The organism is Rossellomorea vietnamensis (assembly GCF_025398035.1).
Lineage (GTDB): Bacteria > Bacillota > Bacilli > Bacillales > Bacillaceae_B > Rossellomorea > Rossellomorea vietnamensis_B.
Genome location: NZ_CP104558.1, coordinates 4,036,349 through 4,497,721, shown reverse-complemented (window position 1 = coordinate 4,497,721; position 461,373 = coordinate 4,036,349). Strand labels below are relative to the sequence as shown.

Annotated in this window: 484 protein-coding genes, 3 tRNA genes, 1 other RNA gene, 1 pseudogene, 1 riboswitch and 5 other annotated features (2 of these 495 only partly in view); of the genes and pseudogenes, 65 read left to right on the top strand and 424 right to left on the bottom strand. The window is 43.3% G+C overall.

What is annotated here, in order from left to right; translation table 11 throughout:
• The 32 genes from N5C46_RS23080 to N5C46_RS22920 form a co-directional block, all read right to left on the bottom strand.
• Positions 1 to 79: the beginning of a hemolysin XhlA family protein gene (locus N5C46_RS23080; RefSeq protein ID WP_261750398.1), read on the bottom strand. It extends 203 nt beyond the left edge of the window; 79 of the gene's 282 nt are visible here — the first part of the coding sequence; it begins with the start codon at positions 77 to 79; its stop codon lies off the left edge, out of view.
• Between the two features lie 356 nt (positions 80 to 435).
• The gene (locus N5C46_RS23075) at positions 436 to 612 is read right to left on the bottom strand and encodes a hypothetical protein (protein ID WP_261750397.1); all 177 of its coding nucleotides are present in this window, start codon (positions 610 to 612) and stop codon (positions 436 to 438) included.
• A 15-nt stretch (positions 613 to 627) separates the two neighbouring features.
• Positions 628 to 5,121, bottom strand: a complete 4,494-nt coding sequence (locus tag N5C46_RS23070) for a phage tail spike protein (RefSeq protein ID WP_261750396.1) — start codon at positions 5,119 to 5,121, stop codon at positions 628 to 630.
• Positions 5,118 to 6,614 (bottom strand): distal tail protein Dit, encoded by a 1,497-nt coding sequence (locus tag N5C46_RS23065; protein WP_261750395.1) that lies wholly within the window; start codon positions 6,612 to 6,614, stop codon positions 5,118 to 5,120. The genes N5C46_RS23070 and N5C46_RS23065 overlap by 4 nt, the downstream gene beginning before the upstream one ends.
• Before the next feature lie 12 nt (positions 6,615 to 6,626).
• Positions 6,627 to 8,939 (bottom strand): phage tail protein, encoded by a 2,313-nt coding sequence (locus N5C46_RS23060; RefSeq protein WP_261750394.1) that lies wholly within the window; start codon positions 8,937 to 8,939, stop codon positions 6,627 to 6,629.
• Between the two features lie 4 nt (positions 8,940 to 8,943).
• The gene (locus N5C46_RS23055; protein WP_156029978.1) at positions 8,944 to 9,261 is read right to left on the bottom strand and encodes a hypothetical protein; all 318 of its coding nucleotides are present in this window, start codon (positions 9,259 to 9,261) and stop codon (positions 8,944 to 8,946) included.
• 50 nt (positions 9,262 to 9,311) lie between these two features.
• A complete protein-coding gene (locus N5C46_RS23050) occupies positions 9,312 to 9,701 on the bottom strand; it encodes a tail assembly chaperone (protein ID WP_261750393.1) in 390 nt (129 codons plus the stop codon).
• Between the two features lie 60 nt (positions 9,702 to 9,761).
• Positions 9,762 to 10,304, bottom strand: coding sequence for a phage major tail protein, TP901-1 family (locus N5C46_RS23045; protein ID WP_261750392.1), 543 nt, complete (start codon positions 10,302 to 10,304; stop codon positions 9,762 to 9,764).
• An 11-nt stretch (positions 10,305 to 10,315) separates the two neighbouring features.
• Entirely contained in the window at positions 10,316 to 10,705 is a 390-nt protein-coding gene (locus tag N5C46_RS23040; RefSeq protein ID WP_261750391.1) for a hypothetical protein, read from the bottom strand.
• Between the two features lie 8 nt (positions 10,706 to 10,713).
• Positions 10,714 to 11,055, bottom strand: a complete 342-nt coding sequence (locus N5C46_RS23035) for an HK97-gp10 family putative phage morphogenesis protein (RefSeq protein WP_261750390.1) — start codon at positions 11,053 to 11,055, stop codon at positions 10,714 to 10,716.
• A gap of 301 nt (positions 11,056 to 11,356) precedes the next feature.
• Positions 11,357 to 11,689, bottom strand: a complete 333-nt coding sequence (locus tag N5C46_RS23030) for a phage head-tail connector protein (RefSeq protein WP_261750389.1) — start codon at positions 11,687 to 11,689, stop codon at positions 11,357 to 11,359.
• A 4-nt stretch (positions 11,690 to 11,693) separates the two neighbouring features.
• The gene (locus N5C46_RS23025; RefSeq protein WP_261750388.1) at positions 11,694 to 12,020 is read right to left on the bottom strand and encodes a hypothetical protein; all 327 of its coding nucleotides are present in this window, start codon (positions 12,018 to 12,020) and stop codon (positions 11,694 to 11,696) included.
• A gap of 31 nt (positions 12,021 to 12,051) precedes the next feature.
• Positions 12,052 to 12,990 (bottom strand): phage major capsid protein, encoded by a 939-nt coding sequence (locus N5C46_RS23020; protein ID WP_261750387.1) that lies wholly within the window; start codon positions 12,988 to 12,990, stop codon positions 12,052 to 12,054.
• Positions 12,991 to 13,004: 14 nt separating this feature from the next.
• Positions 13,005 to 13,652 carry a DUF4355 domain-containing protein gene (locus N5C46_RS23015; RefSeq protein WP_261750386.1) on the bottom strand — a complete coding sequence of 216 codons (648 nt, stop codon included), beginning with the start codon at positions 13,650 to 13,652 and terminating at the stop codon, positions 13,005 to 13,007.
• 133 nt (positions 13,653 to 13,785) lie between these two features.
• A complete protein-coding gene (locus N5C46_RS23010) occupies positions 13,786 to 14,736 on the bottom strand; it encodes a minor capsid protein (protein WP_261750385.1) in 951 nt (316 codons plus the stop codon).
• A gap of 9 nt (positions 14,737 to 14,745) precedes the next feature.
• Positions 14,746 to 16,191, bottom strand: a complete 1,446-nt coding sequence (locus N5C46_RS23005; protein WP_261750384.1) for a phage portal protein — start codon at positions 16,189 to 16,191, stop codon at positions 14,746 to 14,748.
• Positions 16,192 to 16,201: 10 nt separating this feature from the next.
• Positions 16,202 to 17,488, bottom strand: coding sequence for a PBSX family phage terminase large subunit (locus N5C46_RS23000; RefSeq protein ID WP_261750383.1), 1,287 nt, complete (start codon positions 17,486 to 17,488; stop codon positions 16,202 to 16,204).
• Entirely contained in the window at positions 17,478 to 17,915 is a 438-nt protein-coding gene (locus tag N5C46_RS22995) for a terminase small subunit (RefSeq protein WP_336275514.1), read from the bottom strand. Before N5C46_RS22995 ends, N5C46_RS23000 begins: the two co-directional genes overlap by 11 nt.
• A 64-nt stretch (positions 17,916 to 17,979) precedes the next feature.
• Complete coding sequence (locus N5C46_RS22990) at positions 17,980 to 18,459, bottom strand: hypothetical protein (RefSeq protein ID WP_261750382.1); 480 nt, start codon at positions 18,457 to 18,459, stop codon at positions 17,980 to 17,982.
• Between the two features lie 87 nt (positions 18,460 to 18,546).
• Positions 18,547 to 19,047, bottom strand: a complete 501-nt coding sequence (locus tag N5C46_RS22985) for a sigma factor-like helix-turn-helix DNA-binding protein (RefSeq protein ID WP_261750381.1) — start codon at positions 19,045 to 19,047, stop codon at positions 18,547 to 18,549.
• Positions 19,048 to 19,136: 89 nt separating this feature from the next.
• Entirely contained in the window at positions 19,137 to 19,955 is an 819-nt protein-coding gene (locus tag N5C46_RS22980) for a hypothetical protein (protein ID WP_261750380.1), read from the bottom strand.
• A 1-nt stretch (position 19,956) separates the two neighbouring features.
• Positions 19,957 to 20,157, bottom strand: a complete 201-nt coding sequence (locus tag N5C46_RS22975) for an XtrA/YqaO family protein (RefSeq protein WP_261750379.1) — start codon at positions 20,155 to 20,157, stop codon at positions 19,957 to 19,959.
• A 931-nt stretch (positions 20,158 to 21,088) separates the two neighbouring features.
• The gene (locus N5C46_RS22970; RefSeq protein WP_261752414.1) at positions 21,089 to 21,505 is read right to left on the bottom strand and encodes a RusA family crossover junction endodeoxyribonuclease; all 417 of its coding nucleotides are present in this window, start codon (positions 21,503 to 21,505) and stop codon (positions 21,089 to 21,091) included.
• A 9-nt stretch (positions 21,506 to 21,514) separates the two neighbouring features.
• Positions 21,515 to 21,718 carry a hypothetical protein gene (locus N5C46_RS22965; protein ID WP_261750378.1) on the bottom strand — a complete coding sequence of 68 codons (204 nt, stop codon included), beginning with the start codon at positions 21,716 to 21,718 and terminating at the stop codon, positions 21,515 to 21,517.
• Between the two features lie 4 nt (positions 21,719 to 21,722).
• Positions 21,723 to 22,577 carry a DnaD domain-containing protein gene (locus tag N5C46_RS22960; protein WP_261750377.1) on the bottom strand — a complete coding sequence of 285 codons (855 nt, stop codon included), beginning with the start codon at positions 22,575 to 22,577 and terminating at the stop codon, positions 21,723 to 21,725.
• A gap of 10 nt (positions 22,578 to 22,587) precedes the next feature.
• On the bottom strand, positions 22,588 to 22,851 hold the full coding sequence (locus N5C46_RS22955) for an AbrB/MazE/SpoVT family DNA-binding domain-containing protein (protein WP_261750376.1): 264 nt from the start codon (positions 22,849 to 22,851) through the stop codon (positions 22,588 to 22,590).
• Positions 22,852 to 23,019: 168 nt separating this feature from the next.
• Positions 23,020 to 23,865, bottom strand: a complete 846-nt coding sequence (locus N5C46_RS22945; protein ID WP_261750374.1) for a recombinase RecT — start codon at positions 23,863 to 23,865, stop codon at positions 23,020 to 23,022.
• Positions 23,865 to 24,806, bottom strand: coding sequence for a YqaJ viral recombinase family nuclease (locus N5C46_RS22940; protein ID WP_261750373.1), 942 nt, complete (start codon positions 24,804 to 24,806; stop codon positions 23,865 to 23,867). The genes N5C46_RS22945 and N5C46_RS22940 overlap by 1 nt, the downstream gene beginning before the upstream one ends.
• 109 nt (positions 24,807 to 24,915) lie before the next feature.
• Positions 24,916 to 25,131 (bottom strand): YqaI family protein, encoded by a 216-nt coding sequence (locus N5C46_RS22935; RefSeq protein WP_148995699.1) that lies wholly within the window; start codon positions 25,129 to 25,131, stop codon positions 24,916 to 24,918.
• 217 nt (positions 25,132 to 25,348) lie between these two features.
• Positions 25,349 to 25,597, bottom strand: a complete 249-nt coding sequence (locus N5C46_RS22930) for a hypothetical protein (protein WP_261750372.1) — start codon at positions 25,595 to 25,597, stop codon at positions 25,349 to 25,351.
• Entirely contained in the window at positions 25,594 to 26,112 is a 519-nt protein-coding gene (locus N5C46_RS22925; RefSeq protein WP_261750371.1) for a helix-turn-helix transcriptional regulator, read from the bottom strand. The genes N5C46_RS22930 and N5C46_RS22925 overlap by 4 nt, the downstream gene beginning before the upstream one ends.
• A 174-nt stretch (positions 26,113 to 26,286) precedes the next feature.
• On the bottom strand, positions 26,287 to 26,544 hold the full coding sequence (locus N5C46_RS22920) for a helix-turn-helix domain-containing protein (RefSeq protein ID WP_261750370.1): 258 nt from the start codon (positions 26,542 to 26,544) through the stop codon (positions 26,287 to 26,289).
• A gap of 163 nt (positions 26,545 to 26,707) precedes the next feature.
• On the opposite strand from N5C46_RS22920, the gene N5C46_RS22915 reads away from it, so the two are divergent.
• On the top strand, positions 26,708 to 27,091 hold the full coding sequence (locus N5C46_RS22915; protein ID WP_261750369.1) for a helix-turn-helix domain-containing protein: 384 nt from the start codon (positions 26,708 to 26,710) through the stop codon (positions 27,089 to 27,091).
• 128 nt (positions 27,092 to 27,219) lie between these two features.
• On the opposite strand, the gene N5C46_RS22910 is transcribed toward N5C46_RS22915, so the two are convergent.
• The 6 genes from N5C46_RS22910 to N5C46_RS22885 form a co-directional block, all read right to left on the bottom strand.
• Positions 27,220 to 28,341, bottom strand: coding sequence for a hypothetical protein (locus N5C46_RS22910; RefSeq protein WP_261750368.1), 1,122 nt, complete (start codon positions 28,339 to 28,341; stop codon positions 27,220 to 27,222).
• A gap of 254 nt (positions 28,342 to 28,595) precedes the next feature.
• A complete protein-coding gene (locus N5C46_RS22905; RefSeq protein ID WP_261750367.1) occupies positions 28,596 to 31,331 on the bottom strand; it encodes a hypothetical protein in 2,736 nt (911 codons plus the stop codon).
• A gap of 235 nt (positions 31,332 to 31,566) precedes the next feature.
• Entirely contained in the window at positions 31,567 to 31,818 is a 252-nt protein-coding gene (locus N5C46_RS22900; RefSeq protein ID WP_261750366.1) for an NUMOD4 domain-containing protein, read from the bottom strand.
• A 17-nt stretch (positions 31,819 to 31,835) separates the two neighbouring features.
• Positions 31,836 to 32,675: a hypothetical protein gene (locus N5C46_RS22895; RefSeq protein WP_261750365.1), complete on the bottom strand. Its 840-nt coding sequence runs from the start codon at positions 32,673 to 32,675 to the stop codon at positions 31,836 to 31,838.
• Positions 32,676 to 32,698: 23 nt separating this feature from the next.
• On the bottom strand, positions 32,699 to 33,466 hold the full coding sequence (locus N5C46_RS22890) for an HNH endonuclease (RefSeq protein ID WP_261750364.1): 768 nt from the start codon (positions 33,464 to 33,466) through the stop codon (positions 32,699 to 32,701).
• A gap of 146 nt (positions 33,467 to 33,612) precedes the next feature.
• Complete coding sequence (locus N5C46_RS22885) at positions 33,613 to 34,647, bottom strand: hypothetical protein (protein ID WP_261750363.1); 1,035 nt, start codon at positions 34,645 to 34,647, stop codon at positions 33,613 to 33,615.
• Positions 34,648 to 34,843: 196 nt separating this feature from the next.
• Between N5C46_RS22885 and N5C46_RS22880 the strand changes: the two genes are divergently transcribed.
• The gene (locus N5C46_RS22880) at positions 34,844 to 35,332 is read left to right on the top strand and encodes an ImmA/IrrE family metallo-endopeptidase (protein ID WP_261750362.1); all 489 of its coding nucleotides are present in this window, start codon (positions 34,844 to 34,846) and stop codon (positions 35,330 to 35,332) included.
• Positions 35,333 to 35,398: 66 nt separating this feature from the next.
• Positions 35,399 to 36,850, top strand: a complete 1,452-nt coding sequence (locus N5C46_RS22875; protein WP_261750361.1) for a recombinase family protein — start codon at positions 35,399 to 35,401, stop codon at positions 36,848 to 36,850.
• 61 nt (positions 36,851 to 36,911) lie between these two features.
• On the opposite strand, the gene N5C46_RS22870 is transcribed toward N5C46_RS22875, so the two are convergent.
• Together N5C46_RS22870 and comGA are read right to left on the bottom strand one after the other, a co-directional pair.
• Entirely contained in the window at positions 36,912 to 37,574 is a 663-nt protein-coding gene (locus N5C46_RS22870; protein ID WP_082197386.1) for a hypothetical protein, read from the bottom strand.
• A 72-nt stretch (positions 37,575 to 37,646) separates the two neighbouring features.
• Positions 37,647 to 38,405: pseudogene (gene comGA, locus N5C46_RS22865) on the bottom strand (competence type IV pilus ATPase ComGA); the annotation flags it as partial.
• A gap of 123 nt (positions 38,406 to 38,528) precedes the next feature.
• On the opposite strand from comGA, the gene N5C46_RS22860 reads away from it, so the two are divergent.
• Complete coding sequence (locus tag N5C46_RS22860; RefSeq protein WP_261750360.1) at positions 38,529 to 39,167, top strand: cupin domain-containing protein; 639 nt, start codon at positions 38,529 to 38,531, stop codon at positions 39,165 to 39,167.
• 70 nt (positions 39,168 to 39,237) lie between these two features.
• Positions 39,238 to 39,309: transfer RNA gene (locus N5C46_RS22855), tRNA-Gln, on the top strand.
• Between the two features lie 349 nt (positions 39,310 to 39,658).
• On the opposite strand, the gene N5C46_RS22850 is transcribed toward N5C46_RS22855, so the two are convergent.
• Entirely contained in the window at positions 39,659 to 40,039 is a 381-nt protein-coding gene (locus tag N5C46_RS22850; protein WP_261750359.1) for a Spx/MgsR family RNA polymerase-binding regulatory protein, read from the bottom strand.
• Positions 40,040 to 40,315: 276 nt separating this feature from the next.
• On the opposite strand from N5C46_RS22850, the gene N5C46_RS22845 reads away from it, so the two are divergent.
• Positions 40,316 to 40,561, top strand: a complete 246-nt coding sequence (locus tag N5C46_RS22845; protein ID WP_034757675.1) for a DUF2626 domain-containing protein — start codon at positions 40,316 to 40,318, stop codon at positions 40,559 to 40,561.
• A gap of 40 nt (positions 40,562 to 40,601) precedes the next feature.
• Here the strand turns inward: N5C46_RS22845 and N5C46_RS22840 are convergent, their stop codons facing one another.
• A complete protein-coding gene (locus N5C46_RS22840) occupies positions 40,602 to 41,237 on the bottom strand; it encodes an MBL fold metallo-hydrolase (RefSeq protein ID WP_261750358.1) in 636 nt (211 codons plus the stop codon).
• 196 nt (positions 41,238 to 41,433) lie between these two features.
• On the opposite strand from N5C46_RS22840, the gene N5C46_RS22835 reads away from it, so the two are divergent.
• Both N5C46_RS22835 and N5C46_RS22830 read left to right on the top strand, forming a co-directional pair.
• Positions 41,434 to 41,607 (top strand): DUF2759 domain-containing protein, encoded by a 174-nt coding sequence (locus N5C46_RS22835; RefSeq protein ID WP_034757672.1) that lies wholly within the window; start codon positions 41,434 to 41,436, stop codon positions 41,605 to 41,607.
• 212 nt (positions 41,608 to 41,819) lie between these two features.
• The gene (locus N5C46_RS22830) at positions 41,820 to 42,173 is read left to right on the top strand and encodes a winged helix-turn-helix transcriptional regulator (protein WP_261750357.1); all 354 of its coding nucleotides are present in this window, start codon (positions 41,820 to 41,822) and stop codon (positions 42,171 to 42,173) included.
• A 49-nt stretch (positions 42,174 to 42,222) separates the two neighbouring features.
• On the opposite strand, the gene N5C46_RS22825 is transcribed toward N5C46_RS22830, so the two are convergent.
• From N5C46_RS22825 to N5C46_RS22795, 7 genes are all read right to left on the bottom strand, one after another.
• Entirely contained in the window at positions 42,223 to 42,537 is a 315-nt protein-coding gene (locus N5C46_RS22825) for an MTH1187 family thiamine-binding protein (protein ID WP_261750356.1), read from the bottom strand.
• A complete protein-coding gene (locus N5C46_RS22820; RefSeq protein ID WP_261750355.1) occupies positions 42,537 to 43,643 on the bottom strand; it encodes a YqgU-like beta propeller domain-containing protein in 1,107 nt (368 codons plus the stop codon). The genes N5C46_RS22825 and N5C46_RS22820 overlap by 1 nt, the downstream gene beginning before the upstream one ends.
• Positions 43,644 to 43,887: 244 nt before the next feature.
• Positions 43,888 to 45,084 carry a M14 family metallopeptidase gene (locus N5C46_RS22815; RefSeq protein WP_261750354.1) on the bottom strand — a complete coding sequence of 399 codons (1,197 nt, stop codon included), beginning with the start codon at positions 45,082 to 45,084 and terminating at the stop codon, positions 43,888 to 43,890.
• 99 nt (positions 45,085 to 45,183) lie between these two features.
• Complete coding sequence (locus tag N5C46_RS22810; RefSeq protein WP_261750353.1) at positions 45,184 to 47,061, bottom strand: LTA synthase family protein; 1,878 nt, start codon at positions 47,059 to 47,061, stop codon at positions 45,184 to 45,186.
• A gap of 326 nt (positions 47,062 to 47,387) precedes the next feature.
• The gene (locus N5C46_RS22805; protein WP_261750352.1) at positions 47,388 to 48,356 is read right to left on the bottom strand and encodes an ROK family glucokinase; all 969 of its coding nucleotides are present in this window, start codon (positions 48,354 to 48,356) and stop codon (positions 47,388 to 47,390) included.
• Between the two features lie 5 nt (positions 48,357 to 48,361).
• On the bottom strand, positions 48,362 to 48,568 hold the full coding sequence (locus N5C46_RS22800; protein ID WP_060673432.1) for a YqgQ family protein: 207 nt from the start codon (positions 48,566 to 48,568) through the stop codon (positions 48,362 to 48,364).
• A 144-nt stretch (positions 48,569 to 48,712) separates the two neighbouring features.
• A complete protein-coding gene (locus N5C46_RS22795; protein WP_261750351.1) occupies positions 48,713 to 50,173 on the bottom strand; it encodes a spore germination protein in 1,461 nt (486 codons plus the stop codon).
• 141 nt (positions 50,174 to 50,314) lie between these two features.
• On the opposite strand from N5C46_RS22795, the gene N5C46_RS22790 reads away from it, so the two are divergent.
• Positions 50,315 to 51,190 (top strand): hypothetical protein, encoded by an 876-nt coding sequence (locus N5C46_RS22790; protein WP_261750350.1) that lies wholly within the window; start codon positions 50,315 to 50,317, stop codon positions 51,188 to 51,190.
• Here the strand turns inward: N5C46_RS22790 and N5C46_RS22785 are convergent.
• The 9 genes from N5C46_RS22785 to N5C46_RS22745 form a co-directional block, all read right to left on the bottom strand.
• On the bottom strand, positions 51,187 to 52,590 hold the full coding sequence (locus tag N5C46_RS22785) for a rhomboid family intramembrane serine protease (protein WP_261750349.1): 1,404 nt from the start codon (positions 52,588 to 52,590) through the stop codon (positions 51,187 to 51,189). The two genes, N5C46_RS22790 and N5C46_RS22785, sit on opposite strands and share 4 nt — an antisense overlap.
• 266 nt (positions 52,591 to 52,856) lie before the next feature.
• Positions 52,857 to 53,036 carry a hypothetical protein gene (locus N5C46_RS22780; protein ID WP_261750348.1) on the bottom strand — a complete coding sequence of 60 codons (180 nt, stop codon included), beginning with the start codon at positions 53,034 to 53,036 and terminating at the stop codon, positions 52,857 to 52,859.
• 83 nt (positions 53,037 to 53,119) lie between these two features.
• A complete protein-coding gene (locus tag N5C46_RS22775; RefSeq protein WP_261750347.1) occupies positions 53,120 to 53,902 on the bottom strand; it encodes a DUF92 domain-containing protein in 783 nt (260 codons plus the stop codon).
• Positions 53,892 to 54,458 (bottom strand): 5-formyltetrahydrofolate cyclo-ligase, encoded by a 567-nt coding sequence (locus N5C46_RS22770; RefSeq protein ID WP_261750346.1) that lies wholly within the window; start codon positions 54,456 to 54,458, stop codon positions 53,892 to 53,894. The genes N5C46_RS22775 and N5C46_RS22770 overlap by 11 nt, the downstream gene beginning before the upstream one ends.
• A gap of 144 nt (positions 54,459 to 54,602) precedes the next feature.
• A complete protein-coding gene (rpmG, locus tag N5C46_RS22765) occupies positions 54,603 to 54,752 on the bottom strand; it encodes a 50S ribosomal protein L33 (RefSeq protein ID WP_064091498.1) in 150 nt (49 codons plus the stop codon).
• 57 nt (positions 54,753 to 54,809) lie between these two features.
• Positions 54,810 to 55,391 carry a hypothetical protein gene (locus tag N5C46_RS22760; RefSeq protein ID WP_261750345.1) on the bottom strand — a complete coding sequence of 194 codons (582 nt, stop codon included), beginning with the start codon at positions 55,389 to 55,391 and terminating at the stop codon, positions 54,810 to 54,812.
• 6 nt (positions 55,392 to 55,397) lie between these two features.
• Complete coding sequence (locus tag N5C46_RS22755) at positions 55,398 to 56,405, bottom strand: nucleotidyltransferase family protein (protein WP_261750344.1); 1,008 nt, start codon at positions 56,403 to 56,405, stop codon at positions 55,398 to 55,400.
• The gene (locus N5C46_RS22750; RefSeq protein WP_261750343.1) at positions 56,402 to 58,723 is read right to left on the bottom strand and encodes a glycosyltransferase; all 2,322 of its coding nucleotides are present in this window, start codon (positions 58,721 to 58,723) and stop codon (positions 56,402 to 56,404) included. The genes N5C46_RS22755 and N5C46_RS22750 overlap by 4 nt, the downstream gene beginning before the upstream one ends.
• Entirely contained in the window at positions 58,720 to 59,421 is a 702-nt protein-coding gene (locus N5C46_RS22745; protein WP_261750342.1) for a DUF4912 domain-containing protein, read from the bottom strand. The genes N5C46_RS22750 and N5C46_RS22745 overlap by 4 nt, the downstream gene beginning before the upstream one ends.
• Before the next feature lie 351 nt (positions 59,422 to 59,772).
• Here N5C46_RS22745 and N5C46_RS22740 point away from each other — a divergent pair, with 351 nt between their 5' ends.
• Positions 59,773 to 60,105, top strand: coding sequence for a hypothetical protein (locus N5C46_RS22740; RefSeq protein WP_261750341.1), 333 nt, complete (start codon positions 59,773 to 59,775; stop codon positions 60,103 to 60,105).
• Between the two features lie 43 nt (positions 60,106 to 60,148).
• Here N5C46_RS22740 and N5C46_RS22735 read toward each other — a convergent pair whose 3' ends face one another.
• The 12 genes from N5C46_RS22735 to N5C46_RS22680 all read right to left on the bottom strand — a co-directional run bounded on the left by N5C46_RS22735 (position 60,149) and on the right by N5C46_RS22680 (position 74,176).
• Complete coding sequence (locus tag N5C46_RS22735) at positions 60,149 to 61,909, bottom strand: methyl-accepting chemotaxis protein (protein ID WP_261750340.1); 1,761 nt, start codon at positions 61,907 to 61,909, stop codon at positions 60,149 to 60,151.
• Between the two features lie 169 nt (positions 61,910 to 62,078).
• Positions 62,079 to 62,738 carry a phosphate signaling complex protein PhoU gene (phoU, locus tag N5C46_RS22730; protein ID WP_079531735.1) on the bottom strand — a complete coding sequence of 220 codons (660 nt, stop codon included), beginning with the start codon at positions 62,736 to 62,738 and terminating at the stop codon, positions 62,079 to 62,081.
• Between the two features lie 55 nt (positions 62,739 to 62,793).
• Positions 62,794 to 63,567, bottom strand: a complete 774-nt coding sequence (gene pstB, locus N5C46_RS22725; protein ID WP_261750339.1) for a phosphate ABC transporter ATP-binding protein PstB — start codon at positions 63,565 to 63,567, stop codon at positions 62,794 to 62,796.
• A gap of 23 nt (positions 63,568 to 63,590) precedes the next feature.
• On the bottom strand, positions 63,591 to 64,406 hold the full coding sequence (pstB, locus tag N5C46_RS22720) for a phosphate ABC transporter ATP-binding protein PstB (protein ID WP_261750338.1): 816 nt from the start codon (positions 64,404 to 64,406) through the stop codon (positions 63,591 to 63,593).
• A gap of 18 nt (positions 64,407 to 64,424) precedes the next feature.
• Positions 64,425 to 65,312 carry a phosphate ABC transporter permease PstA gene (pstA, locus tag N5C46_RS22715; protein ID WP_261750337.1) on the bottom strand — a complete coding sequence of 296 codons (888 nt, stop codon included), beginning with the start codon at positions 65,310 to 65,312 and terminating at the stop codon, positions 64,425 to 64,427.
• A complete protein-coding gene (gene pstC, locus N5C46_RS22710; protein ID WP_261750336.1) occupies positions 65,312 to 66,229 on the bottom strand; it encodes a phosphate ABC transporter permease subunit PstC in 918 nt (305 codons plus the stop codon). Before pstC ends, pstA begins: the two co-directional genes overlap by 1 nt.
• An 84-nt stretch (positions 66,230 to 66,313) precedes the next feature.
• The gene (locus N5C46_RS22705; protein WP_261750335.1) at positions 66,314 to 67,225 is read right to left on the bottom strand and encodes a phosphate ABC transporter substrate-binding protein; all 912 of its coding nucleotides are present in this window, start codon (positions 67,223 to 67,225) and stop codon (positions 66,314 to 66,316) included.
• A gap of 288 nt (positions 67,226 to 67,513) precedes the next feature.
• The gene (locus N5C46_RS22700) at positions 67,514 to 69,706 is read right to left on the bottom strand and encodes a peptidoglycan D,D-transpeptidase FtsI family protein (protein WP_406688121.1); all 2,193 of its coding nucleotides are present in this window, start codon (positions 69,704 to 69,706) and stop codon (positions 67,514 to 67,516) included.
• Positions 69,707 to 69,869: 163 nt separating this feature from the next.
• On the bottom strand, positions 69,870 to 71,084 hold the full coding sequence (locus N5C46_RS22695; RefSeq protein ID WP_034757583.1) for an MFS transporter: 1,215 nt from the start codon (positions 71,082 to 71,084) through the stop codon (positions 69,870 to 69,872).
• Positions 71,085 to 71,190: 106 nt separating this feature from the next.
• Positions 71,191 to 71,799, bottom strand: a complete 609-nt coding sequence (locus tag N5C46_RS22690) for a superoxide dismutase (protein ID WP_034757581.1) — start codon at positions 71,797 to 71,799, stop codon at positions 71,191 to 71,193.
• 195 nt (positions 71,800 to 71,994) lie between these two features.
• Positions 71,995 to 72,474, bottom strand: a complete 480-nt coding sequence (locus tag N5C46_RS22685) for a DUF456 domain-containing protein (protein WP_261750334.1) — start codon at positions 72,472 to 72,474, stop codon at positions 71,995 to 71,997.
• A 73-nt stretch (positions 72,475 to 72,547) separates the two neighbouring features.
• Entirely contained in the window at positions 72,548 to 74,176 is a 1,629-nt protein-coding gene (locus N5C46_RS22680; RefSeq protein WP_261750333.1) for a Na/Pi cotransporter family protein, read from the bottom strand.
• A 245-nt stretch (positions 74,177 to 74,421) separates the two neighbouring features.
• On the opposite strand from N5C46_RS22680, the gene N5C46_RS22675 reads away from it, so the two are divergent.
• Positions 74,422 to 75,195 (top strand): DUF1189 domain-containing protein, encoded by a 774-nt coding sequence (locus N5C46_RS22675; RefSeq protein WP_261750332.1) that lies wholly within the window; start codon positions 74,422 to 74,424, stop codon positions 75,193 to 75,195.
• A 47-nt stretch (positions 75,196 to 75,242) separates the two neighbouring features.
• Here the strand turns inward: N5C46_RS22675 and N5C46_RS22670 are convergent, their stop codons facing one another.
• Entirely contained in the window at positions 75,243 to 76,418 is a 1,176-nt protein-coding gene (locus N5C46_RS22670) for an MFS transporter (protein ID WP_261750331.1), read from the bottom strand.
• Positions 76,419 to 76,476: 58 nt separating this feature from the next.
• On the opposite strand from N5C46_RS22670, the gene N5C46_RS22665 reads away from it, so the two are divergent.
• Positions 76,477 to 76,845: a hypothetical protein gene (locus tag N5C46_RS22665; protein ID WP_261750330.1), complete on the top strand. Its 369-nt coding sequence runs from the start codon at positions 76,477 to 76,479 to the stop codon at positions 76,843 to 76,845.
• Between the two features lie 123 nt (positions 76,846 to 76,968).
• Positions 76,969 to 78,075 (top strand): flavodoxin-dependent (E)-4-hydroxy-3-methylbut-2-enyl-diphosphate synthase, encoded by a 1,107-nt coding sequence (ispG, locus tag N5C46_RS22660; RefSeq protein ID WP_156030040.1) that lies wholly within the window; start codon positions 76,969 to 76,971, stop codon positions 78,073 to 78,075.
• A gap of 88 nt (positions 78,076 to 78,163) precedes the next feature.
• On the opposite strand, the gene N5C46_RS22655 is transcribed toward ispG, so the two are convergent.
• Positions 78,164 to 78,547 (bottom strand): DUF4190 domain-containing protein, encoded by a 384-nt coding sequence (locus tag N5C46_RS22655; RefSeq protein WP_261750329.1) that lies wholly within the window; start codon positions 78,545 to 78,547, stop codon positions 78,164 to 78,166.
• Between the two features lie 203 nt (positions 78,548 to 78,750).
• Here N5C46_RS22655 and N5C46_RS22650 point away from each other — a divergent pair, with 203 nt between their 5' ends.
• Positions 78,751 to 79,320 carry a hypothetical protein gene (locus N5C46_RS22650; protein ID WP_261750328.1) on the top strand — a complete coding sequence of 190 codons (570 nt, stop codon included), beginning with the start codon at positions 78,751 to 78,753 and terminating at the stop codon, positions 79,318 to 79,320.
• Between the two features lie 33 nt (positions 79,321 to 79,353).
• Here the strand turns inward: N5C46_RS22650 and N5C46_RS22645 are convergent, their stop codons facing one another.
• From N5C46_RS22645 to N5C46_RS22625, 5 genes are all read right to left on the bottom strand, one after another.
• Positions 79,354 to 79,716 (bottom strand): DUF1499 domain-containing protein, encoded by a 363-nt coding sequence (locus tag N5C46_RS22645; RefSeq protein ID WP_261750327.1) that lies wholly within the window; start codon positions 79,714 to 79,716, stop codon positions 79,354 to 79,356.
• 106 nt (positions 79,717 to 79,822) lie between these two features.
• Entirely contained in the window at positions 79,823 to 80,239 is a 417-nt protein-coding gene (locus N5C46_RS22640) for a Fur family transcriptional regulator (protein WP_261750326.1), read from the bottom strand.
• Positions 80,240 to 80,242: 3 nt separating this feature from the next.
• On the bottom strand, positions 80,243 to 81,100 hold the full coding sequence (locus N5C46_RS22635; protein WP_261750325.1) for a metal ABC transporter permease: 858 nt from the start codon (positions 81,098 to 81,100) through the stop codon (positions 80,243 to 80,245).
• Positions 81,101 to 81,118: 18 nt separating this feature from the next.
• Complete coding sequence (locus N5C46_RS22630) at positions 81,119 to 81,895, bottom strand: metal ABC transporter ATP-binding protein (RefSeq protein WP_261750324.1); 777 nt, start codon at positions 81,893 to 81,895, stop codon at positions 81,119 to 81,121.
• Positions 81,896 to 82,056: 161 nt separating this feature from the next.
• On the bottom strand, positions 82,057 to 82,938 hold the full coding sequence (locus N5C46_RS22625; RefSeq protein WP_261750323.1) for a YitT family protein: 882 nt from the start codon (positions 82,936 to 82,938) through the stop codon (positions 82,057 to 82,059).
• A gap of 89 nt (positions 82,939 to 83,027) precedes the next feature.
• On the opposite strand from N5C46_RS22625, the gene N5C46_RS22620 reads away from it, so the two are divergent.
• Positions 83,028 to 83,282, top strand: a complete 255-nt coding sequence (locus N5C46_RS22620; RefSeq protein ID WP_261750322.1) for a DUF2624 domain-containing protein — start codon at positions 83,028 to 83,030, stop codon at positions 83,280 to 83,282.
• A gap of 51 nt (positions 83,283 to 83,333) precedes the next feature.
• On the opposite strand, the gene N5C46_RS22615 is transcribed toward N5C46_RS22620, so the two are convergent.
• Both N5C46_RS22615 and N5C46_RS22610 read right to left on the bottom strand, forming a co-directional pair.
• Positions 83,334 to 84,227, bottom strand: coding sequence for a deoxyribonuclease IV (locus tag N5C46_RS22615; protein ID WP_261750321.1), 894 nt, complete (start codon positions 84,225 to 84,227; stop codon positions 83,334 to 83,336).
• Between the two features lie 69 nt (positions 84,228 to 84,296).
• Positions 84,297 to 85,604: a DEAD/DEAH box helicase gene (locus N5C46_RS22610; RefSeq protein ID WP_261750320.1), complete on the bottom strand. Its 1,308-nt coding sequence runs from the start codon at positions 85,602 to 85,604 to the stop codon at positions 84,297 to 84,299.
• Between the two features lie 308 nt (positions 85,605 to 85,912).
• On the opposite strand from N5C46_RS22610, the gene N5C46_RS22605 reads away from it, so the two are divergent.
• Both N5C46_RS22605 and N5C46_RS22600 read left to right on the top strand, forming a co-directional pair.
• On the top strand, positions 85,913 to 86,677 hold the full coding sequence (locus N5C46_RS22605; protein ID WP_261750319.1) for a YqfQ family protein: 765 nt from the start codon (positions 85,913 to 85,915) through the stop codon (positions 86,675 to 86,677).
• 180 nt (positions 86,678 to 86,857) lie between these two features.
• Positions 86,858 to 87,814: a 4-hydroxy-3-methylbut-2-enyl diphosphate reductase gene (locus N5C46_RS22600; protein WP_061811249.1), complete on the top strand. Its 957-nt coding sequence runs from the start codon at positions 86,858 to 86,860 to the stop codon at positions 87,812 to 87,814.
• 42 nt (positions 87,815 to 87,856) lie between these two features.
• Here N5C46_RS22600 and N5C46_RS22595 read toward each other — a convergent pair whose 3' ends face one another.
• The 10 genes from N5C46_RS22595 to N5C46_RS22550 all read right to left on the bottom strand — a co-directional run bounded on the left by N5C46_RS22595 (position 87,857) and on the right by N5C46_RS22550 (position 98,052).
• Positions 87,857 to 88,975, bottom strand: a complete 1,119-nt coding sequence (locus N5C46_RS22595) for a Nif3-like dinuclear metal center hexameric protein (RefSeq protein WP_261750318.1) — start codon at positions 88,973 to 88,975, stop codon at positions 87,857 to 87,859.
• Positions 88,972 to 89,682 carry a tRNA (adenine(22)-N(1))-methyltransferase gene (locus N5C46_RS22590; protein WP_261752412.1) on the bottom strand — a complete coding sequence of 237 codons (711 nt, stop codon included), beginning with the start codon at positions 89,680 to 89,682 and terminating at the stop codon, positions 88,972 to 88,974. Before N5C46_RS22590 ends, N5C46_RS22595 begins: the two co-directional genes overlap by 4 nt.
• A 115-nt stretch (positions 89,683 to 89,797) precedes the next feature.
• Positions 89,798 to 90,166, bottom strand: a complete 369-nt coding sequence (cccA, locus tag N5C46_RS22585; protein ID WP_261750317.1) for a cytochrome c550 — start codon at positions 90,164 to 90,166, stop codon at positions 89,798 to 89,800.
• A 259-nt stretch (positions 90,167 to 90,425) separates the two neighbouring features.
• Positions 90,426 to 91,568: an acyl-CoA dehydrogenase family protein gene (locus N5C46_RS22580; RefSeq protein ID WP_261750316.1), complete on the bottom strand. Its 1,143-nt coding sequence runs from the start codon at positions 91,566 to 91,568 to the stop codon at positions 90,426 to 90,428.
• Between the two features lie 165 nt (positions 91,569 to 91,733).
• Entirely contained in the window at positions 91,734 to 92,273 is a 540-nt protein-coding gene (locus N5C46_RS22575; protein ID WP_261750315.1) for a hypothetical protein, read from the bottom strand.
• 119 nt (positions 92,274 to 92,392) lie between these two features.
• The gene (gene rpoD, locus N5C46_RS22570) at positions 92,393 to 93,523 is read right to left on the bottom strand and encodes an RNA polymerase sigma factor RpoD (protein WP_034757535.1); all 1,131 of its coding nucleotides are present in this window, start codon (positions 93,521 to 93,523) and stop codon (positions 92,393 to 92,395) included.
• Positions 93,524 to 93,556: 33 nt separating this feature from the next.
• The gene (dnaG, locus tag N5C46_RS22565) at positions 93,557 to 95,368 is read right to left on the bottom strand and encodes a DNA primase (RefSeq protein WP_261750314.1); all 1,812 of its coding nucleotides are present in this window, start codon (positions 95,366 to 95,368) and stop codon (positions 93,557 to 93,559) included.
• A 44-nt stretch (positions 95,369 to 95,412) separates the two neighbouring features.
• On the bottom strand, positions 95,413 to 95,880 hold the full coding sequence (locus N5C46_RS22560) for a YaiI/YqxD family protein (protein WP_224521051.1): 468 nt from the start codon (positions 95,878 to 95,880) through the stop codon (positions 95,413 to 95,415).
• A gap of 719 nt (positions 95,881 to 96,599) precedes the next feature.
• Positions 96,600 to 97,412 (bottom strand): pyruvate, water dikinase regulatory protein, encoded by an 813-nt coding sequence (locus N5C46_RS22555; protein WP_060673474.1) that lies wholly within the window; start codon positions 97,410 to 97,412, stop codon positions 96,600 to 96,602.
• 13 nt (positions 97,413 to 97,425) lie between these two features.
• On the bottom strand, positions 97,426 to 98,052 hold the full coding sequence (locus N5C46_RS22550) for a transcriptional regulator CcpN (protein WP_061811336.1): 627 nt from the start codon (positions 98,050 to 98,052) through the stop codon (positions 97,426 to 97,428).
• A 463-nt stretch (positions 98,053 to 98,515) separates the two neighbouring features.
• On the opposite strand from N5C46_RS22550, the gene N5C46_RS22545 reads away from it, so the two are divergent.
• Positions 98,516 to 99,889, top strand: a complete 1,374-nt coding sequence (locus N5C46_RS22545; RefSeq protein WP_261750313.1) for a glycine--tRNA ligase — start codon at positions 98,516 to 98,518, stop codon at positions 99,887 to 99,889.
• Between the two features lie 75 nt (positions 99,890 to 99,964).
• Here the strand turns inward: N5C46_RS22545 and recO are convergent, their stop codons facing one another.
• The 15 genes from recO to rpsU all read right to left on the bottom strand — a co-directional run bounded on the left by recO (position 99,965) and on the right by rpsU (position 111,898).
• Entirely contained in the window at positions 99,965 to 100,717 is a 753-nt protein-coding gene (recO, locus tag N5C46_RS22540; RefSeq protein WP_261750312.1) for a DNA repair protein RecO, read from the bottom strand.
• A 45-nt stretch (positions 100,718 to 100,762) separates the two neighbouring features.
• On the bottom strand, positions 100,763 to 100,906 hold the full coding sequence (locus tag N5C46_RS22535; RefSeq protein WP_082386398.1) for a YqzL family protein: 144 nt from the start codon (positions 100,904 to 100,906) through the stop codon (positions 100,763 to 100,765).
• Between the two features lie 106 nt (positions 100,907 to 101,012).
• Entirely contained in the window at positions 101,013 to 101,933 is a 921-nt protein-coding gene (gene era, locus N5C46_RS22530) for a GTPase Era (protein WP_261750311.1), read from the bottom strand.
• A complete protein-coding gene (locus N5C46_RS22525) occupies positions 101,926 to 102,324 on the bottom strand; it encodes a cytidine deaminase (RefSeq protein ID WP_034757514.1) in 399 nt (132 codons plus the stop codon). Before N5C46_RS22525 ends, era begins: the two co-directional genes overlap by 8 nt.
• Positions 102,325 to 102,573: 249 nt before the next feature.
• The gene (locus N5C46_RS22520) at positions 102,574 to 102,966 is read right to left on the bottom strand and encodes a diacylglycerol kinase (protein ID WP_261750310.1); all 393 of its coding nucleotides are present in this window, start codon (positions 102,964 to 102,966) and stop codon (positions 102,574 to 102,576) included.
• Positions 102,941 to 103,414 carry an rRNA maturation RNase YbeY gene (gene ybeY, locus N5C46_RS22515; protein ID WP_261750309.1) on the bottom strand — a complete coding sequence of 158 codons (474 nt, stop codon included), beginning with the start codon at positions 103,412 to 103,414 and terminating at the stop codon, positions 102,941 to 102,943. Before ybeY ends, N5C46_RS22520 begins: the two co-directional genes overlap by 26 nt.
• A complete protein-coding gene (locus N5C46_RS22510) occupies positions 103,411 to 105,576 on the bottom strand; it encodes an HD family phosphohydrolase (protein ID WP_261750308.1) in 2,166 nt (721 codons plus the stop codon). Before N5C46_RS22510 ends, ybeY begins: the two co-directional genes overlap by 4 nt.
• Positions 105,577 to 105,761: 185 nt before the next feature.
• Positions 105,762 to 106,721: a PhoH family protein gene (locus N5C46_RS22505; protein ID WP_261750307.1), complete on the bottom strand. Its 960-nt coding sequence runs from the start codon at positions 106,719 to 106,721 to the stop codon at positions 105,762 to 105,764.
• Between the two features lie 3 nt (positions 106,722 to 106,724).
• Positions 106,725 to 107,912 (bottom strand): sporulation protein YqfD, encoded by a 1,188-nt coding sequence (gene yqfD / locus N5C46_RS22500; protein WP_261750306.1) that lies wholly within the window; start codon positions 107,910 to 107,912, stop codon positions 106,725 to 106,727.
• 11 nt (positions 107,913 to 107,923) lie between these two features.
• Positions 107,924 to 108,208: a sporulation protein YqfC gene (yqfC, locus tag N5C46_RS22495; protein WP_148969724.1), complete on the bottom strand. Its 285-nt coding sequence runs from the start codon at positions 108,206 to 108,208 to the stop codon at positions 107,924 to 107,926.
• A gap of 57 nt (positions 108,209 to 108,265) precedes the next feature.
• Positions 108,266 to 108,730, bottom strand: coding sequence for a YqfB family membrane protein (locus N5C46_RS22490; protein WP_261750305.1), 465 nt, complete (start codon positions 108,728 to 108,730; stop codon positions 108,266 to 108,268).
• A gap of 30 nt (positions 108,731 to 108,760) precedes the next feature.
• Positions 108,761 to 109,756, bottom strand: coding sequence for a flotillin-like protein FloA (gene floA / locus N5C46_RS22485; RefSeq protein WP_261752411.1), 996 nt, complete (start codon positions 109,754 to 109,756; stop codon positions 108,761 to 108,763).
• Positions 109,757 to 109,782: 26 nt separating this feature from the next.
• Positions 109,783 to 111,093 carry an NfeD family protein gene (locus tag N5C46_RS22480; RefSeq protein WP_420720429.1) on the bottom strand — a complete coding sequence of 437 codons (1,311 nt, stop codon included), beginning with the start codon at positions 111,091 to 111,093 and terminating at the stop codon, positions 109,783 to 109,785.
• Between the two features lie 170 nt (positions 111,094 to 111,263).
• Entirely contained in the window at positions 111,264 to 111,710 is a 447-nt protein-coding gene (locus tag N5C46_RS22475) for a GatB/YqeY domain-containing protein (protein ID WP_034757488.1), read from the bottom strand.
• A gap of 14 nt (positions 111,711 to 111,724) precedes the next feature.
• Positions 111,725 to 111,898: a 30S ribosomal protein S21 gene (rpsU, locus tag N5C46_RS22470; protein ID WP_032087602.1), complete on the bottom strand. Its 174-nt coding sequence runs from the start codon at positions 111,896 to 111,898 to the stop codon at positions 111,725 to 111,727.
• Between the two features lie 336 nt (positions 111,899 to 112,234).
• Between rpsU and N5C46_RS22465 the strand changes: the two genes are divergently transcribed.
• Positions 112,235 to 113,167 (top strand): Na/Pi symporter, encoded by a 933-nt coding sequence (locus N5C46_RS22465; protein ID WP_261750304.1) that lies wholly within the window; start codon positions 112,235 to 112,237, stop codon positions 113,165 to 113,167.
• A gap of 28 nt (positions 113,168 to 113,195) precedes the next feature.
• On the opposite strand, the gene deoC is transcribed toward N5C46_RS22465, so the two are convergent.
• From deoC to gpr, 14 genes are all read right to left on the bottom strand, one after another.
• The gene (gene deoC / locus N5C46_RS22460; protein WP_034757484.1) at positions 113,196 to 113,867 is read right to left on the bottom strand and encodes a deoxyribose-phosphate aldolase; all 672 of its coding nucleotides are present in this window, start codon (positions 113,865 to 113,867) and stop codon (positions 113,196 to 113,198) included.
• Between the two features lie 177 nt (positions 113,868 to 114,044).
• Entirely contained in the window at positions 114,045 to 115,709 is a 1,665-nt protein-coding gene (locus tag N5C46_RS22455; RefSeq protein ID WP_261750303.1) for a glycoside hydrolase family 13 protein, read from the bottom strand.
• Positions 115,710 to 115,950: 241 nt separating this feature from the next.
• Positions 115,951 to 117,285, bottom strand: a complete 1,335-nt coding sequence (gene mtaB, locus N5C46_RS22450) for a tRNA (N(6)-L-threonylcarbamoyladenosine(37)-C(2))-methylthiotransferase MtaB (protein WP_261750302.1) — start codon at positions 117,283 to 117,285, stop codon at positions 115,951 to 115,953.
• Between the two features lie 5 nt (positions 117,286 to 117,290).
• Positions 117,291 to 118,043 carry a 16S rRNA (uracil(1498)-N(3))-methyltransferase gene (locus N5C46_RS22445; protein ID WP_261750301.1) on the bottom strand — a complete coding sequence of 251 codons (753 nt, stop codon included), beginning with the start codon at positions 118,041 to 118,043 and terminating at the stop codon, positions 117,291 to 117,293.
• Between the two features lie 31 nt (positions 118,044 to 118,074).
• On the bottom strand, positions 118,075 to 119,016 hold the full coding sequence (gene prmA, locus N5C46_RS22440) for a 50S ribosomal protein L11 methyltransferase (protein WP_261750300.1): 942 nt from the start codon (positions 119,014 to 119,016) through the stop codon (positions 118,075 to 118,077).
• A 24-nt stretch (positions 119,017 to 119,040) separates the two neighbouring features.
• Positions 119,041 to 120,171 (bottom strand): molecular chaperone DnaJ, encoded by a 1,131-nt coding sequence (gene dnaJ, locus N5C46_RS22435; protein WP_034757470.1) that lies wholly within the window; start codon positions 120,169 to 120,171, stop codon positions 119,041 to 119,043.
• Between the two features lie 185 nt (positions 120,172 to 120,356).
• Positions 120,357 to 122,186, bottom strand: a complete 1,830-nt coding sequence (dnaK, locus tag N5C46_RS22430) for a molecular chaperone DnaK (protein ID WP_098353126.1) — start codon at positions 122,184 to 122,186, stop codon at positions 120,357 to 120,359.
• A 39-nt stretch (positions 122,187 to 122,225) separates the two neighbouring features.
• Entirely contained in the window at positions 122,226 to 122,792 is a 567-nt protein-coding gene (gene grpE, locus N5C46_RS22425; RefSeq protein WP_261750299.1) for a nucleotide exchange factor GrpE, read from the bottom strand.
• 110 nt (positions 122,793 to 122,902) lie between these two features.
• Positions 122,903 to 123,937: a heat-inducible transcriptional repressor HrcA gene (gene hrcA, locus N5C46_RS22420; protein WP_034757462.1), complete on the bottom strand. Its 1,035-nt coding sequence runs from the start codon at positions 123,935 to 123,937 to the stop codon at positions 122,903 to 122,905.
• Positions 123,938 to 124,037: 100 nt separating this feature from the next.
• A complete protein-coding gene (hemW, locus tag N5C46_RS22415) occupies positions 124,038 to 125,195 on the bottom strand; it encodes a radical SAM family heme chaperone HemW (RefSeq protein ID WP_261752409.1) in 1,158 nt (385 codons plus the stop codon).
• A gap of 63 nt (positions 125,196 to 125,258) precedes the next feature.
• The gene (gene lepA, locus N5C46_RS22410; protein ID WP_406686751.1) at positions 125,259 to 127,091 is read right to left on the bottom strand and encodes a translation elongation factor 4; all 1,833 of its coding nucleotides are present in this window, start codon (positions 127,089 to 127,091) and stop codon (positions 125,259 to 125,261) included.
• Between the two features lie 182 nt (positions 127,092 to 127,273).
• A complete protein-coding gene (locus N5C46_RS22405) occupies positions 127,274 to 127,609 on the bottom strand; it encodes a YqxA family protein (RefSeq protein WP_261750298.1) in 336 nt (111 codons plus the stop codon).
• 18 nt (positions 127,610 to 127,627) lie between these two features.
• Entirely contained in the window at positions 127,628 to 128,836 is a 1,209-nt protein-coding gene (spoIIP, locus tag N5C46_RS22400) for a stage II sporulation protein P (protein WP_261750297.1), read from the bottom strand.
• Between the two features lie 237 nt (positions 128,837 to 129,073).
• Positions 129,074 to 130,183: a GPR endopeptidase gene (gene gpr / locus N5C46_RS22395; protein WP_261750296.1), complete on the bottom strand. Its 1,110-nt coding sequence runs from the start codon at positions 130,181 to 130,183 to the stop codon at positions 129,074 to 129,076.
• A 202-nt stretch (positions 130,184 to 130,385) separates the two neighbouring features.
• Here gpr and rpsT point away from each other — a divergent pair, with 202 nt between their 5' ends.
• Positions 130,386 to 130,637 carry a 30S ribosomal protein S20 gene (rpsT, locus tag N5C46_RS22390; protein WP_034757447.1) on the top strand — a complete coding sequence of 84 codons (252 nt, stop codon included), beginning with the start codon at positions 130,386 to 130,388 and terminating at the stop codon, positions 130,635 to 130,637.
• Positions 130,638 to 130,676: 39 nt separating this feature from the next.
• Here rpsT and holA read toward each other — a convergent pair whose 3' ends face one another.
• Positions 130,677 to 131,705, bottom strand: coding sequence for a DNA polymerase III subunit delta (gene holA / locus N5C46_RS22385; protein ID WP_261750295.1), 1,029 nt, complete (start codon positions 131,703 to 131,705; stop codon positions 130,677 to 130,679).
• A 294-nt stretch (positions 131,706 to 131,999) separates the two neighbouring features.
• Between holA and N5C46_RS22380 the strand changes: the two genes are divergently transcribed.
• Positions 132,000 to 132,134, top strand: a complete 135-nt coding sequence (locus N5C46_RS22380) for a YqzM family protein (RefSeq protein ID WP_034757445.1) — start codon at positions 132,000 to 132,002, stop codon at positions 132,132 to 132,134.
• A gap of 151 nt (positions 132,135 to 132,285) precedes the next feature.
• Here the strand turns inward: N5C46_RS22380 and N5C46_RS22375 are convergent, their stop codons facing one another.
• From N5C46_RS22375 to N5C46_RS22365, 3 genes are all read right to left on the bottom strand, one after another.
• Entirely contained in the window at positions 132,286 to 134,538 is a 2,253-nt protein-coding gene (locus N5C46_RS22375; protein ID WP_261750294.1) for a DNA internalization-related competence protein ComEC/Rec2, read from the bottom strand.
• Positions 134,539 to 134,554: 16 nt separating this feature from the next.
• Positions 134,555 to 135,118, bottom strand: a complete 564-nt coding sequence (locus tag N5C46_RS22370) for a ComE operon protein 2 (protein WP_261750293.1) — start codon at positions 135,116 to 135,118, stop codon at positions 134,555 to 134,557.
• A 78-nt stretch (positions 135,119 to 135,196) separates the two neighbouring features.
• Positions 135,197 to 135,823, bottom strand: coding sequence for a helix-hairpin-helix domain-containing protein (locus N5C46_RS22365; RefSeq protein ID WP_261750292.1), 627 nt, complete (start codon positions 135,821 to 135,823; stop codon positions 135,197 to 135,199).
• Between the two features lie 79 nt (positions 135,824 to 135,902).
• Between N5C46_RS22365 and comER the strand changes: the two genes are divergently transcribed.
• Complete coding sequence (gene comER, locus N5C46_RS22360) at positions 135,903 to 136,724, top strand: late competence protein ComER (protein WP_261750291.1); 822 nt, start codon at positions 135,903 to 135,905, stop codon at positions 136,722 to 136,724.
• Between the two features lie 123 nt (positions 136,725 to 136,847).
• On the opposite strand, the gene N5C46_RS22355 is transcribed toward comER, so the two are convergent.
• The 8 genes from N5C46_RS22355 to N5C46_RS22320 are packed head-to-tail and all read right to left on the bottom strand — an operon-like array spanning position 136,848 to position 141,844.
• Complete coding sequence (locus N5C46_RS22355; protein ID WP_261750290.1) at positions 136,848 to 137,588, bottom strand: class I SAM-dependent DNA methyltransferase; 741 nt, start codon at positions 137,586 to 137,588, stop codon at positions 136,848 to 136,850.
• Entirely contained in the window at positions 137,589 to 137,942 is a 354-nt protein-coding gene (rsfS, locus tag N5C46_RS22350) for a ribosome silencing factor (RefSeq protein ID WP_034757434.1), read from the bottom strand.
• A gap of 4 nt (positions 137,943 to 137,946) precedes the next feature.
• Positions 137,947 to 138,513, bottom strand: coding sequence for a bis(5'-nucleosyl)-tetraphosphatase (symmetrical) YqeK (yqeK, locus tag N5C46_RS22345; RefSeq protein WP_261750289.1), 567 nt, complete (start codon positions 138,511 to 138,513; stop codon positions 137,947 to 137,949).
• Positions 138,506 to 139,075, bottom strand: coding sequence for a nicotinate-nucleotide adenylyltransferase (locus N5C46_RS22340; RefSeq protein WP_261752407.1), 570 nt, complete (start codon positions 139,073 to 139,075; stop codon positions 138,506 to 138,508). Before N5C46_RS22340 ends, yqeK begins: the two co-directional genes overlap by 8 nt.
• Positions 139,076 to 139,089: 14 nt before the next feature.
• Positions 139,090 to 139,383: a ribosome assembly RNA-binding protein YhbY gene (gene yhbY, locus N5C46_RS22335; RefSeq protein ID WP_034757429.1), complete on the bottom strand. Its 294-nt coding sequence runs from the start codon at positions 139,381 to 139,383 to the stop codon at positions 139,090 to 139,092.
• A gap of 1 nt (position 139,384) precedes the next feature.
• A complete protein-coding gene (gene aroE, locus N5C46_RS22330) occupies positions 139,385 to 140,173 on the bottom strand; it encodes a shikimate dehydrogenase (protein WP_261752406.1) in 789 nt (262 codons plus the stop codon).
• 52 nt (positions 140,174 to 140,225) lie between these two features.
• Positions 140,226 to 141,266: a ribosome biogenesis GTPase YqeH gene (yqeH, locus tag N5C46_RS22325; RefSeq protein ID WP_261752405.1), complete on the bottom strand. Its 1,041-nt coding sequence runs from the start codon at positions 141,264 to 141,266 to the stop codon at positions 140,226 to 140,228.
• 56 nt (positions 141,267 to 141,322) lie between these two features.
• Positions 141,323 to 141,844, bottom strand: a complete 522-nt coding sequence (locus N5C46_RS22320) for a YqeG family HAD IIIA-type phosphatase (RefSeq protein WP_224519474.1) — start codon at positions 141,842 to 141,844, stop codon at positions 141,323 to 141,325.
• A gap of 448 nt (positions 141,845 to 142,292) precedes the next feature.
• Here N5C46_RS22320 and N5C46_RS22315 point away from each other — a divergent pair, with 448 nt between their 5' ends.
• From N5C46_RS22315 to sigK, 3 genes are all read left to right on the top strand, one after another.
• Complete coding sequence (locus N5C46_RS22315) at positions 142,293 to 142,433, top strand: sporulation histidine kinase inhibitor Sda (RefSeq protein ID WP_034757416.1); 141 nt, start codon at positions 142,293 to 142,295, stop codon at positions 142,431 to 142,433.
• Positions 142,434 to 142,752: 319 nt separating this feature from the next.
• Positions 142,753 to 143,292, top strand: a complete 540-nt coding sequence (gene pssA / locus N5C46_RS22310) for a CDP-diacylglycerol--serine O-phosphatidyltransferase (RefSeq protein WP_034757414.1) — start codon at positions 142,753 to 142,755, stop codon at positions 143,290 to 143,292.
• 413 nt (positions 143,293 to 143,705) lie between these two features.
• A complete protein-coding gene (gene sigK, locus N5C46_RS22305; protein WP_034757411.1) occupies positions 143,706 to 144,422 on the top strand; it encodes an RNA polymerase sporulation sigma factor SigK in 717 nt (238 codons plus the stop codon).
• Between the two features lie 277 nt (positions 144,423 to 144,699).
• Here sigK and N5C46_RS22300 read toward each other — a convergent pair whose 3' ends face one another.
• From N5C46_RS22300 to N5C46_RS22270, 7 genes are all read right to left on the bottom strand, one after another.
• The gene (locus N5C46_RS22300) at positions 144,700 to 144,855 is read right to left on the bottom strand and encodes a hypothetical protein (RefSeq protein WP_261750288.1); all 156 of its coding nucleotides are present in this window, start codon (positions 144,853 to 144,855) and stop codon (positions 144,700 to 144,702) included.
• Positions 144,856 to 144,886: 31 nt separating this feature from the next.
• A complete protein-coding gene (locus N5C46_RS22295; RefSeq protein WP_261750287.1) occupies positions 144,887 to 145,027 on the bottom strand; it encodes a YrzI family small protein in 141 nt (46 codons plus the stop codon).
• 366 nt (positions 145,028 to 145,393) lie between these two features.
• Positions 145,394 to 145,630, bottom strand: a complete 237-nt coding sequence (locus N5C46_RS22290) for a YrhC family protein (RefSeq protein ID WP_261750286.1) — start codon at positions 145,628 to 145,630, stop codon at positions 145,394 to 145,396.
• Positions 145,631 to 145,726: 96 nt separating this feature from the next.
• Positions 145,727 to 146,863, bottom strand: a complete 1,137-nt coding sequence (locus N5C46_RS22285) for a bifunctional cystathionine gamma-lyase/homocysteine desulfhydrase (RefSeq protein ID WP_261750285.1) — start codon at positions 146,861 to 146,863, stop codon at positions 145,727 to 145,729.
• Between the two features lie 2 nt (positions 146,864 to 146,865).
• Entirely contained in the window at positions 146,866 to 147,789 is a 924-nt protein-coding gene (locus tag N5C46_RS22280) for a PLP-dependent cysteine synthase family protein (RefSeq protein WP_261750284.1), read from the bottom strand.
• A 140-nt stretch (positions 147,790 to 147,929) separates the two neighbouring features.
• Positions 147,930 to 148,622 (bottom strand): 5'-methylthioadenosine/S-adenosylhomocysteine nucleosidase, encoded by a 693-nt coding sequence (gene mtnN, locus N5C46_RS22275; protein ID WP_079531761.1) that lies wholly within the window; start codon positions 148,620 to 148,622, stop codon positions 147,930 to 147,932.
• Positions 148,623 to 148,637: 15 nt separating this feature from the next.
• A complete protein-coding gene (locus N5C46_RS22270; RefSeq protein WP_261750283.1) occupies positions 148,638 to 149,276 on the bottom strand; it encodes a class I SAM-dependent DNA methyltransferase in 639 nt (212 codons plus the stop codon).
• A gap of 187 nt (positions 149,277 to 149,463) precedes the next feature.
• On the opposite strand from N5C46_RS22270, the gene N5C46_RS22265 reads away from it, so the two are divergent.
• Positions 149,464 to 149,670: a DUF2536 family protein gene (locus N5C46_RS22265; RefSeq protein WP_034757389.1), complete on the top strand. Its 207-nt coding sequence runs from the start codon at positions 149,464 to 149,466 to the stop codon at positions 149,668 to 149,670.
• A gap of 50 nt (positions 149,671 to 149,720) precedes the next feature.
• Here N5C46_RS22265 and N5C46_RS22260 read toward each other — a convergent pair whose 3' ends face one another.
• From N5C46_RS22260 to cymR, 22 genes are all read right to left on the bottom strand, one after another.
• Entirely contained in the window at positions 149,721 to 150,431 is a 711-nt protein-coding gene (locus tag N5C46_RS22260) for a DUF1510 family protein (RefSeq protein WP_261750282.1), read from the bottom strand.
• Between the two features lie 129 nt (positions 150,432 to 150,560).
• A complete protein-coding gene (locus N5C46_RS22255; protein WP_261750281.1) occupies positions 150,561 to 152,318 on the bottom strand; it encodes a peptidoglycan D,D-transpeptidase FtsI family protein in 1,758 nt (585 codons plus the stop codon).
• A gap of 90 nt (positions 152,319 to 152,408) precedes the next feature.
• Positions 152,409 to 152,885 carry a transcription elongation factor GreA gene (gene greA, locus N5C46_RS22250; RefSeq protein WP_224519467.1) on the bottom strand — a complete coding sequence of 159 codons (477 nt, stop codon included), beginning with the start codon at positions 152,883 to 152,885 and terminating at the stop codon, positions 152,409 to 152,411.
• Positions 152,886 to 153,056: 171 nt separating this feature from the next.
• Positions 153,057 to 153,692 (bottom strand): uridine kinase, encoded by a 636-nt coding sequence (gene udk, locus N5C46_RS22245; protein ID WP_060670737.1) that lies wholly within the window; start codon positions 153,690 to 153,692, stop codon positions 153,057 to 153,059.
• Positions 153,693 to 153,697: 5 nt separating this feature from the next.
• Positions 153,698 to 154,975 carry a peptidase U32 family protein gene (locus N5C46_RS22240; protein ID WP_261750280.1) on the bottom strand — a complete coding sequence of 426 codons (1,278 nt, stop codon included), beginning with the start codon at positions 154,973 to 154,975 and terminating at the stop codon, positions 153,698 to 153,700.
• Positions 154,976 to 155,008: 33 nt separating this feature from the next.
• Complete coding sequence (locus tag N5C46_RS22235) at positions 155,009 to 155,938, bottom strand: peptidase U32 family protein (protein ID WP_261750279.1); 930 nt, start codon at positions 155,936 to 155,938, stop codon at positions 155,009 to 155,011.
• Positions 155,935 to 156,582 (bottom strand): O-methyltransferase, encoded by a 648-nt coding sequence (locus N5C46_RS22230; RefSeq protein WP_261750278.1) that lies wholly within the window; start codon positions 156,580 to 156,582, stop codon positions 155,935 to 155,937. The genes N5C46_RS22235 and N5C46_RS22230 overlap by 4 nt, the downstream gene beginning before the upstream one ends.
• A gap of 192 nt (positions 156,583 to 156,774) precedes the next feature.
• Entirely contained in the window at positions 156,775 to 157,917 is a 1,143-nt protein-coding gene (mltG, locus tag N5C46_RS22225) for an endolytic transglycosylase MltG (protein WP_261750277.1), read from the bottom strand.
• Positions 157,918 to 158,080: 163 nt separating this feature from the next.
• Complete coding sequence (locus tag N5C46_RS22220) at positions 158,081 to 158,371, bottom strand: DUF1292 domain-containing protein (RefSeq protein WP_261750276.1); 291 nt, start codon at positions 158,369 to 158,371, stop codon at positions 158,081 to 158,083.
• A 14-nt stretch (positions 158,372 to 158,385) separates the two neighbouring features.
• Positions 158,386 to 158,802, bottom strand: a complete 417-nt coding sequence (gene ruvX / locus N5C46_RS22215; RefSeq protein WP_034757364.1) for a Holliday junction resolvase RuvX — start codon at positions 158,800 to 158,802, stop codon at positions 158,386 to 158,388.
• Between the two features lie 3 nt (positions 158,803 to 158,805).
• On the bottom strand, positions 158,806 to 159,072 hold the full coding sequence (locus N5C46_RS22210) for an IreB family regulatory phosphoprotein (protein ID WP_034757362.1): 267 nt from the start codon (positions 159,070 to 159,072) through the stop codon (positions 158,806 to 158,808).
• 83 nt (positions 159,073 to 159,155) lie between these two features.
• Positions 159,156 to 161,789 carry an alanine--tRNA ligase gene (alaS, locus tag N5C46_RS22205; RefSeq protein ID WP_261750275.1) on the bottom strand — a complete coding sequence of 878 codons (2,634 nt, stop codon included), beginning with the start codon at positions 161,787 to 161,789 and terminating at the stop codon, positions 159,156 to 159,158.
• A 61-nt stretch (positions 161,790 to 161,850) separates the two neighbouring features.
• Positions 161,851 to 162,064, bottom strand: a binding site (T-box leader).
• Between the two features lie 58 nt (positions 162,065 to 162,122).
• On the bottom strand, positions 162,123 to 163,217 hold the full coding sequence (locus tag N5C46_RS22200) for an AI-2E family transporter (protein WP_261750274.1): 1,095 nt from the start codon (positions 163,215 to 163,217) through the stop codon (positions 162,123 to 162,125).
• Between the two features lie 140 nt (positions 163,218 to 163,357).
• On the bottom strand, positions 163,358 to 163,498 hold the full coding sequence (locus N5C46_RS22195; RefSeq protein WP_094075150.1) for a YrzQ family protein: 141 nt from the start codon (positions 163,496 to 163,498) through the stop codon (positions 163,358 to 163,360).
• Positions 163,499 to 163,504: 6 nt separating this feature from the next.
• Positions 163,505 to 163,690, bottom strand: coding sequence for a hypothetical protein (locus N5C46_RS22190; protein ID WP_034757353.1), 186 nt, complete (start codon positions 163,688 to 163,690; stop codon positions 163,505 to 163,507).
• 194 nt (positions 163,691 to 163,884) lie between these two features.
• The gene (gene bioB / locus N5C46_RS22185; RefSeq protein ID WP_261750273.1) at positions 163,885 to 164,892 is read right to left on the bottom strand and encodes a biotin synthase BioB; all 1,008 of its coding nucleotides are present in this window, start codon (positions 164,890 to 164,892) and stop codon (positions 163,885 to 163,887) included.
• Positions 164,893 to 164,907: 15 nt separating this feature from the next.
• A complete protein-coding gene (locus tag N5C46_RS22180) occupies positions 164,908 to 165,504 on the bottom strand; it encodes a biotin transporter BioY (protein WP_261750272.1) in 597 nt (198 codons plus the stop codon).
• A gap of 134 nt (positions 165,505 to 165,638) precedes the next feature.
• Complete coding sequence (locus N5C46_RS22175) at positions 165,639 to 168,035, bottom strand: SF1B family DNA helicase RecD2 (protein ID WP_261750271.1); 2,397 nt, start codon at positions 168,033 to 168,035, stop codon at positions 165,639 to 165,641.
• Positions 168,036 to 168,052: 17 nt separating this feature from the next.
• Entirely contained in the window at positions 168,053 to 168,724 is a 672-nt protein-coding gene (locus N5C46_RS22170) for a tetratricopeptide repeat protein (RefSeq protein ID WP_261750270.1), read from the bottom strand.
• Positions 168,725 to 168,878: 154 nt separating this feature from the next.
• Positions 168,879 to 169,994, bottom strand: a complete 1,116-nt coding sequence (gene mnmA, locus N5C46_RS22165; RefSeq protein ID WP_061811167.1) for a tRNA 2-thiouridine(34) synthase MnmA — start codon at positions 169,992 to 169,994, stop codon at positions 168,879 to 168,881.
• 50 nt (positions 169,995 to 170,044) lie between these two features.
• On the bottom strand, positions 170,045 to 171,187 hold the full coding sequence (locus N5C46_RS22160; protein ID WP_261750269.1) for a cysteine desulfurase family protein: 1,143 nt from the start codon (positions 171,185 to 171,187) through the stop codon (positions 170,045 to 170,047).
• Positions 171,188 to 171,200: 13 nt separating this feature from the next.
• Positions 171,201 to 171,620 (bottom strand): cysteine metabolism transcriptional regulator CymR, encoded by a 420-nt coding sequence (gene cymR / locus N5C46_RS22155; protein WP_034757332.1) that lies wholly within the window; start codon positions 171,618 to 171,620, stop codon positions 171,201 to 171,203.
• Between the two features lie 204 nt (positions 171,621 to 171,824).
• On the opposite strand from cymR, the gene N5C46_RS22150 reads away from it, so the two are divergent.
• Together N5C46_RS22150 and N5C46_RS22145 are read left to right on the top strand one after the other, a co-directional pair.
• Positions 171,825 to 173,099, top strand: coding sequence for a replication-associated recombination protein A (locus N5C46_RS22150; protein WP_261750268.1), 1,275 nt, complete (start codon positions 171,825 to 171,827; stop codon positions 173,097 to 173,099).
• 113 nt (positions 173,100 to 173,212) lie between these two features.
• Complete coding sequence (locus N5C46_RS22145) at positions 173,213 to 173,932, top strand: protein-glutamine gamma-glutamyltransferase (protein WP_261750267.1); 720 nt, start codon at positions 173,213 to 173,215, stop codon at positions 173,930 to 173,932.
• A 47-nt stretch (positions 173,933 to 173,979) separates the two neighbouring features.
• Here the strand turns inward: N5C46_RS22145 and N5C46_RS22140 are convergent, their stop codons facing one another.
• The 10 genes from N5C46_RS22140 to N5C46_RS22095 form a co-directional block, all read right to left on the bottom strand.
• On the bottom strand, positions 173,980 to 174,930 hold the full coding sequence (locus N5C46_RS22140; RefSeq protein ID WP_261750266.1) for an ABC transporter permease: 951 nt from the start codon (positions 174,928 to 174,930) through the stop codon (positions 173,980 to 173,982).
• The gene (locus N5C46_RS22135; protein ID WP_261752404.1) at positions 174,923 to 175,849 is read right to left on the bottom strand and encodes an ABC transporter ATP-binding protein; all 927 of its coding nucleotides are present in this window, start codon (positions 175,847 to 175,849) and stop codon (positions 174,923 to 174,925) included. Before N5C46_RS22135 ends, N5C46_RS22140 begins: the two co-directional genes overlap by 8 nt.
• Positions 175,849 to 176,559, bottom strand: coding sequence for an ABC transporter ATP-binding protein (locus N5C46_RS22130; RefSeq protein WP_261750265.1), 711 nt, complete (start codon positions 176,557 to 176,559; stop codon positions 175,849 to 175,851). The genes N5C46_RS22135 and N5C46_RS22130 overlap by 1 nt, the downstream gene beginning before the upstream one ends.
• A gap of 2 nt (positions 176,560 to 176,561) precedes the next feature.
• Entirely contained in the window at positions 176,562 to 176,936 is a 375-nt protein-coding gene (locus N5C46_RS22125; protein WP_261750264.1) for a GntR family transcriptional regulator, read from the bottom strand.
• A 3-nt stretch (positions 176,937 to 176,939) separates the two neighbouring features.
• Positions 176,940 to 177,719, bottom strand: a complete 780-nt coding sequence (locus N5C46_RS22120; RefSeq protein WP_261750263.1) for a hypothetical protein — start codon at positions 177,717 to 177,719, stop codon at positions 176,940 to 176,942.
• Positions 177,720 to 177,879: 160 nt separating this feature from the next.
• On the bottom strand, positions 177,880 to 178,644 hold the full coding sequence (locus N5C46_RS22115) for a tRNA threonylcarbamoyladenosine dehydratase (protein WP_061811271.1): 765 nt from the start codon (positions 178,642 to 178,644) through the stop codon (positions 177,880 to 177,882).
• Between the two features lie 199 nt (positions 178,645 to 178,843).
• A non-coding RNA gene (ssrS, locus tag N5C46_RS22110) (6S RNA) lies at positions 178,844 to 179,033 on the bottom strand.
• Between the two features lie 70 nt (positions 179,034 to 179,103).
• Positions 179,104 to 180,870, bottom strand: coding sequence for an aspartate--tRNA ligase (aspS, locus tag N5C46_RS22105; protein WP_261750262.1), 1,767 nt, complete (start codon positions 180,868 to 180,870; stop codon positions 179,104 to 179,106).
• Positions 180,871 to 180,901: 31 nt separating this feature from the next.
• Positions 180,902 to 182,176: a histidine--tRNA ligase gene (gene hisS / locus N5C46_RS22100; protein ID WP_261750261.1), complete on the bottom strand. Its 1,275-nt coding sequence runs from the start codon at positions 182,174 to 182,176 to the stop codon at positions 180,902 to 180,904.
• A 73-nt stretch (positions 182,177 to 182,249) separates the two neighbouring features.
• Positions 182,250 to 182,480: a binding site (T-box leader), on the bottom strand.
• 70 nt (positions 182,481 to 182,550) lie between these two features.
• Entirely contained in the window at positions 182,551 to 182,727 is a 177-nt protein-coding gene (locus tag N5C46_RS22095; protein WP_034757305.1) for a hypothetical protein, read from the bottom strand.
• Positions 182,728 to 182,889: 162 nt separating this feature from the next.
• Between N5C46_RS22095 and N5C46_RS22090 the strand changes: the two genes are divergently transcribed.
• Positions 182,890 to 184,692, top strand: a complete 1,803-nt coding sequence (locus tag N5C46_RS22090) for an N-acetylmuramoyl-L-alanine amidase family protein (protein ID WP_261750260.1) — start codon at positions 182,890 to 182,892, stop codon at positions 184,690 to 184,692.
• Positions 184,693 to 184,742: 50 nt separating this feature from the next.
• On the opposite strand, the gene dtd is transcribed toward N5C46_RS22090, so the two are convergent.
• The 4 genes from dtd to recJ all read right to left on the bottom strand — a co-directional run bounded on the left by dtd (position 184,743) and on the right by recJ (position 190,510).
• Positions 184,743 to 185,186 (bottom strand): D-aminoacyl-tRNA deacylase, encoded by a 444-nt coding sequence (gene dtd, locus N5C46_RS22085; protein WP_261750259.1) that lies wholly within the window; start codon positions 185,184 to 185,186, stop codon positions 184,743 to 184,745.
• Between the two features lie 13 nt (positions 185,187 to 185,199).
• Positions 185,200 to 187,389 carry a RelA/SpoT family protein gene (locus tag N5C46_RS22080; RefSeq protein WP_261750258.1) on the bottom strand — a complete coding sequence of 730 codons (2,190 nt, stop codon included), beginning with the start codon at positions 187,387 to 187,389 and terminating at the stop codon, positions 185,200 to 185,202.
• A gap of 254 nt (positions 187,390 to 187,643) precedes the next feature.
• Positions 187,644 to 188,156, bottom strand: coding sequence for an adenine phosphoribosyltransferase (locus N5C46_RS22075; RefSeq protein ID WP_060670793.1), 513 nt, complete (start codon positions 188,154 to 188,156; stop codon positions 187,644 to 187,646).
• On the bottom strand, positions 188,147 to 190,510 hold the full coding sequence (recJ, locus tag N5C46_RS22070; protein WP_261750257.1) for a single-stranded-DNA-specific exonuclease RecJ: 2,364 nt from the start codon (positions 190,508 to 190,510) through the stop codon (positions 188,147 to 188,149). Before recJ ends, N5C46_RS22075 begins: the two co-directional genes overlap by 10 nt.
• Positions 190,511 to 190,593: 83 nt before the next feature.
• Between recJ and N5C46_RS22065 the strand changes: the two genes are divergently transcribed.
• Positions 190,594 to 190,869: a hypothetical protein gene (locus N5C46_RS22065; RefSeq protein ID WP_261750256.1), complete on the top strand. Its 276-nt coding sequence runs from the start codon at positions 190,594 to 190,596 to the stop codon at positions 190,867 to 190,869.
• Here N5C46_RS22065 and N5C46_RS22060 read toward each other — a convergent pair.
• The 4 genes from N5C46_RS22060 to N5C46_RS22045 all read right to left on the bottom strand — a co-directional run bounded on the left by N5C46_RS22060 (position 190,825) and on the right by N5C46_RS22045 (position 194,922).
• Positions 190,825 to 191,160, bottom strand: a complete 336-nt coding sequence (locus tag N5C46_RS22060) for a LapA family protein (RefSeq protein ID WP_034757294.1) — start codon at positions 191,158 to 191,160, stop codon at positions 190,825 to 190,827. The two genes, N5C46_RS22065 and N5C46_RS22060, sit on opposite strands and share 45 nt — an antisense overlap.
• A 15-nt stretch (positions 191,161 to 191,175) precedes the next feature.
• Entirely contained in the window at positions 191,176 to 192,102 is a 927-nt protein-coding gene (locus N5C46_RS22055) for a cation diffusion facilitator family transporter (protein WP_159362291.1), read from the bottom strand.
• A gap of 104 nt (positions 192,103 to 192,206) precedes the next feature.
• A complete protein-coding gene (secDF, locus tag N5C46_RS22050) occupies positions 192,207 to 194,471 on the bottom strand; it encodes a protein translocase subunit SecDF (RefSeq protein WP_261750255.1) in 2,265 nt (754 codons plus the stop codon).
• A gap of 130 nt (positions 194,472 to 194,601) precedes the next feature.
• A complete protein-coding gene (locus tag N5C46_RS22045) occupies positions 194,602 to 194,922 on the bottom strand; it encodes a post-transcriptional regulator (RefSeq protein ID WP_261750254.1) in 321 nt (106 codons plus the stop codon).
• A 125-nt stretch (positions 194,923 to 195,047) separates the two neighbouring features.
• Between N5C46_RS22045 and spoVB the strand changes: the two genes are divergently transcribed.
• On the top strand, positions 195,048 to 196,598 hold the full coding sequence (gene spoVB, locus N5C46_RS22040; protein ID WP_261750253.1) for a stage V sporulation protein B: 1,551 nt from the start codon (positions 195,048 to 195,050) through the stop codon (positions 196,596 to 196,598).
• 46 nt (positions 196,599 to 196,644) lie between these two features.
• Here the strand turns inward: spoVB and N5C46_RS22035 are convergent, their stop codons facing one another.
• Both N5C46_RS22035 and N5C46_RS22030 read right to left on the bottom strand, forming a co-directional pair.
• A complete protein-coding gene (locus N5C46_RS22035) occupies positions 196,645 to 197,289 on the bottom strand; it encodes a DUF421 domain-containing protein (protein ID WP_231479948.1) in 645 nt (214 codons plus the stop codon).
• Between the two features lie 69 nt (positions 197,290 to 197,358).
• A complete protein-coding gene (locus N5C46_RS22030) occupies positions 197,359 to 198,654 on the bottom strand; it encodes an ArsB/NhaD family transporter (RefSeq protein ID WP_261750252.1) in 1,296 nt (431 codons plus the stop codon).
• 160 nt (positions 198,655 to 198,814) lie between these two features.
• Between N5C46_RS22030 and N5C46_RS22025 the strand changes: the two genes are divergently transcribed.
• Entirely contained in the window at positions 198,815 to 199,186 is a 372-nt protein-coding gene (locus tag N5C46_RS22025) for a TIGR04086 family membrane protein (RefSeq protein WP_034757264.1), read from the top strand.
• A 68-nt stretch (positions 199,187 to 199,254) separates the two neighbouring features.
• Here N5C46_RS22025 and yajC read toward each other — a convergent pair whose 3' ends face one another.
• The 13 genes from yajC to nadB form a co-directional block, all read right to left on the bottom strand.
• Complete coding sequence (gene yajC, locus N5C46_RS22020) at positions 199,255 to 199,527, bottom strand: preprotein translocase subunit YajC (RefSeq protein WP_034757262.1); 273 nt, start codon at positions 199,525 to 199,527, stop codon at positions 199,255 to 199,257.
• Positions 199,528 to 199,571: 44 nt separating this feature from the next.
• Positions 199,572 to 200,738: a tRNA guanosine(34) transglycosylase Tgt gene (tgt, locus tag N5C46_RS22015; protein WP_174523047.1), complete on the bottom strand. Its 1,167-nt coding sequence runs from the start codon at positions 200,736 to 200,738 to the stop codon at positions 199,572 to 199,574.
• Between the two features lie 19 nt (positions 200,739 to 200,757).
• Positions 200,758 to 201,783 carry a tRNA preQ1(34) S-adenosylmethionine ribosyltransferase-isomerase QueA gene (queA, locus tag N5C46_RS22010; protein ID WP_261750251.1) on the bottom strand — a complete coding sequence of 342 codons (1,026 nt, stop codon included), beginning with the start codon at positions 201,781 to 201,783 and terminating at the stop codon, positions 200,758 to 200,760.
• Between the two features lie 39 nt (positions 201,784 to 201,822).
• The gene (locus N5C46_RS22005) at positions 201,823 to 202,029 is read right to left on the bottom strand and encodes a DUF2905 domain-containing protein (protein ID WP_079531786.1); all 207 of its coding nucleotides are present in this window, start codon (positions 202,027 to 202,029) and stop codon (positions 201,823 to 201,825) included.
• The gene (ruvB, locus tag N5C46_RS22000) at positions 202,026 to 203,027 is read right to left on the bottom strand and encodes a Holliday junction branch migration DNA helicase RuvB (protein ID WP_261750250.1); all 1,002 of its coding nucleotides are present in this window, start codon (positions 203,025 to 203,027) and stop codon (positions 202,026 to 202,028) included. Before ruvB ends, N5C46_RS22005 begins: the two co-directional genes overlap by 4 nt.
• A gap of 27 nt (positions 203,028 to 203,054) precedes the next feature.
• Entirely contained in the window at positions 203,055 to 203,666 is a 612-nt protein-coding gene (gene ruvA / locus N5C46_RS21995; RefSeq protein WP_034757251.1) for a Holliday junction branch migration protein RuvA, read from the bottom strand.
• Positions 203,667 to 203,886: 220 nt separating this feature from the next.
• On the bottom strand, positions 203,887 to 204,435 hold the full coding sequence (locus tag N5C46_RS21990) for an intercompartmental signaling factor BofC (RefSeq protein WP_261750249.1): 549 nt from the start codon (positions 204,433 to 204,435) through the stop codon (positions 203,887 to 203,889).
• A 158-nt stretch (positions 204,436 to 204,593) separates the two neighbouring features.
• Positions 204,594 to 205,331 (bottom strand): YhcN/YlaJ family sporulation lipoprotein, encoded by a 738-nt coding sequence (locus N5C46_RS21985; protein ID WP_034757249.1) that lies wholly within the window; start codon positions 205,329 to 205,331, stop codon positions 204,594 to 204,596.
• 104 nt (positions 205,332 to 205,435) lie between these two features.
• Entirely contained in the window at positions 205,436 to 206,410 is a 975-nt protein-coding gene (locus tag N5C46_RS21980; protein ID WP_261750248.1) for an aminoglycoside phosphotransferase family protein, read from the bottom strand.
• Position 206,411: 1 nt separating this feature from the next.
• Positions 206,412 to 207,947 carry a SafA/ExsA family spore coat assembly protein gene (gene safA, locus N5C46_RS21975; RefSeq protein ID WP_261750247.1) on the bottom strand — a complete coding sequence of 512 codons (1,536 nt, stop codon included), beginning with the start codon at positions 207,945 to 207,947 and terminating at the stop codon, positions 206,412 to 206,414.
• Between the two features lie 159 nt (positions 207,948 to 208,106).
• Positions 208,107 to 209,213 (bottom strand): quinolinate synthase NadA, encoded by a 1,107-nt coding sequence (gene nadA, locus N5C46_RS21970; protein WP_261750246.1) that lies wholly within the window; start codon positions 209,211 to 209,213, stop codon positions 208,107 to 208,109.
• A 2-nt stretch (positions 209,214 to 209,215) separates the two neighbouring features.
• Positions 209,216 to 210,061, bottom strand: a complete 846-nt coding sequence (gene nadC, locus N5C46_RS21965) for a carboxylating nicotinate-nucleotide diphosphorylase (RefSeq protein ID WP_261750245.1) — start codon at positions 210,059 to 210,061, stop codon at positions 209,216 to 209,218.
• A complete protein-coding gene (nadB, locus tag N5C46_RS21960; RefSeq protein ID WP_261750244.1) occupies positions 210,030 to 211,619 on the bottom strand; it encodes an L-aspartate oxidase in 1,590 nt (529 codons plus the stop codon). The genes nadC and nadB overlap by 32 nt, the downstream gene beginning before the upstream one ends.
• 124 nt (positions 211,620 to 211,743) lie before the next feature.
• On the opposite strand from nadB, the gene N5C46_RS21955 reads away from it, so the two are divergent.
• Both N5C46_RS21955 and N5C46_RS21950 read left to right on the top strand, forming a co-directional pair.
• Positions 211,744 to 212,886, top strand: a complete 1,143-nt coding sequence (locus tag N5C46_RS21955; protein WP_261750243.1) for an IscS subfamily cysteine desulfurase — start codon at positions 211,744 to 211,746, stop codon at positions 212,884 to 212,886.
• Positions 212,887 to 212,936: 50 nt separating this feature from the next.
• Positions 212,937 to 213,482 carry a transcription repressor NadR gene (locus N5C46_RS21950; protein ID WP_261750242.1) on the top strand — a complete coding sequence of 182 codons (546 nt, stop codon included), beginning with the start codon at positions 212,937 to 212,939 and terminating at the stop codon, positions 213,480 to 213,482.
• A gap of 74 nt (positions 213,483 to 213,556) precedes the next feature.
• On the opposite strand, the gene pheA is transcribed toward N5C46_RS21950, so the two are convergent.
• The 30 genes from pheA to N5C46_RS21800 form a co-directional block, all read right to left on the bottom strand.
• The gene (gene pheA / locus N5C46_RS21945) at positions 213,557 to 214,453 is read right to left on the bottom strand and encodes a prephenate dehydratase (RefSeq protein WP_261750241.1); all 897 of its coding nucleotides are present in this window, start codon (positions 214,451 to 214,453) and stop codon (positions 213,557 to 213,559) included.
• 52 nt (positions 214,454 to 214,505) lie between these two features.
• Positions 214,506 to 214,898, bottom strand: coding sequence for an ACT domain-containing protein (locus N5C46_RS21940; RefSeq protein WP_229594185.1), 393 nt, complete (start codon positions 214,896 to 214,898; stop codon positions 214,506 to 214,508).
• 191 nt (positions 214,899 to 215,089) lie between these two features.
• The gene (gene obgE / locus N5C46_RS21935; protein WP_261750240.1) at positions 215,090 to 216,376 is read right to left on the bottom strand and encodes a GTPase ObgE; all 1,287 of its coding nucleotides are present in this window, start codon (positions 216,374 to 216,376) and stop codon (positions 215,090 to 215,092) included.
• Between the two features lie 36 nt (positions 216,377 to 216,412).
• Positions 216,413 to 216,943 (bottom strand): sporulation initiation phosphotransferase B, encoded by a 531-nt coding sequence (locus N5C46_RS21930; RefSeq protein WP_261750239.1) that lies wholly within the window; start codon positions 216,941 to 216,943, stop codon positions 216,413 to 216,415.
• Positions 216,944 to 217,119: 176 nt separating this feature from the next.
• Entirely contained in the window at positions 217,120 to 217,410 is a 291-nt protein-coding gene (gene rpmA / locus N5C46_RS21925) for a 50S ribosomal protein L27 (protein ID WP_034757227.1), read from the bottom strand.
• Between the two features lie 12 nt (positions 217,411 to 217,422).
• On the bottom strand, positions 217,423 to 217,758 hold the full coding sequence (locus N5C46_RS21920) for a ribosomal-processing cysteine protease Prp (protein WP_034757225.1): 336 nt from the start codon (positions 217,756 to 217,758) through the stop codon (positions 217,423 to 217,425).
• 11 nt (positions 217,759 to 217,769) lie between these two features.
• Entirely contained in the window at positions 217,770 to 218,078 is a 309-nt protein-coding gene (rplU, locus tag N5C46_RS21915; RefSeq protein ID WP_034757222.1) for a 50S ribosomal protein L21, read from the bottom strand.
• 12 nt (positions 218,079 to 218,090) lie between these two features.
• Positions 218,091 to 218,169 (bottom strand) — a sequence feature (ribosomal protein L21 leader region).
• 67 nt (positions 218,170 to 218,236) lie between these two features.
• Positions 218,237 to 219,682 carry an Rne/Rng family ribonuclease gene (locus N5C46_RS21910; RefSeq protein ID WP_261750238.1) on the bottom strand — a complete coding sequence of 482 codons (1,446 nt, stop codon included), beginning with the start codon at positions 219,680 to 219,682 and terminating at the stop codon, positions 218,237 to 218,239.
• Positions 219,683 to 219,781: 99 nt separating this feature from the next.
• Positions 219,782 to 220,648, bottom strand: coding sequence for a site-2 protease family protein (locus N5C46_RS21905; RefSeq protein WP_261750237.1), 867 nt, complete (start codon positions 220,646 to 220,648; stop codon positions 219,782 to 219,784).
• Positions 220,641 to 221,417, bottom strand: coding sequence for a M23 family metallopeptidase (locus N5C46_RS21900; RefSeq protein WP_261750236.1), 777 nt, complete (start codon positions 221,415 to 221,417; stop codon positions 220,641 to 220,643). Before N5C46_RS21900 ends, N5C46_RS21905 begins: the two co-directional genes overlap by 8 nt.
• A 213-nt stretch (positions 221,418 to 221,630) precedes the next feature.
• A complete protein-coding gene (gene minD, locus N5C46_RS21895) occupies positions 221,631 to 222,434 on the bottom strand; it encodes a septum site-determining protein MinD (RefSeq protein WP_079532449.1) in 804 nt (267 codons plus the stop codon).
• A gap of 1 nt (position 222,435) precedes the next feature.
• A complete protein-coding gene (minC, locus tag N5C46_RS21890; protein WP_261750235.1) occupies positions 222,436 to 223,116 on the bottom strand; it encodes a septum site-determining protein MinC in 681 nt (226 codons plus the stop codon).
• Between the two features lie 84 nt (positions 223,117 to 223,200).
• Positions 223,201 to 223,722: a rod shape-determining protein MreD gene (gene mreD / locus N5C46_RS21885; RefSeq protein WP_060670861.1), complete on the bottom strand. Its 522-nt coding sequence runs from the start codon at positions 223,720 to 223,722 to the stop codon at positions 223,201 to 223,203.
• Positions 223,719 to 224,597 (bottom strand): rod shape-determining protein MreC, encoded by an 879-nt coding sequence (gene mreC, locus N5C46_RS21880; RefSeq protein WP_261750234.1) that lies wholly within the window; start codon positions 224,595 to 224,597, stop codon positions 223,719 to 223,721. Before mreC ends, mreD begins: the two co-directional genes overlap by 4 nt.
• 163 nt (positions 224,598 to 224,760) lie before the next feature.
• Positions 224,761 to 225,768: a rod shape-determining protein gene (locus N5C46_RS21875; RefSeq protein WP_261750233.1), complete on the bottom strand. Its 1,008-nt coding sequence runs from the start codon at positions 225,766 to 225,768 to the stop codon at positions 224,761 to 224,763.
• Positions 225,769 to 226,022: 254 nt separating this feature from the next.
• A complete protein-coding gene (radC, locus tag N5C46_RS21870; RefSeq protein ID WP_272501217.1) occupies positions 226,023 to 226,733 on the bottom strand; it encodes a RadC family protein in 711 nt (236 codons plus the stop codon).
• 28 nt (positions 226,734 to 226,761) lie between these two features.
• Complete coding sequence (locus N5C46_RS21865; protein ID WP_261750232.1) at positions 226,762 to 227,334, bottom strand: Maf family protein; 573 nt, start codon at positions 227,332 to 227,334, stop codon at positions 226,762 to 226,764.
• A 172-nt stretch (positions 227,335 to 227,506) separates the two neighbouring features.
• Positions 227,507 to 228,484 carry an SPOR domain-containing protein gene (locus N5C46_RS21860; protein WP_261750231.1) on the bottom strand — a complete coding sequence of 326 codons (978 nt, stop codon included), beginning with the start codon at positions 228,482 to 228,484 and terminating at the stop codon, positions 227,507 to 227,509.
• Positions 228,485 to 228,584: 100 nt separating this feature from the next.
• Positions 228,585 to 229,022, bottom strand: a complete 438-nt coding sequence (locus N5C46_RS21855; RefSeq protein WP_261750230.1) for a type II secretion system protein — start codon at positions 229,020 to 229,022, stop codon at positions 228,585 to 228,587.
• Positions 229,022 to 229,807 carry a hypothetical protein gene (locus tag N5C46_RS21850; RefSeq protein ID WP_261750229.1) on the bottom strand — a complete coding sequence of 262 codons (786 nt, stop codon included), beginning with the start codon at positions 229,805 to 229,807 and terminating at the stop codon, positions 229,022 to 229,024. The genes N5C46_RS21855 and N5C46_RS21850 overlap by 1 nt, the downstream gene beginning before the upstream one ends.
• Positions 229,804 to 230,421: a pilus assembly protein PilN gene (locus N5C46_RS21845; RefSeq protein ID WP_261750228.1), complete on the bottom strand. Its 618-nt coding sequence runs from the start codon at positions 230,419 to 230,421 to the stop codon at positions 229,804 to 229,806. Before N5C46_RS21845 ends, N5C46_RS21850 begins: the two co-directional genes overlap by 4 nt.
• A complete protein-coding gene (pilM, locus tag N5C46_RS21840) occupies positions 230,421 to 231,383 on the bottom strand; it encodes a type IV pilus biogenesis protein PilM (RefSeq protein ID WP_261750227.1) in 963 nt (320 codons plus the stop codon). The genes N5C46_RS21845 and pilM overlap by 1 nt, the downstream gene beginning before the upstream one ends.
• A 15-nt stretch (positions 231,384 to 231,398) precedes the next feature.
• The gene (locus N5C46_RS21835) at positions 231,399 to 232,145 is read right to left on the bottom strand and encodes a prepilin peptidase (protein WP_261750226.1); all 747 of its coding nucleotides are present in this window, start codon (positions 232,143 to 232,145) and stop codon (positions 231,399 to 231,401) included.
• Position 232,146: 1 nt separating this feature from the next.
• On the bottom strand, positions 232,147 to 232,587 hold the full coding sequence (locus N5C46_RS21830) for a type II secretion system protein (RefSeq protein WP_261750225.1): 441 nt from the start codon (positions 232,585 to 232,587) through the stop codon (positions 232,147 to 232,149).
• A gap of 110 nt (positions 232,588 to 232,697) precedes the next feature.
• Positions 232,698 to 233,909 (bottom strand): type II secretion system F family protein, encoded by a 1,212-nt coding sequence (locus N5C46_RS21825; protein WP_261750224.1) that lies wholly within the window; start codon positions 233,907 to 233,909, stop codon positions 232,698 to 232,700.
• Positions 233,910 to 234,953: a type IV pilus twitching motility protein PilT gene (locus N5C46_RS21820; RefSeq protein WP_261750223.1), complete on the bottom strand. Its 1,044-nt coding sequence runs from the start codon at positions 234,951 to 234,953 to the stop codon at positions 233,910 to 233,912.
• A gap of 9 nt (positions 234,954 to 234,962) precedes the next feature.
• Positions 234,963 to 236,624: a GspE/PulE family protein gene (locus N5C46_RS21815; RefSeq protein WP_261750222.1), complete on the bottom strand. Its 1,662-nt coding sequence runs from the start codon at positions 236,622 to 236,624 to the stop codon at positions 234,963 to 234,965.
• Between the two features lie 21 nt (positions 236,625 to 236,645).
• Complete coding sequence (locus tag N5C46_RS21810) at positions 236,646 to 238,031, bottom strand: G5 domain-containing protein (RefSeq protein WP_261750221.1); 1,386 nt, start codon at positions 238,029 to 238,031, stop codon at positions 236,646 to 236,648.
• Between the two features lie 25 nt (positions 238,032 to 238,056).
• Positions 238,057 to 238,791 carry a PRC-barrel domain-containing protein gene (locus N5C46_RS21805; protein WP_261750220.1) on the bottom strand — a complete coding sequence of 245 codons (735 nt, stop codon included), beginning with the start codon at positions 238,789 to 238,791 and terminating at the stop codon, positions 238,057 to 238,059.
• Positions 238,792 to 238,814: 23 nt separating this feature from the next.
• Positions 238,815 to 240,002, bottom strand: coding sequence for a hypothetical protein (locus N5C46_RS21800; RefSeq protein WP_261750219.1), 1,188 nt, complete (start codon positions 240,000 to 240,002; stop codon positions 238,815 to 238,817).
• A 156-nt stretch (positions 240,003 to 240,158) separates the two neighbouring features.
• Between N5C46_RS21800 and N5C46_RS21795 the strand changes: the two genes are divergently transcribed.
• The 4 genes from N5C46_RS21795 to N5C46_RS21780 all read left to right on the top strand — a co-directional run bounded on the left by N5C46_RS21795 (position 240,159) and on the right by N5C46_RS21780 (position 244,540).
• Entirely contained in the window at positions 240,159 to 240,635 is a 477-nt protein-coding gene (locus N5C46_RS21795; RefSeq protein WP_261750218.1) for a type IV pilus modification PilV family protein, read from the top strand.
• Entirely contained in the window at positions 240,577 to 241,164 is a 588-nt protein-coding gene (locus tag N5C46_RS21790) for a PilW family protein (RefSeq protein WP_261750217.1), read from the top strand. Before N5C46_RS21795 ends, N5C46_RS21790 begins: the two co-directional genes overlap by 59 nt.
• 15 nt (positions 241,165 to 241,179) lie before the next feature.
• Positions 241,180 to 243,060 (top strand): hypothetical protein, encoded by a 1,881-nt coding sequence (locus tag N5C46_RS21785; RefSeq protein WP_261750216.1) that lies wholly within the window; start codon positions 241,180 to 241,182, stop codon positions 243,058 to 243,060.
• A gap of 124 nt (positions 243,061 to 243,184) precedes the next feature.
• Positions 243,185 to 244,540 (top strand): IS1182 family transposase, encoded by a 1,356-nt coding sequence (locus N5C46_RS21780; protein WP_261750215.1) that lies wholly within the window; start codon positions 243,185 to 243,187, stop codon positions 244,538 to 244,540.
• Between the two features lie 116 nt (positions 244,541 to 244,656).
• Here N5C46_RS21780 and N5C46_RS21775 read toward each other — a convergent pair whose 3' ends face one another.
• The 4 genes from N5C46_RS21775 to N5C46_RS21760 all read right to left on the bottom strand — a co-directional run bounded on the left by N5C46_RS21775 (position 244,657) and on the right by N5C46_RS21760 (position 253,590).
• Positions 244,657 to 247,539, bottom strand: coding sequence for a vWA domain-containing protein (locus tag N5C46_RS21775; protein ID WP_261750214.1), 2,883 nt, complete (start codon positions 247,537 to 247,539; stop codon positions 244,657 to 244,659).
• 136 nt (positions 247,540 to 247,675) lie between these two features.
• Positions 247,676 to 249,388, bottom strand: a complete 1,713-nt coding sequence (locus tag N5C46_RS21770; protein WP_261750213.1) for a sensor domain-containing diguanylate cyclase — start codon at positions 249,386 to 249,388, stop codon at positions 247,676 to 247,678.
• Positions 249,389 to 249,497: 109 nt separating this feature from the next.
• On the bottom strand, positions 249,498 to 250,808 hold the full coding sequence (locus N5C46_RS21765) for a bifunctional folylpolyglutamate synthase/dihydrofolate synthase (protein WP_261750212.1): 1,311 nt from the start codon (positions 250,806 to 250,808) through the stop codon (positions 249,498 to 249,500).
• Positions 250,809 to 250,938: 130 nt separating this feature from the next.
• Positions 250,939 to 253,590: a valine--tRNA ligase gene (locus N5C46_RS21760; protein WP_261750211.1), complete on the bottom strand. Its 2,652-nt coding sequence runs from the start codon at positions 253,588 to 253,590 to the stop codon at positions 250,939 to 250,941.
• 52 nt (positions 253,591 to 253,642) lie between these two features.
• Positions 253,643 to 253,870, bottom strand: a binding site (T-box leader).
• Positions 253,871 to 254,034: 164 nt separating this feature from the next.
• Between N5C46_RS21760 and N5C46_RS21755 the strand changes: the two genes are divergently transcribed.
• The gene (locus N5C46_RS21755; RefSeq protein WP_034760497.1) at positions 254,035 to 254,223 is read left to right on the top strand and encodes a hypothetical protein; all 189 of its coding nucleotides are present in this window, start codon (positions 254,035 to 254,037) and stop codon (positions 254,221 to 254,223) included.
• Between the two features lie 35 nt (positions 254,224 to 254,258).
• Here N5C46_RS21755 and ysxE read toward each other — a convergent pair whose 3' ends face one another.
• From ysxE to hemA, 8 genes are all read right to left on the bottom strand, one after another.
• Positions 254,259 to 255,287 carry a spore coat protein YsxE gene (gene ysxE / locus N5C46_RS21750; RefSeq protein ID WP_261750210.1) on the bottom strand — a complete coding sequence of 343 codons (1,029 nt, stop codon included), beginning with the start codon at positions 255,285 to 255,287 and terminating at the stop codon, positions 254,259 to 254,261.
• Positions 255,288 to 255,425: 138 nt separating this feature from the next.
• Complete coding sequence (gene spoVID / locus N5C46_RS21745; RefSeq protein ID WP_261750209.1) at positions 255,426 to 256,640, bottom strand: stage VI sporulation protein D; 1,215 nt, start codon at positions 256,638 to 256,640, stop codon at positions 255,426 to 255,428.
• 138 nt (positions 256,641 to 256,778) lie between these two features.
• On the bottom strand, positions 256,779 to 258,071 hold the full coding sequence (gene hemL, locus N5C46_RS21740; protein ID WP_034757165.1) for a glutamate-1-semialdehyde 2,1-aminomutase: 1,293 nt from the start codon (positions 258,069 to 258,071) through the stop codon (positions 256,779 to 256,781).
• Between the two features lie 55 nt (positions 258,072 to 258,126).
• Positions 258,127 to 259,101, bottom strand: coding sequence for a porphobilinogen synthase (gene hemB / locus N5C46_RS21735; RefSeq protein WP_261750208.1), 975 nt, complete (start codon positions 259,099 to 259,101; stop codon positions 258,127 to 258,129).
• Positions 259,102 to 259,127: 26 nt separating this feature from the next.
• On the bottom strand, positions 259,128 to 259,910 hold the full coding sequence (locus N5C46_RS21730) for a uroporphyrinogen-III synthase (protein WP_261750207.1): 783 nt from the start codon (positions 259,908 to 259,910) through the stop codon (positions 259,128 to 259,130).
• The gene (gene hemC, locus N5C46_RS21725; protein ID WP_261750206.1) at positions 259,910 to 260,842 is read right to left on the bottom strand and encodes a hydroxymethylbilane synthase; all 933 of its coding nucleotides are present in this window, start codon (positions 260,840 to 260,842) and stop codon (positions 259,910 to 259,912) included. Before hemC ends, N5C46_RS21730 begins: the two co-directional genes overlap by 1 nt.
• Positions 260,843 to 260,859: 17 nt before the next feature.
• A complete protein-coding gene (gene ccsA / locus N5C46_RS21720) occupies positions 260,860 to 261,693 on the bottom strand; it encodes a cytochrome c biogenesis protein (protein WP_258264701.1) in 834 nt (277 codons plus the stop codon).
• 15 nt (positions 261,694 to 261,708) lie between these two features.
• Complete coding sequence (hemA, locus tag N5C46_RS21715; RefSeq protein WP_261750205.1) at positions 261,709 to 263,061, bottom strand: glutamyl-tRNA reductase; 1,353 nt, start codon at positions 263,059 to 263,061, stop codon at positions 261,709 to 261,711.
• 399 nt (positions 263,062 to 263,460) lie between these two features.
• Between hemA and N5C46_RS21710 the strand changes: the two genes are divergently transcribed.
• A complete protein-coding gene (locus N5C46_RS21710; RefSeq protein WP_098439713.1) occupies positions 263,461 to 263,946 on the top strand; it encodes a LiaI-LiaF-like domain-containing protein in 486 nt (161 codons plus the stop codon).
• 45 nt (positions 263,947 to 263,991) lie between these two features.
• Here the strand turns inward: N5C46_RS21710 and N5C46_RS21705 are convergent, their stop codons facing one another.
• The 24 genes from N5C46_RS21705 to N5C46_RS21590 form a co-directional block, all read right to left on the bottom strand.
• Positions 263,992 to 264,726: an amino acid ABC transporter ATP-binding protein gene (locus N5C46_RS21705; protein WP_272501216.1), complete on the bottom strand. Its 735-nt coding sequence runs from the start codon at positions 264,724 to 264,726 to the stop codon at positions 263,992 to 263,994.
• A 22-nt stretch (positions 264,727 to 264,748) separates the two neighbouring features.
• Positions 264,749 to 265,396, bottom strand: coding sequence for an amino acid ABC transporter permease (locus N5C46_RS21700; protein WP_034757145.1), 648 nt, complete (start codon positions 265,394 to 265,396; stop codon positions 264,749 to 264,751).
• A gap of 84 nt (positions 265,397 to 265,480) precedes the next feature.
• Positions 265,481 to 266,263, bottom strand: coding sequence for a transporter substrate-binding domain-containing protein (locus N5C46_RS21695; RefSeq protein WP_051758187.1), 783 nt, complete (start codon positions 266,261 to 266,263; stop codon positions 265,481 to 265,483).
• A 303-nt stretch (positions 266,264 to 266,566) separates the two neighbouring features.
• Positions 266,567 to 267,151 carry a ribosome biogenesis GTP-binding protein YihA/YsxC gene (yihA, locus tag N5C46_RS21690; RefSeq protein ID WP_098439710.1) on the bottom strand — a complete coding sequence of 195 codons (585 nt, stop codon included), beginning with the start codon at positions 267,149 to 267,151 and terminating at the stop codon, positions 266,567 to 266,569.
• Positions 267,148 to 269,472: an endopeptidase La gene (gene lon, locus N5C46_RS21685; protein ID WP_261750204.1), complete on the bottom strand. Its 2,325-nt coding sequence runs from the start codon at positions 269,470 to 269,472 to the stop codon at positions 267,148 to 267,150. Before lon ends, yihA begins: the two co-directional genes overlap by 4 nt.
• A 170-nt stretch (positions 269,473 to 269,642) precedes the next feature.
• Positions 269,643 to 271,301, bottom strand: coding sequence for an ATP-dependent protease LonB (lonB, locus tag N5C46_RS21680; RefSeq protein WP_261750203.1), 1,659 nt, complete (start codon positions 271,299 to 271,301; stop codon positions 269,643 to 269,645).
• A 121-nt stretch (positions 271,302 to 271,422) separates the two neighbouring features.
• Complete coding sequence (locus N5C46_RS21675; protein ID WP_261750202.1) at positions 271,423 to 272,112, bottom strand: Dph6-related ATP pyrophosphatase; 690 nt, start codon at positions 272,110 to 272,112, stop codon at positions 271,423 to 271,425.
• A gap of 79 nt (positions 272,113 to 272,191) precedes the next feature.
• A complete protein-coding gene (gene clpX / locus N5C46_RS21670; protein ID WP_034757134.1) occupies positions 272,192 to 273,463 on the bottom strand; it encodes an ATP-dependent protease ATP-binding subunit ClpX in 1,272 nt (423 codons plus the stop codon).
• A 565-nt stretch (positions 273,464 to 274,028) separates the two neighbouring features.
• On the bottom strand, positions 274,029 to 275,315 hold the full coding sequence (tig, locus tag N5C46_RS21665) for a trigger factor (protein ID WP_261750201.1): 1,287 nt from the start codon (positions 275,313 to 275,315) through the stop codon (positions 274,029 to 274,031).
• A 161-nt stretch (positions 275,316 to 275,476) separates the two neighbouring features.
• Positions 275,477 to 276,481: a tetratricopeptide repeat protein gene (locus N5C46_RS21660; protein WP_261750200.1), complete on the bottom strand. Its 1,005-nt coding sequence runs from the start codon at positions 276,479 to 276,481 to the stop codon at positions 275,477 to 275,479.
• Positions 276,482 to 276,589: 108 nt separating this feature from the next.
• Positions 276,590 to 276,666: transfer RNA gene (locus N5C46_RS21655), tRNA-Arg, on the bottom strand.
• 136 nt (positions 276,667 to 276,802) lie between these two features.
• Positions 276,803 to 276,879: transfer RNA gene (locus tag N5C46_RS21650), tRNA-Arg, on the bottom strand.
• Between the two features lie 169 nt (positions 276,880 to 277,048).
• Entirely contained in the window at positions 277,049 to 277,555 is a 507-nt protein-coding gene (locus tag N5C46_RS21645) for a metallophosphoesterase (RefSeq protein WP_261750199.1), read from the bottom strand.
• Between the two features lie 13 nt (positions 277,556 to 277,568).
• On the bottom strand, positions 277,569 to 278,165 hold the full coding sequence (locus N5C46_RS21640) for an XTP/dITP diphosphatase (protein WP_261750198.1): 597 nt from the start codon (positions 278,163 to 278,165) through the stop codon (positions 277,569 to 277,571).
• Positions 278,166 to 278,181: 16 nt separating this feature from the next.
• The gene (gene rph, locus N5C46_RS21635; protein WP_261750197.1) at positions 278,182 to 278,919 is read right to left on the bottom strand and encodes a ribonuclease PH; all 738 of its coding nucleotides are present in this window, start codon (positions 278,917 to 278,919) and stop codon (positions 278,182 to 278,184) included.
• A gap of 122 nt (positions 278,920 to 279,041) precedes the next feature.
• Positions 279,042 to 280,118, bottom strand: coding sequence for a GerMN domain-containing protein (locus N5C46_RS21630; RefSeq protein WP_261750196.1), 1,077 nt, complete (start codon positions 280,116 to 280,118; stop codon positions 279,042 to 279,044).
• Between the two features lie 118 nt (positions 280,119 to 280,236).
• Positions 280,237 to 281,037 (bottom strand): glutamate racemase, encoded by an 801-nt coding sequence (gene racE, locus N5C46_RS21625; protein ID WP_261750195.1) that lies wholly within the window; start codon positions 281,035 to 281,037, stop codon positions 280,237 to 280,239.
• Between the two features lie 9 nt (positions 281,038 to 281,046).
• Entirely contained in the window at positions 281,047 to 281,505 is a 459-nt protein-coding gene (locus tag N5C46_RS21620) for a MarR family winged helix-turn-helix transcriptional regulator (protein WP_261750194.1), read from the bottom strand.
• A gap of 265 nt (positions 281,506 to 281,770) precedes the next feature.
• Positions 281,771 to 281,995 carry a helix-turn-helix domain-containing protein gene (locus N5C46_RS21615; RefSeq protein ID WP_032087424.1) on the bottom strand — a complete coding sequence of 75 codons (225 nt, stop codon included), beginning with the start codon at positions 281,993 to 281,995 and terminating at the stop codon, positions 281,771 to 281,773.
• 145 nt (positions 281,996 to 282,140) lie between these two features.
• Positions 282,141 to 282,611: an acyl-CoA thioesterase gene (locus tag N5C46_RS21610; protein ID WP_261750193.1), complete on the bottom strand. Its 471-nt coding sequence runs from the start codon at positions 282,609 to 282,611 to the stop codon at positions 282,141 to 282,143.
• Between the two features lie 137 nt (positions 282,612 to 282,748).
• Complete coding sequence (locus N5C46_RS21605; protein ID WP_261750192.1) at positions 282,749 to 284,341, bottom strand: bifunctional metallophosphatase/5'-nucleotidase; 1,593 nt, start codon at positions 284,339 to 284,341, stop codon at positions 282,749 to 282,751.
• Between the two features lie 111 nt (positions 284,342 to 284,452).
• Positions 284,453 to 285,220, bottom strand: coding sequence for a succinate dehydrogenase iron-sulfur subunit (gene sdhB / locus N5C46_RS21600; protein ID WP_060671328.1), 768 nt, complete (start codon positions 285,218 to 285,220; stop codon positions 284,453 to 284,455).
• Positions 285,220 to 286,983, bottom strand: coding sequence for a succinate dehydrogenase flavoprotein subunit (sdhA, locus tag N5C46_RS21595; RefSeq protein ID WP_261750191.1), 1,764 nt, complete (start codon positions 286,981 to 286,983; stop codon positions 285,220 to 285,222). Before sdhA ends, sdhB begins: the two co-directional genes overlap by 1 nt.
• Before the next feature lie 71 nt (positions 286,984 to 287,054).
• Complete coding sequence (locus N5C46_RS21590) at positions 287,055 to 287,663, bottom strand: succinate dehydrogenase cytochrome b558 subunit (RefSeq protein ID WP_034757098.1); 609 nt, start codon at positions 287,661 to 287,663, stop codon at positions 287,055 to 287,057.
• A 351-nt stretch (positions 287,664 to 288,014) separates the two neighbouring features.
• Here N5C46_RS21590 and N5C46_RS21585 point away from each other — a divergent pair, with 351 nt between their 5' ends.
• Positions 288,015 to 288,452 carry a YslB family protein gene (locus N5C46_RS21585; RefSeq protein ID WP_336275512.1) on the top strand — a complete coding sequence of 146 codons (438 nt, stop codon included), beginning with the start codon at positions 288,015 to 288,017 and terminating at the stop codon, positions 288,450 to 288,452.
• A gap of 59 nt (positions 288,453 to 288,511) precedes the next feature.
• On the opposite strand, the gene N5C46_RS21580 is transcribed toward N5C46_RS21585, so the two are convergent.
• The 21 genes from N5C46_RS21580 to zapA all read right to left on the bottom strand — a co-directional run bounded on the left by N5C46_RS21580 (position 288,512) and on the right by zapA (position 312,517).
• Positions 288,512 to 289,750 (bottom strand): aspartate kinase, encoded by a 1,239-nt coding sequence (locus N5C46_RS21580; RefSeq protein WP_261750190.1) that lies wholly within the window; start codon positions 289,748 to 289,750, stop codon positions 288,512 to 288,514.
• 187 nt (positions 289,751 to 289,937) lie between these two features.
• A riboswitch (Lysine riboswitch) is annotated at positions 289,938 to 290,116 on the bottom strand.
• Between the two features lie 97 nt (positions 290,117 to 290,213).
• Positions 290,214 to 291,983 (bottom strand): excinuclease ABC subunit UvrC, encoded by a 1,770-nt coding sequence (uvrC, locus tag N5C46_RS21575; RefSeq protein ID WP_229593964.1) that lies wholly within the window; start codon positions 291,981 to 291,983, stop codon positions 290,214 to 290,216.
• The gene (locus N5C46_RS21570) at positions 291,980 to 293,458 is read right to left on the bottom strand and encodes a hypothetical protein (protein WP_261750189.1); all 1,479 of its coding nucleotides are present in this window, start codon (positions 293,456 to 293,458) and stop codon (positions 291,980 to 291,982) included. Before N5C46_RS21570 ends, uvrC begins: the two co-directional genes overlap by 4 nt.
• A 133-nt stretch (positions 293,459 to 293,591) precedes the next feature.
• The gene (locus N5C46_RS21565; RefSeq protein ID WP_061810926.1) at positions 293,592 to 294,512 is read right to left on the bottom strand and encodes an FTR1 family iron permease; all 921 of its coding nucleotides are present in this window, start codon (positions 294,510 to 294,512) and stop codon (positions 293,592 to 293,594) included.
• A gap of 44 nt (positions 294,513 to 294,556) precedes the next feature.
• A complete protein-coding gene (locus tag N5C46_RS21560) occupies positions 294,557 to 295,306 on the bottom strand; it encodes a hypothetical protein (protein ID WP_261750188.1) in 750 nt (249 codons plus the stop codon).
• A 119-nt stretch (positions 295,307 to 295,425) separates the two neighbouring features.
• Positions 295,426 to 296,193 (bottom strand): glycosyltransferase family 2 protein, encoded by a 768-nt coding sequence (locus N5C46_RS21555; protein WP_261750187.1) that lies wholly within the window; start codon positions 296,191 to 296,193, stop codon positions 295,426 to 295,428.
• Positions 296,186 to 297,646, bottom strand: coding sequence for an alkaline phosphatase family protein (locus tag N5C46_RS21550; RefSeq protein ID WP_261752400.1), 1,461 nt, complete (start codon positions 297,644 to 297,646; stop codon positions 296,186 to 296,188). The genes N5C46_RS21555 and N5C46_RS21550 overlap by 8 nt, the downstream gene beginning before the upstream one ends.
• Before the next feature lie 6 nt (positions 297,647 to 297,652).
• Positions 297,653 to 298,585: a lysylphosphatidylglycerol synthase transmembrane domain-containing protein gene (locus N5C46_RS21545; RefSeq protein WP_261750186.1), complete on the bottom strand. Its 933-nt coding sequence runs from the start codon at positions 298,583 to 298,585 to the stop codon at positions 297,653 to 297,655.
• Complete coding sequence (locus N5C46_RS21540) at positions 298,566 to 299,519, bottom strand: NAD-dependent epimerase/dehydratase family protein (RefSeq protein ID WP_261750185.1); 954 nt, start codon at positions 299,517 to 299,519, stop codon at positions 298,566 to 298,568. Before N5C46_RS21540 ends, N5C46_RS21545 begins: the two co-directional genes overlap by 20 nt.
• Before the next feature lie 154 nt (positions 299,520 to 299,673).
• Positions 299,674 to 300,861: a hypothetical protein gene (locus N5C46_RS21535; RefSeq protein ID WP_261750184.1), complete on the bottom strand. Its 1,188-nt coding sequence runs from the start codon at positions 300,859 to 300,861 to the stop codon at positions 299,674 to 299,676.
• 167 nt (positions 300,862 to 301,028) lie between these two features.
• Entirely contained in the window at positions 301,029 to 301,343 is a 315-nt protein-coding gene (gene trxA / locus N5C46_RS21530) for a thioredoxin (protein WP_034757073.1), read from the bottom strand.
• Positions 301,344 to 301,548: 205 nt separating this feature from the next.
• Entirely contained in the window at positions 301,549 to 302,529 is a 981-nt protein-coding gene (locus N5C46_RS21525) for an electron transfer flavoprotein subunit alpha/FixB family protein (RefSeq protein WP_261750183.1), read from the bottom strand.
• 43 nt (positions 302,530 to 302,572) lie between these two features.
• Entirely contained in the window at positions 302,573 to 303,346 is a 774-nt protein-coding gene (locus tag N5C46_RS21520; protein WP_261750182.1) for an electron transfer flavoprotein subunit beta/FixA family protein, read from the bottom strand.
• A 133-nt stretch (positions 303,347 to 303,479) separates the two neighbouring features.
• On the bottom strand, positions 303,480 to 304,250 hold the full coding sequence (locus N5C46_RS21515; protein ID WP_034757064.1) for an enoyl-CoA hydratase: 771 nt from the start codon (positions 304,248 to 304,250) through the stop codon (positions 303,480 to 303,482).
• A 21-nt stretch (positions 304,251 to 304,271) separates the two neighbouring features.
• A complete protein-coding gene (locus N5C46_RS21510; RefSeq protein WP_261750181.1) occupies positions 304,272 to 304,859 on the bottom strand; it encodes a fatty acid metabolism transcriptional regulator FadR in 588 nt (195 codons plus the stop codon).
• 136 nt (positions 304,860 to 304,995) lie between these two features.
• On the bottom strand, positions 304,996 to 306,693 hold the full coding sequence (locus N5C46_RS21505; RefSeq protein ID WP_406686661.1) for an AMP-binding protein: 1,698 nt from the start codon (positions 306,691 to 306,693) through the stop codon (positions 304,996 to 304,998).
• 331 nt (positions 306,694 to 307,024) lie between these two features.
• Positions 307,025 to 307,432, bottom strand: a complete 408-nt coding sequence (locus N5C46_RS21500; RefSeq protein WP_098439680.1) for a DUF350 domain-containing protein — start codon at positions 307,430 to 307,432, stop codon at positions 307,025 to 307,027.
• A 21-nt stretch (positions 307,433 to 307,453) separates the two neighbouring features.
• Entirely contained in the window at positions 307,454 to 309,808 is a 2,355-nt protein-coding gene (locus N5C46_RS21495) for an endonuclease MutS2 (protein WP_261750180.1), read from the bottom strand.
• 20 nt (positions 309,809 to 309,828) lie between these two features.
• Positions 309,829 to 311,538, bottom strand: coding sequence for a DNA polymerase/3'-5' exonuclease PolX (polX, locus tag N5C46_RS21490; protein ID WP_261750179.1), 1,710 nt, complete (start codon positions 311,536 to 311,538; stop codon positions 309,829 to 309,831).
• A 172-nt stretch (positions 311,539 to 311,710) separates the two neighbouring features.
• Positions 311,711 to 312,250, bottom strand: coding sequence for a CvpA family protein (locus N5C46_RS21485; protein WP_034757049.1), 540 nt, complete (start codon positions 312,248 to 312,250; stop codon positions 311,711 to 311,713).
• Between the two features lie 6 nt (positions 312,251 to 312,256).
• The gene (gene zapA, locus N5C46_RS21480; RefSeq protein ID WP_034757046.1) at positions 312,257 to 312,517 is read right to left on the bottom strand and encodes a cell division protein ZapA; all 261 of its coding nucleotides are present in this window, start codon (positions 312,515 to 312,517) and stop codon (positions 312,257 to 312,259) included.
• Between the two features lie 132 nt (positions 312,518 to 312,649).
• Between zapA and rnhC the strand changes: the two genes are divergently transcribed.
• Complete coding sequence (rnhC, locus tag N5C46_RS21475; RefSeq protein WP_261750178.1) at positions 312,650 to 313,573, top strand: ribonuclease HIII; 924 nt, start codon at positions 312,650 to 312,652, stop codon at positions 313,571 to 313,573.
• Positions 313,574 to 313,878: 305 nt separating this feature from the next.
• Here rnhC and pheT read toward each other — a convergent pair whose 3' ends face one another.
• From pheT to N5C46_RS21460, 3 genes are all read right to left on the bottom strand, one after another.
• The gene (gene pheT, locus N5C46_RS21470) at positions 313,879 to 316,293 is read right to left on the bottom strand and encodes a phenylalanine--tRNA ligase subunit beta (protein ID WP_261750177.1); all 2,415 of its coding nucleotides are present in this window, start codon (positions 316,291 to 316,293) and stop codon (positions 313,879 to 313,881) included.
• 26 nt (positions 316,294 to 316,319) lie between these two features.
• Positions 316,320 to 317,357 carry a phenylalanine--tRNA ligase subunit alpha gene (gene pheS / locus N5C46_RS21465; RefSeq protein ID WP_229593940.1) on the bottom strand — a complete coding sequence of 346 codons (1,038 nt, stop codon included), beginning with the start codon at positions 317,355 to 317,357 and terminating at the stop codon, positions 316,320 to 316,322.
• 375 nt (positions 317,358 to 317,732) lie between these two features.
• Positions 317,733 to 318,494, bottom strand: coding sequence for a TrmH family RNA methyltransferase (locus N5C46_RS21460; RefSeq protein ID WP_261750176.1), 762 nt, complete (start codon positions 318,492 to 318,494; stop codon positions 317,733 to 317,735).
• Between the two features lie 124 nt (positions 318,495 to 318,618).
• Here N5C46_RS21460 and sspI point away from each other — a divergent pair, with 124 nt between their 5' ends.
• The 3 genes from sspI (at position 318,619) to N5C46_RS21445 (ending at position 320,983) form a co-directional block, all read left to right on the top strand.
• A complete protein-coding gene (gene sspI / locus N5C46_RS21455; RefSeq protein WP_034757033.1) occupies positions 318,619 to 318,840 on the top strand; it encodes a small acid-soluble spore protein SspI in 222 nt (73 codons plus the stop codon).
• 115 nt (positions 318,841 to 318,955) lie between these two features.
• On the top strand, positions 318,956 to 319,501 hold the full coding sequence (locus N5C46_RS21450) for a cysteine hydrolase family protein (protein ID WP_261750175.1): 546 nt from the start codon (positions 318,956 to 318,958) through the stop codon (positions 319,499 to 319,501).
• Positions 319,502 to 319,627: 126 nt separating this feature from the next.
• Positions 319,628 to 320,983, top strand: coding sequence for an IS1182 family transposase (locus tag N5C46_RS21445; protein ID WP_261748840.1), 1,356 nt, complete (start codon positions 319,628 to 319,630; stop codon positions 320,981 to 320,983).
• 114 nt (positions 320,984 to 321,097) lie between these two features.
• On the opposite strand, the gene N5C46_RS21440 is transcribed toward N5C46_RS21445, so the two are convergent.
• Complete coding sequence (locus tag N5C46_RS21440; RefSeq protein WP_261750174.1) at positions 321,098 to 322,183, bottom strand: M42 family metallopeptidase; 1,086 nt, start codon at positions 322,181 to 322,183, stop codon at positions 321,098 to 321,100.
• Between the two features lie 93 nt (positions 322,184 to 322,276).
• Entirely contained in the window at positions 322,277 to 322,765 is a 489-nt protein-coding gene (locus tag N5C46_RS21435; protein WP_261750173.1) for a dUTP diphosphatase, read from the bottom strand.
• Between the two features lie 145 nt (positions 322,766 to 322,910).
• On the opposite strand from N5C46_RS21435, the gene N5C46_RS21430 reads away from it, so the two are divergent.
• Positions 322,911 to 323,309, top strand: coding sequence for a hypothetical protein (locus N5C46_RS21430; RefSeq protein ID WP_061810909.1), 399 nt, complete (start codon positions 322,911 to 322,913; stop codon positions 323,307 to 323,309).
• Positions 323,310 to 323,331: 22 nt separating this feature from the next.
• On the opposite strand, the gene N5C46_RS21425 is transcribed toward N5C46_RS21430, so the two are convergent.
• From N5C46_RS21425 to N5C46_RS21300, 26 genes are all read right to left on the bottom strand, one after another.
• Positions 323,332 to 323,901, bottom strand: coding sequence for a TVP38/TMEM64 family protein (locus tag N5C46_RS21425; RefSeq protein WP_034757020.1), 570 nt, complete (start codon positions 323,899 to 323,901; stop codon positions 323,332 to 323,334).
• A 97-nt stretch (positions 323,902 to 323,998) separates the two neighbouring features.
• Positions 323,999 to 324,277, bottom strand: a complete 279-nt coding sequence (locus N5C46_RS21420) for a DUF1294 domain-containing protein (protein ID WP_261750172.1) — start codon at positions 324,275 to 324,277, stop codon at positions 323,999 to 324,001.
• Positions 324,278 to 324,366: 89 nt separating this feature from the next.
• A complete protein-coding gene (gene rplT / locus N5C46_RS21415) occupies positions 324,367 to 324,726 on the bottom strand; it encodes a 50S ribosomal protein L20 (protein WP_034757014.1) in 360 nt (119 codons plus the stop codon).
• Positions 324,727 to 324,754: 28 nt separating this feature from the next.
• The gene (rpmI, locus tag N5C46_RS21410) at positions 324,755 to 324,955 is read right to left on the bottom strand and encodes a 50S ribosomal protein L35 (RefSeq protein ID WP_032087387.1); all 201 of its coding nucleotides are present in this window, start codon (positions 324,953 to 324,955) and stop codon (positions 324,755 to 324,757) included.
• A 23-nt stretch (positions 324,956 to 324,978) separates the two neighbouring features.
• The gene (infC, locus tag N5C46_RS21405) at positions 324,979 to 325,482 is read right to left on the bottom strand and encodes a translation initiation factor IF-3 (RefSeq protein WP_034757009.1); all 504 of its coding nucleotides are present in this window, start codon (positions 325,480 to 325,482) and stop codon (positions 324,979 to 324,981) included.
• Positions 325,483 to 325,571: 89 nt separating this feature from the next.
• Positions 325,572 to 325,711 (bottom strand) — a sequence feature (ribosomal protein L20 leader region).
• A 205-nt stretch (positions 325,712 to 325,916) separates the two neighbouring features.
• Positions 325,917 to 327,848, bottom strand: a complete 1,932-nt coding sequence (gene thrS, locus N5C46_RS21400) for a threonine--tRNA ligase (RefSeq protein ID WP_261750171.1) — start codon at positions 327,846 to 327,848, stop codon at positions 325,917 to 325,919.
• Positions 327,849 to 328,212: 364 nt separating this feature from the next.
• Entirely contained in the window at positions 328,213 to 329,079 is an 867-nt protein-coding gene (gene ytxC / locus N5C46_RS21395; protein ID WP_261750170.1) for a putative sporulation protein YtxC, read from the bottom strand.
• 139 nt (positions 329,080 to 329,218) lie between these two features.
• Positions 329,219 to 330,151 carry a primosomal protein DnaI gene (dnaI, locus tag N5C46_RS21390; protein WP_261750169.1) on the bottom strand — a complete coding sequence of 311 codons (933 nt, stop codon included), beginning with the start codon at positions 330,149 to 330,151 and terminating at the stop codon, positions 329,219 to 329,221.
• 12 nt (positions 330,152 to 330,163) lie between these two features.
• Positions 330,164 to 331,552 carry a replication initiation and membrane attachment family protein gene (locus tag N5C46_RS21385; RefSeq protein WP_336275511.1) on the bottom strand — a complete coding sequence of 463 codons (1,389 nt, stop codon included), beginning with the start codon at positions 331,550 to 331,552 and terminating at the stop codon, positions 330,164 to 330,166.
• Positions 331,553 to 331,619: 67 nt separating this feature from the next.
• Positions 331,620 to 332,075 (bottom strand): transcriptional regulator NrdR, encoded by a 456-nt coding sequence (gene nrdR, locus N5C46_RS21380; protein WP_034757001.1) that lies wholly within the window; start codon positions 332,073 to 332,075, stop codon positions 331,620 to 331,622.
• A gap of 82 nt (positions 332,076 to 332,157) precedes the next feature.
• On the bottom strand, positions 332,158 to 332,538 hold the full coding sequence (locus N5C46_RS21375; protein ID WP_051758182.1) for a hypothetical protein: 381 nt from the start codon (positions 332,536 to 332,538) through the stop codon (positions 332,158 to 332,160).
• A gap of 132 nt (positions 332,539 to 332,670) precedes the next feature.
• Positions 332,671 to 333,051, bottom strand: coding sequence for an adenosylmethionine decarboxylase (gene speD / locus N5C46_RS21370; protein WP_034756998.1), 381 nt, complete (start codon positions 333,049 to 333,051; stop codon positions 332,671 to 332,673).
• A 576-nt stretch (positions 333,052 to 333,627) separates the two neighbouring features.
• On the bottom strand, positions 333,628 to 334,656 hold the full coding sequence (locus N5C46_RS21365) for a glyceraldehyde-3-phosphate dehydrogenase (protein ID WP_034756995.1): 1,029 nt from the start codon (positions 334,654 to 334,656) through the stop codon (positions 333,628 to 333,630).
• 444 nt (positions 334,657 to 335,100) lie between these two features.
• Positions 335,101 to 335,706 (bottom strand): dephospho-CoA kinase, encoded by a 606-nt coding sequence (coaE, locus tag N5C46_RS21360; RefSeq protein ID WP_261750168.1) that lies wholly within the window; start codon positions 335,704 to 335,706, stop codon positions 335,101 to 335,103.
• Positions 335,707 to 335,737: 31 nt separating this feature from the next.
• The gene (gene ytaF, locus N5C46_RS21355) at positions 335,738 to 336,370 is read right to left on the bottom strand and encodes a sporulation membrane protein YtaF (protein ID WP_034756989.1); all 633 of its coding nucleotides are present in this window, start codon (positions 336,368 to 336,370) and stop codon (positions 335,738 to 335,740) included.
• 68 nt (positions 336,371 to 336,438) lie between these two features.
• Complete coding sequence (gene mutM / locus N5C46_RS21350) at positions 336,439 to 337,263, bottom strand: DNA-formamidopyrimidine glycosylase (RefSeq protein WP_079532535.1); 825 nt, start codon at positions 337,261 to 337,263, stop codon at positions 336,439 to 336,441.
• A gap of 24 nt (positions 337,264 to 337,287) precedes the next feature.
• A complete protein-coding gene (polA, locus tag N5C46_RS21345; RefSeq protein ID WP_261750167.1) occupies positions 337,288 to 339,918 on the bottom strand; it encodes a DNA polymerase I in 2,631 nt (876 codons plus the stop codon).
• Between the two features lie 179 nt (positions 339,919 to 340,097).
• Positions 340,098 to 341,033 (bottom strand): protease modulator HflC, encoded by a 936-nt coding sequence (gene hflC, locus N5C46_RS21340; RefSeq protein WP_061811472.1) that lies wholly within the window; start codon positions 341,031 to 341,033, stop codon positions 340,098 to 340,100.
• A complete protein-coding gene (hflK, locus tag N5C46_RS21335) occupies positions 341,026 to 341,988 on the bottom strand; it encodes an FtsH protease activity modulator HflK (RefSeq protein WP_261750166.1) in 963 nt (320 codons plus the stop codon). The genes hflC and hflK overlap by 8 nt, the downstream gene beginning before the upstream one ends.
• 271 nt (positions 341,989 to 342,259) lie before the next feature.
• Positions 342,260 to 344,059: a two-component system histidine kinase PnpS gene (gene pnpS / locus N5C46_RS21330; protein WP_261750165.1), complete on the bottom strand. Its 1,800-nt coding sequence runs from the start codon at positions 344,057 to 344,059 to the stop codon at positions 342,260 to 342,262.
• Positions 344,056 to 344,772 carry a response regulator transcription factor gene (locus N5C46_RS21325; protein ID WP_061811469.1) on the bottom strand — a complete coding sequence of 239 codons (717 nt, stop codon included), beginning with the start codon at positions 344,770 to 344,772 and terminating at the stop codon, positions 344,056 to 344,058. Before N5C46_RS21325 ends, pnpS begins: the two co-directional genes overlap by 4 nt.
• A 210-nt stretch (positions 344,773 to 344,982) precedes the next feature.
• The gene (locus tag N5C46_RS21320) at positions 344,983 to 345,459 is read right to left on the bottom strand and encodes a MaoC family dehydratase (RefSeq protein ID WP_034756974.1); all 477 of its coding nucleotides are present in this window, start codon (positions 345,457 to 345,459) and stop codon (positions 344,983 to 344,985) included.
• Positions 345,460 to 346,137: 678 nt separating this feature from the next.
• Positions 346,138 to 347,076, bottom strand: coding sequence for a malate dehydrogenase (mdh, locus tag N5C46_RS21315; RefSeq protein WP_261750164.1), 939 nt, complete (start codon positions 347,074 to 347,076; stop codon positions 346,138 to 346,140).
• Between the two features lie 78 nt (positions 347,077 to 347,154).
• The gene (icd, locus tag N5C46_RS21310) at positions 347,155 to 348,429 is read right to left on the bottom strand and encodes an NADP-dependent isocitrate dehydrogenase (RefSeq protein WP_261750163.1); all 1,275 of its coding nucleotides are present in this window, start codon (positions 348,427 to 348,429) and stop codon (positions 347,155 to 347,157) included.
• Between the two features lie 115 nt (positions 348,430 to 348,544).
• A complete protein-coding gene (citZ, locus tag N5C46_RS21305; protein WP_261750162.1) occupies positions 348,545 to 349,663 on the bottom strand; it encodes a citrate synthase in 1,119 nt (372 codons plus the stop codon).
• A 325-nt stretch (positions 349,664 to 349,988) separates the two neighbouring features.
• On the bottom strand, positions 349,989 to 350,447 hold the full coding sequence (locus tag N5C46_RS21300) for a DUF441 domain-containing protein (protein ID WP_261750161.1): 459 nt from the start codon (positions 350,445 to 350,447) through the stop codon (positions 349,989 to 349,991).
• A gap of 158 nt (positions 350,448 to 350,605) precedes the next feature.
• Here N5C46_RS21300 and ytvI point away from each other — a divergent pair, with 158 nt between their 5' ends.
• Complete coding sequence (gene ytvI / locus N5C46_RS21295; protein ID WP_061809328.1) at positions 350,606 to 351,712, top strand: sporulation integral membrane protein YtvI; 1,107 nt, start codon at positions 350,606 to 350,608, stop codon at positions 351,710 to 351,712.
• A 39-nt stretch (positions 351,713 to 351,751) separates the two neighbouring features.
• On the opposite strand, the gene N5C46_RS21290 is transcribed toward ytvI, so the two are convergent.
• The 8 genes from N5C46_RS21290 to dnaE all read right to left on the bottom strand — a co-directional run bounded on the left by N5C46_RS21290 (position 351,752) and on the right by dnaE (position 362,800).
• A complete protein-coding gene (locus N5C46_RS21290; protein ID WP_261750160.1) occupies positions 351,752 to 352,138 on the bottom strand; it encodes an FxsA family protein in 387 nt (128 codons plus the stop codon).
• Positions 352,139 to 352,324: 186 nt separating this feature from the next.
• Positions 352,325 to 354,085, bottom strand: a complete 1,761-nt coding sequence (pyk, locus tag N5C46_RS21285; protein WP_261750159.1) for a pyruvate kinase — start codon at positions 354,083 to 354,085, stop codon at positions 352,325 to 352,327.
• A gap of 30 nt (positions 354,086 to 354,115) precedes the next feature.
• A complete protein-coding gene (gene pfkA, locus N5C46_RS21280; protein WP_034756932.1) occupies positions 354,116 to 355,075 on the bottom strand; it encodes a 6-phosphofructokinase in 960 nt (319 codons plus the stop codon).
• Between the two features lie 338 nt (positions 355,076 to 355,413).
• The gene (gene accA, locus N5C46_RS21275) at positions 355,414 to 356,394 is read right to left on the bottom strand and encodes an acetyl-CoA carboxylase carboxyl transferase subunit alpha (RefSeq protein ID WP_261750158.1); all 981 of its coding nucleotides are present in this window, start codon (positions 356,392 to 356,394) and stop codon (positions 355,414 to 355,416) included.
• Entirely contained in the window at positions 356,388 to 357,263 is an 876-nt protein-coding gene (accD, locus tag N5C46_RS21270) for an acetyl-CoA carboxylase, carboxyltransferase subunit beta (RefSeq protein WP_261750157.1), read from the bottom strand. Before accD ends, accA begins: the two co-directional genes overlap by 7 nt.
• Before the next feature lie 129 nt (positions 357,264 to 357,392).
• Positions 357,393 to 358,049: a FadR/GntR family transcriptional regulator gene (locus N5C46_RS23240; protein WP_272501215.1), complete on the bottom strand. Its 657-nt coding sequence runs from the start codon at positions 358,047 to 358,049 to the stop codon at positions 357,393 to 357,395.
• Positions 358,049 to 359,287, bottom strand: a complete 1,239-nt coding sequence (locus N5C46_RS21260) for an NADP-dependent malic enzyme (protein ID WP_079532813.1) — start codon at positions 359,285 to 359,287, stop codon at positions 358,049 to 358,051. Before N5C46_RS21260 ends, N5C46_RS23240 begins: the two co-directional genes overlap by 1 nt.
• Before the next feature lie 162 nt (positions 359,288 to 359,449).
• Entirely contained in the window at positions 359,450 to 362,800 is a 3,351-nt protein-coding gene (gene dnaE / locus N5C46_RS21255; RefSeq protein WP_261750156.1) for a DNA polymerase III subunit alpha, read from the bottom strand.
• Positions 362,801 to 362,937: 137 nt separating this feature from the next.
• Between dnaE and N5C46_RS21250 the strand changes: the two genes are divergently transcribed.
• The 4 genes from N5C46_RS21250 (at position 362,938) to N5C46_RS21235 (ending at position 365,703) form a co-directional block, all read left to right on the top strand.
• On the top strand, positions 362,938 to 363,273 hold the full coding sequence (locus N5C46_RS21250; protein WP_034756917.1) for a sporulation membrane protein YtrH: 336 nt from the start codon (positions 362,938 to 362,940) through the stop codon (positions 363,271 to 363,273).
• Entirely contained in the window at positions 363,270 to 363,776 is a 507-nt protein-coding gene (ytrI, locus tag N5C46_RS21245; protein WP_159362365.1) for a sporulation membrane protein YtrI, read from the top strand. Before N5C46_RS21250 ends, ytrI begins: the two co-directional genes overlap by 4 nt.
• Positions 363,777 to 364,126: 350 nt before the next feature.
• Positions 364,127 to 364,690 (top strand): sigma-70 family RNA polymerase sigma factor, encoded by a 564-nt coding sequence (locus tag N5C46_RS21240; protein WP_261750155.1) that lies wholly within the window; start codon positions 364,127 to 364,129, stop codon positions 364,688 to 364,690.
• Positions 364,687 to 365,703 carry a DUF4179 domain-containing protein gene (locus N5C46_RS21235; protein ID WP_261750154.1) on the top strand — a complete coding sequence of 339 codons (1,017 nt, stop codon included), beginning with the start codon at positions 364,687 to 364,689 and terminating at the stop codon, positions 365,701 to 365,703. Before N5C46_RS21240 ends, N5C46_RS21235 begins: the two co-directional genes overlap by 4 nt.
• A 54-nt stretch (positions 365,704 to 365,757) precedes the next feature.
• Here N5C46_RS21235 and N5C46_RS21230 read toward each other — a convergent pair whose 3' ends face one another.
• The 10 genes from N5C46_RS21230 to N5C46_RS21185 all read right to left on the bottom strand — a co-directional run bounded on the left by N5C46_RS21230 (position 365,758) and on the right by N5C46_RS21185 (position 374,197).
• Positions 365,758 to 366,135 carry a MerR family transcriptional regulator gene (locus tag N5C46_RS21230; protein ID WP_261750153.1) on the bottom strand — a complete coding sequence of 126 codons (378 nt, stop codon included), beginning with the start codon at positions 366,133 to 366,135 and terminating at the stop codon, positions 365,758 to 365,760.
• Between the two features lie 465 nt (positions 366,136 to 366,600).
• Positions 366,601 to 367,002: a GNAT family N-acetyltransferase gene (locus N5C46_RS21225; protein ID WP_261750152.1), complete on the bottom strand. Its 402-nt coding sequence runs from the start codon at positions 367,000 to 367,002 to the stop codon at positions 366,601 to 366,603.
• A gap of 26 nt (positions 367,003 to 367,028) precedes the next feature.
• Positions 367,029 to 367,895: a phosphotransferase family protein gene (locus N5C46_RS21220; protein ID WP_261750151.1), complete on the bottom strand. Its 867-nt coding sequence runs from the start codon at positions 367,893 to 367,895 to the stop codon at positions 367,029 to 367,031.
• Positions 367,896 to 367,906: 11 nt separating this feature from the next.
• On the bottom strand, positions 367,907 to 368,755 hold the full coding sequence (locus N5C46_RS21215; protein WP_261750150.1) for an alpha/beta fold hydrolase: 849 nt from the start codon (positions 368,753 to 368,755) through the stop codon (positions 367,907 to 367,909).
• A 99-nt stretch (positions 368,756 to 368,854) separates the two neighbouring features.
• Entirely contained in the window at positions 368,855 to 369,895 is a 1,041-nt protein-coding gene (locus N5C46_RS21210; RefSeq protein WP_261750149.1) for a DUF4362 domain-containing protein, read from the bottom strand.
• A 64-nt stretch (positions 369,896 to 369,959) separates the two neighbouring features.
• Positions 369,960 to 370,775 carry a lipid II flippase Amj family protein gene (locus tag N5C46_RS21205; protein ID WP_261750148.1) on the bottom strand — a complete coding sequence of 272 codons (816 nt, stop codon included), beginning with the start codon at positions 370,773 to 370,775 and terminating at the stop codon, positions 369,960 to 369,962.
• A gap of 81 nt (positions 370,776 to 370,856) precedes the next feature.
• Positions 370,857 to 371,258 carry a cytidine deaminase gene (locus tag N5C46_RS21200; protein ID WP_261750147.1) on the bottom strand — a complete coding sequence of 134 codons (402 nt, stop codon included), beginning with the start codon at positions 371,256 to 371,258 and terminating at the stop codon, positions 370,857 to 370,859.
• Between the two features lie 174 nt (positions 371,259 to 371,432).
• Positions 371,433 to 372,638 carry an MFS transporter gene (locus N5C46_RS21195; protein ID WP_254651939.1) on the bottom strand — a complete coding sequence of 402 codons (1,206 nt, stop codon included), beginning with the start codon at positions 372,636 to 372,638 and terminating at the stop codon, positions 371,433 to 371,435.
• 355 nt (positions 372,639 to 372,993) lie between these two features.
• Positions 372,994 to 373,677 (bottom strand): DUF3600 domain-containing protein, encoded by a 684-nt coding sequence (locus N5C46_RS21190; RefSeq protein WP_261750146.1) that lies wholly within the window; start codon positions 373,675 to 373,677, stop codon positions 372,994 to 372,996.
• Positions 373,670 to 374,197, bottom strand: coding sequence for a sigma-70 family RNA polymerase sigma factor (locus N5C46_RS21185; RefSeq protein WP_420720428.1), 528 nt, complete (start codon positions 374,195 to 374,197; stop codon positions 373,670 to 373,672). Before N5C46_RS21185 ends, N5C46_RS21190 begins: the two co-directional genes overlap by 8 nt.
• Positions 374,198 to 374,434: 237 nt before the next feature.
• On the opposite strand from N5C46_RS21185, the gene N5C46_RS21180 reads away from it, so the two are divergent.
• The gene (locus N5C46_RS21180; RefSeq protein ID WP_261750145.1) at positions 374,435 to 375,400 is read left to right on the top strand and encodes a quinone oxidoreductase family protein; all 966 of its coding nucleotides are present in this window, start codon (positions 374,435 to 374,437) and stop codon (positions 375,398 to 375,400) included.
• A gap of 55 nt (positions 375,401 to 375,455) precedes the next feature.
• Here the strand turns inward: N5C46_RS21180 and N5C46_RS21175 are convergent, their stop codons facing one another.
• From N5C46_RS21175 to N5C46_RS21150, 6 genes are all read right to left on the bottom strand, one after another.
• Positions 375,456 to 376,280: an IS3 family transposase gene (locus N5C46_RS21175; RefSeq protein ID WP_261752249.1), complete on the bottom strand. Its 825-nt coding sequence runs from the start codon at positions 376,278 to 376,280 to the stop codon at positions 375,456 to 375,458.
• A 5-nt stretch (positions 376,281 to 376,285) separates the two neighbouring features.
• Positions 376,286 to 376,849, bottom strand: a complete 564-nt coding sequence (locus N5C46_RS21170; RefSeq protein WP_261749724.1) for a transposase — start codon at positions 376,847 to 376,849, stop codon at positions 376,286 to 376,288.
• Between the two features lie 71 nt (positions 376,850 to 376,920).
• Positions 376,921 to 377,373, bottom strand: a complete 453-nt coding sequence (locus N5C46_RS21165; RefSeq protein WP_261750144.1) for a GNAT family N-acetyltransferase — start codon at positions 377,371 to 377,373, stop codon at positions 376,921 to 376,923.
• 292 nt (positions 377,374 to 377,665) lie between these two features.
• The gene (locus N5C46_RS21160) at positions 377,666 to 377,860 is read right to left on the bottom strand and encodes a hypothetical protein (protein WP_261750143.1); all 195 of its coding nucleotides are present in this window, start codon (positions 377,858 to 377,860) and stop codon (positions 377,666 to 377,668) included.
• 33 nt (positions 377,861 to 377,893) lie between these two features.
• Positions 377,894 to 378,421, bottom strand: a complete 528-nt coding sequence (locus tag N5C46_RS21155; protein ID WP_261750142.1) for a chloramphenicol phosphotransferase CPT family protein — start codon at positions 378,419 to 378,421, stop codon at positions 377,894 to 377,896.
• 35 nt (positions 378,422 to 378,456) lie between these two features.
• Positions 378,457 to 379,257 (bottom strand): class I SAM-dependent methyltransferase, encoded by an 801-nt coding sequence (locus tag N5C46_RS21150; RefSeq protein WP_261750141.1) that lies wholly within the window; start codon positions 379,255 to 379,257, stop codon positions 378,457 to 378,459.
• A gap of 110 nt (positions 379,258 to 379,367) precedes the next feature.
• Here N5C46_RS21150 and N5C46_RS21145 point away from each other — a divergent pair, with 110 nt between their 5' ends.
• Positions 379,368 to 379,862 carry a hypothetical protein gene (locus N5C46_RS21145; protein WP_261750140.1) on the top strand — a complete coding sequence of 165 codons (495 nt, stop codon included), beginning with the start codon at positions 379,368 to 379,370 and terminating at the stop codon, positions 379,860 to 379,862.
• A gap of 46 nt (positions 379,863 to 379,908) precedes the next feature.
• On the opposite strand, the gene N5C46_RS21140 is transcribed toward N5C46_RS21145, so the two are convergent.
• From N5C46_RS21140 to N5C46_RS21060, 17 genes are all read right to left on the bottom strand, one after another.
• Complete coding sequence (locus N5C46_RS21140; RefSeq protein ID WP_261750139.1) at positions 379,909 to 380,313, bottom strand: hypothetical protein; 405 nt, start codon at positions 380,311 to 380,313, stop codon at positions 379,909 to 379,911.
• Between the two features lie 30 nt (positions 380,314 to 380,343).
• On the bottom strand, positions 380,344 to 380,553 hold the full coding sequence (locus N5C46_RS21135) for a hypothetical protein (RefSeq protein ID WP_261750138.1): 210 nt from the start codon (positions 380,551 to 380,553) through the stop codon (positions 380,344 to 380,346).
• Positions 380,554 to 380,608: 55 nt separating this feature from the next.
• Positions 380,609 to 381,127, bottom strand: coding sequence for a phosphoribosylanthranilate isomerase (locus N5C46_RS21130; RefSeq protein WP_261750137.1), 519 nt, complete (start codon positions 381,125 to 381,127; stop codon positions 380,609 to 380,611).
• Positions 381,111 to 381,656 (bottom strand): GNAT family N-acetyltransferase, encoded by a 546-nt coding sequence (locus N5C46_RS21125; protein ID WP_261750136.1) that lies wholly within the window; start codon positions 381,654 to 381,656, stop codon positions 381,111 to 381,113. Before N5C46_RS21125 ends, N5C46_RS21130 begins: the two co-directional genes overlap by 17 nt.
• A 14-nt stretch (positions 381,657 to 381,670) precedes the next feature.
• Entirely contained in the window at positions 381,671 to 382,432 is a 762-nt protein-coding gene (locus N5C46_RS21120) for a hypothetical protein (protein WP_261750135.1), read from the bottom strand.
• Positions 382,429 to 382,890, bottom strand: a complete 462-nt coding sequence (locus tag N5C46_RS21115) for an NUDIX hydrolase (protein ID WP_261750134.1) — start codon at positions 382,888 to 382,890, stop codon at positions 382,429 to 382,431. Before N5C46_RS21115 ends, N5C46_RS21120 begins: the two co-directional genes overlap by 4 nt.
• 57 nt (positions 382,891 to 382,947) lie before the next feature.
• Positions 382,948 to 383,148: a hypothetical protein gene (locus tag N5C46_RS21110; protein ID WP_261750133.1), complete on the bottom strand. Its 201-nt coding sequence runs from the start codon at positions 383,146 to 383,148 to the stop codon at positions 382,948 to 382,950.
• Positions 383,149 to 383,163: 15 nt separating this feature from the next.
• Positions 383,164 to 383,538: a membrane lipoprotein lipid attachment site-containing protein gene (locus N5C46_RS21105; protein ID WP_261750132.1), complete on the bottom strand. Its 375-nt coding sequence runs from the start codon at positions 383,536 to 383,538 to the stop codon at positions 383,164 to 383,166.
• A gap of 12 nt (positions 383,539 to 383,550) precedes the next feature.
• Positions 383,551 to 384,168 carry a histidine phosphatase family protein gene (locus N5C46_RS21100; RefSeq protein WP_261750131.1) on the bottom strand — a complete coding sequence of 206 codons (618 nt, stop codon included), beginning with the start codon at positions 384,166 to 384,168 and terminating at the stop codon, positions 383,551 to 383,553.
• 30 nt (positions 384,169 to 384,198) lie between these two features.
• A complete protein-coding gene (locus tag N5C46_RS21095) occupies positions 384,199 to 384,969 on the bottom strand; it encodes a Cof-type HAD-IIB family hydrolase (RefSeq protein WP_261750130.1) in 771 nt (256 codons plus the stop codon).
• Positions 384,970 to 385,310: 341 nt separating this feature from the next.
• On the bottom strand, positions 385,311 to 385,664 hold the full coding sequence (locus N5C46_RS21090; protein ID WP_261750129.1) for a nuclear transport factor 2 family protein: 354 nt from the start codon (positions 385,662 to 385,664) through the stop codon (positions 385,311 to 385,313).
• Positions 385,654 to 386,121: a hypothetical protein gene (locus tag N5C46_RS21085; RefSeq protein WP_261750128.1), complete on the bottom strand. Its 468-nt coding sequence runs from the start codon at positions 386,119 to 386,121 to the stop codon at positions 385,654 to 385,656. The genes N5C46_RS21090 and N5C46_RS21085 overlap by 11 nt, the downstream gene beginning before the upstream one ends.
• Before the next feature lie 91 nt (positions 386,122 to 386,212).
• Positions 386,213 to 386,953, bottom strand: a complete 741-nt coding sequence (locus N5C46_RS21080; RefSeq protein ID WP_261750127.1) for an HAD family hydrolase — start codon at positions 386,951 to 386,953, stop codon at positions 386,213 to 386,215.
• Positions 386,954 to 386,965: 12 nt separating this feature from the next.
• Entirely contained in the window at positions 386,966 to 387,511 is a 546-nt protein-coding gene (locus N5C46_RS21075; RefSeq protein WP_261750126.1) for a GNAT family N-acetyltransferase, read from the bottom strand.
• A gap of 265 nt (positions 387,512 to 387,776) precedes the next feature.
• Positions 387,777 to 388,145: a DUF3147 family protein gene (locus N5C46_RS21070; RefSeq protein WP_261750125.1), complete on the bottom strand. Its 369-nt coding sequence runs from the start codon at positions 388,143 to 388,145 to the stop codon at positions 387,777 to 387,779.
• A complete protein-coding gene (locus N5C46_RS21065) occupies positions 388,136 to 388,552 on the bottom strand; it encodes a MarR family winged helix-turn-helix transcriptional regulator (protein ID WP_261750124.1) in 417 nt (138 codons plus the stop codon). Before N5C46_RS21065 ends, N5C46_RS21070 begins: the two co-directional genes overlap by 10 nt.
• 128 nt (positions 388,553 to 388,680) lie before the next feature.
• Positions 388,681 to 389,151: a DinB family protein gene (locus N5C46_RS21060; RefSeq protein ID WP_261750123.1), complete on the bottom strand. Its 471-nt coding sequence runs from the start codon at positions 389,149 to 389,151 to the stop codon at positions 388,681 to 388,683.
• Positions 389,152 to 389,299: 148 nt separating this feature from the next.
• On the opposite strand from N5C46_RS21060, the gene N5C46_RS21055 reads away from it, so the two are divergent.
• Positions 389,300 to 390,526 (top strand): TolB family protein, encoded by a 1,227-nt coding sequence (locus tag N5C46_RS21055; RefSeq protein ID WP_261750122.1) that lies wholly within the window; start codon positions 389,300 to 389,302, stop codon positions 390,524 to 390,526.
• Positions 390,527 to 390,858: 332 nt separating this feature from the next.
• Here N5C46_RS21055 and N5C46_RS21050 read toward each other — a convergent pair whose 3' ends face one another.
• Together N5C46_RS21050 and N5C46_RS21045 are read right to left on the bottom strand one after the other, a co-directional pair.
• Positions 390,859 to 391,857, bottom strand: coding sequence for a DUF4871 domain-containing protein (locus tag N5C46_RS21050; RefSeq protein WP_261750121.1), 999 nt, complete (start codon positions 391,855 to 391,857; stop codon positions 390,859 to 390,861).
• A complete protein-coding gene (locus N5C46_RS21045; RefSeq protein ID WP_261750120.1) occupies positions 391,847 to 392,395 on the bottom strand; it encodes a sigma-70 family RNA polymerase sigma factor in 549 nt (182 codons plus the stop codon). The genes N5C46_RS21050 and N5C46_RS21045 overlap by 11 nt, the downstream gene beginning before the upstream one ends.
• A 168-nt stretch (positions 392,396 to 392,563) precedes the next feature.
• Between N5C46_RS21045 and N5C46_RS21040 the strand changes: the two genes are divergently transcribed.
• A complete protein-coding gene (locus N5C46_RS21040) occupies positions 392,564 to 393,355 on the top strand; it encodes an alpha/beta fold hydrolase (RefSeq protein ID WP_261750119.1) in 792 nt (263 codons plus the stop codon).
• A gap of 42 nt (positions 393,356 to 393,397) precedes the next feature.
• Here the strand turns inward: N5C46_RS21040 and gpmA are convergent, their stop codons facing one another.
• Complete coding sequence (gene gpmA, locus N5C46_RS21035; protein ID WP_261750118.1) at positions 393,398 to 394,165, bottom strand: 2,3-diphosphoglycerate-dependent phosphoglycerate mutase; 768 nt, start codon at positions 394,163 to 394,165, stop codon at positions 393,398 to 393,400.
• A gap of 115 nt (positions 394,166 to 394,280) precedes the next feature.
• Between gpmA and N5C46_RS21030 the strand changes: the two genes are divergently transcribed.
• Complete coding sequence (locus N5C46_RS21030; protein ID WP_261750117.1) at positions 394,281 to 395,981, top strand: pyruvate oxidase; 1,701 nt, start codon at positions 394,281 to 394,283, stop codon at positions 395,979 to 395,981.
• A gap of 29 nt (positions 395,982 to 396,010) precedes the next feature.
• On the opposite strand, the gene N5C46_RS21025 is transcribed toward N5C46_RS21030, so the two are convergent.
• The 5 genes from N5C46_RS21025 to N5C46_RS21005 form a co-directional block, all read right to left on the bottom strand.
• The gene (locus N5C46_RS21025; RefSeq protein WP_261750116.1) at positions 396,011 to 396,535 is read right to left on the bottom strand and encodes a hypothetical protein; all 525 of its coding nucleotides are present in this window, start codon (positions 396,533 to 396,535) and stop codon (positions 396,011 to 396,013) included.
• Positions 396,536 to 396,760: 225 nt separating this feature from the next.
• Positions 396,761 to 399,349 carry a phosphoenolpyruvate synthase gene (gene ppsA / locus N5C46_RS21020; RefSeq protein ID WP_261750115.1) on the bottom strand — a complete coding sequence of 863 codons (2,589 nt, stop codon included), beginning with the start codon at positions 399,347 to 399,349 and terminating at the stop codon, positions 396,761 to 396,763.
• A gap of 214 nt (positions 399,350 to 399,563) precedes the next feature.
• Positions 399,564 to 400,397 carry a permease prefix domain 1-containing protein gene (locus tag N5C46_RS21015; RefSeq protein ID WP_261750114.1) on the bottom strand — a complete coding sequence of 278 codons (834 nt, stop codon included), beginning with the start codon at positions 400,395 to 400,397 and terminating at the stop codon, positions 399,564 to 399,566.
• Positions 400,384 to 400,734, bottom strand: a complete 351-nt coding sequence (locus tag N5C46_RS21010) for a PadR family transcriptional regulator (protein ID WP_224519311.1) — start codon at positions 400,732 to 400,734, stop codon at positions 400,384 to 400,386. The genes N5C46_RS21015 and N5C46_RS21010 overlap by 14 nt, the downstream gene beginning before the upstream one ends.
• A gap of 119 nt (positions 400,735 to 400,853) precedes the next feature.
• Entirely contained in the window at positions 400,854 to 401,273 is a 420-nt protein-coding gene (locus N5C46_RS21005) for an SRPBCC domain-containing protein (protein WP_261752396.1), read from the bottom strand.
• A gap of 371 nt (positions 401,274 to 401,644) precedes the next feature.
• Between N5C46_RS21005 and N5C46_RS21000 the strand changes: the two genes are divergently transcribed.
• On the top strand, positions 401,645 to 402,628 hold the full coding sequence (locus tag N5C46_RS21000) for a phosphotransferase enzyme family protein (protein ID WP_261750113.1): 984 nt from the start codon (positions 401,645 to 401,647) through the stop codon (positions 402,626 to 402,628).
• Between the two features lie 53 nt (positions 402,629 to 402,681).
• Here the strand turns inward: N5C46_RS21000 and N5C46_RS20995 are convergent, their stop codons facing one another.
• The 5 genes from N5C46_RS20995 to N5C46_RS20975 all read right to left on the bottom strand — a co-directional run bounded on the left by N5C46_RS20995 (position 402,682) and on the right by N5C46_RS20975 (position 406,123).
• The gene (locus tag N5C46_RS20995; RefSeq protein WP_336275592.1) at positions 402,682 to 403,107 is read right to left on the bottom strand and encodes a ribonuclease FAU-1 family protein; all 426 of its coding nucleotides are present in this window, start codon (positions 403,105 to 403,107) and stop codon (positions 402,682 to 402,684) included.
• Positions 403,108 to 403,228: 121 nt separating this feature from the next.
• Positions 403,229 to 403,627, bottom strand: coding sequence for a VOC family protein (locus tag N5C46_RS20990; protein WP_261750111.1), 399 nt, complete (start codon positions 403,625 to 403,627; stop codon positions 403,229 to 403,231).
• Positions 403,628 to 403,950: 323 nt separating this feature from the next.
• Positions 403,951 to 404,724 (bottom strand): class I SAM-dependent methyltransferase, encoded by a 774-nt coding sequence (locus tag N5C46_RS20985; RefSeq protein WP_261750110.1) that lies wholly within the window; start codon positions 404,722 to 404,724, stop codon positions 403,951 to 403,953.
• A 17-nt stretch (positions 404,725 to 404,741) separates the two neighbouring features.
• Positions 404,742 to 405,425 (bottom strand): AraC family transcriptional regulator, encoded by a 684-nt coding sequence (locus N5C46_RS20980; RefSeq protein WP_261750109.1) that lies wholly within the window; start codon positions 405,423 to 405,425, stop codon positions 404,742 to 404,744.
• 29 nt (positions 405,426 to 405,454) lie between these two features.
• On the bottom strand, positions 405,455 to 406,123 hold the full coding sequence (locus N5C46_RS20975) for an HAD family hydrolase (RefSeq protein WP_261750108.1): 669 nt from the start codon (positions 406,121 to 406,123) through the stop codon (positions 405,455 to 405,457).
• Between the two features lie 363 nt (positions 406,124 to 406,486).
• Between N5C46_RS20975 and N5C46_RS20970 the strand changes: the two genes are divergently transcribed.
• Entirely contained in the window at positions 406,487 to 409,519 is a 3,033-nt protein-coding gene (locus N5C46_RS20970; RefSeq protein WP_261750107.1) for an efflux RND transporter permease subunit, read from the top strand.
• Positions 409,520 to 409,752: 233 nt separating this feature from the next.
• On the opposite strand, the gene N5C46_RS20965 is transcribed toward N5C46_RS20970, so the two are convergent.
• Positions 409,753 to 410,178, bottom strand: a complete 426-nt coding sequence (locus tag N5C46_RS20965; protein WP_261750106.1) for a VOC family protein — start codon at positions 410,176 to 410,178, stop codon at positions 409,753 to 409,755.
• A gap of 16 nt (positions 410,179 to 410,194) precedes the next feature.
• Entirely contained in the window at positions 410,195 to 411,004 is an 810-nt protein-coding gene (locus N5C46_RS20960) for a class I SAM-dependent methyltransferase (protein ID WP_261752395.1), read from the bottom strand.
• A 186-nt stretch (positions 411,005 to 411,190) separates the two neighbouring features.
• Here N5C46_RS20960 and mraY point away from each other — a divergent pair, with 186 nt between their 5' ends.
• A complete protein-coding gene (gene mraY / locus N5C46_RS20955; protein WP_261750105.1) occupies positions 411,191 to 412,141 on the top strand; it encodes a phospho-N-acetylmuramoyl-pentapeptide-transferase in 951 nt (316 codons plus the stop codon).
• A 67-nt stretch (positions 412,142 to 412,208) separates the two neighbouring features.
• Here the strand turns inward: mraY and N5C46_RS20950 are convergent, their stop codons facing one another.
• On the bottom strand, positions 412,209 to 413,051 hold the full coding sequence (locus tag N5C46_RS20950; RefSeq protein ID WP_261750104.1) for an alpha/beta fold hydrolase: 843 nt from the start codon (positions 413,049 to 413,051) through the stop codon (positions 412,209 to 412,211).
• A gap of 336 nt (positions 413,052 to 413,387) precedes the next feature.
• A complete protein-coding gene (locus tag N5C46_RS20945) occupies positions 413,388 to 413,669 on the bottom strand; it encodes a DUF1259 domain-containing protein (RefSeq protein WP_336275590.1) in 282 nt (93 codons plus the stop codon).
• A gap of 300 nt (positions 413,670 to 413,969) precedes the next feature.
• Here N5C46_RS20945 and N5C46_RS20940 point away from each other — a divergent pair, with 300 nt between their 5' ends.
• A complete protein-coding gene (locus N5C46_RS20940; protein ID WP_261750103.1) occupies positions 413,970 to 414,326 on the top strand; it encodes a VOC family protein in 357 nt (118 codons plus the stop codon).
• A 25-nt stretch (positions 414,327 to 414,351) separates the two neighbouring features.
• Here the strand turns inward: N5C46_RS20940 and N5C46_RS20935 are convergent, their stop codons facing one another.
• Positions 414,352 to 415,248, bottom strand: coding sequence for a LysR family transcriptional regulator (locus N5C46_RS20935; protein WP_261750102.1), 897 nt, complete (start codon positions 415,246 to 415,248; stop codon positions 414,352 to 414,354).
• Between the two features lie 114 nt (positions 415,249 to 415,362).
• Between N5C46_RS20935 and N5C46_RS20930 the strand changes: the two genes are divergently transcribed.
• A complete protein-coding gene (locus N5C46_RS20930) occupies positions 415,363 to 415,998 on the top strand; it encodes a class I SAM-dependent methyltransferase (RefSeq protein ID WP_261750101.1) in 636 nt (211 codons plus the stop codon).
• Positions 415,999 to 416,101: 103 nt separating this feature from the next.
• Here the strand turns inward: N5C46_RS20930 and N5C46_RS20925 are convergent, their stop codons facing one another.
• The 18 genes from N5C46_RS20925 to N5C46_RS20840 form a co-directional block, all read right to left on the bottom strand.
• Positions 416,102 to 417,994: a S9 family peptidase gene (locus N5C46_RS20925; protein WP_261750100.1), complete on the bottom strand. Its 1,893-nt coding sequence runs from the start codon at positions 417,992 to 417,994 to the stop codon at positions 416,102 to 416,104.
• A 26-nt stretch (positions 417,995 to 418,020) separates the two neighbouring features.
• Entirely contained in the window at positions 418,021 to 419,241 is a 1,221-nt protein-coding gene (locus tag N5C46_RS20920) for a GNAT family N-acetyltransferase (protein ID WP_261750099.1), read from the bottom strand.
• Between the two features lie 39 nt (positions 419,242 to 419,280).
• Positions 419,281 to 419,751, bottom strand: a complete 471-nt coding sequence (locus N5C46_RS20915; protein ID WP_261750098.1) for a GNAT family N-acetyltransferase — start codon at positions 419,749 to 419,751, stop codon at positions 419,281 to 419,283.
• A 212-nt stretch (positions 419,752 to 419,963) separates the two neighbouring features.
• Complete coding sequence (locus N5C46_RS20910; protein WP_261750097.1) at positions 419,964 to 420,644, bottom strand: phosphopantothenoylcysteine decarboxylase domain-containing protein; 681 nt, start codon at positions 420,642 to 420,644, stop codon at positions 419,964 to 419,966.
• 78 nt (positions 420,645 to 420,722) lie between these two features.
• Positions 420,723 to 421,154: an NUDIX hydrolase gene (locus N5C46_RS20905; RefSeq protein ID WP_261752393.1), complete on the bottom strand. Its 432-nt coding sequence runs from the start codon at positions 421,152 to 421,154 to the stop codon at positions 420,723 to 420,725.
• 87 nt (positions 421,155 to 421,241) lie between these two features.
• Positions 421,242 to 421,886 (bottom strand): HAD family hydrolase, encoded by a 645-nt coding sequence (locus N5C46_RS20900; protein WP_261750096.1) that lies wholly within the window; start codon positions 421,884 to 421,886, stop codon positions 421,242 to 421,244.
• Positions 421,887 to 421,953: 67 nt separating this feature from the next.
• Positions 421,954 to 422,439 carry a GNAT family N-acetyltransferase gene (locus N5C46_RS20895; RefSeq protein ID WP_261750095.1) on the bottom strand — a complete coding sequence of 162 codons (486 nt, stop codon included), beginning with the start codon at positions 422,437 to 422,439 and terminating at the stop codon, positions 421,954 to 421,956.
• 39 nt (positions 422,440 to 422,478) lie between these two features.
• The gene (locus N5C46_RS20890) at positions 422,479 to 423,315 is read right to left on the bottom strand and encodes a sugar nucleotide-binding protein (protein WP_261750094.1); all 837 of its coding nucleotides are present in this window, start codon (positions 423,313 to 423,315) and stop codon (positions 422,479 to 422,481) included.
• Between the two features lie 356 nt (positions 423,316 to 423,671).
• A complete protein-coding gene (locus N5C46_RS20885) occupies positions 423,672 to 424,502 on the bottom strand; it encodes a GNAT family N-acetyltransferase (protein WP_261750093.1) in 831 nt (276 codons plus the stop codon).
• A 15-nt stretch (positions 424,503 to 424,517) separates the two neighbouring features.
• Complete coding sequence (locus N5C46_RS20880; RefSeq protein WP_261750092.1) at positions 424,518 to 425,057, bottom strand: DinB family protein; 540 nt, start codon at positions 425,055 to 425,057, stop codon at positions 424,518 to 424,520.
• A gap of 16 nt (positions 425,058 to 425,073) precedes the next feature.
• Positions 425,074 to 425,931, bottom strand: a complete 858-nt coding sequence (locus N5C46_RS20875; protein WP_261750091.1) for a GNAT family N-acetyltransferase — start codon at positions 425,929 to 425,931, stop codon at positions 425,074 to 425,076.
• Between the two features lie 79 nt (positions 425,932 to 426,010).
• Positions 426,011 to 426,298: a ribosome small subunit-dependent GTPase A gene (locus tag N5C46_RS20870; protein WP_261750090.1), complete on the bottom strand. Its 288-nt coding sequence runs from the start codon at positions 426,296 to 426,298 to the stop codon at positions 426,011 to 426,013.
• A 12-nt stretch (positions 426,299 to 426,310) separates the two neighbouring features.
• Positions 426,311 to 427,165 carry a DUF2785 domain-containing protein gene (locus N5C46_RS20865; protein ID WP_261750089.1) on the bottom strand — a complete coding sequence of 285 codons (855 nt, stop codon included), beginning with the start codon at positions 427,163 to 427,165 and terminating at the stop codon, positions 426,311 to 426,313.
• Between the two features lie 382 nt (positions 427,166 to 427,547).
• The gene (locus N5C46_RS20860; RefSeq protein ID WP_261750088.1) at positions 427,548 to 427,910 is read right to left on the bottom strand and encodes an NUDIX domain-containing protein; all 363 of its coding nucleotides are present in this window, start codon (positions 427,908 to 427,910) and stop codon (positions 427,548 to 427,550) included.
• A gap of 197 nt (positions 427,911 to 428,107) precedes the next feature.
• Positions 428,108 to 429,577: a DUF4179 domain-containing protein gene (locus N5C46_RS20855; protein WP_261750087.1), complete on the bottom strand. Its 1,470-nt coding sequence runs from the start codon at positions 429,575 to 429,577 to the stop codon at positions 428,108 to 428,110.
• The gene (locus N5C46_RS20850; RefSeq protein ID WP_261750086.1) at positions 429,570 to 430,097 is read right to left on the bottom strand and encodes an RNA polymerase sigma factor; all 528 of its coding nucleotides are present in this window, start codon (positions 430,095 to 430,097) and stop codon (positions 429,570 to 429,572) included. The genes N5C46_RS20855 and N5C46_RS20850 overlap by 8 nt, the downstream gene beginning before the upstream one ends.
• 132 nt (positions 430,098 to 430,229) lie before the next feature.
• Positions 430,230 to 431,537, bottom strand: a complete 1,308-nt coding sequence (locus tag N5C46_RS20845) for a hypothetical protein (protein ID WP_261750085.1) — start codon at positions 431,535 to 431,537, stop codon at positions 430,230 to 430,232.
• A 116-nt stretch (positions 431,538 to 431,653) separates the two neighbouring features.
• A complete protein-coding gene (locus N5C46_RS20840) occupies positions 431,654 to 432,265 on the bottom strand; it encodes a CGNR zinc finger domain-containing protein (protein ID WP_261750084.1) in 612 nt (203 codons plus the stop codon).
• 120 nt (positions 432,266 to 432,385) lie between these two features.
• On the opposite strand from N5C46_RS20840, the gene N5C46_RS20835 reads away from it, so the two are divergent.
• The gene (locus tag N5C46_RS20835) at positions 432,386 to 432,859 is read left to right on the top strand and encodes a hypothetical protein (protein WP_261750083.1); all 474 of its coding nucleotides are present in this window, start codon (positions 432,386 to 432,388) and stop codon (positions 432,857 to 432,859) included.
• Positions 432,860 to 433,385: 526 nt separating this feature from the next.
• Here the strand turns inward: N5C46_RS20835 and N5C46_RS20830 are convergent.
• A complete protein-coding gene (locus tag N5C46_RS20830) occupies positions 433,386 to 433,817 on the bottom strand; it encodes a hypothetical protein (protein WP_061809408.1) in 432 nt (143 codons plus the stop codon).
• A gap of 298 nt (positions 433,818 to 434,115) precedes the next feature.
• On the opposite strand from N5C46_RS20830, the gene N5C46_RS20825 reads away from it, so the two are divergent.
• Complete coding sequence (locus tag N5C46_RS20825; protein WP_261750082.1) at positions 434,116 to 434,985, top strand: DMT family transporter; 870 nt, start codon at positions 434,116 to 434,118, stop codon at positions 434,983 to 434,985.
• 106 nt (positions 434,986 to 435,091) lie between these two features.
• Here the strand turns inward: N5C46_RS20825 and N5C46_RS20820 are convergent, their stop codons facing one another.
• Genes N5C46_RS20820 through N5C46_RS20810 form a run of 3 tightly spaced genes read right to left on the bottom strand, consistent with a single transcriptional unit; the run spans position 435,092 to position 437,054 of the window.
• A complete protein-coding gene (locus tag N5C46_RS20820) occupies positions 435,092 to 435,631 on the bottom strand; it encodes a GNAT family N-acetyltransferase (protein WP_261750081.1) in 540 nt (179 codons plus the stop codon).
• A gap of 23 nt (positions 435,632 to 435,654) precedes the next feature.
• Positions 435,655 to 436,386 carry a GNAT family N-acetyltransferase gene (locus N5C46_RS20815; protein ID WP_261750080.1) on the bottom strand — a complete coding sequence of 244 codons (732 nt, stop codon included), beginning with the start codon at positions 436,384 to 436,386 and terminating at the stop codon, positions 435,655 to 435,657.
• Positions 436,387 to 436,430: 44 nt separating this feature from the next.
• On the bottom strand, positions 436,431 to 437,054 hold the full coding sequence (locus N5C46_RS20810) for a class I SAM-dependent methyltransferase (RefSeq protein ID WP_261750079.1): 624 nt from the start codon (positions 437,052 to 437,054) through the stop codon (positions 436,431 to 436,433).
• Positions 437,055 to 437,167: 113 nt separating this feature from the next.
• Between N5C46_RS20810 and N5C46_RS20805 the strand changes: the two genes are divergently transcribed.
• Positions 437,168 to 437,530, top strand: coding sequence for a hypothetical protein (locus tag N5C46_RS20805; RefSeq protein ID WP_261750078.1), 363 nt, complete (start codon positions 437,168 to 437,170; stop codon positions 437,528 to 437,530).
• 35 nt (positions 437,531 to 437,565) lie between these two features.
• On the opposite strand, the gene N5C46_RS20800 is transcribed toward N5C46_RS20805, so the two are convergent.
• From N5C46_RS20800 to N5C46_RS20705, 20 genes are all read right to left on the bottom strand, one after another.
• A complete protein-coding gene (locus N5C46_RS20800) occupies positions 437,566 to 438,627 on the bottom strand; it encodes a serine hydrolase domain-containing protein (protein ID WP_261750077.1) in 1,062 nt (353 codons plus the stop codon).
• Positions 438,628 to 438,637: 10 nt separating this feature from the next.
• Positions 438,638 to 439,060, bottom strand: a complete 423-nt coding sequence (fosB, locus tag N5C46_RS20795) for a metallothiol transferase FosB (protein ID WP_261750076.1) — start codon at positions 439,058 to 439,060, stop codon at positions 438,638 to 438,640.
• Positions 439,061 to 439,139: 79 nt separating this feature from the next.
• A complete protein-coding gene (locus tag N5C46_RS20790) occupies positions 439,140 to 439,871 on the bottom strand; it encodes a class I SAM-dependent methyltransferase (protein WP_261750075.1) in 732 nt (243 codons plus the stop codon).
• A gap of 286 nt (positions 439,872 to 440,157) precedes the next feature.
• Positions 440,158 to 440,577: a GNAT family N-acetyltransferase gene (locus N5C46_RS20785; RefSeq protein ID WP_261750074.1), complete on the bottom strand. Its 420-nt coding sequence runs from the start codon at positions 440,575 to 440,577 to the stop codon at positions 440,158 to 440,160.
• A 5-nt stretch (positions 440,578 to 440,582) separates the two neighbouring features.
• Complete coding sequence (locus N5C46_RS20780) at positions 440,583 to 440,867, bottom strand: hypothetical protein (RefSeq protein WP_261750073.1); 285 nt, start codon at positions 440,865 to 440,867, stop codon at positions 440,583 to 440,585.
• Positions 440,868 to 440,885: 18 nt separating this feature from the next.
• Positions 440,886 to 441,428, bottom strand: a complete 543-nt coding sequence (locus N5C46_RS20775; protein WP_261750072.1) for an HAD-IIIA family hydrolase — start codon at positions 441,426 to 441,428, stop codon at positions 440,886 to 440,888.
• 30 nt (positions 441,429 to 441,458) lie between these two features.
• Entirely contained in the window at positions 441,459 to 442,178 is a 720-nt protein-coding gene (locus N5C46_RS20770) for an alpha/beta fold hydrolase (protein WP_261750071.1), read from the bottom strand.
• Between the two features lie 34 nt (positions 442,179 to 442,212).
• Positions 442,213 to 442,698, bottom strand: a complete 486-nt coding sequence (locus tag N5C46_RS20765; RefSeq protein WP_261750070.1) for an NUDIX hydrolase — start codon at positions 442,696 to 442,698, stop codon at positions 442,213 to 442,215.
• A 233-nt stretch (positions 442,699 to 442,931) separates the two neighbouring features.
• Positions 442,932 to 443,498 carry a DUF2812 domain-containing protein gene (locus N5C46_RS20760; RefSeq protein WP_261750069.1) on the bottom strand — a complete coding sequence of 189 codons (567 nt, stop codon included), beginning with the start codon at positions 443,496 to 443,498 and terminating at the stop codon, positions 442,932 to 442,934.
• Positions 443,485 to 443,802, bottom strand: coding sequence for a PadR family transcriptional regulator (locus tag N5C46_RS20755; protein ID WP_061809434.1), 318 nt, complete (start codon positions 443,800 to 443,802; stop codon positions 443,485 to 443,487). Before N5C46_RS20755 ends, N5C46_RS20760 begins: the two co-directional genes overlap by 14 nt.
• A gap of 140 nt (positions 443,803 to 443,942) precedes the next feature.
• Complete coding sequence (locus N5C46_RS20750) at positions 443,943 to 444,314, bottom strand: VOC family protein (RefSeq protein ID WP_079532819.1); 372 nt, start codon at positions 444,312 to 444,314, stop codon at positions 443,943 to 443,945.
• An 82-nt stretch (positions 444,315 to 444,396) separates the two neighbouring features.
• Complete coding sequence (locus N5C46_RS20745; RefSeq protein WP_261750068.1) at positions 444,397 to 444,609, bottom strand: DUF3951 domain-containing protein; 213 nt, start codon at positions 444,607 to 444,609, stop codon at positions 444,397 to 444,399.
• Positions 444,610 to 444,623: 14 nt separating this feature from the next.
• Complete coding sequence (locus N5C46_RS20740) at positions 444,624 to 444,968, bottom strand: cell division protein FtsK (protein WP_261750067.1); 345 nt, start codon at positions 444,966 to 444,968, stop codon at positions 444,624 to 444,626.
• 54 nt (positions 444,969 to 445,022) lie between these two features.
• Entirely contained in the window at positions 445,023 to 445,223 is a 201-nt protein-coding gene (locus tag N5C46_RS20735) for a hypothetical protein (RefSeq protein WP_261750066.1), read from the bottom strand.
• Between the two features lie 13 nt (positions 445,224 to 445,236).
• Positions 445,237 to 446,127, bottom strand: coding sequence for a hypothetical protein (locus N5C46_RS20730; RefSeq protein WP_261750065.1), 891 nt, complete (start codon positions 446,125 to 446,127; stop codon positions 445,237 to 445,239).
• 19 nt (positions 446,128 to 446,146) lie between these two features.
• The gene (locus N5C46_RS20725) at positions 446,147 to 446,800 is read right to left on the bottom strand and encodes a DUF3108 domain-containing protein (RefSeq protein WP_261750064.1); all 654 of its coding nucleotides are present in this window, start codon (positions 446,798 to 446,800) and stop codon (positions 446,147 to 446,149) included.
• Positions 446,801 to 446,815: 15 nt separating this feature from the next.
• Positions 446,816 to 447,253, bottom strand: coding sequence for a VOC family protein (locus N5C46_RS20720; protein WP_261750063.1), 438 nt, complete (start codon positions 447,251 to 447,253; stop codon positions 446,816 to 446,818).
• Between the two features lie 52 nt (positions 447,254 to 447,305).
• Positions 447,306 to 447,722, bottom strand: coding sequence for an NUDIX hydrolase (locus N5C46_RS20715; protein ID WP_261750062.1), 417 nt, complete (start codon positions 447,720 to 447,722; stop codon positions 447,306 to 447,308).
• A gap of 94 nt (positions 447,723 to 447,816) precedes the next feature.
• Positions 447,817 to 448,311: an AAA family ATPase gene (locus tag N5C46_RS20710; RefSeq protein WP_261750061.1), complete on the bottom strand. Its 495-nt coding sequence runs from the start codon at positions 448,309 to 448,311 to the stop codon at positions 447,817 to 447,819.
• Between the two features lie 76 nt (positions 448,312 to 448,387).
• Positions 448,388 to 448,765, bottom strand: a complete 378-nt coding sequence (locus N5C46_RS20705; protein WP_061809443.1) for a hypothetical protein — start codon at positions 448,763 to 448,765, stop codon at positions 448,388 to 448,390.
• Between the two features lie 219 nt (positions 448,766 to 448,984).
• On the opposite strand from N5C46_RS20705, the gene N5C46_RS20700 reads away from it, so the two are divergent.
• Complete coding sequence (locus N5C46_RS20700; RefSeq protein WP_261750060.1) at positions 448,985 to 449,554, top strand: dienelactone hydrolase family protein; 570 nt, start codon at positions 448,985 to 448,987, stop codon at positions 449,552 to 449,554.
• 93 nt (positions 449,555 to 449,647) lie between these two features.
• Here the strand turns inward: N5C46_RS20700 and N5C46_RS20695 are convergent, their stop codons facing one another.
• The 13 genes from N5C46_RS20695 to lysS form a co-directional block, all read right to left on the bottom strand.
• On the bottom strand, positions 449,648 to 449,929 hold the full coding sequence (locus tag N5C46_RS20695; RefSeq protein ID WP_261750059.1) for a hypothetical protein: 282 nt from the start codon (positions 449,927 to 449,929) through the stop codon (positions 449,648 to 449,650).
• Positions 449,930 to 450,067: 138 nt separating this feature from the next.
• A complete protein-coding gene (locus N5C46_RS20690) occupies positions 450,068 to 450,529 on the bottom strand; it encodes a GNAT family N-acetyltransferase (RefSeq protein ID WP_261750058.1) in 462 nt (153 codons plus the stop codon).
• Between the two features lie 105 nt (positions 450,530 to 450,634).
• A complete protein-coding gene (locus N5C46_RS20685) occupies positions 450,635 to 451,429 on the bottom strand; it encodes an aminoglycoside adenylyltransferase domain-containing protein (protein WP_261750057.1) in 795 nt (264 codons plus the stop codon).
• A 108-nt stretch (positions 451,430 to 451,537) separates the two neighbouring features.
• Positions 451,538 to 452,278 (bottom strand): GNAT family N-acetyltransferase, encoded by a 741-nt coding sequence (locus N5C46_RS20680; RefSeq protein ID WP_261750056.1) that lies wholly within the window; start codon positions 452,276 to 452,278, stop codon positions 451,538 to 451,540.
• Positions 452,279 to 452,449: 171 nt separating this feature from the next.
• Complete coding sequence (locus N5C46_RS20675; RefSeq protein WP_261750055.1) at positions 452,450 to 453,439, bottom strand: S66 family peptidase; 990 nt, start codon at positions 453,437 to 453,439, stop codon at positions 452,450 to 452,452.
• Positions 453,440 to 453,486: 47 nt separating this feature from the next.
• On the bottom strand, positions 453,487 to 454,014 hold the full coding sequence (locus N5C46_RS20670; protein ID WP_261750054.1) for a cysteine hydrolase family protein: 528 nt from the start codon (positions 454,012 to 454,014) through the stop codon (positions 453,487 to 453,489).
• A gap of 544 nt (positions 454,015 to 454,558) precedes the next feature.
• Positions 454,559 to 455,317, bottom strand: coding sequence for a serine hydrolase (locus tag N5C46_RS20665; RefSeq protein WP_261752392.1), 759 nt, complete (start codon positions 455,315 to 455,317; stop codon positions 454,559 to 454,561).
• 77 nt (positions 455,318 to 455,394) lie between these two features.
• Positions 455,395 to 456,303: an alpha/beta hydrolase gene (locus tag N5C46_RS20660; protein ID WP_261750053.1), complete on the bottom strand. Its 909-nt coding sequence runs from the start codon at positions 456,301 to 456,303 to the stop codon at positions 455,395 to 455,397.
• Between the two features lie 461 nt (positions 456,304 to 456,764).
• Complete coding sequence (locus tag N5C46_RS20655) at positions 456,765 to 457,400, bottom strand: hypothetical protein (protein ID WP_261750052.1); 636 nt, start codon at positions 457,398 to 457,400, stop codon at positions 456,765 to 456,767.
• Between the two features lie 45 nt (positions 457,401 to 457,445).
• The gene (locus N5C46_RS20650) at positions 457,446 to 459,155 is read right to left on the bottom strand and encodes a M3 family oligoendopeptidase (protein ID WP_261750051.1); all 1,710 of its coding nucleotides are present in this window, start codon (positions 459,153 to 459,155) and stop codon (positions 457,446 to 457,448) included.
• A gap of 202 nt (positions 459,156 to 459,357) precedes the next feature.
• Positions 459,358 to 459,711: a hypothetical protein gene (locus tag N5C46_RS20645; protein ID WP_261750050.1), complete on the bottom strand. Its 354-nt coding sequence runs from the start codon at positions 459,709 to 459,711 to the stop codon at positions 459,358 to 459,360.
• Between the two features lie 109 nt (positions 459,712 to 459,820).
• Positions 459,821 to 460,372, bottom strand: a complete 552-nt coding sequence (locus tag N5C46_RS20640; RefSeq protein WP_261752391.1) for a serine hydrolase domain-containing protein — start codon at positions 460,370 to 460,372, stop codon at positions 459,821 to 459,823.
• Between the two features lie 223 nt (positions 460,373 to 460,595).
• Positions 460,596 to 461,373 carry the 3' portion of a lysine--tRNA ligase gene (gene lysS, locus N5C46_RS20635; RefSeq protein ID WP_261750049.1) on the bottom strand. 683 nt of this gene lie beyond the right edge of the window, so only the last 778 of its 1,461 coding nucleotides appear in the window; the start codon falls outside the window, past its right edge; the stop codon is at positions 460,596 to 460,598.

The following is a 461,373-nucleotide window of genomic DNA, read 5'->3' as shown; positions in this document are numbered from 1 at the left end:
TTTTAATGTCACTCTTCATTTCCACTATATCCTTCTCGTAATGATTCATTTCATGATGTACCTCCACTGTATTCGACATTGTCGTTGCCCCCTTCTCTATTTATCATGAGAGGGATCACCTCCTTTCATCTCTCGAATATTTTCAATGACAACGGGAAAAATAAAGCAAATATTATCACAGGAGAGATAACGATGAAAAAACTTTACCTTCCTTTATTCTAATGTTGTTCTGCTCAATAGTTCATTATTACTTCACACATCTTGGTCAAGAAAAAAACAGAAAACGATTCATAATTAGTGGGATAATATTGACTTTATTAGGATTGGTTTATTCAACTTTACAAACCACCATTATTATTAAATCTGTGAATTCTTCTAAAAGCAGTCAGTAAAATAATTTAAACCTCTTAGACTTTAATCTTATTCTGTAGATTCCTATGAATTAGATGTTTTTTCTTGATACTTAGCAACCTCTTGGGATAAAGCATCGTTCTTTTGATGAAATTCTTGTAGCTCTGCTCTGGCAAAAGCCAAGTTCCCTTCTAATTGACCAATCTTCCCTTGCAGCTGAAGAATCACTTTTTCCTCTAAACTTAATGGTTTTTGTTCCATAAGTTCACTTCCTTTCTAATTCATGTGGCTATGCCACCCTTGTTTCAACAAATTGATTTCTTTCACTGCTTCCTGCAAGACTTTCCAGAGGTACGTATTCATAGCATATAAGTCAATCCCTAACTCATCTCCAAAATCACTCCTGACCTCTTCTGGAGCTTCTTGGGCAGATAAGCCAATTCTCATTGTATGGGTTTCGTCTGAGATGAGACTATATTGTTTTGGAGTAATGTTTAAAAACTCTTGAAGAATTTCATTCTTCTCAAACTCAATCATGTTCTCTTTCAGTCGCTCATCTGATACAGTCCTAAAATCAGAAGCGTCAATACGGGCGTATGCGGTGTTTGCTCTATTTCGTATCTGTGCTGCAGGCGTTGAACCGTTTAATCCTTGGATGGTTGTTTCGCCAAGTACAAAAGCCATGTGGCCATAATCTTCAAATTTCTTATAAATTTCAACACCGATGATGTCATCAAAATACAGCCAAATGGTTCCTCTTCTGTCACCAGATGCAGCTCCATCTTGCCTCCAGTAGTTGCCATTGCCTGCTTTTAATCTCATATCACCATTAGTCGTATCCATTAATGTCCCATTACCGAATCTTGTTAGACTAGACCCGACTAATTCTTCGTTGAAAATATTCTTTTTAACCGTAGATAAAGGTGATGGTCTTGAGTAGTTATCGGCTCCATCTCCAATAGCATGTTGAACCATAAAATAACTAGTGTTAGTTGTTGTGCTGGTATAGGTTGGCCTGAATAACCTTGCTTCGATATCTCCCGACCCATTTCTAAGAGCTACTGTGTTACCTGTATCCTCCGTAGAAGGGTTGTACCCAGCTAATTTTAATGAATCACTTGCCCTACTGTTTATACCCAAATATTTACTTGCTAGAGGTGAACCCCCCTCAAGTATGTCGGCAGAAGCTTGTATTCTACCTACAACATCCAGGATAACATCCATTGCAGATCCTGAATTAGTCAGTCCTCGCATGGTTAATGTTCGATCACCTTTATATGTTTCTGCGATTATTTCCCCCGTTTTGGTAAATACACTACCACTAGAACTGTGATAGCCAGAATCAAATGAGATAGATGCTCCATATTCCGAGTCAAGGTGTAGATCGCTAGCTTCTATACTTCCAGAGAAGCTACCAGTGGCACCATTTAGGTGACCACCAAAAGAGACATTCCCTGAACTATCAACCTCGAACTGATTATTTATGTTCAAACCATTCAATGATTTTATATGTTCTGCAAGCACCTCTTTGGCTTTAATATGAACACCTGTTACAGTATCTGCTCGAAGATTCCCTCCATCGATTTCCACCGTTCCTGTATATCTCCACTGATTTTGAATGTTCTTTGCCCGGTTTGATTCAAGAACGGATATGTCCACTTCTTTGAGAACCGGCAGGGCAGCCCACAATGTTCTCCTTGAACTATTTCCCCAGTTTAACCACCTGACAGTTAAGGAGTCCGTCCTGGAGTTGAATTGAAAGTTATACTGATTATTCACCCCTAGATCTTTCGTCAGTAACGTATCACTGACATCAAATCCTGCCGGTATAATGTAGAAAGTATGTTTTTTCCACGCTGTAGTAGGGGTCACTGCTGATACCCCATATGGATTCGTATTTAAACTCCCTTTCCCCCCACTGGAGGCAGATATCGGATACAATCCTATATTTGATGACGCATCGTTATAAGCGTATAACCCAATATAGTTAAGTCCTGTGGAAGCTGTAGACTTAAGCCATATTGTCAGTTCATACATTTTACTGGAATCAATTTTAATCCCGTTTTGACGTATCATTGTGTTACCTGATGACACGTTTTGCAGCACCATTATGGGTGTCCCATCATCAAAGGTCTGAGTGGAAACAGTCGCTAAATCCCAATCATTTGCATGGCCCGTGAAATTAGGGTTGTTAATAAGGTTTAATTCACCATTTGGTCCTTGAGGTCCAGTAGGGCCACGATCACCTGTATCTCCCTTATCACCTTTTATCAGTACCCATGTATACTTTGAAGGGTCTGCTGAATCGGCGGACGTGAAATCCGTATAGGTGCCAATATATGTTTTACCTGAAGCACTTGTAGTAGAAAACCCACTTGTGCCAGTGGAGTTATTCGCCCAAGCTGTATGAAAGTATGGGGTCTGACCATTAGATCCAGGTGGCCCTTGAATCCCTTGTGAACCATCAGCTCCTTTAATTAAGGACCATCTATAACTGGAGGGATTTGTGCTATCGGTAGATGAAAAGTCAGTATACATACCAATATGGGTTTTTCCATTTGAATCACCTACAGAAAATCCACTTGTTCCAGTAGAATTATTCGCATAGGCAATGTGAGTGTATGACGTTCTGCCGTCAGCTCCGGTAGCCCCTTGGATTCCCTGATCCCCTTTTGCCCCTTGGATACCTTGGAGACCGGCAGGACCCTGAGGACCCGTATCTCCTTTATCCCCTTTGTCTCCTTTAATAAGCGTCCATTTATAGTCAGCAGGATTGACAGAATCGTTCTGTTCATAATCCGTATAGGTACCGATAAAGGTTTTTCCCGTCGAATCACTCACAGAAAAACCGCTTGTTCCGGTGTTATTTGTTGCATAGGCGATGTGAAGATAAGGAGTTTGGCCATCCTCCCCAGTTGGACCAGGCGTTCCTTGATCTCCTTTTTCTCCTTTGATGAGTGTCCATCTGTACTTTGACGGATCACCAGAATCGGTAGATGTCTGGTCCACATAGATACCAATATACGTTTTGTTGACAGGGTCGCTTACGGAGAACCCGCTTGTTCCGGTACTGTTGGTTGCGTAAGCGACGTGAGTGTAAGAAGATTCCCCGGTTTCTCCCTTTACTCCAGGGATTCCTTGGTCACCCTGAGGACCCTGTAAGCCTTGAAGTCCCCGTTCGCCTGGATCTCCTTTGTCTCCTTTATCCCCTTTGAATAGAACCCACTTATAATCAGTAGGGACATCACTTTCCACTTCAGTCGATTGATTGGGGGACAAACCAACATATTTTTTTCCTGATGGATTGTCACTCATGCCATTCCCATTCGAATCATCGGCGTATTTAATCCATGTATAGGTAGGTTGTCCATCTTCTCCAGGAGGACCCGGTACACCTTGATCACCCTTCAGCAACATCCAGTCATATTCCGTTGGATCCATAGAAGGGGATTCCTCTGTTTTATTGTAGGCAAAACCAACAAAGGATTTCCCAACTGGAGAAGAGGAGATTTCTGTACCATTTTGGGTATCTGCATACATCACCCAAGTGTATAAGCTCCCACCGGTCGGAACCCATTTATTGATTTCAGGATTCCAGGTATGGGCAATTTCTACTGATCCTCCTGTTTTAATCCAAATGATGTTACTTCTACCATCAGGAGGAGTTGGAGACTTAATAACCTTCGTTGAGTAAAGTGCCTGCAAGTTCTTCCAAACTCTAAATACGTCTTCTTTCTTATACTCAATGACCTCACCTAGCTTGTACTTCTTCTTAGACTTATTGAAGATAGAACGTTCAACAAAAACAACCCTCGAATCCAAGTACATCGGAGGGTTGAATTTTTCATCTTTGATTTTGGCAGAGTCCCCTAAATGAACAACTTCATGATCGTAGCCAAAAATGTGATCCAGGGCAGCGCCTTCCGCTTCATACTCGACAGCTGCGGTGATTCTCTTCTTGAGTTCAGCTTTTCCCAATTGAGTCAGACGTTCCACGGTCATTTCTGTGTCAGTAGATTGTGGTTCATATACTTCTACAAGGTGTTGCCCTTGCCAATTCCAGTTTTGGAAGGCTGCTTCATCCGTCACTGTCACCTTTAACTGGCTACCGTCTTCTCTTTTAGGTCCAAGACAGATCAGGGCGGTAACAACTCGCTTGGCTAATAGTCTCCGCTTGATGCCAAGGAGGTCTTTGCCTCCCACGATTTCTTTTCCAGAGTCCTGGCCAACCTTTTTCACAAAATCTACGAATCGATCGATAACCTTGTTTCCGGATATAACGACACGAAAGCGTATCTCACAATCGAATAAAGAAGCAATCGCTTTTAAAGCTTCGTAAGCATCCAGGTCTTTCTCAATGGTCCATTTGCGAATCCCACTATATTCAGTTATTCCTAGCTCCCATCCTTTTATCCCCTGCAAGACAAATGTTCCTGCGGCCTCTACCGTCTGACCATCTCTTACCTCTGGATGAATGGTTTTTAGCTTTCGAAGATCATAATAGGAAGCTTCTGCATATACTTCGACTTCTCCCTGTTTGGTTAAGTCATCTTTCTCGTATACTATAAATTCTCTGTAATCTCCTTCGTCAGCTGGGATGAGGAGTCGCGATCGCCCTTGTATCTTATCTAAATCTTCTTCTGTCACAGGTGCGATAAATTCATACTTCTCATTATTATCAAGGGAATTCTGATGACTGTCATAGGATACATTCGTAATCCAACCCACAATTCCACTATTTTGATGATCAAGAATGTGTATGATACTCATTGGTACGCATCCCTCCATATTGCCTGGACTTCCGAAACTACGTCCGAAGGGTTCACTACGTAGACGTTATCCCCCTTTTGCAAATGAAAGAAGCGTGCTCCAAAGTCCTTCCCTGTGAATCGATCGCCATTTTTATAGATTTTTGATTCTTTATGATTAAACTCAAAGACATCCCCGGCTTCTCCGATATATGGGATTCCTTCAGGTTGAGAATTGATTCTATATACTTCAATCAAGCGAATTCTGGCTTTTGATGGTGTAGGAGAATTGCCATGAGTACCAATATGCATCCCTACAGCAGCCAAATCCTGTTGGAATTCGTTGTTCAAATCGTTATAGTTGAACGTTGGTTTATGTCTAGTATAATTTGAAACGTCCTCACGGATTCCTTGCTGTGCAATCGAGAATTTAAACTCTGTTCCCTCTTTCTCAATTTCCATATATCCAAAGAAATCTGAATAGGTCCAGTCCATCGAAACGATGTATTTTGAATTAGCTCCATTCCTGAGATTAATCTCTACATCTACACCTCCTGTAGATTTTCGTAAAACAACTGAAACCTTTCCCATCACTTGACTGGATGCATTTAATAGATAAACCTCTGTACGTGCACGCTGGGAAGGATTATTTCCAACATTAAAAAAAGCCCTGATTAAATAATCAGTAGCCGTTGTGCTCACAGAGCGTGCTTTAGTTGGTCCGTGCCACGAGCTTCCTGAACCATAACTAGTTGCATAGTAGTCTAGCCCATCTGCTACCAATGTTCCTCCATTGGTTCCTCCATCAGGCGGGAATAAGGCATTGGCCCATCCTGTCATATTTTCACCGTTTGCCGTCAGGATCTTGGTGTATTTTTGGAATGGTGTTTGATCTACTGTTACCGGGCGACCAATTCTCATATAGTCTTCATCGCCAATGATGTCCAGGAAGGTAGTTGGTTTAGAAAGAACAAATCGGAATGTAGGTGGAGTCAAGACATTCCCTCCGTTATGGAGAGTGATTGGAATGTCTAAATTTGTGAAGATAGGATCTTTTACTCCCCCATATTTATTGGGATCCGAGCATAAGAACGTAATACTCCCTATTAAAATATTTGAATCTTCTTCTGGAACATCATTTGAAGACATAGTTGCATTAAAACTAGCATTTTCATCTGTAAACACCAGTTCTTTTTTTGATTCTTGCAAGAAGGCATTTAAGCGATTATACCTTTGGCGAAAGCCTTCATTTGTCCTGTCAGTGATTTTATATTTAACTGTGATTTCTTTTTCAGCACTTGTTAGTTCGCTTGATTCCATGAGTCCGTCTCGTCCAGGGATTTCAAACGCATTGACTCGATTATTCACGTTACTTCTTCCTGATACTGTTAACGTTGTAAAGCTTCCATTTTGGTCAGACAATACCTCATCAATATTTGTTCCGTTAAAAATGGTTTGAATAGATAGAGAGGTACTTAAAGTACCAGGATCCGTAAGGTCTACAAACTCATACATAAAGTACCTCCTTTAGTTTCCGGAGTGTAATTCTCTTTCTTGAACTTCTGTAATATCACTGACAAAAGCTTTGAAAACTTGCCGTCCTAATTTCAGACTAATCGTAACAGGCTGCTTCGTTGTAACTTGTACTTGTGCATTTACTGCGCTACTGACCTGAGAGGTACTGCTTCTTTTAAGACCTTTAAGACTTGATCTGATCTGTGAAGCGTTAACTGACAGCTCCGGATTGAATGCTGTTCTAACTCCTCCTGCTAGCTTTGCCGTTGCCCTTACCAAAGGTGACTTAGCCTTTTCGATTGATGTTCTTATAGGGCCTTTAAAATCCATCCTATGGATATCGCTTAATGGACCACGTTTAGCTGGAGAGAATGGCCAGAAATCACGAACTGCTCCAACGATGTTATTAACTACCCCCAGTATCTTTCCTTTCATGGATGATAAACCGTCGATTGCACTTTGGATGATGGCTTTACCAGAATCATAGAGATTGATACTGTCAAAGAAATCAGTAATGTTCCCCCATATATTCGACACCGTTCTAAACATATTTTGCATTTGATCAGACACCGCTTGACTCATTGCTCTAAAATCTCCGGTAATTAGCCCCTTCAAAAAATTAAGTGTGTTTTTGAAGGTGTTAATAATAAAGCCCCATATATTTTGGATGATTGAAAGTGCCATCTGCATATAAGACTGAATAATGTTATACAGTTCAGGGAAATTCCCCTTGATGTACCCTAGGATTTTTAGTGCAGATTTCAGAATGAAATTTGAAACCCAGGACCAAATTTTCAAAGTCCATTGCTTCACTTTATCCCAGTTTGCTATAACTAATACCACCAGGCCTAAGACTGCTGCAGTTACCCAGCCAATAGGTCCCATGGCTATCACCCAAGATAGAGCCATCCGTGCTGCCCAGATTAATGCACGAGTACTTAGTTTAAGTAACCAACCTATCATCTTTCCAACAAAGCCACCAAAGGCTGTTCGTAGAAGAATCACAGCTGGAATAACAGCGATAAGTACTCCAGTCAGAGAAATTGCCCATGCGATCAGTTGACCAATGAGTGGGTAAGCCTTCATCATCGATGATGACCAACTCAAAAAGCCATTTACTAAATCAAGTATTTTAGAACCGAGTGGTGCCATTCCAATACCAAGCTGAATCAAGAAACTAGTCAAATTCCCTATAAGTGCAATAACCTTTGGTCCGTTTTCTTTTACATAGTTAATAAAGTTTTGAAATCCCTTAGACTCATCCAATTTGGCCGACCAAGCCGCGAATTTTTCAGTAAGACCTACTAACCCTCCCTGCATATCTTGAGAAAGTGGAGAGAAGGCAATCATTAAATTCATAATCCCCTTCATGACATTCCCAAAGGACTTACCAAGTGCTGTCATAGAAGGTCCTACACTCTCGTTCAAGAAACCAATAAACTCCTTAAATTCCTGTGTTTCCATTGAAAAACCAAGGCTTTTAGATAGAGAATTAGCTGCACTTATTGCACCATCAAATGCCGGCTTTAGATTCTTAATCAATGCTTCAAACTGTTCTAAGCTACGGATAAAAATATCCATCACTGGTTTTTCAAATTGCTTGGAGAACTTGCTCCAAAATTTACTGAAGGACTGGACTGCTTTTAAACCACGTTGCTGTTCTTTAGATAAACTTGCTTGAGCCTGCTCAATTTCTTTCAAAATCTCAGCACGCTTCTCTAGATCGGTTGTGTTGGCAAGTTCCTTTCGAAGATCCTTGATAGTTTTGTTAGCCTCAAAAACATCATTTAAAGCTGAAGTAGCAACTGAACCAAATAAAATAGCTCCTGTCCCCGCTGCAGCAAAAGTGGTTGCAAGCCCGCCTAACCCTCCTGCTAAACTAGCGATTACCGGGGCTATAGCAGGTAGAACAGATAAAAACCCTCCCTGAAGGGCATTACCTGCCACTATTCCAACGGAACTCATTGTTTTAGCTATTCTATCAATTCGGCTTTGAAACTTGTCTACTCTGGCTTCTACTCGAACTATAATTTTATTTCGAACCAGTGCTTTAGCTTTCGCCTGTAAATTGTTTATTTTCTTGAAGAAGCTAACTGTATCAGCATCTACTTCCTTTTCGGCTTTCTTCCTTGTAAATGACTCCATCATTTTTTTCGCTTTTTTAATGTTCCGTTTAAGTGGATTAATATCGGCCTTTAAAGTCGTGTCTTCTGCACTCTCAGCCTCCATTTTAAATCGCTTAGTTATTTCCCTTGCCTTTTGAATGGCGTTCCTATATTTCGTGACATTCGCTTTCAATTCTGCTTCTACGGAATAGTTGGACAAGTCCTCACCCCTTTCTAGAATTTCTTAGAAGAGCGATTTGTGCAGGTGATAACTTCTTAGTTGGTTTTTCAACAGACCTTTTGATTTCGAATTCATTGTCAACGGATCTTAATACCGACTCGTAATCAAAGAAGTCATCAAATTCTTTAAAGGCATATTCTTCTTTAGGCTTCTTATCAGTTCCTTTGTTCACTTTTGCTTTTGCGTTCCTAATAAGGAATGCTAATTTGTGTAACCTGTACTCCTCATCAATTTCCTTATACTCTTGTGCATAGCGTTTATAATGAAACTCAGTCAATGTCATTTGTTCTACATCAACCAATCGTTCCATTCCCAACTTTCGAAGTGAGTAGATGACAACCTCGTCGTAGGTTAATCCTCTTTCTGCATGCTCGTTCTTTTCGTCCCTTTCACTTCTTGAAACTCTTCTGGAACGAGCTTTCGGGTCATGGGTTGCTTTCCCAATTCATACATGACTTGCTGAGCGAATTCCTCCAGACCCTCATTTTCAGCTATGTCGTTCAGAATTGATTCAAAATCCGAATCTGTCGTTGGCTTTTTCTTATCATGGGCTGTGGCTGCCTGAATTAATTTATACAAACAAATGATATTGCCTGACTGAAGACCCGGTACCAACATCGTTTCTAGCCCTTGGCCAAGACTTACATTTTCAACTTCCAACCCTAAAGACCGATCAATTGTCGTTAAGGTACGAAGTCCGAATGATAATTCAATGTCTCTTCCGTTAAATGTAATATGCAAAATCTATTCCTCCTCAAATGGTCAAAATAAAAAGAGGGGATTATCCCCTCCTTGCTAGTTTTATGCTTCTGGTGGTGTACCCAATCCATCATCTGCAGGATCCTCAGCAAGCACATCATGAAATACGTATCCTAATGTTTCAATATCGCTCTCCGGAACATTGACACGTCCTTTTTGTCTTTTAAATTGAGTGACAAATGTTCCACTTACTTCCGGATCATCCTCTGCAGGATTCGTTGTTTCCCATTCAGTGATGTAGCCTTGTCGATATTCAGCCCCAAAGGTAAAAGTACCTGGATTAACCTCATCCTCTACTTTATCCGCCAAATCTACTTCCCACATCTCCACTGGATAGTCATCAACAATGGAATCACTAAGCATCGTAAATGTAGGGTCTGTTTCAGCTTGGAGTGCTGAGATACTTACTTCATCTTCAAGTGCTCCCGAACCTGAAACCCTTCCATCTTTGGTTACTGTCGACTCCCGATCCCGGGAATAAGACTTTGAATGCTCCGTTTGAAAAACAAGCTTAGCTCCTTCTGCAGCTTCACCAAGTTTTCGAAAATAGAGTACCTTGTGTACCCCTTTTGCAATGATGGCCATACTATAACCTCCTAAGTAATTCTGTATTCTGCCTGAATAACTCCATGCAGCAGATTGTCAGTTGTTGAATTATCGTAGATTTCATTTGAATCAAGAGCGACTAGTCTCACGTAGTAATTATCAAGCTGCGCCATCCTTCGCAAGGCCATTTCGAGATTATAAATCATTTCTGCAAAATGCGATCGATTATTAGCCATCTCCCAAACATGAATGGTTTGCGATATATTACCTGTTATTACTTCTTTATTATTGATTACATCAGAACCTATCGATCCTGCTACATGCACAAAAGGATAAGGAACTTCCTCGTCTTTGCCAGGAAGATAATCGTATGTGTCATATCCCAGGTTAAGAGATGTATTAAATATTGCATTGAACAGTTGGATCTTTGGTGACTTCATCTACTCACCTACTTTACAAGTCTATTTAGGTCTTCAAGGAACTGCTTTTTCTGAGTGTAGAATCCAGGAAAGATGAATGGTTGTGCATCCATGAACCTTGTTCCAAACTCGAGATAGCCGGAGTGTTCGGATTTACTGATTGTTTTACCCGCAAGATTACTTACTATTTTCGTTTCAATATTTCTCTTGGTGTAGCCAGTTTGATAACCTTGAGTAAATTCAGCATTCTTAACTACTTTCTCGGTCATTTCAATCGTATTGTTCTTCACGATTTTCCCAACATCATCTTCAATATCCCTATCCATTCGATCAAGTTTCGCAAGCAGGGCATCCAGTCCCTCTAAGTCCACTCGCTCACCCCTTCCAAAAATAAAACGCTCTCAGACTTGTATGGAACATGTCGGAGAACGTTATATTTCTTCTCGTTGATGATGGCTTTATCGACTTCACGCGTGTACGGTCTCTGTAGCCTAACTGTGGTGATCTGTTTGTCTAATGAACCAAATATAACTTTAACTCTTTCTAGGCTGATTGGAGACGTGTTGCAGGGTAATGTAACACCTTCATCCACTCTAACAACTGTCTTTCCGACAGAAGAATCATATGCACGGCCATTAACTTTATGAAGCGTAACCCGATCGGAGTACCGCATTAGAAAAACATGACCTTTCCTACATCCTCAGTTTTAGGTATATACGTTTCTAAGATGGCCTGATAGGGTTTAAAGTCGTCTTCCGTAAAGGAAACAGACCTTCCTTCAATCGATTCTGATTTCATCCCTTCACTTCCAATTTTGTTATACCGATTCACCACCAGCTCCTCAACAATGAACATTAACTCTTCAGGGATCGCTGTCAGACCTGCATTTTGTTTTAGCCATACCTTCAACCGGGATTCAACATTAGCTATAAGGCGATCGATTACACTATCCTGCAGGCTGTCTTGAACACCAACAACGACTTTTACGTTATCTCTGATAGACATACAATCACTTCAATTCTGCTTCTGCCGCAAGTGCTTCTTCTTTCCCCTGGATCTTTTCTCCGTTAGACAACACGTACCATGGGCCGCCTGTATGTTTGGGAAACTCACTTTCTTCAGAAGATTGTTTTGATTCTTCAGGCTCATGGTCAGCTTCTTCTGACTCCACTCCCAATTGCTCAATCAATGGCTTCCCTACTTTATTTTCTGTGCTTAATAATTCCGAGATCCGTTCCTTGCTCACTTTACCCTTAGCAGGGAAGGTATCTCCCTTACGATAAACACGGTGATCATCTTCTTTATCTCTAAAAGCTCTAATTACTTTGTAAGGCATTCCTAATCATCCTCTCTTTGATAAATGGTTATTACGCTACTGGGGCAGGACCCGGAACTAATTTTGCAAATGCTTCATCTTTAATGATCATCAAACCTACATCCATAGTGGCACGCAGAGCAACCATCTCTTGTTCAAACAAGTTGATAGGTGAACCGTCTGCATTGGTAATGGTCGATAGTTGAGCTTCCTCTGAAATTGCATAATCTATGTTAAAAGGAATACCATAACGCAACTGATCAAAATCACCGGCATAAAGAGTCCCTTTTGATAGATTTGCAGATTTCAAATCCACTGCTGGCAACCCATCAATCGTATTGTTAGATCGATCATATAAAGATTGTAATGTTCCGTTTTCAGCTTTTTGGGCATTGCGTAAGGCGGTATGATTTTGTACTTTTGAAATCCATGCATTAGGCTCTACATCATTCTCGAAAAGCTCATCTTCTACAGCCAGGATATTATCGTAAGTGATCCCGTCATAAACGATATTTTCTGCAGTTGTTACTGATTGTTCAATCGATTGAGCGAATGGATTAGCCACATTCAGAATCCCTGCTTCATCAAACTTTTTATAGAATGCTTCTGCAATCTTTGGACGCATGATTTCAAAGAAATTCGAAACCCTGTATTGCAGGTACTCACGAGAAACCGGTAAAATGACCCCAAGCTTCTTGGCCGTCATCTTTACTTGTAGCAAGGTTGGTTTTGAAGTTTGAATCTTCTCGGTCTCACCTACCCAGTAAGCCCCGGGTCCTTCAGCAAAGTATTCGAATGTCTTTTCTTTATCCGTCATTTCCTCATAAACACCAAGCTGCATGATCTTAGAGTTTTCCATTACATCATTTAAGATCATGGTGTTGTACTTATCCGGAATCGTACCATCTTTCGCTTCGTGAACCATCACGTTATCCGGGCTAAATGTTTGTGCAAAGTACTGTAGATTAAGTTTTAATAGATTCGGTCCCATTAAATTCTCTCCTTTTATTTAATAATTCTATTCTTTCTGGCCATTTCTGCTTTTGAAGTGGTGATGCTGTTGTTTACTTTTGAACCCCCTGTTTCAGGAGGATCCTGCCGAAGCATTTCCTTCACAGCATTATTAACCGCAGCATCGAATTCCTTTTTGATACTGGACACAGCTTCTTTAATTTTCTCGTTGTTCTCAAGTTTGATAAGAGATTCAGCAAACCCAGCCGGCAGTCCCTCATCTTTTAAATCTGTTTCAACTTCAGAACGAAGCTGCTTCGTATTTAATTCACGCTCTCGTTTATCGAGTGCCTCGAGTCGCTTTTTATAATCAGCATCTTCTTTTTCCTTCTGGGTCAGCTTCGCATATTGTTCTGCATCTTTTTTTGCATCAGCAAGCTTTTGATCAAGTTGTATTTCCCATTCCTTCTGCTTTTTATCAAGAGCCTTTGCAAGCTTACGATCTGATTCAGCCTCAATCTTCTTTTGAAGTTCCTCTGCAGAAAGCTCAACCTTTGCCGGTGGATCGTTTGGTGGATCATCTGGATTCGGCGGATCCACTGGCGGTTCATTCGACTCGGCAAAGTACTGCAAGTTTAGTTTCAAAGGTTCAAACTGTTTCTTAAAGGCTGCTGGATTAAATACATTAATTGGTCCTGTCACTTTCATTTCCTCCTAACCCATGAACACGTAACAACACGCAGGTGCCCACCGTTAACGTCCTCACACGTTTTTAGTCAAAACAAATAAGCCTGTTTATAACGTCTAGTGCTCAAAGACGCGCTAACATAAATTCTTATAAGGTATATTTCTCTTTCACACTTGCGAAAAATTCCTCTCTCCAGTCTCCCAGAATAAGAGCCGTTGAACTTCGGCAAAACGGATGCATGGGAGGAGCATTGATCCCTGGTTTCATTTCCTTCACTTTGAATTTTTTCTTATTCAAGAGTTTACATTTTTTTGTGGTCTTTCCATCCATTACAGCAACATATTCATATTCAGCTTCATCATCATTAGAAACTGCCTGATAGGATAACTTTTGGCCTTCCACCTGGACTCTGGCAGTTTCAGTAATCAGTAACCTTTTAGCTTCAAAAGAACTGACATCAAATCGCTCTCGAATCTTCCTGATGTACCTATTTGGATGAACACCACGGACAATCGCACTGTTGATGATAATGGCCAACTCTTCTCTGAGAGCCTTCATATCTCCCCATATCCTTGAAGACCATTTAGCCCCATAAAACGAAGCTCCTACAATTGATTTAAGGGTTGGTGTGGTGATCGCCATGTTGACTCCTAAGATACCAGCTTGCCGCAGTACCTCAGATATTCCAGCCTGCTCCAAATAATCTTGAAAGGTCTTTTCCTGCTCATTCGTCATCAATACCAGGTGAGCATTTAAATACATCATGAGAAGCTCCTGCCGGTTTATCCTCATCTTTGTATTGTAGGTGTAGAGCTCCTTATTTGCCTTCGGAGAGAAGTCCTTCTCCCTCACATATCGTGCAGCCGTTCTTTCAAATGATTGAACATCAAATTCGGACACTCTCTTCTTGGCTTCAATTAATGAGATCGTATTTTTTTCTGCATACCGAGAATAAAAGGCATTGATTTCTTTTTCTACCTCACGAAGAGCGTGATCGATGATTTCTTTTAATTTTATTGATACCTCTCCATCTTTCATTTGTTCACGCTTGATGTTTTCTCTTTCACGCTTTATCCAGTAACTTTCTTCTTCAGACATTTAACCACCTCAATTCCTCATGTACTCAGAGGACATCGATTGTCTTTGTTTTGCCCTTTCACTTGTAATTCTCTTTTCTTCCTCTTCTGGATTTTCTACAATCATAGGTATTATCTTCAGTTTCGTTTCCTGGGACAGCTCTCCTCCAAGTGCATTAAACATATCTACTGCCTCTTTAGTGCTCTTAGGAAGGTTAGGAGTAAATTTATAGGTTAACCCTTCAAATTCACCTTTACCTGCTTCGCTCGCCAGGTGCATGACATTGTTTATCAACTTGTAACGACGATTGAGAGACCTTTTGAATAAACGTTCTTTGTTGATCCGTATTTGCTCCAAGCCAAATAACTTGTACTTCATCGCTTCTCCTGTTTGTTGGCCGGCAAAGTTTTCGTCGTTCAGGTCTGGTGTATTTGTGAATTTATGAATGTCCGTTTGTAGTCTGCCTTTATATGCCTCACTACCTGACACATCATACTGCTTATAGATATAGTCAGCTTCCACCCGGCCTTCAGCACCGTCAGCGTTTTGAGTTGGCTTTAGAAAAATGATATTGGCCTCTTTCATTTTTTTCGCTTCAGTAGGATCTAAATCTACATTCCCTAGAATTTTCAGCATGGCATCATTTAGATCGGTCATATAGTTTGCTGTATCAGATTGAGCTGCATCATATAAATCAATCAAGTCCAAGACATTTTCAAAATCCCCCTGGCGGAATCTATTGTTACTGTGCTCATTAATCGGGACTTCCCCGAACGGATGATCAACCTTACTATCAAGCGTCAGGTTATAGTCACCCATGTTCGATGTGAAATACGTGTAGATTTTCTTGTCAGTATAGAGGATGACTTTAATTTTCCGTTGGCCACCATAACCAACAGAGAAGTACCGGACCCCGGCAATTATGTTCTTTTCAATCGTAGTGTCATAGATCAAGAAGGTTTCTAATGGCGAAGACAGATATACTTTTGTTTGATCCAGCTGATTCCGATGTATCAGTTCATATGCCCGACCATAGATTGATAAATCCAGGACAATGTCTGCATTAAGTGCAGCATCTTCTATTGTCTCGTTGATTTCATTAATTTTTTCCTGAGTGGACTTATCCTTATGACGAACTGATACAGGAACACCTACAAAGAAGCCCTGCATGAAGTTAGATACATACTTCGCATAATTGTGCTTGGCCCTATGATCGGCCTTGTCATCTTCTTTCCTGCGGTTGGCTGCAGAGATCGTTGTGTTATCCCCGAGATAATAATCGTCCAAGACAGTGAGCCTTGGACGCTGGTGTTCAATATGATGTTTTAATATGGCAGACAGTTCTTTAGTCTCTTGCACCAGCTCTTCTGCAGAATCTAACGTATATTGAATGTTTGATTCTTTACTAAACCGCCTCTTCTTACCGGCATCCCCACTCGTACCTACTCCAAGCTCAAAATCATTAACGTGATTCATGTTCCACCTCCTATAAACCTAATCCTTTTAAAGCATTATAAGTATCGTCTTTCTTGGCCACTCCCAAATGGTATTGTTCCAGGCTGTAACGGAGAGCATCGATAATATGGTTATTTGTATCAACCGGTGTATTTAGCCACTTACCGTCCTTATCTTGATCAAAAGTATAAGTATTAAATTCTTCAATTGTATGTTCACATGTAGGGTGAATGTACACCTTGAATCCTTGAATGAATAGTATCCCCTGATTCACGCTGCCTTTCCCTTTGACTGAAGCTCTCATCCTACGAACACCTTTATTAATTAATTCCTGAATCAAACGCCTCTCAGCAGAGTCAGCTGTGATGACTGATTTAAGGAGACCTTTACTCACGATCATCTTGTATATTTCTTCGGTTAACATCGCTTTCTCATAATGTTCATCGTAGATCCAAAGCTCTTTCTTCTTAAGATCAACAACAGAGCTTGGCAAAGTTGTTGGATCATTCGTAAAACCAAAGTCCATTCCGTGAGCCGTTTCTTGAATCTCTTTGATCTTTTGTTGAATATTGAAATCAACCACATGGAAGTTATCAAATACAAGCCCTTCAGCTACACCCCATTCACCATCACAAACAATTCTGGCACGTCTAGGGTTAGTTCTATATAAGTCCTCATACCTGGCTCGGTCAACATCATCAAGCCATTCATTTACACGGAATGTCGTCGTAATGGCAAACGTATCTTTCTCCCGGGTCTCTTCATCAAAGAATACTTTCTTAAGCCAGTGTCGTTCAGACCAGGGATTAAAAGTAACTGTTATCTGTTTAAAGAAGTTCGGATCATCATATTTTCCCCGGATTGATTCAACAACAGTACGAAATTTAGCTTCAGTTTCAATTTGATAAGCTTCCTCAAACCAAGCCCAACTCAATATCCCAACATCAACGGTAATTGATGTAATTTTTAATTCATCATCTAGACCCCTGAACAAGATCTTCTGGCCGGTCGGCATGTACGTTATCTCCGGCATTGATTCATTGAACTTAAATAAATGGGCAACCCCTAATTGCGTGGCTGCCCATTTTAAATCAGTATAGGTGGATTGTTTGTTTGTGTTTGAATAACGCCGTACAACCAGTAAGTTCGCCCAGGAATACTTCATGATACGATGAATGAAATTTAATGCCGTATTCTTTGATTTTTTACTCCCCCGGGATCCTTTAACTACCCGGTAGAACTGCTTGTTGTTCCAAAATCGATTGTAACCTCCACCTATCTTCTTTTGGATGGAGATTTTATGCTGCTTAGTCTTCATCCGGTACATCCTCTACAAAAACAGGAGTAATGGTCTCGACCTGCTGCTTATCGGTCCACATGACATAGCGCTTACCTAAAAGCTCTGCTGCTTTTACTCGATCTTTAAGGAAAGGATCTTTGTCTTCTAGCTGTTGAGCACCTTCACCAATACCTACAGGGATTTGTTCCGTATGTTCTCCCCTCATTACTGCAGTGAGAAATTGAAGAATCTCGTCCTGTTCAGCAATCGATTTCTTTTTCAATTCTTCTAATCGCCCATCTATATATGATCTCACGTTAGCCTTTGTTAGCAGCCTACTTCCGGATGCTCTAGCAGCTGAATCCTTTTTTACATTTGGATATGCAATCTTATATGCAGCTGATATATTACCCGATTTCACATACTCATCTGCAAATCTTTTTTGCTTTTCAGTAATTCTTATCATTACATACCACTCCCCACCCCCAATTAATTAAAAAATAAAAAGCACCTTTTGAAGGTGCCTCAGGTTAATAGTACAAAGCTTTCCCGACTTTTTTTCTTATAAGGTCAATCACAATATATAACATAGGAATAATAAATGGGAACATAATTGGAAAATTTAAGTACGTTTGAAATGACAAGCAAATTATTACTAACCACATTCCTATAACTATTCCGTAAGCACCATGCCAGGAAAATCTTTCATCTTCAAGAAATGGTAGAAATTTAATTACCCCTAAACAAATTCCACTTATTAAAAATGCGATTCCTAAAAATAAAACAAAAGGTACCCATGTTTTTAATGTAATAAAGATAATATTATTCAGATCTATAACTTGTTTAGGCATGATATCAACTTTACTGTCAATTACCTGGACCCAATTCCAAATAGCATTAATTGATAAGTAATATAATAAAACTAGCCATGTATATTGTGGTAGAGAATATAAATTTATTTTTTTCACTTCATTTGAAATAACTTTACTAAATTCGCTCGGAATATCCATATTTCCCTCCTTAATCTATTATGTATATCGGTAGAATACCCCATTTTTTACATACCTTCATTATATGGTGGCATATATACGACAAAATTAACTGCTCAAACAGAAGAGACTACCATATCTTCTTCTAGTAATTTTCTTTTCCGATCGTTCAATCATTGTTTGAACACTGCTTGAGCTGATGCACAAGTAATTCGCGATTTGACTATATGATAAGCAGTGTCCACGGGACATCAGGTATACTTCCTTTTCTTTAGTCGTTAGGACAGATAAGGCATCATCTATCATTTCTTGTTCTGCAGAAGAGATTACACTTTCATTTTCTGCTTCTTCCCAGGCATAAGTTTCTTCTTGGCTCCTAAAAAACCTTTGCATTAACAGAGGATCAAAAGGTCTTTCTCTTTGATATGCTGCTAATCTCTCAACCCCCCTTGTCTTCCCTGGCTGCCTTCCGGTTTCCATCCACTCAATAGAATATTGCAGGTCTCTTATCATTCCATTAAGCAGTGATTTATCCCTGTCTGAAGCTTCTTTAAACATCTTTTTAGCTTTTGATAAATTCTCTCTATAGCTTAAAAGAAGGTTTTCCATACAATCACCTCTTTCAAAATAAAAAAGACACCAATCAAAACACCGATAAATCGGTTATTGATTAGTGTCCTCCAGTTGGCTGGTAGAACTTATCTTATATTAGATTCAGAATCTTTCACGAATTGAACGCTTCCATCAGAGATAAGATTTTTATCCTTATCAAACCATATACCATTGATATTAATATTAGCAGTGAAGTTTTCTTGTTTTACTATTCCTTGAATAGTTTCATATTTTAATTCTAATGTTAAGTTTGGGAGCAAGCCTCGCGAGTCTATTGTTTTCACATCACTTCTTTTTGATTCTCTCCATCCGATTATACTGGAAATGGCAATCAATATATTAACTAATTCTAAAGATTCAAATGTAAAAAGATGATCGCTAGAATCTTTTATCCCTGTAATATAGTCCGAATGTATTGTTCTATTTTCATTTGCAAGAATCTTATTATCGTTAATTAAAGAGAAAAATGTGCCTTGATTGATTTTTAAGTTCTTTGAAAGATCATTGTCTAATAAAGCCTCATTAACTTTTCGAAAATAACTTGGAGATACATCAATAATGAGAGAAGCATTTACATTTTTAGCAATACCATTCCCAACATTTATTACGGTAAATTCAGGAGTAGTTCTCTTCACAAATATTTCATTATTAATATTTTTATCAAGTGTAAATCTAAAGTTTGTTCTTTTTATAATAAAATTAGGATCTGTCTGTAAATCTCTTTCCTCTAATAGTAAATTGAACTGTTTCTCACTATGCTCAATTGCTTTTTTGGTGTATCTTATATTAACAATTGCAATTATTGTCGCTATTACTGTTGCCACTGAAACAAATATAGAGAAAAATTCTTTAATACTCGTAAGTAAGCTAGCCATAAAAAAAACAAAATACACAAAATATTCCACCTTAAAACTCTTCCCCCTCATCAAACTTAACCCGTTTCACTTTTCCCTGGTGGGTTACAATCTTTGTTTCACCATGAATAGGTAATGCCGTTAATTTAGCCTTTCCATCACAAACCACCACAGCAAAACTTCCTTCTTTATCCATTATATCAATTTCTAGTTTTAAAGTACTAGGGTTAATTTCTACATCTGATAACCTCACCAAAATCCCTCCTATGTTATAATTAAGTTGGCTGGCCGGGAGAGATCCTGGCTTTTTTTATTTAATTCAAAATACATTTACTTCTTGTAAATAATTTACTCTTTACTCCTTTTCCAATTATACTGGTTAAGGGTGATATCTATTGAAAGAATACGAAATCCTTACATGTATAAAAAAGCTAGGATCATTATTTAAAGAGTTTAAGTCATGTAACTGTCCTATATATAAAGAAAAAATAATTAAAGAAATCACAATCCTCAGTGAAAAAGTTCATCCGAGTAACGATAAATAAAGAGCAATGTGTAAAAATGCCTAAAAGAATATTATCTTCAAACCACTGTGTTCCACTATGATAAATACTACCTCACCGTGCTATTCTGCTTGTTTTTAATATAAAGGCTAAAACACAACAATGGTATTATATACCCATAAATAAAATTGTGAGGTATATATATGATATTTAATATAGGTGATAAGGTTCTGGTCCATGACGAAGAATATACAGTTCATTGGATTTACGATAGTGAATACATTGAAATAGCTCAAGGTTACTCCAATATTCAACTTGTACATAAATCAGAAATTGAAAAGGCGAAATAGTTCTTTATTCTCAAAAAAACTCACCTTTTTCTATTCCATTATTCTGTAAATAACAGTAAAATAATCCTAAGTAGTTATTTCGACAGCCGTAGGAAGGGTGATTTTTTTGAACTCATTAATTGTTTTATCAGAGGAAACGCTTCAAGATATTTTGGTTGATTCAAAGAGAGTTGGAACTTCCCTAGATTTCATAAGAATGGTTGAAGATGCACTACAACAAAAGATTGACTCAAAGCAAATGCATACTTACATCAATTAATAATTACTTTGGAATCTTAGAATTTCTAATTCTTTTAAGGAGAAACGATATTAAAATCGCTTCTCCCTTTTTTTATTCTCCAATTGGCACCACCATAATTTCAATGCGAGGTCTTTCGCTATACCACTTGCTTGCTAATAACTCTACCACCTGGCTATCGTCCTTCCAGATGATCTGGTTGCAAGCATCCTTGATTCCTTTCACGTAGTTGTCTACATCAGGCTTAGTCACTGGCCTTAATTCACCAGCTTCAGCTGCGGCTAATTTCTTTTTGCTGAAGTTCTTTAGGGTGGGCTTGTACACTCTGATAAATAATTGAATCGGCCCATCAATCAGATCCTTCGGACGATGTTCTGCAGCAACCAACTTCACATACTTCTTAAAATCCTTCGATTTCTTAGGATCATAAGCCCTGGTATGTCCTCCTTGAGAACTAAACCTTGGCCGTCCCTGGGCTACGGGAGTTCCATAGACCGTAAACTGAATTATCTTCATTACTCAAAACCACCCATTCTCAGAACTCTCAACATTCCTGTTTCTAAATTTAGCGATGGCTAATTCTTGCCTTAAATCATAATAATTCAGGTCATAAATGCTTTTCCCTCTCTTGGTTTCAGTGACTCCTAAGGTAAGGAGCTCACTGATCATCCCCTGGGACTTCGTTTCCTGACTAATCTTAATTGAATCGTATAATACACCCATTTCATTACCCCCTCTTAAATGCTAAAAGCTCCGCCTCAAGCTTTGCCTTTTCTTTCTCAAAATCATAATCACTAGATTCGCTTTGTTGATTCTGCGAGGAAGTCTTATTTTCCTCAAACCAATCTGGCAATCTCTCAGTGCGAATTGGCCGCACCTTGCCATTCCTTGCAGGCGTTCGTTTGGTCCGCTGCTCTTTAAATTGCTGTTGCTCAGCTCGAGACTGTTCCAATGTCCTAATCCCTTTCTGAGCCCAGTTTTTAAGAATGGCCTCTACGTATCCCCATTTCTTCGTCCCTTGCTCTACAGCAATCTTCATAGCTTCAAGTACTAACTCCTCACAGAGATCATCGCACCAGGACACAATCTTTTGGGGTATATAACCACCCAGGATCCCAAACCCCTCTTGCTCGTAAAACTGAAACGGATTGAGTGATGCAGGGGCATCATCTACTACATCTTCTTTTAGTTTCGTTTTGTTTTGTTTATGTTTAGGTATGGTCAACTGTTGGTCATCGGATTGGTATCCATATTGGTATACGGATTGGGTATCGGATTGGTATAGCGATTGGTCAACTGAGTTGACCAATGACTTTACCTTATAAATAGGAGCCTTCCCCTTCTTGCCTTTTTCGTACTCAATCAGTTCATTTTCGATAAGCTTTATTCGAGCATTGACCAGCCCTTGCTTTGAAAGGCCAGTCAATTTCTCTACTGTGGAGTTGGGAGCATTGAATCGTTCTTTCCAGCCAGCCATATTGTTTATAGCCATCAATGTGTGCCATAACGCAATTGCGCTGGTATTAAGATCGTTCAGTAGCAACCAATCCTTAAAAGCTTTGAGTTCTTTTAAATAATTCAAACAATCACCTCTATGCTTGTCTTACGTATGAAATTGCTGCCGAAATGGAATCCATATCTTCTTGGTTTGTTGCGTCTGACAAAGCATTTTCTAACCATGTGAGCGTATTGCTCTTCGTTACATCCGATTGATAAGGTCTGAAGACAATACCACCATGATCCAAAAACATTTCTAATGGTGTTCCACTATTCAACCCTTGTGTTCTTCTAATTTCCTTAGGAATAACTACTCTTCCTAATTCATCGATCTTCCTCACGATTCCAGTTGCTTTCATAGTTCCTCTTCCTTTCTTTCACATATCGCTTTCCCCTCTTTAATACCTTTTACATGGTAGTGGGGATATCGCTTCATATAGTCCAATACATGTCGTTTCAACTCTTCCTTACTTTGAGCCTTCTCCCAAATCCATTTTGGAAGAAGGACTTTGTAAGGAACTTCTTGGTTAATCAAACTTCATATCCATCGTGTCTTGAGCTGAATCTTTCTTGCTATTTTTAGCTTTAGAATCTTTTACGGGTTCTTTCATTTGTTCTTCCTGTACCTCATATTCAATCGTGTTATCATCCTCTTCAGGAGTAACATCTTTTAGTTCACGATCCTCGTTTTCTTCAATAACAGCCTTTTGCATTTCGACTGAGAGGATGCCCCATTTAGATAAGAGGTTCTTCAGTACCGTTTTCATGGCCATAGCATCCCAGTCATTCTTCCAACCAAAATCGGATTTGCTGAACTTCTTCCTATGCTTCTCGACTTGTTCTCGGGTCCAGTAGATGGTTTTTCTAAAACCATTCAGTAGTTCAAAATAAGCTGCATATCCAATGACGGCTTCTGATTCTCTTTGCTCAAAATTGATATCGATTTCCTCTGTCAGGGGATTCCATTTATTTAACTCCCCTTCATGAATCGGTGTGACGTTTATATACCGGTACTGTCCGGTTCTAAGAGCTAATTGAATATAACCTTTATAACCCAGTTGAAACTGCGCTTTGCCTCCATATGGGACGATCCAGGCATACCCTAGGTTCTTATCTACTGGAAGGTCTAATGTAGCTGCAATCATCGCTGAAGAGATAACCGACATAGGCTCAGCTTTCTGTAGCATCTTTTCATTGTTGTAAAGGCTAAGGATAGAGGCGGTAAACTGTGTTGCTCGTTTACCTAACACCTCTTCAAAGCGCTTAATTACACTGGGACTCGCTAATAACCCTTTCATAGTGGAGCCTTGTGTAGAAGGAGCTTGTCCATTCTTGTTAGCCAGTTGAGTTTTAAGAGATTGATTGGTGGCCATTATTTAGCCTCCTTGATATCAAATCGTCTATAAGAACTCTTTTTAGTTACTTCTTTATATATATTCGGAAACTTCTCTTTTAATAGCTTTGAATCTACTCTATTTGATTCAATTGGTTTCCATGCTACTTCGTAATTCGAGCAGAGCCCTAATTCTGCTTCTTTTAATTCATGCTGCAGGTCATGCTGAATATGTTTTTTCTGTTTTTCTAACTCGCTAATGGTCTTCTTCAAATCAAAGTATTCAAGGATACGATCTTTATGGGTACTCTGTAGCTCGATGGACTTTCCTTTCTCTGTCTTGGCGTACTTTTCTTTTAAGTACTTTTCAGCAGCACTCGATCCGTCCAGGGCTGGGGGATTCCCTCCCATTACGTGGTATTCCCAAAAATGCTTTTCAGCTTCAAAAATAATGTTGATCAATTCTTCGTCACGGTCCACTTCTTTGCAAATAAACTTGTTACCCCCTATTAAGACCGCGATGTATGCTTTGGGGTACCCAAGGACCCCTAAGTAATGCTGCACCTGCACCAAATACGATTCAGGGATTTCTTCACTCTCCCAATCTTTTGCGAGGAACTGATTGGCTGTTTTACATTCGAGCAACGCTTCTTCCCCAACAACCTTCCGATCAATGTTAGCAATAATGTACTCATGATCGGGGTGCTGAAGGATAGCATTCCTCTTACGTACCTTCTTCCCCATACGCACTTCAAATTCTTTTGCGACCATATCCTCAAATAGATTTCCAAAGTAAGCAGCTTCACTGGATGATTCTTCAACGAGGACCTGTCCAGTTTTCTCAAGCCATAATTCAAAAGGTGTTTTATATTTATTAAGTCCGAGAATGATTGAAGCGTCTGATCCCCCTATCCCTCTTCTTCTCATTTCTAACCATTCAGTACGATCCATATCATTTGTGGTTGCTAAAATAGCTGGCATAAATTCCCCTCCGATTGATTTAGTTTTCAAAGTACTATAGAATAAAATAAACTTTTTCTTTGAGGGTTGACCCCTCTTTTCAACGAGACCTGTGTGCCAGCACAGGTCTTTACTCTGCTATTGAAAAATGAAACTTACATTTTTCTATCAAGTAATCTTCTAAATTTTCTTCTAAGATGACTTCCCCATTATCTGGATCCGTTATAATTGAATCTCCAACCAAAATCTCGTTTCCGAAATAATCAATTCCGTTGTGTTCCGGCTGAGAGACCATATTGGTGTATCCATATTTTTCTAACCTTGTGATATCCGGATGTTCAAGCATTTTTTTCACCTCCTTGAATTGGTAATGCATGAAAGTTGCTTTCACATTCATTCACGTTATATAATCCTAATTGCGCATAAATAGTGGGACGCAGTAAGCTTTGGTGCCAGCCTTAGCTTGCTGCTTTTTTTGTTTTGTTTCTAAGTAAAAGTGATTTTTCGAATGAAGAAAGCTTTAACCATTCGCCTGCTTTGATTTTCAAATCCTTCACCCCTTCCTAGCTTCGGTTCATCATGACATTTACAAATGTTTGAGTGATATGGTGCAATTCATCCTGCTTTACCTTTTTCTCTGCCAATCTATCAAGCTCTTTAATGGAGTTTAGTAGATCAACCGTTGATAGCATGGCATCTTTATATTTTCCTTCTTGGATATTTTCTTCAATCGCTTGAATACAGTTCCAGGACCCTCTTTGATGTTGAGCTGCATTACGTAGATCTTCTTTCTTGAATGTTCGTGTAGTCATTTTTGTAGCCTCCGTGCCTTTAGTGTTAATCTCCATTGTTTGAAAATCTGTATCATGGAGAATTGATATTCTTTGGATATAAGAGCAACAAGATTGATCATACTGGCTGCAGCATCCAACACTTCAAATGCAACCTTTCTCATTTCCTCTCGCTCTGTATCACTTTGAAATCTAACCGGCTTGTACCAACATGCTTTTTCAAGATGATCTAGAGCTTCTAGTGATTCTTTTTTGACCAGGAGCATCATGGCTGTTGGATGATGTTCAATGAAGTCGCCATTTAGATATGGGATTGATACATCACCAGCTGATTCGTTCCATCTAACGAAGTAGTATTCCTCATCGTCGATCGCTTCAGCTGTTAGAGCTCTTAAATCTTTAGGGAAGCGTTGCCTCCCCGTTTCGTACTTTGCAATGCTTTCTCTTGAAATAGGAAGCTTAAGTGATAGCTGTTGTTGTGTTATACCTTTGCGCCTTCTCGCACTAGCAAGCTCCTCCCCTTCCATGACTTTCATAAGGGCTGCTCCCCTTTACCTATATATGGATTTCAATGTTCGGGCTTAGTTCATAAAATGAAGTTAACTTGCTTTTTCAGATTTTTGTTTGCGTTCTTCGATGATTCTAGGGACTGATGTTTTTAAGAAATAGCGTAAGATTTTTTTGATTGTTTCATCTGATGGTTGGTTCATTTAGATCACCTCCTTAAATTTAGTTACCGAATCGGTAATTTTATTTTCAAAAAAAAGCGTTTCTATTGGTACACCTAAAACTTTGGCTATGATTGCTATCTCTTCAGCACTTATCTTTCTTTTTCCGTTTTCTTTGTAGTAATATGCGTTGTACCCATCGTACCCAAGAACCTTTGACATATGATCAATAGTAAGGTTTTGATTTACTCTTAAAGATTTTATCTTTTCAAAGTCTATAAGCCTTCTTTGAAATTTCATTTAATCACCTCCTCTAATTACCGAATCGGTAACTTTAACTATATAATAAATTACCTTTTTGGTAATGTCAACAAATAAATTACCATTTTGTCAACTTTATTTCTTACCGCATTGGTAAATGGTAATCTATATACATAAATATAACGGTAAAGGGATGAAGCTGATGTCTTCATTAGGAAGTAATATAAAACAGTTGAGAGAACGAGAAAACATTTCACAAAAAGACTTTGCCCAAAAATTAGGAGTTTCCAATGTTGTCCTGTCCCGTTATGAAAAGGATGAGCGAAAACCAGATTACGACATGTTAAAGAAAATTGCTGATTACTTTGAGGTTTCGATTGATTTCTTACTTGGTCGTGAAGAAAAGACAATGGCCAAAGAAGATACACTTGAAGAAGTGAACAAACTAGTTAAGGAGTACGGCATAGAGCAATTTGGCTTCTTTGATATTGAAAAGTGGAAGGATCTTTCCCAGGAAGATATTGAAGAAATTAAGAAGCATTTTGAGTATGTGGTGTTTCAGGCTAAACAGAGAAATAAAAACTAAAATATCAAAAAAAGCTCTGAGAAATGTTCTTAGAGCTTTTTTGAAGTGTTATTTACGTATAAAATTCATAAGGTAAGCTTAAATGTGTTGAGTTTACGGCATTTTGAACTCTAAAATATTCCCCTTTACTACCATTCCATATTCGCTTCCCTGTCCAACTTCTCAAATTGAAAATCAATATATCTTTCTAAGTTTTCATCACTTTCAATTGCATCTCTGTATTGTTTGATGTGTTCTAAATCAAAGTAAATATCGAGTCCTGACTTCAATAGTTTTATCGGTCTTCTCCAATCTGATTCATTAGATAAATAGCTCTCAAACTCATCAATTTTATCACACATTTCTGTAAATCCTATTTTATCTATATCCAGTATTGAGAATGAATTATGTTTTTTTACTTTTACAGGTATGTAACCCAAACCTTCAACGTTTGCATATAGCGAGCCATTATCTTTTTCAAAACCACCATGAGCATATTTATTTCTATGCCTTTCTTTTAAAGACTTTAACTTTTCAAAGTAACTCTTCATCTTATTATCAGTATTTGTTTTAAAAACTTCAATGAATTTTGTAGACCAATCTTTACTAATTAATTCAGCAATAGTGGATTTCGAATCCTCTATTTTAGAGAATGGAAGCAATAAAATCATTAAATGCTCTTGATAACTAAAGTATGCATCAAGCATAGCCTGTGCATTAAAGAACATTTCTTTCAACTTAACATTTTCTTTTATTGGGCCTTCCTTATCTTCTATAACCTTATGTCTAAAATATTGGTACCTTTCGTAAAAAAAATGAATTTGATTATTAAAAGTAATATTACCTTGATTTACAATTTCTTTTAATAAAGGGTTCATCATACGCTCCACTATTTTCACAGCACTGTTCACTTTTTTAAAAAAGTCTTTTATTATCTGTTCATCATCCGTTACAGCAAATAGTCTTAAACCAAATTTTCTATCTGTGAAAAGAAATTGGACACCACGGAATCGGAAAGGAATTTCATATAGGACCTTCTCGATTGGCTTATATTCATATTCGAATTTTTTCAAATAAGCAAACATAAAAAAAACCATATAACTAGAGGGTAGATTAACATCCATATACTTAGCAGTATAGCTATCTATTATTATCCCCTTACCACTCCTAAAATTTTCAAATCCTTTATCTTGAAACTCTTTAGTGCATTGCTCAAATGAACTCCATAAACGTGGACTTTCTTTTCGGAACCTATTTATATATGTTTCCAATATTATCACCCTACGATTTAATTATTACTCCTTATTTTAACATCCATTACAAAACTTAAAAACTATGAAATTACTCCTATAGGAGGTGTCTTGCACTAGCAATAATCCACTTTAACTAATTAAGTTTTTTCTTTCGAAGTTGATATTGCTATTAAAGAGGAGATTGAGGAAATAAACAAGCATTTTAAGTACTTAGTATCTAAGCAGCTTAAACAGATAAAAAACAAGAACCAGGATATCCTGGTTCTTGACTATCAATTTAAGGTTAATTCATTCCTTCGAATAATATAATTGTTATCTATTTTAGCCTTTTCAAAAATTATTTCCATCGAACCTTTATATTTAGAATTCAATTTATTAGCATTATTAATAATCATAGCTTTAATTCTGTAATCCGGATCTTCAATTAGTTCAGATAATTCACTAACAATTAAATCATCGTAACCTTTTCCTATCATTAGAAATAAGGATTCAATTGCATGGTACCTTAAATAAAAATCTCTATCCCTTGATTTTGATAAAATTACATGTAAAATAATTTGAGCATTTGGAATCTCTTTTTTACTCTCGACATGATAACTGATAAACAACTTTAATGATTCTAATAATTTTATATTTTGATATACATCTTCTTTATTAAAAACTGATAGTAAGAGTAATAACTCTTTATCTTCAGAAACTGAGTTTGCAATAAACCATATATACAAATATAGTCTAACAGTTAGTTCAGAATCTTTTTCGAAAATACCTTGATATATGTTTAACACATTTTTAACGTTACTTTGGATCTCTATATTTAGTGCTTCCCAATCAAATTCAATTTTGTCCTCACGGTTATTCATCAATTTTAAAGCAAATAAGAGTTCTAAACCATCTAGCTTTTCATTTGCATATTGCTTTGGATTGAGCAAAGTGTCTTTAATACTCTTTATTACCTTTGTAAAAAGTGGTTGTGGGAGCACAAGATTTGAATACGATATAATATTTTTTATTATTCTATATGGGGAAGTTGCAAAAGTTCCGTATACTCCATTTTTCCCTAAGGTTTTGTTTCTATTAACCATTTCTTCTACATACTTTTTAATGTAATTACTATTTTCCTCTAAGGATAAATCAAATACTTCTAACTTGTATAGGTTGTGAAATTTTTCCCACTCTTCTTCTATTGTCTTATCGAACTCACTAAACTCTACGAATTGCCTTCTTAGACTTATTATTAAACTCTGAAAGAACCTAGAATCCTTAAGTTGATCTTCTTTTAATAAATCTAGTATTAATTTCTTTAATTCTCTTATATGGTGTGCATTCACCTTCCAATCAATACTCTTAAGCAAATCAAAGACATTATCGTAAAATCTAAAAAACTTATTTTTTATGATTTGAATTAAAAAAGGCAAAACCTTGTTAATATCTATTCTTCTGATATTTCCTTTTAATGCTTGAAAAATAAACGACCAGTTTCCTACTATTGGTTCGGAATAAAGCCACTTATTCAAGATAATAAATATTTCGTCTTGAATGTTGTCATAGTCCTTATCCCCAAAGTAGTAACCAAGGTGATTAAACAAAACTAATTTGGTTTTAGTTCTATCTCCCTCATATGGTATGGAATTAGATAACCTATACAATTCATATATTTTTTCAAAGCTACACGAAGATAAAATTTCACTGTTATTATTGCAAATATGTTTAATGTTTTTATAATCTTGATCAAGAATGCTAAATCTCAAATACTCAAATTTTAATTGGTATTCATCATAAATTCGTGAATAATGCTGGAAGATATCTTTCAGTAAGCTATTTGTGAGTGATATATGGGTTAATGAACCATAAATAATAGCAATATACAAACTTTTTGCTACATCTTCAAGGAGATATTCTATTTTAGACCCAATCGATGTACTGTAAGGACTTTGAATAGTGAACTTATTTATGTCTTTAAGAATTTCATTATTGATATTCTTTTGCACTCTATCTATAGCCGGAAAATATAATAAGTGACTATTATCTTCTATTTTTTTTTGGGCATCAGAGATAAACACCTGATTAGAATTGTTCATTTTTTTATTTTCAAAGTTTCTGATATCTATAAGAATGTCGTCTCTAATCCACTTTTCTATTTTTAGTTCCTCAATTTGGGATACAGCTTCACTTAATTGAGAAATTGCTTTTTCCATATCTCCTTTATAATACCACTCAATAGCTTGCCACCTTTTATTAATTACTTCTTTTAAATTACCTTCGTACTTATTATTAATAATAGTCATTATCAGCGAAAAGTTAATCTTTGAAATTTCGCCTTCTCCTATTAGGTATTTCGTTAAATAATAGGAGAATTCATCCATTTCATTATCGGGTTCAATCTGTTCATTTTTTTTAAATATAATATTTTTAAATAATTGAGTAGTCTTAGAAAAACCAGTTAGCTCTTTTTTCTTGATCAGACTTTTTTCCACTGGTGTAATATTATTTATATACTCTTGACCGTTTTCATCTAGAGTTCCCTGTTCCTCCAACTTTATTAGTCTGTTTTTACAATATTCATTGTAAATATTCACTATATCATTCATAACGCTTTTAAAGCCTGTATCAATAAGCTCCTGGATATTATTTACGACTTTGTATCGAGCACCATTTGGCCCATTTAATTCCTTTTGTATCTCACTTTCTTTTTTTAAAGGGTCATTTAAAAAAAGATAAATGGCTTTTCGACCAATCTTCCTTGCATGCATCCATTCCTTCATAACTCCTTCAGGAATTTTTGGTTCTTTATTGTCAATTAGAAATAGCACAACATGACAGTCCTCTAACTTATTCAAATACTCATCCCTTGCAGTTACTGAAGCCGCATCTCCAGCTTCAAAAACGTAAGTGGTTATAAATCCGGTGTTTTCTAATAAGTTTTTAAGAGCTGCCCTAATAATGTCATATGATTCTACTCCGCATTTAGAACTAATAAAAACATTTATTTTGTCTTTAATGAAAGTCACAATAGGTCCCCCTTAATAAATAATCCTGTCTAATTCTATAAGAGCTTTTCTGTCTTGCTCATTAATTAACTAAATAAAGATCATTTTGGCCCCCGTCTTTCCAAATACCTGGGGTTTTTCCTAGTATCAATATAGCACAAAATAACCACTAATCTAATATTTACCTGTAAAAATATAGGTTGTATAATCAAAAAGGCTCCCTTGAGTAGGAGCCCGATTCTGAACCAGAATGAAATTACCTATATATAATTTTTTTAGTTCCTTTAAATTCTGTATCATTCACAACAGGAAAAGCAACTTTCCATAATTCAAATACATTGTGATTAGATGCATCGCCACCTTTATTTAACTTAACGATATGAAACCCATATTCATCCCCACACCTCTTAAGCGTTCTTTTAGATCGGTGTGAATACACCTTTCCAGTTTCGGAGATATCGTATAGTCCTTCATAACCTATAATCGGTTTATATATTTCCTTTCTCATAATTCTCCTCCAGTATCTTAGTTTAAAAAAGCTCCTATCCTCCATTGATTCCATTGATTTTTCTTCATGCTTCTACCTGGAACAACACAGTAGTCATTAATAACTGTTTCTTGTCCTATGAACTCGATTGGCAAATCATAGTAGTTACTTAAGACATATTTTGCGATAAACCTACGTGCTTCTTGAATGCCATTTAATGCTCGGTTCAACTGGATTTTCTCTCCTTTATAAACTTTATCTAAAGAATAATTCTTTGATACTCTACTTCCAGTGATAATGAAATGTAGCTCGTTTTCCTTGTTAATCTGACTAATAATCTGTTTTGGCATACCTGAGGACCGCCTTTTTGATTTAAAGCTAGGGATTACTTCAATAAAGGATTGGACTAAATAGAAGAGCACCGGGTCATTTAACTCGATTTTTTGCAAACTATCCTTAACATCATTCCAGTTGTATTCGAGAACTTCAGAATCTTTGCTGGATAATAATTTCTTGTGGGCTGAAATTTGCCCCTTATCTAGGGCTCCTCTTATTTTAAATTCAAATAGTAAATTAAAATTCTCACCGTAAATCCACGCATCTGGTATGGAACCTGAGTTATCTTCTAACTTAGATGCAGTAGCAATGTTCTTGTACGGAGCTATACCAATGATATACTCAAAAGGTTTCTCCTCTTGGGGGCAAATTCTTTTCCTTGTCATAATTAATACCTGTTTAAAATTAAGGTTTATAGCTCTTTCCTTCAACAAATTTTCTAAAAAAGGTTCAACAACTTGGAAATTATTATAACTAAGGATTGAGGCTAATATATGAGTATAATGATCCTCTTCTTGGCCTTGATATTTAAAAAGGTTCATGTTTCCTCCTAATGAGAGCAAAGTTATTTTGAAGATTTCTCCATCAACTTCATCAAATCACCTTTATTAAGCCATGGCCTTCTTCTATGCAACATTCTATGACAATTTGAACAGACCAAAATTAAATCTTGTAACCTTGTATTATTCTTCTCAGTATATTCAGATACCGGTATAGTATGGTGACATTCAATGAAACCTTTCCCAATTTCTCCGTATGTTTTGAAAAAATCAAACTGGCATATTTCACAATAAAGTTCATTATTTTCGAGTGCCTGTTGTTTTTTCTTTTTAACAGCCCCAACATTTCTTTCTCGCAATTTATGAACTCTAAATAGGATCTTTCCTTCAGGAAAAACTTCTTCCTCTTCTTCGTTAATAGGAAATTTTATTTCTTCCTTCTTAGATTCAACACTTGCTTTAATGTTTGTAGCTAAATCTCGAAGTTTTGATTTATTGGAATAAAATTCATTCCATACGTCTTCTTCTAATTTTGATCCTCTTTCTAAACCCTTACCCTTATAATTAGGGTCGAGCCTCAAAAAGTTGCTCATTTTCATATACACACCATTTGGGTTTCTGAAATTTACGTATTCAGGTGAGATGCCATGTATAGGAAGTGAATTTAGTATTTTGCTTAGTTTCAATACTTCTTGGTGCTTTGCACTTATTGTGTTGGGATTATGTCTAAAGTATAATTCCAAAGCTAAAATTAACTCGTCTCTCTCCCATTTAGGGTTCCTCTTTTTCACTGTATTAGGTTTCTTAATCTGTTCCTCTTTATTGAAATTCATTAATCCCCATACTCCATTTCTATTTCATTAAGCCTTATAAACGATTTTAAAACACTGGATAAATTCAATGTCACTAAAGGGAAATACGCTTTTTAAATTGAACATTTACATCTCATCTTAATGAATCCATCCTCCACATAAATTCTCTACAAAGTCAGTCCATTAAAATGTGGGTTCTGACCAGAATTACGAACAAAACTTCTAAACTCAAACAAATAATTATTTACTTCCATGAGTGATTTTACATCCTTATACTTTTTCTCTTTATTAAATTCAGTAAAGTACACTAAATAACTATCATTTAAATTCTTAAAACCTAATTTTTCGCCTTTTCCAAAATGGGGGTAAGCTTTTTGATTGTTTGCTTTCTCCCAATGAGGATAATCATTAAATCGCTTAGTATCAGAAAATGCCATATTTATAAATCCCATTAGCATGTCTCTAGATCTATAGTATTTTTTCTTAGACTCATCTTTAAAAAAGTTGGTATTTTGTTGAAATTCATATCTTCCGTAATTAACTTCCTGTTCAAACATTAAAAGTGATAACGTTGTTAATGCATCTCTCTCATCATCGTCTTCAATTAAATCAATTATGTCATCACCTCTCCATATTCTAAGACAGTTAATGTAATTTGAATGTTCTAGCAAGTCTAGAATTAAATTATAATGAGTTGCATCCCCACCATATAAATTGTGATATCTATTTCCAGTAGAAACATAAAAATCAAACAATGATTGTTTTGCATTCCAAAACTGATTATTAGAATTAGGTTTTACTAAATTACTTAGTTTTTCTTCCAACTTTTCGTCATAAAATGTCCTTTTCAAATAAGAAATATATTTAACAGTATTGTTGAAAATGTTCTTCGATATTTTACCCGTATAACTCCTATATTCAATAAAGAAGACCCCGTATTTTTTTGAATCGTAAAACTTGAATTGAGGCTTAAAATAGTATGTGTTATCTAGGGCTTGGTAACGGGTAAATAATATCTTATCTCTAAATTGCTCATCTATTTGGGTTAACCAATAATCAGTATTAAAATCTTCAACATTATTGAATTTCATTAAAACTAATTGATGGTAAGATTCATGTAACCTCAACAATACTTCAGTATATTTTTGATAAATCATTTTTTCATCGCCAACTCTCAAAATGTTCTTTATGTAGTTTTTCACAAAGGAAAATATTCCAATTCTATAATAATACATTTATACCATTTTTAACATAGCTAGAGATATCTCATTCTATTCTCCCAACTAAACCTATTCCCCATTTTTATACCTTCATAAATGTTTGGATAATTTTACGCCTCTATTGCTTTTTGTTGAAAATACGAACATATGTTTGTATAATGTTACCGAGGTGAGCAAAATGTACCAATTAACATACAGGACCACCGGATTAGAAGATTGGGTTTCTAGGTTCTACATGAAGTTAGGAATAACCACCCCAAGTTTAATAAGTGAGGAGCGAATATGTAGGTTCCTAGGCATTTATGTAAAGAGAAAACCTATCCCAAGTAGCTTCCATGTCATCGGTAGATATCAAGACATTGTAATCGATAGTAGAGAACCTATTGAAAAACACAGAGAAATTTTCTTTCATGAGTTATGCCATATCTTGAGGCATTCCGGAGTTCAAACCATTATGCCAGCTTCTTTTAGAGAGCTCCAAGAATGGGACGCACATCATTTCACTCAATACGCAGCTATCCCCTATCACATGATCAAATACATTCCCCTGAATGATTGTGATGTTATTAAACAAATGTCAGATATATTCCTTGTCTCTCCAGAACTATGTGAGGAACGATTGGAGCAGATTATTCGAAGGAACCATCTGGCAAGGAACTTTTATTAAATTACCAAGATCGCTATTTTTTTGTTCATAATTTATGAGTAATTTAGTTTTAAAGGAAGTGATTGTATGAAAGCAGCAGTATATGTACGTGTTAGTACAACTGAGCAAGCTTCAGAGGGATATTCTATCCGGGCCCAAACAGACCGCTTAAAAGCGTACTGTGTCTCCCAGGGATGGGATATATTCGAAATCTATATTGATGATGGATACAGTGCTAAAGATACGAATAGACCGAATCTGGAAAGAATGATGAAGCACATTGAGCAAAATTTAATTGATTGTGTCTTGGTTTACCGCCTGGATCGTTTGACGAGATCAGTTCGTGATCTATATAACATTTTGGAGACCTTCGATAAAAACGATTGTAAATTCAAATCAGCCACAGAAGTATACGATACGACCACTGCAATGGGTAGAATGTTCATAACTATAGTAGCTGCATTAGCTCAATGGGAGAGAGAAAATACCGGAGAAAGAATACGCATGGGTATGGAACAAAAGGCTCGTGAGGGGAACTGGGTGATTAACCAGGCGCCTTATGGATATGACTTAGATAAAGAAAACAAGTCGCTTAAAATAAATGAGGAGGAAGCTTTAACTGTGCAAAGGATCTTTAATTATTACATTGAGGGTAAAGGTGCGAGAAGTATCGCTGTTGAATTAAATCGATTGCAAATCCGAACGAAAACAAATTCGCCATGGAGCGATTTTAAGATAAAATACGTCCTCACTAACCCTACGTATATAGGAACCATGAGGTATAATTTCAGGGTAAATAAAGAAAATTATTTTGAAATCGAAAACACCCATCCTCCTATCGTCACAAAAGAGATATTTAACAATGTTCAAAGTATATTTAAAAGTAGAAGGGTTATTCATCCGAGAGCTGCTACCAGTAAATTTATATTCTCAGGTACCGCTAAATGTGCCCGTTGTGGTTCTCCTCTTACAGGGAAGTATGGCAATTATAAAAGAGGATCTACAGAATATAAAATAAGGTCATATTATTGCTCCAAAAGTAGAGTAGGCGAATGTGATCAGAGACAAATGTCTGAGCGTTATTTAGAAACTCAATTTATTAAATATCTGGATACATTTGAAATAAATCCAGAAATCATAAACGACCTTACGAAAATGGATGAAATTGATGAATCTAAAGATAAGTTGAATTTGTTAAAAAAGGAACTAAAGGAAATAGAGAAGCGAAGGAAAAAATGGCAATATGCTTGGGTAAATGAAATGATTAGTGACGAAGATTTCTCTATCCGAATGGATGAGGAAAATACTAAAGAAGAGGATGTAAATAAGCAGCTGAGCTCCCTCCAACCATCTGGAGAAAAAATGAGCTCTGTGGACCTTACTGAAATTCTTCTGGATATAAAGACAAACTGGAATCAGCTTGACGCTCTCGAGAAAAAAATGCTTCTACAGATGTTTGCAAAAAGAATCATTGTGGATAGGGTTAGTGATCAGTTGAAACCTGATTGTTTGGAAATAAAAGAAGTAGAGTTTTATTAAATATAAATATCCTTACTAAAGCCCAGTACCTTTTTCTGGGCTTTTTCTTTAGTAAGTCTGATTAGAGAATTATTGGACTAAACTGCTGGAGCGCGTCCTCCTTAAACTTTTTACTTATCACATCGTCTTCTTTATAAAGGTAATGCATCAGCCTAGGCTCAAGCTCCTGCATTATCATATTAAAATCTTCAATATATTCCTGATAAAAGTCATAAAACCTCTCTAGAAATTGTCTTTGAAACTCATTTGTTAATTCGCCTTTACTTTCATGTCCGGTAAATGGATCCATGATTTTGGGTACATATACAATGTTCCAGGGAGCCGTAAAAGAAAATGGATTTTTAGTTCTTCCAAATATATGGGATACTTGATAATTTCTAATCCGCTTATATTTTGTAGTTGGCTTTTCTTGTCTAGAAAAGCCCGTCAACCTCTTTAAAAGTTTTGTTGGCTCTGCATTATTTGTAGGGTCCTTTATAAAGTGACTGTGTCCAAATAATTCTTTATAAAGATTTATGTAAAGTTGCGTCCCTTTAGCATCTCTTCCATACCCACGAACATAAACTTTATTTTTGCCTTCGAATATATTCCCCTTCAGTAACCGCCATTCATCATACACATCTTTTTTAGGAATGAAAATTGTTTCGTTAAGTCCAAATTCAATCATTTGATTTTCCGTAATATTGAACCTATCCATAAAAACCTTATAACCATCTTTCATCATTAACACCCACCTAAAAAAACATCGACTTTAATTTATACATTAACAGAAATCTTTTGTGCATGGTCCTATTATTATGACTGGGTGCCCTGTCAGGGACGCCCGAATCGCAATCTCTGCCGTCTCCCGGTCCCGGATTTCCCCCACCATGATGATGTCGGGATCATGCCGCAAAATGGCTTTTAATCCCGTGGAATACGTAATCCCTGCTTTTTCATTCACCTGGATCTGCACCATTTCATCATGCTGCTTCTCGACTGGATCCTCAAGGGTGATCACATTCCGGTTCAGAGCGACGGAACAATGATGCACGAGGGAATATAAAGTCGTCGTTTTACCACTTCCGGTCGGTCCTGTAAACAGGATGAGTCCATGGGAATGCATAAGAAGTGCAAGAAGTTTTTTAGCTGATGAAGGGTATAGTGACATTTTTTCAATGGGAATCTGGTATTTTTGTGGGAGTATCCGTATGACGAGACTTTCTTTCAAGTGGGTGGTCGGCAGAGTGGAAATTCTGAGAGATAGGGGGGTGTTTCTTACAGTAAGGCTGAAGGAGCCGCTTTGGGGCTTACGCTTTTCTCCGATATCCATGGAGGCCATGAACTTCAGATGGGCAATCAAGCGGTCTGCCTGATCCGGGTCTATGGTCTGGAATGGAACCAGTACCCCGAGCTTTCTGAATTGAATCAAGTAATCTTTCGTTCTGGGAATCAAATGTACATCTGTGGCATCATTGCTGAACGCTTCTCCAATCATCACTTCCGATAACGATTCGACTGAGTGAAATATGGATTGGCACCACCTTTCTATTTTCTTAAAGTAAATATACGACATTAATTGGCAAAATCCTTCTTTTTTTGAAAGTATTTTAACTTTAAGTCTCTTCCGATTCACACTTCAATCGCCCACCCATATATTAAATAAGAAAATCAGCCATTCGAAAGTGGTGACCCTCCCATGACGAAATATATGGATTATTCTTCACCAGAAGCTCAATTCTCTTTTGATGTGAATGAAAGTCCCCTATTCAAAAAAGATAATCAAAACCTGATCAATGTTTTAGGAGTAAATCAGCTAAATACATTGGACAATACTTCTCTTCTTGATATCTATTTAAGTAAACATAACTTTGTAGAACCTCATTACCACCAAAATGCTGCGGAACTGGTCTATTGTATTTCCGGCGCAGCCATCGTCTCCATACTTAATCCATTTACGAAAGAAATATTAAATTACCGGATTTCGCCGGGACAAGTGGCGAATGTACCTCAAGGATGGTGGCACTATGAAGAAGCCAGGAAGGACAATACCCACCTACTCGCTATATTTAATTCTCCCGTTCCAGAAGTTGTCCTTGGATCCGATATTTTAAAACTTACCCCCTCAAGCGTCATGGCTCAAAATTATTGCATGAATGAAAACGCATGGATCAATACAACAGAGAAAGTAAAGCCAGGCACGTATATCGGCCCGGGCTGCCTGGAACAAGAAAGGCATTCACCAGTACGGCAAACATATTTCAATTACCCTCCATACTATTATCAATATGGGCCAAACCCTCAATACAATAGACAATGCATTCCGAAAACATTTTAAAAAACTTTTTAACAATACATGAATAGTTCCTTAAAATACATCCATACTATATTTTGTAAAGACGATTCAATGGGCTATAGCCAAGCGGTAAGGCATCGCACTTTGACTGCGACATGCGTTGGTTCGAATCCAGCTAGCCCAGTATTTAAAGCGGAGGGGCTTTGCCCAGAGGCGACAAGCATAAGATGAGGAACCCGGAAAGGCGCTCTTTGCCTTTTTGGGTTCCTTAGCTTATGACCTCGAGCCTCTAAGCCCCGCAGCTGGATAGACGAAAAGCGGAGGCGGCTTGGTTAGCCCCGACAAGCACAACTGGAAAATCCCAAAAGGCGCTTTTTGCCTTATGGGATTTTTCAGTTGTGACCTCGAGGGGCTAGCCGCCGGAGCTGGACATCTCTTAAAGCGGAGGGGCTTTACCCAGAGGCGAAATGAATAAACCATTGAAAAAGGCAGGCACTCGAATTTCGAGTGCCTGCCTTTTTCAATTCAACCATCTAGCTGCTTTTCTTCAATGATCTGTTTTTGTTCGCCAAACTCTGGAGTCCTTCTGGATTGTAGCCGACGACCAGTTTTTTTCCGTCTGTCAAAAGGGGCCTGCGAAGAAGTTTGGGTTCATCGATGATTAGTTTGATTACTTCCGATAACGGCAGATCGTTCACGTCTTTTCCCAAGTCTTTGAACGTTTGGCTTCTCGTGGCAAGTATCTCATCAAGACCATCTGTCGTTAAGGATAATAAGTCCATTAGCTCTTTATGTGTAGGAGTCTCTCTGAATAGATGTCTTTCATCAAAATCGACGGAATGTGCGGTTAACCACTTTTTGGCTTTGCGGCAAGAGGTACAGCTTGGATAAGTAAAAAATGTCAGGTTGTTCACTTTATTGACCTCCCTAAAATTGAATTTCTCATTCGTTAAACATATTGTATATTAGTTGTATAACTTTTGTACAGTAATATCCCTTGGAAATTCGTGATTATTTTTTACATAAAATGGTTCAGGATAAAATACTAAGAAAAGAATAGAGTGAATGAAAGTTTCATGTTTAGTTAACAAGCATTCGTCACAAACTAACTTCAAACACATATTTACTTTTATGGTAGTATTCATTTATAATATTGAGTGATGGACTTAGGGTGCAAAGGAGGGTTACATATGGATCGTATGTTTAGAGTTCTTGGGTTTTGGACTGGTATTTTTGCCGTCATGTTCTATCTTGGTGATATGACCACGACATCATTAATCTTTTTAGGCCAAACTGGATTCTTCATTATGCTTAGCTATTTAAAACTGTCCGAACGCATGTATATTTATGTTTTCGGTGCCTACTTAACAGTGTTCTTTGCAGGTTTTACTTATTGGACGACCTTTATGATGACTCCTGGTGCAGGAGGACACTAAAAAAAATCCCTTCAGCTTTTAGCTGAAGGGGTTTTTTTATTTAGAAGCCATTTAAAAAGGGATTTGAATCCATTTCCGCTTCAATCGACGTTTCAGGACCGTGACCCGGTAGAACCGTGGTATCCTCAGGCAGGGTCAATAGCTTATCGTGAATACTTGCCAAAAGTTCTTTCTGATTTCCACCCGGCAAATCAGATCGTCCTATACTGCCCATGAATAAAGTATCTCCTGCTAATACGATTCCACATTCTTGTACATAATAAGAAATACTACCGGGTGAATGACCAGGTGTTTCGAATAATTGCAGCTGAAAATCACCAATTTTCAAGTTCTTTTCATTTGTCAGTATGTAATCCGCCGGCTTCAGTCTGATGAGTTCGCCCATCATGAATAGCTGTGATCCATTCAAAGAAGGATCCAATAACCACTGAGCCTCTTTTTCATGTACATAAACAGGGATGCTGAAGTGGTCCCTCATTTGATCGACTGCTCCGATATGATCAAAATGAGCATGAGTGAGAAGGATGGCTAAAGGAGACAATGAGTGATTTTCCAACCATTGAATCAGTTTCTCCCCTTCTCCACCGGGATCAATGACCAGACAATCATTGGTAGTGTTCCATAGGATGTAACAGTTGGTTTGCAAAGGGCCTAAGGGCATTTGTTTCCATTGCAACGTTTCCACCTCCATTTGTGATACTATTATTGTATCAGAACTTCCATTATCATAAAAATGGGGTCGACATAGAAGTGTCAAACTTTTTGACCTCGACAAACAGGAGAAAAACCTATAAAATGTTAATGGGTGCATTTATGTACATAATGTTACAATAGAGTCAGAAAAACGCATTTTAATGAAAGGGGTCATATAAATGGGTCTTGTAATTATCACTTCACTGGTTACATTATTAGCTTTATTTGCAGTAGTAAGCACATTCAAAAACAAGAATGCAATGGGAATCCTTTTCTCACTGGCAACATTAGGTGTCTTTGGATGGTTTACAATTATGACTGTCCTTCACTCTGGATACCCAGGTGGCCATTAATTAAAAATGTTTCACATTAAAAAGCCTTCCACTTCATGATGGAAGGCTTTTTAATTTTCCCCACTTCTCCTATAGGCACCCAAAAGTACCCTATGGACCTTTTTGATGTGTACGTTATAATGATAGTGAAATATACCACAAGGAAATGGGATATTCCCTGGCCTTGTTGCTGATTCTATATAGTATTCGACCATAGATGGGGAGGTCATGATATGAAAAAATACAACATACCCGTTGAAGCTTCCTTGGAAGTGATTGGTGGCAAGTGGAAGGTAGTCATCCTCTGTCATTTGATTAAAAGCAAGCGGAGAACCAGTGAACTAAAACGTTTGATGCCTGGAATAACACAGAAAATGTTGACCCAGCAATTGAGGGAACTGGAAGCAGATGGTGTCATAAACCGGATCATTTATAATCAGGTCCCTCCAAAGGTGGAGTACGAACTGACAGAATACGGGTGGTCGTTAAAAGAGCCTCTGGATATGTTATGTGCATGGGGTGAACAGCATATCGAAAAAACCTATCCCGACAAAAGTGAAGTCCTTTTGGAAGGTGAAGAGGTTTGACCGTTCCAACAAAAAGAGTGGGCATAGACGCCCACTCTTTTTGTATTCGTTATTTTTCTAATTTACGCTGGACGGAAGAAAGCTTTCCTTCCATGGTCGTTTGCTTATCCCTGCGGTCATCAATTCTAATATTGGTTGCCACACGCTGGATCCCTTGCTGGAATGGGGATTCATGAATGTCTTGTATCACTTGGAACAGAACGGGAAGTTCCCCTTCTATAATCGTATTCATGGGAGTAAGCTGAAAACGGATCTTTCCTTCCTCTTCATACCCCTTAAGGATCCCTTGCAGATCCGCGACATATGAACTCACGCTGGGTGATTCTGTTCCGATTGGAATAACTGTTACATCGACTATCGCCATTATCTATCTGCTCCTTCTTCTTTAAGTAGTTGAACGATACTTATGTTCTGCAAATTGATCACTTTTTCAAGTTGATTACCATATAAACACGACTCTCCATCAGGAGAACACTTTATGGGTTCTAAAGGAAGATCATCAAACAGGACCTCTTCCTTTCCGGAATCCGTGTCCCACTCTTTTAAAGAGAACGTCCCCGAGTACGTATCAAAAGAACCCGGTTCATTGGCAATGAACGTAATCAACCGCCCCGTCCCTTCTATCATATCATAATATGGGATTAACCAATCAGAGTAACGGCTTAAGAGGTCAACTGTAAATTCTGACTGAACCTCTCCGTTGGAATGAATGAACTGATACGTAAACGGCCCTTTTTCTTCCCTTGAAAAGACCGATAACAGAGAACTTTTGAATTGATTGAAATGGATACTATCCTCCACGATCATTTCCTTTTCACCATCGAGGATGTTTTGAGCTATCAGGGGAGCCGATACGCTCACTTCATCCTTGCTCCAGTCCTGATAAAGAACGGAGGATGCCGATTGCCACTGAACAAACGGCTGCTCTACATCAATGGGGTCCATGGTCCCGTCCCCGATCTTCATTTCAAAGACTTGAAAGCTCCAATCTTCATTGAAAGAGGTCATTAACAGAGTATCATCATTGAATGGACTCCAGGAATGTGTCAAGTCGTAGGAAGGAACGTCCTTTTGAAATTGTACTTCTCCTGATCTATCGATGATCGTCAGCTGGGCTTTATAGGATGCCGGAGAGGAATGAATGAGTATTTTTTTCTTATCCGGTGAGATGCTTGCGCTCACATAGGAGGGTTGTACATCATAAATTTTTTGATTGCTTCCGTCGTACACATTGTAGATATAGAAGGACGTCACACCATCCTCTTCCCGTACAGAAAGGATTTCTGAACTGGACAGCCAGCCGACATTTTCTATAAATCCATCTGCAGGAAGGATATTGACCATCACGTCTTTCTGATCGTCCTTTTCTTTATCTGGGGGGGAAGATTGTGTTTCTTCCGGCTGACATGCCGTTAACCACAGAATGCACATCATGAAAAATATCAACACGCTACCTTTTTTCTTTTTCATCCTCTTCCCCCTTCTCCTGGATTCCATATTAATTAGTACGTTTCAAACGCAAAAATGTTTCAATAAGATTAAAAAAACATTACAAAAATTCAAAAAAAGTGATGACCAGATGTTCATACATACATCTTTAGGGTCACCACGAGAGGTTACTATTCTTTAGGATGATGATTAATTTTACTCCTGATTTTCATTTTCCACAATAGATATTTATGGAACGAAGATAAAGATTTTTCGAGTATTTTCTTCACGCATACCACCGATAAATCGAAACAAGTAGAATACCGGATACGTCCTCGTAGATTTCCTCGAATTGTGATAGTGGCAAGGGGTTGATGCCCCTTCCTAATTCAAGGGTGAATCCTGATTTCTGGAATTCTTTCACAAACCAATCCTTGTATCCAGCATAACTATCAATATAACGGACCGATTTATATCCGCTCACTCTGGTAAAATCCTTTGCCAGTTTGGCTGCTTCTGGAGGCTCCAATCCATCATACCCCCAGTAAAATTCTTTTCCCTGGGTGTGCAGGGCAAGAAGTCGATCGAATTTTTCTTGCCGGGCAAGTTTAGCCATTGTAATGGCTTCGGGCTCTGAGAGTGGCTTATATCCTGGGAAATCTCTTGGAGAGGGTTCTTTCTCCTCTTTCCTTTCCTGCTCGACTTCCCATTTGGCAGGAAACTGATTGTTCAGGTCCACTCCTCTAATATTGGCTTTCCAGCCTGTAAAGTCGGTACTTCCCCGATTAAGAGCAATCATTTCATTTCTTTTATCGCCGGGAGGCCCGTTCAGAACAAGGTCCACTCCATCCGGATTGACCATGGGAACGAGTGACAACACCACATCTCCATAGATGGGCAGGGTTTGTATTCCCCTCATTAGCTGAGTGTTGGTCAAGGATAGTAAATACTCATTGATAAACGTCATAAGGACAGATGTGGTAATCCATTCATTCGCATGGAAAGAAGCATTCATATGAACTTTCTTCTTTCCCTTTCCTATCCTTATTTCGATGAGATCTTTTCCATTTACACTTTCGCCTGTAGATCTTAATTTTATAAAAGGATAGATCTCTTTTAAACGCTGGACATCTCCCTCAAATCGTTGGGAACTGTAGGCCTGTTTCCCATTGACGATGGGTGAAGTCAACCTTGAGGGAAGACAGATAGTCGACCCTACTAGTAACCCATTGGGATTGACACCTTCGTTTAATAGAAGTAACGCATCGACACCGATGTTCCGGTTTTGGGCGAGGGACCAGAGAGTGTCACCCTGATTAATAGAATGACTTTCTTCCATGAATCCTGGAATTTGAATCTCTGTACCGATTTTCAATCTATTCGGATCAACGGAAGGATTTGAATCGATGAGTAACTGGATCGGGATATAAAACAGTTGGCTGTAGTACCAGAGGGTATCGCCACTGCGCACTTTCACTTTCATGATGCAACCTCCCCATTCATATGTCCTTACTTACATGTATGAATGGTTCACAGATTCATGACAAAAAAAAACCTGCGAAACCTTTCGCAAGCTTGTACTTTATGATTCATCGTCATCACGATATTCGGTTTCTCCATAAAAGCGGAGCAGATCTCCATAAATGATCTTATCGGAGTATTCCAGCTCATTATTGACACGCTCTTTAAATGGTTCACAGAACTTCATATCGGTTTTTTCTTCTGTTTTCTTATTCCAGCATTTTTCACCAGCATACACATAGTCTTTCGAGATGAATCGGCCGTCACGCAGTATGGCCAGGTCTTCATGTTCATCTGAGAAGAGATCCGAACCAAATTGAATGTCCTTTTTGGTATCGATCCCGAGAAGATGCATGATGGTCGGCTTTAAGTCGATTTGTCCGGACACCTTGGAAATGGTTTTCCCTTCCTCACCGGGAACGTGGATGATCAGCGGCACCTGTTGAAGCTGTGTGCTTACAAAAGGTGTGATGTCTTTACCGAGATATTGACTCATCGCTTTGTTATGATTCTCTGAAATCCCATAATGGTCCCCATACATCACGATGACGGAATTATCGTACAAACCGGACTCCTTTAAGTCCGCAATGAAGTTCTTCACCGCTTCATCCATGTAACGGACGGTTTGGAAATAACGATTCACCGTACCGTCATGGGAAGTGTAAGGATCGATTAACTTATCTTCTTCATCAAGCGTGAAAGGATAATGGTTCGTTAAGGTGATCATCTTCGTACTGAACGGTTGAGGCATTTGTTTCATATGCTCCACGGACTGCTCGAAGAACGGGATATCCTTCATGCCCCAGTTCACAGAGTTTTCTTCTGTCACATCATAATCCGGTAACGAATAATACCGGTCATATCCCAGTGAATCATACATGATGTCACGATTCCAGAAACTTTTATTATTGGCGTGCATGGCCGATGTATAATATCCGTTCTCCCCAAGCTTCTCCGTCATGGACTCAAACTCATTCCCGGAATGGGTAAAGAAAACCGCACCCCGGTTCAAGGGATAAAGGGAGTTGTCCATGATGAACTCGGAATCGGACGTCTTCCCTTGCTGGGTTTGATGGTAGAATTGATCAAAATAGTAGCTTTCCCCTATGAAATCATTAAGGAAAGGCGTGATTTCCTGGCCATTCACTTCACTGTTGATGACAAAATTCTGCAGTGATTCAAGGGAGACAATGATTAAGTTCTTGTCTTTCGCTACCCCGAACATTTCTTTATCTGGACGAGCGTAACCCGCTCTGACGTAGTTGTCGATATCTGCCAGTTCACTTCCATCTGCGAGGGCTCTCTGGGCGGAAGATTTGGATTGCAGGAAAAGATCGTATACATGATAATTATAGGTTCCGATATTCTTGACCAGCATTTCCCGGTCAAATGTCCTGGTCAGAAGCTGAGGCCTTTCCGATTCTGCCAATCCCAGGTTAAAGAAAACCAGTGCTGTTGCAACGAGGAAATAAGCGCGTCGATTGGCTTTAGAGTAATTCTGTAAAGAAAACCAGGTTGGTTTCAACTTTATGATGAGAATTAATGCGATTACATCGGTGAAATAGAAAACGTCCTTCCAGCTCATGATTGCACTGGCACTCGTGCCCAAATCAGAGAAATTACTTGTTTGGAAGAGGACGGGCATTGTCAAAAAGTCATCAAAGAAACGATAAAATACTACGTTTCCGTACAGGATAAATGAAAGGACGAAGCTTGCCGTGATGATGTACCGGGTGCGAGACTTATCCTTTTTAAGAAGTAACCCCACTCCGAAGATGAAAAGTAAAAAACTTAGCGGGTTAATGAATAGAATCAGTTCCTGGAGTGCGTTTTCGATCTTTATGTCAAAACTCGTTTTGTAGACAATATACGTTTTGATCCAAAGGAACAATGCAGCGATAATGATAAGCGGGACCTTTGGTATTTTTTTCACATTCATTTATTCAACCTCCTTGCTACAAACGGTTCAATCGTATGTAACACTTTCATGATTTCAATAAGGAATTATTCCGGATGTAACATTGACTCATCTTCATTATTTATTTACATAACGTCAAACGTGGATACATATTGAAGGTGTATAATCGTGGATGCCTTATTCTCCTACCCATACTATTAGACGGATGAAACCATTAAAAGTTTCAATAAAACCGCATTAATTAAAAACACTCCATTTGTCATTAGGTGTTTCGGACTACTGGTCCAAATAAAAAAAGAACCTTCCATAAAGGAAAGCTCTCCTTCGAATCTCACTTTGTGGTCAAATCAAATCTTGTTCTTGACCAGCCAGGCTGCCCCGATAACACCGGCATCATTTCCAAGCGTGGCAATGCTTAAGTGTGTAGAGGTACGGACAGTCGGAAATGAAAACTGTTTAAAGAATTTAACGACCGGCTGTAATAAGATGTCTCCTGCTTTAGAGACTCCTCCACCGATCACGATTTTTTCAGGGTTCAGACCATTCCCGAGGTTCGCAAGGGACAAACCGAGATAGAAGGCTAATTGATCAATGACTGCCAGGGCTAGTCCATCTTGTTCCCTTGCCGCATCGAAGATATCCTTGGCGCTGATTGAGCCGTGAGAATCCCTGAGGGCACGAAGCGTTGATTCTTGCTCAGTGGCATCCAGTTTTTCGTTTGCGAGCCGGACGACACCGGTGGCGGAAGCAACGGTTTCAAGACACCCTGTCTTCCCGCAATTACACTGATATCCGCCTTCCGGTACGACGGTGATATGGCCGATTTCACCACCTGCTCCTTTTACACCGTGGACGATATCACCATTTGTAATCACACCGCCTCCGACGCCCGTTCCTAATGTCACACAGACAATGTCCTTCGCCCCGTCTCCTGCACCCTTCCACATTTCACCGAGTGCCGCACAGTTTGCATCGTTATCGATGACTGCGTGCAAACCTGTTTCGACTTCGAGCAGATCTTTTAATGGCGTATTATTCTCCCATCCTAAATTGACGGCTTCATAAATGATTCCTTTTGCCGTATCGACAGGTCCAGGTGCACCCATTCCGATACCAACCAGTTTATCTCTGCTTTGATCCAATTCCTCGAGCTTTTGATCGATTGCTTTCGCAATATTCACAATGATATTTTTCCCGTTTTCCGATTTATCAGTGGGGATTTCCCATTTATGTAAAAGCTCACCGTATTTACTTAAGAACGCAATCTTCGTCGTCGTTCCCCCTAAGTCAACTCCAACTAACCATTTTTCTGTCATCATTATCACCTGTCCTGTTTTTCTTTTTCAATTTCTATTTCGTGACGCAACAAAAATAAAGCGGTCTGAAAATCCCGGGTATCAATCAGTTGGGATTGGTAGAGTTCCTTTAATTCGCCTTCCATCAATTGCAGGTCGGAAAGACGATGCCCAACATATATGATCGTTCCATAACTTTTGAGGAGCTGTTGGATATCATAAATCGTTTTCATGCATACACCTGCTTTCTCTTCTTCCCTATAAAGTATAAGTGAAAACCGTTTTCTTCTCAATCCTAAACAAACCAGTACAAGCACAAAACAAAAAGAGATTTCCTTAAAGGAATATCCAGTAAGAAAATCTCTTTTCTATCATGTCTAACGATCCGGATCTTTCGGGTGCAAAAATCGCGGCCGCCTGTTCTTAAGGGGAATCGGGGAACGAAGGAATACGTCCCTGAATGCCCTGAGATTGAATGGAATAAATGGCCACATATATGGAATGCCAAACGAACTCATTCTTGAAAGCATGATGATCCATAAGAATACACCCACCACAAATCCATAAACACCAAATAACGCCGTGCATATCAATAGAAAGATCCGCACCAGTCGATTAGCCAGACTCATCTCATAACTCGGGGTAGAGAACGTACCGATGGCAGCGATGGCCAGGTAAAGAATGACTTCATTAATGAACAGCCCGACTTCAACGGCAACCTGCCCGATCATCAATGCTGCAACGAGCCCAAGGGCGGTCGCAAGGGAAGACGGGGTGTGTATGGCGGCCATCCTCAAAATATCGATCCCCACTTCAATGATGAGGAATTGAAGGAATAGGGGGACTTCCCCTACATCATTCGGACCAATATAGGCCATGGGTTCCGGCAGGAGCTCAGGGTGGATCGCAAATAAATAATAGAGGGGCAGTAAAAAGATCGATGACCACACCGCAATAAACCTTACAAAACGCAGATAAGCCCCAACAGAAGGTTTATTCCTGTATTCCTCGGCATGCTGAAGATGATGCCAGAACGTGGTCGGGGTGATGAGAACACTCGGAGATCCATCCACCATGATGAGGACATGCCCCTCATAAAGGTGGGACGCCGCAGTATCGGGTCTTTCCGTGTACCGGACCAGTGGATAGGGATTCCAATGCCGTCCCGCAATGTACTCTTCTAACGTTTTCTCCCCCATGGGAAGACCGTCTGTATCGATCTTCGAGAGAGCATCCTTGATTTTGTGCACCAAATGGGGATCGGCAATGTCTTCTATATAACTGACAACGATATCCGTTTTGGATCTTCTTCCTATTTGCATGTATTCCATCCGAAGAGAGGGATCGCGCACCCTCCGTCTTGTCAATGCTGTATTAAATACAATCGTCTCGACATATCCGTCCCTCGAACCCCGTACGACCCGTTCTAAATCAGGTTCCTGAGGTCCTCTGACAGGATAAGTCCTTGCATCAATCATAATAACCTTGTCAATGCCGTCCACGACAAGGGCTGTCGGACCTGCCAATACTAAATCGATCACCTGATTCAAGTCATCTACTTGTTCAATCTCTATATAAGGAATATACGTCTTCAAAAGCTTTTCCAAAGTATCCTCTTCCAATTGTTCAGGACTGAGTCCAGATAAGAGCTTCATCAGATAATGCATAATATCATCTTTAACGAAGCCATCCACTAAAAACATGGCCATTTTTCTTTCTGCATACTCCAGATCCAATTGAATGACATCAAAGCTCTTGTCCACAGCTAAGGTATCCCTTAAATAATTGGTGTTTTCTTCAATCTGAGTAGAGACAGGCTTTTTCTTTTCATTCGACATTAGCCTTCACTCCCAATACCTTTACATGATTTTCCATCCTTACCATCCTAGACAAAGAAGCCTGAAATCATACATCCTATCATATTCAATTCCATCGATTCATACTATGTAGAAAATGGACAAACCACTGGAGTGAACAAAATGAAGGATAGGCTGAAAGAGGCTATGCCATTTCTGGTAATCATGTGTATAGTGGCCCTCTGCATTCAATTTATTTACAAGCCGCAAACCAGGGAGAGCATCATTTTCTTTCCCATCAATGAGAACGTATCTTATGAAACGGCCACGACGATTCTCATGCTCCAGCCGGAAAAGAAAAATGATCATTATGAAGTGAATTGGAAGCTCACTTCAAAGCTTGATACTCCCGCTTATTTACGTCAGGATGTCGGTTTTTTATTTATGAACGGCCGATTGAAGGGTCTGATGAATGAATGGGAACAAGATACCGATCAGATTGTAGAGGAATCGACCATAAAGGGGAAAGATAGCAGCATTCTCCAGGCGGTATCTTTTCACTATTCTGAAATACATGAATCGGACACAGAGTTCACCAGTGCCCAGAAAATGTCCGAAGATGCCCTGTACGTGATAGATTCCAATTTCAGCCCTTTGAATGCCTTCAGGCAACCTGGGAACAGCGTAGAAACAGAATGGAAGAATATCCTGGACAAGGTGACGTCCCAGCAACTCGAATATTTATGGGAAAAGGCCATCACCTCCATGGGTATCCCAGCCGATGAATACACCCCCATCCCCCTGACCAGTCTTCCGATGTATGATGGCCGTCCCTTGGAGGGATTCAGCCGACAGGAATGGGATCGCCTGATTGGTAATCTATGGGAAGGGCTCTATAAAAACTATTATTTAGGAATAAAAAAAGAGGACGGCTCTGTCGTGGAATCCATCGACAGTGCCATTCCTCTCCTATTAGTAAAAAAAGATAAAAAGGAAGTCCTTGTGCTCCTTGTTGATCAAAACGGGGACGCGTCCTTACTCAGACAGCTGATATCTTAATTGCCCCCTTGCAACTCTTTATAAAGATTCTCATAATTTTTATCCTGCCTATTTAATTCATAGGCTTTTTTTGCGTGTAGGAGAGCTTCTTCCCTTTCCCCGGAATCGATCAGGATCAACGCAAGATTGTAGTGGGCTTCATGGAATCGGTCATCTTCTTTTAGTGCAGCTTTCAAATGCTTCTTCGCCGGTGCTAATTTATTCTGCTTGATTTCAGCATATGAAAGGTAGAAGTAGGTTTGTGCATTCGGGGACCCTTCTTCCACCACAGGGGTAAGAATGTCCTCGGCTTCTTCCCACTCCTGGCTCGATATTTTTTCCTGGGCGACCCCATTTGCCGTATCGACGTCCCAGGAGCTTGAATCTTCTCCGATTCCATTCCATACCAATATACCTGTCAGTAGAATGCTTCCGAAGAGAAACAGGAGTTGACGCACGGGCCGGATGGCGTTTGGCAGACTGACGATCCCGGCCGCAAGGAACCCTCCGATAAGCCCCCCGATATGGCCCGCATTATCGATGCCAGGAAGGCTGAATCCCAGGACCAGGTTTAATAAGATGACCGCAATGATATTGGTGCCCATGGTGCGGAAGAAAACGTTTGGATGTAATACCCCAAAGTACAGGAGAGCACCGAAACAGCCGAAGATCGCCCCACTGGCCCCTGCTGAAAGATTGGATGTAAACAGGAAGCTTGCCAGCGTCCCTGCGATTCCCGACAGTATATAAATGAGAACGAACCGGAGCCGGCCGAACATTTTCTCCACTGCCATTCCGAGATAATAAAGGGCCAGTGTGTTCATCAAGAGATGCAGCAGTCCTATATGCAGGAAAATCGGTGTGACGAGGCGCCACCACTCCCCCTCAATCATCAGGGGATTATACTTTGCACCGAATTGAATGAGTGTCTCCGGGTCCTTACTCCCTCCATTCATTTCAAGAATGAGGAACATGATCACTTGAACGGCAATAAAGAGATAAGTGAAAAACGGTTTCCCTCTCTCAAATAGCTGTCTCTCTTTCTGAATTTGCTTGGAGGAAGACGTGATTGTCATATTTTTGATCCAATCGACATTGGACTCCAACACTTCATTGGGGAGTTCCCATTCTACATCATCGAAAAGCGGATGGGCTTCAAGCTTTTCAACACTTTCATCACCATCCAGGAGAATAGGCTGGATGGTTGTTTTATGACGATTCACCGGGTCGAGGAATAGACCCGGATCCCCATCGACAGGTGGAAAAGTAGATATGTATAGATTCTTTATGTGAAGCTGTCTTTTCCTCAGGGTTTTCCTGATTTTTTCTCCATTCATGGAGGTCAATTCCAGATCCCTCTTTACCCAGTTACCCCAATCCAGGTCCTTTCGAATGATCCGGACGATGTTTCCTTCTTTCATGCCTGAATTCTCCAACCATATTTCATCCTGGTCGGGGGAAATATTCAAGATCCGATAGTGTTTATATTCCACTAAATAATGGGCTACTTTCCAAAATAAATAATGATAACGTAAATCCACATCATCCACTACTTTCTTTTTACTCTTTTACTCTACCGACATTAAATTAACGCGTCTCCCCCTACTATACCGAACCTGTTTTTGATGTGTAAACAAAAAAGGCTGCAGGAATGGGGTATGGCCCTCCTGCAGTCCTTTTTGTTGGGTCAAGAGCGGAATGCGCCCTGAATGAATTTTGAGCGTATCCCGGGTATTCCCATGGCCGCTCTTACGGCAAATTTCCGTAATAGTAAATTCCCTAATAACAAGTTCAACAAACGATATCGATTCGGAACCAGAAAGAGAACCAAACCTCCGAGCACTAACCATTTTGTCCATCCGTTCATCATGATCCCTCCTGCTTATAGTTTGGATCATAACCGATTAGCTTATCCCATAAATTTATCTAAACCTGGGATTTTATTGCCTGCTACCAATAGAGGAGAAGCATGATCACTCCGGACACTACGCTTGAAAGGGCATTGACAAGTTCATTGTTCATCCAGTAGCCCTTCGTTCTTTCGGTTTGCTGTCCGCAGTGGACAGTCGATTCCGTCTGTATCCCGCACACCCGGCACCTATAATCCAACTGTACATATGCCCCCAAGCATGTATCCAGGAGATTTCCAAGAAAACCGGAAAGTGTGATGGATAGAAAGAGCGTGGCATTCATACCATCCAACATGACCAGGGCTGTCAGTGCGATAAAGGCTGCACCCGTGACCGCCGCTATTGTACCGATGGGGGAAACGGCTCCCGATGTGCCTTTTGGAACTCTCTCGAATGACCTCATGGAAAAAGGGTTTTTCCGACTCAGGGGACCTATTTCAGAAGCCCATGTATCAGAATTTGCCCCAGCAATCGATGCAACAAAAGCAAATGTCCATACGTTTTCCCCAGTCAAGCTGAACAACAGGGCGAAAAGTGCTGCAGGTCCGCCGTTTGCCAATACTTGCTGCCAATCCCGTGTGGACGTCTTAGCAAGCCGGTCCTCAATTCCGATCTTGTCCTTCTTAAATAGATGAGACCATAGGCTTGAAGAAAGGAAGAATGCCCCCAATACAAACAAGCCCCGGAAACCATAGGCTATACCAATGACTAGTCCGACCAACACCGCCATCCAAGCCCCTGATCTACTTAAATTCCTTGTTCTCCATCCTCCAATCGCGATGGCAAGGATGAAGAGAAGAAGAAGGAATAACTCACTCTTCACAATCGATCCGTCTCAATTCCGTCAGTATGGTTGATACCTGCATATCGAAGGATTCAATCGGCAATGATTCGACCATCTGCTCTTCGAAGGCAAGGGACATCGCAGTTCCTGAAAAGTCTGAAAGCAGCCGGTCATAATACCCCCCGCCAAATCCAAGACGATAACCCCCGTTAGTATAAGATAACCCCGGAACGATCATCAATTCAATCGATTCGTTATGTACAGCGACGGACTTCGCAGGGTCCGGTTCAAATAAATTGAAATATGATTGTTCCAACTGATGAAAATCATTCAGTTTATAAAAAATCAACCGGCGGTCCTCTGGGAGGCACTTTGGCACAACCACGGTCTTCCCTTCTTCCCAGCCCCTCTTAATGATATTCCAAGTATCAAGTTCCGGAGGCCTTGAAATGGTGATCGAGACCGTCCTGCTTTGCTTCCATTCAAGAGACTCAAAAAGGCGTTGTTCTATTTCGAAACATTTTTGTTGAAATGCAATATGGCCAATGGATTTTAATACTTGCAGCTGAGATTTCCGCTTTTCTTTTTTAGACATATGATCCCTCCATGCTTACGATCCTGAAATTATTTTAATGGATTTCCAGCCTAAATGCGACAGCCAATCCACCACTTTTCGGAAAAGGCATTACTCTAGAACCCCATAAAGCATAAAAAAAAGCAGCGGATAAAATCCGGCTGCTTATTTCGTTTCGCGGTGAAGAGTCACACGCTTTAATTTCGGGCAATATTTTTTTAGCTCTAAACGGTCTGGGTTGTTACGCTTGTTCTTAGTAGTAATATAGTTACGCTCACCAGTTTCTGTGCAAGCCAAAGTAATGTTTACACGCATTATAATTTCCCTCCAAACATATACATCTTCTACTATTCATACGACTTTTATATAATATCACTTTTCACCGGGAAATGCTAGTCCGTTTTTAATTCTATCACTTAAATTTGCAACCTCTTCTTCCATCTCACCTTCAATGGCATATACTTTCCCCTGTTTCACTTCGAAGGGCTTGAAAGAGAAATCCAGCATATACACCATCATATTCAGGCCATTTGTTATGGGATAGTAGTATAAGCTGCCTTTGCTTAAGGATTTCTTCCAAAGTTTGAGCCCCTTCAGATTAAGGGGATAGATGGTTTTCTTTACAGATTCGGCACAGGAAACAATATTGGTGATGGCAACCCGTCTTCCGCTGTAATTCCAGAATGTATCCTTTGAAAGGGACAGCACCCCCACTCCATCTTCTTTGCAGGCGAGCCACTCGATCAGAAAGAAAACCTTCAGACGGCGGGTTTCTTTCGACATATTCTCCATTTCGAATACATAGGAGTCCCCCCACCCCTCAGCCTCTTCTTTCACCCTTACGTTAATATCCGTAAGGGAGGAGCATTTATCAGAGTGGATGGGCGTATACTCATTTCTCTTGTTCCAGGCTATTCCTTGAATATGAAACGTTCGATTCTGGTTCTCCCTCATTAGCCTCTACACCTTTTGCCAGATTTTTATTTTCTTTCCGTAATATCTTGCAAACTCCCTTGCCAGATTCCTTCTGTCCGCATTGGAATAGATGATGAATCCTCTCTTTGGATCACTTATGATCTTCGTCCGGCCCCCATCCCTGTGGTCGAATACAATCTCTTTCTGACTGGAGGAAGATGGAACCGTCTCAAGCAGTTTTGCAAGGACCATCGGTTTCTTCCCATTTGGACAGGCTACCTGCAGTCGGGTGATGAATGGCTCCATCAAACCCTTTGAATGATGGAATCCTTTCTTAAAAGAGGGAGGGGAGAAATGTCCCCTCATAAGATCGTCCCTTGCACACTTATATTCTTCCGGGTTCCCGATATCTCTCCAATAAGCACTCGTCTTAAACACGTATACCTCTTCATTATTCAAAAGGAGACGGGGAATGAAATCCTGCCCGAAATCTTTGGCCCCAATGTGGGCATAGCGGTCCAAAAGCCGTGGATCAAGCATATAAACACCTGTATTGACTTCATTGCCTACCCACTCTTCGGGCTTTTCGATAAAATCGACTAATTTGCGGGTTTCGTCCGTATGACAGATACCATATTCCTTTGGATTCTCCACTTCCTTTGATACGACGGTCATGACTGCTCTTTTCTCATAATGAAATTCAATGACCTTGTCGATGGGAATATTGGTAAACGCATCTCCGCTGAGAACAAGGAACGGTTCTCGCAGCCTGTGTCGTGCGAGGAATATGCCGCCCGCTGTCCCGAGTGGGGATCTTTCTTCAAGATATGTGATATTCACATTAAATCTTTTCCCGTTTCCAAAGTAATCTTTGATGGTCTCACTTTTATAACAAGTCGTAATCAATATATCTTTTATTCCATAAGAACTCAGGAGGTCAATGCTATATTCAAGTATTGGCTTATTCAGAATCGGGACCATGGGCTTCGCAACGGACATCGTATATGGCCTTAATCGCCTGCCTTCTCCACCTGCCAATATAACCGCCTTCATCTTTTTATACCCTCCACTTTTGATTGAAGGAGCACATCATCATATACATGAATGGTCTGGTCTGCGATCCGGTCCCAGCTGAACATGGACTGAGCCATTTTAAAGCCCAGTTCACCCAGTTGTTCGGATCTCCCCGGATTTTCAATTAATGAAATCAATTGAGTATAGAGACTATGTTCCTGATTTGGTTCAAATAATAATCCGGTTTGTTCATGTTTCACAATGGACTTAAGCCCACCGGTATTGGAAGCGACCACGCCTTTCCTGAAGGCCATCGCCTCCAGGGCAACGATCCCGAACGGTTCGTATAAACTTGGGAAGATGACGGCCAGACAATTTTTCAAATAATCATTCCGTTCCCTATCCGAGACATATCCGACGAATGATACGCAATCCGAGAGTTCCTCTTCGATCACAGCCTTTCGATATTGCTCGAGCATCGGCCCCTTCCCAGCTATGACGAAGGAGATGTCATACCCATCACTCTTTAACCGTGAAGCTACACGGATGATGGTCTCAAACCCTTTCTCATGGACCATCCTTCCGATTGAAAAAAAGTACGGGGTCGATGGTTTGGAAAGGGTGTACGGGGAAGACTGATCCAGTTTCTCCAGTTCCACACCATTCGGTATGACGGCGATTGGTGCTTCTATCGTGAATAAGCTCTTGATTTCGTCTTTCATATGCTCACTGCAGACGATGAGATGATCTGATGCTCCGATGAGAAGCTGCTCTTCCCCGTGGATCTTGTGTTGCAAATCCGTATAAATCCCTTGATTCCTGCCATGTTCAGTAGCATGGATCGTCGTAATAAGAGGAAGGTCGTAATAGTCTTTCAGCTTCATCGCTGATGTCGAAACGATCCAATCATGTGCATGGATATGGGTAATTCTTTCATCTCGTATCAAGTCATGGGCGAACTGAATGAAGGACTGGTTCAAATCGAATACCCATTTAAAGAAATCCTCTTCATATGGATGCAAAGGATGCACCCGATGAATCGTGACACCTTCCATTTTCTCAAGGGGAAGTGCATCATTGGCCATGGTGGTAAGAACATGCACGTGCTTTCCCTTTTTCACAAGATTATTGGCTAAGTCATACACATGTCTCGATAATCCACCCACGATATTCGGTGGATACTCCCAGGAAAGGATCAGCACGGAATCATGCTTCTCTTCCACGTCTCCCTTTATTCCAATGGAGAGTTTCTCAAGGATTTCGTCAGATGGAAAAGGCATCATTCTTTTTCGATGAAGAAGGAGATGTCCATCCTTATGCCCGTCCATGACTTGCTTTAGCAACCGGTCGAAATGGACCGTTGATATTCCATTCTCACCTTTAAAGCCTTCCATGCTTGATATCCATTCCCTTATAATCTGAAAGGTCCACTCTGTTTCTGCTGACAGCGACACCATATTTTCCAGCTGCTCTTCCATGCGATGGACCACCCGAATATTCCGAATGGCTGAATCGGTCATGATCGGGACTTGTTTCTCCATTCCAAGATACCCGAAGCCGACCCTTGAAAGAGCGGTAGGCTCTTCCATCATGCCTTCCATTGTATGACGGGCATCTCCTCCATCCAGTTTCATTAATGCATCATAGTCTGATAGCGTCTTTACAAAGACGATTGAAAGTGGATGACCGCTTTCGTCCTGGGAGTCGATGCCCTCCGAAACAGGAATGAGCTTCAATCCTCTCGGCGTCCTGATGACACCTCTGTGCTGTTCCTTTTCACTATGTTCATAGGAAAAGGAAGAAATGAATGTATACTCGATGCCTTGCCCAGTGAGATAAAGGTCAATCCCCGGTACATACGCGGCTTGAGGTAACCAGAACGACTTAGGGATCATTTGGAAATACTGCTTGAATAATAATGTACTCATCCGGATCTGCGATTCGATGGCTCTTGGAGTCCGGTAATGCGTTAATGGGAAAGAACTTACCGCCGTAGGGATGACGGTTGCCTTCCCTTCTACTGTGAGATGCTTGTAGGCTTGTACGAGATTCATATCATAAGTGGACCACTGTGAATAGATGAGCTGCCACTTAGGTTTATCAAGAGAGCCAGCTTGCAGGAGGTTGCTTTGTATGATGGCGTTCGCCTTCTCTTTAAACTCATCGCTCATAAAAAGGGAGAAAAGGAGAGGATTCAATACTACAGGAATGGAACCACCCTCATTCCGGTCAAGGAAATCGATCAATTCACCATTCTCTATAAGTAAGGCAGTAATCATATCTTCCCGTTCAAACACTTGAGAAAATGAACATTCATTACATGTTGGATACACGATGATTTCTGAAAGAGCCTTCATGCCTTTTCCTCCCCATTCATGACATAATACGAATATGTGCTGACATGCTCAACCCATTTTGGTTCCCTGATTAACCCCTGCTCGTATTCCATCAACTCTTTCATACTGTGCGCCTCCTGATGATGAGAGGTTCTCGGTGTATGAATGACATTGGAACGAGTGAAGGCAACAAAGTCCCCTGATGGCAGGCGCAAACCGATCTCCATGCAGTAGCTTCGATTTTCCTTCAATCCGTTCACAAACCAATCGGTTTCTGTAAAAGGTACATATGAATCCGAATAGTGATGCTGATTATGACCATTAAAAGAAATAGAAGTAATATCATATAATCGAAGAACAAATGGCTGTGGTTCTGTGTTCATCTTAAAATGAGCCTTCACATGCCGAATCCATTCATGGGAAATATTCCAATAACAATAGATCCTTGAAGAAGTTGAAAACGTAATCGATAACTCGGTCGCTTTCGGGTTTTTTGATCTGAGCCTAGGCATCTTCCTGCCAAAAGCAGCTCTTCCTACACGTTTCTTCGGTGCTTCGGGTTTTATCATTTCAACATCTGCCGGTTCAGGGCCATTCCCCAATGCTTTCTGGTACTTCACCCATTGATACTGAACCTTACCCACGGTTGTATTCAGTTCTTTGGCAATTTTCCTGAATGACACACCTTGTTCCTTTAACTTGATTATTTCTGTGATCAAAACCATTCCTCCTAAAACGAAACATTTATTATATGAATTGGATCTAAATATTATGACAATTAATCTTAAATTTATCGTAACACCGTATTGAAAAACCTACAATAAACGCATTTTGTCGTATCTTGTTACACATGATGGCAATAGGATTAATCGTGCATTTTTTTTATGAATTAGTATGCTGAAATGATAATAAAGCGATTACATTTCCATAACGACATTTTTCTTTATAGATCTCTCCACGACATTCGACAAAATATTGGTATATCCCACACATTTATCCACATATCATATAGAGTTGAATCATGATCTGTGCTATAAATAAAGATGAAGAATACATCTTGGGGTGATAAAGTGACTTACCTATTCATTGGATTAGTAAGCTTCTCTATCCTATTACTTGTCATTTCGTTTTTCCAACGGGATCGGTATCGCGATATTGAAAAAGACATGGAAGAGTTATCGATGAATGTTCTGCAGGAGCATTATAAATTGAAGAAGAGAATAAGCGTTTTGGAAGAAGAGCTCATGTTGGATGGGGACATGACTTTTCATAAAAGTCCGATTAACGAAATCATTAAGAATCAAGTGATTTCCCTTTATAAACAGGGGGTAAAAGTGGAGCAGATCACAAAACAATCCACACTGTCCAAACAAGAAGTCCTGTCTATCATTCAGGACTCATAGCAGGGTTACAAGAACGGCTTACTCCATGAGTAAGCCGTTTCTTTTACATTTTGAATGTTTTCACCATGTCAGAGAGTTGGTTTGCCTTTTGGGTCAGGTCATCTGATTGGCCATATAGGGTTTCAATTAAGCCATTTTGTTCCTGGATGGAGGAATTGATGGTGATGGTTCCGTCATTGAATTCTTTGCCTACAGCTGAAACGCTTTGGAATGCTCCCTGAATATGATACATATATTCTTTTAACATCTGCAGGCTGCCTGATATTTCCGTGATATTGTGATCCATACCAGTGGCATGTTTTTTCATTTCATTGAAATGTTCACCTGTTGTACGGATATATTCCTTACCGGTACTGAGCTCTTTATACCCGTCTTTTAATGAACTGGACACTTCCCTGGATATATGTTGAACATGTAAAACACTCTCATTCATTTCAATCAACGATGCGTCTACATCCTGTGCCAACTTCCTGACTTCGTTTGCAACAACCGAAAATCCTTTACCTGCGTCTCCGGCCCTGGCGGCCTCAATCGATGCGTTAAGGGAGAGCAGGTTCGTTTGATCGGCAATTTTCTTGATGCTCTTTGTGAGGTTGCTGATATCGATTGCGCTTTCCTCTAGTAGATCCAGAAGATCATGCGTTTTCTTGATTTTCCCATACACCATTTCGATCTGCTGTGTCGTAGAATTCATGGATGCGAATCCTTTTACCGTGACTCCCTGCATATGCGATGAGAGTTCTGACAGGGAATGACCATTCGTTTCTACTTGAATGACTCCATCATTGAATGTCTGGTACTTATTGTTGAGTTGTTCGGCAGCCGCGACTTGATCTTCAGAGCTCCCGGATAACCGGGCCATGGAATCGCCTACTTGATGACTGGAGGCATTGATTGAATCTGCAAGGGATTTGATATGCCGGCTATTGCTTTGTACGGTGTGGGAACTGTCTTTAATCCCTATGACAAGCTCTCGCAAACGCTCCACCATATGTCTGATGGAAGAATTCAATTGACCTATTTCATCCTTTCTCCTGGTCGGAGGAACGGATAGGGTTAAGTCTCCCTCTGCCACAGCTCTTGTCACCGAAAGGATTTTATCGATACTTTTGTTAATCTTGTTTGATACGAGATTTACAATGAAGAAGCTGATGACTATTGAACTTATCACAAAGCCGATCAACAAGAAAAAGAGTGTGTTCATACTTTGTTCGGTTGATTTTAAGACTGTATCCTGTTTTTGGAGGGCCTGTTCCCTTACTTGCATTAGTAATGTATTGTTTTGATCCCTCAGAACACTTATTTTCATTCTGGCTTCTGTATAAATGGCTTCGTCTAAACGAACGACTGCAGGTGCAATTTCTTTAATAAATAGTTCATCGATGGCTTTGTTATTTTCAGAGAACCTTTGAAGGAGTTCCCGGTCTTCTTTACCCAGTCCATTCATGATCTCATCGGTCATGCCATTCAGTTCCGCTCTCAGTTTCCTATACTGTTTCACATCCTCCTCATTCAAAAAGGTAATGTAATCGGCAATCCGGATATCTTTTGCATTGATGAGCCTGCTCAATTCCGTGATTTGAACGGAATGCCCCCCTGTTTCTTTCATGAAACGCATGTCCTTCATCAGATGATTCAAACTAAAAATGGCCAAGACAACACATGAAATGAACAGCACGGCATTAAGTAGAAACGTATAAACAAGTTTATTCTTGATAGAATGTTGATAAGACATCTTGGATAGGATACGCCTTTTCCTGCTATGGGGTACATATTTCATAAAGGGAAACGATATTTTCAACATTGGATCCTCCTGTATGTAAAACTTTGTGTCTATTAAGAATATGTACCAAAATACCCATTTTTTCTATACTTTCACTATTATCTTAATATAATCTTTACAAATCACGTCCATCATCCAACAATGCAAAAAAAAGCGTCCCTTCCGCAGAAGGAACGCTTTTCATTTAGCTTTAGTTATTCAGATCAAACCGTTCACCGGTCACTAAGAAAATGACATTTTCACAAATATTCGTCACGTGATCCGCTACGCGTTCAATGTACCTGCACGTAAACGCCAGCTGGGTGATCTGACTGATTTCATTCGGATAGTTCGGAATGTAGGTCATGAGTTCTTTTACTAATTTACCATATAACTCGTCGACTTCATCATCACGATCCGCCACTTTTTTCGCAAGGGAAGCATCCTCGCTGTAAAAAGCGGTTAGCGCTTCTTCGAGCATTTCTTCAGCAATCGAGAGCATTCTCGGAATTTCTTCAATCGGCTTGATCAACTTCTGGTTTCCAATATGAAGGGTTGATTTCGCGATATTCGTAGCCATATCCCCGATCCGTTCAATTTCAGAACAGATCCTTAATGCAGAGATGATTTTCCGTAAGTCCGTTGCTACAGGCGACTCCTTCGCAATGAGAATGATGGCAAGATTATTGATTTCATTATCATATTGATTGATGATATGATCTTTTTTGATGATTTCCTCTGCTTTTTCAATGTCCTGAGTCTTCAAGGCTACCACGGATTCTTTTAAAGATACTTTAGCAAGATCCGCCATATCAAAAAGTTTGTCTTTTAACTCTTTTAAATTATTATCAAAATTTCTTCTTATCGCCATACTTATTCCCCTTTGCTAAGTAATGATGAAGAACCATTTTTCAAATCTGTGCGTATTATCCAAATCGACCCGACACATAATCTTCCGTTCGTTTGTCAGTAGGATTAGAAAATATTTTATCCGTTTCGTCCAATTCAATCAAGTCCCCTAATAAGAAGAATGCTGTTTTGTCGGAAACCCTTGCTGCCTGCTGCATGTTATGAGTCACAATGACAATCGTATATTGCTTCTTAAGCTCACCGATGAGCTCTTCAATTTTGACGGTGGAAATCGGATCGAGCGCCGATGTCGGTTCGTCCATCAGAAGGATTTCAGGTTTCGTCGCGAGCGCCCTGGCGATGCACAGACGCTGCTGCTGTCCGCCTGACAGACCCATTGCCGGGGCATCCAACCGATCCTTTACTTCATCCCATAACGCAACACTCTTTAACGTGGACTCGACAATTTCATCGAGTTCTTTCTTCTTTTTGACCCCATGCACTTTCGGTCCAAACGTAATGTTGTTATAAATGCTTTGAGGGAAAGGATTACCCTTTTGGAATACCATTCCGACTTTTTTTCTCAGTTCGACTAAATCCACTTTGTCTGACAGGATATTCGTCCCGTCATAATTAATTTCACCGGACATTTTAATTCCCGGAACCGTGCGATTCATTAAGTTTAATGTCTTGACGAATGTCGATTTCCCACATCCTGATGGTCCGATGATGGCTGTTACTTCCTTATCATATATAGGAAACGTAATATTTTTTAACGCATAGTTATTGCCGTACCATAAATTCAAGTCATTGACGTCAAACGCCGTTTTTTTCGTTGTTGCTACTGTCACACGAAACCCCTCCAACTAATTGATCAACTGAAACGTCCTGAAATATAATCTTCCGTTCTTTTTTCTGATGGATTGGTGAAGATCTTTTCGGTTTGGTCGAATTCCACTAAATCCCCATTATAGAAAAATGCCGTTTTATCAGATACACGGGAAGCCTGCCCCATGTTGTGAGTGACAATGATGATCGTATATTCTTTCTTTAAATCGGTGATCAATTCTTCAATCTTTGCATTTGAAATAGGATCCAGTGCCGAGCACGGTTCATCCAATAACATGACAGTCGGTTTCATAGCGATCGTCCTTGCAATGCAGAGGCGCTGCTGCTGTCCACCTGAAAGTGACAATGCCGATGTATGCAGGCGGTCTTTTACTTCATCCCAAAGTGCTGCTTTCGTCAGACTTTCTTCTACCAGGTCATTCAAGACACTTTTCTTTTTGATTCCTGAGAATTTCAGGGCATGGACAATGTTCTCGTAAATGGACTTGCTGAATGGATTTGGCTTCTGGAATACCATCCCGATTTCTTTCCGAAGGGCTACGACGTCAATGTCCTTACCAAGGAGATTGACATCTTCATACATGATCTTTCCTTCTGCACGGGCAATCGGAACTAAATCATTCATGCGGTTAACCGTTCTAAGGAAAGTTGATTTCCCGCACCCTGAAGGGCCGATCAAAGCTGTCACAGCATTTTTTTCGATTTCCATGTTGATGTTTTTAACGGCGTGATTATCACCGTAATAGAAGTTTAAGTTCTGAACATCGATGATGGTTTCTTTTTTGATTCTATCCGACACTCTTGTAGAGCGTTCCTGTTTCGTTTCCAATTGAATCGACATGTACTATCACACCTTCTATTATTTTGTTGCTGTCATTTTATTATGAATGTAGCTACCGATGAATCGTGCACCAAGGTTAAAGATCAAGACAGAGAGAATCAGTACTGCTGATGCTCCGGCTGCTTTTTCATCCACATCGGGGATCAATCCTTGAGTATTCACTGACCAAATGTGAACAGCCAGTGTTTCAGCCGGTCTGAACAGATTGAGCGGTGATGTAGGTGAGAATGGATTCCAATCCATATAGTTCAATCTTGGTGTCGATAAACCTGCTGTAAATAATAACGCGGCTGCTTCACCAAATACACGTCCCGATGCAAGGATCGCCCCTGTCAAAATGGATGGGAATGCGCCTGGAATAAGGACTGTCTTCACTGTATGCCAATTGGTGATTCCAAGGGCAAGACTTGCTTCCTTCAATTCGCGGGGCACGCCTCTGATCGCATCTTCACTGACACGCACCAATACTGGGAGGTTAAATACCGTAAGTGCCAATGCACCACCTATAATCGTATATCCCCAACCTGTTGTATTAACAAACACCAATAACCCGAACATTCCAATGACAATAGATGGTAATGAGGCCAAAACTTCAATACATGAACGAATGGTATTCGTGATTTTACCCGGTTTTGCATATTCAGCCATGTAGATTCCCCCGCCAACGCCAAGCGGAACCGTGATGATCATAGTGATGACAAGGATATAAAATGAATTGAATAACTGATCACGGATCCCACCACCGGCACGTACAGCACTGGATGGGGTTGTCAGGAAGTCCCATGTTACATATGGTAGACCTTTGACTAATATATAAGAAAATAAAGCCACTAACAGCGCAATAATGATCGTTGCGATTCCGACGAAAAATCCAGTGGCGATTTTATCTGCTCTCTTACTATTCATTAGACTTTCCTCCTAGATGATAAGTAGCGGATTAATAAAATGAATACGAATGACATGATCAACAAAATGAGGCCCATTGACCACAGCGTGTTGTTCTCAACACTTCCGTACGTCGTGTGTCCCATATTAAGCGTGATGATCGTTGTCAAAGTTGCCGACGCATCCACGATGCTTTGTGGAAGATCTCTCGTATTTCCGATTACCATCTGTACCGCTAATGCTTCACCAAAGGCTCTCGCCATACCCAATACCACAGCCGTCAACAAAGTTGGCAATGCTGCAGGGATTAATACTTTTCTAATCGTTTGCCATCTTGTTGCCCCTAATGCATATGACCCATCACGAAGGCTCTTCGGCAAAGAGCTCATGGCATCGGTGGCAATCGTCGTGATGGTAGGCAAAATCATCACGGATAATACAATCATTCCTGCAAGAAGTGAAAATCCTATACCAGATGTATGATTGCGTATAAAAGGAACCAATACTGTAAGCCCTATAAATCCATAAACAACGGATGGAATCCCTACAAGGAGTTCAACAATCGGCTGCATGATTTTCCTACCCCATGAAGGAGCGATGTCCGTCATAAAGATCGCCGCTCCGATACCAAGCGGTGCTGCAATTAAAGCAGAAAGAATCGTGACAGCAAATGATCCAAAGATGAACGGCAAAGCACCGTACATCGGGTTCTCCCCTGTAGGACTCCAATCAGGACTGGTTAAGAACTCAATTGGACTTACACCATTTTTAATAAATGATTGCAACCCCTTTGAAGTTAAGAAAATGGTAATGGATATGGTAGCGACAATCATGATGACTGCGCTCAATGTCACCAGGAATTTTCCCTTAAATTCACCGTTCATCCAAGATTTATTGCTTTTGATCAGCCTCTTTGAGGCAGGTAGCTTGTTTTCCATAACCGTAAACACCCCTAAATACGAGATAATAGGGTAAATGCCCTCAAGCATCTACCCTATCAATTTATTTAATTACATCTTCATTTACTTCTTTGTTTGTTTCCCTTCAGCGTCACGTTCAACTTCCATCTTAGTAGAAGCGATGTAACCTTGATCTTTCAGTAAACCAGTTTGTACATCTTCACTCATCATGTAGTCAAGGAACGTTTTAGCTAAACCTTCTGCTTCACCTTTAGTGTAAGAGTGTTGATATGCCCAAATTGGGAATTCACCTTTTTGTACATTTTCATCTGTTGCTTTAACGCCATCAACTGCAAGTGGAGTCACGCTGTCATCCGTGAAGTATGAGAAAGCAAGGTAACCGATTGCTCCTTCAGTTTCACTGATGATTTTCTTTACAGTGTTTGAAGAATCTTCCGTGATTCCTTCAGCAGGAGTTTCTCCATCAAGACCGAACTTTACGAATGTTGCACGAGTACCAGAAGAGTCAGGACGGTTTACAAGAGTGATCTTTTGATCTTTACCACCAAGCTCTTTCCAGTTCTTAATTTCACCTGTGAATACTTTTTTAAGATCTTCTTTAGAAATGTCTTTGATACCAACATTAGGATTAACTGCAGCTGTCATACCTACAACCGCTACTTTATGGTCAACTAACTCGTCCGCTGGGATTCCTTCTTTTTCTTCAGCGAAAACGTCCGAGTTACCGATTTGAACTGATCCTTCAGAAACTTGTGATAATCCAGTACCAGATCCACCAGCGTTAACTTGGATGTCTGCATCCGGATTTTCTGCCATGAATTCTTCAGCTGCCGCTGCAACAAGTGGTTGCATTGCAGAAGAACCTGAAACTACGATTGAACCTGAAGCTGTTTCTTTACCTTCTTTGTCATCTCCAGCATTTTCATCTGTGCTGCTTCCGTTTCCACATGCAGCAGCAAATGCTACTAGCGTTGCGATGATTAAAAGCAGACCGTATTTCTTGAAGTTCTTCATTCTTTAATTCCCCCTAAGATATTGGTTGTTTTGTCCTACGAGTACTAGATTAATAGATGAGTGTTAATTGTGTTTTAATCGATTGTAAAGGTTTTGTAAATTCGACATTTTTTTTATGATTCCGCGGTTCATAAATGCTTTAAACCCTTATTAATACTAGTATTGAGCAATGTTTGATAAATTATGTACGTTCTTAAAAAAATGCTTTTTTTTCATGGATTGATGTTATGATTCACAATGAAAAAAGCTGATTCATGGCACCATTTTCCCATGAATCAGCTTGTTACATCAGTTATTCTGTTCTCTTTCCTTCTGCATCTGCTCTTCTGCCTCTTCCGCATTCTCGACTTTCTTGTTTACGGAAGTAGGATCCTTCTCTTCTTCGGCACGCTTCTTCTTTAATTCAAAGTACTTATCCATCACCCGTCTTGAGATGTACTTATTCACATATGGATCGGCCACGCCGCTTGCCTGGATATGAGAGGCGGGCACCACAGTCGCATACGCCACCTCAGGATTATTATAAGGCGCATATCCGATCAATGTGGTGTTATAACTCAGTTCCCCGTCAATATATGTCTCGGCTGTACCGGATTTACCTGCTGCATTATACGGTGCGTCGTGAAATAAGTAACCCGTTCCTTCAGGGTTATGATAAACACGGTAGAAACCTTTTTGTACATGTTCAATCTGTTCCTGCGTCGCATCGATTCGATTCAGTACATTCGTCTCTTTCTCGAACAAGATGGGACCGAGGCTTTCCTTTTCATTGGTCGGTTCTCTTATTTCCTTCATAATATGTGGCTGTACTCGGTAACCATCGTTCGCGATGGTAGAAACATATTGTGCCAGCTGCATGGTGGTGTACGTATCAAACTGTCCGATCGCGAGGTCAAGTAAGAAACCGGGATCTGTCTTGGTTCCTGTAAGACCGGCCGATTCACCAGGCAGGTCGATGCCTGTCGGGACACCTAAACCAAATTGAGCGTAGTGATTCCTGAACACATCGAACGCTGCCGGGTTGTTCACAATCGGCTCATTCGGTACATATCGGCCCCCGGCAATTTTCAAGGCAACCTTCCACATGTAAGCGTTGGAGGACTTCTCCAGTGCATATAAATCGGTCATCGGGATTTGCTGGTATTTATTGAACCAGGATGTTTTTGGATTAGTCCCTTTGATTCTCAATGGTTCATCAATCAAAACCTCCCCCGGAGTCAATTTACCGGTCATATATCCTGTTAATACCGTAGCGCCCTTCACAACGGAACCTACTTCATAGGAAGATGTAAAGGTCCCTAGTGCAGCATCCCGCATTTCGTACTTGCCCGTTTCAGGATTCTTGACATATTGTTTACCTGCCATGGCCAGGATCTCCCCGGTATTCGGGTCAATCATGACGACATATGCCCGGTCGAGATCTGGAGATGCGTCCCGGTGGACAATCTGTTTGCTTAATTCTTCTTCGATTATTTTTTCGACTTCCCGCTGAAGTTCCATATCGATGGTAAGGACGATATCCTTACCTCTCTGTCCTTGTTGAACAAGGACGGACTCGAGCACACTTCCGCCTTTGGTTACGTTCTTGATCTGTTCCTTTTGTCCTTGGAGAACATCTTCATATTCAAGTTCTACATAGCTCTTACCTACGCGATCATTCCGGTTATAATCCTGAGCTAAATAGGAATCCACCAAGTTCTTTGGCAGTCCTTCCCTTGATGAGGACACGTTCCCCAAAATCGTCCGTAACGTATCATCAAATACGTAGGAACGCTTCCAATCTGTCGTCGTGTTGACACCTGGAAGTTCACTCAGATGCTCACTGACCGTTGCGAATTCCTCCGGAGTGACTCCTTCATTCTTCACAATCTGCGGATTCAGCGCATAGCCACTGGAGAACTCACGATAAATGGCGATGATTTCAAGGTCATTTTCAGTGAGGGAATTCAGTTCTTTCTCGGTAATCCGGTCGAGTCTCATTTGATACACTTTTTTATTTACGTCATCTTCAGACAGTTCTTCATTGCTTTGGAGCTTTTTGATTTCCCCGTCCGAAACTTTTGCATCGGCTGCTTCAGGATGCTTGATGATCCAATAATCCTTTTTGTCCCGCTCTGTCACGTCCCCTGTATCTTTTTCGATGAACCGGGATAGCCTGGACGCGACTTCGATCATTTCATCGATCTTTGTATTATTGGCCCGTGTATACGTAATGGCATTCAGCGGAATATTATCGACGATCACATTCCCATAACGGTCATACATTTTCCCGCGTGGCACACCAGTATTGACCACGACGTCTTCGGTTCTTTCCACTTCTTTTTTATAGCTTTCCCCATTCACGATCTGAACAAGTCCAAGTCTAAGTACAAGAAGGGAAAATAATAAGAACACAGCAAAAAACAGCAGATTCATCCTGACGGGAACATGCGTCTTTCTTTTTCTCTTATTTTTTTTCAAGTCTTCCAGCCCTTCCTTTATGTAAAAATCTCTCTCTGCCCTTGTTTCGTCCCTGGTTGATTGGATATCAAACAAGGAGGGAACAGAATCATCTTTACCCTCCCCTTATTTTATAGAAAATTGCAGGGATAATCTAGCCATAAGTAAAGAGAGGAAATCTTTCCCTCTCTTTGTAGTAAGTCCCTTATAAAGGCAGCACGACTTTCCGTACAAATAAGTAAATCAGGGTATGTCCTGCCCCAAGTATCAATAGAAGTATCGGGATGCTCTCTTCCTGATTAAAGAAAGTCACGGCCACAATGAAAGCAAGGACTGAGACGATCCTTCCCAGGTTCAAGAAGATTTCCCTTACGACTATATACTCGATTCTCATTTCAGCTGCGTTCCATCCCGTACCGATCACATCGTATGTCATAGAGATATAGGGGACCAACAAGATGGGATAGGCAATGGCAATGACACCTGCATAAAGCAATAATTTCGTATACGTGACATCAAATACGATCAGGAATATGGCCAGATAAAGAAGGATACCACCTAGTAGGATGGCGCGTTTCCTCAATTGTTTCTTTATGACCCTGGAAGCGACATAATAGCCCACAAAGGCAATGCCTGAGTTGATCAAACCAAAGGTACCGATGGCAAATTCACTTCCCGTACTGATGAATACAAACACCGATATGATAAAGATGAAGGTTCCTTCCCTCAGTCCCTGGAAAAAGTGGGCATTGGTGATGGAGCGCCAATTGTGGTTGTGCTTTCTTTCCTCGAGGATCCTAAGGAAAAGGTAGCGCCCGGATGCCGGCCTCCTCTTAAGGAAGAAGCTCATAATAACCGCGAGGAAAAAAAGGAACAGAGAGATTCCGAATACAATGGTATACCCCTTGAAGGAAGCAAACCTTGAAATGATGAAACCGGCGAGGATCGGTCCGATCATCCCCCCGGCGGACGTCAGAGTGCCGAGGAAGCCATTGAAGAAATCCCTCGTTTCTGGTTCTGTGATTTCGAAGGTCAACACATTGAAGGCTAACCAGTAGAATCCATAGCCGATTCCAAGTAACGCTCCCAACACGACAAGATAATCTTCTGCCGATTCTCCGAATGCCAAAACGGATATGTAAAAGAGAGCCAAAAAAATAACACCGAAGCGTAATACAATCACCCGGTCCACTTTCTTTGCCAACCTTCCAGCTAAAATAAATGTCAGGGGCTGAAAGATGACAACGGTTAAATTATAGACACCCAAATCAATGAATTCACCTGACTGTTTCCATAAGTATATGTTCACAAAAGTGTTCGAGAGGGCGATACTCAAGGAGTACAATCCCCCAATCAACAGGAGCAAAGTCAGATCTTTCGTTAAATCAATGTCACCTAATATTCTTTTAAAGCTGCTCATGTGTAAAACTCCCCTTTAACGTACCCCTATCTTGTGAAAAAGGGAAGGAACTTATACAAAAAAAAGAGAGGTTCCTGAAAGAACCTCTCTTACCTTATTGATAAAATTACTTAGCAGCTGAATAACGCTTCGCTACTTCATCCCAGTTTACAACGTTCCAGAATGAACTGATGTAATCAGGACGACGGTTTTGATAGTTCAGGTAGTAAGCATGCTCCCAAACATCTAGACCTAAAACAGGCGTTTTCCCTTCCATTAAAGGACTGTCCTGGTTTGGTGTGCTTGTTACTTCCAATTCACCGTTATTCACTACAAGCCAAGCCCAGCCTGAGCCGAAGCGTGTTGCAGCAGCATTAGCGAATTCTTCTTTGAATGAATCGAAGCTTCCGAATTTGGAAGAGATGGCATCTGCTAACTCTCCAGATGGAGCGCCTCCACCATTCGGAGATAATACCGTCCAGAATAGAGAGTGGTTAGCGTGGCCGCCACCATTATTGCGAACTGCCGTACGAGCACCTTCAGGAACAGCGTCTAAGTTAGAAACAAGATCTTCAATGGATTTGCTTAATAAATCGTCGTGTCCTTGAAGTGCATCATTTACTTTCGTCACATATGCGTTATGGTGTTTAGTGTGGTGGATGTTCATTGTTTCCTTGTCGATATGAGGTTCTAATGCATCATATGCGTAAGGTAATTGCGGTAATTCGTAAGCCATTATAAATTCCTCCCTATGTATAGTTTCCTGAATAGCTATATTCAGGCCGTTTCAGTATAAGATTACCAAAACTACTATATCTGTTCAAATATTTTGCCTTCAATCTCTCACTTTTTTCTTACAAGGATAAAATGCCCAATAAACATTAAATATATTTCATGTAATGTAGACTGTCTCAAATAGTGGTGAGTCCCTTCACACGACCATAAAGAAATAAACGGTCATGACGATTTGAATGAACCCTTTTGTGAATACGCTTGAGATGAAGCCTATGACGGATCCTATTCCCACTTTAACTGCTGTTTTCAGATTGGATCGATGAACGATCCATTCTCCTATGACGGCTCCGAGGAAAGGTCCGATGAGTATTCCTATGACAGGGATGACGAATGGACCGATGAGCAGTCCGATCGTGCTTCCCCATATTCCTGCTTTCGAGCCTCCGAACTTTTTGACACCGATCAGGTTCGCCATATAATCGGCACCGAATAAGAGGGCGACAAACAGAATCTGTATCGTCCAGAACAACCAGCTGAATGGTTCAAAGCTGAAAAACACCCCATACAAAAGAAAGCTGCCCATTAAGAAAACGACACTCGGCAAAATCGGATACACAAGCCCGACAAAGGATAAAATCATGAGTATGATAATGATACTCCAGTAAACGATGTCCACGTTTCAACACCCCCTTTTGAGTATAAAAAAAACTGACCTCTTTGACAAATTTCAAAGAGGTCAGGAAAGAAACTTATTCTACTCCCAATACTGCTTCAGCAATATTGACGGCATGATCTCCAATACGTTCCAGGTTACTGATGATATCTACGTATACGATACCAGCTTGACCCGAACATTTCCCTTCGTTCAGACGCAGGATATGCTGTTTGCGGAGCTTACGTTCCATTTTATCGATCTGGTCTTCCTTCTCCGCCACTTCTCTCGCAATTTCAGTGTCGTTCAAATCCAGAGACTTGATCGCTTTTTCAACTGTTTCAATCGTCAAATTGAACATGACTTCAAGATCGGACATGGCATCATCGGTGATTTTCACTTTGTTGGCTTGCTGGTATTCAACTAACTCAACAATGTTTTCAAAATGATCTCCAACGCGTTCAATATCCCGAACCGTATCCATCAGGATCGAATGACGCTCGGATTCAGATTCCGAGAGGGAAGCAGATGATAGATCAACAAGATAGTTCGTGATTTTCTTATCAAGATTATTGATGGCACCTTCTATTTGATAAGCTGCTTCTGAATTTTTCGAGCTCTTTGTCTTTAAGAACTCATTTGTTTCCTGTAATCCTTTAACGGCAAATGTTCCCATGCGGAGAACTTCTTCTTTTGCCTGACCCAACGCGATGGATGGAGATTGTTCGATGAATACAGGATCCAGGTGTTTAGAATTATAATCCACGATAGAGTCCTGACCTGGGATCAACTTCGTTACGATCAGTGCCAATACGGCGATGAACGGAAATTGAATGATGGTATTCGTTATATTGAAAGTACCATGAGCAAATGCAATGGTCATTGGCTCATTCAGGTTGAATGTAGTTTGTAGAAAAATAACAAACTTTGAGAATAACGGCAATATGATCAAGAATATGGTTGTTCCGATTAAGTTAAAGAGTACATGTACCGCCGCAGCTCGCCTGGCAGCGACTGACGCACCCAGTGCAGCCAATACCGCTGTGATGGTTGTCCCGATGTTATCCCCGAATAAGATAGGCAGACCTGCCTGTAAGTCAACCAGGTTTGAGCTGTACAGCTCCTGAAGGATACCGATCGTGGCAGATGAACTTTGCACAATCACGGTGAACAATGTACCGACTACCACTCCAAGAATCGGATTATCACTCATGCTGACGGTCAAATCATGGAATGCTTCCAATGAGCGTAAAGGTTTCATTCCTCCACCCATTAATTCGAGCCCATAGAATAAGGCACCGAAGCCAAAGATCATTTGTCCAACGTTGTGGACTTTTTTATTCTTGAAGAAGAATAACAAGATGGTACCTACGGCAATGATCGGAAGGGCATACTCCCCAATGTCCACACCAATGATGAAGGCTGTCACCGTCGTACCGATATTGGCACCCATGATGACACCGATTGCTTGTCTCAAGGTCATGAAACCGGCGCTTACCAGCCCGACAACGATAACCGTCGTACCACTACTCGACTGGATCAGGACGGTAACAAAAACCCCTGCCAGCACTCCCATGAACGGATTGGTCGTGAACTTATCAAGTATTTCCTTGAGGCGTTCACCGGCTGACTTCTGAAGACCGTCCCCCATATACTTTATCCCAAAGAGGAAAATACCTAATCCTCCAAAGAACTGAAACAACATTTCCTGCCAATTTAATTCCATTTTTTCAACCCCTACATATATTTTCGACATTAAACAACAAAAACCCCATATCATTTTTAATATATAACGGGGCTTACGTAAATACTTTTTACCCCAAATTTACAATAGGTTAATAAAACTCGACTTTTATTACATTTATATTACAAATGATACTCATTATAAATGCTTCTGAAGTAGTTACTTGATGAAAGTATGAAGACAAGCTTAAAATAGATAGGGTATGCACGAAAGGAGAAAAAAACGAAATGAATGTATTTCAGCAATTGTATAAAAGTATCTATTCCCCAAAAGATATTGCAAAATTCCGTTTCCAGGGAATTGGCAAGACGATCCGTTTCATTTTTTTACTTGCTCTTATATCCATCATTCCTGTGGCCGTACAATTTGTATCGTTCGCAACCAATGCCCTTGATACATTAAAGGATTCTCTCGATAATGAATTGCCATCATTTTCGATCGAGGATGGCACCTTGACTTCTGAGAATTCCGGGCCTGTGACCCTCGAAAAAGAAGGCATGACCATCATCTTGGATGATACCGGTCAAATGAATGAAGGAAACCTTGACAGGAATGAAAACACGGTCGCTTTCCTTAAGAATGACTTTGTGGTCATCAGCCAGGGACATGTCCAATCCTCATCTTATACGTTGTTTGGTGATAGCACTGTCACAGAGGATGGGTTACTCGACATCCTGAATTCCCTCAAGGATCTGAAATGGATATTGATTCCTGTGGCATTAAGCATTCTTTACGTGTTCACCTCCGGAATGACATTCTTGAAAATAACCATTTTCGCCATCATCGGTGTTACCTTTGCTAATGTACTGAAACGAAATGTACCATACCGCCAAAGCTTTCGCATCACCGCCTATTCTTCTACGGTTTCTACCGTATTTTTTACCCTAATTGAATTATTACAAACCAGGATTCCCGCTGCTCCTATATTGGACTGGTTTGTCATCACCGTCATCCTGTATTTAGTAGTAAAAGAAATCCCTCAAAGGAAAATACGTCAATAAACAAAGTCCCCGTTTTCCACTTAACGGGGACTTTTTCAAAAGGTCTGTTAGATTTCAATACGTGCCTCCCCTTTTCTCCGCACAGACAAAAGGGCAAATAGGAGGATATTCATCAATGTGAATCCAAATGTGATGATATACATTTGTGCTGGATCCTGCCTCCACACCCCAAAGGCGACAGGGCCCAAAGCCACCCCACCGAAACGTACAGCACCATAAAGGCTGACAACCATTCCCCTTTCTTGTTCAGATACGCTTCCCGTTATGAAGGTATTGATGACTGGAAGCGTCAATCCCAATCCCCCAAAGCTTATGGTGAGAAAAAACATCAGTGATCCCAATGAAGAAAAAAAGATCAATAATCCTAATGGGAGGCTCATGGTGATTAACCCGCATTTCAAATAGGTCCAACCCAATTCCTCATCAGTTTTCAGTCTTTTTCCGCACCAATACGAACAGATCGTCATCGCCCCAAGGGGAAAAATGAACGAGAATCCTTTAAAAAAACCATCAATATGAAAAGTATTTTCAATATGGTAGGAAAGATAGAAGAGAATGCCGAATAATAAAAATAAGCCGGTTCCCCCGATGACATAGAGAGGGATCAGCAGCCTGCCCTTCGATCTAAAAACGGCAGAGAATGCTTTCACATCCAGTTTCCGAAAACCTTTAGTTGATTCGACTGTTTGTCGCAGGCCGACTAAGATCACGAAAGAAATCACGGGGAACACCCAAAAAGACTGATCCCAAAGAACGAGTTGGGCGAGGGTGGCACCAATAAGTGGAGCTGCCACTTTGCCAATACCATTGAATACCTCCAATGAACCAAGCATCCTTGAGCGCTCCTCGCCTTGATAAAGATCACCGATCAATGCCATTGCGAGAGGCATCGTCCCTGCTGCACCGACACCTTGCAGTCCTCTTCCAAGCATAAAGAGGCTAATGAGCCCTCCGTTGAAGATACACAAAATACTCCCGAGAATCATGATCCATAGCGAAATGCCGATCAACCGTTTACGTCCATAGCGATCAGACAATATCCCTGTAAAGGGTATGACCAAAGCTGCAGGGATTGTAAAAGAACTTAAAATGAATCCTGACCATCTGCTCCCTAAATGCAAGTCTTCTTCAATATCAGGAAGAATGGGAATCAGCATGGAATTCCCCAGTACCATCAATATGGGCAGTAAACCGATCACAAACGGGAGAAGCTTCTCTCTCATATCATACAACTCCTTCATTGGTCCATTCAGACATCACACTAATCGGGAGGAAATTCAGATGAAAAGAATGGCAATTTTCTTTGGTATTATCATTCTTCTATACAGTGTTTATTATGATTTAAATAAAGGGACGTTACGTCTGCTGTATAAAGAAGCGACCGTCGCCTCCTCCGAGCCCCTGGTGAATGGAAATCAAGGGGAACTGCCACAGGAACCTGTTCAAAGGGGTGAAGCTCCCTCCTCCCTTCCATATGTGGAAATGGAAGTGAAGCCGGGCGATACCGTATTGAGCCTTGTGGAAGATCTTCTTGATGGATCCATTCCCGTTTCCATCGACCGGGTGATCACCGACTTTGAAGAATTGAATGATGTCCCACCTGATAAGATTCAAATAGGGAAAACATATAAAATACCCAATTATCAATGACGTGGCCATGTCACAAACACCTATTTCTTGTCATTTTACACAAAACACTGTTACAATAGCTTCGTATTACTTATAATGAAACTTTGAGAACCTTTCTAAAGGAGCGAATTACACTTGAGTGAAATTATACATCGTACAAAAACACGTCCTGTCAAAGTAGGTAATTTAACGATTGGCGGTAATAACGAAGTGGTCATCCAAAGTATGACCACGACCAAAACCCATGATGTTGAAGCAACGGTTAAAGAAATTCACCGTCTGGAAGAAGCAGGATGCCAGGTCGTACGGGTCGCTTGCCCGGATGAACGTGCAGCCGACGCCATTGCTGATATTAAGAAGCAAATCAATATCCCACTTGTTGTCGATATACATTTTGACTATAAATTAGCCCTGAAAGCCATCGAAGGCGGAGCAGATAAAATCCGGATCAATCCTGGGAATATCGGCCGCCGCGAAAAAGTGGAGGCTGTAGTCAAGGCAGCAAAAGAAAAAGGCATCCCGATTCGAATCGGAGTGAACGCAGGGAGCCTGGAAAGAAAAATCCTTGAGAAATACGGATACCCGACAGCTGATGGAATGGTGGAAAGTGCCCTTCACCATATTAAAATCCTTGAAGACCTCGATTTCCATGACATCATCGTATCCATGAAGGCTTCTGATGTGAACTTAGCCATCGAGGCTTACACGAAAGCTGCAAAAGCCTTCGACTACCCGCTTCACCTTGGGATTACAGAATCAGGCACTCTGTTTGCAGGTACCGTAAAAAGTGCCGCCGGCCTTGGAGCCATCCTAAGTCTTGGGATCGGTAACACAGTCCGGATTTCCTTGAGTGCGGATCCCGTCGAAGAAGTGAAAGTGGCAAGGGAATTATTGAAATCATTTGGACTCTCAGCAAATGCAGCTACATTGATTTCGTGTCCGACTTGCGGTCGTATTGAAATTGACTTGATTTCAATCGCCAATGAGGTGGAAGAATACATTTCCACGATTAAAGCACCGATCAAGGTCGCTGTACTGGGATGTGCAGTGAATGGACCTGGTGAAGCCAGAGAGGCTGATATCGGGATTGCCGGTGCCCGAGGGGAAGGACTCCTTTTCCGTAAGGGAAAAACGGTCCGTAAAGTACCTGAAGAGACCATGGTGGAAGAATTAAAGAAAGAAATTGACAAGATTGCTGAAGAATACTTCGCAAAGCAGGAAGCTGAAAAGAAAGAGCAGGAGCAAGTCTGACCCTGTGCATGAAAGAGGGCTGATCCATGATCAGCCCTCTTTTTTTGGTTTCCTGAAACGCTCCCAATTTCAAGAAAAACGATTTAGTTTAAAAGAACGGCAGTACAAATAATCCTACGATTATTGATACGGCCCCAATTCCGATTGCCCAGGCACCGAGCATCTCTGCCCCCCTGCGCCTTGCCACAAACCCAAGGACAATCCCCGCTGCCCCCATGATGACCGGGAGAATAAATAAGGATAGAATGGATAGAGCAAGTGCAGAGTATCCTAACACACGACCTGATGTTGTCACATCTTCTGCGGCATCATCTTCAAAGTCGCGGCTCACATTCATTGGAGCAGCAATTTCTGCTGCTGTTTCTTCACGGTAATCATCTCTACTCACATCTGTTTCCGGATTGTCGTAATACACGTCGATATCTTGAAGATTTCGATCAACGCTGTTTAATTCGCGTCGTTCATCACTCATACAGCAATCCCTCACTTTCTGTGTTTGGGAGCCTTCTTATTGTGTGTCAGTTCAGCCATTTTACTATGCTAATCTTTGTCATTTTTGTTATCTGTGCAATCGCGCTTAGGCCGTTCACATGAATAATTGTTTTTCGAGGTTATTTCAATACGGGGAATGTGATAAACTTGAAGGAGTTTTTATAAAGGGGAGTATGATAAAGAATGAAACGTTTTGGAATCGATATTGATGGGACAGTTACGTCACCTGAATCTTTACTGCCTCACATAAATGATCACTTTCAATTGAATTTAACCTTACAGGACATCACCCAATACGAACTGACAAAGGTTTTGGACATATCACCTCAAACCTTTGGAAAGTGGTTTAAAGAAGCAGAACCGCTTATCTACAAAGAATCTCCCCTTGCTCCCGGCGCAAAAACGATCCTGGATCAATGGAAAGAGAAGCACGAACTTTATTTTATCAGTGCAAGAAGAACCGACCTCCTCGATATTACGAAGAAATGGTTCGATGCACAGGACCTTATGTATCATCATATTGAATTAATCGGATCCCACGATAAAATATCCACTGCTAAAAAACATGCAGTCGACATTTTCTTCGAGGATAAACACGATAATGCAGTGGCCATATCCGAAGAATTATCCATCCCGGTTTTGTTATTCAACACGCCTTATAATCAAAAACCGATACCTGATGGGGTCATTCGCGTGAATGACTGGAATGAAGCGGATTCCTGGGTACAGAGCTGGCTGCAGCAACAACGTTGATCACAGAAAAAGCCTCAATTCAGAGGCTTTTTTTTATCCGTTATTAAACAAGGATTTAAATCGTTCCACGCGCTTCCGATTCACTTTGAAATCATAATACCCAAGGCGTGACCCCGACTTAAAATGTAAAAGATGGGTGCTTTCATCAATATAAAGCTCCAGGTCATCCTTGAATTTCATCCACTTGGATGTGAAGACGGCATGCACATAATGCGTCCCTTCTTCCTTGATTTCTACATGATCAAATTGCTTCAACGTCTGGTGTATCCTGGCTTTTGCATCTGCCACTTCCCCGCTTACGGGAAGAGGTTCAATCCTGTGGTAAGACGTAAGGTCAATCGTACTCACGCAGTTCTTTTTATTGGTGGGACAGTGTGTGAAAGGGACCGATTCCATGGCTACATCTCCTCTATATTCTATCTTTATACCTATTTTTCCCCTCCTTTATGAAAGGTTAAACACGTTAAGATGTTCGAAAAAAAAAAGAGACCCCGAAGGATCCCTATTGACATTGTGGACATTTTCCGTAGATTTCAAATTTATGTCCTGATATATCATAGCCGGTTTCAGCTAAATTTTCTTTCAACGCTTCCATGGGACAGGTGTGGATTTCTTTCGTTTTCCCACAATCCATACAAATGAAGTGATGATGGTGATGATGACTTTCACACGTAATCCGGAAATGCCTTTCACTGGATAACTCCGTTTCTTCCAGTATGCCCAGTTCTACGAAAAGGCTTAAATTACGATAAATGGTATCGAAGCTCAGACCTGGATAATCGGTTTTCATATACTCCAGCACGTCCCTGGCCGTTAAATATTTATTCGAGCTTGAAAACAGTTCAAGTAATTGCTGCCGTTTCCCCGTATGCTTATATCCTTTTGCTTTTAATAATTCCATCGCTTCCGTTACATTCATTTTCTACACCTCACCTTTAGAAGAATGACTCGACGACCTCAATTTCTTGATGAGGATCGTCAAGAGGAGAATCAAGATGGCCGTCATGACGATCGTTCCACCGGGAGCAAGATTCAAATAGAAGGCGCTCACTAATCCGACGATGACGGAAATCTCACCGAATAAAAGGGAATATCCGATCGTCTGTTTAAATCCGTTCGCGATCCTGATACTTGCGGCAACCGGCAGTGTCATGAGAGATGATACCAGAAGAATTCCCACAATGCGCATGGAGGCGGCAATCACAAGGGCGACCATGATCATAAAGATAAAGTGGATAGCCTTCGCAGGGATCCCTGATGCCTTTGCATGATCCTCATCAAAAGATAAAAGGAACAACTCTTTATATAATAAGAAAATCACTCCGATGACAAGGACACTGATCCCGCCTATCAGATACAGGTCCCCCCTGCTGACTGCGCTGACACTGCCAAATAAGTAACTGAATAGATCCGTATTGAAGCCGTCTGCGAGTGAAATGAATATGACCCCTATCCCGATTCCGCCGGACAGGATGATCGGGATCGCAAGCTCCTGGTAATGCTTATATACCATTCTTAATCGTTCTATGAATAAGGAACCCATCACAGAGAACGCCATTCCAAAGTAAAGGGGATTCAACCCTGAAAACCCAGGAACTGTTTTGCTTAAGTACAGACTTGCCGCAATGCCTGAGAGCGTCACGTGGCTCAAGGCGTCGGCAATCAGGGATAATCTCCTTACCACAATGAATGCCCCCAGTAACGGAGCGATGATCCCGATAAGGATTCCTGTCAGAAATGCATTTTGTAAAAATTCATATTGAAAAATAGCTTGAAGCATGTTCTTCCCTCCGATCAATCATGAATGATGATGTTCATGCTCATGATTTAAAAAATGTACATCATGACCATAAAAAGAGGAAAGCTGATTTTCTTTGAGCTTTTCAAACTCTTCTGTTTTGCCATGGAAATGTAAATGTTTATTTAAACAGGCAACATGTGTCACCTTATTTGAGATCGAGCCGATGTCATGGGTGACCAGTACAAGTGTGATACCTAGATCCTTGTTCAACCTTTCTAACATATCGTAGAAGTTTTGGACGTTACGGCTGTCAACACCCACTGTCGGTTCATCGAGGATCAATACATCAGGCTGACTCACGAGGGCCCTTGCGATGAAGACCCTCTGCTGCTGACCTCCTGATAATTCCCCGATATTCCGTTTGGCGAACTCACCCATGCCGACTGATTCGATCGCTTGAATCACATCTTTCTTATATGCTGCTGAAACCCGCTTGAACAATCCTGCCTTTTTCGCCAGTCCACTGGCCACCACTTCATAAACGGTAGCAGGAAATCCTGTGTTGAAGCTGTTTGCCTTCTGGGAAACAAAGCCGATGCGGTCCCATTGCTTAAATTTATGCTGCGGGATCCCGAACAGCTCAATATTCCCCTGTTTCACCCGAAGCAGGCCAAGGACAAGCTTAAGTAATGTGGATTTCCCCGACCCGTTCGGCCCGACGATTCCGAGAAAAGCACCTCTTGGTATGCTCAGATTAATATCTTCGAGCACTTTTTCACGCTCATAGCGGAAATTCACATCTTCTATTTTTATCACTGGATTTGTCATATCCATATTTATCATCTCTCTTTATAAGAATCATTCCGATTTAAAAGTACATAGGGTAGTATACAGGATGCATCATCAATTGTAAATGATTCCGTTTTTCATTCAAATAAGGACCGCCCTCTTGTATGGGCGATCCTGTCATTTCATAATGGGATGATGTTTACAGATCAATGGATGGCAGATTTAAAGCGTGCACCTTTTGTTTCCTGGGTGCTCATGATGGTGATGAATGCATCCGGATCCACGTCGGAAACGACCGATTTTAATTTCGTTACTTCAAGCCTGGTGACCACGACGTATATGACCTCTTTATCATTATCCGTATAGCCTCCCCGCCCCTTTAACATCGTCGTCCCCCTGCCCAGCCTTTGCAGGATGGCATCGGATACATCCAGGTAATGATCAGAAACGATGATGACGGCTTTGGTTTCGTCCATTCCCTGAATGACCGTATCAATCGTCTTAAATGCGATATAGTATGTCATGACCGAATACATCGCTTCTTCGATTCCAAAGACGAATGCTGCCCAGCCGAAGATGAATATATTCATGAACATCACAAATTCCCCCACGGAGAAAGGCAATTTCTTTGTCAGGAGGATCCCCAGGATCTCTGTACCGTCGAGGGAACCCCCATGACGGATGACCAGCCCCACACCCACTCCAAGAGTCAGGCCACCGAAGACGGTTGCCAATATCTCTTCGGTTACGAATGGATCTATATGGTGAAGGAGACTCTCAATGAGGGCCAGTGCCACTACAGCAAACAATGACGATACAACAAACGTCTTTCCGATATGTTTATAACCTGAATACATAAAGGGAAGATTCAACAGGACCAACAAGGTTGAAAAGTTAAGAAAAGGGATGGAATCGGATACCAAATAATCCAGGATCAATGAAATACCGATGATCCCCCCGTCAATGATATTATTGGGAACGAGGAACAGTTCAATTGAAACAGCGGCGAGACCGGCTCCGACCGTTATGAAAAACAAACGATAGATAAAATGAAGGGGACTTTCCTTCTTATGTATTCTTTGAGTCATCGGCAATTCCTTTCCTTTCACTTATTTTCTGATAAAAGTGTCACTTTCTTGATGTGAGATACATATGTATCATTTGAGGAGTGATAAACATGAAGCTATTACAAAATGTGATTAATCACAAAATCAACCATATAACGAATGATGAGTTATTAAAGTATGCAAAACAATATAATATTTCTCTCACGTCCCAGCAGGCAACAAGCATCGTACAGAGCGTGAAAGGGAAAAACATCAATATCTTCGATGATACGAAAAGAAGCAGATTGGTGAAGGATTTGGCGAAGGTCATAGGTCCAAAGAAAGCCAAGGAAATCAACCAGCTCTTTTTGCAGCTCATCCGTTGATAAAGAAAGAGGAGGCGGCCTCAAGTCTTGAGACATGACCTCCTCCACTCTTTACTGATTCACTATTTTTGTCAGTACCTCTTCATCGAAGCTTTGATTACGAAGCATGTCGATTTCAAACTTATAAGGAGGCTTTTTATTCTTCTTATCTTCCCCTACATAAGGTGTTTCCAATATCTTAGGAATATCCTCTAGCTGCGGATGATGCACGATATAATTCAGTGCCTTGAATCCGATATGACCGAAACCTAAATTTTCATGACGGTCCTTAGCCGCTCCCCGTTCATTTTTACTATCATTTATGTGAAGGACTTTTAAGCGGTCGATGCCTACGATTTTATCGAACTCCTCCAATACCCCATCGAAATCTTCTACGATATTATATCCTGCATCATGTGTATGACATGTATCAAAACAGACGGAGAGGCGGTCATTCAGTTCCACTCCATTTATGATCTGAGCGATTTCCTCAAAGGATCTCCCACATTCAGAGCCTTTTCCTGCCATTGTCTCAAGGGCAATTTGAACTTTATGATCCTTGGTCAACACTTCGTTAAGGCCTTCAATGATCTTCGCAATTCCCTTATCCGCTCCTGCACCCACATGAGCACCAGGGTGAAGGACGATTTGCCCTGCACCGATCGCTTCTGTGCGCTCCATTTCAGAGCGAAGGAAGTTGACGCCCAATTCGAATGTAGCCGGGTTGGTCGTATTTCCGATGTTGATGATATAAGGGGCATGCACGACGATGTCTTCTATTCCATTTTCTTTCATATGAGCAAGACCCGCTTCGATATTCAGGTCTTCGATTTTTTTCCTTCTCGTGTTCTGTGGTGCACCAGTATAAATCATGAAGGTATTCGCACCATACGAAACGGCTTCTTCACTTGAAGCGAGTAACATATTCTTTCCACTCATGGAAACATGGGATCCAATCTTAACCATTCTTCTCAACTCCTAAGAAAATCTCTCTTTATTGTATCGAATGTGTACAAATGAATCACGTTCAAACACTTATTTGTTTCTGTTTTTTATTCTTCTTTCCCGCTTCTTGATTTGATCCATTTTGTATTTCATTTTCTTTTTATATCCCGGTTTAACCGACTTCGGTTTACGGACTAATGATTTCGCCTTTTCATCGATTTCATCGACGTTCGATTTTTGACGGTTCTTACGTTTGTTCAAAGGAGGCAGCTCGGACCATTCCCCTTTTTTAATGTCCCGATGTGAAAAGCTGATTCCAAGCTTCTCCAAGCGATTCAAAGCATCTTCGTCTGAAGGCGTATAAATGGTGAAGGCGATACCGCTATTCCCGGCACGTGCTGTACGGCCTGAACGATGAACATAGAAATCCAGATCTTGAGGCAGTTCATAGTTGATGATATGGCTGACCCCTTCGATATCAATCCCTCTGGCTGCAAGGTCTGTTGCGACAATGTATTGATAATCCAGGTTTCTAATTTGTTTCATCATTTTTTTACGCTCACGTGGAGAAAGATCACCGTGAATACGGCCGACCTTCAATCCTTTGGCAATAAGGCTATCGGCTACTTCATCCGCCTTCTGCTTCGTGTTGGTGAACACAATCCCTAAATAAGGATTGATCTCCACTAAAATATTGTAAAGCATATTGGTTTTATCACGGCTTTTCAAAGGGACGATCACGTGTTCAATATTTTTTGCCGACAGCTGTTCCGGCTCCACGTGGGCATATTGTGGATTTTCCATATACTTCTTCAAAAACGGCTTCAGTTTCTCTGGGATCGTGGCAGAAAACACCAACATCTGTAGTTTTTCAGGCATCTTCGCAGCGATTTGATCCACATCTTCAATGAATCCCATATCGAGCATCAAATCAGCTTCATCGATTACAAGAAGCTTCGCTGTATGGACAAATAGTGCCTGGTCCTTCACAAGGTCATTGATCCGTCCCGGCGTACCGACAACGATATGAGGCTGATGCTTTAACTTCTCGATCGTCCTCTGTTTGTCCGTTCCCCCGATATAGCAACGGGAAACGATCTCTGTATCCTTCGTAATCTTAAGTACTTCCTGGTAAATCTGTTGTGCCAATTCACGGGTAGGTGCAGTGATGACAGCTTGTACCTGCTCAGAAGCTGCATCCACCTTTTCGATGATCGGTAATAGATACGAGTGGGTTTTCCCCGTTCCCGTCTGAGATTGGCCGATCGCACTTTGTCCCTTTAAGATCAGAGGGATCATTTTTTTCTGAATTTCAGTTGGTTCATAGAAACCCAGTTCTTCTACAGCTTCATTGATGAAAGACTGAAATCCAAATTGCAGAAATAAATTCTTTTTCATTGAGTACATCTCCTTTTATCGTCATATCCTTTTATTTACGCTGTCATCGGGATGGATGTCTGTGCCGTTCACATCATCACCACAGATCTATATAAAATGTACGGATCACTTTTCAGTTGTCAGTGATTTTATTTTAACGTTTAGAAGCGTGATATTTAAAGAACATCTAACCATTATAATCAATTTTCAGCAAAACATCTAGGTCAACTTGATATTATTTCAGATGATATTGTCACAATACCCTTTTTTAACCTGTTGCATACTCTATAGTGACAACGAATTTATTGAAATGAAAGGAGGCTGTCATGATGCCGCCTAGAAGAATGAGAAATCAGGGTCAGGATATGAGAAATCCTTTCGGAATGAGACAGCGTCAGGGGAACGGATTCGGTTTACAGCAGCCCGGGATGAATACTTTCGGATTGGGACAAAGGCAAGGCAACGGGTTCGGGTTGCAGCAGTCTGGCAGGAATCCTTTTGGGATGGGACAGACACAGCCACCGCCTTTTCAATTTGGAAGGCAGAATCCTAATCAAGGCTTTAATATGGGAATGAATCAAAGAGGCAGCGGAAGAGGCAGAGGGCAAGGCAAAGGGTTGCTGTCGAAGTTCCTGAAAAAAGGGGAAAACCGCAATACAGGCGGTGGCGGACTTCTGGAACAATTTACGAGGTCTTCTGCCGGTGAAACCGGATTCGAGCGGTCACCTCAGGCAGCTGGAGGAATCATGCAAACCCTCTTGAATCCCGGCAATGTCAATTCCTTTCTGTCTAACACCCAACAAATGTTGCAGACTGCCCAGCAATTGGGTCCGATGTTTCAGCAATACGGCCCGATGGTCAAAAATATCCCATCTCTCTGGAAGTTGTACCGCGGATTCAAGGATATGTCTGCTGAAACACCTGATGAACCATCGACAGAGGTTCAAAGTGAAGAAAGTGAAGAACTCCCTGAAGCACAAATCCCTGTAAAGAAAAAAAAGAAAAAGAAACCTTCTGTCAAAATCAATGATGAAGAAGATTGGGATGATGAGGCACCGGCTAAATCACATCCAAAACCAAAACTATATATATAAATGTCGCATCCCTAAAGGTATTCCATCACCTGAGAGGGATTATTTTTTTTGGATTATTAGTATAAAACATGTGTCACTTTTTTTGTGAAAATGGCCATTTACTTCGTTCTCTTTGTCAGACGGACCTTTCTCCTTTATAATGAAGACAAAAGACTCTCTCATGTAGGAGGATATGTATAGATGGATATTATTAAGATTACTCCGAGAGGCTATTGTTATGGTGTGGTAGATGCAATGGTCATTGCAAGAAACGCCGCATTAGACAAATCGCTTCCTCGTCCAATTTATATCCTGGGGATGATCGTCCATAACAAGCATGTAACGGATGCGTTTGAAGAAGACGGTATCATCACCCTCGATGGCAGCAATAGAAAAGAAATCATTGAACAGGTGAATGAAGGAACGGTGATCTTCACCGCCCACGGAGTCTCTCCTGAGGTGAAAGAAATCGCCAAGCAAAAAGGATTAGTCACACTGGATGCTACCTGTCCTGACGTCACAAAGACACATGACTTGATCCGAGCCAAGGAAGCCGAGGGCTATGATGTGATTTATATCGGGAAGAAGGGGCATCCCGAGCCTGAGGGCGCAGTCGGTGTCGCACCCGAAATCGTTCACCTCGTCGAAACAGCCGACGACGTTGAACAGCTATCCATCGACAACGATAAGATCATCGTGACGAACCAAACGACCATGAGTCAATGGGATGTACTCGATACAATGGATAAAGTGAAGGAAATGTACCCTCATGTCGAGCTGCACAAAGAAATCTGCCTGGCTACTCAAGTACGTCAGGAAGCAGTGGCAGAGCAGGCAGGTGATGCCGATGTCCTTATCGTCGTCGGCGATCCGAAGAGCAATAACTCCAATCGCCTTGCACAAGTGTCGATGGATATCGCGGGTACTCCTGCCCACCGCATCTCAGACATCAGCGAGCTCGATATTGAATGGATTAAAGATGCGGGTGTCGTTGCTGTCACTGCCGGTGCTTCCACTCCAACACCGATTGTGAAGGAAGTCATTAAATTCCTGGAAGCTTTTGATCCAAATGACGAATCCACATGGACAAGAGAGCGCAATGTTCCATTGAATAAGATACTCCCTAAAGTCCGAAAAGCGAAAATGGGAACTAAATAAGAATGCCAAAAGGCCCCTTGCGACATCGCAAGGGGCCTTTTTTTACATATACGTAAATGGGTTTGTTTCTGCTTTCGAAGCGAATATATTGACAATAAATCCTTTTTCCGAGCATCTTTTGGCTAAATGAGCGGCTACTCCCTCTTTCATCACCTTTTCAATGTGATGACCTGCATCCACAACATTGAGTCCCATCATCATGGCGTCATGGGCTGTATGATAATAGATATCACCTGAAACGAACACATCGGCACCCTGTCTCTTGGCTTTTCCGATGAACTTATTTCCATCTCCGCCGAGTACTGCCACTTTCTTCACCTTTGCGTCCCCGTCCCCGATCAACCTGATTCCATCCATGCCTAATGTTTTCTTCACGAATAGGGCAAAGTCCTTCAGGCTCATCTCTTCTGCTAAATAGCCGATCCTGCCCAGTCCAAGGGCTTTAGACCCGTTTTCCAGGGAGTAGATATCATAGGCAATCTCTTCATATGGATGGTGGGTAAACATCGCTTTCAATACTTTTTTCTCCAGGGAAACAGGATAAACCGTCTCCACCTTTTCTTCTGAAACCTCTTCAAGGGCGCCCTGCTTTCCTATATGAGGATGGGTTCCCTCTCCGGGCAGAAATCTTCCCTGCCCCTCAGAGGAGAAGCTGCAATGGGAATAATCCCCGATATGCCCGGCTCCGGCTTTCCCTAAAGCATCTCTCAGTTCCCCTGCATATTCTTTCGGCACATATACCGCCAATTTGCGAATTTCTTCCTGATAGGTAGGAACAAGTACAGAAGGATCCTGTAACTGAAGCTTGCTAGCGAGTATATCATTCACACCGCCTACCGCAACATCGAGATTGGTATGGGCAGCATACACGCTAATATCATGTTTGATCAGCTTTTCAATCATTCTTCCCTGATAGGAATCTGTTTGCAAAGATTTCAGTGGACGAAATAATGGCGGATGATGGGCAATGATCAATTTGACATTATTCTTGATCGCTTCATCCACGACATTTTCCAGCACGTCCAGTGTGATCATGACATTTTCGACCTTCTCATTCAACTTACCGATCTGAAGTCCGATGGGATCTCCGCTTTCAGCCAGATATTTCGGAGAGAACTCTTCAAAAAGCTGAATGATTTCATGGCCGTTCACTGTTTTCATGAGATAAGGACCTCCTCTACCATTTTGATTTTGTGCAGAAGCTCATTTTTCCGTGTTTCCAACGCCTCGGTCTTTTCTGCTTTCTCCATGTTATTCACGATATTTTTCCACTGTCGGAGTTCCTGATTCCATTTTTTGATGAAGGCATCATTTCGATCCCTCATCAAGAACGGCCCGAGCAGCAGTTCTTTTTCAAGTTCCTTGGAATAATGGGTGTTTGGATCTCCTTTTTCTGCTATCAAAATTTCATATAGCTTATCATCCTCTTCGAGGATTTCCTCACCGATCAGATCCCATTCATTTTCCATCAGCCACGTTCTGATCGATTTCGCACTCACATTGGGCTGGAGGATCAATCTTGGTCCGTCGGTCAGCTTGTCCTTGCCAGCCTCCAAAATCGATGCAATCAATGCACCGCCCATCCCGGCGATCGTAATACAATTGACTTCACCGGGTGATATGACTTCAAGACCATTTCCTAACCTGACTTCAACTTCCCGTGTTAACCCGGCATCTTCCACTTGTTTTTTCGCAGAAAGATAAGGGCCTTTTACCACCTCACCGGCAATCGCTTGTGAAGCGATGCCTTTATTGACTGCATAGCAGGGAAGGTAGGCATGATCTGAACCGATATCGGCAATTTTTGATTGTTCTGGTATGTATGAAACAACGGTTTCAAGTCGTTTTGATAATTGTTGGATATTCATTCGTTCACCTTTACTCATTATTATTGGTCCTGCTTATCTGATACTCATTCTAACCAACTTTTCCATATAAAAAAAGCCCTTTGCCCAAAGACAAAGAACCTTTTTCAGCCATTCATTATTTAAGTGATTTGATCCAGTCTGCCATTGCATCAAGATTTTCATCTGCTACGAGACCGGCCGGCATGATGCCTCCACCATTTTTGATTCTATCTTTGATCTCGTCTTTAGACAGCTTCGTCCCTTTAAGAGCAGGACCCGCGCCACCTTCATAGTTCCCACCATGACAAGATACACAAGACTCCTTGTACTTCGCTTCCGGATCGAATTCACCGCTTGAAGCTTCTTCTTTACCAGCAGTCTCACCATGCTTTTCTTCCTTCGCTTTCTCATCGGCATTGTTCAGGCCTTCAATCGATAAGAAGAAAATAAGACCAATTCCAAGAGCCGCAATAAGTACGAATGGAATAATTGGATTACGATTCATGATTTTAACCTCCTTTATGTACAACATCCAAAAAATAGTGCTCTTTTCAACACTTTATATTTTACTGTAAAAACCGACAAAGTAAAAGTACTATCAATTAACTTTTCCATCTTTCTCACAAATTAGACACATTTCCTTCTTTTTTCCTGTTTTTCATCTTCCGTTTCTTCTCCCATACCCCATAAGAAAGAAAACAGATGAGCTCTATCAGCCCCCAGTGGACCGATAGAGCTCATTTATCCCTACAGAGGATTTAACCCTATTGGCAGCCAATTAACCTTGAAATCACCATTCTCTGTACTTCTGACGTCCCTTCTCCGATTTCAAGGAGTTTAGCGTCACGTAAGTAGCGCTCAACATGGTATTCTTTCATGTAACCGTATCCGCCATGGATCTGAATGGCTTCGTCGGCCACTTCCATACTGATCTCCGACGCGTACAGCTTACACATTGACGCCTCTTTGGAAAACGGTCTTCCCTGATCCTTTAACCAGGCTGCTTTATGAACCATGTTCCTTGCGAGCTCGATCTTCATTGCCATGTCAGCCAGCTTAAATTGCGTAACCTGAAATTGAGATAACGTTTTACCGAATTGCTTTCTTTCTTTCGAATATTGAAGAGCCTTGTCAAAAGCAGCCTGAGCCACACCGACGGCCATTGCCCCAATTCCGATCCTGCCCCCGTCAAGGGTGACAAGGAACTGCTTGAATCCTTCCCCCTGCTTTCCTAACAGGTTCTCCTTCGGCACTTCCACGTCCTCAAGGACCAGCTCAGTTGTGTTGGATGAATGAAGGCCCATTTTTTCATAATTATCAATAACCGTAAAACCTTTGGCATTGGTAGGTGCGATGATGGCACTGATCTCTTTATTCCCGTTGTTCCTGCCTGTAATCGCCGTTAACGCGAGATGATTCGCGTAACTTGCATTGGTGATGTAACATTTATTCCCATTGATGACCCATTTATCCCCTTTATCTTCAGCAGTGGTCTGGGTTCCCCCCGCATCTGAACCGGCATTGGGTTCAGTCAGGCCGAAAGCTCCAAATGATTCCCCTGTACAAATCGGCGTTAAGTATTCCTGTTTCTGTTCGTGTGTACCAAATAAATTAATCGGTGCTCCCCCGAGTGAAATATGGGCAGAGTACGTGATCCCTGTAGAGGCACATGCACGGCTGAGCTCTTCTGTTACGATGGCAAAGCTTACTGTATCCGCTCCGGCTCCACCATATTCCTCCGGAAAGGGAAGACCCATCATTCCCAGGTCAGAAAGTTTCTTGAAGATTTCTTTTGGAAATTCCTTTGTGCGGTCACGATCCAACGCACCAGGCGCCACTTCTTCTTCAGCGAATTCCCTGATCGTTTTCTTAATCATTGCTTGCTCTTGTGTTAAGTCGAAATTCATCTTTATCCCCCTTGTCTAACTTTGATGACTGAAAGCCACAGACTTCCACATTATATAAAGCGCTTTCAAACATAGTCATACGACTCTATGAATACGCTCTCATTCCTATTATAAGAGGGAATCATGAATTTTCTCAACTTTAAAAAACTTTTAAATTTTCAGAAGTTATAGTGATATATAAATTCCCACAAGAACTGCTCCTACCGATCCTGCCAGCGTGAAATAATTCATCTTCCACTTCACCCCTGCACCAATCCATGTAAAACAGTTCAGAAACAAGGTTACGTATAATGGCAAATAGTGCCCTTCAAAGATTCGTTCCGTCAGTTCCATGGTTGAAATAAGGAGGATGCAAGCAGCTGACGCAAAGAGAAGTAACGGCGAGAATTGTTTCTTAGTATAATAAATTCCTACACCCATTAATAATCCGACAAAACTTGCCAAAATCGTTGTTTGCAAAACGATTGACAATTCAGTAAAATAAATGACAAATAATGAAATTAAGATCGAAGAAATGGAAATCAGGAAATCTTTCAGGAAATGTTTTTTTGGAGGTTCCGCTGATTCTCTTTCATCGATTCCCGCTCCTTCAGTATATAAGGCAAGAAGATAATCACAATATTGTTCGGGGAGCATCTTCGTTTGCTTCCAAAGAAGGATTTCATGGATGATGGTTTCTTTTTTTGCATTCTTTATTCTGGTCACTTTGTCACACCTTTTGTAGTTGCATCCTCTAAGTCTATTCGGCAACGATCAGGGGAAACCCTTTAATTTGGACAAAAAAAAACCACCTCTATGCACAATAGAGGCAGTAAAGGGTGGTTCTATTCCAAAAAGTCCTTCAATCGTTTGCTTCTGCTTGGATGGCGAAGTTTTCGAAGGGCCTTCGCTTCGATTTGTCGAATTCGTTCCCGGGTAACGCCAAACACTTTGCCCACTTCTTCCAGTGTGCGTGTTCTGCCGTCATCGAGACCAAAACGTAACCGTAGAACATTTTCTTCCCGGTCTGTAAGAGTATCCAGAACATCTTCAAGCTGTTCTTTCAACAATTCGTAAGCTGCATGTTCCGAAGGAGATTGAGCTTCTGCATCTTCGATGAAGTCCCCAAGATGAGAATCGTCTTCTTCACCAATCGGTGTTTCAAGGGATACAGGTTCTTGAGCGATCTTAAGAATTTCACGCACCTTTTCAGGAGTCAGATCCATTTCTTCAGCTATTTCTTCCGGTGCAGGTTCACGGCCCAGATCTTGAAGTAATTGTCTTTGTACTCGAATCAGCTTATTAATGGTCTCAACCATATGAACCGGGATACGTATCGTTCTTGCCTGGTCAGCAATGGCACGGGTGATGGCTTGTCGAATCCACCAAGTCGCATACGTACTGAATTTGTACCCTTTCCGGTAATCAAACTTTTCCACTGCTTTAATCAGACCCATGTTACCTTCCTGGATAAGATCCAGGAATAGCATCCCGCGGCCTACATAGCGTTTTGCGATACTGACAACGAGTCGCAGGTTCGCCTCTGCCAGACGTCGCTTGGCTTCCTCATCACCATCTTCAATTCGCTTGGCAAGATTGATCTCTTCCTCTGCAGAAAGTAAATCGACTCTCCCAATTTCTTTCAGGTACATACGTACAGGATCATTTATCTTAACCCCGGGAGGAACGCTTAAATCATTCAGATTAAATTCTTCTTCCTCTTCCTTCTCTAACTCCGTGGCACCTGGATCATCATCTTCGTCACTTTCATTGACGATTTCTACACCCTGCTCACCTAAGTGTTCATAGAATTCATCCATTTGATCTGAATCCAATTCGAAGCCGGATAATTTATCGGCAATATCTTCGTATGTGAGGACTCCTCTTTTCTTACCTTGGTTAACTAAAAATTCTTTCACCTGATCAACTGTTAATTCTGACGCTATTTGTTTGGAACGCGCTGACTTTTCAGCCATTTGTTCCCCTCCTTCCAACTTCCTTACAAAACTTTATAGAGACTTACGCAGCTGTAAGATTTCCATTGCTATTTGTGCTTCCTGCCTATAATCCTTTAGTCTTTCTGCTTCTTTTCTTTCCACTTCTTTTTCTTTTATTCTCAACATCTTTTGATGTTTTAACACCTGGTTGACGTAATCTGTCAATTCCTGATCCGTACTTTCTTCGCTTATGGACATCATTTCGATTTCCGTCACGATCCTTCTGAGCCTTTCATCGGGAAGGTACCCGATGAACGAACTGGCACTTGGAGGCAGACCTTCTTCATAATAACCCAATAAATAAGTAATAATAGCCTGATGCTCATCAATATTGAGGTTCGTGCCTGCAAGCCACTCCTGAATCTTATAAGCGGTATTCGGATCCTTCAGCATGTAAGCAATCAACCTTCGCTCAGCGGTTTGATATGCAGGCAGGAGCCTTGACTGGGTGGGTTGTTTGAAATTCCCTTGCATACCGACCTGTTTAGGCGGGTTAGGAACGCGCTTATCCGGCCCTTGCAATTCAGATAGCTGTTGTTGAAGAGCCTCTAACGATAGTTCGAATTCATCAGCCAAATATCTTAAATAATAATCCTTTTCAACCGCTTTACTTAATTGAGTAATTTCCTTTAGTATGTCTTCTATATACTTAAGGCGATCTCCTTCATCATTTAAGTTTTTATTCAGTTTATAATACCGAAGCTTAAACGCCATGAACGTCAAACTTGCCCCTATTACATCCTGTTGGAATCGTTCTGAACCATATTTGTCAATGTAGTCATCAGGGTCTAATTGTTCGGGTATTACGGCTACGCGTATGTCCAGCCCATGCTTATGAAGAAGCTTTCCGGCTCTGAATGCGGCTTCCACTCCGGCAGAATCACCATCGTAACAAATGATGATGGAATCCGTTAATCGCTTTAACAGGCCTATTTGCTGTTCCGTCAACGAAGTACCCATGGTGGCTACCCCGTTTTCAACACCGGCTTCGCTCGCTGAAATAACATCTGCGAATCCTTCAAATAATATCGCCTGCTGTTTTCTTCTAATCATGGATCGTGCATCATGATAATGATAAAGGATGCTGCTTTTATTAAAGATCTTTGTTTCAGGACTGTTTAAGTATTTCGGCTGATCATCCGCATCGATCGTCCTGCCTGAAAATGCGACGGTATTCCCTTTTGTATCCACAATGGGGAACATGATTCTTCCCCTGAAGCGATCGAGGAAGGAATCGTCCCTTTCCCTTCTGACGAGTAACCCCGCGGCTTCCATTAGCTCAAGGGAGTAACCCCTCTTCTCCAGGAACTTGACCGTGAAATCCCAGCTCGGAAGTGACCATCCAATCTGAAATTTCGTGATACTTTCCGTTGTGAAGCCCCTTGCAAGTAAATATTCCAGCGCTTCCTGACCTTCCTTTGTATTTAGAAGGAGATGATGGTAAAATTTACTTAATAAGCTGTGAGCTTCCAACATTTGCTTCTCGTCCTCTTGAGGAGGAAGCGGTTGATCCGATGATGGTGTTTGGATGGAAATCTCTTCACCGACTCTTGTTCCGAGCTTTTGAGCCGCTTCAAGGAAGCTGAGGCCGTCTACATCCATAAGAAACGTAAATGCGTTTCCTCCTGCACCACATCCAAAGCAATGAAAAATTTGTTTGTCGGGAGAAACAGAAAAAGATGGAGTATTTTCTCCATGGAACGGACATAAACCAAAATAATTTCTGCCCTGCTTTTTCAGTTGTACATAATCACTGACAACATCGACGATATCGGTTGACGATAAAATTTTATTTAACTTATCTTCAGGGATTCTTTCAGACATACTCTATCACCTGTTTTTATTTACCCTCTTTATCCATTCTGTACTTATTGCGATTCTCCTGCAATTTCCGACAAGATTTTATCGAAGGACGTACAAAATGTTTCTCTGTCTTCATTTGTAAAAGGCTTGGGACCTTTACCATAGTTGCCTCTCCTGCGTTCTTTGGCAGCGACATACCGATAATCGAGTGCCGTGACAATACTCTCTTCCCTGTAGGCTTTTCCCCTGGGAGAGATGGCATAAACTTTTTTCGGCAATACCAGACTTGCAAGACCTATGTCCTGTGTGACCAAAACATCTCCTGCCTTTACATGATTCATGATGTATAAGTCTGCCGCTTCTTTCGAACTATCCACATATACCCATTCACCTTCATCAGGTGTGTTCTTCCTGTGGGCATGGGAAGCAACAAAAATGATCTTAAAGCCATACCCTCTTGTTATTTTAATGATTTCCTGTTTTACCGGGCAAGCATCCGCGTCTACATATACGGTAGGGTTATGTTCGCTAATACTAACTATTCTACATCACTCCGTATTATCCTTCTCTCTTTTAGAACTTTCCCAGAGATTTGATTAAAATTGTCGAATTTTAATTCAGACGAGACTTGACATATCACAATAATTAGTTTATTCCTTAAGAGTTTAGTCTAAACCTATTTTAAATATTTTTATCACAATTTTTTATTATAGTATAATCGGACAAGTTTGACCACTATAAAAACTTAATTCCTTTAGGTTTTTCTTTATGTTTGAATTTCATCAAACATAAAGAAGCGACTGCTGGTTGATTTCCGCTCCAGGTGCTCGCTTTCCGCGGGGCTGGCGGTGAGCCTCCTCGGGCTTTGCCCTGCGGGGTCTCACCTGTCCAGCTACAGCGGCTAGCCCCTCGAGGTCATAAGCTAAATGGTCCAAGAAGGCAAAAGGAAGCCTCCTTAGCCCATTCATCTTATGCTGGTCGGGGCTGGTCAAGCCGCTTTCGCTTTTCGGACTGTCCAGCGTTTCCCGCAGGAGTCGAGCACCTTCCGCTCCAATCAACTTTCGAAGGGTAAGTTTTCACTAAAACTATAGAGATTGTCAAAACCAACCATCAGTCTCCACGTGCTTGATGATATCGATTTTTATTTCACTAAAAATTCCGATGTGTGAAAACGGCCTAAATAAAAGATGATTCCCCCGTTTTTCAGGGGGAATCATCTTTTTATGTATACGGTCATACAAATGACCGCCGATCAATCGTTGGCTTTTTGGTAAATATTTGTGATGACATTGGCTGTTTCTTCGACGGCTTTGTTGGTAACATCGATGACGTGACAGCCGATGCGGTCCGTTATTTTTTCAAAATACGTCAGTTCGTCTTCTATACGTTTAATATTGGCGTAGCTCGCCTGATCGTTCAATCCGAGAGATTTCAATCTTTCCCTGCGGATCGTATTCAGCTTTTCCGGGCTGATTTTTAATCCGAAGCATTTCTTCGGTGAAACCATGAATAATTCCTCCGGAGGATCTACTTCCGGTACAAGTGGAACATTCGCCACTTTGATCCTTTTCAGTGCAAGGTATTGCGACAGAGGCGTTTTTGACGTCCTGGACACTCCGACGAGCACTATATCCGCCCTGAGTATGCCCCGGGGGTCACGCCCATCATCGTATTTGACGGCAAATTCAATGGCTTCCACCTTCTTGAAGTAATCGTCATCAAGCTTCCTGACAGTCCCTGGTTCAAACAGCGGTTCCCTTTGATAGGAAGATTGAAATTTGTCCATTAATGGACCGATGATATCAAATGCATAGAGCTCTTCCTTTTCAGATTGTTCTTTAATGTACGCACGCATATCCGGCTTTACAAGGGTGTACACAATCAAACCCTGATTGAGCTTCGCCAAGGAAATCACTTCATCGATATGTTCGGTGTCCTCTATATACGGAAAGCGCTTGATGACCGTATTGGAACCATTGAATTGGCTAATCGCCGCTTTTGTGACTAATTCAGCAGTCTCACCCACCGAGTCGGATACTACATAGATGATCGGTTCTTTCACGATCGTTCACCACCTTCTAATATTCATCTGCCAACGCAACAAATGCTTTGGTTATATTGGTCTTCGTAATCCTGCCTATGACTTCTAAATCACCCTTTTCGGTCTTTTTGATGACGGGGACAGAGTCGATTTGCTTATGAATCAAGTCCTTCGCCACACCGATAAGCTGGTCATCCTTCTCACAAACCGTGATATTGGGCATCCTTGTCATAATAATATTCACCGGCAGCGTACTGAGTTCCTGCTTTCCGATACTCGCTCTTAAAAGATCTTTACGGGACAGGACACCCACTAAGTATGTATTGGCGTCCACGACAAACAATGTTCCCACATCTTCCAGAAACATCGTTACGATGGCATCATACACGGAAACATTCTCATTCACGACAACTGGAATTGATTGATAATCCTTGACGAATATTTTGTTCAGGTTTTCCGTCAGCAGCTGTGTCCCTGTTTTCCCTGTATAGAAATACCCTACCCTCGGACGGGCATCCAAGTAACCTGCCATGGTCAGGATGGCAAGGTCGGGTCTTAGAGTCGCCCTGGTTAAATTTAATTGATCCGCGATCTGTTCACCAGTGATAGGTCCATTGTCTTTCACTATCTGCAGAATATGTTCTTGACGCTTATTGAGTTCGATTGTTACTCACCACCTAACGGTCAAACGATTTATGTTATACTTTATATCAAATATTATATACTATTTAACCAAAATGAAAAGAGCATATTATCATCCAATTGTGACAACCTATAGCTAAATTTCACTTTACAAAGAGTATCTTCTTTTGAACAAAACATCAAATCTTTTCGCTTCTTTCAATCATTAGTTGTTTTTATTTCTTTATCATGATAAAATGTCTTCATCTTATAACCAATAAGGCTATGATGGATCAATAATCCTTGCTAACCGATAAGCGACTGGGGACAGTGAAAGCCCAGATGGCATGGAGACGGCAATCCGGAGCTATTTACCGTTTAAAAGTGGGTATACCTTTACGTATATCAACTAGGGTGGAACCGCGAGTAACAAGCTCGTCCCTAGGCCTCAAGCGCCTAAGGACGAGCTTTTTTATTTACATAAATGATGAAAAGGAGTGACTTATATGTCAATGGAACAAGTAGTCAACTTAGCAAAGCACAGGGGGTTTGTCTTCCCCGGTTCTGAAATTTACGGAGGACTTGCCAACACATGGGATTACGGTCCGCTTGGTGTAGAGCTGAAAAACAATATTAAAAAAGCCTGGTGGAAAAAATTCGTACAGGAGTCCCCTTATAATGTGGGCCTTGATGCAAGTATCCTGATGAATCCGCAGACATGGGTAGCTTCCGGTCACGTTGGAAACTTCAATGACCCGATGATTGACTGTAAGCAATGTAAGACACGTCACCGGGCAGACAAAATCATCGAAAACGCCCTGGAAGCAAAAGGCATCGAGATGATCGTCGATGGTCTTTCATTCGAGAAAATGGAAGAAATCATCAAAGAGCATGATATTCCGTGCCCAGATTGCGGAAGCCACGATTTCACGGATATCCGCCAATTTGATCTTATGTTCAAAACCCACCAGGGAGTAACGGAATCTTCTACAAATGAAATTTATTTACGTCCTGAAACAGCACAGGGGATCTTTGTAAACTTCAAGAACGTTCAACGATCCATGCGTAAGAAGATGCCTTTTGGTATTGCACAAGTAGGTAAAAGTTTCCGAAATGAAATCACTCCTGGTAACTTCACATTCAGAACCCGTGAATTCGAACAGATGGAACTGGAATTCTTCTGCAAACCTGGTGAAGACCTTGAGTGGTTCTCGTACTGGCGTGAATTCTGTAAAAACTGGTTACTAAATCTTGGAATGAGCGAAGACAATATGAGACTGCGTGATCATGATCAGGATGAATTATCCCATTACAGCAATGCAACAACGGATATAGAATACAAATTCCCGTTTGGCTGGGGTGAACTTTGGGGTGTGGCAGATCGTACAGACTTCGACCTGAAGCGTCATATGGAACATTCAAATGAGGACTTCCACTACATGGATCCACAAACGAATGAAAAATATGTACCATACTGCATCGAGCCTTCCCTTGGGGCTGACCGGGTAACCCTTGCATTCCTATGCGATGCGTTCGAAGAAGAAGAACTCGAAAACGATTCACGTACCGTATTACGTTTTCACCCGGCACTGGCACCGTTCAAAGCGGCTGTCCTGCCCCTTTCGAAAAAGCTCTCTGACGATGCATTCAAAGTATATGAAGAGCTGTCCCAAGATCTTATGATCGACTTCGACGAAACGGCATCCATCGGGAAACGTTACCGCCGCCAGGACGAAATCGGGACACCATACTGCATCACATTTGACTTTGACTCCGTAGAAGACGGTCAAGTAACCGTCCGTGACCGCGACACAATGGATCAAGTAAGAATGCCGATCAGTGAAGTAAAAGGCTTCCTTCAGGAGAAAATCAAATTTTAAATATTACAATAAAAAAATCAGGCCCATTCACAAAAGTGAATGGGCCTTTCTATATCACAAGCAGCATCTATGTAACTAGAATAAGTCCTTAAGGTTATCCATTTGGTCCAGAAACCTCCTGGATTTTAATGTCAGACCTGAGTTTTCATCGTAATAAGTCCTGATTACCCGCTTCAATTGACGTTTCGTTTCATCTTTCACCGATATATTTCCCAATCGATTGAGATCGAAATAGTAAAATACCCTGAGAAGCTTCACAGTGCTTTGTGAGATCGGTAAATGATGTGGATCTTCACTCAAACAGCGATGACAGATAAATCCATTTTCTTTAAAGGAAAAAGCGAATTCACCATCGGTCTCCCCACATACTGCACATCCATTCAGGTGAGGATACAACCCCATTACAGGGAGCATCTTCATTTCAAAAATATGCATCAGGATCTCCGGGTCATGGTCTTCATTCAAATAGTGAAGAGTCTTGTACAGCAATTCAAACAGGAAAGGGTTCGGCTTTCGATCCTCCGTCGCTTTATCAAGGAGGTCCACGATGTACGTGGCGTACGCCGTCTTAAACAGATCCTCCCTCACATGCCTCAGGGACTCTGCCATCTCCCCCTGTTGAAGGGTACCCAGCCCGCTTCCTTTGATAAAAAGGAAATAACCATATGTAAACAATTGTGAAATGGCGGATAGACGGCTATTAGGTTTCTTTGCCCCTCTAGCCATCAATCCAATCTTTCCGAATTCCCGTGTATATATGGTAACAATCTTGTTCGACTCACCGTAATGATTGGTTCGAATGACAATTCCTTCACACTTCTGCAGCATTTAGCCACCTCCCGATCTCTATCTTCCCGGGTGATGACATACTTATCACGTTAAAGGAAAATCTACTTCCGCTGTTTCTTCTTCAAAGCTGTAAGGATCCTCAAATGTCTCCTTCTCAAGCTCCTTAAAAAGGAGATAGGTGTCAATACTTCCTGTCTGCGAAAAAAATTTCCATGTTAAGTCTAACATAAAAAACCCACCTTTCTGGATTTAAACTAGCAAGACTTCATAAGCTTTCTTGTGATTAGAATGAGCATTTTCTCTCTAAAACATGTGGCCTAAATATTGTTAATTATCAATATTCGTCGTCACTGAATCCAAAGTCACGGAGGTTTGCAGATCGGTTACGCCAATCCTTCTGTACCTTCACCCATAGTTCGAGGTAGACCTTTGATCCCAACAGGTTCTCAATATCCACCCGCGAGCGCTTTCCGACTTCTTTGAGCATGGAACCCTGTTTGCCGATGACAATCCCCTTCTGGGAATCTCTCTCTACAATGATGGTGGCGATGACGTCGATGAGGTCCTTCTCTTCTTTCCTCTCCATCTTGTCGATCACGACTGCGATACTGTGGGGAATCTCTTCCCGTGTCAGGTGCAGGACCTTTTCCCGGATCAGTTCAGATACGATAAAACGTTCCGGGTGATCGGTAATCTGATCTGCAGGATAGAATTGAGGCCCTTCAGGTAATTGATCCTTCAGTACCTGCAGCAGCTGGTCCACGTTGTTTCCTTCGAGTGCTGAGATAGGCACAGTCGCCGCAAAGGGGAACAGGTCATTGTATTGTTTAATCATAGGCAGTAAGGCGTCTGGATGGATCTGGTCGATCTTATTAAGAATGAGGTAGACCGGTGTTTTAACACCCTTCAGCTTCTCTATGATGAAGTGATCTCCTTTTCCCAATCCTTCTTCGACGTTCACCATGAACAATATGACGTCCACTTCTTTTAAAGTGTTCTGAGCAATCTTCATCATGAAGTCTCCCAGTTTATGTTTCGGTTTGTGAATTCCAGGAGTGTCGATGAATATCATCTGGGCATCATCGGTCGTGTAAACTCCTTGAACTTTGTTGCGTGTTGTCTGGGGCTTATCACTCATAATGGCGATCTTCTGACCGATGACCCGGTTCAGGAAAGTGGATTTCCCGACGTTAGGTCTTCCAATGATGGAGATAAAGCCTGATTTGTATTCTGTGTTACTGATATTATTACTCATTTAGATCCTCCGGTGAAAAAGCTCCTGGTAATAGTTCTGCTACGGTTAATTCTTCTACGTCGCCCTTCAGGTTCGTCAATACGACTTTCATTTCTTTCGGACAAAGTTCTGAAATGACCTGCCGGCATGCCCCACATGGTGGAACAGGTCTTGCCGTGTCTGCCACAACCGCAATCATCGAATAGTCTGTATCGCCTTCTGAGTACGCCTTGAATAACGCAGTCCGTTCAGCACAGTTACACATGCTGTACGCTGCATTTTCAATATTGCAACCGTGATAGACCTTACCGTCCTTTGACAGAAGAGCCGCTCCCACCTTGAATTTACTATAGGGTACGTATGCTTTTTCCCTCGCTAGTTTAGCTTCTTGTATCAATTGTTCTGCATTCATTGATTGAACTCTCCTTTTAACCCTTACACATTCATTTTACTACAATTTTCATAAAAGAAAATGGGCTGTTATCATTTTGTAATAAAATAGTTAGATAATTCAAACTATTTATCAATTTTGTCCTTTGCTCCACTTATTCTATACAAGTATAAGAACGTTTTCAAATGAATTAAAGACTGCAGGGAAGAAATCGCTCAATTTCTTCCCTGCAGCCTTTATCTTACGGTATTACACTGCCTTTTTTCCGTTTTAGGGGATCAGCTCCAATAGCTTTGGAAGAAAGATGATGGTTCCTACGATCGCTGTACAGATTGCGAAGAGAAGGACCGAAGCCGAAGCCAGATCCTTCGCAGCCTTCGCAAGAGGATGATACCCTTCCGTGGTAAGATCGACTGCCTTTTCAATGGCTGTATTCATCGTTTCAAGGGCAAGGACGGAAAAGACAAGGATGATCAGTATGATCCATTCCATGGCGGATACAGAGAGCATGTAGGCAAGGAGGAAAACGACAATCCCTGCGAATGAATGAATTCTGAAGTTCTGTTCCGTTGCCCAGACAGACTTCATTCCTTCCGCTGCATATCCAAAGGATTTCAGGAACCGGAATAAGCCGAATTTAGTCTCTTTTGAGTCCATATTCATCTAAAATGTCCTTTTGTCTCTTGAACATCTTCTTTTCCTCTTCCTCTTCCATATGATCATATCCTAATAAATGAAGGAAGCCATGAAGGGCCAGAAAACCAAGTTCACGGGAGACGGAATGGTTGTATTCTTCCGCCTGTTCTTTAGTGCGGTCAATGGAAATGATGATATCCCCAAGAACGCGGGGAATCTCTGCCCCTATGATTTCCACTTCATCTTCCCCAAGTTCTTCGAGGGCAAATGAAATGACATCCGTGGGCTGATCCTTAGCCCGATATTCCCGGTTGATTTCCTGAATACGTTCGTTGGTTACAAAGGTCACGGACACTTCGCTTTCATCCTCGATCCCTTCCTGATCAGCAGCGAAGTTCAGGATATTCTGGACCAGCTCTGTCTGTTCATCGGATACAGTTTCTGTTTCGTCAATAAAGTCGATTAATAAAGTCATGCCTCTTCTCCTTTTGCTTGAAGTTCAGGGTACTCGATCCTCGGATGGAATATACCATTCAATGTTTCACATAGAGACCTCTTCACCGTCTCTAATTGTTTTAATGAAATATCACATTCATTAAACTGTCCGTCCTGCAGGCGGTCTTGTACGATCGAATGGACAAGCTTTTGAATTTCTGCCTGGGTGGGTGATTTCTTCGACCTGACAGCCGCTTCTACACTATCCGCGATGCTTATGACAGCCGCTTCCCTCGTCTGAGGTTTAGGACCTGGATAACGGTATTCTTCTTCCTTAACATCTTTCCCTTGTTCTTTTGCCTTATAATAGAAAAATTTCAACAGCGTCGTTCCGTGATGCTGCTCGGCGATGTCGATGATTTCCTTTGGCAATTTATGTTTCCGGAGCATCTGCGCTCCATCTGAAGCATGACTAATAATAACATCCCTGCTTGTTTCAGGCGAGACCCTGTCATGGGGATTCCCCATATTCAGCTGATTTTCAATGAAGAAATGCGGACGTTTGGACTTTCCTACATCATGATAGTAGCATCCGACCCTGGCGAGTAACCCGTTAGCCCCGATGGCTTCACACGCGGCTTCCGCAAGGTTCGCCACCATGACACTGTGATGATAGGTGCCGGGCGCATCGGTCAACAGCTTCTTCAATAACGGCTGTGTAGGGCTAGAGAGCTCGACCAGTCTCATGGATGAAAGAATCCCGAATCCCGCTTCAAAAAACGGGAGGAAACCGATCGTGAGGATGGAAGACATGATCCCCGATACCAGGGCAAATACAATATAATACACATATTCACTATTCGAATAGGAAGTACCGCTTAATAGGATTAAAAATCCCAGGATCAGGATATTGACAAGGGCTACGTAAATCCCGGCCCTTAAAATATTCGAACGCTGATTTCGGCTGACAAGGAAAAGGATACCTGATACACCGCTGAATAACGTATAAATCGCAATTTCGATATCGATTGAACCGTTGAATTGCTGGTGGAATACGATACTCGAGCAGGCAGATAGGATGAATACCATCATCATGGCGATCCGTTCATTAAGTAGGATCCTCAATATCATACCTGTGAACGCTGCCGGCAATATGAAGGCAATATCATTGATTTCCAGCTGCTCGATCAGTCCTACGATCTTCATGATCAGGAGTGATATGACAAATACGATGCTTGTGAGGATCAAGTAATTTTGCTTTCTTTCCTCGGTGACTTCAAGTGTGTAGAAGAAATAATATAGTGAACCTATCACCACAAGGACAAAGAGTGCCAGTCCGACATACGGTTTGAAGGAGAATGTATCCTCCACCATCCCCAGGGATTTCAGTATGCTGTATGTTTTAGGTGTGATCAGGTCCCCGTCCTCTACGATGACCCCGCCTTCGATGATTTCAACCTTTTCCACGTTTGCCTCGGCGAGCTTCTTTAACTCATCGGTTTTTTCAGCATCGTAATAAAGCGTCGGCTCAATGGCGACTTTCCCCAGCTTGACGGCAGCGGTGGATAAATCACCTTTAAATGAATAGTTTGTGATCCGTTGTTCCAGATTCAATTTCGCTTCATTTAATTCTTCCTCTTTCACGCCGTTTTCCATGATGATTTTCATTTGTGTGGTAACGATGGTCTCTACACGGGACAGGTCATCTTCTGACGCCTCCAGGAGGGTTTTTAACACATCATCACTCAAACTATTGGTGACATTATTATTTTTATCCTTCGGCAATTTGGCTTTCAGGAGCTTCAGCTGTTCAGTTGTATCCGTGCTTGTAGGCGGTTTTAGATTTTCCTCATCCCCCGCCTGCTGTTTCGACTCATCCTTCACTTCATTTACACTTTCCAACAGAGAGTGGATCAATGAAGTAGAGTTATCGATCGCCCCTTCTTTCGGAGTATATACACTCGCCACTTCTGCCTTTGCTTCTTCCTTCTTCTTGGCAGTGGCCTCCTTATCGACGAATTTCTTGGGTGCCCTTATCGTGGTGGGGGCATCTTCATATAAATTTATATCCAGCGTTTTCGGTTTCACATTTCCATACAGGACACCGAAAACAATGATGCCGAGCAGCACAAATAAGAGATTGGTAAATAATCGGTAGCTGAGAAAGCTCCTGATTTTGAGTAGAAATGGGTGAGTTTGCATAAAGAACCCCCTGATATGTATAAACAATTTCGGATAGCCATATATAAAGGCGTTTAGTAATTATGTAAAATCATAACAGTTTTTGACTTATTTATCTATGTATAGCCCAACAAAAAAAGATTGATCCACGTCCATGCCGGATCTTATGATAGCGGCATGGATCAACTGGATCAATCTCTCTTTGTCTATTTTTCGGTTGTTTCATAGGCATCGATAATTTTCGCGACCAACGGATGACGGACTACATCGGCTTGATCGAGATAAATGAACGACACTCCTTTAACATCTTTTAAAATCCGTTCAGAAGAAATCAATCCTGACTCGCTGCCCCTGGGCAGATCCACCTGGGAACGGTCTCCCGTGATGATCATCTTGGAATCAAAACCAAGCCTTGTCAGGAACATTTTCATTTGTGCCTTCGTAGTATTCTGGGCCTCATCAAGGATCACGAACGCGTCATCCAGTGTACGTCCCCTCATATATGCAAGGGGAGCGATTTCGATGGTCCCCCTCTCGATCAGGCGGGCGGTATGCTCTGCTCCCAGTACATCATGCAGGGCATCATACAGGGGACGGAGATAAGGATCCACCTTCTCCTTCAAGTCACCCGGAAGGAACCCAAGGCTTTCACCCGCTTCCACGGCAGGCCTCGTCAGGATGATCTTCTTGACCTGCCCGTTCTTTAAGGCATGTACAGCCATGACAACGGCTAAATAGGTCTTCCCCGTCCCGGCAGGCCCGATCCCGAACACCATATCATGCTTCTTGATGGATTGGATGTATTGGCGCTGCCCCAAGGTCTTCACCCGGATCGATTTACCTTTGGCGTTCTTAGTAATCTCTTCATTGTACAACTCTGTAAAATATTCAAGCGTCCCTTGTCTGCCCATTTCTATGGCATAATGGACATCACGCTGGCCGATATTGATCCCTTTACGGATCACGGCCACCAGTCGATCAGAAATATCAACGGCGAGACTTACATCTTCTTCTTTACCTGAAACCAGCAACTCTTCGCCTCTTGTTACGATCGAAACGTGTAATTCCTGTTCTATTAATTTAAGGTGAGAATCTGAAACACCGAACAAAGCGATGGCTTCATTAGGGTTTTCAAGTTGTAATTTCATTAAGATTTCATCTGACATTCGTTAGTCTCCTTGAATAAGTGGTTGTCCTTCTGCAATATTTTCTATTACTTTGAAGTGAATGGTTACCCTAACTTTACCATTCTCCACCTTTTCTTGCAAAATTTTTTCCCCTCTTATTTCTGCATCTTCCGGGAGGGAGGATTCCAGATTACTTTTGGCAAGCTTCTTCGCGGCCTTGATCGCCTCGGATTTCGTATAGGTCCTCTCCACGTCCTCTTTCTCTTTCATGCTGCGATCAATATAATAAACCGGAAGTTCCCATTTCAAAAAACGCAGTGGCTTTTTCGTTTCTTCCACAACGACATCCTTGAATTCCGCTTTCCCGAATCCCCATACTTGGATATTCATTGAACCGAAGCCGAGATAATGTTTTCTTTTCTCGTTTCCGCTGAACACGATAAATCGTGACTTCAACGGGAGTTCAACCGATGTCTTATACCATGTTTCCCCCAATATCTTCGCTTTCGCCGAGACTCCCTTCGGCTCCTTTTCATTCCCGATCAGACCCGATACAAGGAGCTGCCCTTTATTGACGTAGTCATTGACGTTCACCTGGGGATCCCCTTCTTCTACAAACATGTCGGTGATGATGGCTTTCTTTTTGGCGACAATATGCTGCAGGCCGGTTGATTCAGATGGAACAGGCGCATTCTTTTCCACGACTTGAAAGTGAAAGGTTGTCCCCTGTAACTCCACCCCCACCCATGTGATGTTATTCATCCTGTAGGATAACTCACGCTGGATGTTCTCAACATCGGGTATGGAGAACTGCATCTTCCCCTTGGAAACACCCATCGCCTCCAGTTCCTTTCGTATACTGTGCTCGGTTTGAGGTGACGCACCTTTGATTTCGATGCCCCACACCATATTGGAAAGAAGGAATACGATGACGAAGAATGCCAGTCCACCAATCATGAAGCCCGAATTTTTCAGTGATCTCTTGAATAGAAAGGGAACCCCCTGCCCTCTTAGAAATGTCACTTTACACTCAGATGCCCGTACCGCTCTTCGGAAGTTATGTACATCTTCTAAGGATAAGTAAAAGGTGATCGTCTCCGTTCCCGCTCTCTTCACGTTCCAGATTGTGATACCAGCGCGGAGCAATTGATTGATGACCCGCTCAACTAATCTGCCTTCCATTTTCACAAATACCTTTCCCCTCAGAAAGGTGAACCATTGATTCTTCAAATCCGTCCCTCCTATTGTTCTAAATAGATCACTTCTACGATCTTCCCCTGAAGGAGAATTTCTTCCGGAAGGATCATCTTGATGACAAATTGCTCCCCTTTTATTAACAGTTGACCCTGTTTAAGCAGAAGCCGCACCTCCCGATCTGTGAAGGTCAACAGACCCCGGTGATTTTCTATATAGATATGAATTTGTCCAATCATTGTGACGCGAGGAAGGTCCATCATGACATCTTCGGGTAAATCCATTTTCTGTGTCATCCATTTACGCATATGTTGTAAAAAGCTTTTTGCCATAAAAAAAGAACCCCCTTTCATCTCATATTTATGAAATGAAAAGGGGTTTCATCACTTTTATTTTTGATGATGGCGTTTTTTTGATTTCGGAGGGCCGAACACCTCTGAAAAAATAAATCCTTTCACGATATCATCTTCATTTTTGAAATCAAGGATGAGACCCGGGCTATCCTCCCGAATCCTCTTTGCCCGGTTCTGCTGGGCTTCAAGCTTCCTTGAATATCGTTCTTCTTGTTTCTGAAGGCTGGAATAAGTAGATTCCGTCTCCCTCTTCTTATCTTCCAAACGGGTTTGGATGGAGGAAACGGCCTCTTTTACAGGCTCTTTGTATGACCTTGGTTCCCTCCATCCGGTTCGTTCCCGCTCAACTCTTTCCCTGCCTCTTCCAACAGGTTCTGGAGAAGCGGGGGAGGCCGTTTGAATCGGCTTCTGCCTCACGGGTTTATTGGATGGAGGCTGTTTCATTTTATTGAATATGGATGTGATGATCCCGATCAAAATAAATAAGATCAATGATTCCATGGAGATACCTCCTTTCTGAACAAAGGGAGCTTACTTATCACTCTTCGAATCTTTTTTATCCCCTGTCAGCTTTCCGATCGAGTCTCTCATTTCTGTATCGGCATCGATATTCTTCAAGTTCATGTAGTCCATCACACCGATGTTCCCTGACCTGAGTGCTTCAGCCATGGCAAGGGGTACTTCTGCTTCCGCTTCCACAACCTTCGCTCTCATTTCTTCTACTCTTGCTTTCATTTCCTGCTCATTGGCAACGGCCATCGCTCTTCGTTCTTCCGCTTTCGCCTGGGCAATGTTCTTATCAGCTTCCGCTTGTTCTGTTTGCAGTTCTGCTCCGATATTCTTGCCGATATCAACGTCCGCAATATCAATCGAGAGGATCTCGAATGCCGTACCTGCGTCCAGACCTTTTGATAGGACTGTCTGAGAAATCAAGTCCGGGTTTTCCAATACCTTTTTGTGATTGTCGGATGAACCGATCGTTGATACAATCCCTTCCCCGACACGGGCAACGATCGTTTCTTCACCGGCACCACCGACAAGACGATCGATATTCGCACGGACCGTGATACGCGCCTTCGCCTTCACTTCGATCCCATCCATGGCCACACCAGCGATGAACGGAGTTTCAATCACTTTAGGGTTAACACTCATTTGAACCGCTTCAAGTACGTCACGACCTGCAAGGTCAATCGCCGCAGCACGCTCAAACGTCAATTCAATATTTGCACGATGAGCCGCAATCAGTGCATTGACCACTCTGTCTACGTTACCGCCAGCTAAATAGTGACTCTCCAGCTGGTTGATCGTTACCGTGATTCCTGCCTTATGGGCTTTAATTAATGGATTGATCACACGGCTCGGGATAACACGCCTTAATCTCATCCCAACCAGTGTGAAAATACTGATCCTGACTCCTGCCGCGATTGCTGAAATCCACAGCATGACTGGTACAAATGTAAATAATACAGCTAAAACGATAATGCCCACCACAATCGCAACGAGCAGTAAAATCGTACTTGGTCCTATAACCATAGTTTGTTACCTCCTAAAGTTTATGAAATGTCTCTTACTACAATCCTTGACCCTTCCACCTTCACAATTTTAACCTTTTCACCCGCTTTGATAAAGCCGCCTTCTGTCACTGCATCGATTCTTTCTTCCTCCACGATGACGGTTCCGGATGGCCTTAAAGGTGTTTTGGTCACGCCGGTTTTCCCAATTAAATCCAATCGATTGGCATTGGATACATATCCGCTTTCTGTGCTGGTGGAATCGTTTAAAATGATTTTGTTAAAAAATTTCATCTTTTTACCAAACACCTTTACAAAGATAATCACTGTTGCAACGGCAATGAATAAAGCGATCAAAAGAGAGATTCCCATTTGCACCATATCGCCCCCTGCCAACATAATACTTGCAAGGATCGCCCCTATACCGAGCACCCCCGCAATTCCCCCGGGGAGGAAAAATTCTGCGACTATAAGGATGATACCAATGATGAAAAGAAGAATGGTTTCATATCCCGCAAGTCCTGCAACCAAGTGTCCATAAAAGAATAATACAAGGGAAATCAAGCCGATAGAACCGGCAATTCCAAAACCGGGTGAATACAGTTCCACAATCAGACCGATGCTTGCCAGGGATAAAAGAATCGGAACAACCACAGGATTTGTGATGAAGCGGGCGAGTTTTTCCGCGAACGTTTCATCCACCCGTTTCACAGAAGCTTTATCCACTCCAAGGGTTTCATACAATTCATCGAGGTTCTTCACTGTCCCCTCTGAATACCCTATTTCCTTCGCTTCCTTTGATCCCAGCGTCAACAGTTCACCTTTTTCGATCCCCAGCTCTTCTATTACAAGGGACTCATCTGCCATGGCCAGAGCATATTGAGGATCTCTCCCATTTGATTCAGCGGCACTTTTCATGGCAGACAGCCAGTAGCTCTGGGCTTTCTTATCCGCCGCATTCCCCTCCTGATCAATGACTGCTGCTGCACCCATCTGGCCATTTGGTACCATATAGATTTCATCTGCATGGAGGGAAATGAATGCTCCCGCAGACAGGGCATGGTCATTTACAAACGCAATCGTTTTTGCATCGATCCCATCCAGGAGCTGTCCGATATCGCCCGCGGCATCAACCAATCCCCCAGGTGTGTCAATATCGAAAATGATCAGTTCCGCATTATGGTCTTCCGCATCTTTAATCGCCCTTTCCAAAAAGGCATGAAGACCTCTTTCCACTTCCTTTTGAATGGGAATCACGTATACCCTATCCGAATCCGCTGCTGAACTGATCAGCGGCTGAATAAAGCTGAACCCAAGAATCAGCATCAATAATACAAGTATACTTCTCCTCAACTTAACCCCCTCGTTTCAGGTAATATTCCTTGATACTTTATGTACGGATGACCCATTAAAAAAGTTTCATTTTTTTAAAAAATATGTTACAAAATGCTCGCATTCCCTGTTCCATCTGAAATCGGTTTAAAAAAACCGGAAAGCATCAAGGCTTTCCGGTTTCTTTAATCTTATGATAGATGTTGAAGAACAAGTTTGTTGACGAGAGCCCCATCGGCTTTCCCTTTTAATTTAGGCATGATTGCTCCCATCACTTTGCCCATATCGGCTTTAGAAGTAGCACCTACCTCCGCTACCGTCTGTTCGACAATAGCAGAGACTTCTTCTTCTGAAAGCTGCTTAGGCATATATATTTCGACGTAAGTCAGTTCTGTTTGAATTTTCTCAACGAGGTCTTCTCGACCCGCGTTTTGAAATTCCTGGAGGGAGTCTTTCCGTTGCTTCACTTCTCGAGAAAGGACAGTCAACTCTTCGTCTTCAGAGAGTTCCTGTTTCCCATGTTTGATGGCTTCATTTTGAAGTGAAGCCTTAAGCATGCGGATAACGGAAAGCTTCTCTTTTTCTTTATTTTTCATCGCTTGTTTCATATCATCATTTAAACGATTGAGAAGACTCATACTTACACCCTCTCTTAGAACTTACGCTTTCTTGCAGCTTCTGATTTCTTTTTGCGTTTTACGCTTGGCTTTTCATAAAATTCGCGCTTTCTAAACTCTTGTAAAGTTCCTGTTTTAGAAACTGAGCGTTTGAAGCGACGAAGAGCATCTTCAAGCGATTCGTTTTTACGAACAACTGTTTTTGACATCTCTCTTTCCCTCCCTCCGAACACACTACACTTACATGTTCAAGTCAAGAAATGGTTTGTACCAATTTCTTAAGACGCAGGATTATCTGACGTCCTTTACTTCACCAATTGGTTATGGCTTTGCCCTTGCCTGATTGTCACAAGGGGACAGAAAGTGTATGTCTTTCTTGGATGGATTCTTTAATATATTATAAAGAAATCCATGTACTTTGCCATTATAATATATGATATGTGTCAGGTCAACAATTTATCATAAAACACTCACATAAATAGGCATGTCTCATTCATTTCCCCCATACATTTGTAGTAGTCGTACTGGTGTACAGGAGGAATTCAATGATCTTACATGGAATCGCCTTTATTTTTTTTATCTTATGTTTTTTATTCGGCATGGCCTGGCTCAGGTCGGGACTATTTAATATCGCAAATCAGAAGATCAAGACATGGCTTCATTATCTTACAAGCACCCCTGTGAAGGGTGTCATGACAGGGACCGTTGTCACCGCTTTCATTCACAGCAGCTCGGCGGTCATGGTCCTTACAGTGGGACTAGCTTCCTCCGGTCTGATCCCTTTCCGTCAAACCATCGGCATCATGCTCGGTTCGAACATCGGGACCACTTTCACTCTTGAAATGTTCACTCTGGATATGAACTATCTCATCGTTCCATCCATGATCATCGGATGTGTACTGTATTTTTTCAAATCTCCACAGATCAGAAGCAGCGGTATGATCTTTATAGGCTTCGGATTGATCTTTACATCGATCCGGGCCATTCAATGGCTTGCAACCCCTTTGACGACGCACGAATCGTTGCGTTCTTATATGATTCAGGTCAATGAACATCTTGTCCTTGCCTTACTGATTGGATGTGTGCTGACGGCCATCATCCAATCGAGTACCGTCGTGACAGGCGTGACGATGGGGTTCCTTGCTGCTGGTTCAATTGATCTCCATGCAGGGATAGCCATCATGCTCGGTGCCAATGTCGGCACCTGTATCACAGCCTTTATTGCAAGCATCGGCGGCGGCACCCAGGCCAAGCTGACGGCATACGCCCATATCTGGCTGAATGTGATGGGAGTGGCACTTTTCATCCCTTTCATTCCCTTACTTGGGTCGGTCGTAGGAACGCTCGCCGATTCTCCGGATTTGCAATTGGCCCACGCCAGTGTCCTATTCAATCTTATATGTTCCCTGCTTGTTCTTCCCTTCGCCAATTCGTTTGCCCGGTTAATCGAAAAGGTCCACCTTCCAAAAAAAAGCTGAGCGGTTATCCGCTCAGCTTTTTATCACATTAATAATCTGAATCGCTTGTTAAACCTTGGACGATTTTCACACCTGAGCTCGCGCCTAAACGAGTAGCCCCGGCTTCGATCATCGCTTGTGCATCTTCAAGGGAGCGTACGCCGCCTGAAGCCTTCACGCCAATATCAGGTCCAACCGTTTTTCTCATTAAAGCGATATCTTCTACCGTTGCTCCACCAGTCGAGAAGCCGGTCGATGTTTTCACATAATCCGCTCCTGCTTCCACAGCAAGTTGACAAGCTTTCACTTTTTCTTCTTCTGTCAGAAGACATGTTTCAATGATGACTTTAGAAAGAGCTTTTCCTTTAGAAGCTGCAACAACCGCTTCGATGTCACGTTTCACCAGTTCATGGTCACCGCTTTTCAGTGCACCGATATTGATGACCATATCGACTTCCGTTGCCCCTTTTTCGATCGCATCTTTTGTTTCGAACGCTTTCGTTTCAGGTGTAGAAGCTCCAAGCGGGAACCCGATCACCGTACATACTTTCACTTCTGTACCGCTTAATAATTCGCTTGAATATTGTACCCAAGTAGGGTTTACACACACAGAAGCAAACTTGAATTCTTTCGCTTCCTGGCAAAGCACCTCTACTTGATCTTTTGTTGATTCAGGTTTAAGTAAAGTATGATCGATCATACTTGCAATGTTCATAGTCATTGATTATCTCTCCTTTAACAGTTGTCCGTACCTCTCTTATCATACCAAAACTAAGAGAAAAAGACGAGCACTTTATAGTATCTCCCAAAATAAAGAAAACCTTTTCATATGTTCTAAAATGATAATCTCAGAAAGGAAGAAAAAACAACCCCGGAGTGATCCGGGGTTGTAAGGTATTTATTTTAGTCGGTATACTCTCGCCTCGTATGGTTTGAGGGTTATTTTGCTCAACTCTCCATGGTCCTCCACTTCATAGTTGTTCAATAGAAGGTTCTCTGATGATACGTTTCGTTTACCAAGGTCACAAACAGCGTTCTTTGTGGAAAGGTTTGTGATGACGACCATGGATGTGTTTTCTCCTGTGCGGGTATAGGCATAGATTTGCTTGTCTTTTTCAAGGAGCAAATCGTAGATTCCGTACGTGAAGACGTCTTCCCTTTTCTTAAGTTGAATCATTTTCTTGTAGAAGTTGAGAATGGAGTTTTCATCTTTTTCCTGTGCTTCTACGTTGATTGTCTTATAGTTAGGGTTCAATTTCATCCAAGGTGTGCCACTTGTGAATCCGCTGTTTTCCCCGGCTGACCATTGCATCGGTGTTCTGCTGTTATCACGGGATGAAGCCCAGATGATTTCCATGATGTCTTGATGAGGCACCCCTTCTTCACGTTTAAGACGGTAAAGATTTTTCACGGCTACATCGTCATAATCTTCGATGGAAGGAAATTGAACGTTGGTCATGCCGATTTCCTGTCCCTGATAGATGAAAGGTGTCCCCTGCATCAGGAAATACATGGCTGCCATCGCTGTGGCACTTTCTTTCCAGTACTCCTTGTCGTTCCCCCAAGTCGAAACAACACGGGCTTTATCATGATTTTCGATAAAAAGGGCATTCCAGCCGTTTCCTTCCAGCCCTTTCTGCCAACGGGTGAGCACCTTTTTCAATTCCACGATGTCGAGATCCGGATTGGTTTCTGCATCCCACAATCCAAGATGTTCGAATTGAAAGATCATATCCATCTTTCCGTTCTCTTTACCGACCCATAGTTCCGCTTCATCTGCCTTCACACCGTTCGCTTCCCCAACCGACATCACGTCATAATTGGCATACGTACGATCCTTGAATTCCTGAAGGAACGCATGGATCCCTTTTTGATTCATATGCATGTCAAAGGAAGAAACGTATTTTTCTTTCTTTGGATTCGGCATATCCGGCAGACCGGCACGCTTCTTGATATGACTGATGGCATCGATTCTGAACCCGTCGATACCTTTATCCAGCCACCAATTCACCGTATCATATAATGCCTCACGCACTTCTTCGTTTTCCCAATTCAGATCCGGCTGTTTCGTCGAGAAGACATGGAGGAAGTATTGGTCCGTTTCTTTATCATACTGCCAGGCAGATCCCCCGAAAATGCTTTCCCAGTTATTCGGTTCTTTCCCTTTCACGCCATCTCTCCAAATATACCAATCACGCTTTGGATTGTCCTTGGAACTCTTTGACTCGATGAACCAAGGGTGTTCATCACTTGTATGATTCAGGACAAGGTCAATGATCAGCTTCATATCCCTATTATGAACTTCTTTCAAAAGCTGGTCGAAGTCTTCCATCGTTCCGAAGTCTTCCATGATATCCTGATAATCCGAAATATCATACCCATTATCGTCATTAGGTGATTTATACATTGGACAGATCCAAATCACATCGATCCCTAACTCTTTAATATAATCCAAACGCTGGATGACTCCCTGTAAGTCCCCGATTCCGTCACCGTTGGAATCCTGGAAACTTCTCGGATAGATTTGGTATCCCACTGCCTCTTTACGCCATGCCTTTTTCATCGTAACACCTCATCAAAGTATAGTAAGATACAAACGCTTACATTTAATGCAATCGTTTGCACTATTGTTTAAAAAAAAGACTCTTTTCAACTATTCGATTAACAATACTAGTTTACAACCTTCTCCTGCACTAATCAATAGATAATTCGATTCTAACCAAAAAAAAGAAAGTGGTTACAAAGTATTATTGTGCGAAAATAAATGCAAGGCACCCGAGCGAAACGTCAGGTGCCTTCATCCATTAAATAGCTGCTTTTTCTTCTGATTCTTCAAGTACCCGCACAAATTGACCTTCATTTAGAGGATAACCCGCTTTGGTGAGTTTCACTTTCACAAGCTTCCCTACCATCTCATCGGTTGCAGGGAATACCACTTTCAAGTAGTTATCCGTATATCCTACATAAAGATCATCCTGATAGATTTCTTCAGGGATTACCTCCAGTACTTCGTTTTCGAACTCCGAAGCGTATTCTTTCGCTAATTGGTTCGACAATTCAATTAAACGATGGACACGTTCGTTCTTGATGTCTTCATCAATCTGATCGTCCATTCGGGCTGCGGGCGTGCCTGTCCGTTTTGAATAAGGGAAAACGTGAAGCTCAGAGAATTTATGCTCTTTGATGAAATTATAGGTTTCCATGAATTCTTCTTCCGTTTCACCAGGAAAACCGACAATGACATCGGATGTGACGGCAAGACCAGGCAGCGCTTTTTTAAGCTTCTCTAAACGCTCGGCAAAGAATTCCATCGTATATTTTCGGCGCATTCTTTTTAGAACCGTGTTGGAGCCCGATTGAAGCGGAATATGCAAATGCCTTACCACGATATCGGATTGATCGATCACTTCAATGACTTCATCCGTCAATTGACTCGCTTCAATGGAAGATATGCGAATTCTTTTGAGACCCTTCACCTTTTGCTCAAGATCTTTAAGGAGCATAGCAAGATTGTAGTCTTTCATGTCCTCTCCGTATCCGCCTGTATGGATCCCTGTCAGGACAATTTCTTTGTATCCTGCATCAACAAGCTGCTGGGCCTGGTGAATGACTTCTTCAGGATCGCGGGATCTCATCAATCCGCGTGCCCATGGAATGATACAGAACGTACAGAAATTGTTGCAGCCTTCCTGGATTTTAAGGGAGGCACGGGTACGGTCCGTGAATGCAGGGACATCCAATTCCTCGTACACCCGGTTTTTCATGATGTTCGTGACGCCATTAATCGGTTGACGCTCTTTTTTGTATTCCTCGATATACGTAAGCATTTTCCTGCGATCCTGTGTGCCGACAACGACATCGACTCCCGGGATGGCCATGATTTCGGCTGGGGACGTTTGGGCATAGCATCCTGTTACACAGATGACCCCGTCAGGATTTTTCCGGATGGCACGGCGGATGACCTGCCTGCTCTTCTTATCTCCTGTATTGGTTACAGTACATGTATTGATGACATACACATCTGCGATCGAGTCATATTCTACCCGTTCATATCCTTCTTCTTTAAATAGTTGCCAGATGGCTTCAGTTTCGTAGTGGTTCACTTTACACCCTAGAGTGTGAAACGCTACTGATGGCATTGCAATCACCTCATAAGTTCTAATTGATAGCTGATGGCTGAGAGAACATACAATGGAGCAGTCTCCGTTCGGAGGATCCTTGGGCCAAGGCCGCATGTAAGAAAGCCCCCGCTCCTCAACATCTCTATTTCTTTCTCCGATAATCCACCTTCAGGGCCGAATACGACCAATACACTTTGCCCGTTACCGATGGAGGACAACATCTTTGACAGGTTCCCTTTTTCACCGGCGCGTGCTTCTTCTTCATATGCGACAAGTTTATAATCGAACTGACTGCCAGCTTGAATCAATTGTTTCATTGAAACGGGTGCAGAGACATCAGGGACGAGAAGTCTATGGGACTGTTCAGCTGCTTCCTTCACGATCTTTTCCCATCGATCTGTCTTTTTCTTTGCTTTTTTTTCGTCCCATTTCACAATGGAGCGGTCCGCATTAAAAGGGATAAATTGAGTGGCTCCAAGCTCCGTTCCCTTTTGGAAAATCAACTCCAATTTATCCCCTTTCGGCAGTCCGCTCGCAATGGTTACTTTAATTGGTAATTCTTTCGTCGATGTTTCCCATTGTACTATTGATAGCTTGACTGCGTCACTGGAAATCGTTTCAATACGGGTGATCGCTGATGCCTGATCCTTGAAGACAACGAATACTTCATCCTGTTCCTTCATCCTCATGACCCGGACAATATGATGATAATCATCCCCCGTGATCATGATCGGATCATTTTCTCGATATAGGTCTTCTATAAAATATCGTTGCATACAGTTTCAACTCCACCGTTTTTACTTTGTTTTATTCAGGCTTGACCGCGATGATCGCCACCCAGTCTTCCATTACCATGATTTCTTCGATCTGGAAACCGGCAGCCTCCAAAGAGTCACGTACTTCCTGCTTTTTAGGCTGGATGATCCCGGAAGTGATAAAATATCCACCCGGCTTCACAAGCTCGTATGCGTCTTCTGTAAAGCGCAGGATGATTTCAGCCAGGATGTTCGCCACGATCACATCAGCCTGCCCGGTCACCCCGTTCAATAGATTATTGGCATCCACTGATACCGTATCCTGTACTTTGTTCAACTTTACATTCAGCCTTGCTGAACGAACCGCGACTTCATCCAGGTCATATGCACGTACCTGGTCTGCAGCTAATAGAGCCGATGCAATGGATAATACACCTGAGCCCGTACCAACATCAATGACGGTATCATGTTCTTTTACGATCCGCTCAAGTGCCTGGATACACATGACGGTAGTGGGGTGAGTACCCGTTCCGAACGCCATGCCCGGATCCAGTTCAATGATAAGTTCATCACTATGAACAGGAGTATAATCTTCCCATGTTGGGACAATCGTAAATTTATCGGAAATCTTCACGGGATGGTAATATTTCTTCCAGGCCGTAGCCCACTCTTCTTCATTCACTTCAGAGATTTCCACTTTGTTTTCACCAATGTCGATATCATACGTAACGAGGTTCGTGATGCCCTGCTTGATCTCGTCAACGGTTTCACCTAGGAAACTATTGACGGGCAAATAGGCTTTGACCATGACGCCGTCAGTTGGGTAGTCATCAGGGTTGAGTTGGTAGATCTCCCCGAACATATCTTCTCTTTCCTTAACTAATTCGGCAGGGTCTTCAATGACCACACCGCTTGCCCCTGATTCGTGAAGAATGTTTGAAATCGGCTCAATCGCTTCATTCGTTGTAAGAATACTGATTTCTGACCATTTCATTGATCTACCAACTCCGCTCTTTAGTTATTCGCCTTTAAAGGCCTTTTTTACTTTATCAAAAAAGCTTTCATGCTGTTCATCAGGAATTTGACCGCTGATATCGGCAAATTCTCTCAGTAATTGTTTCTGCTTATCCGTCAGCTTGGAAGGAGTGACCACTTTCACCTGAACATGCTGATCTCCCGTACCGTAACCACGCACATTCGGTACGCCCTTGCCTTTCAAACGGAATCTCGTACTCGTCTGAGTTCCTGCAGGGACTTTCAGCTTCACTTTACCGTGTAAGGTCGGTACTTCAATTTCATCACCCAATGCTGCCTGGGCAAACGTTACAGGCATTTCGCAGTAAATGTCATCTCCGTTACGTTCGAAGAAATCATGTGAACGGACGTGGAAAACCACATACAGGTCACCGGCAGGACCGCCATTAATACCCGGTTCCCCTTGACCTGTCACACGCAGCTGTTGTCCATCATCGATACCAGCAGGAATCTTGACAGCGATTTTACGACGTTTCTGTACTTTACCCGCACCGCCACACGTTGAACATTTTTCCTTGATTTGCTTACCTGTACCGTTACAGTAGTGACAAACCCTTCGGTTCACAATGCGGCCGAATGGTGTATTCTGCTCGACATTCAATTGACCGGATCCATTACAGTGAGAACATGTATTGACCTTAGTCCCAGGCTTCGCTCCCGAACCATGGCACGTATCACACTCTTCTTCTCTCGGAATCTCGATTTCGGTTTCTTTCCCGAATACCGCTTCTTCAAATGTCAGAGACATCGTGTATTGAAGGTCCGCTCCTTGACGGGGAGCGTTTGGATCTCTTCTGCGGCCTCCGCCGCCTCCACCGAAGAATGTATTGAAGATATCCTCGAAACCGCCGAAACCGCCGCCGCCAAAGTCAGCGCCGCCTCCGAATCCCTGGTTAGGGTCCGTGTGTCCGAAACGATCATACTGAGCGCGCTTCTGATCATCACTTAACACTTCATACGCTTCCGATATTTCTTTAAACTTTTCATCCGCATCCGCTTCTTTATTAATATCCGGATGATATTTTTTGGAGAGCTTGCGGTATGCTTTCTTCATTTCGTCTTTTGAGGCGTCTTTTCCAACCCCAAGAACCTCATAATAGTCCCGTTTACTCATTAAAACACCACTCCCGAATCCTTTGCATAAAGGTTATTTTAACATTGAGCTTCGACTATTATCAATAAAAACTCAACATTCCTTACTTTAGTTTGTGTCTGTTGATTGAAGGTTTCCTGCAATCACAGAAAAAGTCAAAGCCAAGAACCGCCCTGACTTTGACTTTTTCGTTCGTTTACATCTGATTATTTCTTGTCGTCATTTACTTCTTCATATTCAGCGTCGACCACATCGTCATCTTTCGAAGCTTCGCCTTCAGCGCCTTGAGCTGCCTGAGCTTCCGCTTGAGCCTGCTCATAAAGCTTCATCGTTAAGCTTTGAACGATTTCCTGCAATGCGTCTTTCTTTTCGCGGATAAGATCAAGATCATCTTTCTCGATCGCTTCTTTCAGTTCAGCTTTCGCATCTTCCGCTTTTTTCACTTCATCTTCTTCTACTTTGCCTTCAAGATCTTTTAACGTTTTTTCCGTTTGGAAAACAAGTTGGTCGGCTTCGTTGCGAAGTTCAACTTCCTCTTTACGTTTTTTATCTGCTTCGGCATTTTCTTCGGCTTCTTTCACCATGCGTTCTACTTCATCATCTGAAAGGCCTGTGGAAGACTTGATTGTGATGTTTTGCTCTTTACCTGTTCCAAGGTCCTTCGCACTTACATTCACGATACCGTTCTTATCAATATCGAATTTCACTTCGATTTGTGGTACGCCACGAGGTGCCGGTGGAATGTCCGCTAATTGGAAACGTCCAAGCGTTTTGTTATCGGCAGCCATTGGGCGCTCACCTTGTAATACATGAATATCAACAGCTGTCTGGTTATCAGCAGCAGTTGAGAATGTTTGAGATTTAGACGTAGGGATCGTTGTGTTACGCTCGATAAGCTTCGTTGATACGCCACCCATTGTTTCGATACCGAGTGAAAGTGGTGTAACGTCTAGTAATACAACGTCTTTTACATCTCCAGTCAGAACTCCACCCTGGATCGCTGCACCCATCGCTACAACTTCGTCAGGGTTAACGCCTTTAGATGGCTCTTTACCTGTTTCTTTTCTGATTGCTTCCTGTACGGCAGGGATACGAGTCGATCCACCAACAAGGATGATCTTATCGATTTCGCTTGCAGAAAGACCGGCATCTTTCATCGCTTGACGAGTTGGTCCCATTGTACGTTCTACAAGGTCAGCAGAGATTTCATCGAATTTCGCTCTTGAAAGAGTCACTTCCAGGTGAAGTGGTCCTGCTTCTCCAGCTGTGATGAAAGGAAGTGAGATCTGAGTGGAAGTCACTCCTGAAAGATCCTTCTTCGCTTTCTCAGCTGCGTCTTTCAGACGTTGAAGAGCCATTTTATCTTTAGAAAGATCGATACCGTTCTCTTTCTTGAATTCAGCTACAAGGTAGTCGATGATGACTTGGTCAAAGTCGTCTCCACCAAGACGGTTGTCACCGGCAGTGGAACGCACTTCAAATACTCCGTCACCAAGTTCAAGGATGGATACATCGAATGTACCGCCACCAAGGTCGTATACAAGGATTGTCTGGTCTTGATCCATTTTGTCAAGTCCGTAAGCAAGGGCAGCAGCAGTCGGCTCATTGATGATACGCTCAACTTCAAGCCCTGCGATTTTACCTGCATCTTTTGTCGCTTGACGCTCTGCATCGTTGAAGTAAGCAGGAACAGTGATAACTGCTTTCTCCACTTTTTCGCCAAGATAATCTTCTGCATATGATTTTAAGTGTTGAAGGATCATAGCTGAAATTTCCTGTGGCGTATATTCTTTTCCTTCTGCTTCTACTTTGTGATCTGTCCCCATGTGACGTTTCACTGAGATGATTGTATTAGGGTTTGTGATCGCTTGGCGCTTTGCTACTTCCCCAACTTGCTTTTCACCATTTTTGAACGCTACGACTGAAGGAGTTGTGCGGTTTCCTTCTGCGTTTGCAATGACCTTTGGCTCTCCGCCTTCAAGTACTGATACACATGAGTTTGTTGTACCTAAGTCAATACCGATAATTTTACTCATAGTAAGAATCCTCCCTGTTTTGTATATGTAATGTCTTGTTTATTGACTGACCTTCACCATAGAAGGACGAATTACTCTGTCTTTCAGTTTGTATCCCTTTTGGAATTCCTCGACAACGATATTACTATCGTAGTTTTCATCTTCCACCTGCATGACAGCTTGATGCATATGAGGGTCAAACTCCTGACCTACCGCTTCTATTGGTTCCACTCCCTCTTTCTTAAGGGCTTCTACAAGACTTCTGTGAACCATTTCCATTCCTTGAAGCAGTTGTTTCGTTTGCTCATTATCAGCTTCTATATTCAAGGCACGTTCGAAATTATCCAGTGCCGGTAATAGTTCCGTAATCAGTCCTTGAGCACGATATTTTTCCTTTGATTCGTTTTCCACATTAATGCGACGGCGGAAATTATCAAAATCGGCTCTTAAACGAAGATAACGATTTTCAGACTCATTCAGCTTTTCCTCTAATTGTGAAAGCTCATCTGATTCTTGCTGCTCTTCAAGCACTTCCTCAGCTTGAGGTTCTTCAGCGAACACTTCTTCCACCGCTTCGCCTTTTTCCTCTTTCGCTTCCTGCTGCTCTTGTTTCGTTTCTTCAGACATAACATTCACCTCCTTAAAAATGTGATCCTTTAAAGCGCTCGTATGAAGGCTCCGAAACGTGTGTAGAGACGCACTTTCGGGGCCTTATTTTCCTTTATACAATATGTCCACTAATCCCCACTTTGATACAGCTTCGTCAGAACCTTGGACATATCGTTTGAGAAGAAATTAAGTAGACTGACGACACGGGAATACTCCATCCGGGTAGGCCCGATGATCGCAATGGAACCTAATTGTTCTTTGCCAATCGAATAAGTAGCGGTTATGAGACTGCAATTCTCCATAGCAAGATGATCGTTTTCTTTCCCGATCTTAATGTTCACACCTGTGGCAGATGGGCGGATCAGGTTATAGATGCTTTCTTCTTGTTCGATCATTTCAAGAAGCATGCGGACCTTTTGTACATCGTTGAATTCAGGCTGATTCAGGATATTGGTCTTACCTCCAAAGAACAGCTTATCCGTGACCGTTGGATTAAAGGAATCCGTTAGGGAGTGGAGGATAAAATCATAATTCTGTATATGCTCTTTGAGTAAAAGAGCGACTTCCTTAAAGATTTTATCGTTTAACTCACTAATCGGAACACCCGTCAAGCGGTCGTTCAATATGTGTACAAGCTTTTCAAGCTCGGAGGCATCCATTGTCGGCGGGATATGGAACAGTTTATTTTCAACATGTCCGTTATCCGTGACGATGATGGCAATGGCCGTATCTTTGTTTAGGGGAATCAGTTGAATTTTTTTCAACTTGTTTTCCTTTAAATCAGGCCCTAATACAATCGTTGTATAATTGGTCAGCTCTGAAAGGATCTTCGCCGATTTCTGAACCACTTTCTCCAATTCATACATGCGCTCGGTAAAGATGGAGCGTAGTGCATGCACATCATTCTTCTTTAATTTCTGTGGAGAAAGCAAGTGATCCACATAGTATCGATAGCCCTTTTCTGAAGGTACGCGACCTGAGGATGTGTGGGTTTTTTCGATAAAGCCCAAATCCTCAAGATCTGCCATTTCATTTCGGATCGTAGCCGAACTGAATGAGATCTCATCTTTTTTAGATAAGCTCCTCGAACCGACAGGCTGGGCAGAAAGAATAAAATCATCAATGATCACTTGAAGAATTAGAAGTTGTCGATCTGTTAACAACATTCATCACCCCTGTTAGCACTCTACTAAGATGAGTGCTAAATCTAATTAATAAATTATCAAATCAGTAAAGGGATGTCAATATATTAGATTGAAGCAATTAAATTACACCCAGGAATGATTGAAATACTTCGTTGCCAAGGAAGCGCCCTTGTTTTGTAAGTGCCACCCATTCTTCATTTACTGAGAGCAGTCCGCGTTTATCCATTTCTTCGATGGAAGGGCCAAAGACGGATTCTATGCTGGAACCGAATTTTTGTTGGAATATGGTTTTACTTACGCCTTCGACTTTACGCAACCCGAGGAACATTTCTTCTTCCATCATTTCGGCTTTGGTGACTCCATGCTCCTGGATGGTCGGGAGGGAACCTTCTGAAATCGGGTCCATGTATTTTTTGAGCGGTCCGTAGTTGGAATAACGTACTCCGTTTATATAACCGTGTGCACCTGCTCCTAAACCATAATATTCATTATTGTCCCAGTAAACGAGATTGTGTTTGCTTTCAAATCCGGGTTTGGCAAAGTTACTGATCTCATATTGATTGATCCCATACTTCTCCATCGTTTCAATCAGGATCTCATACATAGCTGCTTCCTGATCCTGTGATGGCAGTGATAACTTACCCTTTCTCATCAGGTTATAGAAAACCGTTTTCGGCTCCACGATGAGCGAGTAGGCTGAGTAATGAGGAAGATCCAGGTCAAGTGCTTTTGTCAGTGTATCCTGAAAATCTTCTTCCGTTTGCCTTGGAAGACTATAGATCAAATCGATGCTGATGTTTGAGAATCCTACTTTTTGAGCGTTTTCTACTGACGTATAGACATCCTTGCTTTTATGGGTGCGACCGATCCCTTTCAACAGGTCATCATTGAAGGATTGAACCCCGAAACTCAACCGGTTCACACCGTGATCCTTTAGCACACGAAGTTTATCTTGTGTTAGATCACCAGGGTTTGCTTCGAAGGTGAATTCACCCTTTTCAAAGGGCAAATGGGTCGTGATGGATTCACACAGCGTATCGAGCTGACCAGCATCCAAAGACGTCGGCGTACCACCTCCGACAAAGATTGTATCCAGTTTCTCAGAAGCTGATACTCTATGTTTCATTTCCTGACCAAGGCTGATTAAGTATTCATTTACAGGCTGGCCTTCCAGGAAAACTTTATTAAAATCACAATAGTGGCAGATATGTTCACAAAAAGGAATATGAATATAAGCTGATTTAACCAAGATTATCCCTCCTTTGGGGGCATTCATAGAGAAAAGGGGGTAAGCTGTGCTTGAAAAACAAGCCACTTTCCCCCTTTATCTGCATGACGATTATTTTTTATCCGTATCATCCATTTTCAGGACGGCCATGAAGGCTTCCTGGGGAACTTCAACATTCCCGACGGACTTCATACGTTTTTTTCCTTCTTTTTGTTTATCAAGAAGCTTACGTTTACGCGAGATATCCCCACCGTAACATTTAGCGAGTACGTTCTTACGGATGGCTTTAATGGTCGATCTTGCTACAATCTTCTGTCCGATCGCTGCCTGGACGGGTACTTCGAATTGTTGTCTCGGGATTAATTCCTTCAATTTCTCAACAATCAGCTTCCCGCGTTCATAAGCAAAGTCACGGTGAACGATAAAGCTCAAGGCATCGACATTTTCAGCGTTGAGCAGGATATCCATTTTCACTAGCTTGGATTCCTTGTATCCGATGAGCTCATAATCAAATGAAGCATACCCTTTTGTATTTGATTTCAACTGATCGAAGAAGTCATATACAATTTCAGCTAGTGGGATTTCATAGACGATGTTCACACGGGTATCATCCATATACTGCATATCGATGAAGTTCCCGCGCTTTCCTTGACAAAGCTCCATGACGGCACCTACATAGTCGTTTGGAACCATGATCGTTGCTTTGACATAAGGTTCTTCAACATGGTCGACCTTTTGTGGATCCGGCATCATGGATGGGTTATCCACTTTCACTTCTTCACCGTCCGTCAATTTCACATGATAGATAACGCTTGGCGCAGTCGTGATCAGGTCGATCTTGAATTCCCGTTCGATCCGTTCCTGAATGATCTCCATATGAAGAAGACCGAGGAATCCACAACGGAATCCAAACCCTAATGCCTGTGAAGTTTCAGGCTCGAATTGAAGGGCAGAGTCATTTAATTCAAGTTTTTCAAGTGCTTCTCTCAAATCGTTATAACGATTTGAATCAATCGGATAGAGACCGCAATAAACCATCGGGTTCATTCGTCGATAACCAGGCAATGCTTCCTGTGCAGGATGATCGGCAAGTGTGATCGTATCCCCTACACGGGTGTCTCCGACGTTCTTGATCGCTGCAGTCAAATATCCAACATCCCCGACCGTCAATTCCTTCTGACCCGTCGCTTTCGGAGTGAAGACACCGATCTCGGTCACTTCAAACTCTTTCCCTGTCGCCATCATGCGGACCTTATCCCCTACCTTGACGCTTCCATCCATCACACGGATGTAGGCAACGACCCCTCGGTAGGCGTCATATAAAGAGTCAAAGATAAGGGCTTTTAATGGTGCATCGGGATCCCCTTCTGGAGCCGGCACCTTTTCCACGACCTGCTCAAGGATCTCTTCAATCCCGATTCCGGCTTTGGCTGATGCAAGGACCGCTTCAGATGCATCCAGACCAATGACATCTTCCACTTCCTGACGAACTCTCTCGGGATCGGCTGCCGGAAGGTCGATTTTGTTGATGACGGGCAGGATTTCCAAGTTATTATCCAAGGCAAGATACACGTTTGCAAGCGTCTGGGCTTCAATCCCCTGAGCGGCGTCCACTACAAGGACAGCTCCCTCACAAGCCGCTAAACTACGGGATACTTCGTATGTAAAGTCTACGTGACCCGGTGTATCAATCAAATGGAAAATATATTCTTCCCCATCCTTTGCCTGATACTTTAATTGCACAGAGTTTAATTTGATAGTGATTCCACGCTCTCTCTCAAGGTCCATGGAATCCAGCAATTGGGCTTTCATTTCACGTGCCGTCAATGCTTTCGTCTTTTCTAATATACGATCGGCAAGGGTAGATTTCCCATGGTCGATATGAGCTATAATGGAAAAGTTTCTAATTCTCGATTGTCTCTCTAATTTCTCTTCACGGTTCATTATTCGTTCAACTCCTGTTATTTCCACACATGTACACTATTTTGAATTATAGCAGTAGACTATACATTATTCAATGTAAACTAAAAGGCCTGTTGGGAATTGACCGATTTCCTTGTATTCCGCGAATCGAACTGTGACGTAAAACATAACAAAGAAGGCTCCAATAGGGCCTTCTTTTACGTTTAAATGAGCGAAGCAATGACGTCCACTATTTTGTTGGTGATGCTTTCGATGGTATCCGCTATTACTTTTCCGATGGAAGAAAATACATTAAAGGCTTTCATTTCTTCCAGCTTCTCTTTCTTTTCAGTCAGGGTTTTGGAATCTACCTCATTCCCCAGGAACGATGCCTCGACATTTCCCTCCACGTTCTGGTTGACGCCGACAGGAGAGGTGAAGTTCTGCTGTTCATGGCCCTTCATATCCACGATTCCTTGGTTGGCATATTGCATCCCGATCAGCACTCCGATAAATAATGCCGTTATGAGAAATGCACATTTAAAAAAGAATTTCGTCATGATCATCCATCCTTTTCATTACTGTCTTACAGCAGGGGTCTTGAGGGGAGCATCCACCTTTTCTGCCTGCCAATAATATTCAGCAAATACATCAGCGAAAGCGTCTGCCGTCCTCTCCAGTTCCTCAAATGTATTATCCACCCCTCCGAATTCAAGGAGCATGGCGTTCCCTGAAAGATCCTGATTGAATTTGCCGTTTGTGCCGCTGCCCTTTTTCGCTATGACTCCACGTGAAATCCCTTTATATTTTGATTCCAAACGCTTATGAAGTTCGGTTGCCAGTTTCAGGTTCTGTTCATAGTTCGGATGCTCTTCCCCTACAACAAATGCAAGCTTCGCGTAGGGTATGCCGCCTATCGTCACGGTCGTCATGTCTCTTCTCTGTGAGTCCCGGTGGATATCCACCATATACAACAAATCTTTATTGCTGGTCATGGCTGCCTGCACCAGCGGCCGCGACTCCTGATAAGCTGCCCAGTAGTCAAGTCCCTTATGGTTTAAGTTTTGGATGACATCGGTCTTGTCGATGCTTGTCCCTATCCCCTCGTCCTCCAAGCCCGTCTTCACCATTTCCCCCACCCTGGTGACATTGATCTTCGAGTGCATGGCGGAATCCGGGTTGGTCACGCCCTCCAGATAAGGAAGATAGGATTCCCTCGTATGGGTGAAGTAAAGAAGAACCGTCTTTTTATTTCCTGTAGATAATGGCGGCGCTACGTCCCCGCCTTTTTGATTGGTTTCTTTCAGATCACCGACATTTTTGAGTTGCGCTTCATTTTCAGATTCCAGGGCTTCGGGTGGGGGGACCGATTCAATCGGCATATTCGTGAAGTCCGTCCCTTCCCCTGCCACCAGGATATCCCCATCGAAAATCGAGAAACCCGGCAGTTCACGACCGAGAAAGCTCCGGGGATCTTCGAAACTTACGTTGGTCGCCACCTGAAATAAGATGGATGAGAAGCTTGGGAGGGCCTGCTCCTCTTCTGTCAATATTTGATTAAAGGACCTGTTTTCCAGAGCCAATATTTTATATAATGTTTCACCCTTCACACTGGAAGCCGCTTGATTCAACGAATTCGACGTTATTCTATATTCAGGGTTGAAAGAAGTGAGGATGCCGACCATCGAAAAAACAGAGAGCAATCCTGCAATGAAGATCAGCGTCCCTTTCAGTATCGTAGACATTTGAATGGCAATGACATAATTAGAGTCTTTGTATGATCTCATTCTCCCACCCTTTCTTTTCTCTACTCTAGTACAACCTATGACATTGATAGAGATAGTAGAACTGTATGTAGTAGTCATTATGAGATGATTGGTGGAAAGTTAAACGGTGGAGTCTAGTATTTTTCGTGATGGGAGGGGCTATGTGTTGGATTTTCATGAGCAAGGGAAACATTTTCCCATAGTAAAAACGCCTCGAGGTCCACATTCCCCCTCGAGGCGTAAATCATCCAAATCCTTTTATCTCGTCTGATATCCCGTATTCGCCTGATTCACCGCATCATGGAGCGCCGCATTGAGGCCGCTTGCGATGAGGTTCGCCATGTCCTCCATGAACACATCCACTTCTTTCGGGGTGACCATCAGGTTATGGCCGAGGGGAGACAGGACTTCATGTATCAGTTTTCGCTTTTCCTGATCTTCAAGAGTCCCGACGATCCCCATGAATGTCTGGCGATGCTGTTCTTCCGGGAGATCTTCCTCGGTTAGCTTCCTTCTTTCACCGAAGCTGAGTCCTGCAGGCGCAAGGGATCTTGACGGACGATCGCCTTCTCTCATTTCTTTCCCAAAATGTTTTAAGAGAAAATCCACTGTATCACTGACGATCGTCACAGCATCGAGCACAGTCGGAACACCGATGGCAATGACCGGGACACCCAGCGTTTCCTGATCCAGCCCTTTTCGTTTATTCCCCACTCCAGACCCCGGATGGATTCCGGTATCTGATATCTGGATCGTCGCATTGACGCGTTCGATGGACCGGGAAGCCAGTGCGTCGATGGCGATGATAAAGTCGGGCTTGGATTTCTCCACCACTCCGAATATAATATCGCTCGTTTCAATACCTGTCAGACCCATGACACCCGGGACGAGGGCACTGACCGGTCGATACCCTTCTTCCACCGATTCAGGCTGAAGTTCAAATAGATGCCTCGTCACTATGATGTCTTCGCATACCCTTGGCCCCAATGAATCCGGGGTCACATTCCAGTTTCCGAGACCGACGATCAAACAGCTTGCATTTTTACTGATTTTGTTATTGATAAGGAATTGATTGAATTCATTGGCGAATATATTTTCGACCTTCTGCTGCAGCTCTGTATTTTCTTCACGGATACCATGAGCCTCAATGGTCAGATAGTTACCCGGTTTTTTACCGATTTTTTCTTCCCCTTCCGGCGTGACCGTGACCAGGGAAACCTTCACTCCATCTTCTTCTTTTTCTTTAATCATGACACCCTGAATGGATGACGTATCCTCCGCTTTATCACTGACGACCATTTCCCTCGCCTCCACGGCAAGATCAGTACGAATGGAATATTTACTAAGATCGATTTCTTCTTTTTTCATTGTGACTCTACCTCCAGGCTTGGGATATTATCCAGTATTTTTTTATGTTTACCTTTTTGGTATGTGTTCATTCACTTGTTTAATTTCGTTCCATAGTATTGCAATATCACTGTCCGTTTGATAAAATATCATTTGTTCTTATTGTTTAGGAATTTAAATCGAGTCACATAGAATCTCGATCCTTTTATAGGAGGTGACAGGAATGCCAAATATCAAATCAGCTATCAAACGCGTAAAAACAAGCAACGAGCGTAACGCTCAAAACGCTGCAGTAAAATCTACTATGCGTACTGCTATCAAGAAAGCAGAAGCAGCAGCGACTAACAGCGCTGATAATGCGAAAGATCTAGTAACTGAAGCGGTACGTCAATTAGACAAAGCAGCTCAAAAAGGTCTTATCCACAAAAACGCTGCAGATCGTCAAAAGTCTCGCCTAATGAAAAAAGCGAACTAATTGAAAAAAACCACCGGACCAATTGGTCCGGTGGTTTTTTTATGTAAAACTTTGATCATGAAGTTTAAACAGGAACATTTCAATCATCAGTTCTTTCTTGATCTTCCCTGTTTTGATTTCATAATCTCCCTGTGAGAGGGTATCGATGATATGGGCCAGCTGCTTATCATTGAAATGCTTCGCCTGTCCGGCTGCGAGCTTTACCCTGAACGGATGCACTTTCAAGGTCGAGGCAATCTTTTGTTGGCCGTAGCCTCTGCGTGAAAGCTCCTTTGTGCCGTAAATGAGGCGGAACTGCCCAGCGAGGATCGCCAATATTTTAAGCGGTTCCTCATTTTGCTTGAGCAAATCGTAATAGATCCTTAATGCCTCATCGATCCTTCTGTGCACAACTTTGTCCACTAGCGTGAAAATATTTTGTTCCAACGATCTGGCCGTTAACCGCTCAACAACCTCTACATCGATCCGGTTCGTGTCACTTGCATATAAAGAAAGCTTATCCAATTCCTGAGTGAGCATCATCAGATTGGTGCCTGCTAATGTCAGCAGTAATTCAACTGCATCTTCGTCGATCTGTACACTATTACCGGCAGCACGTTCCCTTACCCAGGATTTTAATTCATGCTCATTCAACTTTTTGGCTTCGACCACCTCAGCACTCTTTTTTAAGGACTTGGTAATCTTTTTACGCTCGTCCAGCTTTTCATAATTCGCCGTGATGACAAGGATGGTGTACGGTGCAGGTGATTGTATGTATTGTTCAAAACGCTTGATGTTATGCTCTACTTTTTCTTTTGTTTTTTCAGCAGTCAAAAAAACGGGATTTTGGATAACGACGACTCTTCTTTCTCCCATGAACGGAAAGGTTTCCGCGTCTTCTATCGCTACTTCTATCGGTGTTTCCTCGAGATCATAGCTTGAAAAATTAAAATCCATTTCTTCTTCTGAAATGGCCCTTGAGACAATTCTTTGTTTCGTTTCATTAATAATAAATGACTCATTTCCGTAAACTAAATATACAGCGGCAAATTGAGATTTCTCTATTTTTTTCCATGTATCGATAACCAAGTCAGCACTCTCCATTAAGTCTTTTCTCTACTCTATGGTAAAAAAGCTTTCTGGTTTTGGCAAGGGGTAAAGGGGACATCCCTCTTATAGGACACCCCCTATATCTATATTAACGTTGACGGATAAGACCTAGGAACCTGATCCGTCAACGGTATTTCCTTTGTATTGATTAGTGTCACCACACACCCACGAACTTATGGGTGACAACTCTTGTCAGTAAAGGAAAAAGTAAAGGGAAGTATAGATTTTTCAGTAGCGTTGTTCTATACTAGAATAGAAATAGGAGGGGTAATTGTGAACCAATTTGAAAAGAATGTACAATCAAAAAGAAATGATGCAGTAGATTCAGGTGTAGCATTCGGTGTTTCTTTTGGATTCTTTGCATTAATGTTCATTATTGCAACAGCGATCAAATTAATCGGATCTTAATGAAAAATAGGAGGCAGGCCTGTAAAGAAAACGGTTACTTCAACTTCCATATATGGTACTTTCCGTATCATAAAGATGGTTTGAATGCCCTGATTCTTTGCAATAGGTCTGCCCCTTTTTCATTAGCGCTTAATTTGTTTTGTTCTACATCCTATGGCAGGTGGGCTGAAAACGTTCCTTTTTTATCCCAAAAACGATAGGTGATCGCCCCGTTCACAGCCGTATTGTAAATTGTCAGTCCCCTTTCCTTTAATCGCTCCACCACTTCAGGGTGAGGATGCCCAAAGCGATTGGTTTCTCCCGCAGAAATCACCGCCACACTCGGTTCCGTTTCATCGAGGAACGCTTCCGATGTACTTGTATTGCTGCCATGATGACCGACTTTCAACACATCCACAGGAAGATCGAATGTTGTAACGAACGCTCTTTCCCCTTCCTTCTCCAGATCCCCTGTAAACAACCATTTCTTTGATCCGATTTCACCATATAGAACAATGGAGTCATTATTCCCTTCATACTCTTTATCAAGGGGGGATACGATATGCAGCCCATCACGGTCTCCACGCCAGTTATCCCGATACATCACTTCTTTGACAGGAATCCTTTTTTCCTGCGCCATCTTAACAATCCGGTCCACCTCCACCTTCTCCCCGCTGCCGGGACTGATTAATAGTTCTCCTACTTTCATTTCGTTTAATACTGCTTCCGCTCCGCCTATATGATCAAGATCTCCATGAGTTAAAATCAATGCATCAAGAGACGTAATTCCTTTGCTTTTTAAAAAAGGCACCAAAATGTCCTCCCCTACCGAAAAACGGTTCTTTTTCTCCTCCCATTCTTCTTTCGGGAACGGGATTTCCCCTCCTGCATCAATTAAATAAGTGCCGTGATTGTATGGCAGATCGATCAGGGTTGCATCCCCCTGACCCACATCAATGAAGACAATTTCTCCATAAGGATGGTAGTTGTTCAAGACGAGGTGTAGGAAGGTAAAAAGAAAAAGCAGACCGACGGAAAGGTATTTTCCCTTCTCCATCCCAACGAATGCGAAATAAATCAGTATGAGATACCCCAGGAGAAGAAAAACATTCGGCCTCCCCATCACCAAGGTGCTAAATGGTAAAGAAGCAACGGCAGAGGATAACCATTGAATTCCTTCCAGCAGAATTTGATAAGGGAACATGGCCAATCCGGCCGATCCTACTGAAATGAAGAGATAGATGAGGATGGCCATCGGAAGGATGATGATGGAAAAAAGCGGGACGTAAAAGAGATTCGTCAAAAAACCGATCAGAGAGAACTCATAGAAATGATAAATCACGAAGGGAAGTGAAGACAATTGGGCCACCAATGTGACGGTGACCATTTGTTTGAAGGAAGAAGAATTCTGTAAAATGGACCTGGAAGAAAGCACAAGTGAAAAACTGACGGCGAATGAAAGCTGAAAGCCCACATTGAATACCGAGAAAGGTTCGTATAAGACAATGAGGAGGAATACTGTGGCCAGGCTATCGATTACACCGATATTCCTGGAGGTTTGTTTGCCGATGATGAGGATGATCAGCATGAAGGATGCCCGTACAACAGAGGGAGAGCCACCGGTCAATACGATATAACATAGAAGAAATAGAATACCTGACAAGGATGCTGCTTCCCTTGTCAGGCCAACCCTTAATAAAAGGTAATGAAGTATCGCAAACAAGAGTCCCACATGAAGACCTGAAATGGCAAGGAGATGAACGACACCGAGCTCCCTGAATGCCTTCATGGTATCCTCTGTAATCATCCCTGTCTCACCGAACAGTAATGCCTGAGTGATACCAACCGTTGAAGGGGGAAACTCCCATTCAATTCTTTTCAACCCTTGAAATCTAAGCTGTGTAAGGCCATGTTTCCAGGTGCTTCGATCCACACATCCCTCAAATCCCTGTACTTCAAGGATCCAATACACCCCTTGATGGGACAGATAATCTTTATAATCGAAGGAGTTCGGATTTTTACCATGTTGAGGTTCTGCCAACTGTCCTTTTACTTTGCAAACAAATCCGGGACTCACTTCTGCAAACTGCCTTTTTTCCTCTTCAGTATCAAAATAATAGCGAATCAGGATTTTTTCATTCTTCACTTTCGCAAATGAAACAAAGGAGCTGCCGTCAATGGTGGGGATCTCATCGATAAATACTTTATGAATGGAAGGTTCAGATTGCGGGGAAAGATCTGATTTCTGGTTTTTCTCTTGTAACAAGGTGTGAAAGAAGGAAACGATCACTAGGAGGAATGAAACGAAAAGGATGTAGCGGGGCATTTTTCTGAGGAAAAGGGAAAGGAGAAGGAGAACAAGGACGACAGCACCCCAAAAAAATTGAAGTGCCAGCAGAGTCCCTGATAGGACCGACAACGCCAAATAAACGCATAGGCCCCTACTCATTAAAGAGCTTTATGTATTCTTGCTCATAATGACGAATCTTCTCCTCTGGAAGTCCCTGCTGCCGCAGATCTTCTATCAACTGGATCATGAGTGTTGCCTTTTCCTTGTGTTTTACATCGATACTGCTTTCCTGGAAAGGCACTTTTTCCACATGGACGCCTGCCTTTTCGAACAGCTCGATGGCGTAAGGATGATTTTTATAATCTTTTGCATAGTAAACCGTTTTGATGCCTGCCTGGATGAGCGCCTTACAGCATTGAAGGCAAGGAAAGTGCGTGACATATATGTCCGCATTCTTCGTCCCGACCCCGAACTTTGAACATTGCAGGAGGGCATTCATTTCTGCGTGGATGGTCCTCACACAGTGATTGTCAATGACATAGCACCCTTCATCTATACAGTGATCTCCACCTGCTATGGAGCCGTTATAGCCTCCTGCTATGATCCGCTTATCCCGGACGATGGTTGCTCCCACCGCCAGTCTCGTACACGTGCTGCGGAGGGCCAGCAGTTGACTTTGAGCCATGAAATATTGATGCCATGCGATTCTTTCCATCACCATTCTCCCTTCCTTTGTTCTGCTCTTTATTTTAATGCTTGTTTAAGTGTATAAAGACTTCCTGCCTTTCGTCAATCACTGGACAAAAATATGTTCCTTTAATTTCTCGAATGTTTTTTCTCCAATTCCTGAAATGTTTGTTATCTCTTCAATGGAGTTGAACGGACCATGTTCTTCACGGTATTGGATAAAGGTGGCGGCTTTCGATGGTCCTATTCCAGGAAGGGTTTCGAATTCGGCTTGTGAGGCTGTATTGATATTAAGTTTATCCTCTCCTGATTCTGCCCCTTGAGAAACAGGGGCAGGAAGTGACTGAGGCGCCGTTTCCATTTCACCTACTTTCGGGACATAGATCATCATTTCGTCCGTCACTTTGACGGCAAGATTCATCAACTTTTTGTCTGCATCGTTTGTGAATCCTCCGGCCCTGTCTATGACAAACTTAAGCCGGTCCCCCTGCTTCACTTCATATAGACCGGGATTCACCACCTCACCCTTAACGTCCACATACACTGTTTCAGGACTCTTCACCATTTCAGGCTCTTCAGGCTTTTCAGGTACTTTCACTTCTGCTGCTGCAGTAAAGGAAGGTTCTTCAACGGAAGGCTCCCCGGCATTTTTCAATATATACCCAATCAGGAAAAAGGCACAAATCGCGAAGATCACAAGGATCGTTCGGTACTTTTCGATTAAGGACTGCATGGAAATCACCTCTGGTGGAATATTCATTGTATGGAATTCATACCTTTTAGGAGAGAGTGGGAAAGAAGGAGGGCTGAACATGAAAATAGGTATCATCGGAACGGGAAACATGGGGAAAATCATTATTGAAGCTCTCATTGAATCAAAGGCGATTTCTCCTTCACATCTTCATATTACGAATCGTTCATTAAAAAAAGCCGAGGATATAAAAGAGAAATTCCGCAACGTGAACATAGCTCGTACGAATGAAGACGTCATTTCTTCATCTGATCTGGTCTTCATCTGCGTCAAGCCGCATGATGTATATGATGTGATCCAGGAGAATAAGAAAAACTTCTCGAAGGACAAATGTGTCGTTTCCATCACAAGCCCGGTAAGTGTGAATCAGTTGGAATCCTTATTACCCTGTTCCTGCGCACGATTCATTCCAAGCATCACGAACCGCGCACTGAGCGGTGTGTCCCTTCTAACATATGGAAGTCATTGTTCAGATAAATGGAGAAGGGAATTAACGAAGATTGCCGGACATATCTCTACTCCAGTCGAGATTGATGAAAATGTAACTCGGGTAGCATCTGATATCGTCAGCTGCGGGCCGGCTTTTTTCAGTTATGTGACGCAGCGGTTCATTGATGCTGCAGTGGAAGTGACAGAGATCGATCATGAAACCGCAACTGTCCTCGCGTCTGAAATGCTGGTCGGTCTTGGGGATCTGTTAAAGAAGAATATTTATACGTTACCGACACTTCAAGAAAAGGTTTGTGTAAAAGGAGGGGTGACCGGGATCGGGATTTCTGTAATGGAAAGAGAACTGGGAGATGTTTTCGAGAAACTTTTCGAAGCCACACAAGAAAAATTCGTGGATGATATTGAAGGAACCAAATCACAATTCGGGGTCTAAAGTGACTCCTCTTTTTATACTTCGACATAAATTGATTTATTCCTTCTTTTTTCTACCGTTTTGATCCTGTCTTAAACCAATATAAGCCGGGTCGCTCTCATTCTGAGGCGACCCGGCTTTTGATTATTTCTTTTTACACGCAAAGAAGATTCTCTCACTCTTGTCAGTGGGAGATTCTTCCGTAAAGTCCGCAGTGATATTCAACACATCGAAGCCGTTGCCACGGAGCCACTCCTTTATCATAAGGATTGGATAGGTACGCTGTTTGTGCAGCTCTTCCACTCGCTCGTACTGTCCGGTTTCTTCATCTTCCACGAAAAAAGTCAGTTCATGTTCCACACTATTGGGAACTTCACCGGGGAAGCAATCCCATATATAGGATACGTGTTCATCCGTAAGGGTAAAGGTTTGGTTCATGAATATCTGGGTCATTTTGAAAATGGAATGCACATCAAAAAGGAATAGCCCATCCTGCTTCAGATGACGATGGACCCCTTTAAATGTGCTCTCCACGTCACTCTCGTCTTCCAGGTAATTCAATGAATCACAAAAAATCGTAATGATGTCGTATTCACCAAGGGAATCGAGTCTCGACATATCCTGCTGAAATAACTGGATCTGAACACTCTGTGCCGATGCCTTTTCCTGGGCGATGGTGAGCATGTCCTGGGACAAGTCGACCCCCGTCACATCATATCCGTCCCGTGCAAGCCTCAATGATAATTCCCCGGTTCCACAAGCGATATCAAGAACCCTCTTCCCCTGGTGACGTATTGCCTGGCGGTTCACATACTCCAACCAGCCATCGTATGGGACGTCCTGCATTAAATAATCGTATACATAAGCAAAACGCTCATAACTCATTTACAGGTTCTCACCTTGTCCGACCTCGACGAATGATGCATCTCCCCATAAACGTTCAAGATTATAGTAACCTCTTTCTTCTTTATGGAATACGTGAGCGACGACATCGCCTAAATCAACCAGGATCCAGCGTGCCTGATCGAATCCTTCCAGTCGTTTCACTGTGTATCCCTTTTCTTCTGCTGCGTCTTTCAATTCACGCGCGATCGCCTGTACCTGTTTGTCTGAATTACCGTGACAGATCAGGAAATAATCGGCAATCAACGAAACACCTTTCATATCCAATACAACAATATCCTCAGCGCGTTTATCATCAGCCGCTTTAAAGGCTAATTCTACTAAATTTTGTTCCATTCCTTCATCTCCTCTGATTTAATGTCAGTTCATTGTAAAAGCGAAATGTATCCGGATAGATCGCTTGATTTTTTTTCATAAGAAACGTGATCGTATTCTGAAGAGCTTTTATGAGTGCCAGGTCCAATGATTCCTTGGCAAGCTCCCTCACTTCTTCCACACCGGGGAACCTGCGATTCGGCTCAATATAGTCGGCTAAATAAACCACCTTGTCGAGTACCGTCATCCCCTCTTTCCCGGAAGTATGGAAGCGGATGGCATCCAGGATATCACGATCTTCTATCCCGACTTCCCGTTCTACCAGAATAGCTCCTACAGGCGCGTGCCATAACTCGCCATTATACAGTAATAGATCCTTTGAAAGATTCTCCCTTTCAATGATCCCCTGCATTTCCCCTTTATCCCGGAACTTTGCATAATCATGAAAGATCGCAGCTGTTTCAGCCTTTTTCTCATCGGCTCCATACCGTTTCGCAAGCTCGATGCTCGTCTCCATGACACCACATGTGTGAATGTAGCGGTGTTCAGTCAAATGCTTTTTAACCAGCTCCAGTGCTTTTTCTCTATTCATATAACTTCTCCTCCTTGATCAATCGATACACGTCGTCCGGAACCAAATAGCGAACCGTTTGTCCCTTATTTACTGTGTCACGAATGTATGAGGAAGAAAGATCGACGGCGGGTACTTCGATCAATTGTACGTTGTAGGGAGACTCATGGGAATAATCCGGACGATTGACCCCGATGAACTTCACCATATTCTGCAATTCTTCGATTTTATACCATTTCGGGAGATACTCGATCATATCCCCGCCTATGATAAACGAAAATTCGGTGTTCTCTTCTCTTTCCATCAAAAGTTTGATGGTGTCATATGTGTAGGAGGCACCCTGTCTTTCGAGTTCGATCCGTTCAATCGAAAAACGGGGATGACCCTTGATGGCTGCCTCCAGCATCCGAAGACGCTGGTCCACGGTCACCCTTTCATCCACCTGTTTATGGGGAGGTACATGGTTAGGAAGGAAGCGGATTTCATCTAATTGTGCCTTTTCCAACACTTGATCTGCAATGACCAAGTGACCCATATGGGGAGGATTGAAAGTACCTCCCAGAAGTCCAACCTTTTTTTTCATCATCGTATCGATCCTTATCTTGGCAGGATTAATTGCTTATTTTCTTTCGATTCTTTGTACAGGACAATGGTATTTCCGATGATCTGGACAATTTCAGCTCCTACACCTTCTGAAAGCTCTTGTGCAACCTCTGTCTTATCCATATCACAATTTTGAAGGATGCTGATTTTCATCAATTCCCTCGTCTCAATTGCTTCTCCGATTGTTTTGATCATATTATCGTTGACTCCGCCTTTTCCTACTTGAAAAACCGGATTTAAGTGATGTGCTTCTGAACGTAAAAACCTTTTTTGTTTACCTGTTAACATGTTAACCTCCTAGTTGTTGTAAAACGGTGTCCCTCATAATGGAATAGGACGGAAAGATTCCTGTCCACTTCTGAAATGAGAGTGCTCCCTGATAAACGAACATATCGAGCCCGTTCTGAGTCAGGGCCCCTTTTTCTTTGGCCTGTTTCAATAATGATGTTTCCAGTGGATTATAAATGATATCCGAGACGATGCTTCCCCGCTTTAAAGCATTGACCTTTATAGGACTGTCTTCTATATGAGGAAACATACCGATGGATGTCGTCTGGATGATGACATCATATTCGTGCAATTCGTTCTCAGCAGCTTCAAGGGTAAGGAACGAAGAATCTAATGGAAACGGACAGGCGTCCATCATCTTCACTGCCCTTCCCGGGGTCCGGTTGGTGACATCGATCTTCCGTACACCCGAAGAGGCAAGTGTATAATAGATGGCCCGGGCTGCACCGCCGGCCCCGATGATCAGCATCGACTTGTTTTCCAGACGATCGCCGGCTGCCTTCTTCAAGCCTTCAACAAATCCAAGACCGTCTGTATTATACCCGATCAGCTTGCCATTTTCATTGGCAATCGTGTTGACAGCACCGATGGCCTTTGCCAATGGATCAATCCCATCGAGGAGAGACATGACATGTTCTTTATGAGGAACCGTCACATTCACTCCCTGAATACCCAAGGCTTTGATTCCGCGGATGGCGTCGGGAAGCTGCTCTTTCTTTACATGAAATCGAACATATTCAGCGTTGATTCCGTTATCTTCAAACGCGCTATTATGCATCAGGGGCGACATTGAGTGAGCAATCGGGTCCCCAATCACACCATAAAGAGCCACAGAACCCCTCCTAGATCAGTGATTTTCTTAAGAAGACGCTGACACCTTTCGGGACGTGAGCGGCAATGGTCGCTCCAGCATCATTGACGGTAATCCATCCCAAACCTGAGAAAACGATATCCGTTTTCGCTTCTTTAATCCTGAACTCGTGCCTCACAAGTGGAGGGAACGTATCCATATCGTCTTTTCTTGGTGGCTGCAATAATTCCCCTGCATGATTTTTATAGAGTTCATCCGCCTTTTCAATCTTCGTCCGATGGATGGACAGCTCATTTGAGAAATAGCAGGTAAACGGCTGACGCTCACCCGCCATGAAATCAAAACGGGCCAATCCGCCGAAGAACAAAGTTTGTTCCGGATTCAACTGGAACGTCCTTGGTTTGATTTCTTTTTTAGGCGTAATGATTTTCAAATCCTGTTTATCTACGAAATGGGCCATCTGATGATGATTGATGATGCCGGGTGTATCAATCAATGATTCTTCATCATCCAATGGAATTTGAATCATATCAAGAGTCGTACCAGGGAAATGGGAAGTCGTGATGACATCCTGCTCTCCTGAGACATGTTTGATGATGCGGTTAATGAACGTGGATTTCCCTACGTTTGTACATCCAACCACGTAAACATCTTTTCCATTCCTATATTCCTCGATCGCTTCGATCGCTTCTCCGATCCCCTGTCCCTTGGCCGCACTCACCAGTTGAACATCGATCGGTTTCAATCCCAGTTGACTCGCTTCATGCTTCATCCAATGAATCAGCTTGGAATGTTTCACGGACTTAGGCAAGAGATCCACCTTGTTTCCTATCAGAAGGATTGGATTGGACCCTACGAACCTGTGGAGTCCAGGAAGCCAGCTTCCATTAAAGTCAAAGATGTCCACCACTTTGACGATAAGCCCTTCGGAGTCACCAAGCTCATTCAGTATTTTCAGGAAGTCATCATCGGTCAACGGAACATCCTGGACTTCATTATAATGCTTTAATCTGAAACAGCGCTGACAGATGATCTCTTCTTTTTGAAGAGCCGAAGGAGGGGCATACCCCATGCCTTCTTTATTTTCCGTCTGAATTTCAACGCCGCAACCTATACATACAACTTCACTCACTGTTTGTCCTCCCACTCAAGCATGCCTTTACGCTTGAAAAACTTCATGATTCTGCGTTCTACCTGACGATTGAACTTGGTAAAAAAACCATCCGATTGAGCCACAGGTACGACCAGTATCGTGTGGAATCCACTGCGATTCCCACCCAATACGTCCGTTAATAGCTGATCGCCGATGACAACCGCCTCTTCTTTCTTTACACCCATTTGTTTGATCGCTTTCTTAAAAGCACGTCCCATAGGCTTTCGTGCCTGAAAGATGAATGGCACACCCAAAGGTTCGGCGAATGCCCCCACGCGGTTTTTATTGTTGTTGGATACGATGGTCACAAGGATCCCCTGCTCCTGCATTTCCTTAAACCACTGGATCAATTTCGGGGTGGCGTTTGGCCTGTCCCACTCCACCAACGTATTATCCAAGTCGGTAATGATGGCCTTGATCCCTTTTTCCTTAAGATGCCCCGGGGTGATAGTAAAAATATCCTGGACCTGTTCATTGGGTAAAAACTGCTTGATCACATGCTACACCTCAAATTTCTTTATCGATTATATGATAAACTGCTTTCGATATATCTTCATTAGATGAACGTTCCACTATAGGGGGGAACGATTTCTATTGTATACCTTTAACCTATAACAGATTAATGATAACCAATTTTACATACAGATTCAAAATAAATCATATATATTCCTGTAATTCCAAACATATTACGATAAAAAATAAATATTTTTCGACAAATTCCCAGCTTTCTTCAACCTTGTGGATAACCTTATTCACATTATACAGAACAATAATAAGCTTTATTTACCAGTTATATACAAGTTAGTCACAACTTATCCACCACGAACTGTGGATAACGGAACGCTTGTTCTGCAAAAAAAATTTTGGTAAAGTTACATTACTACTAAAAAACGTACTTACATTAAGTTTCGAATAAAAAGAAGATGAGTAATGGAGGTGGCATTAATGAGGAAATTATCGGACGAACTGTTGATTGATTCTTATTACAAAGCGTTGGAACTGAAACTCAATACAGAATTCATTCGCCTCATCGAAATGGAAATTCACCGTCGATCTCTTACAAATAAAATAAAAGCTACTTCGTAGAATACTAACATGAAACGGGACGGATTTATATAAAATCCGTCCTCTTTTTTATGGAATATATGCTCAGACAGCATTTCATTTCAACATATTGACCTACTGTCCAGTCAAATCCCCCACTCAATGTAAAAAACGATTAACTTTAACAGTTTAATAAGTATATAATAAAATATAATTATATACTATATGAATAAGGATCTTTTTTCACTGTATAGTGTTATACCATCAACGTTAACCAGGTGAACAGGTACTCGTTAAGGCATATTTCAGCCGCGAACCTTGTTCAACAGTGAGCAAACTTAAAAGAAGGAGTGAGTGATGATTGTTTCTCTCCGGAGTACTCGATCAAACGTTCAAAAAGCTTAAAACCCAAACAGCCAACCTGATTACCCTTTCAAATTTGTCATTAGGTGGTTTTGCTATTATTTCCGTTCTTCATAACCAATTACATCTAAGCTTGATCCTCATTTTCATCGCTGCCTTGACCGACAGGTTCGATGGATTGGTGGCAAGAAAGTTAAACATCGAGTCGGAATTAGGAAAGCAGCTGGATTCCATGAGCGACATCATTTCCTTTGGTGTGGCCCCTGCATTGCTTATGTATACCGCCGTTCTCAGCCAGTTTGACTATCCCGGCATGTTCTTCACCATTTTGTATGTAGCGTGTGGTGCTTACCGTTTGGCCCGCTTCAACATTTCCGAAAATGACGGCTACTTTACCGGTCTTCCCATTACAGCAGCCGGCTGTTTACTGACCTTGAGCTATCTTCTTATTCCATTTGTCTCAAGTGTGCTGATCGTGTGCATGACCATCACACTATCTGTATTGATGGTCAGCCCCTTTACGTTGAAGAAGATGTAAGGTATACAAGAGAGCCCTGTTCACTTGTGAACAGGGCTCTCTTTGTGTATTTATTTCATACCCATCAGGCTAACAACAGTTATAGTTATTGACGTACCACCAGCCACCAAATAGGAAAAGCAAGATTAGCAATACAACGATTAACGCAAAGTAGAATCCCCCGCCGCCATAGCAACCTGGATAGACTGGTCCGTAACAAGGATATCCATAAGGCATGACCATACCTCCTCACTCACTTTTACTATCAGTATATGTACATAGGGAAGGAGCGTATAGGCAGTTTGCATCTTTATTATAGAATTCAACTTGGAAAAAAATGTTCCAATTCCCGATTACTTTCACCGGACATGCAAGGACATCCCCTTATCAACATATGAATGAGTATAGGCTCAAGTCCTCATGGAGGTGGAAATATGTCTGGAGTTCTAACAGCACTGGGTTATTTCTTTAAGGAGTTAATTTTCCTCGTTTCTTACGTTAAGAATAATGCCTTTCCGCAACCATTATCCGCTGCAGATGAACGAAAATATCTAAAGCTGATGGCGGAAGGGGATGAACACGCCCGCAACATGCTCATCGAACATAATCTCAGGTTGGTTGCCCACATCGTCAAGAAATTCGAAAACACAGGCGAAGATCCAGAAGATTTGATTTCCATCGGGACCATCGGATTGATCAAAGCGATCGAAAGTTACTCTGAAGGAAAGGGAACCAAACTTGCCACCTATGCGGCACGATGTATCGAGAATGAAATCCTCATGCACCTCCGTGCCCTGAAGAAAACCAAGAAAGATGTCTCACTCCACGATCCCATCGGCCAGGATAAAGAAGGAAATGAAATCAGTTTGATCGATATCCTGAAATCGGAAAGCGATGATGTCATCGACACGATTCAATTAAGCATGGAACTCGAAAAAGTGAGAAAATATATTTGCGTGCTGGACGAAAGGGAAAAAGAAGTCATCGTCGGCCGGTTCGGGCTGGATTTAAAAGAAGAAAAAACACAGAGGGAAATTGCAAAAGAATTGGGGATTTCGAGAAGCTACGTCTCAAGGATCGAAAAGCGTGCCCTCATGAAAATGTTTCATGAATTTTACCGGGAGGAAAAAGAAAAGCGGAATAAATCCTGATAAAGAAAAGCGGTCCCGGGACCGCTTTTCTTCATTTTCTACTCTACACTGACTTCAGCCGAAATGATCAAACCAATTACAGACGTCAGGATAAGACCCATGATCATTGAAAACATTGTCATCCTCTCCCTCATTAAATTGCATTTCCTACTATTAATGTATCACGAAAAAACGGATATTCCCCTCCCATTCGTGAACAACTCTTTACTAAGTATTGACAGATATGTGACCGAAGAAAAAGGAGGACCCCGAGCCTTAGGGGTCCTCCTTCCATTTGTTATTTGAGTTCACGGGTCTTCTTTCTATGGAAGAAAGCCGACCAAATGACAATATTCAAAAACATCTCTCCACCACCTTTTTGTTTCGTTAGGCAGTATCCTTCTCTACCCATAGCGCATTCAGCATTTTCTCTTGTACATAAATCATTTTTCATTCTCCTCTCCATTTGTTGGTTTTTTTTAGGATTAAAACATTTGAGGCATAGTGTGCTGCTTTGTTTTCGTTTCTTCATAGCTTTTTAAAACCATTTCATGATGAGAAGCTTCTTCAAACGTTTCCTGTTTCTTATTAAAGGTTACCGTTATAAATAAAAGATTCAGTGTCATACAATATCACCCCTTTCAACGTTCCCTGCAAGTATGCAGGGCATAGTAAATAGCCACAAAGCGACCGACCCTTGTGGCACAAAAAAGCCACAGGGATCTACATTCTCCCTGTGGCTATTATTGAATGAAATTCAAATTAAGCAGAAAACATCCCACAAGCGGTCGAATGATCAAAACAATATGAAGTTGTGTCTTTTTTTCCAATAAGCACGAACATTTTCTTCGACCTCCCTCTTGTGATTTTTTTCTTACATTGGATAGTATACCCAATTATTGCACCAAAGTAAACTCTTTTCTTCATTATTTTTTCTACAAATTTCCACATAAAAAAGCGGGTCCTCACTGAGAACCCGCTTTTTTCATCTATTATTCATCTGATTGCAGATCTTTTTTATATTTGATTGCTTTTGTGAAGAAGTATAGTGACAGCCCGAGTAAAACAACGGTCCCTGTCATGAGGGGCATCATTTTGCCGGGTGTAACGGTCACTGTCGGAATGATGACACCTAAATACATAAAGACACTCAGTGCAAGTAATGTAAAACCAAATCGTTTGAAATCGACGATCTTATGTTGAATGATCTTTTTGCTTGTGTTCTTCATTGCATTCACCTACTTTTGAACTAGTAAACTCTCATTCTATGGTAACATATGATTCCATACAGCCTACCATGTAATTGATACCAGTTCTGCCAAGGGTTACTTGGAAAGGGCGTTGTCAATATCTTCAATCAAATCCTCCACATCTTCAAGACCGACGGATATCCGGACAAGGCCGTCTGTGATCCCCAGTTCGTTCCGGCGCTCTGCCGGAATGGAGGCATGGGTCATGCGAGCCGGAACGGAAATAAGACTTTCCACTGCTCCGAGACTTTCAGCCAACGTGAAATATCTCGTATTGGTCAGAAGACGGTCTGCATTTCCCTCACTGCCTACATCAAAGGAGACCATCCCGCCGAATCCTGATGCCTGCTTTTTGGCGATGGCATGATTCGGATGAGTTTCAAGACCAGGATAGTAAACCTTCGATACTTTCGGATGAGCCGTCAGGAACTCGACGATTTTCCTGGTGTTCTCTTCATGCTCCTCCATACGCAGCCCCAACGTCTTGATTCCGCGAATCAATAACCATGAATCCTGCGGCCCAAGGACACCGCCTGTTGAATTCTGTACAAAGAATAATTCTTCAGCCAGTTCTTCTGAATTCACTACAACGAGACCTGCCACAACGTCACTGTGTCCACCGATGTATTTCGTAGCACTGTGAAGGACAATGTCCGCTCCCAGGGCAATCGGGTTCTGCCAGTAAGGTGTACTGAACGTATTATCGACGATGGTCAGCAGATTGTGTTTCTTGGCTAATGAAGCCGCTGCCTCTATATCCGTGATTTTCAGTAATGGGTTGGTCGGTGTTTCAATATAAACCGCTTTTGTATTCGGCTGGATGGCCTTTTCGATATTGTTTACATCGCTTGTATCTACAAAAGTGGACTCGATGCCAATCCGGTTTAACACCTTCGTCATGACACGGTACGTCCCACCGTACACATCATCTGTCATCACAATATGATCCCCGCTGTTGAACATCATCATGACTGCAGTGATCGCTGCCATTCCCGAGCCGAATGCAAAGCCTTTTTCCCCGCCTTCAAGATCTTTGATCAGCTCTTCAAGGGCATGTCGTGTGGGATTTCCTGACCGTGAATATTCGAACCCCTTGTGCTTTCCTACTTCATCCTGCTTATACGTACTCACCTGGTATATGGGAGTGGATACAGCACCTGTTTGAGGATCTGTCGGGATACCACCGTGGATTAGTTGCGTTTTCTTTTTCATGATTAGATTCCTCCTTGGTATATTTTTTTGCTTAAATATCTCTCACTCGAATCCGGGAAGATGGTGACGATATGGCTACCCGGTTCAGCCTTTTCTGCTTCCACTAGCGCTGCATGCAGGGCAGCTCCGGAAGAACTGCCTACCAGCAGCCCTTCCAATAATGCAAGTTCCTTTACCCTTGTGAAGGCATCCTCGTCCGTGACGGTATGGATACTGTTAAAATAATTTGCATCCATATATCCAGGCAGGAACTCCATCCCGATGCCTTCTGTTTTATGTGGGCCTGACTCTCCCCCATTCAGGATCGATCCTTCAGGCTCCACGATCACTGTTTTAATCGTGTCCTTCATTTCTTTAAGGTAGCGTGCAGTCCCCATGAAGGTCCCGCCAGTCCCTGCGCCGGCGACAAATGTATGGATGTGACCCTCCATCTGTTTCCAGAGTTCCGGTCCTACTGTTCTGTAATACGTATTCGGGTTGGCTTCGTTCCCAAATTGCTGCGGGGAATACGAGTTAGGGGTCTCTTCAACCAATTCAGCGGCTTTCGCGATGGCACCCTTCATACCTTCTTCAGTGGGGGTATGGACGATTTCCGCTCCAAGGGCTTTCATCAGTTCCTGTTTCTCCACGCTGAATTTCTCAGGGATACAGAACTTCACTTTATATCCTGAATTGACGGCGGCTAAAGCCAGGCCGATCCCCGTATTGCCCGCCGTTGGTTCGATGAAGGTTCCCCCTGGCATGATCTTACCATTCTCCACGGCATCTCTTAACAGCTCAAGCCCCAATCGATCCTTCACACTGCCTCCGGGATTAAAGAATTCAAGCTTCGCGAAGAGGCGGATCCCGTTCTTCAGCGGAAAATGTGTCAGTTCAACAATCGGTGTATTCCCTATCAGGTCATGTACACTTTTATACACGTCCATATCTTCAATCCCCTTTCAAACAAAAAACTGACCCTTTCACCAAACCCTCTTCATTACCGATGGAAGGACTGTTCGTCTGAACAAGCCTGGTACACGCGGTAAGAGGGGGAGATGCCTGGGTCAGCTGTATTCTCTTTCTATTAAACAGATTTCACGATATTCATGACCATTTTAGCTGAATGAAGCGCAGCCTTTTCCAGGTATTGATCGAAAGACACATCCGATTCTTTGCCCGCGATGTCGGAAAGGGAACGGATGATGACAAATGGTACGTGGAATTGATGCGCCACTTGGGCGATCGCCGCCGCTTCCATTTCCACTGCCTGTAAATCCGTGAATTTGTCACGGATCGCATCCACCCTCACTGGATCATTCATGAATGAATCCCCAGTGGCAATCAATCCGGAAACCACCTGTGCATCTCCGAGTTCCTTCACACTATTGATCGCTGTTTGCTTCAAATTCTCGTCTGCCGTAAAAGCTGCCGGAAGCTGCGGGACCTGGCCGTATTCATAACCAAAAGCCGTTACATCCACATCATGATGTCTTACTTCAGTTGAGATGACTACATCACCGACGTTTAGAGAAGGATCGAATCCTCCTGCTGACCCTGTGTTGATGATGCAATCCGGTTTGAAGTGCTGCAATAGTACAGCCGTTGACATCGCTGCATTCACTTTCCCGATTCCTGAACGAAGCAAAATCACTTCTTTGTCATGCATTGTACCGCTTGTATATTCACACCCTGCGATGGTTTCCACTTTCGGGTTTGAAATATTCTCTCTCAATAAGGCTACTTCTTCTTCCATTGCTCCGATGATGGCGATTTTCATTGCTAAAACCTCTTTCTACTGTTTAGTCGCCTCCATGATCCACACAAATGTATTCACTTGCTGAAACTGTACGGAAAACCCATTCTCACGCAAAAGCTCCCTTAACACTTCGAGAGTCGTGTAATATTCCCGTTTTAAATCTTCAGCCAGATTGACATACTCTTTCTTGATCGCTTGGGATATGGCGGCTTGATGATGCTGATCGGTCTCAAACATTGTATCAGCAAATACTATTTTACCACCTTGTACTAGAAGCTTTCCATAGATGCCGAAAGCTTTTCCCTTTTCTTCATCGGTTAAATGATGAAATGCGTAAGAGCTAACAATGGAATCAGCTTTTCCCTCTAACGAAAAATCCAGAAAGTCGCCGTCCCGGAATGTGACCCGATCACCAAGCTTCTGCATTCCAATCGCTCTCATTTCAGGAGAGGGTTCATAGGGAATGACCTCGAGTCCCGCATCCAATAGCTTCTTGGTTAAATTCCCTGTACCGGGTCCAAACTCGACCACCTTCCCCTTTGAACGGGCGACCACCCCGTCAAGAATCGTATCATAGTGTTCGAATACGGCTTGATATTCCACATCTTTTCCTGTCACTGTATCATCATACGAATCTGCCCAGTCACCGAACAGATCCAAAAATTCTCTACCCATGGTTCAGCACCTCAGCTGCATTAAGTTTATAATTCCTATAAACATACTATGAATTAATTTTAAAACTGTTATTAAATTATCATATTCTCCTGAGGAATTCAACAATAATTCATTGTCAAAAGGGTGGAGGCGCTCTAAAATAGAGGGAGAAAGCCTGTCCGGATCGCGGATAATAAGGAGGTTCACCATGAATATTTCATTCGATTTAATAGAAGATAAAGTGGAGTTTTTTGAAGCTGACAATCTCAGGACTTTGGAGAAAAAGGTAGACGAACAGATCCAGCATAATAAAGCCATCATGCTCTCCGTCCATCACGTGGATCATTCCGTTTCCATCGATGAGAACGGCAGAAGATTATATAGTGCCGTGGTTCATTTTAAAGTGAAGAAGTAATTCATATAAAAAGGCCCTTCCATATGATTGGAAGAGCCTTTTTATATACATCAATCTTTATCATTTTCCTTTAATTCCTGCACTTTCGTCGGCTGCCATCCTTTGCCGTCGACCCATTGCAGATACACCCGGTAAGGGGTTTTGGTGTCTTTAGCCGTTACGGTCGCCATGGACTTCTGAGGACCGCCATTCCCTTCCATCCACCAGACGGTCATATTGCCTTCAGGAATGCCTGTAGCGTAGGAAGTCGCCTTGATCTTTTCCTGCCAGTCGACCGTCCCTTCGTCATAGACAGATACGTGTTCACCTGTCTGCTCGGTGCCGATCGGCTTCCAGTCAGGATGCACCATCGTTTTTACCACATTGGGGTCGTCACTTTCCTCGACCTTCATCTTACTTTGGTCTTCCCCGTCTAATGCGACAGAATCCTGCTCCTCATCAGAGGACTCGTCTTTCTTTTTCTCATCATCTTTCTTCTTGTCTTCATCTTTTTGTTCATCGTCCGTTTTATCCTTCGAATCGTCTTTGTCATCCATGGAAACGGAGTTGTCCTTTTCTTTCGTCGCCTTATCGCTCTTGTCAGCGCCCTTGGTTTCTGAATTCTTCGGGGCGTCTGTTGTTGCCTTTTCGTCGCCGCCTCCAAGTACGATGGTGCCTCCCACCACGACAATTAATAGAAGTACGATTGCAATCATTATGTTTAACAGTTTATTAGTATTCTTTTTAGATCGTTTGTCTAATCGAGATTGGTATTTCGCCATTTTGTTCCCTCCCTATTATCCTAAACATTTTAACATGATAAGAGGAAAAGAATAAAGCGAAACATTATCCATCCCGGGATGATTCAGCTATAAAGGGAAAAAGGTCACAGAACTCACGGGACATCTCTTCTACTCATGATCAAGCCGGTAGACAGCATCGACGCTGTCCTTGAAGATCGGGTAAATTCCCCCTTCGCCTATGGTCACGTCCATGTTGACGGCCACCAAAGCGTATTTGGGATCTTCGAAGGGAAAGTAGCCTGCGAACCATTTATTATATAATTCGTTTGCTTTCACTCTTTCTCCCCTGTAATTCCCTGTCTGTGCGGTTCCAGTCTTCCCGGCGATGGTATAGGCCGCGTTTTGCAAATAGGGTGCCGTACCTTCCGGGGAGTTCACCACACCCCGCAGGTACTGCTGAAGCTTCATGGCCGTGAAAGGGGTGATCGTCTCACCCTCGACCTTCTGTCTAGGGAAGGAAAACATGTTGGTTCCATTTTGATACTGCACGGAAGAGACGGCACTCACCTGAAATTTCTCTCCCCCCCTGGCAATCGTGGCCATCATATTGGCGATGCCGAGTGGGGTGACGCGGACTTCTTGTTGCCCGATACCTGTTTGGGCAACAAGTTTAGGTTCAGCCCTGTCTCCGTCTGAGGCGAAGATCCTTCCTTCACTCACCTGAAGCTGGGGAAAGCTTTCGTAATGAAAGACATTGCCTTTCCATGCAATGTCACCGATCAGTCCGACCTTTTCTGCATACTCATCGAGCAGGTGGTCATCTTTCTCTGTCAGCTCTTTAGCCAGATCCGCAAATGTGCGGTTACAGCTGACGGCTATGCTTGTCTTAATATTAATGTTTCCGTGAGGCTTTTCGGCTGCCTCGCCACGGATATCTTCATCACAAGGGAAAAGCCTGCGTTCATCCACCAGCCCTTCATCCATGGCTGCAGCTGCGACGACGGTCTTAAATACAGAACCGGGGATCAGCGCTTTCAGCATGAGATTTCCCGCCCCTCCACTGAATGGGTCCCGGCTTTTCATGGCAGGTCTTGATACGCTGGCAAGTATTTCACTCTTTTCAATATCCAGGAGCAGCAGCCCCCCTTTTTGAATATTGTAGGTATCCGCCACTTCTTCCAGTGCCTCCTGCATCCTTCTATCGATGGTCGTTTTCACATTCAGGGGGTAAAAGGGGTTGGCTGGTGCCAGATACTTTACATCCACCCCGAACAATGGGCCTCCCCTTGCATCGACATGATAGATCAGTTTCGCTTCCTCTTCTGCGACCAGCCACTCATCAAAGCTCTCCTGAAGTCCGGACACCCCGATTTTCTGATTGGCGCCCTTCACTTTATCAGGGTAGCGTTCGTGGAATACGTCTGTATTTTCCCCCGTGACCCCTATCAGCTGGGAAGCTGGCACTTCGTCGCTTTTATACTTTTTCGTAAGGGCGAACACTCCCTGTATTTCAAGAGAATTAATTTCCTTCATCTGTTCTTCCGAAAGCCTTAAGGGCTCTTTCCCGCCGAAAACGATCGGCCCTTTCGCTTCCTCTACTTTCGTCCGGATCGTCTCTTGAGGAACATGAAGGATCTCTGCCACTTTGTCCACCGGCCAATCCAGTTGTTTGAGAAATGGAAAAAGGACCAGGACATTTTTTTCTGTATACGTAAGGGGTTCACCATTCCGATCGAGAAATTCCCCCCTGCCTTCATCGATCACCAATGCTTGAGTACGTTGAGCGACACTTTCTTCAAGAAGATTGATTTTATGTTTGGAATAGGATTCAGTCTGGAATAATTGCAATTGCATCAATCTCCCTGAAAGTCCAGAGAGAGCAAGTAATAAGACGATACTGAACAGCCTGATTCGTTTCTGTTTCATTTTGTCACCTCGTCCCCATTGTTGACGAGTTTTATACGAATTAATCATAAAAAAAGAAGAGGCTCTAAATTAGAGCCTCTTCCCGGGTGATCAGCTTACTTCTACAATCTTGACGCTCATTTCCCCGCCTGGAGTCTGAACATTCACTTCAGCGCCTACTTTATGCCCAAGAAGGCTTTTCGCGATTGGTGAATCATTTGAAATCTTTCCTTCAAATGGATCCGCTTCTGCACTACCGACGATTGTGTATGTTTCTTTGTCTCCGTCCGGCAATTCTACGAACGTCACTTTTTTACCTAATTGAACTGTATCTGAATTCATATCATTTTCTTGAATGATCTTCGCATTGCGAATCATATTCTCTAAAGTGGAAATACGTCCTTCAACGAATGCTTGTTCATCTTTTGCTGCATCGTATTCAGAGTTCTCCGATAAATCCCCGAAGCTGCGGGCGATCTTGATGCGCTCGACGACTTCTTTACGTTTAACCGTTTTCAAATTCTCCAGTTCTTTTTCTAACTTCTCTTTACCTTCTGCTGTCATAGGAAATACTTTTTCTGTACTCATGACCCTCTTCACTCCTTTTCTATCTAAGAGCTTCCCGTGCTCTATATGTAAATGTGCTGCGTATGTAAAGGGAGGGAATGGAGGGAGAATTTCTTCTCCCTCCATTCCCTGCTTCTTTACAATGTGGGAAATGGTAACCTTCGCCTATATGTCTTTATCTATGCTATCGTATTACAAAAATGACTTTTGTTCAAGAATTGTTTGAATTTTTGTTACCATTAAATCGATTGCCACGTGATTATGACCGCCTTCAGGGATGATCACATCGGCATATCGCTTCGTCGGTTCGATGAATTGATTATGCATCGGACGGACGACCGTAATGTATTGATCGATGACGGAATCGATGGAACGTCCGCGCTCTTTAATGTCGCGAAGCATCCTTCTGATGATCCGAAGATCCGCATCTGTATCTACGTAAAGCTTAATATCCATTAAGTTACGCAATCTTTCATCTTCTAATACTAAAATTCCCTCTAAAATAATCACATCTTTCGGTTCAACGAGGATTGTATCATCCGAGCGGGTGTGCATTTTATAATCATACACCGGCTTATTGACGGGCTGATGATCCAATAGACCGTGCAAATGTTGAATCAACAAATCATTATCGAAGGCTAATGGGTGATCATAATTGGTTTTCAACCGTTCCTCAAATGGTAGATTCGATTGATCTTTATAATAATAATCCTGCTGCAGCATTAAGATGGAATGACCTTGGAATTGCTCATAAATGGCTTTGGTGACGCTCGTCTTCCCAGAGCCGGATCCTCCTGCTACACCGATCACAACGGGTTTCTGCTTCATAAGTATTAGATGTTCTCCTTTCGCATCATGTTATGGGGATAAACCCTCTGATGCACCTTGAATTTCACAATTTGTAACGGGTGACGGGCAACGTCAAGCTCATTCCCGCGCTCATCCCACATCTTTTCGATAACCTGCGTAAAATTGGAGATTTCAGGACCGAAAAACTCTACTTCCTGTCCGGCTCTAAAATGGTTCCGTTGCTGCAAGGTGACGATCTGGGTGTTTTCGTCGTAGTCCAATACGAGTCCGACAAATTCATAATTTGTATTCTTCTTGTTGTGGACTCCGAACATCTGCTCCTTGAATCCGGGTACCCCTTCAAAGAACGCCGGGGCCGTTTCACGATTTGCGCACTTCTCAAGCTCCTCGAGCCATTCCTTCTGGATCTTGAAGTTTTCCGGGTCTTTACAATATTCATCGATCACTTTGCGGTACACACTTACGACAGTAGCCACATAGTGAATGGACTTCATCCGTCCTTCAATCTTCAGACTGTCGATCCCCAATTCGATCATTCCAGGGATGGATTCGACAAGCTTCAAATCTTTCGGACTCATGGCGAAAGGTGCATCTTCTTTATCATAAAGGGCATTTTCCCCGTCTTCATTCATTTCATATAAATCATAGTCCCAGCGGCATGACTGACAGCAGCCGCCGCGATTTGAATCTCTCGCGGTCATATGGTTGCTTAATGTACAACGACCGGAGTAGGCGATGCACATCGCTCCATGAATGAAGGTCTCAATCTCTATATCCACTTTCTCTTTCATTTCCTGGATTTCTTTGCCGCTTGCTTCACGGGCAAGCACCACCCGGTCCAGTCCTTCTTCTTTCCAGAATTGGACGGCTTTCCAGTTTGAAAGGGACTGCTGTGTACTTAAGTGCACCTCTACATTAGGGGCAACCCTTCTGCATGTTTCAATGATAAGGGGGTCTGCGACAATGATCCCCGCTACTCCCGCTTCCCCAAGTCCACGAAGATAATCTTCAAGACCATCCATGTTCTCATTATGGGCATAGATATTCGTGGTGACATAGATCTTTGCACCATATTTCCGGGCGAACTCCACGCCTTCTTTCATATCTTCAAAGGTGAAATTACCGGCATTTGAACGCAGTCCATATTCCTGCCCGCCGATATAGACGGCATCTGCCCCATAATGGACCGCGATCTTCAACTTTTCCAGATTACCGGCAGGAGCCAGTAATTCAGGTTTCTTCACAATGACACGCTTCCCGTCTACAACCTTTGAAATCGGTTTTTTTACAACCGTGGTCATCATAACTCCTCCGTTCTGATCAATCTCTCGTTCTTAATACACCGTTTCTTTAAAGAAAAATCCAGTATCCAACGGACGATTATCCGGCTGCAGGCTTTTCGCTTCTTCCAGAAACTCATCTTTCTGTTCCTCATATCGTTCTTCATCTTCTGCGCATAAATCCATGGCGTTACGATACAGTTTCGTCACTTCCAGGATATATTCAGAAGACTTCATCACTCCATCGATTTTGAAGGAGTCGACACCCGCTTCCATCATTTCACCAAGCTCATCAATGATGCACATATCATTCGGGCTCATGATGTGCGTGCCGTTCCCATCTTCAAAGATAGGATACTTATTGTGACGCTCCTCATCGTGAAGGAACATATTGCGCTGTTCTTTCCGATTTTCGATTTCCATCACTTTGCCTTGATATTCAAAATAATTCCCGAGCAATGAGCGTTTGGATTGGAACATACAGGTCATTCCATGCACCTGCACCTCGATTTCGACCTCTGCATTTTCCTTCATTTCGATAATGCTATCCATACTTAATTCCCGGGCGAGCACTGCACGCTTCGCTCCTTTTCTGCCCCAATAATTACAGGTGTACCAATTGGTGGCCGTCGTTTCCGTATTCCAATGGAGCTTCATCTCCGGTGCCACTTCACGTGCAGCCATCAATACGGCGGGATCACCGAAAACAATGGCGTCCGCCCCTTGCTCTTTAAGAAATGCAATATAGTCATCGAGTTCAGCGATTTTATCATTATGAAAGAGGGCATTCATCGCCACATATACTTTCTTATCGTGCTTGTGGGCGACTTTGATGGCTTCTCCTACATCTTCCCTTGAGAACTCCCCGGCAAGCCTCAGGCCGTATCGCTCTTCACCGATCATGAAGGCATCGGCACCTGCAGATGCCAATGATTCAATATCGGATACAGAGGCAGGGGTCACAAGAAGTTCCGGCTTTTTCATCGTTGTTCACCTCTTTTTTTACTGATGGCGATTCCGTCACCGACAGGTAAAATACTTGTATCGAACTCTTCATGATTCATTAGCCATGCATTATAATTCTGCAGCTTCTTGACCATGTTCCGGATTCGTTTCTGTTCGACGTGTTCCTCTGCAACCAGTCCTTTGAATAGGACATTATCCGAGTAAACGACGCCGTTTTCTGACAACATACCGGAGTATAGTTCAAAGAATTTAAGGTACTGACCTTTGGCAGCATCGATAAAGATAGCATCATATGGTCCGTGCTTTTTCACTTCCTCGGCAAGCTCCAATGCATCACCGAACAGGGTGACGACCCTTTTGCCATCTTCAGAACGGGAGAGGAACCCCTGTGCTGCTTCGAATCTTTCTTCATCCCGCTCAAGGGTGACGACCGTCGCCTCTTGAAGTGCCCCCGCCATGCGGAGGGCAGAATATCCGATGGCCGTCCCGATCTCAAGGATCACTTTCGGCTGTTGGATCCGCAACATCCCCAGGAGGGCTTCGATACCGACCAGTTCCATGATGGGAACATTGTGTTCCACTGCATATTGCTCCATCTCGGAAATCAGGGCCGGACGTCCTTTCACGATTGATTCTATATAGCCAATCACTTGTTCGTTCATATATAAACCTCACGATCATGTTCATAAATGGTGTCTGTGTAACGCTTCTTTCTTAACATGAAAAGAAGAAAGCCACAATGAGCTTTCTACTTCACACGTTCATCAAGATAACGCCCGTATATAAAAATAACTTGTACTATTTTACCACACAGAGAAGAGGAAAGCGAATGTTTCTTTCCTCTTCTCACCGTGCTATTCTTCTTTATTGGTAATATATTTTGCTTTTTTCTCGTTATGTTCATCCAGTGTTTCGGAATAGTATACCGAGCCGTTGGAAGCAGCCAGGAAATAATAATACTCTGTATCCTCAGGCTGCAGGGCGGCTTCGATTGAAGACAAGCCCGCATTCGCAATCGGACCAGGCGGCAATCCCTTCACCTGGTACGTGTTATAAGGCGATTCCACTTCAAGATCTTTATATACGGTTTTGTCTTTATGCTTACCTAAAGCATATAGGACCGTCGGATCTGTCTGAAGGGGCATTCCTTCTTCCATACGATTATAGAACACACTTGAAATTTTCCCTCTGTCCGCTTTTTCCGTCGCTTCTTCCTCGATCAGGGAAGAAAGGGTGAGGAGCTCATGTGGCGTATAATCGTTTGCTGCCATGGCTTCCTGGTATTGAGCCAATACTTCATTCGTTTGCGCGATCATCTTCTTTAGGATTGTGTCTAAAGATGGCTTCTTTTCATAGAAAGGATACGTCGCAGGATAAAGATATCCTTCCAGCGGTCGTTTGATTTCTTTCTTGAAGATTTCATCTGTTATCAATTCCGGATATTCCTCTTTTAATTGCTCGAGCCATTTCTTATCGTTTAGTTTCTTTTCAATCTCATCTTTTTTATATGGGGACTTTTCAGCGATGATCTCTGCGATCTGATCTAATTGAAGTCCCTCTGGAATGGTAATCTTAAATTCTGCTTTCCTCATGACCTTTCCAGTCTTCAAGCTGTTGACGATTTCATTCAAGGTCATGGAAGGCGTCAAATCATAAGAACCTGCCTGGAACCCTGCTTCGTTATTGAATTTCACGTAATATTTAAAGACCGTTGAATTCTTAACGATCCCTTTGTCCTCCAGGATCTTTCCAATACTCGATACCCCGGAGCCAATGGGAATGTCCACTTTCACCGTTTTCGTATTATCAGGGTCAACCGGTTTCAGGGCAGAATTCACATAAAGGTAGCCTCCAATGGCCGTTCCCCCTATGATAATGACAAGACAAAGAATGACAAGTCCTACTACTTTTCTAATGACTTTGGCCTCCTCTTGCCTTTCAAGCAATTTCTTCATAAGTGTCTCTTTTATCTTTTTCTTTTCTTCCAACGCTTTCATTTCCCCCCTTCGAGCAAAAAAGCGGGCTATCCGTCATGCGTAATTCGACATCATCTCCACTATTATACAATATTTTGCACAAAGTGAAACAGGGACCTGCAAAAAGGGTGAATTTTTTGTCCCTTTTTGCGGTCCCTGTTTCATACAGTCCTATGACGAATGCTTATTCAGTGTCTTCTTCTTCATCAAGGAAAGTGTTTAACATTTCTTCGATCATGTCCCACTCTTCTTCTGTTTCAATCGGCTTTAATTCGCCTTCCTGACCTTCGTCACCAGGCATGAATGCAGATGCATGAATTTCGATTTCTTCTTCATCGTTCTCATCTGCACCAAGCGGATAGTAAAGGACATACGATTTATTGAATTTATCTGATTCAAATGTGAAAAGGACCTCGCATAATTGCTCATTTCCTTGTTCGTCAACTACTGTAATTTGCTTTTCTCCGTGTTCCATGAACATTCACCTCATTATTTTTGGCTGTCAAGATATCCTTGAAGGATCATCATCGCAGCCATTTTGTCGATCACTTTCTTACGTTTCTTCCTGCTTACGTCGGCTTCTAAAAGCACTCGTTCAGCAGCCATTGTGCTCAGTCTTTCATCCCAGTATTTAATGGGAAGGGATAACTCCTGTTGAATCAATTCTCCATAAGCTTTAGACGCTTCGCCACGTGGACCGATCGTGTTATTCATGTTTTTAGGCATTCCAACCACAACGGTATCCACCTGGTATTCATCGGCAAGTTCCTTGATTCGATCCATCCGGAACACACCTTGATCTTCGTCGATCTTAATCGTTTCAATTCCCTGAGCTGTCCAGCCAAGCTCATCGCTGATTGCGACTCCGACTGTTTTAGAGCCAACGTCTAAACCCATTACACGCATCTATTATCCCTCTTTGTGTTGTTTCAAATACGATTTGACTAATTCTTCGATGATCTCATCTCGTTCTAAACGGCGGATGATATTTCTGGCATCCTGATGTCTGGGAATGTAAGCCGGGTCTCCAGATAATAAGTATCCTACGATTTGATTGATCGGGTTGTACCCTTTTTCCTGCAGAGCATCGTGAACCTGTAAGAGCACTTCCTTCACGTCATGTTCGAACGGCTCCTCTGAAAAATCAAACCGCATCGTTTTGTCAAAAGAACTCATTTTTAGCACCTCTCTTTAGGCTTGTCTTTTTGACAACCGAATTGTTAATCGTTACCTCCATTGTACACCACTTTCACACGGAGTTAAATGGATTTGACCCATTCTTCTACAAATTGAAGGGCTTCTTCGACTTTTTCCGGATTTTTACCACCTGCCTGGGCCATATCCGGACGACCGCCGCCGCCTCCACCGCAGCGTGATGCGACTTCTTTGACCAATTTCCCTGCATGATATCCTTTTTCGACTAAATCACTAGTAACTCCTGCAATGATGGTCACTTTATCTTCTCCAGTTGTTGCCAGTACGATCACCCCGGATGAAAGCTTCTGCTTCAGATCATCCATCATCGTGCGCAGTCCGTTGCTGTCACCTGATGCCACTTTTGCAGACAGGACATTCACACCATCGATGACCTTCACTTGATCCGTTAAGCTGCCTGCTTCTATGTTAGACAACTTTGCAGATAATGATTCATTTTCCCTTTGAAGCTCTTTCATCTCACCTAATAATGAGTCTACCCGATTGACTACTTCTTTCGGATTCGATTTCAGTTTCGCTGCAACCTCTTTCAGTTGAGATACCTGATCATTCAATATTTTATACGCATTTTCTGCCGTAACGGCTTCGATTCGCCTGGTACCGGCACCGATCCCGCTTTCAGAGAGGATCTTGAATAGTCCGATTTCAGATGTATTGGATACGTGGCAGCCTCCGCAAAGTTCCAGGCTGTAGTCCCCAATCGATACGACACGTACTTCTGAACCATATTTCTCACCGAATAACGCCATGGCACCCATCTCTTTAGCCTCGGTTAGAGACTTCAGGGCCGTATTCACCGACATTGCCTTCCAAACCTTCTCATTGACGATGGTTTCGATCCGTTCCATTTCTTCTGTTGACACAGATCCGAAATGGGAGAAATCAAAGCGCAGGCGATCCGGTTCAACAAGGGAACCTGCCTGATTCACGTGATCTCCAAGGACGTCTTTCAATGCCTGGTGAAGGATGTGGGTCGCTGTATGGTTTTTCTCCACTTTTGTTCTGGATTCTCTTGAAACCCTGGCAAGGACCTCGGCACCCTGCTCCAATGTACCCTCTTCGACAACTGCCGTGTGAAGGTTTTGTCCATTCGGTGCTTTTTTGACCGTTTTGACGAATACTTTTACGCCATCTGCTTCGATGTATCCCTTATCCCCGATCTGTCCACCGCTTTCTGCATAGAAAGGAGTCTCGTTGAGGATGAACTGGCATTCCTGACCTTTACCGACTTTAGGCTGACGTTCATTGTCCACCAATAATTCAAGGACTGTCGAATTGCTTGTGAGTGTGTCATATCCGACAAAGCGGCTTTCCACTGTAATATCACTCAAGACTCCACCCTGCACCTGCATGCTTCCTACATCCTGGCGGGCAGATCTCGCTCTTTCACGCTGACCTTCCATCTCTCTTTCAAAACCTTCATGATCAACCGTCAATCCTTCTTCTTCTGCGTACTCTTCCGTTAATTCAACAGGGAAACCATACGTGTCATAAAGACGGAAGACATCTTCACCAGGAATCACGTTACTTCCGGAAGACTTTTGCACCTTGACGATGGATGAAAGGATAGCCAAACCTTCATTCAATGTCTCATGGAAACGGTCCTCTTCATTTTTCACCACTTTTTGGATGAATTCTGCTTTTTGCTTCACTTCCGGATAGAAGTCAACCATGATTTCAGAAACGACAGGAACCAATTCATACATGAATGGGCGGTTGATTTCGATCTGTTTGGCAAAACGTACAGCGCGGCGAAGAAGTCTTCTTAACACATACCCGCGGCCTTCATTGGATGGAAGGGCCCCGTCACCGATCGCAAAGGAAACCGTTCTGATATGATCTGCAATGACTTTGAAAGCTACATCAGTATCGTTATCTTTGCCGTAAGACTTTCCTGAAATTTCTTCCGTGGCAGCGATGATCGGCATAAATAAATCGGTATCAAAGTTCGTAGGAACTTCCTGAACGACGCACGCCATTCGCTCAAGGCCCATACCGGTATCGATGTTCTTCTTCGGAAGCGGTGTGTACGTCCCGTCAGGATTGTGATTGAATTGTGAGAACACCAGATTCCACACTTCAAGATAACGATCATTTTCCCCGCCTGGATATAATTCAGGATCTTCGGGATTGTCTCCGTATTCAGGTCCGCGATCATAGAAGATTTCTGTATTCGGACCACTCGGGCCTTCTCCGATATCCCAGAAGTTCCCTTCGATACGGATGATGCGTTCAGCAGGGACCCCAACTTTTTGGTTCCAGATGTCAAATGCTTCGTGATCTTCCGGGTGGATCGTGACAGATAGCTTTTCAGGATCGAATCCGACCCATTTTGCATCCGTGAGGAACTCCCAAGCCCACTCGATCGCTTCCACTTTGAAATAATCCCCGATGGAGAAATTCCCGAGCATTTCGAAAAACGTATGATGACGGGCTGTTTTTCCTACATTCTCGATGTCATTCGTTCGAATCGATTTTTGGGCATTTACGATTCGCGGATTTTGAGGGATCACACGTCCATCAAAATATTTCTTTAATGTCGCTACCCCACTATTGATCCATAATAGGGACGGATCTTCATGGGGAACGAGTGATGCACTCGGTTCTACTCCGTGTCCTTTTTCCTGAAAGAAATCTAAAAACTTCTGACGAATTTCTGCGCCTGTTAATTTGTTCATATCAAGCTTCCTCCTTTATATGTATGGTTAAAAAAGAATACAAAAAAGCCCTCATCCCTAAAACAGGGACGAGAGCTGTTTCTCGCGGTACCACCCTGGTTATGAATAAACATTTGCTTATTCATCCCTCAATACACCTTAACGCGGCCGGACGGCAGGCTTTACCTGCACTCAGGATTAGCATTCCGTTATCCTTCATCTGAAAACCCTTGCAGCCTGGGGGATTTCTCTCTGGAAGATGGACTATAACGTACTCGGTCCTTCATTGCTTTCATGTTATGCGAATACTTGTATATGTTGGATTATAGAAATATTCATGGTATTTGTCAATGATCATTCCCATTTTTCAGTATTGTCATTCTTCATCGTATGAAGAAAATGGGTCCTGCCATGAAATATTGCCACCTTTATGACCGCAAGAAAAGGCACCGCCACGATCATTCCGATCACTCCTCCCACCTCGCCCCCGAGGATCAAAGCCCCCATGATGAAGAGAGGATGCATATGAAGGCTTTTCCCGACGATGAGGGGGGATAAGATGTTCCCTTCCAGGAACTGCAGGACCACGACAAGGATGACCACATAAATCACCATATTCGTGGAAATCGTACTTGCCACGATGGCGGCCGGTACAGCCCCGATGATCGGACCGAAATAAGGGATCACATTCGTCACGCCAATGATCAAGCCGAGAATGAGGGGGTATTTCATACCGATCAGCCATAGGGTGGCGGCTGAAATACCACCGATGATCAAGCAAACCAAGAGTTGTCCCCGGATATAACCACCGAGGGATTCATCCACGTCATGTGAAAATGATATCGCACTCTGCCTCCATTTTTTCGGGGTAAGCTGCCACATGAACGCCTTTACTTTTGTAATATCCTTCAATAAATAAAAGGATACGAAGGGTATGATGGCAACGATGAGCAGACTGTTCATGAACTTCATGACGGTTGCCAGCACCAAAGCCACAAGGCCCGTCACCCACGCTTCGAGTCCGTCTATTCTCTTCTCAAGCTGGGACTGGATCCCGTCCGGCCATGTGGAAGTCTCACTCTGCACAACCTTCAGCCAGCCCTGATACTGCTCTGTGAAAACCGGCGCGTTCTCCGATAAATCCTTCAGCTGATGAATGACGGCCGGGGTCCCTTTATAGATGCTATAACCCAATCCCCCAAAGAAGAGGACGTAGATAAGCAGAATGGCAATCCCCCTGTGTATGCCGGCTTCATGCAGCTTTTCCACTACCGGATGAAGCAGGTACGCAATGAAGCCTCCTATGAAGAATGGCAGCAGGGAAAAGAATAAGACCTCTAATACCGGATGCCATACAGGCTTCAATAAATAGAGAACATATAGAAATAATGCAAGAATGAGGGCCATCGAAAGCCTGTATATCCATCTTGTATAGGATCTTCTTTCCACCATCCACACCTCCCTCTTTTCTCCTCTAGTGTTTGAAGATAAGAGGTGGTTTTATTCATGGGGATTCATTCACCCTCCCATTGTTCATAAAAAGAACAAAAAAAGAGACTGACCCACAATGAGCCAGTCTCTTTCAGCTGTTAAAAAAGTTTCTTTACTTGTTTACGGATTCGTTTCATTTGTCTCTGACTCATCATATTGGATCTCTGAGAATAGATGGAAGCCGCGACTCCTGCTCCAAAACCAACGATGGATGCAAATGTTTTATTCAAGAAAGACACCTCTTCCTAGCTTAGTCGGCGTTCTTCCTCATCAAACAAGTCATCTAAGGAGCTGAGTGATCCATCCTCTTCCACTTGGTGAGTATGAATGACTCCCTTAGACAAGGAAAGTTCAATATAACATCCCCAACAATAATATTGGTTGATGCCGATCTTTCCGATATCTTTGCTCTGACAATTTGGACACTTCATCGGTATGTTCACCTCAGGGCTTCACCGGATAATGGTGATTATTCCCTACCATCATGTCCAATCAGTGCATGTTTTATACTTGTTTAATGAGTTCTGACGCCCGAACATTGATGCAATATCAACGTTCTTATATAGTGTGGGATATTTTCATGAATTCATAAGGAGTAACCTTTTCCATAGCATCCATTGAATTTTTATGGAGTGGTGACGGACTGCCCGATTTCTTCTTTCACATAATCGATTTCAAATCCGAGATCTTCAAGCATTTTATGGTCCGCTGTCCCGTCCTGTCCGGCTGTCGTCAGGTAATCCCCGACAAAGATAGAGTTTGCCGGATAAAGGCCCAATGGCTGAAGGCTTCGCAGGTTCACTTCACGCCCACCGGATATCCTGATCTCTTTCGTCGGATTGATGAAGCGCACCAAGCAAAGGACCTTTAAGCAATATCTCGGGTTCAGTTCATCCGTTCCTTCAAGAGGGGTCCCGTCGATGGCATGAAGGAAATTGACCGGTATCGAGTCGGCGTCGAGGACCTTCAGGCTATGTGCCATATCCACCACATCCTGCAGCGTTTCTTTCATGCCGACGATGATTCCGGAGCAAGGGGAAATACCTTCTGCTTTTGCCTGCTCTACGGTATTCACCCTGTCTTCATATGTATGGGAAGTGGTGATGTTTTCATGATGGTTAACGGATGTATTGATGTTATGGTTGTACCGGTCCACCCCTGCTTCCTTTAACCTTTTCGCCTGGTCACCCTTTAATAATCCGAGACACGCGCATACTTTCAAGTTATACTGTTCCTTGATTTCTTTTACCGCCGATACAACATGATCCACTTCCCGATTACTCGGACCGCGGCCACTTGCGACGATGCAGTAGGTGCCGACATTCAGTTGATGAGCATTTTCGGCTCCCTTCATGATGGTTTCTTTATCCACCATGCGGTACTTCTCGATCGGTGCATCAGAAACGCTCGACTGGGAACAGTACCCACAATTCTCAGGACACAGTCCCGATTTTGTATTGATGATCATATTTAATTTGACCTTATTTCCATAATAATGTTTCCGGATCACGTACGCGCCGTGCAATAACTCCAGAAGCTCATCATCCGGACTTTGCAGGATGCCTAACGCTTCTTCATTCGTCAGTTCCCTTCCCTCGATGACCTCATCCGCAAGTGTTTTCCACGTTTTCATCTGACAACCTCCCCATTAAGCTGCACGCTTCAAATTTCTGAATGTACTTTTTGACAGAACCGATTTCTCTAAACGGTGAGCCATGACACCTGCACAGACGGCTAAAATGATGTCTTTAGGCAATGGGACGACCATCCATGCCCATGCGAGCTTATAGGTGAATCCTTCCGGAGCTTGTGCCCAGAACTTGTATGCAGCGTACATCCAGTTTGTTCCGACTACGTAATTGACCACCATCCCGACCAGTGCGGCGAAGATATATACCTTGATTCCTTTATGTTTTTCCACGATTTTACCTGTGATATAAGCTGTGAAAATAAACGAAACGATAAATCCGAAAGTCGGGCTCACAATTGAAGACAATCCTGCTCCAAATCGTGCAAATACAGGGACCCCCACGAGACCGACCAATGCGTACACAGTCATGGAAATAGCCCCGATCCTGCTTCCAAGGATCGCCCCTGCTAAAATGGCGAAAAACGTCTGTAACGTAATGGGCACACCGCCCACCACCATAAACGGTACGAATGTGGTGATGTTGGCACCGATCGCCATAAGTGCCACAAACATCCCTGCCAGTGTAAGATCGATTGTCCTTAATTTTCTGTTCATCTGTCTTCCCCCATCTGTCATTTTTTCTACAAGATAAGGATATCGCTTTCATTAAATATATGTCAACTTAAATTTAATTTAAGTTGACAATAAACTTAAAAAAAGTTGATGAATGAAATCGTCATTCATCAACTTTATGCTTTCATGAAATCGTAAGGGCTGATCCCTTCCATTCCAATCATCGGGTCTTCATTCAGCAGGACTTCTTCAATGGGTACGTCCCCCTCTGATGAATCCTCTTCCCCACGACCCTCATGATCCAGTATGACCCTCAGCTTCTCACTCAAGGTCGTTTTCCTGAGAAAATCATCTTCCCTTTCCACTCCAAGCTTGAAAGCGTCCAGCTCCCCGCAGAGAATGAGGAACTGCTTGCTCCTTGTGATGGCCGTGTATAGGAGATTTCTCCGTAACATCCGGTAATAGCTCTTCACGACGGGTAAAATGACAATGGGAAACTCGCTTCCCTGGGATTTATGGATCGAGCAGCAATACGCATGGGTGATTTGCATGAGGTCCTGCCGTGTATATGTGACCTCATTTCCTTCATACGAAACGATGATCATATCCTGTTTCTCCGTATTTTCCTTTGCATAGAAGATCGAAACGATTTCACCGATATCCCCGTTGAAAACATTGTTTTCAGGCTGATTGACCAGCTGAAGGACCTTATCCCCGATCCGGTATTTGACGTCACCGAAGGCGATTTCTTTGCGGGTCCCATCATTACGATTAAAGATTTCCTGTAGAAGTTCATTCAAGCGGTCGATTCCTGCAGGACCCCTGTACATAGGGGCAAGCACCTGGATATCTTTAGGTGAATAGCCCTTCTTCTTGGCATTTTCCACCACTTTCTGAACGACCTCGGAAATCTGATTCGTCCTGCAGGGAAAGAACGAACGATCTTTTTGCTGTTTGGTCAAATCGGCGGGAACCTGTCCCCTTTTCATATAGTGAGCAAGTTCAATGATCGAGGAACCCTCTTCCTGCCTGTATATATCCGTCAACCTGACAGTCGGCACGCTTTCCGAATTCAGTAAGTCCTTCAACACCTGACCCGGACCGACGGACGGCAATTGATCTTCATCCCCGACAAATATCACTTGAATATCATCAGGCAGAGCCTTCAGCAATTGATGGGCCAGCCAGGTGTCGACCATGGACACTTCGTCCACAATCAACAGCTTGCCCTCGATGGCCCGTTCTTCATCGCTCTGAAATCCTTCCTGACCATTCCATCCGAGAAGTCGGTGGATCGTCATGGCCGGCAGCCCCGTGGATTCTGTCATCCGCTTAGCTGCACGTCCTGTAGGGGCCGTGAGCAATACGGGGAACGGTTCATCTTTGTAATCCTTGGGATCCAAAGAACACCCGTGAAGGTCCGCGAACAGTTCCACGATCCCCTGAATGACAGTGGTCTTCCCCGTACCCGGTCCCCCCGTCAACAGGAGCATGGGAGACATCAATGCCGTCTCGATGGCTTCCTTTTGAGAAGGCGCATACTGCACCCCTAGCCTGTCCTCCAGGGCACCCAGTGACAGAAGGAATTCAGACTGAGGGAATTGATCTTTATACTGTGTCTGGGACAATATCTTTTCGATATTGGTCACAATCCCCTTTTCAGAGAAATAGAGGGAAGGAAGATATACCTTCGTCCCTTCACCGATGACTTTGCTTTCTTCCTCCAAGGAAACCAATTGAGTGGAAATGTCCGTGTATTCGATTCTTTCCGGCTGACTTTTCTCAAGGAGCTCTTTCACCGTTACAATGAGTTCCTCCGCTTCAAGATACACGTGACCCTGCTTGACACATGTTTGTTCCAGGGTATATAAGCAGCCGGCTTTGATCCGGTCCGGGTGACTGCCCGTCAAACCAATTTTGGACCCCAATTCATCTGCACGGGTAAACCCGATCCCTTCAATATCCTCCACAAGCTTATAAGGATTCTTTTGAATGATTTCAAGTGCCTGCTCTTTGTAAGCCTGATAGACCTTCATGGAAATCTGGGGACCGAATCCTAGCTCATTCAACATGATCATAACCCGCTCGAGTCCCTGATGCTCGGATAACGTATCATAGATACTCTTCGCCTTTTCCTTTGGAAGCTTTGGAATTTCATCTAGAAGGCTTGGATTTTCGAGTATTTTACTGATCGCATTTTCCCCGATATGCTCAACGATCTTTTCAGCTGTTTTTTTCCCGATTCCTTTGAAGAGATCACTTGATAAATAATGGACGACACCCTGTGTGGTTTGGGGGATTTCTTTCTTGAAATGTTTGGCATGAAACTGCATGCCGAATCTTGGATGCTCTTGGAATCTCCCATAAAATATATAGGTCTCATCTTCATGTATCTTAGGGAAATTCCCGGTTACGACCGCTTCTTTATCCTCATAAGAATCATTTGTTTCATCCACACGGATTCTGACAACCGAATAAAGGTTCTCCTCATTATGAAAAATCGTGACAAGATGCCTTCCTTTTATATATATTTCTTCCTCACCAAACAGCTTTAAAGAGTCTTGCTGGCTCAAGGCAGTGAACCCCCTAACTATTCACTTTGTTCATTTTTAAGCTTTTCGATCATCTTGATTCCATAACCCGCCAGCATATGATCAGGTTGAACCTCAATGGCTTTGTTGAAATACATGAGTGCCGTATCCGCATCATCCTTATGCCCGGCATACGCAACCCCCAGATTGTAATAGGCATCTGCATGCTCCGGATCCGCTTCAACCACTTGGGATAATTGAGTGATCGCTTCTTCATATGCTTCCACTTTCGCAAGACACAATCCTAATTGGAATAGGGCTTCGATGTCTTCTTCATTCAATTCAACGCTTCGCTGAAAGTACGGTAGTGCAAATCTTGGCTGATCTAACTGGAACAGACTCATCCCAAGCATGAAGAATACGTCGCTATTCTCCATTCCTTTGGAGATGGCCTTTTCAAATTGATCTTTTGCTTCGTCAAATTTATTCTCATTGAAGAACAGATTTCCAAGAGAGTAATAAGCTGCTCCTGCGTTTTCATCGACGGAAATCGCCCGTTCAAAAAACTTCTTCGCTTTTTCATTGTCACCAACCGACATCAATACATTTCCGAAATTGATATATCCGACCGGTTCCTTCGGATTTTCTTCGATGGCTTCTGTGAAGAGTTTTACCGCCTCTTCTACTTTTCCTTCTTGTAATAACTCAATGCCTTTTAAATTCTTATCCAATGTAAACACCTCTATATGGTCTATTATTTATGTATGTACTTCCTTTTATCGTTACTAGTATAACATAAGGGAACTCCTGAAATGGAACCCTTCCATGATGAAAAAAGGACTGAGAGAAAAGAGATTCCCTTCTCCTTTTCCCAGTCCTTTTTCTTTATCCGACGTATGTCAGTTTTTTCTCATCTTTAAAGATGGTATCGATCGTTCCTCCACCAAGGCACTCATCCCCGTTGTAGAAAACGACTGCCTGTCCCGGCGTCACCGCGCGAATAGGTTCATCAAAGATGACTTTCACCTTGCCATCTTCCAATGGAATGACTGTGACCTTATTATCATCCTGACGATAACGGAATTTTGCCGTGCATGCGAACTCAGACGATTTCTCTTCATTCGATGTCCAGTGAACATCCGTCGCAAGGATGGAATCGGAATAAAGGGCAGGGTGCTCAAAGCTTTGACCTACGTAAAGGACATTCCTTTCCAGGTCCTTCCCGATGGCAAACCACGGCTCACCTGCTCCACCGATGCCAAGGCCGTGACGCTGACCGATGGTATAGTACATCAATCCATCATGTTTCCCCATCACTTTTCCATCCAGGGTCTCCATCTTTCCAGGCTGCGCCGGAAGATAGTTACTCAAGAAATCCTTGAAGTTACGTTCACCGATGAAGCAGATTCCCGTACTGTCTTTCTTGGTTGCAGTGGCAAGGCCCGCTTCCCTGGCAATTTCACGTACCTTCTTCTTATCGATGCCGCCCAGGGGAAACATCACTTTTTCAAGCTGTTCCTGCCCGAGCTGATTGAGGAAGTATGTTTGATCCTTATTGTTATCGACCCCGCGCAGCATTTTGTATTCGCCATCACGGTACTCGACCTGTGCATAGTGACCCGTGGCCAGATAGTCTGCACCTAACTTCAATGCATGATCAAGGAATGCCTTGAACTTGATTTCCTTATTGCACATCACATCCGGATTCGGGGTCCTGCCGGCTTTATATTCATCCAGGAAGTACGTAAAGACTTTATCCCAGTATTGTTTCTCAAAATTCACAGCGTAGTAAGGAATCCCAATTTGGTTACATACCCGAATCACGTCGTTGTAGTCTTCGGTTGCCGTACATACTCCATTTTCATCGGTATCGTCCCAGTTCTTCATGAAAATCCCGATGACTTCATAGCCTTGCTCTTTCAATAATAATGCAGCTACAGAAGAGTCCACTCCACCGGACATCCCAACGACCACTCTCGTATCCTTTGGTTCTTTTTTCACTAACGCCACCTCCTTGTTTCCGTTCGATCGCCTCATGTAAGACGACCCTCTTATGTTGTTAATCTCTTCACGATGTTTGCGACTTCATGGGCCACTCTCTCAATCTGTTCCTCCGTATTTCCAAGGCCGAAGCTGAAACGGATGGAGTTCCTTGATTGATCGGACTGTTTCCCATACATCGCCACGAGTACATGTGATGGTTCTATCGATCCAGCCGTACAAGCGGAACCGCTTGAAACGGCGATACCTGACATATCCAGATTCATCAGCATGGATTCTACATCCGTGCCGGGAAAGCTTAAGTTTAGCACATGGGGTAATCCGTGCTCAAGGGATCCGTTCTCTTCGAATTGGGTCCCCTTATCAGCCAACGTCTGTCTAAGCAGATTCTTGAGACCGGAGAGCGACGCATGCTTCTCTTCAAGAGAATGCCGTGCAATCTCCACTGCTCTCCCCAGACCCACGATGGCAGGGACATTCTCTGTTCCCGCACGGCGCTTGCGTTCCTGTTCCCCGCCGTATGATCCCGGCTGAAGATCCACCCCTTTGTGGGAATAAAGAAATCCAATTCCCTTGGGACCGTTGATCTTATGTCCTGAAACCGAAAGCAGATCGACCCCCAGATCCCGGACATCGATGCTGGTCAATCCGAAGGCCTGTACAGCATCCGTATGAAAATAGGCCTGGTGATCCTGTAATAATTCACCGATTTCTTTAATCGGCTGCAGGGTCCCCACTTCATTATTCCCGAACATGATCGTGACGAGAATGGTATCATCACGCAGCTCCTTTTCAAGATCCTGAAGCGCTATCCTTCCTGATCGGTCCACAGGCAGGTACGTGACCTCAAAGCCTTTTGATTCCAGGAATTCACATGCATGCAATACGGCATGATGCTCGGTCTGTGTCGTAATGATGTGATTACCCTTTTCCTTATTGGCTTCGGCCGTTCCGATGATCGCTAAATTATCCGCCTCAGTTCCACCACTGGTGAAAATGATTTCATTGTAATCGGCATGGATGCTATCTGCAATGATGGTCCTTGCATGATCCACAAGATGACGAGATGCACGTCCAAATGAATGAATGCTCGAGGGATTGCCAAAGTCCTCCTTCATCACGGCTGTCATTTCATCAATCACTTCAGGATGCATGGGCGACGTTGCAGCATGATCCAGATACACTCTTTCCATTGATTGTTACCTCCTAGATATAGAACATATACGCATCTGATTCACCGTCATCAGAGTGGCTGGCCAAATCTTCAATTGTTGTATTGTCGAGTACTTCTTTAACGGCATCCCTGATCCTGATCCACAGTTCACGCTTTGCCGGTTCCTCGTCCTCGATTCCTTCCACGGGACTGATCGGACCTTCAAGGATCCGGATAATATCCCCCGCTGTAATGTCAGATGGCTCATGGCCCAATACATAACCACCGTACGCACCCCTGATACTTCTGACCAGACCGCCGTTCCGCAGTGGAGCGACAAGCTGCTCAAGATAATGTTCAGACAGCTCATGCTGCTGTGCGATGGTTTTCAGTGAAGTCGGTCCTTCACCATGTCGTTTTGCAAGTTCTATCATAATGGTTAAACCGTAACGGCCTTTAGTTGAAATCTTCATGTCCAGCACCTCTATTATATTTAATAACGTCACATGTTGAGACGGGACGTTTTTCTTCTTATTGACTTTTGTTATTATAGCATATTCGCGCCCTCACTGTGAAAGGGGCGGTTTCATTCTCATTGTGCATCCACAATATTTCCTTAATGGCACTTCCTGTGATAAAGTGAAGGGTACTAGAACGTCAGTTTGGAGAGATGTTTCATGTCGATAAAACCACTTGCCTTTAAGATGAGACCAAGGACCATCGAGGAAATCATCGGGCAGCAGCATTTAGTCGGAGAAGGAAAAATCATCGACCGGATGGTAAAGGCGAAGCAGCTATCATCCATGATCCTGTACGGCCCTCCCGGCATTGGAAAAACGTCCATCGCAAGTGCCATAGCCGGAAGTACAAAGTACCGTTTCAAAACCCTGAATGCCGTGACGAATAATAAAAAAGATATTCAGATCGTAGCGGAGGAAGCGAAGATGTCAGGTAAGGTGATCCTCCTATTGGATGAGGTCCACCGACTGGATAAAGGAAAGCAGGATTTTCTCCTTCCTTATTTAGAGAACGGGATGATCACCTTGATAGGGGCTACAACAAGCAACCCCTATCATGCCATCAATCCCGCCATTCGAAGCAGATGCCAGATTTTCGAATTAAAGCCCCTTTCCATAGAAGAAATGAAAATCGCCCTGACCCGTGCCATTGAAGATGAAGAACGCGGCTTGGGCGGATATTCACTCGATGTAACCGACGAAGCGATTGACCATTTTGCAAGCAGCAGTTTCGGAGATGTAAGAAGTTCATTGAATGCATTGGAGTTGGCTGTACTGTCCACTTCCCCTGGTGACGATGGGGTCATTCATATTGATGTCTCCATAGCAGAAGAGTGCCTACAGAAGAAAAGCTTTTCTCACGATAAAGATGGCGACGCTCACTATGATGTTGTCAGCGCATTTCAGAAATCGATCCGCGGGAGTGATGTGAATGCAGCCCTCCACTACCTCGGAAGACTAGTGGAAGCAGGAGACTTGCCGAGCATTGCACGGAGACTATTGGTCATTGCCTATGAAGATATCGGACTTGCCAATCCCCAGGCGGGACCACGGACACTCGCGGCAGTGGAAACAGCAGAGAAGATCGGGTTCCCGGAAGCCAGGATCCCGTTAGCTAATGCCATCATCGAACTTTGCCTTTCACCTAAGTCGAACTCTGCGATCACCGCCATCGACCTTGCCCTTGCAGATATCCGGAAAGGCAAGAGCGGCGAGGTGCCGGATCACCTGAAAGATGCACACTACCAAGGAGCCAAGGAATTGGGCAGAGGTGTGGAGTATAAATATCCACACAGCTATGAATCGGGATGGGTGGCGCAAACCTACCTCCCGGATAAACTGAAGAAGGCTCACTACTACACCCCGAAAGCCACAGGGAAATTCGAACAGGCCATCGCTGGGGTGTATGAGAAGATAAATAAGCAAAATAAATAGCTTAATGGAAGAAGAGACGGAAGGGTTTTGTTTCTCCTTCCATTTTTTTCTGTGTTAATACCATATCCCCCCTCTCAAACATACATTAGTAAAAAGGCCTGGAGGTGTATGGATTGATCATCATCGAAAATGAATCCACCCCTAAGGATTTGCCGAACCTGACCGCTGTTGAAGAAAACATATTCAGTACATTAAAAGAAAGCCCAACCGAGTATCGGTATCGGAATCTTCCAGAGCTCAAATATGAGCTGAAAGTTAGAGAAAGAATCATTGCTAATGCGAAAAAAATGAATGAAAGTGACGCCACTTTTTCAGCCTTCGAACATTCGAAGTTCAACCCGACATTTTGGACCAAGACCCCTTATGGATATCAGCTGAAGGAATCCAAGCTTCCATCAGAAGCCATTGATGATATCTTCACAAACAGTTCTGCATACAGCTTCGAATGTGTCACAAGCATTGTTCTGCTCTATTATAAGTCCATCCTTGATACGATCAAACCTTCTTATTTCAATGAACTCTACTCACATCTCCTTGTATGGGGCCATAACTATGATGATGATCTTCCGATGGTCACATACAAAGGGCTCGATTATATCCCCGGGGACGTGTATTACTTCTTTAATCCCGATTTTGAAGATCCGATCTGGATGGGTGAAAACTCGGTCTTTATAAAAGAAGACCAGTACTTCGGCCACGGAGTGGGACTCATGACACATGACGAAATGATTGAAGCCCTGAATACACTTCGCAAAAAGGATGCAACGAAGTCCGCCTACCTCCTTGAACAAGTGACACGCCTGAAATTTTCTGATTTATATCGGTACACATAAAGAGGGACGGACTATGATAAGTCCGTCCCTCTTCATGTTCTGCTTTGCTATGCCGCCACATCCCTCTTATTAAAGACGAGGAAGGCAAGCAGCTGGAAGATGATGAAGTAAATGATCAGCATGGTGATGGAAAAGCCCATAGTCATGCCGTCCACGAGTGGTGCTGTAAAGCCTGTGTACTGTGTCAGGTCTGTGTTGGCGAACAGACTGTATTTTGCCCAGTCGAATTTAAGGGCGAGCAGGCTTGTGGCATTGCCCCCGACGAATAGCAGGAATAAAGAAATCCCGATCGCCAGCGAGCTGCTTCTGAACACAGCTGAAATCATAAAGGCCATGGTGGCCATCATCACAATATTGACGGTTTGTAATAAGTACGTCTTGATCAAGTATCCTACGATATTCTGTTCAACCACCTTCCCATCGACAAATGCCAGATGAGTGGACTGATCTGTCCCTCCGAACAATACAAGCCCAAGAAGGAGTGATACGACGAATAATAATAACAACATACTCATGCCGTACAAAATGACTGTAAAGTATTTAGAAAGAAGGATCTTCGTGCGTGAAATGGGGCGGATGAGCAATAGCTTGATGGTCCCCCAGCTAAATTCACTTGCGACGATACCTGCTGCCACGATGATGGTGAATAATCCGACGACCAAAACGATGTTGGCATTCGTTTCTACGAACGTCCAGACCGTTTCTTTGACCTTTGGTTCGATATCGTTCTCAATGCGGTATTCGTTAATCGCGATTCTTCGTTCAGTGTCTTTTTTCATAAATTTATTCAAATTTGGAGTTTCAGCCAACATTTGCTTTTCTGATTCCACCTGTGCTGATAGCTCCTGTTTCCAGTTATTCATTTCTTTCGCTTTCGAATCACTATATTTGGTGAATGCACCTGTCACTCCAATAATGAGAATCAGCAGTCCAAGCATGACAAACGTTCCGACACGCTTGAAGATTTTGGTCCATTCATTTCTAATAAGACTAAGCATGGATGACCTCTCCTTTATCATTTGTAATTTCCAGGAACCTGTCTTCCAATGTTTTGGCGACAGGCATGACGCTGTAAATTTGGACACCCGATTCCACCAGTGCCCGGATGACATCCGGTACTTGTTCTTTTGTCAGGGCCACCTGGACTTGTGATCCCTGGGATTCAAACTTGATTCCGGGATCGAAACCGTTCAGGACGGCTTTGATTTTTTCCACATCGTTGATTTCGAAGTGATAGACCTGTTCGGATCCTTCTACAAAGTCCCTGACTTGTTGTACATCGACAAGCTTACCGGACTGGATGATCCCGATCCGGTCACACATCATCTCCATCTCGGATAATAAGTGACTCGATACGATGACCGCCATGCCCTCTTCCTGTGCAAGTTTTCGGATATACGCACGGATTTCCCTGATTCCCGCTGGATCAAGGCCATTTGTCGGCTCATCGAGAATGAGAAGTTTCGGTTTATGAAGCAGGCATTGAGCAAGTCCCAGACGTTGTCTCATTCCAAGGGAGTAAGTCTTCACCTTATCATGGATGCGATCTGTTAAGCCGACCAGTTCGATGACTTCCTTCATCCGATCATCGGTGATCCCTTTTTGCATGCGGGCAAAGTGCTTTAAGTTCTGATAACCGGACATGAACTTATAGAGCTCAGGGTTTTCGACGATCGCACCCACATCCTTTATGGCACCTTCAAAGTCTTTCTTGATGCTTTTTCCTGAAATGAGGACATCTCCTTTTGAGATATTCATCAATCCCACGATCATACGGATCGTCGTCGTTTTCCCTGCCCCATTCGGTCCAAGGAAACCGAATACTTCCCCTTCGTACACATCGAACGTTAAATTATCAATGATGGTCTTTCCTTTGATGACTTTGGAAACACTTTGTAATTGCACAACCGTCTTCATCATTTCATCTTCCCTTCTGATTTTGTTGTCTTCTTTAACCACTGCAGGACAGATAATCCTTCTGATTCTCTCAGCTCTTCCACCTGGCAATGGCCTTTTATTTCTCCATCCGAGATGATATAGGCTTCATCCAGGATCGCTTCAATCTCATCGATTTCATGGGTGGCTATAATCACGGTCTGATGTCCGAAATCAATATAGGAGAGGAGGCCTTTCACGATCGTGTCCCTCACCATGGGATCCAATCCCGAAAAAGGTTCATCCAGAAGCAGAACCTCGGTATTTCGTGAAAGGGCCAGGACGAGCTTCAGCCTGCCCCGGTTCCCCTTCGATAGGTGCTTGATCTTCTTCCTGCCATCGAGCTCCATGAATGCCACCAGTTCATTCGCCCTCCCTGTATCGAAATCAGGGAATTGAGAGGCGTAGAACCGGATCATCCCTTCAACGGTGAATGCTTCATAAAACATATCAAGTTCCGTCAAATAGGCGACTTCACTAGCCATTTTCCGTGTGACCGGCTTTCCGTTCATTGTGACGGTCCCTTTATTCGGAAGCACAAGCCCTGCAATCATCTTCAATGTAGTTGATTTCCCGCTGCCGTTTGGACCAAGCAGACCATATATCTTCCCCTTTTGAAATTGAAAGGAGGTATCGTTCAATGCTGTTTCCTTTCCATATTTCTTGGTGACACCATCAAATGTCACAACCATCTCTATTCCCCCTCTCTTCGACTCAAATAGTTTTCAACACCCTGGATCATTTGTTCTTTTGTGAGTCCCAATTCTTTCATGTTTCGGATGAAGGACTCAATCACTTCCTCCTGGACCTTTTCATTGAGTATGGTCAGGACATCTTCCTTTTCTGTCACAAATGTTCCTTGCCCTCTCCTCGTCTCCACAATGTCCATCCTTTCTAATTCACTGTATGTCCGCTGAATGGTATTCGGATTCACTCCTGAATGAACGGCCATTTCCCGGACGGAAGGCAGCTTGTCACCAGGGGTCAATTCCTTCCTCACGATTTCACGTATGATGCGATCGGCTATTTGCAGATATATGGGCTTTGAGGCTTTATATTCTTCGGTCATGCCTTACACCTCAACCTTGCGATCTAATAACCTGCAGGAAATGAGGAAGACGATAATCATGATCATTCCTTCAAACAGGAATGGCATGACCGGGAATGGAATCATCTCGGGATCGAAGCCTGCCTTCGCCTCATTAGCACCCACAGAGAAAAAGAATCCGGTGCTCACCTTCACGGTAAGAGTTTCAAAGAAGAATTTCTCCACCCATTCAATGCTCGTCAGTAAGGCTACCACACTTTGATACACAATGATGAATCCCGCAATGAAGATCCACCGTATGTTCTTTATGGAAGGATATTTTGAAAGGGAATGGTAAAGTGTCCACAAAAATATCGTCCATCCGGAAAAGTAGATTCCGACGACCGTCACACCCAGGTTGAAAAGAATGCCTTCTTTGATGGGCCAATAGGAGAATAACGCGTCTTCCTGAAACATGGCCATGGTCAGCATCCCCAATCCATCGACTAACAAGAGCGACAAGGTGGAGTACATAAAGGCAATGATGAGTTTTGATAAAAGCAGCATCAACCCGCTGTAGGGGCTATGAAGCCACAGTTGCGTTTTTCCTTCCACCCGCAGCATGGAGCAGACGATGCCCGGAAGAAAAGCAACGTGGAAAATACCGATCATAATGAGGAATATTTGAGAAACCCCCGGCTCTTTGACAAAATTACCGATCACCAGTCCAATGATAAAAATCAGGAAAACAATGGCGATCCAGCCATAAAACCAAATGCTGGAGGTTTTGAAATCTTTCCAGAGAAGACCTTTAAACGCGTGCATGATTGCATTCCTCCATAATGTGTCATAGTGTTCTAGTTAGATAGTACACTATGACACATTGAAACGTCAATCCTTTTTTAACCATTTAATGGAATTCTCTCTATTCATAAAAAAAAGACCGAATCCCTTATGAGATTCAGTCTTGTTTCCGCAAACGTCCTTATTTATCTTTCACCCTTTTAATTTCAATGTCTTTCAGCAATTGGTTCATCACATGACTCGCTGCAATCAGCCCTGCCACGGAAGGAACGAAGGCGTTGGAAGACGGAGGAAGCTGTGCTTTACGGATCTTCGCATCATCTTTTCCTACTTCCTTCCTGATCTCTTCACGGATGACGATAGGACTCTCATCAGAGAAAACCACCGTCACGCCTTTTTTGATTCCTTCTTTTTTCAGGCGGGTGCGGATCACTTTGGCAATTGGATCTGTATGTGTCTTGCTGATATCAGCAATTTTGAAGCGGGTCGGATCGGTTTTATTCGCCGCTCCCATGCTCGCGATCAATGGAATATCCCGCTTCAGACATTCTTTCATTAAATGAATTTTATAGGAAATCGTATCAGAGGCATCAATGACGTAATCAAGTCCCTGAGCAAAGAATTCCTCATAGGTTTCTTCCGTATAGAACATTTTCAACGCGATGACTTCACAGTCTGGATTGATGTCCATGATGCGGTCCCTCATCAGATCAACCTTTGGCTGACCCACAGTAGAGAGCAATGCATGCACCTGACGATTTACGTTCGTGATGTCCACATCGTCTTTATCCACTAACACTAAACGACCTACACCGGAACGGGCTAACGCCTCAGCTGCAAAGGATCCCACTCCCCCGATTCCGAGTACGGCCACTGTACTATTTTTAAGGGTTTGGAGACCTTCCTTACCGATCGCTAGTTCATTTCGAGAAAACTGGTGTAGCAAAATAATCAACTCCATTATAAGTATTCAACTAGGTTTATACTGAATTAGAATAAAGGATAGGGGACCGAAAATCAACATGAAATGTTGTCCTTCTCTTTCGTTTACCCCATTAAGGGAAGTTTTAGTCCCAACAAAAAAGCCAGGCTGCTGTGAGCCTGACTCTTCTTTTTATTAGAAATCATTTATTGGATTTGTTTGGACGAGTCCCAATCGTGCCGCCGCCATCATTTCCTTCGTTTTGAACCCGCTCTCGGCAGGTGGGTGCTTTATTCCACTATTTGTTAGTCCCCGGCACGGGGCATGAACGCCTAGCGGAAACATCAAGCTCCCGAAGTTTGAATTGTTCGGTCAAAACTGTTAGGTAAAAACGTCGTACACATCAGGACTCGTTTGTGATTGTCTAAATAATATCACACCACCAGGATGATTTCAACGAATCACCCCCGGTATTTACTTACATTATTCTACATCGAGTGACAAAGATAATTCTTTCAATTGAGCTTCACTTACTCCACCCGGTGCGTCTGTCAGTACACAGCTTGCACTTGCCGTTTTCGGGAACGCAATCGTATCACGGAGATTCGTGCGGCCTGCAAGAAGCATCACCAAACGGTCCAGTCCAAGGGCAATCCCCCCATGTGGAGGCGTTCCGTATTCGAAGGCTTCCAATAAGAAACCGAATTGTGCTTCCGCTTCTTCTTTCGAGAATCCAAGAACCTTGAACATTTTTTCCTGAATATCACGCTCGTATATACGGAGTGATCCGCCTCCAAGTTCGTATCCGTTCAGGACAAGGTCATACGCTTCCGCGCGAACAGATGCAGGGTCGGTTTCAAACAGTTCAAGATCTTCCTTCACCGGCATCGTGAATGGATGGTGGGCTGCATAGTAACGGTTCTCCCCTTCGTCAAACTCGAGGAGCGGCCAGTCTGTCACCCAAAGGAAGTTGAATACCGTTTCATCAATCAGCTTTAAGTCCTTCCCTAATTTCAATCGAAGGGCTCCAAGGGCGTCTGCAACGACTGATTTCTTATCTGCCACAAACAGCAGCAAGTCTCCTGCTTCCGCATTCGCAGAGGTTGAAATCGCCGAAGCATCGTCTTCGGTCACGAATTTGGAGATCGGGCCTTTCAAGCCTTCCTCTTCAACCTTCAGCCAGGCAAGTCCCTTTGCTCCGTAACGGGAAACGAACTCAGTCAAGCCGTCAATGTCTTTACGGGAATACTGTGATGCGCCGCCTTTCACATTGATCAGCTTCACTTGTCCACCGTTTGCGACAGCGCCGGCAAATACTTTAAAACCTGATTCCTTGACAATTTCGGATACATCGATCAGCTCCATGCCGAAGCGTGTGTCCGGTTTGTCAGAACCATAACGGCTCATGGCATCGTCATACGTCATTCGAGGAATAGGTAATGAAACGTTTACGCCTTTCACATCATTCATCAGCTTCTTCATCATATCTTCGACAAGTGAAATGATCTGTTCTTTATCCATGAAGCTCATTTCCATATCGATCTGTGTGAATTCAGGTTGACGGTCTGCACGAAGATCTTCATCACGGAAACAGCGGGCGATTTGATAATAACGGTCGAATCCGGAAACCATCAATAGCTGTTTAAAGATTTGTGGTGACTGTGGCAGGGCATAGAATTCCCCTTTATGAACCCGGCTCGGAACGAGATAATCACGTGCCCCTTCAGGCGTACTCTTTGTTAAGATCGGCGTTTCCACATCGAGGAAACCGTTGTCGTTCAAGAAACTGCGGAATGATGTCGTTACATTGTGACGCATCTTGAAGGTTTCCATCATCGCTGGACGACGAAGGTCTACGTAACGATATTTCAGGCGGACATCCTCAGACACTTCCATCTGGTCATCAATCATGAACGGTGGGGTTTTCGCTTCATTGATGATTTGAACCTCTTCGGCGTGGATTTCCACTTTTCCGGTTTTCAGGTTCGGGTTCACCGTTCCTTCTCCCCTTGCCACGACCGTACCCGTGATACTTAGGACATATTCATTACGGATTTTCTCTGCAAGGGAAAGGGCCTCTTCCGATAAATCCGGGTTGAACACGACCTGAACGATTCCCTCTCTGTCACGCAGGTCGATGAAAATCAATCCTCCCAGGTCCCTTCTCTTTTGCACCCAGCCTTTGATCGTGATTTTCTCACCGATGTATGTTTCTGTTATGTCTCCACAATATGCGGTTCTTTTTGTCATCATGTTCTCCTCCTAATCAAATCAACGCGGTCTATTTACCGAGCTTGCTCTTTACATTGTCAACCAACTGATCCAGGCTCACTTCTTCCTGTTCACCGGTAGCCATGTCTTTCAGATTGATTTTATTTTCTTGTAATTCATTATCACCGATGACGGCCACATATTTCGCTTCATAACGGTCAGCCGCTTTGAATTGGCCTTTCACCTTGCGATCCAGATAATCTTTCTCTGAAGAAATCCCTGCAGCTCTAAGGTTGTGAAGAAGCTTGACAGCATAATCTTTCGCGTCATCACCCAATGATACGATGAAGCACTCGACTCCCTGTTCGATCGGGAGTTCGACCCCTTCTGCTTCCAGAGCTGAAAGCAGCCTTTCGATACTGAAGGCGAATCCGATTCCCGGAGTCTCAGGACCTCCAATCATTTCAACCAGTCCGTTGTAGCGTCCACCGCCGCAAAGAGTGGTAATGGCCCCGAAGCCTTCTGCATCACTCATGATTTCAAAGGCTGTATGGTTATAATAATCGAGCCCCCGTACAAGGGTGGGATCGACTGTAAATTCCACGTCCATGCCTGAAAGGTGTTTTTGGACTTTTTCAAAATACTGCTTCGATTCGTCATTTAAGTAGTCGAGAATCGATGGTGCTGTAGACATCAACTCATGATCGCGGTCTTTCTTACAGTCAAGGATTCTGAGCGGATTTTTCTCCAGGCGATTCTGGCAATCGCCACAGAATTCATCGATCCTCGGTTTAAAGTGATTGATCAATGCTTCTCTGTGTGCATTCCTGCTACCCGCATCACCGAGACTATTAATGACTAGCTTTAATTGTGTCAGCCCCAGTTTCTTGTAGATTCCCATTGCAAGGGAAATCACTTCTGCATCGATGGCAGGATCCTCACTTCCGAGAGCTTCTACGCCAAATTGAACAAATTGACGGTAGCGTCCGGCTTGAGGTCTCTCATAACGAAACATCGGACCCGAGTAGAAGAGCTTCGTCGGCTGATTCGGGTGCCCGAACATTTTATTCCCTACAAAGGAGCGGACAACAGAAGCGGTCCCTTCAGGTCTGAGCGCCAGGCTTCTGCCTCCCCTGTCTTCGAACATATACATTTCTTTCTGGACGATATCCGTCGTATCCCCCACTCCACGGGTGAACAGTTCACTCGCCTCGAAAATCGGGGTGCGGATTTCTTTATACTGATAGTTGTAACAAAGGGTCTTTGCCACTTCTTCTACATACTGCCATTTTTCCACTTCACCAGGCAGGATGTCCTGTGTACCTCTTGGAATCTGAATGGACAAGATGATTTCCTCCTTTTATCGTGCACGTTGATCTTTATGTACATAAAAAAGCCCTCAGTCCCTTGTATAATATACAAGGGACGAGAGCTGTTATTCCCGTGGTGCCACCCTAATTGAAGTCTATGAAAGACCTCCACTTAGCCAGTTAACGCCTGGTACGTCCATCTCCTACTAACAAATCGTTTTCAGAGAGAAACCTCCTGAGTGTTCATTCACTAAGTCACATTGTAGAAATGCTCTCAGCCAAGGCATTTCCTCTCTTTACACGCGGGGGTTAGCTACTATGCTCGATCAACGGTTTTTGTAAATGTTATTTTATTTGTATAATGATACGGTTGGCGCAGGTACATGTCAAGAGGTTAAAGAAAATTTCGTCAGGATCGCTCCATTTTCTTTTTTAACAATTTCACTTCCCGTAATGACAATCCGAATTCGGAAGCAAGTTCCACGTTCAACGCATCTTTTTCACGTTCTAAAAACTGATGGAAATCGACTCCAAATAACTGGTTATCCCCATTTGCGCTCATGAATCCTTTTTCACTCGACCTCACGTACACTCATCCTTTCAAAAACAATTCCTACCCTTATCATTTCCAATTACCTATTTTTCTTTCGTTTTAGAGGGATTTTATTTTTTTTATCGTATTAAAACCATAAGGATTTCTTCAGGAACACCCCTTCTTCTAAAAAAAGTGACAGATGGTGTTCAACACTTGAGCAGGAAAATCCGATATTACTATGGGTGTTTGTATTTCTTACAGGAGGTGACGAAGATTAAGAAAGTAATCGCATCAATGTTGATTGTGCTCCTGATGCTCCCGATGCAGCCCTTCATGGATCAGGCACAGGCTGAAACCGGAAAGGTCACGATCAGTGTCTCGACCCTTAATGTCCGGACAGGACCGGGACTGAGCTTCCCCGTATTGACAACGGTACATAGGGGGGAAGAGTACAAAATAGTAGACACGCAAAAGGATTGGTATAAAGTCGAAACAAATAGCGGGGACGGCTGGGTGGCCGATTGGCTCGTGACAGTGGACAAGTCTGTTTCCGCTGATCCATCCCCTAAAGGTGGCAAGGTGAACACAGACGGTCTCCGCGTCAGAAGTGGCCCCAGTACTTCAGACGACGTCGTGACGGTATTACAAAATGGAGATACTGTAACTGTAATGAAAGAAGATGGAGACTGGCTGAACATTGAATCTGGAACCATCAGGGGATGGGTCCACCGTGATTACATAACAGGATCAGAAGCCGCCCAAGGAAAAAAAAAGGTGAACCAAAAAGGAATCGTCACAGATGACGCCTTGAATGTCCGAACCTCACCATCCCTCCAAAGCACCGTCCTCGGCGTATTGAATAAGGGGGATGAGATAGAGGTGACCGGGAGTGTTTCCGGTTGGTATGAGATCCGGTTCGGCGACGAGGTTGCATGGATCAGTGATTCATACGTAGAGTTCTCTACCGGTTCTGATGAAGTTGAAACAAGCCAATCCGAAGAGGAATCATCCTTCGATGGAGAGTTGGTCGGTATCATTTCGGTACACGGTCTCAATGTCCGTGATGAAACTTCCCTGAACGGCCGGATCGTCGGTAAAGTATCCAAGGGTGAGAAATTCACATTGTTAAAAGAGAAAAATAATTGGTATCAAATCAAGCTCCCGAACGGAGATAAAGGGTGGGTTGCCGGGTGGTATGTTCAGAAAACGGTGACAGCCGCCGCCCATGAAAGCAACAGTTCAAATGAAAACATCACGATTCTTTATAACGGCACGAATATCCGCAGTGAAGCAAACACCCAGGCAAGTGTGGTCAAACGAGCTTCAAGCGGAGAATCTTACGGGGTAAAGAGCAAGGATGGAGACTGGTATGAGGTGGAATTAGCCGATGGCAGTGCCGGGTTTGTAGCCGGTTGGGTCGTTTCGGTCCGCTCTGCATTAGGTGAAAACACGACGCCAGACCGCAAGAGAAGCGGTGGTCTGGAAGATAAAGTGATCGTGATCGATCCCGGGCACGGAGGAAGGGACAGTGGTACTACGGGGGCAAGTGGTACACTTGAGAAGCTTCTTACCATGAAGACAGGCGAACTTCTTGCCGAGAAACTGAAAAGCGCTGGCGCAAAGGTCAAATTAACAAGAAAAACCGATGAATATGTATCGTTGCCATCAAGGGTATCATTATCCCATTATAATCAGGCAGACGCCTTCATCAGCATACACTTTGACAGCATTATGGATTCTTCCATTGCGGGTCATACGACTTACTACTATCAGGATCAGCAAAAAGAGTTGGCAGAAGAGATCCACGGTAGTCTCTCGGATCGATTACCCACATCAGACCGGGGTGTCCGCATCGGGGATTATCATGTCATCCGTGAAAACAACCGGCCAGCCGTCCTGTTGGAATTAGGATTCCTCAGCAATCCATCAGAAGAAGCCAATGTAAATACTCAATATTTTCAAGATTTGGCTGCGACGGCCATCTATCATGGTTTAAGTGATTATTTCACAGAGTGATGCCCATTCACATAAAAAGGCTGATTCCGGTAGTGGAATCAGCCTTTTTATCAGGTTTTACTTTCGATCAAAAGTGTAACAGGACCATCATTCGTCAGATTCACATCCATCATGGCACCAAAAACGCCTGTTGCCACCTTCACTCCTTTTTCCTCGAGGACCTCATTGAAATAATCATAGATCACTTCTGCATGGTCGGGTTTGGCTGCATTCATGAAATTCGGCCTTCTTCCCTTACGCACATCGCCATACAAGGTGAATTGGGAAATGGACAGGATCTCTCCCCCAACATCAAGGAGTGAATGATTCATCTTCCCCTCTTCATCTTCAAAAATGCGGAGATTGACCACTTTGTCTGCCGCATAACGGGCATCTTCCTGTGTATCTTCATGGGTGATCCCCACAAGCAATACAGCGCCTGATCGGATTTCTCCCTTTACTTCTCCATCGACCGTGACGGAGGCTTCTTTACTTCTCTGCAGTACAACCCTCATAAAGAAATCTCCTTTAGTTCATGATTCGTCTTACAGCATATATATCTGAAATCTGCTTGATTCTCTCTACGACTTTGTGAAGATGGGAAATGTTTTGAATCGAAATGGACATGTTGATGGTGGCCACTTTGTTCCGATCCGATTTCCCGCTCACAGCCGATATATTCGTCTTCGTTTCATTCACCGCCTGAAGCACTTCATTCAGGAGCCCTCTGCGGTCATAGCCGGAGATTTCAATATCGACATTGTATTCCTTACGGTCATTCCCGTCACTTTCCCATGATACGGGAATGAGGCGCTGTTCCACTTCATCCGCCATGACATTCGTACAATCCGCACGATGCACTGAAACGCCGCGGCCCTTTGTTATGAAGCCGACGATTTCATCCCCGGGAACCGGGCTGCAGCAGCGGGACAGGCGGATAAGGAGATTGTCGATGCCTTCAACCTGCACACCCGCATCTTTTTTGCGCTTGACGGGTTGAGCATTCAATTCCTTCATCGTTTCTTCCAGGTTATCTTCCTGTTCCCTTTTCTTCCGGTGTTTTTCCGTAAGCCGGTTGGCGATTTGAGCCGCTGTGATCCCGTTATAACCGACGGCTGCGTACATATCATCTTCATTTGAGAAATTGAATTTCTCCGACACACGCTTGATGTTTTCCGGATTCAGGATTTCCTTCACATCGAAATCCTGATTCTTGATTTCTTTTTCGACCAGCTCACGGCCTTTTTCAATATTCTCTTCCCTGCGCTGTTTCTTGAAGAACTGCTTGATTTTATTCTTCGCCTGGGAAGTCTGGGCAAGCTTCAGCCAATCCTGACTCGGGCCATACGAATGCTTGGACGTAAGGATCTCGATGATATCCCCCGTTTTCAACTTGTAATCGAGGGTGACCATCTTCCCATTGACCTTGGCACCGATTGTTTTATTGCCGATTTCCGAGTGGATCCGGTATGAAAAATCGATGGGGACGGAACCGGATGGCAATTCCAATACGTCTCCTTTAGGCGTGAATACAAAGACCATATCGGAAAACAGGTCGATCTTAAGAGATTCCATGAATTCTTCAGCATTGGCCGATTCATTCTGGAACTCGAGTATCTCCCTGAACCAGGAAAGCTTCTTCTCGAACGAAACGGGTTCGTTCACTTCTTTCCCTTCTTTATACGCCCAGTGTGCCGCTACCCCGTATTCAGCAATCTGGTGCATCTCAAGCGTCCTGATCTGTACCTCCAGGGGATCGCCTTTGGGACCGATGACCGTCGTATGAAGGGATTGGTACATATTCGGTTTCGGCATGGCAATATAATCCTTGAACCTTCCGGGCATCGGTTTCCAGCATGTATGAACGATTCCGAGTACAGCATAGCAATCCTTGATGCTGTCTACTACAACCCGTACGGCTAAGAGGTCGTAAATTTCATTGAATTGCTTGTTTTGCAGGGCCATCTTACGATAGATACTGTAAATATGCTTAGGGCGTCCAGAAATTTCAGCCACGATTTTTACATCGCCGAGCTTATCTTTCACTTCATTGACGACTTCCTCTAAATACTGTTCACGCTCCGCACGCTTCTTCTTCATCAAATTGACGATTCGATAATACTGTTGAGGATTTAAATACCGGAGCGACGTATCTTCCAATTCCCACTTGATCTTTGAAATCCCCAACCGATGGGCCAAAGGAGCGAAGATTTCAAGTGTCTCATTTGCTATTCTCCGCTGCTTCTCCTGTGGTAAATGTTTCAGGGTTCTCATATTGTGGAGGCGGTCTGCCAATTTAATCAGGATGACCCGGATATCCTGTGCCATCGCCACGAACATTTTCCGGTGATTTTCAGCCTGCTGCTCTTCATGGGATTTGTATTTAATCTTCCCTAACTTTGTGACCCCATCAACGAGCATGGCCACTTCAGCATTGAACGCTTCTTCAATTTCACCGAGGGAAATGCCTGTATCCTCGACTACATCATGAAGAAACCCTGCAGCAACGGTTGCTGGATCCATCTCCAGATCCGCCAGTATCCCTGCCACCTGGATGGGATGGATGATGTAGGGTTCACCGGACTTCCGGTACTGCTCACTGTGGGCATCCCTTGCATACTCGTATGCCTTCTGGACCATTTCCACATGCTCATCGTTTAAGTATGCTTTTGTTTTATCAATAACCTGTTCCGGGGTTAGTACTTGATCTTTAGCCATGATCAAAATCACCTTTGTATTTTAATATAGTTCACGATTATTCCATTTTAATGATTGTTACTATTATCAAAAAAAAAACAGCTTCTGTAAAGGGTTTAGCAGAAAATTCTCAGAATCCAACTGTTTTTGTCGATAAATGTCGATTCTATTCTTCTTTAAATTAAAAAAATAAGGGCTGACACATTAACCAGTTGTCAGTCCCTTATTTCAGTATATCACACATTCCATACGTTTATCAGATTTGATAAAGGTAATTAGTATTGCATTAACGTCATAATATCGTAGTTCTCAAGTTTGTCGCGGCCGTCAAGGTACGTAAGTTCAATTAAGAACGCAGTCCCTGCAACGATTCCACCGAGTTCTTCCACAAGCTTGATCGTTGCTTCGATCGTTCCACCGGTTGCCAGTAAATCGTCCGTGATCAGGACACGCTGGCCGGGCTTGATGGCATCTTTATGGATGGTCAAAGCGTCTTTACCGTACTCAAGGCCGTATTCCTTCTGGATTGTTTCACGTGGTAATTTACCAGGCTTACGGACAGGGGCAAAGCCTACACCAAGGGCATAAGCGACTGGGCATCCGATGATGAATCCACGGGCTTCCGGTCCTACAACCAGGTCAATCTGCTTTTCTTTTGCATATTCGACGATTTGGTCTGTAGCATATCTATAAGCATCACCATTATCCATAAGGGTTGTGATGTCTTTAAACTTAATCCCTTCTTTTGGCCAATTCTCAACGATTGTAACATATTGTTTTAAGTCCATGCTTCTACTTCCTCCTCAATTGTAACAGACTCTTCTATCCTTTCATTAAACCAAGTCTTCAACTCTTGATAGGAAGAATATAACAATTCGTTTTCAAGCTCGTATTGTTGTTGTTTCTTCTGATATGTTCGAGATTCAGAAAGATCTTTCTTGGTTTTCGCAGGATTAAGAGAAATAAATCCATTGTCTATTGTAACAAACTTCAAATCAAAAAACACCTGTGACATGAAATCGATTGTTTCTTTTGACCAGCCTTTGTATTTGGCCAGGTCATCGCCATGCTTATTGACATCGAACGAGCCCCGTTTGGTTAAAAAGCCATAGTACCATTTGAAATGGTCCCGGGTCGGCATCGTACTGAAGAAATGATCTTCTTCCTGGAAGAAATGAGCATAGATCCGGTGAGGACGCCCCTTCTTCAAAAGCTCTTCAAGTAAAGGCTTGGAATTCGGCAGATCCAACAGCACAAGGCTCGCCTTCTCCGTTGATAACCCATCAAGCGTCGCGCTTTCCTCAAGGAGGATGATTTCATCTTTCGGCAGGTTCAGTTTGTCCAACGTGGATGGATGGAAACAAACCATCTTCTTATTTTCTTCAGGGATGAGTGCGTTCCATTTGTGGACCTGCTTAATTCCACGCACATCGAATAATTGCCAATGATCGATTTTCACATCATGTAAAAACACCTGGGGCTTCTTGCGGTTGTTCCACTCATTGATGGATAATTCACCAATGACGGACGCATTCGAAAAAGGCGTCATGTGGTCGGCCAATTCCCCGAGTCCAAATCCTACTCCATCAAGTTGGACTCCTTTGTCCTCCAAAACGAGCTTCAGATGATTTTGGGCAGACCCGATCTTTTTATAGTGCTCGATGCTCACATCATCCATGATCCACTTGGGCTTAGGATTCTTCATCCCAAAAGGTGCCAAAAGCTGAAGCTTTTCAATCGACTCAACAGAGATTTCGTCCATAGTTACAGGAGCATCGAGTTGTGTGACAGGTATGAAGTCTTCAGGTGTCAACTCCGTACCCGCCAGTTCATTCAACCGGCTTCTCAACTGAGCTACATCGTCTAATTGCAGCGTCATTCCGGCAGCCATCGGATGTCCTCCGAAGTGGGGAAGGATATCCCGGCAGGTTGAAAGATTTTTAAATAGATCAAAACCAACGATGCTTCTCGCAGACCCTTTCGCCGTCCCTTTTTCAGAGTCGTAGCTGAGCACGATGGTCGGTCGGTAAAACTTGTCGACAAGACGGGAAGCCACAATCCCGACAACTCCCGGATTCCAGCCTTCTTTTCCGATGATGAGCACATGGTTATCCTTCAGCGGGAAGTCCCGCTCCACCATCTCAACGGCTTCCTCGGTCATTTGGGCGACGATCGCCTGTCTTTCTTTATTTAAGCCGTCTATTTCCTCTGCCAGTGCCTTTGCCTCTTCTTCATCTTCTGTAAGCATGAGGTCAACGGCAGGATCGGCATCACCTAAACGACCGACGGCATTGATCCGTGGAGCGATCATAAAGCCGACCGTCTCTTCCGTTATTTCATGCTGCTTCGCATTGGCGATTTTGCATAAAGCTTTGATCCCCAGTCGGTTTGAGGCCCGGAGCCCGGCAAGACCCCGTTTAGCCAGAAGGCGGTTTTCCCCTCGCAAGGGAACTAGATCCGCAATGGTTCCAATCGCGGCAAGATCCAGTAAATGGGTCGGCAGCTCACCATAAAGGGCATGGGCCAATTTAAACGCCACCCCCACCCCTGCGAGTTCTCCAAATGGATAGGCAACTTCTCCTACCTTTGGATGCAGTAGAGCATAGGTTTCCGGTAACTCGGGGCCGGGTTCATGGTGGTCTGTAATGATCAGATCCATCCCGAGATCTTTCGCGAGTTTAGCTTCGTTCACGGCAGAGATCCCTGTATCGACCGTGATGATGAGCGAGAATTCCTCATCCTTCGCCCAGCGGAATGCCCCTTCATTCGGGCCGTATCCTTCATTGAACCGATTCGGGATATAGAATTCCACCATGGCGCCCAAATCCCTCAATACCGTCATCATGACCGATGTACTGCTGACTCCATCTGCGTCATAGTCACCGTAAACGAGAATTCTTTCCCCGTTTTCGATGGCTTTATGGATCCGTTCCGTTGCTTTTTTCATATCTTCAAATAAAAATGGATCGTGAAATGAATCGCCTGAATCAAATAAAAAATTCCGGGCTTCTTCTACATCATCCAAATCACGATTTATCAATAATTTCGCTACAAGCGAAGGTACTTTTAGTTCATTTGCCAATTCTGCTATTTTATGTTCATCTGTTTCTGTCAATATCCAACGTGTTTTTGAGTTTAACATACGTTCACCCCTCAGCCTTACTCATTATACAAAAGTGAGGGGGTTGTTTCAATCTTAATGAAAGTCTGTGAAGAGGATGTAGGATGGGTGGACGTGGTTTCAATATGGCCATGGGTGGAAATCCAGCCGTTTTTGATGAAAAACCAGCCGAAATCGGGAAAAATCCAGCGGGTTTACGCCATTATCCAGCCGTTATGGTTGAAAATCCGGCCGAAATCCAACAGAATCCAGCCGAATTACATATTTATCTAAAACCAATCAAACGCCCCAGTCCAAAACAAAAAAAGCCCGGCGGCAAAAGCCACCAGACTCAATTATTCTCCCACTTCCCCTACGGAATCCGGAGCGCGTTTTTTTAAGGGGATATCTTCAGTCTTTTCTTTATGCATCCCCTCTGTCTGTTCCCTCAATAACATATTTTCCTTTTCGAGGGATTTGACCCTGCGCTGGACGACGAATAACCGGAACAGCCCAACGGAGCCGATGATGATACCGCCCATCAGGACAGATCCGAGAATAACTAATATAAGAGGCCAGTCGGATTCACCGAACAGATAATTGACGGTGACCGGGTCGACGTTGATGACTGCAAATATTGAAACCACCAGCGCAAAGAAAATACCCAATAATAATGTCCATTGAAACTTCATGAGACTTCCCTCCCTTTACGTTAAGTCTATTTGATCATCACTTTCTTCAGAAGCAGGATTGAATGGATTGATATGAATGAATACATCATTCACATTGGATTCCTTCAGAAGCTTCTCTTTGACTCTCTTCCCGACACGATGACCTTCCTCTACCGTCATGTAAGGATCGACACTGATTTTCAAATCGATGATCACATAGTGTCCGTGTTCCCTTGCATGAAGCTCGTTGATTTCCTTCACTTCCGGGACGGTCTCCACGATTTTTCGAAAAGGCAGTACATCCTCGTCATGCATGACGTGATCAAGGGTCGTATGTATGGATTCCGCCCCCAGATGCCAAGCCATCCTGAGGACAAGCAGGGAAACGAATATTCCTGCAACAGGATCCGCATAAACAAGCCAGCCGATATCGAACTTCCCGCCAAGGATGGAGGCCGAGATCCCGACCAGTGCTGCGATGGAAGAGAACACATCCGAACGATGCTCGTATGCATTCACGATCAATGCATCACTCTTTAACCTTTTACCCAAACGATATTTGTATTGAAACATCGCTTCTTTCACGATGATCGAGAAGATGACGGCATAAATCGCAATCGCTGTCGGCGGGGTGAGAGGGTGGAAAAAGGATTCAATCGATGATTTCCCAATTTCGATCCCCACAAGGAACAAGAGGACGGCCACGATGATTGCCGCAATGGACTCCGCCTTTCCGTGACCATAAGGATGGTCCTGATCGGGGGGCTGCTTGGCAGCACGTAAACCGATAAAGACGGCAAGGGATCCTGCTACATCCGATGCAGAGTGAACCGCATCAGCAATCAGCGCCCGGCTGTTCCCCATGATGCCTGCCGCCCACTTTATCACCGCCAGGACTATATTGCCCACCACACCGATCATGGCAGCGAATTCCGCTTTTTTAAAACGATCCTCATGATTCATTAGAGTCGCCTCCCTTTTAACTTCTATTAGTGTAACCCAATGCGGTAAAAAAACAAAAAAAGACAGGTCCGGGAAGAAATACTTCCCGGACCTTTTGATCGTCATTATACCTGTGGTTCGTCCGACCACGTTTTCTTTTCTTTTACAGTCTTGATGGTTCCTTTTTTCTTCAGTTCTTTCTTCTTCATTACGAGCCAAACCTGGGAAGCGATGAATACGGAAGAATAGGTACCTGAGATTAACCCGACCAATAAAGCGATGGAGAAGTTACGGATCGACTCACTTCCGAAGATCATGAGTGCGATGACCGTGAACACGACAGTCAATACGGTATTGACTGAACGGCCCATCGTTTGTCTGATACTCTGGTTCACTACCTCTTCAATGTCCTTATCCGTCTTCAAACGGCGTTTCTTATGAAGATTCTCCCTTAGCCTGTCAAAGGTGACGATCGTATCATTGATTGAATACCCGACAATCGTCAGGACGGCTGCAATGAATGTGATATCCACTTCGAGCCTGGTCAAGCTGAAGAATGCAATGATAAAGAATGCATCATGCAGGAGGGCAAGGATTGCACCCAGTGCCATTCTCCATTCGAAACGGATCGTGACATAAATGATGATTCCGACAGAAGCGATGGCAACTGCGATCATGGCGTTCTGCGCAAGCTCTTTCCCGATTACAGGTGAAACGGTACTGATACTTGGCTCGGCACCATAGAGCTTGTTGAAGTGATCTTTCAATTTCGCGATATCGTCCTTATTCAGGTCATCCGTATAGCGGACGACGGCAATATTATTTTTATCGCCTGAAATGACGACATCTTCTGAAGGCAATTTTATCTCCTTCAGTTCGTCCTGAACCTGTTCCGTCTTCAAGCTTTGATCAGCGAGGATCTCCATCCGTGAACCGCTGACAAAGTCGATTCCAAGATTTAATCTGAAGATGGCCAGGATGATGATCCCCGCCGTTATGAGTATAGCTGAAAACGCGAAAAACTTCTTACGCTGTCCAGCAAAATCAAAGCGGTCAAAACGGGTAGGCAGATCCAGCGTATCGTAGTTCTCTGCCAGGTCCTTGATTTCGGATTTTTTGACCCCGAACCAGCCCGGCTTTTTATTAAAGATACGGCTGTTCACCCAAAGGCCGAGTAACAGTCGTGAACCCCATACCGCCGTAATGAAGCTTGTCAGGATACTGACAATCAGCATCGTTGCGAATCCTTTGACTGAACTTGTCCCATAGAAGAAGAGGACGGCCGCTGCAAGGATTGTCGTTACGTTGGCATCCAGGATCGTCAGGAAAGAAGATTTATTCCCTGCCTGGAATGCAGAACGTATCGGCTTCCCGACCCGCATTTCTTCTTTGATCCGTTCATAGGTGATGATGTTCGCATCGACGGCCATACCCACCCCAAGGATGAGGGCTGCGATCCCCGGCAGGGTCAGGACCCCGTTCATGAGGTCGAAAATCAACAGAATCAAGTAAATGTAAACAGAAAGGGTGATCGTGGCGATCAGTCCCGGGAAACGGTAGTACGCAATCATGAATAAGAAAATGATTGCAATCCCGATGATCCCCGCAGTCACTGTCTTGTCAAGTGCCTGCTGACCGAATTGCGCTCCCACGGATGTTGAATATTTCTCGTCCAGTTTGACCGGAAGTGCCCCGGCATTTAAGAGGGACGCAAGATTCTGGGCACGCTCAACCGTGAAGTTCCCTTCGATGATGACTTCATCGGAGTTGATTGGCTTATTCACCGCCGGATCTGAGATGAATTTCGGATCCTCTTTTCCTACTTCAGCTTTGTATGAATCCTTTCCTTCCTCGTAATCCAGCCAGATGACGAGCTGATTCTGAGGAGCCATGGCGGAAATTTCCTTTGTTAATTCATAAAATTTCGAGCGATCTTTCAATTTTAATGAAACGATCGGATTATTTTTGTCATCAAACGTTTGTTTCGCAGATCCCGACTCAAGATCCGATCCGTCCAGACGGACTTTATCGTTCACGTCACGGAACGTCAGATTGGCTTGAGTGGAGAGGATTTCCCTTGCTTCGTTCTGGTCCTCGACACCGGCCAGTTGAACACGGATGCGGTTCCCGTCTTCGATTTGGATATTCGGTTCACTGACACCCAATACGTTAATACGCCTGTCGAGTGCATCGGCTGTATTGGCAACGGTCTCTTTCGTGATTTCCTGGCCTTTTTTGATCGGCTGAACTTCATAAAGAACTTCAAATCCGCCCTGCAGGTCCAATCCCAGTTTAATGTTATCTACAATACTCTTCGTTGTGCCTCCCATAGTACCTGCAAGCAATACCACAAGTATAAAGAAGGCAATGATTCGGCCACGCTTTACCATTATGTATAGATCCTCCTTGCCGTTTTAAAAAACCATACGAACTATGTGCTTCAAAAAGTAATATAATTCCTGAAAACTTCACCTTTCTCATTATCTATGAGAAAGAAATGAGTGTCAATTTCTTTTCGGGCTATTTTCCATTCTTATTCGGGCGAAGAAGCTCGTTCAGCTCCTCTTCATTCACTTCTGCAAACCAGTTGGGAGACCTGTACGCTTCGATTGTTTCAAAGCTCATATACTCACCGGGCTTGACCGTTAACACATCACTCACTAACTGAAAGAACTTTACATCCACTTCAGGCTTCTTCCATTTCTTTTTCGTTAAGTAGGACCATAGGCGGTCAGCGTCTGCCTTTCCGTATCCAAGAATTTCAAATTCTTCTACTTTGCTTACAAGCGCTGGTACTAATGATTCATAATAACGATCGTAAGGATGCTGATTTTTCTTCATTCCCCGTCCACCCCATTTGGGCTATATTCAGCCCGAATTGTTCACTACTTGTCATGCTTTGTCCACCCTTATGCATATACATCATTGTAAACGATAATACCAATTTTGAGAAGGCAGGGAATTTTATGTCAAAATTTCTGAAAGGCACCATGATCTTAATGATGGCCGCCTTTATAACTAGAATATTAGGGTTCGTGAACCGCATCGTCGTCGCCAGATTCATCGGGGAAGAAGGCGTCGGCTTATTTATGATGGCTTTCCCCACCCTCATACTCGTCATCACCGTCACTCAACTGGGGCTCCCTGTAGCGATCTCAAAAAACGTTGCCGAAGCAGAATCAAAGGGAGATATCCGGAAGGTAAAAAAAATATTGGTCGTCTCCCTTTCCATCACCATGGGGCTATCCCTCATCTTCACCCCTGCCCTCATCCTGCTCGCCCCTTATTTAACAGACGTCTTATTTACGGATGACCGGATCTACTATCCATTGGTAGCCATTGCCCCGATCATTCCGATCGTAGCGATCTCGTCGGTCATCCGCGGCTATTTCCAGGGAAGGCAGAACATGAAACCTTCCGCCTATTCACAAGTCATTGAGCAGGTGGTCCGGATTACCCTGATTGCCGTACTGACCAAAACATTCCTTCCTTACGGGATTGAATACGCAGCAGCCGCTGCCATGGTGGCGTCGGTCCTTGGGGAACTCGCTTCCCTTCTGTATTTATTCGCAAGCTTTAAAGTAAAGAAGAAGTTCAAGATCCGTCGCAATTTCTTTAAATCAATCCGAAATGGACGGGAAACGTTCAACGAACTCATGAGTGTGGCCCTGCCGGCAACTGGCAGCAGGATGATCGGGTCGATCGCCTGGTTTTTTGAACCGATCGTGGTAGCGAACAGTCTTGCCCTCGCAGGAGTGGCAGCAGGGATGGCGACGAAACAGTATGGCTCCTTGACGGGATATGCCCTTCCCCTTCTGTTTCTTCCATCATTCGTGACCCTATCACTATCCCAATCTCTTGTCCCGGCCATCAGTGAAGCCAACTCCCAAAGGAATTTCACCTTAATCGAACATCGGCTTCAGCAGGCCCTCAGGTTCTGTTTGATCACCGGGGGGATATCCGTCGTCATCCTCTACGTGTATGCAAAGCCCCTCATGCAGGTCATGTACGGGAATGAAAACGGGGCAGGTTTCTTGATGATCATGGCCCCTTTCTTTTTATTTTATTATTATCAAGGGCCATTGCAGGCTGTGCTGCAGGCATTGAACCTGGCAAGGGCCGCCATGATCAACAGCCTGATAGGGGCCGTGGTGAAGACCGGCGTCATCTTTGTCCTCGCTTCACAGCCGGCTTTTGGCATCAACGGGGCGGCTCTCGGGATCGTCACCGGGTTCCTGCTCGTGACCCTGCTTCATTTCATGACCATCCTGAAATATATCCCGATGACGATCTATGCCCGGGATTACGTAAAGACGGTCTTAGTCCTGTTGATTACCGGAGTATGGGGACACTTTTCTTATCTTTACTTATTTGATGGTCAGTCCACCGTATTCAGATTGCTATTCGGGGTCATTACTTGTACGGCCCTTTATACCGTACTCTCCATCACCCTTAAGCTCATCGTGAAAAACGACCTTGCCAGGATCCCATTCATCCGGCGATTCATCACTCTATAGTCTCCCCAAATAAAAATACTCCTTAACATTTGGTTGAGGAGTATTTTTATTTGTTTTTTTCATCAATGTAAAATTGTCCGTTTTGGAAGCTGCAGAAGGAGATTTCCTGTACGTTTTTGAATCCGCGTTCTCTCAGTTCTTTCCGTAACCAGAAGGACGTCTTTCCGATCATATCGAGATGGGTGGTTTGGACCTGTCCATCGAGGATCAGGGGCAGTGTCAGGGAATGCGGGGTCTTTTTGTCTTTCTGCAGGACAGATAGTTTTCCAGATGGCTCCAATATCGCAAATTCGACATCTGCCAGGTTGAAAATATCCTTTTCCCGTAATTGAAGGAGCAGATCATCATAATTGTAGCGCTGTTTCTTCATGGCTTCGTCGTCGATTTTTCCGTTATGGATAATGACGGTGGGTTTTCCGTCCAATAATTCCCGGAACGACTTAGATCTGAGGGAAAACCATGCAAACAGGATTTGGACGAGGACGATGATCCCCATGGGCAGCACTGTATGAATGATGGGATCCTCCGGTTCTTCAATGGCCATGACCGCCATCTCGGCAATCATCATGAATACGACCAGATCCAGAATGCTCAGTTCCCCGATTTCCCTTTTCCCCATGATTCTAAAAATGAAAATGATCATGACGTAAAGAAAAAGAGTGCGTAAAATGATGATAAAATATTCCTCCACTACTTTTCCCTCCCATACACATGTCATTATGTAGTATCGACAGAAGGAGAAAATAAATCGGAGGAATTTTTATCCACCCATGAAAGGCCGGATGTATTTAAAGTATACGTATATGGTGGACACAGCAAGGGAAATGACGGTGACGGGAACACCAATCAGTAAGTACTGGTGAAATTTGATATGTACATTTTCCTTCGACGCGAGTCCTGCTATGACCAGATTGGAAGAAGAGCCGAGAAGTGTACCATTCCCACCAAGGCATGCACCCAGGGCCAATGACCACCATAAGGGGTCCATATTGACCATCCCGAATTCACCGAATTCCTGAATGACCGGAATCATGGCTGCCACAAACGGAATATTATCGACAACAGATGACAATAAGCCTGTTCCCCACAGGATCACAAAGGCCGTTTTCTTCATATCCCCATCCGTCGCCCTCAGTATTTCACGTGCGATTTCATCTATGAATCCCGCTTCTTCAATCCCTCCGACCAGGAGGAATAGGCCCATAAAGAAAAAGAGTGTCCCCCATTCCACCTCTCTCAAAATCTTTTCAGGAGGATACATTTTCTCAAGGAGCAGCATAAGGAGAACTGCACCGGCAAGGGATACCGTCGTCACATCCAGATGGAACACCGGATACACGGAAAAGCCCACCAATACGAGGGCAAGTACAAACAAAGACTGAAAGAGCCCGCTGTCCCTCTTTAAATATTCCTCGGGCTTGATCCCTTTCAGAAGCAGTTTCCTGTCTTCTTTCACGTGGAGCACTTCCTTGTATACCACACACATGATCAAAAGCGTCACTGCGTAAACCATCAGAACAACCGGTAACAGATTTTCAAGGAAGCTATTGAATGTAAAGTGCTTTACTGCCTGGCCGATCATCATGTTGGGAGGGTCACCTATAAGGGTTGCCGTCCCGCCGATGTTACATGCAAGGATCGTCATGATCAAGTAGGGGATGGGCGGAAGTTCAAGGAGCCTGGTCAATTTGAACAAGATCGGAACGAGCAGCATAGCGATTGTGACGTTAGCTAAAAACGCGGAGCCCGCCGCCGCCAGGGATGAAAACAGGACCAGGAGCGCGAGCCCGTTCCCGTTCACCCATTGAGCGATCCGGATGGCGATAAACTCAAATATCCCCGTTTTGCTTGTGATGGTGACAATCAGCATCATGGAAAACAGAAGCGTGATGGTTTTCCAGTCGATATACGTAAAAAGCGCCTTCTCGATGGGAAAAGCCCCGATCAAGAGCATGGCGACCCCACCGGCCATGGCGGCCAGGACGCGATTCCATTTTTCTGACATCAATAGAATGTAAACCGAAACGAACACAATCAATACCATCATCGGAGACATGGTCACAGCCCCTCCATTTCCAGGAAGTTTCATACTAGTCTATGAGGCTTGACCACATAAAATTTCTAGTCTTTTTTACCATTGCCATGAATATGCTTGTACTAATACGGAATAAAATTATCGATTGAGAAGGGAGAGGACCGTCATAGAAGCGAAAAAAATGGGTGGTGCCGTCCTTTACGGGACGACCACCATATTTGTCATAGCGATTGCCGCAAGTTTATTATTCTCATTGCTTCTCCGGTTTACCGAACTTACTGAAAGCTCCATCACGCTGTTTGTCACGATCGTTTCATTTCTTTCTTTATTTGTCGGTGGATTTATGTCAGGTGGAAAAGGAAAGACAAAAGGCTGGGTGCTTGGAGGTTCGACAGGGCTCATTTATACCCTCGTCATTTTCTTATTTCAATACCTGGGATACGACAGCCTGTTTTCAATGGAACAGCTCATCTATCACGGCTGTTATATCCTGACCGCCATGATGGGTGGAATCCTTGGTGTCAACATGAGTGGCGGTCCGAGGGAGGGTTAGTCCATCCCCATACTAAAAAAGGGTCCCTCTTCCACGTGCCTTGGCACATGGAGAGAAACCCTTTTTTATTATACCTGCTCGGCTCTGATGACTTCCCTGATCGCATTACGATCATATGTAAGACGGCTTCCGTCACCACACAGGATGACTACTTTACCTTCTTCGATGGCATCGATCGATCCGTGTAAACCGCCAATCGTGATGATTCTATCACCCTTCGCAAGCTCATTTTGCATTTTTGAGATCGCTTTTTGACGCTTTTGCTGAGGACGGATCAGTAAAAAGTAAAACAGAACGAACATTAATATTAAAGGTAGTATTGTTCCTAAACTTCCTCCCATTCTTTTTCCCCTCCTTTCAAGTACATTCTATATTGTTATGGCTTTTAGAAGTTTTTCGCATCAGGACGGTTGAAGCCGTACTGCTCGAAAAATTCTTCCCTAAAGTCTCCTAGACGATCTTCACGAATCGCTTGTCTGACTTGCTCCATCAATTTTAACAGAAAATGAAGATTATGATAAGTCGTAAGGCGAATTCCGAACGTTTCGTCACATTTAATCAAATGACGGATATAGGCACGGCTATAATTTTTACACGTATAGCAGTCGCAATTCTCATCGATCGGTCTGAAATCCCTTGCGTATTTTGCGTTTTTCACGACCAGACGGCCTTCACTTGTCATAAGCGTTCCGTTACGGGCGATACGGGTCGGAAGGACACAATCGAACATATCGATTCCGCGAATCGAACCATCGATCAGTGAATCCGGAGATCCGACGCCCATCAGGTAACGGGGCTTATCCGTCGGAAGATGCGGCGTTGTGAAATCAAGCACACGATTCATGACGTCCTTAGGCTCCCCGACAGAAAGTCCACCGACGGCGTATCCAGGGAAATCCATGGATACAAGGTCACGGGCACTTTGCTTACGAAGCTCTTCGTATTCCCCACCTTGGACGATACCGAATAATCCTTGATCCTGCGGTCGCTGATGAGCTTCCAGGCATCGCTCTGCCCAACGCGTGGTACGTTCCACTGAACTCTTCATATACTCATATTCCGCAGGATACGGTGGACATTCATCAAAGGCCATCATGATATCAGAGCCGAGGGCATTCTGAATCTCCATCGCTTTCTCCGGGCTTAGGAAAAGTTTATCCCCGTTCAAGTGATGACGGAAATGGACTCCTTCTTCTTCAATTTGGCGAAGCTTACTCAAGCTGAACACTTGGAAGCCGCCTGAATCGGTCAGGATGGCGCGATCCCAGTTCATGAATTTATGAAGGCCGCCAGCTTCCCTTATGATCTCATGACCTGGACGTAACCATAGATGATACGTATTACTTAGGATGATGCCGGATTCCATGGATTTCAGATCCTCTGGGGACATCGTTTTTACCGTTGCCATGGTGCCCACCGGCATGAATGCAGGCGTTTCGAATGAACCGTGTGGCGTATGGACGCGGCCCAGTCTGGCACCGGTTTGTTTACATGTTTTAATGTGTTCATATGTTATTGCTGTCAACTTGGGAATTCTCCTTCCAATTTCCATTGGGTTTTACAATTGGTCATCATTTAATCAACATCGCATCTCCAAAGCTGAAGAAGCGGTACTTCTCTTTAACGGCGGTTTCATAGGCATGCATCACGTTGTCCTGACCCGCAAAGGCGCTGACCAGCATGATCAGGGTCGACTTCGGTAAGTGGAAGTTGGTGATCAGCCCATCAATCCCTTTAAACTCATAGCCAGGATAAATGAAAATATTCGTCCATCCATTTTCTTCAACAAACGTTCCATGCTTGGATGCAATGGTTTCAAGTGTGCGGGTGGAGGTAGTTCCCACCGTTATGATCTTGCCTCCATTTGCCCTTACCTCATTCAAGAGGCGGGCGGTCCCTTCCGATACCTGATAGAATTCGGCATGCATATCATGGTCTTCAATGGTCTCGACGGAAACCGGCCTGAACGTTCCGAGTCCCACATGAAGGGTAATGAAAGCGATGTGTACACCTTTTTCTTTCAGCTCTTCCAACAGTTCTTCCGTAAAGTGGAGACCTGCAGTCGGCGCAGCCGCTGAGCCCCTTTCCCTTGCAAACACCGTCTGGTAGCGGTCCTGTTCTTCCAATCGTTCACGGATGTACGGCGGCAGCGGCATTTCACCCAACTCTTCCAATACTTCGTAAAAGATCCCCTCATATCGGAATTCAAGGATCCTTCCACCGTGATCCTTCAAGTCCACACAGGTTGCCCTTAATTTTCCATCACCGAAAACGATCTCCGTTCCGACACGGATCCGTTTTGCCGGCTTCACAAGGGTCTCCCACTTGTCACCATCCTCCTGTTTCAGAAGGAGCACTTCAATATTGGCACCTGTATCTTCTTTTTGCCCAAAAAGACGTGCCGGCAGAACCCTTGTATCATTCAGGACGAGACAATCCCCTTCCTGGAGGTACTCGGTGATCTGTTTAAAACGGATATGCTCCATGGAACCATCTTCTTTATCCAATACCATCAGTCTGCTCTCGGAACGATTCTCAAGAGGAGTCTGGGCAATCAATTCTTCTGGTAAATGAAAATCAAAATCTTCTACTTTCACTGTTCGTCACCTGGCTTATGTAAATCTCACTCATGAACCCTATTTGAATCTCCCGATGAAATAAAAGACAACGGAAAGTATAACACTTATCAGAATAGAAGTCATAAGTGGAAAATAAAATGTCGCATTTTCTTTTTTGATGATGATGTCACCCGGCAGCTTCCCTATTTTGATGAATTGCATAAGGAAGCCGATCACTAGGATGATCGCGCCGATGATCATGACTAATTTAGGCAGCCCTGTCAATTATCCGGCACCTCCAATTGGAAATGGTCATACACAAGATGAGTGACGATCCTCCCTCTCGGCGTACGCTGGATGAATCCAATCTGCAAAAGGTACGGTTCGTACACATCTTCAATCGTATGGGACTCCTCCCCGATGCTTGCGGCGATCGTATCAAGTCCAACGGGTCCTCCCCTGAAGCGCTCGATGATTCCTTTAAGAAGCTTATGGTCAATATGATCGAGACCGAGTTTATCGACCTGGAGAAGTTCAAGGGCTTCCCGTGACAGGGTGGTGGTGATATCCCCATTCCCCTTCACCTGGGCGAAATCCCTTACCCTCCTGAGCAGCCGATTGGCAATCCGCGGAGTCCCTCTTGATCTCCGCGCCAACTCTTCAGAAGCCGTCGCTTCGATCTTTGTGTTCAAAATCGCCGCTGTCCGCTGAACAATTTCATTCAACTGTTCTTCATTATAATATTCCAACCGGCATAAAACACCAAATCGATCTCGAAGGGGAGCCGATAAGGCACCGGCACGGGTCGTCGCCCCCACCAGGGTAAAAGGTGGAAGATCCAAACGGACAGACCGTGCACTGGGACCATTCCCGATGACTATATCCAAACAGAAATCTTCCATTGCCGGATAAAGGACCTCTTCGATCGCCCGGGGCAGCCGGTGGATTTCATCGATGAACAACACATCACCCGGCTCGAGTGCCGTAAGGACGGCAGCAAGGTCCCCCGGTCTCTCGATTGCCGGTCCTGAAGTGGTGCGCATGTTCACACCCATCTCATTGGCGATGACGGCAGCCAGGGTCGTTTTCCCTAATCCCGGCGGCCCGTATAGGAGAACATGGTCCAGGGTCTCCTGTCGCATCTTTGCCGCTTCGATGAAAACCTCAAGATTATGCTTGACCTTATCTTGCCCGATATATTGTTTTATTGTCTGAGGACGCAAGGAATATTCAAAGGAATCTTCATTTAATTCCGATTCTCCTGATACGATTCTGTCTTCCATTTAGACTTCCTCCTTTCATAGCAGTCCTTATTTCAAGAGAAGTTGAAGGGCTTTTCGGATGATTTCGTCTGATGAATGCCCTTCCCCTTTCAGTTTAGGGGTAATTTTCTTGATTTCGCGTTCAGAGTAGCCCAGGGCTTTAAGGGCAAGGATGGCTTCATCGAATGCCTCGTCCTTTCCATGGGATACTTCCGCTTCCTCATGATCCGAGAACAGGCTTGGGAAATAATCAGGCACAACATCCTGCAGCTTCCCTTTTAAATCGAGTATCATCTGACGGGCCGTCTTCTTCCCTACACCTGGGAACTTCGTCAGGAAACTTTCATTCTCTTCCTCGATGGCGGTGATCACCTGCTGCGGGGCCCCTGAAGCCAAAATCGCCAGGGCTCCCTTCGGCCCGATCCCCGATACATTTAATAGTTTCATAAAGAGGAGCTTCTCTTCGATGGCAAGAAACCCGTAAAGGGCGATAAGATCTTCCCTAACATGCTGATATGTAAAAATCTGAATCTCTTGATTTTGATATTTTGAATACACAAATGGATTCGCCGTATACAACTGATACCCGATCCCATTATTCTCCACCACAACATACTCGGGACCCACTTGACTGACTGTCCCTTTTATATATTCATACATTTCATTCTCTCCCCATTGGTACAACTTCCTGTTTATTCTTCCGTCTCACATTCCTGATCAAAAAGACATATAAAATCTATTGTATCATATCACTATTTGATGGGATGGGAAAGGGAGATGGAAGAGAAACACCTGTTCTTATTTTATCAAAGAATGGGGGGAATGGGCAGAGGGAACGATAAAATAAAAAACCAGTGGCATATGCACTGGTTCTTTGCTGTTATTTAGGGACGGAATAGGGTTTGTATTGTTCGAGTACCTCTTCATACTCCTGCTTCGACTTAATGGGGATGCCTTTGACGAGGTCATCATGACGCTTACTTTCAAGCTTCCCTACATCGATCTGGAAGAAGGATTGAATGATTTCCGCCTGTCCGGGTCTGCCGTTAAAGATGGACAGTACACCTTTATCCGATATACCGAAGTAGCCATTGGTCTTTAGAAGAGGTGAGATATCATCCATCTTCTTCTGGAACACGATTTGTTCTTCCGTCATATCCATCAGCTGCCAGTCTTCATACGCAGCCCAGAAGTCTTCCATGCTCCAAATCGTTTCCTGCACGATTTCCTCGCTCACTTCCCCGTCCAGATACACGCGTTCCAATATAACCGTGACCGTATGGGCGGACGCAACCTCAGCAGGGGTTTCGTTCAGCATCTCCAGGGAACTGCCGTCTGCAGCCTGTTTTTCCTCTGTATAAAAAAACGTGAAATAAAACGCACCGATTAACAACAGCACCATAAACACGATTCGAACCTTCATCGTCATCGTGATCACCTCGAACTTGATTTATGTAACGCTCTATCCACTAGTCTTACCAAAGCCTGTTAAGAATATCCAACCTGCCCGAAACTTTTTAGGGACGGACCTCACCCGCAAAAAAAGACTACCCAAGAGCGTTCACTCTTTAAGTAGTCCATCCTTGTTTATCGGTTGATGCGGTCCTTCACAGACCGGAACATATCATGCATGTCGAAGTTGAGAGCGTCCCTTGGGCCGCCGTCGCGTAAGTCATTATCGATGTTCCTTACCCGGCTGAAGGTTCCCTCATCCGTCACCACTGAAACACTTCTCCCGTTCAGATAAGGCTGCACGGCTTCTTTAACACGTGCTTTCGTTTCCTCGATCTTACTATGGTCATCAAGCTCAATGGCTATGAGGACGTCCGAACCATAGGCGACGGCACGAACGTCACTGACGTTCTCCACCTTCCCCGTCACATCGCCTATCTTCTCGGCCAGATCCCCTTCGTAAGCTGTATAATAGGATCTTCTTGCAGATCGGGTATTATCATCAAGATGACCGTGATAATTCGCATCCCCATGGCTTGCACGGGCATCCCTTGCCAAGAAGTTCTTGTCATAATCGGCAAGCGGCCGGGATGGGTTCTTCGGATTTCCATTCTCGTCCCTCACCTGAAGGAACTGGCGTTTCTTTTGACGGATATCCTGCCCTTCTTTTCCGGCAGAGTGATCATACATTTCAGTCAGAGGTCCGTCCCTCTCATCCCGGTTGTCCCCGCCATGTCCCTCGTTGGAGTAGAAGCCGAGTGGCTCGTAGGAGTCGGAATAACGGTCTTGGGCTTTTTCTTCTCCACTGTTACAAGCAGCAAGACCCAGGGTCATGACGGCTGTTAATGGTACCATGAATAATCGTTTATTCAAGTTACGTTTCCCCCTTCAACCCAATACTTGAGCATTTTTTCTGCTCACCATTAGGTTGTGAAAGGAGATTCTCTTTCATTCGGGTCAATGTTTGGAGACATCCCCTACAATTGGGTATTGATCCTTTTCACTTCTCCATGCAGCTCTTGATTAAATTGCATCCGCTGGGAGAATTGCTGGATCGTCAAGTTCGTTAAATAACCCCATACACGTTGTTTGTACGATTGATCTTCCCTGATGAATCGGTTCCACTCCCTGAATACATCGGATGGATACATCAATCCGATGTGAAAGATAAGATGATCGCGATAAGTATGGAAGTGTTCCATTTCTTTGATATCACGGAGGGACCAATTTAAATAAGGCAAGATCCGATTGCAGTACTGCAGGTCGTCCGTTATTTCCGTGGAGAGTGACATAAGATCAAAGTCGATCAAATAGACAACCCCGTTCTTTCCCCGTAAGAAATTATGATGCGCCACATCTCCATGGGTGATGCAGTCCCCATGTTCATGGATGCCGACCGATTTCAATTCTTTGAGTGCCCATTTCCCCCACTCTAAATACGTATATAAGTAATATGGCTGAATGAATGCCTGCAAATAGGGGAGATTATATTGAAACTGCATCATCCGTTTTTTCCATTTCTTCAGCCAGTGATAGTGAGGAATCTCTTCTGTCCATGAACCATGGATCGTCTTTGAAACGGCATGAAACTTTTTCAATACGTGCAGTGCATCATCCCTGTCAACCGCCTGGTCGTAATGAATGGCCTTTGACGTGTCCAGCCACATCGTAATACCGATGGGGGATCCTTCAAATAATAAAAGCTCCCGTTCATGAATGGGATGAAACGGCAGGACATGATAGAACTTTTCCCTTAACAGGGTTGAAATCAGCCGTTCCTGCAGGAGGAACTTCAATTGATTGGGAAATCTCTTGACGAACCATTTACTCCCATGGCTTTTCAGCACCCATTTCCCTTCTTTGATCGTTTTCAGTGATGCCCCGGGATCCTTTAATTTATATTGCAAAAAAGAAAGGAGACGATGTGAATAATCGTCCCCTCGTGCATGCATCTTATCCCTCAAAATCATCGTCGTTGAAATTCGGCATGCTGAATGCTCTTGGACCAAACATTCCCGGTGATCCCATTTGCATACCCTGGCCTTGAGGTCCCATTGGCATCCCCTGAGGGCCCATTCCCATTCCCTGACCTTGAGGGCCCATCGGCATTCCTTGACCAGGCATTCCCTGCCCCATCATTCCTGGACCGTAGCCGTATGGCTGTTGCATTCCTTGAGGCATCTGCTGCGGCATCATCGGTTGATGCATCATTTGACCTGATTGCGGTCCACCACATCCGCAATCCCACTGGTCACTTGCTCCCATCACATTGGATGGCTGACCCATAGGCGTTTGATACTGTGCTCCCATCACATTGGACGGTTGGCCCATCGGCATTTGATATCCGCCCATGGAAGGCGACTCTTCCGCCATCGCTCCCTGTACCTGGCCTCCAGGTCCCATCGGATACCCGCCCGGCATGCCGCCTTGGAATCCCGGTCCCGGCATGACTGGGGAGACAGGATAGCAGTTCTGTGGATACGGCATATACGGAGCCTGTTGCTGCGGCATTTGAACAGAAGGGTAGTTCTCTTCTGATGCACCCATTACTCCAGACGGCTGACCCATCGGCTGCTGCATCGGCATTTGCATCGGTTGCTGCATATGCATCGGCATCTGCATTGGCTGCTGCATCGGCATTTGTCCTTGTGGCATATACGGCATTACAGAGGACGACTCTTCATCATACCCCATTTGCGGCATCATCGGCATGTTCTGCATTCCTGGCATAGATTGAGCTCCTTGAACCTGACTGCCAGGTCCCATAGGCATCCCTTGACCCATTGGCATTCCTTGCCCCATCGGCATCCCATAACCTGCTCCTGGATGCATTCCATGTGGCGGACAGAATCCTGATCCTGGCATGACCGGGGATACAGGTACGCAATTATTCGGGTTATAATACATAGGCTGGGTGTTCCCTCCTTGTGGTTGTGATGGCATTTGTAAGCTTTCCTCTTCTTGAACACCTTTTACGGCTTCCTGCTTTGGTTTTGGCATCGGCTTTGGCTGTTCTTTTGCTTTAGGGAGTACGTTGGTAGGTTTAGGCGGTGATTTAGGTTTTGGCATTGGTTTAGCCTGTTGCTTCGGCTGCTGTACTTGCATGTTTGCCATATTCATCATGTAATAGTTGTTAATATCGATTTCCGGTACGACTGGTTTCGGCATTTTTGGTGCAAAAGGCTTTTGTACTTCTTTCGGCATTTCTTTCTTTGGTTCTTCGACCGGCATGGCCATAGGCTTCTGCTCTTTGAATGGATGCTCTGCTTTAGGCATCTCCTTCATTGGCATCTCTTTGGATCCGTATTTGATTTGTGTCTCTTTCTTTACGGTTCCGCCTGTAGTCGGCACTTTTATCTTCATGCCGGGCATGATCATATCGGGATTTGAAAGCTGGGCATTCATCTGTTTTAATTCTTCGAAATTCACGCCATACTTCTTGGCGATCTTCCAAAGAGTATCCCCTTTTTGAACGATATGGATTTTCACTCTTTTTCCCTCCTCAGGCATAAGTCTATATATCCTATGACAAGATAGGCAAATTGCTATTCATCTACATAAAAACTTATGAGATATGAAAAAAAAATATACCGTATCCTAAGAGAGGGACGGTATATTTCAGCTTGTTCATTTTTTTATAGAGATTCATCAAGCACGTGCCAGCATGCGCTCTAAAGCGAAGATCGCATTCTTCGAGACATCCGCATCCACCTTGATGATATTTTCAGGATTTTGTTCCATTATTTTTTCCAATGACCAAAGGAGATGTGGTAAATCGATCCTGTTCATCGTCAAGCAGGGGCACATATATGGATTCAGGGAAACGATCTGTTTATCCGGATGGTCTTTGATCAGCCGCTTCACAAGATTCATCTCAGTCCCGATAGCAAAGGCAGATCCGGAAGGTGATCCTTCAATCATTTCTATAATGTATTTTGTACTGCCATTCAAATCGGAATTCTCCACTACTTCCCTGCGGCATTCAGGATGAACGATGATTTTCATATCAGGATGATTTTCACGGATATCCTCGATATTTTTCACAGTGAAATTTTCATGCACCGAGCAATGACCCTTCCATAGGATCACTTTCACTTCTTCCATGTCACCATCATAGATCAGTTCGTTTCGAATGGGATCCCAGACGGCCATCTCACTTAAGGAAACACCAAGATCAGCCGCCGTATTACGTCCTAAATGCTGATCAGGCAAGAACAGGATACGCTGTTTCTCTCCCAATGCCCATTCCACCATTTTGTGGGCATTGGAAGATGTAACCGTGGCCCCCCCATTCTTTCCGACAAAGCTTTTGATGGCTGCAGTCGAATTCACATAGGTAAGGGGGATGATACTGTCACCGAACATCTCCATGAGCTTCCCCCACGCCTTTTCGGTCTGATAAATATCTGCCATATCCGCCATGGAACATCCGGCCCTCATATCCGGCAAGATGACCACTTGATGATCCTCCGTCAGTATGTCTGCGGTTTCAGCCATGAAATGGACCCCGCAAAACACAATGAACTCTGCTTCTTTATTCTCAGCCGACAACTGGGCAAGCTGCAGGGAGTCACCAACGGCGTCGGCAAATTGGATCACTTCGTCTTTTTGATAATGATGCCCGGGAATGAAAAGCTTCTTTCCCAACTGCCGCTTGATTTCCCTCACTCTATTTTCCATCTCTTCCGTCGAGAGGCTGGTGAGTGATTCAGGCAGGACGTTCGTTTCTTTCGTTAATTCCTCGAGTAATCCCATGTTCATACCCCTTTTCCTATTCGTACTCTTGCACTGATATCAAGTGATTTCACAGAATGGGTCAAGTACCCTAGGGAGATATAATGAACCCCTGACCCCGCATAGGCTTGAAGGCTCTCCCTGGTGATGCCGCCCGATGCTTCCGTCACGATATGAAGCGGCACAAGAGGGACCCACTCCTTAATCGTCGACGGAGTACAGTTATCGAACATGATGACATCAGCCCCTGCATCAATCGCTTCCAATAATTGTTCCTTCGTTTCAATTTCCACTTCCACTTTCACCATATGCCCAATCTGCCTTTTCACCTGCTTCACAGCCCCGGTGATCGATCCGGCGAATGAAATGTGATTATCCTTTAGCATGACAGCATCATAGAGACCATTTCTATGGTTGAAACCGCCCCCGGTCCTTACAGCATACTTCTCAAGCATCCGGAGTCCCGGCGTCGTTTTCCGCGTATCACACAGCCGGACCCCTGTGCCTTTCACCTGTTCAACCGCCCGGTACGTTGCCGTTGCAATTCCGCTCATCCTCTGGATCAGATTAAGGACCACCCGTTCCCCTTGGAGGAGAGCCCCCATCGGACCACGGATTTCAGCAATGAATTGTCCCGCTTCCACCCAGTCCCCATCGGCAGCAAATACCTGGACATCCACTTTGGGATCCATTAGAGAAAAACCTATTTCAATCACATCTCTTCCACAAAAAACACCCTGTTCTTTCATGAATAGAGAAAAGGAACCTTCATCGCTTTTACTGAACAGGATTTCAGACGATACATCACCATCACCCAAATCTTCCAGGTAAAACGTTTCAAGCATAGATTTTAGTTTCATTTTGTTCATGATCTTCCACCCTCAATCGCCCTTCATTTTTTTGTAGAACCATTTTCCGTTTCAACCATCCAGCGTTATCTTCCTTCGGGAAATCTGCCCGGATGTGGCCTCCCCTGCTTTCAGTCCTTAATAATGCAGACTCTGTAATAAGGAGGCTTACGATCCACATGAAATACAAGTGAATTTCTTCACGTGAATTAAAATCAATATGCTCACCGAAGGTAAGAGGCTGTTCTTTTAACCACTTTAAATGAGCAGATAAGCCTTCCTCCCTCCGAATGATTCCGACGTGATTCATCATTCCTTCTTTTAATTCGTGTGCATGAAAAGGAATCGATAATGGCTCCCCCTCCTCAATCCGGTCCAATGGGCAATGGACATGGGCAGAGGAAAGGGCTCCACTTCCCTTCAAATATTCACCGAGCCGCTCTCCGTACACCAATCCTTCCAACAGGGAATTGCTTGCCAGGCGATTCGCACCGTGGATGCCGCTGCATGCCACTTCCCCGATGGCATAAAGTCCGGGAATATTGGTCCTCCCTGCCCGATCCGTGACGATCCCTCCCATTATAAAATGACAACCGGGGGAAACAGGGATCCTCCCTTCCCCGATCGAAATGTGATGTTTTAAACATAGGGAGGTAATAGAAGGGAACTTCCCTTGAAAGTCTTCTATTCTACTAATATCCAGATACACATTTCTTCCTTTCCGTCGTTCCTTGTAAATACACTCCGCCACAATATGCCGTGGCGCGAGTTCCAGGAGGGGATCGATGCCCTCCATGATCCTTTTTCCCTCGTCATTCAGGAGTATGGCTCCCTCTCCTCTCACCGCCTCTGAAATCAGACCGCATGTTTTCCCCTCCGACCAAAGGAGCGTCGGATGAAATTGAATGAATTCCATATCGGAAAGCCTTGCTCCTGCAAGAAAGGCAAGGGCCATGCCATCTCCCGTGACGGACGGATGATTGGATGTAGACGGATATAACCCACCGATTCCCCCTGTTGCAAGGACAATATGAGGAGCATAGTAAAAGCGGATGGCGTCATCTTTATCCTTGGTCTTCACCCCGCAGCAGTGCCCCCTGTCATTTTTGACAATTTCGTACACCATTTCCCGTTCCACAAATCGAACCTTTTCCCGTGAAAGGGATTTCAATAAATGGTTCATTATATATTTCCCTGTCTGATCTCCCCCGCTATGAAGGATGCGATGTTCACTATGGGCCCCTTCCATTCCAAGAGAAAGGCTCCCATCCTCTTTCCGATCGAAAGGTACACCTTCATGCACCAGGGATTCCACAATCCTCTTTCCATCTGTTATGAGCTCTTTCACACTGTCTTCAGGCTGGTGATAGCATCCTGCTTCCAATGTATCCTTCATATGGGCATTTAGAGAATCCTTCTGTCCTACAGGTGCCGCAATCCCGCCTTGAGCGAGATACGAGTTACCGCTTTCGATTTCATCCTTTGTGATAATCATCACATAATAATGATCTTGAAGTCTCCGTGCCAATTGCAAAGCGGCAATGCCACTTCCCACGATAATTATATCGGCTTTTTCCATCAAAAACCCTCCTGATTGTTTACAGGTGTCTTGACACATATATTTACACATATTTAAACTAATGACAAGAGTTTTTTACAAGACTCATATATTCAGACAATTCCCATTAAAGGCAGGTTACATGATGAACTATTTTGATTATGCCGCTACGACTCCTGTAGATGCTGAGAGTTTACACGTATTTCGGACCGTTAGTGAAGAATTCTGGGGCAACCCCAGCTCTCTTCACGATATCGGAGGGAAAGCAGAGCATCTCCTTTCAAGATGCAGAGAAAAACTGGCTGCATTGCTCGGCGTCCCCTCCAAAGGGATCCACTTTACTTCCGGAGGGACGGAAGGGAACCATTTAGCACTCGTCACCCTGGCACTAAGCAGGCAAAAAAAAGGGAAACACATCATCATCGGAGGAGGCGAGCATTCTTCCCTGCATTCCTCAGCCGCTTTCCTTCAGGGGCTGGGCTTTACTGTCACGAAGATCCCTTTCACTTCTGAAGGCCTGATCGATACCCTCATTCTAAAAGATTCGCTCACAGAACAGACGACCGTCGTGAGCATCGGGCACGTCAATGGGGAGATTGGAACGATCCAGCCACTCCATGCCATCCATGATCTACTGAAAGATCGTGATATCCTCTTTCACAGCGATATGGTTCAATCATTCGGAAAAATGGACGTCACGGAATTCACGTCCAAGGTCGACAGCTTCACCCTTTCATCCCATAAGATTTACGGTCCCAAAGGTGTCGGCGCATGTTATATCAATCCCAGCCTCGACATCACCCCCATGATACCGGGACTGACCCATGAAGACGGCTTCAGGGGAGGAACGGTGAATCTTCCGGGGATAGCGGGATTTGTGACAGCCGCTGATCTATGCTGCCGTTCCTTTGCAACATCCCATTACATGGGGTTGAGAACTCAGTTTTTAAAAGGACTGGAAGAACAGCTGCCCGGCCGGTACACTCTTTATGAAGGGCCTGCACATGCCCAGCTGCCAAATGTCATCGGTCTTGGCATCCATGGCCTTGAAGGTCAGTGGCTCATGCTTGAATGCAACAGGCGCGGAATGGGGATCTCAACGGGCAGTGCGTGCGGTGCCGGTTCACACGACTTACCCAAGACCCTTCAGAGTATGGGCGTCAATCAAAGAGCAGGAAAGGAATTTATCCGGATATCATTCGGAAGGGAGACAACGGAGGAACACATAACAGAATTGGTCCACGCATTGTCTGACATATATGCGTCCCTGACCTCTCCCTTAACTTGAAGAGCCGGTTGTGATATGATTTCCTATATCGATTGGGGACGGAGGAGATAATGGTGGCAGGAAAAAAAATCCTGGGAGAAGAAAGAAGACAGTGGATCCTCGATAAGCTAATGACGAAGCAAGCCCCGATTACAGGGGGAGAGCTCGCGAAGCAGACCAATGTCAGCCGGCAGGTGATCGTCAGTGACATCACCTTACTTAAAGCCAAAGGCGAACCCATCATCGCGACGAGTCAAGGCTACTTGTTCATGCCTGCCTCGAATCAGGATACGATGGTTGAAAGGACGGTCGCTTGCAAGCATCACCCCCAGCGGTCGGAAGAAGAACTCCTTTTACTTGTCGATCACGGGGTCACGGTCAAGGATGTCAGGATCGAACACGGTGTGTATGGTGATCTGACCGCATCCATCATGGTGTCAAACCGCAAGGAAGTCGAGCAATTCATGAAGAAGATCGAAGAAACCGGGGCATCCTTCCTATCAGAATTGACCGACGGTGTCCATTTACATACACTGATGGCCCAAACGGAACAAGCCCTGGATAAAGCAGAAAATGCGCTTCATGAAGCAGGCTTCTTGATTCAGGGTGATTTATAGGACGGACAACGGCATATCCTATTATGAGGACCGCAAAAAAAAGGCAGAATCCACAAGGAATCTGCCTTTTTTCTTTAGTTATCCAGTAAATAAGAATAATATGTCCCGATCATTTTTACCTTGCATCCGAGGGCTTCCATTTCACTGATGGCTCCCGGAAGAAGGACATCATCCATTTCATGGGCCACATCGATCAAGAAGAAATAATCACCGAGCCCCGTTTTCAAGGGTCTTGATTCGATTTTACTTAAATTCAGCTGTCTCCAGGCAAACGTGGACAATACCTGATGAAGCGCACCCGATCGGTCTTTCGGAAGAGTCACCATCAAAGTTGTCTTCTCCATGCTCTTTTCCTGGGGCAGGGTCAATGGATCCGGTGTCTTATGCAAGACGATGAACCTGGTATGATTATAAGCAAAATCATGAATGTTTTCATGCAGGATGTTCAACCCGTATTTTTCTGCTGCCAGCTCGTTCCCGATCGCCCCAAGGAATGAATCAGGATTCTCACTCACGAATTTAGCAGCGGCAGCCGTACTCGTCGTCTGCTCCAGCGGCACCCCGCGAAACTGCTTATGTAAAAATTTATGACACTGCGCGAGTGCGTGGGAATGGGAAAGGACTTTCCCGATCTGGTCATCACTGTCACTCCACGCGGGATGAATCATTAAGTGCTGCTGAATGGCGGACGTCAATTCAGCGACAATCGCTAAGTTCGCTTCATGAAACAAATAATCCACCGTAATATGTACCGAGCCTTCCAGGGCATTCTCCAAAGGCACAACGGCGTAATCCACTTCATTCTCGATCACTGCCTCGATGCAATCGGGTATCGTCACATACGAAACCGTCTCTTCTTCGGGAAAAGCCTTCTTGACGGCTAAATCTGTAAAGGAAGCCTGTGGTCCTAAATATGCAATCTTCACTCTGATCTTCCTCTCGCTCACTTGAAATTGAAATTTATTGAACATTCTAACACGTATGGAATCAAAGGGAAAGGTTTTCCCATAAAAAAAAGAAGCGTCAGGCTCCGGAACCCAACACTTCCACTTTCTCGACAAATTCCAAACGACGGAGCTTTGAGAGTAAGTCTTCCAATCCGATCGTAAGGTCCGTCACATTCAAGGAGAGGGTGACATTCGCTCTTCCCTGCAGCGGGATCGTCTGATGGATCGTTAATATATTGCAACCATGCTTGGCTGTTTCACTTAATAGATGAGACAACGTCCCTGACCGGTCCTCCAAATGAAAGAACAGTGTGATGATCCTCTCCTTCACGATCGTGTGGAAAGGAAAGACCGTATCCCGGTATTTGTAAAAGGCACTCCGGCTCAAATCGACCCGGTGGACCGCTTCCCATACGGAATCCGCTTTGCCTCTTTCTATCAATTCTTTTGCATCCAGGGTTTTCTTCATCGCTTCCGGCAGCACGTCTTCACGCACCAAATAAAACTTGCCTTCTTGAAATTTTTTCCCCAATGACTATTCCTCCAATTGTCCAGCTGTAGAGGTTCGAATAAAACCGCTTTCGCTCTCTATTGTAAAACAGGTGACGGCAGATTTCAGCCACCACCTGTCAATTCGTCTGAATAGATAAAGGATGAAACTTAATCTACAAATTCGAACTCATATTTAATTAAGCGGATCGTATCGCCATTTTTGGCACCACGTTCACGAAGGGCATCATCCACACCATACGAACGAAGCTGTCTGGCGAAACGTCTTGCCGAATCTTCCCGTGAGAAATCCGTCATCTTGAACAAGCGTTCAATTTTCGCACCGCCAACCACGAACGTACCATCAGGATCACGAGTGATTTCGAATTCTTTTTCTTCCTCTTCATGCTTATAAAGAACGCGGTGAATACCCGTTTCTTCTTCTTCATGGATCGGGAATTCTTCTGTTGTTTCCACCTTATCCGCAACGGCATACAACAGTTCGGAGAGACCCTGTCTTGTGACCGCGGATATAGGGAACACAGGATAATCTTCCTGAAGCTTCTCTTTAAAAATCTTCAGATTCTCTTCTGAATCCGGCATATCCATCTTATTTGCAACGATGACTTGAGGACGCTCCGTCAAACGAAGATTGTATTGCTTAAGCTCTTCATTGATCGTCAGGTAATCCTCGTACGGATCTCTTCCTTCCATTCCGCTCATATCGATGACGTGCACGATGACACGGGTACGTTCAATATGGCGAAGGAATTGATGTCCGAGCCCGACGCCTTCGTGGGCACCTTCGATCAATCCTGGAAGGTCGGCCATGACGAAGCTTCTTCCGTCTCCCGTTTCCACCATCCCAAGATTCGGTACGATTGTCGTGAAATGGTAGGAGGCGATCTTAGGCTTCGCTGCTGAAACAACGGAAAGAAGTGTTGATTTCCCTACGCTAGGGAATCCGACCAATCCCACATCAGCAAGAAGCTTCAATTCCATCACGATATAACGTTCTTGACCCGGCTCACCCTTCTCAGACAGCTCCGGTGCAGGATTCGCAGGCGTTGCAAATCGGGAATTCCCGCGTCCGCCGCGTCCACCTTTCGTGATCACCGCACGTTGACCATGCTGTACAAGGTCGGCGATCGTTTCACCTGTGTCATCATCCTTCACAACAGTCCCAGGTGGCACCTTGACCACCATATCCTCTGCATTGCGGCCATGCTGATTCTTACTCATCCCGTGCTCTCCGCGAGGTGCCTTGAAATGACGTTGATAACGGAAATCCATCAACGTCCTTAAGCCTTCGTCCACTTCGAAAATGACATCTGCTCCGTGACCGCCATCTCCCCCGGCGGGACCACCTTTTGGTACATATTTCTCGCGACGGAAGGCAACCATACCGTTACCGCCGTCACCGCCCTTTGTATAAACCTTGACCTGATCTATAAACATACTTTCACTCCTAACTTATCACTGCAATCGCTTCAATCATTCAGCGATAACATGAACGACAAGAACCTCTTCTTGAAGTTGTTCTAATTCTATATTTTCTCCGTTTGATTGTTGATTTTTGATCCAGTCTTCCACTAAGCTTGTACTCTTTAGTATACCTGTGAAATCAAATATAAAACGGGATTGTTCTTTAGTAATGTCAAGTATAATGGATAATTGATTTTCTACATTGTTCATTACATTTGATTCAAGGAATTCCAGAAACTCCTTGCACCAATTGTAAAGCCTTTTGTCTTCAAGCCGATGAGGCTCGAGTCGAAGGACTTCAAAATCCAGCTTAATCAAATGTCTTGACCAATTATAGGTTAAAATCCATTCTGCCAATAATGGCAGCTTCACATTCGAAAGCTTTGATTCATTCTGCGCAACGAGAACCATTTCCTCGATGACCTGGTTCGCCCGCTCCACACGGCCAAGGTCCAGATTCCCTTTAATTAATTGCAAATCATTCATCCAGTCGTGGCGGGCATGCCTTAACGCCTCGACTACACCCCAATTTTCGCTCATAATCTAACTCCTATACTTAAGTGCTACCTGTAAGTATATCAAAGATGGGCGTCATGCGTATATTGTTTCTGTGAAATTGGTGTATGGTGAATGGAAATCGGATAAGAGTCGTCATACCTTTATAAAAATAAAACTCTAACCGAAAGTCGGTTAGAGTTTTCGTTAAAGATATGCGATTAAGCTTCATTCGCAACTGGGTATACGCTCACTTTTTTCTTGTCACGACCCATGCGTTCGAAACGAACAACACCGTCGGTTTTAGCGAAAAGTGTATCGTCGCCGCCACGGCCGACGTTTAGGCCTGGATAAATTTTCGTACCGCGTTGACGGTAAAGAATTGATCCACCAGAAACCATTTGACCGTCTGCACGCTTAGCACCAAGGCGCTTTGAGATAGAGTCACGACCATTCTTAGTCGAACCTACTCCTTTTTTGGACGCAAAAAACTGAAGGTCTAATCTTAACATCTGTTCCACCTCCTACTTTTTGAAGGTTATTTTAATAAAATCACTATAGTCTCTTTCAATCGTCTGGAGGCTGATCAACATGCCGTCAAGCAGCAGCTGAACCTTGCTCTCCGTTTCTTCCGGAAGATCATCAGGGATGACGCAGCGAAGGAATCCACCATCAGAGGATTGCTCGATGGACGGTTCCACACCGGTTAACGCCATGATGGCATTAATACTGCCGAATGAAACAGCAGAAGCACCTGCACAGACAATGTCTTGCCCATTTTCGGCAAAATCAGCATGTCCATCCATGGAGAAAGAACGGATTCTTTTCCCGGAGGAACGCTCTACGTAAACGTTAATCATGATCTCACGCCTTACGCGTTGATTTCGTCAATGACAACTTTAGTGTAAGGTTGACGGTGACCTTGCTTACGACGGTAGTTCTTTTTCGCTTTGTATTTGAATACTACAAGCTTTTTCGCGCGGCCTTGTTTTTCAACTTTCGCTGTTACAGTAGCTCCATCCACTAAAGGACTTCCTACTTTCACATCGTCACCACCAACGAATAGAACTTTGTCAAAAGTTACCGTATCGCCTTGCTCTGCGTTCAGCTTTTCGATGTAGATTGCTTGACCAGCTTCTACACGGATTTGCTTACCACCTGTTTCGATAATTGCGTACATAATCGCACCTCCTTATAAACTCAGACTCGCCAATGACAGGTGTTGGATGGCTCCAAGCTTTTGTACCTGTAATGAGCGGTTGTAGCACGGGTGCTACAATCAATAACATTAGAATCCTATCACAAAAATCGATATACTGTCAATAACATTCAAGAAATTCATACGATCTTTGTTATCCTGAAATAAGGATGGGTGTGAGTGATTTCCTGAATCAGGATCTTTTTATTCAATACTTTCTGGAGTCTTTCGATATGGATGCCCTGTTTCCCAGCAAAACTATCCGCCACTTCACGTGTCGCTTCCACTTCAATTCGTGAGCCGTCCATCCCTTCACATTCCCACAGCTCCCGCTCGAGCTGGAAGGCCATCGTCTCCGGACTCATTTCCCTCCCTGTACCATGACATACCGAGCATGGACGGGTCAAGGACCCTGCAAGGGGCTGCCGGGTCCTCTTCCTCGTCAATTCCAGGATCCCGAGTTTGGTGAACCCTACGATCGTTGTGCGCTGCCGGTCTGAAATGAGGGCTTCTGAAAGAGCATCCATCACTTCCTGGCGGTGGCTGTCCTTTTTCATATCAATGAAATCGATCAGGATCATCCCGCTTAAGTTCCGGATGGTAAGCTGCTTCGCCATTTCTGCCGCCGCGAGTTTATTCGTCTCCAGTATGGTCTGCTCCAAATTGTCTTTCCCGGTGAATTTTCCGGAATTGACGTCCACCACCGTCATCGCTTCCGTTGCTTCGATGATAAGCGTGGCCCCGTTCGGCAGCCACACGATTTTTTTCAGTGCGTTTTCCCATGCTGAGGAAACGTCATAATGTTTAAAAATATTTTCGCGGCCCTGATAAAGCTCAAATTTCCACTTCTCCCTGATTCCCTCACCGCTCATTTCCTCCACTTGAAGAAGGCTGTCATACTCATCGAAGACGATCCTCCCGCCAGCACCTTTTTTTAAGTACTCGTGGAGATCCTCATAGAAGGTTTCCTGCCGGGACAGGAGGGACGGACACTTCGCCCTCAAGGACACCCTCTCAAGACCCTCATAGCGCGTCCGCAGGAAGATGACCTCTTCTTGTAATGCTGCCTCTTTCACCCCTGAGGCGTTGGTGCGCATCACAATGCCTTCTCCCCCTTGTTTCCACTCATGGGCTAACCGCCTCAACACCTTGCGATTTTCATCATCCACTTTTTTGGATACCGCCACATAGTACCCCTTTGGCATGTACACCAGATGGTCACCCTTCAGCTCGATGACTGCGGTCAATCTGGCACCCTTCGTCCCCATCTCATCCTTTAAGACCTGAACGATGACTTTTTCCCCTTCATGGACAAGGTTTCCGATCGGGGTTGGACCGCTCCCCTCATGATACGCTTTCACGTTTTGCGGAAAGTCCTTTTCATGGAGATATCCATTTTTCCCCTGACCAAAATCGATGAACGCCGCCCCGAGTCCCTTTTGGACCTTGATGACCCTCCCAAGATAAATATTGCCCGTTAAGCTTTCTTCTCCAGGCGGATATGTATATAGACCGATAATTTCATTATGTGAACGGTGTACCCACCGTTTCTCCCTGCCCTTACTGTGTACAATCATTTCTTCCATACCGAAACCTCTTTTCCACGGAAAAACTCATAAGAAAAAAGGGTTGATTCCAACCCTTTTACCAGTATGCCCTTACTTTATACAGTTCGACTCCATTCGTCAATAAAGGTAGAGAAGATCTTTTGTTTTGGCTGATGTCATCTTTTCTGCAAAGAAGGCGTGGAGCAGTTCGTTCTCATCAAGCTTCCCCACTTCGACCCCCTTATCGAATACAACGAGGGGGTGCTTGACACCCCTCTGAAACCTCTCCACCACCGTTATGATGGATTCTTCACTCTCGATCGGCAGCGGCCTCAGTTGCACAAATTGATGACTCTTCCCGTAATACCTCTCCAATAGAAACTTCATAAACGCATATCTCCTTTGCTTCCAGTCGACCCATAGGGAGAAGTACAGGAAGGACAGGACGATCCACAGATTCAAATGCAGGGGAGCGGTTATGAGTACAATCAGATGAAACAATAATAATAATCCAAATGAAAAGAGGAGCGTGTATTCATACGCTCTCAAATAATTAAACTTCGTCGCAAGGAGCAGGGAAACTAACTTTCCCCCGTCCAATGGCCAGATGGGGAGGAGATTAAACAGCAGCACCATCATATTCAATTGTAAGAAAAGCGAAAAGGTGTCCTGACTGATCACTCCAAACTCCAAGAGACCAAAGCCAACCGCAATGAGCCATACGTGCTGTAAGGGACCAGCTGCCACCACCCAGAACTCCTCCATTAAGGAACGGTTCCCGTGCTCATCCATCTCCGCGACGCCCCCAAAGGGTAACAGGGCTATTCTTTTCACCCTCCAAGAAAAGGATTGAGCCATGATCCCATGGCCAAGTTCATGGATCGTGATGATGACGAGGAGCAGGATCAGTTCAAAGAAGTGGGCCGTCATGATGGCAATCCCGATCACAAGCCACAGCAAGGGATGGACGTAAAATTTCTTCAATAGTGAAAGGATATTAGTCAAATGACATCACCTGGATCGGGTCGATGAATTCATCACCCATTTTAATCGCGAAATAAAACTCGCCCGTTGCTTCGTCTTGACTGCTGGATGAAACCTTCCCTACAAGGGAGCCCTTCTTGATTGATTCATACTGCTTCACATCAATCGATTCCAAATTGCCGTACCACGATTCTGATTTATCCGCATGTTGAATGACCACCGTATTCCCCAGCTCCTCCTTTTTCCCAGCAAATAGAACCAAACCTCCCTTCATGGCCGTTACATCCTCACCAAGGACCGTCTGAAGCATGATCCCCTGCCCATTGGTCTTGAAATTCTCTACGACCTTCCCGGAAGCAGGCCTTGCATATTCAGCGCTTTGTTCGGACGCGGATTCTTTGCCCGAATTACTTGCAGGCAATAAAGCAAGTGGTTTTCCGAACTGATCTTCATACCAGGTGGATATGGCGGCGAATTGGAACTCCGTATCCATCGTCTTCATGACAACGGTTCTTGCGTCAGTGAATGCCGGAGAAGGGCTTTTGAACATGATGGCCGTCACCAACACCATGATGCCCGCTCCGAGTATTTTCAGCATGAAGGTTTCTTTCTTAAAAAGAGGATGGACCCCTTCCGGTGGAGGACCGCCTTCAAAGCTTGTCTGACGCTCCATTCCATAGCGCTCCTCATCCGTCGGCAGAAAGTATGACGGATTATCGCCGGAGCCTGATCCTCCCATTTTTTTTCGTTTCGCAATCCGCTTCCGTATTTCATCCGCTCGATTCCCCATGTACACCATTCCTTCTTATAAGGTATTGTTTCATAACCAGTGGTTGGCTTGGTCCATTCCTGCTGATGGGCAAACGGGTGTCAGATCCATACCAAGATTCCATTACACATGTTTTGCTACAATGTATGACTTGTCCCGTAAGAATATTCATGAAGAACTCAAAAAAAGTCCCGGCAGGACGCATCATGCGACCTTCCGGGACCGGCGATATCTTTAGGCTTTTACACCAAATAACCTCTTAATTTTCATAAAGACGCCCGTTCTTTCTTCTTCCAGGGATTGCAGCGGGACCGATTCACCTAAGATCCGCCTCGCAATATTCCGGTAAGAAATCGACGCTTTACTTGTCGAATCAAGTGCAATCGGCTCACCTTTATTCGATGATCTGATCACATTGTCATCATCGGCGACGATTCCAAGAAGATCGATGGAAAGATGGGAGGTGATTTCATCCACATCCAGCATTTCACCGTTTTTCATCATATGATTACGGATACGATTGATCACCAATTTCGGAGGTTCAATGTTCTCCTTCTCCAGAAGACCGATGATCCTGTCTGCATCCCGCACAGCCGAAATTTCCGGCGTAGTCACGACAATCGCGCGATCCGCTCCTGCAACGGCGTTCTTATACCCCTGCTCAATTCCTGCAGGGCAATCAATAATGATATAATCATAGTCTTGCTTTAAGTCCAGTACCAGCTTTTTCATCTGTTCAGGATTGACAGCGGATTTATCACTCGTCTGAGCAGCCGGCAGTAAGAATAGTTTGTCTTCAAAACGCTTGTCTTTCACAAGGGCCTGATGGATTTTACATCTGCCCTCCACTACGTCCACTAAATCATAGATGATCCGGTTTTCAAGGCCCATCACCACGTCCAGGTTCCTGAGGCCGATATCCGTATCAATCAGACAAACCTTTTTGCCTTGTAGAGCTAATGCTGTACCAACATTGGCAGAAGTAGTCGTCTTTCCCACTCCACCTTTACCTGAAGTAACAACTATCGCTTCACCCACATTAGCTTCCTCCTTTAAAACTAGTAATATTTGGTCTAAGATGCTTCAATACCTGTAATCGATCGACAACGATCTGGCCACTTTCATCCACATACGCACATTCCATTTCGCGGTCATCCTCTTCCTCCACCCGGTCAGGTGCACGGTTCAGGGAATCCGCGATCCGAAGCTGGGATGGGACCATTTTCGAAGCCACGATGACCGACTCGTCGTTTCCATTGCAGCCGGCATGGGCAATCCCTTTTAATGAACCTAATATGTAAATATTCCCCCCGGCGAGGATCTTCCCCCCGGGATTGACATCTCCCACTACGAGGATATCGCCGGACACTTCAATGACCTGTCCCGAACGGATGACCCCTGTGAGGGTTTCGATATTTCGTTCATCTATGAGTTTCTCTGCATCATTTTTCGTTATGACATTACTCCATACTTCGTTTACCACTAAATTGCGTTTTTGTCTGACAATATCCTTCAACTCTTCCACCTGATCTTCTTCCAGGTAACGATTGCCTGTTTGGATATTGACCGTCAAGAGTGGGGTTCCTTCTGTTTCCCTGTATTGGGCAGACAGCTTATCATCCAGTTCCTTTTTTAATTCCTGAAACGAGCATTGATCGTTGAGATGAAGGGTCAGTCCTTCTTTTGTTCCCTTGATCATCACATTTGGCTTCTTATTCATGTCGTAATTTTTCACCTCAGTCGTCTATAAATTCGACATAAGCAGTGTCATTTCCTCTTTTTATGAAAAAATTACTAATGGAATTTATTCATCCAACCACTCTTTCCGTTTCTTCAGAAGGTAGTTTCTAAATGGAAATGCAAGAATGATATAAAACAGGACATTCAGGACCAAAGTCGGCCACAAACGCCAGTCCACAAACTGCATGAACGTCAAATCCGTCCTCTTGATAATATGGTTGATCTCGTAAACCAAAAACTCTAAAACAGAAATATTCACAAGGGTTATGATCCCTAACACAAAGAGGTTGTTATGTAACACCTTCATCATCTGATGGGACAGAAAAATGACAAATGGGAATAACACCAAATAGATCCCATTGATTTCAGTGTAATAAATATCAAAGAGGAAGCCAAAGATGAATCCATAAAGAAGTGCGGTCCGGTATTGATAAAACGCACAAATAAAGAAAAGCACAATAATCAGGAAATGCGGAACGATCATTTTCTGATCGAACCACTCTTCACTGGGAAAAAGATGGACAAACAGACTTTCACTGTAGAAGAAAAGCAAGGTCATGAACGGAAGGAGGAGCCTGCTGATCATTGCTCTTCCTCCTCAACCGTGTCCTTTTCCGTCACACCTTGAATTTCACGATCGATGACCATGACATGCTCTAAATGATAGAAATCAGCAGCAGGCTTCACATATGCCGTTTGCGTCAGGCCGTATTGATCCGGCTTGACTTCCTTCACTTCACCGATGACCAATCCTTTAGGGAAGACTCCGCCAAGGCCAGAAGTCATCACTTTCGACCCTTTTTCAACCTTCATATCGTTGGAAATCCGCTTCACCAAGATTTCTTCTTTCTTGCTGTCGTACCCTTCAATCCAGCCGTTTATATCCTCTTTTTCACTTTGGATGACAGTGGAAATCCGGTTTTTTGTATTATTGGTCGAAATCAATTCGACTGTAGATGAAAATTCATTAACGCTTTTAATCTTTCCGATCAATCCGGCTGAAGAGATGACGGCCATATCCGATTGAATCCCGTTCACTTCCCCTTTATCGATGGTGATGAGCTCCTGCCATTGATCCGGATTTCGTGCTATGACGGTTGCCTGAACCGTTTTATAGGCGCGAAGGTTCTCCTTCTTATCCAGGACAGCCCGTAACTCATCGTTATCCTGTTTCAGGTCCTTCACTTTTGTTTCAAGCTTGATCAGCTCATCCAAACGCGTTTTCAGTTTTTCGTTTTCTGTATATGTATTTTGAAGATCTTGAACGTTATCAACAACTCCGGCTACATAATTGACTGGTTTTGAAACCAACGATTGTCCGAATCCTACCATATCTTTCACAAACTGCTCCGGCCAGCTGATACTATCCCGGTCCCGCAAAGAAAATCCGATTAATCCCACCAGGACAATGACACTGACGAGCAGAATGATCAAACGTTTATTCAGGAAGAATTGTGGCATGATGTACACCTCAACCTTTTCTCATTCTAGTAAATACTATATCAAAAATCGTTTATATTTGATATCATTCGTCAAAATATTCATGGTTCTTCGAAAAAAGATGGGGCCGGCCTTAAGGCTGCCCTTGCATCCTTAAGGAAACGTCCCCTCTTACGATCAATTATTATTTTCCACGTGTTTTAAATAAGTGAATGTGGTCAAGGGCTTTCCCTGTCCCGATTGCCACGCAATCCAGTGGTTCCTCGGCAATGAGCACCGGCATCCTCGTTTCATCGCTGATCACTTTATCAAGATTACGAAGAAGTGCTCCCCCACCGGTCAGTACGATCCCTCGGTCCATGATGTCCGCTGCAAGTTCCGGCGGCGTCTTCTCAAGCGTACTCTTAACGGCATCCACAATCGTATATACGGTGTCACGAAGAGCAGAAGCAATTTCTTCTGCCGTTACTTCAATCGTTTTCGGCAGTCCTGTCAGAAGGTCGCGTCCACGGATTTCCATCGCTTCGATGCCTTCTGAATCCCCTGCAGAACCCACTTCCATCTTGATCGTCTCAGAAGTACGGTCCCCGATCATCAGGTTGTACGTTTTGCGGATATAGTTGATGATCGCATCATCCATTTCATCCCCGGCAACGCGGATCGACTGGCTTGTCACGATTCCCCCTAAAGAGATGATCGCTACTTCTGTCGTTCCTCCACCGATATCCACGACCATGCTTCCTGTCGGTTCCCATACCGGTAGGTTCGCTCCGATCGCCGCTGCGAAAGGCTCTTCAATCGTGTAAGCGTCCCGTGCCCCAGCTTGTCTTGTCGCATCGATGACCGCTCTTTCTTCCACCCCTGTAATGCCTGAAGGTACACATACCATGACATAAGGCTTTCGTGAAAAAGCTCCCTTATTCCGTGTCGCCTGCTTTATGTAGTACTTCATCATCGTGGCGGTCGTTTCGTAATCAGCGATGACTCCATCTTTCATCGGACGGAGGGCCACGACATTCCCCGGTGTACGGCCGATCATGTTCTTGGCGTCATTCCCCACTGCAACGATCTGCTTATTATCTGTTTGAAGTGCCACAACAGAAGGTTCGCGAACGACAATCCCCTTGCCTTTCACGTACACCAATGTGTTAGCAGTTCCTAAATCAATCCCTAAATCTTTCGTTCCAAACATGAATGGTATCTCCCTTTCTGATACAAATTGGCTGGTTTTTATAAAGGTTTATGTGTTTTCATAGGAGAGTCGTCCAATCACTCTCTACCTCTTAATTTTCGTCACAATAATGCTTCGTTCATGCATAACGAAAAGACTCATTCCCTTGTAGAATGACTCTCTTATTTCAGTAAGCCCGCGTTATATTGAATCACGATATTGTTTGTAAAAATCATAAGCTTTATTATATCGTAACCAGGAAAAAAATCATAGTGTCATAAATACCCTTTTTCCTTTAAGCTGATAAACTTCTTCTCCCCTATTATAAGGTGATCGAGTATATCAATACCAATGATTCGACCGCATTCCACCAATCTTTTTGTCACTTCTATGTCTTCCCTGCTCGGAGTCGGATCCCCGGATGGATGGTTGTGGATGCAAATGATGGATGCGGCGGAGCGGCGAAAAGCTTCTTTGAAGACTTCCCTAGGGTGTACGATGGAGGCATTGAGGCTTCCTATAAAGATGGTTTGTTTATGAAGTACTTGATTCTTTGTGTTGAGGTATAAGCAGACGAAATGCTCCTGGGCCAAAAATCTCATATCGTTCATGACATAATTGGCCCCGTCTTCTGGGGAACGGATCGAATATCTGTCATCGAATGTCAGATTGCTGATACGCCGGCCGAATTCCACCGCCGCCATGATCTGGACAGCCTTGGCAAGACCGATCCCTTTCGTTTTCGTGATCTCTTCCAGGGACGCATCCTTTAGTAGATTCAATCCGTCGAATTGATTTAAGAGTCTGTTGGACAATTGAAGAACGGACTCTGATTTGGTTCCGGTCCGGAGTAAAATGGCGAGCAACTCCTGATTGGACAGACTGGCTGCTCCGCTTTGGATCATTCTTTCCCTCGGTCTCTCATCCTGGGGGAAATCCCTGATCATCAGACGGTTTTCTTCCTGATGGGGCATCGTTTTTACCATTGGTTCCTCCTATTCTTACGTGAAGGAGTCATTCTGATGGAAGATAGCCCATTTCGAGTAAAACACGATTCACCCGGGAGATTGGGAGACCGACGACGGAGAAATAATCGCCCTTGATTTCCTTGACGAATTTCGCGCCGATTCCCTGGATCCCATATGACCCGGCTTTATCAAAAGGTTCTTCTGTTGCGATATAGTCATCAATCTCTTTAGAGGTCAACTCCCAAAACGTAACATCTGTTTTTTCGTAAAAGAGTTTCTCCTCCTCACCGTGGAGGATCGCCACACCTGTGTAAACCGCGTGAGAAGAGCCGGAAAGCATCTGGAGCATGTCCTTCGCTTCCTCTTTCGATTCCGGTTTCCCAAGAATCTTACCGTCTTTTGTCACAACGGTATCAGAGCCGATCACATAGTGAGAAGGATGTTGATTCGATATGACCATTGCTTTTTTCTTTGCGAGATACATGACGACTTCATGGGGCATTAAATCAGGAGAAAAGGTTTCATCCACACTTGAGCCAATAATGGAAAAAGAGAGTTGGATTTGTTCGAGAAGTTCTTTTCGTCGGGGAGATTGTGAAGCGAGTATGAGGTTGGACACACCATACCATTCCTTTCAGGGAAATTGGGAGATACACACTTATACTACCAAATCCCACCTTAGTAAACAAGTGAAAATAGAGCTGCCCCGTAGCGCGAGAAAGGGAGAATCCCGCGTTACAAGGCAGCTCACATACCGTTATTTCCTAGAAAATAGTCTATTTCAGTCGAAATTATAACCCGCTATAGAGTTGAAGATAAGATAATAGCTCCCCTTGAACTTTTTGGGCATCTTCCGGCGTCTTCATCCCAGCTGCCAGATTACCTGCCTCCACCAGGGATTTCTTCATAGAGGCGATGGAATCCTGACCGACCTTGATTCCTTCCAATTCCTTCACTCCGGATTGAATCGTTTTGATCGTGGCATCATCCGCAGTCCCCCCGGTCATTCCACTGCTGCTGGCCTGGGCTATGGCGCTGAAGAGGGCATTCCCTTTTTCAAGGAACGTTTTTTCTTCTTTTGAAGCATTGACCCCTTTGGATCCCATCACAAAATCCTTCGCGTAAACGTCCACCCCTTGATCCTTCAGCTTCCCGCCAAGGGTTTTGGCCGTTTCCAAATCACCCGAAACTCCTAGCAACAAAAAGAACTGGCCGTCTTTTTCAACATATGCAGCAGGAAGACCTTTTGACGCTAAACTATCCTTCATGGCCTTCATCGCTTCTTCTGTGGAAAACACACCGCCTTGTAGGATAGAGGTAGAAAAATCCTTTAATTCGACGGCAGAAACCGCCTGCTGATCATCCGTTTTTCCTGCTGATGTGTTATCCTGCAGCATAGCGGCAGGCTTAGCAGGGCCATCTGTCGTCGTGATCACTTTTAGGGTCCCGAAACCAAGGACCGCCCCCACAACGATCGCCCCAATCAAAGACATGACCAGGTTGACCGAATCCTGAAACGGGTTAATAAACGATTTTTTCTTCTTCTTACTTCCAGACACGTAATGGATCTTTTTATATTCCTGTGGAGGCTCGGCTTCTTCATCGGGAAGGTTCCAGTCAAAACCGTCATCCTTCGCCTCTTCCCCGGCAGCCGTTTCCGATTCCCCCAACTTCCAATCGTACACAAGGAGATCTTCATCGAACTTCGTTTTTTCCCCATTGATTTTAATAGAAATCTTCTTGTCGTTTTTCCCACGATCGCCCATCATCGCCACCCTCCTTCATTTATTTTTTTCCATGCTATCACATCCCATAAAAAAAAGAACAAGACTTTTGTCGTCTTGTCCTAATAGGTTTTCGTCAAATTTTTTAGTTCTTCTCCAGGGATTCGATCGATAGAGAAGAAAAGGGGATTTCCTCTCTATTACCCTGATCATTTGTACAAAGATTGTACTCCTCCCCCATTAAACAAATGGATAATACATTCTCACCATCAGCCAGCACATAGGAGTCATCATCCGGTGTCATGACTGTTTTGGAATGGGGATCAAGGATCGGTTCGATCAGGTTGGCGTCTACCAGTTCTTTATAGGTGACCTTATTGATTTGCCGCTCCTGAAGCATGGCGTCTTTCGCATAGTACTCGGCAGAGCTCTTCATTGTAAGGGCATTTGCCACAAATGCCTGCTGTTTGGATTTTTCGATGATCGTATTGATCGCCAACACGGCGATCACGGCGATGATTCCGAGGATGACAATCACGGCCAGTAATTCGACAAGGGTGTAGCCTCTCTCATTTTCAGTCATCATTCATCAGACCTTACATTGTTATCTTGTTCTTCTGACTTTTGTTCAGGGAACTGCTGAAAAGGATTCTTTTTGTTTGAAGGAAGAGGAGCATCCAGTTTAGGTAGTTCCTTCTCAAGTTCCACTAAACCAGGCAAATAAAAGGCGGATACCACAATATTCAATTGAATATTCTCTACATCATCTTGATATTGCTGTATCTCCGGTGGCCCGCTGAAAGAAATCTGTTCAACCTCTACGATGCGGTGCAGATCTTCCAGTTTCTTGATGAATTCTTCTATTTCGAAATAGCTCTTGGCTTCAACCGACATGGTGGCAGTCAATTTTTGCAGGCCCTGCGGGAGGGACACGACCGATCCATCCGGATTTGTTGAAGGTGTCCCATCATTCGTCGACTCGGCTGTCTCTTCGATGGCAGTCCCGGTTGTTTCCCCGGTTACAGGCAGCGCCATCGCTCCTTCAGTAAATTCTATGCTCGTAATAAGACTATCCGAGACGATTTCCGCCTTTTGAAGGTCTATAAGCAGCTGCTGTGTCATGGGTTTCACCGGAACTTTTTGTTGAAGGGAACTCGAGTTTTCAAATGAATCCTGTTGGATGGAAGAGATTTTCGAATCCAAAGCATTGATTAGCTTCGTTTCCGTTTGAATTTCACTTTGCAGGCTTTCTTTTTGATTCTTCACCGGTAAGTAGAAAAACCAAACAGCTCCAAAGATAAGAAATAATACTAATATGATGGAGGTTCCAATCAGAAACCATTCTTTTTTATCGAATTGTACATTCATTCCGAATCGCCCCCTTGCTCATCGGCTTCTGTTTCGATTTCTTTGATGCTGTCTCTATTTAATATGACTTCATATTGGCCGATGTACCTTGGCAGGACGGGTTCGGTATTAACAGCCGCCTGTTCATTCTCCATGACGGATTCAGTGGCAAGGGATGATAGTTTTGCATCCTGAGTGTACTTGGAATCTTTCAGATGAGTTAAATAATAGGCTGCTTCACTGCTTGTATCGAATTGAATCGAGAGTTGGATACTCCCATCTTCAGCATAAGTGAATTCCTTTAAGAATCCACGTTCCGGAAGCAATTCCACGAGATGATCCAGGACCGGTACAGTATCGATCGGATAGTCTTCCACCCAGCTCACTGCATCCTCCAGTTGTACCCATGCATCAGAGGATTCAAAGTCAGAGATGCTCTGTTCTTTTTCAGCCCTAAGCTGCTTTTCACTTTGAAGTTGAGCAGTCAGGGCGTCCACGTCTTTACCGAGATTCCCGGCAAGGATGAATAGAATGATCAGAGCAAGAATGCCAAGTGATATAACCCCAGCGACCACATACAGCCACTGCCTGCTTCTCTTTTCGTTTTGAGGTAATAGATTGATATCGACGAGCACTATATCACCCCTTTCAATCCTAAACCAACGGAGAGCAGGAACTCATTCGGTAGTTCTTCGTTGGTGTAGGGGTCCCGCGCTAGAGAAGGCACCTTGATAGTGTCAATCTCAAACCTGTCAGCTAAAAGGGTGTGGATGTCCCCGACCCTGGGGTGATCACCGGCTACATATACCTTATTGATCACAGCTTCATCGTTTGTCAGTGTGTATCGATAAAAGCTGAGTACTTTGTCTATTTCTTTCATCACGTCATCAAATGGGAGGGAATGAAACCCATCGTGATCACTTCGCTCATCCACCACTTCCCGTTCCTCCCCTAAACTGATCGGCCTGAAAAAGACGGGCTGGTGATCATGGAAGATGGATACGGTCACATTGGAAGGATTAAAGTAAAGGAGCATTTCATGGTTTTCACTATGAGTAAGGTCCAATGAATGGATGTAACGGTAGTAGGCAAGTGGACTGATATCCGCTACAACGGGCTTTAAATGGGCATCTGTCAGCATCTGTTGATATTCCATGACAATGTCTTCAGGTGCAGCAACCAGGATGATTTCTTTCTTGTCCCCTTTATTCCCAACCACCACTACGTCAAAAACAGGATTCTCAAAAGGTAGATGGATACTTGTCCCGATTTCAAGGAATAAGTGACTCTTTACCTCATCGTCTTCAATATCAGGTGAAATCGCCATCTTCCTGATGATCATCTGTGTGTTCGGGACGATGAATTGGACTTCCCTCTTTTTCAGGCCCCAATCTAGGACACACTCATCCAAAAGGGCTTGAAACGCCTCTTTTTCAATGATTTTGCCATCGGAAATCATCCCGTCTGCTATACGCATCTCTCCAAAATCATGGATATGTAAAGGAGAAACTGATTTCAATTCAACAAAACGAATCCATTGATCACTGATGACGATATTGATTTTATTTTTATTCTTATTGAAGAGACGTGATAACATCTTGAATAACCCCTTTTAGCTGTATAAAGAAAAATACCAATACAGGATTGGCTGATGAAAGAAGTATGCGACGAGTGTGCCCAATACGATATACGGACCGAACGCGATGGGCTGTCCTTTTTTGAAAACACCTAGAATCAGGCCGGTAATACCTGCCACCGCCCCCAAAAGCGTGGCTAGGAAAAAGGAAAACAGCATCACCTTGACTCCCACGACATAGCCGATGACAGCGAATAATTTTATATCGCCGCCTCCCATTCCCCCTTTGCTGATGATGGCAATCAGGAGAAGCAGGCAAAAGCCTGTCAGTGCACCCGCTATGCTGTCCCACCAGGGATTCAACGGGATGAATATACGTTCGATGATAAACAATCCCGAAAAAAACAGCAGCACTTTATCGGGGATGACCATATACTTCAGGTCACTGACGGTGATGATCATGAAAAGGGAAACAAGGGTGAGAGCGACAATCAGCTCCGTCTGTAAGCCCATTAACGTATAAGAAAGTAAGAATAGTAGTCCGGTGGATAATTCCATTAAAGGATAAAGAGGAGAAATGCGCCCCTTACACCGAGCGCATTTTCCTCCTTGTATAATATATGAAACTACCGGGATCAGTTCCCTGGCCGTCAGCGTGTGCCGGCAGTAAGGACAGGCTGATCTCGGTTTGACGATTGATTTTTTGAGCGGTATCCTTAGGCCGACTACGTTGTAGAAGGAGCCTAGGAGGAGACCGTAGAGGAAAAGTAATACTTGAAGCATATTATAATTTTACATCGTCACGCTTTACTTTGTCCGGGTCACCGTTAATATGCTCAGTAGAACTCGATTTCCCAATAAGAGTAACCACATAAGAATAGTTACCTGTATCTGCATCTTTAGTAATCGTAACAACACTCGTCTTTTGGTTGTATCCCTTTGAATCTGAAGGGTTTTCAAACTCTTCTAAATATCCTTTATCAATAAGTTCTTCCATCTTAATAGAACCTACAGTAGCTTGATCAGCAGTAATCGCCAACCTAGCTCCACTCACCATCTGCTGAGCATTCGCAATATGAGCGTCTTTCTTCGAGTTATTAATCAACCCGCCAATACTAGGAATCGCAATCGCTGCGATGATCCCTAAAATAACAACAACCGCAAGTAATTCGATAAGCGTCAATCCGCGCTCATTTTTCAATCTTTGACCGATTTTCTTTAACATGGTAATTCCTCCTGTTTAATGATCTTTTTGCAAAAACTAGTAATCTAGTACTAGTATACAACAACCAACCGACAAAAAAATCAAGTTTTTTGTAAAATACTAGGTATTTTCTAATAGTTTTGAACACTGTTGAAGATTTCGAACATCGGGACAAGGATCGATGTCACGATGGTCCCGACTAAACCTGCCAGCATGACGATCATGAGTGGTTCGATTAATGACTTCAGACGATCCGTTGCGCTTTCCACTTCCTTTTCATAGAAGTCCGCAACCTTTGCAAGCATCGAGTCCAGGGAACCTGTTTCTTCCCCGATGGCAATCATCTGTGTCACCAGTGGAGGGAAAGCCCAATGCCTCTTCATCGGGTCCGTAAGGGAGGTCCCTTTCTCCAAAGACCTCCGTGATTCGCCGATCACCCGTGCCACCACTTCGTTCTCCACCACTTTTTCCACGATGGCCAACGCCTGTAAGATGGGGACTGAGCTTGAAAACAAGGAACTTAACGTTCTCGTCATCCTCGCCAGGACCGCTTTTTGCAGCATCTTTCCGAAGATCGGAATCCTTAGGACGGCATAGTCTAAGTAATATTTGGAGCGCTTGTCTTTTCTTAACATGGCCAAGGTGATCGCAATGAATACAAAGAACATAATGATGATGTACCAGAACTTTTGCATGAAGTCACTTGATGCAATGACAAACTGTGTGATGGCCGGCAGTTCCCCGCCGAAATCGTTCAACATATTCACAAATGTAGGTACGACGGCAGCGAGAAGGAAAATCACGACACCGATTGCGATGACGCCGACAACCATCGGATATGCAAGAGCCGATATGATTTTCTGTTTCGTGATATGCTGCTTTTCATAATGGGTCGCAAGTCCTTCCAACGTCTCATCCAGGCTCCCTGATGCTTCACCGGCCTTCAGCATATTGATCAAGAGCGGTTCGAAAATTTTCTTATGCCGGGAAAAGGCTTCCGACAACGGATTCCCGTCCCTGAGTTCATCCTCGATCTCCTTTAAGGCTTTACCGAGTGCCTTGCTCTCTGTCTGCTCGGACAGAATATGAGTGGCATCCACGACCGTGACGCCAGCTTGCAGCAGCGTGGCAAACTGTCTCAGAAATATGACAAGATGCTGCAATTTAACCGGATTACCGATCGTGATGTCTTTCGTCATAAGGGTTTCCGGCATCTCCAGGATATCTATGACCCTTACTTCCTGCTTTTTCAACTGAATGAGTGCATCCTTCTTCGATGAAGCCGTGACAATCCCTGATTTCTTCCCTTTTTGGTCCCTGCCTGTGTACTTATACCGTCCCATCTATTGAGGAATCTCCTCTCTGCTGTAAGGAAACGCCATTTCCTTTGATATGATGCCACTCTCATATAGTCTCATCACACTGTCGCTCATGATGTGCATACCTGAACTTTTAGACGTCTGCATGACATTTTGAATCTGATGGACCTTTTCAGAACGGATCAGATTGGCGATCGCCGCATTGTTCATCAGGAGCTCCGTCGCGGCCCTTCTCCCCTTTTTATCCACTGTGGCAAATAGCCTTTGGGAAAGGATTCCGACAAGGACCGAGGCCAACTGAACGCGGATTTGTGACTGCTGCTCCGGAGGGAAGACGTCTACGATCCGCTCAATGGTGGCAGGTGCACTGGATGTGTGAAGGGTCGCTAGTACAAGATGACCGGTTTCCGCTGCCGTGATGGCCGTATGGATGGTCTCCAAGTCACGCATCTCTCCTACAAGAATGATATCCGGATCCTGCCTCAGGGCACTTCTCAATCCTTTTGAGAATGATCTTGTATCAAATCCCACTTCCCGCTGATCGATGATCGATGCACCGTGTTTATGCAGGTACTCGATTGGGTCTTCCAGGGTGATGATATGCTTCCTCATCTTCCGGTTCATGTAATCGACGATGGAAGCGAGTGTGGTCGACTTCCCGCTGCCCGTTGGCCCTGTTACGAGGAACAGTCCCTGTGGTTTTTCGGCAATGGCCTTCAATGCATGTGGAAGAGACAAGTCTTCCATTGTTGGGATGGACGTCGGGATGACACGTATAGCCAAAGATACACATGATCGCTGTTTAAATGCATTCACCCTGAATCTTGACACGCCGGGGATCCCATAGGAAAAATCCAGCTCACCTACCTCTTCAAAGGAAGGATACATCGTCTCTGAAATGATGGCCTTTGCCATTAATGCTGTATGATCGGGCAACAGGTTCTCTTTACCGTATCTTTTTAAATCTCCATGAATGCGGAAGATAGGCGGTGAACCCACGGTCAGGTGGATATCCGACGCCCCCAGCTCGTAAGCTGATTTAAGAAGATAATCAACTTTTTCTTTCAATTCATTCACCTACTCTGATATGGCTACTCGTAATACTTCCTCGGTCGTGGTCAATCCCTGCTTTACTTTCAGCAAACCGTCATCTACGAGGAAAATGGTTTTATTTCGGACCGCATGCTCCCTGAGTTTCGAGAAAGGTTCATTGTTCAGGATGACCTTCTTCATTTCATCATTCATGACGAGGACCTCATGAATGGCAATCCGCCCTTTGTATCCGGTCATGTTACAAGATGAGCATCCCCGCCCCCTTGTGATGGTCTCGATCTTCATTCCTCTTTTGGCGAATATCTCCACTTCCCGCTTGGTCGCCGGCATTTCATGCTTACAGTCCCGGCACACCTTCCTGATCAACCGTTGAGCCACGACTCCACTCAGTGAAGAGGCAACCAAAAACGGCTCGACTCCCATATCCAGAAGTCTCGTCACTGTACTGATGGAGTCATTGGTATGGATCGTACTCAGGACGAGGTGGCCGGTCAAGGAAGCCCGAATGGACACTTCAACCGTTTCCCTATCCCGAATTTCCCCGACCATGATGATGTTGGGGTCTTGACGCAAAATGGCCCGAAGTCCCTTCGCGAATGTCAATCCGACATTTTGATTCACGCCGATCTGGTTGATCCCTTCCAGCTGGTACTCAACAGGATCTTCGATCGTAATGATGTTCACTTCTTCACTATTAAGGTGATTTAAAGCTGCATATAGAGTGGAAGACTTCCCTGAACCCGTTGGTCCTGTTATGAGGACAATCCCTGTCGGCTGCTGGATCATTTTCATGAACCTCTGCTGATTCACCTTATTGAACCCCAGTTTTGCGAGGTCATTCAGACTGGAACCTAAATCAAGGATCCTCAGGACAATTTTTTCACCATAGACCGTTGGCAACGTTGACACACGCAAATCAATTGGATGAAAGTCGATATTCACCTTGATCCGACCGTCCTGAGGTACCCTGAATTCAGTGATGTCGAGGTTTGCCATGATTTTAAGGCGTGCAATCAACATGCTTTGCATATGCTTCGGAAGGTTTCTTTCTGTTCTTAAGATCCCATCCACCCTGTAACGGATGGCCACTTTCGTTTCCTGCGGGTCAATATGTATGTCACTCGCTTTTTGGGTGACGGCATTTGAAAGGATCCCGTTCACTAATCGAACGATGGGTGAATCGGAATCTACCACCGTATCTTCTTCCACGTTATTTTGATTCCGATTCTCTTGAAAGAGATCTTCAAATCCATCTTCCAGGTCATAGAACTTATTAATGACCTTCAGGATATCATCCTTTGTCGCAATCGCTGTTTCAATCTGAAAGCCAGTGGCCAGACGGAGATCTTCTATGGCATAAAAGTCCAAAGGATCACTCATTGCGACAAAAAGCTTATCCCCTTCTTTCTTAAGTGGGATCATCAAATTCCTTTTTGCAGACTCTTTAGGGATGAGATGAAATAAATTCGTTTCAAAGGGATACCGATATAAGCTGACATGAGGGATCCCCAATTGAAATTCCAACACTTCAATCAACTGCTGTTCTGTAATATATCCTCTTTGAAGCAGTGCATCACCTAACTTCTGACCCTTGGCCTTATCTTTCAGGGTATCCTGCAACTGGGATTCGGATATGATCCCTGCATCTACCAGCAGGTCTCCGAGCCTTTTTCTAATGGTGGTCACCTTATCACCCGCTTTTAAGCCTTATTTAAAATCTTTTTTCTGTGGTTTTGATTTATAGTCAGATGATGTTGGTGAAGAATCCCGTTTGGACGGGTCCTCACTTTTCTGATCGGTAGAAGTGTCCGTCTTATCTTCTCCGTTCTGTGAAGTGGGGGCTTCCTTTTCTTCCTCATTCACTTTATCCTGCGTTGGTACTTCACCGTCTACCTCATCCGTCCCATCCGTTACATTGTCATAAGTGTCACTCGGTGTTTCCTGTAATTCCTGCAACGGATATACTGCAACTTTATTCTGCGGTGCATAAAAATCTTCATTGATCAGTTCTTCTGAAAGGATTTCTCCTGAAGTGCTCAGTTTTTGTTTGTAGACGCGGATCAAAACCCCGTCTTTCCCTTCTTGCTGAATATCGACGCTTCCTTTTTCAACAAAAGGGCTGAATTGTTTAATCAAACGGGGAGGGAATGTTTCTTTTTCAGACAATCGGACATTATAAGTGCTTGAAAAGGGAATTCCCTCGAGCTGTGCCTTGATTCGATTCTCTTGAATGGCAAGCTTCAGCTCATACTCCGTTGCGTTCGGATTCGTGATGACAAAGTCCTGGTTATTCATCGGATTGAATTTCGCTTCATAGCCCAGGGTCACATAATCCGGAAGCTCTTTACTGATATTTCGTTCAATGATGGAAAAGTTGGAATGCAACGTAATCTGATAGAGTAAAGAGGCAACCGGACTTAAGTCAGCCTGTGATTCAACGACAAACCCTTCCGTTTCCAGGAAGTCCGAAAACGAAAACTGAGAATTGGGTGCAATGAGAATGGAGGGAAAGTTGTCTATGAAGCTCTTGATCGTCGGTGTAATGTTTAATTCATTGGATACAGCTTCAAATAAAACCTGTGTCGATGCATTTTTATCGAGATAATCGTATACGTCAATGGTCTCACCACTGTTGAGATTTCCCGCTAAAGAAAGGACATACTCCTTTAGAGAAGCCACATTTATGTCATCAGGGCTATAATCAGGGAAATGATCTGATAGGAATGAATCTAACGCTTGATCATCCAGGGTGACCATTAAACTCGTATTTTCATTGTCATCCAGTTTTTCTAAACTTTCTTCCAAATGGAATTGAAAGAGTGCTGAATCGACCCTTGCACTCTCCCCATTGAATTCAAGCATGATGTTTTGATTCCCTTTCCACTCTATTATTTTTCCCTCCAGTATTTTTACTGCTTCTTCCTTGTTTGCTCCACCTAAATTAACAGATGCAACAGCTGCATGTTTTGATAGATTGAGTGACTGAACAAAGAATGATTCATAAGCATAAACGCCTAAATGAGAAAAACCATAGAGGAAAAACGTAGAAAAGAATAAAACGGCCATCAACTTTACAAGCAGACCTTTTTTCACATCAGGCGCTCCTTCCTGCTATTCCCTACTTAATATTCATTGTTAAATCAACAAATACAGAAGGTCCCGCTTCTTGAGCGGCTTTTATGTCTGATTCCGATAAAGAGGAACCCTTGGCAATCAACAAATCCCCTTCTAAATTGTAAATATCTTCGGTCACTCTTTTACCCGCCAATAATTCTGTCTGTTTTGATTTGATTGTTTCCAGGCCATGCTGTTGAGGTGTAGCTTCGACCTCTTCTACGAACACAGGTTCAGGATCGCTCAGTTGATTCAATGAATCTTTAAAATATTCCACGGCATCTTCGTTCACGATGAGGATATCTTTCCCAAAAGTGAGTACATGTTCTGTTGCAAGGAAATAAGTATTGTCCTTCGATTGTAACTCCAATGAAACGATGGCCCCTGTTTCATCATCCACATAGAATTCCTGGATATTACCAATCATCTGTCCTTTACGGGTCATGACACGGGTATCACTAATCTTAATCTTCTTGTTCACCAGCTGATTTGCGATAGGGATTTCATTCAAGTCAATGACCGCACTCTCGTTTTCGACGGTCACAGCATATTCCCCGATCCCGACTACCTTCTTAAAAGGGATCGCTTTCACACTTACCTGCCAATCTTCATGTTCGATGGTCAAGAAATCTACTGAGCCTTTCTCCGGGTTTATAACAAGGGATTTGACTCTCCCTATTTCACTTCCATCGTTAATACTGATAATCGGTAAAGCTTTCATTTCTGCACTTTTCTTCATGTCATCTCACCTATTCCATCAATTTAGTTTCGTGTCATTTCCCACGCGTATTTCTTTGAATGTTCCAGATCCATTATGATGTAAGGGTACTCCCTGAATCTCTCTTCGATCCCCTTAATGAACATATCCAAATCTTCATATTGCTTCGTTGAAATGTAATGATCCATTAATATTCTTGCAAATGTATAGTAATCCTGATCGTGTAGACTTGGATGTAAATAATGCTTGATCATATTTTCCATCTGGTCATCGGTTAACAGACTCCGTGAAAGTGTGATCTGCTCAATCATGGTCTTCATTACTTCTCTCATGATTCTGCTGCGCTTTGGAAGTTCGTCTATAAAGGCGTCATCTCCTGCACGATGATGATCGATCAAATCGTCTTCCCCATCGATGGAATCTTCAAGAACTGCCTCTTCCCCTGCACTAACAGGCTCCTCTATCTCTTCAACAATCGGTCCATCACTCTCAACGATTACTTCTGCCAACTCTTCCATGTATACCTCTGTTTCTTCCGTTTCCTCTACTTCTATTTCGTCCGGGTCATTGATCATGCTTTCGATTTCACTCAAATCAGCCTCAAACAACTCGAAGTCCCCTTCAATCGCATCAGGTTCTTCAATCAATTCGTTTGCATTTTCTATAAACCATTCACTTTCGTCTTCCTGAACCTGTGTTGAGGTTATTTCTGTATCAACATGTACAGGCAATATCTCATCATCTTCCTGTAAAGGCTCGATGTCTTCAAAGGTTTCCGATGTTTCTTTACCGTCTAGCATATCCCCTTGCTTATGATCCTCAGACTCTATTTCTTTAACAGACTTTTCAACCGCAGCGATTTCTTCTACATCTTTCACTTCAGAAACTTCATTTGATGCTTCTTTGTCATTATGTAAGTCAGACTTGAATTCAACATGTGCAGGAGTTTCGAGCCATTGTTCTTCTTTCACATCCTGGTCATGTCCTTCAGCCACTACCAATATCCCGCTAAAACGCTGTTCCATGACGTATGAGAGGATGGCCAGTAAAGAAAGTAACATCAGACCAATTAACCACATCGGGTATTGGGCAGATGCGACTAACCCCAAAAGCGTCAAACCAAATGATACGCCTGCGATCAGTAGTTTCCCCCCATGGGAGATCCCGATTGGAATGAAATATAAAATAGGCAACAGCAGAATAAGTGCCAGTAACGAAAATAGGTAAATCATCTTACATTCAGCTCCTCCCTATGATATATTTCTTATAAATTAGACTTTTTTTAACAAGTTTCGACTATTAAATATTGTATAATAAAGTTAGGTAGATTGAAAGCAGGTGTTGGGTTGAAATACATAAAAATAGTAAAAAATAATAGAGGCTTCACATTGATAGAGCTGTTGGTTTCCATTACCATACTGGGAATCGTCCTTCTAGCATTCATGAATTTCTTCCTTCAATCCAGTACATATACAAATGCCAATCAAAAGAAGACGGTGGGGGTCAATGTAGCCAGGAATGTCCTTATGTTCATGGAAAAGCAGAACTTCCTCGAAGTCAGGAACTTTTTTCATGATGTGAACATAGGTGATAAGTCTCCTGATACAGAATACCTCACATTACTCATATGTGAAGAGAAGTATACACTGTTCTCTGAATCTGAAATACATAACACCTGTCCCGGCAAGAAACATATTACGATTAATGGATTAGAATATGAAGCGACCATCTTTTCCGATGAAGTATCGGCTTCTGAAGAAATGGATTACTATATTCCCATTACCGTCAAAGTGAGGTGGAATATGAATGATAAAGCATACAGCACGAGTGTTGATGGCAAAGTTAAAAGTGAAGATATCCGATAATAAAGGGATCACCTTGATTGAATTATTGATCACACTAACTATATCGGCTATTCTTTTGCCTGTTACATATGGTGCTTTGATCACTGGATATAAAGTCTATGAAAAAGTGTCGATAGATGCCCAGCTCCGTGAAGATGCTGATTATGTATCTTCCATGGTGATGAAACGTTTATATTCATACCCCTTTGATACCATTGAAGAATGTACCCCTGAGCAATCAGGTTGCATTAAATTCGTGAATAACACTGAAAAAAATATAACTTCCTACTCTGGAAAATCCTTCTATGAGGTGAAAGATGAAGACGTTATACATGATGAGCAGACATTGGAACTGATAACCATGGACGGGAAAGAGCAATGGAGCTTCGACGGTGAGATACTTGCTACTTCATCCGATTTTTCAGGGTCCACGATTACGACGAGTTGTACGTCTGATCCATGTACGGATGCGATGATTCAAATGACATATAAAGTGTCTCATCCACGGTTCAATAAAACACTTCAATTAGAGAGCCGCTTCGGCTTCTAGAATGGAGGGAATCATTTGTTAACAAATCAACGAGGAAATGCGTTGCTGACTGTTTTAATCACCTCCCTTGTCATGGTGACGATCGGCATGGCCATCATGAGTTCAACGATAGGAGGAGCCAAACGGACAGAAGTCAGGGAAACAGATATTGATATTACATACGAAGGCTTAAAAGCGGTTGAAGAAATCTCTGCCAAGCTTGTATTCCAATTGCAGCCCACTAAGCAGTTGGAAATCAACCAATTAACCCCTGTAAATATTAACTCAAAAGTGAGGGACTTCATTCAAACAGAAATACTCCCATCCTACCAATCTTCTGATACGATCAAATGTATTACGATCGTGGATGTCAGCGGAACTCAAGCTTCGAATTTACTGGGAGCTCATTGCGGGAAAGCCAATACCCTTCAATATCACACGTTCGGCTTGGATTTTATCGACACGAACCTTACAAGGGTATATGAGATTATCGTCAATACTGAAAATCCTGATTCCGAAGAAGGAAAGGTTGAAAAAATCGTCCGGAAGAGAATCATCCTTTCTCCAATTCCAAGCTTCCTGAAATATACGTTAGGTTCCCGTGAACAGCTTCAGTTGAACGGTTCACCCCATCTGGTCGGAAATGTATATGCTCATTCACTCGGCATCAGTGAAGATGCAAACTATCAATTGTCCAATCTCGATGATAAGAAAGTGAGCGCACCATTCCCATCCATTGTAGGAGATTTGTATACCAGCTATGACAAAGTGAATTATGACCATATGAAATCCCTGGTGGACACCCGGCAGTTTTACCCGCACCTGCCAACACCAGACATAAAGCAGGACAGCCAATTCACTGACATCTCCTTTGATCAAACGTACTCGGAGGAGGTTGGGAAAGTATTGGACTCTCTTGGGCTTTCACTTGATCAGGCTTTGACCAAGGCTAATATAAGGAATACGATAACGGCCAACTATCTATCCAACAGTCCCATCTTCTTCCCTTTGGTAAATGGTATATTGAGTGAAAATGTACAGGGGACTGTAAAAGCGGATCAAAGCATCACAGTAAAAGGGTTACGACATCCCGGAGTGGACCTGATTGTCCAAGGAGATGTAAACATCCTTGCAAATTCCACAATGGATATTGAGAATATCATCTCTACCGGAAATGTAACCATTTCGAACGCAACAGGAGAGATGTCAATCGGAAATATCGTCGCAGCCGGCAATGTATCGATTGAAGCAAATGCATCAGTAACATTGAAAGAGAATATAGTCAGTTTTGATGACGTTTTGTTCCAGTCCCAAAACTCTACATCTTCTATTGAAGGGAACATCTACTCCGGAGGTAACCTAACGATAAAGGGTGATGCCAATGATCCGGATGACGAAAACGATGAAATTGAATTTGATTCTGTCATTTACGCAAAAGGAAAGACAAGTATTTCGAATTTGAATATCACCGGTAAAAGTAGTCCCGGTCATTCCAATCAACGGGGTCAATTGATCTTACTTTCAAAAGGAGAATTATTGGTAACGAGGATGAATGAATTCCAATACTATACGGATGAAGAAGAAAAGAGAGAGGCTGACCTTTTGCCTGATGCATCAGAAAATATTAAGCCTCTTCAGGCTTTCTTATACACCGATAGTGACGCAACATTATATGGTGTCGGCTCCCTCTTTTATGTGAACGGTGGCGTCTTTTCGAAGGGAAACCTGACTGTAAACGCCGTACGTGGGGATGTTGACAGCATGGATACGATACAAAGTGATCTCTTTTCTAACCAGGAAAAGAAATTATCGCGATTCATCGTTCATTATAATAAAGATGTACTGCTCTCCAAATTGGATGATCTTCCCAAGGTGGACTCCCTCTCCCTAATTGGTGATGAAATAATTGTGGAGTAAAAAAAGCGAAGCTATGATTGCTCATAGCTTCGCTTCAGCTTGTAGACAAAGTCTAAGAATTAGACCAAGTCTACAAGCTTTTTTTGTATAATAGAAAGGAATAAAGCTTTTGTGGGGGATAAAAATGTTATCAAAACACACTAAAGAAGGAAGAAATCAAATTGAAATGGTTGCGCTAGATGAACTTGTTCCTGAGGATCATCTAGTTAGGAAAGTTGAACAAGCGATTGATTTTGAATTTATTTATGACTTAGTAGAAGATAAATATTGTTTAGACAATGGACGCCCTGGTATTGATCCCGTTGTTCTCATTAAAATGGTCTTTACCCAATACCTCTTTGGCATACGCTCCATGCGTCAAACCATCAAAGAAATCGAAACCAACGTTGCTTATCGATGGTTTATTGGGTATTCGTTCAAAGAGAAAATCCCTCACTTTTCAACCTTCGGTAAAAACTACGTTAGGCGCTTCCACGATACGGATCTCTTTGAACAAATTTTCTACCGCATCTTGAAAGAAGCGATGACCAAAGGATTGGTGGATCCATCCGTTGCGTTTATAGATTCTACTCATGTAAAAGCGAATGCGAATAAGAAGAAATTCGAAAAGAAAATAGCCCGAGTCGAAACTAGAACGTATCAGGATCAGCTGGATAAAGAGATCAACATTGACCGAGAGGAACACGGAAAAAAGCCCTTCCCCCCACAGAATAAAGAAGAGTCAAAAGAAATAAAGGTCAGCACGACAGACCCTGAAAGTGGGTATTACGTAAAAGATGAGCGCGAAAAGCTGTTTGCGTATTCTTTTCATACGGCAAGCGACTCCCGGGGTTTTATCTTAGGATCTCTTGTCACGGGAGGAAATGTTCACGATAGTCGGATGTTGGACAAGCTCGTCACTCAAGTCACGGATAAAGTCGGTAAGCCCAGTTCTGTCGCTGTTGATGCAGGATATATAACACCCCACATCGCTAAATTCCTCATGGACCAAGAAATCAGACCCGTTATGCCTTATACACGGCCGAGAACGAAAGACGGATATCTTAGGAAATACGAATACGTTTACGATGAATATTTTGACTCCTATCTTTGTCCCGAAGGACAAATTTTACCTTACCGTACTACCACAAGAGACGGGTACAAACAATACGCTTCAAATCCTTTGGAATGTAAAGACTGTCCTCTGTTAGAACGTTGTACACAAAGTAAGAATCACACCAAGATGATTCATCGACATGTGTGGCAGGATTACATAGATGAAGTAGATCATTTGAGACATACAGAACTTAATAAAACTCTATATGCGAAACGCAAAGAAACGATCGAACGGGTCTTTGCGGACGCAAAAGAAAAGCATGGCATGCGTTGGACGACCTTAAGAGGTCTTAAAAAAGTTTCAATGCAGGCGATGCTTACATTCGCTGCCATGAATCTTAAGAAGTTGGCAAACTGGACATGGCGAGGGCCATGTCCAGCCTAGAAACAGGAGAAAAATCTTTTAAAATATCAGAAAACCCCACCTTCGGTTAAAGTGAAGGTGGGGTTTGTCTACAGTCTGAAGCGAAGCTATGATTGCTCATAGCTTCGCTTTTCATTTTACCATCTGCCATCGATACTTCCATTTTCTGTACCCGGATTTCCACCTTCTTCTGAAACCACCTCAAAAATGGCTGTGGCTTTAATATCGGGGTTTTCATCGGATGTTACAGTGATGGTCGTCACACCTTTACTCTTCGGGGTTATTTTCCATATGTCATTTTCCCTTGTTATCTCGACTACGCCATTCCCTGTATCAGTGACAGTCTTAATATTTTTATTGGTGGCATTATGAGGATTAAAGATCAAGTTTGAATGAACGTCGAAATCGTTCCCCTCCAGAAGCAGAGTATATTTCGATTTAGTGAAATCCATGCTTTCAAGATCTATGAACTTAGACTTCACAATGACGCGGATAGTCTTTTTAAACTTCCCATTTTTCGTTTCTACAATAACGTTATCCTCACCAGGGGATAAACCTGTCATTCTATTCTCCTTGGTAGAACGGACTTGAGTATACTCAGAGTTGATTACCCCGTCGTTCCCTTGGGTCACCAGGACATTATAATTATTATTTGGTTTCCCAAAAGGGAAGACATCGATATCGAAAGACTTCGTTTCACCCACGTATAATTCGATGAGGGAAGGAACTCGTATTAATTCGTCTCCTTCGATCCAGATGGTTTTCCCAATAATATAATCATCGACGGCAAATCCTCCGCTCGCTTTTACCTGGACTTCATTCTTTCCGAATGTGTCGAGGGTTTTCACTTCCTGAAGGTCGATGTTATTCCATCCTTCTATCACTTCATCCTCATTCAACATTCGATATTTATACTTCACATCATTTCCGGGAACCCCGGTAGATAGATAGAATTCAGCCTGATTGGATATGGAATCCCCATCTTCCAATACTTTATTGGTAACGGCATCCTTGACAGTCAGTGCAGGAATAAATGATAGTACAGCGGTTGATCCATCTTTGTAGGTGATCGTTAATTGAGTTGAATCAGCCACTAATTCCTTTACCGCTTTATTCGGGAATCCGTTATTAATGCCCGGCTCCAGAACAGCGACAGTCGTTTCCCCCTGTCCTGTGATCAATACTTTTTTTATTGTTCCGTTAGCAAAACCATCATAAGCATATTCTTTTTGATTATCATACTTACGGGTTCTTACTTTCGCACTTAATTCATTTTGATCTGGGGTCAAATTACTGACCACTTTCGTATCATATCTCGAATCAACGTAAGATACCTTAGGCTGAGGCATCTTTACATTATTAATGGCCCATAAGGCCTTTATCTTCATATTGGCGGAAAGCGAGGGTTGAGAAAACTTTCCGTTTTCAAAATTCATCCTTTGAGTCAATCTCATGACAGCCGTTCGTTGACCATTCACATTTTCTATAGAAAGGTTATTGCCGGCTTCAACTTCCACCCCTTCAGGTAACGGCTGGTAGATGGTGATATCTCTTACGTTCCCCTTGGCAGTTGGATTTACTAGGCCTCCGAACTCCAGCTGATACTTACCCGTAAATGAGTTGGTCTCTTTTCCTTGCTCAATAATTAAATTGAATAATTCTTGATTGATTTTATTCAGTTCAAGCTTTCCTGTAACAGATGCAGGTGCATCATCCTTCACCTGGATCGTCACCGATTTATTATTGGTATTTCTCCATGCCGTTTCTTCTGCCGTTTTATATTGAATTTTTACAGAGTCAAAAGTGTAGGTACCCTTTGTCGTAAACTCCACAGGTAATGATAGGATTATGGCCGACGGTGCTCCCTGGCCCACTTCATACACGGTGGAAAACGGTAAATACACCGTATTATTGACCACTTTGTATTGGTTACGGTCAACAGTTGCGTTTACCGGCAAAGGTACGACCGCTTCCCCTTCCAATTTAACGGAGTTTATTTTATTCGCCAGTTTTTCAAATGCATCCGAGACACTTCCCTCACTTGCTTTGATGAAACTGCCGGAAGTCTTCTCTGCCAGCATTTGAAGGTATCGGTCATCAAGGTCGCCTTCCCCGTATCCGAGTGTATGCATGGTGATGTTGGAGTTGTATAATTCTTTGGAAACTTCAAGGCCTTTTTGTTTAATCAGAGCCTGCATTTGCTGACTGTTTGTTTCCAACTCCCCTGGATTGTACCAACCCGACTTAAAAGAAGTACCATCCATAGAAAAATCAGAAGGTATCAATAATGATTTCAATTTGCTATTATCCGGGGAATATATTTTATGGAGCCACTTATTATAATAGTATCTATTTTGGAAGTCATATATCACTTGTTGATCATTCTCTACAAGATCTGTTTCACCGCAAAAAAACCAAAACGGTCTTGTACATTCTTCTCTTTTTACTTTTTCAACGGCGGTTGCAATCATAGGCTGTCCATCTGTCAGGAAGACAATATACTTTTCGTTCTTGGAATCTCTCAGCATATGCTTTGCTGCACGCAAAGGATCGGTATAATTTGTCCCTCCATATGCGGTGGTATGTAACATAGATGTTTTAATAGAATCGAGGTCATTGCTTAACGGAAGGATCGTTTCAATCTCGGACGAAAAGGTAATGAGAGAAAAGCGGTCATTTTCTTGCTTGTTTTTTTCAAAGAATTGGACAGCACTGGTCAGTCCGTCTTTTGCATTTTGCATTTTGTCTCTCGTACTATTCATCGAGCCTGATTTGTCAAAGATAAAGACGACATCAATAGGGGGCCGCTTTGCTTCCTTCACTTCCCCTGCCGGAATAATATTGAAATCTAATGACGCTTTTGCATTTCCTTCTGCAGGCTTTACGATCACACTTTGTGACGGTGATACATTAAAATCCACATGTAAATCAGCATTCCCTTTTGCATATGTTATGGTCGAACTCATTAGGAGCGTAAGAAACAGGATGAATAGGAATGGAGTTTTTGGCTGTATTCTCATAATATCCCTCATTTTGGTTATCCTATAATATATTTATTATATCAATCTTCAAACTATTTTAATAGGACTTAATACTCACGTGATGGTATTTTCAATAAAAAAAGGATGTCCATGATTACTTTAGACATCCTTTTCCTTATTTCACATACTGCGCCACCCGATTCCTCCCTGCCTGCTTCGCCCCAGTATAAAGCGCCCGGTCGGCATGACGGATGAGGGCCATGGTGTCGTCTGCATCCTGAGGTGCGGTCGATACGCCGATGCTTGCCGTAATCCTGACCATTATCTGTTTGTTGGATTCGTCCAGGCTGTCATGGAGCGTGAACGGCTGGTTGGCAATCGTGCCCCTGACATATTCTGCGATGCGGAGTGCCTCTTCCCTTTCCGTATCGGGAAGGAGGATCACAAATTCCTCCCCGCCGTATCTTGCCACGGTTCCTTTAGTGGATATCAATGCACGTAAGCGTTCGGCCAGTTGTATCAGGATTTCGTTACCACTCTGGTGACCGTAGTTATCATTGATCACTTTGAAGTGGTCAAGATCCAGCATGATTAAGGACAGGGTCTTTCTCTTTCCTGCTTCGAGGTGATTGTATTCCATGGAAAGCAGATCCTCGAAGTAGCGATAATTGTAGAGACCTGTAAGAGCGCATCGTTCACTGTTCTGTTTCGTCCGCTCATGGTGCCTTGCATTGGCAATGGCTATCCCGAAATAAGAGCATAGGATATCGACGATCATCAATTGGAATTTCTCATACGCTTTCTTTTTGGAGGAAGCGAGAAGAAGGATTCCCCTCACCTTCTGGCTCCTGACGATAGGTACGCATAACACGCTTTCCACATCCTCCGGCATATACCCTTCGGCGATATCGGTCCATTCCGAACGGGACGTATACAGGACGGATTTTCCCGTTTCCCATACCACTCCGCTGATCCCCTGATTTTTCTTGAGGGGACGAAGGTTATTCGATTTCATTTCCCCATTTTCAAACCGCCGGAGAAGAACCAACCCCTCCTCATGGCAGTCGAGGATGTACGCATATTCGACAGGAAGTGTTTCGATGATCTTCTCGATGAAAATATCCAGGACTTCTTTGACCTTGAGGCTCTCTGTGAGCTGATGCCCGATTTCCCCTGCTTTTTGGAGGTATTCATTGATATTCTCGGATGAATTATAGAGCTTCAAGATGATGGAGAGACTGACGAACGGGACTCCAATCAGCAAGGAGGCAAACGCCCCCAGTTCAAATGTCAAATAGTAGAGTGAGAGAGAAAGAGGGAACATGATCATATTGGCGGTGAAATCCCACACAAAGTCCTTACTGTAAAAACGCACGTCATTATTAGCCACATAATGATGATAGAGAAGGAGGAGGATCTGATTGATCATAATGGATACGATCTGGTAACAAAGGATCGGTAGGATCAGCTGACCGAGCTCCCTTTCGGCGATTTCCCCTCCCACCATAAAATAGATCAGCCCACTGATGTATGAAACCAAAAAGAACATCAGTGAATTCAATGGGATCCTGTGCCAGTCGCTTTTTGTCACCCGGAGCCTTATGAGCAAGGGGATGATCGAGAACTGCATCAGTACGATTTCAATAAATAGACCATACTTGATGAAGCCGACGAGTGTCACCCACTGGATGAAGAAGATGGTCGCACCGTTGATCACGATGGGCATGAGGGGGATGAAAGTGGCAAATGCCACCAATGTTATAAACTCAAGCTCATTTCCTGCAATATTTTCAGGAGGATAGTATTGATATGTAAAATATAAGCCAGCCGGTACAACCGCAAGCCATGCCAGCAATATGTACAGCTTTTTCTTCAATGGTAACGTCATATCTATCCCCCATAGGTTTACAATGAATTTTATATAGTCTGATCATACTATACTAGTTAAATAGTCACAAGTTTAAGAATATTTTATCAAAGCACCCGAATAAAGTCACTTACTTTTTTCTGTAATTTTCCAATAAAGGAAGTAAATATGGTTTCACTTCCGATAAGAAGTACAAGGAGCCGGTTATGAGCAGGACTTCCTCTTCTTCCATGACGGCGATTTTCTCTTCAAGATACTTCTTCCAATCATGGACTTCTGATTTATGTGGGTGCGCGGAAGCTTCGTAAAGCTCTTCAACCGATGCCACTCTCGGAAAATCAAAGGACGTAAATCCGATCTCATCCACGGCTTCTTCCAATTGAGAGATCATCGGCCTTAACTTTTTATCGTGGAGTGCCGAGAAAAGGACGGTCACTTTTTTATGAAGGAAGCGTTCCTTGATTGTCTTCACAAGGGCATCCACCCCTTCTGGATTATGGGCACCATCAATGTAAATCTCACGTGTAGCGGATAATGCCTCCATCCTGCCCGGCCATGATGCCTTCTTTAATCCTCTCTTGAGGTGCTCCGGTTCTATTTTCATCTCCTGATTTTTCACAAGGAGCTCGACGACTTTGATGGCAAGGGCTGCATTATTGATTTGATGGGTTCCGATCATGGAAAGATCGAACTCGTCATGCTGCAAGGGAGATTGAAACTCGAATCTTTCCCCCTTATCCAATAAGGCGACACGCTCGGCAGAAAAATCCTGCCCAAGTTGAAATAGCTCACTTTCCTTTTCAAGGGCTGTTTCTTTGATGACGTTCCTTGCTTCAGGTTGATGGACCCCTGAAATGACAGGTACACCGTGCTTGATGATTCCCGCTTTCTCAGATGCGATATCTTCCAATCTGTTCCCAAGAAACTGCATATGATCCATTCCGATGCTCGTGATCACGGATACCATGGGAATGATGACATTCGTCGAGTCCAGTCTACCCCCGAGCCCAACCTCATAAAGGACGAGGTCGACGGGTTGCAATTCAGCAAAATAATAAAAGCTCATGGCCGTGATGACTTCAAATTCAGAGGGCGCACCCCATTCCGATTGTTCCATCTTTTCCGCGATAGGCTTGATCTTTTCGACAAGCAGCGTCAGATCCCCATCGCTGACAGGATCTCCGTTTATGCTGATCCGTTCATTGAAGCGTTCAAAATAAGGAGAGGTAAACGTTCCGACTGTATATCCTGATTCCTGTAATACATTCCTCAAATAGGTAACCGTGGACCCTTTTCCATTCGTACCGGCAATATGGACGGTTTTCAGCTTTTGATGAGGGTTCCCGAGTTCTTCCAACAGGTGATTCATCCGCATCAATCCCGGCTTGATTCCAAGTCTGAGTCTTGAGTGGATCCACGCGACAGCTTGTTCATAATTCATCAATTTTTTCACTCCCACATAGGCTTCATTAGAAAAAGGGCCCCAATCAGGCCAGATTGAGGAGGGGTTCCCCCTGTCAATCAGACCCGATTTTAAAGCCCTCTTCCTTACCTTTTATTATTCAGTCATATTAAAGCGATTTAAGCTCTTCGATTCTCGCTTTTACCGTCGCTTGTTTCTCTAAATAATCTTTTTCTTTCTCTTTTTCCTCGTCGACTACTTTCTGAGGCGCTTTGCTTACAAACTTTTCATTGTTAAGCTTGCCTTGGACGCGGGATACTTCCTTCGTCCATTTATCCAGTTCTTTTTGAAGGCGTGCGATTTCTTCTTCGATATTGATCAGTCCTTCTAGTGGAAGGTACAGATCGACGCCTGTCACGACTGCCGTCATCGCCTTTTCCGGTGCTTCTACATCCGTTCCCATTTCAAGCTTTTCCGGATTACAGAATTTCTCGATATACGATTGATTCTTTTCGATGATCGTCAGGGTATGTGCATCCTTGGCTTTCAGCATCAGGTTGATCTGTTTACTCATCGGCGTGTTCACCTCGGCACGAACATTCCGTACGGCACGGATGATATCAACCAGAAGCTTCATCTCTTCTGCCGCCCCTTTATCAGTCAGCTTATCATCAACCGTCGGCCAGGCCGCTACCGTGATGGATTCGCCTTGATGCGGCAAGTTCTGCCATATTTCCTCGGTAATAAACGGCATGAATGGGTGCAGCAGTCTCATGGTGTTGTCGAGAACGTAAGCCAGGATCGAACGGGTCGTCTTTTTCGCCGCTTCGTCTTCGCCATATAGAGGCAGCTTCGCCATTTCAATGTACCAGTCACAGAAATCATCCCAGATGAAGTTGTATAGTAAGCGTCCTACTTCACCGAATTCATAACGATCTGCCAGGCGCGTCACTGTTTCAATCGTTTCATTTAATCGGGTGAGGATCCATTTATCCGCAACAGACTTCTCACCTGATAGATCGATTTCGTCGTATGTCATGCCATCCATGTTCATCAGGGCAAATCGGGATGCGTTCCAGATCTTATTCGCAAAGTTCCAAACAGACTCCACTTTTTCAAATGAGAACCGCAGATCCTGTCCTGGTGAGCTTCCGGTTGTCAGGAAGTAACGAAGAGAGTCGGAACCGTATTTTTCGATGACGTCCATCGGGTCTACACCGTTTCCTAAGGATTTACTCATCTTCCGTCCATCTGCATCGCGGACCAAACCATGAATTAGAACATCTTTAAATGGTCTTTCTCCAGTAAACTCTAACCCTTGGAAAATCATACGGGATACCCAGAATCCGATAATATCATATCCTGTTACAAGTGTATTGGTTGGATAGTAGCGCTTAAAGTCTTCTGCATTCAAGTCCGGCCAGCCCATTGTTGAGAACGGCCACAGCGCTGAACTAAACCAAGTGTCCAACACGTCTTCTTCTTGCGTCCAGTTTTCACTGTCTTCTGGCGCTTCTTTCCCTACATACATTTCACCCGTTTCGTTGTGGTACCAAGCCGGGATTCTGTGACCCCACCATAGTTGACGGGAAATACACCAATCACGTGTGTTTTCCATCCAGCGAAGGTAAGACGTTTCGAAACGATCAGGAACAAAGTTAATTTTGTTTTCACCTTTTTGCAGTTTCACCGCTTCTTCTGCCAATGTATCCATCTTAACGAACCACTGAGTAGAAAGGTAAGGTTCAACCACTGCCCCGCTTCGCTCCGAATGCCCCACCGAATGCATATGCTCTTCAATCTTGAACAACACTCCGGAGTCCTGAAGGTCCTTCACGATTTGCTTACGGCAGTCAAAACGGTCCATGCCGTTATATTTATCAGCTTTCTCGTTCATCGTCCCATCTTCATTCATCACAAGGATGCGTTCCAGATTATGACGGTTCCCGATTTCAAAGTCATTAGGGTCATGGGCAGGTGTGATTTTCACCGCTCCGGAACCGAATTCCATATCCACATAATCGTCACCGACGATCGGGATTTCACGTCCAACGATCGGAAGGATGACCTTCTTCCCGATCAGGTGCCTGTAACGGTCATCCTCTGGGTGTACGGCAACCGCCGTGTCCCCAAGCATCGTTTCAGGACGGGTTGTGGCGATTTCAATGTGGCCGCTTCCGTCTGCCAAAGGATACCTCATATGGTAGAATGCACCCTGGACATCTTTATGGATAACCTCGATATCGGAAAGTGCCGTCTTTGTCGCAGGATCCCAGTTGATGATATATTCCCCGCGGTAGATCAAGCCTTTATTGTAAAGATCAATGAATACTTTTTGAACGGCATCGGACAGACCTTCGTCCAGTGTGAAGCGTTCACGGCTGTAGTCGAGTCCGAGCCCGACTTTCGCCCACTGCTGGCGGATGTGCTCGGCATATTCCTCTTTCCATTTCCACGTTTCTTCCACGAATTTCTCACGACCGAGGTCATAGCGTGAAATCCCCTGGCTGCGGAGTTTTTCATCCACTTTTGCCTGTGTGGCAATCCCGGCATGGTCCATACCCGGCAGCCATAGTACGTCGTACCCCTGCATACGTTTCATTCTTGTCATGATGTCCTGTAATGCTGTATCCCAGGCATGACCAAGATGTAGTTTCCCCGTTACGTTTGGCGGCGGGATAACAATGGTGTACGGTTCCTTCTCCTTATCGTTTGTCGCTTCAAAGAACTTCCCTTCAAGCCACCATTTGTACCGGCCCTGTTCAATGGCATTCGGATCATATTTAGTCGGCATTGATAATTGTTGATCTTGAGTTTCCATGTGATTTCCTCCTATATCGTTCTAAAAAAAATAAAAAAATCCCCCGTCCTGTGAAAAGGACGAAGGATTCCATTCGCGGTACCACCTTTTTTCTCAGGAGAAAGAAGACTCCTGAACTCTCGACGATCATAACGGCTTTTAACCGGCTTCTACTACTCTCATTTCATAGAAACAGCTCTTCAGGCGACCTTCCATTGTCTTATCGTAGAAAATCTCTCAGCAAACGATTTTCCTCTCTGAACGTAAGGATCAATGTACTCTTCCTGTTCATTGCTTTTCATGATTATTTATTTACTCATTATAGTATAGGATAAGATAAACTTTCGTCAATCATTATTGGCATTTTCATTGAAAAATATTCATTTTGCCCATACATAGGCACCATTCCATCCCGGTTTCATAAGATAAAGTAGTGAATACACCCAGGAAAGTGAGTGGATGATGATGAAAAAAATCAACCAGTACACGTTACAGAAATGGATGGGGAACGCCCGATTAATATGTAAGCAATTCATCATACCCTTTACCATCTTTCAAGGCATCCGCACGATTCTGCTCCCGACCACGTTTGACGTCCTTCTGTTAACCCTGTTTATCGGTATCGGCCTCGCCATATACTTTGATTGGATTTAAGGAACTGACGAAAAGTGGATTCGTCAGTCCTTTTTTTATTCAGCCTGCTCGGCCTGCTCTTTCTTCTGCTTTTCCATCTCATCCAGACGCATGACCACATATTCAGTATTCTTTAAGAGCCAGTAGTGACGTTGCAGTTTCTTCAAAGACTTCCGTTCATTTCTCTTATCCTTCGGGGTATGGAAGTATTTTTCCACAACGGCAATGACAGAGCTCGGATAGGCGAGGTAGCTCATGAACAGGAGCCGCTCTTCATTCCGGACGGTAAAATGCTGAAAGTAGGTGGTGAGCCATTCAATGCATTCCTCATAATATTTTGGATAGGTCTTCAAGGTTCTCGACAAAAACGGAAGCAGATCATGAAACGGCGACGCCATCTTGGAGTTCTCAAAGTTATGAAAATACCCCAAGCCCCTTTCATCGAATAAAAAATGCTCCGTCGAAACCTTTCCATGAGTGATTACGGTCCTTACCTTTTCAAGCTCCTTTGTTTCCTCGTACCATTCATCCAGCATTTTTCGTGAAAACTTCAACGCTTGTGAAGCATCTTTGTAATACATGCAATAATGAAATTGAAAAGGGGACATGTAGGTGGTCTTTTCACAAGCTTCCACATATTCATCCAAGAACGCCTGCTCTTTATCCCATCTTGACGTGAGCTGCTCATAATGGGACTCTCTCTCTTCCTTATCGATTTTCACTTCGTGGGAGGAAAGAGTATGGAGCCTCGCCAATTCCCTGAACATCTTCTGATGCTTTTCAAACTGATCTTCTCTTTCCTGGTTCATCATCCACGGCATGACGTAGTATAAATCCCCCTGATTCCACACAGCATAGCGGCCATCCATGGTGGGATAAATCGGGACGATCCGATTATAGCCCCGCTGAAACAGCAATTGTACATTCCTGACAAAGTCCACGCCATTTTGGGCTGGAAGCTGTTTGACGGCCAGAGTGCCTTTATTTGAAAATACCTTAGAAATCTTTCCGTAACTTTCAACAAAATGAGGTTCGACCCCATAAGGTTGCAAGACAGGCTTCAATCCCTCCAGCGTTTGCGCCATTTCTCTCACCTTCTACGATTACTTTTCTAAAAAAAACGGACCAACCCCAATGAATTTGGTGTCAGCCCCGTCATTTCCACTATGATACTTTGATTCGCTTCTATGGTCCTCTGATGGGAGTGACCTTGCTATTTTCCTTTATCCCTTGAAAACGAATTCGCTGTTCGGGATATATAGAACCTGACCGGCATATACGTCCTGATTCGCTTCGAGTTGGTTCACCCTTAATAGCTGGGGAATGGTCAAATCATATTTTTCCGCTATATAATCCAGGTTTTCTCCCTCCTGGACGATGCATACACGAAGAGTCGCTCCCCGTTCTTCTTCTTTCCGGGCAAAGAAATCAGTCAATGAAATGGATTCATACTTCTTTTTGCCCTTCGTCTTTTTCTTTTCTTCCTTTTCTTCCTCTTCCATCTCTGCTTCTAGGGCTGATGAGGATGATGACTCTTCTTCTTCCATCTCCTGCTCCTTGTACTTAGGTGCCGGAGGAGGAGTATATGCGGCCTTCGGTTCTGCATGCTGCTCCTCAGACGACTCACTCAGCTCATGCTGGGGAAGCTCGAAAACATTCTCTTTCCGGTAGTCAACTTCCTCATAGGAAGGAACCGGCTGTGTATCGTATTGAATCTGGACGGGAATTTCATCTTCCTGCTCAGCCGGTGGAGTCCTTCCCTCCAGATTAAACGGCTGATACTCGTCATCCTGGTCCTCTTCTTCCACATCTTCTTCAGCATAACCCGTGATTTCATCTTCATCATAGTTCTCATATTCGTACACTTCTTCTCTTTCTTCTTCTTCGGTTTCGACTTCTTCTTCCGCCTCTTCAACGTCTTCTGCCTGGACTACGGCACTTGAGCGGTAAAGGGGCTCGAATTCTTCTTCTCTTTCATACTCTGCTTCAAGAGGAGTGTGAGCCTGCTGTTCACCGTAGATGCCGGTGATGGTCAAGTCTGCGTTCAGCTTTAGACAGGCATTTTCAGGGACGATGTAGTCAAATGACTCAACATATACATCAATATCCCCCAGGTTCGCGATCCGATTTTTCGGGATTGTGACATCCACCGGGAACCTGTGGACAAATTCATATTCACCCTTCTCCCTCTTTTCCACGGTCTGCACGAACTTTCCGCCTGCTTCGAACTCATCTTCCTCTTCTTCCCTAAATGATGTCGGTAAATACTCACCTGTCAAATCAAGGCTTCCCCTGATAAGTACGTACTGCTCTTGTTCTTGTATCGTTATATGAGGATCTAAGGAGATAGATAGCAATTCTTCAACTTCCTGTCCTTTTTTGAACCAAATTGATTCTTCCAAAGAAAATCGTAAGCACGATTGTTGTTCTTGTGACAAAGAAAATTCCTCCTTTCAGGTTCCAAACAAAGAAATAGTAAACAATGCCATTATCACTTTATGAAACGGAAAGGAGGAATATGATAGGAAAACAAAAATCCATAAAAAAGAGCCGACCCCAAAAGGATCGGCTTCCCATTATTTCTTACTGATTTTTTCAAATGCTCTTTCCGCTGCCTGCAGCGTCTTCTCGATATCGTCATCACTGTGGGCTGTCGATAAGAAAAGTCCTTCAAACTGAGAAGGTGGCAGGAATACCCCTTCATGGGCCATTTCACGGTAGTAGTCGGCAAACATCTCAAGATCGGATGACTTGGCACCTTCGTAGTTCGAAACTTCTTCATTTGTAAAGAAGATCCCGATCATGGAGCCTGCGCGGTTGATTCTGTGAGGAATATTGTATTTTTCCGCCGCTTTCTTCAAGCCTTCTTCCAGTAGATCTGCTTTGCGCGCAAACTCGGTATACGTTTCCGGGGTGAGCTGGCTCAGCGTTTCGTATCCAGCGGTCATGGCTAACGGATTCCCTGAAAGGGTTCCGGCTTGATAGATCGGTCCGCTCGGCGCGATCCTTTCCATGATTTCCGCTTTTCCGCCATATGCCCCGACAGGAAGTCCCCCGCCGATGACTTTTCCCAGGCAGGTTAAGTCAGGCGTCACATTGTAAAAGCCTTGTGCACAGCCATAGCCGACACGGAAGCCCGTCATGACTTCATCAAAGATCAATAGTGCGCCATGATTTTCCGTTACCTCACGCAGGCCTTCCAGGAAGCCCGGTTGTGGAGGGACGACACCCATGTTTCCGGCAACAGGCTCGACGATCACACCGGCAATGTCATCACCGTATTGTTCGAAGGCATAACGTATGCTTTCCAGATCATTGTAAGGCACCGTGATCGTATTCTTTGCAACCCCTTCAGGAACACCGGGACTGTCCGGTAAACCGAGGGTAGCGACACCGGAGCCCGCTTTAATTAATAAAGAGTCCCCATGTCCGTGGTAACAGCCTTCAAACTTGATGATCTTGTTGCGGCCGGTGTATCCGCGGGCCAACCGCAGGGCACTCATCGTCGCTTCCGTACCTGAAGACACCATGCGGACGATCTCGATACTTGGCACCCGGTCGATCACCAGTTGAGCCAGTTTATTTTCAATTTCTGTGGGAGCACCGAAGCTCGTTCCGTTTTCGGCCACTTTTTTAATGGATTCCACAACCCGGTCATTGCTGTGACCAAGGATGAGAGGACCCCAGGAAAGGACATAGTCGATGTACTCATTCCCATCGATATCATAGATTTTCGATCCTTTTCCCCTTTCCATGAAAATCGGATCCATTTTGACGGACTTGAATGCACGGACGGGACTGTTCACTCCGCCGGGCATGAGGTTTACAGCTTCCTTGAATGCTTGTTTCGATTTCTCATATGAACGCAATATCGGTTCCTCCTTTAGTGATCGTTCAGTCATCCTGACAGGAATTCTCTACGGATTAGGATAACCAGTTCGCTACGTCTTTTGCAAAATACGTAATGATGAGGTCTGCCCCTGCACGTTTCATGCTGGTCAGTTTCTCCATGACGATTTCCTGTTCGTTTACCCAGCCGTTCTGCGCCGCTGCCTTCACCATGCTGTATTCCCCACTTACGTTATAGGCGACAACCGGTGCATTGAAACGGTCTTTCACTTCACGCATGATATCAAGATACGAAAGGGCCGGTTTCACGATAAGGAAGTCGGCACCCTCTTCCATATCAGACTGCGCTTCTCTCAGGGCTTCCATGCGGTTCGCCGGGTCCATTTGATACGTTCTGCGATCTCCGAATTGAGGTGTCGAGTGAGCCGCGTCACGGAAAGGACCATAGAAGCTTGATGAATATTTCACAGCGTATGACATGATCGGCACATCATGATAGCCTGCTTCGTCGAGACCATGACGAATTGCTGCGACGAATCCATCCATCATATTGGACGGAGCGATGATGTCTGCACCGGCTTCAGCCTGGCTGACCGCTGTTTTAGCCAACAAATCAAGAGTTTCATCATTCAGGACTTTTCCGTCTTTGACGATCCCACAGTGACCGTGACTGGTATATTGACAGAGGCACGTATCGGCTATGATAACAAGATCCGGGTAACGTTCTTTCACAAAACGCGTTGCCTCCTGGACGATTCCATGATCATGATACGCCTGTTTCCCCAGCTCGTCTTTTTCAGCCGGAACTCCGAAAAGAATGATAGACTTGATCCCGAGTGAAACCACTTCATCCATTTCAGCTTGTAAATTATCGAGTGAAATATGATAAACACCCGGCATGGATGGAACGACATTCTTGATGTTTTCCCCTTCCACGACAAACAACGGGTAAATTAAATCTTCTTTTCTTAGATGTGTTTCACGCACAAGCGCACGCATCGTTTCCGATTGACGTAAGCGGCGGTGTCGATTGAATTGCAGGTCTTTCATAGTAAAAGCCTCCTATTGTTTGATAGCTAACAGGCAGAGATGAACTCTTTCATCTCCTTCACCATTTCATTTACAGTATAAACGCTTGGACAGATTTTTACATGTAATCCGTATTGCTCCGCGGTTTTTTTTGTGATCGGGCCGATGCACGCAATGGGAATATCCCTGATGTGATCATAAAGGGAATAGTGACGGATGACCTTCATAAAATGATGGACCGTTGATGAACTCGTGAATGTAATGATATCCACTTGTTCTTTTTCGATGATCGTTTTCAACTGCACAAAGCTGTTCTCAGGAAGGACCGTTTCATAGACGATCCATTCCTGACAGCTGACTCCCGCTAAGGCTAATTCCGTTGCAATCACATTCCTTGCCAGATTCCCTTTTGGAATCAGCACGTGACCATCAGGCTTCACTTTAGAAATGAATTCCTCTGCGAAGTCATCGCCTGTGAAATTTTCCGGAACAAATGAAATGGGTATTCCGTATTTATGACAGTACTGCTCCGTCTTGGTCCCGACGGCCGCGAATTTTCCCGTGTAAGAGGATAGAGGGATCCCCCGTCTTTCTAATGCTTCCAGGAAGAACTTCACCCCATTTTTACTGGTGAAAATGATCCATTCGTATGTATGTAAGGTGGTGTGAAGCGATAATTCCAACGGATCTAGATGGGGGTGAAAATGAAGGAGCGGTACCAAGATGGGCACCCCTCCCTCGTTTTCAATCAGAGATCCGGTTTCACTGGATCCCTCACTGCCACGAGTAATCAAAACCTTTATTTGTTCTAAAGGCCTCTTACCCTTCATTATTGATCCAGCTCCTCTTTCACCTGATCAATCAAGGCTTTCGCCCCTTGCTTAGTTAAGCTTTCAGCCACTTTTTCTCCAACTTCTTTTGGATCCTGACCCGTCATGTATTCTTTGTAGATCGTCTGTCCGTCAGGAGAAGCGACAAGTCCGGTCAATGCAACATCTCCATTGTCTTTAAGCTCGGCAAATCCCGCGATCGGCACCTGACAGCCGCCTTCCATTTTATGCAGGAAAGCTCGTTCAGCCGTCACGGTACTCGTTGTCTCTTCGCACGCGAACTTCTTCAGCAGTTCAAGAACTTCATCGTCATCATTTCTGCACTCGATCGAAAGGGCCCCTTGTCCGACTGCCGGCAAGCAAAGGTCAGGATCAAGGAATTCCGTTACGACATCAGACGTCCATCCCATGCGCGATAGTCCCGCCGCTGCCAGGATGATGGCATCGTAATCTTCATTTTGCAGTTTGGAAAGGCGTGTATCGATGTTGCCGCGGATCCACTTGATTTCAAGATCCGGTCTGACAGACAGGATCTGAGCCCCTCTCCTGAGACTGCTCGTTCCGACGATTGCTCCGCCTGGGAGGTCTTTGAGGGAAACATGATTCTTACTGATAAACACGTCACGGTGATCCTCACGAACCGGGATGCTTCCGATGGTCAGTCCTTCTGGCAACACAGCCGGCATGTCTTTCATACTGTGAACGGCCATGTCGATTTCTTTATCCAGCATCGACTGCTCGATTTCTTTTACAAATAAACCTTTACCGCCCACTTTGGATAAAGTGACATCCAGGATCTGATCCCCTTTCGTCACAATCTCTTTCACTTCGAAATCGAAAGAAGGGTCGATTGCCTTCAACTGATCGATCACCCAATTGGTTTGGGTAAGGGCTAATTTACTTCGTCTTGAACCAACAATGATTTTTCTCATAATGACCTCCTGAAAACTTATGAATACCAGAAATGAAATGAAGACAACCGACTAGCTAGGAAAAAGTTGATTAATATAATCAAGAAGGCTGCAACATTAAGAAATGCTAATGATTTACCAAAGACATTCTTTTTAATGCGAAGGTATAAATAACTGCTATATAAAATTAATAGAATGAATGACCCCACTATCTTGGGATCATACCATAGAAATTCCGGGAGCTTGATGTATGCCCATTGCAGTCCCAATATCAGGCTCAACAGAAGCATCGCTACCCCGATGGAATTCGAGATATAGGATATCTTCTCAAGCTTGGACAAATCACTGATCCTCCATAACCTCTGCCCCCATTTTTTCTCCTTCAATAATTTAAACTGGAGGAGATAAAGTAGGGAAAACACAAAGGAAAGACTGAAGGCCCCGTATGACAGGATGGCCATCGTAATGTGAATCAGCAGTAACTCCGATACCATCTGTTCTGCCATCGCCTGGGACTCGACCTGAACGGGCGCAAATGTATGGATCGCCATGATGATGAAACCGAGTACATTTGTAAAGAAAACAGTGAAATCCACCCTTAGCAATCGGTTGATGATCAGGGACAGGGTGATGAGCACCCAGGCATAAAAATAAAGCCCCTCAAAGATGGTGAGGACCGGAAACCTGCCTGTATTCATCATGTATAGAAATAAAAAGATTGTTTGAAGGACCCAAACAATCGCAAGTAACCAGAAGGCAAACAAGTTCGCCTTCCGGTTTTTGTTTAAGAAATCTATAAAATAAAAGAGAATACTAATAGCATACAGAACAATCATAAGTTCGTGCAGCCTAGTCATCGTTTGTTCAAACATCGACATTAACCTCACTTATGCTTGAAAAGAGGGTTGTGGTGTAAAGCTATGATTGCTCTCAGTCTTTTCGTTGGCTGCTTTCACTTGTTTCTGCTCTAACACTTCTTGTTCAATGTTAAAAATGTTGATGAATAAATCCAGCTTATCTTCTGCATCCGGAAGACCTGCAAATTCCTTCGCCTGGAGGATCGGATCTTTTAATAACTGATTGATGATGCTTTTTGTGTGCTTATTCAAAACTTTGCGTTCACGATCGGTTAAATCAGGCATTTTCCGTTCGATGCTTTCCATCGTATCTGCCTGGATGGAAAGTGCCTTCTGCCTGAGGGCAGAGATGACCGGCACCACACCGAGCATATTCAACCATTCTTTAAACGCAACAATTTCCGCTTCAATCATGATTTCAATTTGCTCAGCCGCCTTTTTGCGTTCGGCGAGATTCGCCTGGACGATGCCTTCCAAATCATCGATATCATAAAGGAATACGCTCTCCAGCTGGCCGATTGCAGGATCTAAGTCCCTCGGTACCGCAATGTCCACCATGAATAAGGGACGGCCCTTCCTCATGCTTTCCACATGGGACATCATTTCTTTCGTGATGACAAAATCCTTTGCTCCCGTGGAACTGATCATGATATCCGCTTCTACAAGGGCGCATTGAAGCTCCTGCATCGTCTTCGCATTACCGCTGAAACGCTCTGCCAGGGTTTGGGCCTTCTCAAACGTACGGTTGATCACGGTCACCTTGGTGGCTCCACTGCCATGAAGATTCTTGATGGCAAGTTCCCCCATTTTCCCTGCACCAAGTATGAGGACATGCTTACCCTCCAGGCTGCCGAATACCTTCTTAGCCAATTCAACGGCCGCATAGCTGACTGATACCGCATTGGAACCAATCTCTGTTTCCGAGTGACCCTTTTTCGCAACCGTCACCGCCTGCTTGAACAGATGATTAAATACGGTACCCGTCGCTCCCGACTCCTGGGCATTCAGGAAGCTTGAACGGATTTGTCCAAGGATCTGGGTTTCCCCGAGGACCATGGAGTTCAATCCACAGGCAACCTTAAACAGGTGTTCGACCGCTCCTTCTTGTTCATAAATGAACAGATAAGGCGTGAACTCCTCTTTATCTATATCAAACCATTGAGATAAAAATTCTTTAATATAATAACGACCTGTATGAAGCTGATCCACTACCGCATAAACTTCCGTTCTATTACATGTAGAAACAATCACATTTTCAAGGATGCTTTTCTTTTCCTTTAATGTTTTCATGGCTAAAGGAAGATCAGTTTCATTGAAAGATAAACGCTCACGAATCTCTACAGGGGCCGTTTTATAATTTAAACCAACGACTATTGTATACATGCTATGCACTACACCCCCAAGTAAAATCATTACTGTTATTATAACATGTCCAAATAAGTCCTCAGGCCCTGAAATGTGAACAGAAATTGAAACCTGTGCTACAGTTAAGGGGGTAGAATCGAATGATTCTTCCGGGACTTGCTAAACATCACTTTCATCATTACATTTAAGTAGAAGAAAGAAATAAGCTTGAAAGCATTTTCAATTCTTCTTAAATCTTTTATATTTCGACATTTGCCTACTAATGTAGGGTACCAAAACAAGCCTAAAGAATCAAGTAATGGAAAGCTTTCTCACGATTCATCGGAACAAAGGGATCGATTTTTCATATTATGTGTCATTTTCCCTTAAAAAATAGGAATTAAAACCGAAATTTTACTAATTTTCAGGAGGAAAAGAATGAAGCAGCAGCGAATATTCCCCGGAATCATCTTAATTGGGTTTGGGGCCTACTTTTACTTACAGCAGGCGAACATTGTATTATTTCAGGAATTTTTTACGTGGCCCACTTTGCTTATTATTGTCGGACTCGCTTTTCTCGGTCAGGGATACGGGGGAAGGGATTATGAAGCCATCCTGCCCGGTACGATCCTGGTTGGATTCGGACTGCATTTCCATGTGGTCAACAAGCTTGACGTTTGGCCGGATCATATGGGGACCTTTATCCTCATCATCGCCCTCGGTTTTCTTCTCAGATATCAGAAGACACGTGCCGGCTTATTTCAAGGAGTGCTCTTTCTGACACTCTCTATCATTCTTCTATTCTCTGATAAAGTGGTGCGATGGTTCGGTTTCATCGAAGGAAGCGTGGGAAGCGCGTGGGAATTCTGGCCCATCGTCATTATCGGGATAGGGGTTTACTTATTATTTGTAAGAAAAAAATAGGCAAGAAAAAAAGCCCGGAATCGCATCCGGGCCTTTTCTCGTGTATTAGAGAACCGAGTCCAAAAATTCTTTCGTCCTCTGTTCTTTTGGAGAGTGGAATAATTCCTGTGGGGGTCCCACTTCGACGATGCGTCCATCATGCATATAGACGACCCAATCGGCCACTTCACGGGCAAATCCCATTTCATGTGTCACGACGACCATCGTCATCCCTTCTAAAGCAAGCTCCTTCATGGTAGCGAGTACCTCACCGACCAATTCCGGATCAAGTGCCGAGGTGGGCTCATCGAACAGCATGATATCAGGCTTCATGGCAAGGGCCCTGGCGATGGCGACACGCTGCTTCTGTCCCCCGGAAAGCTTGGACGGGTAGACATTTTCTTTATCCCCAAGACCGACCTTTTTTAACAGTTCTTTGGCATCCTTCCTTGCTTCCGCCTTAGAGATACCCTTTACGTACACCGGTGCCTCCATCACATTTTCCAATACGGTTTTGTGGGGGAAAAGATAGAAATGCTGGAACACCATCCCTACCTTTTGACGGATTTTATTCAGATCATGGGTATCCTGGTTGACTTCATCGCCTTCGATGACAACCTTCCCATTATCTTTCAGCTCAAGGAAGTTCAAGCAGCGAAGCAGTGTACTCTTCCCAGATCCACTGGCCCCAATGAGACAAACCACGTCACTTTCCCTTACACTGATATCAATGTCCTTCAATACATGTAAATCACCAAAGGATTTATTAAGTTTCTCTACTTTAATCATTTCCTGACTCATACTCATCCCTCCTGCGTCATTCTTAATCACTGATGGACATACGTTTTTCAATTACATTGACAATTGTTGAGAATAGTAAAACAAGAACCAGGTAATAGATTGCTACGACGAGCAAATAGGTCATATAATCAAAATTATTCGATCCGAGTGTCGTTGCCACGCTGAACAATTCGAACATCCCGATGAAGGAAGCAAGGGATGAATCCTTCAATGCAATGATAAATTGATTACCCAGAGGCGGCAGGGCACGCCTGAATGCCTGAGGAAGGATGATCCTTCTCATGGACAATCCAAGGGACATCCCAAGGGAACGCCCGGCTTCCATTTGCCCTTTGTCGATGGACTGAATGGCTCCCCGGAAGATCTCTGCGATATAGGCCCCATTATGGAAAGCAAGACCCATGACGACCGACCAGAAGCCTGAAATATTCAAGGAGGTCAAACCGAAATAGAAAATGAAAATTTGAACGATTAATGGTGTACCCCTTACAACAAAAATGTATAAATCCGCAATCAGGGACAAAGGCTTGATCCCTGAAATCTTCAGGAAAGCGAAAAACAGACCGATCACAATCGCAATCAGGACAGAAACAAAGGTTAACTGGAATGTTAACAGCATCCCTTTCAGAAAAACATCATATGTACCTGCAAAGGTTTCTAAAAAGTGCATGGACTTCCCTCCGTTCGATTTTTTCCACTTTAAGACAAAAAGCGAATGCGCATAGAAGCACATTCGCTCTGTGTCATGCTGCTCTTACTCTTTCTCGGGATCTGATGTAATATCTGTTTTGAAATATTTTTCACTGATTTTCTTCAATGTACCGTCTTCTCTTAATGCTTCAAGAGCTTGATTGACTTCTTTTAATAGCTTCTCATTATCTTTACTGACGGCGATTGCCTGCTCACTGCGTCCGATCAGTTCACGTGCTTCGATGTTCAGGCCTGAAGCAATCGCTTCTTTACCTGTAATGAAGTCTGTGATGACGGCATCGTGTTTTCCTTTGTTTAACGCTTCAAGGGCCACAACGTCACTATCGTATGCCTGAATTTTATCCGTTACTTCCTTTGCGGTATCTGAGTATGTCGATCCCTTTGATACGGCAATTTCCTTGTCCTTCAAATCATCCAGGGTTTCAACATCACTGTCTTTACGGACGAAAATCTGTGGACCTGAATAATAATAAGGAGTTGAGAAGTCTACTTCCTTCAAACGATCTTCCGTGATCGTGTGACTGGCGACCGCCGCGTCGAAACGTCCGGATTTGACCCCTTCTACAATTCCTGCAAATTTAAATTTCTTCTGCTCGGGTTCAAGACCCATTTCTTTCGCAACGGCTTCTGCCACTTCAATATCGAAACCTGACATGGTTCCATCGTCATTCGTCACACTGAATGGCTTGAATTCACCGGAAGCTGCATAAACGAATTTGCCTTCCTCCACTAACTTGGCACCACTCTCTGTAGTAGCTTTGTCTCCGCAAGCGGATAGAAGAAGTGCAGCAAGTACTAATAAGACCAGGCTTTTCAAATTCTTCACTGTCTAGAGTCCCCCTTATGTAGCTTGTAATATTTTTAATCTTTCATAATTTTATCAACAAAAGAGAAAATTCTCAAAATTCAAATATAGCTTCCACAGCTTATAATTATCCATTTTGGTGGATGAAACCCATTCAGCTTTGATATGGATACATATGCGTCCCTATCCTTTCATTTCCTTTCATATCCTTTCGTCCTATAGGCCAAAAAACCTTATACGGACTTCGGTAGACCTTCTTTATTACTACTTTTAAGTAAAAAAAAAGAACCGATCTCCACAAATGGAAATCGGTTCTTTAAAAGATCATTTATAATACGATTTGATGGCGTCCCAGGCTTTGTCTTTTCCAAGGCCTGTTTCGGAAGAGAACATGATAAGGTCGTCTTCACTGTCCATGTTCAGGGTTTCCTTTGTGACTTTCAGGTGCTTCTGCCACTTACCTTTCGGGATCTTGTCCGCTTTGGTGGCAATGACGATGCATGGCAGTCCGTGATGCTTGAGGAAATCATACATCATCACATCATCCTTGGTCGGGGCATGGCGCAGATCCACGATCAGGATGACCGCCCTTAGCTGCTCACGGGAAGTGATATAGGTTTCAATCATCTTTCCCCATGCTTCCCGCTCGGTTTTGGATACTTTGGCAAAACCATAACCGGGAACATCCACATAATAGAGGGTTTCTTCTATTTTATAGAAGTTCAGCGTCTGGGTTTTACCAGGCTTGGATGAAATCCTCGCCATGCTCTTCCTTCCGATCATTTTATTGATGAATGAGGATTTTCCTACGTTAGAGCGCCCGGCCAAGGCAAACTCTGGAAGGATATCGCCAGGGTATTGTTCAGGCCTGACCGCACTGATGACTAGCTCAACTTGATTTACTTTCACTTCTTTTCACCTACTAATGCTTTCTCTAAGACTTCATCGATGTGAGATACAAGGATGAACGTTAATTCTCCCCTCACGCTTTCAGGAATATCATCTATATCCTTTTCATTATCTTTCGGAAGGATAATCGTTTTAATCCCGGCACGATGAGCACTTAATGTTTTTTCTTTCACTCCGCCGATTGGAAGGACTCTTCCTCTCAGGGTCATTTCACCCGTCATCCCCACTTCACGGTTCACGTATTTCCCTGTCAGGGCTGATACGAGTGCCGTTGTGATCGTGATCCCGGCTGATGGACCATCTTTCGGGACTGCCCCTTCTGGAACGTGGATGTGTATATCATATTTCTCGTGGAAATTCTCATCGATCCCAAGTTCCCCTGCCTTCGAACGTACGTAGCTGAAGGCCGTTTGAGCAGACTCCTTCATGACGTCTCCCAGTTTCCCGGTCAGGACAAGCTTCCCTTTACCCGGTGCGAGGGATACTTCGATTTGAAGGGTATCCCCTCCGACCGTCGTGTAGGCAAGACCGGTTGATACACCGATCTGATTTTCGATTTCTGCCTGGCCGTAACGGAATTTTCTCTTTCCGAGGAACTCTTCTATATTGCTTGAAGTGATCACGACTCTCTTCTTATCACCCGAAACGATGATCTTCGCCGTTTTTCTGCAAAGAGCGGCCAGCTGGCGCTCCAGGCTCCTTACACCGGCTTCCCTGGTATAATAGCGGACGATATCAACGATCGCTTCATCTCTCACTTGAAGCTTGGATTTGGTCAATCCATGATCCTTGATTTGCTTTTCCAGTAAATGATGCTTTGCAATGTTTAACTTTTCAAGCTCCGTATAACCGGCAATCGTAATGATTTCCATCCTGTCCCGAAGTGGTCCCGGTATGGTGGATAGGTCATTGGCCGTTGCAATGAACATCACTTTTGATAAGTCGTATGTCTCTTCAATATAGTGATCACTAAAGTTTGAATTTTGTTCGGGATCCAGTACTTCAAGCATCGCAGAAGAAGGATCTCCCCTGAAATCACTGGACATTTTATCGATTTCATCGAGAAGGAACACAGGGTTGATAGTACCTGCCTTTTTCATACCGCGGATGATCCTGCCGGGCATGGCTCCTACATACGTACGTCTGTGTCCCCTGATTTCGGATTCATCACGGACGCCTCCAAGGGAGATTCGTACAAAATTCCGCCCCAGTGATTCAGCCACGGAACGGGCCAAGCTCGTTTTCCCGACCCCTGGAGGTCCGGCCAAACACAGAATCGGCCCTTTCAGGGATTGAGTCAGCTGCTGAACGGCAAGATATTCAAGAACCCTTTCCTTGACCTTTTCAAGACCGTAATGATCCCTGTTTAAAATCTGTTCAGACCGCTTGATGTCCAACTGGTCTTCCGTTTCGGTGGACCATGGTAAAGAAACAAGCCACTCGATGTAATTTCGGATCACAGAGCTTTCAGCAGAGCTTGAAGGCACTTTCTCATAGCGGGCAAGCTCCTTTAATGCCGTAAGTTCTACTTCTTCAGGCATATTGGCCTGTTCGATCTTCGCCGTTAAATCTTCAATTTCACCCGTTTTACCTTCTTTGTCACCCAACTCTTTTTGAATGGCTTTCATTTGCTCCCGAAGATAATACTCTTTCTGGGTTCTTTCCATTGAACGTTTGACACGCTGCCCGATTTTTTTCTCTAAGCTCAGTACTTCTTTTTCATTGTTGATCGTTTCGATCACCATTTGAAGCCGCTTCTTAATATCGAGTGTTTCCAGGACGTTTTGCTTTTCCTTCATCTTGAGGGGCAGATGGGATGCCACGATATCCGCGAGCCTTCCCGGTTCTTCAATATCTGAAACGGTTGAATACGTTTCGGCTGATACTTTCTTTGATAGCTTTATGTATTGTTCGAAATAATTGAGTAACGTCCTCATCAACGCGTCTGTTTCCGATTCCTTCCCTTCAGAATCATGAAATTCCTTCACCGTTACTTCATAGAAGTCCTTTTGCCCGGTGAATGACGTAATAGACGCACGATTCATTCCCTCGACAAGCACCCTGATGGTCCCATTTGGCAGCTTGAGCATCTGCTTGACCTTTGTAAGAGTTCCCATCTCGTAGAAATCTTCCTGTGTTGGCTCATCTATATTCATATCTCTTTGAGTAGTTAAGAAAATTAAATGATCATCCATCATCGCTTTTTCTAAAGCTTGAACGGAGCGCTCACGTCCAACATCTAAATGCAAGACCATTGTTGGATACACAAGTAAGCCTCTTAATGGAAGGAGGGGAACCGTTAAATTATTTTGTTTAGCCACATATAACACCTCCGAATTTTGCTCATGAGTCTTTGTACAATTCTAACTTATTTACTAGGTAGTGTCTATTAAATAGGTATTTACAACTTTATTCGAAAGGGGTGTCGCTTATTCCTTTTCGAGTTATTCAAAAACAAACCGATTCGGATAGACCCGAATCGGTCAACAGTCTATACACTTTTCTTATTTTGTTCAGGTGCGAGATCGGGTGTCGAGACGTGATCCTTCATCAGGGCGAGATCAAGAACTTCCTTTAGCTGTTTGACCGGGACCACTTCGATTCCTTCTATCTCTTTTAACATCGCCTGCTGGTTGTCGTAAGGAATGATGGCCATGGTCGCACCGGCGAGTTTGGCCCCCTTCACCTTAGGATATACCCCTCCGACAGGCTTAACAGATCCATGTATACTGATTTCACCTGTGACGGCAATCGTATGCTTGATGGGAATCCGGTAAATGGCCGAGTAGATCCCGAGAGCCATGGCTATCCCTGCAGAAGGTCCGTCGACCGGCACTCCGCCTGGAAAGTTCACATGGATATCATACTGATCGGCAGGTACTCCCATGGAACGAAGGACGGTGATTACATTTTCGATTGAGCCTTTCGCCATACTTTTTCTTCTGATGGATTTACTCCGATCACCGATGCTTTCTTCTTCCACGATTCCCGTCACATTGATGGTACCCTTATCGGCAGCCGGAATGACGTTTACTTCAATCTCAAGTAAAGATCCGGTGTTTGGTCCTGTCACGGCTAACCCATTGACGAGACCAATCGTTGCTTCTTCATTGATTTTCTTCTGATAGCGCGGGGACAGCTGACTGGATTGAATGATCCACTCGAGCTCATGATCATAGATTTCTTTCCTATTTTCTGTGATGGCAACCCCGGCGGCTATCTGGACCATATTGACTGCTTCACGTCCGTTACGCGCATAGGATGCGAGGGTTTCGAGACCTTTGTCACTGATCGTCATTTCAACTTTCTCAACGGCTCCTGCCGCTACCTTCTTCACTTCATCATGTTCAAGCTCCCTGAAGAAAACTTCCATGCATCTGCTGCGGATCGCCGGAGGCAGTTCATTCGGTGTACGGGTCGTGGCACCGATCAAGCGGAAATCAGCCGGAAGGCCGTTTTTGAATATATCATGTATATGGGTGGGAATTTGATGATTTTCTTCATTGTAATAGGCGCTCTCAAGGAACACCCTGCGATCTTCCAATACTTTTAAGAGCTTATTCAATTGAATGGGGTGCAATTCCCCGATTTCATCAATGAACAATACGCCTCCATGGGCATTTGTCACAGCTCCCTGTTTTGGCTGCGGGATCCCGGCCTGTCCCATGGCTCCTGCCCCTTGATAGATGGGATCATGGACGGAACCAATCAGCGGATCGGCAATCCCCCGTTCATCGAATCGTGCCGTAGTGGCATCCAATTCAACAAAAACGGCAGAAGACCTGAATGGGGACTTCATATTTTTCTTTGCTTCTTCCAGGACCAAACGGGCTGCTGCCGTTTTTCCGACACCGGGCGGTCCATAAATGATGACATGCTGTGGATTCGGACTGCATATCGCTGCTTTTAATGCTTTGATGCCATCTTCCTGTCCGACAATATCTTCAAAGCTTGAGGGTCTTACTTTTTCGGCAAGGGGTTCAGTTAGTGAAATGGACCTCATCTTTCGGAGTTCTTCCATCTCTTTTTTTGATTCACGGTCAATGGAAACTTTTTGCGTTCGCTGGTTTTTCAACAGATTCCAGAAGTACAATCCAATGATGATTCCGAAGAATAATTGGATGAATAAAGCGATGCTCGTAAAGCTCATTCGTCTCCCTCCAAGTAGATACAAGTTGTTATCGGTTAGTATCTCCTTGACCTTGTGGGAATAAACAAAAAAATTCGGTAAGGGGATGGTTTAAAAAGCATAAAAAGATATGTATATTACTTCAATTTTTCTCTACTAATCGACAATCCTCAATATCTAAAGACCATAGTCCTGAGTTCATGACCACTCCAGATTGTACGATGTGAATTTTTTTAGAGAAGATCGGACCGTCCAGGACGAAGGTGTGGTATTCACCGGCTTCACCCATGACGCAGCAGCCTTTCATACGGTGGATATCCTTATAAAATTTCCAATCGAGCATTCTGCCGGCCCATGACTGGTCGAATACCTTCTCGGAAGCCCTGCATACGACGGCAGAAAATCCAAGTGTGATGAATTCTTTCAGTAATTGACTGCTTTCCCCCTCCGATATCCATACGGGAAATGAGGGTGAGAGACCCGCTTTCACTGCCACTTCTTCATTCCACTTTCGATCTTCTTGTGCATATAAGCTTCCAAAGACAATTTCATCCACACCCTTATCCTGCTTTAAATCTGATAATGCCCCGATGAGGGAACGCTCATAATCATTTCCGGAATTCACAAGTACCAGCGGAATACCAAGGGCTTTTGCCTGATGCTCAAGGATATTCAACCTTAGACCGTGAGCATGATTCCGTTCATGTTTTTCAGAGACCATAGAAATGAGACACTCTACTTTTTTGCCGGCTTTTAAAGTACGATACAAAGCCAGACACCCGTCTTTCCCGCCACTCCAGCTAATGGCCACCTTGGTTTTCTTATTGTCCAACCGTCCCATCTCCTTTCTATATTTCCAGTCGTAAAAAAAGCCGGGAATGAAGGATCATTCCCGGCTTTACGTTAAGCTATTAAGCTGATGTCTTTTCTTCGTTTGGATCGATCATGGTGCCATCCTCAAGCATTAAATGAGGAGCTGCATCTTCAAGGATCGTCTCTTTCGTAATGATACATTTTTTAATATCATCACGTGAAGGAAGATCGAACATTACATCGAGCATCATCGTTTCGATGATGGATCGCAGCCCACGTGCACCTGTTTTACGCTCAATTGCTTTTTTAGAGATTTCAAGCAGGGCATCTTCTGTGAACTCAAGCTCGACATCATCCAATTCAAGCATTTTTTGGTATTGTTTGACCAATGCGTTTTTAGGTTTAGTCAGGATTTCAACCAGCGCTTCTTCATCAAGAGGCTCAAGGCTTGAAATGACCGGTAAACGACCGATGAATTCCGGAATCAATCCGAATCTCAATAAGTCTTCAGGAACAACTTTAGAAAGCAGGGACTTATCTTCTTTCACATCAGCGTTTTTAGGATCAGAACCGAATCCGATTACCTTTTGACCTAAACGGCGCTTGATGATTTGTTCGATTCCGTCGAATGCTCCACCACAAATGAATAGGACATTGGACGTATCGATCTGAATGAATTCCTGGTGAGGGTGCTTGCGTCCGCCTTGTGGTGGAACACTTGCTACCGTACCTTCAAGAATTTTCAATAGGGCTTGTTGCACCCCTTCACCTGATACATCCCTTGTGATGGATGGATTTTCGGATTTCCTTGCCACTTTATCGATTTCATCGATGTAGATGATCCCTTTTTCAGCTTTTTCCACATCGTAGTCAGCTGCCTGGATCAGTTTCAATAGAATATTTTCTACATCTTCCCCGACGTAACCGGCTTCTGTTAAAGAAGTCGCGTCCGCGATGGCGAAAGGAACGTTAAGAATACGAGCCAGAGTTTGGGCGAGGAGGGTTTTCCCGCTACCAGTCGGTCCAATCATGGCTATATTACTCTTAGACAATTCAACGTCATCGACTTTGCTGCTGGAGTTGATACGCTTGTAGTGATTGTAAACCGCTACTGCCAGTGATTTCTTCGCCTGGTCCTGTCCGATGACGTATTCGTCGAGAATTTCACGGATTTCACGTGGTTTCGGTACGTCTTTGAATTCTACTTCTTCTTCTGTACCCAGCTCTTCTTCTACGATTTCTGTGCAAAGCTCGATGCACTCATCACAAATATACACACCTGGTCCAGCGACTAGTTTACGAACTTGGTCTTGAGTTTTTCCGCAAAAAGAACATTTTAATTGCCCTTTTTCATCATTAAATTTAAACAATGATTTTCACCCCTTCGTTAAAACTTCATAAAATCGTGCTCTGTTTCATCAAACGAACGATTCCTTACATCCCTATTACCTAAAGTTATGTACTGCATTTTATCATATTATATGTTCGTAAAGAAATTGATACGATTCTTAAGAATCATCTTATTATGTATCGTGCATTTTAGCAAATCTTTTACATTGCCAATGTTTATTTTGTCCAATTGAAGTCAGGTAATGTAAGGAATCTGATTATGTATGTTCATGGTGAAAAGTAGTGCAACCCCGCTTCATAAGCTTTTTCCAAAAATAGTGGTTCTTATTCTTAAAAGCGAAAACAATTACTAACTTATGAAGTGAAGCTTAGTGATTTGGCTCATTTACGCCATCATCATCAAAAGCGACGGAGCAAACTCATTTGCTCTTTCGCTTTTGATGATGATGGCTACTTTTCAGCAAAGCTTGAAAAACGTGTGAAACATTCGTTTCACACGAATGAGCCAAATCACGGGGTATATCCGCTTCCGCTTCATTGTACAAAACAAGGCACGAAGAAATCGCGCCTTGTTTGCTATTTTTATTATGCTACAGTTTTGCTGTTTTCAACAAGGAATTCTACTGCTTTACGTACTTTAAGGTCAGCTTTAAGTGTGTCAAGGCCGCCTAGTGCTTGTTTGATGTTATCAGCAGTCATGTTGTATTGTTCAGCCATTTTGTTTACTTCTTCTTCTGCTTCTTCGTCGGTTACTTCCAGGTTTTCCGCTGCCGCGATTGCTTCAAGTGTTAAGTTAGTGCGAACGCGTTTGCCAGCATCCTCTGTCATTTGACCGCGAAGATCTTCTTCTGATTGACCAGAGAATTGGAAGTAAAGATCAAGGTTCATACCTTGCATTTGCAGGCGTTGTTCGAACTCTTGCATCATACGGTCCACTTCAGCTTTAACCATTACTTCTGGGATTTCAACTTCAGCGTTGTCAGAAGCTTTATTTACAAGTGTTTCACGAACCGCTGTTTCAGCTTCGTTCTTTTTAGACTCTTGAAGGCGTTTTTCGATTTTTTCTTTTAGTTCAGCAAGCGTTTCAACTTCTTCGTCAGCGTCTTTTGCGAACTCATCATCAAGTGCCGGAAGTTCTTTCGCTTTGATTTCGTGAACTTTTACTTTGAATGTAGCAGGCTTGCCAGCAAGCTCAGCTGCATGGTATTCCTCAGGGAAGTTTACTTCTACTTCTTTCTCTTCTCCTGCTGCAACACCAACCAGTTGCTCTTCGAATCCTGGGATGAACTGACCAGAACCTAATTCAAGTGAATAGTTCTCAGCTTGGCCGCCTTCGAATGCTTCACCGTCAACGAATCCTTCGAAATCCATTGTCACTGTGTCGCCTTCTTCAGCTTTTCCATCTTCTTTGACAGCAAGCTCAGCTTGTTTTTCTTGAAGTGAAGTAAGTTCTGCTTCAACGTCCTCAGCTGTTACTTCTGTTTCCATTTTTTCAACTTCAAGACCTTTGTATTCGCCAAGTTTCACTTCTGGTTTCACTTGTACTTTAGCAGTGAAGATCAGGTCTTTTCCTTTTTCCATTTGCTCGACATCGATTTCAGGACGGTCGATTGGATCGATTCCTGTTTCTTCGATTGCTTTCGCATATGCCTCAGGTAAGATGAAATCTAATGCATCTTGGTAAAGTGATTCCACACCAAAACGTTTTTCGAACATTCCGCGAGGCATTTTCCCTTTACGGAATCCTGGTACGTTCACTTGTTTCACAACTTTTTTGAATGCTGCGTCCAAACCTTCGTTTACTTTTGCAGCTTCTACTTCAATTGTAAGTACTCCTTGGTTTCCTTCTTGCTTTTCCCATTTTGCAGACATACTGTTCCCTCCAACAAATCTATAGTTGATCTTAATTTTTTTACGCATAGTAGTAGATAGTCCCGTGTGAATCTAGCACTATCATCGTAAATATATGAAAAACTTTTACATTACAACCATTACATTATAACATACAGCCACTGTCTTTCAACAGAGGGGGTTTAAATATTCGGAGAGGAAATTTCCTCTAGTTCCGTAAGCCTTGATAAAATCCCTTTAGCCTGACTGCTTTCAACCTGCTCTTTTAACTCTTCTTCAAGGATCGCATCGGCAAACATCCCGGCGGTGTAATAGGCATATACCGCAGCGATTTCGTCCGGTTCTTCTTTAAGTGTAAATGGATAGAGCAGAAAGGCGTGACGTTTCAGTAATTCTTCTGCGTGCTGAAATAGAGTGGGATTCGTTTGTGCCAGAAGCTCATCCAGGGCATGCGTGACCCCGGTGAAGAAATCCGACTCGAAAACGTCTTCCAACGCTGCGGGATGAACCCGCTCTTCCATCCCTAACTTCACCACAACTACTTCTTTATCCATTCCATGCTCTTTTAAAACATTTAATATCATCGTTTGTAAAAACGGATGGGCATCGGGATCCTGTAAAACCCCCTGCAATTCCCCGATGAACGGGTGAATATTACGATGAACGAGCTGTGCCACAATCAACGTCTGTTCCTCGAGGCTTTTTCCTGTCAAGATTGACGATTGATCTTCATTCTCTACTTCCTTCTCAGGAACAGCCGCTTTCCCGTTCACTACCTTTTCACTGAAATGGAGAAGCTTCCTGAAGTGTTCTTCCTTTTCAAAGGGTACTTCCCTTTCATCAAAAAGGGCATTGATTGTATCGATCACTTCACTGTGCTTGTGAAGCTGTATCAGAATCATTAAGTACATATCCACGACCTCGAAATAGTCACCGATTCCTTCGAGGAGCATCTCTTTACATATGGATCCAGCCTGATCGTATTGTTTGCTTTCATAGAGCGATAATACGAGTGCCGTATTGATGTCCGGGTTATCCGGTTCCAATTCATAGGCTTGTGCGAGGAGCTGGGAGGATTCATGGACTTCCCCTTTTTCCAGGGCCTGCACCCCTTTTTCCAGCAGCCGGTCCTTCAATCCTGGGAACTGTACAATCTTCCCTTTTCCTTCTTGGTTTCCCTTATTCATAAAACGTACCCGCCTATACTGTTTAGTTTGTATTAGTTTAGCACGATATCATTTGGATAACAAAAAAAGCCTACCTCATTGGGGTAAGCTTTACGTATGTAGGGTTTATGGCGTCCCAGAAGAGATTCGAACTCCCGACCTACAGTTTAGGAAACTGTTGCTCTATCCTGCTGAGCTACTGGGACACATTGAAATGTTAGCAAAATGATTCAAAAAAACATCGCACTATGTATCGGATAAAAAAAGAGATACCTCACAGTTACTGTGTCAGTACCCCTTGTTAGTCAAAACCCTGATCTCAAGGTTCGTATGTAATGATTATGGCGTCCCAGGAGAGATTCGAACTCCCGACCGACGCCTTAGAAGGGCGTTGCTCTATCCAGCTGAGCTACTGGGACGTGTGTGTTTTTGTTATTTGTTTTTCAAGGACAATATTTATTATATTCACATAGCATAAATAAGTCAACAGATTTTCAAAAAAAGTTTTATTTTATTTTTCAGCTTTGCTTTTTATAATTCAAAACATAATGGGAACCCGTACGAGACGGGTTCCCACACTATATTTCACTAGCTGAATGTTTGCGTCAATTCATCCAGCACCACATGATCGTGGGTCAGGAATGTGACGTTGATTTCTTGATCTTCCGTATCTACCAATGCGTAGGTACGCTCACTTCTTCCCCGTGGCAGCAGGATGCTTCCAGGGTTCAGGAATAATGTGCCGTTAATCCATTCTGCCCCCAGTGAGTGGGAGTGACCAAAGAACACAAACTGTGCCCCGACCTCTTCCGCTCTGTATCGGAGTTTCATCAATGACATCTTGATTCCATAGTGATGTCCGTGCGTCACCATGATGGTGTGGTCGTCTACCTTCTCTACCAGGTCGTCAGGCAGTCGTGCATCCATGTCACAGTTCCCCCGGACAATGAGATAAGATGATAATGCAGGATCATCCGCACTCAACTCCGAGTCACCACAGTGAATCATGGCGTCTACACTGGACTTGTACATCTCTGAGAGATCCAACAATTCATCTTTGGATCCATGACTGTCACTTACAACTAATAATCTCATTCAGATTCACCCTTTAAACTAAGTCTGAAATCATATTTCCGAGCTTTTCTAGTGCGTGACCTCGATGACTGATCTGACTCTTTTCATCTTGTGTCAATTCAGCCATGGTCTTTCCAAGGGAAGGCACGAAGAAGATTGGATCGTAGCCAAACCCGTTCGTCCCTCTCTTCTCACGCAGGATCATCCCTTCACAACTTCCTGTCACCGTCTTCGTTTCCATGTCAGGGCCGGCAATGGCCAACACACAGTGAAAACGGGCCGTTCGGTCGGATTCTTCCACTGACTCAAGCTCCTCTAATACTTTCGTCATATTCGCTTCGTCGCTTTTTTCTTCCCCGGCATAGCGCGCGGAATACACGCCCGGACGACCTTCAAGGGCATCGATGGCCAACCCGGAATCATCGGCAATCACAAGTTCCCCTAATTCACGGGCTACAGTTTCCGCTTTTAAAATCGCATTCTCTTCAAAGGTTACGCCTGTTTCTTCCACATCCTCAATATGAGGAAGGTCTAGTAATGTTTGTACCTCATACCCGTAAGGCGCAAACATATGTTGGAATTCTTTTGCTTTTCCCCTGTTCTTTGTGGCTATGATCACTCGTTTTGTCATCGGTTCTCTCATCCCTTTATTGAAATCTCTTTACGATATCACCTAATGATTGCTGCTGGATTTGGAATAATTCGTGTATCCCAACTTGTCCAAGCTTCAGTAATTGATGCAGTTGATCCATTGTAAAGGTGGCTTCTTCACCGGTTCCCTGAAGCTCCACAAATTCACCCTCACCCGTCATGATGATGTTCATATCCACCAATGCGCTGCTATCTTCAATATAATTCAAATCAAGGACTGCTCCGTGTTCTTCCACAATCCCGACACTTGTCGCTGCAAGGAAGCTCTTGAGTGGGAATGAAGAAATCTTTTTACTGTCCTGAAGCTTGGCAAGGGCGATTGCCATGGCAACGAATGCCCCGGTAATGGAAGCCGTTCTTGTCCCGCCATCTGCTTGAATGACATCACAATCGATCCAGATCGTGCGTTCTCCCAACGCATCCAAGTCAACGACCGCTCTCAGGGCACGTCCAATCAAGCGTTGAATTTCCATCGTCCTACCCGAGATTTTCCCTTTGGACGATTCACGGATATTTCTCGTTTCCGTCGCTCTCGGAAGCATGGAATATTCCGCCGTGATCCACCCTTTTCCACTGTTCCTCATAAACGGAGGCACACGCTCTTCGATACTGGCGTTACAAATGACCTTCGTTTCACCAACCGTTATCAATACAGAACCTTCCGGATGCTTGACGTATCCTGTCTCGATTTCGATATGTCGCAATTGATCCTTTTCTCTGCCGTCTGTTCTCATATAATTCCCTCCTGTTTGTTCGTTCGTTATGTAAAAAATGGCCTAATCAAAAATAGAAGAGGCGGCAATCTGCCAACCTCTTTTCAAGTGTTTCTATTCATAGTATATCAAAAAAACGTGATTTAAAAACTAATTGCGTTCACATTTTCTGGTCTTGTCACCGGTTCAGTCACCGTTTCCCCGTCTTTAGAGACGGTGGTCGCTTCACCATTCACGAGTACCGATACCCCTTTGATGCCCTTTTGCTCGGTCAGGGAGAGGACGAGGGAATTCAGCATATGCTCAGAAACCATCTTTTCTTCCAGGCTGCCATACACCGCTTCATTAAAGTTCAGCGTCACGGTTCCATCCTCAAGCTTCGGATCATCCAACAGCTTTGCCCCAGTAAAGTCACTTGCCAGGGAAGAAGAATAACCCGGCCCTTCGATCAGTTCATTCACCACTGCCTTGACTTCATCTGCGGATTTGGAACTGACGCGTTTCGTCACAGGAACATAATAGGTCTTATCATCGGATTGCGATACATAATACACTGTAAGCGGTTTGGTGCTCGTCGGATCCACCACGCCTGACGTATCCACATTGATCCCGACTTTTCTCGTTAATCCATTTTCGTCGATCGGCGTACCATTCACCGGCATCTCCGTTAATGGATACCCGTTCACCCGCAGTTCAACTTTCTCAACCGAATCGAACTGAGTCAATGTCCATGTTACGGACTGAAGGATTTTCTGTTCATCTTCAGGCTGATAATTATTGAATTCCGGAGAAAAATCGGCAATCGCCTTTCCGTCTTTAATATCAACCGTCACTTGCGTATCTGCCGGTAATACGGCCCTGAATCCGTTTGGCAGGATGTTTTCGACAGGACCATTCTTCACTAAGTATTCCACGGCCTGTTTGGCCACGCTTTCCTGATTTGGAAGAGGGATCGACTGGGAAACGACATAGCCGTTTTTATCGATTAAATACAATTCCGTCATGACGGTCTCAGCACCCGCTTCTTCTTTGCTCACCTTTTTATCTGAATCCTCTTTCTTGGCGGTATCGACTTTCTCCCCTTCTTTCAAGTAGGATAAGTCTTGAGGAGGATCGATCTTCTCCTTGTCATCACCGAAACTGAGTAATCCACAACCGGAAAGATATACAGAAGAAGCTAAAACCGTTACAGCAATTGACACCTTTGCTTTTTTTGCCATTGGGAAACCTCCTAAAAGACAGTTTGTACTAACATATATACGAGCCCCCTCCAAAAAATAGACCGAAACTTTTCACAATAAAATCAACAAAATAAAAAAACCACCCGACCACAAGATTCTACTCTTGTAATCGGATGGTTTCTGCCGTTACTTCCCCGACTGTCAGCCAATCGGAGGCGATCCGGGAAAAGATCGCCGAAGACCCCGTGTTGAAAAAACGGTGTTCCGGCTTGAGGACTCCCCTGTACAGGAGATTATAATAATCAAGGATCGTACTGACTTCCCGGGCGGTTTCGTCACCGGAACTTATCACACTGATCTCAGGGCCCATATAAGCCTGTATCTTCGGCTGCAGCAACGGATAATGGGTACACCCGAGGATCAACGTATCGATCCCGGACTCTTTAAGAGGATGGAGCGTCTCCCCTACTATATCAGTCGCCATGGAGCTGTCATACTCTCCACTTTCTACAAGCGGAACAAACTTCGGGCAGGCGAGGGACGTGACGTCCAGACTTCCGTGAAGGGAGTGAAGGGCATCCACATAGGCACCGCTATTGATTGTCCCCACGGTTCCAAGGACACCGATCCTCTTATTATGAGTATGCTTGATCGCAGCCCGGGCTCCTGGATGGATGACGCCAATCACCGGTATATCCAAATGGGTCTGTATTTCATCCAGTACCACCGCAGTGGCGGTATTGCAGGCAATGATCAGCATTTTGATATCATATTGCATGAGATATTGAGTCATTTCCCACGTGAACGCTTTTACTTCTTGAGCTGATCTGGGTCCGTAGGGGCAGCGGGCTGTATCACCTAAGTAATAGATGGTCTCTTTCGGCAGCTGACGCATCACTTCTCTCGCGACGGTGAGCCCCCCTACCCCAGAATCAATGATGCCGATTGGTTGAATCACATTATTCCCTCATTCTGGTTTAATTTCCTGATGGAGTTTTGCTAAATGATCTTTTAATAATAGCACTTCCTGGGCAGAGAAATCCGTTAAGGCACTCTGTAAGTAATTCTGCCTTTTCTTGATCACTTCTTCAATAATTCTTTCGCCCTCTTTTAACATATGAATGCGTACGACGCGACGATCATTCTCATCCTTGACCCGCTCGACTAACTGGTTTTTTTCCATTCTATCAACAAGATCCGTTGTCGTACTGCAGGCAAGGTACATTTTATTCGAAAGATCTCCGATTGTCATATCCCCATACTCGAATAACCATTGCAACGCGATGAACTGTGGTGGCGTGATGGTGTACTGACTTAATATCTCTCTTCCTTTTTGCTTAATGATCGATGATATGTATCGAAGGTCTTTCTCGATATCTGCCACAACTTGTATATCTTCAATGGATTGCTCTTTAGAATTCGTCATTATTTCTCTCCTTTTACATTCAGAAACCGGACATTTACTCCTTATGATAAACCGGAACGCTCAAGCCTTCCCGTTTTAGCTTCTATATCTATTATTGGTCAAGCGTGTATTCCCCTTACTAGCATTTTCACCTTTTTCTCAGAAAAATTCAACACAAGTTATCAGAACGACCAGAACTAAAAGAGACTGACTCTCATTCAAACATTAATAGGTATCATGTTGAGAAACCCGTTAATTGTTCGGCATCAGAATCAGTCCCTTACATTTAAAGCTTGAGTTCCCCCATGCGAAGAAGCTCTACAACAGCTTGAGATCGCCCCTTCACTCCAAGCTTTTGCATGGCGTTGGAAATATGATTTCGAACTGTTTTCTCGCTAATAAATAGATCACTAGCAATTTCTTTAGTTGTTTTGTCTTGAACCAACAGTTCGAATACTTCTTTTTCTCTTTTGGTGAGCAACGGTTTGTGTGTAAAATCATTGTCCTTCAATTATGGTAACCCTCCTTGCCTTCGCCAGCTTTAAACCGCGGGGATGGGTATTGTTGGTCGTCAGAATATCATATGTGAAGGTAGGGTTTAGAGTGACATAGAGAAGGAAGTTAAATGAAAAATAGGCAGCGGTTTCTTTCACGTCTTAAACCGGGCTCGAGACCACCTTTTCGCTATGAAGCTTCGACTTCATTTCTTCCGTCCAAGGGACACCTTTTCCAGTTTCCTTCGATATTTGCACCATGGTTCCTCTACCAGTAAAGCAAACCTGTTCTTCTTCATTCAGACCCATGTAATGTAAATCCACTGAAGAACGACCAACGCGATCTGCCTTCACATATACCTTCAACGTCTCGTCGAAGAATACTTGCTTCACAAAATCACATTGTAAATCTGCAACGACAGGGATCGTATCATGCTCGGGTTTCACCCAGTCTTGCATAAATCCAATGTGTTTTAAATATTCGATCCTCGCTTCTTCAAAATACGTGAATGGAACAGTGTTATTCATATGTCCAAACATATCAGTCTCAGAAAACCGGACCTTTATATGGATTGAAAATGAAAATTCTTGTTGCCATGTTTCTATATCTTCAATGTATGTAAAATGTTTCAAATTGGCTCCTCCTTTTAGTAAACGAAAATGAAATTGAAAAATGAATGATGATTCATTTTATTATACCCTTTTTCAGAAAAATATGAAACCTATATGTATGAAATGGAGCCGGCAGGAAAAAACCGGCTCATTCCTTCTTATTCTATTCGTTCCATAATCCTCTCTTCCTCTTGCGGGGAAACGGGGGAATGGGTGGTGAGATACTCACTTATCACCTCATACAGATTGAGGTGCAGCTCTGAAATCCTGCCGTTTTCTTTTGCACTTTTCAATACGGTAAAACCATCCCCTCCGCCTGCAAGGAATGCGTTGACGGCCACTCCATACGTCTTGGAACGGTCAAGGGGAGCTCCTTGTATTTTCACTTCCGTTACTCTATTACCAATGGGCTTTGAGGGATCAAAGACAAATGTCATGCCCGATACCTGCAGGAATTGACCTGTTTCCCCTTCCACATTCGCCACACTATGCTCCAATGCAAGAATGATCTCCTCCCCCGTCAGGTTCAATATGACAAGGGTATTCCCAAACGGCAGCACCTCCAACACATCTCCCAGGGTAATGGTTCCCGCATCGATGGAATTCCTGATCCCGCCACCATTCTGAAAGGCGATTTGAGTCGGGCCATAATGATTCGCTTTCTCCAGCATGGCATCTGTAATGAGGTTGCCTAAATTGGTCTCTTTGGTCCGAACGTCCCGACGATTTCCATTTAATGCAGTGTTGGTTGTACCAATATCCATGCTCTTTACCTTTTCGATGGGCCTCCGTAATTGCTCAAATCTCTTAACTGCCCATGGATCAGGTGGATACACATCATTTCCTATTTGATCTTTGGTCAACACATCCAGCAGCTCACCATTCCACCCGGTCAGTACCCCTCCTTCGGAAAATAAAGCCGTTAATTTACCAAGTGACTTCCCATACTCATCACCCTGAACGATCAGGGTCGGTTTCGATTTCAAGTTGTACACAAGCGGGGTTTCCAATCGTGTATGGGAATGGCCGCCGACGATGATATCGATTCCTTTCACCTTTTGAGCCAGCATTTTGTCCTGCCGTAATCCCAGATGCGACAGCAGGATAATATGATTCACTCCCTTTACCTGTAGCTTTTTCATTTCTTCAAGTACTTTCCTTTCGGCATCCTGAAAGACTATCTTCTTATCTGGAGCAGAAAGGAAAGCCGTATCTTCGGTTGTGATTCCGATGATGCCGATCTTGATCCCCTTTACTGTTTGAATGATAGAAGGATAGATCTTCCCACTTTCAGCCTGTTCCGGAATTCCACTTTCCATGAAAGGAGCTAGGATAGGATCAAGCCGGACATCCACATTGCTGCTCACCACGGGAAAGGAAAGTTCCTTAATAAAGTTCGCCAGCACCTCACTTCCCTTATCGAATTCATGATTTCCAAGCGTCATGGCGTCATAGCCAATTTCATTCATGAATGCAGCATCTGCCTGTCCCAGATATTCATTAAAAAACAACGTCCCCGAAAACACATCCCCCGCGTCCAAAAGAAGGGCATCCCCATCCTTTTTCCGCTCTTCTTTAATCGCCGTGTGCAAATACGGAACGTTTTCCAAATGGGAATGAACATCATTCGTATGCAGAATCGTCAAACGGAAAGGCTCCCCATCTTCCATTTCCTTTCCCTTCACTTCATCCAAGACAAAAGTTGAAATATTGGAAAACAAGATTATGAATATCAATCCGATTCGCTTCATACTCATCACTCCATAGGCTCATTTGTAGTCTACTATGCGACAATTGCCTGCATTTTATGAGGCAAAACAAAAAGCACTCCCCCGAAGGAAAGTGCTTTTCATCAGAAAATATTAATCAACCATATGGTCGCTTCCGAAGAAGTTTTTGAACATTTGGAAAGTGGTTTCACGGTTAAGTGCCGCAATCGAAGTCGTCAAAGGAATTCCTTTTGGACAAGATTGAACACAGTTTTGTGAGTTACCGCAGTTGGCAAGTCCACCGTCGCCCATGATGGACTCAAGGCGCTCATCCTGATTCATGGCACCAGTTGGGTGCGCATTGAACAAGCGTACTTGAGATAGCGGAGCAGGCCCGATGAAATCGGACTTACTGTTCACGTTCGGACATGCTTCCAGACATACACCACATGTCATACATTTTGATAATTCATATGCCCACTGACGCTTTTTCTCAGGCATACGCGGTCCAGGACCAAGATCATATGTTCCATCGATCGGGATCCATGCTTTCACTTTCTTCAGACTGTCGAACATGCGGCTGCGGTCTACCTGCAGGTCGCGGACGACAGGGAAAGTGCGCATTGGCTCAAGACGGATCGGCTGTTCTAATTGATCGACCAATGCCGTACAAGATTGTCTCGGCTTTCCATTGATCACCATTGAACAAGCTCCACATACCTCTTCCAGACAGTTCATATCCCAGTTGATCGGAGTGGTGTGCTCCCCTTTTGCATTGACCGGATTACGACGGATTTCCATCAAGGCGGAAATCACGTTCATATTCGGACGATAATCAAGTTCGAACTCTTCTTGGAAAGGAGCAGTTTCCGGGCTTTCTTGACGAGTAATGATAAAACGGACTTTTTTATTTTCACTCATCATTTACTTCCCCCTTTGCTCTTAGAATAGTCACGCTTACGTGGTGCGATCAATGAAGTATCAACTTCCTCGTAATGGAATTCCGGAGTGTTCGTCGCGGCATTGTATTTCGCCATCGTCGTTTTCAGGAATTCTTCGTCATTACGTTCAGGGAAATCAGGTTTGTAATGGGCTCCACGGCTCTCATTACGATTTAATGCACCGATTGTAATAACACGGGCAAGCTGAAGCATGTTCCACAATTGACGGGTGAATGTCGCCCCTTGGTTGCTCCATTTAGCCGTATCATTGATATTGATATTTTGGTAACGTTCCATCAGTTCCTGGATCTTTTCATCCGTTTGTTTCAGCTTATCGTTATGACGTACAACCGTTACGTTATCCGTCATCCATTCCCCAAGCTCTTTATGGATGACATACGCATTTTCAGTGCCATTCAGGGACATGATGTTGTTCCATTTTTCTTCTTCCTGTTTCACATAGCGGTCGAATAGGGAAGATGGAACGGATTCAACTGTTTTCTCAAGTCCTTCAATATACTTAATCGCATTTGGACCTGCCACCATACCGCCATAGATAGCGGATAGCAATGAGTTAGCCCCTAAGCGGTTACCACCGTGCTGAGAATAATCGCATTCCCCTGCTGCGAATAATCCAGGAATATTCGTCATTTGATCATAATCGACCCATAGTCCACCCATCGAATAGTGAACGGCAGGGAAGATTTTCATTGGTACTTTACGCGGGTCATCACCCATGAACTTCTCATAGATTTCGATGATACCGCCAAGCTTGATATCAAGCTCTTTTGAATCCTTATGAGATAGATCCAGGTAAACCATGTTCTCGCCATTGATACCAAGCTTCTGGTTTACGCACACGTCAAAGATTTCACGTGTGGCAATATCACGCGGTACAAGGTTTCCGTATGCAGGGTACTTCTCTTCAAGGAAGTACCACGGTTTACCGTCTTTATACGTCCAGACACGTCCACCTTCACCACGTGCAGATTCACTCATGAGGCGAAGCTTATCATCCCCTGGAATCGCTGTCGGGTGAATCTGGATGAACTCACCATTTGCATAGTACGCACCTTGTTGATACACGATCGAAGCGGCTGAACCTGTATTGATGACAGAGTTTGTAGATTTACCGAAGATGATCCCCGGTCCACCTGAAGCCATAATAACGGCATCCGCTGCAAATGATTTGATTTCCATTGTTTGAAGGTTTTGGGCAACGATCCCTCTTGCAACTCCCTCGTCATCAATGACGACTCCAAGGAATTCCCAGCCTTCGAACTTGCTGACTAATCCAGCCACTTCATGACGGCGAACCTGCTCGTCCAAAGCGTATAATAGCTGCTGACCAGTCGTAGCACCAGCGAAAGCGGTTCTGTGATGCTGGGTCCCACCGAAGCGACGGAAATCCAGTAACCCTTCAGGCGTACGGTTAAACATAACACCCATACGATCGAGTAAGTGAATGATCCCAGGTGCTGCTTCTGTCATTGCTTTAACAGGCGGTTGATTCGCTAAGAAATCCCCACCATAAACCGTATCATCAAAATGTTCCCAAGGAGAATCCCCTTCTCCCTTTGTATTAACGGCTCCGTTAATTCCACCCTGTGCACATACAGAGTGAGAACGCTTAACGGGTACCAGTGAGAATAAATCGACTTGCGTTCCTTTTTCTGCTGCTTTAATTGTGGCCATCAGGCCGGCTAAACCGCCACCGACAACGATGATTTTACCTTTACTCATCGTGACTCACTCCTTTTCCTACCATACTTCGAGAGCACTTGCTTATCTATCAGACTCGTATATTTTTCTGCTTATACGAAGGCAAAGATTGCACGCATACCGACAATCGATAACGCGACAAAAATCCCGATCGTAACATATGTAGCTATTAATTGAGAACGAGGTGTAACCGTTAGTCCCCAGCTTACGCAGAATGACCATAATCCATTAGCAAAGTGGAAAATCGTTGATAATACACCAAGCACATAGAATCCTAACATCAACGGATTGGATAGAATGTTTTCCATCATCTGAAAGTTCACTTCAGCTCCAAACGCCGCAGCGACCCTTGTTTCCCAGATATGCCATGTGACGAAAATGAATGTGATCACTCCAGAAACACGTTGAAGTAAAAACATCCAGTTACGGAAATAACCAAACTTGCTTGCATTATTCTTGGAAGTGAATGCAATGTAAATTCCGTAAATCGCATGGAAGTACAATGGAAGGAAGATGATAAAGATTTCAAGGAAATAACGGAAAGGAAGACTTTCCATAAAATGCGCCGCCTGGTTAAATGATTCTTCCCCACCAGTGGCAAAATGGTTCACGACTAAATGTTGTGTTAAAAATAATCCAACTGGAATAACACCTAGCAATGAATGAAGCCTGCGATAATTAAATTCTCGATTTCCAGCCATGATTTACCCCCCTTAATGATAAAATATGAATTCGTTTTCTAATGCCTTTCTTTACCTATTAGACGACGATACATATTTTATATTGTAACAATAATGTGACATGTTCATTTTACTCCCAAGGAGTGGAAGCGTCAAGAAAACGTATACATAAATTCGACAATACCGCAAAAATATTTTCAGTAGATCCACAACGGAAAACATGAGGTTTTACACAACTAAATGTTCGAAAATTCTAATAAATGTACAATAAATATTATAGCACCAAAATATCCCAAGGTCATTTTTTCAAGGTATGGGATGATAATTACCTCTTTCATGTATATAATAGTTTTATAGAAAGAGGGGATTTACTTGGAACAGAAAAAAGAAGAAGTACATCAGCCGTCCGTTCCAATCTTCGGATATGAAATGTTACGCGACATCTTGATTCCAGACATACTGGGAAAACACACACCCGATATCCTATACTGGGGAGGAAAGCAGCTCTCTAGGAAGTTCCCCCTTCAGTCAACGGAAGAAATATCTTCCTTTTTCAATGAAGCTGGATGGGGCACCCTTACACTTCTGGAACAGAAAAGAAATGAAATGACATTTGAATTGAGCGGACCTGTGATCGAACGGCGTCTGTCACTGAAAACGGATGTGAACTTCAAACTGGAAACGGGCTTTATTGCCGAACAGATTCAGCTTCAAAGAAAATGTGTGGCAGAAGCTGCTGACGAATTATATAAACGGAGCCAATCGGTCAAAGTCATGGTAAGATGGGACGACAAAGACCGGATCGAGTAGTCAAGCTCTCAATAAAGGGTTGCCTGGAATCATCCAGGCAACCCTTTTCCATGTTGATCCTACAGCGTGATTTCTTCCATCTTCACGGCATCGAGATGAAAGGCCGTATGTAAGACGCCTGCCGCCTTCTGCATATTCTCGCCATCCACTACTGTAGACACTTTAATTTCAGAAGTGCTGACCATTTTCACGACGATGTCATTTTGAGCAAGCACTTCAAACATTTCCGCGGCCACACCCGGGTTTGAAATCATCCCCGAACCGACAATGGAGACTTTCGCCAGCCCACTTTCGTGCTCGACGTGTGTGAAATTCAACTGCTCTTTATTTCGTTCAAGAACAGCAAGGGTTTCCTCGAGATCGTGCTCCTTGATGGAGAAAGATAGATTGGTCGTATTCTGATCCGTCTGGGTCTGGATGATGATGTCTACGTTCAAATGATTTTCAGCCAACGTAGTGAACACGGATGATAGTCCTGTTAATGCATTTCCCAGTCCGAATACCGTGACCCTCGTAATTTCATTCTCAAATGCTACTCCTCTTACAATCAAGTTCTGTTCCATGCTTGCTTCCTCCTCAATATACGTTCCTTCCACTCTTTCGATGCTCGATCTGACTTCCAACGGGATTTGATAATTCTTGGCAAATTCCACCGCCCTCGGATGGAGGACCCCTGCCCCGAGGTTTGCAAGTTCGAGCATTTCATCATATGAAATCGACGGTAACTTCCTTGCTCCTTCTATATAGCGGGGATCTGTCGTGTAAACCCCGTCTACGTCCGTATAGATGTCACAGCGCTCCGCCTTCAGGGCTGCCGCGATCGCAACGGCTGTCGTATCCGACCCGCCCCTGCCGAGTGTGGTGATTTCCCCGGTTTCTGTCATGCCCTGGAATCCTGCGACGATGACCACTCTTCCTTCCTGAAGGTGAGCCGCCATTTTATCGGTATGAATATTGGTGATCCTTGCATTACTATGGACGGATTCCGTCTCGATGCCGGCCTGCCAGCCCGTGAATGAAATGGCATCATGCCCCGATTGGATCAGGGCCATGGTCAGGAGTGAAATGGTCACCTGCTCCCCGGTTGAGAGCAGCATATCCATTTCTCTTTTGCTCGGTTGAGACGTGATTTCCCTTGCAAGACCAACGAGTGTATCCGTCGTTTTCCCCATGGCAGATACGACCACCACCACATCATTCCCTCTTTCTTTTTCTTCAATGATCCTTGACGCAACATTTTGAATTCTTTCCACAGACCCTACTGAAGTCCCACCGAATTTTTGAACAATAATACTCACGACTTCTCCCTCTTTCTGAGCGTCTCCGCTCTTGTTGATGATGAAGAGTACAATCACAATTATCCTACACGTCCATAGGACAGGATTGTTGGTGCCAAATCCTGCGCTGATAATAAAAAAAGCAATGAGAATAATATCTCATTGCTTTATGAACATACAGCAGAACATACAAATAGGTTCATCGGCATTGTGAGATAGCTCTCCAAGATTGAATCATCTTGACAATCCTGCATTTCTTAAACGCAGGACCAGCGGATATAGTATGAGACTATAACCACTTCGGCGATTCTCCCCTTTCCAGGCATGTCGGCGGGGCTCATACCCCTCTCTACCTGTACTCTTGAAGTTCGCACCTCTATCACCACTTAAAAAGTGATAATGTTATAAATTTCTGTTTATTATAGCACATAAAAAATTGTGATTCAATGCACAATTTTTAAATAAATCGAATTCATTACAGCCGCTACTTCAATTTCTCCACCAATACCTTCGCCACGGCTTCGGGTATTCCTATCTCTATAAACTCCTCCACAGTCGCTTCTTTCATTTTCTTCATGGATCCAAAGTGTTTAAGAAGTTGTTTCTTTCGTTTTGGTCCGATGCCGTCGATGTCGTCGAGGGTGGATTGGAAGGCGCTTTTGCCTCTCAGCTGACGGTGGAAGGTGATGGCGAACCGGTGGACTTCATCCTGGATGCGCTGGAGGAGATAGAATTCCTGGCTGCGCTTTTCAAGGGGGACGATTTGGAGCGGGTTGCCGTACAGCAGTTCCGATGTCTGATGCTTATCGTCTTTCGCAAGACCCCCGATCGGGATGTCGAGACCCAATTCATTCTCGATCACGTCCCTTGCCGCTTCAATCTGACCTTTTCCTCCGTCTATGATGATAAGGTCCGGTAAAGGAAGTCCGTCTTTTAGCACTCTCGTATACCTTCTCCGGACTACCTCCCTCATGGAATCATAATCATCGGGCCCCTTTACGGTTTTGATCTTGTATTTACGGTATTCTTTCTTTTCCGGTTTCCCGTCTAAGAAGACGATCATGGCCGAAACAGGATCACTACCTTGAATATTGGAGTTATCAAAGGCTTCAATCCGGAAAGGGGTGTAAATCCCCATATGCTCCCCAAGCCTTTCAATGGCTTTGATCGTTCGTTCTTCATCTCTTTCAATAAGGGCGAACTTCTCCCCCAGTGCCTGCTGGGCATTTTTTTCGGCAAGCTTCACAAGCTCTTTCTTTTTCCCCCGTTTAGGCTGGGTCATTTTCACCTCAAGAAGCTTCTCCGCGAGTTCGATATCGATCTCTTCAGGCAAAAAGATCTCCTTCGGCTTAAAGTGGTTGGATTTGGAGTAGAACTGACCCAGGAACGTCAGGAACTCATCCTCGGGTTCATTATAGAGAGGGAATAAAGACACATCCCGCTCAATGAGCTTCCCTTGCCGGACGAAGAATACCTGAACACACATCCAGCCTTTATCAACGGAATATCCGAATACATCACGGTCGGTGAAATCGGTCATTGTCATCTTCTGTTTTTCCATGGTCGCTTCGATATGGAGAATCTGATCGCGGAATTCCTTCGCTCTTTCAAATTCCAGATTTTCCGAGGCTTCATTCATTTTCACCGTGAGCTGTTTCTTGATTTCCTTGTATCCCCCATTGAGGAATCTGGCTATTTCATCTGTCATGTCTCGGTACGTGTCTTTGCTCACTTCTTTAATACAGGGAGCGAGACATTGGCCCATATGATAGTAAAGGCAGGCCCTGTCAGGAAGCGTATTGCACTTCCGTAGAGGATACAGGCGGTCGAGAAGTTTTTTCGTTTCATTTGCCGCTCCGACATTTGGATAAGGACCGAAATACTTTCCCTTTCCCCGCTGGACCTTTCGTGTGGTAATGAGTCTCGGGTGCCGTTCATTCGTTAACTTGATGAACGGATAGCTTTTATCATCCTTTAGCATGACATTGTATTTAGGGTCATACTTTTTGATCAAATTCATTTCGAGGACAAGGGCTTCCAGGTCAGAGGAGGTCATGATGTATTCGAAGTCCTCGATCTCCCCTACCAGCCGCTGGGTTTTTGCATCATGGGAGCCTGTGAAATAGGAACGCACCCGGTTCTTCAATACTTTGGCCTTTCCCACATAGATGATCGTCCCCTGCCTGTCCTTCATTAAATAACAGCCCGGTTGGTCGGGAAGCAGCGCTAATTTATTCGTGATATTCTGATTCATCCTTTTTCCTCCCCCCTCTGTTTCTTCCATTTATATAATGTCAGGTCGTGATAGATCGGGTCGATGAGCTCACTGGAATGGAAATGCTTCTCCACCTTAATGAACTCATCCATCTGAATCCCTTGCTTCTTAAACCCTTCGACCACTTTATCCGTCAGATAAATATCCCGCTCAGGGTAATATCGTGTGTCAGTGGTAAACACTTCATACGTTTGTACTTTCTTATGAATAAAAGGGACATCAAGATACTCGAGTACCCTGGACTCTTCCCAGGTATATACGACGAGAGGCTGTTTTTCACCTTCGCTCTCTAAATAATCGGCCATTTGGTAAACGGCCGGAATGTCCGATGCATGTTTATATAATAACGCACTTGTATGGTAAACCTGAAGCAGGAGGAACGAAAGGACAAGAATGGAACCTGTCCGTGACAGTCGTTGTGAAAGCAGTCTTTCCGCTCCAAGGAACAAGGCGATGCCGATCAAAGGCAAAGCATGACGGGGCTTCATCACATTCTGGGCGAAGAGAGCCCAGAGGAAATAACTGCCCAAAAGCACCAGCATCAAGCGTGTCATATAACAATTCCCGTGTGAATCCTTCCTTGCTGCAGCCATACCGACAACCAATAGAACGAGGAGGGGGAGGAACTCAGCGACACCCCCCACCCATATCGTGTTCACAAAAATCAGCTTCACGACTCTGTCCCAGAGACTGAGATCTGAGGCACCGATCGTTCCCCCCCATTCTTGAAAATGTCCGTTCGTGAAGGAAAGGGCCAGTCGGAGAAAGCTTTCATATCCCCCTTCCGACATGCTGATCCCCGATACCCAGAGGAGCTGGAACAGGACGGCAATGAGCAGGTAAACGAAGGTATCCAGAAGTGTTACCACGCCATCCTTCCACTTTCTGTACAGGAGCATCAGGATCCCGATCCCAAGGACCAGATAAGATAACCTGATTCCAAGAAGCAGGCTGAATAGGAACAGTGGGAGAATGAGGAATCCTTTATGATGTCTCTCATAGGCCAAAACCAAACTCCATACATACCACCACATCATCCCGACTGCTGCTCCCTCGGACATCGGCTGATTCACCATCAGGACCGTAAAGCTGCTCGTATAAACGATGGCTGTTGCTATCCCTGCATATGTCGGACGCACGATTCGGTTCATTAACAGAAAAAGAGGGATGATGGCACTTCCATACAGAAGTATATTAAAAAGAGTCAGGGCTTGGACGGGGTCCCCCACCATCAGATGAAGGACTTTCCCTCCCAGGATGAAATAAGGATAACCGGGAAAGTGGGGCTGCATCTGATACATATCAAAATGCAGGACACCCAGTGCAAAATCAACCATATCCCAAGTAGCCGCATAGCTAGGGATCCAAATCAGCTGAAGAACCAAAACAGCCGCCACAGCAAATGCACCCGCCACGTTCAGCCGACTCATATACTTCCCACTCTTCATTCTCAACGACGTCACCCTCATACTTTGTTAGACTCTCAATCATTAAAAAAGTACCAAACATACATTCCTTTAAAGAGTGTACACCTTTCGAAAAGGGTGTTCAATCTTTAAGGGCAATGAGGTTTGGTACTGATACAATTTATTTAGCTTGTGGGCTCAAATCCTTCACTCCGCCTTTGACCTCTTCCTTTGCTTTCACCGACTCCCGCTTCGGTGCAGTCAGGAAGTAAATCGCTACGAAATAACCGATATACGAAATCACTTCTTCGATGGACGGCATGGAGGAATAACCGAACAACGCTTTAAGGAAGATGCCTACATCACCGGATAACAACGGGGCAGTTCCCGTATCACGGAGGAAATGGGCGTAATCGATCGGATGCTCAGGCAGTAGCCAGGTCAGGTCGTAAAGGTGTGGAATCACACTGCCGATCAATCCTATATCCTGCATCATGGAAATCGCCTGTACAAGAAGTCCTGCAGAGATGAGGATAATGAATGCGCCGGTCACTTTAAAGAAGCTTTTCAATGAAATTCTCATTGTGCCTTTAAAGAAGAAGTAAGCTACGACACAACCGATGACGACTCCCGTAATCGCTCCCCAGCCCTGCATGGCCGCTCCGATATCCCCGCCTGTAATGGCGGCGAAGAAAAATACGGTCTCCACACCTTCGCGAAGAACAACGAGGAACGAGTGGATCACCATTCCGACAATATTACCTGTGGAAATAAAATGCTTCATTTTCCCTTCCATGTTTCCTTTAAGGTCACGGCTGTGTTTCGCCATCCAGAAGACCATCTGGGTAAGAAGGACGGAGGAGACCAGCATGATGCCGATCTTCAGATACATCTCGCTTCCCATGGCGGCAAATCCTGTAAAGACGACCTGAAAGAGCATCGCTACGCCGACACTGGCGATTACCGCTAATCCGGCACCCAGCCAGACAAACTTTGTAAACTTGCCGTGATTCGTTTTCTTCAGATAGGTAGTGATGATCCCGATGATCAGTAACGCTTCCAGTACTTCACGAAAGGTGATCAGTAAAGCTTGTAATTCCACAATAGTTCCCCCTTACTTGCTTAAAGACTATTTCTATGGTGACCTTATTTACGTTTTCTGACGGCATAGACAATCGCTGCAGCCAGAACCCCTACGATAATGATGATGGGTATCCAGTTCTTCAGGTTGGAAACATCCGTCCACTCCTGTTTCCCGCTTGATTCCTCAGTGGCACTTTCAGAAAAGTGTCCGACTTCAAGGCTCTTAATGTCGAATTCTTTTTGCAGCGAATCCACTATGAACGTTTTACTTTCTTTAAACGTGTCCTGATCGGATTCCTTTGTTCCGACTCCGAACAGTCCCGGGTTCCCGAGGGATTCCAGCGCTTGATCGAATTCAGTCCTGATCTTTTGATCCAATTCAGGGTTTTCCCCTTCTACTTTCGGGGATAACGTTTTATATGTAGCAAATCCTTTTGCGAGTAATCGCTTACTCGTATCATATTCCGAGAAGTTTTTATCAATGCTTTCAAGTCTTCTGGCAATATTGAGGACAAGAAGTTCATCCAGATTTTCAATTGCCTCTTGCTTTTCTTTTTTATCAAGGTTCTGAAGGATGATCTTGGAAGGTTCTTCACCCATATGCTGATCGACTTCTTCTTGAACCGTTTCATAAATCTTTTTGGACTCTGAATAATTCGGAGGGTCTTCATCAAGCTTGATCATGATTTCTTTATACGCTTCTGCTATTTTCTCCTCACTCGGATCACCGTATGAATAGGCGGATGCCTGTGAAGACAGCAGGATATTACCTAATAAAAACAATAGTACCGTGGTTATGAACGATTTTTTCATGTATGATTCCCTCCTGTTTTCAATGATAATGATTATCATTCGTATTGTCAATATAAAATAAGTACTCAAGCATAGAAGCCGGAGTACTTATTTTTTGTTAAAGATATGGTTTTATGTTGTCATTTTGCAAAATGATTCGTTCCTTCATCTGAAGGGATGTAATGGGCCTGCTCTTCCACATATACTTTCTCCACCGGTTTCTTCATCTCCTGGATAATGGCGGGAAGAACAGATGACATATAGGACTTGAACTTGATGAAGGACCGGCCCGTCGTCCTCACATAATACAATATCGGGATTTCCTTCACCCGAAAGCCTTTACGGACAAGATTCAAGGTCAGCACTTGAGCGTAGTTGTAGTCATGTATGATTTCGGCATGTTCCATTGCCTGTCTCGAGAACGCCCTCATACCGGACTGTCCGTCGTAGATCCACTTTCTTAGGAGGACGCATTGAAGGAGGGTGAAACAATAGTTCCCCAATCGGCGGTGAAGCTTCATGCCATTGATGGTGCCCAAGAATCTCGACCCCATGGTATAATCCGCTTCCCCTTTGAAAATCGGCTCCAATAGCTCCGGTATTTGTTCTGGCGGGTACTCTCCATCCGCATCAATCATGACCCCGATATGAGCATGGAGGTCAAAGGATGCCCGCAGTCCTTCTCGTACCGCAGCACCCAGTCCACGATTTTTCTCAAATGTAATGATATGATCGGCACCTGCCCTTTCAGCCACTTCAACCGTTCGATCTGTTGAACCATCATTGATGACCAATACTTCCACATCTACGGATGGGTGGAAGGAACGGGGCACCCGCTTAATGACCTCCCCGATCGACTCTTCTTCATTATGGGCCGGCATAAATACGATGACTTTCTGCTTATTCATGTTGCTTCCAACGCTCCTTTAACGCCTCGTTGAGGACAGGTCCCCTGCTGTGACTTGGAAATGGCGCCCCTAATAAATGGGCGATGGTTGGGGCCATGGAAACGAGACTGTGTTTCTCCTGGACTTTCTCTCCCTGCTTGACCCCAGGGCCGACCATAAAGAATGGAACGTATCTTTCCCCTTCATCGAGATGACCATGACCGCCGATTCCATCTGCCTGTCCATGATCCGCACATATCATAAGGGTCGTGTTCTCCATCTTTCCTTCTGCTTCCAGCCACTCGACGTATTCTTGTATCAGATGATCTGCCTCTTCAATCTTTTCAATGTATTCATCATATAAGACTCCCCTGCTGTGCCCGATTTGATCAGTACCGATCAATTGGACAATGAATAAATCAGGGTCCTGTTCTTCCATGATGACTTTCGCTTTATTGATAATATTTCGATCTGCTTTGTCTTTATGCATCACGGCCGTCACGGTTTCGACATCTTTACCGAAGGAATCCACCAGGTGGGCAATCCCCAGCATCTTCCCTTTTTTCCCTACTTTCCGCAGGGAATCAAAGATGCTTTCCACCTTGATCCCGAGCTTCCAGACCATATTGGATTTCATGCCGTGTTCCTTCGGATACGTGCCTGTGAACATGGACGAAAAGCAGACAACCGTTCTTGCAGGATAGACGGTTTCCATATTCAAATACTCGGTCCCCTGTTCCATCAAAGAATCAAGATATGGCGTATTTGCTTCATAGAAGCGTTCTTTTCTCATCCCGTCGATCACGATGACCACCACTTTATCATTCGTCATCTCCTCATCCATCGCTTCACCCGTTGTAAAGGAGTCATACTGCTTCGGCTTCCAGTCAAAAAGGAAATGGTGCAGAATGAACGCTAAAGCAAATACAGCACCGCAAAATACGAAATAATGAGTGGCTGGAAGCAGCTCTCCGGTGGCAAGATTCGTCATCATTCCATCCCATACCGCTAACAGCAGCAGGAATTTCGGCAGCTGCTCCTGGGCATTACCGCTCGTTGAGTCACTGTTCTTCAACACCAGTTTCCAAAACCGGGTGAAATTCAGCCAATCCGTACCGATTCGGAGATGGTAATAAAATGTTCCCCAGAAAAAGACGGTGAAAAAGAAATAAAGACCAATCCCGAAGCCCCAGAGAGCTAAATTGGGTGATTCAAAGAATAACAGATAACCGATGACCGGGATCCACAAATAGTTTCTCAGGAACAACGGAAAATCATAATAGAAATACAAAATAAATAGTGGTAGGGTAAACAGCAAGCTTATGAGGAACGGAAACCATTCCCCTTGTATCAACCCCTGTAAATGAAAGAGTGTCATGGTCCCTATGACGAAAATAGGGGTGAATGGTTTCCCTTCATTCAGCAGGTTCCAGCATCTGGCCGCCGTTTTTTCAAATTTTGATGCGCTCTTCAATTTCATTCATCCTTTCATCCTGCTCCACCGTTTCACATTTTTAATGGAAACGGGGCACACAGCGATTACGATTCCTCCTGCTATAAAGGAGAATATAAACTTCAACCCATGACTCACGATCGCCATGGAAAGACCAATGCCAAGTGGGATACCGGCAGAAAACAATGTATAGCTCATGACCGATTCATACGTACCAATTCCTCCAGGGGCAAATTGAAATAACTGGCCGATGATCGTCACACTGTTGACCCAAACCGCTTCCCCCATGGATAGGGGCTCGAGCATGATCATCGAAACACCGTAAAGAATGGCCCCTTCCAATATCCAGCTTAAGAATACGAGGGCGATGACGATGAGCCCCCTGCCGCCTGATAAGGAAGTTCTCAGCAGTCTGAGCTGCCCTGAGAGAAAGTCGTAAGCGACGTACCTGAGTAGGAGTAACCCTATCAATACGGCACATCCGACCAATCCAATCGAGTATAAACCTGGCAGCTTTAGTGGCAGCGGAATAAATAGCAGGCCGATTCCTGTCAGGATCATGAGAAATAAAATGTCCATCACTCTCAAGACGAATACAGAATGAAACGAGCGTGCAACACTGATTTGCTTTTCACACTGATTCATCACCATGACCCGCAGCCCGTCTCCTGCCTTCAATGGAAACAGATGATTAAACAACAAACTGTAAAACAAACCGATTAAACAGCTTGATAATCTCACATGTTCATTCAGATAGATTTTCCACGCCATCCCTTTTAGTAAAAAGGATAAAAAATAGATTCCTAACACACTGAATAAGATAAAAGGATGCTTTAGCATCTGCCCGATGGCTTCCTTCATAATCTCTTTGTCAAAATAGAAGCTCACCAAAATGAAGAACAGACTTAATAATCCGAATCTAACAGCATTCTTTGCGAACTTATAGACCGTTTTGTTCATGTTTCTTCATCCATTGAACCGTTCTTTTTATTCCTTCTTCAAAGGAGACGGAAGGAGAATAGCCGAAAGTCTCTTTTGCCTTCCTACTATCTGCATAGGTAGATGTCACATCCCCTGCTCTTCTATCCGTAACGTGGAGCTTGAGGGAAGGGAAATGTGTTCTCAGTTCACTTATCAGTCCCTCCATTGAAATCGGCGAACCATTCCCGAGATTAAACGTTCCCGACTCTTCACTTCTGATCGCCTTATATGTACCATCCACGATATCATCTATGTACGTATAATCCCTCTTATTCTCAAGTCCATAAATCGGGATTTCCCCACCATTCATAAGCTTTTTGATGAATGAATAGATTGCCATGTCGGGTCTGCCCCATGGCCCATAGACTGTAAAGAAACGAAGGATCGTCAAGTCCATTCCATAAATGGACGCATAGGCTTTACAAAACGATTCGGCACTGTACTTGGCAGCGGCATATGGAGACACTACCTCACCCGTCGCGTCATCTTCTTTCGATGGCTTGTGATCGGTATTTCCATAAACGGATGACGAAGAAGCAAAGACAAATTTCTTTATTCCGCTTTCCCCCGCCATCCGGAGCGTGTTAATCGTCGCTTTGATGTCATAATCAACATATTCATTCGGCACACGCAAGGAATGGGAAACGCCTGGAATCGCCGCCAAGTGGACGACGCAATCAGCTTGAAAATCATGGAATACTTCTTGTAATTCCCGTTCATCTACTAGTAAATCCTTTTGGACGAAGCGGAATGAACCCATTTCCCTCACAAAGGACAACTGTCTCTTTTTTCTTTCAGGTGAATAATAGGGGTGAAAGCTGTCTACGATCAACAGCTCGTGATTCTCTTCAATGAGCTTCCTGGATAGATGGGATCCAATGAACCCGGCCCCTCCTGTAACAATAATCTTCAATTCCTTACACCTCGTACATTACGATTTAATCATTTCTATATTGTACCTCACCTGAGTGAGAAAGTGAAAAAGGGTTGACCCCCATGTGCAAAAAAGCACCATCCCCCAAGCAGCACTTGAAGGATGGACTTTACGCACGGGTCAACCCAATAAACTATAGATTCGCTTTCGCCACCACATCATTCAATACGTTTTGAATGTTCGTTCTGAGCGTTTCTGCTTTCTCTTTATCCTGTGACTTAACAGCTTCTAAGTAGCTTTGAGCATCGCTTGATAGAGATTGATATTCTTCTTCACCGATAAGACTCTTTAGATCTGATGAGATAAGATCAATGAACAGTGCACCTTCCAAGGCTGTGATTGCCGCCTTATCTTCGCCCCAGTTCTCTCCACTTTCCTCATATTCATGTATGGCGATTTTAGAGAAACCGCGGACAAATGCATGATTCACCGCTTCAGGATCGATGGATGTCACATCCGTTTGCAGATCAAATTGTGTGTTGATCATTTCTGCTTCTTCCGGAGCATTCCCTGATAGATAACTATCAAGAGATTGATAGAATGCCCAACCTTCTGCCTGCTCGGCTTTTGCAGCTTCGGCATTTTCCTTCGCTTCTTCAGACGCCTTCATGGCATAACCGTTCGGAAGGGCACCTGCAGCAAGATAGAATGTCTTCATGAGCGTCTTATCCACGACTTGTTTCCCCAATTGGAAGCCGAGCTCATTATCCTCTTCAACCGCCTTCTCCATTTCACTGAATCCACCATTAATCGCATCTATCATTTTCGTGTCATACGCCTGGTCTCGCTTTTGAACAGTTGGCTCTAAAATGGCATAGAACTCTTTTGCTTCTTCTATTTCTTCATTGACTTCTTCTTTATTTCCCCAGTTTTCTGCTACTTCCGTAAATTCATGCTTCATCGAAGTATAGAAAACTTTTTGCATTAATTTATCAAAAATCTGTGCTACCACCACTTGATCGAGGGAACCATCCTTACCTGCTTCAAGAGCTGTGGAAATATGTTCATCCACTTTACCCTCTGTTTCCTGGTCACGTTTTTGCACAAGTTCCTGTAAGTCATCCTTATAAATGGACGTCACTTTATCATAATCGACTTCTTTGTCTTCTTTGGCTTTTGAAAGTTCAGCTTTCGCTTCTTCAAATGAGGCAGAGAAATCAATGTCCGCTTGTTCAGCTTCATCTTCTTTTTCAACCTGTTTTGAATCATTTGAAGCAGATGTTTTGTCTTCACTGCTCTTCTCATCTGTTCCACAACCCGCTAAAACAGAACCTGTTAATAAGAATGCTGCAAAAATCTTCGTTAAATCTCTCTTTCTCATATGTATAGACCTCCGACTGTTTAAATGATAATGATTTTCAATTCCATTTAAATTATATCGAGAATGATTCTCATAGTCAACGAGTTTTTGAAAATTTGTGGCGGGGAACACTAGACACAACAAAAAACCGGAGCTGAAGTTCAGCCCCGGTTTCTCATCAACATTTCTTATACGTGTTTGTTTAATAATTCAGCAAGTGCTTCCTTAGGTTGGAAACCGATTACTTTGTCTACCACTTCGCCGTCTTTAAGGACAACTAAAGTCGGGATACTCATCACTCCGTATTTACCTGCTGTTTCCTGGTTTTCATCAACGTCGACTTTGACGATTTTCACTTTGTCGCCCATTTCGCTATCAAGTTCTTCAAGAACTGGTGCGATCATTTTACAAGGTCCACACCAAGGAGCCCAGAAATCTGCAAGTACCAGTCCAGAGTTTGTATCAGTTGTGAATGATTGATCAGTAGCATGTGTAATAGCCATATATATGCGCCTCCTAAAATCTTTTAATGTAACGTAAGTATATCACCGTTTTTTTTTGGATGCTATCTTTCTGCTCGTAGGTAATATTCCCGTTTGAATAGGGAATATACCACGGTAGAAAAAATAAGGCGCAGCCCATGATTCAGCTACGTCCTTATTTGTATTCATAGTATTCTCATACCCCTTATTCGTTCCTGTAAACGGTTTAAGAAGAAGATACTTTTAATTTCTTGAATTCTTCCGTAAGCATCGGCACCACTTCGAACAGGTCTCCAACGATTCCGTAGTCCGCTACGTTAAAGATATTCGCTTCAGGATCTTTATTGATCGCAACGATGACCTTGGAGTTGGACATACCCGCTAAATGCTGGATAGCTCCTGAAATACCACATGCAATATACAGATCAGGCGTTACGACTTTACCTGTTTGACCAATTTGCAATGAGTAGTCGCAGTAGTCAGCGTCACACGCTCCACGGGAAGCTCCCACGGCTCCACCAAGCACGTCGGCAAGTTCCTTAAGAGGATTGAATCCATCTTCACTCTTCACTCCGCGTCCGCCGGCGATGATGACTTTCGCTTCAGAAAGATCCACCCCTTCGCTCGCTTTCCGAACGACTTCTTTAATGATGGTACGCAGATCTTTAATATCGACAGAAAGGGATGTAACCTCACCACTACGTGACTCATCCTTCGCCAAAGGCTCGATGTTGTTTGGACGGATCGTCGCAAAGATCACACCGTCAGTTACGATTTTCTTTTCAAATGCTTTCCCTGAATAGATCGGTCTTGTGAAGACGAGGTTACCGCCTGCTTCCTCAAGATCTGTCGCATCGGAAATCAATCCTGTGCTGAGCTTGCTTGCCACTTTAGGGGACAGATCCTTTCCAAGTGCCGTATGACCGAAGATGATCCCTTCAGGCTTCTCTTCTTTGATGACTGACAGGATGGCCTGTGAATAGCCATCTGACGTATACTGTTCCAGTTTATCATCTTCCACAACCACTACTTTATCGGCACCGTACTGGATCATTTCATTACCTAAAGCGCTTACACTCTTGCCGATCAAAACTCCGACAACTTCTCCGCCTTCAGATACCGTCTTACCTGCCGCAATCGCTTCAAAGGAAACATTACGTAATGATCCGTCCCGAACTTCTCCAAGTACTAATACTTTTCTCGCCATGTTAAAATACCCCCTGAATGTTAGTTATTCCTGTGACTCTCGCTTATATAACTTTCGCTTCATTGCGAAGAAGGGAAACAAGCTCTGATACTTGAGCGTCCAATTCGCCTTCTAATACTTTACCGGCTTCCTTCTTCGGTGGAAGGTAGATTTCAATTGTCTTGGTCTTCGCTTCTACATCATCTTCGTCTAAATCGATATCGTCCAATTCCACTTCATACAAAGGCTTCTTCTTTGCCTTCATGATTCCTGGAAGGGATGGATAACGAGGTTCGTTCAATCCTTGTTGAGCAGTCACTAATAATGGAAGAGACGTTTCGATGACTTCTGAATCCCCTTCTACGTCACGCGTGACCGTTACGGTTTCACCATCGATTTCCAGTTTCGTGATCGTCGTTACGTAAGGAATATCAAGCTGTTCTGCCACACGCGGACCGACTTGTCCAGATCCACCGTCAATGGCTACGTTACCTGCAAGGATCAAATCTACTTCCTGCTCTTTTAAATAGTGAGCAAGGATCTTGGCCGTTGTGAATTGATCTCCATGATCAAGATCATCCTCTGTATTGATCAGGACTGCTTTATCAGCACCCATTGCCAGAGCTGTTCTCAATTGCTTTTCACTTTCTTCCCCACCGACCGTTACGACTGTCACTTCGCCGCCATGTGCATCACGGACTTGAATGGCTTCTTCGACTGCATATTCATCGTAAGGATTTATGATAAATTCAGCTCCGTCTTCGGCAATTTGACCGTTTTGGATCGAAATTTTCTCCTCAGTATCAAACGTTCTTTTCAAAAGTACATAGATGTTCATTCGTAAGTCCCTCCTAATAATGTAAACATTCTTTCCCTTAAAAAGATTTCGACAATTTAACCCCTTTGAATGGGCAGCATTGACATGCAACACTGCCCCTCAATAAGAGTTTACTATATTACTAGAATGTATTCTAGCCTTTAAAGTGTGGTTCTCTCTTTTCAACGAAGGCTGAAATACCCTCTTTGGCATCCGCGGACACAAATACTTCACCAAACAGATCCGATTCTCTCATCACACCTTCATAGAACCGGTCATCTTTTGTATAACTAAGTAGTTCGATGGCAGCCTTCATGGCTCCCGGGCTCTTCTTCGCAATCTTATCGGCCATTTCCTTCGCCTTATCGAAAAGCTCGTCCTCCGGATATGCCTTATTGGCAAGCCCCCACTGAACCGCTTCTGTTCCGCTGATCGGGTCACTCGTCAACAGCATTTCTGCCGCTTTCGCCCGTCCAACCAGTTTTGGAAGGCGCTGTGATCCTGCAAATCCTGGAACCAGCCCGAGTTGAAGCTCCGGTAAGCCGAGTTTGGCATTTTCACTCACCAATCGGATATGACAGCCCATGGCGAGTTCCAGTCCGCCACCTAATGCGGCACCATGAATGGCTGCAATGATCGGTTTCGGGAAGTTCTCCATCCGTTCAAAGACGTCCTGGCCTTTTTTCGCAAGCTTGGAGAATTCTTCACCACTTTCGATCGTCGTGAATTCCTTGATATCGGCACCAGCCGAGAAGAAGCGTCCCTCACCTTTCAGTAAGATCACCCGGACATCCGAATTGGTTTCAAGTTCATCAAGAACCGCGTCGATTTCCTTGATGAGTCCACTTGCTAGTGCATTTGCGGGAGGTCTTTGAATCAGGACGGTTGCGACCTGTCCCTCTAAGACCCATGATAAACTTTCCATCTCTAATCCCCCTAAACTAGTTTAGTTCCTGCCTCTGCATCCATGAAGCAATAGCTTATGAATAGCAGGGACTTGTTCGACTAAGTCGTATTTCTGATCGTTCATCACCCATGTTGTCGCCATTTCATCCAGAGTACCAAAGATCATTTGGCGGGCGAGTCGAACATTCAGATCACTTGAGAACTCGCCAGATTCGATCCCGCTGATCAGGATCTTATCGACTAATTCCAGATAGCCCTTTAACACATCATTGATTTTCAATCGGATATCTTTATTCGATTGCCTAATCTCCAATTGTGTGACGATGGCGAGATGATGATCATCCGACAGTATCCTACAATGATTTTCAATCATCACTAATAATTTCTCTGAAACTGTCTGTTTTCCTGCAATAACTTCTTCAATTTTTTCGACAAAGAGAACCATTTTTTCTTTAAACAACGAAATCAGGATATCTTCTTTGTTTTTAAAATAAAGATAGATGGTTCCGTCAGCCACCCCTGCCTGCTTTGCAATCTTTGACACCTGTGCCTGATGGTACCCATTTTCTGCTATTACAATAACAGCAGCATCGATAATTTGCATGTATTTTGGTTTATTTCGTTTCATAAGTTTTGACCTGCCTTAACAAAATATGAATGACCATTCATTCATATTTCAATAATAAAAGGTTTCTCAATGATTGTCAAGAAGGGATCCTTGTCCCACATCCAATCAAAAAGAAAAAGCTCAAGTGGGTGACAGCCTAACTTGTTTTCTGCTCATCCTCTATCTTTTGCCGTTCCTCATCCACGAGGGCCCTTCTCAGAATTTTCCCGACAGCTGTTTTAGGCAGTTCCTTCCTGAATTCATAAATCCTCGGCACTTTATAGGCAGCCAGGTATTTACGGGAATATTCATTCAGTTCCTCTTCCGTCAGGGACTCTCCTTCCTTCAGGACAACGTATGCCTTGACGGTTTCCCCTCTATACGGATCGGGAACCCCTGCTGCGACAACTTCCTGAATCGCTGGATGTTCGTAGAGGACTTCTTCGATTTCCCGGGGATAGATATTAAAGCCGCCGGCAATGATCATATCCTTCTTACGATCCACTACGTAAAAATAGCCCTTTTCATCCATATAGCCTATATCTCCCGTCAACAGCCATCCGTCCTTTAACGTTTGTTCCGTTTCCTCAGGCCGGTTCCAGTATCCTTTCATGACCTGTGGGCCCTTGACGACGATTTCACCCATCTCATTCGGCGGCAGGGGTTCTCCCGTTTCCATTGAGAACACGGCACTGTCCGTACCCGGCCATGGAACACCGATGCTCCCCTTTATCCTCGCTTTATCCCAAAGGAAATTGGAATGAGTGACGGGGGATGATTCGGTCAATCCGTATCCTTCGACGAGCTTCCCACCCGTGACTTCCTCGAATTGCTGCTGCACCTCAACCGGTAATGGTGCACTTCCACTGAGACATGAATCGATGGATGATAAGTCATATTTCTTTAAATCCGGGTGATTCAAGAGTCCGATATAGATCGTCGGTGCTCCTGGGAACAGGGTAGGCTTTAGTTTCTGGATCGTCTTCAATGTTGTTTCTGCATCAAACTTAGGAAGCAGGATCATCTTATATCCCTGCATGACAGAGAGAATCAGTACGGCAGTCATGCCATACACATGAAAGAATGGCAGGATCCCGAGCATTCTTTCTTCCCCTTTTGTACACTTATACAGCCAGGCATCGCACATGGAGGCATTGGCCACCAGATTCTTATGGGTCAGCATGACGCCTTTTGGGAAACCTGTCGTACCTCCTGTGTATTGAAGCAGGGCCAGATCATTTTCAAAATCGAATTCTTCCTGGGATACCGCTTCAGCCACAGCCGTTTTCATGATTTCCGTGAATAAATGATTCTGACCTCTATGATCCACTTTCACGACGATACCATATTGTTTCTTCTGGATGAATGGGTAAATGAGATTCTTAGGGAATGGAAGGTAGTCTTTGATAGCGGTTACAATGATGTGCTCAAGGTCGGTGTTTTTCATCACTTTTGATACTCTTGGATACAGAATGTCCAATGTCAGGATCACCTTGGCTCCGGAGTCTTTCATTTGATATTCGATTTCCCTTTCCATATATAATGGATTGGTTTGTACCACCACTCCGCCTGCATAAAGGATGCCGTAATAGGCGATGACGGATTGGGGGGTATTGGGAAGCATGATCGCCACCCGATCGCCTTTTTTGATCCCAAGTGTCTTAAGGTAGCCGGCGAATTTGAGAGCCGATTCGTATAGTTCCTTGTATCCTATCTCTTTGCCCATGAAATGAATCGCTGCTTTATCTCCATACAGAGAAGCGGCTTCGGTCAAATAGGACTGCAAAGGTTTTTCAACTAGGTTGAGCTCCTTTGGTATTTCCGCCGGGTATTCAGCAAGCCATGGTTGGTTCATTGTAATCCCTCCTTCTGAATAGTTAGAAAATTTATTCTATTCATTATTATAATATAAGGGGACTTCAGTTACAATTTGAAAAAATCGCTGACCATACTTTCTTCCTATCCATGAAGCTTGACCTTTCTTACAGAACTTTTTTCAAAAGAAAACAGACTGCCTATTCCACCATATGACAGTCTGTTTGTACAATATTATTATTTTGGGATTGTGTTTTTCCCCCTGAGTGTCCTGAGTCAAGTAAAGAACAGCATATAGATGATGCCGACGACTATAAAGCCGCCGCACAGGGTGAGCAGAACTTTCGCCAATGTTTCCATATTCCCTCTCCTTACGATATACCGGCTCCTATGACATAGGATAATCCGACTGAAATGACCAGTGAAATAAAGCCTACCGCCCGGTTATCATTTTCAATTTCCTCATCGATCCTGAATTTCGGAGTCAGGAATTCATAAATAAAATACCCGATCAACAGCAGGAAAAAGCCAAACACACCCCACCCGATCGTCGTGAGGATGGTATCGTTATGACTGATGGAATGCCGGAAAATATTCGCGATCCCGAATATTTTCCCTCCCGTTGCCATGGCCACGGCCATATTTCCTTTTTTGATTTCTTCCCAGTTCCGATATTTCGTCACCAGTTCAAAGATCGCTAAGAACAACACCAGACAAAGGATGACCACACTGTAATTCCCCGCCGTCTGAACAAATTCATTTTCCCAAAAGTTCTCCATCGTAAAGCTCCCTTTACCGTGTTATTTAAATTGAACGACCGTTACGCCGGTTCCACCTTCACCTGCATCCCCGAAACGGATATTCTTGACCGACCGGTGATTCTTTAAGTACTCCTGTACTCCCTGTCTTAAAGCTCCCGTCCCTTTTCCGTGGATGATGGAAACGCGTGGGTAGCCTGCAAGCAGGGCGTCATCAATGTACTTTTCAACCCTCGATAAGGCATTTTCAAAACGCTCTCCGCGCAAGTCAAGTTCAAGGCTGACATGAAAATCTTTCCCTTTCACCGTCGCGAGGGGTTTCGTTTCGACCTTTTGCTGGGATTGAATGAATTCAAGATCCGACTCCTTCACTTTCATCTTCATGATGCCCATTTGGACCTGCCATTCCTTCGCTGATACCCGCTCGATCAAATGACCCTTTTGATCGAAGCTCAGCACTTTGACTTCGTCCCCGGCCTTCAATTCATGGTTGGATCCAGCCGCTTTCTTCTTTTGACCCGTTTTCAGCTTGGGAGTCGCATCTTCAAGCTGCTTTTTCGCCTGGATCAATTCATGTTCTTTGATCTGAGCCGACTTCTCCTGTTGCATTTTCCGCAGATCCTTGATGACCTGTTCAGCTTCCGCCTTCGCTTTTTCAACGACCTCACTGGCTTTTTGCTGTGCTTTTTCGTATAGGGTATCCTTCTTCTCGTAATACTCCATCATTTGCTTCTGCATGTCTTTATGCATCTTCTCAGCCTGTCTCAACAGCTCATGGGCTTCCTCGAGCTCCCGTTCACCCTGCCGCCTGCTGTCTTCAAGTGAAGCGATCATATTCTCGACTTCCTTGCTATCGGTACCGATATGGGACTTCGCCCGTTGAATGACACCATCTGACAATCCAAGACGTTTGGAAATGTCAAAGGCATTACTTCTTCCCGGGACCCCTAGCAATAGCTTATACGTGGGACTTAATGTCTCTACATTAAATTCCACACTGGCATTCACGACTCCTTCACGATTATACCCATACGCCTTCAACTCTGGATAGTGAGTCGTCGCCACGACCCTTGCCCCTGTTCCATGAACTTCATCAAGGATGGAAATCGCCAATGCCGCCCCTTCCTGAGGATCGGTACCGGCACCAAGCTCATCGAACAGCACCAGACTCTCATGATCGACCTTTTTCAGTATGTCGACAATGTTCACCATATGGGAGGAGAAGGTACTCAAACTTTGTTCAATGGATTGCTCATCCCCTATATCAGCGTAAATCGTGCGGAAAACACCGACCTCGGAACCATCAAGTGCCGGGATCGGAAGACCTGCCTGTGCCATCAAGCTTGTTAAGCCCAGTGTTTTCAATGTAACGGTTTTACCCCCGGTATTCGGCCCGGTGATGACGATGGAAGAAAATTCATTCCCGAGTTCAATATCATTCGCCACTGCCTCATCGATGGGCAAAAGGGGATGACGTGCTTTATTCAGCTTCACCCGGCGTTCATTATTGATCGTCGGCTTTGACCCTTTGATCGATCGTCCGAATTTCGCCTTGGTAAACATGAAATCCACGTCTGACAGGACGTTGACGATCAGAAGCAGTTCTTCTCCCGATTCTTGTACACTTTCAGACAGTTCCTGAAGAATCTTCTCGATTTCCGTCTGCTCTTTCAAACGAAGCTCACGCAGCTGGTTATTTAGCTGAACAATCGCTTCAGGCTCGATGAATAACGTCTGCCCGGAAGACGATTGATCATGGATGATTCCGCCATATTGCCCCCGGTATTCCTGTTTGACCGGGATGACGTACCTGTCATTCCGGATGGTGATGATCGCATCGGATAGCATCTTCTGTGCGTTGGATGAACGGATCATCCGCTCCAGCTTCTCCCGTATCCGCCCTTCATTGGCACGCAGCTGGGTCCGGATCGTACGGAGGGTTTCACTCGCCGTATCCAATATTTCACCGTTGTCATCCACCACTTTACGTATATCCTGTTCTAAATGAGGAAGCGGGATGACTGTCCCCATCTTGCCTTGTAAAAGGGGAATATCCACCTCTTCCTCCAGTAGCTCTTCTACAAAAAGGGTCAGCTTCCGGCTTGCCCGGATCGTACTTGCCACCTGAACGAATTCAGACGGAGAGAGCATACCGCCGATTTGGGCACGCTTCACGTGAGGGCGTATATCAAAAATACCGCCAAGCGGGGCATGACCTTTCAATCTGAGAATCGTCATGGCTTCATCCGTCTCTTCATGAAGAGCGGTGATCTCTTCATAATCGACCGATGGCATGAGGGAGGAAACCCTTGCATGACCAAGGGCAGATGCAGCAAATTGCTTTAATAATTCTTTGATTTTATCAAACTCTAACGTTTTTAATACTTTAGAATTCACGGAATGTATTCCACCTTTTATCAGTTTCGGTTAATGTATTGTATGAACTCATTTTTATCCCATGTATTGATGACCGTATCTTTCTTGATCCAACCTTTACGTGCCGTACCGACACCCACTTCCATAAACTCCAGGTGATCGATACTGTGGGCGTCCGTGTTGATGACGAGCTTCACACCCTGCTCCTGTGCTTTCCGGATGTTTTCAGCAGACAGATCCAGACGATTCGGATTGGCATTCAGTTCAAGGGCCGTACCGGTTTCCTTCGCCAATTGGATAAGAAGATCCATATCGACGTCATATCCTTCCCGCCTCCCGATGATCCGGCCAGTAGGATGGGCGATGATATCCACATGGGCACTTTCCAATGCCGTCTTCAATCTCTCCATGATTTTTTCACGGGGCTGCGAAAAGCTTGAATGAATGGAAGCAATGACGAGATCCACTCTCTTCAAAAGGTCATCATCATAGTCAAGGGTACCGTCAGGAAGGATATCCATCTCGATCCCTGAGAGGATTTCTATATCATCATACTTTTTATTCAGTTCCTTTATTTCATCGATCTGCTTCACCAACCGTTCGGGAGTAAGGCCGTTCGCCACCCGCAGATACTGGGAATGGTCTGTGATCGCCATATAATGATACCCCTTGGCACGGCATGCCTCCACCATCTCTTCTATGGAATAGGCACCGTCGGACCATGTGGAGTGCATGTGAAGATCGCCCTTTATATCATTCAGGGTAAGGAGCGGATAATCCCCCTTGAACGCCTCCACTTCTTTTCCATCTTCCCGTAGCTCAGGCGGGATCCACGGAAGGTCGAAGTGATGATAAAATGCTTCTTCGGAATCGAATGTTTTCACTTCACCTGTTTCACTATCCTCAACGCCATATTCACTGATCTTCTCTCCGCGTTCTTTGGCAAGCTGGCGCATACGGACGTTATGATCCTTCGATCCGGTGAAATGATGCAGGGTCGTGGCAAATTCCTCAGGCTTCACGATGCGGAAATCGATGCTTACATCCCAATGGTACTGGAGGGTCAGTGACACCTTCGTGTCCCCGGCTGCAATCGTCTCAACGATATTCGGCAACTTCAGAAGCCCTTCCTTCACTTTTTCCGGGTGCTCGGTCGAGATGATGAAATCCAGGTCTTTAATGGTTTCTCTCATCCTTCTTAAGCTGCCGGCTCTCGAATACGTTCCGATGCTGTCGATTTCAGAAAGATAGCCTTCTATTTCTTCCGCGATGCTCATCATAAAGCCGATTGGAAGTCGGTCCGGTCTTTTCCCAACCTGTTCAATGGAAGCAAGGATTTTTTCTTCGGTCTTTTTTCCGAAGCCTGCAAGTGCCTGTACTCTGTTCTCTTTACACGCTTCTTCCAGGTCCTCTATGCTTTCGACTCCCAGCTCACTGTATAGCTTCGCGATTTTCTTCCCCCCAAGACCCGGCAATTGCAAAAGTGGGATCAACCCCTTCGGCACTTCTTCCTTCAGCCCTTCAAGAACAGAAGATGTCCCTTCCTTTATGTACTCTTCAATAACGGAAGCCGTCCCTTTGCCGATTCCGGCGAGCTTCGTGAAGTCGCTGATTTCCTGCAGGCTCCGGTCATCATTCTCAAGGGCCGCTGCCGCTTTTCGGTAGGCGGATGTCTTAAACGAATTCTCGCCTTTCAATTCCATATATATCGCAATGGTTTCTAATAATTTTATAATATCTTTTTTATTCAAGGGATTCACCTTCAATCATAGAATTATCCACGTTCACTTCGAAATCCAGAACGTCTCCAATTATATAGTAGCAAAACTGTCAGAAAAAGAAAAAAGACTGACTTATAAGATGAACAAATCGTTAATGGCTTTCCTAACGAATGTAAGTTGCATACTTATAGTCAGCCCTTTTTCAGGCTACATATTCAATCCACCAGGATTTCACCATATCGGAGAAAACAGGAGTATGTTTCACCATCGCTTGTGCAATGAATGAGTTATTGATGAAAGTTTGAACCGACTCGATCGGCAATAATACCGCAATATACAAAAGTATGAATATCATTAAATAAGATTCAACAAAACCGAGTATCCCGCCGCCAAGAACATTCAGCTGCTTCAATAGTGGAAGATGGGCGACAAAGTCAAGCATCGATCCGATGATTTGAAGAATGATGCGTACTGCAAAGAAAATCATTGCAAACGCAATTACACGGTAATATGCCTGATCCAGATGGGTCGATTCAAAAATCATATTCAACGTGGATTGCTCGTCCAATACAGGATAAGGAATCCATAAAGTCAGCTTCGGTGCAAGCTGATCATAGTATATGTATGCTACAATGAAAGAAACGATAAATCCGAAAATGTGGATGACCTGCAGAATGAATCCACGTTTTAAACCTATTAAAAACCCTATCACCAGGATGACCAACAACGCTAAGTCCAACATCTATATTCAATCCTTTAATCGTTTAATTTCCCGTTCAAGCTCTTCAAACTTTTCCTGAAGTTTGAGATAATCATTTACGGCATTGACAGCCGTCAAGACCGCAAGCCTGCTTGTGTCGAGAGATGGATTCATGGAGTTGATTTCTCTCATTTTGTCATCCACTTTAGAACAAACGTATCGGATTTGACTTGTTGATTCAGTCCCAACAATCGTATACTGTTGACCATATATGTCCACCGTGGTGCGATTTTTTTGTTCTTCAGACAACCTGAAAGCCCCCCATTCATAAGAATCCTACACATAATCATACCATGAAATCTTTTGATTATGGAAGGAATTTGTCATATACACTCACATTTTTTATTAAATTCAAGATATTTGTCATAAGGAGAGAGAAACTTGGCCAATACCGTCATACAAACAACAAAAGATACAATCGAGAAAATGAAAAGTCATTACAAACATGCATTAATCGAGAAACTGCCGCCGGGGGCAGTCTTTGTCGCAAAATCCTCAGGCTGTACGATCACCGCTTATAAATCGGGTAAAGTAATGTTTCAAGGGGCAAACGGAGAAGGAGAGGCAAGCCGGTGGGGAAGCAGCGCACCAGCCAAGGTGAAATCCCCTTCCAAAGGGACTGCCACCCTCCCCGAAAATTTCGCAAATTGGTCCGTCATCGGTTCTGATGAAGTGGGGACAGGAGACTTCTTCGGCCCGATCACCGTGGTGAGCGCTTACGTAAAGAAAGAGCAGATCCCACTCATGAAAGAGCTCGGGGTCAAGGATTCCAAAAACTTATCCGACCCTCAAATCATCAGTATTGCCAGGGACCTGATTTCCACCATTCCCTATTCACTGCTCATTCTCCACAACCCGAAATACAATGAGATGCAGGCAAAAGGAATGACCCAGGGGAAGATGAAAGCACTCCTTCATAACAAAGCCATACTGAACCTGCTGGAAAAGATGGCACCGGAACAACCAGAAGGCATCTTGATCGATCAGTTCGTCGAAAAGAATACATATTTCAAACACATCGCTGCCCAAACGAAAATCCAGCGGGAACGCGTATACTTCAGCACAAAAGGCGAAAGCATCCACCTGGCCGTCGCAGCGGCATCGATCATCGCCCGGTACGCCTTCTTAAAAGAAATGGACAAGCTGAGTGCCAAAGCAGGTGTGGAAATACCGAAAGGCGCCGGTAAACACGTAGATGTGGCAGCCGCGAAGATCATCAAACGAAAAGGGATCGAAGAATTACAGTCCATGACAAAATGGCATTTCGCCAATAGTGAAAAGGCGATGAGGTTAGCGAGGAAATGAGGATGATGGCCCCACTGGTTTTGTTGGTGGGGTTTTTGTTTGTGTTTTTGGAGGTGGGTGGTGTTCAGCAGGAGAATTTCGGTTGGGATTCAGCTGCTGATTTTTCTTTGTATTTCAGCAGGTGAAGTTTGGTGTTTTTTTAGCTGTTGAATGTTGGGGATATTTCAGCAGGAGAATTTCCCCGTTTTTTCTCCTGCTGAATAAACGTCATATTTCTCCTGGCAAACCCCCTCAACATCCAAACAATCCCCCATCACAAAAAAAGATGCCAGACCAATGTCTGACACCTCTCCCCAAAAGTCGAATTATCCTCTCAATTCGGCTCCTGCTTTTTCTTTTACGGCAGCAAGTACTCCATCATGCACTTTCACCACTTCTTCATCGGTCAATGTTTTGGCCGGATCGAAGTATTTCAGGGAGAATGCAAGTGATTTCTTGCCTGCTTCCATATGCTCGCCTTCATACAGATCGAAGACGGACACTTCTTTCAGAAGTTTTCCTCCTGCTTCTTTGATGATGGCTACCAGGTCCCCGGCTTTCACATCCGTGTTCACTACAAGGGCGATATCCCTTGTGATCGATGGATGGCGAGGGATCGGCGTGTAGCTTAATGCCGGTTTTTCATAATGGAAGACAGGTGATGCCTTCAGTTCGAACACATACGTTTCGTTAAGATCCAGTTCTTTTTCCGCTTCCGGATGGATCGCTCCGACGAAACCGATCACTTCGTTGTCAAGTAAGATCTCGGCCGTACGTCCAGGGTGCATGCCGTCTATGGTTGCCTGACGGAATGAAATAGCCTCTGATACACCGATTTCTTCGAACATGCCCTCCAGGATCCCTTTGGCCACATAGAAGTCGACAGGCTTTTTCTCGCCTTGCCAAGGATGCTGGTGCCACAGGCCGGTCAGCGCTCCTGCAATATGCTCTTCTTCCTGTGGAAGTTCTTCGCCTGTTTCCGTTAAGAATACGGATCCCACTTCATAAAAGGCCAGAGAATCATTTTGACGGGCTTTGTTATATGAAACCACTTCAAGCAGCTGCGGGATGATGCTTAAACGAAGGTTACTGCGTTCTTCACTCATCGGCATCAATAAGCGGACAGGCTCCCTTACGTCCAACGCGTATTGGCTTGCTTTCTTGTCGTTTGTCAATGAATACGTGATCGCCTGCAGGAGTCCCGCTCCTTCCAGGTATCGGCGGACCGTACGGCGCTTCAGCTGGTGATTCGAAAGGCCACCAGGTGTTGCCTCTCCTTCTGGAAGTGTCATCGGAAGATTGTCATAGCCGTAAAGGCGGGCCACTTCTTCCAGTAAATCTTCAGGGATGGTGATATCCCCTCTTCTTGTAGGAGCCGTTACGACGAATGTTTCGCCGTTTACTTCTGCATCAAATTGAAGTCGGCGGAAAATATCTTCCACTGTATCAACGGAAATGGCTGTTCCAAGTGAAGAATTGATTTTTTCTAGCGTAATCTCCACTTTCACTGGCTCTACGTCCAATTCATTAAATAAAACAGTGCCTTCGAGAACTTCCCCTCCGGCATATTCAGCCATCAGTTCAGCCGCTCTTTCCCCGGCTTTCAGGACACGATTCGGATCCACACCCTTTTCATAACGGGTGCTGGCTTCGCTTCTGAGTCCGTGGTCTTTCGATGCACCTCTGACAATCGCACCGGTGAAGTATGCTGCTTCAAGAAGGACCGTCGTCGTATCGTTCTGGACTTCTGAATTTGCTCCACCCATCACGCCGGCAAGGGCAACGGGTTCAGTCCCGTTCGTAATGACAAGCTGGCTCTTTGATAGCGTTCTTTCCGCATCATCAAGGGTCACGAATGTTTCGCCGTCATTTGCACGGCGAACAAGGATTTCCTTTGAACCGAGGCGGTCGTAGTCGAAAGCATGGAGCGGTTGACCATATTCCAACAGTACGTAGTTCGTAATGTCGACTACATTGTTGTGGGGACGGATCCCTGCAGAAATCAGTGCATTTTGCATCCAAAGTGGAGATGGACCGATTTTGACATTTTTGATGATTTTAGCCCCGTAAAGAGGATTATCTTCTTTTGCTTCTACTTTTACCGATACATAATCCGAAGCTTTTTCGCTGCCTTCTGATACCTCCGTCACAGGAAGCTTCACGTCACGGTCCAGGATGGCTGCGACTTCATACGCCACTCCAAGCATGCTTAAGCAATCAGAACGATTGGGTGTCAATCCTAATTCGAGGATCGCATCATCAAGATTTAGTAATTCAACCGCATTGCGACCGACTTCAGCCTCATCACTGAATACATAGATCCCTTCTGCATGCTCTTTCGGTACGAGCTTCCCTTCGACTCCAAGCTCTTGCAGGGAGCAGATCATCCCGTGGGATGCTTCGCCGCGAAGTTTGGCTTTTTTGATTTTGAAGTTACCAGGAAGGACCGCCCCTACTTTCGCGACAGCCACTTTTTGGCCCTTTGCCACGTTCGGTGCCCCGCAAATGATTTGGACAGGCTCTTCTTCCCCTACGTCCACAAGGCATTTATTTAACTTATCCGCATCGGGATGCGGCTCACATTGCAGGACATGCCCGACGACCACATTTTTGATCTCTTCGCCGATCCGTTCGACACCTTCGACTTCGATCCCGCTTCTTGTAATCTTCTCTGCCAACTCTTCAGGTGTGACACCTGACAGGTCTACATAATTTTCTAACCATTTATATGAAACAAACATGTGTTAGTACCTCCCTATCGTTTTCTTTACTCTTGTGTTCCGAACTGTGTCACAAAGCGAGTATCGTTTGTGTAGAAATGACGGATATCATCGATGCCGTATTTCAGCATGGCAATACGTTCTGGTCCCATACCAAACGCGAAACCTGTATATTTCTTCGAATCGAATCCAGCCATTTCAAGGACATTCGGATGAACCATCCCTGCTCCAAGGATTTCGATCCAGCCCGTTCCTTTACATACGCGGCAGCCTTTTCCTCCACAGATCTTACATGAAATATCCATCTCGACAGATGGCTCTGTGAATGGGAAGAAGCTCGGGCGCAAGCGGATTTCACGGTCTTCACCGAACATTTTCTTGGCAAATACATTCAGCGTTCCTTTCAGATCACTCATCCGGATGTTTTCGTCGATGACAAGACCCTCGATCTGGGTGAATTGATGTGAATGTGTCGCGTCATCCGTATCACGTCGGTACACTTTCCCGGGACAGATGATCTTGATGGGACCGTTTCCTTTGGCCAGTTCCATCGTTCTTGCCTGAACCGGTGACGTGTGGGTACGCAGAAGGGTTTCTTCCGTAATATAGAAAGAATCCTGCATATCACGTGCCGGATGTCCTTTAGGGAGATTCAGGGCTTCGAAGTTATAATAGTCCTTCTCCACTTCCGGTCCTTCAGCAACCGTATAGCCCATGCCGATGAAGAGGTCTTCGATTTCTTCCACGATCATCGTCAGGGGATGGTGATTCCCTTTTTTCACTGGGCGGCCAGGTAACGTGACATCGATCGTTTCAGATTGAAGCTTCTTTTCGACCGCTTCTTTTTCAAGAACAGCCTGCTTTGCTTCGATGGTTTCGGTGATCGCCCCACGGACTTCATTGGCAAGTGCCCCCATTTTAGGACGCTCTTCTGCTGAAAGTTTCCCCATTCCTTTTAAGGCTTCGGTGACAGGTCCTTTTTTGCCTAAATAAGCAACTCGGATGTTGTTCAATTCTTTCAGATCTTGTGCTTCGTTCACTTTTTCGATGGCTTCTTGTTGAAGGGATCGTAATTTGTCCTCCATTGTTCTTCCTCCTTTAATGTATATCGTCCGAATGTTTCGTTGGATTGGTTTTTAAACAAATAAAAAAACCCCATCCCAAAAAGGGACGAGGTTTATATCGCGGTACCACCCTTATAAGCATATCCACAGGGGGATCTACTCACTTCATTCAGATAACGGCTTATGCCGGAGCATCTTTACATTCACATTGGAATGGTCCCGATGCCAACTCGAGAGGTGAAATGTTCACATCATGTTTTCTTAAGAATGCTTACAGTCCAGGGCATTCTCTCCCTTGAAGAAGGTCATGTGTTACTTTCCTCTTTCAACGTTTTTAAGTTATATGTGCATTATTATAGTGAATTTCACGGCATAATTCAAACCTTTTCACGAAATTCACTGCCCATTTTTAAAATGATACAATAAAATGCCTGCCGCAATGGCCACATTCAAGGATTCACTCTTACCGTAAATAGGGATGTAGAGGTTCCGGTCCGTTTCCTTTAAAAGCTCCTTCGACATGCCGTTCCCTTCATTCCCTACGATGAGGGCATAAGAAGATTGCGGGCTGATCGACGTGTACTCCACTCCGTTTTCAAGCGCCGTCCCGTACACGGGGATGCTGCGCTCTTTCAGGGCTGTAATGGTTTCAGACAGTTCTTTTCTGACGATGGGAATATGAAAATGACTTCCTTGTGCCGAGCGCAACACTTTCGGATTATAAGGATCCACCGTCCCTTTTCCCAACACGACCATATCGATTCCCGCCGCATCGGCTGTGCGGATGATCGTACCGATATTGCCAGGATCCTGAAGACCGTCGAGAAGCATGAATGTGCCTGCCTGATCAGGGTCATGCTCGTCTTCTCTCTGCCTGCAAATCGCAAAGATCCCTTGAGAGGTCTCGGTATCAGCGAGGATTTTCCCGACTTCATCCGATACCATGGTGACAGAAACCGAATCCACCGTCCATTTCTGTGGAAGATCGATTCCTTCCACGAGGATCAACTCAAGGACCGTATCCTCCTGCTTTAATGCTTCTTCCACAAGGTGAAATCCTTCAATGATATATGTGCGGGTGAGATCCCGTTCTTTTTTCGTCAATAATTTCTTCCACTGCTTCACAACAGGATTTTTCGAGGATTGAATATACTTCAATCGTATCCGCTCCTTTTGATTACTATTCAAGGTCTCATTATACCTTAACTTCCATACATAATAAATTCAATTTGAGACAAGATAACAATGAATTCCTCATCCTAGCACAAAGGAGAAATGCGTGATGAATCTTAACTTACGAAAAGCGATCATACACAATGTATCTGGAAACAACCAGGACGAATTGAGAGACACTATTGTCGATGCCATCCAGGGAGGAGAAGAAAAAACCCTTCCAGGTCTCGGTGTACTCCTTGAAGTCTTCTGGCAAAACGCCGATCCCGAGGAACAGAAAATGGTCCTTGAAACATTAGAGGAATCATTGCAGCAGCAACAAATGCAATAAAGGCATGGGCAATCCTGAATCGGGGTTGCCCATGTTTTTTCCCTTGGATGGTTTTAGCCTCACTCCTTCAGTGGTAATACAACATACATAAGAAAACGAAGGGGGAGAAAAAGGGATGAGTCAGGATAAAAGCGCCTTATTGATCATCGACATGATTAATACGTTTGACTTCCAAGGGGGAGAAAAAATACATGAAAACACAATGAACATCGTCGGAAACATCCGGGATTTGAAGAAGAAAGCAAAGGAAGCCGGGTTGCCTGTCATCTATGTGAATGATAACTACGGCCTTTGGCAGGACAATATGAATGATATCATCGAAGAATGCAAAAAAGGGAAAGGCAAAGATGTAATCGAAAAACTCCATCCCGATACAGACGATTATTTTATCATCAAACCGAAGCACTCGTGTTTTTTCGGGACACAGCTTGATATCCTGCTTCATCAGCTGGACGTGAAGCATCTGATTCTAACAGGGATCGCAGGTGACATCTGCGTGCTGTATACCGCCAATGACGCCTATATGAGGGAGTATGACATGTCGATCCCAAAGGACTGCATGGCATCCGAAACCAAGGAGGACAATGAAAGCGCGATCCGCATCATCAAGAAGACGATTGACGCCGATATGACCTCTTCGAAAGAAATGACGTTTAAATGAAGGCAAAATAAAGAGACCCTGATTCAACAGGGTCTCTCAGCTTGTAGACAAAGTCTAAGAATTAGACCAAGTCTACAAGCTTTTTTTGTATAATAGAAAGGAATAAAGCTTTTGTGGGGGATAAAAATGTTATCAAAACACACTAAAGAAGGAAGAAATCAAATTGAAATGGTTGCGCTAGATGAACTTGTTCCTGAGGATCATCTAGTTAGGAAAGTTGAACAAGCGATTGATTTTGAATTTATTTATGACTTAGTAGAAGATAAATATTGTTTAGACAATGGGCGGCCTGGTATTGATCCCGTTGTTCTCATTAAAATGGTCTTTACCCAATACCTCTTTGGCATACGCTCCATGCGTCAAACCATCAAAGAAATCGAAACCAACGTTGCTTATCGATGGTTTATTGGGTATTCGTTCAAAGAGAAAATCCCTCACTTTTCAACCTTCGGTAAAAACTACGTTAGGCGCTTCCACGATACGGATCTCTTTGAACAAATTTTCTACCGCATTTTGAAAGAAGCGATGACCAAAGGATTGGTGGATCCATCCGTTGCGTTTATAGATTCTACTCATGTAAAAGCGAATGCGAATAAGAAGAAATTCGAAAAGAAAATAGCCCGAGTCGAAACTAGAACGTATCAGGATCAGCTGGATAAAGAGATCAACATTGACCGAGAGGAACACGGAAAAAAGCCCTTCCCCCCACAGAATAAAGAAGAGTCAAAAGAAATAAAGGTCAGCACGACAGACCCTGAAAGTGGGTATTACGTAAAAGATGAGCGCGAAAAGCTGTTTGCGTATTCTTTTCATACGGCAAGCGACTCCCGGGGTTTTATCTTAGGATCTCTTGTCACGGGAGGAAATGTTCACGATAGTCGGATGTTGGACAAGCTCGTCACTCAAGTCACGGATAAAGTCGGTAAGCCCAGTTCTGTCGCTGTTGATGCAGGATATAAAACACCCCACATCGCTAAATTCCTCATGGACCAAGAAATCAGACCCGTTATGCCTTATACACGGCCGAGAACGAAAGACGGATATCTTAGGAAATACGAATACGTTTACGATGAATATTTTGACTCCTATCTTTGTCCCGAAGGACAAATTTTACCTTACCGTACTACCACAAGAGACGGGTACAAACAATACGCTTCAAATCCTTTGGAATGTAAAGACTGTCCTCTGTTAGAACGTTGTACACAAAGTAAGAATCACACCAAGATGATTCATCGACATGTGTGGCAGGATTACATAGATGAAGTAGAACATTTGAGACATACAGAACTTAATAAAACTCTATATGCGAAACGCAAAGAAACGATCGAACGGGTCTTTGCGGACGCAAAAGAAAAGCATGGCATGCGTTGGACGACCTTAAGAGGTCTTAAAAAAGTTTCAATGCAGGCGATGCTTACATTCGCTGCCATGAATCTTAAGAAGTTGGCAAACTGGACATGGCGAGGGCCATGTCCAGCCTAGAAACAGGAGAAAAATCTTTTAAAATATCAGAAAACCCCACCTTCGGTTAAAGTGAAGGTGGGGTTTGTCTACAGTCTGAGAGACCCTGATTCAACAGGGTCTCTTTCACTGCAATCAATCAAACGTAATCTTCGCCACAGTGTCGCTGTCGAGCTTCTTGATCACTTCTGTAATCAATTTAACAGCGTTCTCGTAATCATCACGATGCAACATCGCTGCATGTGAGTGGATATAACGTGTCGCAATGGTGATGGATAAGGCAGGAACTCCATTGGCTGTCAAATGGATCGCACCTGAATCCGTTCCTCCACCTGCGATAGCGTCAAATTGATACGGGATGTTATGCTCATCCGCTGTATTCGTCACAAAGTCGCGCAGTCCCTTGTGGGAAACCATGGACGCATCATATAAAATGATCTGTGGACCTTCACCCATCTTACTTGACGCTTCCTTATCAGACACTCCAGGTGTATCCCCTGCGATTCCAACATCCACACCGAAGCCGATATCAGGCTGAATTTTGGCAGCAGCCGTTCTCGCGCCACGCAGGCCGACCTCTTCCTGTACAGTACCGACTCCATATACGACGTTCGGGTGACTCGCATCCTTCAGATTTCTTAGTACATCGATGGCAATCGCACATCCGATGCGGTTATCCCATGCTTTCGCCAGTAGCATCTTCTCGTTGTTCATTACCGTGAATTCGAAGTGAGGGACTACCATATCTCCCGGTTTCATTCCCCATTCCAGTACTTCTTCACGGCTTGAGGCACCGATATCAATGAACATATCTTTGATGTCCACCGGTTTTTTGCGTGCTTCCGGAGGCAGGATATGCGGCGGCTTGGAACCGATCACACCCGTCACTTCCCCTTGGCTCGTCACGATCGTCACACGTTGGGCAAGCATGACTTGAGACCACCAGCCTCCTACGGTTTGAAAGCGAAGGAACCCTTTGCTGTCGATCTGGGTGATCATGAATCCGACCTCATCAAGATGTCCCGCCACCATGATCTTAGGACCGTTTTCATCGCCCACTTTTTTCGCGATCAGGCTACCGAGGTTATCTGTCGTCACTTCATCTGCAAATGGCTCTATGTATTTTTTCATGACTTCCCGTACTTCTCTCTCATTACCCGGTACACCTTTGGCATCGGTTAAATCTTTGAGCATTGTCAATGTTTCATCTAATTTCGCCATTGTTTCGACCCCCTAAATATTGTTTTACCTTTTCATTATACTAAAACCTGTGCGATTCATCAAAATTTCCTGAATCTTCTTTACTATCATGGATTAATATCCTTCTTTTTGACGATTATAATTCACTTCATTTTTCTTCACATATGCATCGAACACTTCTTCATGGGTGAATCCGAGCAGTTCGCCAAGGTACACGTAGTGCCTGAATAACTCCTGGAAATGTTCAACGGAACGCTCTTCAGCAAAGTGGTTCGCATACTTGAACACTTCCATGAATTGCGTTGTCACATCTTCATTCGCATAATTCGTCTCCCCTATATCGAATTGTTGAATGCCGATTTCGATTCCCAGTGACAGGATGAAATGGACCCCGTCCACAAATTCTTCAAGGATTACATCCTTTGCTGACGAAGGTTTCGTACTCCAGAACTTGAAGCTTCTCGTTTCATTGGCCAGTTCCCCCACCTCAACCAGGAGGGCCAGGATTTTTTTGTCGATCAGATCTTCCTGTTCCAGGCCGTGTTCCTCTTCGATATGCTGATCAAGCTTTTTCTGCATGTCCAATAATGTTTCAATATTCATTGTGGTATCTCCCCTTCGATGCCTTTATTTCTTACACACCCTCTTAGTATGACAAATTTTTAAACAAATTTATAATAATATGAAACCTTTTTCTGATTTAACCGTAAATAATAGTGGAAGAAATATGCCTATGGAGGTAATGGTTATGCTTTGGCTTATTCGGTTAGTGCTTTTGATCCTTATTCTTTATCTTTTATACAGCAGCGTGAAATACATTATCAACCCAAAGCGAAAACTGGAGCTTGCCCAGGAGCAGAAACGTTTCTATTTTCTCGATGATCAGGAAAATGTCCGGAAGAATTTTCACATAACGTACAAGGGTGTACGATTTGAAGGGGAAAAATATCTCGGTGCAACCGAGAAGGCATTCGATGTAGTTTCCATATTCGTATGGACCAAAAATGTTTCCTCATTAAAGGGCCTTACCCGGGAGGATTTCGAATACCTCCAGAACGAAATCAAAGAAAGATACCCGAATGCCAAACTCGACTGGAAAAGTCCGATCCACGAATTCCTTCAAAAATCACAACAAAAAAACGACTAGCAGAGCTGGTCGTTTTTCATTTTTATTTACCTGGGAAAAACTCTCTCCATTGAATGACTCTGACTTTTTCTCTCAGGAGGTAAAATAGGACGATGAGTGCGATGAAGATCATGACGAGAATGGGCGGGGAAAATTGTTTGATGTATTGGCCGAACACTGTATAGAAAAACGCCAGGGGAATATTGGAAAGGACGGAGGCGCGTACGAAGGGCTTGAGCTCCTTCTTCCGCTCGAGCAGGCAAAGATTCAAGAGCTGGTAATGGACAAAGGGAATCAGCCTGAGAACCGCAATCTGACCCGTGGTGAGGGTGGCATTCCGTCCGAACCACTTTTCTTTCAGCCTCAGGAGTTTTTCATAAAACGATTTGAAACTTTTGATGACAAAATAAAAAGTGACAGATAAGAGCGTTAATCCGATCAACGAATACAGAGTGCCGAAGAGACTTCCGAACAGAACCCCTCCCGCCATACAGACAAGGGCGACGGGGATGAACAGAAACTGCCTCAGGATATGAAATAAGATAAACAGAACAGGAGCCATATATCCGCTTGCCTCCATCAGGGCGAATGCAGCAACCAACCGTTCGTCCATGGCTTATGCGACCTCCTTCTGCTATTCTAAGCTGTTTCTACAAACCCTCTTTATATAGTATGTATAAGAGACGGGTTAAAGAATGAAAACTTTGACGTCACAGATTCGCGTTCAGCCAGATGAACAGCACACAGTGGACGATGACAAGCAATGGGAAGCCGATGGCAAACGCTTTGTGCTTCGTTTTATGCCTGAACACCTTCATCCCCATATACGCTCCGACACTGCCTCCCACAATGGCGACCTGCCACAGCACCCGCTCGCTGATGCGGTATTCATGCCGCTCTGCTTTCCGTTTATCTCTCCCCATGACCGTAAAGCCGATGATATTGATGATGACGGCATATAGATATAAGATCGCTGTTAATGCATCCATGATTTCTACCTGCTTTCTATAGTGATTGATATAAGAAAGGACCGGCCAGGGGCCAGTCCTTTTTGTCTGCTGACTCAGTCAGCAATATATTATTTGTTTAGTTGAGCTTTAGCAGCGTCAGCTAATTGGTTGAATGCTTTTTCGTCAGAAATCGCAAGCTCAGCAAGCATTTTGCGGTTTACTTCGATACCAGCAAGTTTCAATCCGTGCATTAAACGGCTGTAAGAAAGACCGTTCATACGTGCAGCCGCATTGATACGTGTGATCCATAGTTTACGGAAATCACGTTTCTTTTGGCGACGGTCACGATAAGCATACATGTATGATTTCATGACTTGTTGATTTGCTACTTTATATAAAGTATGTTTTGAACCGAAATAACCTTTGGCTAATTTAAGAACTTTTTTACGACGTCTGCGTGTTACTGTTCCGCCTTTTACGCGTGGCATAATAATTCCCTCCTGTTTCTAATACTTCTTATTTTAGGTTGTCAAGCATATGACGAATGCGTTTGAAATCTCCTTTAGAGACAACAGCCGCTTTACGTAGCTTACGCTTTGCTTTAGTAGATTTGTTTGCGAATAAGTGGCTTGTGTAAGCGTGTGAACGTTTAAGTTTACCAGAACCTGTTTTCTTGAAACGCTTAGCTGAGCCGCGGTGAGTTTTCATTTTTGGCATGATGCTTTTCCTCCTCGGGTCCTTTATTTTTCGTTGACTGGTGCAAGCACCAAGAACATACTGCGACCATCCATTTTCGGTTTTGATTCAACGGTTGCTACATCTTTACACTCATCACTGAAGCGATCCAGAACACGTTGACCAATTTCTTTGTGCGTAATCGCACGACCTTTAAATCGGATTGACGCTTTAACTTTGTCTCCTTTTTCAAGGAACTTACGAGCGTTACGAAGCTTGGTGTTGAAATCATGCTCATCAATCGTCGGGCTTAGACGCACCTCTTTAAGATTGATGATCTTCTGATTCTTACGTGCTTCTTTTTCTTTCTTCTGTTGTTCAAATTTAAACTTACCGTAGTCCATGATACGAGCAACGGGTGGTTTTGCATTTGGAGCAACAAGAACAAGATCAAGGTTTACACGTTCAGCAATTTCAAGAGCTTCATTCTTGGATTTGATTCCAAGTTGCTCACCGTTTTGATCGATAAGACGTACTTCACGGGCACGAATCGTTTCGTTTAAGATCATGTCTTTGCTAATAATTAGCCACCTCCAAGGTTTATTAAAAGAATACACGGCTTTGGCCGACGCACCCGCTTCCTTTTTCCATGTCCAGGACACAAAAAAAGATGCGAGTGTCGAAACACCCGCACCTGATTATTAAGCATATATAAATGGCTTTAATAGTCAATCACATACCTGGTAACAGCTTTAACGCGTTATTCAGGTGAGAAGCGGGTAGCTCCTACTTGTACCAAACTGTATTCAATTCACCTTAGATACTATATCACATGACAATACCGCTGTCAAATAATCATTTAATATCACAACGTATTTCATAATATCAGACATCTAAGGAGAGTGCAACAGTTTTTTGAAATTAATTGGGGAGGGACGGACCTCCAACAGAAACATTATGGTAAACCACAATGACCATTTGGAGGTCCGTCCCTCTTCAGATTTTAACGATTCGCTTCTTTTGTGATGTGACCGATGAATGCGTCAAGGGAAATCGTTTCTGATTTCTGCTCTCCGTATTTGCGGACGTTGACGGACGCTTCCTTGATTTCATTGTCTCCCACGACGAGCATGTAAGGAACTTTGCTCATCTGTGATTCGCGGATCTTATAGCCGATTTTTTCATTACGGTCATCGATCTCTACACGAAGCCCTTCAGCCTGAAGCTTTTCTTTCACTTCTTTCGCGTAGTCGAAGTGGACATCCGGAGAAACCGGGATCACCTGAACCTGCGTTGGAGCAAGCCATGTCGGGAATGCACCTTTGTATTCCTCGATCAGGAAGGCAACGAATCGTTCCATAGTGGATACGACTCCACGGTGGATCACGACAGGACGGTGCTGTTTGCCGTCTTCACCTACGTATGTTAAGTCAAAGCGCTCTGGAAGTAAGAAGTCCAGTTGAACAGTGGAAAGTGTTTCTTCCTTACCAAGAGCCGTTTTCACCTGAACGTCCAGTTTAGGGCCGTAGAATGCCGCTTCCCCTTCTGCTTCGAAGTATTCGACATCCAGTTCATCCATCGCTTCCTTGATCATGCCTTGCGCACGGTTCCACATTTCATCGTCATCGAAGTACTTCTCTGTATCTTCAGGATCACGATACGAAAGACGGAATGAATAGTCTTTCAGATCAAAGTCCTTGTATACTTCCTGAACAAGGCGTACGACGCGCTTGAATTCTTCCTTGATTTGATCAGGACGAACGAAGATATGGGCATCATTCAGAGTCATCCCGCGGACACGCTGAAGTCCAGACAGTGCACCTGACAATTCATAACGGTGCATCGTACCAAGCTCGGCGATACGGATGGGAAGCTCACGGTAGCTGTGGATGCCGTTTTTGTAAATCATCATATGATGCGGACAGTTCATCGGGCGAAGGACAAGATCTTCATTGTCCATTTCCATGACCGGGAACATGTTTTCCTGATAGTGATCCCAGTGACCGCTTGTTTTGTACAATTCTACGCTTCCCATGATAGGAGTGTAAACGTGGTCGTAACCCAGACGCTCTTCTTTATCGACGATATAACGCTCGATGATGCGGCGGATCGTCGCACCTTTAGGAAGCCACATCGGCAAGCCCTGTCCCACTTTTTGTGAGTTCATGAACAGGTTCAGTTCTTTCCCGATCTTACGGTGGTCACGCTCTTTCGCTTCTTCTAAAAGGCGAAGATGCTCTTCAAGGTCTTCCTTCTTGAAGAAAGCCGTACCGTAAATCCGTTGAAGCATTTGATTATCACTGTTTCCACGCCAGTAGGCACCGGCAATGCTTAACAGCTTGAATTCCTTGATTTTATTCGTTGATGGGACGTGGACCCCACGGCAAAGGTCGAAGAATTCACCTTGCTCGTAAATGGAAACCTGCTCGCCTGCAGGAATGGCTTCAAGCAGTTCAAGCTTGTACTCGTCACCGATTTCTTCGTACATTTTCTGCGCTTCGTCTCGGCTGACTTCTTTACGTACGACTTCCAGGTTTTCACCTGTGATCTTCTTCATTTCCTTCTCGATCAACGGAAGATCTTCCGGAGTGAACGTGTGCTCCGAATCGATATCGTAGTAGAATCCGCCTTCGATGACCGGACCGATCCCCAGCTTCGTTTCAGGATATAAACGCTTGATGGCCTGTGCCATTAAATGGGCCGTACTGTGACGAAGGACTTCTAGGGCATCCGCTGAAGGAGCCGTCACGATTTCAATGGCTCCATCTTCCTGAATTCCTGTACGCAGGTCGATCATTTCACCATTTATTTTTCCAGCGAGCGCCTTCTTCTTCAGTCCCGGACTGATGGACGCAGCAATCTCTTCTGTTGTCGTACCCTTGGGAAACTCCTTGACATTTCCATCAGGGAACTGCATTTTCACTACTTCTGACATGTGATTTCACTCCTTGAAATATCTTTATAAAACATAAAAAACCCCGCCCCTTCACGTTTGAAGGGACGAGGTTAATAAATAAACTCGTGGTTCCACCCAACTTCTCACTGTCCTGGTGTAAAGACAATGACTTCATTGAAAAACGAATAACGACATTTAGCCGTCAATCATTACTGTGAACCGGATCAGGTTCCGTTCATGATCGAAGTTCCGAGGTGGTAAATATCACTACCGAATTAGGAAGCTTGCAGCCAAATGACTTCCCTCTCTGTGAATGAATAGGAATATTGTTGTCCTCATCATAACCTTTATTTATTGACTTATTATGTAGGTATTATAATCGGTTATGTTTTGAAAAGCAAGCCTATTCATTCGCAATATCCCACGAAGGATAAAGAAGTGTATCGGGAAAATAACTCAACGGCAGGAGATCAATCCGTTCTTCAAAAATATTCTGCAGCGTCCGGATCAATTGATGATCCCCATTTCCATAAACGTGTATCTTCTCAGGGGCAAGGGATAATAAAGGGGCAATGGTGAATGAATCCACATATAAGGGGTGATTGGTAAGCAGCCGTTTATCGATCGCCTTCGTCAGCTCCTGCCGTGTCACTTCTTTCATGTCCTCATCAAAGAAACGAAATCCATATCCCGTCGAGTAAAGATGGACCGTGCGCATTTTCTGCTCCCTTGAAGAGAGATATTCCCGCAGCATATGAACGAACATCTGATATTCCTGCTCCATCTTATATTCGTCTATGGCGATATCCAGTATCAGTAAGAGCCTCTCCTGAAGCTTTTTCAACCTGAACTTGCTGAACGAGTCGAATGAGATGGGGGCCTTCCCTTCCATCAGTAGCTCCAGGCTCTCCCGGACATATTCAGCCCCGTCCCATTCGCCGATCAGCTCCATCAATTCCGGACGCTCCCCCATCCTCATCTCTGACACGATTTCTAATATTTGATTGATTTCATCACTATCTTCATACAAATAATTTTCTCTCAAGGCTGATTCGGACCAGTCCATGCATTTATCATTCATGACGAATTTGGAAACCCCGTTGAAAAGCTTTTCCCGCTCCTTGAAGAAGGGGGAGACCTCTATCGTCAGATTATAGTGAGTTGTATGTTGAAAGAGCGTTTCATGAAACCATGATTGGATGAACTCTTTATTGAGGTATTCTTGAAGCTTTATCGCATCCTTTTTTTGCTTAAAAATAAATTCAATCAAACTTTCTCGCCTCCTTAAACCCAATTCCCTGATTTATATATATGGGAGGCTTGTATAAATTAGAAGTTGATGAGGGAAATTCTTTTGGGTGATCAAAAAAAGGAAAGGGAACCGCATACGCGACTCCCTTTCCTACAAACTATTCCCTTCGATTCCGCCCGTCGATCAACACAGGCTTGGATAAATATTTAATCCGCTCCATGATCCGCGCAGCCTTCAGTTTTTCTTCTTCCCCGCGCTGACTGTACGTCAAATGATGGGTCAGCTCGTTGAAATTGAAGTTGGAGGTGAAGAATGTCGGCAGGTTTTCAAGCATCCTGTACTGGAGGATCGTACCGAGGATTTCATCCCTACCCCAACTGGACATGGTTTCCGCTCCGATATCATCAAGCATGAGGATCGGTGCCGATTTTACCATCTCAAGCTTTTCATTCACCGTATTATCACCGAGTGAAGACTTGATTTCCCTGAAGAACTCAGGAACATATACAATCAAAGATCCGATCTTTTTCTCAGCAAGTTCATTGGCCATGGCGCCTAACAGATAGGACTTGCCCACTCCAAACTTCCCGTAAAAATAGAGGCCTTTCATTTTCGTCCCTTCTGTATACGTCTCTACGAAATTCTTCGCAAGGCGCACCGCTTCGAGACGGCTCTTCGAATCAAGATCGAGGGTTTGGAAGGAAGCTTGTAAAATATCCTTCGGGACATACAAGCTTTTGATCAGTCGCTGAGCACTCGTTCTTTCATCATGGATGACTTTCCGCGGGCAGCGATGATAATCGATGTCGATGGTATTCCCTCTGATCACCAGATGAGGATCATATCCTTCCATCATATTCTTGCATTCCTGCAAAGAAGGACAGTACCGGCATTCCTTGCTTTGAGAGATGTATTCATACAGCTTCATCAGGCTTTCGTTGACCATTTCGCCTGTTACCCGTCCTTCATTCCTGCGGATAAAATCTTTTACATCATTATTTTCTAAGATCTCTTTTTTCATTTGTTCATATCGCTGTTGAAATGACCCGGAAGTCGCCAGCCTTTTTAAGGTGTTATTGATTTTCTCCATCGTTTTGTTCACCTACTTCCGAAAATTTTTAAGCTCTTCTTCAAGTTTTTTCTTTTCTGCTTCGAAGTCGTATCCTTCTGCAGTGGTATCGGATTCTTCCGCCGTTCCATCTTCCTTGAACCAGTCCGGAAGCTTCTCGGTGCGGATCGGCTTTCTCCGCCTGTTCGATTTCGTTTCCTTTTTACCTTCAGCCCATTCGAGATACTGCTTATGTTCACTTTTCGCGAGTATCATCGCCTCACTTGCCGACGTCACCTTTTTCCTGGACCAATGGGAAGCGATCTTCTCCATATATCCTTTCGTCAGCTTCATGTCTGTTTTTAACAGCACATATTGGATCAGTACATTCATCACGCCAATCGGCAACTTTTGGGACATGAGCACTTCCTCAACGGCTTGAAGATCAGCCTTGGAAGGAGACCCGCCGTTCGAGATGTCCGATAACACATCCTTCGGGGAGGTGGTTTCCAGATAGTCGATGAGCTCTTCCTCCTGGGAAAGCGGTTGATCCCGCTCTACAGCTTTCTTCGTTTCCACTCTCGTCGTCAAATCAGGCAGTTGATCACCCGTCTGCATACCATACCAGTCCCGGGCCGTTTTACGGAGCATTTCGATATCGATCGTATCATCCGCATCCAGGGAGCTTAGGACGATATTCTTCATCTGAAGAGGATCGATTCCGTACAGATAGCTCAGCTTCAATACTGTTTCCTTCACTTTCGGGGTAAAGGCTTTGCGCGGGACCATGGATTCCGATAACCCGGCCAGCAGCAGCTGAAAATCAAAATCGATTTCATCCAGGGCAAGTCCATCATTCTTGCCGTATTTCATATATTGTTCACCTGACCCGGTTTCCGAATCCACATTCGCATCATGGTGAAGGAAATTAATCGGTTCAGACGTGAAGACATCCTGGAAAGATCGGGTAATGTCTGAGTACTGATTTTTATCAGCTGACGCATCCGTGAAAAATTTCTTCAGACGCAAATAATGGGTCCGGCCGATCTTACGGTACAAATACACATTCAGCATGCCATCATGAAAGAATTCCTGAGGGGAAAGGGGCGGCTGCAGTTCATATAGAAAACGGCGGTCTTCATCATCCCTTTTTTCATACACCTTCAGCAAACCGATTCCCTCGAGCTTCATCCTTGCTTCGTAGACGTCCTGAAGATTGACGGACAGGACGTTCATCAAATGATAATGGGTGGAATCCGTCGACCAGAGCCGGTTCTCTTCCACTTCCCCCCATAGACTCATGTAGAGGCTGTAGCAAACGGTACCGATCAGAGGCTGGTACAGAAACGTAATGATTTTCCGGTCATATTCCTGAAGCATCCCATGTGTCCCTACGGTGTAGTGATCAATTGGCTGTATTTCATTCCAATGCTTCTTCATCATAGTTGGATTCTACCTTTCAATAAATAAAGAGAAAAGAGCCAAAGAATTCCATCTTCAGCTCATTCTTCTACTCTTTTTTTATTAATTCTTTTAATTCGTCTATAAATACATTAATATCCTTAAATTGTCGATATACGGATGCAAAACGGACATATGCCACTTCATCAACTTTCGCAAGGTGATCCATGACCATCTCACCGATCTTCACAGATTCTACTTCGGAGGCACCTTGATTCCGCAGGTCCTTTTCGATATCTGTTGAGATCTTCTCTAATCTTTCAAGAGGTACCGGGCGCTTCTCACAGGCCTTGATCAATCCCCTCAAAATCTTTTCTCGACTAAACTCTTCTCTTACCCCTTCTTTTTTCACCACAATTAAAGGAAGCTCTTCAACCTTCTCAAAGGTCGTGAAGCGAAATGTACATTCTTCACATTCTCTTCTTCTCCTGATAGAGCGTCCTTCATCAGCAGGTCGTGAGTCCACCACTCTGGTACCATTATGCTGGCAAGACGGGCATTTCATAATATCAGCTCCGTTATTACATACTATTACCTTCATCATATAAAAAAGCTGCAACTTACACAAGCTTCTATAGGATTTACCGTTATTTCACTTTTTTCAATTCGCCATCAAGCTGGTGATAATAATGGTTGATTTGCGCTTTTAAAACGGTATATGTACCAAAAATCTTCCCTTTATCCGCACTGACCTTAAAATCGACTGCCGTTTCAAGCGGCCGAACCGTGATGACCGTGGCAACGATAAATAATTGAGGCGTTCCGTTTTTTCGGACCGTGATTTCCCCTCTGTCCTTGGACTGGGAGATCACCTCATATTCTGACGACGAGAATAATCCCAGCACGGCATTAAATGCACCTTGATGCATGGATTTATAATAGCGTGATTGCAGTTCCTTATCTTCATGCTGATCGGACGTTTCACACTCCGATTGAAATCGCTTTAACAGGGTACGTATTCCACTCATATCAAGTTCCTCCCTTTAGTTACCCTTATTTTACACGAAAAGGCACGATTGAAAAACCCATAAGTGCACGTACGAACGCGGGCATAAAAAAAGAGATGCATGAATCACGCATCTCTTCTGAGTTATTATCGATTAAAGGGCTTGAGCCTGGGACTTCTTCACTTGTACAGGACCCATTCCACGTGGCAATTCAATCGTTTCACGTGTGTCAGCACCAAGAGCATCTGCAATATATTCAGCTGCGATATTAGGATCTAAATCACCGCAAGTATATACATCAATACTGGCATAACCATGTTCAGGAAAACTGTGGATCGTTAAGTGTGATTCAGAAATGATCACGACTCCACTCACACCTTGAGGAGCAAATTTATGAAAAGCCACCTCACGCACTTCTGCACCTGACTTAAGCGCAGCATCTACGAATGTTTTCTCAATTCCTACTACATCGTTTAATTTTTCAAAATCGCAACCCCATAATTCAGAGATTACATGACGTCCCATTGTTTCCATTTTGTATTTCCCCCTTTGACATGATTTTTTTCGTCAAAATGAACGAATCCTTTGGCAAAATCTTAACTACCACGGGGGAAAGTTAGTCCGAAGAGGTCCTAACCCTTTAAGTAGTTAAATCAGTATTCATTTGCTAATAAGAAGTTCACGAAAAATAGTATACTTTGTTTAAAACTCTTTTGCAATAAATTTTTATAAAGTTTTTTAGATGGGTAGGTAATCGTTTGATTTGGCTATAACGTTAAACCTTGACCGTTCCTTTCCGCTGCAGGCACTCGCTTTCCTCGGGGCTGGCGGTGAGCCTCCTCGGCTGCGCCTGCGGGGTCTCACCTGTCCAGCTATTCCCGAAGGAGTCGAGTGCCTTCCGCTCCTATCCACTCTGTGGTATACACTAGCTTAAGGTTTTTACATATAGAGGAAATAAACTTTTACAAACAGACTTTACACGATAGCATCTACATCCCTTCACTTCTAGAAAACTTCCCCTGCCCATTTATAAAAAAAGGATAAAAAGAAAAGAACGCACCTGAAAAAGGTACGTTCTAGGGTTTTGCTTTATGATTTATGTTGGTTCTTTCAAACGTTGACTTCTTGTTTGGCGTTCATTTTGGTGGCGACGAATTTGGCCAGGTCGACGACGCGGCATGAGTAGCCCCATTCGTTGTCGTACCAGGCAAGGACTTTCACTTTACGACTGCCCATGACCATTGTGGACAAGCCATCGATGATCGCAGAATGTGGGTTTGTATTAAAATCGATTGAGACAAGTGGTTCTGTTGTATATTCCAAGACTCCGTGCAGGGAACCAAGGGATGCCGTGACGAATGCTTCGTTGATTTCATCAACGGTTACGTCCCTTTTCACATCCACGACCAGGTCCACTAATGAAACGTTCGGAGTCGGAACTCGCAGCGCCATGCCATGAAGCTTCCCGTTTAGTTGAGGAAGCACTAGTGATAATGCTTTCGCAGCACCTGTTGTCGTCGGGATGATCGATTGGCCGCATGCTCTTGCTCTTCTAAGATCTTTATGTGGATTATCAATATTCTTTTGATCATTCGTGTAAGCATGCACCGTCGTCATGAGACCGTTTTCAATTCCAAACTGCTCATCCAGCACTTTCGCTACAGGAGCCAGACAGTTCGTCGTGCAGGAAGCATTGGAGATGACGCTGTGTTCTTCTATATTTAATGCGCTTTCATTTACGCCCATCACAATGGTAACGTCTTCATTTTTACCCGGGGCCGTCAGGATGACTTTTTTCGCTCCCGCTTCCAAGTGAAGGCTCGCTTTGTCTTTTGAATTAAATTTTCCCGTCGCTTCAATGACGATATCGATGTTCAGCTCATTCCATGGTAATGCTTTAGGATCACGATTGCTTAATAGTAGGACACGTTTTCCGTTGACGATGAGTGCATGATCTTCCACCACTACATCTGCCTGGAATGTACCATGATTTGTGTCATACTTTATTAAATGAGCTAACGTTTCAGCCGGGTAGCTTGCGTTAATGGCTACAACCTCTAAGTTTTCCTCTAATATTGCTTTTCTGAAAACCATTCTTCCAATACGTCCAAAACCATTGATTGCAATTTTCGCCTTCATAAATCCGGCTCCCCTCTATATTAATGTTATACTTATATGTTTATTTGCTAAAAATAGTATAACATATTTGGAGAATTAGTTAATAAGTATTTTGCGGATTTTTAATGTTTTATTATTCTGACAAATAGGCTTATTGTATGTATATTTTTGTGGTTTGGAATCATACTTGATTTGAAGGTTTTATTCACACATTCTCTCGGAGCATGTGCTGGTTGAGTTCCGCTCCAGGTTGCTCGCTTTCCGCGGGGCTGGCGATGAGCCTCCTCGGCTTCGCCTGTGGGGTCTCATCTGTCCAGCTTTTCCCGTCGGAGTCGAGCAACCTTCCGCTACACTCAACATGGGTATTATGTTATCCGAATAGTAAATGTCAGATCAGACCACCAAATGTTACTCTTAGACAAAATAAAAAACCGACAAGGGTTTTCTTGTCGGTCGTTTGTGTTGTTATGGTTGTAAGTCCCATTCTGTTAAGAGAGCCTCAAGTTGTTCTTTTGTCTCGCTTATGGTTCCGTTGTTGTCGATGACTGCGTCGGCGAGGTTGACTTTGTCCTTGAGTGGGAATTGGGATGCGATCCGTGCTTCTGCGTCTTGACGGTTTAGATGATTGCGTTCGATTAAGCGTGATAGTTGTGTTTCTTCGTTTACGTATATGACGAGGGTGCGTTCGACCATCCACGTGAGGTCGCTTTCGAAAAGCAAGGGAACATCCATGAATATGGTGTTCTTGCCGGACGCGATGGCTTCGTCTTTATGCTGGAGCATCATGCTCCTGACAGCAGGGTGCACGATGCTGTTCAGCACTTTTCTTTTTTCTTCAGAGTTAAAAATGATTCCACCGAGTTTTTCGCGATTGATGGTCGAATCGTTTTCGTGAAGGATATCTTCACCAAATTCTTCGACAATCGCCAGATAGGCAGGCTGACCCACCTCGACCACCATACGGGCTGCGAGGTCTGCGTCGATTATGGTATATCCTTTTTCATGTAACATGGTTGAGATTGTACTTTTACCACTTGCAATTCCACCTGTTAATCCTATAATTCGTGCCATGATCGTGTCCTTTCCAATACTCGCCGCGGCACTAGAACCTCAGGATCCCGATCAGGATGAGCAGAACGCCCGGAAGGAATGAAACGCGGTGAATCCAGCGCAGGTGAGAGAAGAATTCCCCCATCTTCAATCCGGAAAATAAGAACGCAAAGCTCATCGCAAAAATCGCCAGGGTTAGTAGTAGTGGCGAGAAATGTAATAACGCGGCACCGATCCCGGCACCGAAGGCATCCAGTGACAAGGCGATCCCAAGCATGAATGCCTCGATTCCGGTAATCGTACCTGATTTATCAAAGTCCGCCGTGAGCGGTCTTCTTAATATTTGAATCACTAAACCTATGGATTTAATTTCAAAATTGATCAATGTTTTTTCATGTGACAGTACCGTCTCTTTTTCCGGTCTGAAGAACTGGTAGAGAACGGCTGCGCCAATCACGACAAGGATCATTCCGCCGATTCTTCCCGCCCAGACCGGGGTGATGATGGACCCGATGGTTTGACCGAGTAACATCGCCAGCAATAAAGAGCTCGCTGAACAGATCGATATGATGCTGATTGATTTTGTAGGGATTTTCACTTTTCGCAATCCATAAGTTAAACCGGTGCTAAAACTATCGAGACTTACAGCGAACGCCAGCAGTAATAAGGAGATTGTTTCACTCATCTAATAGCCCTCCCGAAAATCATTACAATACTATATGGTAAGGGCTTATCAAATGTTAAACGTTCTTTTTACTGCTGGCAGCGGGGGCAGTAATGGGTCCCCCGCCCAGCCGACACTTTCTTCTCGATCGCTGTACCGCAGTTCCGGCACGGCTCTTCTTTTCTGCTGTAAACATAAAGGTTCTGTTGGAACATCCCCATCTGTCCCTGGGAATTCACGTAAGACCGGATTGTGCTTCCACCCATTTCCACTGCTTCTGTCAACGTGTGGATGATTTCTCGATGGAGCCGTTCAATTTCTTCCCGTGACAGGGACTTTGATTTCCGGTCGGGATGAATGCCTGCACGGAATAGAGCTTCATCCACATAGATGTTTCCAAGGCCCACCAACACCGTTTGATCCAATAAGGTGGCCTTCACGATTCTCTCCGTCCTGCCTAGCTTTTCAGCCAGATAGTCTGGGGTAAACTCCGACAGAAACGGCTCCGGCCCCAACTGGAGGAGGGGCAGGTGAAGGAGTTCTTCCCCCTTTTTAAAGAGATGCATCGTCCCAAACTTTCGGACATCACGGTATCTGAGTTCCGTTCCATCCGTAAAGTGGAAGATGACATGGGTGTGTTTTTCAATGGGATCCTCATGATCAGCCAGATTATATTTTCCTTCCATTCTCAAATGAGAAACGAGGGCAACATCGTCACAAGAGAAGATCAAGAACTTCCCTCTTCTTCTCATTTCATGAATTTCCTGGCCTCTCAAGCTATGGATGAATTCATCCGTTTCAGGTGGGTTCTTGATCATTTTTGGCCAAAAGACACTGACATCCTTTATTTTCTTCCCTGATACAAGGAGCTCCAATGTCCTTCTGACCGTTTCTACTTCAGGCAGCTCGGGCATGGTGCCACCTCCTTCTCAATAAAACTACTTCGCGTCGTACCATGTTTGTCCGTACGAGTAATCAACCTTTAATGGAACCTCGAGCTCCATTGCGTTTTCCATCACTTCAGGAACTATTTTCTTCAATGTTTCGATTTCATCCTCAGGGGCTTCGAAGATCAATTCATCATGCACCTGCAAGAGCATCCGTGTTTGAAGTTTCTCTTCCTTCAAACGGGCCGCCATGTCGATCATGGCTTTCTTGATGATATCTGCTGCACTTCCCTGGATTGGTGTGTTCATCGCAGTACGTTCCGCAAAGCTCCGCAAATTGAAATTACGGCTCGTAATTTCAGGAAGGTAACGGCGTCTGTTCATCAGCGTCGTCACATACCCCTTCTGTTTCGCATCCTGTACGATATCATCCATATATTCTTTCACGCCGGGGAAGCTTTCTAAATATTTCTTAATGAATTCCCCTGCTTCTTTTCGTGTTATATCAAGACTTTGTGACAGTCCGTAGTCACTGATTCCATAGACAATTCCGAAGTTAACGGCTTTCGCATGCCTTCTCATATTGGATGTGACCTCTTCCTTCTCCACTCCAAACACGTCCATGGCCGTTTTCGTATGGATGTCCATATCATTACGGAAGGCTTCCACCAATTTCTCATCCCCCGCTATATGGGCAAGCACCCGCAGTTCGATTTGTGAATAATCGGCAGCGAACATGACCCATCCCTTTTCAGAAGGAATGAACGCCTGACGGATCTTCCTGCCTTCTTCCAGGCGGATCGGAATGTTTTGAAGGTTCGGATCCGTTGAGCTCAGGCGGCCGGTTTGAGTGAGGGCCTGGTTGAACCGTGTATGGATCTTGCTGGAATCTTTATGAACCACCTTCAATAATCCTTCGAGATAAGTAGACTGGAGCTTTCCTAACTGACGGTAGTGTAGGATATGATCAATGATTTCATGCTTGGACTGCAGTTTTTCCAATACGTCTGCGGAAGTGGAGTAACCAGTCTTTGTTTTCTTCACAACCGGCAGCCCCAATTTTTCAAAAAGGATCACACCGAGCTGCTTAGGAGAATTGATATTGAAGTCCTCCCCTGCCAGTTCATGAATGTTCTTTTCCAATTCTTCCAGTCGGAGGGCAAGCTCTTCCTTCATGGTCATCAAACGATCCTGATCCACTTTCACACCGGTGAATTCCATCTCAGCCAGGATAAGGGCAAGAGGCAATTCTAGCTCCATGTATAATTCATAAAGATCATTTTCTTCAAGCTCTTTTATGCATGTTTCCTTCAAGTCTTGAAGGATGAATGCCTTTCTGGCCAGATGTTCGGATAATACTTCAGTGGCAGGGACCTTCTGCTTGGCCCCTTTTCCATACACCGCTTCGTCCGATTCGATGGATGGCTGACCATGACCTTTTGCGATTGAGGCGAAATCTTCACTCGATTCAGAAGGATTGATGATGTAAGACGCGAGCAGCAGATCGAACCCGATCCCTTTGATGTCAATCCCTTGTCGCTTCAAGGCAACGACGGTCTCTTTCGAGTTGTAGACGTTCTTCGACTTCGATCCGTCTTCTGCCCATTTTTTAAAAGCTTCTGATTTCAGTGCCGTTTCAAGGGTAAAGAAAATCGTCCCATTTTCGTTATGAAGGCTCATGCCGATCACTTCACCAAGATGATAATTCTCTTCAAGCATTTCGATGTATAGGGAGCTCTCACTTGTCAAGTGTTCGTCTGTAATGGTTTCCACCACTTCAAAGGAGATATCATCCAGCTCCTGGGGCTCTTCTTGAACGGATTCACCCATTTTCTCGAGAAGGGAGTTGAAGCCAAGGTCCCGGTACACTTCCTTCAGTTTCACTTCATCCCAGCCCTCGTAATTCAATTCCTCAACCGTGACTTCTATGGGAGCTTCCCTGAGGATCGTGGCCAGTTCTTTACTCATGATCGCCTGGTCTTTATTTTCTTCAAGCTTCTCTTTCAGTTTCTTTCCACTCACTTTGTCTATTGACTCCAGCAGCTTCTCAAGAGAATCGAATTCCTTCAGGAGCTTGATCGCCGTTTTCTCACCGACACCGGGTACACCAGGGATATTATCGGAGCTATCCCCCATCAACCCTTTCATATCAATGATCCGGTCAGGGGTGATCTCCCATTTTTCTTTGATGTGCTGAGGTGTATACACCTCGATATCCGTGATTCCTTTTCTTGTGATGCACACCGTCGTATCTTTGGAGCTCAGCTGGGTTAAATCCTTATCCCCTGAGTACACTTTCACTTCAAACCCGTCTGACTCTGCCTGCAGGGAGAGGGTCCCGATGATATCATCGGCTTCATAGTTTTCTTTTTCATACCGTTTGATTCCGTAAGCATCCAGCAGCTCCCGGATATAAGGGAATTGCTCGGACAATTCAGGCGGGGTCTTCTGCCTGCCTCCCTTGTATTCCGTGAATGTCTTATGACGGAACGTTGTTTTCCCCGCATCAAAGGCCACGAGGATATGAGACGGCTTTTCATCTTCGAGTATTTTCTGCAGCATGGTGGTAAAGCCGTAAACTGCGTTTGTATGTACACCCTTGTCGTTATTCAATAGTGGTAGGGCAAAGAATGCACGGTAAGCAATGCTGTTACCGTCAATCAGGACTAATTTTTTGGACATATAAGTACCTCCTGTAAAGGCTTCTGTTTCTATATATTCATTCTATCATGTTGGGGAATGAAAGGAAAAACGGGGACCTTATTTATGGAATGGGACTGTGATTCTTGACATTCCCCTCCTTATAAAAGAAAAAACTCTTCGAAAATGGATCATTCCATTTTTCAAAGAGTCCCTTCCTATTACTCCGTATACCCCATCAACAGCCTCGCATACGGCGAATCGGATGGTAAGATGATGACGGTTTTATCATCCACGGTCTTCTTATACGTTTCGAGTGTTTTATAGAGGTCATAGAAGCTCGGATCCTTCGAGAAGGATTTGTTGTAAATTTGTGCGGCTTCGGCTTCTCCTTCTGCCCGGATCACATTGGCATCGGCACCGGCTTTTGCAAGAAGCTCTTTCACTTCGCGATCGGTTTCAGCCGTCACCCGTTGTTTCTCGGCATCCCCCATGGACAGGTATTCCTGTGCTTTGGAGTCCCGTTCCGAGATCATACGGGTATAGACGGAGTTTTCATTCGCTTCAGGCAGGTCGGTGCGCTTCATGCGAACATCCTGAACGACGATTCCATAGTTATCCCGCTGCAAGAGTTCATTCACCTTGTCTGTTACTTTATCATTTAAGCTTCCCCTTGATGACTTCTCATCATTGATGATTTCATCATATTCCAATCGACCAAGCTCAGAGCGGACAACGGAATAGATGAATTCTTCCATCTTGGTCTCGGCATTGATCACCGTTCTGGCATTCTTGATCATCTTAAGGGGATCTTCAATGCGCCACACGGCATAATTGTCGATGAGCATCCGTTTTTTATCTTTCGTATTGATCTCTGCTTCTGTCACGTCATACGTCATTTGGTGCTTCGGTAAGGTAGTGACGGATTGGATGAACGGGATTTTATATTTCATACCCGGTTCCTTATCGATCCGTACCACTTCCCCAAATTGACGGACGACTTTGTATTCTCCTTCTTTGACAATGAAGAGACTAGTGAAGAGGAGAAGGATGACAGCGATGAGGATCACGAAAAAGATTCCTAATTTCGTATAACGCTTCCACTCGATCGGTTCTTTCTTCTTTGTATTGATATCAAATACGTTTTGATCACTCATTCTCATCACTTCCTTCCTGCTTCGCCGGAGGATTCTGATTCTCCATTTGACGGATAGGGAAGTATTTCAGGGTTTCTCCACTATCCTTCATAATATAAATTTCTGCATCCGGCAGGACATTTTCCAATGTTTCCAGCACGAGACGCTTTCTTGTAATTTCAGGATTTGATTTGTACTCATTATATAATTTATCAAATACCGCTACATCTCCACGTGCCTGCTCCACACGTGCAATTTTATCCCCTTTGGCCCTTGAGATGATGGCATCCTTTTCCCCTTTGGCTTCGTTGGTCCGCTGGTTTCGATATTTCTTGGCTTCATTGATTTTGGTATTCATCGTTTCCCTTGCATCCGTGACCGCCGTAAACGCCGAGCGGACCTCTGCATTCGGCAGCTCAACATCCTGCAGCTTCACTGCAAGAATGGAGATCCCAATATCATAATCATCGATCAACTCCGTCAATAAATCCCTTACATCTGCCTCGATTTCGGCTTTCCCGGACGTTAAGGCATCATCGATCAATGAGCTTCCGATAATACTCCTTAGTGAAGAAGAAGTCGCATCATACAGGATTTCTTTCGGCTTATCCGAGTTGAATAAATAGGCTTCAGGATCCGTGATTTTCCATTGCACCACAAGGTCGGCAAGCACAATGTATTCATCTCCCGTAATCATTTTTGTTTCTTTTGGAAAGTCCTTGATTTTCCCGTCTTTTTCTTCATATCCAAATTGAAGACTGAAGGTTTCTTTCGACAGCACTTCCACTGACTGCACCGGCCAAGGCATCTTGAAATGCAGTCCAGGCTCCACAACCGGTTCCCCTGCATCCCCGAACGTCAACACCAGTGCCTGTTCTGATTCGTCAACGGTATACCAGGATGTCAGTAGGACAACAATCAGGATAATGGCTGCGAGAACCATTCCTGCCAGAGTATAAACACGCTTCAAGCTCATATGCACCCTCCCTTTTCCATCTCTATATCTTATTTTCTGCTTACTAAGATATACGGACGTAAGACAAAAAGGTTTCAATAATATTAAGGTAAGATGACAAAGTAGTTCAAGAAAACGTTTTCAAAAATAAAAAGCGAAAAGACGAGAACGGGGTTGGTTCTCGTCTTTTCGTAACACCTTGGATGAAGGGGTTTCACTTAGTATCGTAACACCCCATTGTTAATTGAATTTAAAGTGATTGTAAAAACAATGTAAATAAGGTGAAAAACGACTAAGGTTTTCCTTGATTTCCACCATGAGAGATGGTTGAAGCAATTTTATTCAATGTGACAGTGAAAGTCGTTCCTTTTTCAAGTTCACTTTCCACTTCAATATCACCTTCATGGGCTTCGATGATGTGCTTGACAATCGCCAAGCCCAAACCGGTTCCACCTGAATTCCGGCTTCTCGCTTTATCCACCCGGTAAAAACGTTCAAAGATGCGGGGGAGCTCTTCCTGGCTGATCCCCATCCCGTTATCCTTCACTTTCACATACACCTTATCCTGATCGTCCTGCACCGTGACCGAGACATTTCCGCCTTTCGGAGTATAAGCGATCGCATTGCTGATCAGATTGATGAATACCTGTTTTAACCGGTAGGAATCCACTTCTGCCGTTCCCCTTGATTCGAAATCGGCTTGTAGGGAGATGTCCTTCGGCTTAGCTTTTTCTTTTAAAATCGGGAGCACATCTTCTATCAGCCCTGCTACTTCCACTTCCTCGACGAATAGCTGGAATCCCTGCTTCTCAATTTTAGACAACTCCAGCAGATCCTGAATGAGGGACTGCAGCCGGTCACTTTCCTTTAGAATGATGTCTAAGAAGGATTTCAGCGTTTCAGGATCATCCATTGCCCCGTCCAGTAGCGTTTCTGAGAATCCTTTGATCGAGGTGATCGGCGTCTTCAGTTCGTGTGAAACATTCGCCACAAAATCTTTGCGCATCTGCTCAAGCTTTTTAAGCTCGGTGATGTCATGGAATACGACGACAATCCCTTTCCATACGTCATTGTTGCCGATAATGGGGGCTCCGTACACTTCATAGTGCTTTCGATCAAGCTTGTACGGAAGGAGAATCTGCTTTCTCAATCGCTCCTCCGTCATAAAGATTTCCTCCACAAGCTTATTCACTTCAGAATAGTGAATCACCTCATGGTATCGTACTTTCTTCAGTTGGCTCTCTTCCAGGTTAAAGAATTCCCTGAACGTCCTGTTCGTTAAGACGACAAACCCCCGGTGATCGATCAATAGAAGAGCGCTCCCCATATTTTCAATCAATGTCGTTAAGCGGTCTTGCTGCATTTCCTGGGAATTCACCATTTCCTGAAGGTTTCTCGCCAGAATATTGATGGAGGTGCTGAGCATACTCGTTTCATCCAGCCGGTCCTCGTAGGTCCTGGCACGGTAATTCCCCTTGGCGAGCTCCATTGCCACATTGGTCGCTGATTCAATGGGCTTTGTATACCTCACCGTAATCCTTGAGCCAAGGATGATGATGAGTACCAGGGCAAGCCCCAAGGAAATGGACAGTACGAACCAAATTTGCTGAGTGCCTCTTTCCAGGGCATCCACCTCTGCGCTCATAATGAGAAGTCCCATCTTTTCACCGTTGGCATTTTTTAATGGATACCAGTAATACCGATATTCATTTCCAGATGTGACGAGTTTTTTATGCTTCTGTTTCACATCCCAATTTTTCTGGATTTCCTGTACGATTTTCTTCTGCTGTGGACCAACCAATGAATCTGCCGTATCCGTATCGTGGACTACATCCCCGGATTTATCGAGCACGGTGATCCGGACATCCAATATGTCGCTCAACCCTTTGATCATTTCAGGATCGATTTCTTTCGGTGCCCCGTTCTCCTCAATGGAGCTTGCCAGTAACCTGGTCTCCTTTTGAATCCTGGAGTTAAAGGTATCCAAATAGAAGTTCTTGAAAATCTGGCCCAAAAGCAGACCAAGCCCTATTAAGACAGCGATGATCAACGTAATGAGAGCAAATAGGAGCTTTGTTCTAAATTTGGTCATCGATTTTTAGGCTCCTCCAATTTATACCCGAGACCACGAATCGTTTTGATATAGGTTGGTTTTTTCGTATTGGACTCAATTTTTTCCCGTAGATGGCTGATATGCACATCCACGATTCTCGTATCTCCTGCAAAGTCGTAGTTCCATACCGCACTCAGCAGCTGATCCCTCGTAAGGACTCTTCCTTTGTTATCCGTCAAATATAATAAAAGCTCGAATTCCTTTGGTGTCAGTTCAAGTAATTCTCCTTGGAAATACGCCTCATATTGTTCAGGGTATACCTTTAGTTCCCCGACTTCCTTATAATCGGTCGGTTCTTCGGCAGCCGGTTCCGTTTCCCGAATGGCCTGACTTCGCCTTAGGATCGCCTTCACCCTCGCCACCACTTCACGGGGGCTGAACGGTTTTGTCATATAGTCATCTGCACCAAGCTCCAAACCGAGGACTTTATCGAATTCATCATCCTTCGCCGTTAACATCAGGATCGGGATATTGATTTTTCGCTGCCGCAATTCTTTGCATACCTCGATTCCATCCATGGACGGAAGCATCAGGTCAAGGACGATCAAGTCCGGGGACTGTTCAATCGCAAGATCCCTTCCTTCCGCTCCGTCATGTGCTGTTGTCACTGAATAACCGGATTGCTCCAGATTGTACTTTAAGAGTGTTGCAATGGATTGTTCATCATCGACTACCAAGATTTTTTTGCTCATGTATTGTGCCTCCATACCAAAGAAAATTAACCCCAACATCCAAACTGTTTATGTAATTGTACTTTCATTATAATATAATTCTCCGGGCTTACCATCATTTAATCCTTTTTAGTTTTTTACTGCCCTTTATGATAGGATGCACATCAAGCTTTTTCTTTATCATTTTCATGCATAAAAAAAGAGCTATGATGACATAGCTCCCTCCCGGCATTAGAAGTTTTCCAATGCATGACTATTCATTTTTTCCAGGTGATGAGGCGGACACACCTTGATGGTTCCGTTGATCACCTTTTCATCTTCCTCGTTCGTAGCCGATACCTGGATGGTAACCAGATGGTTATGTGGATTGACTTCTGTCACTTCAAAGAGGAATTGAACTGTTGCATAATGATAGACCGGCTTTGGAAATTCAATGGTTTGCTCCACGATATGGGAGCCCGGTCCCGGCAGATACTTCGACACCGCCGATGTAATGATCCCCGTCAGCATGATAGATGGAACGATCGGCTTTTTAAAGGGTGTCTGTGAGGCATAATCGTGCTGGATATATAATGGATTGGCATCATTTGTGAGGCCCAGGTATAGAAGAAGTTCATTGTCTTCAATTTTTTCTGTGAGGGTCAGTTTTTCACCGACGGTCATTTCTTCGATTTTTCTTCCCAGTTTTCTCTTTTTCCCTAATAACATAAGAAGCACCTCCAAGTATGTAAACGATTACAATTTTAAATAATAAAAATTGTTTTTATTGTCTGTCTATTAGTATTTTATCATTTTTAGGGTTACCATACAAAGAGTTTTTACGCGTGGATTGATCATTTCGTTTTCTGATTGGTTTCAAAAGAAAGGCGAATAATGAGATGAGCGAGTGCTGGTTGATTTCCGCTGCAGGTGCTCGCTTTCCGCGGGGCGGGCGGTGAGCCTCCTCTGCTGCAAGTGGTGTCCTACCCTTGTCCAGCTCCGGCGGCTAGCCCCTCGAGGTCATAAGCTAAATGGTCCAAGAAGGCAAAAAACGCCTTCCCGGTCCATTCATCTTATGCTTGTCGGGGCTGAACAAGCCGCCTGCGCTTTTCGTTGTTTCCCGCAGGAGTCGAGCACCTTCCGCTACAATCAACTATCGGGGCATATGTTAATACTACTTCAAAATCTATTATTATAGAATCCCCTTCTAATAATCCTAAAATAGACGACAGAGATAATAAATGACAAACACTAGCTGTAAGCGTAGCACACACCCTATCCTCAGTAGTATTTTGTTGACAGAGCATTGTTGGTTTATTGATTACTAAAAATAGACGAAATCGTTAAAAGAGTTTATACAACAAAAAAAACTGACCCCCATATTGGAAGTCAGCTTTGGTTATGTGGTTAAGCCAATGAAGACATGACGTTTTTCACTGCGTCGGCTGAGTTGGAAAGTGCGGCTTTTTCGTCTTCTGTGAGTTCGAGTTCGATGATTTTCTCTAGGCCGTTTCCTCCTAGGATGGTCGGGACGCCGAGGTAGATGCCTTCGAATCCGTATTCGCCTTCTAGGTAGGCGATGGCCGGGATGACGCGGCGCTGGTCTTTAAGGATGGCTTCGACCATTTGGACGAGGGATGCGGCCGGTGCATAGTAGGCACTTCCGTTACCGAGAAGTCCCACGATTTCTCCTCCGCCTTTACGGGTGCGCTCCACGATGGCGTCGAGGCGGTCTTTCGGGATAAGTGTCTCCAGAGGGATGCCTCCAGCGTATGAGTAACGAATAAGAGGGACCATGTCATCACCGTGACCGCCGAGGACGAATCCTGTAATATCCTTCACGGACAGGTTTAATTCCTGTGCGACAAAGGTGCGGAAGCGGGCTGTATCCAGGACTCCTGATTGTCCGATCACGCGCTCTTTCGGGAAACCGGATTCCTTGAAGACTGTATAGGTCATGGCATCCACGGGATTGGTCAGTACGATGATGTAACAGTCAGGTGAGTGCTTCACGATTTGCTGAGTCACTGATTTCATGACCTTTTGATTGGTCTGAACCAGATCATCACGGCTCATACCCGGTTTACGGGCAATCCCGGCAGTGATAACAACGATATCCGAGTCCTTCGTATCTTCATAATTGGACGTACCGTTGATGGTTGAATCAAAGCCCTGTACAGGACTTGCCTCAAGCATATCGAGTGCCTTCCCTTTCGTTGGATCCTCGTTTTGCGGAATATCAACCAATACAACATCTCCAAGCTCTTTCTGGGCGAGCATCAGTGCCGTTGTCGCCCCGGTGAAACCTCCACCGATCACAGATACTTTTCTACGTTTAATTGCCATCATGATTCCTCCTATTCGTCTCATTATTTAAAGGAAGGAGTGCTTCAATACGAAGCACCCCAACCTTATGTCTATTTATTATGCTTCCATGTTATCGATTAAAGCAGAACCGAACTCAGAGCATTTCACTTCTGTCGCGCCATCCATCAGACGGGCGAAGTCATATGTTACCACTTTAGAAGCGATTGTTTTTTCCATTGATTTTGTGATCAGGTTAGCAGCTTCTGTCCAGCCAAGGTGTTCAAGCATAAGCACACCTGAAAGGATGACAGATGAAGGATTCACTTTATCCATACCTGCATATTTAGGTGCCGTTCCATGAGTCGCCTCAAAGATGGCATGTCCTGTTTCGTAGTTGATGTTTGCTCCAGGAGCGATACCGATTCCACCAACTTGAGCAGCAAGTGCGTCAGAGATGTAATCTCCGTTTAGGTTCATTGTTGCCACTACATCGAACTCAGCTGGACGAGTAAGGATCTGTTGTAAGAAGATATCAGCGATTGAATCTTTCACAATGATCTTACCTGCTGCTTCAGCATCAGATTGAGCTTTGTTTGCAGCGTCCAATCCGTCAGCATCTTTGATCTTGTCATATTGAGCCCAAGTGAATACTTTGTCGCCGAATTCTTTCTCAGCAATTTCGTAACCCCAGTTTTTGAATGCTCCTTCAGTGAACTTCATGATGTTCCCTTTGTGAACAAGTGTTACAGATTTACGGCCTTCAGTGATCGCGTAGTTGATTGCTGCACGGACTAAACGGCTTGTCCCTTCTTCAGACACAGGCTTGATTCCGATACCTGATGTTTCTGGGAAACGGATTTTGTTAACGCCCATTTCGTCTTGAAGGAAGCTGATTAATTTTTTCACTTCGTCAGAACCTTTAGCGTACTCGATACCTGCATAGATATCTTCAGTATTTTCACGGAAGATGACCATGTCAGTATCTTCAGGACGCTTAACCGGAGAAGGAACACCTTCGAAGTAGCGTACTGGACGCAGGCATGTGAATAGATCCAATTCCTGGCGAAGAGCCACGTTCAATGAACGGATTCCGCCGCCGACAGGAGTCGTAAGTGGACCTTTGATCGCGATGAAATATTCACGGATTGCTTCTAGTGTATCGTTTGGAAGCCATTCACCCGTTTTGTTGAATGCTTTTTCCCCAGCATATACTTCTTTCCAGGAAATCTTGCGTTCGCCTTTGTATGCTTTCTCTACAGAAGCATCCAGGACGCGTTGAGCTGCTGCCCAAATATCTGGACCCGTTCCGTCACCTTCAATGAATGGGACGATTGGATTGTTAGGCACATTAAGTTGGCCATTCTGGTTTGTAATTTTTTCACCTTGTGTCATTATGTAACCTCCATTTATTCATTTCAAAGGGGATGACCCGTAAGTTACCCATGCAGAGTCATTCCCCTTCACTTATTATTACACCAATATTTTTACTATTTGTAAATATTGAAGATTAACCTCTTTGTTCAACCGGCACGTATTGTTGCTTGCCAGGCCCTACATAATCAGCACGAGGACGGATCAGGCGGTTATTTGAATATTGTTCCAGGATGTGTGCCAACCAGCCGGATACACGGCTTACAGCAAAGATCGGAGTGAATAAGTCATGATCGATACCTAAGCTGTGGTAAACAGATGCTGAGTAGAAATCAACATTTGGCGGTAAGCCTTTATTAGATGTGAATACATCTTCAACCTTAACGGACATTTCGTAGTATTTACTTTGTCCTGTCAATTCAGTTAATTTCTTGGACATTTCTTTCAGGTGCTTGGCACGTGGATCTCCCTGACGGTATACACGGTGACCGAAGCCCATGATCTTTTCTTTCTTCTCCAGTTTGTCGAGGATGTACTCTTCTGCTTTATCGACAGAACCGATTTCAGTAAGCATCTTCATAACCTGCTCATTTGCCCCACCGTGAAGAGGTCCTTTTAAGGCACCGATCGCAGCGGTAACACCTGAATAGACGTCTGATAGAGTCGCGACACAAACACGTGCTGTGAATGTGGAAGCGTTTAACTCATGGTCCGCGTGAAGGACAAGCGCTTTATTGAATGCTTCAACTTCAACAGGCTCAGGATCTTTCCCTGTCAGCATGTATAGGAAGTTAGCTGCAAAACCTAAGTCCTGACGTGGTGCAATCGGTTCCTGACCGTTGCGGATACGGGCAAAGCTCGTAACGATCGTCGGGATCTTCGCTTGAAGGCGAACGGCTTTCAGATAGTTTTCCTTATCTTCCATCACGTCTGCTTTATCATCATACAACCCAAGCAGGGATACAGCTGAACGTAAAGCGGCCATCGGATGGACTTCCTTGATGTTGTACATCTTGAAATGCTCGATGACTTCCTTAGGCAATTCAGCGTTCGCTGCTAACAGCTCTGTAAATTCCTTAAGTTCTGATGCATTTGGCAGTTTCAGATGCCATAATAAGTAGATAACCTCTTCGAAGCTTGCATTATTTGCTAAATCATCAATGTTGTAGCCAACATATGTAAGAGTATCGTCAATGATTGAACTGATGGACGATGTCGTCGCTACAACTCCTTCTAATCCGCGAGTTGCTGTCATAATAACCTCTCCTTTTGTTATATACTTGTCTTTTACCCATTTTCATATGAGTATAAAACCCTACAGAACGATCTATTAAGTCTAGTAGGCTTGTTTAAATAGAACGTAAAAAAACGCTGAGCGATTGCTCAATTCCTATACAAAAAATGATTCCCGGCTCTTCCTATACTATCATGAGAGCTTGGGATGCGCTTACATTTCCTATTATAAACAATTATCTGACTTTTGTGAATGAAAACGCATCAATTTCTATAAAAATTATTTTTCTAGAAAAATAAACCAGGGATAAAAAAGAGGGTCGAACCGGGGGATCGCCCATGCATGTTTACAGAAATAATTCATACAATTTCATAGCAAGATAGGCGATCCCGGCGCCGATCAAAGGCCCTACCGCAACCCCTTTAAAGAGAGCGACGGCTAGCACCGTGCCAAGAACGAGGGCCGTTGTCAGGTGGGGGTCATCTTCCAGTAGAATCAACCCATTCTTTGCAATCAAAGCCACTGCCATTCCAGAGGCGAGTGCAATCCAGGCATAAGGGGACTTCAACGAATCAAAGAGATCCTTAAAGCCGATTTCCCCTGTTGCAATCGGTGCAAGGACGGCAATGGTAATGATCGTCACACCCCAGTTAATGCCTTTCGACTGAATCGTCGCGAACATTTTCTCATCAAGCCCAAGCAGCTTTAGTACAAGTAGAAATGCTACGGCTATAATAATGGATTGATTTTTCGCTATCAGCCCGATTCCCAATAAAAGCAGTAAAAACATGAATGGCTGAGTCATATGAATCCCCTGCCTCTCCTATATGTACTCCAATCATTATCCTACCATATCAACTTTTCATATCATTCATAAAATGCTCCAACCACTGCAAATATATCTTCCTTTCATTTCCTGTCTCCTATAAAATAGAAGTACTAGACCCGGTAGGAGGGAAACCCTTGAATTTAGATTATGTTTATCGAACGATCCGCTTTTTGATCGTTCTCTCGATCATCATTCTCTCATTGATTTCACTCTATTACATATGGAAACTTGCTTATCCATTCATCATCGCCGTTGCCATCGCCTTGTTGATCAATCCCCTGGTGAACGGGCTGGAGAAATGGCTCCCGAGGATATGGGCCGTCACCGTGTCCCTCATCTTGATCGTTGCCATTTTCGCAGGTCTCATCACATTATTGATTGCCGAAATCGTTTCCGGAGCCAATTATTTGGCAGAAGAACTGCCTAAGCATGTTCAAACCCTTGTTACATATGCAGAGGATATCATTGTCGGACAGGTCATCCCTCTCTACAATCAGCTCGCAGGATTATTCAAAAATCTTGAAGCCGGCCAGCAGGATACGATTCTCGAAAATGTCCAGACTGCCGGAACGAAAATTGCGACGTCGGCTGGTGATTTCCTGCAAAACTTTTTTACCAAACTGCCCCAGTTGATCTCGTGGATCCCAAATGCTGCGTCCGTCCTGATCTTCGCGGCGCTCGCTACATTCTTCATAAGCAAGGATTGGTATACATTATCTGCCAAAGCGGAGAAAATCATTCCGGGTAAGGCGATGAGCAGTGGGAGAAAAGTGTTCTTCGACTTAAAACGGGCACTGTTCGGTTTCATCCGTGCTCAATTCACTCTCATTTCCATCACAGCGATCATCGTTCTGATCGGTTTGATCATCCTGAGAGTAGATTACGCAATCACCATCGCACTCGTGACAGGTCTCGTGGATATCCTCCCTTATCTCGGGACAGGGGCAGTATTCGTGCCGTGGATCATCTATGAATTCATTACAGGCAATACAGGATTGGGGATCGGGCTTTCGGTCCTGTACCTGGTCGTAGTCGTCCAGCGGCAGATCATGGAACCGAAAGTGCTGTCTTCAAGCATCGGACTCGATCCCTTGGCCACCCTTATTGCTTTATTTGTCGGGTTTAAGCTCATCGGTTTTCTCGGACTGATCGTCGGTCCTGTTGTACTGGTGATATTATCAACTTTAAAAAGAGCAGGGGTATTTGAAGATACTTGGAAATTCATCATGGGTGTGAAATAAGAAAACGCACTGCTCCATCTGTGAGCAGTGCGTTTTCCGTTATCTGTATATGATGACGTTCCCTTTGTTGATCAAGCGTTTAAATAACCGATAGAAGAATGGCTTGAACATTCTCCTCGTGGCCGGGAGCAATAAGAGAAATCCAAGGGCATCCGTAATGAATCCCGGTGTCAGCAGGACGATTCCGCCCACCAGTATACACAAACCATCCATGATGGCCTCCCCGGGCATCTGACCATACTGCATGTCCCGCTGAGCCTTCCTTATCGTCTCGATCCCCTGCTTCTTCGCAAGGTACGCTCCAAGGATCCCTGTCATAATAATCAATAACACGGTCGGGACGAGACCAATGGCCTGTCCGGAAAGGACCAATAAGCCAATTTCAAGTGCCGGTATGATAATCAATAGTAAAAGCATATATCTCATGATGGATTCCTCCATTTGGTTTAATACTTGCTTGGTATTTATTATAGCATATTAGAGAAATTCTGTTTTATGTTGAGGGTTATCCTTGTTGCGGTGCTTTTGGATGGGATGGCTCGACGATCACTCCATCCTATACAAAAAAACCAGAGCCCATAAAAAGACTCTGGTTTTCCCATAACTATCTACTTACAATACACTCGCATACCCATTATAAATCACGCCATGAGTCGCATCCACCGTGATTTCCTGGCCATTCTTGAATAGTGAAGTGGCATGGTCGACTCCGACCACAACAGGAATTCCAAGGTTGATTCCGACTACGGCTGCGTGACTTGTCAGACCGCCTTCTTCAACGATCAGTGCTGAACATTTTTCAAGGGCAGGCATCATTTCTTTGTCCGTGCCGATTGTGACAAGGACGCCACCATCAGTCATGTTCTTCACCGCTTCTTCAGCTGATGTGGCAACGACTGCTTTACCGTATGCAGATTTACGTCCGATTCCTTGACCTTTTGCAACGACATCGCCCACTACGTGGATTTTCATCAGGTTCGTCGTTCCGGATTCACCGATCGGAACACCCGCTGTGATGACGATGCGGTCTCCGTGCTTCGTCATACCTGAGTTGACGCTCTCTTCTACTGCCATATCAAGCATTTCATCGGTTGTCGTCACTTTGCGGCCGACTGTAGGGTAGACACCCCATACAAGTGCCAGGCGGCGTGATACAGAGTCTGTACCAGTCACGGCAACGATTGGTGCTTTCGGACGGTATTTAGAGATCATGCGTGCCGTGTGGCCACTCTCAGTCGGAGCGACAATGGCATTCACATCAAGATTAAGAGCTGTATATGCTACGGATTGACCGATGGCATCCGTCATATTGTGCTCGCTGTCTTTGCTTCGGGAAGATAGGATCGCATTGTAATCAAGGGCCGTTTCTGCTCTTGACGCGATATTATGCATCGTTTGAACCGCTTCTACAGGGTAAGAACCTGCCGCCGTCTCACCAGAAAGCATGATCGCATCTGTTCCATCAAAAATGGCGTTGGCAACGTCACTTGCTTCCGCTCTTGTCGGTCTTGGGTTACGCTGCATAGAATCAAGCATTTGAGTTGCTGTGATGACAGGCTTACCAAGAGAATTACATTTCTTGATCAGCATTTTTTGCACAAGTGGTACTTCCTCAGCAGGGATTTCCACACCAAGGTCTCCACGTGCCACCATCAATCCGTCAGATACTTCAAGGATTTCATCGATGTTGTCTACACCCTCTTGATTTTCGATCTTAGGGATGATTTGAATATGAGACGCATTATGCTCTTCCAGTAATTGACGGATTTCAAGTACATCAGATGCACGACGTACGAATGATGCTGCGATAAAGTCAACGCCTTGTCCGATACCGAATACGATATCACTGGCATCCTTATCAGTGATCCCAGGAAGGTTCACAGAAACGCCCGGTACGTTTACACCTTTTTTATTTTTAAGTGTACCGCTGTTGGCAACATGTGTATGGATTTCACCGTTGGCTTTGTCGATTTCCGTTACTTCCAACCCGATCAGACCGTCATCAAGAAGAATTTTGGAACCAACATGAACATCATCGATCAATCCTTCGTATGTAACGGAGAATTTCTCAGTTGTTCCCAGTACTTCTTTCATGGAAACGATGATATTGGATCCTTGAGTTAATTCGATCGCTCCGTCCTGCATATTGTTTGTGCGGATTTCCGGACCTTTTGTATCAAGCAGGATCCCTACTGTCTTACCGGCTTTTTCTGCTGCTTCGCGGATATTGATGATGCGTTGTCCGTGCTCATCATGGTCACCATGTGAAAAGTTCAAGCGGGAAACGTTCATTCCGGCTTCGATCAGTTGAGATAACTTCTCTACACTTTCACTGGCAGGACCGATCGTACATACTATTTTCGTTTTTCTCATTTTCTTTACCTCCTGAAATCTTACAACAATTTAGATTGAAAGCTCTTTGGAAAGTCTGTACATGTTCAAATCAATTTGATGTGGCTTGGCAAGTGCTTCAATAATATCGTAATCAACTAGTTGATTTTTCTCAATTCCTACCGCTCTTCCGCCTTTACCCTGGGCCAATAGTTCAACGGCATGAGCCCCTAAACGGCTGGCAAGAACACGGTCTGCAGCTGTCGGCGTTCCACCGCGCTGGATATGACCAAGGACGGAGACACGCGTATCCATTCCTGTTGCTTCTGTGAAGCGGTTCGCAAATTCATTGGCAGACATGACACCTTCTGCAACAATGATGATACTATGCTTCTTTCCGCGTTCCTGTCCTTTTTTCAAACGGCCGACAACGTCGTCAAGATCGAATTTCTCCTCAGGGATCAGGACCGTTTCCGCTCCGCCGGCAAGACCTGCCCAAAGAGCGATATCCCCCGCGTTGCGTCCCATTACTTCAATGATGAACGTCCGCTCATGGGATGTAGCCGTATCACGGATTTTATCGATCGCATCGATGACCGTGTTCAGAGCTGTATCAAAACCGATTGTATATTCAGTCCCTGGGATATCATTATCGATCGTCCCCGGTACACCGACACATGGGTATCCCCATTCCGTCAAGGCTTTTGCCCCTTGGTAAGAACCGTCCCCACCAATGACAACAAGACCTTCAATGCCGTGTTTTTCTAGTTGCTCGATCCCTTTTTTCTGTCCTTCTTTTGTTTTGAATTCTTCACAGCGGGCTGTATAAAGCATCGTTCCGCCACGATGGATGATATCACCGACAGAACCAAGCTCAAGCTTCTTGATGTTCCCGTTGATTAATCCATTATACCCTTGATAAATACCATATACCTCTATATCCATGAAGATGGCTTTACGCACAACTGCACGGACTGCTGCATTCATACCGGGTGAATCTCCACCACTTGTCAATACACCAATCTTTTTCACTACGATCACCTCATTAAGAAATATGCCTTTATATGTAATTGAATGGTATTGTTAATCGTTTCACATAAATCAAAGAAAAGGAAAATTCCAGTTTTCATTCATTACATTATTATGGACCAATAGACTTTGGATTATTTCTAAAATAACACGAAGGTTCAAGGTTCTCAACAAGTTACTAGGGTGAAAAGCAAAAGACGAAATAATCTATTAAATGGAAGCGTTTTAATTGTTAAAACCTTCAAAATATCGTCACAAAGCCCTTTTTCCGGGTAGGAATTAGGAAGATTGAATGAAAAAGACTGACAAATGGTATCTCCTATTTGTCAGTCCATCGTTTGTTATGATTTTACCCCGATAAGATCATTTAAAACCGAATATTCACCCATCGCCTTGAATTTTTCATAACGATGTTGGATGAGCTCGTCCTTTTTCATCGGAACCAACTCTTTCAGTGAGCTCATAAGGACGTCGTTGATATACTTCGCCTGTTCCTCGACATCTTTATGGGCTCCGCCTTTTACTTCCGTGATGATGTCATCGATGATGCCAAGCTCCTTAAGGTCGGGAGCCGTGATCTTCATGGATTCAGCCGCGCGTTTCGCCTGGGTGGAATCCTTCCAGAGGATGGCCGCTGCCCCTTCTGGTGAGATGACGGAGTAGGTGGAGTTTTCAAGCATATGAATATGATTTCCCACTCCAAGTGCCAGGGCTCCGCCACTACCGCCTTCACCGATGACGACGCAGATGACGGGAACCGTGAGGCCGGCCATCTCTACAAGATTCCGTGCAATGGCTTCACTCTGACCGCGTTCCTCTGCCGCTTTCCCGGGGTACGCACCCTTTGTATCGATAAAGCAGATGATCGGACGGTTGAACTTGTCCGCCTGCTTCATCAAGCGCAGTGCTTTTCGGTATCCTTCCGGATGAGGCATCCCGAAGTTCCGGCGGATGTTTTCTTTCGTATCTTTCCCTCTTTGGTGACCGATGATCGTCACAGGGACATCGTGAAACTTCCCGACGCCTGACACAATCGCTTCGTCATCCCCATATAGACGGTCTCCGTGCATTTCAATGAAGTCCGTAAAGAGATACTTGATATAATCCAGAGTCGTCGGACGCTCCGGATGACGGGCCACCTGGACCCTTTCCCACGGCTTCATGTTTTCGTAGATATCATTTTGAAGCTTTGTGAGACGGTTCTCAAGCTTCTCGATTTCTTTCGATAAATCGACGTCCGACTTCTGTGTGAACTCCTTCAGTTCGGCAATTTTCTTCTTGAGTTCGTATACAGGCTTTTCAAATTCCATCTCATTTACCATGGCAGATCACCGTCCCACTGATGTATATCAAGTATTGTCCCGATTTTCTCTTTCAACTCAAGTCTCGAGATGACTCCGTCAAGTTGTCCATGTTTTAATAAAAATTCGGATGTCTGGAAGTCTTCCGGCAAGTCTTCACGGATCGTCTGCTCGATGATCCTTCTGCCTGCGAATCCAATCAGAGCCCCAGGCTCCGCAAAGTTATAATCCCCGACGGATGCGAAACTCGCCGATACTCCGCCTGTCGTTGGATGGGTCATGATCGAGATGAAGAGCCCTCCGTTATCACTCAGACGTTTCAGCGCTACACTGGTCTTCGCCATTTGCATCAAAGAAAGGACACCTTCCTGCATCCTGGCCCCGCCTGAAGCGGTGAAAATGATGAACGGTACCTTCCGTTTATCGGCTTCTTCAATGGCTCTCGTGATTTTTTCTCCAACCACCGATCCCATGCTTCCCATCCGGAAACGGGAATCCATGATGGCTGTCACGACTTCCACTCCATTAACTTTTCCTGAACCCGTCAGAACGGCTTCGTTCATGCCGGTCTTCTTACGGTCTTTTTCCACTTTACTTTCGTAATCAGGAAAGTTCAGGGGGTTACCCGAAGTCAGGTCCTGATCGAACTCCTTGAACGTGCCCTCATCTATAAAACTATCGACTCTCTCTGGTGAGCTCATGCCATGATGGTATCCACAATGGATGCACACCTTTAAGTTTTTTTGAAGTTCTTTCGTGTACATGATTTTTTTGCAATCAGGACATTTTGTCATGATGCCTTCCGGAACGTCATGTTTGGCCGCTTCAGAAGGAATCGTTGCGTATTTTTTCTTTTCTTTTTTTGATTTGTTAAAAAGTTCCTTTAGCAAGGTGAAACCTCCTTACCGAATGACACTAGCTTGCTTTTAGCGGGGAAATATTCCCTTACATGACAGCTGCCCATTCGCTTCTCTATAGTAAGTGCATTAACTGCTTGACTATCAGTTTAATGGAAGTGTTTAAAAAAAGATGTTGGAAATTGTCGCGTCTTCATCGACAATTTTCCTAACCCTTCTATATGTCTCTTGCACAGTCTCTTTCTCCTGGTGATCGATGCCATTAAGCATTGTGATCAATTCTTCCCTCACAGCTGCCGTGAGCTTCTTCTCACCACAGATCAACGTTTCGAAATCATTCAGGATATTCCAGATTCGTTGGGATAAGTAATTCGAACTCATCATGACGATCTCCCTGAACACGTCGTCCAGATTCTCGCATTCTGAAACGCTCACATGCAGGGAATCTGTTTTCCTTTTATCTATATACAAAGCCTTCAGTGCTTCTTTTTCAATCATCATCTTCGTCTGAAGGATGTCTTCCTGAGCCATGTCATCGTGGAGGATAAACATGCCCAGAAGATCGATCAGGTGGTGATCCCTGAAATCCCGCAGAAAGGTCCCTTCCCCTCTGCGGGTTTCAATCAGTCCCAACAGTTCAAGGGCCCGGAGTGCTTCCCTCACCGAAGAGCGCCCGACATTCAGGCGCTCGGACAATTCCCTTTCGGACGGGATCTTATCTCCCGGCTTTAGACAGTCCTTTGATATCATTTCTCTCAGCTGGTGAACAATTCCAATATATACCTTAGCGTGAGTTTGGAGAGAGTTCACTTCTGTCATCATTCACTCTTCCCGATGACGGCTAAATCTTCTGTTTTCTTACGGATTTCTTCCGGGTCCACCTTTAAGCGGGCAACCCCTGTTTCCATCGCTGTTTTCGCCACGGCAGCAGCAACGGCTGGAGCGACACGCTTATCGAATGGCGCAGGAATGACATAGTCTGCGTTCAGTTCGTCTTCCGTGATCAAAGAAGCGATCGCTTCAACGGCAGCCTGCTTCATTTTTTCATTGATGTGGGTTGCGCGTACGTCCAGTGCACCCCTGAAAATCCCAGGGAAAGCAAGGACATTGTTCACCTGGTTCGGGAAATCAGACCGGCCTGTCCCGATTACTTTGGCTCCGGCTGCTTTTGCGAGCTCAGGCATGATTTCAGGAACCGGGTTCGCCATGGCGAAGATGATCGGATCCTGCTTCATGGAAGAAACCATCTCTTCCGTCAGGGCACCGGCAACGGAAACACCGATGAATACGTCGGCGTCCTTCAATACTTCACCTAAGCCGCCTTTGATATGGTCACGGTTCGTAAACTTCGCCACTTCATCTTTCGTAGAGTTCATCCCTTCAGGACGCCCTTCATAAATCGCACCCTTGGAATCACACATGATTATGTCCCTTACCCCATAACGGTAAAGAAGCTTAATGATGGCCATACCGGCAGCACCGGCACCATTTGCCACGACTTTGATTTCGGACATTTTCTTTCCGACTATTTTGAGAGCGTTCACAAGTCCAGCCACGGTGACGATCGCCGTACCATGCTGATCATCATGGAAAACAGGAATATTCGTTTCTTTTTTCAGGCGCTCTTCAATTTCAAAGCAATTCGGAGCGGCGATATCTTCAAGGTTCACGCCTCCGAACGTCGGCTCAAGGAGCTTGACGGTTTCAACGATCTTGTCCACATCCGTTGTGTTCAAACAGATCGGGAATGCGTCGACTCCTGCAAAACTCTTGAATAGTACCGCTTTTCCTTCCATGACGGGAAGAGCCGCTTCAGGTCCGATATTCCCAAGACCCAGAACAGCCGTACCATCGGAAACAACCGCGACCATATTCCCTTTCATCGTGTAATCATAGACCGTTTCAGGCTTGTCATAGATCACCTTGCAGGGTTCCGCCACCCCGGGGGAGTAAGCTAAACTCAAGTCATCCGCATTTCGGACTTCCACCTTGGATTTCGACTCTAATTTCCCTTTATTCACTCGATGCATATGCAGAGCTTCTTCGCGTAATGACAAATTGACTCACTCCTTCTGATTCTTTTACATGCTATGGATCGAATCGTGCCAAAGACGACTCTTCTAAATGTAAAAATGGATAATAAAATAATAAGTTCAGAGGTGGTCAGACCACCTTTTTCTATTAAACAATAATATAAATTATGGTTTTAGTAAAGTATGTTATTGCAATATTACATTTGACTCCCCAAGAATTCGGTACAATTCCCTAAGAGCCTCTTGTGAAGGACTGATGCGCAGATGATCCGGAAGCCTTATACTCTTTTTGGCTTTCTCGTTATAGACGATGACCGGATTCTTCCCTTTGTATCGGTTCACGGCTCGATGGATTCCTTCTATACAAGCTTCTTCATCCTGACCCGCGGCGATTTTCAAATAGAGCTTCTGGCTGCTCTTTTTCACCCTTGCCTGAACGTCATCCATGGTTTCCAACTGATTGACGATGAACTGCAGCTTATCGTTGCGGTCTTCCACATTGCCCCCAAATAGGAGAATATTCCCTTCTTTAAGCAATGGCATGTTATTTTTGTACACATTCGGAAACACAACGGCTTCCATCTCTCCACTTTCATCCCCGATTTCAAGGAAAGCCATCACTTCCCCTTTTTTGGTCCGGATCGATTTCATCCCCGTGATATAACCGCCGAGTGAGATTTTCGATCCTTTTTGAAGGTCGGCTATCTGCTGCAATCCCATTCCTTCAAATAAAGACCGGTATGAAGAAACCGGGTGATCCGATAAGTATAGTCCAAGTACCTGTTTTTCAAACTGAAGCTTCGTATCGATCGTCATGTCATCCACTTCCACATATTTGGGCTTTAACATAAACGCCTCTTCTTCATGGAACAGGTCAGGAACGTCGTCAGGATTCACAAGCTCTGCATGCTGCGCTGCCACATCCAGGCTTGCAAGCAAGGTGGCGCGGTCGATACCGAATTCATCAAATGCCCCGGAGAGCACAAGATTCTCTAAGATCTTCCGGTTGATCGTCTTCGAGGACACCCGCATGCAGAAATCGAACAGATCCTGAAACGGCTTTTCTTTTCTCGCACGGATGATCTCCTTCAAAGCCGCGGCCCCGATTCCTTTAATCGCCCCTATGCTGTAGCGGATTACATTCTTTCCTTCGACTGTAAAAACAAACTGGCTGCGATTGATGGAAGGAGGCAGGATTTCAATGTCATACTGCGTGGCTTCCCGTATATACTGAGCCACCTTCGTTTCATTTCCTACGACAGATGTCAGGAGTGACGATAAGAAGAAAGCAGGATAATGGGCTTTCAGGTAAGCCAGTTGATAGGCGATCATGCTGTATGCAACGGCATGTGACCGGTTGAATCCATAATCGGCGAAGCGGACGATCAAATCATAAATTGTATGGGCGACCTCTTCCCTGTAGCCTTTACGGATCGAGCCGGAAACAAAATGCTCCCGCTCCTGATCGAGGACATCCTTTTTCTTCTTGGAAACGGCTCGTCTGAGGAGATCCGCTTCCCCGAGGGAAAACCCCGCCATTTTCGATGCGATCTGCATGATCTGCTCTTGATAGACAATGACCCCATACGTCATTTCAAGGATCGGTTTCAAATCGGGATGAGGATATTCCACCTGCTCTTTCCCATGTTTCCGGTTGATATACATCGGGATGTTCTCCATCGGACCCGGACGGTACAAGGCGTTCACCGCCACGATGTCTTCAAAGGAATTGGGTTTCAGCCTTTTTAACACATTCCGCATCCCATCCGATTCCAGCTGGAAGATCCCGTTCGTCTGTCCTTTAGTGAGCAGCTCGAACGTTTTGGCATCATTCATCGGGATTGACTCGATGGCAAACGGTTTTCCCGTCCCGATTTCAACATTCTTCACGATTCTTTCCAATATACTCAGATTGCGAAGCCCAAGGAAATCCATCTTCAACAATCCGATCTCTTCTAAAATATCCATAGAGTACTGTGTCAGGTGAATCCCCGATGAACTCCCCTGGATCGGTACCCACTGTACTAAAGGAGCTTCACTCATCACGACTCCCGCCGCGTGGGTGGAGGTGTGTCTCGGTAGTCCTTCAAGCTTGAGAGCAGTCTGGAACAATTTTTTATAATGATCAGAGCCCGTCACAAAGTCTCGGAATCCCTTCGACTTTTCATAGGCTTCCTTTAAAGTGATCCCCAGTTGATTCGGCACGAGCTTCGACACCTGCTCCTGCTCCTTCATATTGAGTCCAAACACACGACCCGTATCACGGAGAGCCGCTTTCGCTGCAAACGTCCCGAACGTGATGATCTGGGCGACATGCAGGCTGCCGTACTTCCCTTCCACATACTCGATCACTTCGTCGCGCCGGTGATCAGGGAAATCGATGTCGATATCCGGCATGGTCACCCGTTCAGGATTCAGGAAGCGTTCAAACAGCAGCTGATGCTCCAGGGGATCCACGTCCGTAATCCTGAGGGCGTAGGATACGAGGGAACCTGCTGCCGACCCACGTCCCGGTCCGGTCAGGATCTTGTTGTCCTTCGCGTATTTCATGAAATCCCACACGATCAGGAAGTAGTCGCTGAACCCCATCCTGCCGATGACTTCAAGCTCATAGTCAAGCCGTTCGATATACTCATCAGTTATCGTTTCCACCCGCTCGCTTAACCCTTTTTCACAAAGATGCGTCAATTCCTCGAGGGCGGTGACTCCTTCAGGCAGAGGATATTTCGGAAGGAGCTGCTGATGGAAAGGAATGGTCAGTTGACAACGGTCGGCAATCTTCATCGTATTTTCCAATGCCTCAACGTAATCTGAGAATAGCTCCACCATCTGATCCTTGTTCTTGAAATAATATTCCTGGGACCCGAGGACGTCCCGGTCATCCTCAGACAATTTCACCCCGTCCCGGATCGCTGCCATACACTCATGGGCAAAATGATCTTCCTGCTCGAGGTACTGTACATCATTGGTAACGACCATTTCCGTACCGGTCTCTTCCGCCACCTGCTGAAGTAAAGGCAAAAGGGCATCCTCAGAGTCAATGCTGTGCTTTTGAATGCTCAAGTAAAAGGAATCCCGACCGAACATCTGTTGATAGGTGCGGATACACTCCTTCGCTTTTTCTTTTTCATCATTCAATAAGAGGTTCTCAATCTCACCCGAGACACCTGGAGTGATGGCGATCAATCCCTTACTGTAGGAAGAGAGCCACTTCAGCGGTAGTCCTTCTTTCGACTTCGCCCCGATGGCACTCGAGATTTTTAATAGATTCTGATAGCCCGTCTGATTTTTCACAAGGAGAACAAGGGGATGGGAGCCTTCCTCTGAGGCAATATCTGCGGTCAATCCGATGATCGGCTTGATATCTTCTTTTATACACGCCTTATAAAAAGGAATCGCGGCATACATCATATTTTTATCGGTCAAGGCAAGCGCCTTATACCCTGATTCTTTCGCTTTATGTACAAGTCCATTTATCGATATCGTGCTAGACAAGAGACTATAGGCACTCGCTATTTGTAAATGAACAAATGACATGTTATGCACAACCTTTTTCTCAATATACCTTTATTATAGGTAAGAAACCGCAAAAAAGAAAATATGTTCTCCCTCATATCTTGTCCCCGAATCCCATATAGTTATCGTAAAGACACGTAATAGATGGAGATGATGAAATGGCGGAAGCTTTCTTTCCGGAATTATTCAAAAGCTTCTTTATCGCTATGGGGGTACTGCTCGGTGGATCACTGCTCGGCGGATTGGCCTCGTTTGCCATGGGGCAGCCCCTGTTCATTGAAATGAGACGACTATCCGATTTCCTGCGGATCTGGGCCATCATCGCAGCGATCGGAGGCACATTCGATACAGTGTACAGCTTTGAAAAAGGCTTCCTGAACGGGGAGACGAAAGAACTCTTCAAACAATTCCTGTGGATCCTGTCTGCACTCGGAGGAGCGAACACGGCTGCCATGATCATCACCTGGCTCACCCAGGAACATATGCCGTCATGAGGATCCCCCCTTTCTACCGGCTCCCCTCCTGGCAGCGGTTCTTCGCCGGAATGGTCGTGGGAGGCATCATCAGCTGGATGATCTTCCTCTTCATGTTCGGCACCATGCATGAAAAACAGGCCCTGAAAATAGAAGAACAGAAAAACGACATCAGCAAACTGAAAAACACCCTCTCCTACTTACAGGAAGAATACAAGCAGCTTAATCAGGAAAACGAAAATGAACTGGTGATCCAGGAAGTCAAAATCAAGATCATCAATACAACCAAGACAAAAGTGGAACTGCTCAGCATCCATGAAACCGAGGACAAACTGAGCGAAGATCTCCGGAGCCTTTTGACCAAGGACCTGGAAACGGTATATGGGAATAAGGAGCTCATTAAGAAAATCATTGAGAATAAAACCGTCAAGCTGAATGATAAAAACTTCCGGCTGAAAGTGAAGGAAATGTACTTTTATACAACCACGCAGATTACGCTTGAGTTGAAGTATGAGGATGATTAAGAGTTGTTGGCTGTGAACCTGCCGGGTGGCGGGTTTTTTTGTTTGATTTGAGCACGACTGATTGAAAATGGCCGTTTGATTCCCTCTTTGAGGGGTATTATGAGGGGCATCGTCTTCACGTTCTTTCGTGATTGCGTCATTTTCGGCGGTGATTGCGTCAAAATTGAAGTTATCTTGCGTCATTCCCATCGATCATTGTGTCAAATGACAAAATCACCCATCTCTGACCCCTGCCTTAATTGTATACTGGAATAAGTCAAAAAAGAATTTCAACTTACATGAGAATAACTTCCACATCCATTCGTTGTACATAGTGTAAAGGCCTTTCAACCATATAAGGAGCGAATCAAATGAAAAGTTCACCGACAAATTTCATCAAAAGGTTAAAAAAGAAAAAAGAGGATGCATTGGAGTATATCATCGATTCTTACATGCCGCTTGTGAAAACTATCACTACAAAAATTCTACACAATCATAATCGGCTGGACGTCGATGAATGTATCAACGATGTCTTCCTGACTGTCTGGCAAAACGCCCATAAGTTTAAAGGAGAGTCTGAAGATTTCAGAAAGTGGATTGGGATGATCACAAAATACAAGGCAATCGACCGATACCGGCAGGCTGAAAAACGGAACGTCCGTGAACAGCACGACGAATCCTTCCTTTCAAAATCAAGTACTCCCGGAACCGATATATCCATATTGCGACGGGAAGAAAAAAATGAATTATTGGCAGCGATCAGTCAATTGGAGGAACTGGACCGTGATATTTTTATGATGAAGTATTATTTAGATTTATCCAATATAGAAATTGCGGATCAATTAAATCTTTCCAAAGCGGCTGTGGATAATCGTTTATATCGCGGTAAGAGAAGATTGGCCTCGAATGTAAAGTTAAAGGAGCGACTGGTATGAGCATGAAGGAATGGATGGAATTAGATATCGACTCACTGGAACTAGAAGAAGTGACCCACTTGGAAAAAAAGCGGGTCAAACAACATGTGTTAAATAAACGGAAAAAGACAAACGTTTGGAGGAATATGGCCGTTGCATCCGTTATGCTGATCGGCGTCTCCACAGCGGCAAGCTTTGCTTATCCGTCTTTTGCCACACAGCTCCCGTTCATGGACGATGTCATACGCTATTTTACTGATGAGCCATACAAAGAGTTTGAAGACTACTCGACTGATATCGGACTTACCGAGACAAGCAATGGTGTGACTATCCTGATTGATAACGCCGTTTATGACGGCACGAATATCAAAATATCCTATGCCATCGAAACAGACAAAGATTTCGGTGAAGACATCCACAGCGGTGGACAATGGTTTGATATCAAGGGTGCGAACGGAAGCGGCGGGAGCAGTCAACTTACCAAGATCAGCCCAACCCGCTATGTCGGATTGTCCTCCATCACTCCGAGCTTTAAAGGGGGGGACTTTCCGGAAAAGGTGGACATCACGTGGGAACCAGAAACTCTTTACAGCACGTCCAATGATACAGAAGTCAAAGGAGACTGGTCATTCGCCTTCTCATTAAAACGGCTGGAAGGCGATCTGCAGTTAATCAATGAAACGGTCCAGAATAAAGATGTAACCTTCACGTTGAAATCTGTTGAGTTTACCGATGTATCAACCGTCATTTCTTATAACCAGGTGGCAGCGGATGCCCTGCTCGAGGAGTGGCCCGAAGTATCACCGGTCTTCAAAGTGACGGACGACCAGGGTCATATATATATGGACGGAACGGGCGGTGGCGGTTTTTCAACCGATAACGGAAAAACATACGAAGGGACAACAGAATTCGGAACCATCCAGGATGGAGCCAGCCGACTCATCATCGAACCCATTGAAATTGCCAGTCTCCGTTCGGGGAAAGGTCATACAGAAATTGAACTCGAACCGATTGTCATTGATTTAGAAAAATAAATTTCTCATCCCCTATTGAAGTTGAAATTTAGACTTTAATAGGGGATGTAGTTGTTAATCATGCCCCGAATCCCCTCCCAATAAACTTCGTATCTGTTCCATCTCACTCTCTAAAGTCTTCCTCCTAACCCTTAATTCCTCTTCTTCTGTTTGAAGTTTATACAAATGGAGGCTCAGCTGCTCAACTACCTTATTTACCAACTCTTTATCCCCACAAGAATGCGCCTCCTTCAAACTAAAAATCAGTTGAATGTCATTCAACGATAAACCGTATTCCTTCAATTCTCTGACCACTTGAAAGTTTAAAACGTCCTTCTTACTATATTCTCTAAAATGTTTATTCCATGTTGGAGTGATCAACTGTAAGTCCTCGTAATGCCTGACCGTATCCTTGGTCGTATTAAGCATGGATACAAACTCCCCAATTTTCATCTATACTCACCTCTAAAAAAACCTTTGACGTGGGGTTAACCCCATATATTTTAATGAAACTATCAAGTTCATATGGAGGAATGACAATGACTACTCCCTTTTTGATTGGGACCATTCTTACGATAATTTACGGTGGATTATCTATATTAACCGGAGCTATAGAATTAAGGGCAAGAAACATCCCCTTTTGGTCTGCCATCTCATTAATATTAGGTGGCGCCGGGGTTTTGGGTTCACCCTACCTCATTTACTTCAACTCAAATTATTTACTCGCTTTAATTTTCTTCCTTTTGTGGATGCATCTAACGGCTTTCGTCAATGGCTTTTATCTACACGGCAAAATCAACAAGAAACACCATTTGATCCGACTCACTATTTCCGTCATGATACTCGTATTATTTCTGTAAGCCTTTTTCATGAAAGTGTGATCTTACCAGATGATCACACTTTCTATAATCAATCTGACTAAAGCTTTTCCAGCACACACCTAAACCGCTCCACACCAGGATATTTCTCACCCAAACTCATAATCTCAAACCCACGTTTCTTATAAAACAACACTGCATTCCGATCTGTTTCAGCAGTAATCCTAGTGCAATGGCCGATGTGATCGATCATTTTATGGCCTATCCCCTTACCCCGGTGTTTAGGCATCACGGCTACATGCTTAATTTCACACTCTCCCTCATCCAGGAATTCAACTCCTATACATCCAACCAATTCATCTCCAGCCGTAAACCCATATAATTTCCGTTCGGTGGAATGGATGTACAGATCATATTCCTCTTCAACTTTTTCTACAGAAGTTGCAAAGGATAATAATTTTCTAATATCCGGGTGAATAGACTGTGTTCTGATTTCTTCCATAAGCGTCCCCCATTTCCAAGCAGGTATCATCTATACCCCTTCATCCCATTCTCAAATGCTACCGAATCATTATTCTCAATTCCATGAAGTGCCTCCTGCAACGCAAATGTACCACGGTAAAAATTCATTCTGTCGAAAATCCGATCCCCGTTCGGATACACCTCCAGACATTTCCTGACGAAGTGTTCGCCGTAACTGGATAATAGTCCGGCAAAGTCATAAGCAGGGTCACCCACTTCGGCTTCTCCAAAGTCGATGATCCCGGAGATTTCATGGCGTTCCGGATCCCACAGGATATTGGATGCCCCAAAGTCACCGTGAGTGAGGACCGGTTGAAAATCCAGAAGTTCATTCTTTGATAAAAACGAATTGAAATGCTGGCTGACTTCCACCTTTGCTCGTTCATTCATATGGGGAAAAATTTTCTCCTTGAACCGATCGTATAGGTCTTCAATTGAACTTCGTATCTCACCTATACTCTTTTTCTCGATGTTAATAGATTCTAAAGATTGTGAGTGAAGAGCAGTCAAAAAACCCACCAATTGGGAAGCGATTTTTTCATGATGTTCTTTATTTTCTATAAATACGCCTGGCCACAATGGATTGCCTTTAACCAGCTTATAACCTGTAAATACCATTCCCACTTCCTCTGGTTCCAAGGATTGATAAATAGGATAAGGGACCGGTAACGGGATGTTCCCCTTTATCCCTTCCAACACCCTCGTTTCTTTCTTCAATTTCCTGATTCCTTCCCCATACTTCGGGAATCTGAAAACAAGAGAGTCGTTAACCATAAGGACATCATTATTCTGACCGATTTCATTCATTTCGCTGTGGGTGATCGTTAACTCAGGGTACACCTCTCTTATTCTTTTTTCATAAGCTGATACCATATTTGCTCCCCCTACTTCTTTTCATTTAAAAACAATTCATACTCATCCCTAAACCGCTCTGCTTCCTCAAGGAACGGATAATGATTACTCCTCTCAAAAATGACCAGTCTCGAATCCGGTACCCCCTCAGCCATTTCAATCGAATACTTCAATGGACATTGCACATCGAAGCGGCCGCACATGATTAACGTCGGGACTCGAATAAACTCCAGCTTTCTCGTCACATCATATATTTGCAATTCTCGGATAAAGAAGTTCATCCGTGCTGCCGACATCCCTTTATGAATATCAAGGGAAAATAGCTCGCGATATCTTTCAGGTTTATGTAAAGACAACTTTGTCCTTTCCACTGATAACTCTTTTCTTTCTTCAAGTGATAAATCCGATTGCTTCAACGCTTCAATCATATCCTGCATCCTGCTAAAATCATGGTGCGCTTCGTTGTAAATGCAGTCCTCCGAAAAGGTCATATACTCCCTCGCAGCTGCCCCGACAATCACAGAGAAATCCAGACTTTTTGAGAAGTGAATTCCATAAAGGATCCCTAACATCCCACCAGTGGAATGCCCGGCAAACCCCCAATGAGATAACCCTAATGCTTCCCGGATCGCCTCCAGGTCAAATATGGTTTCCAGCATACTCAACTGATAGGGTTCATGAGATTTGTCAGAGCCTCCTGCTTCCCGTAAGTTAATCAAGAAGACCTGGTTGGTAACTGTGAACGTCTCTGCGAAATAGTCCCCGGTCTCATTGAACTCGGAATAATGGTGGGTGACACATAGAGGATTTCCATCACCCTTGATGAATACTTCAAATACTCCCCGTTCTGTATGCAGTAACTTTCTTTCCCATGCCTCCATCCTTTCACCCCTTTCCACTTATAAAAAAGGCAGCCCGAAATGGGAAACCTGATTATTCCCTTTCGTAACGTCCATTGAAAGGTCAATCATTAATCATATCTATTCCTTTATCGTCTGAATATCACTTGCCCTGACCCTTCCGGGAGACCCTTCCTCCAACACCTCATCGACTTTCATGACAATTTTGTCTCCCTTTGAAAATTCTTGTGCGTCTTCCGTTTCTACATATAAAAAGGTACCGCTTAAATTCGCTAAATCTTCCCCTTTTACTTTTTCCAGAGACACTAAATCAGCGGCCGTCAAATCTTCTCCAATCAGAATCTGATTTTCCTTCACCTCCAAGATGTAACCGTAGACGACATTTTCACTGGTTTTAGTGGGATGTTTGGATGCATAAATAATGTACTCAGCAATATCAGTGAACGGTTTAGATTTTTCATGAGATCCGCAAGCATTCCAGTTAAGCGTTCGGCCACCTCCATTTATCTTCACTTTCATCAGATAGTTGTCCGCCTGTTTTCCTTTAGGGCATTCATCACTCGTAGGCTTGGACCGTAAATAATTCGCCAACACCAACTGCTTATAGACTTCCTGCTTTTCCTCATCATTCAGTTGAATCGTTTTCTTTTCTCCTTCTTTGGGACCGTACCTTAACTCCACTTCAAACACATCCTGGCGCTTTACGTCATAAGAAGTCTCGAGAACCCCCCAGGTTTCACCCCTTACACCCTCACAACCTGTCAGATAATAGGACAGATTGGTAGGATTCTCTTCCCGTTTCAGCTTTCCGCATTGAAAGGACTCCACCCCGCCATCGCCATATTGGTCTCTAGTGTAATCGAATGTTACATCGATTTGTTTCCCATCGTAAGCTAAATCCGTGAGTATGGGATCTCCCTCGATTGTGTAGGATACAACTCTCAAATCTCCTTTTTTCTGCTTCTTTACCTTTTGAAAATAGTTCTCCATGTTATCCAATCCTGAAATCCCACCATGCATGTCCACTACATCCGCATTCAGTTCAGAATCATTTTCTTCAGTAGGTTCTGCGGTAGGTTCTGCGGTCTGATTGGATTCATTGCATGCTGTGAGAAAAACCAAGATGATGGCAAGTATCCATAACCATTTTGAATGTCGCATTGAATCCCCCCTAAATTTTCTAAAATTGATTTACATACAGTTTCCTGCTTTAAACAGTTTGCTATTACACAAAAAACTGAGTCATCCAGGCAATATAATATGAACCCGGGATAAAGATCAGTTGAGCGAGCAGTGTCCCGAACAGCCTGGAGATGACCATCATGATAGAAAGGCCCTTCAGCTCTTGGTAATTCCCCTTCCCATTTGCCACATCGTCGGCAAGGACGGAAATCTTCGGGTCAATAAACAGCGTCAATAAAATGGTTGCGATACCATTGATCAAGCCTGAAGCCATGGTCGCACTGCCTGATCGATCTGGTACGATGAGCGCTGCATAAAGCGCTGAAAGAACGCCAATCGTGTAAACCGCCGTAATGATCATATTAATAAAAAACAATCTTTTTGGAATGGCCTTGAAATTGATTCCTGTCAAATATCTTCTACCTGGTTTAGCAAAATGATTGATCCCTCTTTTATATAGATCATTCTTAAACCCAAGCTTGATTAACCTTGGCACAGAACCTCCCTGCTCGGATAGGTGGATAATCCCCCTTGAAAACAATGCAACAAACGTAGGCAATAACACAATTCCAAGGAGAGTACCTAAAGTCGAAGCACCGATCAGCACCCTGAACTGCTCTTCCACCACTTCTAATTTCCGGCCCTCAGGTGCAGCATCGGTGAGCCCACCTGTAAAGGGCTGCTGCATCATATTCGACATTCGTGACACAATGACCATCATATTAAACAGGGAAAGACCTGAGGCAATCAACTTCACCCTTGCACCGGATAACCTGACCGCATAAGCGAGTGTTTCAATGCTATGTATGATTAAAATGAATAATGCAATAAAGAGTACTGGTAACGATAAAAATTCCAAGATGACAACTCCCTTTTTTATCCATTCATATTATAGCATTAAAAAAAGGAACATTTCGTATTTTTGAAATGTTCCTTCAATTTACTTTCTATAGGCTTCATACCAATGAAAGGGCTGGACTTCTTTTAATGTCTTAAATTGAAGATTGCCTTCTGGATGGTAAATACCCACTTGAACTTGTGGTCCCCAATAGAAGAGTCGTTCCTGGCAAATTCCACAAGGTGTTAATACTTTGTACTCGGAGTTTTCATCATCACGTACGACACAAACAGAATGAGTCACTTCCGTATTCAGTTTGTGTGCTTCCAATATGGCACCTGTTTCAATGCATAGCTCGGTGGACGCATTAATGATTTCCGGGGAAACGCTGGTGAGGATGTCGCCACTTTTTGTATACATGGCAGCAGCACCGCCCCACCCTGTTGGATATCTTTTTTCAATTAATGCCACTGCAGCTGCGAATAATGTTTGTTCAATGTTCATGTACCGGCCCCCATTATAAATACTATGTTTTTAATACTACTGGGGAATTTCCCATATTACCAGATGAATTCAGGAGAAAGTTCGCTCCCGTTATGAAGACAAAAAAACCTCAAGTCATTAAATTCAATGACTTGAGGTCTTACTTAATTCACTTTTGAGTATTCATACGTTTTTTCAGGCTGACTTGCGTTCGATGCCGCGAAGCCACGCTGTTAACAGAACCGCCCCAGCCACCATAATGGCACCGATCCAAGGTGTATGAATCAAACCGATTCCATCCACGATAAGTCCTCCAACAAAGGAACCGATGGCAATCCCGACGTTGAATGCGGCGATGTTCAGGGCAGATGCGACATTGACTGCTGAAGGGACATATTTCTCAGCCAGGTTTACCACCAGAATCTGCAGTCCCGGCACATTCATGAAGGCGAATAACCCCATTAAGAAGATGGCGATAAGTCCTGCCACTTTGAATGGCGCTGCGAATGTAAGAGCTACCAGAATGATGGCTTGCATAACAAACATCCAAAATAATGCTTTTAACGGGCTCTTGTCAGATGCTTTCCCTCCAACGACATTTCCAATCGCAACGGCAATTCCGTATACAAGAAGGATGATACTCACCCATTTTGCGCTGAATCCTGTTACGTCTTGTAGTAGAGGCGTTAAATAAGTGAACGCGACGAACGTTCCGCCATACCCTAGGGCTGTGATGGCAAAGGCTAATAATAATCGACCGTTTGTTAGAATCTTCAATTGCTCACTGAACTTGGCTGGTGGTGCTTCTTTTAAGTTTTTTGGTACAAGAATGGAACTGGCAATGATTCCGACAATACCGAGAAGAGCAACTCCCCAGAATGTGGCTCTCCACCCGAATGCCTGTCCGATGAACGTTCCAAGTGGTACTCCTGTAACGGTTGCAACCGTCAATCCTGTGAACATAAAGGCAATCGCACTGGCCCGCTTATGGGCGGGCACTAGATCGGCCGCAATCGTCGATCCGATCGAGAAGAAGATCCCGTGTGAAAATGCTGTGATAAAACGGGCTACAAGCAATAGTCCAAAGCTTGTGGACATGGCTGCAACCGAGTTTCCTACAATGAATAAGAGCATTAAAGACATAAGCAGTGATTTCCGGCTCATCTTACTGGTCAATGCCGTCAACACCGGTGCCCCGATGGCCACTCCAATGGCATAACCTGAAATCAATAATCCTGCGAGTGTGATGGATATAGATAAATCATCGGCAATCGATGATAATAATCCAACGGGAACAAACTCTGTCGTCCCAATTCCAAAGGCACTGATGGCAAGGGCAAGTAACGCCGGTGTGCCGCCTTTCGTTTTTGACTGATGTATAGTAGCTGAAGTTGAACTCATAACGTAACTTCCTCCTTAAGATTTAAATGAAATGAGAAACGAAGGCGCCTTTCGTTTCTTCGTACACATTATGATAATGGGTACAACTTTTTATGAGAAGTACGCACTTTAAAGTCATGTAGGTACTTTTTTGTAACCTAGGGACTTCCAAGTGCCTATATGCCTTTCAAACCTCTTGGATAAAAATAGGCAGGTACTGTTTGAAAAGCTAAATTGAATTATGAGGGCTGGGTAACCTTTTGGGAAGAACGCACTTTGAAGTGGCATAGGCACCTGGAAGTACCCTAGTCAATGCAAAAAACGCTCACTCTAATGAGTAAGCGTCTTGTATGGTCTTCAAGTATTGTTTTCTATTTTACTGATCTACTTGTTTTTCATTTACTTTTCTAAGTACATGTTGAGCTTCTAAAAAAATTTTTCTTTGATCATCAGAAAGTTTATCGATTTCATCAGATTCTTTCATTCCACTCTTGGCCATCGTTTGCTCATATATCATGATTGCTTCGATATATTCTTCATATTCACCTGATGACAATACCTCTTTGCTTGATTTCTGTCCATTAAGTCGATCAAAGTAAGGCTGTATCTCATATAAGGTGTTTTTCAGTTCAGTCAGCTGTTTAGCAGGAACTTCTGAATAATCAATGTTTCCATATTTATCTCCATATTCTACCTTTGCGTTTGTTACGGTTTTTAATAATTCTTTAAAACGCTTGAACTCTTCCTTTTCCATATCCCCTTGGGCTTGAGTCAATTTTGCATCCAGAAGCAGGTATCCTTCCATTGTTGCACTGGATAGGTGAGCCTTCACATTTTCAAATGATCCGTAAAACTCATCGGCAAGAATGGTTTGATAAGCAATGGCTCCTGTTGGAAGAATTAAAGAAGCCGCAAGTATAGCTGATACCATGTTTTTCTTGATTAACCTGTTGACTCTTCCACCTTTTTCGAGGCGTGCTTTTCTTACTCCCATTTTTGATCGTTCGTGCAGTGTGGGTGGAATGACAATTTTGTTTATCTCCTGCTTGATATTACTCACACGTATCAGCCTCTCTCATGTGCTTTCGAAGTTTCCCTAACGCACGGTACAAGATCGTTTTTGCAGTGCCTAAAGGTATTTCTACTATCTCTGCAATTTCTTTGAAAGAATATCCTTCATAGAATCTCAGGGTAACGACGCTTTTCTCTTCTTCACTTAATTTCTCCAATAGCTCATGAAGAGTGATGCTAAGGAGCGTATCCCGATCTTCCAATCCGATCATTTCTTCATATTCCGGTTTAAGTTGAACTACTTTTTTATTTTTTTTCAATATATTTAATGCAGTAGTAATTGCAATTTTAATTAACCAGGTTTTAAAATACGCAGGATTCTTTAATGTCTCAATATTCTTAAAAGCACGGTATGCGACCTCTTGTACGACATCTAACGCATCATTTTCATTTTTCACATACACATAGGCCATTCTGTAAATATCCTCTTCATATTGTTTAAAAAGTTTTAAAAACGCCTTATCATTGCCTTTTTGAGCTTTCTTAACTAATCGATCGATGTTCTTCACCCCTTATTATCTTCTTTCATCCATTAGACAACTGAAAAGACGATTTGGCTTTCATTTTTTATAAAAGTAAAAATAATAGAGAACTATGAATTGCTGTAGATCATTAAACCAAACCTCTATTCCAGTATTATACATTACATTCAGTCTTGGACTTTGTGTCAGATAAGCTCTTCCCTAGTCAAAAACCAAACAACTGGTTACACTAAAAGAGAATGATGTTAAAGAGGAGAGTACATAATGAAAGCACTTGTATTTGAAAAGTTCGGCGGACCGGATGTCCTCCACTATCAGGAAATTGATTCTCCTAAAGTGGGACCTGAAGAAGTATTGGTGGAAATGAAGGCAATCGGCCTTAATTTTGCCGATGTATATAGAAGAAAAGGGAATTATCACTTGGCAGGAGACCCACCATATATTTGTGGGTATGAAGGTGCAGGCGTCGTCAAAGAGATTGGAGCCAACGTGCAAGGAATGGCTGTTGGGGACCGCATCGCATTTGCCGATGTACCTTATGCAAATGCGGAACTTGTGGCCGTGCCAAAGGATAAAGCCATCCCATTGCCAGATGAAATATCGTATGAAACGGCTGCATCCCTTTTGTTACAAGGACTTACAGCTCATTACTTAACGAAAGACAGCTATAGTATCAAAAGCGGGGATACCGTTTTAGTCCATGCAGCTGCAGGCGGAGTCGGGCAGCTGCTTGTCCAGATCATCAAGATATTGGGAGGAACAGTCGTCGGGTTAACGTCTACGGAAGAAAAAAGACAGGCAGCGCTGGCTGTTGGAGCGGACCATATGTTTTTATACAGTGAAGACTGGAAACAAAGCGTGCAGGATGTGACAGGTGGTAACGGAGTTGACGTGGTATATGAATCAGTCGGTTCGACTCTGATGGACAGCTTCGAATCAACTCGCATCGGCGGAACTGTCGTCTTCTTTGGTATGGCAGGAGGCGACCCTGTTTCGGTTGATCCACGGATGCTGATGGACACGTCGAAAACCCTGACAGGCGGCGATTTGTGGAATGTCTTGACGTCTCACGAAGAACGGGTGAACCGTTCCCACGAATTGTTTGGATGGATACAGGAAGGGAAATTGAAGGTTTCTGAACCAACGGTCTTTCCTTTAAGCGAGGGCGCAAAAGCTCATGAGTATTTAGAGAGCAGGAAAAGCACAGGGAAGATTTTATTGATCCCTTAAATAAATTGAAAGAGACCCTTTCCAACGGTGGCTAACCCCAAAAGTTAGAGTTTTGTTATGCAGCTGATTGGATGGACTGAGTTCGGTATTCGACTGGACTAAGTCCATCCAATTTTTCTTTTGAACGTTCATGATTGTACCAGTGGATATATTCTTCAATCCGGCTTCTCAAATCCTCAAAGGTAACTAATTTTTCTCCATAATACATTTCCTGCTTCAAAACACCAAAAAAGTTTTCCATTACAGCGTTGTCTGCGCATGTAGCTTTCCGTGACATGCTTTGGAATACATTATTCTTCTTTAATGTCTTCACCCATTGATTGTGCTGGTAATGCCAGCCTTGATCAGAATGGATGGTGGTTCGATAGATTGCGTGATCTCTTATTATTTCTATCGTTTCATGTAAAGGTTCCGTGACTAGATCTAACGTGGGACGTTTCCTGATTCCGTACGCGATGATTTCTCCGTTATAGAGGTCAAGAATGGGATTTAAATATAACTTCTCTTCGTTTAGACATTTAAATTCTGTAATGTCAGTTACTAATTTTTGTAGAGGGACATGCGTGTTAAACCGGCGTGATAATCGGTTCTTTGCCACCTTTCCAACGTTCCCCTTATACGAATTGTATTTACGGGATTTCCGCATGAATTTTACACATTTCAATCCGATGTCTCGCATAATACGATATACTTTTTTATGATTGATATGATGACCTAATTTCTTTAATTCCTTCGTAATCCGTTTATACCCATAACGTTCATGAAATTTTTTAAATAGGGAAGTAATGAGTTCTTTTAATTCTGCATTTGAATCCTCTTTGTCAAAACCCTTCACATGATAGTGGTAGGTTGCTTCGGGAATCCCCACTACTTGAAAAATATCTTTTAATCGGAATCCTTCTTCTTTAAGTTCGAATGCGAGCTTGGCTTGTGCTTTTCGCGGAAGGCATTCGGATTCTCCCGAAAAGCTCTCAACTTTTTTAGGTACGCATTTTCCAATCGCAGTAATTCATTCTCGCGTTCTAATTCCTCTTCGCGTGTTACCTTTTTCTCTTCCTTCTTCTCCGATTTATTAGGTTTCTTAGACATAGAAGGTCTCCCCTTTAATTTAGGTTTCAGGCCATCTACTCCTTGTTCATTAAATATTTTCGTCCAAGAATGAATTAATGAAGGATTGTTCAGCTTAAATTGTTCCGCAGTTTCCTGATAAGAAGCGCCTGTCTCTAACATAAATAGTATCGTATCTAATTTAAATTGAACAGAGTACGCTTTGTTTATTTCTCTTCGCTTTATACCTTCTATTCCTTGTGTTTTATAAGCTCTTACCCAATCTAGTAGTGGTGTCTTAGAAGGTAGGTTATATTTTTTCGCCAATGATTTATATCCAAGATGGCCATCCAGATACTCGGTGACAAGTTTTAGTTTAAATTCTTCACTATATTTAGCCATAAAAACACCCCCAAAAGTTAGTTTTCTACTCTAACTTTTGGGGGTCGATACCAACTCGGAAGGGTCTCTTCTTATAAATCCTGCGACAAACGGATCATATCCCTGCACTGAATTCCATTTTCATAAATTTCTTCAGGATAATGTCTCACGAAGAAGTCCAAATCCACCCCAACGATCCTGAAACCACATTTTTGATAAAGGGCCAATTGGCCAACGCCTGAATTCCCGGTCCCGACTTCAATGGTCTTGTACCCTTTCTCCCCAGCCACCTTTACGGCATCCATCACAAGCTGTTTCCCAATCCCTCTCCCATGCAGCTCTTCTGCAACCGCCACATTCACTAGCTCGATGGTTTCCGGTCTTGTTGGCAGTAAGACGTAAACGCCAACGATTTTCTTTTCGAGCTCCGCTACAAAGCATTCTCCTCTGGTGGCATATTCCTTCACAATGGTCTCTGAAGGATCTGCCAGGAGAAGCAACTCCATGGGAAGTTCTTCATCTATGTTTCGCTTTCGAATAATCATTTCCTACCTCCACTGAATCACTTAGATTTCCAATCTTAGAATAACTAATCCTGATCACCACATTAAGAAAAAAATATTCATCTAGGCATATCACCTTTACTAACCTAAAAATAATAGTATACTGAAATTATTCTTCATCTTGAAGATAGTGGTTTAAGGCAGGACCCCTTATTGTAAATCGAAAAATTCCTTATTTGTAGCGGCTTACCAGTGTTGTTGGTAAGCTATTTTTTTGTGCATTAAAATAGAAAGGATATCACATACCAATTTTCATAGAACCCTGTACTCGTTTCTATTCCGACTTCTTCTCCTTCTGTTCAAATCCTTGAATGAACCTTATAAGAAACACAGTCCCTGTACAGTTTAGAATAATACTCGCACTGAGGATGACCGCCCACAACGGGGTTGGAAGCGGGAGAATAAATGATAATAATAAGAATAGAATTCCTGCTAATACAAATACGATACCTTTTGTTATATGGTTCATGAATCTTCCTCCAGAAAAAATAAGATATTAAACTTACACTTTTTGTTTAATCAATTTAATACATTCCTCAGCCGATGACTTGGATGTATCCACCGTTACATCATAATTCATACCTTTGTGCACGATAGTAGCCTGTGATACAGCCATCCCTTCAATGCGGTCTCCTCTTTCTTTCTCACGGGCAGCCGCTATTGCCGGATCACAGTAAACACCGATCCACAGCACCTGCAGCCCTTCCAAGGCAGTCTCCCATTTTTGACGACCCTCCAATCCACTAAGAAAAACATCGTCGATGATGATCCTGGCTCCTCTTCGTGCCATCTGTCCAATACCGTGCATCCATGCTGATTCCAGCTCTCTAAATTCCGCACCTGGACTGACCGATCCGTCTTCACCGAATTTCATTCCGCTGTCTTTCCTGAGCATGGCATCAGGCATAGACTCGATAAGGTCATCTATGCTGAATCTCAGCCATGTATCTGAAAATGAATGTTGGAGGCATTTTGCGAGGGTCGATTTACCGGAGCTTGAGCCTCCGTTTAGGATGATGATATTGGTCATAGTGATTGCCTCGCTTTCTTATAAATTGGTATGACTTACAAGCTAAATGATCTAGACTCAAACAATCCCGTTGACTTTGTGATATGAATAACTCCATGGTTCGCTTCTTTTTCAGATGCAAGGAAACGAAGAAACTCTTCTAACGTGTCATCGACTAAGATTTCATTAAGTTCTGTATTTGAAGAAAGCAGATAATCTACAATGGCTTTTTCGTCTGTAATCTTCAACCCGCCTGGAAAGTCTTTATAGACGATTTCATTGAAATAGCCCTGAAGCTGCTCAGCCCCGTTTTCCACTCCGAAGTTCAAAGCATGTTCTCTGGCAGATGGAAAGTCCAGATTAGGATCAAAGCGCTTTAACAACTCACCAAATTCTTTCAAATGATTCTGCCCGATCGTTGAACTGTAGAATGTTCCACCTGGCTTTAATATTCGCCTTACTTCACTTAAAGCATTCTTTCTATTCGGGACATGATACAACATGTGGTTGGCAATGATCACATCGAAACGATTATCCTCAAAAGGAATATCTTCGATGTTAAGCTGAGTGTACTGGATATTAGGTATTTCTATTAAATTCTGTTGAACAGACTGAACCATCCCCTCTGAATAATCAGAGAGAGTTAAGCTCCAACTAGAATCAATCCGATTTCTATTTTTCAACCAAAATGTACCGTCTCCACATCCGATTTCAAGAACCCTGCTATTAGGAGGTATGTTTATTTGTTCAAATAGCCATCGATGCCAATCGACTTTATTTTCACTATATTTTTCGTGAATGTTGATACGGGTATTAAGCTTCGTTGGATTGCGGTATTGTTCTTCTAATGAATTCATATATTATTTCCTCCACCTACTGCATTTTAAATCCTTCTGATACCTATCTGAATAACTTGAAACATTTCCCATTGAGAATCGTATAGACTAATAAGGGGGCGATTTTACGAATGAAAAACATGACAATAAGATTGTTCATGCTAACAGCACTTATGGTTTTACTGGCTGGATGCAGTGCACATAATGAAAGTGATGAAAACGCAGAAACCATCCAAACCTTTTTGAAAAATGAATTCACTGGACCTGATGATGAACTCAAAGCTGCATTTAAACAAGATGGTGCTTTCCCACCAGAATTAAGAGAGTATGTAGATGAGAACTATAAGCCACTTGTGATGGATTGGGAAGACATGTTGAATACGAATCACATTTTATTTTATCAGCGTATGGCTTATGAAAAAGGGTATCAATTGAAGCCAAGTAATATTGAAGTGAAGAAAGATCAAGATCTCGCTTATGAGTATGAAGTCAAAGTGAAATACGAGAAAAATGGTGAAACCAATACTACAACGGTCAGTGGACGAATGAACCTCAATGACGAGGGGGATATTGTGACGATCCGGGATATGGATGATGGGGGATTATTGGAGAAATTGAATCAGTAAGACCCCATCAAAGGGAACTTCCAAACGGAGAAGTTCCCTTTTGTTTTTACTGTCTTTCAATCATCAATACATCCTCACTTGGAGACAGATACTCTTTGCCCCTAGTTGAAAAATATCCTTTTTGACGGTTTATTTCTGCATACTGAACCACTTTACCCTCATGTAGAAAAACAAGTAAGTAGATATCATCCCTACTACTGATATGGCTTGGATCATCATATTCAACCCCCAGCTGTTTTTCAATATGCTCTTCGGGTGAATAGGGTTCAAATAGGTAAGCTTTGTCCCACTTGAAGTCTGTTATTGAATCGACCTCAATTTCCCTGTTGTTATGATCTTTAACCATAGAATAGATGGACTTCTCGAAGTCTTTATTATGCTTAACACCATTGTTATTGCAGCCAAATACCATAACTACTACGAGAAAGAGGGAAAAAGGCAGGCTTCTCAAGGCAAACATCTCACTTTCTTTTCATGAAAATTAAGCGGATGGCCCACCACCGCCACCTGTATGGTTGTTCGCATTCGTAGCTTGTTGAGAATGTTGAGCCGACTTTTGATAGGCTTCATCTCTTGGATTTGACGAATTCTTTTTAATGCTGTCTCCATAAAACTCCATTTTCCTTGAACCGATGAAAATACGGATGGCAAAATATAAGATGACGATTCCCAGAAAGATCAAGAAATACATGACTACACACCTCCAGTATTTGGATTTGGCTTATATTCACTGTAACATACAAGGTTTATGGGTTTATATTTTCAGTGTGATGATTTAGCTCATGTTTCAAATACTCGATCTTCTCCAAATCCTTATGATTATTCTGATCTGCCCGGTAGCTGTCCTTGGAGGAAGCTTCGTACACACGTAGATACTGTTCCTGATTTAACAAATAATAGGTCGCCTCTCCTTTTCGATGAATCTCTAACTCTTCCATCCGTACCCCTGCAAATTCCGGCAGCGTATCGATGATCCCGAACTCCACGGATAATCCACCTTTCGAAAATTCATGTTCATGTAAATCGATCAGCGCATAGCCCATGGAATTCATGATTTCTACAATTTCACTCCAGTTATGTATGGATGTTTCTGCAGGGACTTCCCATCCCCGCTTATCACCAGGCACATGGATGTCCAGATCCTGTGCATCCCAGCTCCTTCCGGTGACCACTTCCAATCCCACAGATCCCATTAGCAGTGGCGTAATTCCAATTCCATTTAGCTTCCTGGCAATTTCAATAAACTGACTAAACTTTTGGTTCATTGACAAATTCCTCCCTGAGAATACTCATCCGGAGTCGGTCGACGAACTCTCCGTTTCTCAATCGATCCTGCCTTAAAGTGCCTTCTTCCACATATCCCATTTTTCTGTAGGAATTAATGGCTTTTTCATTATCGATCTCTACTCTTAGCCATATCTTGTTCAACCCGAGTTCCTTGAACCCCCATTGAAGCATCTCGCGCATGGCTGCTAACCCGTAGCCTTTTCCCCAGTAATTTTTATCACCGATCGCAATCCCAAGTTCTGCATGTTTATTTAACCGGTCAATATTTTTCAAATCGATCCAGCCGATGTGTTTGCCTTCTCCCGTCATGATCGCCTTTTGTTCATATCCATTCGTTTTGCTGATGCACATGTCGATCCAGGCACGGGTTTCTTCCAGGCTGAAGGGAGGATATTTTTCTGGCATGTTTAAGTGTTTGGTCACTTCTTGGTCCAGGCACCAATGATAGCGGTCTTCTGCATCGTCAAGCGTCAATTCCCTTAGTGTCACGTATGCGGTTGTTTTCATAGTCATGATTCCTTTCAAACTTGTATGCTTTTATAATGCTCTAATATCTCGGTTAGAATGGCTTTGTTGTAACTCGTTTTCCCATGAATCCTTTCAGCCCATTCAGACACCGTTTCAAGCTTCGCGTCTTTCATCAATCCTTTTGTCGTACTCATAAAGCTCTCCCAGTTATAAAACTCCCAATGCGCCGTTTCGGATTGGTACGGGATTCTGCACTCCAATAATGGATGATTCTTTATCATATGTTGAGAATGTTCAGCAGCCTTCAAGAAGATATCCATCTCGATTCGTTCAGTCTGGAAAACTTGTCTGGATACTTTTCCATTGGGCCGATGGTACAGAATTTCAGTGCCTTCTGGATGAGCTTGAACCTGCACCTTAGCAGCAGGAAAGAAACCCTCTAATTTTTCGTTGGAGTAATCGGGACTCTTCGAATCTATTAAAATCGGCTTCAACCATTGATCGCCCAGGTCACAAAGAAATCGTTCCCCTTTTTCATTCAGAGCAATGACGGCCGCATGAGCCTCTTCTGAATTCAGGTTATGACCGACGGGATAAGCCTCGACGCCATCTCTTTTAAACTCATCCAGTAACCAGAGAGCGAGATCGAAACAATTCCCCGACATGCCGAATTGTTCCCGATGTTCACGCATAAGAGAGACCTCACGCTGTTTCTTCACAGTCCCCTGCTGATAAAACCAGACTTTCGTTAACGTTTCCATGGGAAAATCATCAAATTTTGTCCATGTTTTTAAAATGCTTTCTGAAGCGTTCATTCTTGCACCTTCTTTAATTGATCTATGTATGGCATAATATAGCTTTCATATTCATCCGTTAATCCAACCGGCAGTTCATTCAGTTTGAAAAATCGAACTGACACCGATTCGGTTTCATCGATGTCCATTTTCCCTCTCATGTCCTTTGTGACATAAACAGCCGTGACAGAATATAGTTCATCCCCATTCGATACTTTGAAGTAATAGTCCTGACCGGAGAAGATATTTACAAGGGACAGCTCCCCAATCTCAAGGCCGGTTTCTTCCTTCACTTCTCTCCTTGCCGTCTCTTCTAAACTTTCGCCCAGTTCCATCAATCCTCCCGGAAGCCCCCAGCCACCGTCTGTCCGGTGCTGCAGAAGGACTTCCTGTTGGGTGTTTAAGATGATGACGACAGCCCCGGGGAGAATGAGGGGTCTAGTGCCAACAAGTTTACGCAGATCTTTGACGTAGTTCATTATTTTGCCTCCTTGTGCCATGTACCATAACGTTAATTCAACCTGATTTAAGATCATTCACCCTATAGGTCTTGCTTCCCAAGTCCTCATACTTCTGATTTTCGAAACAATAAAATTCATCAGAAGCCCAACGCCTAAATAAACCAGTAAAAGTACATCATTCGCTTCTTTCCAGATGAATTTTGTCGCAACAAACAGTGCAAGCGAGCCCAGTACGGCTGTCAACCACAACCCCACTTGAAACGTTTTCTCTGACATAGGATTCACCCTTTTTCAATTTTTTTCTAGAGTAAATGTTTCCTCTTGATCATCCCACTTCACCGTTACCTTAACTTCAGTATCTTCACTCATTTTGGCATTCGTCGGATCCGATTCACTGTTGTGCCGGATGACTCCATTCTCTTCAAGGGTCACACCCTTTCTGCCAAATCCACCAACTTCTTCTACGTCATAGGCAACGTTACCTACAGAATTAATGTCCTCCCCTTTATACTTCAGGACAAAATCCTTCTTTTCAAAATCACTGGACTGATTGACGTTTAGTTCGGCATGCCAGTGATCGGATTCACCCGAGAAGGAGAAATCTTTCGTGTTGCAGCCTGCTAATAGAAGCATAGTTCCAATTATGAAAAGTATTTTCTTCAGCATGTGCTCATCCCCTTAACTTGATTTCTCCCGATGAGATAAATCCCCTTCCATTACAATCCTGCTTCCCTCTTCCCATAACTCAACAACGGTAAGACTGGTATCATGGATGAATGGAGGTTCCCATAATCTCTCTAAGGGAAGGTTTTTGAAATAAGCTAGCAATGTTTTGATGACAACAGAGTGGGTAACGACTAAGATATTTCCTGAATCGTAGATCTGACGAATCGAGCTCATACATTTCAATACTCTGTCCCTTACTTCATCAAAGCGTTCTCCACCCAGTGGTTGATAAAGATGAGGCGTATTCCAAAATGAGTGAAACTCGTCGGGATGGTTCGCTTTAATGTGTGAAACCGTTTCTCCCTCCCAAATCCCCATATTGATCTCTCTCAGTCTTTCATCCAGGATGATCGGAATTTCGTGGTTACCCCTTATTAAGTCTGCCGTCATTTCGGTTCTTTTACTTGAACTTGAATAGATGGCCTCGAACTCAACCTCTTTCAGTCTGTTTCCTAAACGCGTTGCATGTTCCTTCCCTTTCTTCGTGAGATTTGAATCTCTCCAGCCCTGTACTCTTTTTTCCGTATTCCATTCGGTTTCTCCGTGCCTTGTAATATATAAAGTTAGCAAAACAATCCTCCCCCTTTAAGCAGGTATGAACTAGATCACACCGAATCTCTCCAATGCAAAAGTGATTCCATCTTCACTGGATTTTTTGGTCACATAATCTGCAACCCTTTTCAATCTGTCACTACCATTTCCCATCGCAATCCCAAGACCCGCAAGTTCCAGCATATCCACATCATTATCCCCGTCACCGAAAGCGATGGCTTCAGATGGTTGCAAATCATAATAATCTAATACTTTCTTTATGGCTAATGACTTTGACACATCTTCTTGCAACACATTCAAAACGTAGGGATGCCATCTTCTGAAGGTAAGATGAGGAAACCTCTGTTGATATGATTTCACCACTTCATCCGTTGCAAATAAACACATCAAGTAGACATCCTGTTCACCAATAAGATCGGCCCGCACAGGATATTCATCCAACGATAACGTTTCCTTCAATGCCCGGGTTATTTCTTCTTCCTCCACTCCGTTCATACAGAAGCTTTCGGTATAGAAAGAAAGGCCATGCTTGCCATGGGCAAAATCCACAATCTCTTTTACCAGATTCCGGTCCATGGGAACTTGATGAATCACTTTTTCGTTATGTTTGACATAGCCGCCATTTGCTGTGATGAACGTATCGATTCCTAAATCCTTTATCTCCTGGCACATGGATAAGGGTCGTCCCGTTGCTGCCACCAATTTGAACCCTTTGTTCTTTAGTGTATGTATGACGTATTTCGTCTTATCTGGTATGCTTCCATTTTCGTGATGTGTAATCGTTCCATCGATGTCAAAGAAAACGATTTTGTACTTCATCTGTCTCCTCCCTGAACTAACAGTTTTATTACTGACAATTCCAATTATTCCAGTTTACTGACAACAACTCAATATATAGTGATAAAAAAGAAGCTTATCATTAGAAATTGATAAGCTTCTCGCCTCACACGTGATGAATATCTCTTGTTTCTTCAATCTGTTCAAGATGCCCTTTGGCATGTCCCGCTACCATCTTGATCATTCTCCTGACGGTAAGCTCACCCTGGTCTTCCGTTTGAATTTTTCTATCGAGGGAGTCCGGTAAGCTCTATCATCCACCTTTAAAACCAATCTAGGCTTTACACTTTGCATATCTTCACTCCTACGAAAAATTTAGTATCCTAACTAACCCTGGTACCTTGATGAAACACCATTTGCCATCTCTCATCTGCCCATTTCCAAATCGAACTTCTTAACGAATGTTGCTCCGTTTCCTCATTGAAAATTCTATATGTAGCCAATACAATTTCATCCGATAATGGATGGACTTCAAAGTGATCCATTGTCATCTTCACTACCCCAATACCTTCTTCGCTGATCTCCTCATCTTGATAAAGAAACTTACCCGAACTCCCAATCTCAAAAAAACCTTTTGCAAGAATCGGGGTAAGCTCTGTTTTGGATGAGCGAATTTCTGGTTTTAAAAGAATTGATTCCAGCTGATGTAGTTTCTTTTTTATGTCTTCATTTATCACTCTCCATTCCTCCTTTCGACTTCCCTAATTGAATCTCATACTTATCTAATACCTTCTTAATAACGTCATAATCCGAAATAACCATGTTATAGATCCATCTATAATGATCTTTCTTCAAAAAATCCACTACTTCTTCGTATTCGTTCTTCTCCAGCAATACAGAAATTGCATCAAGCTCGAGCCAATTGATGATGATGTGAAGATATGTAGAAAACTCATCCCTTGCACCATTAGGATAGCCTACCGGAACTGTTGGATAGATGATTTTCAATTCTTCTACTGCGTCCTTCATTCTGGGAAAATGCTGAACGGCATACCAATGGATTTGTTCGTGTATAAATGTAGAAAGCAAAATATCTCCTGAATGTCTGGTATTTAACGTTAATACCGGGTGACTATGAGGATTATCAGCTGATTCGTTAATGATTACCGCATCTGTAAAGAAATAATTCTTCAAATTATACTTTCTTATTAAAAAGTACAATTCTGTTCTAACCCGGATCTCATTAACCGTGCTTTCTTTACAAGTTATTTGAATGCCCTCTGAGCTATTTCCCACTGCTACTCACCAAAATATCTCTTATTTCCATAATAGAAGACACAATTGCATACGGAGTATGATCCGTTGGCTTTTCTTCCCCTCTGAAATTCACCCATATCGCTTCCATTCCTGCTTCCATGGGACCAACTACATCATGCGTCCACGAATCACCTATGAATATCGTCTCTTCGGGTTTCTTATTGAATCCTTCTAGAGCAATCTTATAGATTCTTGAATCAGGCTTTCTAAGACCTAATGGTTCTGCATGGAATATTTTATCCTGGCTGAATATATCCCCTAACCCCATATTGAGTAGCTTTTGTTGAGGGTCATAAAGTCCGTTCGTAACAATTCCAACTTCATAATGCTTAGTCAGTTCATTCAATAAATTTAATATGTATTCGTCAACCGTTATAAAGTTCATACTCCTGTTAATAAAGAGTGATTCAAGCTGATCAATTTCCTCAATGTCTGCTCTCACGTCAAAGGAATCAAGGGCACCCTTCCATCTTTCTCTTTTAAATTCAAATGTAGTTAGTTCACCACTTACAAGTTTATCGATTAGAGATCTTGGAGGTTGTTTTATTTTCTTCAAAAATTGTTGTTCATCCATTTCCTTTGTCAAAGAATGTTCGGCAAGCGTCTGAACCAGCCCATCGTCAAACCATGAGGAATTTTCAAGAAGCGTGTCATCCAGGTCGAATAGAAGAAGGCTATACTTTTTCGTTGGCTTATCTGTCAGATTCATAGGAACCACTCCTTACGGATGTAACCGTCCCATCACCACAGTATCGTAGTAACGTCCATCCGATAATAATTTATCACTCTTCAATACTCCTTCAACTTCAAACCCGTTATTCTTATAGAGCATGATGGCTTTTTCATTGGTTTCGAGGACATTCAAAGTGATCTTCTTAATGTCGTTGTCATCTGCCCAGCGTATGCTCATCTTTAATAGATTTTTCCCGATGCCGTATCCCCAGAATTCCTGTAATACACCTACACCGAACTCTACCTTGTGAGCAATCCGCTTTAATGATTTCCCTTCACATCTGGAGAAGCCTGCAATCCTGTCCTCGACTTCACATACGAGGAATAGGTTTCTTGGACTCTCTGTATCTTCTCTGATTATATGTTTAAAACCCGGCTCATCTATGTACGCCTCACCTTTTACCCTATCCATGTTTTCTGTCTCTCCATCGATTTGAAGCCGGACTTCTGACAGTTTCTTAGCATCTTCTTCTCTTGCTGACCTTATGATATAAGGTAGATTACGAATATGAAATTCTATTGTATTAATGACCATTCGTATCTCTCTCCCAACTTCGATGATAAACCTATATCCATTATCCAATAATTTCTAATTCACAACAACACTATTAATCTGTTTGAGAAAAAGTTTGGAATTCAAATTTCCGACAAACAGCTCATTAATAGTGAATGTTGTTTAGACTGAGATCCAAAAAAAATAAAATTCGAAAGCTGAGGTCTAGTCCCCCAAAAAACTCCTGAGGATCTGGCCCCAACTAATCTTAACTGATTTAACCTGATTTACTTTTTTGATACATGTCCTACTTCTGAACGAACAAACCTATTAAAGATTCTTTAAAATATTTCAGAAACAACTCTTGAATAAATAAAAACAATCCCCATCCGAATATTCCGATCCCAATTGATAAAAATAGATTAATCGAATGCTGAATCGCTACATATACGAGTACCAGAAGGAAAGCAGTCGCCGGGAATCCCCAAAGGACCCCTAATGCAAATTTGCTTATTTCAGTGGATTGTTCGCCTTGAACGTACAGCCAGATAATACTCAGTAAACTTACTAAAGGCAGTGCTGCGATTTTGCCTCCGTATGAAGGAAATCTTCTTGAAATTTCAGTCACCACACCTATAACGACTGCCGATACAATAATTTTCGCCATCACGTACATTCTTTTGCCCTCTTACTTAGTATTTTGAGGGCTTGTTCAACCAGTTCTTCTTCATCGTCGTTCAGTTGCTCCAGAACCTTCCCTAGCTTTTCTTCATCCAGGCTTGTATTCCTATACAAAACCTCTTCCCCTGATTCTGTTAAACTCAGGATTACTTTTCGTTCATCAAGGGGATCTCTCACCTTCACTAAATACCCTTTTTCAAACGTTCTCTTTACATGCTCTGATGCTGTATTATGAGAAACTTGTAAGTATGAAGCAATTTCATTTACCCCAACTCCTGACTTCTTGTCTACAAGTTGAAGAATACGAACCACCTGATGAGAAATTTTTTCTCTATGGAGATAATGCAAATGAAAATAAATATCCGTCCAATACTGGTTTAACAACATAACTTTATCTTTCAATAAGAACACCCCTTTGTATCGTTAGTAAAAATTATATCGTAATATACGATATAAAAGAAAGGGTTTTATTTTTTATATAGAAAAAAGCTGAAGACCCTTTTTGATCCCAGCTTTTCACGCCTCACTATTCACCTCTGCGACGGCCACGCCCCCTGCATCTTCCTCAATTGCATGATCTGACCCGTATGGTAAGCATCATGCATCATGATGTCCAACAATTTCTCTTCAAGAGAATTTTCTTCAAGCATTTCATCCGTTGTTTTACTAAGCGCTTCCCTTAAGCGACCATGGGCCGATTCAACACGCTCAACGACTGCTCCCCATTCCTTGTCATCATTTATTTGTTCCGTTAGATAGAAAGTATCATTGCCATCGAGAGCTTGAGTCCATTCACGGCCTTCCAATTGTGCCGTCAGTCTTTCTTTGTAATAAGTAAGGTGATTTACATTCTCCCATATGGTTTTCGCTGCTTCTCCATCCGGTCTCCAACAAGCCTGTTTTGCCGTGAGCCCTTCAATTGCTGGTTTTAACGGTGCATACCAGCTTTCCTGGTCGTATGTTGTGTCGAGCATTCTTAAGAGTAGGTCTGTTCGATTCATTTTCGTCTGCCTCCTTTATAATGTCGTGCCATTGATAGTATTTCATCATAAAAGGATGAACTCCTTCTTTTAAAATACCTTCTTTATCACATAAAGTTTTCCCTCAAGGAAAATAGTAAGACCATCTACAAAAAAGGAGACCCACCAAATGAAAAAAGCATTCATCCTGACCATCGTCCTCTTTCTACTTTTTCCATTAGCCACATCTGCAGCTCCATTCGCTCAAGTGAAAGCTGCTTTTATCAGGGAGGGGAATGTGTGGACCTTGGTAGATGAAAAGGAAAAACAGCTAACCAATACCGGTAATGTTCACTCTAAGCCCAAATGGTCGACCGACGGCACCCTTATCGCCTATCAAGTAGAGACATTAAATGAAGGACAGTCAGAACTATGGACCTACAACCTCCACACCGGACAAAAGAAGCGAATTTCATATAATGGCACCTCACCAGGGTGGGCTCCCCATAAAAACCATCTAGCTTATATAAATAATGGAATCTTAGATATCTCTGACCTCAACCGTTTCTACAACATCGCAACCGGGGTCAGTGATTACACTTGGATTCCGGACGGAAGTGGATTCCTTCTTTCTTCATCGGGAACCCTCAACCCCGATGGATGGTCAAGTGCCTCTTTGTTTACTAAAAAAGCCGGCGATAATTTTAAGGATATTGTTTTGTTCGGAGGCGTGGAGCCGTTTTTCACACTACCTAAAGAAATCGGGACAAATGAACAAAACAAACTGATTGCCGTCAATGCAGAGGAGCTGACCTATTCCCCGAGCGGCAAGTGGATTTCGTTTGTCGTATCTCCTACCGCTTCCTGGTCCATGGACAGCGATATGGTCTGTGTCATTGATAGTCTAGGGAAGAATTTCGAGGTGTTGGACGAAATGATTTTACAGGTAGGACAGCCCAAATGGTCATCTTCAACCGATACACTAGCCTATATCGCAGGCGGCGGAAGAATCGTGTTCGGCTTCAAAAATAAGGACTTAAAGCTAAAAGAAATGCCTGCGTCAGGGACATACACACCTGCCGATTACGCTGACCTTGATTTTGATTGGATGACTGACAACTCACTGGTCGTGTCGAGGATCAAGGAACAAGAGTGGACGAACGACTTTAGCAAGCATCCGCTGCCCGTCCTTTACACCTTGAATATCGATTCGAAGAAACAAACGAAGATAACGAGTCCTCCAAAAGGGTATGGTGATTATGCTCCACAGTATATCCCATCCATTGAAAAACTCGCTTGGTTAAGGGGAAAATCCCTCACTGATACAAAAAGGGATCTGTGGATTGGAAATGCGGATGGGACTGATGCTATGGAGTGGGTTAGGGATATAGAGGAGATTGTATTTTACCCTGGTTGATTCATCAACGGTTAGTGATATTACGGCCGGGATGTCGTTGCATTTCTTCCTGAAACTTCTTATAAAGGAAATTCGACATCCTGGCACGATTATGCGTATTCTCGCATGATAAATCCTAAACCCGCATGAAAAAGACAGATCCCGCTTGATTCATCCCAAATCCCGCATGAACTTCCAGCGAAGGAGGTTCCTAACAGAGAAATCATCACAGCAAACGGTCTAGATGCGGGTCCTGGCCCCCATTCCCAGCTAAAAATAGCCATCTTACGGTCTTAAATGGGAGTTTGGCATCCAAACCATACCTAAAAGTAGGTATATATCTTCCATCACATTCAATTAGCAATCTCCATCACCACCACATCAAACAACTCCCCATCCGCATAAAGCACAAACGCCCATTCCCCACGTTCCGGAATGGTAACAGACGATGGTGCATGAACATCCGCACCATTGTTCTCCCCGCCAAGAGGGATCGTCCAGCTTTCACCGTTATCCAATATAGGCTGCACGGTTCCTGAATCTCTTTGATAAGCAACCACCGTTAAATCAGAGGCGTCCGTATCCCATAGATGCCACATCCACTTTTGCCCGTTCAAACTTGGCATGTCAGCGCCGATGATACCCGACTTACCTCCATTCCCGGTCATATTCGTTCCAAAGGTCGTCGCCTTTCGATCCCAGTCGATATGATGAATATCACTTTCTTGTACGTATTCAGGTATATCTTCTGGCAACGTGACAGGACTCTCTTCCTCCACATTAACGACGACATTACCGTAAACCTTGCCATCAAGATAGACTTCATACCTCCACAATCCCCCGTATGGAACCTGAAAACTGGCCGTGAAGCGCTGCATGCTTGAGTACCCTTTTGAAGGTTCCGTTATGTTTTGCGGCTCCATCACTTCTATTCGTTCCCCTGTTTTTTTATGAGTTGCCGATATAGATAGTTCTTTCCCTTTGAATGTGTCAAAAGGTTCTTTGAAACTGAAAATATATCCATATGCCTTACCCGCATGCAGATCGGGATCAGGTAAGATGCTAAATAGAACGTTATGATTCTCCTTGTAATCGTGATGAACTTCCCATGTGTTGGGACTGCCGTTAATCGAGCCGTTCTTATTAACCATCAACTCTGTTGAAACAAAGAAGCCTATTAAACAAAGGGCTACAGTCGTCATGATGAAAATCATGAATGGATTAGGGCTTTTTGTTTCCACTGGATGATGAACGGCACGCCGAATCTTGCTTTCTTGAATTTCCGTGAAGTGCCTGCCTTTGAGAGTCGTAGAATCCATCGCTTTCTTCAACTCTTTAAGCTTATCTTCCATCATGCTCCCACCTTTCCAAGCTACTTTTCAGCTTCATCCTGCCTCTGTTCAACCTGGTTTTGATCGTGTTGCCGTTCAGACCTAACAATCCTTTGATGTCCTCAATGGAACATTCTTCATAATAATAAAGAATGATGACTTCCCGATATTTTAGGGGCAAATCGAGAACGCTCTTTGAAAGAATCTCTTCCTCGCTTCGCTTCACCAAGCTCATGTCAGGCAACGGTTCCTTTGATGTGAAAATGGAGTAAAGGCTTGAATTCATCACAACTCTCTTAAACGCAGAACTCTTCAAAACATCCTTTGATCGATTGATCACCAGTCGATAGATCCAAGCTTTGAATGAAATAATCTCATCTATTTTTTCATAATGCCTGAAACATGTGATGAAGACATCCTGAACGATATCTTCAGCCACCCCCCAGTCCTTCACATAGTTATAAGCCAATTTCGTCAGCCGTTCGCCGTACTCATCCATGATTCTTTCCAGCCAGGCATCTCGGCTGTCTGAATGATCGTCGTTCTTCACCTTTCTCACACGTTCGTCACCTCATTCCCTTATATTGCTAAGACGAATTACTCTTTGTTTGGTTTCATTTTTTAAATAAACTTCCTTTAACTGCATTCAACACACATGGAGAAGTATCCTTTGATTAATCCAGAAAATAACATATACTTTTAATAGATTAAAAGGAGGGGAATATACGTGGCTATTTACCATAAAATCATCGGAGAAGGATTTCCCATTGTAATGGTGCATGGGTGGACGCTGGATCATCAGGCCATGATGCATGCAATGGAACCGAACTTCGAGAACCGCACCGGATGGAAACGGATTTACATAGATCTGCCTGGAATGGGGAAATCGGAAGCAAAACCTTCCATCAAGAACTCCGACGATATGTTGGGAGCTGTGCTGGCACTACTGGATGAGTTGATTCCCGATCAACCCTTCATCGTGTGCGGATATTCGTATGGGGGCTATATGGCGAGGGGAATAGTAGAGGCTCGACAAGATAGAGTTCGAGGCTTAATGCTTCTGGCACCCATGGTAATACCCGATACGGATAAAAGAGAACTGCCGCAGCAAATCGTATTGAAAAAGGACCCTGACTTACTATCGAATCTTTCCTCACTGGAAGCAGAGGCTTTTTCAGCGATGGGAGTCGTGCAGGGTCAGAGGGAATGGGAAAGGTTCCGTGATGACATCCTGCTTCCTTCCACTCATACGAATGAGGAATTCGTAAATAGGATCCGGGAAAATGGCTATGGCTTCACCTTCGAGCTTTCACATACACTTGACTGTCCAACGCTGATCCTCACCGGACGGCAAGATCATGTAGTCGGATATCAGGATGCGTGGCGATTAATCGAGAATTATCCAAGGGCAACCTTCGCCGTGCTTGATATGGGTGGTCATAATGTGCAGATTGAGCAGGAGGATCTATTCGATTCTCTGGTACAGAACTGGCTGGACAGGTTGGAAAAGGATAGGTAACAGCAAAAAAGGACCATGCAACGTGGTCCTTTTCCTTTTTCCTCACCCCATCCAATCCCAATTCTCCCTATCCTCCATATCCATATGCCGTGGAATTCGATCATGCGGCACCTCTCCCTCATCGTCCAAATAATAATGCCTGATGGGATTCAAGTCATCATCCAATTCATACACGAGGGGGATGCCATTAGGTATATTGAGACTGACAACCCCGTCATCAGGGATATGATCAAGGAATTTCACTAATGCCCTGAGCGTGTTTCCGTGAGCGGATATGATGACACGTTTATTGTCCCGGATGCTCGGGACAATCACCTCATGCCAATAGACGAGTGCCCTCTTTTCCGTATCAAGGAGACTTTCCGATAATGGCATATTCTCCTTGCCAACCGTGGCGTATTTCGGATCGGAGAGGTTGCCACGATGCCCCTCTTCTGAAATCGCTGGTGGCCGGACATCGGCAGACCGCCTCCATTCATGAACCTGCTCTTCGCCGAATTGTTCCGTCACTTCATCTTTATCCAGTCCCTGCAGACCCCCATAATGCCGCTCGTTTAATCTCCATGATTTATATACTGGAATCCAGACCAGGTCCATTTCGTGCAGAGCGATCCATAAGGTCCGGATCGCCCTTTTCAAGACCGAAGTATGGGCAACATCGAAAATGAACCCGTGTTTCTTCAGGACCGCCCCTGCTTTTCTTGCTTCTGTATAGCCGTCATCGGTCAAATCCACATCCGTCCAACCGGTAAACCTGTTTTCAAGATTATAAAGGCTCTCGCCGTGTCGAAGGAACACAAGCTTCTTCATGTTCATCACTCCAGATCTTTTTTTAAAGTATGTGCATCCCGGAATAGAAATATTGAGTAATTTAGGAAGTATTGTACCAAAATAGGAATAACCAATTTCGGGAGGAGACGATGTAATGTTCAAACAAAACGCTGGTGAAAAGTTGATTGATCTTTTGATTGAATGGGGAGTCGACCATATTTACGGGATGCCCGGGGACTCCATCAATTCCATTATAGAACCACTTCGAAAAAAACAGGACAAAATCAAATTCATTCAAGTTAGGCATGAGGAAGCAGGGGCACTGGCCGCTGCCGCATATGCGAAATTAACGGGAAAACTTGGTGTGTGCACAGCGATTGCAGGTCCGGGAGCTATCCACCTCCTCAATGGATTGTATGATGCCAAGCTCGATAAAGCTCCGGTGTTGGCCATCACAGGTCAAGTAGAAACTGACCTTTTAGGGACGGACTCTTTTCAAGAAGTGAATCTTGAGCGGATGTTCGACGATGTGGCCGTGTATAATCAGCGCATCATGTCCGCAGATCAGCTTCCCGCCGTCGTCAATCAGGCGATCCGGACGGCCTATGCGAAAAAAGGGGTATCCGTCCTAACCATCCCGGATGACATCCCCCGTTTTGAAGTGGGTAAAGAAGCACGTGTGACGTCTCATTTTTCAGTAAAGCAGAACATTGCGCCTCTTCCTGAGGATTTGCAAAGAGCCAAAGAACTAATCGAGGGTGCCGAACGACCGATCATCCTTGCGGGAAAAGGCGTCCACGGGCACCGGGAAACACTACTATCTTTTGCTGAAAAAGTCGGGGCCCCTATCGTGTTGACCCTGCCCGGCAAAGGGGTTGTCCCTGATAAGCATCCATATTGCTTGGGAGGTCTCGGCCTGATCGGGACAAAGCCTTCGTATGAAGCGATGCAGGAAGCCGATATGCTCATGATGATCGGGACCTCATTCCCATTCACCGGATTCCTGCCTGACAGTGCCAAAACGATTCATATTGACATTGACCCGTCCCAAATCGGAAAGCGCTACCCGGTTGATGTCGGTCTCGCCGGGGATGCCGGTACTTCCCTAAAGTGGCTGACCGAACATATCGCAAGGAAAGAAAATCGAACATTCCTGGAGAAAAATCAGGAACGCACGAGCAAATGGTGGGATAACTTAGAATCACAAGAGGAGGATGGATCGGTCCCGCTCAAACCGCAGCGACTGATTCATGCCCTTAAGGAAGTTGCATCAGACGACGCCATCCTGTCCGTTGATGTCGGAAACGTAACGGTGTGGATGGCCCGGCACTTCCCGATCACTAATCAGTCCTTCATCATTTCGAGCTGGCTCGCGACCCTCGGCTGTGGTCTTCCGGGTGCCATTGCCAGTCAAATCGCCTATCCGGATCGACAGGTGTTCGCGATATGCGGCGACGGCGGTTTCGCCATGACGATGGCGGACTTCGTCACAGCAGTCAAGTATGACTTACCCATCATCGTAGTCATACTAAACAATCATAAAATCGCCATGATCAAGTTCGAGCAGGAAGTAATGGGGAATATCGAATTCGGCACCAACCTCCAGAACCCTGACTTCGCTAAATACGCTGAAGCCTGCGGTGGAGTCGGATACCGCGTCGAACGCCCGGAGGACATCCTTCCTTCACTCCAAAAGGCGATCCAACAAAAGAAACCATGTATCATCGACGTCGTCGTAGATGCCGACGAAGCACCAATGCCGGCGAAAATCCAGTTCTCCCAAGCTGCCGGCTACACCAAACACATGCTCAAACAACTGTTTGAAGAAGGGAAATTTGACCTTCCACCACTATAAGAGGGACGGACCTTGGTCCGTCCCTCTTATTATTCGTCCAAGGCGACGAGGTTGATTTTTGCCATGAAGCCATCGGGTTCTTCTCTTTTCATGATGTTGGCGTATTTTTTCAGGAAGGTGATGTCTTGTGATTTTTCTGTTATGGAAACATTCCCGTCACTGTTGGAGAGGTTTTTACCAAGGGGACCAAGGTCCTCTTGTACATCTTCATTTTGCTTTCTCGGATCGAGAACGATTTCCAGTCTATAACGTTTGTTTTCATCCGGCCTTGGAATTGTGATCGATTCAATTGTCCCATCCTTCTTCACTTTGACAATGCCAGAAGAGGCGACAGTGTCCAGTGGTTCGATAGCGTTTCGGATGATTTGAAGGGACGTCGCGTCATTGGGATAGGGTTTTAATTGAACATCCATGACTGCTCCTTTCGGTAAAGTGGTCTCACCGCGTATAAGGAGGGATTTCTTGAATAGCTGCACCTTTGCATCCAACTTCAATGCTTCACTTGGCCTTTGTACGACCTGTTCCACTTCACTCTTCTCTTTGCTTTCATCCACCAAAATCACCCGACACCCAGCTATCATTGGAAGGACACATAGCATAACCAACACCCACTTCCTACGCCAACCCTGCATATCTAATTCACCCTCTAACTTAACCAGTTTAGTTAACTCCCATTATACCTCTTTCACTTCCAATAAAAGTAAATAAATCAAAAAAATCATCCAGATCGATAACCGACCTGGATGATTTTCTCTGCCTAAAGTGAGACGATGATTCTCTTATAGTAGTTCAACATACCCTTCTGTCCCATGCACCCTGATCGTCTGTCCATCTTGTATCCGCTCGGTCGCACGTTCAATGCCGACGACAGCCGGCAGTCCATATTCCCGTGCAATCACCGCTCCATGGGTCATCAGTCCGCCAACTTCAGTGACTAACCCTTTGATGGAGACAAATAACGGTGTCCAGCTCGGATCGGTATAAGGGGTAACCAGGATATCTCCCTCTTCCAAATCCGCGTTTTCCATATTGACAATCACACGTGCCCGTCCCTCTATCACTCCTGATGAAACAGCCAGACCGGCTATGGCACCTGCGGGAAGATCTTCCCGTTTGTATTCACCGGTGATGATTTCACCGTCCGACGTAATCACGCGTGGCGGCGTTAGTTTTTCATTGTAGTCGTACTCTTCTTTTCGCTTACGAATGAGATTATCCTTCGACTTATTGGTTTTCACCAAGTCCTGTAATTCTTCAAACGTAAGATAGAAAATGTCCTCTTTTTCTTTAAGAATATTCATTTCTGCAAGCCGTTCCGCTTCTTTTAATAATGCCTGCTTATAAACGAAATAGCGGTGAATCATTCCGTATTTCGGATATTCCCGGTAACCGGTGAAATGCCGGATGATGTCGATCCTTCTTTTCGTCTCTTTTACCTTTTGTTCACCATCTGGTAATGAGCTTAACCGCTCCAGTAATTCTCGTTCTTTTTCTAACGCTTCCAGCCGCCCTTGCTCAAATTTACGTTTGCTCTCCTTCGGTTCAAACTGATGGATGTTCCTGAGGATCATTGGGACAATGATTGTTGGCTTTTCACTCCAGCGCATTCTCGAAATATCGATTTCTCCGCTGCATCTCATCCCATATTTGGAGAGAAAGTCTTCGATGGCTTCCCGGGCTTCTTCCCCACCCTCGACTTTCATCAATTCATCCAGGAAATGGTCCTCTTTTACCTGGTGCAAATAATCGATGACTGCCTGACGCGGCCGTATCACATCGGCTACGTCCATCAATGCCAAGCCCATTTCAGACGTGATATTATTCGGGACCGATTGAGACAGTATATCAGCCACATTTTTTTCTCCCAACCACTCGTACATATGATCATTGATCCAGAATAAAGCATCCATCGCGACCATAATGACCCGGGAACTCTCGGGATCAAATAGAATCCTTTTTAATTCCTTCATATCTTCTAAGATGAAATCGATTAACTCCGATCCCTTTTTCGAATGGATGGTTTGTTTCAACTGTTCGATTGAGTCTTCACTTTTCTTTATAAGTTCCGTAACGATGGCAGGTTCGGGGTCGATTGGATCGACTCCACCTTTCCTTGGAGCAGTCATAACATCATCCTCTACCGTTTTGATGAAATTTTCCCTCTCTACAATCGTTATGAGAGCATCTTTTATTAGTGGTTCAGATTTGCCCATTAATTCAATGAACGATTGTCTGCTTGCAGGTGATGCTAACCGAGGTGTGCAATCCACAAACAATCTACCACCGGCAATTTTCATCGGTGCAGGGGTCGTTAACAGGAAAAAGGACAACCCGAGGGGCTTCATCGCATCAGTCATCATTTGCTGATGGCCGACGGATAAATACACTCGATTCTCCCCATCAACCGCTTCCGGAATCGGATATAAGGTGGTGATCGGCCTACTTTGCACAATGTAAAAGGTGCCATCTTCCAAACACCATTCAATATCTTGTGAACAGTCAAAATGCGCTTCAATCTTCCTGCCGATTCGGGAAAGCTCTACAACCTGTTCATCCGTAAGGGCCGCTGCCTTTTGCTGATCAGGAGGTATAGGCTTCGTCTCCGTCCCTCCACCGTTCACCCCATAGATAGCCAGTTTCTTCGTTGCAATCTTCTTATCTATGATGATTCCATCCTGTACTTTATAGGAATCCGGTGTAACCAAGCCGGACACGAAGGCTTCTCCAAGGCCATAGCCTGCTTCGATCGATACCACTTTCCGATTGGAACTCACGGGGTCAGCCGTAAAAAGAATACCTGAAACCTGCGGGGATACCATCTTCTGAACGATAACGGAAATGTGAACCTCGCTGTGATCAAACCCATTTTGCATACGGTAAATGATGGCCCGATCCGTGAAAAGGGATGCCCAACACTTGCGGATATGCTCCAGGATGGAATCCTTGCCGATCACATGAAGGTATGAATCCTGTTGCCCGGCAAAGGAGGCATGAGGCAAATCTTCCGCCGTGGCACTTGAACGGACAGCATAGGCATGTTCCTCTCCAAACCGGGAGTGATAGTGCGTAACGGTTTCCACTACATCTGAAGGAATCGTTATATTCAGGAGGAATTTCCGAATCTCCTTGCTGACTTCCCCTATTTGATTCCGATCTTCCGGTTTGAGCTTGGATAACCTCGCCAGCAATGTGTGATACGTCTCGTTCTGTTCTACCGCTCTCCGAAATCCAACCGTCGTCACACTGAAACCGTCCGGCACCTGTATCCCTTGAATCTTTGATAACAATCCTAGATTCAATCCTTTTCCACCTACAAGTGAAAGCTCCGATTGTTTCATTTCCTGAAAGCTGAGAACCAATGAATTCATCCTGCCACTCCCCTTATCCATCAATGTTCTTTGATTTTAGCAGTACTGCAGTGGAAGAAACAGTCTATAATGAATTTTTTTAGCGTGGTATAATAGAAGTAGGAAGAGACGTTTGGGTTGTAGAAAACCTACGAATAAAGATGATAAAAGCTCAGAGATCATAGCTCTGAGCTTCTTTAAATACAACTTCATATTGGTCATTCAGCTAAACGTGTTATGCTTCTTTAACTCTCGTTTTAAGCTTCTTTCTCCCCACCACGTAATAAACCAAATACCCCAAGATATTAAACAAAGCAAACACCACTATCCACCCAATATTTAATCGTCTTTGATGATACGCGTTAATCGTTGCCCAAATCGTAAACAATGTGATATAAATCGCCATTCCCGAGAACAAAATGATCGACATCAAATCGCTCATATGTCTTGTTTCCATTTCCACATACCACTGTTTTCCATCCCCGTTTCCATATGGGAAGAAATCAGCCTGTAGCCATTTTGGACTCCACACTTTTTGTTCGTAACGGTATTCCGGCTTCGCATCCCTGACATAATCAAATACCATATTAGTATTCTTAACACTGCTTACATCGTAAATTTCAACATTTGCGATTTGATCTGTCCCGTCTATTAAGCTATTTATTTTATTTTTCATGTCATCAGAAACGCTGGTTTTATCCTTTAGGATAGTTGAAACTTGTGTAGCTACTTCAGAATTTTCATTTGCATTTTCTTCTTCAAGTGACCATAAATATCCGAATGCAGAAACGGTAAAAAGAAGGACAGCCAGTGCAAGGTAAAGGACCCATTTAGCGAACGATTTTTGAGCCTTGAAGAGCTGTCCTACAATCGAACGCATTTCCTGTTCTCCCCCAAAACGTTCAATGGCCACATCAACGGCTTCTTGCTCGCCCATCCCTTCTGCTCTTAGTTCATGAACAGCCTCCAGTAAGTGACTTTTCATCTCAGCCTTCAATTCCTGAATTTCTTTTCGATTACCCCCGATATGTTGATAAACAGAATCTACATATGCATCAATCTGTCTCAAGGTTCTCTCCCCCTTCGATAAAGGTATCAATGATTTTCTTTACGAATTGCCACTCTTTGCGCTTTTCCTCAAACCCCTCTTGGCCTATGGGGGTAAGCGTATAATACTTCCTTCTTCCGCCCGGCCCCTGCTCATCACCCCAATAAGAAGAGATCCATTGGTTTTTTTCTAACCTTTTCAATGATAAATAAAGCGTACCTTCTTTTAATTCGAATTGGTCTCCACTTTTTTCACGGACCGTTTTTGCCAGCTCATAGCCATACATATCCCGGCTATTCAGAAGCGAGAGAATCAATGTATCGATATGACCTTTTAAGACCTCTTTATTAATTTCCAAATTTTACACCCCCTTACATATTTATATAATATATTACCTAATAATGCAAGGTATTCATTTATATAAAAATCATCCTTCAGTGACAGGATGATTTTTGTTAAATGGACTATCATTCAGATTTATTTAACAAGTGATGCTCTAAGGTTCACACCATACTCCATGTATCCCTTCAAGCATGTTAGCATATACACCCAGCCTTCTTTATTATCTACTAATTCGTTGATAATATTTTCACTTTCCTCATCGAACCCTTCTTCTTTAACCCCTACGATAGTGCTGCCTGTTTCTTCAGTAAAAGATATGGTTACTTTGTGGTTTCCTGCCCACTCGAAAACAATCTTCTTTTCTTCTTGGATTTCGAGTATATGTATATCTCCTTGGGCGTCATACTCTTCATATCTCAACGTAACCGTCTTTCCTTCCTTCCACCTTTCAGAGCTTGAAGAGAACCAAAAGTTCCCTATCATTTCGGGATCAACAAACGCCTCGAAGATATCATGTGCCGGCTTTTGAATTTTCATTTGAGTGATATTATTCATGAACCATCCACTCGCTTTCATTTTATTTACCACTCATTATACCTCATACTCGCCCATTCGAAATCCCTTGATTTGCCAATCTCGAAAATGGTATAATTTTCTTATCAATAACGAAGGGAGTGAGATGACGCAATGACTAATTTCATGAAGATAACCTTGGAGAATGATACGGATTGCCCTCTCACTCATACGGATACAATGTGAAAATAGAATGAGTATGGCAACATCTGCTTATGATGAAGAACGAAATCTTTAGCCACAGGGTTAATTTATATACCCTGTGGCTTTTTATATTTCGCTTTTTACAGCAATATCTTCTCCAGTTTTTCTTCTCAAATGAGTGACCAAACAAAATGAGGAGTTGACTGATTATGTTGAAGCTGAAATACCTTTTTAACAACGAAGACCTGGCAGAAATGCTGGTAAGGAATTGGGAATGTGATGGACCATCACCTGACATGTTCACAACCTACAGGATCTCATCGAGTGCTACTTATTCTTTTCAATTGAATGGCAAGACGCAGTTTCTCAGATTTGCCCCAACATCAGAGAAGTACTTGGAAAACCTTCTCGCGGAACTTGATTTTATTTCTTATCTTCGTTCAAAGGAGTATGGCGCACTAGAAGCTGTGGGTTCTAAAGACAGGAAAGAGCTTATGGAAGTTCAAACACCATGGGGGGACTATTATGCTTCCGTGTTCAACCAGGTACCAGGTATCCCGATTAGCGAGACCGATTTAAATAATCATATTATCTTCACTTATGGAAAATCATTAGGGAAACTTCATCGATTGTCCAGTGAGTATCATCCTCTTCAATCCGAGAGGTGGCCCTATTGCGATGTCCTCACTTCCATTGAGTCGATTCTGATGGATCTTCCTCATGAAACATTAGCGTTAAAAGAGACAAAGTTATTACAAGAGTATTTTAAGTCCATTCCTAGATCAAAGAGCAATTTTGGATTGATTCATTATGACTTTGAATACGACAATGTGTTTTATGATGCACAATCTCAATCTTGTTATGTCATAGATTTTGACGATGCGATGTATCATTGGTATGTGATGGACATTGAGCGGACACTTGATAGTTTGCAAGACTGCATTCTGCCTGAATTGTTCCAGGAGAAAAAAGAATGCTTCCTGGATGGGTATCGAACCGAATTTGAAATCCAGGATGATATGATGGCATTACTTCCGGCTTTCAAGAGGTTTGCCGATTTATACGGGTATGTACGTATTTTGAAATCAACAGAAGATCAGTGGAACCATGAACCGGAATGGTTAGTAGGCTTGAGAGGACGTTTAATGGAGGCATTGAAGAATAAATCAAGGTATTTCGGAATGGATTTATAACATAAAAAGGGTGTCTGGCTCGATGTGTTGAGGGTCAGACACCTTTACTCTGTTTATTTAAGTTTGTTCTCCAACATTCTTTTATGTTCTTGAGCCAGTGTCATTAATCTAAACTCATCATTATCTATCTGACTCATAATTTCTTTCACTTCATTGTGTGCTATATCATATTTCTCCTTAGAGATCGTTCCACTTTTATACGCCTGCTCCAGCTCATCCTCATCCAATAAATTGACCTCACCTGATGGCAGAACCACAATATCCAAGTAGAGATCATCCATCCACGGAACACCGTCCTCGACTCCATTTTCCAGGCATATATCTATGTACCACTGAACGATTTCCCCATTTGCATCAAACATGGTAGTGACGGAATGATGTTTCCCAAAAGGAAACTGTTGGAGCCACATATAACCGTTATCAACAAAGCATATTTCTTTCTCTCCATATCGGGTGATTAAGGGCTCCTTCACTTCCACTGTATTCAACAGAGTGATATATCCTTGGAACTCCTTCGTGTGGAGATGGACTTGAGCGTATTTCCTTTGTTCTATTCTCTTCCAATCAGCACGGTTTCCGTATTTTCTTTTGAGCATAAGATCAATTAGGCAAATTCAGCTGCCACGATACCCCGAAACGGTCATTCAGCCAGCCAAATTTCTTACTGAATCCATAATCTCCCAGTGGCATGAGTGCTTGACCGCCTTCACTCAGCTTACCATAGATAAGATCAAGCTCTTCTTCCGTATCGCATGTAAGGAAGATGGAGAAAGAAGGCGTGAAGTCAAACTGATGCTTCACATTGCTGTCAATGCACATAAACTCCTGCCCCTTCAACATGAACGTCGCCTGCATGACCGTCCCTTCATCTCCACTTTCATTTGCGCCATAGCGAGCTATATTGGTAATGGATGAATCCTCAATCAGAGAGGTGTAAAAGTTCATTGCTTCCTCGGCATCCCGGTTTTGAAACATTAAGAATGGTGTAACCTTGTTCATGGTTAATCTACTCCTTTTTATGTATTTCCTAAAGTATCATTCAACATTTATAATTATATCCAATCGCTCTTTTAATTTTCCACAACAATTACTTCGCTAGTTAGTCATCCCTAATAGGTCAGCCACAATATCAGCGCTCCCCGGAGTAAACATAAAAATGGATAATCCAATCAACACAGCACCTATCACACCATAGACAAACACTCTTGGCTTTAGGAATGAACCCTGCTTAGACACCTGCAAACCAGCACGGAAAATGAGAAAAACCCCTATAAATAGAATAGCAAAATAATAAACTCCCATTAAACCACCTCGTTAAAGTTTTAAACGACTAAAAAGAAATGCCCACACTCATACTCATTCAAATGGATGACCTGTTGATACTTTTCATGCCAATATCCATTCTCCAGATCCCTCTGCAAATGTTCAAGGCACTGGTTCACTTCCTCCCCCTTGGCAAGCGGAGAAGTCCCCCTTTGAAAATCCCTGTCTAAATAAAGCTCCGGTGTCCTCCATCCCGTAAAGAAAAATTGATCCGCCAAATCATAAGGTAATGGAAAAGGAACCATGGTAACCGGACGCTCGATCTGTTTCTCAAGTAATTGGGACAGCTCCTTCACTGGAGGATGAATCCTATAAGCACCATCTAAGACTGGTCCGAAATAGTCAAACAGCCAGCACTCCTCTTCGCATAATCTTGGATCCAAAGTAAAAATGACAATTTTGCCATTTTCCTTTAACACTCTTCTCATTTCCTGAAAACTAAGGGATAAATCATGAAAATGATGAGAGGCGAGTGTGCAAATGATTCCGTCAACAGAATGATCCCTTAATGGAATCTGTTCTGCCGCTCCCTCTTTCCAAGTCAAATTCTCATACTGTTTGCCTTGGGTTCTCATGATTTCTGATGGCTCAAGAGCAATGACATGGAATCCCTTATCAGCTAGTTCATAACTGTAATTACCAGTTCCTGCACCAATGTCTAATATGGCGGCGGAGGGTTTCAGTTTGAGTTGCTGCAGGATCATGTGTGTGATGCGAGGATCCGCTTTTCTGGTCGTGTTATAGGTTTTTCCTATTTGATTATAAATGGGCATGCATTATCCCCTCCCCTTTACTTTTCGTCTCCATAAAATAAATTTTTCTGCCTACTATCCTCAATCATCTCCAAATACTGCGTATCCCCCAACCCATACTCTCTAAAATTCTCAATCAACAGCAATACCAGCTTCTCTGCCGAAACGTCCCGATGCTTTTGAATATACAACATAAGCTCACTATCTTTCTTAAGGTAATTCAAATATAGCTCAATACCTTTATATAAAGGTTTTAGCTCAACAGTCTCAGGCATTTTATGGTGGATCATCACTTGATCGTAAAGAGCGGCATACCCTTTCGCCTCTAAGCTATACTCATCCGCGGGCTTATACTGATGATCCACAAGATGAAGGTCAATCGCCCCTTTATACTCCCTCTGATCCAGCCATGCGAGTATCGTCAGCATATTCATTTGACAGAACATATCTTCATCAAACCACAAGGCAATAGTGTCCACATTTTCATAAAAAAGTGGCTGCAACGGCTTGAGCGTTATGTCAGCATATTGATCCCGTGTTACATGATGAACCTTCGAACGCATCTCATTGAACTCATCTGAAAATATAGCTGTGCATGTCTCTCCATAACACATAGCTTCGTTGAAAGGAATCATGCTTTCTGTTTCAAGAAATTTTGTCGTATTGAAGTGTTTGTATATCTCTGTTCCATTCAGGATGTGGACCGAATTATTTTTGGTCACTTGAATACCCCTCCTTCAAAAGAACGATTTCATTTAATGCCTTGCTTTTTTGCAGGAAACAGCGCTTTTAATTCCAGTAAATCCTCAATGATCACATCAGCCTGAGCAAGCTCCTCTTCCCGGGCAAAATCAAAACGACAACCAATGGAAAGTAAACCATTGTCCTTCGCCGCATGAATATCCGATAACCGGTCCCCTACCACAGCTCCACTCGTCATCTCGTGTTTATCCACAATATGCCGGACCAAATCTGATTTATTCAGAGATTCAATATGCTGAATACTGAATGTCTCCGATGCCCATTGGTCCAACCCATAATAATCGACAATAGCGTTTAAGTATTCTATTAATCCATTACTGGCTATGTATATGCTGTAATCATTATCTTTTAAATGGCTGAAAATCCCCTGAACATGAGGATAGAGAGCCCCTTTTCCAATCCTTATATTCTGAATTAATCTCTCAAGGAAAAAGGCATCCGTCTGCTCTCTTTCTTCAAGAGAATGGTCAGGCAGCAGTACCTCCCATACCTTTGGCAAAGGCACACCCATAATCTCCCGATATTTCTCAATCGGGGTTTCCGCATCCCACTTGCCCTCTGACCGTAATCGTTCAAAGGCATCATCCAGAGAGGCTTCTAGTATTTTGTCTGTTTGAAAGAGTGTTCCATCCATATCAAAAATGAGTGATTGTGTCATGATTATTGTTCCTTTCCTTCAATCCATTCAATTCCAATTATTCCAAAAACTCTCCCAATAAACAATCGATTTGTAAATCTTTTATCTATATAAGAATTCGCTATTCCCACTTCTTACCATTCATACTATAATACTATATTGTGACAGGAATATTTTTACACAGAGCAGGTCCTTACATAAAATTTTTACAAGTTTTTAAGAATAACAGGGACTGCTCTAAAGTAAAATGAATTTTGTGACAAGATGAAATCCGCCTCAAGACCTAGCCGAATATTAGCCTGGAGGTGGCTGTGATGCAGTCAGTATTACAGTATCTTTAAAAAGAAGATTAAAAAAACCAAATCAGTATTAGGGGGGAAACACATGCAAGCTTTAACCAATTGGGTATTCCGCAATAAGGCAGCCATGACACTATTTATCATCATCACATTGCTTATCGGCATCATCAGTTATTTCCGTCTGCCAATGGAATTCCTGCCTGAAGCAGATAATCCACAAGTGACAGTCGTCACCCTGGGACAGGGGTATGACGCCGGCTCCATGACAACGAACATCACAGAGCCTGTGGAACAGGCAGTGACATCCATTTCAGGTAAAACATCGATCCTGTCCACGACCGGGGAAGGATATTCCCAGGTGACCATCAACTTCGATTCAAAAAGCGACATGAAAGAAGCCAAAAACAAGGTCGAAGAGGCCATCAAAGGAATCCAACTTCCAGAAGGAGTCGGACAGCCACAAATCTCTCAGCTGAACACCTCGATGATCCCGATCAGTCAAGTGTCTGTGACATTTAATGACGGATTGACGAAGAAGAATCTTGATCTCGTCAATGATGAGTTCAAGCCACTCTTTGAAAATAAGGGCTCCCTGTCTCAGGTAAGCATTGCTGGAGAAAACAGCCCACGGGTCCAAATCAATCTTGATCATGACAAACTGGAGAAGTTACATATCCCGGTCAACGCAGTGATGGGCGTGCTACAAGGTCAGGATGTTTCCGCGTCTGCGGGAAGCACGACGATTGACGGTCAGAAGAGTACGATCAACGTCACGGACAATCTGACTTCCGTCGACGCGTTGAAGAACTTGCCGGTACCCCTGCAGGTCCCGAACGCTCCTGTCGTTCAATTGAAAGACATCGCCACCGTTGAAAAAGTGAAACCCGTAAACACCATCACCCGTGTGAATGGAAAAGAAGCCTTGGCATTCGTCCTGTTCAAAGAGAGTGATGCCAGTGCCGTTACGGCTGGAGAAGATGTAAAAGATACGGTCGATCAAATCAACAAGGACTATGACGGTGTGGAAGCAACCGCTCTGTTTACCACTGGTGATATGGTGGAGAACTCGGTCAACACCATGGTTCGTGAAGTAGCACTAGGTGCCCTTTTCGCAACACTTGTCATTCTTTTGTTCCTAAGAAAATTCAAGCCGACCCTGATTACCGTCGTTTCCATTCCATTATCACTCTGTATCACGCTATTCCTGCTCTGGTTATCCGGAGTCACACTGAACATCCTTACACTGGGAGGAGTCGCTGTGGCCGTCGGACGACTCGTCGATGACAGTATTGTCGTCGTCGAGAATATCTTCCGGCGCAGCCAGAATGAGAAGCTTTCCAAACAGAATGTCCTGCTCGCAACAAAGGAAGTTTCCCGTGCGATTACGTCGTCCACTCTCATCACAGTGGCCGTATTCCTGCCGATGGGACTCGTCAACGGATCGTTAAAAGCGTTCCTGCTTCCTTTCGGCTTGACTGTTACGTATTCATTACTGGCTTCCCTTCTTGTAGCCGTTACAGTCGTGCCGTTGTTAAGCCGAGGCATGCTGAAAAACACGACTTTGCCAAAACACAACACGCCGCACCGCTATGTGAATGTGCTGCGCTGGTCACTCAACCATAAATGGGTTCCCATCCTGTTAGCCATTCTTGTATTCGGAGGATCCATCGCTCTTTATATCACGTTACCGAAAGCAGCAACAAGTGCCAATGACGCCTCATTTGTAGCTGTCACTATGGAGTTCCCGAGTGATACTCCCGAAGACACAATCAAAGGGCGCACGACGGAATTCGAAGACAAGTTAGCAGGGTTTGAAGGTTACGATTACCTGATCACCCAGTACGGTGCAAGTGAAGAAAATGCCCAATACGGAGCCGTGAGTGATCCAGACACGGCGGTCTACACTGTTATCTTGAAAGAAGGAGCCGATGCGGAATCCTTCATCAAAAAAGTAAATGACACGAAAAAGAATGAAAAAGATGTGAAGATTACAGCCTCACCATCGTCCATTTTCGGGGGTTCATCCAACTCCAGCATCACCTATGATGTCGTCGGAAATGACACCAATGAACTTCTGACTACATCCAAAACGATCATGGATAAGATCAAAGATGTGGACGGAGTGAAAAAAGTATCAAGCAACCAGGAGAAAACGTCTCCGGTCTTCACCGTGAACGTCAACACGGAAAAAGCGAATGCCCAGCAAACGGCTATGCAAATCCGCTCTTTATTGAATCCACAGCCGATCGGGGCAATCAATCTCGATGATGTAACGACACCTGTATTTCTGGACGCAGGAGTCAATCCTGAATCAACGTCAGATTTGAAAGACTTGACGATCGCGACAAACTCAGGCATCCAGCCTCTTACAGAAGTGGCTTCCATAACGGAAGAAGAAAAGCCAAGTACCGTCCTGCATAAAGATGGTGACTTATATGTCCGAATCACGGCAGAGGTAAAACCTGAAGAGCTCTCGGTTATTTCGAAGAATATCGGTACCGAAATCAAGGATATCGACCTGCCAAAAGGCGTTTCCCTTGATACCGGCGGCGCCGCTGCCCAACAGGCCGACGACTTTAAGGACCTTGGCATGACAATGCTTGCATCCATCATGATTGTCTACCTGATCATGGTCCTGACCTTTAAGACGTTGAAAGCACCGCTGGCGATTCTCATTACGCTGCCACTTGCCTCAATCGGGGCCGTCCTCGGCCTGCTCATTGCCCGCGTCCCTGCAGACGCAACGGCGCTTATTGGAGCGTTAATGCTGATTGGAATCGTTGTGACAAACGCCATCGTCTTAATTGACCGCGTGAAGCAGAATGAGGAAACGATGATCATTCGTGACTCGATCCTGGAAGCGTGCGGCACCCGTCTCCGTCCGGTCATCATGACGGCGATTGCCACCATCTGTGCCATGCTTCCCCTTCTCTTCGGTCACACGGAAGATGGAAGTCTCGTCTCGAAATCTCTTGCCGTTGTCGTCATCGGAGGTCTTGCCGGTGCCACGGTGCTGACGCTTGTGGTCGTTCCTGTGTTTTATGAATTGCTGTATTTCAGGAAATCGAAACGCCAACGTGCTCAGCAGTTGGAGAGTGAGGAGAAAGTCGCTCAGTAATTGTATAAAGGTGCTTATCCTGTTTTGGATAAGCACCTTTTTTGTTAGGTTAAAGTAATTTCGATCTTCACCTAGAACCATGGTGCATTCAGCAGCTGAATAACCTCTGTTAATCAGCTGCTGATTCAACCCGAAAATTCACCTGCTGATTATCGCCATATATTCAGCAGCTGAACCTCCAACCTCCCCCATAAAAAAAACCACACCCATCAGATGTGGCCCACCCATCTATATCACTTTGATTCCGAAACCAAATACTTCTCCCTGAATGTCGGACTAAGTTCACTCCACACATCAAACGTATTACCATCCACATCATAAAAAACAAAATTCCTCCCAGAGTGACCCCTGTCCTCAATCTCTCCAACCCTCACCCCACGACGAATAAAATTCCCACGCACATTTTCCAGAGCCTCTAATCCATCCACTTCAAATGTTAAAGAAAAGCGTTCCTTACCATGGACATCTATAAAGTTAGCACTCTCGTTTTCTTTTGACCTAACAAGAAAAATGCTTTGGTTGGCAAGATTTAAAATAGCCTTATCTACATCCTTGTAGTTTAATTCTGCCTCCAAATTCGTTACGTACCATTCCGAAGAACGTTCCACGTCACCAACTGGAATATAAGTCGTTCCTACTCTTAATAATTTATCGTTCATCTATAACCCCTCCGTTTTATTTTTTTCGGCCGATATAAAGCAAGTGAGAAGAAATGCCAAGAATATAAGGATCCGTTGCTCTTTTGATAATCAAATCAATGATTTTCCTTACTTCCTCTTCTCCTTTTTCTCTCCAGTAATCCCAATTGCCTTGATTCAAAATAGTGCCTGCATTTGATCCGATCAGCTCGATTGTTTCAAAACCGTTCGCTTCCATAAAAGGATTAATGTCTTCTATTTCGAAATAATAGGCTCCTGTAAATCGCCCTTCATCTGCGTGATGAAAGCATCCTGATTGGGAAAATTGCAGTATATTATCCATCTCATCATGAGGCCTCCAATGGTCAGGGGATAGGAGCGATGTGAGGATGTGTCTGATCCTCGGCATAAACGCAACAAAGACCAATCCATCTTTTTTCGTCACTCGATTTAATTCTTTCACTGCTCTTATACGGTCGTTTTCTTCTTGCAGATGGTACATGGGACCAAGCATGAAGGAAGAGTCAAACTGTTCATCTTCGATCATGTGAAGGTCCCTGGCGTCTGCTGCATGAAATCCTTCAAACTGTTCTTCTAAATGAAGTTCCTTTGCCTTACCTTTCGCAACATCAACTAATCGTGGGGTCAAATCGGTCAGTGTCACCCTAAACCCAGCTTTGGCAAGTTCCATTGAATATTTCCCTGGCCCCGCTCCATTATCAAGAACAGACCCTGCACGGGGCATATATTTTCTCATGTAATGCCAATTCACCTGAAATTCGACTGGTTCACGTTCAAGCCTTCCCCATTCATCAAATTGATTGTAGTACTCAATGATCTTACTCAGCATATCCACCCACATTCCACTTTTTACCTATATATTCGTTGCAGTTTATGTCTAATCCTGCCTACTACCTACTTTTTTGTAAGCAGACTTCGATTTAGTACCTAATTCTGTAATTGATTAAAGGATATCCACACTCTTCATAGAACTATTGTATAGACGATTAAATAGAATAGGAGAAGATAAAAAGTGAGAGATCAATTAATCCCGGCCATTATTGCTTTTGTTTTAGTCGCAGCTTTATCCCCTCTGTTCATTGCACTCTTAAGAAAATTAAAGCTCCTGCAACCGATACGAAAAGAGCTTCCTTCCAATCATCAGATTAAAAAGGGTACACCGCTAATGTTTGGAATCATTCTCTTTATCGGAATTATCGTCTCCTTATTTTTTTCACCTACGCCTCTGATGTTTTTCTTGGCCATTACCTACATTTTATTCAGCTTCATCGGCTTTTTGGATGATTTTTGGAAGGCATCCCGGCAAGATCCCGGCGGTGTTTCAAGTAGAACGAAGCTTATCTTCCAATTTCTATTTACGGGTACCCTGCTTTACTACTTGATGAATGAACAAGGTATAGATACTACCATCGGCATCTATCAAGATCTCTCTATTGATCTTCCAATGGCCTTATATCTCATTGTAATCACCTTATTTGTCGTCGGTTCTGCGAATGCAATTAATTTTACAGACGGATTGGACGGTCTTTTAGGAGTGGTCGCAATCCCTACCTATTTTTTCTTTTTTATGATTTCGGACAGTAGTGAGGTTCAGCTTTTTTGTTTAGTGATGATTGGCTGTTTACTCGGGTTTCTCATTTATAATATCTTTCCTGCCAGAGCTTTTATGGGGGATACAGGGTCATTGGCGATCGGGGGCTCCCTTTCATTTCTTGCGGTTATTGAAAAAGTTGAGATTCTCATTCCCCTGCTATTCTTTATCTACTTTGCTGAACAACTTTCGGTCATTCTCCAGGTTGCTTCATTTAAATCGAGGGGTAAGCGAATCTTCAGAATGACTCCGATTCATTATCATTACGGGTTAAAATATGGATGGGGTGAAACGACCATTGTGACTGCCTTTGGATTTGTTTCGTGGATTTGCACGTTTATCTGTTTTGCTTATTGGAAGTTTATTCTCTAGACATAAAGTAAAAGGACAAAGGAACTGTATAGCGTCCTTTGTCCTTGTTTTATTCACTTATTTTATTTCATACCAAATGAAAAGAGTCTTTCACCATCCCGTTGAACTTTTCTTTTTCCTCTATATGAGGGGAATGGTTACTATTTTCAAAGATATAAAAGGTTGAATTGGGCACTAGATTGAAAATCTCCTCTGAATACACAAATGGGCATTGAGAGTCGTGTTTCCCGCAAAAAACGATGGTCGGGGTTTTTATGTTCGAAATGTCTTCTCTGATATCATAGGTTGGGAGTTCGTTAGAAGCATAATACTCCAAACGTTTTTGAACCACTCTTCCACTGCTTGGCTTAGAAAAGTATTCATCATATCTGCTTGGGTCATTCAAAGACATCTTCGTCCATTCCCTGCCTGCTTGCTTCCGTTCTTCTTTTGTTGCATCATCGGAATTCAGGATGGAAAATACCTCTTTCAATCGGTTGTTATGCGGATTTTCATCACAATAAATGCTTTCCTCATCATCCATATATTCATTTGTAGCTGAGGCCCCGCCTACAATTAACCGTTTTAAAGAATCTGGATGATCAGCGGCATAAACCAGCCCTAACATCCCGCCTGTGGAATGGCCGGCGAAGGTCCAGCTATCATATCCTAAAGCTGATCGGATCGCTTCCAGATCCTTGCTGGTTTCACTCATACTTAGCTCTTCTTCATCCTGAACCTCAGTGCTATTTCCCGTTTCTTTCAAATTGACAAGGTACACTTTGTAATCGTCCACAAACCGGTCAGCAAAATGGTAGCCGCGCTCGTTAAACTCGCTATACAGATGAGTCACACATAATGGCTCACCATTTCCCGCTTCAAAGATTTCGAAATCCCCTCGATCTGTTTGGATCAACTTTTGTTGCCACATACTTTCTCCCCCATTCTGTTTTTCTGTATCGTTATTTTGGATGCATTGGGTATATTTTCTTAAACTTTACTACCTATTAGACGGGAGCCAAAATAAAATAGTTTCAATTATTCTGTTAACTTTGATTTTATTTTTATAGGGTCTGGATAAATACAGATCGTCATCTCCTCCAGAACCTTTACAACACCTAATTGAGCCGACTCAGCAAACGGTTGTTCTAGTATGATATACGTCTTATGAAAGGTAAAAGTTTCGAAAAGTTAGAATCATTTTAAAATGCGGGTAGTGAATATGTAACGCTCGGGAAGTCATAAGCATTCCCAGAACGAAAAAACTTTATTTCTTAAGAACAGTAAAAGCCTCAGCAACCTTATGGGCAAAACTCAGTGGAGGTTCCACGGATTGAAAATGGATATACATAATATCGGGTTTGGTAAAGAGCCAATGATTGTGAAGAGCGCTGATGATCAATCCTTTTTGGATAAGCAGTTTCGAGAATGTCGGTACTTTTTCTTCTAACAGGACAACTTCCCCAAGATTCAATGCGTGTCCTTCTGTATCAAGTGCCTCAAACGAAAATCCCGCCTTCAGCTCCCCTCTGCTTGGCCTCCCCTGTATCGTTACATGTAAATGCCGGTCGATCGATACGGAACATACGCCATTTTACACCTTGGCTTTTCCCTGCAGAATTCTACCGTACTCCGTGCACAATTCATGAAAATGGTTCATAAACCGAATCACCCTTTTTGTTTCACTCTATTCTTAAAAAGATAGGAACATGCAATCTTTTGGGAAAGCAATGGGAGGAGAATGGATCTTTGACTTGAATGTATTATAGGATAAGAGATTTAAAGAAAAGAACAGTAATATCCTATTTTACACTTTCAGAAACATAATCAACGACAGAGGAGGAAAAAAATGAAGAAATATACAGGAGTCACCTTTCAGGTACGAGTCGCAGATTACGAAGAAGGGCTTAGTTGGTACAAAACCCTCTTCAATCGCAACCCAGACTTCATCCCACATGAAAATTTTGCCGAGTGGGAAATCGTGAAAAATACTTGGCTGCAAGTGGCAAAAGGAGAGCCTACATTGGGGAATGGTCCATTACGATTAGGCGTTCAAGACATCCATTCTGAACGTGAGAGATTGATAGAATCGCTGAATATGATGATAGAGCAAGTCCAAACCCGGGAAGGCGTTCCCGCTGCCTGGTGTTCGTTTAGCGATCCGTATGGTAATTCAGTTGGATTGTTTGAGGAATTAGATGAATAACGGCAGAGCGGGGATAACATCCCCTCTATACCTGTCCCCATAACCCGGACCTTACTGTTTCCAGAAAGCGCAGGGCAGCTGGAGGCAGGGACTGTTCGCTATCCAGGCTTACTAAAGCCACTTCCCTATAGAGAGCCGTCATATCATTCGGTTCCAGCTTTACCAATGATCCTTCTTCTAAGAAGGCCGAAACCATTGATTCTGTAAGAAGCGCTGTTCCACTGTAGTTCTGGACAAACTCCAGTGCTGTAGCAGGAGGCAATTCGATGGAGTCACTCCCGAATGACATATGGGTTCGTTGCCAATGCTTGCTCTCCTCGCTCCAATCCGTCATGATGTATGGTTTGCTCGTTTCATAAATGTCCTCTACCCTATAACTCCGGTTCTTCATCCCGCTTAATGGCTGATCACGGCGGGCAACGAAGATCAGGGGTTCTTTTATCGTGTAAAGCTTTTTCAAATCTTTATTAAAAAACGGGGAAGTGATCATTCCCAGCTTGATGCTTCCGTCATAAAGCATATCGATGATTTGTTGGTTATGGCCGGTGTGGATGGCTATGTTGATATCTGGATAGGTGTTATACATTTCCCTTACGATCGAGGTGAAATGTCCCGATGTAAATGTCGGAAGGGTTCCGATCGTGATCTCACCTCTTTTGCCCTCTTGTATCGACAGCGCCCTTTCTCGCCCTTTATGCAGGACTTCGAGAGCCTGCCTGGCATAGGGAAGGAACCCTTTACCTAAATCCGTCAGCTCCATTTGTTTTCCTGCCCTGACAAAAAGATATCCCCCTACATCTTTCTCAAGCTCTTTAATCCGCAAACTGATAGTAGGCTGCGAGACATCCAAGTATCTAGAAGCTCTGCTGTATGAACCTAGCCTCGACACAAGTTCAAATGCAATTAGCTGATTGATTTCCATACTGACACCTCCACTATAAAAATAGTTAATAATAACTATAAGTAATATAGGATTGTTTAATAGTTATAAGCAAATTATAGTGTAAATACACAATGAATAAAAGGAGGTCATTTCATGAATGTGAAAGCAAAATTACAGAACCTAATGGACACCCAGTATAGCCGGCCCGCCGGGGTTCTCGGATGGTTCATCGGGGAGAAGATGATTCGCCAGCATAAGCCTGAAACGCTGTGGACCATTGAAAACCTCCAGCTTCAGAAAAACGAACGGATCCTTGAGATAGGATGCGGGGCAGGATTCGCGATGAAACTGATCGCTTCGTCGAATGGAAGTTACAGTGTCACCGGATTGGATGTGTCAGAAACCCTTCTCCAGTCAGCAGCTTTACGCAATAAAAAAGCCATCAGACAAAAGCAGATGTCACTGGTTCACGGAAGGGTCGAAGAAATGCCCTTCCCTGATGAAGAATTCACAGCCGTGTTCAGCATCCATTCTGTTTACTTCTGGGAGGACCTGTCCAAATCATTGAAGGAAATTGAAAGGGTGCTGTCTCCTGGAGGAACCGCCCTGATCACGCTTTGCGATGGGAAAGACGGCGAAGACTGGACTACAATCAAGAAGATGATCCAAGGTGAATTGCTCCCGATCATGGAACAATTGAAGTTTACGGACCTTCGCGTATTGGAAGGACCCGTGTCGCGGGGGTATCATACGGTGGCTGTATGTGGGGTTAAATCATCATCTCAATAGCTCGATTTTCAGAAAAAGATGGCCATGGGGCAGGTATGTTGGTTCACAGCGTACCTGCCCCATGGCCTTTTTTAGTGAAAAGTTAATCGGGAACCGTCCCTAGTTAATCAACCAACCACCGTAAAAACCAACTCAAATTCTGCTCCATAATGGCCCGGTGTATCCCTGGTTTGTCAGAGCTATATCCCATGCCATCAAATACAACTAATTCTGTCTCCACTCCCATATCCTTGAGTCCTTTATAGAGCTCATAAGCATTGGGAATGGGGACTCTCGCATCCTTCTCCCCATGTTGGATCAGGGTTGGGGTAAAAGCTGATTGAATATAGGTCGTGGGTGAGGCTTTGGCATAGATCTCCGGATCGTTCCATGGTGTATCTCCTACATGCATCCTGATAAAGGAAGGGAGATCAGTATTCACATAATTCGTGACCCAGTTACTGATTCCTCCCCCAACTGAGGCAGCCTTAAACCGATCACTATAGGTAGAGCAGAATGCTGAGATGAATCCGCCCTGGCTCCAGCCCATCACACCGACTCGAGCTTGATCTGCAATTCCCCGGTCCACGAGTGTATCGACACCGGATATCACGTCCTCGTAGTCACCGATGCCAAGGTTACGATAGTTTGCCTTTAAGAAGTCATTCCCATATCCTGAGCTACCTCTGTAGTTTGGTTCCAAAACGATAAAGCCCTTCTCAATAAACAATTCAACTGGATATTTTTCATTGAAGCAGCTTGAATGGATGGGGAAAGAAGCCCAGTCCGGCCCTCCATGAATGAAGACCAATAACGGGTGTTTATCATTCCAATCAACGTCTTTAGGGGTTGTTAATATCCCTTCTATTTCAAGGCCATCACTACTGCTCCATGAGATGACTTCCCTCTTACTTGTAAGTCTCCCTTGGAGCAGAGCATTCTCATTGGTTATTTTTTCACCATCAGCATAGACTTCGAATGTTTCATTGGGTGCAGCCTTACGATAGGCGAGGTGATTTCCATCTTCTGTTATTGAAGCTTCCATAATGCAGCCATCCGATTTTCCGCTTATCATGTCCAACTTCCCATCTCCAGACAATAACCCGATCCGATAATTCGTTTTATCCTGCCACATCAGTAGAATCCCTTTAGCTGTCCAGCGTATGGGAACAACCGCATGGTCAAAATAAAGCAGTGGTTGAATCCGCTCTCCATTCTTAAAATCATAGATTTCAAGTGTACTGTCCATGATATGAGTCTTATAGTATTCCTTCTCACGTAAACTTGCCGTGTAACACACTTTCGTAGTTTGAGGTGAAAAGCAAACGTTCCCTCCCACTACCTTATCACCATCCAGCTTCCGCAACTCTCCAGTTGGACGATCAAGCAGGTAGAGTTCTCCGTTCTGACCATCCTCCCCATCCGGGCTTGGGGCAGCCATGACCACCACCTTGTCCCCATCGGATGAAACATCGAATTCTTGGATGTGAAAATCCCTTCCCTCAGTCAATTGATACGGGACCTGTTCAATTAATTCTACGTACCATAAACAATGATTCCGGTAATCCTTGCCTACATAGTGGAAATCTCCATACTTCTCCCTGCGCTTCTTGATTTCCTCAGATTCCTGTGACAGTGCAACATAGTATACTCCCTTGCCAGAAGGATCCCATTTGAATTGAATGACCCCTTCTTTTTCATCGGTGATTCGAACCCTGCCATCACCATCGATCGACTCCACAAAGATTTGATTTCCCGAGTTCCCTTCACCAGCTGAAAGATAAGCCAATCGCTTGGAATCCGGCGACCATAGTGGGGATGTCCCCTCTGTGAATGGGGTGCATTCCCCCTTGTCTTTTTCATATATTACGATGGAATCCCTATATGTATTCTCTTCCCAATCAGCTGTGTTTTTGACAAATGCTACGCGTTGTCCGTCCTCACTCATGTGTATATCTGAAATGGCAGGTATGGAAAGAAGCTCTTCAATACTTAAATATGTATCAATCTTATTCATTCAAATACCCCTTCATCTTGAATTACTTAAAATGCTTTCGTACATACCGGCCTTTCATGCGTGTGGAAAAGGTCATTGATTTGATTCACACATGCTGGATTCGATATTTCTGCTTTGCCCCATTTATATAAAGAGCGGAAAGTCACTGCCCCCATGATCATAGATGAAAACTCAGAGATATCCATTTGTACGACAGTATCGACTGTTTCTTCATGAAAATGTTGAATCTCCCCATGTGAATACGTCACGGTGAAGTTCTTTGACTCGTCATCTTGCAGATCGTCCTTTATGTCAAACTTTATTGTTAATGAAGCGCTGCCGAATCGGTGCTTCTTCTCGTACAGCTCCATCAATAACCCTTTACAATCGATGACCCTATACATCACACCAACCCCAAGGTTCACCATATGCTTATTGTCAACAGACGGCGCTGTATCAAGCATAGTGTTCAACCCGCTTTCAGGTGAGCGGACAAAATGAATGAGGTCATCATTACTAGAATTGATGATGATTCGCTTAAATTGATCGGCCTGTTGATATAAAAAAGTAGATAATTCTTCAATCGCTTCCCTTGTTTCAAAGAATAACTCATGGATGTAAAGATCCTTCCCCTTTCCTTCGTACAATACGTAGCCAAGCACTTTACCATCCTGTTTAAACCCAACCACTTTTCCAAAATGAAATGGTCGATTCAATTCCCGCTCTGTCGGAAATCGTTTCGTCATCCCATGCGTTTTTTGATAAACACGGTTGTAACAATCCAGAATGAGTTCTTTGTCTTCATCGTTTAAGTGTTTAAGATGCTCTTTACCGGAAAACTTCTGAAAAGAGGATGGGCTGACATAACATTGATAAACCTGTGCCCCCATTCCAAATCCCATTCTTTTATAGAATGCAACGTTGAACGGATATAACATCACAAGATGATGCCCTTTGGACTTATGAAGCTCATAAAAATAGTTGATTAGTCGATACGCATTTCCCTCTTTCTTATGTAACAAATCAACGGCAAGCATCCCGACTCCGCCAACAGGGATGGTGGTTTGGTTCAAGTTCATTTCAAACAGAAATGTCCTCATGCCAGCCACTAAATCATTCCCTTTGAACAATCCATATAAGCTTTCGCTCGGTGTTTCTTCGATATGCCCCTGCAGCCATTGGTCGGCATTTAAACCAAGGAACGCCCCATTGGCAAGGGAACAAAATGATGCGTATTCAGAATGATTGATTTCCCTAATTTCCTTCAACTTGAATTCCCTCCCTAATTCTGAAAACCTGTGAGAATCTTATAAACGGATTTCCATCATCCTTGATTTAGTCCTTAAATTCATGGATTCATAGAATTTAATCGCATCTTCGTTAAACTCCCACACGCCTAACTCCAATGAATCTGCACCAATCGTCTTGGCGTACTCCACTACTTCCCCGAAGAATTTTTTCCCCAAGCCTTTTCCTCTGAGCGTCTGATCCACACCAAAGTCATCCATATAGACCACTTTCTTAGGAATGAGGATCGGTCTTTCAACAGGACTCTTGATTGTAAGAATGGTATAGGCGATGGGCTGGCCTTCTTCTAATATGAATACCTTCGTGTTTTCTCCATCTATTAAGCTGTTAAAATACTGCCGGTCTAACGTGGTGTCTGCCATTTGGTAATGGTCTGGTCTTTCCTTTGTATGCATTTCGTGCACTTGTCTTTGGATTCGATGGACTGCATCGTAATCGTTTTTAGTGGCTTCTCGGATATGTGTTTGCATCGTATTTCCTCCTGGTTGTTTTGAAACTGTTAGTAAATGTGAAAAACTGAAGGTCCTTTAAATAACCTTCAGCTGTTTAATGACTTCAGAATACCTATCACTGATGTTCTTCATATTTTGCCCTTTTTTTAAAAAACCTTCCACAAACACCCATTATTTCAAACCTTTTCACTTATGGCAATATTCATTTTCTTTTGAATATAACTTTTTATTTAGTTTACATGACCTGCAAGTAACTCCATTAACCCCTCTGCTGTATCTTTTTTACTTATGTACTTTTTGGGAGGTTGACGTTTTGACACAATAAAATGTTCTGCATTTTCTCCATAGAGAGACCCGGTTTTATTCGCAACCATAAATTCTGCCCCAGAGGACTCCATCCGAAGGTTTGCTCTCTTAAATAAGTATTCCGAGTCATCTGTATGCTCTAACTTGAATCCGACAAGCAAGACATTTGGATTCCATTTCTTTATTTCTGATAATACTTTTGGGGCTTTTTTAAAATGAATGATCGGGGGTTCATCACTCGTCATTTTTCCTGTCTCCAAAATCGGGTTCCCTCGTTGGTCCACTATTTTATCGACTATCCAATCTGATCCGGCAGCTGCCATGATTACGACATCAATAGGTTCAGATTGTACAATCGATTTGATTTTCTCACCCAGATCTTCTATCCCCTCAAATTGTATCAAGCGCATGTTCCCATGGTTTTCTGGAAGCTTTGCAAAATAGCCGTGTAGGTAAATGATCTCTGCTTCATGGCTTAACGCTTCTTCCGCCAGGTAACACCCCATCGTCCCTTTTGCTAAATTAGTATGTCCTCTAACCGTATCCCATTTCTCAAGCGTACCTCCACTTGTTATCAGGATCTTTTTACCTTTTAATAAACTCATGCATTCACCTACTATTTTTATTTCGGATTTATATGTAATTTCATCAATAAATTACTGGCTCCAGATTGGAACATTGCATTATAGAAATCTACCAAAGACTCTTAAAAACCCTTTATAAAAGAATATTTTTGCAGGAGAAACTCTTAATGATGTTTTCACTACTTCTCCCCTACATGTTAAATAATTCTTAATTTGTTTTCTTCTATTTGGAATCATATTCAAGGGGAGTTTACGAGGGTGAAACCACCTTACTTCTTCTGTTTCCGGCCCCTCGTTAATCGGTGACCCTCCTTCTAATTCTCCTGAAAATAAATGCTCTACATCGTTGTATTGTGGCTTATAGTATTCCCCGATTTTCTGCTTAATTGAAATACTATAACCTGTTTCTTCTTGTGTTTCTCTTATAGCACATGCCGATAATTCTTCACCTTTTTCCAGAGTTCCTCCGGGAAGATCCCACAAAGGATAATCTTTTCTCTTAGCCAACAGAATATAACCTTTTTGATTCATCACTATAGTAAAGCATCCAGCAGTATTTTCCTTGATACTAATACCTCCTCTCTTTCTATTTAATTAGTATCCTCTTTTTTTATCGAACTAAGACATTTCACTTGCAAGTATTTCAATGAATTCACCTACACGACTCACTCTTTGATCGGGTTTTGTACTAAAGTTCTGTGTCTGGAAGTTCGGCAACCACTGGACGCCTACGGTACGGACGTTTGCTTTTTTACCAGCGTTTATATCAGCATCACTATCCCCTATAAACACGGCTTCGTCGTTGGTGATGTTAAGTAATGTTAATGCCTTATTTAAACCTTCTGGATGAGGTTTAGGGTTGGATACATCATCACCGGTAATGATGACGTCGAATAATTCATTCATATTGAGATGTTCAAGTGAAATGTCAAGGCTTCTTCTTGCCTTTCCAGTTACAATAGCTAATTTGAATTCATGTTTTTTTAATAGGTGGAGTAAGTCATTCACTTCCTCATTAGCTGTGACCAATTCTACATGCTTTTCACTATATTTCTGATAATACATGTCTATTGCTTGATCCCAGTTAGAGTTCTTCAGGTTTTCTTTGATGATGCCCGTTTCAGATGGTCCAAACATAGATTTAATTTCATCAGGAGTAACTTCAATGTCATCAAACTCCTTGAATACTGATTGAAATGCATAGAAAAAAATCGGTAACGTGTCAGCCAGTGTCCCGTCGAAGTCAAAAATAATCGCCTTCATCTTATCCCGCCTCTTCACCAAATTTCTTCTTAATAATTTATAGTAGACTTAACATCTCACTTCTTCTTCAAGAACCCGAAATGGCAAAAACGGATTGCTCATTTCCAAAGCGTTGAATCTTCTCCTCTAGTCTCATTCCTACTGATAATAATAGTTTGCAAGACGCCTTGTTTTGTGTCTGTGTTTCGGCCATGACTTTGTCTAATTGCATAGTATGAATCCCATAATGCAATACCTTATTAATTACTTCTCTGGCGATTCCTCTTCCCCAAAATTCCGGTAAAAATTGATAGCCGATTTCAGTGTGAATTCCATCATGATAGGTATCAAGGAATACCATCCCGACAAATTCCTGGGAACGTTTATTGAAAATAGTCCAATGATATTCCTTATTGGGTGAATGAATCATGTCATGAAATCTCTGTTTAAATGATTCTTCATTAACGGTGCCACCTAAATATTTTCGTACCTGCTCGTTGTCGTATAATTTTTTTATATGGTGAGAATCACTTTCCTTTAATCTATGTAACTCGCATCTTTCTGTGGACAACAATGGATTCACCCCTTTTAGAAAAAATGTCAAATGATGATTCTACAAGTTATTAATGCTCTTGAATTTTGATTTAAGCAAACCATTCACTCTTGTAGTATTTAATGAAGTATCCAGAATTAAATATGGATTTTCATTTGGATCTATTCGGGAAGCTTTTATTACATTTTCTTCATAACCCAAACCTCTTAAACGCTTTTGGTAAAAAGTAAAATAACTTTCTTTCTGTAATGGACCTACATGTATCAGCCCAAGAAAATCTAAGGTACATAGCTCTAATATGGCAGTGGATAAATCCTCAATATGTACAAAATTGCGGTACATATTTGTTGCCGCATGGAAGCAGCCCTTTTCTTCTACTTCACTGATAGTCCTTTGAGTCCTCTGTTCAATATTTTGATTTAAATCCTTTCCGTATAGTGGACCTGTACGAATAATGATGTGGTTTGGATGGTCGTTCTGAACCATCTTTTCACCCACTATTTTCGAATTAATATAGGTAGATAAAGGTGCGTCTTCAGCTATCGGTTTAATTTCATCTGACTCGGAATAACCACCTTTTCCTTCTGAAAAAACGCCGTCTGTCGAAATGAAGATAAGTTTCGTCTGTCTACTTATCGTTGATAATAGGTGTGATAAACCTATGTTTATTAGTGCATCCTCTTCATCCATACTTAACAATGCCCATACGACTACATCAGGATGAAAATCTTTGATCGTTTGTTCTACTGCGCCTTTATCTGTTATGTTCAATTTAATTATATTTGATTTTTCATTTTGATTTCTTGAAGTACCTAATACTGTGTGATTTAATTTTTCTGCTAAACCAAATAAAGTAGATCCAAGAAATCCAGTTGCTCCTAATATTAGAATTTTCAAGTTATCCCCCCTCAAAAACAATTGTTCATCAATATCTAACCTTCCTATAGACCCCCATTCCCAGGTAAAATAGGAGACCAATCCCCATAATGATCACCCCATATACCATAAATCCTAATCCTTCAAATCCTCTGATAAAGACGATACCTATTACAAAGGATATATAACCTATAGTGGATATGATTAAAGGAATGATGAACCCTCTTTTACTTTTCACGTTCAAGAAATGAATCGAACTCAGAATCAATATTGCTGTCAACACTGATACTGCAATCACTGCATCCCCATAGTACTGCCACCACACGGCTATCCCTCCTTTCCATGTTTACCAAGGAAAGCCTCTTTCAGTAAGAAAATCAATCAAACGGTACACGATACCAACTATAATGAAGCTTATTCCGAAACCCTATCTTTTCTGCAACTGCAACAGAAGCCTCATTGATCTCCATACAATCCCAATACGGTGTAATCTCATTCTCTAAACAGTCTTGCACAAAAGCATGAGCTCCCTTCTGGGCAAGCTTTTTCCCTTGATGATGTGGTATCGTCTCGATGTCAATGCCGTGCACATTCCCCGCTACTACTCCTGAGAAACAAACGCTTACAATTTTATTTCTATGAACCATCATATACCCGAGACCTTGTTGGAAGAACTTATCAAACGATGGCCAAAACTCTAATACCTTTGATTGTAAGAATTCAATGTTTCGATATGTTTCGGAACCGTTATTATCCAAAATACTTTTTGTGATTTTAACAGTTTCATATCCTTGTTCTAAAAGAGGTTCATGTTTCTGGATATAATGATCCTTTTGTAATTCATATACTTTTTGATTGTATCCTTTCAAATTTTCACCAAATACGTTCTTGATCGTCTTATTCCATTTTGGATGGTCACCTATCGCTTCAAAACCTGTTAAACCCACTCTGTTGGCCTCTGGTTTGATGACTGTATTGAAATAATGGTTCAGCTTGCTATTAAATTCTGCGTTTTCTTCGTTCCCAATTAAGATAAAACCATTATTACTTCCCAGCCATATGAATCCAGAGGCAGGAGACATAGGGTCATCCACAAATATGCGATCGGAATGCGTACCTTCAATGGCGGCTTTTGATTCCAAGAGCCCCCTCTGAACTAATAATGGTTTGCATTTATAAAATTCAGTCGGATCAAGCTCTGAAATCATCCGGCTTCATCCTTTCTACTGATTATTGTTTGTCAACGTATCATTCAAATACCGCTCCTTAATCAACCTTCGATGGTGATTTTCATGTCCCGCAATAATGTAGGCAATCGCACGGGCCGTCACTTCGGAGCCATTTGCTTTTCCACGTTGGCGCAGCGCTTCTTCATCCAGGCTGCTTAGAAGAAGAATGGTGTGTTGGCGGACAAGAGCTTGATGATGTAAAAGGTCCGATAGTGAAAAACGATTGAACTGCCCTCTTTTCACATAATCATCATCGGTATATCCAGGCAGCATTCCCTTTTCCCCCCTGGCAATACTGAGAAGGCGGTAGCACATGATTCGCTCCGTGTCGGTTATGTGTCCGATGACTTCCTTAATCGTCCATTTTCCCGGAGCGTACTGATATTCTCCCGTTTCCTCACTTACGTCTTTCAACAGTTTCTTGGTCTCCTTTTGTTGATCTTCGAGTATCTGGAGCAGTTCTCCATCTGGTACATTGTTTATATACTCTTTATAATATGGGGGATATTCGTTTGTTTCTGGCTTCTTCATCATAGCTTCTACTCCCTTTTTATGCTAAATACATATCACTGATCGTTTTACTTCTAAGAAATCCAAGATCTTCATAAAGCTTAATAGCTGCATTATCCTTAATGACAGATAAGCGAGTGGCCGGGTACCCTTCACTAGAAGAATGGATCGAATGGGTTAATAAGTATCGTCCGATCCCCCTCTGTTGATGATCAGGGTCCACAACTAAACTCATGATAAGCGGATAGTCTTCAAATTCCATGTACAGACAGACACCAACAATGGTGTTCGTATGAGTATCGATCACAACCCTCGAACACTCATCCATGATTTTATTATGTTTATGTTGATCAATAAATTCATTTACGTGAAGAAGATAATCCTCTTTCGTTCCGATTTGCTTATACGCGGGATTGGCACTATAGGCTTTCATAAGTAAGCATGCGATATCCTCTGCATCTTCACTTGCTACCGCCCTCGAGCTATACCCTTCAGGAAGAATGGCTTTCAACGGCTCCGTTGGACGAATCATCCATACATTCATTTCAAGAACCTTGCATCCTAGTTGTTCATACGTTTCTACATGTTCCTCTGCCACTTCTCGTACAATGATTTTATTTTCATCCGCAGATATCTCTTTCACATAGTTTAATAGCTTGTTGGCCAACCCTTCATAGTCCTTATAGGGTGGCACTACAAATAAATCCGACATGAAATGAGGTTGCAGAAGGACACCGCCAATGATCGTTTCGCCTTCCATGATGAAATATCCACAGTCAAAGATGGTCGCCACTTCCACTAACGTCTCCGGAGATCTTCTAAAATAGGAATCTGCATATTTTTGTCCATGGTAAATGGAGTAATAGCGGGTGTATTCTTTGGGTTCTTGATAAACCAACCTCAATCCGCCTTCTATCTAGATAGGTTCATGCTTATTCATATTTTTTACCCCTTTGTTTTAACTAAGCAGCTTCGATCTAGGATCTTTTAAATAGATCCCTTTGCTTCATATACTCGATTGCCTTGGTTTTATTCTTTTGTTTGGAAACATATTCTGCTTCATTTTTATCTTTATAATATGCGTTAAATCTCTCTTCTGAAAGAGTGCCTTCTTCGATGGCTCTTTGAACCGCACATTCTTCCTCGGTTATATGTGTGCAGTTCGAATACTTACACGCCCGTGATAATTCTAGAATGTCTTCATATCCCTCTTCTACTTTGTGTTCGGGGTCAACGAATTCTCGGACTATTTTATTCTTTTTCATACCCTTCCTCCTCTATAATTCAGATAAACACAACTCAATACCCCGACGAAGAGAAATCAACTCTTCACGGGAACTTATCTTTACGTAAAAGCTTTTTAAAAATGTTTTACAGTTCGCTTCTAAAAACCAATAATTTTCTTCCTTTACATGTTCTTTCCGACGTTTCAGTTCGGCTGGTATTCCTTTTAGTAAGTGTTCTATTTCCACTATGTCCAATCCCTTTTCTAACATAGCGAGTATCGGTGTGATCATTCTCTCGTCTTCACCATGAACATAGACACTTTCAGATACAAGGATTTTTCCCCATAGTGGAGGTAACATGTCGAAAAGATCTTTCTGCTCCATTTTTTTATTGAGTATCAATTCGTCAAATGCGTCCGCCACATGGGCTATACTATGGGCCCAGCCTTTCACCGGGACAAAGCCCCTCAGATCATTTTCTGAGTTGATGTAGTTGATTAAGTGATATTTTGTTTTATACACAGCGTCCCGGGAGAGAAAATCATCCTTATTATCCTTGTATAAAATAACGGCGATGACAAGTGAGCTAAACGCCCTTGTAAACACGGTATCCGTGCCGTTTTCACCAATCCCCTTGAATAACATGTCGTCACTTAAACAGTGATCCAATAAATCACGCAACAATTCATGATCCAACTGGTTGTCTATGGCTAAGTGAAAAAAGGTGGTATAGATCAACTTATCCCTAAGCTCACTATCCGTAGATCCGATGAAATGCATCATGGACTTTACAAGACCAACATGATTCTTTATGTCCCACGGCTTTTGTCCATTCTTATATTCTTGTAAGTACTTTTTCAGTTCATGTTCTTCCATTACAAACTCGGTTGATCGAAAATCCACCATCTATTTTTCCTCCTCATGAATCAATTGCTCTCTTCTGATAAAAAAAGAGACTATCAACAAACGATAGTCCCCACATACTAATAAGATTAAGAAATCTCAGGATTAACTAACTATATGCGATAAGAAGGTTTGGACATCGTACATGTAATGGTTCTGGTATGAAGTTCATTGAGCACACGATTTACAACCTCCTTCACAAATCAAATTCCATTCATATTCAATTATAACAAACTGGTTTTTTTTAGCAATTACGGATTTGAATTTTCAGAAAAAAGAACCTCAATTCCTCATACCTCTTCCCTAATAAACCCTTTTTTTCTAAAATATAAAAAAGGACTTACCCTGTTTTGGATAAGCCCTCTGCAATAATATGATTCTCTTCTTATTCATCAAAAACCAGCTTCAAATAGTCAGAGTGACCTCTTATTAGTTCAAATTCTTCTTCGGATGAGATCCAAAAAAATTGAAAGGTAAGTCCTTCTTCTTCTCCTCCACCTGTTGGATTGTACTCCCACTCATCAGCCATTTCATGACAAATGATTTTATAAAAATACCTATTGTGCATAGCACCGTCATCATTTTCCCAGTAATCGGATGCTATCAATTTTCCCACTTCAAATGTTTGAATTCCAGTTTCCTCCTGAACTTCTCTTATTACTGCGCTAAACGTTTCTTCCTCTTCTTTTACTGTCCCTTTTGGTAACTGAATACCTGCCTCAGGAATATTTTTGTGTTGAAATACCAATAATTGCAGCCTTCCATCACTTACTCTAGTGATGTAGGCGTATGCTTTTTTTATTGGGTCATGGATACACACTCCAATCTAATTATCCGTTACAACCACCCTATCCTATAACGAAAAAACGGAAATCAACTGGCAAACTTTCTACTGTTTCTCCCTATATTGGAATAAATCATTCATTCTTATTTTAGTTCATAAAATTAATTTTGTTTTAAATAAACTGGAATAAAAGACAAACCATTATCTTCTCGAATTTTTTTAGCTTCTTCTGGAGTACTAACCATAACATGACTGACGGCTCCAGATCTTTCTGAAATGCTAACGTCTAGGATCTTTGAATTTAGCCGTTTTAGCTTTCCAATCGGTTTTCTATCATTTGAAAATTCTTTTGGGTATGTCTTTAAATATTGTTTTATTTCTTCCTCTTCTTCCGTGGATAATGGAATTAATGTAAATCCACTGTCAGCTAGCAACGCTTCCATTTCGGATTTTTCATCCTCTACCTTTTTTTGAATTACCTTCCCGGATTTAGTCAGAGGTATGTCGACAGCGTCACCCACTTCAAGGATGCAGTCCTTTTGATTCTTAACAGCTACCGGGGCAAAGGTCATGATGTATTCATCGTTGTCTCCATCTACTTCACCCTTACTAAAAATCGGTTCGACTTTTTCGCCGCCTGCTTTTATGAACACTCCAGATTTTTCACCGTCAACACTATACCCATACCCTTTACTGTTTTTCCTTGAATGAAGAAATTGGCGCTCCAACTTGCTCATCACATTATATACCTTTCCACTTTTATCCTTGGGATCTCCTGTGTCTGACCCTGTAACTACCACCCTTGTTTCAAGCTTTGAGAACTCTACCCTTCTAACGGTGTAGGTTTCCCTTCTGTAGGTGAATGTTTTATTGAGTTCTACCGTTCTCCTTTCTGATACTGCAGCCGGCTTGATGGTAAATTCTAATGGCCAGGTTGTTTCCACGCTATCCCGCCGGTTATCTTTATAAGTCGTTAATTGATCAATTTCCAAGCGGATGTCTTTTCCCTCGTAATCCTTTAATGATTCAAACGAAAGGGCTGATACTACTTTGTTCTCCTTACTGTCATAAAATCTACTTCCCCAGCCTACATTTTTCAATTTTCTCTTTTCTTTTCCAACCACTAAATTGATTGAGCTTACACCTTCAAACAAATCAATATAATAATCTTTTAAGTCAGTTTTTTCACTCTGATAAGTAAGGAGTAGTTTTGTTTCCTTATCATCTGTCAACAAACGTTCAAAATGGACGGTTATATCATGTTCTTCATCAATATAGGTTTGATCAAGTATTTGTCCATCACCTGATAGAACGGCATTTCTCACTCCTGAATCATCAATATGCTTACTTGAGAAAATTTTGTCATATACCTCTTGAATGGCCGCTATCACTGGTGTGAATGTTAGCGTTGAAGCAATGAGCAAGAGTGCCGCTGCAATGATTGAAAGTCTTTTATAAAGTTGTTTTTTCCCTTTTGAAGAGAGTACTGGACTTGGCTTCTTCTCCTTTATAGTGGGATGACTCGGTACATTGAATTCAGATTTTGCTTTTTCGACGCCTAATCTGGCTCTACTATGTAATTCATCCGGAATTTCAATTTTTTCTAATTCGCGTCTAATTTGATTATTCATACATATCAACCCTCCTAACCTGTTTTCGGAGTTTTGCCAGCGCTCGATATAATACAGACTTTACTGTGCCCAATGGCGATTCCTCAAGTTCTGAAATCTCCTTAAGGGTATATCCATGGTAAAACTTCCAGAGTATGATATTTTTTTCACTTTCATTTAATGTCTCAATCAAGTCTTGCAAGGATAATGAAAGCGGAAGATCATAATCTTCTAATTCAATAGGGGTATCGTATTCCGGGTTCAGATGAATGACTTTCTTTCTATGTCTCAACATATCCGTGGCACAGGTTATGGTGATTTTGATTAACCACGTTTTAAAATAGGCAGGATTCCTTAGTGTTCCTATTTTCTTGAAGGAGCGATAGGCCGTTTCTTGAACGACATCAAGAGCATCCTCCTGATTTTTCACGTAGACATACGCCATTCGATAAATATCTTTCTCGTATTCTTGAAACATTGTCAAGAAAGCCTCTTCGTCGCCTTCTTGAGCTTTGTGAACTAATTCAATAATTGAACTCACCTTCTTTTCCTTTGTGTATGACTATGTATTAGACGGCCGTGTGATGGATTTGGCTTCATTAATTTGAAATACTACAAAAAAACAAGAGGAACGGACCTCTTGCTTCATTGGTTCATATTTTCAGTAATAGCACTACTTGATAACCACATTCTCAACCAACGCTACCCCGCCTTGCCCCATCTTATATCTGTCCCGGGGAATACGTGAAGTTACCATGACATCAAGGTACTTTTCCTGGCTGAGTTTCTCATAGATATGCCCATATTTCTGTCGGTCAAGGTAGAGCGTCCACCCTTCCAGCGCCCGGGGATAATCGACATACTGTTTACCGTAAGGGTCTTCGACGATATCAATCCGGAAGTGGGTGCCCTGCAGATCTTCATATTCTCCACTGGCAGTGGCATAAGGGTCCATCTCGGCCGTTCCTTCTACAAAGAAAGGTTCTTCTTTATAGGAAATCGGATCATACAATACTTCCCTTCCGATGAATGATAATCCGTTTTCCTCCATATAGGATTGACCCTCCATTGATGTATCGGCATAGCGTTCCAAAGGCTCAAACTCCACATCCTGTCCGACAGCATTTGTTCCAGCATATTCGGTAAATCGTTCTTCCTCCACCTTTGCAGTGACATTGACATGGACCATCCCACCAAGGGCCTGTTCATACAATTCCTTGTACTTCACCCGGTCAAAGACGATCCTCCAAAGCTGCTCCTCACTGTTTACGGTGTCCCGCACACTTAATACGAAATGGGTCGGCTCCAAGTCCTTGTATGCGCTGGCATAGCGATAGGTCACGAGCTGCGCGTTTCCACTGAGGGCGAATGGACGATCTGACATCCCCTTTAAATCGTACAGGATATCCCTGGCTGTGAGCTCCACGGAATGCTTCTTCATATAGTCTGCCAATTCGTCATCCAGCGGCTTTTCTTCTACATCGCTTTGTTTAAACAATATTTCCTCAACCATTGAAAGGTGACCCTGCCCCGTTTCGAAATATTCTTTCGGTATGGACACTGTCGCGTACACATCAACTGGTCCTTTCTTTAACGCTTCAAACAGGTCCGGGTACTCTTCCCTTGGCAAATAAACATACCAATCCAATTCATCTTTTTTTGTCACCTTGATGACAAAGTGACTTCCTTCAAGCTTGTTGAAGCCATAATTATAATACCTGGCGAGCTGTGCCTTTCCTTCAAGAGCAATTGATTGATCTGTAAATTCTTCTTCCACCCTGTAAGGAATATCAGTCCCCTTTATCGAGACCTCCTGATCTTCCATGAACTCATCGAAAGTGTAACCCTCTTTAAGATTTCCAATTGTCTTTGTTTCTGTTGAAGGAGTTTTTTCTACTTCTTTAGAAGATTTCTCTCCTTGTTCAGTAGCATTACACCCTGACAAGAGCAAGATGACCATTATGATACATAGTCGTTTCAATTACATTCGTCCTTTCAATTTTTGAACTTCCTATTTAAAAAAAGTACGTCATTCATTCTGACATACTTATCCTATTAGGTTGATGACTAAATAATGAGGAAAGTGACCGAGTATCGTCACTTCCCTTTCTCATAAAACCTCCGCACTTTCGCACGATTCCCGCAATCCGCCATGGAACACCAGCGGCGACTTTTATTCCGGCTCGTATCAAAGAATAACCATCCGCAAGGGTCTCCCTCACATTGCTTGACCCGCTCCAATTCATTTTTTGAAACGAGTAAATTCACAGCTGATTGTAGAATGGGTGGCAGCATAGTGTCCAGGGGATTATCTGTTTGTTTGAACTTTAAAGTATATTTGCCGTTCTCGCGTATGACTTGCAAAGAACGATAGAAATGGCTCACGGATTCATTGAAGCATGCCAGATCCTGCTCGTTGGGCGGGGTTTTCTTTGAAATGCTTTTGAACATTCGATACATGACTTCACGTAGTTTGATTGTTTGCTTCAGGACATCTTCTGCTTTTGAGGGGTTTTCCTCTGCTTCACTAAGAAGATCTTGTGCCTGTTGAATTGTCAACACTTCAGCATGAGTCGACCAGTCGACCAATTTGGGGTAACTCGTAAACCAGTCCCGCCTTTTCTCCGTACTTTCCCGCCAGCTGACGGTATTGATGAAATCCATACATAGTCGTTCTCCGACCATCATATAAGGGTTTGTTTCTGACATAATCATGGCTCCTTTTCTCTAACCATCATAATACATATTGACAGTTAGAAACAACCGGAGTAAACTTATAACCAGCTAAAGTATTTTAGATGGTTAAATACAATTTAAGGAGGTACTATAATGGAGAATCCAATGTTGGCAGCTGTTAAGACGTTGTTGAAGGAAACATTTGAAGGTCCTGAAGCAAACGGAAGCTGGTACACAGAATCAAAGCCAGGCAGTGGTTTATTCGGGACGCTCGAAGGATTATCGGCAGAGGACGCTTCGATACCGGTCAACGGCACGACCATCGCCGCCCAAACCGATCATACCCGCTATTATCTATGGGTTGCGAGATCCTACTTGAATGGAGAAGAACCCGACAAGGACTGGGAAGCATCCTGGAAAATCACAAGTGTAGACACCAACACATGGACACAATTCACCTCTGAACTTCAACACGAATACACCTCACTGCTTACAACGATTGATTCACTTGACTCCTTAGATGAACAAACCGTAACGGGAATGCTTGGGGCAATCGCACACTCCGCCTACCACCTTGGATCGATACGTCAGATGATCAAAGCGATTAAAGTTCCTAGTCAGAACTAAATTTGTAAAGAGCTTCCGGCATCATTAAAAAAGAAGAACCCGTCGTATTTGACGAGTTTCATAATGTTAAGAATACTTAATAAGCGGAATTTTTCCGGTTACCTTTAAGTTGGAACCTGTTTTCGGGTTAAATAAGCGGAGTTTTTCCGCTTACGCCCAGAAAAAGCGCCTATCATTGGGACTATTGGAGGAAATAGGCGGAATTTTTCCGTCTATTTCAATCTTTTTTAATAGAAATCTCTAATTAAGCGGAATTATTCCGTCTATTTATCAGCCAGTTCTTAAACTCCACCTGACCACCCAACCGACATAAGTCTATAAAATAATGATATGGGAAACCAGCACATTCTAAATGGGCTGGTTTTTCTATAGATTAGTAACTTTGCTTCATCCACCCAGCGTCTGTTAAAAAGTCATCTCTAGTCAGTTTTTGACCGCCAATATACTCCCTATCCTGGGATCCCCCCTATTCTTTAATAAGTGACAAAACAAGTAAATGCCTTTCTGCTTTTTGGACACATTTTTATTACGAAGCATCCAATTCCTGCAATGCCTCAAGCAATCTATTCTGCATCTTTTCATCATCACTTATATAAAACACCAGAATATTATTAAATTGGTATGCTCTATGTTCAACTACTTCTGCTGTTGCTGTATTCTCTTCAAACCGTTGAAATCCTTTTTCTCTATCACTTGCAGAAGAAAAAACATAAACCGATAATGTATGTCCCTTTACATTATATACTTCGGGAGTAATTCCGTTTAATTCTTGTATAAAGACGTTCTCACTTTGCAAATCAGTCTCTTTATCCAATTCAATCCCTTGGTCCGTTATGATCGTTTCTACTTCTTCCAACGTAAAGTTCTTCCCTTCAGTCGGGTTTTCTTCTGTTTCTTGTTGACTACAAGCCCCCATAATCGATATGACCAGTATCAAAAACAATAGTTTTCTAATCACGGATCCCCCCTACAAAATTAACTTCACTTCCTTAATATTTGCTTGTCGCATCCTCAATTCTTCTACTAACCTGCTTTTCTTAAGCTTCTTTTAAAACTTAGTAAGAAAACTTCTACGTTCCCCTTCCGCTACTATGTACCCGTGCCTCTTGTAACCCTTTATATTCGTTTCATTTTACCCATTTTTCAGAAATTATCCTTTCATTGGTTTAGGTAAGGCAGTTTAAAGGAATCACCGTTAACAACTTTATTCATCTTGCTCAAGTTTTTCGTACCAAATATTATCTAGGAGGTACACGTTGAAGTTCACAGGGATAGGATTAGTTATTGTTGCCGCTGTATGTTGGGGCATTAGTGGGGGAATTGCCGATATTTTAATGAATAAAGGCTGGGATCCCCTTGTGATTTCACTCTACCGAGGGGCTATTGGCTTTATATGTTTTTTCGTGTGGTTTCTCCTTCGCTTTAGACAAAATCGGGGTATCTCTCCACGTAATTGGATATGGTCTCTTTTAGCGGGTGTGGGCGTTGCTGGTAACTTCACATTTTATTTTCTAAGTATCCAAGCCTCGAGTATTGCCATTGCCGCTACTTTAATGTATACCGCACCTGTATTCGTCCTATTAATCTCCTTTTTATTACGAATGGAGCATTCAACTTGGTTTAAATGGGGTTGTATTACTGGTGTTCTTTTCGGGATTATCCTGCTTACAGGTGTCTATAATACTGAATCGATTTCAGTGAGTTTGTTAGGAATGGCTGCCGGGCTTGCTGCTGGCCTTTCCTATGCTTTGTTTATATTCGGGTTTAAGAATGCGTCTTCTCATGGAAACCCACCTACCACGTTAACCATTGCTTTTTTTTCATTTTGTCTCATCCTTTTCTTCTTTACGGACAAAGGGGAATCAGCAGCTGTACTGGCGTCTAAGGATTTAGGGCTATTTTTACTATTAGGAATTCTGGGTGCTGGACTGTCCTTTTTAGTGTATGTAATTGGAATTCGAAAGACTACTCCGGCAAATGCTTCGATGGTCGCTATGGTAGAGCCGGTGACAGCATCATTATTTGGCGTTCTGGTAATCGGGGATCACTTGAACCTCATTCAAGTGTTGGGAATGGCGGTCATCCTGGTGACGATCACCGTACTTAGCGTGAAACAGTCCAACTGAGAAAGAATATTTCATCCTTTCCTGAAAAAACATTTAGTTTCCAAAGGAAAAGGGAAGGGAATCTATAGCCCTTTTCCTTTGGTCTATCATTTGAGTATTTTAAATACTAATGTCTCAACGCACGATAAATCGAATAATCCACTTCGCCCGAGATATTCTCGAGCCCCTTTTCACACAATTCCAGGGCCATTAAATTCTCTTCAGAAGGCGGGAGGTTTTTCTCAGACGCATAAATTCCAAATTCAGTTGATGTCCTAAATCCAAAACGTTGATAGTATAGAGGATCTCCTTCAACAATGATTCCTTTAAACCCCATTTCAGCCGCTAATGTGATTCCTTCCTCTAACATAAACGTGCCAACGCCCTGTTGTTGTTTATCCTTTACGACTGAAACAGGGGACAACATCAAGATTTCATGTTCATGACTATGACTAATGGGGAGTTTTGAAAGGATATAGTGACCGATTATCCTCCCTTCTTTCTCAACGACCAGATCAAGTTGCGAAATATAATAGGGTTTTTCCCGGATCTCCTTTACAAGTGCTTTTTCGATGACTCCATCTGAAAAAGTGGTGTTCCTGAATATCTCATAGACAAAGTCTTCAATGTAACGATATTCTTCTTTTTTTACAGGCCTTATCTTCATTCATACACCTCCAAAGGTAAGTTCTACATACTGAATCTAATAGCGATTGTCCTTCCTAAACACTTATATCCCAAAGACTGAGCAATGGCAACGGAGGGGGTATTTGATTCAAGGGTCTGATAGTGCATAGTTGCACCACTTGTTAGCCCTCGTTGTGAGAGGGCATTTACAATTGTCTTCGCATGGCCTTTACCTCTATAAGCAGGATGGGTAATAATCCCGACACTCAGAAAGCCTGATTCTCCTTTTATCCAGGAACCTGCTGCCACTACTTTCCCATGAAGGATCTGTAATAAGATTGAACTTTTCTCCTCATCAATGGAACTGTGCTGCCATTCGATTTCTGAGCATGAGTCACGCAATTCTTCCAGTAGCGTTCTATGGTGTTCACTCTTGTATTTAATCACGGATGAAGGGGATGTTTGAAGCAGTGAATCATCCTCTATATACCCTTGAAATGTCGGGCCGATGATATTGGCATGTTTGCCATCCAACGATTGACTCAGCCATTCAGCATCAAATACTACCGCAGGTCCTAGGTTCCTTACCGCTTTGCCCAGCACCGGTACGTATTTTAGTGGAGCGGATATGATACAGGAGATTCCATTGGAGAAAGTGTAAATACCGTTATATCCATCTAAACTCTTGGAATGCTGCAACACCTTCACATTAGGAACAATCAGGTCTGAGTAGTTACATCCAAGAAACTCAGCCCAATGAGCATACACTCGATCTATCATATCTATCTGAACCATCTATTCTCCCCCCTTCTAGCCTTACTAAGTAAATTCGAGAAAACTCAGTTTCCTGAATAATTACTGTTCACTTCCTTCATACTGCTCGCAATAAACATCGAAGCATCCTTCTTCATGAACACACGCTTTCCATGATGAAATGTCTTAATCCCGGTAGAAGTAAATCCGACGCCAGAGAGTGTTTCTTTTAACTCTGAATGTACAAATCCGTTATGTACTTTTGGATGGCTGATTTCTTCGTTTTTGTCAAAATCCACGATGATAAGCTTGCCGCCGTCATGGAGAATCGTGAACATTTCCTGTAAAATCTTTCGGGTATCAGGGATGTGAAGAAGAACAAGTGACATGAGGACAATGTCCGCTTTCACATCAGGGGTTCCCTGAGTAAAGTCGGAATGAAGGACATCAGCGTTTGGGATTGCTCTCTGGGTGATCTTTTCTTTTGCCACTTCTAACATCTGCTCCGATGAATCAATTAACAATGTCGAAGCGACCAGATCTGTCAGTTCTAAACTAGCAAGCCCTGTACCGCTCCCATAATCGATTAAGGATTTAGTCTGACTGTCTTGCAATTCTCTTTTCACTTCCTCCACGACAATTTGAGCAAGTTCCTTTCGTTCTTCTGTATCGTATCGCTTGGCCATTTCTTCAAAAACGTTCTGTTCCATCCGTCACACTCCTATTAAAGATTCTTTGTCGTCATTATATCAAAAGTCAGTATTGGGGATTTATTTTTGGTACACTACACATAGTTCAATTTTAGAAAAATGAGGTGATGGTCATGAAACCATTCACACCGGAAGAACAGCAGCAATTGATTGAAGCGTTTCGTTCGATCATCCGTAAATCGGAAAATGCTCTTGCTCGTATGAAACCAGGCACACCGCAGACGAACTTGCTTGAGAAACGATTGAAAGCAGCAAGGATTGGCGAAGATGTTCTCCATGCACGATGGGAAGACAAGGAGTTGGTTGTTAGCAAAGATGAGTTATTAATGGCAAAAGAGGTGCTGAAGGGATTGCTGTTGATGCTTCCTTCCTTTCTTGAGAAAACAAAGCCAGGGAGTGGACAGCGGACTTATATTGAGAGAAGGATAAAGGCATTTCAGACTGCTGTTTCCTATTTGGATAATGAGGGTAATTAATAGAGCTGGCTCGCCAACTCTTTATTTTCTCTCTCTTATTTTTTCACTTCGGATTCATTCTTCACACACGCTATAACCGTATCCCCAAACGACCTTACGTCGGATAAGTAATCATAACCCTCAGGAGACCCAAAGCTATTAAACATCCGAACTGCTACAATATCCTCTTCAGGGATGACTAATAGGGTTACATTTGTAAATCCAAGTATTTGATAGGAACCTTTAGGGACTTGATCACCTATCTCTGTCTTTTTGGCTGGTAAATCTTTGACAAACCACAAGAATCCATTTTGAGGTAAGTCTTTATGGAGGGTGGATGGACTTTGGAGAGAAGTAGCTACCTCTATTATTTCTTTCGGAACTATTTGCTTTCCATTCACTTTTCCTTTTTTTAAATGGAGATACCCCCAGTAAGCGAGCTCCCTGGTCGATACATACATGTTCATTTTTTCCCCTTCAGTGCTTTCACTGGTCTTCCAGTCTTGATCCCCTTCATAACGCAACACGACATCGACAAGCTTTTCGTGTTTCTGTGAATACCAATTGGATTCAGTAAACCCTAAAGGGGTAAAGACACTTTCATGAAGGATATCTGCAACTGATTTACCTGTTGTTCGTTTAACAATTCGGGTTAGAGCCTCGATCCCAATTTGCTTATAAGACCAACTTGAGCCTGGAGTAAACTCACGAATGTCTTCATTTGCCTGTTGAGTTAATCCATGTGTATGAGTAAGTAAATGTCTTATCGTTGTACCTTTCCAGGTGTTCTCTTCAAGTTCAGGCAAATAGGATAAGACTGGATCATCTATGCTGTTTATGCAGCCATAGTACAATGCATAAGAAACTGCAAAACCGATGTAGCTTTTTCTAACTGAAGCAACATGAAATTGAGTATCAGCCTGAACGGTTCTAGCGTCTCCTTTACCCGACTGCTTCCCTATGTACCGCTCCAACACAATGGAATCTTGATGAATGATAAGAGTGGAGGCTCCTGAACAGATGACATTATTAAAAGTTGATTTTACGTGGTCAACTACTGGTGTGAAAATTGGATTGTCTTTGTGATCAAGGATCAAGTCGTGTTTAATCAGCGGCATAGCTTCCCCCCTACTCATAAAATTCCATATAAGGTTTAGCTTCCTTATAATAATCGATTCGATCTTGCAACGTGCCACTATGAAACTCAAATGTGTGACCATCTGAATCGGTAAAATAAATTGATTTCTTATCACGACTGTCTCGCTTTCGACCTGGCAGAATGTTTACCTTCAAATCCGTTAACTCTTTATACGCCTGCTCAAAATCTTCTTCTTCAATCGAAAAGGCTATGTGAGTATAAGATTGTGAGATTTCATTCCTAGGGATATGCTTTTCCTCATTCAAGGCAAGCCAATAGCCATGAAGATCAAAGTAGGCTGTTGTTTTCCCTTTTACGAGTAACTTTGCATTGAACACTTGCTGGTAAAAACGGATGAAGCGTTCCAGGTCTGAAACAGAGAAGAGAAAATGATTAATTCCTTTAATATTCATGAGATTCACCTCTGCTATTTAAAAAGCTTACCCTATTCTGGATAAGCCAACTTATACTAAAAATGATCTTTAGAATTCATTACTTCACACATGAAAAAGCCAATACGACTGGAATCCGTTGCCTTCTAACAAATTCCTCTTCGCTACTAAAATGCTCCCGTTTTGGTGTACCCTCTCGCAAATCCAATATGGTAAAACCAGCTTGTCTAAGTGCTGAAAAATATTGTTCAATTGTGCGGTGATACTTCACCACTACTTGATCAATCCAGGGCTCTTTTCTTTCACCATCATGGAAATAATCATCGACAATCCAATTACCACGTTTATCACCGGTTTGCTTACTCGCAAATGACGAAGTGGTAAGGGGATGCTGGATACTAAACACAAATCTGCCGCCTTCTTTAAGCGTTTTATTTACATTTTGGAACAGGTGGTTAATGTCTGAAACATAATGGAAAGCGAATCGGGACGTTACAAGTTCAAATGCATCTTGCGGATAATCATACGTTTCCATGGTTTCATTGTGTATTGTTCCTTTTTGTTCAAGTAAGTTAGACCGAGCAGCTTCCACCATTTGTGCTGAACCTTCTACTCCTGTATAGTTTTTTGCCCCTTTAAGGATGAGTTCTTTTCCGAATGAGGCATCACCACACCCTAAATCTAAGATGCTTTTATTTTGAATACTTCCCATTAATTCATGAATAATTGGACCTTCAATGGCATTGTTTGGACTGTCTGGTCTATTTCTTCTTTTCATATAATTCGAAAAAAAATCCGTTTGATCATAAACACTAGCTCCTCTGAATTCCATCGAAACATCTCCCAATCTACTACTTTTTTATTAATTTCTGTCATCGCGTAATACACAAATTAATGTATTCTAACACGAAATTTAGTGAATAAACAAGCATTAATTTCCTAATTTTCAAAAAAATACATCTAAAAGAGCCACGGAGACAGGTGCCGTGCTCCTCAAAATTAGTATTTGTTCCAATCTACCATTCGACGGGGATGGATATTTGGTTTTCGTTTTCTTCGATATTCACATGCATACTTAGACATTTATCTTCACTTCACAACTTTATTTTTGAAAAAAATTATAAAACTTTTTTGAATGAGTAACAAAATTTTTCGTAACCCATTTTAGTTTCATAAAATCTGTGTGCTTCTTCGCGAAATAAGCCTGATTCTAACGCGACGATCCCACACCCGTTTTGAATAGCATATTGGTGTATATATGAAAGTAATTGTTCACCGTATCCTTTGGAACGTTGTGAAAATTGAGTAACCAAGTCATAAACAAAAACATGCTTCCCATAATAAAAGTTGGTTCGAATTGCTATTCCTGTTACTGCAACAGCTTTTTCATTAACATATATCGCAAACAGCTTATATCCTTCTTCTCTCATACTTTGGAGAAATCCAATATATTTGCTTTTGTTCAGATCGGTTCTTAATTCGTTTAAAACCGGAAATGCTTCTAGCCATTCCTTCTCTTCTATTAATTCTTTTATCATTCCATTCACTCCAAATAAATATTTTTCAACATAAATATAAATTCTTTCTTCCAGAAAACAAGGTTAAAAGCTTCCGCCATCTTCTTCAAAAATCCAGGCAATGATACACCACTATCAATATAGTACAGCTCCGTAATAACTAGAATGCACAATGCCAGTAAGACAGAAATAACAAGAACCGCTGACCACATTCTGCTATCTTTATATTTAATATTTCTATGCTTCTTCTTTCTATATAAACTCTGGGCAATTCGAAGCCGTTGATTTTTGTCTTGTTTGCCGGAATTCATAGTATCTATCCCCTTCCGTCAACGATTAGGGTGATTACTTTTACTTATGACCCATTTAACAGCGTCCAAAAGATTTTCAGCAACATAATCCGGATCAATATCTGCCCAGTTTTCCCTGTACTGATTTAAAGAACCCTGTCCCCATCCCGTAAGCACTAAAACCTTCATGGCTCCAACAGAATGAGCTGCCAACATATCCGTTGAACCAACGTCACCGATAAATACAGTTTTAGTTAAATCCAACTTATGTTTTTGTGATGCTTCTAAAAGCATCCCTGGTTTTGGCTTATGACAATGGCAGTCATCTTCTGAGGTATGAGGACAAATAAAGGCATCATCAAATCCATAAGATTGAAATTCCTTATAAAAATCATCGAGAGTGGCTTCACCCCTGCTAATTCTATGCTGATTCGTACAGACAAATGTTTTAATAGAATGATCCTTTAACAATTGTAAGGCATCTCGACTGAACGAATACGGGGAGAAATCTTTCGGATGAATAAAGTGTCCCGTACCACCAATCGTTCCATCACGGTCAACGAAAACGGCTTCAATGTTCATTGGTTTGGTACTCCCCCTATGGTAGACAAATTAGCTCTTACTTTGTACTTCACTTAGAAATTCTAATAGGACATCCGTATACAAATCAGGTTTCTCCACATGAACTAAATGAGACGCAAATGGAATGACACACACATGTATGTGACTATGTATGTTCCGGTATTTGGCGGCAGTTTCAACTTCTGCTGGATTCCCTTCACCCACCATAAAGAGGATCGGAGCACTTATGTTATCTAAGTCAGATGTATATTCAAATGGGTACCAGTTTTCGTCCCTGGCCATATAAATAAACTGTCTCCAGTCGGATTCGTGCTGCAGATCCAATTGCTTGGTGAATTCGCTATTTTCCAATACTTCTCTTTGGAATTGAACATCTTGCGCATGCATGTCCGCCCAATTATCCGGCTTATCAGAGGTAATACCAGACAAAGTTAAGCTTTGTAATCGCTCCGGGTATTTCTTGGCAAATCGCAAACCCACTAGCCCTCCCAGTGAGCACCCCACTAAATGCAGTTGATCAACTTGTAAATGATCAAGCGTTTCCTTCAAATCATCTGCAGCGTCTTCGAAATAGTTGCTGAAATCATCACTTACTGACTTTCCATGTCCCCTTAAATCTGGTACTATGACTTTCATGCTTTCTTGAAGTACCTCTCTTTGTTTCTCAAAATCAGTAGTCCCAGTTTGTAACCCCGTATGGAGAAAAACAATCGTTTCCCCTTCTCCATATACTTCTGTATGTAAAATCATTTAATGTCCTCCCAATCATTTTTATTAAAACCCGTCATTTTAAAACTTCCCACTCTTCATAAACCTCTGCGTTCAGCCCCAGCTCATTGGTTTCCAACCACTCAAAAGCTTTTATCACTAAAGGGGATGCGTTTTCCGGAGTTACCTCATGTTCGGATACCCACACAGCTCCTAATGAATCTTGTCCTTCAAACTGTTCTGGAATGCCTATTTCCCCACCGATCTTTCTCACAGAATAATAGACGGCAATATGATGAACATTGGTAAAATCTCTCCACACTGAAGGAAATTTGAAATCACTAACCCCGATTTGTTCCTCGATTTCAATCTCTATACCTGTTTCTTCTAGAAACTCTCTCCTCATCGCTTCTGCTAAACTTTCACCTTCTTCCAAACTACCTCCAGGTAAGTCAAACCGATTAATATAGGGGCCCCCACCTTTATGTATTACTAAGAGTTTGCCATTTTTTATATAGATGCCATATACACCGAAAGCTCTATGATACTTTTTATCTGACATACTTATTCGTCCTCCCTAAGAAGTGATCCTTCACACTCGTTAGTAGTTCTTGTATTCTATTCATCAATACCATCTCATTCCCCCACCAATTAAGAACGACAAGGTACAATGAGTGACAGAAAAGTTAAGATGAAATTATGTAACTTACTACCAATTATTTCAAAATCAAGAAACTTACTCAAGGAAAACTTCAATAAAAAGGACTTATCCTCCCCGGACAAGCCCTTCTCCATCTATTGCTCTTTCAACATCGTATACTTCCGATAAGCCTTGTAATAACTCCCTGTCAATAAAACCACCATAAAAGCAGGAAACAGTTTCAACAGGGCGAATGGCGTTTCAAAAAGAAACGCTTTCCAGAATAAATCATTCTCCATATTCCAAAGACCATCATGATAGATTTCTGGATCCTTGTAATAGCCAAACGAATAGATGAGAAAGATCATGCCAAACCAAAAGGAATAGCCCATGAGTCGTTTATAGTATTGACTCTTTGATTCTCGGTCTGAGAAGATTTCATTTTGATCATCGCTTTCTTTCTGCCAATACCGTATCCCACTCAACCAGTACCCCTTCAGGTAGCTCCAACCGAAATCCTCATAGATCCCCTTATATTCCTCCAGCTTTTTCTTGGATAGATAATCCTGATAGTCAAGTCGCATCACATAGCTCTTATCGGTTTTTTCGAAGGTGTATATTCCCAGACCGCTGATGTTTGTGCAGCGATAACCTTTTTGTAATTGCTCGTTCAGCCAGCGTTCTTCCTTTTCAATATTGATGAACCATTTAAACTTCTTCAATCGCTTCACTTCCTTCATACAAGGATACAATGTGCAGGAGCCTTTCTTGCTCCATTTTCAAAATGGCGCTTCCTTCTGAAGTGATACTGTAAATCTTTCTCCTGCCTGAATGTCCAACAGGTTCGATCCAACCGTGTTTATTCAGGTTCTCAATCGCACCGTATAATGTACCGGCAGCTAACACAACGGTCCCATTACTCATTTCTTCAATCTTCTGCATAGCCGCATATCCGTGAAGTGGCTCACGGAGAGCTAATAAAATATAATGCATCGTTTCAGACAATGGCAATAATTTATGTTTCATGTTCTCACCCTTTTATTCAGTTCAACTATATAGTTCAGCTTACTAACAAGATAATACAGTTCAACTGAATAGTCAACCATATTTTTGAAATTCCATTAAAAAAAGCCAATTTCCGGTACATTCGGAAATCGGCTTATCTATTACCAGTGGGCTTGCAGCTTATTGCCATCTGGATCGTAAAAATGGAAAAAGGCATGACCACTATCTTCTTTTATCTCATCGACCTTCACCCCGTGATCCGTTAAGTGTTGATGAAATTCACCCAGCCTCGGGCTTGTAAAGCCAATGCTGAATTCCTGTTCCTGGTTCACTGTAAAATGGGCAAAGGTTTCATCTTCCGTTGGGATGAGGATCAGCAAGAACGGTCCTTCATTTACCTTAATGGCGGCCAGTTCTTCGTTAACATTTAATAGCTCTAGACCCAACATATCTCTGTACCAATGTGCTGACTGTTCGACATTCTTGACTGGAATTCTAATATAATGCACTTGTTCAATGAATGATTTATTCAAATCCTTCTCTCCCTTATACTGGTATATCAAGTAGTTCGCTTTCTGTATTCCCTTCTCCTTTAATTTTCCATAAAATTCCATATTATTCATCTTTTAGCCCATTCTTTGCACCATCAGTCTCTTCCTCAGGATCCCTCACTTTCCCGTCCAGGATATCGTCCAGGGGAGTGTATTGATTGTTGGGGAGTTTCTTTTTTCGGATGGCTCTAATGATAATAAACGCCGGTATGGCAAGATAAACAACAAATGCAAGTCCCATTGATAAAATTTCTTGAATGCGATTAATGATTTCCATCTACCCTTCCCCCCTTAAAGAATGAGAACATGAACCGCTCCCACCATATGCATATACAATCCTGTGAGAGATAGAACGGTCCCCAGAAGAAATGTCCACGGGTTGTCCTCTGTTTCTTTATCAAAGGTCCAGATTGTAAAGAAGGCTACCGTCAACGTGATGATTGGGAAAATGACATATTGGGGGCCGAATGCGAAGGATATCCCGCCAAAAATCAGGACAAATATGCCATAGGGATTGGCATTCTTGATACGATCAATGTATTCTTTTTCAGCAGTCGAGAAACCTTCATCATCATAGGAGTAAAATACTTGCTTCAATTGATTAAGGAGATTGACGATCTTTTTAAATACTTCCATTTTCCCCTTCACTACCTTCCTAACCGCTGGAATCAATAAAGCTCTATATCCATTTTACGTCTCAACTTTCCCTCTACCATCAAGCTTTCTTGAACTGTAAAAACACAGCAGACCAGCAGCTGCAAAAAGAAGGAACGGAATGATGACATACTCAGGCATAATGATCGTCCAATAAAGGAGATATGCGCTTATGGCAAACAGAAACCAGCTAATGATCAGTAAAAAACTTGAGGTCAGTTCTTTGAATGTATTCATGGCACTCTCCTCCCTATGAATGTTTCCGGAAGCTCTTCATATGATAATGACCCCAATCTTCTTTAAGATCATCAAAATGCACAATACTCCAAGCATTAAAAAAGGTCTGTCCCCGTTTGTTAAAAAAGAAGAGATCGTCTATACAGTAAGAGGCGTGTTGAATGATTCCGCCTGTATTTTCCCATGTAAGCACATCACCTGCTCTAATCGCTTCAGATGAGATCATGTGATAATCCTCATTTTCTAAACTTTGAAGAAACGTTTGGGGATGTACCCATTCATGTATGATCCATTCTTGTCCAGTGATAGCGAAGATTGTAGCCGATAAACAATTACTTCCTGCTGTGGATGGGAAGGTGTTTGCAAACTTAATTAAGTTTGAAGGCGTTTGGGTCGGAACATCATAGCAAGTCCACTCCTCCCATTGCTGGGCAATATCTGTTATGAGTTCTTCTTTATAACCATAAGAGAGTTCTTCCCACATCGCTTTATGAAGGACTAGATACTTCTCTCCATTCACTTCAACAACATTGTTACCAATATATGATGTGTCTACAGAGAAGTCAGAGATCGGATGAATCAATCCCCTGTTCACTTCCACTTGAATCCGAAAAAGCTCGATTTTCTTCTCAACTGGCAGCTGATTCACCCAGCCTGGAGGTGTCACCAGTACATACTTAACTTCCTTTGATAGATTCCAATATTCATAGCTGTTTGCAAGTTGTACCTGTTTATAAGTTGAATGGTTTTTGAACTCTTCGTGGGGCACCACTAGGACATTACTTAGATATTCTTTAAAAATGGCAAGGTTTTTTTCTGGGAGGAAAAAGAGGTCTTTGTCCGGCACAAATGTTTGTATCCATTTCTTCATAGTGTCTGGTGTTGGTTGGATTTTTCTTTTCACTTTCATTCTCCTCTGTTGTTCATCCTCTACGAAATTCCAATATCAGTCCATCTCCAATCTGAGAAGATTGTTTCAGCAGCTCTTTGCTGGCTTGATCAATCCAATAGTATTGAAGTGTCTCTCCAAAATACGTTTTCACCTTCCAAGCATCAACATATTCGTCAAACCCTCTTTTGACAAGCTCTGACTCGACTACTTGAATGTGAATATCAACTTCTGACTCAAGCGTTGCATTGAAACCATTTAATTGCAGGGAATAACCAGACTTCAACTGCAGCACACGCAATAGCAGCTCCACAGAAAACGTGTCAACATAGTATCCATTTAGCTTGATGGTTTTTTCACTATCTTTAATCGCGATATGTACTTCTTCATCACTATATTCGGCTTTCACATGTTGACTGCCATTTAAGTAATCAGTGAATGAAATAGGTTTACACGTTGCCCTTTCCATTACAGTGATACTTTTTCTATTGCCTATAATGCCGGAATTCAATTTTTGCACTCTCTCAATTGCTTCCCGGCCGTTGATACGAACAAACTTTACCTTCTCCGTAGTGGAACCAACCTTTTTTTCTTTTCCGTTTTCAATAAGATAAATGTCCTTTACATCTTCAGTCTCAACTATTGCCTCTGCACTTATTTTCATCGATTGTGCTCTACTCTTTTCCATATCTACATCCCTTTATTATTTGATTTCCTCCGCCAGCTCTAAAATAATCCCCTCCGGACCACGGACATAGCATAGCTTATAACTTTCTTCATATTGCTGGATCTCACTAAAGGTTTCCGTACCCTTACTTTTCAAATGGGCAACCATGGTTTCAAGATCATCAACAGCAAAGCAAATATGGCGGATACCCAATGTGTTGGGAAACGTTTGCTGAATACCATTTTCATCTGACGGTGTACGATACTTGACGAGTTCTAACCATGTATGACCGTCCGGCAATCCCATTCCTACACATGAGGTTTTCACATCTTTCATGCCAACTACCTTGTCCAGCAGTTCTCCATCCATCTCCCATTCGGCTTTTACCTCAAGTCCTAAATCAATAAAGAACTCTTTAGCCATTGAAAGGTCGTTTACGTTGATACTGATATGATCCATTCTGTTGATTTTCATGTTAGTCCTCCTATGTACTTATGCATTGCTAACAATTAACATACAAATGATCTTATAGCATCTTGTCCGCCAGTTTAATATTCTCCTTTAGATATACAGGTAGTTCAGGATGGGCAAGAATTTCTAAGGTAGTCATCCAAATGACATCATCAACTTCTTCAGTACTTTTAGCGAAAGGTTCTCCAGTTTTGTGATGGCACAGAAAAACGATATCAATTACATGGACCCCTGAGTCAGTATCAAAGGAAGAACTATTTACATATTTAAGCCCCGTAACCTCGCAACCTACTTCCTCAAAAATCTCTCGAATCAAAGTTCTTTCTAGAATATCTGATGAAACTCCTTCAACTTCACATTTCCCGCCTACGAGTGAAAGAGTGCCTCCAGCGTGTTCCTCCTTTTCACTTCTAAGGATTAATAGCCACTTTCCATCTCGGTGAATAGCACCTTCTACATTGACTACAAACATAAAGTCCCCCCTAAACCATATTCAAAATACACCTAACCTGAAATATTAACGGAGTACCAACTACGGATCAAAAAGTCTATCTAAACTTTGTCACTCAGCTACCTTCACTTTGACCTACGATAGCATCGACTACGTGCTCTACCGGTGCAGCCGCGTCAATAATCATTCCGTTCTTTGGAATGTCTTCTTTCGTCTCATGCAAACGAACTATGAGCTCCCTTTCCGACTTCTTCCCTCCAAATTCATCTTCCGGTCGAGCGTCCAGGCGTTGGTTCAATGTTTCAATATCGACCTCCAGAATAAACACACCATCAAATAGATCGATAAATTTCGGGAAGTTACGGGAACCACCGCAGAAAAATGTTACTGGCTCATTCTTGTTATCGACCAACGCTTTTACCTTATCCAAATCCCATATATGATTCTTGTGAGAGGCAGTATCGGTCTTTTCACCAGTTTCCGGATCACCTTGATAAGCCAATTCCCGGTCACCATGAATGGCTTGATAGCCCCGCCGCTGCAATTCATTACAGATCGTTGTTTTGCCAGTACAGGAAACGCCTTCGATCAAATAATTTTTGACGCCCATTTTAAAGCCTCCCTATCATTAGATAAGCCAATGATCAATTAGCTGATCTTCAGCTATTTCCCTTTAGTAGAACAACTTACGTAGTTGTTAACCCTAATAAATGGTCTGAAAACAAAATAAACTCCTCTAGATAAATAGGTGAATTCGGTGATGCTAAAGGTGTCAGCTTCACATCCGTTAAGTAAATACAAGCAGTAGAATTTACGATTGTTTTGTCAGTAATGTCTATTTCCGGACTAAGCTCGTATTCTTGCAGAGCACGCCCCAGAATAGGCTCCTCTTCTACATTTTCTGCTAGTTGCATCTGAAAATCAGCCTCGATGGTGGCAGATTGAGTAAGAAAAATCATCTTCTTTTCTGGGTATTTATCTTTTAGTTCCTCAAATTTAATTTGTAATTCTACGATTGTCAGTTTTTTAAAGTCTACCGCCTCTACTAATTCTTTACCTTTCATATTGGCGCCTCCCTATTTTCAGTAAAAGAGTAAGCATTAGTTTCTTAAAAGTTGTAACTCTCAATTCCAATTATTTCAAATATTACTTATAAAATGCAAGAAAATTTAAACAATCCCTTTCAACACTAGACCTTGGGGAAGAAGTTAAGGTTCTGGCAGGTCAAACAGTATTTATGTCGAAATTTATACATAATACGTATTTAAATGGGGGCGTAAATGATGGCAGAAGTTTTGTTGTTCCACCATGTTTTGGGTAAAACGAAGGGGATTGAAGCATTCGCAGATCAATTGAGAGATGCGGGGCATATTGTATATGTGCCGGATTTATTTGATGGCCAAATATTTTCCTCACTGGAGGAAGGATTGGGGTTTGTGAAGGAAATAGGATTTGGAGAAGTGACGGCGCGTGGCATTCGGGCAGCCGGCGACCTTTCTCAAGATGTCGTCTATGCTGGGTTTTCACTAGGTGTCCCGGCAGCACAGCAGCTCGCTCAAACACGCAATGGCTCAAAAGGAGCACTGTTTTTCCATGCATGCCTCCCAACCTCCGAGTTCGAATCTCCATGGCCAGCCGACTTGCCCGTGCAGATTCATGCCATGAATGAAGATCCTTTCTTCGTTGAAGACGGTGACATTGAAGCAGCTCGTGAACTTGTGAAGACTGCCAATCACGCTGAACTTTTTCTGTATGACGGCAAGGAACACCTCTTCACCGACAGCAGTATACACTCTTACGATGCCGACGCGACGAAACTAGTGATCAAGCGGGTTCTTGAATTTCTCGCATAGGCATCAGGAAGCATGGGGACGGTTCTTATGCTTCCTTTTTTGACTAACACGAAGCAGCAAGCCGTCCCAAGGCGGAATGTTCAGCTGATCATTTCAAGAAGATGTTTTGATGAGCGATATTAATTTATATCTTTCTTGCTCATCGTTCTTTATTTTCCCAACAATATTATCCTGAAGTAAGTATTCTCGTACTACTTCATTATGAAATATCCGTTCATAATAAATGGCATTATCGCTAAGCTCCTTGAACCACGCCTCTTTTTTTAACTTCCTTATATTTTTCTGAAATCTTATATCGTCTACATCTAATCCTCCACCCATAAATAGTAAGCCCAAGATTACACTTCCAATAGTCCCTAAAATTATCTTAACCATTCTCAGTTTAATCGCCTCTTCATCATTATTTGTTTAATAATTTTATTCATCTATCTTCATTGTTAGCCAGGGAAGCGCGGGGACGGTTCCTGTGCTTCCTTTTCGATAAGAAGGAAGCAGAAGAACCGTCCCCATGCTTCATTTATATTCCATCTTCAGAAACTCAAATGTGCTGCCATTTGTATCTTGCATAAAAGTCTCTACATCTTTAAATCCAACTTTTCTGTATAGTTTTATCGCCCTCTGATTAAAGGTTGCTACAGACAATGTGATTTTTTTAGGTTTGAATTCTGATTGTACATAGTTCATACCTGCCCTTAAAAATTCAATTCCATTACCCTTACCAGTTAAATCCGGTCTCATTCCTAAACCAATATCAAAAATTCCGTCAGCTATTTTACTGACACTGAAGAAGGCAACCAGTTCCTTATCTTTTGAAACAGCAAACATTGTATTCCCACGTTCTTCCGGGTTTAAAAATTCTTCTAAATCTTCTGCATCCGCTTCCATATCATAAAATGAATAGTCACCATCGTAATGCCAATTAAATGCAATATTTTCTGCCTCTTCTTGTGTCATAACATTAAATTTATAAATCATAAAGCCTCCTGTTTAAGTAAGAAAATCATTGTTCTATGTGCTTGCAAAATCGGTATCTCAATTCGAAGTAACGGGACAATTAGCTGATCCTAAGTCATTAAAGCCTTAGCTTAAGATGATCTGCACATTATTAGCAACATAATTCCTAAACCTTAATAGTTCATCATTCTCAAATTGACAATCATCTTTTTCACTCGAATAACAATCAATTATTTTATTGACGGTGCTGCTCAATTCTTTCGGCAAATTCGCTAAACCCCAACGTCCAGCCTCTTCCTTTGAAGAAATGACTCCTTCTTTTACATACCAAAACACTCTAATCATATTTAGCGTGCAATAAACGGGGTCTTCTTGAATGCGATCTAGACATTCTTGAAAATCTCCGACTATTGACGATAGATAATCTGAATGCGGAACTACGGGAAAGGTTTCTGCAATAGGTTCGCCTGTCACACAAATCCCCCTATTATGTAAAATAGTGATATGGGCTGCTAAATCCGGATCAGTGCCACTACCTTCACCTAAAAATTCGTGTGTGTTCCTTGCCAAATCATGTTCATACCGCTCTCTCCAGAACTCACTATAATGGAATTCAAATGGACAAGGGTGCTGCCAATCTTTTAATTGTTCCTTATTAATAAAACTGATTTCGACTGGGTATGGGGAATTGGAACAAGTCAAAAAGAATTTAGCTAACTTCCTTTTCGTTTCAACTGTATTAGATTTTTTCGTGACGACTAATAAATCAATATCGCTTTTGTCTGGATTAAATCCCCCCATTGCTAAGGAGCCGTGAATATACAATCCAGCAAGGTCATCGTTTAATATAGTAGTGAGTTCTTCTTGTATACTTGCAATAATACTTTCAACTTCAGCTGAGAACGACTCCATTAAGCTCATCTACTATTCTCCTTTTTTCATTAACCTCCCCAATACAAGACAATACTTGATTGAAGATCACCTTATGTATTTGTCCCCGCTACATTAAGAACTACTCAACACTATGTTTCAATTCTTCCTTTTAAACACTTTATTCCGTTCTATCACCGTACAACCGTTATTCTGGAATGTCTTAAGCATCGGGAGGTTGTTGTGTCCAGTTGAGCCAATGTAATAAGAAGCGTTAAAGTCTTTTTTTAAGATTTCTAGCGATTGTTGGTGGAGAAGTTTGCTTTTCCCTTTCCCTCTTTCGCTTGGAAGGATCCCGAAATAAAAAATCCTTCCCTCTTCTAACGTTCCAGGTTCTATATGAGGCATCGTGACTCCGATTGGAGTTCCATTTTCATAAGCAACCATACAAGACTTCTTATAGTTAGGACCCAGTTCCACTTCTACGCTTCGCATCTGTTCATCGATATTTAATGAAGATGGCGAATTTAGTGATCCTTCCATCGAAGCTTCCCAGACCTTTTTAAACTCGGCTAACGGAAGGTCGTGTAAATTCTTTAATGTGAATCCGCCTTGCATGTTGGATGATTCATCAAGGACTTTGTGAACAGTAACGTGTTCGTCATGTAACGTAAACTCATACTCTTTCAAAAGGGAGTCTACCTCTTTGCTACATTGACTATCCACAAGGATATTTACATTTTTGCAAGTATTAATAGATGACTCCCTCATTAAATATGGGATGAGTTGGATTAGTTCTTGGTCTGTCAGATTTTTTGTATTTTCAACCGTTACAAAGTTTTCTCCTTTTATCAATTTTATTCTTGCCATTAAATCTGAACTGAAAGCTTTTTTCATCATCTTCGCGTCACCCCTTCCCATAAACCTATACTTTCATCTTCATACCAATTATTTCAAATTCAATCATCTTACTCAAGAAAATTTTCCAATAAAAAAGAAGCTCATCCTTATTCAGGATAAGCCCAGATTTGAATTCAAGATAACCATTCGCAATGAATGAATCAATATAGTCTACATCCACGCTTCAATACAATGGACTGACTTTGTCCTTGTATCTACTTTTACTTTCTTTCCTATAGCCAAAGGGTGCATGGGATGAGTGTGGCACGTATCAAACTCAGCTAAAATAGGAATCTCTTTGCCGTCTAGTTGTTCCATAAGAATATCGATTGGCATCTTACCCGTTCCTAAATCATCAAATCCCTCATGTTTCCCCAAAATGATCCCTGACACCTTTTCAAAGATTCCGTGCAGTTTTAACATTGCAAAGTTCTTTTCCACTATCGACGCATCTTTCGCACAATCTTCTATCAGCAAGACATCCCCATTTTTTATAGGAGGGAAATAGTCCGTACCAATAAAACCATACATCGCATTTACATTTCCACCTATTAATCGACCTTCCGCGACTCCGGTGTTTCTTGTTATCCATTCATTTCGGTACAGAGTTTTTTCTTTTGTTTTGTCTAACCAATTTACAGGTTCATCAGACCAATATGTAGGCATGGGAACTTCATAAGGAAGACTGCTTTCTGTCATAAAGTAGTTAACAAAGTATTGGTACGTATCATTCACTAATGGTTCAAATTCACCAAAGGAAGGAATGAGTGCAGGACCATAATAAGTAGTGATATTTGTTTTATGATAAAGAGCAAGAAGGATAGCCGTTGCATCTGAGTAACCTACTACGATCTTCGGATTTCTTATGAACGCTTCGTAATCTATGTAGGGTAAAAGGCTATTAGAATTGGTGCCGCCTATCGTGGACATCACCATTTTGATTTCTGGATCTCGCAATAACTCATTTAATTCATTTGCGCGCTCTTTAGGGGTACCTGAGCGATATCCTTCAGCCTTTCCTGTCAAATTCCCTTCGACTATAGATAAACCTTTGCTCTCCAGGAATGATTTTGCCCGTTCATATCGTTTTCTTGCTGTAACTGTTGCTGGTGATGATGGAGTGAAGATCCCCACTTTGTCGCCTGGGTTTAATTTATTCATGGAAGCCACCGTCCTTTATTGTGTTAACAATATGTATAGTTGCACACTCAACTATCAAACGTAATATCGTTACTTGGGTAGACATCTGCAAACCAACGCAACACGCCATTATGATGGTTTATAATTTGTTGGGCCGTGATATCTTGCGAATCCCAAGTGCTGTGTGCATCTGAAATTAAAGTGACCTTGTAATCCAAACTAAAAGCTCTTCTGCACGTTGTATCTACACATGCTTCTGTTTGAATTCCCGCAATGATCAAATGTTCAATCCCTTGTTTTTTCAGTTCATCATCTAAAGAAGTATTATAAAATGAATCCGGAGTCGTTTTTTGAATGATGACATCTTGAGGGTTTGGAGTGATTTCAGGATGGATCTCCCATCCCCTTGTACTATGCTCTAATGGTTTTCCTGTTGGTGCATTATGCTGTATAAAGAATATCAATGTCTCGTTAGAGCGTGCTTTTTCTATTAGATCTTTCAAAGTTTGTAGTAATCTTTTTCCTTTGTACACAACGTTACCTTCCTGAAACATTCCATTCTGAACGTCTATAATTAGTAGTGCATTCTTCATCATTTTCCCCCTTGAAATAAAACGTACGTTGGAAACTACAATAAGATACTTTTACATTCGCCCTTCTTTAATCTATACTTATTCACACTGAACCCGTTCATAATGCTTCCCTTCCTTTGGCAAACTTCCCTCTGGAGGTGTCCAAGCGGTTTGGCAAATAGTCTTTTCATCTACCACTGAGTATGTGTAAATCCAGCCTTTTTCGTTTTCAAACTCAACCTTTAAATGATAAGGATTGAATTGCCTCCTTGTTTGATGATCAATTTTCCATTCTTGATCGGGGTATTTTTTTTCAAGAAAATAGTTTAGTTGTTCTGTCTTATGTGATACTTGATAATCAATCCAATAGGGTCGAATCACGAAGAATGAAAGGACTATTAGAGTTATTGAGGACGCGATAATGAAACTTCATTTCCTGCTCTTTTTAGGTAATAAAAATGTGATTGCAAAGAGGATCAGGATAAATACAGCACACATTGTTATTTCTAATAGCGTTATTGGATGCACGAACATTCCCCCATCATTCCCGATACCTAAATAAAGCTGCTTACTGCTTTACATATTCACCATAAAGCAACTCCATCGCTTCCATAATCTTATGGTCAGAATCCTGATGGTTTAATCGATTAGGTAAGTTAACCGCCCCTAATGCAAAGAGATAAGGGTTTTCATTGAAGTCACCCATTATACCGATATCAACAGCTGCATCTTCCAGACCACCTGTCATATGGTTTAAATGGTGCACTGGTATTTGTCCTATATTTCCCTTTTGTCTAACCAATCCATTCATGATCGGTGTCCATAAGAGAGGCTTTGTTTTGTACCCTTGATAGATACGAATCATCAAATCTAGCATTTCGTTTAGCTGAGCTTTATTATCAACATCCCTTGGGTTTTCAGTAACATGTATGGAGGGATAAAAAGACTGGAGGGACTTATTTACCCTTTCCCAACCGCCACAACATTCAACAATGCTTCTGGCAATATAGCTATCGTGGCAGGCAATCATTACTTCAACCGCTTCCCTCAACGGAAGGGTTTGCCTATTTTGTAAGTGAGGGTAAAGTTCTTTGCTATCCTCTTCTGGATTTAAGGATACTTCTTTCACAATGGCATCCCATTTAAGCAAATCATCCTCCACCCACTTCGCTACGCAAAATGCGATTGCCACTTTTGCCGCTGATGCGAGGGGGATTGTGAGCTCGCTATTTAAAGAGATCCATTCTTTATTTTCTTTTGTGGAATAGATCGTTATCCCTACTTCTCCAACCTCTACTTCTTTCATTTTTTCTATTACGTTATTCAGTTTTTTCACCTACTTCGTTTTTCTTGGACAGATATTTATTAGAAGAACCCAATCAAAGCCTTATTGAAATTAAGTATCTAGTTTTGCACCCGTCCTACCATTTTATGTAGACAGTCAATAATCAAATCCGGTCGCTCAAGGAACACAGAATGTCCTGAATGTCGCGCAAAAACTAATTCACCCTTTAAAGACAATTTACTCTGGTTGGTGATAAGCTCTTCCCACTTCTCTTCAAAAACTCGTAACTCCCATTCAGGTATGCCATTTCCTAATTCAGATTGAATCGTATATTCCTTATCCCGTCCAATTACGATTAATGGAACATCAGGAAAATCTCCTAGACTCCTGATAACTTCTGCATCTTTCGTCCATTCCTTGATCTCTGATGCCATCGCTTTATAAAGTAATGGACTCACTTGAAAGTCCAACAGTTTTTGCTGAATGGCCTTTGAAAATTGATGTTGTTTTTCCGTAAGTGAAGGCTTCAGTATTTCCAATAGTTCTTGTTCACTCTTGGTTGAATACTCCAAGCTCTTTTCAATCCACGATTCATCTGTGTCTTGGTTTAATACAGGTAGATCAAGCTTCTCTAATTCTTTTAAGTTAACAGAAGTCGAGTCCACTAATATCACTCCGGCCACCTTTTCAGGATGCACTTTAGCGAAGTGTTGAACACATAGGCCGCCAAACGAGTGTCCCATTAAATAAAATGGCTCGTCGATTTGAAAGTGGTTGAGGATTTCGGCTAAATCACGAACGGTTGATGCTGTATTTTGAATACCACTCCCAATCTCACTCTTCCCCAGTCCTTGTCGATGAAACGTTAGAACTCTAGACGATTCACTTAAATTTTCTATTACCTCATACCACTCCTCAAATGAGCAGCCCATCCCTGTAAGAATAATAACAAGCGGACCTTTATTCCCTTTAAGAAGAACTTCCATTTTGTGGTCGTTGATTTTGATCAGTTGATTAATAGCTCTCAATCCTTTCGCTATCTCTAATGTTAATTATTTCAAATTTTTCAATTTTGAGCAATGCTCGGGTTTCATTAAATTCCAATACTAAATCTTCCCCCCAAACATTTAGTTGATCGGTGAAATGGTCCCATTTTCATAAAAAAACGTCCCCTGGGACGTTTTTTTGAAATATTCTCTACCAAATACTCTTTTCAATCATTCAGCCTTTCCTTCTCATTCCATTAAAAAGAGGGGTGGAGTAGATTCATGCGGGATATAGAAATTTCATGCGGGATTTAAATTAATCATGCCGCTTACGTAACAATTGTGCGGGTTTCAGAGACTATCAAGCGAGATTTCCGATATTCATGCCACAGTGTCGAATTCTCTTTATATGTGAATACCAAGACACCACAGGGACAGGTACGCGGCCCCTATTTTAGAAACAAGAGACCTGTCCTCATTGCTACCGAAGATAATATTAGATATTATTTCAGTGGATATACCAACTCAATACCTTCCTCAGCCTTTAGCGATTGATAATACCAGTAATTGTGGTCGGCTCCATGGATGCAAAGAATCCTTTTATCAGGATACTTCTTGGCAGCCCTTTTCACACGTGCAGCCATAATATAGTGTCTGGAATTCCATACAATATTTTGAACTTCAGGGTTAACTGAATGTAACCAGTTATACATTTCTTTTGTAATAGCATCATATTCGAAAGAGTTAAAAGGGATATTCCCTTCATTCCACGCATATAGTTTTTTATCATTCCAACTCTCTAATTCTTTTTCTAATTTACTCTTTGTTTCTGCATCATATATATCAAAAGGACCTTCTTCAAATACATCCTCTTCAAACCAATTCACTGGAACAAATGCAATACCCTTTTTCTTACATAAAGGGAATATCAAATCAGGATACTCATTTTGTGTCTCTCCCAGAATGCCAAATGGTTCACCCGTATTTAAATAGAGATCCCAGCTTGATGGGTGAACTTCTCCACAAATGACATCAGGCTGAAATTCTGCTATTAATTCTTCCAATCGCGACAACGGAAAATTATACTTTTTTTGCATACCTTCATCATGAGTCATTCCTAAGATACCGACAACTGACATAGTTCCACATCCTCTATTATAGTAGCGTTTAAAACTCTTATTGTGTTAATCGACTAATTCTTCAATCATTCTCTCGTTCAACTCAAACCATTTTTCAATCTCACCCATTATGAAATTAAACCCCTGTTCTTTAAATGGGGAGGTAATCCCACTCTCCTCTATTAATTGGAGAAATGATTTGCTTCCACCCAGCTTACAAAGATTCATGTATTTCTCCCAAGCCATTGATTCATTCGTTTGGGCTTTGCTCCAGATCTGTAAGGAACACATTTGGGCAAGGGCATAGTCTATATAGTAAAAGGGTGTTGTAAATATGTGTGCTTGTTGCTGCCAGAAAGCTCCTCTTTTTAAATAGGTGTTTTCGTATTCTGTCTTGTAAGGCATATATTTGCACTCAATTTCAATCCACTTTTCTTTTCTCTCTGAAATGGATAATGAAGGGTTCTGATAGATGAAATGCTGGAACTCATCGATGGCTGCCCTATAAGGCATTGAAAATATGGCATCTTCAAGATGAGCATATCGATACTTATCAGCATCCTCACCAAAGATTTTCTCCAAGTAGGGCCAAACAAGGAATTCCATCGATATGGAATGAATTTCACAAGCTTCTTTTGTAGGCAGGATGTATTCCGGAATACGATTCCGTTGATTAAATAGATACATTTGCCAGGCGTGCCCAAATTCATGACTTAACACTTTGACATCTTTTCTGGTACCATTCAAATTCGCAAAAATATAGGGTGTTTTTTCATTACATAAGTATGTAGCATAGGCACCTCTTGCTTTGCCCTCTTTAGGAAGTAAATCGAGTAGATGATTCGTGCACAACGAATGAAAGAATTCCCCCAATTCCATTGACATTTCATTAAGAATCTCTTCAAAACTAGATACCATCGATTCAACGTCACCTTTTGGGGTTGGATTGCCGGTCCTGAAGCGAATGTCCTCATCGTAAAAGGTTAACTTATTTAAACCCAATCTGATCCGTTGATTCTCTCTCGCTTTTTCAGTAATGGGAACGATGTATTTTAAGATTAGATTCCGGAAGTCTGCTACATCTGCTTGATCATAACCGACTCTTGATAACCTGGCATAACCAAGCTCCACAAAGGAATTATGTCCCAGCTTTATCGCCATGGTGTTTCTTACCTTAATTAATTCATCAAAAATATGATCGATCTTATCTTCTAGCTGGCTGAGTAACTCGTACTTTTTTTCACCGGCTTGCTTTCTAATTGAACGATCGGCTGAATACAAAAATGCGTCTAATTGAGATAAAGTTCTATTCTCTCCACTGAATTCAACGGTTGATGTTGCCAGCAATTTTGTATAGTCACTTATGAGATTATTTTCTGTAATTAAGTATGCGATTACTTCAGAACTAACTGTATTCTGAGAAGCTTCAGCTAAGCAAACAAATTGTTCACCAAATTTCTCTTTGATTTCATCTTTGAAAGGAGAATAGGAAACGTGCTCATGAAAAAGAGCTACTATTTTTTCATAGATTGGCCAACTCTCATTGATATACTGCTGCTCTTTTTGATATGCAACATCTAAAGTATTCAAGTGACTCCTGATCTGAGCAATAGTAAACATCGTTAACACATCATTCCGAAGAAAATTGATCTGATCTATTATTTCGAACTGCTCCAAATGAGAATCACTTGCTTTGAACCTTTCTAAAAGTTGAAGTACTTTTCCTTCAAATTCTCCAATGTCTGGTCTTTTGTAATTAAGATTATGAAAATCCACCCTACTCCCCCTCTCTCTTCAAATTAATGGTAATGGACATTTTTATGTAATAATAGTCTTATATTTCAAAAAATTGAATGGTATACTAGCGATATAAGGTAAGGAATATAATTATTCAACCCATTGTTTCTTTGAACGCAAAAGGGAACTTTCTTAATCTGAAAGTTCCCTTTCTTTATTTCCCTTAGAATTTATTCTTTCGTCAACCTTTGATCTCTTTCACAACCAAGTTTCCAAATGTTTGTATATCCTTTATATAATCGAAATTCTTATTCTCATATGTATATAAACTATTGTACATCCTTACAGCAACAGCGTGATATCGGGGAATGACCAGACAAGAACAACCTGAAGCCCCGAGAATTTGGTAACTCCCTTCAGGTAATTCTGTTCCTAATTCATTATATTCCCACGACACTTGATGATCTTTTAACCACCAGAAGAATCCGAATCTAGGCAGAGTTTGGTCAAGCCCTTTGGGACTTTGTATAGTTGTAGCAAGGTTAAATACACCTTCTGGCAAGATTTGTTTTCCATCCATTAAACCTTTATTCAAATGTAGGCTACCCCATAGTGCCAACTCTCTACTACTAACAAACAAGTTTCTTTCATCCCCTATATTCGATCCTATCCTTATAGAAGGATGAGTCCCTGGAGAGTGGATGTCACATACTAACCGTGCTTTTTCCCTCTGTCGCCCACTCTGTACTTTTCCAACCTAGGGGTTCAAATACCCTCTCGGAAAGTATTGCGTTAACCGTTCTTCCAGTAGCTTGCTCGACAATTTCAGCTAATAAATCAGGACGCTTCCCTTCAATGGAGGTTCCTGAATCGAAAACCCTTTGGACTATATCCTTCTTAATCTTTAATCCAGTGCACCTTGTAACCAAATGTCTTACGGTCGTCTCACCTAATATCCTTTTATCCAATTGTTTAAAATAGTCACTGAGCTTATCATCAAGATTTAAGTAACCTTCATAGATCGCCAGTGCTGCTGCTAAACCAACATAGGTTACCCTGGTTGAATACACATTAAATTGTGAAAGGTGATCTATTTTCCTAGCACCAGTGTCAAAATGATGGGTACCGGAATACCATTCGTGTACGACCTCGTTATCCTTCATAATGACTAATGCTGCTCCAGAAGCGTGCATCTTCTTTTTTATTTCTTCCGTGTATTTAGTGATATCTTGAAATGATCTTTTATCAGCTTCCACAATCAATTTATTTCACCCATTTCTGTATTACTAAGAATTCACTACTTATTTATCTATTCCACAGTAAGAGGCATAACCCTGCTTTTGGTTATGCCTCTTTATTCAATGATTTTTCTGTGATAACTCCAAGACATTAGCCGGGGAACGTTAGCTGATTTTTAGGTATTTCCCCATGTGGAATAAAAGCTGCATATTCTAAGGATAAGAATAGATAGCAGCGTTACTATAACTTTTTAGTCAAAGGGAATAATGTACATTCTTTAATTGTATCGCTATCCGTTAGTACCATTAATAACCTTTCTATTCCAAATCCCCACCCTGAAACTGGAGGCATCCCGTATTCCATAGCTGTTAAATAGTCTTCATCCATCTCCATAGCCTCTAGATCCCCATTACTTTTTAAAATGGCTTGAGCTTCCAATCTTTTTCGTTGTTCAATAGGATCAACAAGTTCTGAATAAGCATTAATTATTTCAGCTCCATTTACGACTAATTGGAAACGGTCGGTAAGAGTTTGATCCTCATCATTTGCTCTTGCAAGTGGGGATAAATCAATAGGATGCTGGATTAAAAATGTGGGTTTTACAAGTTGTGGCCGGCACGTTTTTTTATAAAGTAAATCAATGAAATTGCCTCTCCCTAAAGAATTAATTTCAGTATGATCCAGTTCGATATTTTTTCTTTTCGTTTCTTGGTACAAATCTTTTACGTCAGGATAAAGGTTTATATCTATTCCTGTTTCTTTGAGAATTAAATCCCTGAAGGAGATCACTTCCCATTCAAGTGAAAAATCAATCGTTTGTCCTTTTAATGTAATCGTCGTGGTATTAAAGGTTTGCCTTAAAATAAACAATACCATCTCACGCATTAAATTCATTGTATCTTCATAATTCCAATATGCTGCGTAACCTTCCACCATAGTAAATTCTTGAAGATGTTGAGGACTTATCCCTTCGTTCCTAAAGCATTTTGCAAATTCAAATACTTTCGTAAAACCACCT

Coding starts and splice junctions, on each gene's coding strand:
- N5C46_RS23075 (WP_261750397.1), bottom strand. CDS start 612: ATGGAACAAAAACCATTAAGTTTAGAGGAAAAAGTGATTCTTCAGCTG.
- N5C46_RS23070 (WP_261750396.1), bottom strand. CDS start 5,121: ATGAGTATCATACACATTCTTGATCATCAAAATAGTGGAATTGTGGGT.
- N5C46_RS23065 (WP_261750395.1), bottom strand. CDS start 6,614: ATGTATGAGTTTGTAGACCTTACGGATCCTGGTACTTTAAGTACCTCT.
- N5C46_RS23045 (WP_261750392.1), bottom strand. CDS start 10,304: ATGGCCATCATTGCAAAAGGGGTACACAAGGTACTCTATTTTCGAAAA.
- N5C46_RS23040 (WP_261750391.1), bottom strand. CDS start 10,705: ATGAAGTCACCAAAGATCCAACTGTTCAATGCAATATTTAATACATCT.
- N5C46_RS23030 (WP_261750389.1), bottom strand. CDS start 11,689: ATGTCTATCAGAGATAACGTAAAAGTCGTTGTTGGTGTTCAAGACAGC.
- N5C46_RS23025 (WP_261750388.1), bottom strand. CDS start 12,020: ATGCCTTACAAAGTAATTAGAGCTTTTAGAGATAAAGAAGATGATCAC.
- N5C46_RS23020 (WP_261750387.1), bottom strand. CDS start 12,990: ATGGGACCGAATCTATTAAAACTTAATCTACAGTACTTTGCACAAACA.
- N5C46_RS23010 (WP_261750385.1), bottom strand. CDS start 14,736: ATGTCTGAAGAAGAAAGTTACTGGATAAAGCGTGAAAGAGAAAACATC.
- N5C46_RS23005 (WP_261750384.1), bottom strand. CDS start 16,191: ATGAATCACGTTAATGATTTTGAGCTTGGAGTAGGTACGAGTGGGGAT.
- N5C46_RS23000 (WP_261750383.1), bottom strand. CDS start 17,488: ATGAAGACTAAGCAGCATAAAATCTCCATCCAAAAGAAGATAGGTGGA.
- N5C46_RS22995 (WP_336275514.1), bottom strand. CDS start 17,915: ATGATAAGAATTACTGAAAAGCAAAAAAGATTTGCAGATGAGTATGTG.
- N5C46_RS22990 (WP_261750382.1), bottom strand. CDS start 18,459: ATGGATATTCCGAGCGAATTTAGTAAAGTTATTTCAAATGAAGTGAAA.
- N5C46_RS22985 (WP_261750381.1), bottom strand. CDS start 19,047: ATGGAAAACCTTCTTTTAAGCTATAGAGAGAATTTATCAAAAGCTAAA.
- N5C46_RS22965 (WP_261750378.1), bottom strand. CDS start 21,718: ATGGGTGTATTATACGATTCAATTAAGATTAGTCAGGAAACGAAGTCC.
- N5C46_RS22955 (WP_261750376.1), bottom strand. CDS start 22,851: ATGAAAGCAACTGGAATCGTGAGGAAGATCGATGAATTAGGAAGAGTA.
- N5C46_RS22945 (WP_261750374.1), bottom strand. CDS start 23,865: ATGGCCACCAATCAATCTCTTAAAACTCAACTGGCTAACAAGAATGGA.
- N5C46_RS22940 (WP_261750373.1), bottom strand. CDS start 24,806: ATGCCAGCTATTTTAGCAACCACAAATGATATGGATCGTACTGAATGG.
- N5C46_RS22935 (WP_148995699.1), bottom strand. CDS start 25,131: ATGCTTGAACATCCGGATATCACAAGGTTAGAAAAATATGGATACACC.
- N5C46_RS22930 (WP_261750372.1), bottom strand. CDS start 25,597: ATGACTACACGAACATTCAAGAAAGAAGATCTACGTAATGCAGCTCAA.
- N5C46_RS22925 (WP_261750371.1), bottom strand. CDS start 26,112: ATGAAAGTCATGGAAGGGGAGGAGCTTGCTAGTGCGAGAAGGCGCAAA.
- N5C46_RS22920 (WP_261750370.1), bottom strand. CDS start 26,544: ATGAAATTTCAAAGAAGGCTTATAGACTTTGAAAAGATAAAATCTTTA.
- N5C46_RS22915 (WP_261750369.1), top strand. CDS start 26,708: ATGTCTTCATTAGGAAGTAATATAAAACAGTTGAGAGAACGAGAAAAC.
- N5C46_RS22900 (WP_261750366.1), bottom strand. CDS start 31,818: ATGAGAAAGGAAATATATAAACCGATTATAGGTTATGAAGGACTATAC.
- N5C46_RS22895 (WP_261750365.1), bottom strand. CDS start 32,675: ATGAACCTTTTTAAATATCAAGGCCAAGAAGAGGATCATTATACTCAT.
- N5C46_RS22890 (WP_261750364.1), bottom strand. CDS start 33,466: ATGAATTTCAATAAAGAGGAACAGATTAAGAAACCTAATACAGTGAAA.
- N5C46_RS22880 (WP_261750362.1), top strand. CDS start 34,844: ATGTACCAATTAACATACAGGACCACCGGATTAGAAGATTGGGTTTCT.
- N5C46_RS22875 (WP_261750361.1), top strand. CDS start 35,399: ATGAAAGCAGCAGTATATGTACGTGTTAGTACAACTGAGCAAGCTTCA.
- N5C46_RS22870 (WP_082197386.1), bottom strand. CDS start 37,574: ATGATGAAAGATGGTTATAAGGTTTTTATGGATAGGTTCAATATTACG.
- N5C46_RS22860 (WP_261750360.1), top strand. CDS start 38,529: ATGACGAAATATATGGATTATTCTTCACCAGAAGCTCAATTCTCTTTT.
- N5C46_RS22845 (WP_034757675.1), top strand. CDS start 40,316: ATGGATCGTATGTTTAGAGTTCTTGGGTTTTGGACTGGTATTTTTGCC.
- N5C46_RS22835 (WP_034757672.1), top strand. CDS start 41,434: ATGGGTCTTGTAATTATCACTTCACTGGTTACATTATTAGCTTTATTT.
- N5C46_RS22830 (WP_261750357.1), top strand. CDS start 41,820: ATGAAAAAATACAACATACCCGTTGAAGCTTCCTTGGAAGTGATTGGT.
- N5C46_RS22825 (WP_261750356.1), bottom strand. CDS start 42,537: ATGGCGATAGTCGATGTAACAGTTATTCCAATCGGAACAGAATCACCC.
- N5C46_RS22820 (WP_261750355.1), bottom strand. CDS start 43,643: ATGAAAAAGAAAAAAGGTAGCGTGTTGATATTTTTCATGATGTGCATT.
- N5C46_RS22815 (WP_261750354.1), bottom strand. CDS start 45,084: ATGAAAGTGAAAGTGCGCAGTGGCGATACCCTCTGGTACTACAGCCAA.
- N5C46_RS22810 (WP_261750353.1), bottom strand. CDS start 47,061: ATGAATGTGAAAAAAATACCAAAGGTCCCGCTTATCATTATCGCTGCA.
- N5C46_RS22805 (WP_261750352.1), bottom strand. CDS start 48,356: ATGACAGAAAAATGGTTAGTTGGAGTTGACTTAGGGGGAACGACGACG.
- N5C46_RS22800 (WP_060673432.1), bottom strand. CDS start 48,568: ATGAAAACGATTTATGATATCCAACAGCTCCTCAAAAGTTATGGAACG.
- N5C46_RS22795 (WP_261750351.1), bottom strand. CDS start 50,173: ATGTCGAATGAAAAGAAAAAGCCTGTCTCTACTCAGATTGAAGAAAAC.
- N5C46_RS22790 (WP_261750350.1), top strand. CDS start 50,315: ATGAAGGATAGGCTGAAAGAGGCTATGCCATTTCTGGTAATCATGTGT.
- N5C46_RS22785 (WP_261750349.1), bottom strand. CDS start 52,590: ATGAAAGAAGGAAACATCGTCCGGATCATTCGAAAGGACCTGGATTGG.
- N5C46_RS22780 (WP_261750348.1), bottom strand. CDS start 53,036: ATGAACGGATGGACAAAATGGTTAGTGCTCGGAGGTTTGGTTCTCTTT.
- N5C46_RS22770 (WP_261750346.1), bottom strand. CDS start 54,458: ATGTCTAAAAAAGAAAAGCGGAAATCTCAGCTGCAAGTATTAAAATCC.
- rpmG (WP_064091498.1), bottom strand. CDS start 54,752: ATGCGTGTAAACATTACTTTGGCTTGCACAGAAACTGGTGAGCGTAAC.
- N5C46_RS22760 (WP_261750345.1), bottom strand. CDS start 55,391: ATGAGGGAGAACCAGAATCGAACGTTTCATATTCAAGGAATAGCCTGG.
- N5C46_RS22755 (WP_261750344.1), bottom strand. CDS start 56,405: ATGAAGGCGGTTATATTGGCAGGTGGAGAAGGCAGGCGATTAAGGCCA.
- N5C46_RS22750 (WP_261750343.1), bottom strand. CDS start 58,723: ATGAAGGCTCTTTCAGAAATCATCGTGTATCCAACATGTAATGAATGT.
- N5C46_RS22735 (WP_261750340.1), bottom strand. CDS start 61,909: ATGTTGAAAATATCGTTTCCCTTTATGAAATATGTACCCCATAGCAGG.
- phoU (WP_079531735.1), bottom strand. CDS start 62,738: ATGGCGATAAGAAGAAATTTTGATAATAATTTAAAAGAGTTAAAAGAC.
- pstB (WP_261750338.1), bottom strand. CDS start 64,406: ATGTCGATTCAATTGGAAACGAAACAGGAACGCTCTACAAGAGTGTCG.
- pstA (WP_261750337.1), bottom strand. CDS start 65,312: ATGAATAGTAAGAGAGCAGATAAAATCGCCACTGGATTTTTCGTCGGA.
- pstC (WP_261750336.1), bottom strand. CDS start 66,229: ATGGAAAACAAGCTACCTGCCTCAAAGAGGCTGATCAAAAGCAATAAA.
- N5C46_RS22705 (WP_261750335.1), bottom strand. CDS start 67,225: ATGAAGAACTTCAAGAAATACGGTCTGCTTTTAATCATCGCAACGCTA.
- N5C46_RS22695 (WP_034757583.1), bottom strand. CDS start 71,084: ATGAGCAGCTTTAAAAGAATATTAGGTGACATTGATTTAACGAAAGAT.
- N5C46_RS22690 (WP_034757581.1), bottom strand. CDS start 71,799: ATGGCTTACGAATTACCGCAATTACCTTACGCATATGATGCATTAGAA.
- N5C46_RS22680 (WP_261750333.1), bottom strand. CDS start 74,176: ATGGAATTAAATTGGCAGGAAATGTTGTTTCAGTTCTTTGGAGGATTA.
- N5C46_RS22675 (WP_261750332.1), top strand. CDS start 74,422: ATGAATGTATTTCAGCAATTGTATAAAAGTATCTATTCCCCAAAAGAT.
- N5C46_RS22670 (WP_261750331.1), bottom strand. CDS start 76,418: ATGAGAGAGAAGCTTCTCCCGTTTGTGATCGGTTTACTGCCCATATTG.
- N5C46_RS22665 (WP_261750330.1), top strand. CDS start 76,477: ATGAAAAGAATGGCAATTTTCTTTGGTATTATCATTCTTCTATACAGT.
- N5C46_RS22655 (WP_261750329.1), bottom strand. CDS start 78,547: ATGAGTGATGAACGACGCGAATTAAACAGCGTTGATCGAAATCTTCAA.
- N5C46_RS22650 (WP_261750328.1), top strand. CDS start 78,751: ATGAAACGTTTTGGAATCGATATTGATGGGACAGTTACGTCACCTGAA.
- N5C46_RS22645 (WP_261750327.1), bottom strand. CDS start 79,716: ATGGAATCGGTCCCTTTCACACACTGTCCCACCAATAAAAAGAACTGC.
- N5C46_RS22640 (WP_261750326.1), bottom strand. CDS start 80,239: ATGAATGTAACGGAAGCGATGGAATTATTAAAAGCAAAAGGATATAAG.
- N5C46_RS22635 (WP_261750325.1), bottom strand. CDS start 81,100: ATGCTTCAAGCTATTTTTCAATATGAATTTTTACAAAATGCATTTCTG.
- N5C46_RS22630 (WP_261750324.1), bottom strand. CDS start 81,895: ATGGATATGACAAATCCAGTGATAAAAATAGAAGATGTGAATTTCCGC.
- N5C46_RS22625 (WP_261750323.1), bottom strand. CDS start 82,938: ATGACTCAAAGAATACATAAGAAGGAAAGTCCCCTTCATTTTATCTAT.
- N5C46_RS22620 (WP_261750322.1), top strand. CDS start 83,028: ATGAAGCTATTACAAAATGTGATTAATCACAAAATCAACCATATAACG.
- N5C46_RS22615 (WP_261750321.1), bottom strand. CDS start 84,227: ATGGTTAAGATTGGATCCCATGTTTCCATGAGTGGAAAGAATATGTTA.
- N5C46_RS22610 (WP_261750320.1), bottom strand. CDS start 85,604: ATGAAAAAGAATTTATTTCTGCAATTTGGATTTCAGTCTTTCATCAAT.
- N5C46_RS22605 (WP_261750319.1), top strand. CDS start 85,913: ATGCCGCCTAGAAGAATGAGAAATCAGGGTCAGGATATGAGAAATCCT.
- N5C46_RS22600 (WP_061811249.1), top strand. CDS start 86,858: ATGGATATTATTAAGATTACTCCGAGAGGCTATTGTTATGGTGTGGTA.
- N5C46_RS22595 (WP_261750318.1), bottom strand. CDS start 88,975: ATGAAAACAGTGAACGGCCATGAAATCATTCAGCTTTTTGAAGAGTTC.
- N5C46_RS22590 (WP_261752412.1), bottom strand. CDS start 89,682: ATGAATATCCAACAATTATCAAAACGACTTGAAACCGTTGTTTCATAC.
- cccA (WP_261750317.1), bottom strand. CDS start 90,166: ATGAATCGTAATCCAATTATTCCATTCGTACTTATTGCGGCTCTTGGA.
- N5C46_RS22580 (WP_261750316.1), bottom strand. CDS start 91,568: ATGAATTTCGACTTAACACAAGAGCAAGCAATGATTAAGAAAACGATC.
- rpoD (WP_034757535.1), bottom strand. CDS start 93,523: ATGGCTGAAAAGTCAGCGCGTTCCAAACAAATAGCGTCAGAATTAACA.
- dnaG (WP_261750314.1), bottom strand. CDS start 95,368: ATGTCTGAAAGAATCCCTGAAGATAAGTTAAATAAAATTTTATCGTCA.
- N5C46_RS22545 (WP_261750313.1), top strand. CDS start 98,516: ATGTCAATGGAACAAGTAGTCAACTTAGCAAAGCACAGGGGGTTTGTC.
- recO (WP_261750312.1), bottom strand. CDS start 100,717: ATGCTGCAGAAGTGTGAAGGAATTGTCATTCGAACCAATCATTACGGT.
- N5C46_RS22535 (WP_082386398.1), bottom strand. CDS start 100,906: ATGTTAGACTTAACATGGAAATTTTTTTCGCAGACAGGAAGTATTGAC.
- era (WP_261750311.1), bottom strand. CDS start 101,933: ATGAGTAATAATATCAGTAACACAGAATACAAATCAGGCTTTATCTCC.
- N5C46_RS22525 (WP_034757514.1), bottom strand. CDS start 102,324: ATGAATGCAGAACAATTGATACAAGAAGCTAAACTAGCGAGGGAAAAA.
- N5C46_RS22520 (WP_261750310.1), bottom strand. CDS start 102,966: ATGAATATGGACTCAAAAGAGACTAAATTCGGCTTATTCCGGTTCCTG.
- ybeY (WP_261750309.1), bottom strand. CDS start 103,414: ATGACTTTATTAATCGACTTTATTGACGAAACAGAAACTGTATCCGAT.
- N5C46_RS22510 (WP_261750308.1), bottom strand. CDS start 105,576: ATGCAAACTCACCCATTTCTACTCAAAATCAGGAGCTTTCTCAGCTAC.
- N5C46_RS22505 (WP_261750307.1), bottom strand. CDS start 106,721: ATGTCAGATGAAATCTTAATGAAATTACAACTTGAAAACCCTAATGAA.
- yqfC (WP_148969724.1), bottom strand. CDS start 108,208: ATGGCAAAAAGCTTTTTACAACATATGCGTAAATGGATGACACAGAAA.
- N5C46_RS22490 (WP_261750305.1), bottom strand. CDS start 108,730: ATGGAATCATTGATCTTATTTATTTTGATCGGGATCATCACATCCATA.
- N5C46_RS22475 (WP_034757488.1), bottom strand. CDS start 111,710: ATGAGTCTTCTCAATCGTTTAAATGATGATATGAAACAAGCGATGAAA.
- rpsU (WP_032087602.1), bottom strand. CDS start 111,898: ATGTCAAAAACAGTTGTTCGTAAAAACGAATCGCTTGAAGATGCTCTT.
- N5C46_RS22465 (WP_261750304.1), top strand. CDS start 112,235: ATGATCTTACATGGAATCGCCTTTATTTTTTTTATCTTATGTTTTTTA.
- deoC (WP_034757484.1), bottom strand. CDS start 113,867: ATGACTATGAACATTGCAAGTATGATCGATCATACTTTACTTAAACCT.
- N5C46_RS22455 (WP_261750303.1), bottom strand. CDS start 115,709: ATGAAAAAGGCATGGCGTAAAGAGGCAGTGGGATACCAAATCTATCCG.
- mtaB (WP_261750302.1), bottom strand. CDS start 117,285: ATGCCATCAGTAGCGTTTCACACTCTAGGGTGTAAAGTGAACCACTAC.
- N5C46_RS22445 (WP_261750301.1), bottom strand. CDS start 118,043: ATGCAACGATATTTTATAGAAGACCTATATCGAGAAAATGATCCGATC.
- prmA (WP_261750300.1), bottom strand. CDS start 119,016: ATGAAATGGTCAGAAATCAGTATTCTTACAACGAATGAAGCGATTGAG.
- dnaJ (WP_034757470.1), bottom strand. CDS start 120,171: ATGAGTAAACGGGACTATTATGAGGTTCTTGGGGTTGGAAAAGACGCC.
- dnaK (WP_098353126.1), bottom strand. CDS start 122,186: ATGAGTAAAATTATCGGTATTGACTTAGGTACAACAAACTCATGTGTA.
- grpE (WP_261750299.1), bottom strand. CDS start 122,792: ATGTCTGAAGAAACGAAACAAGAGCAGCAGGAAGCGAAAGAGGAAAAA.
- hemW (WP_261752409.1), bottom strand. CDS start 125,195: ATGAATGCCCCCAAAGGAGGGATAATCTTGGTTAAATCAGCTTATATT.
- lepA (WP_406686751.1), bottom strand. CDS start 127,091: ATGAACCGTGAAGAGAAATTAGAGAGACAATCGAGAATTAGAAACTTT.
- N5C46_RS22405 (WP_261750298.1), bottom strand. CDS start 127,609: ATGACGAAATTCTTTTTTAAATGTGCATTTCTCATAACGGCATTATTT.
- spoIIP (WP_261750297.1), bottom strand. CDS start 128,836: ATGAGATCATACAAAGACTCTAATTATGTCATTGCCATTCAAATGTCT.
- gpr (WP_261750296.1), bottom strand. CDS start 130,183: ATGAAAAAAGAAGAAATCGATCTTAGTAAATATTCCATTCGTACTGAT.
- rpsT (WP_034757447.1), top strand. CDS start 130,386: ATGCCAAATATCAAATCAGCTATCAAACGCGTAAAAACAAGCAACGAG.
- N5C46_RS22370 (WP_261750293.1), bottom strand. CDS start 135,118: ATGGAAAGAATCGCATGGCATCAATATTTCATGGCTCAAAGTCAACTG.
- N5C46_RS22365 (WP_261750292.1), bottom strand. CDS start 135,823: ATGCAGTCCTTAATCGAAAAGTACCGAACGATCCTTGTGATCTTCGCG.
- comER (WP_261750291.1), top strand. CDS start 135,903: ATGAAAATAGGTATCATCGGAACGGGAAACATGGGGAAAATCATTATT.
- N5C46_RS22355 (WP_261750290.1), bottom strand. CDS start 137,588: ATGAGTTATGAGCGTTTTGCTTATGTATACGATTATTTAATGCAGGAC.
- rsfS (WP_034757434.1), bottom strand. CDS start 137,942: ATGGAACAAAATTTAGTAGAATTAGCCTTTAAAGCGGCTGATGATAAA.
- yqeK (WP_261750289.1), bottom strand. CDS start 138,513: ATGAATAGAGAAAAAGCACTGGAGCTGGTTAAAAAGCATTTGACTGAA.
- N5C46_RS22340 (WP_261752407.1), bottom strand. CDS start 139,075: ATGAAAAAAAAGGTTGGACTTCTGGGAGGTACTTTCAATCCTCCCCAT.
- yhbY (WP_034757429.1), bottom strand. CDS start 139,383: ATGTTAACAGGTAAACAAAAAAGGTTTTTACGTTCAGAAGCACATCAC.
- aroE (WP_261752406.1), bottom strand. CDS start 140,173: ATGTCGCCCCTGATGCATAATAGCGCGTTTGAAGATAACGGAATCAAC.
- yqeH (WP_261752405.1), bottom strand. CDS start 141,266: ATGGGGTATGCCCCTCCTTCGGCTCTTCAAAAAGAAGAGATCATCTGT.
- N5C46_RS22315 (WP_034757416.1), top strand. CDS start 142,293: ATGAGGAAATTATCGGACGAACTGTTGATTGATTCTTATTACAAAGCG.
- sigK (WP_034757411.1), top strand. CDS start 143,706: ATGTCTGGAGTTCTAACAGCACTGGGTTATTTCTTTAAGGAGTTAATT.
- N5C46_RS22300 (WP_261750288.1), bottom strand. CDS start 144,855: ATGAAAAATGATTTATGTACAAGAGAAAATGCTGAATGCGCTATGGGT.
- N5C46_RS22295 (WP_261750287.1), bottom strand. CDS start 145,027: ATGACACTGAATCTTTTATTTATAACGGTAACCTTTAATAAGAAACAG.
- N5C46_RS22290 (WP_261750286.1), bottom strand. CDS start 145,630: ATGAAGAACACAAGCAAAAAGATCATTCAACATAAGATCGTCGATTTC.
- N5C46_RS22285 (WP_261750285.1), bottom strand. CDS start 146,863: ATGAAAAAGAAAACGCAACTAATCCACGGTGGTATCCCGACAGATCCT.
- N5C46_RS22280 (WP_261750284.1), bottom strand. CDS start 147,789: ATGGACGTGTATAAAAGTGTACATGACCTGATAGGGAATACACCGATT.
- mtnN (WP_079531761.1), bottom strand. CDS start 148,622: ATGAAAATCGCCATCATCGGAGCAATGGAAGAAGAAGTAGCCTTATTG.
- N5C46_RS22270 (WP_261750283.1), bottom strand. CDS start 149,276: ATGGGTAGAGAATTTTTGGATCTGTTCGGTGACTGGGCAGATTCGTAT.
- N5C46_RS22265 (WP_034757389.1), top strand. CDS start 149,464: ATGAATATTTCATTCGATTTAATAGAAGATAAAGTGGAGTTTTTTGAA.
- N5C46_RS22260 (WP_261750282.1), bottom strand. CDS start 150,431: ATGGCGAAATACCAATCTCGATTAGACAAACGATCTAAAAAGAATACT.
- N5C46_RS22255 (WP_261750281.1), bottom strand. CDS start 152,318: ATGAAACAGAAACGAATCAGGCTGTTCAGTATCGTCTTATTACTTGCT.
- greA (WP_224519467.1), bottom strand. CDS start 152,885: ATGAGTACAGAAAAAGTATTTCCTATGACAGCAGAAGGTAAAGAGAAG.
- udk (WP_060670737.1), bottom strand. CDS start 153,692: ATGAAGCAGAAACCCGTTGTGATCGGTGTAGCAGGAGGATCCGGCTCT.
- N5C46_RS22240 (WP_261750280.1), bottom strand. CDS start 154,975: ATGACCACGGTTGTAAAAAAACCGATTTCAAAGGTTGTAGACGGGAAG.
- N5C46_RS22235 (WP_261750279.1), bottom strand. CDS start 155,938: ATGAAAAAGCCGGAACTTCTTGTGACCCCTGCCTCTGTATCCGATATT.
- N5C46_RS22230 (WP_261750278.1), bottom strand. CDS start 156,582: ATGAACGAACAAGTGATTGGCTATATAGAATCAATCGTGAAAGGACGT.
- mltG (WP_261750277.1), bottom strand. CDS start 157,917: ATGAAAGCGTTGGAAGAAAAGAAAAAGATAAAAGAGACACTTATGAAG.
- N5C46_RS22220 (WP_261750276.1), bottom strand. CDS start 158,371: ATGGAACACGGAGAAAAGCAAATTACAGTAGTTGACGAACAAGGAAAT.
- ruvX (WP_034757364.1), bottom strand. CDS start 158,802: ATGCGTGTAATGGGTTTAGACGTTGGCTCTAAAACAGTCGGAGTCGCA.
- N5C46_RS22210 (WP_034757362.1), bottom strand. CDS start 159,072: ATGAGTTCTTTTGACAAAACGATGCGGTTTGATTTTTCAGAGGAGCCG.
- alaS (WP_261750275.1), bottom strand. CDS start 161,789: ATGAACAAATTAACAGGCGCAGAAATTCGTCAGAAGTTTTTAGATTTC.
- N5C46_RS22190 (WP_034757353.1), bottom strand. CDS start 163,690: ATGAAGTGTCCAAATTGTCAGAGCAAAGATATCGGAAAGATCGGCATC.
- bioB (WP_261750273.1), bottom strand. CDS start 164,892: ATGAAAACGTGGAAAACACTTGCGGATGAGGTCATCGAGGGAAGGGAA.
- N5C46_RS22180 (WP_261750272.1), bottom strand. CDS start 165,504: ATGAACAGAAAATTAAGGACAATCGATCTTACACTGGCAGGGATGTTT.
- N5C46_RS22160 (WP_261750269.1), bottom strand. CDS start 171,187: ATGGAAAGAGTGTATCTGGATCATGCTGCAACGTCGCCCATGCATCCT.
- cymR (WP_034757332.1), bottom strand. CDS start 171,620: ATGAAGATTTCAACTAAAGGCCGTTACGGTTTAACCATTATGATAGAA.
- N5C46_RS22150 (WP_261750268.1), top strand. CDS start 171,825: ATGTCGATAAAACCACTTGCCTTTAAGATGAGACCAAGGACCATCGAG.
- N5C46_RS22140 (WP_261750266.1), bottom strand. CDS start 174,930: ATGCTTAGTCTTATTAGAAATGAATGGACCAAAATCTTCAAGCGTGTC.
- N5C46_RS22135 (WP_261752404.1), bottom strand. CDS start 175,849: ATGAAGACGGTTGTGCAATTACAAAGTGTTTCCAAAGTCATCAAAGGA.
- N5C46_RS22130 (WP_261750265.1), bottom strand. CDS start 176,559: ATGGTTGTGACATTTGATGGTGTCACCAAGAAATATGGAAAGGAAACA.
- N5C46_RS22125 (WP_261750264.1), bottom strand. CDS start 176,936: ATGACCGAAGAATATAAAGCCTCAAAGCCCATATATCTGCAAATAGCC.
- N5C46_RS22120 (WP_261750263.1), bottom strand. CDS start 177,719: ATGCACGCGTTTAAAGGTCTTCTCTGGAAAGATTTCAAAACCTCCAGC.
- aspS (WP_261750262.1), bottom strand. CDS start 180,870: ATGACAAAAAGAACCGCATATTGTGGAGACATAACAGAAACATACATC.
- dtd (WP_261750259.1), bottom strand. CDS start 185,186: ATGAGGGTTGTACTGCAGAGAAGTAAAGAAGCCTCCGTCACGGTCGAT.
- N5C46_RS22080 (WP_261750258.1), bottom strand. CDS start 187,389: ATGGCTAAAGATCAAGTACTAACCCCGGAACAGGTTATTGATAAAACA.
- N5C46_RS22075 (WP_060670793.1), bottom strand. CDS start 188,156: ATGGACTTAAAACAATATGTTACAATCGTTGAGAATTGGCCAAAAGAA.
- recJ (WP_261750257.1), bottom strand. CDS start 190,510: ATGTTAAACTCAAAAACACGTTGGATATTGACAGAAACAGATGAACAT.
- N5C46_RS22065 (WP_261750256.1), top strand. CDS start 190,594: ATGGGTGGACGTGGTTTCAATATGGCCATGGGTGGAAATCCAGCCGTT.
- N5C46_RS22060 (WP_034757294.1), bottom strand. CDS start 191,160: ATGAAGTTTCAATGGACATTATTATTGGGTATTTTCTTTGCGCTGGTG.
- N5C46_RS22055 (WP_159362291.1), bottom strand. CDS start 192,102: ATGAATCATGAGGATCGTTTTAAAAAAGCGGAATTCGCTGCCATGATC.
- secDF (WP_261750255.1), bottom strand. CDS start 194,471: ATGGTAAAGCGTGGCCGAATCATTGCCTTCTTTATACTTGTGGTATTG.
- N5C46_RS22045 (WP_261750254.1), bottom strand. CDS start 194,922: ATGAAGAAAAATCAGCATCCTTACGATCGTTATTATGAATCATTAGTA.
- spoVB (WP_261750253.1), top strand. CDS start 195,048: ATGTCAAAATTTCTGAAAGGCACCATGATCTTAATGATGGCCGCCTTT.
- N5C46_RS22030 (WP_261750252.1), bottom strand. CDS start 198,654: ATGTCTCCGATGATGGTATTGATTGTGTTCGTTTCGGTTTACATTCTA.
- N5C46_RS22025 (WP_034757264.1), top strand. CDS start 198,815: ATGGGTGGTGCCGTCCTTTACGGGACGACCACCATATTTGTCATAGCG.
- yajC (WP_034757262.1), bottom strand. CDS start 199,527: ATGGGAGGAAGTTTAGGAACAATACTACCTTTAATATTAATGTTCGTT.
- tgt (WP_174523047.1), bottom strand. CDS start 200,738: ATGGAAATTGGAAGGAGAATTCCCAAGTTGACAGCAATAACATATGAA.
- ruvB (WP_261750250.1), bottom strand. CDS start 203,027: ATGGAAGACAGAATCGTATCAGGAGAATCGGAATTAAATGAAGATTCC.
- ruvA (WP_034757251.1), bottom strand. CDS start 203,666: ATGTATGAATATATAAAAGGGACAGTCAGTCAAGTGGGTCCCGAGTAT.
- N5C46_RS21990 (WP_261750249.1), bottom strand. CDS start 204,435: ATGACGATGAAGGTTCGAATCGTGTTTATGGTGCTGTTGTTAATCGGT.
- N5C46_RS21980 (WP_261750248.1), bottom strand. CDS start 206,410: ATGCATGCACGAGGGGACGATTATTCACATCGTCTCCTTTCTTTTTTG.
- nadA (WP_261750246.1), bottom strand. CDS start 209,213: ATGGGATTACTCGAGGAATTAACGAAAGAAACGAACGTCCTGCCTGAA.
- nadC (WP_261750245.1), bottom strand. CDS start 210,061: ATGAACAAAATGAAACTAAAATCTATGCTTGAAACGTTTTACCTGGAA.
- nadB (WP_261750244.1), bottom strand. CDS start 211,619: ATGGAAAAAGCCGATATAATTATCGTGGGAAGTGGCATTGCCGCTTTG.
- N5C46_RS21955 (WP_261750243.1), top strand. CDS start 211,744: ATGAACTATTTTGATTATGCCGCTACGACTCCTGTAGATGCTGAGAGT.
- N5C46_RS21950 (WP_261750242.1), top strand. CDS start 212,937: ATGGTGGCAGGAAAAAAAATCCTGGGAGAAGAAAGAAGACAGTGGATC.
- pheA (WP_261750241.1), bottom strand. CDS start 214,453: ATGTTCAATAAATTTCAATTTCAAGTGAGCGAGAGGAAGATCAGAGTG.
- N5C46_RS21940 (WP_229594185.1), bottom strand. CDS start 214,898: ATGAAGAAAACCCTGGATGCAAAAGAATTGATAGAAAGAGGCAAAGCG.
- obgE (WP_261750240.1), bottom strand. CDS start 216,376: ATGTTTATAGATCAGGTCAAGGTTTATACAAAGGGCGGTGACGGCGGT.
- N5C46_RS21930 (WP_261750239.1), bottom strand. CDS start 216,943: ATGAGCGAAAATTGGGGTGTAGTCGAGGCGTTAAGGCATGCCCGCCAC.
- rpmA (WP_034757227.1), bottom strand. CDS start 217,410: ATGTTAAGATTAGACCTTCAGTTTTTTGCGTCCAAAAAAGGAGTAGGT.
- N5C46_RS21920 (WP_034757225.1), bottom strand. CDS start 217,758: ATGATTAACGTTTACGTAGAGCGTTCCTCCGGGAAAAGAATCCGTTCT.
- rplU (WP_034757222.1), bottom strand. CDS start 218,078: ATGTACGCAATTATCGAAACAGGTGGTAAGCAAATCCGTGTAGAAGCT.
- N5C46_RS21910 (WP_261750238.1), bottom strand. CDS start 219,682: ATGGAAGAAATGATTGTACACAGTAAGGGCAGGGAGAAACGGTGGGTA.
- N5C46_RS21900 (WP_261750236.1), bottom strand. CDS start 221,417: ATGGGGAATCGAGCGGATGAAATACGGAAGCGGATTGCGAAACGAAAA.
- minC (WP_261750235.1), bottom strand. CDS start 223,116: ATGAATAAGAAGCCAAATGTGATGATCAAGGGAACAAAAGAAGGACTG.
- mreD (WP_060670861.1), bottom strand. CDS start 223,722: ATGATCAGCAGGCTCCTCCTTCCGTTCATGACCTTGCTTTTCTTCTAC.
- mreC (WP_261750234.1), bottom strand. CDS start 224,597: ATGCCACAATTCTTCCTGAATAAACGTTTGATCATTCTGCTCGTCAGT.
- N5C46_RS21875 (WP_261750233.1), bottom strand. CDS start 225,768: ATGTTTGGAACGAAAGATTTAGGGATTGATTTAGGAACTGCTAACACA.
- radC (WP_272501217.1), bottom strand. CDS start 226,733: ATGGTAAAAACGATGCCCCATCAGGAAGAAAACCGTCTGATGATCAGG.
- N5C46_RS21860 (WP_261750231.1), bottom strand. CDS start 228,484: ATGATGGGCGATCGTGGGAAAAACGACAAGAAGATTTCTATTAAAATC.
- N5C46_RS21855 (WP_261750230.1), bottom strand. CDS start 229,022: ATGACTGAAAATGAGAGAGGCTACACCCTTGTCGAATTACTGGCCGTG.
- N5C46_RS21850 (WP_261750229.1), bottom strand. CDS start 229,807: ATGAATGTACAATTCGATAAAAAAGAATGGTTTCTGATTGGAACCTCC.
- pilM (WP_261750227.1), bottom strand. CDS start 231,383: ATGTTATCACGTCTCTTCAATAAGAATAAAAATAAAATCAATATCGTC.
- N5C46_RS21835 (WP_261750226.1), bottom strand. CDS start 232,145: ATGCTTCAAGTATTACTTTTCCTCTACGGTCTCCTCCTAGGCTCCTTC.
- N5C46_RS21830 (WP_261750225.1), bottom strand. CDS start 232,587: ATGTTAAAGAAAATCGGTCAAAGATTGAAAAATGAGCGCGGATTGACG.
- N5C46_RS21825 (WP_261750224.1), bottom strand. CDS start 233,909: ATGGGACGGTATAAGTACACAGGCAGGGACCAAAAAGGGAAGAAATCA.
- N5C46_RS21805 (WP_261750220.1), bottom strand. CDS start 238,791: ATGAAGAAAAGTGCAGAAATGAAAGCTTTACCGATTATCAGTATTAAC.
- N5C46_RS21800 (WP_261750219.1), bottom strand. CDS start 240,002: ATGATTTACCTATTTTCGTTACTGGCACTTATTCTGCTGTTGCCTATT.
- N5C46_RS21790 (WP_261750217.1), top strand. CDS start 240,577: ATGATAAAGCATACAGCACGAGTGTTGATGGCAAAGTTAAAAGTGAAG.
- N5C46_RS21780 (WP_261750215.1), top strand. CDS start 243,185: ATGTTATCAAAACACACTAAAGAAGGAAGAAATCAAATTGAAATGGTT.
- N5C46_RS21775 (WP_261750214.1), bottom strand. CDS start 247,539: ATGAGAATACAGCCAAAAACTCCATTCCTATTCATCCTGTTTCTTACG.
- N5C46_RS21770 (WP_261750213.1), bottom strand. CDS start 249,388: ATGACGTTACCATTGAAGAAAAAGCTGTACATATTGCTGGCATGGCTT.
- N5C46_RS21765 (WP_261750212.1), bottom strand. CDS start 250,808: ATGAATTATGAACAAGCTGTCGCGTGGATCCACTCAAGACTCAGACTT.
- N5C46_RS21760 (WP_261750211.1), bottom strand. CDS start 253,590: ATGGAAACTCAAGATCAACAATTATCAATGCCGACTAAATATGATCCG.
- N5C46_RS21755 (WP_034760497.1), top strand. CDS start 254,035: ATGAAAAAAATCAACCAGTACACGTTACAGAAATGGATGGGGAACGCC.
- ysxE (WP_261750210.1), bottom strand. CDS start 255,287: ATGGCGCAAACGCTGGAGGGATTGAAGCCTGTCTTGCAACCTTATGGG.
- hemB (WP_261750208.1), bottom strand. CDS start 259,101: ATGAAAGACCTGCAATTCAATCGACACCGCCGCTTACGTCAATCGGAA.
- N5C46_RS21730 (WP_261750207.1), bottom strand. CDS start 259,910: ATGAAGGGTAAGAGGCCTTTAGAACAAATAAAGGTTTTGATTACTCGT.
- hemC (WP_261750206.1), bottom strand. CDS start 260,842: ATGAGAAAAATCATTGTTGGTTCAAGACGAAGTAAATTAGCCCTTACC.
- ccsA (WP_258264701.1), bottom strand. CDS start 261,693: ATGTTTGAACAAACGATGACTAGGCTGCACGAACTTATGATTGTTCTG.
- hemA (WP_261750205.1), bottom strand. CDS start 263,061: ATGTATACAATAGTCGTTGGTTTAAATTATAAAACGGCCCCTGTAGAG.
- N5C46_RS21710 (WP_098439713.1), top strand. CDS start 263,461: ATGAAGCAGCAGCGAATATTCCCCGGAATCATCTTAATTGGGTTTGGG.
- N5C46_RS21705 (WP_272501216.1), bottom strand. CDS start 264,726: ATGAGTCAGGAAATGATTAAAGTAGAGAAACTTAATAAATCCTTTGGT.
- N5C46_RS21700 (WP_034757145.1), bottom strand. CDS start 265,396: ATGCACTTTTTAGAAACCTTTGCAGGTACATATGATGTTTTTCTGAAA.
- lonB (WP_261750203.1), bottom strand. CDS start 271,301: ATGAGCTTTACGAGCATCGCTTTATTCATCCAATTATTCTTCGGAATC.
- tig (WP_261750201.1), bottom strand. CDS start 275,315: ATGTCTGCAAAATGGGAAAAGCAAGAAGGAAACCAAGGAGTACTTACA.
- N5C46_RS21660 (WP_261750200.1), bottom strand. CDS start 276,481: ATGAATAAGGGAAACCAAGAAGGAAAAGGGAAGATTGTACAGTTCCCA.
- N5C46_RS21645 (WP_261750199.1), bottom strand. CDS start 277,555: ATGAGATTATTAGTTGTAAGTGACAGTCATGGATCCAAAGATGAATTG.
- N5C46_RS21640 (WP_261750198.1), bottom strand. CDS start 278,165: ATGACAAAACGAGTGATCATAGCCACAAAGAACAGGGGAAAAGCAAAA.
- rph (WP_261750197.1), bottom strand. CDS start 278,919: ATGAGAACAGACGGCAGAGAAAAGGATCAATTGCGACATATCGAAATC.
- N5C46_RS21630 (WP_261750196.1), bottom strand. CDS start 280,118: ATGGCAAAAAAAGCAAAGGTGTCAATTGCTGTAACGGTTTTAGCTTCT.
- N5C46_RS21620 (WP_261750194.1), bottom strand. CDS start 281,505: ATGACGAATTCTAAAGAGCAATCCATTGAAGATATACAAGTTGTGGCA.
- N5C46_RS21605 (WP_261750192.1), bottom strand. CDS start 284,341: ATGAAGCGAATCGGATTGATATTCATAATCTTGTTTTCCAATATTTCA.
- sdhB (WP_060671328.1), bottom strand. CDS start 285,220: ATGAGTGAAAATAAAAAAGTCCGTTTTATCATTACTCGTCAAGAAAGC.
- sdhA (WP_261750191.1), bottom strand. CDS start 286,983: ATGAGTAAAGGTAAAATCATCGTTGTCGGTGGCGGTTTAGCCGGCCTG.
- N5C46_RS21590 (WP_034757098.1), bottom strand. CDS start 287,663: ATGGCTGGAAATCGAGAATTTAATTATCGCAGGCTTCATTCATTGCTA.
- uvrC (WP_229593964.1), bottom strand. CDS start 291,983: ATGAATCAGAATATCACGAATAAATTAGCGCTGCTTCCCGACCAACCG.
- N5C46_RS21560 (WP_261750188.1), bottom strand. CDS start 295,306: ATGAAAAAATCGTTCATAACCACGGTACTATTGTTTTTATTAGGTAAT.
- N5C46_RS21555 (WP_261750187.1), bottom strand. CDS start 296,193: ATGAATAAGCAGAAAGTCATCGTATTTATGCCGGCCCATAATGAAGAA.
- N5C46_RS21545 (WP_261750186.1), bottom strand. CDS start 298,585: ATGAACAAAACGGTCTATAAGTTCGCAAAGAATGCTGTTAGATTCGGA.
- N5C46_RS21535 (WP_261750184.1), bottom strand. CDS start 300,861: ATGAGAAAGAGAGATTTAACGAAGATTTTTGCAGCATTCTTATTAACA.
- trxA (WP_034757073.1), bottom strand. CDS start 301,343: ATGGCTATTACACATGCTACTGATCAATCATTCACAACTGATACAAAC.
- N5C46_RS21525 (WP_261750183.1), bottom strand. CDS start 302,529: ATGGCGAGAAAAGTATTAGTACTTGGAGAAGTTCGGGACGGATCATTA.
- N5C46_RS21520 (WP_261750182.1), bottom strand. CDS start 303,346: ATGAACATCTATGTACTTTTGAAAAGAACGTTTGATACTGAGGAGAAA.
- N5C46_RS21515 (WP_034757064.1), bottom strand. CDS start 304,250: ATGGAAAGTTTATCATGGGTCTTAGAGGGACAGGTCGCAACCGTCCTG.
- N5C46_RS21510 (WP_261750181.1), bottom strand. CDS start 304,859: ATGAAACGAAATAAACCAAAATACATGCAAATTATCGATGCTGCTGTT.
- N5C46_RS21505 (WP_406686661.1), bottom strand. CDS start 306,693: ATGAACCAACCATGGCTTGCTGAATACCCGGCGGAAATACCAAAGGAG.
- N5C46_RS21500 (WP_098439680.1), bottom strand. CDS start 307,432: ATGGAGAACTTTTGGGAAAATGAATTTGTTCAGACGGCGGGGAATTAC.
- N5C46_RS21485 (WP_034757049.1), bottom strand. CDS start 312,250: ATGTTGGACTTAGCGTTGTTGGTCATCCTGGTGATAGGGTTTTTAATA.
- pheT (WP_261750177.1), bottom strand. CDS start 316,293: ATGTTTGTTTCATATAAATGGTTAGAAAATTATGTAGACCTGTCAGGT.
- pheS (WP_229593940.1), bottom strand. CDS start 317,357: ATGGAGGACAAATTACGATCCCTTCAACAAGAAGCCATCGAAAAAGTG.
- sspI (WP_034757033.1), top strand. CDS start 318,619: ATGAATCTTAACTTACGAAAAGCGATCATACACAATGTATCTGGAAAC.
- N5C46_RS21450 (WP_261750175.1), top strand. CDS start 318,956: ATGAGTCAGGATAAAAGCGCCTTATTGATCATCGACATGATTAATACG.
- N5C46_RS21445 (WP_261748840.1), top strand. CDS start 319,628: ATGTTATCAAAACACACTAAAGAAGGAAGAAATCAAATTGAAATGGTT.
- N5C46_RS21440 (WP_261750174.1), bottom strand. CDS start 322,183: ATGGCGAAATTAGATGAAACATTGACAATGCTCAAAGATTTAACCGAT.
- N5C46_RS21435 (WP_261750173.1), bottom strand. CDS start 322,765: ATGAATATTGAAACATTATTGGACATGCAGAAAAAGCTTGATCAGCAT.
- N5C46_RS21430 (WP_061810909.1), top strand. CDS start 322,911: ATGCTTTGGCTTATTCGGTTAGTGCTTTTGATCCTTATTCTTTATCTT.
- N5C46_RS21425 (WP_034757020.1), bottom strand. CDS start 323,901: ATGGACGAACGGTTGGTTGCTGCATTCGCCCTGATGGAGGCAAGCGGA.
- N5C46_RS21420 (WP_261750172.1), bottom strand. CDS start 324,277: ATGGATGCATTAACAGCGATCTTATATCTATATGCCGTCATCATCAAT.
- rplT (WP_034757014.1), bottom strand. CDS start 324,726: ATGCCACGCGTAAAAGGCGGAACAGTAACACGCAGACGTCGTAAAAAA.
- rpmI (WP_032087387.1), bottom strand. CDS start 324,955: ATGCCAAAAATGAAAACTCACCGCGGCTCAGCTAAGCGTTTCAAGAAA.
- infC (WP_034757009.1), bottom strand. CDS start 325,482: ATGATCTTAAACGAAACGATTCGTGCCCGTGAAGTACGTCTTATCGAT.
- thrS (WP_261750171.1), bottom strand. CDS start 327,848: ATGTCAGAAGTAGTGAAAATGCAGTTCCCTGATGGAAATGTCAAGGAG.
- dnaI (WP_261750169.1), bottom strand. CDS start 330,151: ATGGAGAAAATCAATAACACCTTAAAAAGGCTGGCGACTTCCGGGTCA.
- N5C46_RS21385 (WP_336275511.1), bottom strand. CDS start 331,552: ATGATGAAGAAGCATTGGAATGAAATACAGCCAATTGATCACTACACC.
- nrdR (WP_034757001.1), bottom strand. CDS start 332,075: ATGAAATGCCCGTCTTGCCAGCATAATGGTACCAGAGTGGTGGACTCA.
- N5C46_RS21375 (WP_051758182.1), bottom strand. CDS start 332,538: ATGAGTGGAATACGTACCCTGTTAAAGCGATTTCAATCGGAGTGTGAA.
- speD (WP_034756998.1), bottom strand. CDS start 333,051: ATGGAAACAATGGGACGTCATGTAATCTCTGAATTATGGGGTTGCGAT.
- N5C46_RS21365 (WP_034756995.1), bottom strand. CDS start 334,656: ATGAAGGCGAAAATTGCAATCAATGGTTTTGGACGTATTGGAAGAATG.
- coaE (WP_261750168.1), bottom strand. CDS start 335,706: ATGGCACGAATTATAGGATTAACAGGTGGAATTGCAAGTGGTAAAAGT.
- ytaF (WP_034756989.1), bottom strand. CDS start 336,370: ATGAGTGAAACAATCTCCTTATTACTGCTGGCGTTCGCTGTAAGTCTC.
- mutM (WP_079532535.1), bottom strand. CDS start 337,263: ATGCCCGAGCTGCCTGAAGTAGAAACGGTCAGAAGGACATTGGAGCTC.
- polA (WP_261750167.1), bottom strand. CDS start 339,918: ATGTCCAAAAAATTAGTCCTGATTGACGGTAACAGCATTGCTTACCGT.
- hflC (WP_061811472.1), bottom strand. CDS start 341,033: ATGAGTGATCAAAACGTATTTGATATCAATACAAAGAAGAAAGAACCG.
- hflK (WP_261750166.1), bottom strand. CDS start 341,988: ATGAGCTTGAAGCGTGTTTATACTCTGGCAGGAATGGTTCTCGCAGCC.
- pnpS (WP_261750165.1), bottom strand. CDS start 344,059: ATGACCAAATTTAGAACAAAGCTCCTATTTGCTCTCATTACGTTGATC.
- N5C46_RS21325 (WP_061811469.1), bottom strand. CDS start 344,772: ATGAGCAAAAAAATCTTGGTAGTCGATGATGAACAATCCATTGCAACA.
- N5C46_RS21320 (WP_034756974.1), bottom strand. CDS start 345,459: ATGTTATTAGGGAAAAAGAGAAAACTGGGAAGAAAAATCGAAGAAATG.
- mdh (WP_261750164.1), bottom strand. CDS start 347,076: ATGGCAATTAAACGTAGAAAAGTATCTGTGATCGGTGGAGGTTTCACC.
- icd (WP_261750163.1), bottom strand. CDS start 348,429: ATGACACAAGGTGAAAAAATTACAAACCAGAATGGCCAACTTAATGTG.
- citZ (WP_261750162.1), bottom strand. CDS start 349,663: ATGACAGCAACTCGCGGATTAGAAGGAGTTGTAGCGACGACATCGTCC.
- N5C46_RS21300 (WP_261750161.1), bottom strand. CDS start 350,447: ATGACTCAGCCATTCATGTTTTTACTGCTTTTATTGGGAATCGGGCTG.
- N5C46_RS21290 (WP_261750160.1), bottom strand. CDS start 352,138: ATGAGATATATGCTTTTACTATTGATTATCATACCGGCACTTGAAATT.
- pyk (WP_261750159.1), bottom strand. CDS start 354,085: ATGAGAAAAACGAAAATAGTATGTACGATCGGTCCTGCCAGTGAAAGT.
- accA (WP_261750158.1), bottom strand. CDS start 356,394: ATGGTAAATGAGATGGAATTTGAAAAGCCTGTATACGAACTCAAGAAG.
- N5C46_RS23240 (WP_272501215.1), bottom strand. CDS start 358,049: ATGACAGAAGTGAACTCTCTCCAAACTCACGCTAAGGTATATATTGGA.
- dnaE (WP_261750156.1), bottom strand. CDS start 362,800: ATGTCATTTGTTCATTTACAAATAGCGAGTGCCTATAGTCTCTTGTCT.
- N5C46_RS21250 (WP_034756917.1), top strand. CDS start 362,938: ATGGCGGAAGCTTTCTTTCCGGAATTATTCAAAAGCTTCTTTATCGCT.
- ytrI (WP_159362365.1), top strand. CDS start 363,270: ATGAGGATCCCCCCTTTCTACCGGCTCCCCTCCTGGCAGCGGTTCTTC.
- N5C46_RS21240 (WP_261750155.1), top strand. CDS start 364,127: ATGAAAAGTTCACCGACAAATTTCATCAAAAGGTTAAAAAAGAAAAAA.
- N5C46_RS21235 (WP_261750154.1), top strand. CDS start 364,687: ATGAGCATGAAGGAATGGATGGAATTAGATATCGACTCACTGGAACTA.
- N5C46_RS21230 (WP_261750153.1), bottom strand. CDS start 366,135: ATGAAAATTGGGGAGTTTGTATCCATGCTTAATACGACCAAGGATACG.
- N5C46_RS21225 (WP_261750152.1), bottom strand. CDS start 367,002: ATGGAAGAAATCAGAACACAGTCTATTCACCCGGATATTAGAAAATTA.
- N5C46_RS21220 (WP_261750151.1), bottom strand. CDS start 367,895: ATGGTATCAGCTTATGAAAAAAGAATAAGAGAGGTGTACCCTGAGTTA.
- N5C46_RS21215 (WP_261750150.1), bottom strand. CDS start 368,755: ATGGAGGCATGGGAAAGAAAGTTACTGCATACAGAACGGGGAGTATTT.
- N5C46_RS21210 (WP_261750149.1), bottom strand. CDS start 369,895: ATGCGACATTCAAAATGGTTATGGATACTTGCCATCATCTTGGTTTTT.
- N5C46_RS21200 (WP_261750147.1), bottom strand. CDS start 371,258: ATGAACATTGAACAAACATTATTCGCAGCTGCAGTGGCATTAATTGAA.
- N5C46_RS21195 (WP_254651939.1), bottom strand. CDS start 372,638: ATGAGTTCAACTTCAGCTACTATACATCAGTCAAAAACGAAAGGCGGC.
- N5C46_RS21180 (WP_261750145.1), top strand. CDS start 374,435: ATGAAAGCACTTGTATTTGAAAAGTTCGGCGGACCGGATGTCCTCCAC.
- N5C46_RS21170 (WP_261749724.1), bottom strand. CDS start 376,849: ATGGCTAAATATAGTGAAGAATTTAAACTAAAACTTGTCACCGAGTAT.
- N5C46_RS21165 (WP_261750144.1), bottom strand. CDS start 377,373: ATGATTATTCGAAAGCGAAACATAGATGAAGAACTTCCCATGGAGTTG.
- N5C46_RS21160 (WP_261750143.1), bottom strand. CDS start 377,860: ATGAACCATATAACAAAAGGTATCGTATTTGTATTAGCAGGAATTCTA.
- N5C46_RS21155 (WP_261750142.1), bottom strand. CDS start 378,421: ATGACCAATATCATCATCCTAAACGGAGGCTCAAGCTCCGGTAAATCG.
- N5C46_RS21150 (WP_261750141.1), bottom strand. CDS start 379,257: ATGAATTCATTAGAAGAACAATACCGCAATCCAACGAAGCTTAATACC.
- N5C46_RS21145 (WP_261750140.1), top strand. CDS start 379,368: ATGAAAAACATGACAATAAGATTGTTCATGCTAACAGCACTTATGGTT.
- N5C46_RS21135 (WP_261750138.1), bottom strand. CDS start 380,553: ATGTATTTCTTGATCTTTCTGGGAATCGTCATCTTATATTTTGCCATC.
- N5C46_RS21130 (WP_261750137.1), bottom strand. CDS start 381,127: ATGAACCAAAAGTTTAGTCAGTTTATTGAAATTGCCAGGAAGCTAAAT.
- N5C46_RS21125 (WP_261750136.1), bottom strand. CDS start 381,656: ATGAAAACAACCGCATACGTGACACTAAGGGAATTGACGCTTGACGAT.
- N5C46_RS21120 (WP_261750135.1), bottom strand. CDS start 382,432: ATGAACGCTTCAGAAAGCATTTTAAAAACATGGACAAAATTTGATGAT.
- N5C46_RS21115 (WP_261750134.1), bottom strand. CDS start 382,890: ATGAACTACGTCAAAGATCTGCGTAAACTTGTTGGCACTAGACCCCTC.
- N5C46_RS21110 (WP_261750133.1), bottom strand. CDS start 383,148: ATGTCAGAGAAAACGTTTCAAGTGGGGTTGTGGTTGACAGCCGTACTG.
- N5C46_RS21105 (WP_261750132.1), bottom strand. CDS start 383,538: ATGCTGAAGAAAATACTTTTCATAATTGGAACTATGCTTCTATTAGCA.
- N5C46_RS21095 (WP_261750130.1), bottom strand. CDS start 384,969: ATGAAGTACAAAATCGTTTTCTTTGACATCGATGGAACGATTACACAT.
- N5C46_RS21080 (WP_261750127.1), bottom strand. CDS start 386,953: ATGAATCTGACAGATAAGCCAACGAAAAAGTATAGCCTTCTTCTATTC.
- N5C46_RS21075 (WP_261750126.1), bottom strand. CDS start 387,511: ATGGTCATTAATACAATAGAATTTCATATTCGTAATCTACCTTATATC.
- N5C46_RS21070 (WP_261750125.1), bottom strand. CDS start 388,145: ATGTACGTGATGGCGAAAATTATTGTATCGGCAGTCGTTATAGGTGTG.
- N5C46_RS21060 (WP_261750123.1), bottom strand. CDS start 389,151: ATGAATCGAACAGACCTACTCTTAAGAATGCTCGACACAACATACGAC.
- N5C46_RS21055 (WP_261750122.1), top strand. CDS start 389,300: ATGAAAAAAGCATTCATCCTGACCATCGTCCTCTTTCTACTTTTTCCA.
- N5C46_RS21050 (WP_261750121.1), bottom strand. CDS start 391,857: ATGGAAGATAAGCTTAAAGAGTTGAAGAAAGCGATGGATTCTACGACT.
- gpmA (WP_261750118.1), bottom strand. CDS start 394,165: ATGAAGAAGCTTGTGTTCCTTCGACACGGCGAGAGCCTTTATAATCTT.
- N5C46_RS21030 (WP_261750117.1), top strand. CDS start 394,281: ATGTTCAAACAAAACGCTGGTGAAAAGTTGATTGATCTTTTGATTGAA.
- ppsA (WP_261750115.1), bottom strand. CDS start 399,349: ATGAATTCATTGGTTCTCAGCTTTCAGGAAATGAAACAATCGGAGCTT.
- N5C46_RS21005 (WP_261752396.1), bottom strand. CDS start 401,273: ATGAATAATATCACTCAAATGAAAATTCAAAAGCCGGCACATGATATC.
- N5C46_RS21000 (WP_261750113.1), top strand. CDS start 401,645: ATGTTGAAGCTGAAATACCTTTTTAACAACGAAGACCTGGCAGAAATG.
- N5C46_RS20990 (WP_261750111.1), bottom strand. CDS start 403,627: ATGAACAAGGTTACACCATTCTTAATGTTTCAAAACCGGGATGCCGAG.
- N5C46_RS20985 (WP_261750110.1), bottom strand. CDS start 404,724: ATGCCCATTTATAATCAAATAGGAAAAACCTATAACACGACCAGAAAA.
- N5C46_RS20975 (WP_261750108.1), bottom strand. CDS start 406,123: ATGACACAATCACTCATTTTTGATATGGATGGAACACTCTTTCAAACA.
- N5C46_RS20970 (WP_261750107.1), top strand. CDS start 406,487: ATGCAAGCTTTAACCAATTGGGTATTCCGCAATAAGGCAGCCATGACA.
- N5C46_RS20965 (WP_261750106.1), bottom strand. CDS start 410,178: ATGAACGATAAATTATTAAGAGTAGGAACGACTTATATTCCAGTTGGT.
- N5C46_RS20950 (WP_261750104.1), bottom strand. CDS start 413,051: ATGTGGCAACAAAAGTTGATCCAAACAGATCGAGGGGATTTCGAAATC.
- N5C46_RS20940 (WP_261750103.1), top strand. CDS start 413,970: ATGAAGAAATATACAGGAGTCACCTTTCAGGTACGAGTCGCAGATTAC.
- N5C46_RS20935 (WP_261750102.1), bottom strand. CDS start 415,248: ATGGAAATCAATCAGCTAATTGCATTTGAACTTGTGTCGAGGCTAGGT.
- N5C46_RS20930 (WP_261750101.1), top strand. CDS start 415,363: ATGAATGTGAAAGCAAAATTACAGAACCTAATGGACACCCAGTATAGC.
- N5C46_RS20925 (WP_261750100.1), bottom strand. CDS start 417,994: ATGAATAAGATTGATACATATTTAAGTATTGAAGAGCTTCTTTCCATA.
- N5C46_RS20915 (WP_261750098.1), bottom strand. CDS start 419,751: ATGCAAACACATATCCGAGAAGCCACTAAAAACGATTACGATGCAGTC.
- N5C46_RS20910 (WP_261750097.1), bottom strand. CDS start 420,644: ATGAGTTTATTAAAAGGTAAAAAGATCCTGATAACAAGTGGAGGTACG.
- N5C46_RS20905 (WP_261752393.1), bottom strand. CDS start 421,154: ATGAATCAAAAAGGTTATATTCTGTTGGCTAAGAGAAAAGATTATCCT.
- N5C46_RS20900 (WP_261750096.1), bottom strand. CDS start 421,886: ATGAAGGCGATTATTTTTGACTTCGACGGGACACTGGCTGACACGTTA.
- N5C46_RS20885 (WP_261750093.1), bottom strand. CDS start 424,502: ATGATTTCAGAGCTTGATCCGACTGAATTTTATAAATGCAAACCATTA.
- N5C46_RS20880 (WP_261750092.1), bottom strand. CDS start 425,057: ATGATGAAGAAGCCAGAAACAAACGAATATCCCCCATATTATAAAGAG.
- N5C46_RS20870 (WP_261750090.1), bottom strand. CDS start 426,298: ATGAAAAAGAATAAAATAGTCCGAGAATTCGTTGACCCCGAACACAAA.
- N5C46_RS20865 (WP_261750089.1), bottom strand. CDS start 427,165: ATGGTGGATTTTCGATCAACCGAGTTTGTAATGGAAGAACATGAACTG.
- N5C46_RS20855 (WP_261750087.1), bottom strand. CDS start 429,577: ATGAATAATCAAATTAGACGCGAATTAGAAAAAATTGAAATTCCGGAT.
- N5C46_RS20840 (WP_261750084.1), bottom strand. CDS start 432,265: ATGTCAGAAACAAACCCTTATATGATGGTCGGAGAACGACTATGTATG.
- N5C46_RS20835 (WP_261750083.1), top strand. CDS start 432,386: ATGGAGAATCCAATGTTGGCAGCTGTTAAGACGTTGTTGAAGGAAACA.
- N5C46_RS20820 (WP_261750081.1), bottom strand. CDS start 435,631: ATGAAGATAAGGCCTGTAAAAAAAGAAGAATATCGTTACATTGAAGAC.
- N5C46_RS20815 (WP_261750080.1), bottom strand. CDS start 436,386: ATGGTTCAGATAGATATGATAGATCGAGTGTATGCTCATTGGGCTGAG.
- N5C46_RS20810 (WP_261750079.1), bottom strand. CDS start 437,054: ATGGAACAGAACGTTTTTGAAGAAATGGCCAAGCGATACGATACAGAA.
- N5C46_RS20805 (WP_261750078.1), top strand. CDS start 437,168: ATGAAACCATTCACACCGGAAGAACAGCAGCAATTGATTGAAGCGTTT.
- N5C46_RS20800 (WP_261750077.1), bottom strand. CDS start 438,627: ATGCCGCTGATTAAACACGACTTGATCCTTGATCACAAAGACAATCCA.
- fosB (WP_261750076.1), bottom strand. CDS start 439,060: ATGAATATTAAAGGAATTAATCATTTTCTCTTCTCTGTTTCAGACCTG.
- N5C46_RS20790 (WP_261750075.1), bottom strand. CDS start 439,871: ATGGAATTCAGAGGAGCTAGTGTTTATGATCAAACGGATTTTTTTTCG.
- N5C46_RS20785 (WP_261750074.1), bottom strand. CDS start 440,577: ATGATAAAAGAATTAATAGAAGAGAAGGAATGGCTAGAAGCATTTCCG.
- N5C46_RS20780 (WP_261750073.1), bottom strand. CDS start 440,867: ATGAATTCCGGCAAACAAGACAAAAATCAACGGCTTCGAATTGCCCAG.
- N5C46_RS20775 (WP_261750072.1), bottom strand. CDS start 441,428: ATGAACATTGAAGCCGTTTTCGTTGACCGTGATGGAACGATTGGTGGT.
- N5C46_RS20770 (WP_261750071.1), bottom strand. CDS start 442,178: ATGATTTTACATACAGAAGTATATGGAGAAGGGGAAACGATTGTTTTT.
- N5C46_RS20765 (WP_261750070.1), bottom strand. CDS start 442,698: ATGTCAGATAAAAAGTATCATAGAGCTTTCGGTGTATATGGCATCTAT.
- N5C46_RS20755 (WP_061809434.1), bottom strand. CDS start 443,802: ATGAAACATAAATTATTGCCATTGTCTGAAACGATGCATTATATTTTA.
- N5C46_RS20745 (WP_261750068.1), bottom strand. CDS start 444,609: ATGGAAATCATTAATCGCATTCAAGAAATTTTATCAATGGGACTTGCA.
- N5C46_RS20740 (WP_261750067.1), bottom strand. CDS start 444,968: ATGGAAGTATTTAAAAAGATCGTCAATCTCCTTAATCAATTGAAGCAA.
- N5C46_RS20735 (WP_261750066.1), bottom strand. CDS start 445,223: ATGAATACATTCAAAGAACTGACCTCAAGTTTTTTACTGATCATTAGC.
- N5C46_RS20725 (WP_261750064.1), bottom strand. CDS start 446,800: ATGGAAAAGAGTAGAGCACAATCGATGAAAATAAGTGCAGAGGCAATA.
- N5C46_RS20720 (WP_261750063.1), bottom strand. CDS start 447,253: ATGAAAATCAACAGAATGGATCATATCAGTATCAACGTAAACGACCTT.
- N5C46_RS20715 (WP_261750062.1), bottom strand. CDS start 447,722: ATGTTTGTAGTCAATGTAGAAGGTGCTATTCACCGAGATGGAAAGTGG.
- N5C46_RS20710 (WP_261750061.1), bottom strand. CDS start 448,311: ATGGGCGTCAAAAATTATTTGATCGAAGGCGTTTCCTGTACTGGCAAA.
- N5C46_RS20705 (WP_061809443.1), bottom strand. CDS start 448,765: ATGAAAGGTAAAGAATTAGTAGAGGCGGTAGACTTTAAAAAACTGACA.
- N5C46_RS20700 (WP_261750060.1), top strand. CDS start 448,985: ATGGCAGAAGTTTTGTTGTTCCACCATGTTTTGGGTAAAACGAAGGGG.
- N5C46_RS20695 (WP_261750059.1), bottom strand. CDS start 449,929: ATGGTTAAGATAATTTTAGGGACTATTGGAAGTGTAATCTTGGGCTTA.
- N5C46_RS20690 (WP_261750058.1), bottom strand. CDS start 450,529: ATGATTTATAAATTTAATGTTATGACACAAGAAGAGGCAGAAAATATT.
- N5C46_RS20685 (WP_261750057.1), bottom strand. CDS start 451,429: ATGAGCTTAATGGAGTCGTTCTCAGCTGAAGTTGAAAGTATTATTGCA.
- N5C46_RS20680 (WP_261750056.1), bottom strand. CDS start 452,278: ATGATGAAAAAAGCTTTCAGTTCAGATTTAATGGCAAGAATAAAATTG.
- N5C46_RS20675 (WP_261750055.1), bottom strand. CDS start 453,439: ATGAATAAATTAAACCCAGGCGACAAAGTGGGGATCTTCACTCCATCA.
- N5C46_RS20670 (WP_261750054.1), bottom strand. CDS start 454,014: ATGATGAAGAATGCACTACTAATTATAGACGTTCAGAATGGAATGTTT.
- N5C46_RS20655 (WP_261750052.1), bottom strand. CDS start 457,400: ATGTCAGTTGTCGGTATCTTAGGAATGACTCATGATGAAGGTATGCAA.